Raw genomic sequence first — 459201 nt, 5'->3', positions numbered from 1 at the left:
TGCTGTAATACAAGAATGAAGATCGGAAAGTGTCGAAGCACATACGCGAGCTGCAAAGGTAGACGCATTAAACTCATGCTCTGCGTATAGAATGAGTGAACAGTGCATGACCTGCTTATGAATCTCAGTTGGCGCTTTATCTGTCAGCATTTTTAGAAAGTAACCGCCAATACAGGTTTCGGATTGATCGTCTGTATCTATACGCACACCATCATGGCTAAAGCGGTACCAATAACAAATGATGGCGGGAAATAGAGCGAGCATTCTTTCTGTCGCGTCTAGCTGCTCTTCAAAGCTCATCTCTTGCTCTAGATTACCCAGTACCGAGCAACCCGTTCGCATCACATCCATTGGATGCGCGGAGGCAGGAATAAGCTCTAAGGCTTGCTTAAGTTCACTCGGTAGACCTCGCAAACTAATCAGACGCGTTTTATATTCATCTAGCTCTTTTTGATTGGGTAAGTGACCACGTAACAGCAAGTGGGCAACTTCTTCAAATTGAGCATTGTTTGCCAAGTCAGTAATATCGTAACCACGATATGTTAGACCTGTCCCCGTTTTACCGACAGTACACAAAGCTGTGCTACCAGCGCTTTGGCCGCGAAGACCTGCGCCACCTAACTCTTCATTCTTTTTCGATGATAGAGGCATTTTGAACTCCTTTTCTGTTTGATATTGCTCTCTAAGTGGAGCGTTATTTACCAAACAATTTCACGTTATTGGATTAATTCCGAATCGGTTTCCTTGGGCTTCCGTTTGATCCTATTTTCCTTCTGAAAACAGCTGATCAAGCTTGTCTTCATAATCATGATATTTGAGGTGCGCATAGAGCTCTTTACGAGTTTGCATCGAATCCGTCAGTGCTTCTTGGTTACCCACTTCTAGCAGATGCTTGTACACCATCTCTGCTGCTTTGTTCATTGCACGGAACGCACTGAGTGGATACAACACCATATCAACTTTGGATTTTGCCAGCTCTTCACAGCCGTACAGTGGCGTCTGACCAAACTCGGTAATGTTCGCCAGTATCGGAACATGCTTACCAGTAGCACTCTCTAGAGCTTCAGAGAACTGAACATACTGCTCTAGTTTGTTCATTGCTTCTGGGAAAATCATGTCAGCACCTGCTTCAACGCAAGCAATTGCGCGTTCGATAGCACTATCGATCCCTTCAACAGCCAGAGCATCCGTACGAGCCATCACCACAAAGTTGTCATCGTTACGCGCATCCACTGCGGCCTTAACGCGATCGACCATCTCTTGTTGGCTAACAATGGCTTTATTTGGGCGATGACCACAACGTTTCTGCGCTACCTGATCTTCCATGTGTACCGCGCCCGCACCCGCTTTCTCCATTGCCTTGATGGTTCGCGCGATATTAAATGCACCGCCAAACCCCGTATCGATATCAACCAGCAGTGGTAAGTCACACGCATTGGTGATTCGCTCGACATCGACTAAAACATCATTAAGTGTGGTAATCCCCAAGTCGGGTAAGCCATAAGAGGCATTAGCGATACCGCCACCTGATAAGTAAATAGCTTGGTGTCCCAGATTTTTTGCCATCATGGCGCAGTATGGATTAATGGTCCCTACTATTTGCAGTGGATCGTTTTGCTCAACGGCAAGTCTAAATTTCGCTCCTTGAGATAAACTCATTGCTCTTTCCTCTAGTCCGTTTTTGGGCTTTAGTCCCTAGGGTCTGTTGACCTTTTGCGCTGATTTTTGCAGCGGTTTGTGGGTTCTTTCTGCAAGGCAGAGGCTTTGAATTGTAGTTGCTCTACCTGATAAGCCGATAACGCAGAAGAAAGGAGCCACAAACGCTGCCCGAAGGGTTCGGCTAAAAGCGTTTTACTCTTTGTTGAGAGGTGTTTCGCTTAGAATGACTAGGCAGCAAACCTCTCGCCGCGATTAAAGCGCTTTTATCTCGAACAAAATTTAACCTCAAAAGATCAACAGACCCTAATGATTTGTTGTTCGATTAATGTTCGGCTACCCGAGATATGGCGCCTCATCAGCATCTCAGCTAACTCTTCGTCTCTATTCTTGATAGCTTGTAAGATATATTTATGCTCATCGAGTGCTTCAACGGGTCGCGACTGAGCTCTAGGTGATTGATATCGATACATTCTCAACAGGTGATAAAGCTCATCACACAGCAATGAAATAAGCTTACTGTTGCGGCTGGCGAGAATAATGCGATAGTGAAAGTCGAAATCACCGTGCTGATGGAAATACGAAGCACCCTCGACTTCATCAATATGATTTGAATGTGTCGACAATACTGCTTCTAATCCTACAATCTCTTCTGCAGTGATATGCCTAGCTGCAAGTCGAGCAGCCATACCTTCTAGCGCCTCTCTAACTGCGTATAGCTCTATTAGCTTTTCAGGTGAGAAAGTAATCACTCTTGCACCGACATGAGGAATACGCTCGATTAGGCCTAACCCTTCAACTCGCATTATCGCTTCACGCAGAGGCCCCCGACTTACCTGATACTTCTTAGCTAGCTCTGGCTCAGATATCTTGCTGCCTGGGGCAATTTCTCCACTAACAATAGCCTCTACCAATGATTCGGTTAAGCTCTCTGATTTGGTGTTTTCTTTTTCAGAAACGCCTTCTTTTAGTCGAGTTTTAAGTTCAATATTCATCTTTAATACACTCGCTGCCTGACACCAAACTGTCTACAATTTCATCTTCTAAGATTAAAATAGACCATAACATTGTCGACAATCAAGCAAATTGTCGACAATTTAGACCAAGGTAGTAGTCCAGATTAGTAAATAAAAGATGTAACATTGGTTGAGTCACAGTTGCTATGTGATGCAGAGCAAGATTATTGCAATCTCGACAATGACTTAGTTGCTGTATGAGATTAGTATCTTAGATACAGAAAGGAATCTTGTTAATTAAGAGGCTTATGCACTCTCCAACTACTAAATCGATTCTGGCAGGATTGATTGCAGCCAATATCTCTGGATGCTCACTGTTCTTTGCGGATGAGCGAGAGCCCTACTATCCGTTGCTGAGAGACAGTACTTACTCAGATGAAGAGCTTGCGGTGATCGAAACCGATAATGTTCTAAAATCAGCGGTTAGACACAACGACTTTGTGCTCGTTGAGGATGAAACTCGGGTCAACCAATCTGTCGACAAAGTTTTTGCTGAAGCGATAAACAACCATGCTGTTTCTGTGGAAGACCTAAAAGGTTCACAATTCCATAAAGGGTTAGAACAGATAATCAAACAGTTCACTTGCGAACTATACGCCAGTCAGCAACCACAAGACTCAATCCAGCTATGCCCACAATCGAATCAGATTGTCGACAATGGACTAGATTACCTGCCTTTTGAGCAAGGTTTACGTACAGCTCAACGTCTAAGTACGATAAAACAAAACGAAAGTGATACGTTGCAGCTCGAGATGTTTCTTAAAAGCACCCACGAACGTCCGTTAGAATCTCTTTGGGGCGCAGTGCATGAACTCGGTCACTTTAAGGGCAGCCAGTTGCCACCTGAAAGCTTAGTGCTAACCGTTAATTTAAAAGCGTATAAAAAAGACAACAAAGCACACACTTGGAGATATATGCATCCTGAGCCGCTTATCTTCTTCGTTGTTCTTCCTTCTGTTGATCACCTCGTCAGTCGCCCTAACGAAATCGAAAGTATGGATTTCGCCTACCGGAGTGCCAAGCTACTGGTTGTAGATAGCAGGTAAAATCCAATCTCTCACTTTGCGATAAACATTGGCTAGTAGCTATTCTGGCTGGTTCCCAGTGTGTACAAAATCGCCCATCAAACACTAAGTTATTGTTTATGTTGAATATGTGATTGTATATCGATTACATATGTAACTGACAGTTTTAATAAATGAAACTAATTTGATATACGTTCATATTTTATAAACCCATTTGAATTTAACATTTTTTTAACCTTGCATTTCAGCAACTATGGCTTCGCTTATCTAATACAAGGAGTCACAAATGCAAGTAAGCGTCACAACAACAAAAACTATGCTCGCTACCATTATTAGCTCAACGCTACTATCTGGGTGTTACTGGGATGATCCAGAAAAGGCAGCGAAGTACGTCAGTAGTAAAATTGATCGCGAAGAGGTCGTGGAACACTTAGAAGAGCTTGAAGCGAGGGCATCGAAAACAACTGATGGAGCGTCCGTTACTCGAGCGGCTGGTACCAAAGGCTATGCACAGTCTCTCAACTATATTGTTGATACCATGCGTGCCCATAACTACGATGTGGCAATACAAGAGTTTGATTTTCGTGCATGGGAAGAGCTTGCGGGTACAACCCTCAATGTAAATGGAACCGATCTAATCGGTGTGCGCAATGCCAGTGAAGGCGTAGAGCCAGACTTTGCCGCTATGTCATACTCTGGTAACTCAAACGGCTTACTTTCCGCAGATGCCGTTTTCATTACTCCTGATTTTAGATTCGATGCGCCTGATTATGACAGTACTGACGGCTGTGAGTCTTCCGACTTCGCTGGCAAAAATGTGACGGACAAAATTGCTGTCATCCAACGTGGCGGATGTAGTTTCAATACCAAAGTTGTCAACGCTCAAAACGCTGGAGCTAAAGGTGTTATTGTCTTTAACCAAGGTAACGCTGAAGGCCGTACAGCGGTCGTAAATGGTACATTAGGTAGCGATAGTACGGCCACTATTCCGGCTCTCGGTGCTCGTTACGCACTTGGTAAGCAATGGTATGAGTTGAGCCAAACCGCTGCAGTGCCTATCGCATTGAATATTAACGTCCAAGATGAAGAGGTACTCACCCAAAACATCATTGCTGAGACCAAAGGCGGTAATGCTAATGAGGTTGTCATGCTTGGCGCACACTTGGACTCAGTTCCAGAAGGCCCTGGAATCAATGACAACGGTTCAGGTACGGCAGGTCTGCTCGAATATGCGGTAACCCTTGCGAATTTGAAAGCACCGGTTAAGAATAAAGTACGTTTTGCTTGGTGGGCAGCTGAAGAAGCAGGTCTAGTCGGCTCTGAGTACTACACCAACGAGCTCTTCGCACCACTGCGTAATCAAGCTCAACAGGAAATCCTAAAAGAACTAGGCTTGGAAGACCCTAGCCAGTTAACACCTGAACAGCTAGATCTCGTCGATGCTCGCTACTATGAGTTAAACAAAGTTAAGCTCTACCTAAACTTCGATATGATTGGCTCGCCTAACTACATCTTTGGCGTTATGGACGGAGACTTATCAGATACGAAAGACAGCCCAGATAACGCTTACACGGGTGATTTCCAACCGCCATATGGCACATCACATATCGAGTCTGTTTTTAACAAGTTCTTTACTGAAAAATCAGAGTCGACCGTTCCACAAGCTTTATCTAAACGTTCAGATTATGCTGGTTTTGCTGATTGGGGCATCGCTTTTGGCGGCTTGTTTACTGGTGCAGAAAAAGTGAAGTCCGCGCAGGAAGTCGAAAAGTTTGGTGGCGAAATTGATGTCGCTTATGATAAATGCTACCACCAAGCCTGTGATGACCTAAACAACGTAAGCCAAGAAGCACTGTACGTCAACACTCAATCGCTTGCTTACGTCACTACTTTCTATGCCTTTAGTGACCCTGTGTTCCCAGAACAACAACCGCAAGCACAACAAGTACTTCGCTCTTTAAGCACCGAACCGGCTCCGAGTAACAAGCTCCGCGTGGGCCAGAAACTAAAAGCTGCAGATAGCGTTTCTGATCATGACCATTTCCATGGTGATTTCGATCAAGATCGTGAGTAACTGTTCTAGTTGTCCATAAAACCAAAGCCGCGCGTGAACAATGCGCGGCTTTTTATAAGACTTTCGCCCATTTTCACGTTAAACGTTCAAAAAACACTCAAATCACCTCTTACCACTCTAATCTGGATTATAAATCTCAGTTAATTTGATTTATTTACTAATGAATACCTGCTACTTTTTAATGAACTATTAACAGACATCACAACCCATTGTTTCGAATAGATTTACCCGAAGCATGATCGTCAGTTTTAAAGGAAGTGTTATGGCTGAAAAATATTCGGCATCGGCGAGCCCTATTTCTGCAAAGGATTATAAAGGGCAGGAGCACAAAATCAGTGAGTTTTCTGTGTCTCAAACTCTCTCTGAATCTTTTTCAGTTTCCGCCACCCTTGTCTCTAGTAATTTCGATGCCCAAAGCCAGTTAGGCCAGCTTCTCACAATTAACCGATACTCAAACACTTCAGGTAGCTCGACATTAACTCGCTCCTTTAACGGTATAATTACGCGTATTGAGAGCTTAGGAATGGACAGCAATCTTCAATACGTTTTGTACCAGGTCACTTTGAAGCCATGGTTAGAACTTCTTAAACACACTCACGCTTTCCGGGTCTACCAAAACCAATCAACCAAGGATATTGTTAGCGATATTTTCGATAATGCGGGTTTCAAGGGCTGCTACAAAATAGCCAAAATGCCGACCACCAAACGCGAGTACTGTCTGCAGTATAACGAGTCTGATTTTGATTTTGTCACGAGGCTGCTTGCAGAAGAAGGGGTTCATTACTATTTCACCCATTCAGATAAAGAGCACACTCTCGTACTGCAAGATGCTCAATCGCCTTTCGACAAAGCTGACAACGCAAAATTCGATATGGTGGAAACGCCAACAGGCTCTTTACCACTACTCGAGTCTTGGTCACCTGCAGTCGCATTTCATGGTTCGAGCATGGAGCTCACTGCCTACGACTACAGCCAAACGAAATTGGTAACAAGTAAAGCGCAAAAAAGCAGTAATTCCATAGCAAACAATACCAAGCTGACTAATGTTCATTATCCGCCGCTGGGTGTCTCGGGAGATAAAACCGATCTGGCCAGTAATCTTGCCAAGCGCCGTGTAGAACATCTGGCTCAAGACTATCAAACTATTGTCGCAACTGCGAAACATGACTTGTTCGATATAGCGACTTGGTTTTCACTCTCTAGCCATCTTGATAAGTCGCAACTATCGGATTATTCAATAATTTCAATAAAGACACATTATTCTGAAGAGGTGGTTTGCGACACTGAAATCAAGGCGGTGCCTAAAACAACCTCTCACTACCCAACCCCAGTCGACAAGCAAAGAGTTCACGGATTGCAAAGCGCAACAGTCGCGGGGTCGACTGCTGGCGAAATAAACCAAGATGACCAAGGGCGAGTCAGGATCCAGTTTCATTGGGACACCGAAGCCAGTGGAGATAAAACCAGTTGCTATGTCCGTGTTGCGCAAATGATGGCAGGGAGCGGCTATGGTGCTCAGTTTGTCCCTCGAGTTGGTCAAGAAGTTCTTGTCGCTTTCATTGATGGTGATCCTGACCAACCTATCATTACGGGCAGTGTCTACAACAGTAAAAATGCGCCTCCTTACAAGGAAGCTAACTCAACGAAAAGTGGCATAAAAACCAAGCTCACTGGGCAATCCAATGAGCTCTATTTTGATGACAAAAAAGACAATGAGCTTATTTACCTGCACGCGGCAAAAGACATTACGCAAGAGATCGAGAATAACCATACAGAAACTGTCAAAGGTGAATTAACACAAAAAGTCACCAAACAAATGGCCATCTCCACTGAAGATAATTACAGCCTGACTGTCACCAAAGCGATGTCTGAGAAAGCGAAATCGATCACTATCGAAGCCGATGACAGCATCGACATCAAAGTGGGTTCGAGCAAAATTTCAATATCTTCTTCCTCGATATCCATTGAAGCAACCAATATTGATATAAAAGCCAGCAGCGGCTTAAACCTTCAAGGCACTAACGTCACGAGTAAAGCCACCTCAGCGAACAAAGTATCTGGTACAACAACGGCTTTAGAAGCGACAAGTTCAAATTCAATTAAGGGCTTGAGCGTAGCAATAAAAGCAGACACAACGCTTTCCGCTGAAGGTTCATTAAGTGCGGAATTTAAATCCGGACTTAAAGCAACGTTTAATGGCGGTGTTATGGGTGAAGTAAAAGGCGCTATCGTTAAGGTAAATTAATGACTTACAAAAAAATTCCTTATCAAACTTGTGGGCAAATCCTGCCTCGATTTACTGCTTCAGACGAAGCGAAAGAGTTACTTAACGAAGAGTTGTCCGTAGAACAGACCATTCAATTGCTTCAAGACAACGCACTTAACAATGACCTTGTGCAGTTTCTCGCCCATGCTCTACCCGTCCGTGAAGCGATTTGGTGGGCAAGTCTCTGTATACAGCTTCGTAATGACGTTTGGAACGCAACTCAAGCACAATGTATTCAAACGGCACAACAGTGGGTACAAGCTCCAGCAGAAGACCTTCGACGCAAAGCAGAACTACTGTCTAACAGACTCGAATTAAACTGCGGACCTTCATGGTTAGCACAAGCAATATTTTGGAATGGTTCTGGCAGCATAGTGGCCCCAGATCTTCCTGCAGTTCTTCCAGACCCTTTCCTCTATGCTAAAGCTGTAGCTGGCTCAATTAACCATGCTGCTGCTCTGCCCAATTGGGAAGGCTCAGAAGAGTACTATAGTCAATCTGTAAACTATGCGCTGGATATCGCTGCCGGCGGCAATGGAGGAAACGCATGACATTAGCAGCCCGTTTAACAGACATGCATGTGTGCCCGATGCAAACACCCGCAGTGCCCCCTATTCCTCATGTAGGTGGGCCAATTACGGGCCCCGGAGTACCCACTGTGCTCATAGGTAGCATGCCAGCCGCCACACTCGGTGACATGTGCGTATGTGTGGGGCCACCAGATTCCATTATTAAAGGCAGCGCTACTGTTCTTATTATGAACAAACCCGCCGCCCGAATGGGAGATACAACTGCACATGGTGGCACAATCGTTCTAGGTATGCCGACCGTCATGATCGGTGGTTAAAAAACCACCTCGCGAACAAGGGTTTAATAAAAAATGAGCGTGCTCCGTCCAATTTTCTAGATGTATGTCACCTTTTTGCGTAAATAATAAATTTGGACGAGCCTTTTTTAAAAATAAGCCTAGACTATCATTTGTGAGCAATGACTAATAAATTACTATTCTAACAATTGCTTACGTTAACCAAATTACAATAATTACGTAACGGAAAATGCATGGTAGATATTGCGCACTTGTTGGCTCCCATTTCAGAAGAATCCCCTACTGGTAACTACCTTAAACTTGATCGCTCGATCTATCGCGCGTTACGTAACAGCTATAATGCCGCGCAGTCCTCGTTCCGACAGCTTATCGAAACACCTGACGCTTCTAGCGATGAGGCCTTGCTAGACGCCAATGATTCTAATTGGACTCAACTGCGCAACAGCACGTTTGAAGCACTCACCCAATCAACAAAAGATCTTGAGTTACTTGGTTGGTATATCTCAAGCCAATTGTTCACCGCGCAGCCATATCAGAACCTAGCCGACTCAACTAAAGTACTAAAAGGCTTCATCGAAGAGTTCTGGGGCAATCTGCACCCCACTCTGCCGGACAACAAAATTAAGAGTGACGATGAGCAAGGTAGGCTAAAAGAGATCGCAGATTTCCGTATCAAGCCATTATTGCAATTGGTCGGTGAAAGCAACGACTCAACAGCACTGTTTATGCCATTACAGCTTATCGGTTTGATTGATGACATTACATTCGGCGACTACCTGCGAGCAGAACGCGCAGGTGAGCTTGAAGACCTTAAGAAGAAAGCCCAACAGCTGCACAATAGTGACGTTGAACAGACGGTGCTTTTGCTCTCTGAAGCTTATCAAAACTTTACTGCAGCGGAACTCGCTATTGCCAAAGAGTGCCAACAAGTCGGTGTGACCCCAATTAGCTTCCGTTTCGCCAAAGCAAATATCGCCGATTCGATTAACGCGATTCGCTTTCTAAACGGAGATAAATTCGCTTTCTGGCCACTAGATAGTGATTACCTCCCTCGTAGCGAAGAGGTCATAGCGCCAAAGCAAGAAGAAAGCGTACCCCAGAGCACTCCAGCACCTGAAGCTAATGTGCCGGCGGCAGCAACTGAACCAAGTAACGTTACACCACAAGCTGTAGCCCAATTGCAACCTGAAGCCGCGGTTACACAGATACAAGTGAGTGCCGGCCAGATAGCGAGCCGAGATCAGGCTTTTCATGAGCTTAGAAGGATTTCTGAGTTCTTTAAACAAACTGAACCGCATAGCCCAATTTCGTTCTTGTTAGAGAGAGCGATACGCTGGGGTTACATGAGCCTGCCTGAACTAATGCAAGAAATGACGGGTGGTAATAGCGGCGTAATGCAACAAATTAATCAATTAACGGGGATGGATAACTTAAATCAGCTTGATCTGAGTGATAAAACGATATCAACGTCCTCTATCGTTAATCCAACCGCAGTTGCTTCAAATGGCGCAACTGCACCAACTAATCAGACTTCTCCTGTAGAAATACCAACTCAGGAAAAGACCGATACTAATCAATCATCACAAACTGAAGCAAGCTCCACTGAGTCATCAGGTAATCTGAATGATTTCGAGTGGTAACCAAATGCTGATCAGCAAAGGAGAATAAAATGGCTTCTATTTTCATGAGAATCGACGGTACAAAACCTAAAGGCGCTGCAACAGTAGAAAAGATTGGTGGTAAAGATGGCTTCTTCGCTATCGACACTATCACTTGGAATGCTGTACGTGGTGTAGGCATTGATGTCGGTAACGCTAACAACGCAGACCAAGGTATGGTTGCACTAGGTGAAGTAAACGTGACACGTGGATGTGACGGTGCGACTCCTCACCTAACAACATTCCTATACGCACCAGGTGGTGAAGGTAAAACTGTTGAGATCGTAATGACTAAGCCTAACCGTGAAGGTTCTGGTGCTGATCCATACCTAATCCTAACGCTTAAAGCTGCTCGTATGTCTAGCTACAACATGGCTGCATCAGACGGCACGCTACCAAACGAATCATTCAGCCTAACGTACACTGAAATTTCTAAAGCGTACTACATCGAGGGTGAAGGCGGTAAGATCGAGAAAGGCCCTGAAGTTGGCTTCGATGCAACTACAGCTAAAGTGACTTCGACTGCGGCGTAATTGAATAAGGAGATCCATTGTGGCACTTAATTCCCAACACAAACGCGTAAGTAAGAACCGCGTAAGTATTACTTACGATGTGGAAACTAATGGCGCTGTAGAAACCAAAGAACTCCCATTTGTTGTTGGGGTAATTGGTGACTACTCGGGTCATAAGCAAGATAAAGAAGATGTTGAAGAGCGCACGTTTTATAACGTCGACAAAGACAACTTCGACAATGTCATGAAGCGTGTCGGCCCAGAGCTGAGCCTAAAAGTTGACAACGTACTGGCTGACGATGACAGCCAGTTCGAAGCCAACCTACAGTTTAACTCAATGAAAGACTTCGAACCGGAAGCTATTGTTGAGCAAGTTGAACCACTGAAAAAACTTGTAGAGACTCGTAACCAACTTAAGGTTCTGCTTTCAAAAGCTGACCGCTCTCGTGACCTAGAAAAGCTACTTAAAGAAGTTCTTCAAAGCGCTGATACCATTAATGCGCTGTCTGAAGAATTAGGTATCAATAAAGAAGGAGCTGAATAATGAGCACAGAAGCTGAAAATCAAGCCCAACCGGAAGCTGCAGAAGGTGCTCTTAGTTTTCTAGACAGAGCGATTGAAGCAACGACTCAGACTCCGGCTGATACTACCAAAGAACTTTTCTCTGTCCTTGCTGAGCAGGCGCTATCTGGCACTGTGACTTGGGACAAGAACTTAACTAAGACCATTGAAAACGCAATTTCTGAGATCGATAAGAAGCTTTCACAGCAGCTATCTCAGGTAATGCAGCAAAATGAATTCCAGAAGCTCGAAGGCTCTTGGCGTGGTCTGCAAAAACTTGTCAAAGAGAGTGAGCTAGGCCGCGATCTTAAAATCAAGATGGTCGACTTTAGTCAAGAAGAGCTACTAGAGCAATTCGAAGACGCACCTGCAATTGATCGTAGCCCGCTATTTAACGCAGTTTACCAAGGTGAGTTTGGTACTGCTGGTGGTGAACCATACGGCACCTTTATCGGTGACTATGAGTTCAGCGCTAAAGATGAAGATGTTGCCCTACTTCGCTACATGGGTGAAGTTGCTGCTGCATGTCACGCACCGTTTGTTGCTGCTGCAAATGCACAAATGTTTGAATTCAACGACTTCACTACATTTGACGAAGGCAAGCCTGTAGCGGCAGGTTTCGACTCTCCAGCTTATGCAGCTTGGAACTCGTTCCGTGAAAGTGATGATGCCCGCTACGTGACACTCACGCTTCCTCGCACTATGGCTCGTCTGCCATACGGCGCTAAAGGTCTAAGCACTAACTTATTTGATTACGAAGAGTTAGGTACGGATATGGATGGTAATCCAAATCCTGCAAACAACGATGAGCTAGTGTGGTCTAATGCAGCTTATGATTTAGGTCTTAAAATGACTCAAGCTTACACCGCGTCAGGCTGGTGTACCGCGATTCGTGGTCTAGACAATGGTGGTAAAGTAGAAAACCTACCTAACTTAACCTACAAAACGGAAGCGGGTGACCTAGTACAGCAATGTCCTACTGAGGTTAACTTGACGGATGAGCGTGAAAAAGAGCTTAGCGACCTAGGCTTCCTACCACTGGTTCATTACAAGAACTCAAATTACGGTGTGTTTATTGGTGGTCAAACGACTCAAAAACCAAAAACTTTCACTGATCCAGATGCAACAGCAAACGCTGCAATCTCTGCTCGTCTGCCTTACATCATGGCAAGTGGCCGTATCGCTCACTACTTGAAGGTAATGGGCCGTGACAAACTAGGCTCAAACCTAGAGGCTCCAGACATCCAACGTGAACTTCAACTTTGGATCGACCAATACACCAACGCTGGTGCAATTGGCAATGAGCAACGTGCGAAAACACCACTAGCTGAATCACGTATTGAGGTTGTAGAACAACCAGGCCGCCCAGGTTCTTACTCTGCGGTAGCGCATCTACGCCCATGGCTACAACTTGAAGAACTGACAACCTCGGTTCGAATGGTAGCTAAGATTCCAGGCTAAACCAGAAATCAGGCCGGACTTGTCCGGCCTATTCTTTCTCTATTCTCAGGACATGATGAATTTGAACATCGATTCAGAATGGCAACGGAATTTTGCCGGATTAGACACCACAGACAACGACTTTTTGAAAGAGTCGCTATCTCTGCTGTCTGAGATTGCTCCGGAAGCACTCACAAGTAAAGGTCGTTTAACTGTGTATCTCGCTCAGTTGATCACCGAGCTAGACAACGGCATTTCAAAACAGCTTGATGAGATACTGCACCACAAAGACTTTGAGACCCTTCACGGCAGTTGGCTCGGACTGGAAGGCTTAGCCAAGCTGCCCGTCAACAAGCAACGTACAAAACTAAAACTGCTTGATATGGATTGGTCCGAGATTTCAAACGACGTCAACCAAGCCTATACCATCAAAGGGTCTGAACTTTACAACAAAATTGGCAACAAAGAACTCAACACTCTAGGTGGTCACCCATTTGGTAGCATTGTTTTTACTCACAAAATCTCACTTGATATGGATTTTGATGCGGACTATGACGACTTATTCACCTTGGAGCTATTAGGTAAACTAGGTGAAGTTACCTTATGCCCTATGCTGTTTTCTCCCGATGAACAATTCTTTGTACAGCCAACTGCAGACTGGTTATCCGATACTAACCGGATTGAAAAAATCCTTGCAGGTAGCGACTACAAACCTTGGCAAGAACTACGACAAAAAGCTTCATCAAAGTTTGTTGGACTGGTCATGCCATCCATCCGTATGCGTAACAGTTATAAGAATGCCAAAGTTGGATTTATCTACAACGAGGCAGGCCAAGGTCTGTGGGGTAATGCTGCATTTGCTTTCGCTGCAACCATCATGAGAGAACATCATCGAGTAAATTGGTTTGGGTTTTTGAAATCTCGCTGGAACGATAAAGCTCAGGGTGCACTGGTTAACTTAGAGCATCACGACTGCCAGTTTTTATCTCGTCCTGAAACGGATGTCGTTTTGTTTGGTCAAATTTCGACCTTCTATGCGCAAAATGGATTTATTCCGTTGACGAAGAGTGCCTTGAGCGAAAAGTTTTACTTCAATGGCAACAATTCGATTTGGCAAAGTAGCTCTCAAACCGATAACGAAAAAGTGCTCACACAAATTCAAACCAGCCTGATGTCTTGTCGTATCGCTCATTACTTAAAAGTACAAGTGAGAGAAATGATAGGTAGCTTCAATACCGCATCAGAGTGTGAGCTTTTCTTAACGCATTGGATTGAAAAATTCTCAAGCAACGTCTCATTTGCCAACGAAGAAACATTGTCCAAATACCCGCTAAGCTTCGCCAAGATAAGCGTTACAGAATCTCCGCACCACAAAGGAAGCTTTTCTTGTACTTTACGTATTGTTCCCCAATACCAGTATGATCATTTCACTGGCGAAGTCGTCCTGACAACTGAACTGGATGAGGTGGCGTAATGAGTTTCTGGAAAACCTTTGTTCAGCCACACGAAAACTCTGGTCCGAATGACGACATTGAGGACATCAAGTATAACCTAACGAAACTTCTTGAATCGGAAGCATCTCTACTCGAGATAGATGATCGCTTTGTTGAACTGCAGCGTTCTAATTTTCGTTTTGGTATTGAGGACGTGCAGTTACTTAGCGCTAGTCTAGACCAAGCTCAACTCGCGCTTCGTTTAGAAAGCTACATCAAACACTTCGAGCCAAGATTAACCAACGTCATGGTTGAACTTGGTGAACGCAAAGAAAATGAAAACGCCATCGCGTTTAACATCGTTGCAAAGGCCAAAACCACTCAAGGAGAAACCGAGTTGGTATTTGACTCAAAAATTTCGCTGAATGATTTAAGAACATTAATGACGGAGGACAGTTATGAGTGATCCGTTATTAAGATATTTCGAACAGGAGCTGACTCTTGTTCGACGCGCTTTAGGACAATTTGGACACCAGCATCCTAGTCATGCTGAACGTTTAAACATACATCAAGGCCAAATCGAGGATCCAAGCCTTGCTCGGCTGCTTGATGGCGTGGCTTTACTCAATGCCACAGTCGAAAAAAAACTATCAGACCAATTGCCAGAAGTGGTTGAAGGTTTGCTTGGTGTTTTGTACCCAAGCTACATACAAACCGTTCCGAGCATTGCTTATCTCCAACTTGATGAAGAGGCAGATCTGGCCGAGTCAGTGATACTGCCTAAGGGTTCTCAGTTCTCAGCCGTAGCGCAAGGTCAAAGCTGCACCTTTACTACTATCGATGAACTAAAAACCACCTCATTTAAGTTGATGGATACCACTGCCTCTAGTGCCCCTTTCAAGTTCAATCGTCCAGTTGGTACAGAGCAAACAACGGCAGTAATACAGCTCAGCTTTTCGACGGGTGATCCAGATGTATTTTTCTCGTCGTTAGATTGTGAAGACCTAGACATTTTTGTCCAAGGTTTTGAAAACAATGCAGATTCACTGGTCGAACTATTGCTTGCTGAGACTCAAGCTATCTCTATCTCTGATGCAGACTGCGAAAAACATGCGGTACTAGAACCCGAGCGTTTAAAAAGTAGAATTAGCGATACGAACTTCCAGTTTTTACCCCAAAAAGGCAATCAGTTTGCAGGTTATCAACTGATCAGTGAATTCTTTTTCTTTAAAGAGAAACGTCAGTTCTTCCGTCTTAAAGAGTTCGGTCAAGCAATCAAGCAATTTGATACATCAGATATTGTTCTGAACCTGTTTATGCATAGCTTACCGACTGAGTTTATGCGCTTATTCGATAACCAAGTGTTTAAGCTAAATATTGTACCTGCGGTTAACTTGTTCGAACAAACCGGTGAGCCTACAACCTATGATCAGCGTAGTTTAAGTATTCCAGTCAATGCTGACGCACACAGCGATGGTGATATTGAGATCGTTGAAGTCACCGAGGTGTATGAAATCACCTCGATGGGAGAAAAAACGCTCACACCTCTGTTTAAAGACAGCTATCGCTCGGATCCAAAAGCTGATCATTGGCAATGCACTCGCGGTAGCGACAATGAATTCAGACTCGCAATCAGCCTAAATAATCAACAAGACCTGGAGTTCAATAAACTGTACGGTACTCGGCTTCTTTGTACTAACGGGAAACGAGCTTGTGCTGTTCAAGGGGATTTCGAGTGTCTAGAGAGCATCGATTTGCCGGGTGAGTTTAGCCCTATTTATCCACCCTCAGCGCCTATTTCACGAGAGCAAGACCCACATTTGCACTGGCAGTTTATCGCCCTGCTGAATGCTAACTTTGTCTCCCTGCTTCATGCAGAACATCCTGAAGAAGCGTTAAAGAGAATGCTGCGTTTATGTAGTCGCAGTCAAATTTCTGCAGACGAAATCCAGACGATTCGTAACGTCAATATCCGTTCACAAGTGTCTGCACTAAGAATTCTTGGCAAAAACGTTTTCTCACCAGGAACAGAAATAGAGATTACATTGGATACTACCAGTGGTTTTCTAGTTTTCAGCGACGTTCTTAATCGCTTTTTCCAGCAGTTTTGTAGTTTTGATCGTTACATCCAACTGTCGATAAAGGTTTATGGCCGCGATGGTTACGTTAAACGCTACCCAAAGATTCACGGTAGCCAGAGCGCTTTATAGAGTTGGGTGGAAATCATGAAAGTAGTCAATGACCTAACCAATAACACTGAAAAATACGATTTCGCTCAAGCGATGCGTTTACTGTCGCACTTTATCTCTGAATCAGATCAGCGGATTCGCTTGGTACTAAAAGCCGAAGCAATGCCAACCGGTGATGCAAGTGAAATCCAGTATTTTTCTTTAAAGAACAATAACGCTAAGCTGAGACTTGCTAAGCAAGCGTTATCGGGCGTTAAAGGTGTAATCCCTTACTACATTTATGAAGAACTTTTGGCAGCTCTGCATGACGACGACCATGCTTTAAAAGACTTTCTCGATGTATTCAATCAGAGGTATTTTGAACTTGTCGCTCAGCTGGAGACCTCTCCTTGGTTAGTGGTTCAAAATGAGCTGCATCCTGAAAAGTCGCGTCTACTTAACCACATAGCTGCACTTAACGACGAACACGGTAACTTTTTCCAATACTCATTCTTACTGGGACAAAATAGCCGTAACTTAAGCAGCTTGGAACAAATGCTGAATGACTATTTCCCGTATGAGGTTGAAGTCTCAGCGAAGCACCAAGAGCGCCGTCAACTTCCATTAGACTCACTCACCAAACTCGGCGTTAATCGCAATTACAACAGCCGTGTTGGACAAGGGTTTCTAATCGGAAAAACCTGTTTGACTCATTTTAATCATTTGGTTGTATCGATAAAACCAGCCAATGAACAAGACCTTTTAGATATTCAAAATGATCGAATGCTTGCAAGTAGTATGCGTGAACTCATTCAGCATTACCTTCGCGATAATACTCCAGTTTCGATTTATCTTAAGGTTAAACGCGAATACCTTTCGCGACCTACACTTTCCAGCAACATCAACCGTGCAGCAAAACTGGGAGAGGTTGATTGCCTCGCTCCAGAAAGAAAGCCGCACAAAATGATAAGTATCTTGCTCAAATAATGGAAAAACACTCCGTAGCTTCGTTGTTTTGATGCTTCGAAATACAAGGAAAACCGTATGACACAAGTAACACTAACAAATTTAGTCGCCAAGCTTTCACCTGAGCTGAAACAGGCTCTTGAAGTCTCTGCTGGCGCAGCCATGAACCAAGGCGTTCCTTCCATCGAGATTGAGCATTGGTTACTGCAATTAATTTCTCAGCAAGATGCTAACTTGAGTAACTTGATGCAATCTCAGAAATTGTCTCAAGACGCAATTGTTAATGAACTTTCGACCAAGATCGCTCGACTTCCAAAAGGAAGTGAAGGGCAACCTACTCTAAGTCATGGCTTAACCGAACTTATTAAAGACGCATGGATGATCGCGTCAGTAAACTTCGGCCACGGCGAAGTGATCAGCTTGCATTTGATACAGGCGTTGCTGCAACAAAACGTATTGGGACTAAACACGCTTCAACTAGAAAGTTTGCAATCCGTATCACTAGAGTCATTACAAGGGTTGATTAACAAAACCGCTGTTGCTCGTAGCAAAACTTCGGCAGCCGAAGGTGGTGCACCAGCAGGCCAACCGTCAGCAAACGATGCCCTAAGTAAGTATACGATTAACCTAACTCAGCAAGCGATTGACGGCAATATTGACCCAATATCTGGCCGAAATGCCGAAGTTCGCAAGGCCATCGATATTCTTTGTAGAAAGCGTCAAAACAACCCGATCATGGTCGGTGAACCGGGCGTAGGTAAGACAGCCGTTGTCGAAGGGCTAGCACTTCGAATTGCAGCGGATGAAGTCCCAGGAGCACTTCAGGGTGTGCAAATCCATTCACTGGATTTGGGATTACTTCAAGCCGGAGCAAGCGTTAAAGGTGAGTTTGAAAACCGACTTAAAGACGTCATCAACGAAGTGAAAAACAGTGAAGTACCCATCATCGTATTCATTGATGAGGCTCATACTCTCATCGGTGCAGGAGGTGCTGCTGGTCAGAATGACGCGGCAAACTTACTTAAACCAGCTTTAGCGCGCGGCGAATTCAAAACAATCGCTGCAACGACTTGGGCTGAGTACAAGAAGTACTTTGAAAAAGACCCTGCCCTTACTCGTCGTTTCCAAGTGGTTTCTATCGAAGAGCCTAATGCAGAAGATGCAAAACAGATGCTGCGCGGCGTAGCAGCTTCACTACAAAAACACCACGGTGCTTTCATCGCTGAAACCGCCATTGATGCAGCGGTCAACCTGTCTATTCGTTACCTGCCTAGTCGTCAGTTACCAGACAAAGCGATCAGCCTGCTCGATACGGCCAGTGCACGTATTGCCCTGACTCAAGGCGCTAAACCTGAAGTTATCGAATCTTTAGAGCAAACGATCCGTTATCAAAAGAACGAAAAAGCGGCTCTGGAAAAAGAGAATGCGCTTTTCGGTATTGCTGAAGATGAGATTAAAGAGATAACAGGCGAAATTGAAACCAATGAATCAAAACTTGAAGCCCTGAACATTCGTTGGAAACAAGAAGTTGAATTGGTTGATCAAATCAAGGCTTTGCAAGATGAGATTAGCAACGCAGAAGGTGAAGAGAAAGGCGATCTTACCAAGCAGACGGCTCTCAATGACACGCTAGACAAACTTCACGAATTGCAAGGTGAATTGCCTCTCGTAAATGCAATGGTCGATGACAATACGATTGCCCAAATCATTGCTAACTGGACAGGTATTCCAGTAGGCAACATGATGAGTGATGAGATTGCTCGATTGCTTTCGCTTGAGGAAGAGCTAGATAAGCGTGTTATCGGCCAAAATGTGGCAAAACAAGAGCTTGCTAAAGCTATTCGTATCTCTCGTGCAGGGCTCACAGACAGTCGCAAACCAATTGGCGTATTCCTCATGTGTGGTCCAAGTGGCGTTGGTAAGACAGAAACAGCCATGGCACTTGCGGAGCAACTGTACGGAGGAAGCAATGACCTAACCGTGATCAACATGACCGAATTTAAAGAAGAACATAAGATCTCTATGCTTTTGGGGTCTCCTGCTGGTTATGTTGGTTTTGGTGAAGGTGGCGTGTTGACTGAAGCAATTCGACGCAACCCTTATTCTGTTCTTCTCCTTGATGAAATGGAAAAAGCACACCCAGGTGTTCACGATTTGTTCTATCAAATCTTTGATAAAGGCCATATCAAAGACAGTGAAGGACGCACGGTCGATTTCAAAAACACCATTATCATTATGACTTCCAACGCAGCAGACCAAGCGATTTGTGATGCGTGTGAAGATCGTGAAGAACGTATGACCAATGAAGAGCTTCTAGAAAGCATTCGCCCTGACTTACAACATTACTTTAAGCCAGCATTCTTGGGCCGTACCACGATCGTGCCTTATTACCCACTTAACGATGAAGAGCTATCGAAGATTACCGAAATTTCTCTTAATCGAATTAAGAAAAAATTGGCTGAACAGTATCAAGCGAGCTTCACTTGGGATAAGGGTTTTGTCGACTTTGTTGTTAACAAAAATACGGACCCAACAACAGGTGGTCGCGCCGTTGAACAGATCATCAACCGTTCTCTGATGCCAAAGTTGGCGGAAGAATGTATCAGCCGCCTGAGCCAACAACAGCCTATTTCTCAAGTTTCGGTTGTTGCAGCATCAAACCCAGCGGGTTTTGAGCTAACCATTAAGTAACAAGTAGCCAAGGAAAGCAGTAAGTATGAGCAGTAACCATGTCACTTCACGTCGTACGTTTTTCTCGTTAAGAGTCAAACTCGTGTTAGCGATTTTCGCAGTCTTACTGTTTTCCAATGGCTTAAACAGCACATTAAACTATCTAAATTTTGAGAAACGACTAACCCAAACCAGTGATTCGACTTATCAAGTCGTCTTAAACGAAACCGATCACGATATTAAGCAGGCTATAAGTTTAGGCCTGCCACTTTCTTCTATTTCAAACATCCAATCTCTTTTAGAGAGACGCCTATCGCTTGTTGACGGAATTAGCCGAATGCAAGTCGTCAACAATAAAGGGGATGTCCTCTACTCTGCTGGTGAAGCCACTGAGAACGAACGACTTATCGCGTCTGACATCACCAATACTTTTGATGTTAAAGAAGGTGCTCTTCAGCTTTACTACTCCAGCGGCTATTTAGACAGCATTAAGCAGACGCTTCTTATGCAACAACTGTTTGACACCTTAATGTGGGTGTTAATTGCATGTTTTATTGGCTACTTTGCCTTATACACTGGCTTAGACTTTTTGTTAAAGAAGCTGAAAGGTATTTCTGAAACCCTTGAACAGCCAGGGCTTACGGATAAAGAGCTTATTGAAAATGCCAATCAACGCTTTTTCGCTAAAAAGGGAAAAAATGGTTGGCAACGCGTTCGAGATAAATATTTCCCACTACTCATTATTGCATTGGCTATCGTTTTGACTATTGCTTCAAATGTGGGGAGTTCTTATCAGGCACTCGATAAGTTTTCGACTACTTACGAAACACAGTTAGAACAAAAATCCATCGTCATTGGTGACACACTCAGCAGTATGATCCAAAGGCTGCTCAAACAAGGTGTGCCCCTAGATAGACTCTACGGCCTCGAAGACGAGTTTTCTGAGTATCTTAATCAGCATAAGGAACTGCTCTCTATTGAGCTTCAACAGGCTGAAACGTCTTTGTATCAATACCCGAATAACTTTACGGGTAACGACCATTCATCTTCAGTAAATCTGGAAATCGACCCAGATTCACAAACATCGATCAAGATGACCACCGACATGAACATTATCCCTCAGTTAATCGAAGATAGCTTAATGGATATGTTAACGGTGCTTATCGCTTCAGCCCTAGTGGTTATCGAAATTATACTTTTTGTCTGTAATTTCATGATCATAAAACCTTGGCACCAGATCAAGCAATTACTAACAGACTCAAAAATTGGCGCATCATTGTGGCTCGCGCGAATTTCTGCCAAAGATGAGCTTGGGCGTGTGACTCATAGCATCAACTCGATTATCCAAAGACAACATTCAAACAAAGAGCTTAAGGTTAAAAATCTTCAAGACTATCGCTTTATTCGACTGCCACTGTTTATGTTGGTTTTTGCAGAGGCGGCTTCATTGGCATTTTTCCCAAACTTTGTAGCCAGCTTATCTCGCTCGCAAGATTGGATACCTGAAAGCTTAGTCACCAGCTTACCTATCTCTCTGTTTATGTTCTGTTGGGCAATTTCCCTACCCTTCGCTGGCTATTGGTCAGATAAAGTAGGCCGTCGCAAGTCTTTAATAGTCGGAGGCTTAATCACGAGTACAGGCCTCGCTCTTACTGCTATCTGTCAAACACTCGAGCTTCTACTTATTGCGAGAGCTTATACGGCAGTTGGTTATGGTATCGTCTTCATTTCTGCCCAAGGGTATATCACTGATACTACGACGACAAAAAACCGAACTAAAGGTATGTCTACCTTCTTATCGTCGTTTTTCTCTGGTTCTCTGTGTGGCGCGGCAATCGGTGGTATCTTAGCGGACAAGCTTGGCTATAGCGTTACCTTTATGCTCGCATCTGTCTTAGCCTTGGTTAGCGTTTTATTTGTTATGAGCTTTTTCAGCCGCGGCAGCTCAAACGCTCAAAGTAAGCCAGTTCGGCTCAATGACTTTAAAGTCTTACTCAGCAACAAATACTTCTCACTGATTACTTTTTTCAGTGCGATACCGGCCAAGGTCGTTCTCACAGGCTTCCTTTATTACATCTGCCCAGTTTATTTGCAGTATTTAGGCGAAAGCAGTGCAGTATCGGGTCGTGTCATGATGAGTTACGGCATCGCGATTATTGTCATTTCACCATTGAGTGCTTTCCTCGTAGATCGTTGGGATAACAAGATTAAGTTCATCGTATTTGGTGGACTACTCTCAGCATTAGCCTTAGTCAACATCGTCTTCCTGCCAGGTACGATGGGGTTATTAATGATCGTTATTCTAATTGGTATTGCACACGGCATCAGTGTCTCACCACAAATTCCATTGGTCATGGACTTACTCGCCAACGAGGGGATCGATAAAGGAAAAACAATCGGTATTTTCCGACTAACCGAGCGCATCGGAAATATTGCAGGACCAATGCTAGCGGGCTTATGCCTCAGCCTATTTGGTTTCCAAGACACCATCATACTGTTTGGCATCACGCTGTTTATCAGCTCGACGGTGTTGGTGGGTTTCTACGCATTCTTCACTAAAAAAGATAGACAACTAGAGGTAGCAAAATGAGAGTTTTAATCTTAGTTTTGATCACCTTGGTCACGCAGTTCTCAGTACCAACGTTGGCATTCGCAGCAGAGAAAAAGCATGTTGTCATGATCTTATGGCGAGGTGTTACTGACGCTGAAAAAGGCTTTATGGAATATCTATCAAGTAAAATGCCTGTAAGTTACACCTTACTTGACGCTAAAAGAGACAGGGAAACGTTATCTAATTATATTAATAACATAGACTCATACGACGCAGACCTTGTGTACACGTTTGGTACCACAACGACGCTCTCGCTCTTAGGCACCGAAGACAAACCAACGTCATTTAGACAACACAGCAACACCCCTGTGGTCTTTAGTATCGTGACAGATCCCGTTGGCTCAAAGATCATCTCTGACGACGGCTCCATGCATCGTAACTTTACTGGTGTGAGCCATATTGTGCCCCATCAGGTTCAGTTTAATGCGATTCAAAAGTTACCCAATATTTCGACAATGGGCATCGTATTCAACCCGTTAGAAAACAACGCAGTGATAACCGCACGCAAGATACAAATGCTATCTGCGAAGTTCGGGATGGATGTTTATTTGTACCCTCTGCGCACTAAAGATGGTAAACCAGACTTAAGCTCACTATCAAAAGTGATCGATACTATGCTGGAAGATAAGGTCCAACTTGCTTATTTACCGCCCGACTCATACATCATCAGCCAAGGAAAAGGCATCGTAGATAGCCTTCACGCCCAAGGAATAGCTACTTTTTCAGCAACTGAATCCCCTATTCGCAATCATAACGCGCTATTTGGTATAGTTAGCCGTTATTATAACGTTGGTGAATTTGCTGGACACAAAGCAGAACAAATCTTGAGCAACAAACGTAAAGCCCAAGACTTGCCTATTGAGCCACTTAGCCAGTATTCATACATCGTCAATGTGGGTGCCGCGCGCACTTTGGATTATTATCCCCCTGTTTCAATTTTAAAGATTTCCGAGTTAATTGGAGGAAATGAATGGTCAGAATGATGCCATGTTTTACTTTCTGCCTAATGATTATGATGGGACTGCTTAGCAGTGCCCATGCTTTCGCACAAACTAGCATTGGACCAGCTCGATTACTGTTAACCACCCAAGAGTGGGCGCCTTACCAAGAGTACAAGCACGGACAAATGCAAGGCATAGCACTGGATAAAGTAAAATGCATCCTTGGAAAAATGGGCCAACCATACCAACTAACAATGACCAGTTGGTCTGACGCGCAGCTACGCGTACACAGTGGTGCTCAGCATGGCTTTTTTATTGCAACTCAGACTGACGAACGCGACGAGTACGCCACACTTTCAGCACCTATCGCAGAACAGAAGCTCATGTGGTATTTCGGCCCAGGTGTCGAGCCTAAAATTGATGAATTGTCAAAGCTCAACCTTAAGTTCTCAGCTAAATTTGGGTCGAATAAGTGGTTTTGGCTAAAACGTAACGGCTATAACGTAGTCAAACAGCCTAGAGATGCTAAAGTATTACTAAAGCTTTTAAAACAAAGGGAAATTGACATTGCTTTAGAAGATGATTTGGTCTTCAAAAGTGAGTTAGATGAGGCAGGTTTACCGAGCGATTTTTTCCAGTATCAAGTTCTCGAGACTAAACCGATGGGCGTCTATTTTTCGAATCGTTTCCTAACTAAGTATTCTGGTTTCTTATCTGCATTCAATGCAGCCGTATCTAAATGTGAGAGGTAACTAGTGGCCGTCAGTATCCATTTGATTTCTGTACCCACTGAAGAGGTTGTAGCCTCAAGAGTTGTGTATCTTCCAGAATCAGGAGGCACCCTTGGTCGTGCCCCTGCGTGTGATATCTGTTTACCCGACCAAAGCAAACGCATTTCCCGTACTCACGGCGAAGTCCGCCTGACTGATCGAGGCTATGTATTGATTAGTCGTGGTCAAAATAGCGCTTCAATAAACGACAAAGTCATGATAAAGGATAAAGAGTACCCACTCAATGACGGAGACATTATTAAAGTAGAAAACTACACTATGCTTGTTTCCACTCTTGTGTCATCAAATACTGAGTCGCCTCAACAAGATGATGACGACATTTTCTCTCAGCCATTTGAGTTAAACCTTAACGATGACGAGACCGAGTTCTTAGAGCAAACAGAAACGCCAAAACCAAAACAAAACAGTGCTTCGTTTTCACATAAAAATGTTCTAAGCGATGATCCTTTTGCCTCAGACCCGTTTGAAGATTTAGATAGCGACGAAATTGCTGCTCACGTCGAGGTTGATGAAGTAGCGCAAACGAAGACCTTCGAACAAGCCACTGATCTTGAGTATCTTCCTGTCGATACGCCAAGCAATAATACTCAGCTGGAAGCGTCTATCGAGAAACTACTTACGCTATCTGAGAAAAACCAACAGTATTTGCAAAACCCAATGCTACACCATGATGCATTGTTTGATGCATTAGAAAAAACCGTTGATCAGTTCTTAAATGAGTTCGCTCCTAAAGAACTCGAAAGCCAATTTAGTGAGTACTTATCGGGCGGACTGTTCAGCAACAAAGAGAAAAAGTACTGGAAGATTTATCGTAAGCACTTCCAACACCGACAGCAAAATGGAGACTTTCGTCGCCAGTTCAAAGCATTGTTTTTGGAAAACATGCAGAAACAGCGAGAGGAAGGTTGATGAGAAAGTGGTGTTTAGCGGCAGTACTTTTGTTAGCTGGGTGCTCTTCTGATCCAGTCCCTGTCGTTTCTCAATACAACTTAGCAATAAAATCAGACGCAACGATGAATCCTTCTGATTCAAACACTGCAAACCCTGTGGTCGTTAGGTTGTATCAGTTAACAGATGTACAGATGTTCAAGCAATTACCGTTTATTGATCTGTACTCAAACGATGTTCAGCTATTAAGCGCAAACCTAGTGTCAAAACAAGTATTGCCAGTAATACTTCCTGACACGAGTACCGAGCAAGTATTAGACATCAACAAAACGACGCAATACGTTGCCGTTCTTGTCGAGTTCGTTGATTACCAAAATAGTGAGACAAAGGCATTTTCCACTTTGCCAGTCCAAGCAGATCAATATCTGCAGCTCAACATACAAGGGGCAAAAGCCTCATTAGAAATAGTCACACCTGAATCCAGCTGGTGGCAAGTATTTTAGTCAGTATATAGGGAACTAACGTGGACGCGTTTAAAAAAGTAGTTTGGCAAGAAGGCATGTTTATTGCCCCACAACATTTTCAGCAACAGGATCGCTACGTACAGAACTATGTTCGTCAGAACGTTGAGACTCTTGCTGGATTTGCTCCCTTTTATGGTGTGACAGAACTCACCATCAATCACGAATTATTAAAAATTGGTAAGCTTTCTATCGCTAGTAGCGCAGGTGTTTTTCCTGACGGTACTCAATTTGAAATGAAGCATGAAGTTGCCAGAGATGTCATCCAAGGAAGCATTGAAACAGTAGTATACCTTGCCCTGCCTATCTCTTTGCAGGGCAATAATGACTACGGACAAGAGCAATCGGATCAGGGCCGTTACCTGTCTCGTTCTATTAATGTATTTGATACTTCGACTTCAGAAAATGCGAGCGTCGAGATCGATGTTGCTCATTTGAATATCTCTATCAAGTTGGAAGGTGAAGATACCTCTGGTTTTACCCTTATCCCTGTAGCCAAAATTTTGGAATGCACCGAAGCCGGTGAAGTGATCCTTGATCGCGCGTTTATTCCAGCTTGTTTACATTACGGCGCCTCTCAACTTCTACTTGAACGTTTAAAAGAAATACACGCACTTACTGCAAATCGCGCTGCAACCCTATTACAGCGAATTCAGGCTGGCCAAGGTCAAAAAAGCCCACAATCGATGATGCAAGATTACTTGTGGCTGCAAACCTTGAACAGTTGGCTCCCGTGGTTTGATCTCTCTATTAGCAATCCAAAGCTGCAAACACACCAAGTCTACGGTGAGCTGCGTAAATTCGAAGCTCAGATCATGGCTTTAACTCCAGCCATACCAGACCCATGTCAGCCATTGCAGTATCACAAGCTCTACGAGAGTTTTAACCCATTGTTCGCCTCTCTGCGCAATATGCTCACGCTTGTTCAACAAGACTCGGTTCTAGAGTTTGCTTGGGATAGCTCTTTGTTCGAACGTCGTCGATTACTCAGAACATTAATCAAAGACACTGCAAGCGTGTCGAATCGTCGATTTGTTCTCTCTGTTAAGTCGACCATTAGCAGTGCTGAACTCAATGAGCTGTTCCCTATCGCGGCTAAGTTGAGCAACAATGCTCGTATTGTTGAGATCGTTCGAAATGGCCTATCGGGTATCGCTCTATCGCCATTGCCGGTCGCCCCGAGTGAACTTAAACCAATGCAGGGCGTGTCCTACTTTGAAGTCGACACTGCCGACCGCATGTGGTTAGAAATGCTCGAAAACCGCGATGCGATTGCTCTACATGTCGATACTCGTATCGCAGACCTCGAAGTTATGCTTTACGCCCTGAGATAATGCTATGGACTATTTGGATGAAGAAACCCTAGTCTGGGATGCAAAGGAATCCGAGTTCGTCGCTAAGGAAGACGATGTCAGCGACAGTACATGGACCTCCGTTGATGCCAGCCGCGGGCGTAGCGAATTTCTGCACTACTTTGACAAAGCAGAAAATCAGCTACTTAACATAAGCAGCGAACTATTAGCGATCACATTAAAAGTCTCTACGCTTCCCGAACCAGAAGACGTCACGACTTTACGTCATCAGCTAGTTGACGGGATTAATGACATCAAAACAAAAGGCGCTGAGCTTTCCTACCCTGTCGCAGTCATCGATAAGCTCTGCTTCCTCTATGCCGTCGTCTTAGACGAACTGATTATTTACAGCGAATGGGGGGAATCGAGAGGCTGGGAGAACAAAACCCTGCTTAGCGAACTGTTTGGAATGAGAAATGGCGGTGAGCTGTTTTTTACCGTCGCAGATAAAGCGCTTAGACAGCCACATAAGATGATTGACCTACTGGAAATCATCTACATTTTCCTAAATATTGGATTTAAGGGACAGTACAGAGAAACTGGAAATGATCAGTTAAAATCATTTATTCATCAGTTAGAACAGTTGATCAGCCAGTATCGACAAACGAGCGCGATACATTGCCGTACTCGAATTAAACTGCCTAAAGTACGTAAACCGACACGTCGTAAACGCTACTTCATCACCACTGTGTTCTTCCTGTGCCTTGTCTTTACCAGTATTGGCCTTACCTATTTCTGGTACAACAAGACCCATTCGCAGCGAGCTCGCGATTTTAACAATTTACCGGACTTCAGTGCCCGCTATGTTATGTCAGGCCAAGTGAATGATATTGTCTTTATCAGTGATGACGCTGACTTAGAAACCATGCCCCAACGCGCAAGTAAAGTTGAACTAGTCGACGCTCCGGCGCCACCTAATTTAGGTACCAGCCATTCATCTTGGTTAGTTCAATTAGCAACATTTTCTTCGAAGAAAAACGCTGAAAACTTTGTCTCTACACTCGCACCTTCAAAATACGAGGCTGTTGTTGACGAATTTGATTCCTACTTCCGCGTTATCGTACGCAGTGAGTCCTCGGAACAAGCAAGAGACATCAAAAGCTGGTATGTAGAAAAAGACCAGCTCACACCGATCATCGTGAGAAACACACAGAACGACAATAAAAACGATAAAGAGGCACAACAACGATGAGTGACGCTAAACCCGCACAGAATTCAAGAAAGCGCAGCCTTGTCTGGTCTATAGTGCTTGCTTTGCTTGTCATGCTGATAGGTGGCGCCTTAACCTGGTGGCTAGGTTATCCGGAGAAACTTCTTCTCGGTGGGACCTTATCATTCTTCACGGGTCTCCTTATCGGTTTACTCACCTACTGGCTGATGCAGCGTAAGCGCGGTGAAAGTAAAACTTCCGATCAACAAAGATTGCTGATTCAGAAACGAAGCAAACTCTTGGCTCTGCATTTTAAACGCATGCTTGGCGTTCAAAAACGTAAGAAAAGGCTCAATAGTCGTTACGACCAACCTATCTACCTGCTGCTGAGCGATGACCCATGCAAAGATAAAAGCATCATTACACAAATGGGATACGAGGCGTACAAAGTTGATGATTTCGGTAATGACATCGAGTTTCCCATTCTCTTCTGGCTAAGCGAACACTCGATTCTCATCTCCATTAGTATGGGTGAAGACCAGCAGCCTCAATATTTGAAAACGCTCTCAGACAGCCTCAATAAATGGCGTCCGCGTCAGGCTATAAACGGCTTGCTGTTAACAACCGAAGTCGCAACGTTATTGGGCAACCAAGAAAAACTCACTCAGCGAGCTGATGACGTTAAATCGACCATTAAAACCTTCAATGATACATTCGGACTGAATCTGCCCGTGTATAACCTGATCACTAACATGGGTCAGGTGAACGATTTCTGTCAGTTCTTTTCTGCATTTGATGAAGCCAAACGCAACGATGTATTTGGCGCAACGTCTCCAGTCCTTAAAAATGGCGGTATCGATGCCGATTGGTATCACGAGGAGTATGACCATTTAATCAGCCAATTGATTGCTAACACCAGCAGCGCGCTTTCTTCACAGCTTAATCAAGAATATCGCAACTCTATCTGTGCTGCGCCTTACCAGTTTGGCTTGCTAAAACAAAGTTTGTGGCATTTCTTGCAAAGACTGTATCGCGGTGATCAGCTAAGCAATGGTCTCAACTTCCGTGGATTTTATTTCACTCACAGCGGCTCCGGTGAAAAGCAGTATGATCTGCTGGCTAATGTCATCAATGAGTCTTTAGGCAATGAGAAGTTCCAGCAACACCAACAAATTCCAGTGACTCAGACCCTGTTTGCTCAGCACATCATGAACCACGTGGTATTGAATGAAAATGAGCTTGTTGGCGTTAACCGACGCAAAGAGAATATGCTGATATTCTGGCAAGGTGCTTACACCGTGTTTTGTGCCGTGTTCCTAATCGCCACCTTAGCGATTATTAAGTTAGATTTTGACTACCAAAACGCGCGTGAAACACGAGCTGATAACATGCTAGAGCGCTATAAAGAGGCGATCGCTGCTTCACCTTACGATATTGAGAACATGGCGGACAATATCCCGAACTTGTATTCTCTCAACCGTATCTACGCACTCTACCTTCAACCAGACCCTTGGTACACCCTGCCCTTCATGCCAAGTTCAAGCATTAAGAAGGAAGTGGAAGCCGCTTATTTCGACGAGCTAGCTCGTGTTCTTATTCCTTCGATGGAAAACACCTTAGAAAAAGATCTGTTTGTCTACGTCAATCTAGAAGATCAAGCCAAGACCTTATCTTTATTGAACAACTATCGCCTGCTGTTCGATCCTAAGCGCACCAACATTGAAGAACTCAAAAGTTACTTTATGTCGTCTCTCACTGACCAAGGCGAAGCAGACAGTGTAAACCTTGCTCAGCTTAAAATTTTGCTTGATGATGTATTCGCTCAAGACTTAGTTCCAACTAAAGCCAATTTTGATCTTGAGAAGTTAGCTAAGAAAGTCATCAACCAAACTGGTGTTGAGACTCTGCTATACGAGCATATCCTAAACTCGCCAACCTACTCTAAACGCGTCGATGTGCGTCAAGAGTTGGGTTCAAACTTCTCTCAACTGCTTAGTTTCTCACCAAATTATGTCGGTTATTTAGTACCCTATTTGTACACTCCATCAGGCTTTAACGAGCTTGACCTTTCAGTAGGATCGCCTGTTCTTACTGAAGCATTGCAAGCATATGAAGGGGTTGCTGGTAGCTCTCCAAGTGCGCTAGAGCTCTACCGTATTAGTCGCGACCTTAAGCAGATGTATCAAAACGACTACATTAATTACTGGCGAGATTTCACCTCTCATATTCTCGCTAACAACGTTGATAGTGCCGACACACTGAAAAATACACTATCTGTGCTTACGACGGCATCAAATAACCCACTAGCTCAGCTTTATGGCACGATCAGCAAATACACGTCAGTAGAAATTGAAGTGCCCAAAGCTGCCGAAGGCGAAGCGCAGCCACCAGCTCAAGATGCCGATAAGAAAGAGTCTGCTCGCCAGATTTACATTGCCTTTATGCCTTACCACCAGCAAGTGGAAGCCAATGAACAGGGTACAAAAGCAATAGATACACTGCTAAGCCAATTTACAGAAATGGAGACATATCTAGAGAAGTTTTACTCTTCAGACAAGCCTCAAGAGCTTGCTTTCTCGACCCTGACCGCAGAGCTAAAGGTGAGTAACCCTGTTTCCTCTGTCGCAAAACAAACTGAAAAACAGCCTCAGCTGTCACTCGACATCATTGCTGGCGTGACTACGCAGGCAAATGAAATGGTGATGCTACTGGCACATGGTTATCTCAACACGGCTTGGCAAAGCGAGGTCTTCCAAACCTATCAAGATACGATTGCAGCGTACTATCCATTTAATAAAACCGCTTCAGTGGATGCAACAACCAGCGATGTCGCCTCTTTCTTTAAGAGTAATGGTGTATTGGATAAGTTCTACCAGAGCAAACTAAAAGGTTTCTCTACCGATGAACGCTCGCCTTTCTTGCCGGGGTTACTACCGAACTCAGGATTGGCACTTGACCCTAACGTTTGGCAGATGATTAGCAAAGCGACGGACATTCGTAATGCGCTTTTCTTACAAGATCCGCAAAACCTAACGCTTCAATTCCAACTTAAAGCGCTGGAGATGAGCTCGAACCTTACTCAGTTCTCTATCATTGCAGAGAAGTCTCTGTTTAGCTATCAACACGGCCCAAGGCTATGGAGCAAGCAGACGTGGTCAGCAAAAGACGTAGACAAAGACTCAATTGGATTCAAACTACAAGCGCAAGAAACGCAGGTAGCCGATGAGAAGTTCACTGGAAGCTGGGCTTGGTTCAAGTTGATTGAACCAAGAGTAGTATCGACAACATCTCAAGATACCACCGTGAAGTTTGTTTATGACGATAGTCAGGTTGAATTAAGCATTAAGACGCAAGGGCAAAATAACCCATTTGTTCCGAACTTCTTCTCTGCTTTCTCACTTCCTGCCAGCATTTAAAAATGAAGGATGCTAGCTCTGCGCTCCACCCTAGCATCCGAAGCACTATGCGAGCTTTAGGGGTTTCCTATTGCTCGCATATTGGTCATCACGTGTATCTCGTCGACAGCGACTCACATGGAAAGGTTGCTCTCAAATTTGCCCTTTCCACACTTGCTAAATATCAACTTCACAACGAAGCTAGTTTTCTCGCCAACTATGACTCTCACTATTGGCCTAGGTTTATCGATGCCGATAGCCATCATCAGGTCAGTTGGTTGATGTGCGAATTTGTAGAAGGCCATTCGCTAGCGCAGTGTAATTTCCTCAACGACGCCGCGTTGATATCAAAACTTGAAGACGGACTGAAAACCATTCATGAAACGGGTTTTATTCATGGCGACATCAAACCTGCAAACATCGTGATCAGTACAAACGGTGAACCCATCTTTGTCGACCTTGGTAGCGTTCTACCAATCGGTCAAGCTTATTCTAAACAACCCCATTCTTCTGTTACTCCGAGTTTCGGTAGTTTAAGCGCAATAAAACGTCATGGTCTTGTTACTAGTCAAGATGACTATGTCTCGTTGGCAGTAGCTCTTCAGACCGTGTTGGGTAAGCACCCATATCAAGGACTGCCCATTACAGAGTTCGTAACAGCAAATAAGCTCCCAGATTCGGGAGCTGTTGCTTCAAAGTATCAGGTCCTACTCGCTCAACAGATCCGCCTAGCTAAGCGACTTGTTGCTTTGAAAAATACTGACTGATGTCAACATCATCGATTTGGCTTTCTGGAAGAAACGCTTGCGCGTAATCCATGTAAACCCCGCTTTCGAGGAACAGCAAGAATAGCTCCATATCAACGTGTTCATCGAGAGCCATTTTATGCAAGATATCTACGGCTACACTGACAGGTTTTGCTTTCTTATAGGGCCGATCTGCCGCCGTGAGCGCCTCAAAAATATCAGCAATAACTAACACTCTCTCTGGAATTGAAATCTCTTCTGCTGATAACCTACGTGGATAGCCAGTGCCTTTAAGGGTTTCATGGTGAGTAGAAGCGTAACGAGGGACTCGACTCAGCTCTTTTGGAAATGGCAAAGCCTCAAGCATTTTTATTCCACTGATCATATGCTCGTTTATCTTAAAGCGGTCTTCTGTGGTCAATGTGCCGCGCGAAATAGATAAGTTGTAGATCTCGCCCAAGTTATACTGATGTTCTGGCACATCCACTTTTATACCAAACTTCTCATCAAATTCGAGTGGTCTGATGCGCTTTTGTATGTGCTCTGGTTTGTCAGAAAGTAACGGTTCGGTGGTGGGAAGCACAACGTCCGATTGAGGTTTATTCAAGTCTTCGAATGGGGAAAGACCTAAGTGATCATCAAAGTTCCTTTGCCAAGTTCTACCAGCAATTTGCTTGATTCGTTCAACTTCTTCTTGACCCATAAACTCCCCGCCGACATTGGATTTGGCGATAAACTCAAACTCCTCCTGTAAAGTTTGCTTATACAGTTTAAGCTCCGCTAGAGCCGCGCTCTTATCTTTAGTTGCAGCGAGTTGCGAATTCAAATACTCAATTTCGGCATCACGCCAAAGCACTTCAAAACGCATACGAATTTCATGGATACGATTATAGTTCGCTTCGAGTTTAGTGCCTTTATCAACGATATGCTCTGGAGTCGTAATCTTTCCACAATCATGCAGCCAAGCCGCGATTCTAAATTCCCGCCTTTCATCATCATTCTCGAATTTAAACTGTTTGAATTTACCTTCTTGGCACTCTTCTACTGCCTTGGCTAACATCATGCCAAGTTCAGGAACACGATTACAATGCCCTGCTGTATAAGGAGATTTATCATCAATCGCTTGAGCAATCAGTTTTATGAAAGACTCAACAAAATCTTCTTGTTGTTTCTCGTGTTGTTTGAGTGCCGCACCCATAGAGGCAATGGACTCAGAGAGTTCAGACACTTCTTTGATGCGTGTATTCACCAGAGATACTGCGTCATAATCTCTTGCTTTTATCTTCTTAGTTTCTACACGTAGGGCTTTAATTGGAATAACAATGGGGGCGCTAAACTTCCAAGCTAAAGGAAGCAAGATCATCATTATCAGAACAGTAAGCGCGATGGATGTTATCAGCTTAGGCCAAACTTGCTCAAAGACCACGTTTTCAGGTAACACGACGGCAAAGAACTCGTTGTGGTTTTGTTCAGATAACAGCGGAGTAACGTAGACAAAGTACTGTTGCCCTTGAATATCAACTTTCACCATCGAGTTATGCAGGCTGGGATTACGTGACAATGAGAACAGCTCCGGGTAAGGTACAAACGTTCCCCGCCATTGGTTGGAGTCCAACCACTTCTTCTTCAAAGCGTTTCGTTGTTGTGGCGTAATCGCTAGCAAGGCTCTATTTAAGACGTCGACTACCGAGCTATGTTCTTTTTTCATATAAAAATGAAAGGGTAGCATTTCGATACCTGACAGCTTTGTTACCTTAGCTTGTTCAATATTAGATAACTCATTCAGCTCAGATAAGGTGTGAAACGTATCAATGATGTAGTCGTAGCGTTTTGAGGCAAGTCCTTGTTTTGCTTCATCCAAACTCGTGACTTCAATAAGGTTTAAAGTTGGTGCTCGCTCTGATAGCCACGATTTCATTCCATACCCACCGACAACAGCGATAGGCTCTTGAGAGAACTCGGCCAGTGACGAGTAAACTGGTTTATCAGGATTTGAAGCCAGTGCCAATTCACCACTAAACATAGTGACGCTTTTCACTCCACTCACCGCTTCAGATGCTGGTACGGAGTGCAGCATATCAAGTTCTCCCTGATGATACATTTGCGACAACGTCACGGAATCAAAACCATTCACAAATTCTAGCTGCATACCCGTCATCTTCGACGCTATGGTCAGCAGATCTATCGCATATCCTTTAGGCTGCCCTGATTGAGCATAATCGTAAGGCCCCCAGTCATTTTGATTAGAGACCATAAGCGAACCCGCTACTTCTAAAGCTGCTTTCTCGGCATCGCTCAGTGCTAAATGAGTTGGTTGCGGAACACGCACTTCATGATACAACTCTACGTTAGCCGCAATGACCTCACCTTTGTCATTAAAAACAAAAGATTCAGCGCCACTATCAGAAGAGAGCCCTAGCTGTATAGGTGTCATCTTTTCTTTCATCGCAGAATGAACAATATCAACTCCAATAACTCTTGATTGAGTGCGAATAGAGTATGTCTGACCGGTAATTTTTAGATGTTGAAAGAGATAAGGTTCCGTCTTAAAAATCTTTGTTTCCTTAGTGCCTAAATACCAAGGTCTTTGAGTGGGGAAATAGTTACTGTCTTCTGCAACACTTTTGGTCAGTTCAAAACCTTCTGTAAAATAACTCGTCGTGCGAATACGGCTTTCTTCCGGCCCCGATATTTTAATGACTACCCAACGATCATTGATGTCTGCATCAATTTTTTTCCTTACAATGGGCGAAGATTCCAAGTTAATGATCTGATAGAAATCATCGTTATCACGACCAACGTAGAGGCTATAGAAGAGTGGGTTATCCGCGAGAATTAATGTGAAAATGTTGCGAATTTCAGTTTCTGCAAAGGTGTGATTGGTTGACTCTGCAACACTTTTTAGAATTTGAACGCTGCTTGTAGCGTTTTTGTCGACCAATTCTAGGTAAGACCCTACACCCGAAGAGGCTGTGGTGAGTTTAGCCAACACATTTTCTTCTGACAGCTGCTTGCCAAAATAGTATTGCAGCCCGATTGCACAAGATGCAGTAAAAAGAGTGGCAAACAGAAACATTGTCCCTACCGTAAACTGAATAGAGAACTTTCTAGACTGACGCGAGTTCTTTTTCATTCTTTAACGCCCTCCATTGGCATTGACTGAACGAATTAATTTGAAGACTGGGCTAATTGTTTTTTTATAGTTTTGCTTTATTCGAGTATTAGAATAAATCCTCTATATATCAATACAACATCCTATAAATTATGAGACAAATTGCATTATAATTGCACAATCGAGACTCTGCTAAGTATTTAATATATCGGCGATGTATTTGTTTCATGAACTTTATGAACAAAACCTCCACAATGACCAATATTCTTTTTATCAACGTATTGGAGACATGAATTTAACAGACCATTAACCTTAAACGCATCTAGCAACAAGTTCCCTCCTTGTTACTAGAGAATTGATAACGATAAGCGTGTTCTCAAAGAAGAATATGCCCATACATAAGGAACGTGAATCATGTTTAAGGTACTAAAACCAACCCTAGCCGCTTCTATCATCGCTGCGTCTTTTTCTTTTAACGCTTTTGCAGCTGATGTAGAGAAAATCCACTTCTTAATCCCCGGTGGTGCAGGTGGTGGCTGGGACATGACAGCTCGTGGCACAGGTGATGTGTTAGTTAAATCTGATATCGTCGATAACGTCTCTTTCCAGAACCTGTCTGGTGGCGGCGGCGGTAAAGCAATTGCCCACCTAATCGAAACGGCAGAGCGTCAAGAAGATACGCTTATGGTGAACTCAACACCAATCGTAGTACGCTCACTAACGGGCATTTTCCCACAATCTTTCCGTGACCTGACACCTGTTGCAGCGACTATCGCTGACTACGGTGCGATCGTGACTTCCGTTGACTCTAAATACAATACATGGGAAGACGTTGTTAAAGAATTTGAATCGAACCCACGTAAAGTAAAAATAGCTGGTGGCTCAGCACGAGGTAGTATGGATCACCTTGTTGTTGCGGCTGCATTCAAAGGCGAAGGCTTCGATGCTAAGAAAGTACGTTACATCGCTTATGATGCAGGCGGTAAAGCAATGGCAGCCCTTCTATCAGGTGAGACGCAACTGCTTTCCACAGGCCTAGGTGAAGTTCTAGAAATGTCTAAATCTGGACAAGTTAAGATTCTAGCAGTAACGGCACCAAAACGTCTTGAAGCAGCACCTGACATCCCAACGCTAACGGAATACGGTAACGAAACTGTGTTTGCTAACTGGCGTGGATTCTTTGCAGCACCTGGCGCTAGCCAAGAGAAGATTAACGAGTGGAACGCAGCTCTGACTAAGATGTACAACACAGACGAGTGGCAAGTAGTTCGTGACCGTAACGGTTGGATTGATAACTACAAAGCAGACAAAGAGTTCTACGCATTCCTAGAAGATCAAGAGAAGCAAATGGGCGACCTAATGCGCGAACTTGGTTTCCTAAAATAATCGTTAAATCGATTGTATGAGGGTGACTTGCACCACCCTCATCCCTTTTCGCCGTACATGGGCTAACTACACACAATCTCCTCTGTTTATTTATAAACAGTTAAGCCTCTTTGACTAGCAGCAAATGGCTTATTCGTTGGTGAAACATGCTCATTAACTCTCGTGTACGGCTTTTTTCTTTCCTTACCTGTAACGCAAATGGAGTTGGATATGTCGGACTTGCCAACGAACTCATTCACTAAAGGTAATTTTTTCTCAAAAGAAAACCTACTCTGTCGCGACCGTGTTGGCGCGATGATATTTTTGCTTGTCTGCCTTTGTTATGGCTACCAGACAACCCAAATCCCATTATTTCCTGGCGATGAATACGAACCCTTTACGGCTCGCACTCTACCAACGCTATTAACATTCGCAGGTATGGGCCTTTCGTTACTTTTATTGGTAACGGGACAGCCTGATGTAAAAAGCGGTGCCGTGGTCGATTTCAACTGGAAACTGCTTATCGGCTTTCTAGTTCTAATGGCGTTTTATGGTGTTGGACTCACCTATGTCGGCTTCGTCATTGCTACAGGATTCTTTTTGCTTGCAGGTTTCTATCTGTTGGGAGAACGACGTAAGAAAGTACTTTTAGGTGCATCCTTCCCGTTTGTCATCGCTTTCTACCTTCTGCTCACCCAAGGCCTAGATATCTACTTAGAGCCAGGTGTTATTTTCACCATGTGATCGTAATTTAAGGAAATAACATTATGTTAGATGGAATTTTACAAGGTCTTTCGACCGCAGTGATGCCAATGAACATCATGATGGTGATTGTTGGTTGTTTTGTCGGTACCTTTATTGGCATGTTACCGGGCCTTGGCCCAATTTCGGCAATCGCTCTGATGATCCCAATTACCTATGGTTTGGAGCCATCTTCAGGTCTTATCTTGATGGCTGGGGTCTATTACGGCGCGGTCTTTGGTGGTTCAACATCATCAATCCTAATCAACGCTCCGGGTTGTTCATCAACCGTTGTTACCGCCTTTGACGGCTACCCTATGGCGCAAAAAGGTCAGGCAGGTAAAGCCCTTGCACTTGCGGCATACTCATCATTCACGGGTGGAACGTTATCCGCGATCATGCTATTAGTTGCCGCTCCAGCACTGGCTAACGTCTCGCTGAGCTTCCAATCTTCAGACTACTTTGCCTTGATGTTACTCGGTCTTTCTGCAGTTGCTGGCTTTGCAGGTAAAGGACAAGTGCTTAAAGCATGGATGATGACGATTTTAGGCCTGATGCTATCAACCGTTGGTATCGACAAAGGGGTTGGTGTTGAACGCTTTACCTTTGGCCTAACAGATCTAATGGATGGCTTTAGCTTCCTACTGTTGGCAATGGCCACCTTCGCACTAGGCGAAACCTTGATGGGGATCTTAAAGCCTGAGCAAGACACGCGTTCAGACGAACAAGATAAAATGAGCAATATCGGCAGCATGAAAGTCACTAAAGAAGAAGTGAAAGAAGTGGCGCCAGTCTCGATTCGCTCATCTATTCTTGGTTTCTTTACCGGTGTACTTCCAGGTGCTGGTGCCACCATTGCAGCCTTCCTTAGCTACGGTATGGAACGTAATCTCGCGCCAAAAGAGAAGAAAGAAGAATTTGGTAAAGGGAGTATCCGTGGTCTAGTCGCACCAGAATCAGCTAACAATGCGGCGTCAAGTGGCTCGTTTGTTCCTCTTCTAACTCTGGGTATTCCAGGGTCTGGTACCACCGCTATTATGCTTGGTGCTTTGATTGCTTACGGCATTCAGCCAGGACCACGTCTATTTGTCGAGCATCCAGATGTGTTCTGGTCAGTTATCATCTCAATGTACTTTGGTAACATTGTGCTGGTGATCTTGAACTTACCGCTGATTCCGTACATCTCCAAGCTACTTGCTGTGCCGAGAACGGTTCTACTCCCTATGATTTTGTTCTTCTCAATCACAGGTGTATACCTTGTCTCGTTCAACACAATGGATGTCTTCATCATGCTGTTGATCGCAATGGGAGCAATCGCACTCAGGTTGGCCAACTTCCCGCTCGCCCCCCTACTACTTGGATTCATTCTTGGTGGTTTGATGGAAGAGAACCTACGCCGAGCATTAATGATCAGCGACGGTGAACTGAGCTTCCTATGGGAACGCCCAATTACTATGACATTCTCAATCTTAGCGGTGCTTGTTTTGTTCAGCCCACTGTTTGTCAAACTGTTCCAAAAGTTAAAGCCAACACCACAAAAAGTAGAGCAGTAATTATCACTCCTGTGTAATTTGGTTTGATTTGACCGAAGCCAGTCGCAACTCGACTGGCTTTTTTTGGTTGAAACATTGAGCTTTCTGCATTAATCCACACACCATTTCCGGCATCAAATAACCGCTTCCAACCAATCCTCCGATAAAATTCATTCAAAGTACGAATTCTTAACATAAGTTAATGAGTCAGCACCGCGAGTCTTCTATTTTGTTCTCCATGCAGATAAGGAGAAAAATAATGCTAGAGTGGAGAATCAAAAAATTTGATCAGTTAAACGTTCAGGAGCTTTACGCTTTTTTGCGTCTTCGGGTGGATATTTTTATCGTCGAGATGGAAGAGCCCTATAGCGACCTAGACGGAAAAGACACCCACCCTGAGACATATCATGTAATGGGATTTGACGGTGAAGAACTCGTAGCGTACAGCCGTATCATGCCGCAGCAACTTGGTTACCCAAAAGAAGTACTCCCTTTAATTGAAGGTGACGCTAACGATGTATGTATTGGCAGGGTAATTGTTAGCCTCAAATACAGAGGGAAAGGTGTTGGCAGCGAACTAATGCGGGTAAGCTTCGAGTCAACAAAAGAGCTTTATCCGCAAGACTCCATTTTTATCTCGGCTCAAGAGCATTTAAAAGATTACTACGGAGGCTTTGGATTCAACGTCATCACTAAACCGTATCTAGAAGACAACTGTAAGATGCTTGGACTCCGATACACACCTTAAGACTTAAAAGGCAGTTTGTGCCCAGTCGTAGACTGCCTTTCATTTTTACTTCCCTTAGATAATTAACTACTTAGAGCCAATAATACGCTTTTATTTCTATCGAATGACCACTTAAATGGCATGCATTTATTACAAGCCCTGATCGACGTCAAAACGCCATACTTTTTACAATTTAGTGATTGCCCGCACAGAAACTAGAGTATAAACTCTATTTTTTAACAAATAGAGTACATCACTATGTCGTTGCGTCCCATAGCGCTGTTGATCGGTTTTCTTGGCGTCTACTCTCCCCTTTCTAACGCCGCTGCGATCAGCTTCGATCAAGCTTGGCAAGTCTTGCAACAAGAAAACAACTCGTTGGCTGCGCAACGCTCGAATGTCGAGCGCTATGAACATCTTAAAAACGCAACGGATAACCTCAACTTACCTTCAGTCACTGTTGGCGCTAACTACACGCGATTAGATACTGATGTAAAGGTTTCTGGTAACCAGCTTTTTGAAAGTACCGGTCAACACCTTCCAAACCTTGGGCCTGTATTTAACCAACTGCTTGCTGGGCTGGGTGGTGTCACTTCTACCATTACTGAAAGAGATATTTTCAGTTCTTCAATCCGAGCCGTTTGGCCGATCTTTACTGGCGGGCGTATCAACGCGGCCCAATCCGCAGCCGAAGGTCGTAAAGAACAAGCGCAAAGTGAGTTGGCTATGGAAACCCAAGCTCGTTTTGAAGATCTCAGCAAATACTACTTTTCGGTTCTGCTGGCTCAAGAGGTGGTGGAAACTCGCCGACTCGTCGAGCAAGGTTTAACTAAGCATAGAGACAACGCTCTGAAATTAGAGCAACAAGGGCAGATCGCCCGCGTCGAGCGCTTGCAAGCAGAATCCGCGTTAGATAAAGCGGTCATTGAACGTAAGAAAGCAGAGAAGAGTTTAGAGATAGCTCAATCGGCGCTCACCCAGATCCTAAACCAAACAACCAATGTTGAGCCTGCCGACAGCCTATTTATCAACCAAAACTTACCAGAGCAGACTTTGTTCGTAGAACGTACTCTTGATACCTACCCCGGCTTAGCGCTACTTGATGCGAAAGAGAAACAAGCCGACAGTTTGATCAAAGCAGAAAAAGGTAAGTACTACCCTGAAGTGTATCTGTATGGGGATTACAGCCTACATGAAGACGACTCACTCGCGAGCCAAATGAAACCAGATTGGTTGGTCGGTGTAGGTGTGAATATTCCTTTGATCGAGAGCTCTGGTCGTAGTGATCAGGTTAAAGCCGCGCACAGCGCAGTTTCGCAAGTCCGCTACCTAAAAGCGCAAGCAAAACAAGATCTTTCCGTACTGGTTCAGAAAACATACCTTGAAGCGCAGCAGGCTCAAGAGGAAGTTCTTGGGCTGGAATCAAGCATTGAGTTAGCGAGCGAAAATCTCAATCTACGTCAAAAGGCCTTTTCTCAAGGACTATCCACCTCCACCGATGTAGTAGATGCGCAGCTTTACGTGGCTAGCGTTCAAACTCAGAAAGCAGCAGCAAGTTTTAACTATTTGATCTCACTCTCCAAGTTGCTTGCACTATCGAGTGAGATGGATGCATTCAGCCAATACCAACACAACGCTATCAATATTTCGAGCAAATAAGGATCTAAGATGAAAAATGCAAAACCACTTCTACTTACGGCTGTCGCATTGAGCGTTGCATCTTGGGTTGGCTATAGCTTTTACCAAGCCTATCAACCAAAACCAGTTCGCTTGCAAGGTCAGATTGAATCTCAGCAATACAGTATCTCATCCAAAGTACCGGGAAGAATTGATCAAGTAATGGTGCGCAAAGGCGATCATGTCGAAAAAGGCGAGCTCATCTTTACGCTCCACAGCCCAGAGATAGAAGCAAAGCTAGAACAGGCAAAAGCAGGTGAAAAAGCGGCGGGTGCACTTGCAATGGAAGCGGAAAAAGGTGCACGCGCTCAGCAAATCCAAGCGGCGAAAGACCAGTGGCAAAAAGCGAAAGCGGCATCGGCTCTGATGGAAAAAACCTATCTTCGCGTCAACAACCTCTATAAAGAAGGGGTAGTCGCCGAACAAAAACGTGACGAAGCGAAAACCCAATGGGATGCCGCTAAGTACACTGAAAGTGCAGCTTTCCAAATGTACCAAATGGCACGAGAAGGTGCACGTAGTGAGACCAAGCTGGCCGCCGCAGAAAAAGCACGAATGGCAGCGGGTGCAGTTGCAGAAGTTGAAGCCTATGCCGAAGACACGACTATCGAAAGCTGGTTCGACGGTGAAGTGTCCCAAGTACTGCTTCAAAGTGGTGAACTTGCTCCTCAGGGCTTTCCTGTTGTGACTGTGATTGATACCGATGATTCTTGGGCAGTCTTGAACGTACGTGAAGACCTACTCAGTCACTTTGAAAAAGGTCAAACTTTCTCCGCTTTCGTTCCAGCGCTTAACAAACAAATTGAGTTTAAAGTGTCTCACGTTGCCGTTATGGGTGATTTTGCAACCTGGCGTTCGACCGATGCAGCTCAGGGCTTTGACCTAAGAACATTCGAGGTAGAAGCAAGGCCAACTCAACCTGTACAGAATCTGCGTATGGGCATGAGCCTAGTTGTTGAACTAAAGGGATAATTAGGTCGCGATATGGTTGATCATAGCGTTTCCCAGTTTTCAATTATCCGACGCGACAAATGGCTATTGTCTAGTTTGACATGGCTACCTGTTATGCTGGCCGTGATGATTTGGGCAATTTTCTCGCAAGGTATCGCGCGAGATTTGCCCATCGGTGTCGTGAATCTAGACTCTGGCAAAATGTCTCAGCAGCTGATTCGGTACTACGACGCAACATCGGCAATGAAGGTCGATAGGCAGTTCACGAGCGCGCTAGAAGCCAAACAAGCCTTAGTTGAAGGTGAAATATACGCTTATGCCGTTATCCCACCTAACTTTGAACAAGATACGTATAAACAGTTAGCGCCTCAGGTGAGTGTTTTTTACAACAGCCAAATGATCTTAGTGGGTAAGTTGATCAACTCTGCCTTTCTTCAAGCTCAAGGAACGTTTAATGCGCAAGTCAGTGCTGTCGGCAATTTGAGTCAAGGTAATGCGACTTTAAGCTCTGCGCTCGGAAAAGCGGTACCGATTCGTACGCAAATCACTCCCCTATTCAATAAGAACTCCAATTACGCGCAGTTCTTAGTTTCAGCGGTGGTCCCCGCGCTTTGGCAGATTGTTGTGGTTGTGACCACCATTCTCGTCTTATCGGCGAATTTACGCGACAGAGGGCTCAATCATTGGCTTGGCAATAACCCTGCTCGAGCAATATTTCAAACGCTTGCCCCCTACTCTTGGGTGTTCGCTATACAAGGTTTCGCTTTCTTGTGTTGGTTTTACTTAGGGTTTAAGTGGCCGATGAATGGTAGTTTTTTGGTTTTGATCGTCGCGCAATGGATAACCATCATTGCCTGTATGATCATGGGCAGCCTGTTTTTCTTTTTGACTCTCGACGCCGCACGAGCGATGAGTTTCGCTGGCGCATTTACCGCTCCAAGCTTTGCTTTTATGGGGATTACCTTCCCTGTTACCGATATGAATAGCCTTGCCCAGGCGTGGCGCAGTTTATTACCTATCAGCCACTACATCGAAGTACAGGTCAGCCAAGTCAGTTACGGTCAAGCATGGATAGAATCTTTACACCATCTACTGCCTATGCTTGGTTACCTAGTCGCCGCTTTACTGGTCATTGGGCTGGCAAAAAAGCACTTAAACAATCAAGAGTCCAAGGTCGTAAGTGAGGCAACACTATGAGTTTCTTTGAATTGGTCAAATCGGAACTTAAAGCACTACTGACCAATCCTGTGGTGGTTCTTACCGTATTTGGCGGCGTGGTGTTTTATTCATTCCTCTATCCTTTACCCTATAGCCACCAAACCCCACAAGAACAGAAGATCAGTGTGGTTAACTTAGACAGAAGCCAAACAAGCTACCAATTGGAACGTATGGTTGATGCAACGCCACAGGTTAACGTTGTGCAGCGAGATTACACACTGGAAGACGCTCACCAAGCTTTTCTCGATGGTGACGTGAGCGGGATACTTGTCATTCCAGAGCATTTTTATAAAGACTTAATGCTTGGGAAAAGCCCAACACTCTCATACGCCGGAGATGCATCTTACTTTTTGGTTTACGGCACTATCGTAGAAGGTCTTGCTCAGGCAGGTGGGACCTTAGCAGCGCAAACTAAAGTGGCTAAACTACTCATTGACGGTCAACCACTATCAAAGGCAGCCTCTCAATATGCCGCGACTAAGCTGAATCTAAAACCAACATTTAACCCGCGCATGGGCTATGTGGATTACGTCGTGCCTGCGGTGTTTGTGCTCATTTTGCAACAAACTCTAGCAATGGCAGCAGGGTTAATGGTAGGGACGCAAAAACACGGAACGGGTTACTGGAGTCATACCTCTCCACTAAAACTCATCTCAGTTCGTATTCTGGTTTTAATCGCGGTTTATTACTTATTAAGCATGTACTACTTTGGCGCCAGTTTTTCTATGCATGGCGTTAACCAACTGGCACATGCAACAGAGCTTTTAACTCTGCTACTGCCCTTTTTGATAGCATCTTGTGCGATAGGTATTTGGTTAGGATCCATCACTCCAAGACGCGAATTAGTGACGTTAGTCGTGTTGGTCAGCTCAATGCCACTTGTGTTTAGCGCGGGTTTTATATGGCCAATTGAAGCGATTCCTACCCCAATGGTTTGGTTGTCGGAACTCTTTCCGAGTACCCCAGCTATTCAAAGCTTCTTGACCTTGAATCAAATGGGCGGCATATGGCAGAACATTTCAGATAACTATACTCAGCTTTGGTTGCAAAGTTTGGTTTGGTTCTCTATTGCTCTGTGGAGTTTAAAAAACAGCTTAAAATCAGATAGCTAGATGCCATTTATTTGCAGCTATAGATAGCTCCATTTTTATAAATTGTGCTAATGTGATTACTAAACTGACTAAATGAGTGATTGACTGATGCACGATTTAACCACGACTGCTGTCACCGTATTTATGGGTTTCTTCGCAATGATGAACCCAATCGCTAACACGGCTGTCTTTGTCGGAATGACTGGGCAACAAACCGCAGAGCAACGCAAACAAACGGCGTTCAAAGCTCTGGCAACAGCATTTGCCATTGTTGCTGCGTTTAGTTTTCTTGGTAAAGGGATCTTTGAGGTATTTGGCATAACCCTACCTGCTCTTCGCTTGGCAGGTGGTATTCTCGTCTTTCTCGTCGGCTATCATATGCTGCAAGGCAACTCATCCAAGATGCACAGTCATGACAGCGAAGAAGCCTCCCAAGACGGTGATATTGCCATCTCGCCACTAGCCCTGCCTATCTTAGCGGGCCCAGGCACCATAGCAACGGCAATGAACTACTCTGCCTCAGGCGATATCTTCAGCATTGTGGTGACAATCGCGGCATTTGCCTTGCTTTGTCTCATCACCTTTGTCTGCTTTTTGTTTGGCCCAAAACTGGTTGATAAACTTGGTGAAAGCGGAATCAATATCGTCACCCGTTTAATGGGGCTGATTCTAACGGTAATAGGGATGCAGATGCTGATTCAAGGCGTCCATGACGCTTATATCCTTTTCCAGAAGTAGCGCTGCATTTTTTCCTGATACGCAAGGTACAACTCTTTGCCTTGCGTCATCACTCTTGTGACATCACTTTTCTTCCCGTCGCTCCTGCTAAACTTGACCCGTCTATTGGTAGAGGGTTTAACTTTAGTGAATCGACCAAGGCTTGGAGTTTTTATGCTCACCGTCACTCAAATTGCTAAACAATTCGGTATTTCCCGCACCACTATTTTGTACTACGAGCGAGAAAACCTTCTACTGCCATCTCATCGATCCGAGAACGGTTACCGCTGGTATGGCGAAAAACAAGTTGAAAGACTCGACGCTATCATCTCTTATCGCTCATATGGCCTTTCTATTGCGAGCATCAAGTCTCTGCTAAACAAGCAAGGTCAATCTCAAACTCAACTGTTAAAAGATCATTTCAGTGACTTGGAGCGAGAAATTCAAGCACTACGCAACCAACAAAAAGCGATTGTCGTATTACTCCAAGAGCCTGAATTACTTAATGAAAACATGGTCAACAAACAGCGTTGGGTTGAAATCATGTCCGCGGCTGGCTTCAATGAAGATGACATGCAGAAGTGGCATCAAAAGTTTGAAGAGATGGAGCCAGAAGAGCATCAAAAATTCCTAGAGTCACTAGGAATTAGGCAAGAAGAAATAGTGAAGATTCGTCAACTGTAACGCAAGATAGCGTGAGAGATTCTCAGCTCCGCTACATTGCTCTATATAAGAGAGGCCTGCCTATCAAACAGGCCCCATACACACATTAGATCAACGACTACGATTGACTTTCCGAGAGCCCCATAACAGTGTTAGAAACATTTTCAGCCCCTTTATGAATCTCATCCATAACGGTTGAAACCTCAGTTATTTTCGAGTTTCCTTGTTCAGAAATCGTTGAAACCTCACTCATCATGCCTGTTACTTCATTGATTAGGCCTTGGTTTTCTTCGACAACTTTTACAATCTCATCAGTAGATTCTGAAGTGCGAGAGGCAAGCTGTCGAACTTCGTCAGCAACGACAGCAAAACCACGCCCATGCTCACCTGCCCTCGCAGCTTCTATCGCCGCATTCAGTGCTAGCAAATTCGTCTGGTCGGCAATACCTTGAATAGTAGAAACAATGTTTTGAATATTTTGGGAGCTGGCATTTAATTGCTGAACTTTCTCAACCGTTTCTTGCGCCTTTTTGGAGACATTCTGTGACACCTCAACTGAGTCCGCTAGTAATTGGGATCCCTCTTGCGCAATTTGCGCTGTCTCAACTGAAGTCGAATAAGCCACTTCAGAAGCCTCCGCTATTGCTTGGTTGCGTTCGATGCGCGCAGTTATATCACTTGCAAATTTTACAACCTTCACCACTTTCCCTGTTTCATCTCTAATAGGATTGTATGTGGCTTCAATCCAAACGCTCGCTCCATGAGAACTACGTCTCTGAAAAAGACCTGATTTGATCTGTCCATCTTCGAGATCTCGCCAAAAATGAGGGTTGTCCTTGTAAAACTCGTCAAAGCAGAACATTCGGTGGTGCTGCCCAACCACTTGGGAAGAGCTGTATCCGAGCGTGCTCAAGAAATTGGGATTGGCTGCAATAACGGTGCCCTTGGGATCAAACTCAATAATAGCTTGCGACTTATCCAATGCAGAAAACAGTGCATCATTTTTTTGGTTTTTATAGAACATCTCAGTGATGTCTGAAGCAATCTTCGCCACGCTAGACACCTTACCTTCGGAATCGCAGATAGGAAAATACGTCGCCTCGAGAACAATGGTTTCACCCTGCTTGTTCTTTCTCTCAAATGTCCCCTCTTTGGTCACGCCCTTGGCTAAGTCACGCCAAAAACTCTGATAGGCCGCAGAGCTAATATAACTGTCAGAACAAAAAATCCGATGATGCTTTCCTTTTACTTCTTCTAACGAGTACCCAACAACACTTAAAAACAGTCTACTCGCATCTTGAATGACCCCCTCAGGACTAAACTCTATCCAAGCAACATGTTTTTTGATTGCAGCATAGACATGATCAGAATGGTTAGATGTCTGGGTTGGTTCGTTATTTTTAAAAAACAACATAAATTAACCTTCCTTGGGCAATACACTTACTTATAGTGCTGTAATTATAGTCATCACTCAGATATAAATTATCGAATATCACTGTTTATTGGCGCTGCTTTGACCACTTTTCGAGGCTCAGTAATCTACAAGATGCGCAAGATACGAATTACTAAGAGAAAATCATCGGCACTCCCTTCCAGTTTGGACAAATTAGATTGTTCCCTTTCGCGCGATGATAATTTAGACTGCTTAGGCAATTGATACATTTGAACCAAGGATAGTCGATGAGCTCAAATAACATTCTTAGTCCGACACTGATTGAAAGTGGTCGCGACATACCATTACAAGAGCTACTGTTTGCCAAGCGAGTGCTAGATAACTATTTGTCTGTGGCGCAGGAATCAAGCCCAATTGAGCTACTGGCGGAAATGCGTGAAGCTGCGCGAGGTGTTGAATACTTCAAAACTGAAAGCAACCCATGTGAAGCTAGAAACGTGATCAGCAAAATGTTTGCTGAAATTGAAGCGTCGCAGTCTTTCGAAGATTTTAGAACTCTGGCATGTAAGCCGCGCCAAGCGTTGCACGAACTGATTGAAGACCGCGCTCAACTCATTAAACATGAACGCGGCTTGTTGCTTGCTGCTGGGTATGACTTCTCTAGTATTTGAGTTAACAAGCTATGACTCAGGGGCGCCGAACAGGTTTATTTACACTGTGCGCCCTTAGATACCCATTGTTTACCTTCGACAAACCACTAAAAACCGCGCTTTTTCCAAAACTCACCTTCATCACGCGCATACACGTCAAACGTTTTTTCCGCAATCACCTTATCATTCAACGTGATAGTCATGCGCCACTTGCCAATGTTTGATTCAAACCCGTCAACTGGATCAAGTAACTGAATGGTGTCACCAAGATAAAAGTCCCAGTCATTACTTCCGACATGCAAATCGCCAGTAAATGGTTCTAAAGTCTGTCCTTTTTTACCTTTCACTCCTGGGTGGGCAATACAAAACTCTATCACTTCTCCCTTGGCTTTCTTGATATTGACGATGAAACCAAATTCTATTTCTTCATCGGCGGGAACTTTGGTCGTGAACTCTTGAATCTTCGGCAAGTGCTTAGATTTTGAATCCCACTCTTTATAAATACCGTAAGAGGTCATCTCTACAACTGGGGAACGCTTTGCCATTCTTGCCACCGTTTTTTCATAGATTTTATCGTTTTCGGCGCTACGCCATGAATATTGCCATAATTGTTATGGCATTCGATCACCTCAAACTTAGCTTTAACGCGCTTAGCCAACTTCAGGTAAGGAGCTATTTCCCAGCGTTGAACAAATGTGTTTGAAACAACGACACTATCGCCGTTGAGCAAGGCTTGCTCAGTCATCTGCTGACACCACTGATGAGCCATTGCGATTTGCTCCGGCTGAAAGACATATTCGCCACAGTCGTTGATAAAATACATATCGGCTTCGTAGTGTTTGGCATCGATTGTCTTTGCCAATGTGCTTTTACCTGATCCAGGTAGACCTCGAATCAAGGTGAGTTTTAAGGTCATAGTGAATTTAACTAGTGAGTTCGCGCACGAATATTAATATAAATTGGACCAAATTGGCTATCGACATCTCATTCTGATTGGGTTAAGTTTAGAAGTATAGACGTCCATAAATACGCTTAGGGAGTAAGCTGTGCCAATTAAGATCCCCGATCAATTACCCGCATCTGACGTATTACGTACCGAGAATATCTTCATCATGCCTGAGTCTCGTGCGTCAACACAGGAAATTCGTCCGCTTAAGGTGCTGATCCTCAATCTTATGCCTAAGAAAATTGAGACGGAAACCCAGTTCCTACGTTTGCTATCAAACAGCCCACTACAGGTGGATATTGAGCTGCTACGCATTGATGATAGACCAAGCAAAAACACACCAACAGAACACTTAGATAACTTCTATCGCCAGTTTGAAATGGTCAAAGGACGTAACTTTGATGGACTGATCATCACTGGTGCGCCATTAGGCCTGGTTCAATTTGAAGATGTGATCTACTGGGAACACTTGCAAACCATCATGAGTTGGGCGAAAGAACATGTCACTTCAACGCTGTATGTTTGTTGGGCAGCCCAAGCAGGTTTGAAGTTACTCTACGATCTACCTAAACGTACTCGTAAGGATAAGCTATCTGGGGTATATCACCATAAGATCCACCAGCCTTATCACCCTGTGTTGCGTGGTTTTGATGACACCTTCTTAGCGCCACACTCCCGCTACGCTGATTTCTCTCCAGAGTTCCTTGCCGAACATACTGACTTAGATATTCTTGCAACATCAGACGTCGCAGGTGTTTATCTGGCAGCCACCAAAGATAAGCGAAACGTGTTTGTCACCGGTCACCCTGAGTACGATTCTCACACCCTGCACAATGAGTACATTCGTGACTTAGGTGAAGGTATGGAGCCAGTTATTCCAGTTAATTACTACCCGAATAACAACCCAGATAATAAACCAACCGCAAGCTGGAGAAGCCACGGACACTTGCTGTTTTCCAACTGGCTAAATTACTGCGTTTACCAACAAACACCTTACGACTTGGATCACTTCAGCGAAGCCAATTTTACTAAAGACGATTAGGGTCGTTGAGCTTTGTACTTACTCACTTGCTGAGTTTCAAATAACAGTTGTTGGATCTGCTCAGAGATTAGAGGGACATTTTGCCAAAGAATAAAATGGCCCTCTTTTTCTACTTCAATCAACTGCTTTGATGTGCCGGTTAGTCTTTGAATCGCAAATACCGAGTTGTCAGGATCTGCGATGGTATCCTCTTTGCCATGAATGATCGTCACCGGAAGCGTATCCAATACGCGCCAATCTTTACCATTCAATTCACTCAACTCTTCAGCCAGTGGCATCATCTCTCCATTAGACGTCTGCCAATCATTAGACAGTACCCAATTGATAAGCCACGTATCAGCAATTATGTTGTACCACTTAGGTTCTTCGAGCTTAGGGTCAAAAGCGGGCGCGACCAAAACCATCCCATCGACCCTATCCGGCTGCTGAAGTGCAAGTGCCAAAGCGATAGGCGCTCCGAGCGAATGTCCAACCAATATATTAGATTTATCACTGGCTAGCAGTTCACCAATGGCTTGAGCCTGTTGATCAAGGCTAGAGACTAATTCCGGTTTTGATGCTCCATAGCCTAAGCGATCTACAGAAATCAGCTCTGCTTGCTCCTGCAGTGATTCGTTGGCGAGGTAGTCTGCATACGAGGTATGGCTACCTGGAGAGCCATGAATAAACACCACCCTATGACTCGCAGTTGGGTTAGCTATTCTGACAAAAGCAAGGCCATCTTTTGTTTGCTCAACCTCTGCATTTAACTCAGTTGCAGACGAAGGTTTGACTGCTAAGCCAATGAAAAAACTTATAATAGTTGTTAGAACTGCCGCTTTGTTTCTCACTCTTCACCTCAGTTGATTACACGGTTATCTGCAAAACATGTCGCATACTTTCCTCGTCTCGCTAATCAGACCGGATGAGTTGAGATATACATTCAATCTCGTCTTAGAACTTATGTATTCCTATGAGATTAATCATTCTAATTTCAACCCTATTGCTAACTGGCTGTATGAACTCTACCCAGATTCAAAATTCTGATGCCCAGCAACGTTCAGAAGCCCGCATTGAACTCGGTATCGGCTACATGCAAAGAGGCGACATGCGTAAAGCGCGAGAAAATTTAGAACAAGCGCTGAAGCACTCACCTAACTATTATCGAGCACAGCTCTCTATCGCTCACTATTACGAACAAGTTGGAGAAACACAATCCGCCGAGTCCTTCTACAAAAAAGCCTTAAAGCGTCACCCAAGCAACGGAGATGTACTTAACAACTATGGTACATTTTTATGTAAACAAGGCGAGTTCACTCTTGCGGACAAGTACTTTAATCATGCGATCCAGCAACAGAATTACTATTTAACCTCAATCAGTTACGAAAACGCCGCCCTATGCGCAATGAAAGCACAACAAACCGAGCAAGCCATCAGTTACTTCAAGCGCGCCTTAGACTTTGAACCCGATAGAGTTCGCTCAGCTCTAACACTGGCTGAATTGGAAATTAGAGCAGGTTCATTGGAAGATGCAAGGTTGAGATTGGTTCGATTCCACCATAAGTTTGGGCTGCATAAACCGTCGCTAAAATTGTTGATCGAACTAGAGCAAAGAGCGGGAAACCCAAATGTGGCAGAGGAGTACAAGCGTAAACTAGATAGCTTTAGCTAACGCTTTGAGTGGTGTTTTTTTCGACGACTTCTCACTCGTGATGCACGTTGAATCTTAAGATATTCTTTATAGAGAATGTAAATAAAAGCAGCGATTCCCAACACAGACAAAAGCGCAAACAGGACTAGAAAACTTTCACAGATCCAAATCGGTTCACAGGGCATATAAATTTCAAACTCCATATGCCCTCCGTTAAGTAAGGTTAACTCTTAAGTTTCAGCCACTTTTGGCGTTCAACTTCCGTTTTGAATGTCCAAGCGATAAAGCGACTTACTTTTTGTCCTTGACTCATTTCAACCACTTTCACCTCTTTAGCACCCGCTTTTTCGAGGTTTTTTCGCATCCATCGCACATTCTCTTTTTTGGAGATAAGCGTAGAGAACCACAGTACCTGCTGCGCAAAATCACGGCTTTCAAATGCCATGTTTTTTACAAATGCCGCCTCACCACCTGGGCACCAGAGTTCTGCTTTTTGACCACCAAAGTTAAGTATAGGTGACGATTTAGCTTTCATTTGTCCGGTAGGTTGACCACGTTTACTTTTACTGGCCGATAAGTTTTTGATCTTTCTCTCTGTTCCCTGCTTTGCTTCTTCAAGCGACTTATGAAAAGGCGGATTACAGGTGGTTACATCATAAAACTCGTTTGGTTTGATGATGCCTTTGAAGAAATGACGGCTATCTTTTTGCAATCGAGCTTCAACGCGCTCACTCAGTACCTTATTCGACTGGGCAATCTGGTTAGAATTATCAACTGAAACAGAATCAACATCTGAACCTACATAGTGCCAGCCATACTGAGTCGCACCAACGATAGGGTAAATGCAGTTGGCCCCAAGCCCGATGTCTAATGCACGTACTTGGTTATGTTTAAGGCTTTTACTTTCTTTGGTTAATATCTCAGCAAGACGATGAATGTAGTCTGCGCGCCCAGGAATAGGTGGGCACAAATAACCTTGTGGAATGTCCCACTCGGTGACTCCGTAGTGGTGAGCAAGCAAAGCCCTATTGAGCAATTTAACGGCCAACGGATCGGAAAAATTAATGCTCGCCTCACCTTTAGGATTCTTCACTACGTGCTTTTTAAGCTCTGGTAGTGCCGCAGTGAGCTTTGCGAAGTCATATCGCCCGTGGTGCAAATTGCGCTTATGCAGACCTTTCTGCCCTTTAATCGTGACGACTTTCATCTCGCTGGTATTTGGCGTGTCTTTTTTATCGGCTTTCTTAGATTGAAATTGTTTCTTTGGGCGCGTCATAGTTTTATTTTTGTTTGGCAGTTTCTAGATAGATCATAAACAAGCGAGCATCTAACTCAAGTTGATGATAGTCAGGCTCCATATGGCAGCAGAGCTGATAGAAGGCTTTGTTGTGATCTTTCTCTTTTAGGTGGGCAAGTTCGTGAACCACTAACATGCGAAGCAGTGGCTCAGGTGCATTCTTAAACACACTGGCAATACGAATCTCATTCTTTGATTTAATTTTGCCGCCATGAACCTTAGCCACATAGGTATGTAGCCCGAGAGCATTGTTGATAAGGTGAATTTTGTTGTCGTAGATGACTTTGCTCAAATGCGCCGTCTTCTTCATGTAGCGGTTCTTCAGCGCCATTGTATATTCAAACAGCGCTTTCTCACTCTTTATGGTGTGGTTGTCTGGATAACGTTTTTCAAACCACGCCGCCAAGCGCCCCGAATCTACCATTTGAGTAACGGGAGTAACGATATGTTCTGGGTATCCTTGAATATAACGAAGTGCGGGATTCATAGTGACTGTCATGGCGTTGAGCGTAAATAAAGGGGCTCAAGTCTACTCTATTCGTACTTGCCATTCACGACCTTTTCATTAAACTCTGCGCCTAATAAACGAGTAGGAACAAACCATGAAACGACTTGTACTGTACGTAAAAGACAAATGCCCACACTGCAAAGATGCTCAGCGCTACCTTGATTCAAAGGGCTATCAGTACCGATTAACCAACGCCAAGATGCAGCGTGGCCGTAAAGAGTTAGACGCAATTGGTGCTCGTTCACTACCTGTACTTAAGATTGGCGACCGTTATATGATTGGCTGGAACGCAAGTAACTTTGAGAAAATGTACAAGTCAAAGGGTTAATAAAACAGCTTACTAACGAAGTGCGGATTATCGGTGAGCACTTCTAACTCGGATAGATCATCGAGCACAACTAGGTGCTCGATTCCACTCATGCACACCTTGATACACTCTTGCTTCTCTTCGTTACGAGCCGTATCTAATGCTTCACCTTCAACGTAAACACCAGATTTGAGGTGCAGCCTTACCGGATAACGGTACATGCACACAATTTCGATATAATCGTAGTCGTTACAGCTAATCATAATCTCCCTCAAATCATCAATCTTACAAATGCACTTAACGCTCTAGTAACATTAGATACATGATGAACCTTATGGTTCAACAGATTTACATAAACCTGACAAAACTATTGATTAAAGATTGGAGCGAACATGGGGCTTATAGCAGCCCGCCTCCTGATCATAAACAAACTCAACTTCATTCCTAATGCTCTCAAGCTTATCTTTCTGATAATGCGACACGTAGAGCAGTTGGCTAAGGTTTTCTTGCGCTATCAATTCTAAGGTGTTTTTAACTAACCTTCTGCCCAGATAATCTAGCCCTTGATATGGCTCATCCAAAATGAGCAAAGCCGGTTGTTTCACAATCGCTCTGGCAATCAAAAGCAGTCTCTGCTGACCGTATTCCAGTTGTCTAAACGAGGTGTTGGCATACTCACTCATGTGAAGTATCTCCAACCATTCTCGCGCCACTTGAATCTCTTTTTTACTTGGCTGCTGATATAGACCGATCGAATCGTAAAAACCTGACAAAATAACTTCAATGGCTTTGCAACTCACTCGATATTGAAGATGCAGTGCCGAAGAAACCATACCGATGTTCTTTTTAATTTCCCAAATCGACTCGCCTGATCCTCGCTGATTACCGAAGATTTGAATGTCGTTGGAATAACACTGTGGGTGATCACCGAATATTAGACCTAACAGAGTACTTTTACCGCACCCGTTCGGACCTTTGATCTGCCAATGTTGGCCGTTATCTATTCGCCAGTTTAAGTCTGTAAAGATGGTCTTCTCGGTATAAGCGACCTTACCATTACGAATTTCGAACACTGGATTGTCGAAGTGGTGCTCGTGTTGATACCTGTGAATCAAATCCAGCATCTGCTCACTTTGCTGTTGAGATTGAGCTTTAATCTGACTAATGACAGGGTGAGCTTCCCACTCACTTCTACCCATAACACTTTCGAGCTTACCGTGGTTAAACAGTGCGATTTGTTCAATCCAGTCTGGTATATCTTCCTCGCGATTGAAGGTCACTACCATTTGAGTTGATTTGACGAGTTGGGTTAAATAATTGGCGAGTGAAGCGCGATGGGCAATATCTAACCCAGTGAAGGGGTTATCAAGAACAATCAGTTCCGGTTCAGTAGCGAGTGCTCGGGCGAGCATGACGCGACGAGTTTCCCCAGTAGAAAGAACTCGAAATCCACTCTGCGCCAGGTGTGACAGATCCAAATCGACAATCAGTTGCTCAGTAAGTGAGTCAGATAGGCATTGCTCAAAAATCAGTGAATATACGCTTGTGCCTTTATCGACTTTGTCTAGAAAATCGGTGTCATCTTTGGCAATTTCTTCTTCAAGCAATCTCTGCTGCTCTACTAAAGAAACTTGAGCAATCTTGCCAGAGCCCATTTCCAACGACTCTGGAGAGACTTCATATTCTCCACAGAATAAGCACCCTAACGCCGAACCAATATCCCCTTCGGTACTAAATACCCCCCAAGATTGCCCTTCAGCAATTTTCCATTGAGCAATTGCCAATTGGTTCGTGCCAGATTCAATGTCGAGGTTATTGATGCTTATTTGCATAGAATGGTTTCCCTACCCTTCAGTCTAAGTTTATTGAGTAGACCCAAACTACTCCAACTCTTGCCCAAGCGCGATAGAGAAACAACAAAATGTGATATTTGCAGAGACTTAGTAATGCTAGGCGTATTGCTTCACAAACTCGATGAAGGTTTTATCGGCTATTGATAGGTAACCATCTTTTCGCCACGCTAACGCCAAATCAAGCCGAACCCTGTCATGAAAAGGGACAGCGACGACATCTTTCTCATGTTGTGTCACTAGCTCCAGTAATGCCGTGATGGCAAACTCATGTTTGACGATACTCAGAATCATAGGCAACAAGTTAGTTTCAAACGAAAATTTCATCTCTTTACGGCATTGGGTCGCTTGGTTTTCAATAAAATCTCGATGGAAGTAACCAGGCTTGAACATCACCAATTCATGGTCAAAAAACTCTTCAAAGCTGATTGATTTCCGCTGAGCAAACTCATGCTCTTTGGACACCACCGCCACCATTTCTGACTGTAACAAGTGATCGGTTTCCAGATCCTCAGGTACATTTTCATCGTTGATGACGCCAATATCCAGTTCACCATCAAGCAGCATTTGTCGAATTGAACGTGTACCTGCATCAACAAGAGTGAGCTTGAGATTTGGATAACGGCTCTTAAACGCCATCAAGACTTCCGGGAAGAAGTACGAGCCCATCATACTAGGAGCACCGAGCCTAACCTCTCCTTTTTCAAGGCCCTTTAACTCATTAATGGCTAACTGCGCATCATCGAGCTGCTGAAGAACCCGCTTTGCATGGTCATACAAAACAGCGCCTTCATCCGTCAATGAGACTTTTCTATCTTCTCGTCGAAACAGCTCAACACCCAAGCTCTGTTCTAGCTTCTTAATTGAAATACTCAGTGCTGGTTGAGCGATGTGCAATGCTTTTGCTGCGTGAGTAAAATTTTCGTGGTCAGCAACCGCAACAAAATGTTTGAGATGTTTCGAGTCCAATCAAATCACCATATAAAAAATATATCAGGTTAATATTTTTAATATATTTTATATATCATCAACGGACTGATATTTTGCTCACATAAATAGGGTCTGTTGACCTTTTGAGCTGATTTTTGCAGCAGTTTGTGGATTCTTTATGCAAGGCAGAGGCTTTGAATTGTAGTTGCTCTACCTGATAAGCCGATAACACAGCAGAAAGGAGCCACAAACGCTGCCCGAAGGGTTCGGCTAAAAGCGTTTTACTCTTTGTTGAGAGGTGTTTTGCTTAGAATGACTAGGCGACAAACCTCTCGCCTCGATTAAAACGCTTTTATCTCGAACAAAATTTAACCGCAAAAGGTCAACAGACCCTAAACTCTACTGCCAAAGCCACTTATGATTGAGCTAAAAACCAAACAATATCGGCAAGTTACCTTTAGCCTCGCTTTAGGCTCTTTTCTCGTTTTCTGTAATCTTTACTTGTTTCAACCCATGCTGCCCTACATGGCTCAGCACTTTGAAGTGACAGAAACGCAAGTTAATTGGGTGTTCGCAGCAAGTACACTTGCCTTATCCGTCTCTTTGGTTCCTTGGGCGGTGGCTTCGGAATCCATTGGGCGTCGAAACGTCATGCTGCTTGGCCTGATCGCTATGCCCTTTATTGGTTTAGCAATGCTCATCAGCGAATCGATTGTGATGCTTGTTTTACTTCGAGCTTTGATGGGCATTGCACTAGCCGCTTTTGCGTCTGTTGCTGTGGCCTACATGGTGGAAGAGTTGTCAGTCAAAGCGTTTAGTCAAGCCATCGGCGGCTATATTGCGGCTAACTCTTTAGGTGGCATCACGGGGCGTATTGTCGGTGGTACCCTAACCGATGCGTTCGGCTGGCAACAAGCGGTCATCAGCATGGCAGCATTCACTCTGATTGGCGCACTTGTGGTCGCATTTAGCTTGCCTAAACAAAACAATTTCACTCCACAGCGCGGGATGCTTCGCTATCACAATCGCGCTGTGGTTAAGCATCTACAGAACAAAACAATTTGGATTGCGATGTTGATAGGCGGAGTAAACTTCGCACTGTTTGTTAACCTCTATTCCGTGATGGGATTCCGTCTCGTCGCAGCGCCGCATAACTTACCGATCGGTTTAGCATCACTGATCTTCCTTTGTTACCTCTCTGGTACCTTAAGTTCTAAACTGACTTCAGTATGGAGTAAACGACACCAGAGCGTCTCTGGCATGGTAACGGGAACCGTCATCAGTCTATTAGGTATGCTTGTCGCCTATGTGGATTCTTTAGCCTTTATGATGATGGGATTACTGCTCATTAGCTTCGGCGCATTTTTCACCCACACCTTGGCATACGCCTGGGTCAGCCAGAAAGCCACACACGCAAAAGCTACCGCGACCGCGCTGTATCTTGTTCATTACTATGTTGGGGGCAGTATTGGCGGTTTCTTCTTGATCTACTGTTGGCAACACGGCGGATGGAGCTATGTTATTGCTGGGGGATCCTTACTCTACGCCACTATTTTTGCTCTGTGCCGCAAGCTATCAAAATGGGAAGAGCACAAGCCACAGCTTGAAGATTCTGCTATTCTTGCGCCAAATTCTAAATTGGAAGCAAAATGACCACCAATAGCTCAATCCAAACCGATGTCGAAGAAGTGAAAATCGCCGTTAATCAATGGCTCGATGATGTCGTAATTGGTCTTAACCTATGCCCTTTTGCCGCAAAACCACAACGTAATAAGCAGATCAAAATCTTTGTTAGTGAAGCGACCAAAGAAGAAGCGTTACTTGAAGATATCCTAGCCCAGCTGATGGAGCTAGACGCAACCGAACCAGAAGAACTAGAAACGACGCTTGTTGCCGTTCCTAATATGTTGAGCGACTTTTACGACTACAACTTGTTTATTGACTGGGTTGAAGCACTCATCCGACAGCAAGAGTGGGAAGGTATTTTTCAGTTGGCGACTTTCCACCCTGATTACTGTTTTGGCGGTGCTGAACCACAAGATGATGAGAACCTCACCAATCGCTCACCGTACCCGGTGTTTCACCTTATACGTGAAGAGAGTATGGAAAAAGTCCTCAAGCACTACCCTAACCCAGAGGCGATACCGGATACCAACATTGCCCGAGTGGAGTCACTCACAGAACAAGAGCGTAGGCAGTTGTTTCCTTATTTGTTTCGCTAAACAGCCTCATACTAAAAAGCGCCACTCGGGCGCTTTTTGTGTCCTATTTGAGTAGCTCACTGTGAGCGGCACTGGAATCACACCAACTCGAATGGACCGAGGTATTACGCCCCGCTTCTTTTGCGGCATAAAGGTTATCATCTGCAACATGGATAATCTCATCCAACGTGGCTTTATCACATTGCTCACCTCGTAAATTGGCAAAATCGAACTCACACGAACCAATCGACACAGTAATCGGCTTGTCATCCACTTCTATACTGTTGACACAGATTCGCATCTTCTCAACCAACTCACGCCTAACTTCAACTTCTCGCTCTGGAAGCCAAACTACAAACTCTTCGCCACCAAAGCGAGCAATGAAATCACTTTCTACTAACTGGGCTTTAATGGCTGTCGCCACTTTTTTCAGAACATTATCGCCAACTTGATGCCCGTGAGTATCGTTAACACGCTTAAAGTGGTCGATATCGATTACCGCTAGTGTTCCCTTACCACCCGCACGTTTCATTCGTTCGATGTCTAGGTGGACGGTTTTGAACATACTGCGACGGTTGGCAACCCCCGTTAGGGCATCGTGATAAGCTTGATACTCTAAACGCGCATTCAGCTGCTGCAAACGCTCTTCCTGTTTCCTACGAATCAGCTCTACTTCGATCCAAGACGCCATCAGCTTAAGCGCATCTACATCGATCTCTTTAAACTTTCGCGGATATGGCACGGCGGAAGAAAAATTCAGCGTTCCAAAAATCTCATCATCAATGAAAATTGGAACGCCAATATAGGATTCTAAACCAAATGCTTGATAGGCAGGGTGTGTCGCATACTTATCGTTTTCGCCCATATTTTCAATCATGACGGGGCCGTATGAACTGCAGGTAATTTGACAATAGGTATGGTCGTATTCAAACGTGTCGCCCACCGCTAGCTCTACGCCTTCGGGAGTTACACAGTGAAGCACGGTATATTTGTTGCCTTCGATGTGAGACAAAATGCCGATATCAAGATCGAAGCGCTCTAACCCCATCATAATCAGTTGGCTTACCTGAATATCAAACCCTTTCTGATAGTCATTAGTGATTTGATACAAACTGCGTATCACTTTCTCACTTTCACTCTCTGCGACCATAACTTTCCACCAATTAAGAATCTTATTATTTAAGATAGAGTTAGCGAAATCTTTAATGCAACTGTTTTCTCATTTTGCCGCCTAAATATTTGCCGTTCAGCCCATTAATTTCTATCGCTACATGGCGAGACCTAAACGGCTTTGGTAGTATTGCTCAATCTTACAGACATCCGGATTAATGGATATGCACCTTTCAAAACTGACCAACGATATTTTTGATCACCTTTACCGTGACATTTCTGAGTTTCGTAGTACTTTCGATTTACCTGTAGCTTCTCCTGAAAGTTTAGACGATAAAGCAGACACGCTGCACACTTCTCTAGCTATCGAAGAGCTAACAGAACTTGCAGAAGCGGATAATAAGACAGAACAAGCGGACGCGATTATCGACAGCGTTTATGTTTTGATGGGACGTTTGGTGCACCTAGGCCACGATAAGATTGAAGATAACCTCGCGATCAACTACCTCATCGACTTACTGCTTAATGTTGCTGTAAACCGAGGAATTAAGTTCTTACCATGTTGGGATGAAGTGCATTCAAGCAATATGAGTAAAGTATGCCGCAACGAAAAAGAATACGCGGAAACCGAAGCGCATTATGCAGAGCAAGGCATTAAGCTGATGGCGGTACAAAAAGGTGATTACATCATCGCAAAATGTGCTGAAGACTTTGTTTCAGAAGGCAAGACAATTCGCCAAGGCAAAGTGCTGAAATCGGTTTACTACCGTCCTGCGGATTTAGCACCACTGACCAAATAGATAAAAAGACGCCACCTTTGGGTAACCCCTTAGGTGGCGTAAGCTGCCATAGTCAAAACATGGCTTCATCAAACTTCAGATAAGTTCCCACCTACAGTCACTTACTTCCGCTTGAATCCGCCTAACAAGAACGAGAATGTATCGTTCTTAGTGTTGCCAATAGTGTGCCAATTTTGCAAAAACCTTAACTATTTGATTTTAAACACAATTAAAAATCCACCGTCACGCACTGTGTGTAGACACGATCGATTTAAGTGCAAGGCGCACCAAAGATAACCCTTTAGTGGTAACTAAAAGCAGTTGATCTTAAAAGCTTAATCAAACAAAAGGACGGGAGAACCTTCGACAACTACACGCTTGACCTCAGTTCTAAATACTCGCGACAACTCAGAGACAGATAACACCTCATCTACCGCGCCAACATTTTGCAGCACCCCTTTCTCTAGCAACAGTGCTTTATCCGCATACTTAAGTGTACGATTGAGATCGTGGTTAGACATAAGCACAGTAATGCCCATTTCTGCGACACGCTGTATCAGTTTATACAGAAGCGTTTCTTGACCAATATCGAGGGGGGCTGCGGGCTCGTCGAGAACCAGTAATCTTGCGTGGGGGTTTAATGTTGGCCAGATCTGCAAACAGATCGCGCACAGCCTGACTCTTTGCCATTCACCACCAGACAAATGATGTATCGATCTATTTAGCTTGTCATCAATCTCTAATAAAGTCGCAAGCTCTTCAATCACAGCTGTTAGCTCAGAAGAATCAGAAGATACTAGCGCTGGTAAAGACAAAGATAGGTAATGCACCACATCAAGGTTGAATGCAGGTCGGTCACTTTGCGCCAGAAATGCCCGAGTACTTGATAAAGCTTCAATAGAGGCACCTTTCACCTTCTGGTCGAAGATCTTCGCCTCGCCTTCAAAGTCTAATAACCCCGCGACGGCGGAAAGCAAAGTGCTTTTACCACTACCGTTAGGGCCAATCACATGTAGGATCTCTCCCGGCATCACCTCAAAGGAAAGTGGTAGCAATCGCGAACCAACAGAAAGGCTATTAACGTGAATCATGATTACTCACCAGCATCCAAATAAAGATAGGGGCACCTATTGATGTAGTCACGACACCTAATGGTAACTCGGCAGAGTTGAGCGCCGTACGAGCAATAAGGTCGGCAAACACCACTAAGGTTGCCCCTGCAAGGGCCGAAATTGGCAATAGATAGCGGTTTTCGCTACCGAATGCGAGCCTAAGTAGATGAGGGACAACCAGACCAACAAAGCCGATGACTCCGCCCAGTGCAACCGCACCGCCGACTAAGACTGATACGGCAAAAATCAGCTTCCAACGTGCTTCATCGACATCAACACCAAGTTGCTTAGCATGCTGCTCTCCCATCATCAGCTTATCTAGCAATGTTCCTTTACAACATAGCCAGATAAGTACCGGGATCAAAATCAGCGTTAGCACGTGGTGATACCAACTGGCAGCGCCGATACTGCCCATTAGCCAATACATGAGCTGACGTAGGCTGAGGTCATCACTGAAATAAAAAGCCCATGTGACCACTGCGCCAGAAAGGATACCTAATGCTACCCCCACCAGAAGAAGTCGTGTCGTGGTTAAACGCATTCTCTTTGCTACAAAGACTAGAAGCAGGGTAAACGCTAAAGCCCCCACTACGGCAGCAAGCATAAAGCCAACTGGAGTTGCCAAAGCGGGGATAAAGAATAGCACCAGCACCATAAGCACACTGGCGCCACCGGAGATACCTAACACTCCTGGTTCGGCAAGCACATTGCCCAATAATACTTGAAGTACTGCCCCAGAAACGGCCAATGCGGCGCCAACAGCAATTGCGGCAAACAACCTCGGTAGACGAAGCTGAAGAATTAATTGCTCCTGAAGAGAAGAGAGCTCTTGAAAGGGAGAAATGAACACCTCGCCAACAACCAAATACAAACTGCTGATGAGTAATAAGGAAACGATAAACAGTAGGCCAAAGCGCATCCACCTTTGACGCCTACGTTCCAAGAGCTGAGTAAATTCCATGTTGTCGCTAAATAGCCGGGTAAACCCTAAAAAATAATGGCTTAACGATACCGTTAAGCCATTAAAATAGAAAGCCTCTATTGATTTTAATCGTAGACTATCTGCCCTTCTTCATAGCGAGTTTTCACGGGACAGACCATCAATGCCGCACGTTGACCAATTGCAACATGTCGGTTTGGAAAGACAATCGCCTCACCTTCATTTTTCGCCATTAATGGTTTATCTCCATCATGACCAAACACTTCGCCATGCTTAAATGCGGTAAAGTTTTCAACGTTATCGTCAAAGAGGAAGTCAAAATCATCATGAATTCGCACGATAGTGCGGCTGACACGATACATGATCGGTTTACGTGGTAAATGCTCAGATTCGCTGCTTGAGACGAGGTCGCGTAACGCTAAGTCAAACGCGACGAGTTTATCTAACTCATTTTCGCCAATTTTAGCCACTCGACCGAGCTCCACAGTCAGAGCTTGAGCACCAAAGTTCTCAGCACTGAACCAACTAAAGGTGCTTGAAGGCGCGTTAGAGAACATCACTGCTTCTAAGTGCGCGCTAGAGACAAACTCCATCAAGGCTTCGCTACGAACTGGGTGGCGAACTTTAGGGCTAACGACAAATGAGTAATGCTTCGATAAGCGAATCGCACAGTGCAAGTCCAAGTGCCAACGTTTATCTTGCGGCGTATCTTGATAAAACTCGGTGACGACTCGCTTAAGATCCTTCGCGATCTCAAGCTCTTTTGAAGGCTCATACTCTTTATCATCAAACAGACGATTTAGATTCATCTCGATAAATCGAGTGTGAGCATTGGTCGCTTCTGGGTGAGCGTTAATAAACAGCAGCCGTTCAGTAACAGGCTGAAAACCAGTTTGAATGTCTGTAATGATTTTATCGACAATTTCCATCGGTGCAGTTTCATCGCCATGAATACCACACGAAATAATGATGTGCTTACTCTCTTCAGAAAGATTCGCTGGAATCACCTCCAGCACACCACGTTGATGTAATTTAAAGACAACTCCACCAGCAACTGTCATCTCACTTGCTGGCATCTCTTGTTCTAAGTCTAAGCTGTCAAAAAGAAAAGATTGGCGAAAGAGGGTTTTCGTCATGCGCTACTCCTTTATTGCACAGCGGGTATGTTAATGAATTGTTCAGACAAATTATGTAGGAGCGATCCCACTTATTGACACAAATCCTGTGCCTCATCGTAATTTATCAATTTCCTCACTAAGGGGAGGAAAAGAAGGCTCTCGCTGTACAAATTAGCCGAGCTTCCGCCCGGCTAATTGATATTATCATGATTTTAAGCTGTTTATTTTTGATCTAGCAACAATTCAAACTCATCAATCTTCGTTTTTACTCGATCAATGCTCTGTTGCCAGAACTCCGCTTGCGATAAATCCATGCCAAGATGTTTATCTACTACCTCTTCAGCCATCATAGAGCCCGTGTCGCGCAACAGGTTAACGTAGTCACTGTAGAAGCGCTCACCTTTGCTTTCGCGCTGGGCGTAAACACCGATACTAAATAGGTAGCCAAACAAGTATGGATAGTTGTAGAAGCTCACTTCAGAGATAGAAAAATGCAGCTTGCTTGCCCAGAAGTATGGATCTGGCTCTGACATAGAGTCACCATACCATTCGCTCCACGTGTCGCTCATAAGTTCACACAACTGCGGTGCGGTCAGTTCACCTTCATTGCGCTGCTCATAGAAACGTTTTTCGAACTCGAAGCGGACTGGAATATTCACCATTAGTGCATAGCAACTTGAAAGCTCTTCCCACAGCATTTCTAACTTTTCTTCGCGATTTGCCACTTGCTCTAACAAGTAGTCGCGAACAACGTTCTCAGCAAAAATAGACGCCGTCTCTGCTAACGTCATTGGGTAGCGAGTCTGGCAAAGAGGCATATCACGCATAACCCAGTTGTGGAATGCATGACCCAGTTCATGTGCTAGTGTTAGAAGATCTGAGCGACTGCCGCCCCAAGTCATAAACACTAGGGGTGTGCGTGTGGCAGCGAATTTCGTGCAATACGCACCTAAACGGCGGTTTTCTGTTGGCTCAGCATCAATCCAACCGTTTTCAACCATCAAATCGACAAATTCTGCCATCTCGGCATCCACTTGCGCGAAGGCAGCACGAATGATCTCAATCGCTTGGTCAAAACTGTAAATCGTAGGTTCGGCCTCGGTTAAGCTTGGCATCCCAGCAAGGTGGTTCCAAGGACGCATCTGTTGTAGCCCGTGAACTCGCGCCATCAACCGCCCTGCTTTTTGCCCAATACCGCGATTGCCTTTTGCAGTCGACATCATGGCGTCCAGCGTCGCTGCTTGAATTCGGCTACCATGCAAACTTGGATCTAAGAAATGAACATCTTGCTTCGTCGAACGTTTTTGGTATTCAGTGAGTCGCCAACCTGCAAGAGCATTTAAAATGGCCGCAAATGACTCTTGGTTGTCTTTCATCGCAGATTGGATACCACGCCAAGCTGGCTCTTGTTGTTCAAAGTCAGTTCCGTACAAGATGCTAGCGGCTTGCGAGAAACCGACTTTGCTTTCTTGTCCATCTGCGAGCGTGACCTGCAGCGACCCGGTGATGTTGTCGTACAATCTGCCCCACGCATCACGTCCGTCGACTTCCATGGCCGTAAGCAATTGCTCTTCAGCCACACTAAGCTTGGTAGCCGCGAGCTTACGAGTACAATCAATCTGAAATGCCTGACCAGCAACATCTGGGCTTTCATGACTTAGAACATCATCAATAAAGTTATCTGGTGCGTTGGTCAGCGTATCTTCGTAAGGGGCAAACGCTTGAGATAGCTCAGAGCTTAGTTTTGCCACTCTGCCCACTAACCCTTTTGCCAGAGCGTCTGTCGCATCAATAGAGGCATGACACTGAGCAAAAGTATTGATTGTTGACAGTAGCTTGCCTGCTGCTTCACTGGTTTGAATGGCATTTTGTGTCACAGATACCGACTCACGATTGTCTACGTGCGAGCCAAGAGCTTGAATACACTGTTTGATCAATTCGATATCTTGTTCAATTTTTGGGTCATTAAGGTTTTGATAAGCGATGGATAAATTCCAGCTAGGTGAGGTCATGTTATTTCCTTAGCTATCCGATTAACGGTTTCCCTATCGTGCAGACGCGAAAGTAGTCTTGGTCTGCTTTGGTAATTTGTATGTGAGTTAAAGATTGATGAGCAATGTTTAAAGTCGAGTAGAGAGCGGCATTGCTCCAATCTAACTGGAGTATCTTTGCAAGAATCATTCTAATCGTACCGCCGTGACATACGATTAATGTGTCTTTATCGACAGTTTTGGCAAATGCGTCCCAAGATGCTGAAATTCTGAGGTAAAAATCGCCAAGCGGTTCAGCCTCTGGCAGTGGGTTTTGTTTTGGGGCTTTCCAAAACGCATCCAATAAATCCCATGACGACTTCGCCTGTTCAAAAGGAACACCATCTAATTCGCCAAAGTAGGTCTCTTTCCAATCAGATTTAACAACAAGCTTCAATTCAGGCTTTTTAGCATGGATAAGCTTTGCTAGGTCACTGCAACGTTTGAGTGGAGAAGTTTGCACAGTCGAAAAATCGAACTTCTCTTCGAGTAAACAGCGGCAAATTTCTGCTTGCCTTTCAGGTGCAACCTCAATATCAGTATGGCCATAAAGTGCGGGCTCACCGACTGTTTTTCCATGACGAAGTAGATAGATATTGATCGTTTTAGTCACGTTGGCACTCATCAGCTTTTATCAAAGTCATTGGTCTCTTTCAAAGTCATCGGTAAACCTGCGGCAACAAATGTCACCTTATCTGCAATCTTGGCAATCGCTTGGTTCATCCAACCTGCATGATCGACAAATAAACGCGAGATTTCTCCCAGAGGAATCACCCCTAGCCCAACTTCGTTCGAGACAAGCAGTATATCCGCTTTCGACTGTTGAAGAGCGAGAACCAGCGCCTCTACCCGCTGCTTAATCTCAAGCTCAGTAAGCGTTTCACCCTCGTTATAGATGACGTTATTCAGCCATAAGGTCAAACAATCTATCAGTATCACATCTGAAGAATTAAACTGCGGGATGAGCTTAACTAAATCAACGGGACACTCATGCTCGACCCAACTCTCTCCGCGCGAAGCTTGATGATGTGCAATGCGATTTTTCATCTCATCATCAAATGCAATCGCAGTCGCCACATAGTGTTTCGTTTTATGCGCGCTCATCATGTCAGTCTGAGCTTCTGCAAAACTCGATTTGCCCGAACGGGCACCGCCTAAAACCAAATGAATCGTCATTAGCTGTTTACCTGTATCGCAATCAAGGTGAGATAAATAAGCAACTCGCCAATTTGCTGAGCCGCACCTAAGCAATCACCAGTAAACCCGCCGATGCGTACTGTTAACCAACGCTTAAACAGCACCCTGAATGTTAATACCACAGCCACTAGCCAGACCGTTGTGCTTAAACCAAGCATCAAACATGGCAGTAGACCTGTCGTCAGCAGCACCCATAACTCTACTCGTGACTGTTTTTGCGCTAAAGGTTTGCTCTTACTGGTGTCTGTGTCACTCACATAGGGCATATCGTAGATAAGCGACGCAGCGACAGCTCGGCTTAACGTATAGGCAACCACCACAAACAATAAGATCGACTCAAACTGGATCAGCTCAGACAGTAAAACAAACTTACCAAGCAGTACCATGACCAAGGCGCTAGCCCCGTAGGTGCCGATACGGCTATCTTTCATAATGGTAAGACGGCGCTCAATCGTCATACCTCCACCGATGCCGTCTGCCATATCGGTTAATCCATCTTCATGGAAAGCCCCTGTTAGCAACAGGCTAAACACCATCATTATGAAGATAGAGACGCTCGCAGGGAAAAGCAGTTGAGCAATCCACAGCACCGCAGCGCACAGGCTTCCCAATAATAAACCGACCAAAGCGAAGTATCGCCCTGCTTGGTTCATTCGCTCTTCGCTGTAAGGGATGTTTTTCGGCATTGGGATTCGAGAAAAGAACCCCAATGCAAGCACGAATAACTGATATTGATTTTTGAGTGAAGGCATCAGTCGACCACGACTCCTGCTTCTTCAAAGCTTGCCATATGGTTATAAAACTCAGTCGCAGCATAAACTAACGGCATCGCTAGCACTGCCCCTGTCCCTTCACCTAATCGAAGCGAAAGATCCAATAAAGGTTTGGCGTCGAGTTCAGACAATAAGTGTTGATGCCCCGCTTCATGCGATTGATGAGCGAATATCATGAAATCGCGGCAGTTTGGATTAATCAGTGATGCAGCATAAGCAGCGGCTGAAACAATGAAACCATCGACAATGACTGGTATTTGGCGTTCTGCTGCGGCGAGGAAACCGCCTACCATCTGAACAATTTCAAAACCACCGACTTCAGCCAGCACTTCGATAACGCCCAAACCTTTACAGCGCGAGACACCTTTTTCAACCAATTCGATTTTCTTCGCTAACTGTTCGTCAGTGATACCGGTCCCACGACCGACACACTCCTCGGCATTTTTACCACTCAGAGCACTTAGAAGGGCGGCGGCACTACTGGTATTGCCAATACCCATTTCACCAAACATCACTAGGTTTGAACCAGAATCGATGATATTGGTTATTAACTGTTTACCCAAATCAATGCCATGCTGCGCCGTTTCAAGGCTCATCGCGGCTTGACGAGAAAAGTTATTGGTACGCTCACCGAGTCGCTGAACAATAAACGCACTGGATTCATGCTCCACGGGTAACAGGATTCCAGTATCCACCACTGTCAGCTCTACTTGGTTGGTTCGGCAGAAACAGTTAATTGCTGCGCCACCAGCTAGAAAGTTAAGTACCATCTGTTGGGTAACTGCACTCAGTGCAATACTGACGCCTTCGTCGGCAATGCCATGGTCTCCGGCAAAGACAATCGCGGTCGGCTTAGTTACTTCAATAGCGGTGACGACTTCACTTCTACCCTGACTCTGAATCAATGCGATTTGATGGGCAAGGTCTTCTAATTGACCCAATGCACCGAGTGGTTTGGTTTTTTGGTTAATACGATGCCAGATAGCATCTGAATGAGTTTGGTTTAGCATAGTATTAATCTATTTAGGTCGAGCAACAGAGAAAACGTTATTAAGCGTGGCATATTGGCTACCACCTAAACGCGAGAGAGGGTTCACTTTAAGTGCATCAACCACTAAGCGGTCGCTGCGCTCGCCGATAACCTCTGGCGCAATATATACTTTTTCAATTTCGGCGAAGATAAGGCTTTGTGGTGTTTCACCGATCTCTTTCACTTCATACAATTTGCACGCAAACGCAATAGGACAGTCTTTAACCCTCGGTAAATCAAAGCCATCAAAATCCGTCAGCTCTATCCCTGTTGCTACAATTTCAGACTCACCATGTTCAAGCGTTGCAGCAGTTTGAGTCACATCATTGGCAGAATCATGATGAGCGATATGAATAACCATTTTTCCGGTTTCTAAGACATTCCGTGTTGTGTCTTTCACCTCTCCTGAAGGCTTTTTACCCACAGAAAACATCAACAAAGGCGGGTTACTTGAAACGGCCGTAAAGTAAGAAAATGGCGCAAGGTTGTAGTTGTCTTGTTCTGAATCGGTCAATACCCAAGCGATAGGTCTTGGAATGACGGTTTGTGTCATCAAATGATAAATTTGGGTGGGGGCCAGCGTGCTGAGCTCGATGTTCATCCCTTTTCCTTTCTGAGCGGTTCCTATTGGCTTGAGTGTAACTTGAAATCAAACAGTTAACACGCTTTATCCATGGTTCATTGACCTCGTCAATTTGCAAAACGATTCCGAATTTGACCACAAAACTGAAATTTTTCGCCAAATACGCCTATCTTTTAGGTTAGGGAGAGCGTTTAAAACGGCACAAACTGTGCATTAAATTTCGTCGTGACATTGTTTTCTCCCGATTGATAGTGCAAGGAGGTTTTATGATTGCCAATCAACATTCGAAAAAACAAAAACAGAACAAACCACAACAACGCAACCAAAAGAAAGTCCCTCTATCATTAACATAAACCGTAGAACAGACCTCGCCCAGTGCGAGGTCTAATTGTTCCAACTACTCTTCTCACTCAAAACTGCGGTACAAGTTTCTTTCTTGGTGCATCAACCTTGTCGCAGATCACAGACTTTCCTGCTTGATTATAAGATGCTCAACCATTCGTCAAAAATGTACTTTGAAGATAGGCTTGTTCACCTTGGATAACTCAAACAACATCACTGTAATTACAGCGGGCAGTACGGGGCTGATCGGTAATGAACTGATTAAGCAGATGTTGGAACGCGAACCAATTGAGCATATTTACGCCCTGACTCGTCGTAAACTTCCCTTCTTCCATTCCAAGCTTGAAGAAATTCAGCATCCAGAACTGCGCATCCAAGAATGGGATGAAGACAAACCACGTCCAGAGTTTGGTTTTATCTGCCTAGGCACAACACTCAAACAAGCAGGCTCCAAACAAGCATTAGAAAGCATTGACTACCAACTGGTGTGCGATGTTGCTCAAGAAATGAAGCTACTCGGTGTAAAGCAGTTAGCCGTCGTCTCGAGCTATGGAGCATCTGCCCGTTCATTTTCTCACTACTTACGATGCAAAGGACGCATGGAGCTAACCATTGAGCGCATGGGCTTTGATCGTGTCCTCTTCGTTCGTCCAGGTCCTTTAAAAGGGTTACGAGAACAACCACGTAAAGACGAAGTCGTCACCCAAACCATGCTGAAGATTTGTCAGCCACTAATGATTGGTCCGCTTGCCAAGCTCATTCCGATTGAAGCCTCTGACGTAGCATTGGCGATGCAGTATCTGCTTTTTTCCCACTCCAATAAAAAACGAGAAACAGCCGATAGCGTTGCGATGCGAAAAGTGCTTAAAAAGTATCAATAAACCGCTCAATTTCACTGTTATGTGAACATCTTCCGCACTTAATAACCGTTAGCTATATTTAATGCCCTTTTGTGACTTCAATTGGGTATTTCAAATCATTACCCTTCATACCGAATCAAATTCCATAAGATATTAATTCTATCAATATCATCATTAAAAACTAAAGGATATGTAAATATGTCAGTAGTGGTTATCGCTTCGCTAGCGGTATTTGTTGGCATTCTCTTTTTCCTCTATGGACAGCAGAAAAAAGAGAACACTTTATCGCGTCTCGTGTTACTTGGTCTCGTCTTTGGTAGTGCTTTCGGTTTAGCGTTACAGCTCATCTTCGGCGAAGGCAATCCTGTTATCGCTCAAACGCTAGAATGGGTAAATGTGGTCGGTCGTGGCTATGTTGGCCTGTTGAAAATGATCATCATGCCATTAGTATTAGTGTCAATGATCGCAGCGGTTGTTAAGCTAGAAAAAGGTGGTGCGCTGGGTAAGATCTCGGGGCTCACTATTTCAGTGTTACTGGCAACGACGGCTATATCCGCTTTGATCGGTATCGTTGTCACTCAAGCCTTTGGTCTAAGTGCTGAAGGTTTAACGGAAGGTGCCCGCGAAACAGCACGTATCGCAGCCCTAGAAACGCGTGCCGATCGCGTGAGTGACCTCACCATCCCACAAATGCTGGTTAGCTTTATTCCAACCAACCCGTTTGCCGACCTGACAGGTGCCCGTTCTACTTCGATCATCGCAGTGGTTATCTTTGGCGTGCTCACTGGTATTGCAGCGCGTAAAGTAATGGCTGAGAAGCAAGAGCTGGAATCACCAATTCGCACGTTTGTCGAAGCGGCTCAATCTATTGTTATGCGTTTAGTTAAGATGATCATGGCACTTACGCCTTATGGTATCGCTGCATTAATGGCAAAAGTAGTTGCGACCTCAAGTGCCTCCGATATTCTTAACCTGTTAGGCTTTATTGTCGCTTCTTATGTTGCGATTGCGCTGATGTTCGTTGTCCACGGTGTGTTAGTCTCTTTTGTCGGCGTGAGCCCTAAAGAATACTTCCAGAAGATTTGGCCAGTGCTGACTTTCGCCTTTACTTCACGTAGCTCAGCGGCAACGATTCCTTTAAACGTTGAAGCGCAAATCAACAAGCTACGCGTTCCACCAGCAATTGCTAATCTATCTGCTTCGTTTGGTGCCACTATCGGTCAGAACGGCTGTGCAGGTATCTACCCTGCGATGTTAGCAGTCATGGTCGCACCAAGTGTTGGCATCGACCCAATGGACATCAACTTCATTCTTTCTTTGATTGCCATTATTGTGGTTAGCTCATTTGGTATCGCAGGTGTAGGTGGCGGCGCGACGTTCGCAGCTCTTATCGTGCTACCTGCAACGGGCTTACCTGTAACGATTGCCGCGCTATTGATCTCTATCGAACCACTTATAGATATGGCACGTACCGCATTGAACGTATCGGGTGCCATGACAGCAGGTACCATTACCAGTCGCTTAATGAAGCAAACCGTAAAAGATGAAGAGCTAGAAACCCAGCAAGCGTAACGCTCTACTCTTATTAAAACGAAAAATGGTCGACAACAGTCGGCCATTTTTTTGAGTAAACTAAAGGGATTTACCATCCCGATTTCAAGTAAACACCGACTTCCCTCAACTGAGCCCTAAGGTCGAGCAACTGAACGTAAGTCACTATTATTTGAAACAAAGCGCCTATACCTGCCGCAAACATTATTCCAATCGAATACCCTGACCACCAAGCGTTATCTGAATGGTTTGTCATGCTAAAAAACGTCAATGCAAACCAAACAAAGCTAGTGGTATAAAGCACAAGTTCATTGCAGCTAACACGATAGGTATTCGTCGCAATGTCATACCTAATTTTCACTTTAGAGGTAACCGTACCCAACTTAATATATATCGTATTACCGCCGCTTTCATATTCTATGCTATTAACGTCTAGCACTCGCTCAATCCGTTTGAGCATGTTCAACCGCCTTATGTAACTAGTCTTAGTACACAAAAGATTAATGGAAAACATATTTCATATCTTTTGGTAGACAAGCTTTCACGATTCACTTCACGCAATCTAGTGTCGATCGCCAGAATCTATTTTCGCTCAAGCCACGACGAAAAAACTTCTCCCACATCGAGTTGAGTTTCTTATACGCTCAATAGAAGTAATTTACGTGATATTAGCGGTCTAAATATGTTGATTTTTATCAAGCTCAAAGCAGTTATTGCCCACTAACACGCTTAAATTGGCACAGATTCACACAAGCTAGATCTAAATCTCTACGTTCCTTGAACAGCGGAAGCCGTTTGCTATTTTTATGCGCAAATCCACCTAAAAATACAAACGGACAAAACCGTCATGAAGAAGTTACTCTTACCAGCCCTTATCACAACACTATTTACTGGTCCTGCTTTCGCGCTTACTGATGCAGAACTCCAAGCCGCTATGGCTAAGAAACTAGAAATACAGTTAGAAAACAAAGAAGCTGCTCAATACACCGCACAATTCATCCTGAACAACCTTCTAACGTGGAAAGGTGAAGAGTTACCTTTAAGCGAAGCGGATAGTATCTTAGCTTATGCATTTGGTAATCGATTACTTCCGAATGGCAATCAAGTCCCAGGTCCCATGAACGAAGCACTCGCAGACACTGTAGTCGAGATTTACAACAAAACAGGTAAACCAGTCTATGCACAATGGGAAATCGCTCAATCAATCGGTGACAGAATTCCAGCAAAAGATCTTCACTCGATCAACCCAGTGATTGCGAAAGACGGTACCTTAACTTACCTGAGTACCATAGGTGTGGCTCAAACTGCCGTAGATCTTGCAGGTGGCGACTTGGGTAAAACTGTTGTTGTTGGATTTTACGAACACAGCCTACGCACAATCAACACATCTAAAGATTTCGGGATTGATGCCTACGCGCCACAAGGAATCGAACTACCTCATGACTACGACTCGCAATCTGGTCAGGCGTGGACTCGAGATGTCAAAACTTTCATTATGCATGAAGTGAGAAACCGTGGTACCAACGAGCGCACTCGCCTGATTGAAGAAGCGATGAGTAAAGCTAATTAGTCTCATCTGAAGCTACGTGTAAAAGCCAAAACCTATAACGTGTAGTTGCACAGGATTATGAACGAGCCACTTTTTCCTTACAAAGTGGCTCTTTAATTAGTCAAGAATTCGAATACTGCGGGAATATGTGCAATCTCGTTTGCCTTGAGATTACGGCAATGGTCTAATACCGACGTAGATTTCAAACCCTTGGTAATAAAGACAATGCAGCAAGAGCATCAGCCTACGTTTTTCTTTTTTGATTACGAGACGTGGGGTACTAGCCCAGCGAAAGATCGACCGTGTCAGTTTGCGGGTGTTCGTACCGATATGGACTTCAATATTATTGGTGAACCTCTTGTTATTTATTGCCAGCCACCTGCGGATTATCTTCCAGCACCGGAAGCCGCGTTGATTACAGGTATTACTCCGCAAACTGCGGAAACCCAAGGTCTTTCAGAGCCCGAGTTTATCGCAAAGATCCACGAACAACTGGCAACACCCAACACCATTAGCTTGGGCTATAACAGTATCCGATTCGATGATGAGGTAACGCGCTACACCTGTTACCGAAACTTTATCGATCCTTATGCGTGGAGCTGGCAAAACGGTAACTCTCGCTGGGATTTGCTTGATGTCATGCGTGCTTGCTACGCGCTTCGTCCAGAAGGAGTAAACTGGCCTGAGAACGATGAAGGTTTTATCAGCTTTAAGCTTGAGCATTTATCTGTTGCCAATGGCATTGAACATGAAAACGCGCACGACGCTATGGCGGATGTTATCGCGACGATTGAAATGGCCAAAAAGGTGAAAGCGGCTCAACCAAAATTGTTTGATTACTTCCTAAGCATGCGTCACAAGCGCAAGTTGAATGAACTGATCGACATCGTGAACATGACCCCCTTGATGCATGTTTCAGGTATGTTGGGTAAAGAGTGCAATTACACTAGCTGGGTTGTTCCTGTTGCTTGGCACCCGACGAATCAAAACGCAGTTATTTGTGTTGATTTGGCGAAAGACCCGCAAGCCCTATTGGATTTGGATACCGAGCAGCTCAATGAGCGACTGTATACTAAGCGTTCTGACCTTGCACCTGACGAGCTCCCAGTCCCTGTTAAGCTTATCCACCTCAATAAGTGCCCTATTCTCGCTCCAGCAAAAACACTCACTGCTGAAAACGCAGAGAAGATTGGTATTGACCGAGAGAAATGTTTAGAGAACTTAGCACTTCTACGCCAACACCCTGAAATTCGTGAAAAGCTGATTGGTGTTTATGGCATTGAGCGGGAATATGAAAAGAGCAATGATGTCGATAGCATGCTCTACGATGGTTTCTTCTCTCCTGCAGATAAAGCGGCGATGAACATCATTCGTGAAACTGACCCAAACAATCTATCTGCGCTTGATATTTCATTTAGTGATGACCGCATTGCGCCATTGCTGTTCCGTTATCGCGCGCGAAACTTCCCATGGACGCTCGATGAATCAGAGCAACAACGATGGGCAACGCACTGTCGTGACTACTTCGAAAGTCGTATTGAAGACTACATGCTAAATTTGGAAAACTTAGTTCACGAACATGAAAGTGACCAAAAGAAAATCGCTATTTTAAAATCTATCTACCAATACGTACAAAAGCGAGTATCCTAGTAGTCAAAATTAAAAATAGTAACCAAGTCCTGCACCCTACAACCTGGCCTAACTCTCTAAATACTAATCAAAACTCTAAGTTAGGCATTTGAATAATTCGAGCCTTCAGCACTCTGGAGGTTCTGCAGTTGGACGACTCTACACTATGGCGAAAACTTTGCTTCAATACGTCGTATCTATGGGGCTGATATTTTTGTGCCTTGTCGCGGGCATTAATATTCAACACTTATTAGGTATCTCTATTCCTGGCAGCATCATCGGTATGCTGATTTTGTTTGGTTTGCTTGCGAGCGGACTCGTGCCTTCAGACTGGGTTAAACCCGGTGCCTCTCTCTTTATTCGCTACATGGTGCTGCTATTCGTCCCTATCAGTGTTGGCTTGATGGAGCATTTCGATATGCTAATCGCTAACGCCTTACCGATTTTAGCAAGTGCTGTAGGTGGTACTCTCATCGTACTGGTCATTTTGGGGTTAATGCTCGATCGCATGCTTAAAGGAGGACAAAAATAATGTGGTTACTTGTCACTATTGTTGTTTTCTTTGCCGCACGTTGGCTATGCCAAAAAGTTAAAAGCCCTTTTATGAATCCTTTATTGGTGAGCCTAGCCGTTCTCATTCCACTGCTGACTTACCTGAAAGTGCCATTTGAAACTTACTATGCCGACAATCAGTGGATTAATTATCTACTGCAACCAGCAGTAGTCGCGCTGGCTTATCCTCTATATGAGCAATTACCACAGATCCGAGCCAATTGGCGTATCATCATGCTGGCGTGCGGTGTGGGCAGTATCATGTCGATGTTTACCGCAAGCATGATTGCCGTTTACTTAAAGGCAGATATTTCTCTAATCGCAAGCTTGTTGGGTAAATCAGTGACCACACCGATTGCGATGGAGGTTTCGAGTCACCTTGGTGGTGAGCCCGCCATCGCTGCGATACTGGTTTTAATCGTTGGCCTGTTCGGTGCGATTATGGCTTATCCGATATACAACCTGCTTAACATCACTCACCCTATTGCCAAAGGGCTCACGATGGGGACGGTTTCCCACGCGCTGGGGACAGCAACCTGCGCTGAGAAAGATGGTCAAGATGCGGCCTTTAGCTCTCTAGCACTTGTGGTGTGCGGTGTTATAACCTCAATCCTAGCACCTTCTTTCTTTACCTTGGCAGTCTGGTTGTCAGCGTAAGTAATTGATGTCGAGCTGCAACTAGCGGCTCGACGCACATCACTAATTTCTCGCCTGTAATCGTTATCATGTGTGACATCACTCAAATAATGCAACAGACAATATCGTTACAATATATTTTGTGATCTTGATCGCCGAATAATTCTCATCTTTACATAAAATGTAATACCAATATCGGAGTTTACACACCAGTATCTGGCTCTAAACTCAAAGATATCAACGATGTTTATTAAAGGACTCACTATGAGAAGCCGCATTGAACAGGCGCTATCTGAAGTGCCACAAAACGTAGCAGATTTCTTATCTCCTATTCTTCTTGCTGACGATTTTGACGCGACGATTTCTTCAGAGCAATTTGAGCAACTCCTCGCTATTTCAGGTCTTGATGACGCAGAACTACGAGTATTGCTACTTCCATTTGCAGCCGCTTATTCCTATGCTCCGCTTTCTAAGTTTTATGTGGGTGCAATTGTTCGCGGCCTATCTGGCAAACTCTACTTCGGCGCGAATGTCGAGTTTGACGGCGTTCAACTAGGGCAAACCGTTCACGCAGAGCAATCAGCCATCAGCCATGCGTGGATGAAGGGTGAACAAGGCGTTGCTGACATCACGATCAACTACAGCCCTTGTGGTCACTGTCGTCAGTTTATGAATGAGCTTTCAACCGCTAACGAGCTAAAGATCCAACTGCCGAAACGTGAAGGTCAGCCACTTCATTACTACTTACCAGAATCGTTTGGCCCTTCAGATCTTGGCATCGAATCCGCATTGATGACCTCTGTTGACCATGGAAAACAGACACAAGAGCAAGATGAGCTATTACAACTGGCCGTCGCTGCCTTAAATCGTAGCCATGCCCCTTACACACATAACTTAAGTGGTGTCGCGATTAAGACCAAAGATGGCAAAGTATATCAAGGCGCATATGCAGAAAACGCTGCATTTAACCCAAGCCTACCGCCACTTCAGGTTGCGTTGATCCAGTTACTGTTAGACCGTAAGGAGCTCGACAGTATTGATTCTGCGGCCTTGGTAGAAGCAGAAGACGGTACTATAAGCCATCTAGCAAACACGCAAGCGACGCTAGAAGCACTAAACCCTGATATTCCAATCACTTACTTGGAACTTTAAACTGAGAAAGGCGCTAAATTAGCGCCTTTTTTGTATCAATTCGGGATTAAACATCGAAAAACGGTTTGGGGTCGACTTCTAACTGACTAGGGGCTATCGCCTTTTTAATCGTTAGTTTGGTTGTTTTCATATCGACAAAACTTACATCGACAAAACGGTGATACTTACGCGAATAGAAACATTTGATTTCTGGCTTTAGCGGCTCGTGGGAATTCGAAGTCCAAACAATACCTACACGTCCGTCACTCAACTCGACCAAAGCCCCAACAGGGAAAACGCCAATACAGTTGATGAATTTGTACACCAACTCTTTGTCTAAATGATTCGGTGTTAAGCTCAAGAGTATTTTAAACGCTTCTGCTGGGCTCATGCCTTGCTTGTAACAGCGATCGGCAGTCAACGCGTCATAGATATCAACGATGCAGCTCATACGACCGTGTAAAGGGATTTCATCACCTTTAAGCCCCGCTGGATAGCCGTTCCCATCGAGTTTTTCATGATGCATCAAACAAACGTCGCGGCTAACATCACTCAAACCTGTAACCGTAGTGATGATCTCTTTCGCGTAAACCTGATGAAGCTTCATATGCTCGAACTCTTCGGGTGTTAACCGAGCAGGTTTGTGCAGAACTTTATCGTCAACCTTAATTTTGCCAACATCGTGAATAATGCCACCAATCGCCATTTGTTTTAGCGTCTCTTTCGGCAGGCCAAGATGTTTACCAAATGTCACGAGTAAAGTCGCAACATTGACTGAGTGTTCAAGTAAGTACTCATCTTTATTGCGCAGTGCAGAAACACAATGCAATGCATCTGAATCAAGCAACACGGATTCGATCATGTCGTCTGCGAGATCATCCAGTTCGGAGACATGTATTGGCTTACCTTCAAAAGTTTGCGTCAGAATCCTGTTAGCCAGCCCTTTCGCTTCTTTGATAATTTTCTGCGCTTTCTTTTGCTGTGAAAAACGGCTCACCTTTTTCCGCTTCACTGGTGTTGATGCTTCTTGTGGCAATTCAGTTTCTTCCACAACCTTAACGGGTTTAAAAACACTCCCTTTTACTGACAACTCCTTGTCTACCCAAGCAAATTTGACTCCATTTTTAACAAGCTGTTTTACTGCTTTTTCAGACGGTACACGCCCCGCATTGGCGAGATTGACGCGTTTACTGTCCTCAATTGCAGTCACAAACATGCCAACGGTCAGCGTACCGATTGGTATTTTTATGGATTTTTCTGGGTCGAACTGCATTAAGTTAGTAGCCGTATTCTTGTTAGAGTTGATTATTGTTAGTGATTATAACTCTAATGCTGAGTATTTACGTAATAAGTGATTGCAATTGCTCAATAAACACCCAAAAAGCGGTAAGAAAGTTGAAAATTGTCGGAATCGAAGATTTCAACACTCTTGCCTAGAAGCACTCCACCACTAAAATTCGCTAAACACCACAAAGCAAACGTTTGCTTTTCTTTTTCCAATGAGTATCATGCTGGAAAAATCTTCTATTCCTCTTACATTTTAGGGTTAATTATGTTCGGTACTGCAACTGCAAATCATGCAACTCGCGTTCTGCTTCTTGGTTCGGGTGAACTCGGTAAAGAAGTCGCCATTGAATGCCAGCGTCTCGGCCTTGAAGTGATCGCTTGCGATCGTTACGAAAATGCACCAGCCATGCAAGTTGCCCATCGTAGCTATACATTAGATATGCTCGATGGTGACGCGCTGCAAGCTATTATCGAAAAAGAGCAGCCCAATTATGTCGTGCCTGAAATCGAAGCCATCGCAACCGATACGTTGGTAGAGTTAGAAGCCCAAGGCTTAAACGTGGTGCCGACAGCGAAAGCAACAAAGCTAACAATGAACCGTGAAGGGATCCGTCGCCTAGCGGCAGAAGAGCTAAGCTTAACCACTTCCCCTTATCGCTTTGCAGACAGCTATGAAGAGTTTGTTGCCGCAGTAGAAGCAGTTGGTGTGCCGTGTGTATGTAAACCGGTCATGAGTTCTTCAGGTAAAGGCCAAAGTGTGCTTAAGAGCGCTGAAGATATTGATAAAGCTTGGAACTATGCACAAGAAGGCGGACGTACTGGAGCAGGTCGCGTCATTGTAGAAGGGTTTATTGATTTCGATTACGAGATCACTTTGCTCACCGTTCGCGCTGTTGATGGTGTACATTTCTGTGCGCCAATTGGTCATCGTCAGGAAGATGGAGACTACCGTGAATCTTGGCAGCCACAAGTTATGACAGACAACGCGCTAGCCGCTGCCCAAGATGCTGCCGGTAAAGTGGTGAATGCACTTGGCGGTTACGGCATCTTTGGTGTTGAGCTGTTTGTCAAAGGCGACACGGTTATCTTCAACGAAGTTTCACCTCGTCCACACGATACTGGTCTCGTCACCCTAATGTCACAAGACAGTTCTGAGTTCGCTCTACATGTTCGTGCATTTACAGGTATGCCAATCGCTGGGATTACTCAGTACGGCCCAGCAGCCTCGGCCGTTATTTTAGGGCAAGGAACATCGACCGATATTCGCTTCGAAGGCCTAGCGGATGCGTTGGCTGCGCCACAAACTCAGCTTCGACTATTTGGCAAACCAGATATTGATGGCCGTCGCCGTTTAGGGGTCGCGATAACTCGACGTGATTCTGTAGAGCAAGCGATTGAAGACGCTAAACAAAGCGCAGATAAAGTAAAAATCATTTACTAAATCGTTTTATCGAAAGTAAAAGGCTTGGTCATTTGAAATGACCAAGCCTTTATTTATCTTAGATTTAAACCGCTTCAATCAAGTAAACTTCTTCAGCAAATCGTGCCGATTCATGTTTAGCAATCTTAGGATGCTTCTTAGCTTCTTCATCGCTCTCTAGCTTAGTGATCTTGTAGCCATCGTACAGCGCTCTCACCTCAGATTCAGGGACAGCAAATGGAGGCCCCGGCATTAACTCTTGATCATAATCGAGAGTAACCAGCAAAATGCGCCCACCGGGTTTAAGCAGAGACTTAATCTTTTCTACGTATTGCACTCGCATTTCTTTTGGTAAAGCAATGAGCGAGGCTCGATCATAAACGATATCAACCGGCTTGATTGGCGCAGTAAAGTAGTCACCGACATAGATAGATAGCTCATCAAACTGAAACAGCTCATGCTGACCATTAATCGGCATCACCATTGGCGTGTAAAAATGTTCAGCAAAGAAAGCACGCACGGCAATATTGCTCAGCTCTACCCCCTGCACATCAGAGTGTTTCGTTGCCAGCCATACCAAGTCTTCTGACTTTCCACACAAAGGGACAAATACGTTGTCCTCTGGGCTTGGGTTCGTTTCCTGCCAATATTTAATCAGTAGCGGATTGACGTCCTCTAGGTGAAAACCGATCTGGTTTGCCGCCCATTTACCGTGCCAAAATTCTGGGTCTCTCATTTTGTTTCTCTGTGACTGACTTCGTAGCGCATAGCCTATCGGAAAGTGAAGCTGAGTGGTATCCCTTCACCAATCCTATTCTGAAAACTTCATTCAGATTAGGTTCATTTTCATCAGATATACTTAGTTACACATTGAAAATGAACCTTTGAAAAGGGTTGCACTCTAATTAAACGCAAAGGAAATGCGAGACTGTTCAAAGTTTTATCAACGGTCGATGGGAAAGCGATTGGAATCGCACAAAGTGCCCCCATTAACTATGTAAAGATGAGTAGCGCTAGTGATTGAAACTTTTTTCGACACCTTTTTAGCTAAGCCCTACACATCTAAGGAGAGTGAATGAGCCTATTTTTGCGAACTACGGCCCTGATGCTTCTAATGCTCAGCCGTGCCCCTGCATTTGCTGCTATTCCAACCGCGCCGGGTAACGAGGAAAACCGTTCTACTAACCAGAACGAAGTGTGTTCCAAAGCATTCAAACATAACCTAAGCGGCCTTTACGGCATTAAGTCAATGTCGACCACTCCACTTCAGCCATACTCTGATTTCGACGTTCTTTATAGCAAAGCCCATCAAGCTCAAGCAGAACTAGAGACCATCTGTAAAAGTACTGCTCTACTGACTTCAACAGAATCTTACTTCGCTGGTGTTAAATCGTCTGACCGTGCTAAAGAAAAGATTGCTTATGAACTTGATGGTCAAACAGAGCGAATTACAGACCTAGCCCGTGCAACGATTGTCGCTGACGACATTGAAAGCCTGATGTCTGCCTATGAAGTACTTAACCGCGAAACAACCATTGTTAAAGTTAAAAACCGCTTTAAGAAACCAGCGGAATCCGGATACCGCGACTTAAACGTACTCGTTCAGCTGCCAAAAACAAACTTAGTCGCTGAAGTACAGCTTCACCTTAAAGCCATAGCTGATGTGAAAAGTGGCCCAGAGCATGACATCTACGAACGTATTCAAAAAATCGAGCGTGCCGCTGCGATTGAAGGCCGTGAATACAACGAGTTTGAAATGGCACAGATTCGCAATATGCGCCGTGAATCTAAAGAACTGTATCAAAACGCTTGGCAGCCATACATCACCACTCACCTAAGCGCTGCTTGACCTTATTGGGCTTGCCTGAACATTCAGGTAAGCCTTTCGATTTAGCAAAGCCTCACCTCTTAAACTATATTTTTATCAAATAGATAAAAATAAGTTGGAGGCAACAATGGGAGGGAAGCTCTGGTTCTTGATCAGCATGATCGTTTTGCTAACGATAAATCATGCCTCAGCCGACGATGGATACGGCCCTCTTCAAAGCTATACTCAGTCGCCTCTGCATACCAACGTCCACTCTCCTCAGCTCCGTTCTGGATTCTCTTTAGACAGCGATGAATATGAAGTTTATGGGTCAGGAACCATTTCCAGTATTTGGGCAGTGACTGCGACTTATGAACTCGATTATTACCAAAACCAGCTTGCTATTGGCAGTAAATGGCAACTCGACACAAATTGGCAGATAGACCTTCAATACCGTTGGAACTTCGCAGCCAATAATCATCTAGATAAACCCACTATTGCCTTTCATGATTTTGTCGGTATTGACCAAAATGGACGTGAAGACGTAGAACGGAACCGATTTGTTATCGATATGCCAGAGTACGGCGTACAAGAGGAAGGGTTTCGTAGCAAAACGTTGAGCAGCGCTGTGACAGGATACATACAATATCAAGCGTTTACTAATGACCATCATGGTATATCGCTTGGCGTTTCGCTCTATTACAACGACACCGACAATGGCCTCTTCAGCGCGTCAGATTTTGAGCAGAGCGTGCAGGTAAATTATGGCTATGTAAGAGAAAAACATGCGCTAGACGCTACCGTAGCCTTAACATTTAGAGACACTCCTACAGACTTTGTTCAAATGCCCTATCGCGACTCTACCTGGACAGTCGGCATCAGCTATCGCTATGAGTGGTTTGAAAACCACACCTTTATTGGTCAGCTAGCATCGCATCAAGGCTTACTGGATGATGGTGGAGAATTTTCAAAGCCCTCCACCGAATTTACCTATGGCTACCGCTACACTCTCAAAAATGCAGCGGTCGAAATTACCTTGGTGGAGAATATGTTCCACGCGGATAACAGTACCGACATCGCTTTTGGTGTTGCGTTCCGCTATCGCTTTGGCTCAGCCGCTTAAACCGAAAGAATGCGGTTCACCGCTGCAGCTATCTCCGAATCAGAGGCATTTCGATTCAACGAGAAAGAGATGTACTGGTCACCACGCATACTTAGCGAGCGATCAACCTCGGCTAAACAGTGCACTACCCCACCATCGAAAATAAACGAAAGTTCGATCTCCTTTTTGTTGATGAAACCATTATTGCGAAACTCAATTTCCTGATAGCAACCTGATTTCGAAGAGAAGTTACCACCGCGCAGGAAACCTTTTTCAACATCTGCTTTAACCATACCAAAACCCGCTTGCTCGATAGCGGATAGTATCTTGGCAACTACAGGCAATGGTTTGACTTCAACAAAATCACGGTCTTTAGGGTCAATCGCGAAATCAATGTCCAACGTTGTTTCTAGCCAAACATGACATTGATTCTTCAGAGCGTTCAATGCTGTAATTGGAGTTTCATCGTCCAAGCGCAACTCAAAAGGAACCTTCTTAGTCTCATTGGGTTGGATAACAAATGGTTGGACAGCTTGAAGTTTGGCTAATACAAAATCTTGGTAGCTGGTGCTTTCGTCACTCTCTACTTTCATCTCGGTACACAGTTTTAGATTGATCGCGTCGATCTGCTGTTCCACATCACCACCTTGAATATGTACGGTTCCCCTCAGTGTCTCCCCCTGAAAGACAGACATACTTTCTAGCACTGTGTCTACTTTTGCCGCGCCAATTCCTAATGAAGCTTTTAACTTTCCAAACATATTTTATCCTTATGATTCTGTTGCACACATGATTTTGCTTGTTGCACTCTATTTAGCAAGCCATTTGTAGCTAAGTCTGATTAAAAACGTGCGAACCTCGCCAAATTAGGGTTACATACTGCCTAGAACCTTGCATTTACCCACTAAATGTATAACCTTTTGTATAGTCAAATAAGAAGTTAGAACAAATATGAGCAATTCGCCTCTTTACTTACAAATCAAAACTTACATTACGGAACAAATCGAACAAGGGTTCTGGCCTGTCGGTCATCGAATTACCACTGAACTTGAACTGACCAAGCAGTTTAACGTGAGTAGGATGACGGTAAACAAAGCGATTCGAGATTTGGTTTCTGAAGGTAGGTTAGTGAGGCGACCGCGCTTAGGCACCTTTGTTTGCGCACCTGACGATAAAGCAGAATCCCCTCTTCTTGATATTAGAAACATCGCTAAAGAAGTAGAACAGCGGGGGAAATCCTACAGCAGTAAGGTTATCAAGCAAATCGCCCTTTCTGCTGATGACAATGTCGCGATGAAGCTAGGCGTCATGTTGGGAAGTTCGGTTTTCTACAGTGAAATCATTCACTTTGAAGATAAATCTCCTATCCAGCTTGAGATTCGCTGGGTGAATGCAAGCTACGCTCCCAACTACCTGCAGCAGGACTTTTCACAAATCACGCCCAACCAATATCTATCTGAAAACTGCCCGTTAAGTGCGATAGAGCATACCGTCGAGGCCATTGTCGCTGATGAATCAGTACGCTCTGCACTTCGCCTTGGAGTCAATGAACCGTGTCTGCTGCTTAATCGACGTACATGGAGTGACGATAAGCTTGTTAGTACCGCATTACTCTACCATCCTGGGGCTAGATACAAATTAAGCTCTAAAGTTCTTCTTTGATATAGCATTTCATACTTTTTACCGATCACATTTTCGCAACATGAGGCTTGATCAAAATCTATACTTGAAACTATATTTGTATATACATTTAAATCCGAGTATAGATTATGAGCCTTACAAGCGACTTGATATTAGTAAATGCAAAGATAGTCACAATGACCGAGGGGAGCGACGGTTACTCTGTGTCACCGCTTTGCAATATCTATATCAAAGACGGACGCATTCAGTCGATTACGCAAGAATCGTTAAGCAGCGAGCTCAGCACTTCTGTTAACTGTTATGACTGTAAAGGTAAGCTTGTCACTCCGGGCTTTATTGATTGCCATACCCATCTCATTTTCGCAGGCAGTCGCGCCAACGAATACGAAATGCGCCTCCAAGGTGTACCGTATCAAGAAATCGCAAAACAAGGCGGTGGCATTCTCTCTACAGTGCGTGCGACTCGTGAAGCAAGTGAACAACAACTCACGGAATTGGCATTACCGCGTTTGGACGGCCTAATTCAATCAGGTGTCACTTCAGTGGAAGTGAAATCTGGTTATGGATTGACCCTTAATGACGAACTAAAAATGCTTCGCGCAGCGAAGGCGTTGGAAGCACACAGAAAGATCCGCGTTTCTACAACGTTACTCGCGGCACATGCTCTTCCTCCCGAGTATTCAGGTCGCGCTGACGACTACATTGAACTGGTCTGCCAAGAAATAATCCCTGCTGCCGCGCAAGAGAATCTCGCGACGAGTGTCGATGTTTTCTGTGAGTCCATCGGTTTCAATTTGGCTCAAACTGAAAAAGTCTATCGAGCTGCGATTGATCATGGACTTGCAATTAAGGGACACACCGAACAACTGTCTAATTTAGGTGGCACGGCGTTGACTGCAAAATACGATGGTTTATCCGCTGATCACATTGAGTTTTTAGATGAAAATGGCGTTATTGCATTGGCTCAGTCGAACACTGTTGCCACGCTGCTTCCTGGTGCATTCTACTTTCTAAGAGAGACACAGTTACCACCCATCGAGTTACTACGTCAGCACAAAATACCAATGGCAATTGCTACTGATTTGAACCCTGGCACATCACCATTTGCAGACTTGACTATGATGATGAATATGGGTTGCACGTTATTTGGATTAACACCAGAAGAAACCTTACGTGGCGTAACCAATCATGCAGCTCAAGCCATCGGTTTTGGTGAGAGCAGAGGTCAGATAAAACAAGGGTTTGATGCTGATCTCGCAATCTGGGATGTGACTCACCCTGCCGAGTTTAGCTATTTCCAAGGTGCGCCTAGATTATCGGCTCGCCTTGTTGCTGGAGAGCTCGATCATGTCTAATCAATTAACCACCAACCAAGAATTTCATTGGCAAGGTCGTCACGATGCAGAAGATGGAGCGTTAGGAAAGCGTGTCCATCATGTCATCAAACAGATTCAAGTCGATGAGCTTCAGCCCTATAGAAATGCCGTTAGCCTGCTTGGTTTCTGCAGTGATGCGGGGGTTGCTCGTAACAAGGGGCGCATCGGTGCGAAAAGAGCGCCAGATTTGATTCGCCGCGCACTGGCAAACATGGCTTGGCATAGAGAAAGCGCATTGATTGATCTGGGCAACGTTGTCTGCGATGACGACCAACTAGAACAAAGCCAATCTCACTGTGCCAACGTAATTGCGACAGCGCTTAAATCCACACCGGTTATCACTTTAGGTGGAGGTCACGAAGTTGCATGGGCATCATTTCAGGGCTTGGCGCAATATTTTGAGTATCTCAATCCCGCAAAGCCACCAAAGATAGGCATCATTAACTTTGACGCTCACTTCGACTTGAGAGCATTTGAATGTGATCAAACGGAAATCAAACCTAGCTCAGGCACACCTTTTAACCAAATCCAGCACTATTGTGCCAAAAAAGAGTGGCCATTCCATTACGCCTGCCTAGGTGTCAGCCGAGCAAGCAATACCGAGGCTCTGTTCCAACGCGCCGACGAACTTGGCGTTTGGTATATCGAAGACAAAGACCTCGCACACTTAAATCATATTTATCACCTTACTCAGTTACAGCATTTCATCGACAACTGTGACTACATCTACCTCACCATTGATTTAGATGTTTTCCCTGCAGCTACTGCGCCGGGGGTGAGTGCGCCAGCCGCCAGAGGAGTCAGCATTGATATGCTCGCTCCATTCATCGACAGAATCTTACATTACAAGCAAAAACTGGTGATCGCAGATATCGCAGAGTACAACCCGACCTATGACGTAGACAGCCAAACTGCTCGGTTAGCCGCACGTCTTTGTTGGGATATTGCGAACGCTTTCTCCGAAAAATAACTACCCAGAACTCAGTGGCAATGATAGGCGCGAGATGACGCCCTAGCCCTTTGTTTGTCTGGATAACGTGAACCACAAGGAGCCTTACCATGACGTTTAGATACGGTGTTGATCGTTTAGATCTTGATACTGTAAACGGCATCGCGAATGGACACATCAAAGCAAAACTGTGCCCTGAAGCCTTAACAAAAATTAATGTCAGCCGTGCCAATGTAGATAAGATGGCCAACTCTGATAAAGCAATTTATGGCATTAACACCGGTTTTGGGCCGCTGTGCGATACGCAGATATCACCACAAGAAACGCATTTACTACAAAAAAATCTGCTTATCACCCATGCGGTTGGTGTCGGCGAACCGATCGAAAAAGCAATTTCTAAGTTAATGCTAATCACCAAAGTTCATGCCCTTAGCCAAGGTTTCTCTGGTATACGCTTGGAAGTGGTAGAGCGTATGCTTACTTTCCTCGAATTGGACCTCATTCCGGTTGTCCCTGAACAGGGCTCTGTGGGTGCATCTGGCGATTTAGCGCCTCTATCACACCTCTTTTTACCACTGATAGGCGAAGGTGAATTCTGGCAGGATGATCAGATAAAGTCTGCCAAGGCTGTACTTGAGGCCAATGGGTTAGAACCATTGGAGTTGCATGCAAAAGAAGGTTTAGCCTTAATTAATGGTACTCAGTTTATTCTATCCCATGCCATTACTGCATTAACAAAAATGCGTTACCTGTTAGATCTTGCAGACGTCGCTGGCGCTATGAGTATTGAAGGAATGCAAGGTAGTGAATCACCGTTCAGAGACGAGTTACACCAAACGCGAGCTTTTGTTGGCAACTTAGAAGTTGCTGCGCGTATGAGAAGACTGCTTAAAGATTCTCAAAACATGGCCTCTCATGGTAACTGTGGTCGCGTGCAAGACCCTTATTCGCTGCGTTGTATTCCGCAAGTTCACGGCGCTTCTCGTAATGCCTACTATCACTTAGAAGAACTCGTTGAAATCGAGATGAACTCAGTGACCGACAATCCGATCGTCATCAGTAGCGAAGAAGCTATTTCTGGTGGCAGCTTCCATGGACAGCCATTAGCTATGGTTCTCGATTATGCGGCGATTGCGGCTGCAGAACTTGGCAATATTGCTGATCGTCGTTGTTATCTTTTATTAGAAGGGCTTCATGGTTTACCGCGTCTATTGACTGTAGCAGGTGGTCTCAATTCAGGCATGATGATCCCTCAGTATGCGACAGCAGCGCTAGTAACAGAAAATAAATCACTCTGTTTCCCTCCATCGGCTGATAGCGTACCTACCTCAATGGGCCAAGAAGACCATGTCTCAATGGGCAGTATTTCAAGTAGAAAACTCAATCAAATCTTAGGCAACTTGGATAAGGTTCTTGCCATTGAGCTCATGTATGCTGCTCAAGCACTGGAGTTCAGAAGACCTAATCGTTGCTCTGATCTTATTGAGAAAAACTTCGAATTGATCCGCACTAAAGTCTCTAAGCTCGAAGAAGATAGGCTATTGAAACCTGATATTGACGCGATGGTAGAGTTAGTGAAATCCCAAGCTTTCACTGTGAGTTTTGACGCTTAATTTTGGAGTAAATGATGACTTTTGAACTTAGCTTTCAAGAACAAATTAAACAGGGGATCCCTGAGCAGCTGCCACCGGCAAAACCTTATCCGGTGAATGTTAACCGTGCGCCCAAGCGTAAAGATATTCTCAGCACAGAAGAGAAACAACTCGCCATTCGTAATGCCCTTAGATACTTTCCCAAGGCATGGCATCAAGAGCTTGCGCATGAGTTTGCACAAGAGTTAAATGCCTTTGGCCGCATTTATATGTATCGCTTTAAGCCGAATTACTTAATGAAAGCGCGAGCAATAAGCGACTATCCAGCAAAATGCCAGCAAGCTGCTGCCATTATGTTGATGATCGATAACAACCTTGATCCTGCAGTTGCCCAACACCCAGAAGAGCTTATCACTTATGGTGGCAATGGGGCTGTTTTTCAAAACTGGGCGCAATACCTGTTAGCAATGAAATACCTCAGTGAGATGGAGAACGATCAAACCTTGCACCTGTACTCAGGCCATCCGATGGGGTTATTCCCTTCTTCACCAGAAGCCCCTCGTGTTGTTGTCACCAATGGTATGATGATCCCGAACTATTCTAAGCCGGACGATTGGGAAAAATTCAATGCGTTGGGCGTAACTCAATATGGTCAAATGACAGCTGGTTCATTTATGTATATTGGCCCTCAAGGGATTGTTCATGGCACAACGATTACCGTTATGAACGCTTTCCGCAAGGTGTTAAAAGCAGGTGAACAAGCTAAGGGCAAAATATTCCTTACCGCTGGTTTAGGTGGCATGAGTGGAGCACAACCCAAAGCAGGTAACATTGCTAAGTGTATTACTGTTTGTGCCGAAGTTAACCCTAATGCTGCGACTAAACGACATCAACAAGGCTGGGTTGATGAACTCATCGATAATATGCCTGAGCTGATTAAGCGCGTCAGAGTAGCTCAAGCCAACGAAGAGGTCGTCTCTATTGCCTATATCGGTAATGTGGTTGAGGTTTGGGAATCGTTCCTAGAAGAAGAGATCTTTGTTCACTTAGGCTCAGACCAAACGTCACTGCATAACCCTTGGTCTGGCGGCTACTATCCAGTTGATATTAGCTACGAAGAGTCTAATCGTTTGATTAGAGAAGAACCGGACGTATTCAAACAAAAAGTACAAGCGACATTAAGACGCCATGGTGCTGCGGTCAACAAGCATACTGAGAAAGGAACTTACTTCTTTGACTATGGTAATGCCTTCTTGTTAGAAGCCTCGCGTGCAGGCGCTGATGTTATGGCAGCAAATGGTATTGATTTTAAGTACCCTTCTTACGTGCAGGATATTTTGGGGCCAATGTGCTTTGACTATGGCTTTGGTCCATTCCGTTGGGTTTGTACCTCCGGTAAACCAGAAGATCTCGACAAAACAGATGAAATAGCAGCACAAGTTTTAAGTAATATTATGCAAAGCTCTCCTGCTGAGATCCAACAACAGATGCAGGACAATATTACTTGGATCAATGACGCTAAAGCCAATAGGTTAGTCGTAGGCTCACAAGCAAGGATCCTGTATGCCGATGCTCAAGGTAGAATGGAAATTGCGAAAGCCTTTAATGATGCCATTAATCGAGGCGAAATTGGCCCTGTAGTCCTAGGACGAGATCACCATGATGTCAGTGGTACGGACTCTCCATTTAGAGAGACATCAAATATCTATGACGGTAGTCGCTTTACTGCTGACATGGCCATTCACAATGTGATTGGCGATAGCTTCCGTGGTGCCACTTGGGTTTCAATCCATAACGGTGGTGGCGTAGGTTGGGGTGAAGTTATCAATGGTGGCTTTGGTATGCTGCTTGATGGCAGCAGTGACGCGGAGCGCAAACTTCAATCCATGCTTCTATTTGATGTTAACAACGGCATCGCTAGACGTAGCTGGGCTCGCAATGAAGAGGCCAACTTTGCCATTAAGCGCGAAATGGATAGAACACCTAAGCTAAAAGTAACTCTCGCTAATTTGGTTGACAATCAAATTATTGATGACTTAGCTATTTAACCTTCAAAATCACATGCTACGTCCAAACTATGGGCGTAGCATGTGAATCAAAACAAGAAGAACCAAACGCTCACGAGTTACTTAAGAAAAGCGATTGAATTCGCAAGAACTTTTGACGCTTGTTGAGCACTCAAATTCGAGTTCATAAACTTCCTCACGACCAAATAAATCGCACTTTGAACTTCACTCGATACCATATGGCCACTTCGAAAACGATAAAAATTCTAAATCCAGCGCCTAACTCGCTGTTTGTAATCTAAATACTCGGCACCAAACAGAGACTCTAAAGCGCGTTCTTCGGGTCGGATTTGAAAACGATTCATATACCAGACAAAACCGAAACTAAACACAATGGCGAGTAGGTTCTGTTGCCAATAGGCGAAACCAAATAGCAACAGAAATAAGCCTAGATACATTGGATTGCGACTGTAACCGAAGATTCCTGAGTCGACTACTGATGAAGCGTCTTCGACTTTGATAGGGTTGACCGTCGTTTTAGCGCGCTTAAACTCATACACCCCACCTAAGCCCGCAATACCTGCCGCTAAAAAGCACAGCCCGAAAACAATCGAATTCAATGGCAAACCGATCTTAAATGCGAGAAGTTCATGACTAATATGATTGATCACCACAAAGAACAACAAAAAGAGAGCAACGGGCGGAATCTTCCTTTCTAGCTTGTCCATTGATATTCCTTAACAAACAGAGGTCTACTGTATACAAAATAGCTCAGCCGTATCGGCTGAGCTATTTAATTTTAGATAATCTGCAACAGTGCTTGCAGTGGATGCTTAACCTTCACATCTTCGAAACGCTTGACTTGGCTCCGGCAAGAGTAGCCGGTAATCAAGCAGCGCTCCTTAGGTAAGTCTTGCAGTCGAGGCTTCCAACTCAATCCGTAAATATCCTTCGACATTTGCAGCTTATCGACTTCATGACCGAAGGTCCCGGCCATACCGCAACAACCAACAGGCACTGTATCAAGCCGAGCCCCAAAGTGAGCGAATATTGCCCCCCACTCCTTTTCAGCATTTGGCATCTTGGTTTTTTCGGTACAGTGAGCAAATAGATACCAAGGCTCTTGACCATTTGATGGCTGCTTATCCATGTCGCTCAACTTAGGCTCAAGCCATTCATGAACAGTGAGGACTTGGAAATCGCCACGCTTATCACCTAACACCTCTTGGTATTCATCGCGATAGCAGAGCACTAACGCAGGGTCTACGCCTACTAACGGGATCCCAATATCAGCAACCTGCTGTAAAAAGGCAGCGGTACTTTTCGCATTTGCGGCGAATTGTTTTAAGAAGCCTTTCACATGCTGCGCTTTACCATTGGGTTTAAATGGTAGCAATACCGGGGTCTTGCCCAACTTAGTCACCAAAGAAGCAAAATCTTCGACAACTTGTGCATCGTAGTAGCTAGTAAATGGGTCTTGAACGATGACAACATGATTCGCTTTGTCATCTTTCGATAGCGCCGCGAGATCTTGTAGATCAAATGACTTAAGCGACGTTAGTCTCTTGGTTAAAGTCGGCACTGAGAGTAAAGGTGAGTCAACATAACCTACTGATTTAGCGGTTAAGTCTTGCACCCACTTTTGCTTTAACGCACCGTTAACCAGTTTCGGCGCTTTCGCCAATACAGGAAGCATAGACTCAATGTTCGCAACCAAATAATCCTTAGCGGGGCGCTGATAACGAGAGTAATAGATATTAAGGAATCGAGAACGGAAGCTTGGAACATCCACTTTAATTGGACATTGGCTCGCACACGCTTTACACGCTAGACAGCCGTTCATTGCCTCATAAACTTCATGAGAAAAGTCATACTCATGTCGCTTATTGAGGTTATTTCGCACGCGATCAATCATGGTTTTGATTGATGAACTTTCTTCCAGTGCCTGCTTCTCAAGATCAAGGATATCAATTCCTTGCTCAGTTAATTGACGAAGCCACTCTCGAACTAGACCTGCTCGCCCTTTTGGCGAATGTCGTCGGTCGGCTGTCACCTTCATTGAAGGACACATTGGAGAGGAAGTGTCGTAGTTGAAGCACAAGCCATTACCATTACATTCCATGGCTTGTTTAAAACTATCGCGAACTTGAACATCAATCTGACGATCGTAATATCCGCGCTTAGTATCAGTTACTTTTACTAACTCTTCTGTACTTTCAAGCGGTGTACAGATCTTACCCGGATTCATCTTATTGTGAGGGTCGAAAGCCGCTTTTACTCTGCGTAACTCTGTAAATAACTCTTCGCCGAAAAACTCTGGCCCATACTCTGAGCGATAACCCTTACCGTGCTCCCCCCACATTAAGCCACCATATTTCGCCACCAGCTTAACCACTTCGTCGGAAATTTCATGCATCAAGCTTTCTTGTTTCGGATCGCATAGATCAAGCGCTGGGCGAACGTGGAGAACACCTGCATCAACATGGCCAAACATGCCGTAGTTCAACGATTTTGCATCTAGCAGTTCGCGGAACTCCGCAATAAAGTCAGCAAGGTTTTCTGGTGGAACACAGGTGTCTTCCGCAAAGGCGACGGGTTTCGCTCGTCCTTTTGCCGCACCTAGCAAGCCAACGGCCTTTTTACGCATATTGTAAATACGACCTATGCTAGCAACATCGCTACAGACTTGATAACCGATGATGCCGGCTTCATTGTTCTCTAGCATACTTTCTAGGCGCGCAGTTAACGCTTTTACCTGCTGCTCGACTTCCTGTACATCTTGACCAGCAAACTCAACCATATTGATCCCTTGCATATCTTTGCCGGGAACGTCGGTCAAAAGGTCACTCACTGTGTGCCAAACAATATCTTGCTTGGCTAAGTTAAGTACCCGTGAGTCAACGGTTTCTACTGAGAGCGCATTCGCTTCAACCATAAAGGGGGCGTTGCGCAGTGCAGAGTCAAAACTGTTGTACTTAACATTAACTAAAGTTCGAGCTTTGGGGATTGGCGTGAGATTGAGTTTTGCTTCAGTGATAAACGCGAGTGAACCTTCCGCGCCACACAGCACACGGGTTAAATCAAACTTGTCTGCGTCGGTATCGAGCGCGTTTTTTAGATCGTATCCCGTTAAAAATCGATTAAGAGGAGGAAACTTCGCTTCAATTTGAGATCGTTTCTCGCGACATACCTTTTCGGTAACGTGAAATGCTTCAAATGCATACTCGCCTTCCTGCGGCATGCCTTTCGATAAATCTGACTCTAAGCATGAGCCATCAGCAAACACAGCTTGCAGCGAAAGTACATGGTCCGATGTTTTACCGTACTTAAGTGAACCCTGGCCAGAGGCATCGGTGTTGATCATACCGCCCAAAGTCGCGCGGTTACTGGTCGACAAATCTGGAGAGAAGAAGTAACCAAACGGTCTTATTGCATCGTTAAGTTGATCCTTAACAATACCCGTTTGTACGCGAACCCAACCTTCTTTCTCATTGATCTCCAAAACCTTATTCATATGACGAGACAGGTCAACTACGACGCCCTTCGTCAGGGACTGTCCGTTGGTACCTGTGCCGCCTCCACGAGGAGAAAACTTGATTCGTTCATACTGCGATTGAGTACTAAGCTTACCTATAAGTGATACATCTTCGGTGGTTCTGGGATGCACGACCGCTTGAGGTAACTCTTGGTAGACGCTGTTATCAGTGGAGACAGCTAAGCGGCTAGAAAACTGGCTTTCGATGTCACCGCTAAATCCGGCGGCTTTAAGTTCTTCGAGAAAGGTGAGTACAATCGGATCAACATCCGACTGTGAATGTAATCTTGGTAACATTTGCTTCCTGCCCCCTACTACGCTGATCCAATCAGCAGTGGGTTCACTTCAGTTTAAAAACTATTATTTGAATCAGGTCACTTTACAACATTTAAAAGGGTGATCAAAACAGAAATGCAGTGTCAGAATGGAACTTATCGCATTTTTTTCCCACACTTAGAATTATTGGACAATCTTTAAGTGTCTCTTATGAGCGAGTCATCAATGAAAAAAAATAAAGTCATCACAACAGAAGATATTCTTTTGAAATTGTGCCAGTCCGTTTCTGGCGTTTTAACCTCTGCGACAAGCTCGCAAATTTCATACTCAGCGATGGTACAGAAGATTACGAAAACAAGCCTTAAGCCTGATTTCGGCTGCTTTGTACTGTTTGATGGTGGATTTTCAGGCCTAGTCGTTATCAACTTCACTTCTAAAGCTGCGCTTGAGGTGTACACAAACTACATGCGCAACATGGGTATGCCTGAAGAAGAGCTTGCGACTCTGCATACTTCTGATGAAGTGGCGGATGTATTGGGTGAGCTTATGAACCAATTGGTCGGTCACTTTACTAACCAAGTGCGCAAAGACCTTCATACTCACATCACGCAAAACCAACCGAAAATGCTTTCTTTGAACAAACAGGTGAACCTATCGGTCGATACCAATCTCGATCGTCCTCAGGCGCGCCGTGTGACCTTCTCTACCGAGCAAGGCAACATTTTCTACCTAGAGCTAGCAATGGACAAAACGGAGTTCATTCAGCTAGAAGAGTTTGAAGCGACGGAAGATGAGTGCCCTGATGATATCTTGGAGCAAACTCAACAAAAGATGAAAGCGAAAAACGACAAAAAGGAAGAGAAGCAAGACAGTAATGCCAATGACCTGCTGGATGAACTAGGTATCTAGCGTAACCTCACTCTTGCTAATGGAATGCCGTCGACGGTTCGATGGCATTCTCTATTCTCTATTCTCTATTCTCTATTCTCTATTCTCATTATCCTGACTGAGCGCCTTATAACGACAACTCATTTCCGTTTTTAACCAGAAAACGGTAAAATGTCCGACTTTGCTAAATTAGTGAGATTTGAAGCGGTCGATGGATAAACAAAAAGCCCTTAAGAAAATTGCGAAATGTTTAGAACTTGGTAACTCTGCTAACGTTAACGAAGCGGCGAATGCAATCAAGATGGCTCATCGCTTGATGCTTAAGTACGGCCTCGATAAAGACGATATTGAGTTTATCAAGATGGGCAAAACCCAATCGACTCACCTCCTGCCAGCCAACGTTGGTTCAAATCTGCTTAGAATTATTCGCGGCATTAACACGAAATTTGGCGTCGAAGCCGTTTTACTCAATCACAAAGGTTTGAAACGTGTAGAGTTCATTGGTGAAGCTGACCGTGCCATCTTCGCAGCTTTTGCGTTTGATATTGTCTATCGTGAAATGAATGAACAAACTGGTCGTTTCCGCAATGGTTTTTCAGGCTCCGGCACACCAACAACAGAGGTCACTCGACGAGTCAACTCTTTCCTTTCTGGCTGGGTTGAAGGGGCTTTAGAAAAGTTACCGATCATCAGCCCTGATGAAGATTCGGCGAAAAAAATTGATGACTACATCGATAAAGAGTTCAAAAACATCGACCGAGAGACATTCAAACAACAACTCAGAGAAGCGATGAAGAACTTAACCGAAGATTATGAAGTCGGTTTAAAGAAAGGCCGTACCGTCTCAGTTAACCGTCCTATAGATGGGGCACAAGCACCAAAAATGCTCAGATAGAGCAAGCTTTGTTCACCCACCGTTAATATTCAGTAAATTAATCTTTTCCGCGTTGACATAGCGAATGCCATCGGTTTAATTCATGGCATTCGAGACCCAGACTAACCTTGTCTGGCAATAATAATGATACACGGAGATGTTATCGTGAAGAAGATTACGGCTGCTTTAGCCATCGCAATAGCCCTTTCTGGCTGCCAAGCCACACAGCGCCAAAACGCAACCACCGGCGAAACCGAAACCAACTCAGCAACCCAAGGTGCACTAATCGGCGCCATCGCAGGTGCTGCTGTTGGCTTAGCAACCGGTGATGATGCAACAGAGCGTCGACAGCACGCGCTGATCGGTGCTGCGGGTGGTGCCGCTGTCGGTGGCGGTATCGGTTACTACTTTGACCAACAAGAAGCCGCACTACGCAAAGAACTTATGGATTCTGGTGTGCAAGTAGAGCGCGTTGGAGAAAATCAGTTATTGCTTCGTCTAGAAAACGGCATTGGCTTCCAAACAAGCTCTTATCAACTTGACCCTAGCATTCATAAAACCTTGCGTGGCGTAGCAAGAATCTTGGTTGAGTACCCAGATACTAGCCTTGTTATTGATGGCCATACTGACAGTACAGGTAGCGATACAACCAACCAAATCTTGTCAGAGCGTCGCGCTGAATCAGTACGTTCTTACCTAGTTTCACAGGGTGTTGCAGCAGGTCGAGCAGTTGCTCGCGGCAATGGTGAACGATACCCGCTTTGTACTAACAGTACTTCAGAAGGTCGAGCTTGCAATCGACGCGTAGAAATTCAGATCTTACCGCTAAAATAATATTGGCGAGATCGTTGCAAAAATGGCTTCCAAGGAGGCCATTTTTTTATTCGTAATATCGATTCGAGACAATAATTGTCTATTTTTTCTGGCTAATTGATATACTTAGCAAATACAACCACTTTTATCCTAGTGACTAGAGGCTGATTTGCGAATCCTATCCCTTCTACTACTTGTTTACTCTTCAGTGAGTTTTGCTCAAACAGTAGAAGAGCTCACACAAAGCGCTCAGAATAACAATGTCCACGCTCAGTTGGAGCTCGCAGATAGATACCAGAAAGGGCAAGGGGTGACTCAGTCTGACTCAGAAGCTTTCTACTGGTATCAACAAGCAGCGAACAATGGGAGTGATTCCGCAGCAGCAAACCTAGGACGTGCTTACTATAAAGGCCTTGGCACAAAGGTAGATATCGAGAATGCGATATTTTGGCTTAGCAAAGCTGCAATATCCGGTGACAAACAAGCTCCATTATTACTTGGCCAGTTGTACGAGCAAGTAAAAGAGCAGCCTGACAACCTGGATCTAGCGGAGCTTTGGTATGAACAAGCAGCGAAAGAGAACCCAGATGCAGAGAAAGATTATGCTCGGGTACTTGAACAGCAGTTTAATAATCGTCGAGCTAAGCAAGTAGCGGCTATTGATCAGTTAGAAGTGGCCTTTGACCATCAAGATATAGAACTAAGCCCTAAAGCAAAGTCCCTCGCCCACCAAGGACAAGCACAGAGCACCACTATCTATGCATTAATTGGCCTGCTCGCAGTGAGTATTGCGCTCATCATATGGCTGTTACGCACGAACCGCTCACTTCGATCGCTTACCGAAAGCAGTGATTCCGATGCCCAAAGGCAGCAAGTCAAAGTTGACCGGGAAATTCGACGTAAAGATGAAACCTTAAAGCAGCAAAAACGCCAGATGGAGGCGATGTATCGCCATATTAAAAAACTTCAAGCTCAGCCAAAACCGAGCACTAAATCTCAATCTGTCGCGCAAGATAAACCAATCACCCTCGCTTGCACACTGTTTGGCTTTAACCCTGCCAAGATCCCTGATGAAAAACAGATCAAACTTCGCTACAAGCAGTTGTCTAAAGTTTATCATCCAGACCTAAAAGGAAGTGAGGAAGAGATGAAGCGCCTAAATCAGGCACTTAAAGTCATACTCAAACACGTTAACAAATAGTTACAAAACCCAAGTAATTAGATTTCCAATTTTAGATAAGGCTTAAATTACAAGGCTACGCAATCGATCCCCCTCCCATTACACGTAACAAATAGTTAACCATATACCGTTATTCATGTCATAATCTGCACCGAAAATAACACCTAGTAAATAGGGTAGGGAGAAATCTATGTTTACTATCGAAGGTGTATGCGATTGGTGCAAAAAGCCAAGCATGCTAACCAAACATGAATACGTTGACGGTAAAAGCCATCATTCATGTAAAGAGTGCAATGACTTAGCGACATTGGATGTACGTCAGTTCAACATTGCCGAATTACAACAGCGTGGGCGTCAAATCAGCTCACTACGTTAATTCGTACTCTTTCTCCAAGGACGACACTAAGGCCACCTTAAAAGGTGGCTTTTTGCTTTATTGGTATACGCATCAGTTTTATTAACACTTCGTTTACAAGTCAAGGTGATTAAGGTAGGTTCAAATTAGGTATTGAGAACGGTAGCCTCTTAATGAACCCTGATATCGCAATAGAAATAGATCGTAGAAAGCATCTGGAAATGATGGATGCCTTCCCTATGATCGCGATTCTACAAGGTGCTTTAGCCACTTTGGTTCTAAGTTTGACCGTATTCAATTACGGGCTATCAAGTCAAAGCATTATCTGGGCGGGTCTGTTCTTATGTGTCATTAGCGCGCGATATATCGTTGACCGCTCTTTAAGGCCACATATCGATAAACACAGCATGACCAAGACACATTGGTTTGCTCTGCTTACGACTCGATCTTTAATCGGCTTCGTCTGGTCATTAGGATCTATCTGGTATATTCAGATCGCTCCAGAACACAACTTACTGACTACCACAATCTGGTGCACCGCCCTCGCCTTCGCTGGTACTATCTTTCACATAAACTCTATTTCAGCGCTGCAAATATACTTTTGGTCACTAATTCTGCCACTTGTTGTTTACTTTTCAATTGGCTTAGAGCGTTTATTTGAAGCGTTTACCTTAGTGCTATGCGGCGTCATTTACGTTAGCTTATACACCCGAATTCTGCACAATAAAGCGTTAAAAAGAATCGCAGAAGAGATTGAAAAAGAACAATTAATCCGGCAACTTTCTGAAGCAAACCACTCGATAAAGGCACTCGCTGAGCAGGATGCGTTAACCGAGCTGAAAAACCGCACCTACTTCAATCAAAAGATAGAAGCCGTATGGCTGCGTAGCAAAGAAAAACACCAAGATCTTTGCGTCATCTTATTTGATATCGACCACTTTAAACCTTTCAACGATAACTATGGACACGTATCTGGAGATAAAGCCTTACGTAAAGTCGCCAAGCGACTTAAGACAATAGATCTAGAAGCGGAATATAGCTTCTTTGCCAGAGTCGGCGGTGAGGAGTTCGTGGCAGTATTACCCAATACCAACTTAGATAAAGCGATAACTATCGCGGAACGGATTAGGTTTGGTATTGAAAGCGCAGCCATACCACATCAATACTCCTCTTGTGCAGATATTATTACTATCAGTGCTGGAGTCGCGATTTGCACCGCCGGAGAAACCTCTTCGATTATTGATATGATGGAACAAGCAGATAAGGCCCTCTATCTCGCGAAAGAGGGCGGTAGGAATCAAGTAGCAATATCTCTAGAACCTAAACAGCCGCATCTGGTTGAGCTTCAGGTGCAGCCCTCTTAAACGCCTCCAATTCGCTTAGTGACGTTGTCACTCTGACAATATTTGAATAAGGGGTTAAATCAACGTCAAAACGCTTGGCGTTGTATACCTGCGGGACAAGACAAGCATCAACCAAAGAGACCTCATCGCCAACACTATATTCACCGCTACACAATTTCAGTCGTTTTTCCAGCGCGGTAAAGCCCTGCTCTATCCAATGACGATACCACCGAGTTTTGTCTCCCTCTTCGACAGAAAGCTCACCCGATAAATATTGCAGTACTCTCAGGTTATTGAGAGGGTGAATATCGACGGCGATATCTTGCGCCAGTGACTTCACGATGTAACGGCGCTCTTTGTCTAGCGGGGTAAGCACAACCTCTGGATAAGTTTCATCAAGATAGTCGATGATCGCTAAAGATTGGTTAAGAGTGACGCCTCCATCGACTAGCACTGGCACTAACTGGCTCGGATTGAGATTCTGATAATCGGCGGAGTGTTGTTCTCCGCCGTTTTTTACCAAATGAATAGAGCGCTGCTGATAACTCAACTCTTTTAGGTTAAGTGCGATTCTCACACGGTATGCTGCTGAAGAACGCCAATAACCATAGAGAATGCGATCACTCATATTTCACCACTTGTTGGTCAATCGCGCCAAAGATCGAGTGACCATCCGCGTCTTTCATTTCCATCTTGATTCGGTCACCAAACTTCATGAAACTCGTTGACGGTGAGCCATCACGGATCGTTTCTATCATTCGTACTTCAGCAATGCAGGAGTATCCAACCCCACCTTCACAAATCGCAGTACCAAAGTCAGTACCTTGTTTATTTGATACTGTGCCTGAACCGATGATCGCTCCTGCTGATAGAGGGCGACTTTTGGCTGCATGTGCAATCAGTTCCGGAAACTCGAACGTCATATCAACACCCGCATTTGGACACCCAAAGGGTTCATTGTTGTAAAAGCTTAGAAGTGGCAGATTCACTTTACCACCATCCCAGTCGTCCCCGAGTTCATCAGGCGTCACCGCTACCGGTGAGAAAACTGAAGATGGTTTTGATTGAAAGAAACCAAACCCTTTCGCGAGCTCGTTAGGGATCAACCCGCGCAGTGAAACATCATTGACTAGCATAATCAGCCTGATAGATTGCGCCGCTTCTTCAGCCGTAGCTCCCATTGCAACATCACCTGTTACGACAGCCACTTCACCTTCGAAGTCAATTCCCCACTCTTCGGTCACTACCGGGATATCATCATAAGGTCCGATAAACGCGTCGGAGCCTCCCTGATACATCAAGGGATCAGTCCAAAAACTTGGCGGCATTTCCGCGCCACGCGCTTTACGCACCAATTCGACATGGTTGACATACGCTGAGCCATCCGCCCATTGGTATGCTCGCGGTAAAGGAGATTCACTCAAAGCTGGATCAAATGGCATTTCGCTGGTTAGCTCACCGTTATTCAACGCCAAATAAACCTCATTGAGCTGAGATTCAACATGACTCCAATTGTCTAACGCTTCTTGCATCGTTTGTGCAACTTCAGGTACAGCGACACATTTTGTCAGTGCTTTGTTTACCACAACCAGTAAGCCATCTCGGCTATCATTCTTTAGGGTTGCTAACTTCATATCCAGTCCCTTTCTATTTTTCTTTCCAACTGTAGACGTACTCTTTGTTTTCCACCTGCTCAGCCTCGTTACTGAAGTGCAGCGCGTGTCTGGTATCAATCATGACCGCAACTTCATCAGTAAACTTCTTCTTGTACTCTTGACCTGCTTTAAAGGCTTTAGGATGAGGGCCATGAGTAAAGCCTGCTGGATGGAAGGTCACCATACCCGCTTCAATATTGTCGCGACTGAAAAAATCTCCGGCGTGATAAAACAGCACTTCGTCATAATCATCGTTATTGTGATAAAACGGCACTTTCAGTGCACCTGGATCACTTTCAATGGGCCTAGGAACAAAGGTACATATAACAAACCCTTGACCAACAAAGGTGGTATGCGCCGATGGTGGTAAATGATACCTGTGTGACATTAATGGTCGGATATCACGCCAGTTCACTCGCACGACTGACAGGTCACCATGCCAACCAATCGCATCAAGTGGATTGAATGGATACGTGACAACACTGACTTGGTCGTGACGCTTGATATGAACCTGTGTGGCGTCCTCGGAATACTGGGCTTTAAACTGGTCATCAATTTTTGGTACATCCAACACCGCAGGATCAAACACAGCGTGATTTCCTACCATCCCCTTCTCTGGTAGCGTGTAAGCCGCATCAGTATTTTCAATCATCAAAACAAACATGGGTTCACGAGGTTCTAATCGCCAACTCGTCGAACGCGGAATCATTACATAATCGCCTTCAACCACTTCTAAGTGTCCGTAGTCACAGTAAAGATCCGCAGTTCCCTGATGAATAAACAACAGCTCATCCCCATCAGCATTTCTAACCAAATGCGTCATGGCATTCTCTAACTTCCATACGCGTACTTTACAGTTGGCGTTGTGAAGAAGATGCGGCACAGACCAAGGTGAAAGCTGGTGTGATTCCTCTACGTGGTTGAAGTTGAACGCGCGTGGTTTTAAATCGCCTTCCCACTCACTCCAACCGGTAGGAGCATGTTGATGGTGAAAGTGGGCAGCAGGCCCAAAGAACCCGCTACGGCCAGCTTCACGTTCGTAAATTGCCTCTTCGGGAAAATCAGCGTGCGCTTGCTTGGAGCACACTCCCTCCCGATGAGGGAATGTTATCCATTTATGCATCGTCTAGTACCCCACGACGGATTTGATCTTCTTCAATCGACTCAAATAGCGCTTTAAAGTTACCCTCGCCGAACCCTTCGTTACCTTTACGTTGAATGATTTCGAAGAACACGGGACCAATTACTGTCTGAGTAAAGATCTGCAGTAGGATGCCATCTTTCATTGGTGCGCCATCGATCAATATTCGTAGATCGCGTAATTTCGACACGTCTTCTTTGTGTCCATCCACGCGGCTATCAACTTTTTCGTAGTAAGTATCGGGGGTTGGCATAAAGTCCATACCACGATCACGCAGAGTTTGGACTGTCTGGTAAATATCATCTGTGGTTAAGGCGATATGCTGAATGCCTTCGCCGTTGTACTCACGAATAAACTCTTCAATTTGCGATTTGTCATCAGAGGATTCGTTGATAGGAATTCGGATCTTGCCACAAGGCGCAGTCATCGCTCGGCTCACCAAGCCCGTTAATTTGCCTTCAATGTCGAAGTAGCGAATTTCACGGAAGTTACCAATGCGCTCATAGAAGCCCGACCATACGTCCATATTACCTTGCTTAACATTATGCGTTAGGTGGTCTATCTCGTAGAGGCCGACATCCATTTTAGCAAGACGCTCCTTCGCGTCTTCATAAAAGCGGAAGTCCACTTCATAAATGCTGCCATCTTGGTAACGATCAACGAAATACAGCAAGCTCTCACCAATACCGTATATCGCAGGGATGCTAAGTTCCATTGGACCAATTTCAGTGATGTATTCTTTACCACCATTGTCTAGCGCCTGCTTCATTGCAACCGCCGAGTCTTTAACGCGAAAAGCCATGCCACACACAGAAGGGCCATGAACTTCAGCAAAAGCATGGGCCTGACTATGGGGTTGAGCATTAACGATAAAATTCACATCACCTTGTCGATAAAGCCACGCTTCTTTTGAACGGTGTTTAGCCACTTCTGCAAACCCAAGCGAATTAAACAGGTCTTTAAGCGCTTGAATACCTTTCGCGTCTGCCGCTGTATATTCAACAAACTCAAATCCATCTGTACCTAGTGGGTTGTACGCTTCGTTCATTTCTATATCCCTCGTTATTGATCTAACTACCGTGTAACTATCAATAACTTGGCTCAGCTAAGCGCAAATTTGAACCTTACACGCCCAATCCGAAGTTAACGAAATGTAATCACAAACTGTAAACACGTTTAATTCAGATAACTTTAATTCATAAAAATCAAAAGTTTAAATCAAATCACAAAGTAACAATTAGTTTACATTCAACCAATAATCATAACTTCCTGCTTATTAACAAGTATAGTTCAGTCTTGAATTTGACTCTGAAGACCAAACAGGTCTAGCTGCCTTGTTACATTGAGCAAATCAATTCAATCATTCACATAAAATCACTAGGCAAATCGTTAACCATAAATTGACATTAGGAGTTGCTGATAGATTGATATAGCGCAGACAAATCTCCCCTTCGAGCCGTTATGGTTATCCCCTCTGTTCCTTAACGAGGTATAACAATGACTCAAATTAACCGTGAACGTCTGGTCGAACACTTTATCCAACTAGTAAAAATTGACAGCGAATCTCGCAACGAAAAGCAAATTGCGCAGGCGCTTGCCGAACAGTTAGGTGAACTAGGATTTACTGTCCATAAACTGCCAGTTCCTGAAGAGGTATCAAATGGTTTTAACGTCTATGCTCGACTAGAAGGTACGATTGACGATAGCGTTGTACTTAGCTGCCATATGGATACCGTGACTCCAGGCATTGGTATTGAGCCAGTGATTGAAGACGGCATCATTCGTTCGAAAGGCAACACTATTTTAGGTGGTGATGACAAATCGGGTATTGCCGCGATTATGGAAGCAGTTCGCAGCATTAAAGCACAAAACCTAGCTCACAAGACCATTGAACTCGCCTTCACTGTTCATGAAGAAGGTGGCCTATTCGGCTCTGAAAACTTCGACATGTCTTACATTCAAGCCGACAAAGCAATCGTATTAGATACTGGTGGTCCTATTGGCACTATCGTCAATGCCGCACCGGGTCAGCAAAAGATCGTTGCGAACTTTATCGGGCGCCCAGCTCATGCAGGCTTGGCACCAGAAGAAGGTATTAGCGCGATTCAAGTCGCCTCTGAAGCCATCACCAACATGAAGCTACTCCGTATTGATGAGGAGACAACAGCTAACATTGGTATCGTTCAAGGTGGTAACGCGACCAATATCGTTATGCCTGAGCTAAAAGTGGTTGCGGAAGCACGCTCACTAAACGATGACAAACTGACGGCACAAGTTGCTCATATGGTTGAAACCTTCCAAGTGGCCGCAGATAAGCATGGTGCACAAGTTGAGATTGAATCGACTCGTGCATACAACGCGTTTGTGATTGCAGATGATCATCCACATATTGAATCGGTAAAAGCCTCTTTCGAAGCCATTGGGGCAAACCCATACACTAAAGGGACTGGTGGTGGTAGTGATGCCAACAACTTTAATGCAAAAGGGTTAATCACGGTTAATATCTCTACCGGTATGGCAAAAGTTCATACTACAGAAGAGTTCATTGCTATTGATGATATGGTGAAAGTGACGGAGTTTGTTGAGCACTATCTAACGCACTAAGTAACGCTGATAACCACAAAAGCCGCTAATTGCGGCTTTTGTTTTATTGAATGTTACGCACTACTCTTTGGTCAATTTCACCACCCTCTTCTCCCGCATTTCCTGAGTCATCATTGAAGCAAACTCGTCATGAGAAAGCGGCTGCGAGAAAAGATATCCTTGGTATTGATCGCAGCCCTCTTGAACAAGTACATCCAACTGCTCCTGAAATTCGACCCCTTCCGCTACAAGTTTTATGCCCAAACTGTGTCCCATTTGAATGATGGTACGGACAAGGACGCGATCAGAGTGATTGATAGAACACTCGTCGATAAAACATTTATCAATCTTGATAATATCAATGGGGAGTTGTTTTAAATACTTAAGGCTCGAGTACTCCACACCAAAGTCATCTATCGCAATTGAAACACCGATGGCTCTCAGTTGGCGACAGATATCGGTGATGTTCTCAGGATCACTCATCAATGTAGATTCAGTAATTTCTAACTGCAGTAGGTGCGACGGCAACTGTGTCTCTTTCAGCGCTTTGCACACCACTTCAAATAGATCTGCATGCGCAAACTGGACGGTTGAAACATTGACTGCAATACAAACCGGTAGATGCTGGTCATAATACTGCTTCGCTTGGCGACATGCTTCATGGATGATCCAATGACCTATAGGCACAATCTGTGTCGTCTTTTCAGCAATTGGAATAAACTCAGCCGGCGATATTGGGCCAAGTTGTGGATGGTTCCAACGCAGCAAAGCTTCCGCACCGACTATCTTAACCGATTCAACGTCTACCTTAGGTTGAAACATAAGAATAAACTGGTGGCTAGATAAGGCAGAACGTATCTCTGTCTCGATTTGATGCTGCCTAATTGTTTCCCCAAGCAACTCATCGTCAAACCAACAAACCGCCCCACCACCGACCGAGCGAGCTTTATATAGAGCGAAGTCAGCGTTTTTCTCCCACACTTCTGGGCTACCTACCGCATCCGCAGCATAGGCAACCCCAATACAATAGGAGAGTCGATGAGAAGTATTGTCCACATCAAACATCGCTCTTTGATGACGACTTAACTCATCAACGAGTTGTTCGAGCTTAGGTTGGAGTTCTTTATCCTCCACCACAACGATAAATTCATCACCGCCAAATCGATATACCTTACCTACATCTCCCACTATACCCGCAATATGCTTAGAGAATGCAATTAGCAGTTCATCGCCATATCGATACCCCAATCGGTCGTTAACGTTTTTAAAACCCTCTAGACCAATGTGTACCATCCCGAAATGTTTCGCATTATGCTCAGTTATCCTATCGATATCCTCTTTATAGGCATTGGCATTGGGTAGTTTCGTCAAGTAGTCGGTCTGACTCTCTGTTTTGAAAGTCGCCGCTTGTTGTTGCGTTTTTACAAACAAGTAAGTCATTAACGTGGCAAACACAGTGACTGCGGTCATCTCAATTGAGGTATCAATAAACGTATGAAAGTCTGAAATGGTTAACTGATATAAGTAGCCGTTAATCAGTGCAGCACATACCGCAATTGGCCACAACGTACCCGGAAACAGCACGATGTAGCACAACGGTAAGAACAATAGACACGCTTTTACAAGCTCTAGAGGGAAAGGCTGAATCAATCCTCCAATCAAGAACAAACTAGTGGCTGAAAAAGCAAATACGTGTTTGAGAGATCGGTTGGTGCAATACAATGCTAACAATAACAATACAGGAAATAGGTAGAATGCATATTCCCAAGGGTGCGGTTGCAGCAAAAATGAATGGGACATAACCCCTACTGCAACGATGTAGGCGATATAAGCGATAACTTGTACGGCTTCGTTTACCTTAAATAGCTGCTGCATTTGATGCCTTGCTTACTTGTTTCTTCTAATAAACAGTAGCGCATATTTAGCATCTTCGGCGGAATCAAATAGATTTACAGCCACTAAAATAACAAAAACGCCTCAAAAATGAGGCGTTGTTTCAATGAAGCAGAGATATTCTACAGGCCAAGCTCTTCAGAAAGTGCCTTCATTTGCTTTAGGTCCATTTGATGAACCCGAATCATTTGTTCAACTTGGCTCAAGCGAGATTGGGCTTCGTCCTGTTTATCACACGAATCAGATTTTGCATCCCAAGACGTCCCTTCTAAGTATACATCACATGCTTTCTTAAGTTCAGCGATCTTAGGTTGGAGCTCTTCCCTCTCTTTCTCTAGAGACTCAAGTTCCATTTTTACTCTTAGCTCTTGTTGAAACAATTCACGTGATCGCTCAAACATGGTCGCCTGCATATCTGCTTGTCGATTAAGCTTGCTGTTCTGTGAGTTAGCCGTCTGCAGCTGCTCTTTTTGCGTGGTGATCTGTTCCTCAAGCGACAAGTTAACTTTTTCGAGCTCATTAACTTGTTGCTCAAGTTTAATTACAACTTCTTGGTGTTCAGTTTTTTGTTCCTCTATCGCTTTTTGTAGCTTTAGTGCTACTTCATCGTCGACCTTAGCCACTTTTTCTTCTACTTGAACGACCATTTTCTGCTTGTCTTCCGCCAGAGTTTGATACTGTTGCTCAAGTGTTTGGTATGTGGACTCCCATTTTTTTGCAGTCAGTGTCGATCCAACCAAACCACCTAACGCCAAACCTAAAACACCTGCGATGATAATATAGAGATGCGTTCGCTTGTCTCGCTCTTCAATAACGACAACGTCATCATTCTCTTGGTTATCGGTATGTTCGTTCACTTATTTGCTCCTGAGGGTTAACGCATCAGTTCTGTAATCATGAGCGTGGTTGTGTAAAGTAAAAAGCCAGCAATCAAAGTAACAACCACGTATTTCTGTAGCTTTTCGCTTGTCCGATAGCGAATCAAAACAAACGCCAAAGCCACTAAAAAAGCAATTGCAAGTAACCTTGTCATAACCTCTCCTTAGGCAGACTTTCTATTCATTACTTTATACCATTTTTACGCCGAAATAGTCAGAAACGCGTAGTTTTACTGGCTAAGAATTTTAATTTAATTGATTCAAATGGTTACTTTGTTATCAAAGTGCAAATCTAAGAGCAAATTACGAGCACTTTAACGCGAACCACAGCATTTTGTTTGGTGCTCTGTTCGAACTAAGGTATAAAGAGCTAACGAAAAATAGTGGGAAATACCGATGAAACCATACAAGTTGGACAATAAGAAACGCCGCATCCAAAAGAAACTGTTTTTGGGTGAATTTGCAATGCTTGGATTTGAGCTAAGCTGCGAAACCACAATCACCGATTTCGATAAGTATGACGTATTTGTCGATGAGTTCATCGATTACATTGATGGCTTAGGCCTTTGCTTTGGTGGTGGTGGCCTAGAGCTGTTTGAAGGCTTCTTATGCTGCAATGCTCGCTATGCCGATGCGACTGAAGAGCAAAAAGCCCAAGTTGTTGCATGGTTAGAAGCTCGTGAAGAGGTTAAATCAGTACAAACTAGCGATTTGGTAGACGCAAACTACTTCTAGCTTTTGCCCCCTGTCTATGAAAAATAGCGCCATTTACGGCGCTATTTTTGTATGCTCTATCTCACTTCCATCCCAAGATTATACTGTGCCAAACAGCGCGTTACGTAACTTACTTTTAACAAAGCAGCAATAACAATCGTGCTTATATGTGCGGCAATTTGCTCGCCTAAAGTGAATTTGTAAGCATACGGATAAGAAATGAGTACGCTGACGACTAACGCAACAAAGGTTAATAGCAGTGCAACATTCGAAAAGTTCAAAAGTTTATTAAAAGTGGTATTGGTTGGTTGAGCAAACATATCGACCTCACTTTGATCATTTTATTGTTTTATACACTCTACATTGCACATACCTTGCCAAAATATTAAATCGTTTTAAATCTGATACTTAAAAGATAAAACAAACAGAATAGTGTCAATTAGACACCCATTAAAAAGAGTCATTATTACAACACCAATACTAATAAACACCAAGAAATCATCACTATAAAAACCTTTCATTTGATGTAAATCAGCTATTGAAATACAAAAAAATAATGATAGAGTTCACACATCGATAGCAACCAGTGTTATCGACTAACTTTTACTCAGTTTATCGAGTAATTGTTCCGATGAAGACTGCAGGAGAGTGGTTATTTACCAAATGTTAACATTTGGTAAGGATAACCTACCGAAGAAGTAAATCTTTCAGGTGCCATTTAGGTGGCGGGGACTGTAGTTGGAGGAGCCTCTGGAGAGAACCGTTAAATCGGTCGCCGAAGGAGCAAGCCTATTTGTAGGTGAAACTCTCAGGCACAAAGGACAGAGGAGTGGAAAGAACAATTCAGCTATTTCGCATTTCTGTCTGTAGCTAATCGGGATCAATGATCTCTGCACTTTCACTCTTCTCCTTAAATAAGCATTATCACTTAAGGGGAAATCATGGATAACCTTCAATCTTTACTTAAAACAATCGACAGCTTTGTCTGGGGCCCACCACTATTGATCTTATTGGTTGGTACCGGTGTCTACTTCACTTTTCGTTTGGGTTTACTACAGTTTAGACACTTACCGACTGCGCTGAAAATGGTGTTCAGTAAAGATGACTCTAAAACACAAGGCGACGTCTCTAGTTTCGCTGCGTTGTGCACCGCCCTATCGGCAACGATTGGTACAGGTAACATCGTAGGTGTCGCGACAGCAATTAAGCTTGGTGGACCAGGTGCTCTATTCTGGATGTGGCTTGCAGCTCTATTCGGTATGGCGACCAAATACGCAGAGTGTCTGCTTGCTGTAAAATACCGCAAAGTCGACGACAAAGGCCAGATGACCGGTGGCCCTATGTACTATCTGCAATATGGCGTAGGCTCCAAGGCTCTCGCAGTGATGTTTGCTGTATTTGCATTGGGTGTAGCCTGCTTCGGCATCGGTACCTTCCCGCAAGTCAACGCAATAATAGATGCCAGCGAAATCTCGTTTGGTGTTTCTCGTGAAATCTCAGCCAGCGTACTGACACTGCTTGTTGCCTTTGTAACACTGGGCGGTATTAAATCTATCGCGAAAGTCGCCGGTAAAGTCGTACCAACCATGGCGCTGTTCTACGTATTAGCCTGTTTAAGCGTGATTATTATGAACGCAGACAAGCTACTAGATGCGGTAGAGCTTGTACTGGTTTCTGCCTTTACATCTACGGCAGCAACTGGCGGGTTCTTAGGCGCAAGCATTATGCTAGCTATCCAGTCAGGTATTGCTCGCGGTGTGTTCTCGAATGAATCTGGCCTTGGTAGTGCACCAATGGCGGCGGCGGCGGCAAAAACCGATTCATGTGTAAAGCAAGGCCTGATCTCAATGACAGGCACCTTCTTCGACACTATCATTATTTGTACTATGACGGGTCTTGCGCTGATTCTTACGGGTGCTTGGCAAAGTGACTTTGCAGGTGCAGCCATAACCACTCATGCCTTTGCGGTGGGTCTTAATGCCGACACGTTTGGCCCGATGCTTGTCTCAATTGGTTTGATCTTCTTTGCCTTCACCACCATTTTAGGTTGGAACTACTATGGTGAACGCTGCGTAGTTTACCTATTTGGCACCAAAGCGGTGTTGCCATATAAACTTGTGTTCGTCTGTTTAGTTGCCTCTGGCGCCTTCTTACACTTAGACATGATCTGGATTATTGCCGATATCGTTAATGGTCTAATGGCAATTCCAAACCTAATTGGTCTTATTGCTTTGCGCCATGTTGTGGTTGAAGAAACAAAACTCTACTTTGCTCAGGTCTCAACGGTTCGCAGTAATCGTGTGACTGTTTAAGCTCATTAGACTCTGATTAAGCCCAACCAATGCGAAGCGGAAGCGCTTCGCATTTTTGTTTTATCTAACTGAAACAAATACTTCACCCAATCGACCTCCTACAGTTCTAAACTTGTCTCAAACCCTGTTTGAGCTTGATAATGATTGGACATATCCCCCGCGACATTCAGCATATTGAACAACTCGCCGAGCAGTTTCCTCAGCACGTTCATTTAAACCTCCTCGATAAAATCCCGCATCAAGGGAAATCACTGCCAATATACGCTCTGGAGGTAGGCGTCAATATTCGACAAGCCCCATGCCTTTTCTTTATTGGCGCAGTTCATGGTGTCGAACGGATTGGTAGCCAGATCATTCTGGCGTTTGTTAAGAGTTTACTTCGGAGACTAGAGTGGGATAGGCAGTTAAAAGAGTCGCTGGAACGAGTTCGAATTGTCTCAATACCAGTCGTTAATCCGTGGGGTGTCGCTCTTAAGAAACGAGCCAACCACAATGGTGTCGATTTGATGAGAAACGCCCCAATCAAAAGCTCAAACCCTATTCATCAACTCTATGCTGGGCAAGATTTTAGTTCTGCACTGCCGTGGTATCGCGGTAACCCCGAACAGATGGAACGAGAGCTGCAAGCTTTGTCACAGTACATTCTCTGTAGTACAGAGCACTCCCGCTCTTCGATTTTGCTCGATCTTCATAGTGGCTTTGGCACGCGTGATAGGCTTTGGTTTCCTTATGCCCACAGTAAACAACCGCCAAGTAATTTATCCCAATACTACTTGCTGTATAGGCAGTTTAGAAAGAGCTACCCTCACTACGAGCTTTATCAGTTTGAACCGCAATGGCACCAGTACACGACTCATGGTGATTTTTGGGACTGGATGCTATTACAGCATCAAACGAAATCAGAGAACGACTTTTTACCGCTCACTCTCGAGCTTGGCTCTTGGCTATGGGTGAAAAAGAACCCAATACAAATGCTCAGATTCAGCCAAATGTTTCACCCGACTAAACCCCATAGGATCAAACGGGTACAGCGGCGACACAGTACTCTGCTAAGCTATTTAATTCAGGTGCTCGACAACGATCTACTCGCCAATATGTCGATAAGCGATGAAGAAAAGTATAGAGAAAAGGCCAACAAACTATGGTACCGATAGTCTTAGTCAGAGGGTTATTAAGAGAAAGCGGTCATTGGCAGGATTTAGTCAATGCCATTCAGCAAGCTTCTCCAGAGATCGCGGTCATCACGCCCAATGTCCCCGGCAACGGTGCGCTTTACAATAAGACTAGCCCAAGCAGTATCGAGCAAATGCTTGCACCTGTGCTGACACAACTCCCTAAGAGCTGCCAACGTTATCACTTAGTCGCGATTTCAATGGGCTCTATGCTCGCCAGTCATTGGGCACATGTACTACCGGGCCAGGTAGCAAGCTTAACCCTGATTAATCCGAGCTTTTCTCGTTACAGCCCTTTTTGGCAACGAATAAACCTTCAGGCCCTACTCAGCATTGGTGCATCAAGTTTAAAAGGGAGTGAAGCATTCCAACAGTCTATCATCGAATGGACAAGCCCAATCAGCCTTCATCATCCTGAAGTGATCGAACATCACCTTAATCTTGCGCGAAATCACCCTGTCACTGCTATCAATGCGATTCGACAACTGTATGCTGCAGCAAAATTTAAAGGGCAAAGCGCTCCACCAGCAATTCCAACTCAAATCATTGTTAGCGAACGAGACAAACTAGTAGATAGTCGATGTGGCGAAGCTATCGCGAAGACTTGGAAGGTAGAAATAAAACGTTTTGATTGTGATGCGCACGACTTGCCGTTAGCCAAACCGCACGCACTGTGTGATCATCTTTTACACTGGTTTGCCAATATCGAACTAAGCACAGACTATACCTGAGGCTTTTCAACCAGAAGCTTGATACCAAGGAAGACTAAAACCGCCCCTGTCGAACCTTCCATCCAGCGGGTAAATCGTGGACTTTGAAGTAAGTTTTTCGCTTTCGTAAGCACGCCCGCTAAACCACACTGCCAAACCATGGCGATAACAAAATGGATCGCAGCCATTAAGCAAGATTGCAAAAATGCTGAACCTTCAGGGTTGATAAACTGAGGCAAAAACGCGAGGTAGAAAACCGCTGTTTTAGGGTTTAGCACGTTAGATAGAAACCCTTCACGTAGTGACCGCTTTGCATCAAGAGGCGTTGAACCCACCACGACGTTTGCATTTAAACCTGAACTCGTTCCATTTAAGAGGCCTTTCAAAGTCATCACACCTAGCCAGATTAAGTAGGCTGCGCCAACCATCTTCACCGCGTTAAACAGTTCAGCAGATTGCGCCAAAATCGCAGAAATACCCACCGCCGAAAACGTGGCATGGACGAACAAACCAAGACATATCCCTAAGCTTGTTAAAAAACCATCACTAAAGCCGCCACGCGAGGAGTTACGAATTACCAAGGCAGTGTCTAAACCGGGAGTCAGTGTAAGAATAGTAATAGCGATTAAAAAGGATTCGATATTGATAATCATGGGTCGTCCTGACTGATTAGGGGCTGTTTACAATTTCACCCCATGTTATAGGAAGGTATAACCGAGGTTCAACTCTTGATTAAATTCACTTGGTCTCATAATCATTGATTGATAAGCTTTCGCCTTTACAAATCAATAGTCACGGAAGGCGACCCATGAGCGCATTCGAAAAACTCAAACAACATTCTAAAAAGATCTCACACTTCAATCACCTTGCTGCTATCTGTGGTTGGGACCAAGCAGCTGTTATGCCATCAGGCGGAAATCAAGCTCGCTCGGAAGCGATGGCGGAACTGTCGGTGCACATTCACGGCTTACATACTCAGCCACAACTAGAAGACTGGTTTGCAGAAGCCGAATCTGAACAGTTAAACACTCAAGATCAAGCCACATTGCGCGAGTTAAAGCGTCAATGGCAACAGGCGAACGTGTTACCAGAGTCATTAGTGCAGGCCAAATCTTTAGCCGGCTCTAGATGTGAGCACGCGTGGCGTACCCAGCGCGGAGACAATGACTGGCAAGGTTTTGAAAAAAACTGGGCAGAGGTGGTAAAGCTCTCACAAGAAGAAGCGCAAATTCGCGCTGAAGTAAATGGTCTTTCTCCTTACGATGCCATGCTTGATATTTATGAGCCAGGAACTAACTCCGAATCTCTTGACCGTCTGTTTAGCGATGTAAAAACCTGGTTGCCTGAGCTGATCAACCAAGTGATTGAGAAGCAAGCCTCTGAACATTATGTTCAAGCACAAGGCACTTTCGATACCAGTAAACAGAAAGCACTCGGTCTTGAAGTAATGAAGCTACTTCAATTTGACTTCAACCATGGACGCTTAGATGAAAGTGTTCACCCATTTTGTGGCGGTGTACCAACGGACGTTCGTATTACCACTCGCTACGATGAAAGCGAGTTTGTTCAGTCCTTGATGGGCATTGTTCACGAAACGGGGCATGCACGCTACGAGCAAGGACTGCCAAAAACACTGTCTGGCTTGCCATCTGGTGAAGCGCGTTCAATGGGTATCCACGAATCTCAGTCTCTATTTTTTGAGATGCAAGTAGGCCGAAGTGACGCATTTATCGAACACCTTGCTCGTCTAGCTGGTCAGCATTTCGATGGTCACAGCACAGAGTTGTTCTCGCAATCGAACTTCCAAAAACTCTACACACGAGTTAAAAAAGACTTTATCCGCGTCGACGCTGACGAGCTCACCTACCCTGCTCACGTCATTTTGCGCTATGAAATCGAGCGTGACCTAATCAATGGCAAGATAAAACATACAGACGTTCCAGAGCTATGGAATCAAAAAATGCAACAGTACTTAGGGCTTTCAACAGAAGGCAACTATAAGAATGGTTGTATGCAAGACATCCACTGGACAGACGGTGCATTCGGTTACTTCCCGTCATACACATTAGGTGCCATGTACGCGGCTCAGTTTATGTCGGCCATGAAACAAACGGTTGATGTAGACGGCGCAATTCGAAGCGGCGACCTATCACCTATTTTCGCTTGGCTAGAAGATAAGATCTGGAGTAAAGGAAGCTTATTAACCACGGATGAACTGGTGAAGCAAGCGACTGGTGAAACACTCAATGCGAAGTTCTTCCAAGATCATTTGAAGAGCCGCTATTTATAAGCTTAATGCGGGAACAGTCACTCAGGCTGTTCCCGCGTTCCAACTTTGTTCAATTAAAGCCTTTGATTATCTGGTGCCGATATAGAGCGCTAATTAAATCTTGTTTAGTATGCAAAACGAGCATCACATAAGCTTTATTGTCAATGATTTCATATAGACAACGATAAGAACTATCTAATCTTTCCCGAAACTTGACTCCAACATCCAACAATGTCGGATTATATCTGTAACGTTCAGGGTCATCAGAGATAGCATCATAATTTCGGATTACTAAGCCTTCAGTAAATGCCACCACTTGCTCTTCTGAATGGTTTTCAACTGCAAGCGATTCAATTTCTAACAAACAGTTAACGGCCATTTCCGTGAAGATGACTTCCAAAAGTTAGCTCCTAGCAGCACGAAGACGTTCCAATACTTCTTCTTTTGAGTGAACTCGACCAGCCACTACATCATCTTTGGCCATCATAGCCAACTTTAACAGCGCATTTGCCTGTCGTTCAGCATGGATGACTTGTTCTTCTTGTTCCCTTTCTTCTGCAGTTTGAATATACAGCTCCGCCGTACCATTTTTTGTTACTACACAGCCGCCTTTGAAGGCATCAGGATTACCAAGGCTATCTTTTGCAGCGCGTTGTGACATCGTATGAGTCTTGTTCATAGTGACCTCGCTAAAAAAGTTACACAAAAATTTTATGCCAATATTATTTTGAGGTCAAATATGGTCTCAATTTATCCCCAATACTGCATATACCACTACTCACTATAAAGGTGTTTGACGTTGACGGTATGCACCGCAACGGCCTGACTGACGTGCTCTTTCAGGCAATCAAACCATTCTAGAATTACCCATCCATTTTTCAGAACGACTTCAAAAGTCCTGAATGATAATCTGAAATATCCAAGGTAACACCATACTCTTGAACCCATTGATCGAGTTTCGCTTGAGCTGCGTTTAAACTGTTCATAGTGATGGTATTGTCATCGAGTTGCCAAAGCTGACGAGAGCCGTCGTAGCTAAATTGAAGTGCCAGCATCGCATCAACATTTCCATCTTGTGCCGCGGTTTGCAGTGCTCGATTCTTACGGTGGATTAGGTTTAAGGCCTGTTTAAGATCCCACACATACGCCACTTCACGCATTTTAGGGTGCGTTTTTAACTTTACTAACGTCACCACTACTCCAATTGCACTGACGATGACACCAAGTAAGTTCCAGTGAAAATGAGAACCTTGCTCTGCTGGGAATAGGTAAATCAACGTTTGAGAAATTGCCAAACTAAATGCAGACAAAGCCGCAATACAGGCGACAATCACGATATTCAAACGAGAACGGTATAGCTGCTTGTCGATATTTTGTAACTGCATCAATAATCCATTTTTTGAGCCGACTAAAGCCATATCAATAGCCTTAAATGAGTAGATGATTATACACATCACACTCGATGATTAATAAGGACGCTCTCTGATTATTGGTAAGGAGACGTATCTGTATATCGAACCACACAGACTTTCCTTTCTAAACGGCACCAACTTATAACCCACAACACTGTTGTCGGGGATCTATATTAACGTTGTTGAATCGACGATTTGTAGGGTTCAAAGCTAATACCATATTTTTCATATAGCTCAGCTATAGTGCCATTCTTCACTAGTCTTTCCATTTCCATGTCAAATATTGTAGCTAAAGCGCTTGAGTTCTCTGAATCAGAAAAAACCACGAAGAGTTTCTCTCCTTTTTTAGTCACGACGGTCATAAACTGTGACGCGCTTGTCGATGGCGCGAGCATGGATAAAGCCGAGCCATAATCTACCAACGCATCTACTCTTCCTTTTTCCAGTAGCTTTAATCCCTGCGCCACATTGTCTACTTCCACCTTTATCAAGCGCACACCTTTTAAAAATCCTTGGTCAAAGTCGTAACCTCTGACCCACGCGACCTTCTTTTCATCTAGCGAGCCATATCGACGATTTTCCCAATCGAGTGCGCCTGACCGAAATCGCACTACCACATCCTCTTCAATGCTAATGTGCCACCTTGGATAAAGAAAACCCAGATTCTCTTGCGGATAATAATAATCCCCAACGTAAGCATCGGCAGCTTTCTTCTCGACTAACTGCTTTGCTCGCTTCCAAGGCTTAGTACTAAGCTCGACTTGAATACCTGCGGAACTAAACACCGCGGTCACAATCTCCCAATATAAACCCGTGCCATCGCTATTAGTGTAACCTTGCCACTCTTCACTCACTACTTTGATAGTCTGAATTCTATCCGAGCTAGAAACTCCACTGCACATGAAAATAGATGTAAGCACTAATATGGAAGTTAACTTCGACATCGTCCTCTCCTTACTACTAGTAAAGAGCATAGTTGAGGACAACAGGTGATGCGATACCCGTCAACTGATACTATAGCTTTACGATTCTAATGAAATTCCAAGCTCTGTACGTTTTCGTTTACTTAAATTTAAAGCTGCCAAGCGATACGATTCTGATAAGTAGTATTTCAAGTCGTCGTCTAGCTCGCCGGACGTTTGGGTTTGTTGAATCCATTTCATGCCTCGCGAGGCAAAATAAGGTGCAGGTCTATACCCTTCGCAATCACTCAGAAACTGGAAATTTAAGTCTGATGTTTTAAAAGTGAATGCGGCTTCACCATCATCACTCCAGCCACCGATGGCAAAGACTTTTCCACCGACTTTCCAAACGTGAGAATTACCCCATTGAATAACGTGGCTTGTCGCGGCGAACTCTCCGCAGAACTGATTAAACTCTTCGTAAGTCACTTTATTCTCCAATTGCCCATGCATACGAATGACACGAAAATAGCTCGGCTAGTGACAACACTATAACCTACATACCATTTCCATCAGTCCATTGTTTTCTGAAGACTTGGAAAAGCCATGTGCGTGGTAGAGTTGTACTGCAGGGTTTTCAATAAACACCTTCAAGATGATTTTTGAGCAGGCTCGATCCCTTGCATGCTGTTTTATCAAGCTTATAGATTTAGAGCCATAGCCTCGGCCTTGAAACTGCGGCTCTAACTGGAAATCTCTTAGATACGTTGTTTCACCTTCGTCATAACTAAAGCGAACCAAACCAACTCGCTTTTCATCTACACAAATTTCAAAGTTATCTAGCTCTTGCCAACTTTCGAGAAAGCGCTGATGATCCCACACTATTCCCCTGCTCTGATAATAGGCTGACATATTTTCTAGAGTCAAAGACTCGGCGTAATGAGAGTCCGAAGCCGGACTGAATACTAACTGCATCCAAGAAAACTCCTCTGATCAATCACTAAGCTCTACACTTGATAGTCGAATACGATGATGTCTTCCAACAGAGGGCGGAACACATCTTTCAGCGCATCATGTTCTGGGTGAGGTAAATAGTTTTGTCGCCCAGCCTCATCCACAAACGTCATCAAGACTGAATGCGTGAATCCTTGATTTTTGCCTTCAGGGCTATCGTTCAGTCCCCACTCCACCTCTAACACACCTTCAATTTTGTTAGGCATTTGCTCAAAAAGGGCTCTGAGCTTTTCTATTTCAGTTGACTGAGCATCTTGCTTAAACTTGATCAGTAATATATGCCGAATCATGCGCGTCTCTACTTTTGTCTTTAGTAACGATAACTTAACATCGTTTGGCTGGCTTCGACCAGTAGAAAGCGCATGAAGAAAGGAGCTAAGTCTATGACTCGACGGCGATGTAAATCTCTACCTCTTGAGCACCTTTGTAAAACTCAAAGTCCGTCGTATAAGAGCGCTTATGCTGGCAGTCTTCAGCAGCAAAGTAGTGCCACACTTCCTGCCATAGACTAATTACCGCATCGGGAAACTCCCCTTGGGCGGAAAACACTAGGTATTGACCAGTTTCTATATTCGTTTGCACAAGGGCTTCTTGGGCTTCACCACTTAAAAAGTCGGAACAGGCAATCACATCATACTTGCCGTTATAATCTGACTCATAGTTGGTATACACACCATATATCCGATTTTCTGAGCTCAGCTTCGGAAATATTTCTTTGTAAAAGAACTCCCACAACTGACCAATTTTAGCCGTTTCAGGTTGGCATTCGTCTGCATTCGTCGTTGTTACTGAAAGGCCTGTTAACTTAATTTTTTTGAAAGTCTGTAGTTCCATTCGTCATCTCATTGTTAGCTAAAGTGTTCTAAAACTTGTTGTTTGGACATCGCTTTCGATTGGTTTGAAAAGCAATAATATTTAGGTTTTTGGTCAATAAAGTACTGAACATCCATTTCCATTTTCTTGTGGCTAGGTAGTAGCCCCACTGGAATGTTGTAGCTGTTATCCGCTATAAAGCGGCTAAATAGATGTGTACCACACTCAGTACAGAAAGCCCGAGTAGCCCAAGGAGAAGAACGATACTCTTTAACAAACGCTCTCCCTTCAAAAATGACACTGGTCCCGCAGAAAGTCATGAGTTGAGGCCCACCTCCCCATACCTGACAGGAACTGCAGTGGCACACTGTGAATTTCTGGGGGATCGACTCAATATGCACTGTTACTTTTCCACACAGGCAGTTCGTCTTGTTATGTGCAGACATCGCTTTACATCCAATCCTTGTTTAAAAATCGATGTGCAAACAGTAGCAAATCCTACTGACAACTTTTGTCAGTAGGATGGCATAGAACATATTAGAGGGGAGAATTGGCTTGTTGGTTGGGTAACGCTTAAGGAGTAAGCGGTTCGCGATAGACCACTTTAAAACGCTCAAGAACCAATAGCATCTCTTCACTCGGCGCTATGTTTAGCTCTTCACACTCCAAAGAGAAAAACTTCCAATGAGCCTCACGCCACCAGCGAAGAGATTTGTCGCCCTCGCCTTCAGATGCAGCAAACTCCGCAGTCACTTGGTTGTATCGGCAGGTAGAAACAGACGTAATTTCAATGATGCACACAGGCTCACCTTGCCAATTGGTTACCACTTGCAGGTGACCGACTTGTGGCATTAGCTCGCCTTCATGGCTGTACCAATACTCCATGCTACATGAAGCGGTTTTCTCGCCACGTAAGATCAAATCTGCACATAGGTTGGCATTGTGTTCATCAGCGCAGAAATAATCGGCACTAAATGAGGTGTATTGCTGAGCGACGCTAGGGGGTAACGTCGCAAGAAATTGATCGAGATATTTTTGGCTTGATACTTCCATGACAGCCTCTATGGTTCGGTAGCTAATGTAAAGACGTGTTGCTAAGCTTTCTTAACAAACTTGGCCGTAACCATCATTTCTCCCGCCCCATCAACTTTACAATCAAGTTCATGGTCTTTGCCTTCAACGATTCGTCTAATCACAGCTTTTGTGCCGATTTTAAGCACCAAAGAGCTACCTTTAACTTTTAGGTCTTTCGCTAGAGTCACTTTATCACCCTCTTCAAGGGCGGTACCGTTGGCATCTTTTGCGGTAAACACGCTTTCATCAGGCTCGTTTGGGTTCCACTCATGAGCACACTCTGGGCATACTAGGTTGATTTGATCTTGGTAAACATACTCAGATTGGCAGTTCGGGCAAGGAGGAAAAGACATAGTCATTGTTCTTAGTTAGTGAAATTAGAACATATGATAGTGTCTCTCCCACTCTGTTGCGAGTGATACGGCGAACTTTAGTGAAACAATCACCTACCTAACTCGCCTCTGTGGGCTCCGACTTGAGTTGGGAAATAAAAGAGTTCAACTCTGAGAGAGAACGAATGATGTGCACTGACTTATTCTCTTCAAAACTCTTTACGCGCTGTTCAAAGTCCGCATTCCAAAATTTAGGGCTTAGCCGCAAGAATTTATAGCTCTGCATGCTGCCCTTAACGATGGAGCTCCCTTCCGGCCAACCTTCTGGTTTTACCGCTAGCCCCTTAAGCATACGTTTAGTTACCAACCAGTAACTGACGTAATAAGGCAAGTCGATATAGATTAACGTATCGGCAGACTCAAGACGTTGGCTGAAAGAGTACAAAGGGCCCAAGCCATCAATGATCCAGCTGTCTGCACTGAGAATATCTCGATGCTTTTTATCAAACACTTCCCTTGTCTCGGCCGTTCCATCTTTTCTGAAGGCAATAGAGTCGAGCTGGTGCAATGGTAAGTTTTTAATCAGAGCTAGTTGCTTACTCAGTGATGACTTACCACTTCCCGGCTTTCCAAAAACAGCGATTTTCTTCATATTTCCTCCGTCGACCAAATTGGTAAAATCCCAGAGGCAGAAAAACAAAACCCACCTCTTTCGGGTGGGTTAAACGAAAATAAGCGCGCAAAAACACCACCATTCCTATGGAATGATGATAATTCGAGAATCTTGGCGCGTTAGAGTCATTTTCATATCAATATATTTGTATATAAATCAACCAGTGTCAATGGCAATAAATTTCAGGCCTATAGCTTTTGCTCACTGTTTTCTTTAGCGTACGTCATCAAGTACTGCTTTTCACAAAACCCATAGCTGCGATAGAAACCCATCGCGCTGTCATTGTTCGACCAAACATGCAAATCAACCGAAGACGCATCATGAGATTGCGCCCAATGAACAAAGCTATCGACTAACTCCCTAGCAATGCCCTTTCCTCTTGAAGCAGGGCACACTATCAACTCTTCTAGATAAGCATATAGTCTAGCCTGACTCCAACGACGCTCCGGAGATTTTGTGATAGAACCTAACAGCGCGCCAACTGCAACACCATCAATCTCTTTTACAACGAGATATTGATTGCTGTCTGCGAGTATCTGATTAAGCTCCTCAAGCGTTAATACATTTTCAGTTTCACGCACAATATCAGGCGCTAACTGCGCATTATGCTGGTTTTCGAGAATAAACAACCTAACCAAGTCTGAATGGTCAGATACTACCGCTTTACGAATCATAGTTTTCTCTTACATTCTTGTTTTTGCATACTCTCTCGTTAGGCGAACGTTGTCCATGTTGCTTCCCCTACTAGTCGCTAAGTTGTTTTATTTGGAGAGAGATTTACTTAAGCAGATTGCTCTTGAGACGCCAATATACTTTCCATAAGGGGTACATTCTTGATAACCGTTTCGCTGATAAAACCGAACTGCATTCAGGTTGACTCGACGAGTCGATAATATCGCTTCTTGGTAGCCTAAGCTGATGGCAAACTCTTCCAATAGATTGAGAATAAAAGTGCCAGCTTTAGGCTGCTTAGAATACATCCGCTTTAGTTCACATACGCCATCGCTAAAGTACCTAAATACACCGCAAGCAACTGGTTGCTCGTCTAAATAAACCACCATGCATCCGTCTAACTGAGAATTGAATTCATCAGGTGAAAAAGAACTTTCTCCTGAATCATCCGTAATTTGGCGCAATGATGAGTTCAACTCCTGTACCAAAGAGGCGAAATTTTGATCGCTTGTGGTCACTTCCTTGTAAGTAAAATTCATCCCTCAATCCTCGGATAATCTACTAGGTTAAACTTTTATGAGTGTTTCACTGCCACTACCGAAAACGTATGCCAATGTTTTTGTCTTCCCAATGCTGTTTCAGCTTTTTCATCGCGTTCAACAAATCGGATAATTTCAAAATTTGAAAACAAGGCTCTAACTTCTGACTCTGTGAGAGGTGTCGTCGGGCTACGGTAGTTATTTGCCCAAGAGTCCTTTGTCCCCATAAAGTCACCAGCAAACACGCCACCTTCCACTAGCGAAGACTCAATCTTTTCCCACGTAGCTGAGAAGCAACTTGGATCAGCAAAGAACAAACTATTGTTGGCAATCACAAGACCACATTGAGGGTAATCATAATCTTCAAATGAAGACTGTGAGATATCAGCCAGAGCATTTTGCCCAAACCTGTCTCGACAAATCGCTATCGCATCGGGGTTAACATCAAAGCCATGCACTTGGTAGCCTTGCCCGAGCAAATAATCAATATCACTCCCCGTACCACACCCGCAATCAATCGCAACGTTAGTAGACGACTTGTTGAGCTTAACAACAAACTCCGTTCGCTTAAGATGAGGTTTAGCTAATGCTTTTTCGTAGTATTGACGCCAAATATCGCTGTTTTCATCCATATGTTTTATTCCTTGTCGAACCTAGTCAACTTAGGTCTTTTCTCCATTCTCTATGGCTTCACGCAAAGAGGCAATAAATTCACGAACCCTTCGGTTGTTGTCTGCATGAAGTTCATTGCCGCAAGATTCACCTCGATAAAAGATCTCCGGATCTGAATAGATGGGTAAGAGTAACTTTTCGTAACTCATGATTGTTCCGGCGTTTGCACACTTATAAGCCCTTGCATAAGGTTTGACGAGGTGTTTATTTGCTGGCTTGAGGCTACGTTCAAGTTGTCCTTGTAACAATGAAAAGAACAGGGTTTCACTATGATTTGCGTGCATCAAATGCCCGAACTCATGTTCAAGGACATAAGGAGGCGCATCATCTGCTAACAATATGAAACCAGGGTTAAACTCCCAGCGCGTCATGCCATCGATGTTTTCTTCAAATATAGGATGACGGTAATCAAGAACAAAAACGAAGTAGCTTAGCGGATCATGCTCAATTGAATCTAACCGCTCTTTGCCAATCGCATTGCGACCTTGCAAATAGACTTCTTCTAAATACTCCGTATCTGAAAAACCAAAATCAACATATTGGTATGATGCCAGTAGACGCTCAAGTGGCAAACAAGAGTTCTTTAGTGTTTGGTTTGCAAACTCTATCTGCTTGACGGCACTACGCTTTCCGAAAAATTCTTTTAGTGGACTATCAACAAAATAATGCACTTTGGTCGATAAAATCGTCTCGTCATGACTACACCTTGCTAAATCCAAATTATCCAAGTCGAGAGGGGTTTGATCTGGTCTATTTAGATAGAAAAGAGCCGCAGTGACAATAAGAGATGAGATAACTAAGGCTTTTTTCATAGATCTACTTTAAATCCATAAAACTCTTGTTCATTGCTTTATCCGATAACCTTCTTAAGACATTCAACTTGTTTCTCTAATAATTGACCGTCGCCTGAAGAATAAGATTTAGCCACATTGATCCATTGGGTACCCGTCTCGTCGATATGCTTAAATTCCACTTGCAGTGCATAACGCGAACAGCGGCTTAGGGAAAATAGAAAACCAACAACACTCAAACTCACTGCGATACCAATTAACCATGAAGGAGCAGGACTGAACTGATTGACTACTAGCCAAGCTGATCCTGAAAATAACGCAAGCCAAAAGATCATTTGACCTAAATTATCCAATAACGACATGCGCTTAAATTTAGCATTGGTAATCTTTGCAAGTGGGTAGCTATCTTTTTTGAAATGAAAATTCTTGGTATCAATTTTGAAATCAGATTCTTTAAACATTTTAGATCTTGTCCTTATTATTGTTCTTCGACTTATGTAAGTACTTCTTTGCGAATTCTCTTAGTACCTTCGCGTTATTTTTTAGATCTTCGGAGCCACACGTTTCGTCATTGAAAGTAATGTCAGGGTTAGAATAAACAGGGATGATATCTCGCTCATACGACATGATTGTGCCGCGTCCAGAGCAAACAGCTCCAAATGCAAACTTTTCACTTTTGGGATACGAACTGATTAGGTACTCGTTAATATCAAAGTTAACCATCTGTTCTTTTAGCGTTTTTATATCGTGTGAAGCGCCGCTCAGATGACCAATTTCATGCTCCATAACATGATCATGACAATTCAACGCTATATTAAAAAACAGCGAAGAGCTCGATGAATAGCCGCACCATTTGGATTGGTAGCTGTCATTAAAGTTGGCAAACACAATACCTTTAAAAATAGGAACGCCGTCATTATTGTACTCTGGAAAGTCACGTTCTATAGATAACTTTAGAAACCGCTCAGACACATCAACGTCCTTAAACCAACTACTATCAATCGCTGGGACATATTCAATATGAGTCACTTTACGAGATATTGGTATACACGAATTCGATAGGGTCATATTAGAGAAAGCCATCCAAGCATTAATTTTGGCTTGCACAAACTCTTTAGAATATTCAGCTAGCACATCATCATTAATGTACAAATGCACTTCAGTTTCTAGCTGAGCACTGTGAGCACACTGCGGAAGTTGCAGACTGCTATCAGCCATGACACTCCCGTGCACGAAAGCGGAAGCTAACAGTAAGGTTGGTATTTTCATTTCATTGAACTACAGCTATTGGCGGCCTTTTAAGCCCAACAGCATCAAGAGATATAGCGAATGCTCGCCTTAACCATATGAAACAAAATACATTATCAGAACTTATAAAACAAGAACAACCAATTACCATAAGTTGGTAATTGATGGTTGAGCCAATTTGCACGAGGGGAAAACAAATAGGGTGAAGAGGCAGCCGCACTGCCTCTTAGTTGAAAATGTTATGCCGATTACCCAGCTCTTGCTCCATTTGGCATCGGGGCTTCAGGACAAGCCAAACACGGTTGAAGCTTATCTTCATAGCCAATATCAAACAGCATACCTTGGGAGACTTCACCCGCCATTTTTCTCTCAGGTAAGTTGACCACAAACAAAGCCTGCTTCCCTTCGATTTCTTTCGGGTTTTCACGTTCTTGCTTAATACCTGCCAATATAGATCTTGTATGGTCACCGAAATCGACGGTAAGTTTCATCAGTTTATCGGACTTTGCAACCTCACTGACTTCAACAATCGTCCCCACTCGGATATCAACTTTAGCAAAGTCTTCAAATGCGATAGTTTCTTTAATAGGTGCATGATTCATAAACGTTTCCTTAGACTACTTATCAACGCGTTAAAACTAATTACTTTATCTATTTGCCATAGGGTGGTCTGGGTGCAGCTGAAGCAAATCCCAAAGATTGCCGTACAAGTCTTCAAATACGGCAACGGTGCCATAGTCTTGCTCCTTGGGTTCTCGAACAAAGTGAATTCCAATCGATTTCATTCGCTCATAATCACGCCAGAAGTCATCGGTACTTAAAAACAGGAACACGCGCCCACCAGATTGATTACCAATAAAATCATGCTGCTCAGGTTTCGATGCTTTAGCGAGCAGTAGGGTCGCACCATGTGAATTCGGCGGAGCAACAACGACCCAACGCTTGTCTTGCTCTGGCTGGTAGGTGTCTTCAATCAGTTCAAACTGAAGTTTGTTAACGTAGAAGTCTATGGCATCGTCGTAGTCTTTGACGACTAAGGCGATGTGAACAATGTTTTGCTTCATTTTCAACCTAATGAATTGTCTTATTCTGGGTCGTTGTATTAACCATTTAAATGATTTAGTTAAGAATTCTCGTGCATTTTCTCTGACTATTTCACCGTGAGACATAACGAGAGTTTTTGGGTTCTTTTGCCACTCCATAAAAAACCAAGAATTCAAAAATTTTTGATTAAAAATCACTAACCATTAACTTGGAAAGCCATCAACTTTAATGGCTTGCAATCCTTCCCTATGCCAGTCAGCTTGTTCGTTACAAAAAATCTGCGCATCTAACTTTTTCTCAGGCTCTTGATCTAAACTTCCCGCTGGCACAATAAGGAACTTTCTGCTTTGGGTTAAGAACGGCAATGCAGAACCACAATGCGTACAAAATGTTTTAGAGAAAGAGCGAGTGGGATGATCATAACGTTTAACACTATCTTAACCGCTTAACCACTTGATATTATCGGGAGAAGTAAACAGATTCGAAGCATGAGCGGAACCTGTTAACTTTCAACATTGAAGGCAGTGGCAAAAGAAGAACATTTTAAATTCATCTTTAAGTTGAAACGTAACATTACCGCAGCAGCAACTTCCCTTTATTTCCCTACTCATAGAACACCTCCATATTTATCTTTGTACCTTTGCGCACTGATTATGCTACATTTTTCACCTTTAGAATTGCAAACCAAGTGCTTTCAACTCGCTTTCAGCCTGCTCAGCCGACAAAAACTGGATCGCGTGCATCCCAACGCTTTTAGCACCTTCGACGTTGTGCGGCATGTCGTCTAGAAAAACACAACGATCTGCGATGAGCTGATTGCTATTGAGTAAAGAGTGGTAGATCTCAGGTTGGGGTTTTAGCAAACCTAAGTCAGCGGATACGGTTGCGGCATCAAATAGCGGCCAAAAGTCGTATTCTGCTTTTAGAAAGTCGACAATTTCAACGACGTTGTCCGTCAAGGCATAGACACCATAGCCAGCGGCTTTAATCTTCTTAATTAGATCAACAGCCCCATAAAGCTCAATTAAAGATTGCTTAACGTAATAGAACAAACGATCACAATCTTGAGGTGTAAAATCTAACTCTAGTTGGTATCGATGTTTGGCTTCAATTTCAGTGAGAAAACCTCGATTGAGATCAAGCCAAATATCACTCATAAAGACTTTCTTGGCCAGCGCTTCGGGTTGTTCTACATTGCCAAATGTCAGCCTCACAATCTCCAGTGGCGCCCAACGTACAATCACATTACCGACATCGAAAACAACATTCTTAATTACTGTGTTCTGCATGAGCCCAACCAACCTTTATGTTTATATTGAAGCAAATATCATGAGCTGAGGTTAACTCAGTTTTTCTCGTAACAAATGGCGAAAACTCACAAAACCTGTCATACAAATACTCAGATGATACTTATCGCATCTTTGCGATCAAAAACGGAGCGATACTCGCTCCGTCGTTTATTCCAAACCTCTAGCATCTTTTATCAAGACCACACCTTTCTTGGCCAACGCATTGGCAACGTTATTCGCATTGTCAGGAAACACAGCTCTGGTTGAGGCAAGATTGAGTATTACCTTAAAACCCGCCTCTACAAGCTGCTCAATCGACTTTTTCACACAAAAATCCAAAGCGAGTCCGCCAACTATAACGGTTTCGATCTGCTTGGCACGTAAGAACTCGATTCCGCCAGTAGAAAGCGTATCAGCCTGATCGTGATAAAACGCCCCGTACGGATGGGCATCAGGGTCAATACCCTTATTGATTTGGAAATCATAGTCTCGAATTTCAGGTAAACCAGGCAACAGTTCCACACCAGACGTCCCCACTACGCAGTGTGGATTCCACTTAATATCTACCTCCGGAAGGCCAACGGGCTCAAGCATCTTTTCTGGCGTTTCGGCCTCCCACGCAGCACCGGGTGGATGCATGTCGCGAGAAACCAAACGCACTGAAGCTTTACTGTGATTGCACTTGAGTTCTTCAACAATCTCTAAAGCACCCTGTACAGGCAGCTCTTTAGGGCATAACTCGCTAAAGCCTTTCTGCGGATCAACATCAATCGAGGCCGTTGTGGTTTTATCAATCTTAATCGTCTGAAATTGCATTATTCTCTCCTTGCGTCATCATCGCAGGCAGGTTTGGAAATAGGTTACACACTTTTCACCAAGGCTATACACTTGAGCGGGTTTGCCACCTTTACCACGGTTTGTTGAAGCCATTTTATTCGCACTGATAATGACTCCGGTATCAATCAGACGGCGTTTAACCGTCATGCGATTCACCTCTACACCAAATTTTGCGTATGCGGCAATGATGTCTGAAACAAGAAACTCTCGGTCTAAAGCAAACAGCGCGACTGAGGTGTACTCAACCGCCGCTCGCAGCTTTTTCCACGCGAGCTTAATCAAATCGGCATGGTCAAAAGCCAATTCAATATCATCGTCCTGAATACTATTCAGTGGAAACCATCTCAGTTGCTCTTGGCACAAGCCACAGTTTTCGATTTGCTCTACATTCGCTTGGTTGAGCAACGCATAATGAGCAATGGTGACACTCCAACCTTCTGGGTCGCGCTTAGGATTCCCGTCAACCATCGGTTGACTGATGTAATTGGGGTAAGTATGTATTTTTTGGCGACAAATACGCTTACGAGCAGCATCAAAATCTTGGTCTGCTTGCTGCCCTCCCTGATTAGATAAATCCTGCTCAAAGACAAATCCACCAGGTATTGACCATAAGCCATGTTCCGGTCTGTCTGGGTTGTTTCTTTTGATCAGTAAGGTCTCTAACCCTTCATCACCTAACCTAAGGCATATCATGTCAATGGTGACAATCATCGTACGACCCCTAACTCCTTAATTGTTAGATACATTACCACCACAACGTATAATATCAACAGGAAAGTAACAATACGTGACTTACCTTGCCATACTCACTTCACCCCTTACTTCTATAAGCATATATCTATTCAACAAAAGTAGAATAGACAAATTCCAATCAAACCAACTATAGTTAATAACATAATTTGACAAACCCTAAGTGCTTATTTAAAGTTCAGTACAACAATAAAGCCCTAAGAAACATAGGATGGCTGAATGACCGCCAAGCTTTTTAACGACAACATCATCCAAAGCGCACTTGATCTCGATGTCTATAAGATCAACATGATGCATGCAGCGCGAAAGTTTTATCCAGATACCCAGGTTCGCTATGAACTTATTGTTCGCTCAAACGAAGATTTATCTGGTTTAAAAAGCGACGTTAAAAACGAGATTGGCAAACTCGCACAAGTTACATTCAGCCAAGAAGAAATCGCTTACCTTGAGGCGAAAGCCCCTTACCTTGACTCAGACTTTCTCGCTTACTTGAGTGAGTTCGAGTTCAGACCTCTGCAACAAGTCAGCGTAACCACACTTGATGGTCAACTTCGTGTTTCGATTTCAGGGCTTTGGCATGAAACCATTCTCTACGAAACACTCGTTATGAGTATTATCTCTGAAGTGCGTAATAGAACTCTATGGAATGCCATTCCTTATTCGCAGTTTGCCAGTGTGCTGGAAGAAAAAATCACTTATCTCAAGTCTGAATTAAAACGCAGAAATATTACTCATTTCCAGTTCTCGGAGATGGGAAGCCGACGCCGTTTTAGCGCCCAAGTGCAGCGTGACTTAGTCAGCTACCTTCACCAGCATGCACCTGAACTGATGAGCGGTACAAGTAACTACCACTTAGCCAAACAATTTGATTTAACGCCAATCGGAACGGTGGCACACGAATGGTTTATGGCTCACCAGCAACTGGTGGAGCCAGCTCAGTCGCAAAAGGTCGCCTTAGACAAGTGGCATCAAGCATTTAATGGCAAGCTCGGCATTGCACTGACAGACACCATAGGTATTGATGCATTTTTGCAAGACTTCACCTATGAACGTGCAAGTGTCTATGCTGGCGTACGACACGACTCTGGAAGCCCATTTGACTGGGGTGACAAAATGATCGCTCATTATGAGTCACTGGGTATCGATCCAAAGTCAAAAGTGCTGATCTTTACCGACGGGCTGGACTTTGAACGTGCGTTGGAAATTAGCGAATACTTTGCAGATCGAGCTAGTATTAGTTTCGGTATCGGTACGTTTCTGGCGAACGACATGGGCGATTGGTCAGATGAAACCAGCCGTTACCAACCGCTGTCGATGGTCATTAAAATGACAGAGTGCAATGGCGCCGCCGTCGCGAAAATCAGCGATGAACCGGAAAAAGCCATGTGTGAAGACCCGATCTTCCTTGCCGATTTAAGACAAAGCTTTGGCCTTGAACCCAAGTACGATAAAGCAAGCTAAAAGCCCAGCATAAGAAAACGGAGCATTGCGCTCCGTTTTTTGCTTTATAAGAGCTTAAAGGCTCATGATTTTCTTAAACTCTTCTTCGGAGTACTTCTTCTCTGTACTCTTAGTTAAGTCTGTCATCATCTTATATCTAAGCTCAGTTGCCATACTTAACGTGCGTTTAAGCTGCCCGTAGGAGTAATCTGCGGCCATATTTAAGGCTGCCTGTTTGTCGGCTTTGTACATGCCTGTTAGCGTTTTATCTAAATGCTTCACTTGCTTGTAGAGTTGGGTTTCTTCTTCATCCCAAGTCGCTTTTAATATCGGCAAGTATTTATCTGGGTTAGCAGAAGCCAATGCCGTTAAGCTGCGGAACTGCCAATAAGCAGAATCATCACTATAGGTGTCATCACCAACTTGGAAGGCCTTAGGGTATTGTTGCAATGTGGAGTACAGCGGCACTAACACTGACTCTGGCAACACGCCAAAGCTTTGCCAAATCACGCCTTGAAGTTCATCTGGCATGTTAGGACGTAATTGAATAACGTGCGATTCTAGCTGACGCTCTACACGAATTGGTCGTTTCGCTTTGCCTTCTAGAGCAGTTCCGTCATAAGTCGCACTCAAGACTTCCGCGACATCTTTCACCGATATTTTCTCGTCAGGCTTCATAAACAACGGATACTGTGCAAGTCGACTTTGTTGGTACTTAGATGGAGTCAACATTTTCTGCCCTAGCCATTCGCGGTCAATATTGTACTCATCCCCTATTACTCCGAAGGCCTTGGCAAAGTTGAACGATTTTTTGTCTGCTTTGTCGAGAAGCTTATGTTGCTCCACGAACTCAAACATGCCTTTCGAATGCAGAACATCTTTGCTCGCGAGATTCACGCCATGTACGCGCAAGCCATTGGCAATCATCGCATAGCTATCATCTGGCACTTTTACCGCAATCCAATGGTGACCAGAACCAATTTCAAACAACCAAGCTTCGTTGATGTCCGCAATGTAGAGGCTGTTGCCCTCTCCTGCACCATACGTTTCGATGTATTGACCTAGAAGCTTTACAGCTTGTTTAGCATTTTCAGCTTGCGGAAGAATTAAGGTAGGAATAATCGCTTCGATCACACCATTGTCGACTAGAGGATCAACCTTAGCGACTTTGTCGTTTATTTCTGCACTGGTCGTCGCGGAGATGGCAACGTTATGCTCATTGATGCCGCGCTCTTCATAGAACTTGCCATCACTGTCGACAGTTTTCGCATCCCAATCTGGTATCGCGGAGTAGGCATAAAAGTGCTTCGGCATAGGAACAACCAAACCATTGCCAAGTGTCCAGTCTCCTTCTGGATTGTCTTGTGCTGGCCGATACTCTAGGTATTTGTTCCAGTTATTGATACCAAAGTCTTCGTTACGCGCAATCATTATACTGCCATCGCTAGATGCCCCTTTGCCGACGATAAGACCAGTACAAGCTATCGCATTACCACTTAACGCGACAGCTACAGCAGTTGCTAAAAAGGATACAGACCATGTTTTCATCTTAATTCTCCGCATATGAAACGAGATAGAACCTAAGTTCACGTCAGTTGTATTTGCAGGGTTGTTATTGTCACTCAATGAGAATGTTTTCGACTGAGTGTACTGACCATTCGATGAGAATTTTCTTCTTCTCGTCACATTAATGACAATTTTAATTAAGAATAATTATTTGAAAAATATGCAGTTTTTGCATAATTTCATTAAACGTTTCTAGAGGTCAACTTTGACAGTACTCCAACTGAACTTTGTGCACAATTGTTTAAGTTCAGCCACTTCAGATTCGGTTTGCGACACTAACCAATCCAAAATCTCATTGGCAATAGGAGTATGGTTTTTCTGATAACAATAGTATTGCCAATCACTATGCTGTAAAGCAATGGCTTCAGGACATTTAAGGAACTTTCGTTTGAGTTCAGGTAATACCAATAGCAAATCCGTTACGGTTACCCCCTGCCCTGACAGACAGGCACTCAGTGCCAGATCTAAACTAAAGAATACCGTGTCACGACCGAGCTTTTTCCCTTTAAGATCCGCGTTAGCAATCCATAGTTTCCAGTCCTGATGATCAAGCGTAGCATGCAAATGAGGAAGCTTAAGCACATCTTCAATCTGAATACTCTTATCTGACAACAGTTCGGCATAAACTGGCGCCATGTACTCGGCACGCAAGAAAGTCACACCTTGTTTACCCAGGTATCTCTCTTTTTGCCGAGTGTTGATGATCAATAGATCGCAATCTTCTGATTCGAGTACGGGATCTTCTTCGATGGATGGGATGATAACTATCTCATGCTCGGGGTATTTCTCATTGAGCATAGCGACATTGGGCATCAAAACGCGCGTGGCATAACTTAATGCACTTTTGATCACGATGCGCTTTTTAGCCGGAGCCTTCCATTGAGTGATTAATGACTCCAGGTTATGGAAATTTTGCCTCAGTACTTCATACAAGTCTTTCCCTTGAGCGGTCAATTCGATACTGCGATGTTTGCGAATTAGCAGCGATGCATTCAACTCGTCTTCAAGTTGTTTTATCTGTCTACTAACAGCACTTTGCGTAACGTTTAGCTCATCTGCAGCTTTGGTAAAACTCATTAAGCGTGCCACTGCCTCAAACACTTTTAATCCATTGTGCGAATAAGGAAGACTGGAATAAGGGCTCATATAACTCTCACATGATCTGAACTCATGTCAGAGTGGCATAAATGTCATTTGAACGCCAGTCTGATAACCCTTACCTTTATGTGATAATGATCACGAGGCTCCCAATGAAAAAAATTCTCTCTCTCGCTATACCACTTATCATCTCGCAAATGATCTCTATGGCATTGGTACTTACTGATGTTTGGATGATGTCGCGATTAAGTGTGTCTGCTATTGCTGCGGGAGGTTTAGGCGCTTCAATCTACTCTTTCGTGTTTATCGTGGCGAGCAGTACAGTGGGCTGCGTCGCTAACTTAATTGCCATCGCCTACGGCCAGAGAATTGCTCGTCCGGAATTTGGCAACCAACAGATCAGACTGGCCGTTAAAGGAGCGGTACTATTGTCGGTGATTCTAAGCCTAGTACTTAGCATCAGCTTCATGTTTGTTCCTCAGTTACTTGCGATCGCGAATCAACCGAGTGAACTCGCAGCGCCTGCAATGCAATATGTCGATACATTGAAATGGGCGATGCTGCCTTCCCTACTCCTTCTCGTACTGCGCGGCTTAACCAGTGCTTTCGGCAATGTACGTTCGATTATGGTGATGTCATTACTGACCGTCGCGTTAAACGTCCCAATCAGCTACGTACTTGCATTCACTATGGACTTAGGGCTCGCGGGCTTAGGCGCAGGGACAGCACTTGCTGCATTCATTGTCATGATTGGCTACGCCGCATGGGTATTTAAACGCCCAGAGTATGCCTCTTTTGCTCCTTGGCTTAACAAGGATGAGTACTCGCTATCCTTGCTGACTCCGTTACTGGCAATGGGATTACCGATCGCTTTAGCTGCATTACTAGAACACGGCCTAATTTACGGCGGCACACTCATGGCAGGCACCATCAGTATCGCAGCGTTAGCCTTACATCAGATCCTTCTGCAATGTTTGAGCTTTACGTGGAACATTAACTTTGGTTTTTCTCAAGCCGCCGCCATTCTTGTTGGCCAAGACTTTGGCGCAGAGAACTACGATGGCATTAAGCGTACCGCCCTACGTAGCTTTGGCATTACAACAGTGCTCAGTATCATTCTTGCGGGGGGCTTTATGCTTTGGCCAGAGCTTATCGCAGGTATGTTTAACCTTGATGGTGAACTCACGCACTTGTTAGCGATGGTACTTTGGGTTGTTGCGTTGTCATTCATCGTTGACGCATGGCAGCTGTTAGCTATCAACCTACTACGCGGAATAAAGATTGTTATGGGCCCAACCATCATGACAGCGATTGGCTACTGGGTGTTTGGTCTGCCAGCGGCGTGGCTGTTAATGCCGCACTTCGAGCTAGCGGGCATCTGGGGTGGTATTGGGATTGGTTTAGGTGTTACCGGTGTATTGCTATTGGTCCAACTGCTCATGGCAATCAAGAAACAGCACAATACCAATTCCCTTGCGGTGGCAATGGGCTAAGCGTAGACTCTCGCTACCATCATGCACTGTTAGGCGATACATCAAGTCATGACCGATCTGGACATCGAATTTGAACACATCTATTTGGAAGTGAAAGCAGAACGTTGGCCGCAAATAGAGCGCTTTCTGTTTAGCTATTACTGTTATCGAGAAGGCTTCGTCACGAGCAAAAACAAGCCCGATTGGGAAACCGCTCGTGCGAAGGCTCCGCGATCAACTAGTGTTCAAGATATTCAAGACTCTGCACTAGAGCCTGTTGTCCCACTGGCGGTGGTCATTGGCGAAATCAAGCGTTACTGGCGAGATGGAGAGCTAACACCAAACTCCCTAAGGCGAATTCTTGATAGCTTACTTCACTATGCGACCATCTCGAAGCAAGAACTCCAAGAGCTTAAAAAAGCTGGCCTGCAAAACGCAATGCCAGCTTGTTGGTATCAGAGTGACGAAAGAGAAACCTTAGCTCGTTTTGGCAAGGTAAAGATCTGCGTAGAAGACCTTACTTAGCGTCGATAGTGGATATTAGCCGGAAACACTAACTGTTCGGGTTGTCGATTGGGTTCATTTAACAGCGCCTTTCCTGATTCAAATAAAGCTTGTGCAATCAAGTCACAATCTTGTTCTACCGAATCTATTTTAATTGGCAGACAATCTAAAATATCGTAGTTATCAAAGGTTGCGATACGAACATCAGACATCAGTAAGTTCTTTTCCGTCAAATAACGCAATACGCCTTCTAGCAACGAATATGAGGCGGTAAATACAGATTTTGGTACTCGGCCATTTTTCTCGACCACTTTGGCCATCATGTCGTAACCAGAACCAGGCTGATAGTCTTGGTGAAAAACAAACTCATCCCGATACTTGATTCCGGCCTGCTGTAATCCCGCTTGGTAACCAGAGAAACGCTCCCTACTCGGTGAGAGATCCAGTTGCCCACCGATATAAAAACACTCATCAAGACCTTTCACTAAGTTCGCAACGACCTCTTGAGTCGCGCTAGCAGCGTCCGTTTTTATATTGGTAAAGACGCTGTCTTCAAATACTCGGTCAAAAAGAACAACAGGCGTCGTCTGTTTCAGTGGCTGTAAGTCGTTCTCACTAGTTTGAGACGTCGCAATCAATAACACATCGACCTGCCTGTCGACCAAGCTTTGAATCGCCTGCTTTTCCATTTCTGGATCATCGTCTGATGATGCGATTAACAGTTGGTAACCTTCACTACGACAAAGCACCTCCAGTCGTTTTGCGATGGTAGCAAAACCCATGTTGGCCAGATCAGGAATGACAAGCCCTGCAGTATAGGTCTGCTTAGACTTCAACGCCCGCGCATAAATGCTTGGCGAATAGTTGTTTGCCATAGCGATAGCTTCTACTTTCTTTACTGTTTCTTTATTTATGCGGTGTTTTTTAGCATGACCATTGAGCACAAAACTTACGGTCGATTTTGAAACGCCTGCCAATTCAGCAATATCGGCTAGCTTAAGCTTTTTCGTTGTCATTCTTTACCTGTTAATGCTCGTCGTCTAAGAGTGGCGTGCCCCAACCTATTCTACTGGCATCAAGCAATATAGCTAACTGTTTGCACGTCTTATCGCTTTGTCGACCCTAGTGGAATCTAAAAGATCGGATTGGATCACAATTCACTCTCTTAGCATTCATTATAACTCGATTTAGCTACTAGCTAAACCGTTTTAGCTTTATAATTAGAGCATCGTTATTGAGAGATTAGAGGTGACAACTATGAACAGAGTTTGGGTGACAGGCGACGCCGTCGTTGACCTAATTCCGGATACCGAATCAACCTACTTAAAATGTCCAGGTGGCGCGCCAGCCAATGTAGCGGTTGCGATCGCTAGACTTGGTGGAAAAAGCGCATTCTTTGGTCGTGTTGGTCAAGATCCCCTTGGCAGATTTATGCAGAACACACTTGCTGATGAACAAGTAGATACTGAGTTTATGCTGCTAGATGATACGCATCGCACTTCGACAGTGATTGTTGATCTAGATGACAGCGGTGAGCGCAGCTTTACCTTTATGGTTAAACCCAGTGCTGATCAGTTTTTAGCTGAAAGTGACATTCCTCAGTTTAAGGCAGGCGAATGGCTACACGTGTGCTCGATTGCATTGGCGAACGAACCGAGCCGCAGCAGCACTCTTAAAGCGATGCGCGAAATCAAAGCTGTTGGTGGCTTTGTCAGCTTTGACCCAAACCTACGTGAAGAAGTGTGGGCACAGCCAGACGAACTCAAACCCGTGGTCAAACAAGCGATTGCGCTCGCTGACGTAGTAAAATTTTCTGATGATGAACTGATGTTTCTGACCAACACCACTGCGCTTGAAGATGGATTAAAAGCCATTGAAAGCGATAGCAACTCATTGGTTCTTGTCACTCAAGGTGCAAAAGGTGCGCTTGTCGTCTTCGAAGGTGAGCGACGTTTGCTCTCAGGTCAAACCGTTAAGCCAGTCGACACGACTGGTGCGGGCGATGCGTTCGTAGGTGGTTTGTTAGCCAAACTTTCGCAACACAGTGACTGGGCGAACAGTTCAAATATCGAGGCTGCAGTTCAATGGGCGAACGGTTGTGGTGCTTTAGCTACGACTCAAAAGGGTGCAATGACCGCGTTACCAACTCAACAAGCATTGTTAGAGTATATCTAGATGTGATACCAACCAGAATAAATTTCTGGTCATTCTTGCTGGTTAAAATCGCTGATAGCAGCGTTATAGCTTTTGTAGGTAGGTCAACTAGCTAGCTGCAATCTATGCCTTGCTCTAAGCGATTTTTCCTGCGCAATTATCTGATCAGCTATTTATCCCGATTGGTATAATATGAGAACGAGCAGATAAACGAAGGCCCCGAGAACTGTACTCGGGGCCTTTTTTTCGTCAGAGACCAGCAATTTTAGTTTGAACTGAAAGGCGCATTGCTCGCATTTAAGCGTCTGTATCTTGCATCAAGTGACGTGCCTTTAATTGATATCCCAGTTGCGTTTTCCGCTGTAAACACTCGTGATGTCATTACCGCTTGCCCACCGTTAACAAACACTTCAATTGAAGAGTTGTCAGCCAAAATACGTAGATCAATTCTGTCCGATATCAGTGGCAGTTCACGGATCGTATCCGGTGCTCGGTTTAGTGTTTTCGAGCGATCCATGACTAGACGTTGGTTATCTGAATCTGCTTTAAGTACCAAAGCTTGATCATCATTTTCAAATAGACGCAACTCACTCCCCCACTCTAGAGAAACACTTAAATCAAATGACTTCGTTTCTAAATCATAGCGCTCTGCCGTAAGTTCAATAGACTGCTCAGCTTGCGCGAGCTGCTCTATCTCTTTGATTGGCCACTGATTCAGTTTCCCATCTTTTACTGTCAATTCACGCATCGCGGTTAGTTGGTGTACCCAACCATTATCTGAAGAAGGCTGATCAACTTCATCGGGTAGTCCCATCCAACCACACATAACCCGCCTGCCATCGGCAGTTAACAAGGTTTGAGGGGCGTAAAAATCAAAGCCGTAGTCAAGATGTGTAAAGTCAGATAACTCGATACCGTTTTCGTGACTCAATTTCGCACGAGCAATGCCGTTGTGATGTGGGATGGTATTATGCTTAGAAAACGATTCAATGCCCTGAGGCCCAATCACGGCATAGGTATGCTCTGCAATCGTAAATAGATCTGGACACTCCCACATGTAGCCAAAGTCACCCAACTCTTCTCCATACAGCCCTTTGAACTTCCATTCTTTTAGGTTATCTGAAGTGTAAATCGCTAAGCGCCCCTGCAGATCGCTAGTTTGTGCTCCAAGTAACATCACCCACTCTTCACCGTAACGCACAATTTTAGGATCTCTAATATGCGGGGTGACACCTTCAGGAAGGCAATCGATCACTGGACCATGCTTGATAAAGTGATAACCGTCATCCGATATCGCTAAACACTGGGTTGTATGACGATCGCGTTGCTCACCAATTCGAGTATTACCCGTATAGAACAGCATCAATTGGTTGTCATGGCTAAGTGCATGACCAGAGAACACTCCATGAGAGTCAAACCAATCTGAAGGTGTCAACGCAGTAGATTGCCACTGCCAGTTGACCAAATCAGCGCTTGAGAGATGCGCCCAGTACTTGTCTTTATGCACGCAAGCGTGCGGATACCATTGGTAAAAAAGGTGATACTCACCATTGTGGAAGACAAAACCATTTGGGTCGTTAAGCAGACCTTGAGGCGGAGAGACATGCCAATTCGGTCGATGCGGGCATGCAGTCAGTGCTAACCTTGGTGCGAGTGCTGCACGTTGGTTTTCTGCGATGTATCGGCCTACTTTTAGCAGGGCTTCACTATCAAATGACTGAGTACGCTTAAACACCACCTGAGATTCCCCCAGTATGTCCCTAACATCTACGATAAGATGGCTGTCAGCCACTAACGAAACATCAGCAACCGCTAAAATCAGCTCATCATTAGGAACTAAAACCCGAGTAACATTGTTTTTGCCACCACAAAGGGTGAGATAGTGTTCAACAGACATCAAAAATTACCTAAAAATTGGGAACGTTTGCAAAACTACATTATCAGATTAGAAAGTACAAGAGATGTCGTGCTGTTTGGCCGCTATTGTCGTGATCAAGAGCACAAAAAAAGCCTGATAGCTCAGGCTTTTTCTTAAAGAGAACCTGTTCTGGCTAGCAGGTTTCTCGCTCAATATTTTGGAACGTTAACACGAGTTTACTCATCACTTGTGGCTTTCCGTCAATTAGCTCCAGCAACATTTTTGCACCATTTTCCCCAGCCTTATCAAAAGCATAGTTAAAGGTAGATAAACTTGGCGAGTTGATGTATCCCAGCTCGTCATTGCCGACTCCAAGAACTTTGATTTGTTTACCCACTTCAATTCCTGCCTCTTGGAGCGCTTTTATTGCTCCAACAGCAATACGGTCAGTCGCACAAAAGACACCATCTACGCTTGGATGCTCTTGAAGTATTTGCTTCATATGGGCGTAGCCAGAATCGATGCTGAATTCTCCGTGATTGTGGAACAGAAGCGTTTTACTACCTGCCATGTTCAATGCCTGTATCAAGCCATCAGAGCGCAACTTGTCTACCGCTAAATCAGAATCCGCTACACCAATAAAGCCTATATGCTCGCACCCCGCCGCAATTAACCGATTACCCGCTTCAAAGCCTACCCTAAGGTCGTCATGAACAACGCTTGGAATATTGAACAGAGAGCCATCTTGTCCCACCAGCACAACTGGCGCTTTGGACTGAGATATCGCTTTAACCAACTCAGCATCGATATGAGTAGCATAAAGTACTATCCCTTCAACACGCTTTTGGTTAAACAACTGAATATACTCAATTTCTTTTTCATCGGACAGTTGAGTACTCGCCAGTAACACTTGTTTCCCAGCCCATTCAAATATGCGGCTTAAACCATCAATTCCCTGCGCAGTCGCATGAGAAGAAACCCGAGGTACGATAACGCCAACCAGATTGGTTTTTTGTGATTTGAGGTCTTTCGCGACCTGATTGACCACATAGCCAACCTCTTCTACCGCTTTCATCACTTTAACCTTAGTAGCCTCTTTTACGCCGTATTCGTTATTAATCACTCGGGATACGGTCGATTTAGAGACTCCAGCCAATTGTGCGACGTCATGTAAGCTTGCCATGAAGTGCTCTCTTAATAAATTATTGGGATTGTTTGCAAAACTACCAGATTTGGAAACAAAATCCACTTTGCCCAAACGGTTTAGCAAAATATTTTAGCAGATCCATCTCACATAAAAACCTAATATGTTTTGACTGAATCTTATAGATCGCCAAAAATCAATCTTGCAAACGTTCCCAAAAAGTATTCAACACCTTTTTGAACTATTAACTAAATAAGCAAAAGATAACAACCGGGGTTTGGAATGAATTATCCAATTATTGCAAAAGAGCTGCTGGAGCTTCTTGGAGGTAGAGATAACCTGCAAGCGCTCGCCCACTGTGCAACACGCCTACGTTTAGCATTAAAAGATGACTCCGTCATTGATGAAGAAGCTATCGCTAACCTTGACGGGGTAAAAGGCCAATTTAAAGTTGCTGGTCAATATCAGATCATTTTTGGTTCTGGAATTGTTAACCAAGTCCATGCAGAAATGGCAAAACTTACTGGCATGAGTGAGATGTCAACCAACGACGTCGCAAGCGCCGGAGCAGAAAAACAAAACATCGTACAACGCGCGGTAAAAGGCTTGTCTGATATCTTCGTTCCAATCATTCCAGCTATTGTTGCTGGTGGTCTGTTGATGGGTATCTTTAACTTGCTCACAGCGAAAGGACTGTTTATCGACGGACAATCCTTGATTGATGCAAATCCTGGACTCGCTGATCTTGCAAGTATGATTAACACCTTTGCTAACGCGCCTTTTGTCTACTTGCCAGTACTTCTTGCTTTCTCTGCCAGCAAAAAATTCGGTGGCAACCCATTCTTGGGAGCTGCGTTAGGTATGTTGATGGTTCACCCAGATCTGCTTAACGGCTGGGGATTCGGTGGAGCCAGCGTTGCGGGGACTATCCCGACTTGGAACATCTTCGGTTTTGAAATCCAAAAAGTGGGTTACCAAGGTTCAGTTCTTCCCGTTCTTGTCTCTGCATACATTCTAGCCAAAGTAGAAAACGGCCTGCGTAAAGTTATCCCTTCAGTATTGGATAACCTGCTGACTCCGATGCTCGCCATTTTCATTACCGGTTTCTTAACGTTTACCCTTGTTGGTCCTATCACTCGTGATATCGGTTTCCTACTTGGTGACGGCCTAAACTGGTTATACGATTCTGCAGGATTCATCGGTGGCGCGCTATTCGGCTTCATTTACGCACCATTTGTGATTACCGGCATGCACCACAGCTTTATTGCCATTGAAACACAGTTACTCGCTGACATCGCAGTGACCGGCGGTACGTTTATTTTCCCAATTGCCGCTATGTCAAACATCGCACAAGGGGCTTCTGCGCTTGCGGTTGGTTTTACAACTAAAGATACCAAACTAAAAGGAATCGCTATGCCCTCTGGTGTAACGGCCTTACTTGGTATTACTGAACCAGCAATGTTCGGGGTAAATCTTAAGCTTCGTTACCCATTCATCGCTGCCGTTATCGGTGCGGCCGCATCAAGTGCCTTTATCACTCTATTCAATGTTAAAGCGCAAGCTTTAGGGGCAGCTGGACTACCTGGTGTTATTTCGATTGTGCCAGATAAGCTAGGTTATTACGTGGCTGGTATGGCAATTTCATTCGCCGTTGCATTTGGCCTAACCTTGGTACTCGGCGCACGCGAGCGCATTAAAAACGCAAACGCTGCCACAGCTTAAAATCGGTTCTTAATGGACTAGAACCCCCGTAGTCAAAACACGTTTTGACTCCTGCCCCACTTTCGAGTGGGGCTTTTCTGTTTGGCGTTTTTAAATCAGGTGTCTTTCTAGGATCTAACGGCGGAGTGTATCTTTATTGCCAAAGGCAAAAACAAATAGGAAACCAAAGGGACAATAATGGCGACCGAGACAAAGGTCACCACTTCCTTATTGTCTGAAACGTTTTCCACCACAAACGGTGGTATGGCGTAAACCAGCGGCAATAAAATGATAAAGGTATACAACGCCACCCAATGCCGCGAGGGTGGCGCTGAATTTTCAGCGCCTTTCATTACTATCCTCGTGCAAAGTAGCTATTCATTACATATCCATACTTAGTCGTATGCTCTGCCAATACCTGACCCAGAGCTTCACCATGCTCACTTCTCCAGTCGTTCATTAGCTCTGCCAAGACCGATGCCCAAGTCGTCACTTTGACCCCCGCTTGAGTTAGCCGTTGCACTGTCACCTCTTGCACGGTTTTATTCCACGTCCCCGACGCATCAATAACAGCGTATACGTCGTAACCTTCCTCTACCGCCGATAAAGCAGGAAACAACAAGCAAACATCGGTGACTATTCCTGCCATAATGATTTTCTTACGCCCAGTTTTTTCTATCGCTTGCTTAAATGCCAAGCTATCCCACGCATTAATCTGGCCTTCACGTTCAATGACATTCTCACCCAAAATGTTGGTAATCTCAGGCATGACTGGCCCATTAGGGCCTTCCGGTAAGCTTGCTGTCACGACACTTGGTAACCCGATCGCTTGCGCGGTTCTGGTTAAACCAACAATGTTGTTCTTTAGCACGGTAGGATGTTCATCCCCTAGCCCTACCATCAAACCTGTCTGGTGATCGATCATTGCTAGTACTGCATTTTCTGCCGTTAGAAACTCTGAATATTTTGTTTTCATTGTGTATCCCTCACTCATTGTTTGTGGTTAGAACTGTTCTGTAAAAATAAGGATCAATTGACTCTCTTCTCGTGCAGTAAAAGTCAGTTCCTCGGCGCGGACTAGCGTCCCTGCTTCAACTTCAACCCCATTTATCTCTGCGCGGCCTGTACTCAAATAAGCCAAAACCTCTCCATGATGCTGTGTTTGATAACCTTCCTCAGCTTGTACCATTTCGATAATGGTGTGGCTGTCAAACGTCTCCGACTGAGTGTTGCGACCGCCATATATTCTGGTTCGTTGATTCGCTTTTGGGGTATAGGATTTGTAACCTGCTGGTTCTCCTGCTACCTCAGGTAAGACCCAAAGTTGGATAAGCTGGTTTGGAACACCATCTGGATTGGCTTCATTGTGTGCAAAACCTTCCCCACCAGCACGCTGCACCTGAGCCTCGCCAGCAACAAGGCCTTTGCCATGCTCAAGTGAGCCTTTATGGCTAACACGCCCTTTCGCCATAACGCTTATCACATCAATTTCTCGATGTGGGTGCATACCTGTTTCGCCATACGGGACGAAGTTGGCATCTGCTAGGTAAACAAAATTGCCAATGCCGTTAGACGTTTTAGGGTGCTTGCGAGCGCCAAATACCCGGTAATCTGTGACTACCTGCTTTTCTTTCAGTCCAGCAAAGCCACCTTGAGGAAGTTGGTCAAGAGTTAGAATTTCCATCGCTTAATCCTTAATATTTTCTAAGTGATGGAAGTAGAATAGTTTGGTATGAGATATTGATATATAAGCGTCCTGATACAATACTGTTCAATATTTGATAACAGTGACCAGGAAATGCTGAATTGTGATTTAAACGACTTGATGGTTTTTGCCACGGTCGTGGAAAGAGGTAGCTTTACAGCAGCTGCCGAAGCCTACAATACGCCCAAATCGAACATTAGTCGTAAGATTACTCGGCTTGAAAAGCATCTAGGAGTCAGACTATTAGAGCGCTCAACTCGTTCTCTTAACATGACTGAAGTGGGCCAACGCTACTATGAGTACTGCCGGAGAATTAAAGAGGAGCTTGATGCCGCAGATAGCGCCGTAGAGTCGATGTTGCAAAGGCCTCAAGGACGATTGCGAATTTGTACATCCTTAGGGGTGGGTCAATCACTACTCTCCGAACACTTGGCTGCCTTCTGCATGCAAAACCCAGATGTGGAGTTGGATCTAACACTAACAAACCGCCGCGTGGATCTGATTGAAGAAGGATTTGATCTCGCTTTTCGAGTCGGTGAGTTGGCCGATTCCACACTCGTTGCAAAGCGTCTTTGCTCCATTGAGTTAAGGCTTTATGCCGCCCCCAATCTTGAGTTCGAAAATCTATCTCATCCTGATGAACTCACTGCACAACCATTGATGTTGATGAGCGCTAAAGAACGAAGTGCTGATTGGCATCTTATTTCTAGTGATGCAGAACATCATTTGTCATTTAAGCCGAGTGTTCGTTGTGATGATTTCTCGATGTTGAAACGTATGGCGGTTCAAGGACTCGGTATCACAGAACTGCCCGATTATATGGCTAAAGAGTTTGAAGAAAATGGTAAGCTAATTAACGTCTTACCCGATTGGAAGTTCAAGCCTGTGACCCTTTATGCGCTATACCCTAGTCACAGAGGCGCAACACCTAAAGTTCGGGCATTACTCGATTATTTAAACAACGTATTAAAATAAATTGGCTAGCTAAAAAAATAATGAAAACCGTCTATCAAATTAGTGATTGTCATCTGAGTGATGAATCAAGCTATGAGAACCTAAAACAAGCTCTGGTTCATGCAGAGCAAGATACCAGCTGTGACACACTACTTCTCACCGGCGATATTTGCTGTAACCCAAAATCTGGAGACTACGCTAAGCTCGTCGCCTTTGTTACTCAGTATGTCACCAGTAAAACGATTTTTGCCATCGCAGGGAATCATGATGACTCCCACCTGATGAGGGAAGAACTTAAAGGCTCAGTCATTCAAGTTGCCGATAGAGCTAAGATTCATGGTCGAGATGTCTTGTTCCTCGACTCAAGCTATAAACCGATAGATGCTCAACATCCGCTTGGTTCGGGCCGGATAGATAACCGTGGCCTGGCTAAGTTCAGAAAGCAAATACGAAAGACAAGTAACCCAATAGTGGTTATCCACCACCCCGTGATCCCAGTTGGCGCAGACTGGATGCAAGCCATTCGCTTAGAAAATGACACGCAACTCATGGCACTTTTACGCAAGCATCAGGTAAAAGACGTTATTTGCGGCCATGGCCACGATGGCATCGTTGAAACAAGGCAAAGTGTAACCCAATATATGGCGCCTGCCACGGCGTATGGATTCGATCACTCTATTAATGAATACAATCGCAGCGACAGAGTTGGCTTGAGTAAGATAACTTTTTACATTGAGTCTATTGATTATCAGCCTATCTATCTTTCAATTTCGCACAGGAAGCTACGCTAGGCATAAAAAAACCTGCTGACAAAGCAGGTTTTTTACTATCTGGTCAGCAATGATTCCTCGCGTAGCAACGCACGAAAACTTCTCAGAGACGTGAGCTACGATAGCGTCAACCGTACCAGCGATGTCTGCATCTTCAAGCGTACGCTCTACAGATTGTAGTGTTAGTGCGATTGCTAGGCTCTTCTTACCTTATTATCTAACCTCTTGATACTTTCAGGCTAACTCTACGACTAATGTCTAACTAACTGAGACTATTTGTTTTTTTGCGTTTGGTTTAAGGTACTAACAACTTAAATGATTACGTTTATTTGTAGGGTAATTTGCTCGTTATATTTAACTGTGAACCTCAAGCTTTTTACAACAAGACCAATGATATTCTTGCTTGTTTCCGACCCTATTCTTAGTCAGTCATCTTCACTTTTTAATAATAACTCAAGTTACACCCAATATAGATTTATCGCATTTTTTGTAGAAAAACGAATCTCACTCACTACTCCGCTACCTCTTAATACCGGGAGTAAATTACGTTTGTTGGAACAACACACCTCAGAGTGTGAACGAAAGGAATCAAAATGAGCAGTACTTTAGAGTCCGCACATATAAGAACAGATAAGCCTCAAGCCAATGAGGATGAACTCAGTTATCAACAACAACACAAACCAAGCTCTGAATTTGAGTCCCGAGAGCAGTATCTAGAGCACGAGTTGCAAATCATGTCGCCTAAACGCTGGCGTCCAAACTTGCCGTTTAAAGATTATCGATTTGAGATTGAGGACACCATCCCAGCAATGGCGGCGACCATTGGTAAAGTGGTAATGGTGGGCGCTATTGCAGCAACCTTTGCCGGAGCTCTGGGGCTAAACGAAGGGTTTATTCTAGAAAATGTTCGTTATGAATTACTTATCGCTTCAGTGTTCATTATTCTTTTCTCTGGTTTTTTATTGCCAACCGCTAACCTCGCAGGTACACATGGCCCACTTATCCCTTTGATTCCGATTGTTGTTGCCGCTGGTGGACACCCGATGGCCTTTGGTTTGCTGATTGGCGCGTTCGGCTTATTGCTGGCCATCAGTAAAGGTGGCAGCATGTTGGCAAATCTCACCAGTAAAGGCGTGTGTGGCGGCTTATTGCTCTACCTAGGCTTTGTCGGGACCGTTTCTCAAGTCAAAAAGCTATTCGCTTGGGCTGAAGGAATTGGTATGAGTCACATTGCTTTCGTCGTGATCTTTTGTACCATTATTTTGTACGCGCTATTGGAACATTTCCGTAAGCGTTGGCTAGCAGTACCTCTTAGTTGCTTGCTGGGTGGCACGTTAGCTTTTGCGATGGGCGCACCGTTTTCTTTCCAAACCGAGCCTGGTTTACCTCATATGAACCCTATGTATTGGTGGGGAGAAGATACAGGTTGGATGCTAGGCCTACCGACAATTGAACATTTCATGGTGGTATTGCCGTTTGCTATTTTAGCAGTGGCTATGTGGTCACCGGACTTCTTAGGACATCAAGTCTTTCAAAAAATCAGCTACCCGGAACGTACCGAAAAAGTACACATGAACATTGACGACACCATGACCACGGCTTCTATTCGTCAGACGTTTGGTTCTTTACTCGGTGGTACTAACTTTACCTCTTCATGGGGTACTTATATCGTACCAGCCGCAATTGCCAAACGCCCCATTCCTGCGGGTGCTTTGCTGACGGCTCTGTTTTGCATCATCGCCGCAATTTGGGGCTACCCGATGGATTTAGCTATCTGGCAACCTGTGCTTTGTGTTGCGCTAATCGTTGGTGTATTCGTCCCATTGCTAGAAGCTGGCATGGAAATGACGCGCGAAGGGAAAACCACCCAATCTGCCGCAATCGTTGTATTTTCATCAGCGCTAGTAAACCCTGCATTTGGTTGGTCGCTCACTATGCTGTTAGACAACTTAGGCTTAGTGGGTTGTAAAGAACGAAGCGGTGAACTGAGTAAAATGAGCCGTTGGGTGTTGCCGGGCATTATGTTTGTGGTGCTAACAAGTGTGATGGCGTTAGTTGGGCTTCTGCCAGGGATTCCAGCGATTATCCCAAGCTTTAGCTAACCGTTAAACGTGAGTTAAAGCCAACGGGTATTTAACCTCTCGGCTATATCTGTAAAAACTAAGGCCTCGCAATTGCGAGGCCTTTGCTTTTCTCAGGTGCTGACCAGCCAACTCATTTTTACCCCATTCTTGTTTAGAGTTGCTAATTAAAACACTTCTGGGCTTTCCATTTGAACAACCATAACTAATGCCGACATAGCGCAATCACACTCATACTGCAAGGTTACTTACTGAACGTGAGTTGTTTTAATCTTATTCAACCTAGCTTGATGGAGCATTGCTAAACCAAAGATATGCCTCAATTACTACACCAGTTATCTGGTCCTAGATCTCAAAAATCAATGCAACTAGTATAGCATTGATAATCCGCTATTTATTTATGGTTATTTACCTCCATGTAGCACTTAGGGTGAGATATCTCATTCCCCTATAAACCAAAAGCGGAGGCAATATGTCAGTTAGCTATGCAGAAGATTTTCATCAAATTCAAGATTCTTTGACCAATAACTCTTCTCTTAAACGCAAAGCACTTGATTTGGTTCAGTATGAACCAATCGCAGGTAAAGTTACGACAGGTGGTAGTAGATTAGAGGATTTTCGAGAAATCCTAATTGATTTTTTTGACTTAAAAATAGACTTAAATGTCGCAATTGCTAACGTAGATAGTAGGTTACCTCGCCAACAAAGTATGTTTTCTGGTGACAACCGTGTGTTTGCTAGTGGTTGGGCTGAACGTTTAGTTAGGACGCAAGTTAGCAGGTTTTATAATCAAGCAGTTTTGGAGACTATCATTGAAAGCGGTAGCGACGATTGCTTTGTAAACCATTCTACGAGTGAACAAGGTTTGTCGAAATGTTCTCAGCAACTAGCAGGTACAACTCATAGTGCTAAGGTCATGCTAGAACGCTTGAAGTCATCTTATGGTGATGGTGAGTGGACCAAAGACCCAAAGCTTCCTGATCACCCTCATTGCACGCATACATTTTGCCCTGTGTAATAAAATAGTTCGGCGTTTATGGCTTTCGTGTTGAGCAAACTTGGCTGGTTAGCCCAAAGCGCCACTTCACAACGTATTTAAAAGGATGCTCAGTTCCCTCTTATGATGGATGTACTCAATTGCCTAGTATGAGGTAGGTTGGAATAATAAAAAATGAATATCACAATAGAAAACTGCAACAGTATCGACTCAACAACTATTGCTCTGACAGAAAAAAAATTAAACATCAAATTTGCCCCTAATGGCTCAGGTAAGAGTACGATAGCAAAGGCCATAACACTGCATTCACAAAATGATTCTCTTGACTCCCTCATACCATTTAAGCTGAAAGCAGATAACCCTGATGCCAAAACTCCAACCGTAACTGCTGATGCCGAAGTCAGTTCAGTTATGTGCTTCAACGAAGATTATGTTCGCCAGTTTACTTTTCAATCAGATGAGTTAGTAAGCAATAGTTTTGACATATTCATAAGAACGGATGCTTACAATGTTGTTGAAGAACAAATCGAAGGCATTGTAAACGAAATCAAAGGGCTATTTGATGAAAATGAAAACCTTGAAACTTTCATCAATGATCTGAGCGAGCTAGGTACCGCTTTCACCTCGACTAGAACTGGTCTAGCAAGAAACTCGACAGGTATGAAGGGGCTTTCTCAGGGAAATAAGTTGCAACATATCCCTGAAGGTTTAGAGGTATATCAACCTTTCATCAGTAGCTCTTCCAATGTAGCTTGGATTGATTGGCAAACAAAAGGCTCTAAAGAGTTTTCTGAGTTGTCAGACTGTTGTCCTTACTGCTCTTCAGATACTACTGATAAGAAAGAACAAATTACCAAAGTTGGTGAGGAATATGACAAGAATGTCATTAAAAACTTGGTAAAGATCATCGATGTGATCAACAAACTTGGTGATTACTTTACTGAAGAAGCAAAGCAAAAGCTAACTGATATAACTCTCCTTCCAAATGGTCTTGAACCAGAACATATAGATTACCTTAAACAAATCAAAACGCAGATTGACCGTTTGTCCGATCGTTTGGTTAAGTTGAAAGCACTTAAAGGGTTTGACTTTAAAAAAGATGAGTTGGTACGAGATCAGTTAAATGCATACAAGATAGATCTTGCTTTTCTTACTGAACTAAACTCAGATGCGACCAAGCAAGAAATAGACACTATTAACAATTCGATAGATGAAGTTGTTGTTAAGGCTGGCCAGTTACAAGGAAAGCTAAACCAACAGCGTGGTGCAATGCAAAAATTGGTAGAAAAGTACCAAACAGAGATTAACAATTTTCTATCTTACGCTGGTTATAAATATAAAGTACAAATTTCAGGTGAAGATGATAAGTCTCAATTGAAGTTACGCCATATTGATCATGATGATTTTGTCTCTGGCGGAGATCAACACCTTAGCTTTGGTGAGCGAAATGCATTCGCTATTGTCTTGTTTATGTACGAGTGTTTATCCAAAAAGCCCGACTTGATCATACTAGACGACCCAATTTCGTCATTTGATAAAAATAAGAAGTATGCAATTTTGGAAATGCTATTTCGCAGAAAGGCTGAGAACTGCCTAAAGAGCAAGACTGTGTTGATGCTTACTCATGATGTTGAACCTATTATAGATACAGTGAAAGCTGTGCAGAAACAGTTTGATAGCCAGGTATTCGCCTCGTATCTGAGATTCGATTCTGGGGTAATAAATGAGTTTTCTATTGATAGGAATGATATCAAGACGTTTTCTCAAATTTGTACGGATTACTTAGCTACCGAAGCTGACTCAATTCTAAAGTTAATCTACCTACGCCGATATTTCGAGATTGTAGATGACATGGGAGATGCCTATCAGGTTCTTTCCAACTTACTCCATTTACGAACATTGGAAGAAGCAATTGATACTCGTGAAGATGGTCACCCAATTATGGATACTAGTAAGCTAGATAAGGGAGTTGCTCAGATTACATCGAGTATTACTAATTTCAGTTACGAGGAAACTCTTACAAGATTGAAAGATAAAGTTTCATTGAGGGGTATTTATGATGGCTGTTCAAGTGGTTATGAGAAGTTGCAAATATTCCGTTTGTTTGAAGATGTTGAGGTGGAAAACTCTGTTCTCCAGAAATTTATTAACGAAACTTATCATATTGAAAATGAGTACATATGCCAGCTTGATCCAACCAAGTTTGATTTGATACCAGAGTATGTTGTTAAATCATGCGACCAATGTCTAGTTGAAGCAGGGATTTAAAGGGGATGGCTAGGAGAACATTTCGTTTTTAGTTACTGAGTGACTTTGGTCACTTGATTGGAGGGTTACAATACCTGTAGTTATTCATGAGTTGCTAAATTAGAACAGACTATAAAATAGTTTTGTCCAATTGCGAATTAGCACCCTACTCCTTTTGCCCCAAACAAAAAGGCCTCGCTATTGCGAGGCCTTTGGTTTTCTATCTAATCAGAAGTGATTAGTCACGCAGTGAAGCACCAAACTTCTCAGATACGTGAGCAACGATAGCGTCAACCGCACCAGCGATGTCTGCATCTTCAAGCGTACGCTCTACAGATTGTAGTGTTAGCGCGATTGCTAGGCTCTTCTTACCTTCTTCAACGCCTTTACCAACGTAAACGTCGAATAGCTTCGCGTCTTTCAGGAACTCACCTCCTTGCTCTAGACATGCTGCAACGATGTCGCCAGAAGCCACTGCTTCGTCAACAACGACCGCGATGTCACGACGGTTTGATGGGAACTTAGAAAGCTGAACTGCTTCAGGGATCACTTTAGTGTTGATTGCAGACCATTCCACTTCGAATACGATAGTACGGCCGTTTAGACCAAACTTACGCTCAAGCTCAGGGTGAACTGTACCAATCACACCAACTTGCTTGCCATCAACGATGATAGCTGCAGATTGACCTGGGTGAAGCGCTGGGTTCGCTGCTTTATCTTCAGCAGAAAGTGCTGCGAAAGAGTAAGCTACTTCGTTTGCTGTTAGCTCAAGAACCGCTTCTAGGTCGCCTTTCAGGTCAAAGAAATCAACAGTGTTGGTTTCGATGTCCCAGTGCTCTTCGCTGCGAGTACCTGCGATAACACCAGCAAGCATAGGCTCTTGGCGCATACCGTTTTCAGCAGACTCACATGGGATGAAACGTAGGCCGTATTCGAATAGACGAACACGTGGCTGTTGACGTTTCTGGTTGTGAACCACAGTGTTTAGTAGACCTTGGATTAGGCCTAGACGCATTGCTGACATGTCCGCAGAGATTGGGAATGGCAGGATTAGCGGCTCAACACCTGGAACAACAAGCTTTTGCTGCTCTGGCTCAACGAAGCTGTAAGTGATTGCTTCTTGGTAACCACGGTCAACAAGTAGGTTACGAACGCGTTTTAGCGGAATGTTCGCTTCAACGTGGTCGTGCATCTTAAGTGCTGCCGCTGGGTTTTGGTTAGGGATGTTATCGTAACCGTAGATACGACCTACTTCTTCAATTAGGTCTTGCTCGATTGCGATATCAAAACGCCATGTCGGTGCTGTCGCTGTCCAACCTGCGTCTGTAGTCTCTACAGTTAGGCCAAGACGCTCTAGGATCTCAACAACATCGCTATCAGCAATGTGGTGGCCTAGTAGGCTGTCTAGCTTAGTACGACGTAGTGATACTGTGTTTGCTTTTGGTAGGTCAGCTTCTGACTCTACAGCAACAACAGGGGCTACTTCACCGCCACAGATCTCAACTAGAAGTTCTGTTGCACGCTCCATTGCGCTTGTTTGTAGTGCGAAATCGACACCACGCTCAAAACGCATAGAAGAATCAGTGTGTAGACCGTAGCTACGCGCGCGACCACGGATGTGGTCTGGTGCGAAGAATGCACACTCAAGTAGTACGTCTTTAGTCGCAGTGGTTACACCAGACTCTTCACCACCGAAGATACCTGCGATCGCAAGTGCTTTGTTGTGGTCTGCGACAACTAGAGTATCAGCGTTTAGCTCAGCTTCGTTGCCGTCTAGAAGAGTTAGCTTCTCGTCCTGCTCTGCCATACGAACCACGATGCCACCTTCAATCTTAGCAAGATCAAATGCGTGCATTGGCTGGCCTTGCTCTAGAAGAACAAAGTTAGTGATGTCTACAACTGGGTCGATAGAGCGAATACCACAACGGCGCAGTTTCTCTTGCATCCAAAGTGGTGTTTCAGCTTGAACGTTTACGTTCTTAACCACACGGCCAAGGTAACGTGGACATGCTGCAGTCGCTTTCACTTCGATAGAAACTGTGTCGTCGATAGCTGGTGCTACTGCGTTTACTGCAGGCTCAGTTACGTCAGCACGGTTTAGAACGCCAACTTCACGTGCCATACCACGGATGCTGAAACAGTCAGCGCGGTTAGCCGTTAGGTCTACGTCTACTGTTACGTCGTCAAGACCTAGGAATTCGCGGAAATCAGTACCGATTGCTGCGTCTTCTGCTAGTTCCATGATGCCATCAGATTCAACGTCGATACCTAGTTCAGAGAATGAACACAGCATGCCGTGTGATGGTTGACCACGTAGTTTTGCTTTTTTGATTTTGAAATCGCCTGGTAGAACAGCACCAACAGTCGCTACAGCAACTTTGATACCTAGACGACAGTTAGATGCGCCACAAACGATGTCTAGAAGTTCTTCAGCGCCAACATCTACTTTAGTTACACGTAGTTTGTCAGCGTCTGGGTGTTGACCACACTCAACCACTTTACCTACTTTAACGCCAGTGAAAGAACCAGCAACAGGTAGTACGTCGTCTACTTCTAGACCCGCCATTGTGATTTGGTGTGTAAGTTCGTCAGTCGATACCGCAGGGTTTACCCACTCACGAAGCCAAGATTCGCTAAATTTCATAGTGATGTATCCCCTGGATTACTTGAACTGTTTTAGGAAACGAAGGTCGTTCTCGAAGAACGCACGAAGATCGCTTACGCCGTAACGAAGCATAGTCAGACGCTCAACGCCCATACCAAATGCAAAGCCAGAGTATTTCTCAGGGTCGATGCCAACGCTGCGAAGTACGTTAGGGTGAACCATGCCACAACCCAGAACTTCAAGCCATTTGCCGTTCTTACCTTTCACGTCTACTTCTGCTGAAGGCTCAGTGAATGGGAAGTAAGAAGGACGGAAACGAACTTCAACTTCTTCTTCAAAGAAGTTACATAGGAAGTCGTGCAGAATGCCTTTAAGCTGTGCGAAGTTCACGTTCTCGTCTACTAGCATGCCTTCCACTTGGTGGAACATTGGCGTGTGCGTTTGGTCGTAGTCGTTACGGTAAACACGGCCCGGTGCAATGAAGCGGAATGGTGGTTTACCATTTTCCATCGTACGGATCTGAACGCCAGACGTGTGAGTACGTAGCATTAGATCTGGGTTAAAGAAGAACGTGTCGTGGTCAGTACGCGCTGGGTGATCTTCTGCGATGTTTAGTGCATCAAAGTTGTGGAATGCATCTTCAATCTCAGGACCAGACTCAGTGTTAAAGCCTAGCTCACCAAAGAACTGTTCAATACGCTCAACAGTACGAGTCACAGGGTGTAGACCACCGTTCTCGATACGACGACCTGGTAGAGTCACGTCGATTGTTTCTGCTGCAAGCTTCGCTTCTAGCTCTGCACGTTGTAGTGCATCTTTACGAGCTGCGATCGCTTGTTGAACAACGCCTTTCGCTTTGTTGATCTCTTGACCAGCTTCACGGCGCTCTTCTGGTGGTAGTTTACCTAGGCTTTGAAGTTGAGCCGTTAGCTCACCTTTTTTGCCTAGATACTGAACACGCACTTCATCAAGTGCGACTAACGAATCTGCAGCTTCAATTGCTGCATTCGCGTTAGCAATGATCTCTTCTAGATGTTGCATCGTTTCCTCATCTACCTTTTGGTAGTTTCCATAAGGTTTCCCGGAAGGGAATTTCGGTATTTTCAAGTAGCTGTACATAGTAACGAAAGCAACGTTCAAAGCCAAACTGAAATATCCTTAGAATCACCTGTTGGACACTTATCAAGCATCTAAATTGGCTAACCACTTTGATACTTGCCGCAAAGACATCACTTTTTGTTATTATTAACATAATCTAAAATAATTTTTACTTATTCATCAATGGCTATAAATTGGCTTTCAACAGAGTTAAGAAAGAAATTGAGGTAAACATGAATCTAACAATCACTCCTATTCTTCCTGAGCACGACCAAGCAATATGCCAAATCATTCAGAAGGTTGGCGCAGAATTTGGCGCTGTTGGTGAGGGTTATGGTCCTTCAGATGCAGAAGTGAGCAACATGAGCCAGCACTATACCCTTGAGAATAAGTCACTCTATCTTGTCGCTAAACTAGACGGAAAAATAGTCGGCGGATGCGGGCTCGCCCCATTTTCAAGTAGTGACAAAGTCTGCGAGCTAAAGAAGCTGTTCCTTCTGCCGGATAGCAGAGGGCTCGGTTTGGGTAGAAAGCTAGTGTCTGCTTGTCTTGATTTTGCTCGTGAACAAGGGTTCGAATCTTGCTATCTCGACACCTTATCCAATATGAATGCTGCGGTTCGAATGTATGAAACGTTTGGGTTTGAGCACTTATCCCAGCCACTGGAAGGCACTGAGCACAATAGTTGCGATGTCTGGATGATAAAAGAGCTGTAATTGATGAATAACTACAAACTCCTGCCCGCTTTAAATGCACTGCTCCAAACGCAGAGCCTTACGGAAGCGGCTAAAAAGCTGAATGTGACTCAACCAGCAATGAGTCGAACACTCGGTCAAATACGAGATGCTTTTGGCGATCCCATTTTAGTTCGAGACGGAAAGGAGTTTGTGCTAACCAATAGAGCGCAAGAGCTAAAACAGACCTTGCCTAACCTACTGAAACAGATGGATGCGCTTTATCAACATTCTGATTTTAAGCTCGAAGACATTGAGCGGCGCTTTCACATTGGGTTTGACTCGTTTGTCTCAGGCGCTGCGCTCCCTGAGATCGCAAAGCTCGTCACGACAGATTGCCCAAATGCTTCCATTCATGGTTCGATAATAGATAACGGACAGCTAGAGGCGCTTGCCACTAGCTATCTTGATGTCGTTGCCACAATGGCGGTTGATGTTCCCAATCATATTCATGGCAAACGTATCGCCAGTGACCATTATGTTGTAATCGGGTCAAAGCAGAGCTTGGGACGAAGTAAAACGCTGTCTTTACATGAGTATTTTGCAGCGAAACATATTCAAGTGAGTGGATTAGGTGACAAGACCCGCGAGGTGGATGGCGTGTTTAAGAAACGTGAACATCAAAGAGTCATCTCTGCGGTGATGCCTGATTTGCAGAGTGCAGCTCAGCTATTGGAAGTTAGTAGCAATATAATGACTGTTCCAAGTCATATTGCGGCTTCGTTGTGTCAACAATATGCGCTGCAAACAATACCATTGCCTTTCCAGCTTCCAGAGCATCATTACTACCTGCTGTGGCACGAAAAGCATCATAAAGACCCCGAGCATCGATGGTTTCGTCACGAATGCTATAAGCTGATTAAGCAACACTTCAAAATTTGAAGCACTCTAGTGTCGGTACGTAAAAGAAAAGGGAGCTTTACTAGCTCCCTCAATTTCTAATTTTAGTCCACCTTAAAGGCTTGGTGCTGGAACATCTGCTCAACAATCTCATGAGAGCTCGCCGACGCTGATAAATCGAGGCCTGAGATATCGAACTGTTCTAAAGCGATAGATACTGATTTTCCATCGTCTGCCGTTAGGTCAATATTTAATGTCTCTTTGTCTGCATCGAAGCTCGCCGTTAGATGATTTAGCAGATTTTCCATGTCCTTATCTTCATCACCTAATGGTGCCAAAACATCGGTAAAATCAAGCTTATCTTCGTTCAAATGGAAGTCTTTAATAATGTCTTGATCGGCTGTGATATTTAGTGATTCTGAAGAAAAAGCAAACACATCTTTTCCTGCCCCACCCGTTAAGATATCACTTCCTAAACCGCCGATAAGTACATCGTTATCTAGACCACCGATAAGGATATCATCACCTGCACCACCATTTAATGTGTCAGCTCCATCATACCCGACCAGAGCATCGTTACCATCCGTTCCATTCAAGGTATTCGCTTGGCTATCACCTTGAACTATGTTGCGCGACGAATCCGGCTGCGATGTATCTTGAACATCGATAGTAATTTGGCTCTCAGCGACATCACCGTCTGCATCTACGACTCTAGCGATAAACTTATCTTGTTGATGACCATCTACATTGTTCGCTTTGTAGTCATAGCGCCCATTTTCAAAGTTAATCGTAAGGTGACCATGAGTCGTGTCAATTTTCACTAAAGAACTCTCAGACACTGTTTCTATGTGGCCCGCTACACTCTTGGTCACTTCTCCAGTTAGCTTATCGAAATGGTAGGTATCTCCTTCGACGACCATCGTGTCTACCCACTGTTCCTCGCCCCCTTGATGAGTAATCAAGTCACTCTGTAGTTGGCCAGACACGGTTTTGATCAGCAGTTCTTCTATCTGCGCGTCATCAACCACTACAATCGCTGAGCCTTTGTCTGTCGCTATCGGCTCCAGGTACTTCAAATCAGCCCCGGCACCGATCCCTACTGACCAAATATTGTCAATTGTCTGCCCACTCGTCTCGATGCTCTTTTCCATAGCATTTTCGAGGATCATTTTTTCTTCAGCAGTTGTTGGTTCTACCAAACCATCTCGAACTTGCTGGTATCGCTCAGGGCTAGAAAAATCATCTTCGCTACTCCATTTCATTAGACTTTCACGAGCTTTGGTTTCGTAGCCGCCTGACTGATTTGTCCAGCCATCGAAATCTGTCGTGACACCATCAGAAATAAAGTAAAGCTGTGTATTGGTGCTATTGAGCAATGACTGACTCGTTGGGTCTGTAAGTACTTCATGCACTTGATCAATCGCTTGGCTATAAGGCGTCCAAGCCGATGGCTGAACATCAAAGAAGAACTGACGAATGTCTCCTACTGAACTTAGCCACCCAGAAATCTGCCCATCCGGAAAACCACTGTGCGCCGCAATTTTAAATTGTACATCGCCGACATCCTGGTACTTTTCAAACATTGCTGTGATGGAGTCTCTTGCCAGTTCCCAGCGTGTCACCCAGTGTCCGTCAGCATCCAGTACCTGACTACTCATCGACTGTGAAGCATCAAGCGCTATTACTACGGTGTTACTTTGCAGCGCGACATCATTGATTACGTGGTGGGCAGAATTTGAACTAGGCACCGAGTCGGTAACATCTAGGTGTAAAATGGCACTCTCAGATTGACCACCTGCGTTCACCTCAACTTTTGCCGAAATGTCGATCTTATCTGCACCTTGTTCAGCATGATCTAGAGCAGAATGCTGAACAACGGAATAGTGGCCCGTGTTAACGTCGACGCTTGCTTCTAGCACTTTAACGCGATCTGAGCCAGCGCCTGTATATCCGGTTAGAGTAGTTTGGTCTGCGCTCACCTCAAACGACACTGGTTTACCGCCACTGGTGAAGCCACTCAAACTCTGGTCTACTTCAAAGTGATATTCGGCATCAGTCGCAGATCCAAGGTCTGCTACCAAATCTCCTTCTGCATGAGCTCCCGTATCTGTACCTAATTCAGATTCATTTAACTCAGCGTGAGCGTCATTTAAGGACATTGGCTCACCCATAACGCTGACAGTAACCTCAGCGGTATCTTTTAAGCCGTCTTCATCTTCGATGGTGTACTCAAAGGTGTATTCCTTCACTTCACCAGTTTTGATGATACGTTCGTTTGCCGGTAAAGATTCAAGATATTTCGCAGCGTCAAAGACCAACTTCCCGTCTTTAAGAGTTAAGAAGTCTTCTTTTGGATAATCGACAATCGTCAAGTCATCACCATCAGGGTCATGATCATTTGCCAAAACATCTAGCTCTAACGTACCTGAGCCACTGGTTTGGTAACTATCGTCAAAAGTAGTCAGGTCTGCGCTAACTTGAGTAACGAAATACTCAGAACCTTTTGGATCAACAACACCGTCTTTGTAGCTGATCGTCGACATCTCAATACTGTCAAAATAGCGACCATCTGCGTCAATGCTGACGACTTGACTGCCTCCGCGAGTACCTTCAAAGACACCAGTCGCGACTAGTTCACCTTTGTAGTATGCCTTCCAGACTCCACGTTCAATACCAGGCTCCCAGCTACCATTTTTGGTGTCAGTCCAAAGGTTCTTCACCTCCACTTCGGCGTGATTAGACACTTGTCCATTGGCAAATGAAAAACGCATTGCTTCACTTTGGCCAGTGACATCATCGTAACCGATCTGTCCATCTTGGACTCGGTCTGAACCTTTATCGAGTGAAGAACTCACACCGTACTTATGATCGCCATCACCGGTATAATCAGATTTAGACGCATCAGCGACTTTATTTCCTGTAGTAGTATCAATCACATAGTAATCGACACTGATATCGGCACTGTCATCCCAATTGTTCTGATCCAGTGTCTTGGTCGTCGTTTCGATGCCCTTATCATCTTCAGCGATTGGCGCTTCGTTAAGGTCGTTGATAAGCACTTTAACTTGAGCCGTATCTTTTCCATTAAATTGGTCGCGAGCTTCTACCTCAAGTTGGTAACTGTCGATTGTTTCATGATCGAACGTAACACCATTCTTAACACTGATTTCACCAGTTGCCGTATTTATCTCAAACAGGTCAGTGTGATTCGTTAGGTGATAAGTCACCTGACTGTTTTCGTCGATATCGAACGCTTCAACCTTGCCAATAACACCTGTTGGGGTATTTTCATCAACACTAAACTGATAGCTATCTGCGTCGATATTACCTTGCGAGTCACGTCCATGACTGTTATTGCTACCACTGATGAACTCTGGCGCATCATTAGTGCCCGTGATGGTGATTTCAATTTGATGCGGTGTGCCGTCTTGCGAGTACACGGTGAAGGTTTCAATGCGAGTCTGGCCTTCCCCTAAGTATTCCACTTTGCTGTTGTCGACGTTGTACGTCCACTCACCGCCTTCAGTGATGGTCAGGCTGCCCAGTGGCGCCCCTTCACTTGAGTGGTTGTTTGGCGTCACCTCAGTTTTAAAGGTGTCGTTGGCGTTGTTGCCGTCTACATCGACAGACGTCAGTGTGCCCTTATCTTCAAGGATCACATTGCCGTCACCTTCTGTCACTGCGCCTTTATCATCGCCGCTGATTTGCGCGGCGTCATTGGTGCCTGTGATGGTGATTTCAACTTGGTGTGGAGTGCCATCTTGCGAGTACACGGTGAAGGTTTCAATGCGAGTCTGACCTTCACCTAGGTATTCCACTTTGCTGTTGTCGACGTTGTACGTCCACTCACCGCCTTCAGTGATGGTCAGGCTGCCCAGTGGCGCCCCTTCACTTGGGTGGTTGTTGGGCGTCACTTCCGTTTTAAAGGTGTCGTTGGCGTTGTTGCCGTCTACATCAACAGACGTCAGTGTACCTTTATCTTCGAGGATCACATTGCCATCACCTTCCGTCACTGCACCTTTATCATCGCCACTGATTTGCGCGGCGTCATTGGTGCCCGTGATGGTGATTTCAACTTGATGAGGAGTGCCGTCTTGCGAGTACACAGTGAAGGTTTCAATGCGAGTCTGACCTTCACCTAAGTATTCCACTTTGCTGTTGTCGACGTTGTACGTCCACTCACCGCCTTCAGTGATGGTCAGGCTGCCCAGTGGCGCCCCTTCACTTGGGTGGTTGTTGGGCGTCACTTCCGTTTTAAAGGTGTCGTTGGCGTTGTTGCCATCCACATCGACAGACGTCAGTGTGCCTTTATCTTCAAGGATCACATTGCCGTCACCTTCCGTGACTGCGCCTTTATCATCACCGCTGATTTGCGCCGCATCGTTGGTGCCCGTGATGGTGATTTCGACTCGATGAGGTGTACCGTCTTGCGAGTACACAGTGAAGGTTTCAATGCGAGTCTGACCTTCACCTAGGTATTCCACTTTGCTGTTGTCAACGTTATACGTCCACTCACCGCCTTCGGTGATGGTCAGGCTGCCGAATGGCGCTCCTTCACTTGAGTGGTTGTTGGGCGTCACCTCAGTTTTAAAGGTGTCGTTGGCGTTGTTGCCATCCACATCGACAGACGTCAGTGTGCCTTTATCTTCAAGGATCACATTGCCGTTACCTTCCGTTACTGCGCCTTTATCATCGCCGCTGATTTGTGCGGCGTCATTGGTGCCTGTAATGGTGATTTCAACTTGATGAGGAGTGCCATCTTGCGAGTACACAGTGAAGGTTTCAACGCGTGTCTGACCTTCACCTAAGTATTCCACTTTGCTGTTGTCGACGTTGTACGTCCACTCACCGCCTTCAGTGATGGTCAGGTTGCCCAGTGGTGCCCCTTCACTTGGGTGGTTGTTGGGTGTCACCTCAGTTTTAAAGGTGTCGTTCGCGTTGTTGCCGTCCACATCGACAGACGTCAGTGTGCCCTTATCTTCAAGGATCACATTGCCGTCACCTTCCGTTACTGCGCCTTTATCATCGCCGCTGATTTGCGCGGCGTCATTGGTGCCCGTGATGGTGATTTCAACTTGATGCGGTGTGCCGTCTTGTGAGTACACAGTGAAGGTTTCAACGCGTGTCTGCCCCTCACCTAAGTATTCCACTTTGCTGTTGTCGACGTTGTACGTCCACTCACCGCCTTGAGTGATGGTCAGGCTGCCCAGTGGCACCCCTTCACTTGGGTGGTTGTTGGGTGTCACCTCAGTTTTAAAGGTGTCGTTCGCGTTGTTGCCGTCCACATCGACAGACGTCAGTGTGCCTTTATCTTCAAGGATAACATTGCCGTCACCTTCCGTTACTGCGCCTTTATCATCGCCGCTGATTTGCGCGGCGTCATTGGTGCCTGTGATGGTGATTTCAACTTGGTGTGGAGTGCCATCTTGCGAGTACACAGTGAAGGTTTCAACACGTGTCTGACCTTCATCTAGGTATTCCACTATGCTGTTGTCGACGTTGTACGTCCACTCACCGCCTTCAGTGATGGTCAGACTGCCCAGTGGCGCCCCTTCACTTGGGTGGTTGTTTGGCGTCACCTCAACTTTAAAGGTGTCGTTGGCGTTGTTGCCGTCCACATCGACGGACGTCAGTGTGCCCTTATCTTCAAGGATCACATTGCCGTCGCCTTCCGTTACTGCGCCTTTATCATCGCCGCTGATTTGCGCGGCGTCATTGGTGCCCGTGATGGTGATTTCAACTTGATGAGGAGTGCCGTCTTGCGAGTACACAGTGAAGGTTTCAATGCGAGTCTGACCTTCACCTAAGTATTCCACTTTGCTGTTGTCGACGTTGTACGTCCACTCACCGCCTTCAGTGATGGTCAGGCTGCCCAGTGGTGCCCCTTCACTTGAGTGGTTGTTGGGTGTCACCTCGGTTTTAAAGGTGTCGTTGGCGTTGTTGCCGTCCACATCGACAGACGTCAGTGTGCCTTTATCTTCAAGGATCACATTGCCGTCACCTTCCGTCACTGCGCCTTTATCATCACCGCTGATTTGCGCCGCATCATTGGTGCCCGTAATGGTGATTTCAACTTGATGAGTTGTTCCATCAACTGATGTGACGGTTAAAATACGGGTAACTGGCTCGCTGTCTGTATTTAAAGCCTGAACATCTGGATGATCATTGTTGAGTTGATAACTCCAATTGCCATTCACATCAACCGAAAAGCTGCCCCAATTGCCATCTTGTACATTTGTCTGTGGCTGAAAAAAAGCTTCACCTGTGTTGGAATCACTGATGGACAACTGACCACTAGTTTCAAGAACAGTATCCTCTTGGACTGACCCAGAGTCATCCCCAGCAATTATCGCTCGAATCTGCGCAATATCGGTTTGCGAATTGCGGAAAAGATTGAACAACGTGGTACTTTGCTCTGAACTAAAGCCAGCGGTTTCAAAATAAGTGCTAGCAAGAACTTCAGCCCCTATTCTTTCAATAGTTCCTGACTCAGTAAGACTTGAACCGCCCGCACCACCTGCAGCCGTTGCAAACTCATCTCCCAACTCGCTAGGATCCACACCATTCTCAAGTGCTTCGAGTAGTTGAGCTACTTGCTTTGCTGCATCCGGTTCCGGCTGAGGATGCCCAAATTCATTTAAAACATAAATTTGTTCTGGTTGGATTTCATTTTCGAGAGTGGAAATAATCACTTCACCCGACAGTAGTTCATCCATTGAATCTACAATTTTGATACGACCATCTAGGCCAATAACGACATAGGTTTCTGTGGTTAATTTAAATTGTCCAACCAAGAGCGGTACCTCATTCAGCAACTACCAGAATTTCGAAAGATATAACCCACCACTCAGTAATGAGATTTATTTCCAAAATTCAATACATTCAGGTAACAAATGTATCATTAATAACCACCATTAAAACATGCAGACTTGCACCTCCAAAACTGCATGTTTTATTTTGTTTCAAGGTTATCAACAACTTATGCCAGAGCAGCAAAAACCACTAACGGTATGGTGGTTTTGTGAACAATGAGTATCGCCAAAAAAGGGAGCTTATTTGCTCCCTAGTTTAAATTATCCAGAAACATCTTTGATTACATTCATGTCAGAAATAGTATTCTAAAGACATCTGGATAAAGTCATCTTTACGCGCAAAATAGAGCAAGTCATCTGGCGTTTGATTCTCAAACAACCAGGCATCTATTGTCCAAGACAAGTGATTGGTTAAACGGCTAGAGGCTTCTAGCTTAGCGCTATAAACATCGCTGTTATCGAGATCTTGGGTAATGCCCAACAAAATCTCCGTACTATCTTCGTCATTGAGCGCAAGACGCGTTCCTGCAAAGATGTCGTTCTGACCTATGGTTTGAGCATTATTGCCGCGGCTATCGTAGAGATATTCAGCAATCAAACCAAGATCCCAAACCGTATCAAACACGCCAACAATAGTGTATTCAAAGCCAGACACGAGCCCTGTATGGTGTTCGAAACTGTCTCGGTAGATAGTTTCAAGTTTCCACAGCCAATCGCCTACAATACCTTGTACATCGAGGCCAACCTGTTTCGCCTGTGCATAGTATGGCTTCACTTCACCACCAGCCAAACGAAAGTAGGGATCACGATTAGTACCTTGGAAATAGCTCAATCCGACATCCCAATCACCGTACATCTGCGAATATCTCAACGCAAAGTCGACATGTTTTTCTTCCCGTGAGGATTCATAGATGGCGTCTTTAGATACCGGCAACGTAGGACGTAAGCGGCCATCCTTACCCGAAAAAGTGCGCTCTCTAAAGTAAGGCAATACCATGGCGTCTATGGCTCCCCACTCTTTGATCGAGGTAAAGTGAATCATAGGTTGGCCGAGCTTATCTTCGCCATCAACCGCTTCAATAGCGTCAGTTTGATTAACAACATCGACTAAATGGGCAGATTCGGTCACTCCCCAAAACACCTTGCCAATACCTACTCTGATTTCATAGTCATCCCAATAGTTTAGATAGAGAGCTTCACGGATATCGCCATGGGTTCTTTCATCATCTAAACTGTCAAAACGGTAAAAAGGCGTAAAGGTAAAATCGGCGTTCTCTCCCAATTGCCAGTAGAATTCAGGCTGTAGAACCAGAGAGCTCTGACCTTTTCCCTGCCCCTGCTCACCGTCTGAGAAAAACTGCCTATGTTCTACGTTAGCTTGTCCTGCGATTTCAAATCCGTGACATTGTAACGAAATCAATGTCAATATGGCGCTGGCAGAAAGTCTGCCAGCTTTACTTAATAGATCCTTCATATCGCCTCTTACTTCACGCGCTTAAGAACATTCTTTTCGAAATCCTTTTCTCTCAATCCAGTTTGGAAATCGAGATCACTCGTGGTCAGCGTGGTGCTCTTACCCGTTTGGTGGTTCACCATTGCCATGGTATGGGCACGCCAGTACTGGCTTAGGTACTGTTTGTATTCGTCAAACTGCAAGGTTTTTAGCAGTGCTCCTTTGCGATCATAGAACTCAACTTTCAGCGGGCGATAGTGCTCCTTATCTAGCCAGACAAGTTGCTTGGTATAACCAGAGTTCTTATCTGTTGGGATCTGCTCAAGCAGATAAGTTGGTGTGCCATTAACCTCTTTATCGCCCAAATAGTTGAAGGTGTACTTCTCCAACTCAAACGAGCTTAAGTCCTCGTAGGCAAACTCGCTGCCCATAAAAGGCCCTGACTTATTGCGTGAAGAGATACGTTTAACACGCTTTAACGCAGGCAAATACAGCCATTGGTCATCAGCTTCGATACTGTGTGAATGGTTAAGAAAGGCTGTACCCTTCACATCTCGCGGTTGGTCGAAGATGGTGAGACCTTTATCGCCATCCCCGTCGATTTCGAACGACTTTAAGCGCATTTCACGAGTACTGCTTTCACCCTGGGCGTTCTTTAGAATCATCTTCATTGTCGCAACCGAATCACCCCAACCTTCATCGCGAGCTTTACGTTCAGTAGCAATTTCTAACCCTCGCTCTGGTGAAGCCACGACTTGGTTAGAAAACACAACCATGGCTGAAAGGGCGACGGCTTTGATCATTAATTTTGTTTGAGTATTCATAGTGAAATCCTTTTAGCTTTGAGTTTGTGGAATTGGGGTGGGACGAGTTTGTTGGGGCTTATTTTCTGTTCCTTCAACGTAGCTAGCGGTATCAAAACGCATCAGCAACGCAGGTAAGAAGATAAAGTCGACCACAAGAGCAATAAAGATCACCATGGCGCTAAGCTGCCCCATATCAGAGTTAAGTCTGAAGCTCGACATTGCTAGAACTGAGAAACCTGCGACTAACACAACAGTGGTTATCCATAAGGCTCGGCCGACCGTGTGGAAGGCATATCGCACCGCTTGTTCGGCAGATTGCCCCTGTTTACGTGCACGTTGATATTTAGATAAGAAGTGAACCGAATCATCGACGACGATACCTAGAGTCAGCGTCACGACAACCGATAATCCAAGGTTAATTTCACCTGAAAGAAGCGCCCATAACCCAAAACCGATAATGGCTGGTGCCATGTTTGGCACAATACTTATCAATCCCAAGCGAGTTGAACGTAGAGCAAACACCATCAACGCGGAGATCAGGATCAAGGTGATGGGGAGTGTCGACAACATACTAGCCATATTCGTTTCACCAATATGGGCGAACATAAGCGACGGACTAGACGCAACAACTTGATACTGAGGACCATTGGTCGCAAACCAGTTGTAGATGCGTTCTTCCAACTCCACTAGCTCAACACTGCCTAAGTTATCAACCGTCACAACCAGCTTGATAGACGACTTGTCGACGTTGACCTGGTTGTTGAGGTCTAGGCCGTAAGGCAAGGACATCTCATAAAGTAGCAGGTACTGCGCGGCTAACTCTCTATCCAGTGGCAGCTTAAAATAGCTGTCGTCATCAGCATGCATGTTCTTGTTAAGGCGCTTATAAACGTCTGACAAGGTAGCAACATGGTCGGTCTCTGGTTGCAAACGCAGCCAATGGGTAAAATCACCCATTGTTTTTAGGAATGTAGGATCAGCAATACCTTGTGATTCACCGGTTTTGACCGCAATACTGATGCTTGTCATTCCGCTAATGCGCTCTTCCATAAAGTCAGCCGCTTGGCGGAAATCACTGCGTGAATCGAAGTATTTAACGGACTCATCGTTCACTTTGTTCAGCGGTAGTAAACTTGCAGAAACGGCAATGACTAACGCCGAAATTGGCAGCAATGCCTTACGGTAACGAACGACCTTGTCACCGAGTATATCCATAAAGTCTTGCGACGCTGCTGCCTTCTCATCGACAGCTTTGACTTTAATAGGTAACAGTTTCAGCATTGCCGGTAGCATAGACACAGATAGGAAACAGGCAATCATAACTCCAAGCGCAGCCAAGTTGCCGAAATCTCGCAGTACCGGTGAGTCAGACATGTTCATCATCAAGAAGCCAATTGCCGTAGTGACCGAGGTAATTACGATTGGCATAAAGTTGATGGCAACGCTTTGGTCTATCGCGTAAGACTTACTGTAGCCTTTCTTAAGATTTTGCCTCATGGTTGCGATTACATGCACGCAGTCAGCAACCGCTAGCGTCATCACTAAGGTAGGTATATTTACAGTCGCGGTACTTAGGAACATTCCAGCCCAGCCAGAGATCCCCATAGTCGCAGCAACAGAACCTATGATGATGACTAACGTCGCCACCACACTTAGGAACGAACGCAGCATCAGAGTTAGAAATACGAGAATGACCAGTAGCATAGTGGGCACTAGCGTTGAACTGTCTTCTTGGGCTGAGGTCATAAACGCGTGGTTCATAGCGATGATACCGGCTTTATGAAACTCAACCTGTGGGTATTGAGATTGATATTTGGCTAGCAACTGATCAATGTGAGTAACGATTTCAACCACTTCCGCCGTTTCGTCAATTTCAGGCATTTGAACAGTTACGTTAACTACTGTGACATCGCCTTTTTGTGAAATCAGGGAGTCTTTAATCACCGGCTCTGAGAGTGCAATACGCTTGACCTTTTCAATCCGCTCTGGCGTTAAAGGGTAATCTTCCAGCAGCAGATCTTCGACGATCAGATCATCTTCGTAAGCTTCGGTGTGCTGATAGTTTGCGATAGAGTCGACACGGCTAGAATAAGGGACTTGCCATGCATCTTGAGTAAGCTGTTGAACCAAGGTCAGAATGTCAGGTTCAAACACATTGCCGCCAGCAGGTGCAATTACGATGGCAAGATTATCTGATTTTGCAAATGTCGTTTGAATCTCATCAAACGCTCTTAATTGAGCGTTTTGTCCATCGAAGAAGATATTGTAATCACCTCTAAAATAGAGATTTTTTCCTCCAATTGTTGAAACAGTGACTATCGCCAGCGTTATAAGTAACACCCACCAGCTAAAGCGAGTCGGCATGGTCAGCCAAGTAGAAGGCTGTTTTGAATTATTTAGTTGGGCAGTCATCACACTCTCCATTTGTGACGTTTCGTCAAAAGCGGTTAATTAAAAACCAGCAAATGCTGGTACTTAAGTAACAACCTCTGAACCTGTTAATTAGATTCTGAGTATTAGTGCTTTATGTGACGATTCGTCAAAAATGGTGATTTTAAAAGCCCTTACGGGCTTTGATGATGAAATACTTTTAGCCTATCGACCTACAGACTCTAGATAATCTATCTCTTGGGCGAACAACTCTTGCTCTACTCTGCGCCAAGTTTTTCGATAATCCCACTCTGTCGATAAAGGCTTCCAAGCCAAGCCATCCAATAACATGTTGGCGTTATTGAGTACGGTATAGGGATCTTGCAAACGATTGATACAATGGCTATTTGAAGCATTCTGTGTCAATGCATTTGAACCAAAAGCAATTGACCAGTTGGCAAATACGATAGCATCAGAGCCAATACCAGGAGAGAACTTCAAGTCTCCCTGCTCTACTCCATTAAGTACAAGTTGATCAGCATGTTCAATAACTTGTTCTTCGAGAGTATTTAGCTCTTTTACCCTTTCTGGGGAGGCTTTCTCAAGGACCCAAGGGCTCTTTGCCATAATCGCACACGTTGACAGTACTGGCTCCATACGAGCGTAAATACGATAACCAACGTGCAGCGCAATCACCTTTTCACGGGTGTTGCCTTCAAATTCACCAGCGCGCGCAAACAAAACAGCCTCACTTTTCAGTGAATGTATGCACAGCGCCATAATCACGTCTTCTTTACTGCAAAAATGATTGTAAATCGTGCCTTTAGAATACGCACTCGCTGAAGTTAACTTGTCCATCGTCAAGTTACTCCACCCTTGCTCTTGGACAAGCGATTTCGCTAATAGAGTGAGTTCTACCTCTCTATCTGCAATCGCCTGCTGCTTTTTAGTCAAACCAAATGAGCAGCTGGAACCTTCTTTTTTATCACTCTTACTACAGCCAAAACCAAACATGATTATCTAATCCGTCTCAGTCGTTTACTCCCTAACCTTACTATTGTAACACGAATACCAATTACGTTATAAATACCATTAATGACGATTCGTCATTTTTGACACATCGTCATAATAGCGCATTTATTGATCATATCAAGAAAAAGTTAGGTAAAACATTTATGACAGTAATGAATTAACCCAAGTGCTACTATTGCTTGGTAAGCTAATTTCAAATGGATCTTGTATGAAAAATTTTTTAACGTTACTTGGCTTAGGAATATTCTCGACATCTAGTGTTTTCGCCAACAATTGGTACGCGGAACCCCTCGTGGCAGGCCTCAATGTGCCTTGGGGACTTAGCTATCTCGGCGACAGTAAAGTGCTCGTAAGTGAAAAAAACGGCACCGTTGGTGTGCTAAACCTTGAAAACAACACCTACCAAGACATTGGTAAAGTTCCGGACGTACATGTAACTGGTCAGGGAGGGCTCCTTGACATAGCTGTCTCCCCTTTTGACCCTACTCAAATCTATATCACCTATTCAAAATCCGTTGGTAAAGCGATAGAAACGACACTAGCCAAAGCTGCTTATCAAAATGGTCGCCTATCAAAGTGGCAAGATATGTTAGTGACTCGCTCAGGCTCCGATGGCGGGCGTCATTTTGGCAGCCGAATCGCCTTTGACTCGCAGTATTTGTACTTTAGCGTTGGAGACCGAGGTGAACGCGACAACGGACAAGATCTCACTACCCACGCAGGAAGTATTCTTCGGGTGCAAACGAATGGTCAAGCCGTTCAAGACAACCCGTTTGTCGCGGACGAAGGAAAATTAGATGAGATTTGGAGCTACGGTCATAGAAACCCTCAAGGACTTTTCTTTGATGGTGAAAGTAAGAGTCTTTGGTCCATTGAGCACGGCCCTAGAGGTGGTGATGAAGTTAACCTAATCACCAAGAAAGCCAATTACGGTTGGCCTGTGACGTCTCACGGCAAAGAATACTGGGGACCCATTGCGGTCGGAGAATCAACAGAAAAAGAGGGGATCACCTCTCCAAAAAAAGTGTACATTCCCTCTATCGCACCGAGTTCTTTAATACTGTATCGTGGCGATAAGCACCCAGGTCTATCTGGAAAACTCCTTGCGGGTGCACTCAAACTCACTCATATCAACGTTTTGACTTTAAAAGATAGCCAAGTGGTTGATGAGCAAAGAATCCTAGAAGACCTAGGCGAACGTATTCGCGACCTCGAAGCATTGCCAAATGGAGAAATTCTATTTAGCACTGATAGTGGGAAAATTTATCGTTTAGTAAAGGAAGAATAGCATAGTGAGCACATTCAGGTGCTCACTGCTTTGCACTCAAAGCTACTCGACCAAATGACTTTATTGCGACCACTCTGCTTACACTCATACAAGGCTTTGTCTGCTAGATTAAACATCGCTTCCTGTAGCTCTTGATGGGTGTTGAATCTATCATACAAATCTTGCTGCTGGGCAACGGCACCACCTACAGACGCAGTAACAATACCAAAAGGTTGGTTACCTTCATGAATTAAATCCAATCCTGCGATCTCGTGCCTCAAACGCTCTGTGAAGTTCGCGAGTTGACTCAAGTCAGGTCGAGCGCAAAAAATAACAAACTCCTCACCACCATAACGGAATGCTAGATCGCTATCACGGGCCAATTGCTTGATCTTACTTCCGACTCTAGACAATGCGTTGTCACCTTCTGTATGGCCGTATATATCGTTAAATGCTTTAAAGTTATCGACATCGCAAACTATCAAACCCACATAATGCCCTTTGGCTAAATGGCGCTTAAGGAAAGGCACGGCGGTACGAGAATATTTATGACGTGAACCGAGCCCTGTAAGTGGGTCGGTATCCGATTTGGTGCGCAAGATGTTAAGTTGATTATCGAGTTTTATCAGTAACCCTTGATAGGCTCTAGCGAGCTGGCCAATTTCGTCACTTCGATTCAGTTCAGCGAAATCAGTAAGGTCACTGTTTGACTCTCCTGATCGCATATGTTCAGCGAGAGATTTAAGGGGTGAGACAATCCAATGAGAGACCCAACCGATCAGAATCAATGAAATGGCGAGTGCAACGATAGCTTCAGCGATAATCTCTTCAAGTAACGAACGCTGTAGCTGAGTCAATTCGCTCGCGTCAAATACTGCCCAAATCTCACCACCGTTTTTATTGGTCAAAGGTAAGACCACATTAAGCGTGCATAACTCCTCATCAAGGTAGTAGGAATCTGTAGTGACTTCCGGCTTACTCCAAGGTATGAATACATTGTTGGAGACGTAGAGGCTTTCGAGTAACGCTGCATGTTCGCGTTTAACTCTGTTCTCAATGAACACTAACTTTCTGTACTTGGTTAAGTTTTTAGTGCCATTAGCTTCAATCTGAGCTGTCAATGCATTGAGCTTTTTCTCATGCTCCGCTATTTCTTCCTGCTTTACATCTGCGCGCCATAAATAATCAAAACGTTTAAAGTACCGTACTTGAACCTCTTGATTGGAGTAATCAGACTGTCCTGCAATCTCCACAAACTCCAGATCATCAATCGATGCCAGCATCTGTTTAGTGCTTGGCATAGTGAGGTTGGCGTAGTTGATTCCGGCTACGGAGCTTGATATCAAAGGAATATGTGGCGCTAAGGTGAGCTTGGCGATCGACGCAGAATAATCGATGTGACGGTGCCACTCGCTTTGGTAACGTGCATAGCTAAAGCCAGCAACCAAAATAACGACCAACAACAGATGCGAGATAACCAACATCTGATTAATAGAAAATCTCGCGACAAGCTTAGGGATCATCTTAGTCAAGGTTAGTGCTCGCTATTTGCACTAATCAACGACCCATTAGAAAAAAACAGGTAGCAGATATCTTTCGCAGACGAAGCATATGAATAATGCGAAGTAGAACTACACGACTCTCCTAAACAGAAAGTACTGTCAACTAACCAGTTTGGTCTACCCATTCGAACTCATCCTACAACTCTTGGAGCAACTTCATATAATCGAACGTTTATTTTATTCGATTTATAAATAAATTCACAATGAATGTTCAAAAATCAATCAGGACTTGAGAGTTGTAGCAGAGATAAGATGGGTAACGTATATATAGCAAAAAACCCTAGCATTTCTGCTAGGGTTTTAAACTTGGAGCGACACACGAGGTTCGAACTCGTGACCTCAACCTTGGCAAGGTTGCGCTCTACCAACTGAGCTAGTGTCGCATAATGCGTTAGATTAGATGGTGCCCCGGGCCGGACTTGAACCGGCACAGCGCGAACGCCGAGGGATTTTAAATCCCTTGTGTCTACCAATTCCACCACCAGGGCACACAAATCTAAATTTGTGATGGAGACACCATCCGTGATATCGACCCTTGAGGAATCGTTATCAAAATAATTTGGAGCGACACACGAGGTTCGAACTCGTGACCTCAACCTTGGCAAGGTTGCGCTCTACCAACTGAGCTAGTGTCGCAAATGGAGGCGCGTCCCGGAGTCGAACCGAGGTCCACGGATTTGCAATCCGCTGCATAGCCACTCTGCCAACGCGCCTCTGTAATACCAAGATGAAGAGTTATTCACTCGATTCCTCTTGGGTACGGGATGCATTCTACGCATTCGAACTAATGAGTCAACACTAATTTTGAATTTTCGAATCGTTTGTCTATTAAACGTGCAAAACGACTCAAATTAACGAGTTTGTTAGCAAATAAATGAGTAAATCCACTGAGTTAATTGCGTTTACGAAAATGCAAGATACAAAAAAGCGGGCTCTTGCCCGCTTTAAAAATCAGTGGTGTTCTTCACTCAGCAAATCATCTTTTGCTGCCATGAGATACTGTGCCATCGACCAGTAAGTCAGGAAGGTCGCAATGTACAATGCCGCATAACCAACCCAAATCATCCAATCATCGTACCGCCAAATAAGAACCCATAAAGCAAACATCTGACTGAGCGTTTTAACCTTGCCCACCCAAGAAACCGCCACACTCGCTCGTTTACCAATTTCCGCCATCCACTCGCGTAATGCTGAAATGATGATTTCACGAGCGATCATTGTCACTGCCGGAATCGTGATCCAAATGCTGTGGTAATGTTCTGTAATTAAAATTAGCGCTGTCGCAACCAGTACTTTATCCGCTACCGGATCGATAAATGCACCAAAACGAGAGGTTTGGCCCAGTTTTCGAGCCAGCATGCCATCTAGCCAATCTGTAAACCCAGCAACCCAAAACACCATTGCAGCGGCAAAAGGAGACCAGCTATAAGGGAGGTAAAACACAACGACAAATACTGGTATCAAGAAAAGTCGCAACAAAGACAATATGTTCGGGATATTTAAACGCATATTTATTTAAGGCTCTTTTTGTTTGCGTATGGCTCTATTTGGTGCTTCAAACAGCGCCTTATGGTGCGGGATTTTTATTATTGTTTCAATGCTTGATAAATGTTTTCTGCCAAAGAAACACTAATACCCGGCACTTTGGCGATTTCTTCAACACTGGCTCGTTTTAGTTCTTGTAGACCGCCCATGTATTTAAGTAAGGCTTGGCGACGCTTTGGCCCGACCCCTTCAATACCTTCTAAGGCACTGGTTCTACGCGTTTTTCCGCGCTTAGCTCGGTGACCAGCAATCGCATGATTGTGGCTTTCATCCCGAATATGCTGCATAAGATGCAGCGCTGGGGCGTCGCTAGGTAGGTTAAACTCATCCCCTTCCACCGTAATCAATGTTTCCAGTCCTGGTTTGCGAGTCACGCCTTTTGCGATGCCGATCAAATGTGGTCGCTTTGGCCAGTCTCCCCAATATTGAGAAATAATCTCATGGGCGCGGTTGAGTTGCCCTTTACCACCATCGATAAATACGATATCTGGAATCTTTTCTACTTCGAGTTGTTTCGAGTAACGGCGCTCTAGTGCCTGCCCCATCGCCGCATAGTCATCACCACCAGTAATTCCAGAGATATTGTAACGACGATACTCTTGCTTAACTGGCCCTTCATGATTAAACACAACGCAGGAAGCAATCGTGCTCTCACCCATAGTATGAGAAATATCAAAACACTCCATGCGCGTTATACTTTCCATTCCAAGTAGCTCTCGCAGTTCTTTGAAACGCTGAGAAATCGTCATTTTGTGGTTGATCTTGGTCGTAATGGCCGTTAACGCGTTAGTGTTAGAGAGCTTTAGGTATCTACCACGTGTGCCTGTCGGGTTGACATGAAAATGTACCTTACGACCCGCAATCCCTGAGAGCGCTTCGGCCAGCGAGTCAGAATCATCCATTAAGCCCGTGTTGAGTATGAGTCGGGTTGGAATGGTTCTCGCCTCATTATGGCTTAAGTAGTATTGGCTCAAGAAGCTGTAAAACACTTCTTGCTGAGTCGTACTATTGGGAATTTTAGGAAAATGGCTGCGGCTACCCAACACCTTACCTTGGCGAATCATCAAGATATGAATACAGGCAATGCCATTTTCTTGAGCAAAACCGAGCACATCCATATCGTCCATAGAGTCTTCGGAAACAAATTGCTGCTCTTGCACGCGGCGTATTGCTTGGATTTGATCGCGGAACTTGGCTGCCTCTTCAAAACGTAAAGATTGGCTCGCCTGCTCCATTTTTTCAACCAAAGAACTCAGAACTTGTTGGTCTTTGCCTTGAAGAAACAAACGTACTAAATCAACTAGCTCGCTATAGTCATCATCGGAAATAACACTACTGACGCAAGGCGCAGCGCAACGACCAATTTGATACATCAGACAAGGGCGAGTTCGGTTGCTGTACACCGTGTCTTCACATTGGCGAACCGGAAATATTTTTTGGATAAGATGAAGCGTTTCTCGAACTGCGCCTGAGTCAGGGTAAGGGCCAAAATATTCGCCTTTGCGCTTTTTAGCACCGCGATGCATCGAAAGTCTTGGGTGCTTATGTCCGCTGATAAATATGTACGGATAAGACTTATCATCACGTAACAATACGTTGTATTTAGGCAGGTACTGTTTGATGTAGTTGTGCTCAAGGATCAGAGCTTCCGTCTCGGTGTGAGTCACCGTGACATCAATTTTGGCAATATTACTGACGAGAGCACGCGTTTTCTCACTATCTACTTTGATTCTGAAATAGCTTGAAAGGCGCTTTTTGAGGTCTTTGGCTTTACCAACATAGATAACCACAGCCTCGGCATTATACATACGATAAACGCCGGGCTGATTGGTTACTGTTTTAAGGAAAGAGGCCGAATCAAATTGGGTCATACCATTACCATGTATTGGATCTGAAAAACATTGATGGTAATGGCGCCCTATAATGTCTCGGTGTCGATCATTCCGTGTCGAATCGCTAGGTGAGTCAATTCAACGTCACCGCTAATGTCGAGTTTATTAAACAAACGATAGCGGTAGCTGTTTACCGTTTTAGGGCTCAGGTTTAACTGCTCTGAAATGTCAGTCACCTTCTCCCCTTTGGTAATCATCATCATGATTTGCAGCTCGCGCTCAGACAGATCGGCAAATGGGTTTTCCGAAGCCGGAGAAAATTGGCTAAGTGCCATCTGTTGAGCAATTTCTGGTGAGATGTAGCGTTGACCACTATTCACCATACGAATCGCGTTGACCATTTCATCTGGCCCCGCACCTTTGGTCAGGTAACCTGCGGCACCTGCCTGCATCACTTTAGTTGGAAACGGATTTTCCGTATGAACAGTTAAAACGATGATTTTGACATCAGGATTAAAACGCAGGATCTTCTTGGTTGCCTCTAGGCCACCAATACCCGGCATATTCATATCCATTAAAATGACGTCAGCATGGTTACTACGACACCATTTTACTGCTTCTTCACCGCTTTCAGCTTCCCCTGCTACGTTCATTCCACGGACGTCTTCAATAATACGTCGTATCCCTGTGCGAACCAGCTCGTGATCATCTACAAGGAAAACATTTATCAAACTTGTATCTCCACACTATTTAACTTGGCTCTGCTTCCACACATGTGGAATACAGTACAGCTGCCTAGTTTAACTCATAATACTAATTTCGCTTACTCTGAATATGTGCTGAAACGCAAAGTTTAGCAAGTACTTATTTTCATAACTGCTAGTTAAATTGTTATTAATCTAATAATCAATCGCTTAGCTTCTTTTTGTGGTTATTTTTCTACCACCTCAACCTCTCCCAAAGTGGTATTTAAGACCCTTGCTATTTAACTTTATGGGCTTGTGATACCCTACGTATGCGGAAGTTTACCGCGTCATCTCTTTGATAAATTCTACATGGCTATTCAAAACGGATTCGTACTTACTCGGCAAGCCCGTGATATTAAAGGCACTACTCAGATAGATCTTTGGTTATCCACACCACAAGGCCCTACCCAACTGTTGATTGAAGGTGAGAAGCCAGTCTTCTTTGTCTTTCAAGACCAGTTGGAAAGTGCCAAAGCGCAGAGCCAAAACTTGCAAGTCGAATGGAAAACCTTACCACTGAAAGACTTTGCCTTACGACCCGTAGCCGCATGTTACTGTCACTCTATCAAGCAAGCTCAAGTACTCAGCGAGCATCTCAAGCAACATGATATTGTTGTGTTAGAAGACGACATTCGCCTTGCTGACCGCTACCTAATGGAGCGCTTTATAAAAGGCAGCCTGGAGTTTACCGGAGCAGTGCAGAGCAATGCATCACACTTACGATTTAAGCAGGTGAAGTGTCGTCAAGGCGATTACACCCCTGAACTCAAAGTGGTGTCATTAGATATTGAGTGTTCCGAAAAAGGCGTGCTCTACTCCATTGGGCTAGATAGTCCAATGGACAGCCGAGTGATTATGATTGGACGCCCAGAACCGGTCGATACTGACATACAGTGGGTAAGTAATGAGAAAGAGTTGCTGCTAGCGCTGGTTGACTGGTTTAGCCAGTTCGATCCTGATGTTATCGTTGGTTGGAACGTCATCGACTTTGATTTCAGGCTACTGCACAAACGTGCCGAGAGGAATCAGGTCAAGCTAATGCTAGGTCGAGGTAAGCAATCGAGTTTTTTTCGCACATCAAACACTACTCAACAAGCCTTTATATCGATTCCCGGCCGAGTAGTGATGGATGGAATTGATACCCTTAAGACTGCGACCTACCACTTCCGCAGTTGGTCTTTAGAAGCCGTATCAAAAGAGTTACTGGGTGAAGGTAAGCAAATTCACAACGTGCATGATCGCATGGACGAAATTAATCAGATGTATCGCCATGACAAACCCTCACTTGCCAAATACAACCTGCAAGATTGTGTGTTGGTTAACAAGATTTTTGCCCATACCCACCTCCTAGAGTTCGCTATCGAGCGCTCAAAACTGACTGGGGTAGAGCTGGACCGTGTTGGAGGCTCTGTCGCCGCATTTACCAATCTCTACTTACCTCAGATTCATCGTGCTGGCTATGTTGCACCTAACCTACATCCTGAGAACTGGCTAGCAAGTCCCGGCGGTTATGTGATGGACTCGATTCCAAATCTTTATGATTCAGTTTTAGTCCTCGATTTTAAGAGCCTTTACCCTTCCATTATCCGTAGTTTTCTTATCGACCCGATGGGGTTAATAGAGGGATTACAGCAAGAAGTTGGTCTTGAAGAAGAGCAAGCGGTTCCAGGTTTCAGAGGCGGACAGTTTCACCGCACTCATCATTTCTTACCAGAAATGATCGAAAACCTATGGGCTGCGCGAGACGTCGCCAAAAAGAACAATGAAAAAGCCTTTTCTCAAGCGATAAAAATCATCATGAACTCTTTCTATGGCGTACTTGGTTCGTCAGGGTGTCGCTTCTTCGATACTCGATTAGCCTCCAGTATCACTATGCGAGGTCACGAGATCATGAAGCAAACTAAGGTACTGATCGAAGAGAAAGGCTATCAAGTTATCTACGGTGATACTGACTCAACGTTTGTCTCACTTAACGGACGGTTCTCTCAATCACAAGCCGATGAAATTGGCCACCAGCTCGTCGACTACATCAATGAATGGTGGACGAAACACCTGCGTGAAGAATACAACCTCAACTCAATGTTGGAGTTAGAGTATGAAACACACTACAAAAAATTCTTAATGCCAACGATTCGTGGACAGGAAACAGGGTCGAAAAAACGTTATGCCGGGCTTATTGGCGAGGGAGATAATGAGCGACTGATTTTTAAAGGGTTAGAGAGCGCTCGAACAGACTGGACACCATTAGCCCAAGAATTCCAACAAACGCTTTATTCAATGGTATTTCATGGCGAGAATCCAAGCGATTATATTCGTGGGTTTGTCGAGCAGACAAAAGCCGGAGATTTCGATGACAAACTTGTTTATCAAAAGCGCTTAAGAAGAAAGCTGCATGAATATCAGAAAAACATTCCACCTCAGGTACGCGCAGCCAGAATGGCAGATGAAATCAACGGCCAACTTGGCCGCCCATTGCAGTATCAGAATAAAGGTAGGATTGAATACATCATCACTATCGCGGGTCCTGAGCCTGAAGAGTACCAAAAAAGCGCTATCGACTATCAACACTACATTGATAAACAGCTAAAGCCTGTTGCAGAAGCGATCTTGCCATTTATTGGACTAGACTTTACGACTCTCAGTGAGCCGCAGCTAGGACTGTTTTAACCTATTTTGAACTCGGTTTTTTTGTACTGTTTGGCAATCCAATCACCAAACCCATCAAGGATACCGACCACAGAACGCTTGGGAATAGCTCTTCCAGATAGCAGAATACCTAGCCGCTCTATCTCTACCTGCTTGTCAGGGTGGTAACGAAGAAATGCTTGGCCGCACTCTACAGGATCATCAAACCATTGCTTATCTTTGTGCATGATCAGTGAGTAGCTTGCTCGCAGTAGCTTTTTCGCGATAATTTTTTGTGCTTTTACTTGATCTTCTGGCTTGTCACAGCGAGCAATTCGATTGCGATAAACCGCTACCCAATCTTCGACATCCATGTTCCAATGCTTTGCGATTTCCCAACTTGGTTCATAATCACCAAAACACTCTGACAAGTCTTCGCCAAAAATACACACCGAGCAGTGGCGAAGCTGAAAGCCCCACGAGAAAATACTATCCAGACTTGCGACTTCAGAAGCCAAAGCGGTTTTAAACGAGATTTCCGTGATATGCGGGTAAGATTTTTGAAAACGCCATTTGATCGAGTTAAATAGCGTTGTTCGCAGATCACTAAACGAAGATTGAGTGACCACAATCACATCTAAATTTGACGAACCGGGTATTGCAGTCTTACGTGCCACACTGCCATATAGATAAACACTATGCAGATTCTGTCCTAGCCCATTTCTAAGAAAGCTAACCAGATCATCAATCGCAGGTTGATAGTTCGGCTGAAAGGGTTGTTTAGGATTGATCGTTGAAAGATGCATTTGATTGATAACACGAAATAATCGAACTGAATGCGTTAATGTTCGCTCACTGTGCAGGATGAATCAAGATATTCCTTCAGCCAGTGAGTCGGTATATAATCGCGTTAATACCTAACACACGAAGGAAATTGTTCATGCCAAAGGCAAGTGAGCTTAAAAAAGGTTTTGCTATCGAATCTAACGGTAAAACGCTATTAATCAAAGACATCGAAGTAACCACTCCTGGTGGTCGTGGCGGCGCTAAAATATACAAACTGCGTTGTACAGACCTAAACACAGGTGCTCGCGTTGATGAACGCTACAAATCTGATGACGTTGTTGAAACGGTAGACATGTTCAAACGTGCCTCGGCTTTCTCATACGTTGACGGTGATGAGTACATCTTCATGGACAATGAAGATTACACTCAATACACATTCAAGAAAGACGAGATTGAAGACGAACTACTGTTCGTGACCGAAGAAATTCAAGGTTTGCATGTCATCCTAGTCAACGGCAATGCTGTTGGCCTAGAGCTTCCTGCTGCTGTTGAGCTCGTTATTGAAGAAACAGACCCTTCAATCAAAGGCGCTTCTGCTTCTGCTCGTACAAAACCTGCACGTTTTGCTACGGGTCTTACAGTTCAAGTACCTGAATACATTGCAACTGGCGACCGCATCGTGATCAACACGGCGGAACGCAAATACATGAGCCGCGCGTAATTATGGCTGATCTGATCTCATACGATGACGCTATTGATACGGCCTACGACATCTTTTTAGAAATGGCGCCTGATAACCTAGAGCCTGCTGACGTCATTTTGTTCACAGCACAATTCGACGATCGCGGCGCGGCTGAGTTAGTTGAAACTGGCGATGACTGGGTAGAGCACGTAGGCTTTGACGTAGACAAAGAAGTTTATGCGGAAGTTCGCGTTGGCTTAGTCAACGAAGAAGACGATGTATTGGACGATGTGTTCGCTCGCCTGTTAATCAGCCGCGATCCTGAACATAAGTTCTGCCACGCTTTGTGGAAACGAGACTAGTAACTGTTTCCAGACCCCAAATACAAAAATACCCTAGCCTTAGCTGGGGTATTTTTCTATGGGGATACTAGAATTGCTTCTAGTCCCTATACAGGATGTGCCTCTTAGCGAGCTAAGAACTAGTCAACCTTAATGTTTTCAACGCGGGCTTTTAATTTTTGCCCTGGGCGGAAGGTCACTACGCGACGTGCACTGATTGGAATGTCTTCACCTGTCTTCGGGTTTCGACCTGGACGTTCATTCTTATCACGAAGATCAAAATTACCAAATCCAGACAGTTTTACCTGTTCGCCACTTTCCAGTGCCTTACGAATCTCTTCGAAAAACGCCTCAACCGTTTCCTTGGCATCCCGTTTACTGTATCCGAGCTTTTCAAACAGGTTCTCAGCCAAATCGGCCTTTGTGAGCGCCATAAAACTTTCCTCAAAGCTGTGTTAAACATTGCCGCCTCAAGGCAGCACCTAAACATTTCACCAAGCCAATCAACAACATATCGGCTTTACCTTGGAAAGTGTATGCCAAGCTCATGATTTTCGCCAACTTTTTTCTTCAATGAGTACAATTTAACCGTCAAAACAACAAGATAGCCCTCTAAAAAGGCAGGATTTCTACTAATTATTGGCATTTATTGAGAAGCGAAGCTAGAAGATTAGACTGCTACTAACAAGATTGTCAGATAATTATCTCAAATAGGTGTAAGTATAGAGGTAAGGCATTGATAAAGGTACTAAAACATTCTTAGTAAGAAAATAGAATGCCCTTTTAACAGAGACTTCATCTCTCTGTTAACAGTATTGAAGTTTCCTAGGTTGGGAGAGCGAGCATACTCATTCCGTGCTCTACATCACTAATATTAATATTAATACTGGTTCGATTAGCATAAACATACTAATTCGATTGCACAGCTAAGCATCCGTATGAATACTAATTGTTCAAAATAACAATATTACAACATCAACGTCTATGGCTATTTTTAATCAATCTTCCCTATTGGAACTAGGGGGGGATCAGCACGCATGTGCGCTATTCGAACAGATAGAAACTCTTTTTGGAGTTGACAGTAACCACTTTTTTAAACACATACTTAATGAGCGACTAGCGCAAATCTGCGAGCAAGATCGCTCACTCGACTATAAAAACATTGCGACTAAACTGCAGTCCCCCAACTACTTTACTAATGTCAACTACCCTTTAAAAAATGAACCACCGCAGTGGCATGATTTAGAGCGGAAAGCTCTAACCTTGTTTAATGATTGGGCTCAAGCTTGGTGCGCTTTCAACGTATGGAAGATTACAAAGAAATACCGTAATCAAGCCAGTAGTCTACAGTTACAATCACTTCCTAAGTTCTCCCAAACTGAAGAAGATTTTGCTGATAACGTTATAGAGGATATAGAGAACCACACTGAACTCTATTATACACTTCACAGTCATTACGCAATGGAATTGCCAGACGCAATAATGCTCATCAACCTAGCTACTTTTGTTTGGGAACAGCAATGGTTCGAGATGCTCTATGAGATTGACGTTTCATCCCAAGGAACCCACTTCATACTTGCGCAACTTGCTCCAAATTTGTCCTTTCCTATCATTGTTTCTAGTGCGAAAATAAACCATCATCGCAATATTGAAAACTGGCTCTACTTTTCACCATTTTTCCAAACCTCTTGCTGGAAGTTGCTAAACCAAGTTGAGATGCAAGAGCGGTTAGTGAATCTAGATCTCTTGTGTTCAGATATTGAGATCAGTGATACTTCATCTGCAAATTTTGAGAACGCACTTTGGCAAAATATAAGTGCTCAAGAGAAGTGTTGCGAAGTTGTTAGGCTAACAGTCAGTGGAAGTCAGAATCAGAAGATTTTCTTCCTTTACTTGTCACAAAAAAGGCTTATGGCTCAATTGGAAAGACACCGATTTGAAGTCGCGTTCGTGGTCATAGAACAACCACTAATGATCCAATACTACCAAAGCCTAACTAACGGTGCCTATCTCAAAATGAGTTATTGTCATGTATCTGATTCAGGCTTCGCAACCTATAAAGGCCTTTGGTTTATTAAGCCACTAAGCCAGGCGCTATCTGAGTGCAGTTACCGAAAATATAAAGTTAGCACCATTACACAATTGAAGCAGCATAGACACCAAGGACAAGAGCTACAATATGCTTAGTTACATTACACAGCAGCTACTTTACCCAAAAGCAGTCGCCCTGATTCTAACTGCTTTGCTTGTTTTTGTGTGGGCTGGGTACTTCTGTTCTACTCTTGCCAAAAAGCACGGTGTTGGTAGCTTAAAACAATATATCTATTATGTAACCTACACGCTTGGACTATTCATATGGATATTGAGCAACGCCTATTTCCATAGCGGGTGGCTAGTCGAATGGGGTCCTTCCGCTGGTACCATGATGGCAGTCATTGCTAACCTATCTGCGCTTCTGGCATTTAGCTCTGCTTACTATTTCTCCGCCAAGTTGAAAAAACACTATACAGGTATTCGCCCAAGCTATTGGCAACTTTTACTAGCAGGCTTAACCATGGCTTTCTGTGCTATTGTTAACGTCGTACCCGATCTAACTATCAAAAGTGTGATAATTGAAGGGCCAAGTCAATTCATGCTTGAGTTTGGAGAATATACGAGGCCTTTCTTTATTGGCTTAACGCTAATATTTGCTCTTACTTTTATAAACCTCCTTTCCATCAAGCGCAGCAGTAGTCGTATACGGCGCACAAGAATCAACTATATGATACTTGGAATGACCATATTTATGGCCTCCACTGCTGTCATCCAGTTAGGTTTTACCTACTTCTTCAATAACTTCTCCCTGACATGGCTGCCGCCAGCACTTTCGATTAGCGAAATGTTATTCATGGGATATGCAATTCTGGCTTCTCGCTTTTATAGTTTCCGCTATCTATGCTTGGTTGGGTGTTCATTACTCCTAACCGCCGCAACATACACATTTATTGTTGCCTTATTTAAACCATTGAGTTATGCAAGTACTGCGACCGGTATTATCGCGATAATGGCAATTGGTCTTACTTGGCCTTATACATCGCGTTTGGTTAGAACTTGTCTAACTTACGCCCTGTATGGAACGCCTGTTTCGCCGACCGAGAAAATTGCCCAGTTGGAAGATGAGTTTCAAAAGTCTCCAAGCAAAGCCATTGAATCCTTAGCTACCTACCTTGGAGTCCCAAGCGACAAACTGAAACTCCTTGACGACTATCAAGGTGCCAATATGTATCGTTCTTACTTTGAGAACCACACAACGCCTTTGGTGATTGATGAGATCGAAGATGCGATTGAGAAAAACCGCGATAAAGAGCTCTCAACGATTCATAGCAGCATGAACCAAATGGAATCCGCGTTGGTTTTACCCATTTACGAGGGTAAAAATAAGCTCTCTCATGTGTTGGTTTCTAGCCATAAGCAGGGAGATGTGGATTTTTCTTTTGAAGAGCTCAAAGCCTTGGAACGCGTGTTGCAAAAAGTTCAAGTGCATATCAATTACGAGCAAAAAGTACGTCAATCTCAAGCGCTTGCCAATTCGATTGCTCACGAGATGAGAAATCCGCTTGCGCAAGTGCAATTTGAATTTGAGTCTCTCAATCAAAAGCTTTTATCACCGATAGATTCAACTGCACTTCTACAGCATGTAGATAAAGGAAAACAGGCAATCAAACGAGGTAGACAGCTCATCGATATCATTCTTCGTGAAGTAAATAGTTCATCACTTGATCAAGAACCTTCTGAAGCTACTTTTATTCACGGAGCAATTAACAGCGCCATAAACCAATATGGTTTTGACAATGACAACGAGCTCAACCGTATTGTTTTAAACTTAGATGAAGATTTTATAGCAAAGATTAACGATACATTGTTCAACTTCGTACTGTTCAACCTGTTGCGCAATTCCATTTATTACTTTGATTCTTACCCAAGTAGTCAGATTGAAATTCGAACCGAACGTGGCCAATACGAAAACTACGTATTGTTCCGAGATACTGGTCCAGGTATTCCTGCTGAGCTTTTGACTCGTATTTTTGATGACTTCTTTAGCCACAACAAAAGCGGTGGGAGTGGCTTAGGTCTAGGTTACTGTCAACGTGTTATGGCTTCATTTGGAGGTTCTATCAGCTGTCATTCAGAGGTTGGAAGGTTTACTGAGTTTAAACTCACGTTCCCCGCCACCAATGCGGCAGTTACTCATATCAACAAACCTAAACCGATGCCTAAAAAAGAGGTTGAAACTTCCAGTTCCCCTATTGCTGTGTCAAATGGCGAACTTACCTTTGCGGTCAATCCTTCGCACATGATCTTGGTTGTCGATGATAAAGAGATTCAACGCACATTAGTTAAACTCTACCTAGAGCAGCTAGGTTACGGAGTCGTATTGGCCAACAACGGAAAGGTGGCGATTGAGATTATTCAAAGCAACCCAATAGACCTCGTATTTATGGATATTCAGATGCCCGTCATGAATGGTTTTGAAGCGGCGAGTATCATTAAGCGCTCCTTCCCGACAATCCCAATTATTGCTCTTTCAGGAGAATCCGGAGAACGTGAACTCACTATGATCAGTGAACTGATGGATGGGCGACTGTCAAAACCAACAACTAAGGAAGCGCTTGATCAAATGTTGAAATCGGCCTTACTCATGAGTATCCATTAAATCGCATCTCACTAAGTTAGGGCGGTATCACTCACCGCCCTAGCCTTATAACCATATGAAATAAAATACTTTTTTCTCCCCACCAAATATATCAATAAGTACGGCCAATATTTTGCCTTCCATCATAGAACAGACAATTCATTCCGAAAAAGTGGGATATCCCTCAGGTGATCATAAGAAATAAATTGCACAAAATTCTACTTAAGGTAAACAGGATCTCCAAACTCTGATCCAACTTTGGCCGTGAGTTGCTGCGAGTCCTCCATAAAACGATAAACCTTAGACTTCCCAGTAGTACTCTCACTAGGCCCCATCATACAAACAAAAAATATCGGATCAGTTTTAACAACGTCAAATACCGGTAAAGCAGAACAACATGTTCAGTTATCTATTGCATCAAATGATGTATCCCAAAGCGGTCGTATTACTCTCGACCTCTTTACTTGTCCTTGTTTGGGCGGGCTATTTTTGTACAGCTCTGGCGAAACGTTATGGGACGCTCAGTTTAAAGCAATACGCTTATTATATTTGTTATACGATAGGCGTTTTCTTTTGGACTCTAAGTAACAGCTATTTCCATACAGATCTACTGGTAAGATTTGGGGATAGTGTTGCCATTAACATGGCGATTTTAGCGAACCTAGCGACACTGCTCGCTTTTGTCTCGGCCTATTGTTTTATCTCTAAATTGCATAAGCACTATACCAATAAAAGCGTCGCTTTATGGCAAGATATCCTAGTCGCTAACATTACCTTATTTGGTTTTATCAGCAACCTAATGCCCGGGGGAACCATTCAGGGCATCGAGATCATGGGGCCAAGTGATTTCCAATTGAAATTTGGCCCTTATACCAAATATTTCTTTCTCGGCTTCACCACCTTAGTGTTATTAACTTTCTTCAATCTTCTCTCACTAAAAAAGAGTAGTAATCGAATACGAAAAACACGGACCAACTACATGATCATGGGTATCGCCATATTCATGAGTTCTACCGCTGTTATTCAGGTTGGTATGACTTTCTTTTTTGACAATTTCTCACTAACTTGGCTTCCCCCAACATTGTCTCTAAGTGAAATGCTGTTAATGGGATATGCCCTGCTTACATCTCGCTTTTTCAGTCCAAGATACTTATGTTTTATATTCGTCAGCGTGGCTTCTACCGCCTTTATATATGTAGCTGCTGTCTCAGCTTTCGTTCCTGCTACACTGATTGGACTAGCCGATGTTTTACTCCTAACCCTGATCATTGGAATGACTTGGAACAAACTTTATAGGCTTGTCCAACGCGTTTTCAGTATGATGATATATGGAGATCCAATTCACCCAGTCGAAAAAATATCTAGGCTAGAAGATGAGTTTCAATCCTCCCCAACGCGCGCTATGGAGAGCTTGGCAAACTATTTGGGGGTACCACAAGATAAACTTCGCTTGTTAGACGACTATCGAGATGTAAACTTGTATCGAAGCTACTTTGAAAGCCATGGTACCTCATTGGTAATTGAAGAAGTGGAAGAAGAATTACTCAACTCCAATGACAATGCGCTTAGCCTCATTCATAGCAATATGAGTCAATCCCAATCTGCTTTAGTCATCCCTCTCTACGCAAGTACAAATAAGCTATCGCACGTTTTGGTTTCAAGCTCCAAATCTGAAGGGCTTCACTTTTCGTATGAAGAACTCTCTGCACTTGAGCGGGTATTAAATAAAGTTCAAGTACATATAAATTACGAACGTGAGGTACGCCAATCACAAGCTTTAGCAAGTTCAATTGCACACGAAATGCGTAACCCTTTCGCACAACTTCAACTAGAATTTGAGCTTATTGATCAAGCGATCAAACATACCTACACAACGGAGCTGCTGAAGTCTCATGTAGACAAAGGAACCAAGGCCATCACTCGGAGTCATCAATTAATTGATATCATAGTGCGAGAACTAGACGAAGCTTCACTTGATCAGGAACCCGTTGTTCCCTCTCTCATCTCAGCTGTAATTTGGTCTTCAATTGACCAGTACGGATTTGATGATGAAGCTATGCGCGACAGGATCCATTTAGATTTCGAGCATGATTTCGTTGTAGAGATTAATGATACTTTGTTTAGCTTTGTTCTGTTTAATCTAGTGCGCAATGCTACTTACTATTTCGATTCCTACCCTAAAAGCAGGATTTCAATTCAACTGAAAAAAGGCCACGGTGAGAATTGTGTTCTCTTTCGAGATACAGGTCCGGGAATACCGGAGAACCTAATTGGACAAATATTTGATGACTTTTTCAGTCACAATAAGAGCGGAGGCAGTGGCTTGGGCTTAGGCTATTGTCAACGCGTTATGGCTTCTTTCGGTGGTTCAATCAGTTGCCAGTCAAAAGTAGGTAGCTACACGGAGTTCAAGCTGGCTTTTCCGCCCACCAACCGTTCACTCGATACTTTACTTGTGCGAAACCCGAAGCAAGAAAACCAACTAATGAGCCCTTTGGACGTCGCACTGAACTGATTTGATTAGCCAAACCAACAGAGCCATTGCCAGTCAATAGATTGGCAACCCTTTTCCTAAATTGACTCGCAGTTTGCTAGTTGATAACAGCAAGAGCAGCTCAAATCTACTCTCAAATCAAAAATTATTAAGTATTTTTAACAACCTAGAAAGGCACATCTACAACGCCAATTTCACTGGCATCGAATATGCTTGATTTCCGCATGGTAACAAAAAAGCGGCATCGTCCCGCTTTGCTCGATGTAAGGGGAACGTTATGGAAGTTCAACGTCACACATATTATCGACTTATTCATCAAGGCATTAAGAGTCTGCTCGTAGATCGTATTGGTCACTTCACTGAGATGGAATATCACGAATACTTGAATGGTATGACTGGCAAATCAAGTTGCTTCTCTATGAGTGATGAAGAGTTGCAGTTCGCTGTTGATAGTTTGCGCAGTGAAGGTTATTTAGAAGACTATAAGCGACAACTCCAGCGTTAGATCGTCACTCTAATGACTAAGTGTTTTACGCCTTAGCGACGAAGAACTTTGTGATTGGCGTTGTTTTAGTTAGACTGAAGCCAACTAGACTGATTCAGAATATTTCAATGAAACAACTGCTCGATTTTATTCCATTAATTATTTTCTTCGCTTTATATAAATTGCAGGATATCTACGTTGCGACAGGTGCTCTGATTGTCGCAACGGCCATTCAAATTATCGTGACTTACTTGATCTATAAGAAAGTCGAAAAAATGCAAGTCATCACCTTTTTGATGGTAGCTATTTTTGGCGGCATGACCATTTTTCTTCACGATGACAACTTTATTAAATGGAAAGTCACCATTGTTTACCTGATTTTTGCTATTGGATTGGCAGTGAGCCATGCGATTGGCAAGTCAGCGATCAAAGCAATGCTCGGAAAAGAGATTACGCTACCAGATCCTGTGTGGGCAAAAGTCACTTGGGCATGGGTTACTTTCTTTTCAATCTGCGCGGGACTCAACGTCTATGTTGCTTTTGAGCTGCCGCTAGACGTATGGGTAAATTTCAAGGTATTTGGCTTATTGGCGGCCACATTTGGTTTCACTCTACTTACTGGCATCTACATCTATAAGCACATGCCAAAAGAGGAACAGAACGCAAACTCTGGCGGATAAGTTGATAGATTTGTTACAATCCTATTTTTGCAGCGACCACATTGGTCGCTGTTTCGTTTGTATTGGATGTCACAATGAGCACAGAAAACACTGCACCCAAAGGGCAACTACTTCTTAGAACCCTCGCTATGCCAGCAGATACTAACGCCAATGGCGATATTTTTGGTGGTTGGATCATGTCACAACTTGACCTTGCAGGCGGAATCCTCGCCAAAGAAATCTCATCGGGTAGAATCGTTACTGTCTCGGTCTCAAGTATTACGTTTAAGAAACCCGTACGTGTCGGTGATGTTGTTTGCTGTTACGGTGAATGTACCAAAATCGGCCGCACTTCAATGAGCATCGATCTAGAGGTATGGGTTAAACCCGTTAAAGAGCACGGCTTAGAAGATCGCTTCATGGTCTGCGACGCGACATTCAATTACGTCGCCATTGATGCTGAAGGGAAACCACGCCCAGTTGAGCAGTCTTAATTGGCGTTAAATTATATCGCGGTAACTCTTTTAAATTGCGCCATTTAGGGTAGAGTAAACGTCTGAATTTACTCTATTCATATAAGGATATCAGATCATGTGGTATGTCATCTTCTCACAAGATGTAGAGAACTCTTTGGAAAAGCGCCTTAGCGTCCGACCAGCTCACCTAGAGCGTTTACAAGCGCTGCAAGATGAAGGCCGTTTACTCACAGCAGGACCTATGCCTGCCATTGACTCTGATAACCCTGGTGAAGCTGGCTTTACTGGTTCAACTGTCATTGCAGAGTTTGATTCGCTACAGCAAGCTCAAGATTGGGCAGACGCTGATCCGTATATTGAAGCGGGTGTTTACGAAAAGGTGATCGTTAAACCATTTAAAAAAGTATTTTAACGATGCTTAGTTCACTCAAGTCTTTTTCTATCATCGGGCTAGTTATCATCGTTGCTGGCTGTTCATCTACTTCGTCGGAGAAACAGAAGCAGCTCGAATTGCTAGCACAAAATAGAGCAAACCTACTTTCTGCAGAACTTCCGCTTGAATCAGGGCCACTATCCATTATGCGTGCTAACGCGAAAGCAAGCACGATTGAGATTATGATGGTTTACAATGATGACGCGAAAGGGGCTAAACCGACAGCACAGGTCTTGAGACAAAGCATTCAAACCTATTGCACCACACCTGATACAAAAAATAATCTTGAAGTGGGTATTAGCTACCGAATTAAAATGCGAAATAGCCGCGGTCAGTTAATGGCTGACGAGCTAATTACTGATCTACGTTGTATGAGTTTAAACAAATAGACCTATCACAACTTCGGTATTTACCAAAGCCTCGACTGTCGAGGCTTTTTTATTGCACGTTATAAAGCCAGCTATGATGCCAATACAATAGGCTGTCCAATGGCTTGGGTTTACAAATCAAATATCCCTGAACATTCATGTCTTTGTAGGATTTACTTAAATACTCTAGATCTTCATACACCTCCAACCCTTCAGCTATCAGAGAAGCATCTATCTTGCCGGCAATATTAACCAAGGTATCGACCACTACTTGATTGAATTGATCTTGATGAATATCGTTAATCAAGGTTCGATCGATTTTAACCTCGGTGAAGGGTAGTGTTCGCAATTGGTTTAAATTTGTAAACCCAGTACCAAAGTCATCAAGAGATAAACCAAATCCCCTCATTCGTAAGCGATTAATCGTCTCTAACTGTTCAGTATCTTCCAATGCAAACTCTTCGGTAATCTCTAACGTAATATTTTGCTTGTCGACTTGCTGAGCATCAATCGCTTCAATGAAATCACTCGTGTAACCGTCAGTGGTTAACTGTGAAGGTGAAAGATTAAGGCTAATTTTCACCCCTTCACCAAACTCTTTCACCAACTTGGGAAAATCAGCGAGAACTTTAGCCAATAGCTGTTGTGTTAGCTCATTTAACATTCCATGCTCTATTGCAGTAGGAATGAACTGCCCTGGTGCTATCGCATTGGTTTGCCCTGGCTTTACTATGCGAGCCAAAACCTCAATACCTTCGACATTCTTACTGTCTAAACTTACCTTCGGCTGGTAGTAAGGTTCTATTAGATCTCGTTTGATGTAGTCACTCAACATCTCGGCAGGCAATGGTTCATTATGCCTTGTTTCACGCAATGAAAGCTGACGCAGCTTGTTGAGCATTCGTTGAAGCTCGTTGAGATGAACAGGCTTAGCTATGTTACCGACCAAATTAACCTTGTGCTTACGAGCAATATGGGCAGCCAGCTCTATTACTCGGTTTTCCATTTCAGAGATGATGCATACCCCACCCCGATAATCCATCTCTCCCAACGCTTTGATAAGCGTCATGCCATCTATTTCTGGCATGTTTAAATCTGTAAACACGGCACTGTACTTATCGGGAGCACGTCTGATATTTGCGAGCGCTGAAGCCGGGTTAGAACAAGTGATCACATTCTCATACCCTAGCTCTGACATCATACCTTTCATCACCAACAAGATGGCTGGTGAGTCATCTACTATGACAATTAGTGAGTTTTTCATTATTAGATTGCCTCTGACGTTAGATCTTAAATATAGACAGAGACCTTTTTATTGCACAAGGTTGCATACGATATAATTCTAAGCTATGTAACTAAAACCCATTCGAAAAGAGCGCATCGCGCTTTGTAATCAACAACTAACACTCTTCTGACAGATAACAACTATAGTTAACATGAGTTTTTAGGGTCTGGTGGCCCCAATGTATGCTCATACAAATAACCTTCTATTTGGAGTTAATATGAAAAAATTACTTACAGCAGTGGCTATCTCAAGTGCGCTTTTGTCGCCTGTGACATTCGCGTCTTCTCCGGTAATGTTCTCATCGGTTAACGACTTTAATGCACCGGATAACTCACAAGTATCCGGTGTTCGATTAGCCGCCCTTCACGGCAAGGTAGATTCGTTGAAAGGGGTCGACTTTTCCATTGTTGGTATGTCAGAAACCAATACCACGACAGGCGTTAACTTCGGCTTGTTTTTGGGAGCTTCCAAAGTTAACCAAGAGATGACCGGCGCTTCTCTTGGCCTATTTAACTGGAATGAGGGTTTAACCACAGGTGTCAACCTAGGAGCCGTTAACGTAACCAATGATGTAAGAGGAGCGAACGTTTCTTTTGTGAACTACTCCGAAGGAGACACTATGGTTGATGTTGGCGCAGTCAATATGTCGAGCGAGTCGACCGTCCAAGTCGGTATATTCAACAAGACAGCCAAGATTGAAGGTGTCCAAATCGGCCTCATTAATTGTGCAGAGAATGGCTTTTTGCCTTGCTTCCCAATTTTCAATTTTGGCAACTGATTTTGAGCCAATAGCTCATTAGCAAAAGCTCCAGTTTTGGAGCTTTTTCATTTTAATATTTGATGAATTTTTTATTTCAGTGCGGTCATTACTCTAACACCATCACTCACCTTGCTAATCAACACCATAGCGGAATAATGCTGATAATACCTTTTCTAAAATTGGCTCACCCCTGAAAATATAGGTTAAATAATAACCAATACATATTGACGGTTGTCACATCGGCTTCTAACTTTTCATATTAGTGTCATAACCATGGAGGATCACCCTATGAAACGTGCTAGCAACTCATACCGTCTTCAATTGATTAAAGAGGTAGCGACTCGGCAAGAGCGGCTAAAAGGTGGTGATCCTATGGCAAGCTATATCCAGCACTTACTTGATGAGAAACCTCAAAATGAAAAGAGTACCGAAGTAAACCACCGATTCTCTGGTAATCATTTTGATGAGCATGCCGGTGGTTGGGTGAATGATCGTTGGGGATTGAAGTAATCTAGCTAGATTTCAGATTTAAACAGAGAGGTTCGTTGGACAATCGGTCTAGAATCTCTCTTTGTTCGATTTCAGACATTTGATACCAAAGATAGCGTTCTTCTCGCGTTCGGCCACAGCCTATACAAACACCATTGATGTTTGATTCGCACAACCCCACGCATGGGTTCGCACTATAATTTCGTATATCCATACTACACCTCAAAATACAGTACACGATAATTAAGATGTAGCCCAATAGGCAGCTAATGTAAAGATTTGATTTTAAAAAAGATTTTGTTGCGGTGTATTAATCGGGATTTCTTCAGGTGGAGATGCTTGCCCTTTTCGTATCTTGCGTAGGTAGCGTTGACGACAAAGTTTAATCACATGTAACTGCTGAGCGGGGGTCATATTCAACCAGTTAAAACGTTCTTCTCGTTTACGCATACAGCCCTTACAGTAGCCTTTTTCATCTACTGTACAAATGCCAACGCAAGGGCTCGGGACGGTAAAAAACTCTAGTTGCTCCAAATGCTCTCTCTACATTATCCGATGCTCAATTTTTACTCTACGCGAATTGTAATTGTATGTTTATCAATAAGTTCCAATGTGTGATTCGCACCAAACTATGACCTTATATTGACAAATCCTCCTAGCAATTAACTATACTGCACTCATCGAAGTCACTACGCTGACTTAACTACTTATTTATCGGAGTTGATCTATTATGAAGCTTAGTCCAAAAACGCTACTTGCAGCAATTACACTACCTTTTGTAGTAACAGCATGCGCAAGCAATGGAGACGATGTGAAACAAATTACAGCTCAAGATCTACAACACCATAACTGGGAACTGGTTAGCATTGATGGTGAAGCGATTGTTGCAGATAGCCGCCAAAACCCACCACGCCTAGAAATTGGTGAGAAAATGACAGCTAACGGCAATGCTGGCTGTAACAACTTCTTTGGTCAGGCTGAGCTAAAAGACAATCAATTCCGCATCGAAAAAATGGGCATGACGATGAAGATGTGTGTTGGCGATGCAATGGATGTAGAGCAGGCATTTGGTCAAACTCTGTCTGATTGGAGTGACATGACGCTAACCCAAGATACTATGGTTCTGAAAAACGATGTCCACACGCTGACATTTAAGCTGAACGATTGGAAAAACTAATTCTTTTCGTCCGAATATCGATTAAAAAAGCAGCTCATTGGGCTGCTTTTTAGTTTCTATCAGATACTTTTCAAACATCTCGTCAACATTTGCGTCAAATAGTTAATAAAACAGCCTTTTTTCAGTCATAATGAATGAATAATTGCATTACTCCGGTCTTTACCATTGGCCGATACAATTATTCAACTAACAGGGAACATTATGACAAGGCTGATCACTCTTCTTTCTTCACTTGTTTTTTCACTTTCTGCTGTTGCAGCAGATACTTGGCAAGAGGTTGTCGAAAAAGCGAAAGGGCAAACCGTCTACTTTCATGCTTGGGGCGGTAGCCAAGAAATTAACCGCTATATTCAATGGGCTGGCAATGAGCTTCAGTCCCAATACGGTGTCACGTTAAAACATGTCAAAGTCACCGATATTGCTGAGACAACATCACGTTTGATTGCCGAAAAGGCCGCGGGAAAAAACAGCGGTGGTAGTGTCGACATGGTTTGGATTAATGGTGAAAACTTCAAATCGATGAAAGACAATCAGCTGCTATTTGGTCCGTTTGTAGAGGGTTTACCTAGTTGGCAATATGTCGATAAGTCGCTTCCGGTCGACGTCGATTTCTCCGAACCAACAGAGGGCTTAGAAGCGCCGTGGGGGGTTGGTCAGCTGGTCTTTATTCATGATGAAAAAGCTTTGAATAATCCACCGCAATCATTTGCCGAGCTACAAAGCTATGCCAAAGCTTACCCAAACCGTATTACTTACCCTCGCCCACCAGAGTTCCACGGTACAAGCTTTGTTAAAGCGCTACTGATCGAACTGACAAACAATGATGCTTCTCTGCAACAACCTGTTTCTGAGCAGAACTTTGCTATTGTGACTGAGCCTCTTTGGTCGTACCTAGATGAGTTTCATAAAGTCGCATGGCGTGGCGGCAAGCAGTTCCCAGCGGGCACGGCAGAGACGGTTCAGTTGCTTGATGATGGCCAAATCGATCTTGCCATTACATTCAATCCAAATGCTGTATTTTCCGCACAAGCAAGTGGCAACCTAGCAGACTCAACAAAGGCTTATGCAATGGAGGCTGGTGCTCTTTCTAACATTCACTTCTTAGCTATTCCTTGGAATGCCAATGCAAGCGCTGGAGCTCAAGTCGCGATTAATTTCCTACTCAGCCCTGAAGCGCAGTCACGTAAAGGTGATTTAAACGTATGGGGTGATCCTTCTGTACTAAGTAGCCAATTCTTGACTGGTTCAGCAAAGAATACTCAGCAATTTAAATCGATTGCTGAACCTCATCCTAGCTGGCAAGCCGCTTTAGAAAAAGAGTGGCTAAAACGTTACGGGAATTAGGGGCTGTTGACCTAGAGTTTGCACATGTTAAGAGCGCTTTATTTAGTCATTATCGTCGTTTGTATAGTGCCTACCCTACCAGGTTTGCTTGGTGTGTTGGTCTCTGCGCTTGGGTATATCCCCCCGATTGGCTTAGATCAGTTTTCCATTGACGGCTTCTCTGCTGTTTTTGGGTGGGCTGGTGTTTGGCAGTCAATCGGGTTAACCGTTTATAGTGCCATTGTGAGTAGCTACCTTGCCTGTTTGATCACCTTTGCCATTTTGCAATCTTCATGGAAGAGTCCATTTTGGCGCAAAATTGAATTGAGCTTATCTCCACTACTCGCCATGCCTCACGTTGCCTTCGCCATTGGTTTCGCTTTCTTATTTGCACCAACGGGAATGGGCGCGCGCGTCTTACATGAATTGTTTGGTTACGACCCTAACGGGCAAACGGTCGACGACTTGGCACTATTAGTCAAAGACCCTTATGCGCTTGGCTTAATTGTTATGTTGGCGCTCAAAGAAGTCCCTTTCTTACTTCTAATGAGTATCCCCATTCTTCAGCAGTTAAATGTCGAGCAGACTGAAAAAGTCAGTCATGCCATGGGCTATAGCTCCGCTCAAACTTGGTGGAAATGTCTTTTCCCTCAATGGTTTGCCAAGCTCCGCTTTCCGATGCTTGCAGTAATTGCTTACAGCTTATCTGTGGTTGATGTCGCCCTAATTGTAGGCCCTACCAATCCGCCAACATTTGCCGTCTTGGTTTGGCAATGGTTCAATGACCCAGATTTATCACTGCTTCCTCGAGCATCAGCGGGTGCTGTCGTTTTATTCGCCATCGCAACCCTATTGATTGGTTTTGCTCGCTTGATCGAATGGACGGTAACCAAAGGCTTTAAGGCTTGGCAATATTCAGGCAGAAAAGGCGTCAAATTACCGGGAAAAAGCCTTTTCTCTGCAGTAGCAGCTTTGACCTTAGCGATAATTCCGCTATTGATTATTTGGAGTTTCGCCCAGCGCTGGCGTTTTCCAGACCTCCTGCCGTCCAAATTTAGTCTGCGATTTTGGCAGTATGAATGGCAAGGTATTCTAGGCACGTTAGAGCAGAGTCTAGTCATTGCGCTGGTCTGTGCGACAGTGAGTTTGGTGTTGGCGCTGATCGCTCATGAATATCGTCTTCGTTATCGTTGGCAGGTACCGGGGTACGTCATTGCTATCCCTATGCTGATACCGCAGCTGTCAGTTCTGTTTGGTATGCAGATCGTCACTCTGTATTTAAACAGCGAAGCGTATTTGTTTTGGGTCTGTTGGGCTCATGTATTTTTCGCTTTCCCATTCGTTTATCTATCACTCGATGGACCATGGCGCAGCTTTGACGACGGGCTTACACGCGTTGCCTTGAGCTTAGGAAAATCTCCGTTACAGGCTTGGTTGAAAGTTAAACTGCCATTGCTACTGCCTGCCATCGCGTTTGCTTGGGCTGTTGGCATTAGCGTGAGTCTCGCTCAATATCTCCCTACTCTGGTGTTGGGCGCAGGGCGTATCAGCACAATAACGACAGAAGCTGTCGCGCTATCCAGTGGCTTCGACCGTCGCGTCACAGCCATTTATGCTATTTGGCAAGCTATCTTGCCACTACTGTTTTTCTCTTTTGCGATTCTACTTAGCCGACTGCATGTAAAGTATCGCCGTTTGACTATTAAAGGTTTACTACCGAATGAGTCTTTGTCTCGAAAACCTCGCCATCCATAAAACTAATGGCGACGCCCTTTTCTCTGATTTCAATCTAACCGTCGGGCCTGGAGAAATTGTTACATTAATGGGCCCAAGTGGCTGCGGTAAGTCCACCTTGCTTGATGCGATTGCTGGTCACTTGTCATCAGAATTTGATTACTCGGGTTCTATAACATTGAGCGATCAGCGCCTTGATAGCTTGCCAGCACACAAACGTCAGGTAGGAATTCTATTTCAAGATGACTTGCTGTTTCCCCATTTAACCGTGTGGGAAAACTTAGCGTTTGCACTACCTGATTCGATTAAAGGGGCTCAGAGAAAAGAACAAGCGCTGCAAGCACTCAAGAACATTTCATTATCTAAACTTGCTGAGTCGTTTCCTGATCAGATCTCCGGCGGTCAACGTGCTCGTATTGCTTTGACTCGTATGCTGTTGGCACAACCTAAAGTTGCTTTGTTAGACGAGCCCTACAGCAAATTAGATAAAGAACTGCGTGAGCAATTTCGCACTTGGGTTGTTGACCAATTAAAGGAGGCTAATATACCTGCGCTGATGGTCACTCACGATGACGAAGATGTTCCTGCTGATAGTCGCTGCATAACTTGGCCATGGGAGACAAATCATGCTTGATCGCTTTAGCATTAAGGTTATTCGTTGGCCTTTGGCTCAATCTGCCAAGCTATTGGATAGCCTCGGGGTTACCGCAAACCAGACAACACTGTTTGGCTTTGCTTTAGGTTGTTTGGCCTTTCCTGCTTTGATAGTAGAACAGTACACCTTGGCTTTGATCTTTATCGCCCTTAATCGGATATGTGATGGGCTTGATGGAGCATTGGCACGTATTCAAGGGATTTCGGATGCGGGTGGCTTTCTCGATATTAGCTTAGATTTCCTATTTTACTCGCTGATCCCATTTGGCTTTGTGCTTGCTAACCCAGAACAAAACGCAATTGCCGGAGCGTTTCTGATTTTTTCTTTTATTGGCACGGGGACAAGCTTTTTAGCTTTTGCAGTGATGGCCGGAAAACGCGGTATCGACAACCCCGTCTATAAAAACAAGTCACTCTATTATATGAGTGGGCTCACCGAAGGAACCGAGACAATCGGCTGCTTTATACTGTTTTGCCTATTGCCGCAGCATTTCGCTGTAATCGCTTTCCTCTTTGGTGCTGCATGCTGGTTTACGACTTTCACCCGTATTTATTCTGGCTTTCAAACATTAAATGAGGCGCCTTAGCGCCTCATTTATTACCTATAACGTAACTTCAACACGGCGATTTTGTTCGCGCCCTCGTGAAGTGGCATTGCTCGCCTTAGGCTCTGTTTCACCTTTTGAATCAATCTGAGTGTTATCTAGCCCTTGCTCTGTCAAATACGCCTGTACGCTGCCTGCACGCTTTAAACCCAACTGAAAGTTATAATCCTGTGGTCCTGTGCTATCGGTATGCCCAGTCAATACAAACTCATTACTTGGTGAATCTGCCATTTCAATGATGCGGTCAAGGATTTGCTTCGACACTGGCGTTAGATTCGTGCGGTCAAAGTCAAAATAAACACTCGCTAACAGATCACCAGACTGACCAGAAACAATCTGACCATTGCTGACTAAATACTCGGCACACTCTCGCTCAAGATCAAACTGGCTAGCAAATCGATCGACAAAGTGGCGAGTGTCTAGCTCTTTTGCTTCAGTTTGTACCTGATACATATTTCCTGCATTCGGAATGACAGAAATCGGCGTACCAGACTCAACCTGAATATACGTCGCTCCCGATTGAGTTCCGCATACTTGCTCAAAGGCAATGTTAATGTCATTGGCGACGGCTGTTGAGCTAGCAATGAGAGCCGAAACAATAAAGAGCTTGTTGAATTTAAAGATCATTTTAAGTGTCCGATTTCTTCTGAAATTAGGTTAAGGATGATGTCTAAGAGTTCATCAGGGTTAGCGGCGTCATAGACATTGTCTTCGCCAACACATTGAGTTAATGGGTTTCTCCCTACTTTATAGTCAAATCCGATCAAAGCGATTTGGAATGTCACAGGTCTATTGTCCGATGTTTTACGGCTATTTAGCTCTGCGCGAATATCATCGCACAGACCCTGATTAATAAGGGCTTTGGTTGGCACAGGTTCACGGCTACTCATAGGGCCATTTCCACCGTTAGTATCATCACCATCAGATAAAATAACCATAAGCTGGCGCGGGTTAGGATCGGATAACTGTCCAAAGTACTGTGCCGATTTGATGATCCCTTGGTAAGAAGCCGTAGCTCCTCCTGGGCTAAATTGGTTCATCTCAGATCTCAGTAGGTCGAAGTTATCGGTAAATGAAACGTTCTTATATCGAGTAGTAGAGCTATCATATAAGTTATGGGCGCATACCATACTTTTGTCATTCGCTCGGCTTTGCTGCCATCTATCAACCGTTTTCTGTGCATCAAGTTTGTATTTACCGTTCTTTTTTTTGTAGTAGAGCTCATCAACAAACTTCATAGGCTTAGGTTTCCCCCAGCCACAAGAAAAGTTGTCTTTTGGTCGCGCTGTAAACTCTGAATAAGGGACTAAGGAAACCTTGTTTTTGATCTCTTGTATGCCCTGATAACTTTCTAACTCTTTCAGTACAGAATTGATGATGTCACGAACATGTTTGTATTTCGGTTTACCTTGCCACCTTTCATTCATTGAGCCGGAGTAATCCATAACAAACGACACATCGATACTATCACCTTGATACTTGCGGGCCGTCGCTGCATGCGCGACATCATAGTTGTCACCAAAACCGACAAATTCTTGTGTTGGTAGCCAAGCATCTTGGTTGATGGACACTTCTAGCGAATACTGTGAATATCGGTTGGCACCATCACAATCGAGATTGTCGGATACGTGACACTCACTTCTTTCAACCTTAGTAATCGAGATATCCGAGTCAGTCACATATGTACTAATGTAATCTTCAGCTAATTTTTTGTTTTCGCTAAGATTTGAGCTATTCCTCGCGGCTAAGGCCAAGGCGGCGACTTCGGAGGCATCCCCTAACCTAGCTTTGGTTTGCAGTGCACGCGAACCGTCAATAGCGAGCGTGAAAAATCCCCACATTCCGGGAATGAACAGAGCAAATAGCAGAGCAGCGTGCCCACTCTGTTTTCTTCTAGAGCTGTGCATGATTAACGCCCCATCATCAAAGAAGATGATTGTATAGTGGTAAACTCTTCATCAAACAAAGGCCCTGCCCAGTTGTCGGTTTCGTAACATAGCGTCACGCGATACAAGGTTGCGCGGCGGCCCCATGAAGTCACCATGGAAAGGTCTTCCTGCTGTGAGATTGTTTGTCCCAATGAGCACCCAGTTCCTTTGGAGATTTGGGTCGTAGATGGCTTACCGTTAAGATCAAAAGTCAGCAGTTCAAACTCGCCACCCACATTACTGGCCTGATAACTACCCATGGTTCTCTGCATTGAGCCAGTGGCTATCTTATAAATATCGGTCACCATCTTGTTATCGATATCGTAATTGTCTTTACCATAGAACTGAGTACGCTCTTTGATCACATTGACCAGGGAATAGGACAATCTATCTAGCTTTCCTTGCACCGAGAGTTTAACCACAATGTCAGCAGTAAAGATCAACATGGTAGAGAATACGACCCCAAGCAAAGCAAACTCGATAGAGAACACACCACGTTGGTTAGATTTTAAATTGATCACGCTCGAACTCCTGAATTACAACGATTTCTCTTGTCAGGCTGCTGCTCCCTAGCATAAAGAAGGCGAGCATTGGCGTGTAGTCATATTCGACTCTATATATCGCAAGCGCACTGTCTGTTGGATTTCCGCACTCCGCTTCACTTTGACTTTCGTTCTGCGAGCAGGTGTCATCAATCGCTCCATTGTGACGACCTAACTCATCAATCGAAGCAAAGTAGTGTACGGTTAGTTTGTATTTGTTAGGGTCAATAATATTGCCAAGAACACCAGCTTGCTGACGAATAATTCGTTTGAACTCAGTCATAAACTGGGTTTGCTGTGAGCCTCGACTAGCAGCCATATTGGTGGTTTTAGCACTGCGTGAAGCTTCAGCAATTGCAAGGTCATTAGCTGAGGAAACGTAAGCTAGGTAGCCCATTTCAGCCCAGAGCATAATCATCAAGAAAAACGCCATAAAACCAAGGCCAAACTCTATAGACGCTACACCGCGTTGTTTGCGTAGAATTAACATGGTTTAAGACTCAAAGTTCGCATTGCTGAAATCACCAACGCGGATTGAGTTTATGATTTGCTGTGTCTGTTTGTGATCATATTTGTCTTCAAGCATTTGCTGAGCTTGGTTGAGATCGCCTAACTTCACCAAAGCAATAACGAGGTTAGCTTCGGTTTTGGCATCTTTTGGATTAGCCTGATAAACAGAAAGCAATAAGTCGTAACTACGTTTGTAGTGGCCCTGAATCAGATACAGGGTCGCTAGGTTGTTTTTCACTGCGTCATCGGCATAAAACAGTTTTCTTGCCTCGATGAAATACTGCTCCGCTAGCTCAAATTTCCCTTCCACCGCAGCTAAGACGCCAGCAAGATTATACGCTTCACCACTCTTAGGGTTTAACGACAATGCTGTGGATACATTCTCAACTGACGGATCGATCTCGCCTAACTGAAAGTGAGCTTTGGCTAATATCAGATAAGCATCAAAACCTTTCGATTTTTCATTAAGTTGACTGATAGCAAAAATCGCTGACTCTGGATCCTCTATCGCTAAATAGGTACGCGCGAGCTTAATACGAGTGTCGGCACTTTCCTGCTCGCGCAACTCTTGCTTGTAAAACTCAATAAGCTTTTCCTGGTTGTTTGCTTCAACATACATCTGCTCCTTATTCGCGTTAATCACTGAACTAGGATCAGAAGTCTGTGTGGTTGCACAACCACTCAGTAGCAAAGCTGATAACAGCATCAATTTATACATGGTCCATGAACCTCATTACAGCAGGTGCCAAGATGATCACCACAATCGGCATCATGATGAATACAATCAATGGCATAGACATTTTTGCAGCCAGTTTGCCAATGCGCTCTTCAGCCGCGAGCATGTTGACGTCACGAATGTCTGACGCAAGCGTGGTCAGCACTTGATAAATGGATGAGCCATATTGCAGGCTCTGTTTTAAGGTCATTACAAAACTACGGATCTCAGGAGTCGGCAGTTTTTCATACAGTTCGTCTAATGCCCTCTCTAGACTGACAATTTTTGCCCGGTCATCCACTTTAGCTAGTAGCAGAGCAAGTTCTTTATCAAACGCCCTTAGCTCTATAGAGAGATACTTAATCGTTGCTTCTAGCGTCATGCCGGTTTGAACACAAATGGCCATTAGATCAAGCAAATAAGGTAACTGTCCGGAAATACGTTGCTGGCGCGCCTTTTTTCTTGCCGCGAGTAACGAGTCAGGAGTAATGATACATGCAATAAACCAAACGGCCATACCCGCTATCATTTTTGAAGAAGGCAATGAGTACATATTTGCTACAAGGTAGATAAGAAAAACACCGAGTATTGATACCCCATACTTAGAGTGCATGTAGTACTTAGCTAAATTCTGATTGTGTAGACCTGCCTCCTCTAACTTCTCCTTAATGTCATCTTCCTGTGAAGAGAATGAAGAAGTCAGTTTTTCTAATGCCTGCTCTAGGTGGCTATCAGTATCGTGCTTCTTTTCTTGGCTTTTATCGTCCAGTAACGCGTAGGTTTTTAGCATCTTACGACGCTTGGCCGTACTCCAGATCTGGTAACCAACAATCGCGATACCTAGTGTAATGAGCACAAGGGTGATAAAAATGATCAAATGCGCTGACATTATTTTTGCGCCCCTCTCATCAACATCCAAACAATCAACAGACCGATAAACTCACTGCCAATCAAGTAGTAGAGGATGGGTTTTCCTGCCGGATCAAACAGTAGAAACTCAAAATTGTCAGGGCTGACAAACTGCAGTAAGAACAAGACTGAAAAAGGGATCACCGCGACGATTTTCGCCGACATCCTCGCTTCCGCAGTCAAAGCATACTTCTTCTTCTCTATCGCTCTCGCATCAAACATCAGTCGATTTAGGCGCGCAATCACATCTTTCAACTGACCACCACGCTGCATGTTTGCGCGCAAGGTTATAACGAAAAAATAGAAAGAAGGATAAGGAAAGCGGTCACAAGATTTACGAAACACATTGTCTGGTGTTTCTCCAAGCTGAAGCCTCTCCCCCATACGCTTAAATTCATTACCGACTTCACCCTGTAGAGTGCGTCCGACATAAATGATCGCGTGCATAATACTCTCACCCGAACTTACCGCACTAGACAGCATATTTAACGCATCAGGGAAGGCACTTTCGAAAGCCTGGCGCTGACGCTTTTGCAACCACAAATAGCCAAATACCCAGCCAAGCACTAACACACTTGAAACGACCACCAACAAGTTTGTCTGCAAGTACTTATTGTTGAGCACTATTCCGCCAACCACTAAGACGAGGCTAAAGATAGTCAATTTCACCTCAGCCATTTTGCCTAACTGACGCTTTACGTTTTTGCTTCTTGCTTTCAATACATCGATGAAGGTTTTGTCAGATAGCGCTTTAAGGTCAACCGCTTGTTGAGCTTCATCAATGGAACTAACCATCAACGATGTGTTTGCTTCTTCCAAATAGTAGTTTTTTTGCTCGCTTTTTCTTGGCCAAAACGCCACCAGCAAGGTCAATCCGCCAAGAATCAAGGCCAACCAATAGATCATGCAGGTTCACCAACATTAAAGGCTTCGGTTAGCTGTTGCTCTAGACCAAAGTATTTGGCTTTCTCAACCAGAACCGAACGCTGCATAAGGCCCGCAGTGACAAATCGCCCGCGAATTTTGCCATCTTCATTGCCCATTGAAGCGGGCTGAAAACGGAACATTTCTTCCAACACCACGTTTGAGCCTTCAATACCAACAACTTCGGTAATACTCATCACTTTCCGGCTTCCATCGTGCAAGCGACTGATTTGCACCACGAGATCGACTGCACTAACAATCGTCCGGCGAATCGCCTCTAGTGGCAAACTGCTTGTCGCCATCATCACCATTGACTCTACTCTTGCCAGTGCATCTCGGGGTGTATTGGCGTGCAGAGTAGACATAGAACCATCGTGGCCGGTATTCATAGCCTGAAGCATTTCAAACGCTTCTGCGCCACGACATTCGCCAACAATAATTCGGTCAGGACGCATACGCAGTGAGTTGATCACTAAGTCGCGCTGATTAATCGCACCTGAACCTTCGATACCTGCGGTGCGCGTTTCCAAACGCACAACGTGAGGCTGCAACAGTTTCAGTTCTGCCGCGTCTTCAATGGTCACAATGCGCTCTTTCTCTGACACGTATTGTGACAAGGCGTTAAGCATGGTTGTCTTACCTGAACCCGTACCACCAGATATCAAAATATTGAGTCGGCAGCGAGCAGCAATCATTAAGATGCGTGCCATCTCAGGGCTCATCGCGCCAAATTCAACCAGTTCAGATAGCTCAATGGATTGCTTTTTAAATTTTCGGATTGAGATTGACGTACCATCAATCGCAATAGGTGGAATAACGATATTAACGCGGCTTCCATCAGGCAATCGGGCATCACAGGTTGGCGAAGATTCGTCAACGCGTCTGCCGACTCGGCTAGCGATACGTTTAGCGATTTGCTGTAGTTGGTCTTCATCAATAAAGGAGACATTGGCTCTCTCTACCAAGCCGTAGCGCTCGACAAACACCTTGTCACAGCCATTGATCATAATGTCACTGATCGACTCATCTTCCATTAAAGATTGCAAAGGACCCAGTCCGTGCAACTCGTCGACAAGTCCTTTGACATACTCACGACGAATAACACTTGCCACTGAGAACCCAAGCTTGTCGATCAGCATATCGACGGCGTTGGATAGCTGAACCGTTAGCGCATCTTTAGACAGACTTTGAACAACTTCAGCATCTAGCGCTTCGAAGATCTGTTTGCGGATCTGAACATAAGCTGACTTATTGATGTCCATTATTTGCCTCGCTTCAGCATGCGACGTAGCCAACTGTTTTTGTCGCCTTCATCGGATTGACCAAGCAGCATCGCGGTGAGCTTATGCAGGTTTTGGCTAACTGGATAGTCATGCTGGTAGATGTGTTTTTGTTCTAAGACTAACTTACTCATTCTTGGCTCATTCGGCAGAACCACATCAGGTTCACGACCTAAAAACTCTTTAATGTCAACTGGGCTAATCGTTGCGGCTTTTTCTGCTATGGTGTAGTTCAGAACAAACAAGCAACGAGCGTTAGAATCCGCCATTTCCAAGCTACGCATCGTACGCTTAGCTTCACGAACACTTGAGACCGTTGGCTCAATGAGTAAAACAATCACATCGCAAGACGATGATATATAGTCGAGATCTTGCTTAGAGTTACTCGCTCGGGACAAATCTTCGATAATAAAATTGTAGTTTCCGGCGAGCTCTGCCGTTAGCGTGCGAACGTACTCTTTCAGCTCTAGTTCATTAAGGTCATCCGATTCAAGCGACATGACCGCCAGCATGTTGTCGACCTTTTTCACCATGCTTGCGGCATAGGTTGTATCGACGCTTGATGCAATCGAGGCTCTCGAAACGGGTTTCTTCTCAAATCGCTTAAGACCCAAGAAGATATCCAAATTACCACCACGAAAATCGTGGTCGACCACCAAACTACTCGATTTTTTTAGGTTAGATAGCTCAAAAGCAATTTCAGCGGTCAACATGGTGGCACCGACACCACCTTTTGTACCCCAAATACCAACTTTTTTTGCTGTGCGATCCTTACCTAAGCCAGAGTTTCGTTGGCGATTGTTGTTTACATTACGAACAAAATCGATCAGCTCTTGCTTTGTGATTGGCCAGAACACATAGTAAAAGCCCATCTCTTTTAAGTTACGAATGGTAGAAATTGCGTCTTCACTACCAATAACAATCACCGAAGCACTGTTGGGCAGCAAATGACTGATGCGCTCCATATCCTTAGTAACGTTTTCGCTAAGGTTCAACTCAACAATGACGATCTCTACCAGAGACTCACGCACATGCTGTTTAATATTTTGATCGCCATTTGGCACCATAGTAGGAACATTGATGTTCTCGAAACGAAAGGCTTCATCAACCAGATCGACACACTCTTGGGTTTGATGAAACAAAACCGAGGTAATGGTCTCTTTCTTAACCGTATCCTCTAGAGGCTTACTTTGCAGCTTATCGACTAAATCAAACATAAATCTGTCCCCCTACTTAGCAACAGGCTGCGAAGACAGCATTTTTTCTGGATTTACCATGGATTGCCAACGTGCATTTTCAGCAAAGCAACCTTCAGAGTACGCGCCAAACTGGCCGATTTTACTTGGCGAGCACAGCTCCGTGACCACCTTGGTGTAATGAAATCGAACAGCGATATCCTTATTGTTACTCAAGCTCTCTTGGGTAAATGAGATATGCTTTGCATCAACACCACGCTCGATTAGCTCCTTACGAAGCGAAGTTGCCAGCTGCTTACCTCGATTTGTCGACCATTGGAGATCTAACCCTTTGCTCACGACTAAGTCCCAGTTCTTATTGATCAGTGTGCGCACATCTTGCTTAGCATTTTCTAGACCCACCTGCTCAAATAAAGCAGACCAGGTATAAACCATTGGCACGGTGTGAATAGCTTGACCTTGTCGGGTTGAAACCGTTTCTGCGCAGCCAGCCAAAACAAATAGCGTGCACAAACTCACCGCTTGCCAAAGAGATTTACGAGTTACCTTCCTCATAGCTTGAAGCCTCCGGTCGCGTAGATTTCATTTGCCCATTTATTTTGTTCTTTATTCGACGAGGTTGGTTCAACATTAAAAAATCGCTCAAGACTCGTGGTTCTCTGCATTGTTGGTAGCTGAACTGCACTTGGTTCAACGGGCTGAACAAGGTTGACCGTCGCTACAATCACGAGTTCGGTACGTGTTCTTTCAGTGCCTGAAGAACGGAACAGTGCACCTAACACTGGAATTTCGCCAATAAATGGAATTTGGCTCAACGACTCTTTGTCTTCGGTACTCAGTAATCCACCCAAAACGAAACTTTTACCATCAGCAAGCTGAACAGTGGTTCTGGCACGGCGAGTTTTTAATGCTGGCAAATTGTAGGAAGCATTACTGTACTGGGTATCTAGCGAGCTCACTTCTGGCATTAACGACAATTTAATCTTGTCGTCTTCAAGCACCTTAGCCATAAGGTCAAGACGGATACCGAACTCTTTGTATTCAACGTTAGTCGTTCCATCAACGACTGTGACGACTGGTAATTCACCACCAACTAGGAAATTCGCCGTTTCGCCAGACATAACGGAAAGATTCGGCTGGGCGAGAATTTGCCCGACCGTGTCATTACCCATAGCGGTAATAACAGAAATAATATCCGAAGCACTAAATGAGGTTAGCGGATTAACAAAAACACCCGCACTCTGACCTTGGCTACCATACTGAACACCAAACTCTTCAAGGAATGAATGAGACACTTCCGCAATCGACAGCTTTACGTTAACTTGTTTTTGGGTAACGACTTCGATCTGATTGACAACGCCAGTGAAATGAAAGCGCTTCATAAACTCCATTTCATTGTCTTCATCACCATAATTCCATTCTATCGTGAATTCTTCTTTCTCTTTCTCTAACAGCTCACCGACCATCAGATTAATGGCATCTTTGGTTTTTTCGTTTACAACGGTGCCAGTTAAGACAACGTTGTCACCGATATGAGTCAACTTTACATTGGCATTGGGATACAACAGTTGAACTTGGCTTTCTAACTCTGTTAGCGAGGTATTCACTGTCACCTGACGTTTAGTGAGTGTCTTTCCGCTAGTGCCAAATACAGCGAATCCCGTCTCACCTAAGGCTTTGCCGAATAAAGCAACTTTGCGTTTATCAATCACTTGATAGTCAGCCACTTTTGGGTTGGAAATAAAGACTGAGTCTATATCTTCGCCAACTGAGATTATTTCCATCTCACCTTCAGAGAGATAGGTACTTCTTTGCGCGCTTGAAATAGAAGGCACTAAAAAAAATAAGGCACAAAGAGAGATAAGTAACTTTTTCATTGAAGCCTCAGTTAATGGTTACATCGCTCGAGCGATATTCGACCACAGATTTGAAGTTGGATAGCACATCACCCGCATCAGCATGGAGATCTGATTTCTGGTATTCACCGATAGATTTATGAACTTCAAGTTCAGAGATTCTTTTTGCCACAGTAATGGTCGCAACTTGCTTACGAGTCAGCTCAAGGATTAAGTTAATTTCACTCGTTGCAGGGGTAGTGCGAGTCGCATCGATTACGCTTTTGTTTACTTGCAATACTTTGACACCAGTGAGTACTGGGGTAACAAACATATTTCGCTTACGTGTGGTTTGGGTCTCTGCCGTTTCGAGCGAGAACTCAGTGGGTAAAGAAAGCGCTAATACATCAATCATTGTGCCGTGGGTAATCACGCCACCAACAATGGATTGCGGCTGCACTTTAATTGCGTAAGGAACGCGATTATCACCAATCACGAGATCAACATAACCTTCTTGGTCTGGTGCAACAATCCGCTCTTTAAAGGCCAAATCACCAGCACTAAGGTTTTGGGCATAAATAGCACCAGTTGCAAAATCAAATGACATATCTTTCGCCACACCTAAAGCATTGGCTTCACGCTCAGGTAAACGAACTAGCTTTATGTCATTTCGCTCTACCTTATCGCCAAGGTAGACATCTTTATTCAAGCGCCAAACTGATACATATACTTCTTTTTTGGTTTCAGGTTGCACATTAGATTTTGGAGAACTGCTTAACGTTCCCGCCAGTCCGAACAGACCAAAAAGAACTGCAAAGCTTGCTACAACAAGAATTACTTTCTTTTTCAATTGAACTCCCTACATAGAAGCAACGATGCCGACTAACCCGCCAGCAGAAATAGCGATTCCATAGGGAATGCTACTGAATGTGTTGCGACTAAGCATTTTTTTTATCAAATAAGCCAAGCTGACCAAGCCTCCAACCAAACAGATAGTGATAAGAGCTATGGGCAACACTTGCGGCTCTATCGCGATCGAGTAAGCACCAAAAAGCTTTGAGTCCCCACCACCTAAGATGTTGAACTGGCTAAGTAATAGCCCAACTAACAAAATAATAACTGGCGATATAATTTGAACTTCAGAATATAAATAGGCGTAGCCTAAGCTGACAATTGCTATAAGGAAGCAAACCCTATTACTGATTTTTCTCTCTTTAATATCAATGTAGATAGCAAAAAGAGAAAGAGTAGCTAATAGGATTAGCCACTCTAATTTATAAGACAATTTAATGACTTAAGCTTTAGGAGTACCTGCTACTAAAGCATCCTTAACAGAATCAAAAATGTTGCTAAGGCGCGTTGAAATACTATCTTCTCCTAAGAAAGCAGCACCGACGACTACGGCAACACCAGCCGCAATTAGGCCGTATTCAATTGCAGTAACACCGCGCTCGTCATTTTTGTAGTTTTCAAGGGCTAATTTAGCGTGTACGTATAGTTTAGTTAACATGCTCTTTCCTTTCTGAATTGTGGTTTTAAATTCAATATTTAATTAATTTTAATCCGATAAAAATGAATTCGGATAATTAAGGGAGCGCATATTAGTAATTTAAAAATAGGCAATCAATCAAAAAATAAATCTTAATTAAATCGAATAAATAATATAACCAGAGGGAAAATGCATAAATTTATAAATTCAATCAAAAATAGATCAAAAATTTACCAATTATATGTAAGGCATTTCTTATAATTATATTTTTAATTATTAATTTATATAACAATAGATCTTATATAGATCTATTAAATACCACCGAGAGTCCAAAGTCTTACTTTTGAGACAAAATGAAAACTGTTACATCCAGTTAGTTCTCTACTATAATCAAGATTTATCAGTTTATTGTGCGAATTTTCTCACAATAGTTAGTTGCATTAACTCAAAGGTGTGAGAGGTTCTTGTTATTGAGATACAAAAAAAGCGCCTAAGTAGGCGCTTTAACAACTCTAGTTCGTTTGGTCTTACTTAAACCTGAGTACTTTCAACGAAGCCTCAGGATCGATATCTTCAAATTCCGGTGGGTTATCCAAACGTTCGACAAAGCTTAATTGCGGCGCTTCTTCCTGCATGCTGTCGATTAAAAACTGGCTTGTGACTTGAGGAGAGTTAACACATGCAATCACTTCACCGCCTTCCGCTAATAGCTCTGGCAATTTTCTAAGGATACGTTTGTAATCTTTAGTTAAAGCAAAGCTGCCTTTTTGAAATGAAGGGGGATCAATCACGATCAGATCATAGCGACCCATTTTTCTGATTTTTCCCCATGAGCGGAAAATATCATAGCCTAAGAACTTAACTTGATTAACGTTGTGACCATTTAATTTATGATTCTCGCGCCCTTTCGATAATGAAGAGCGAGACATATCCACATTCACTACTTGGTCTGCCCCGCCCTCAACTGCAGCAACAGAAAAACCACAGGTATAAGCAAAAAGGTTAAGGACATTTTTATGTTTGGCGTGCGCTTTTACCCAGTCACGACCAAGACGCATATCCAGAAACAGACCAAAGTTCTGGTTACGGCCAATATCAAGCTGATATTTTAAGCCCGACTCTTCGACAACAGGTCGATTGTCCAAGTCGCCTAACAATACTTCTGACGGCGCGCCTTCAGCATAACGATACTGAACAACGATGACTTTCCCTTGCTTCTGTTGCCACAACTCACTTTCAGATAAGGTCGTCAGTCCTTGCTTTAACTCTTCAATAAAATCGTCACTAACCTGTTTAAACAGACTGACAATGAGCTGACCTTGAATCCAATCACAAGTCAGCTGTTCTAAGCCTTCGAATCTACGTCCACGACCATGAAACAGGCGACGAACCTCATTCGGTGCGATTTCGAGTTGAAGTTTCAGTTGTTCAAAAAAGACAGGTAGTTGCTCTGACTGCATAGTTGCAGGCACTACTTGTTGATCTTCGGCCATGATAGCTCCCAAGGTTTTAGCCAAGCCTCAATGCCTTGACTGGTAATTTCATCATTCCACTTCTTGCCAAGCACGTTGTTGTTGCGTGGGTCACATACAAACTCGTAAGCTTGGTGATTCAGTTCGAAGCGAAGCGCAAACGCGTGCAAATAACCGCGGTCAGAGTGACTACCGCCGTTATATATAGGATCGCCAACAATACCCGAACCGACCGACTTCAATGCGACGCGAATTTGATGCGTCTTACCTGTGTGTGGCTTACATAGAAACAGTCGCTCTCCCGGCAAAGAGGCTGTAGAAAAAAACTGGGTTACAGCGGGGTTGTTTTGAGTGTTAATCAATTTCCAAGAAGCACGCCGAGAACGCTCCATATCACCAATCACTAAGCCCTGCTTCTTCTTTGGTTTCTTGCTACCAATGGCGAGGTAGAACTTCTCCACGTTACGCTGAGCAAACTGATTCGATAGTTCTCTGGCAGCGGATGAGTTTCTTCCGAGCAATAAGATGCCTGACGTCATTTTGTCTAACCGGTGAATAAGAAAAAGCTGCAGATCCTCAGTTTGCTTAGCCACCTCTTGCAGTAGCATGGTATCGCCATCATCTTTATGCACGGAAACATTAGGGTGTTTGTTAATGACGATAAAGTCAGGATGGGTATATAAAATATCAAACATTTGACTGGCTCCACTTCGGAGGCATGAGTATACCCATTCTCCTTGTGAAAGCCAGTCTCGCTTGACTTAGCTCAGTTTGAATTTACTGACTAAGCTCTCTAGCTCTGCCACTTTAGAGTTCAGACCATTAACATTATCAGAACTGCTATTGGCTAACTGCAGTGAACGCTCTGAAATGTCGCTAATAGAGGTAATATCAGCGGCAATCTCTTTGGTTACAGCTGTTTGCTCTTCTGCTGCTGTGGCAATTGAGTTGACCATAGATTGGACATTAGCTGCCCCGGTTACGATTTCTTCTAAGGCAGTAACCGCACCAGAACTACGTTCAACACCAATCTCTACTAGTTTGCAGTTCTCTTGCGTATAGGTCACAGCTTCTTGCGTTCCGGTTTGGATCTGTTGGATTATCCCAGCCACTTCCTTGGTAGCCGTCGTAGTCCGTTCCGCTAAAGCTCGAACCTCATCAGCAACAACAGCAAATCCACGACCAAACTCCCCTGCCCTGGCGGCTTCAATCGCTGCATTCAGGGCAAGCAAGTTTGTTTGCTCAGCAATGCCTTCAATAACGCGAATGACTGAGCCAATCTGTTCACCATGTGCGCCAAGCTCATTCATTTGTGTCGACATCTCCGTCATCTGCAAACTCACCTGTTGAATGGAATCCACCATTTCAGTAATAACATTACGGCCAGATTCTGCACTTTGCTCAGATTTCTGTGCTTCTTCAAATGTCGCTGAACCCTGTTGTGCCACTTCTGAGATAGTTAAGCTGAGTTCTTCTGCCGCTGTCGCAATCAAGTTAGCTTTATCCGCCTGCGACGATGCTCCGGCAACAATATCTTGGCTGACATTCGAGAGATCAGCCGTTACATGCTGAACCTGATTGGAAACAGATGAGATAGAGCCAATCAGTGTAGTCAAAGATGACTGCATTTTATTAATTGAACCCGCTAGATTCGCCAGCTCATCTCCTGAATTGTCGACGATATCATCCGCCGTTAAGTCCCCTTCCGCCACTTTTTGTGCCACAGAATCAAGGTTGGATAAACGCGTTGTAATGGAGTTTGATAACCAATAAGCAATGACACACGTTAGAACGAGCGCAATAACAAACAGCACCACAATCGTATTTTCAATCGTATCAAAAGAATCGGTTAGATAGAGAAGAGAAGCGTCAGTCTCAGTTATTTCTGCCGATGAAGCCTCATCAAGCAATCCTTCGATAGGCGTTAGATATTCTTCATAGAGATTACGTAGCTGGCTAATCTCTTGCTCAAGTGCACTTTTATCACCAAGAAGTGGTACTATGTCTCGTTCAAAGCCTTGGGTAAACCCAGCCATTAAGCGTTCGATTTGCTCAACACGTCGATGATCGGCCCCTCCAGGGGTCTCCAGTTTTTTAACAGCAGCGATCGCATCTGCAAATTCTTGTTTGTTTCTTTGATAATCTCCCAACGCACCTGACACACCGGTTATAGCGCCCGTTGCGTCTCGATAAACATCACCTGCTTCATCAATTAAGATGAGATATCCCACTACTTCGGGGACATCATCATTACGAATTTCAGTGGCGACTGCATGTGACTTGGTCACTTCTGACCAAATAGCCCCTGCCATTATTGTCATGATGGCAAGGACACAACCAAAACCAGCATAGAGTTTTTTCCGTACAGACCACTTCACAAAGCACCTTCCTTAAACAACGTACATTTGAATTCCATTCTTGTTACCGAACATTATCGGCTTAATGATGATTCTCTTTAATAAAAGTAGTTGATAGAAACGAAAAAACCTCCCAGTTTGGGAGGTTTTATTTGACGTAACTAATCAGTCAGGTTTAGAGCTTCTTAGAGAAGACTCCTGCTAGAGCGATGATACCAATACCTAGCAGCATGATTTCACCTTTACCACTATCGAAGCCAGACTTAATGCCCATAAATGCAACGATTGCGATAGCCACTGGGATGATGTACTTAACTAGGTTGTACCATAGACCAAACAGTGGGAAAGATACTTCACCATCGTTAGTGATTTCTTTCTCTAGCTCTGAGCGCGATAGACGCCAACCAGCAAAGATACACACTAACATGCCGCCAACCGCTAGGAAGATCTTGTCAGTTAACAGGTCAAAGATATCGAAAGCACCAGTGCCAAATAGCGTTGGTCCTACACCACCTAGAGAAAGCGATGCGAACACACATAATGTCGCCATTACCGCACTTGCGCTGATTACAGCTGTAGAACGCTTCATACCTTTCTCATCGATTAGGTAAGAAACCACTACTTCAAGTAGAGATACAGAAGAAGTCAGCGCCGCTACTGTTAGACCAATGAAGAACATGAGTGCAAACAGAAGACCAATTACGCCGCCCATTTCAGCAAATAGCTGGGGTACAACGACGAATACTAGACCTGGGCCTGCTGCCGGTTCCATACCGAATGCAAACATTGCAGGGAACATTGCGACACCCGCTAGGATTGCAACACCTGTGTCCATTGCAGTAACCATACCAGTTGTTTGAACTAGGTTCTCTTTCTTCTTCAAGTAAGAACCGTAAGTCAACATACAACCCATACCTAGACTTAGCGAGAAGAACGCTTGACCTAGAGCTGCAAGTACTACGCTGCTGTCTACTTTAGAGAAATCTGGCATGAACAGGAACTCAAGACCTGCCATCGCACCAGGTAACATTAGACCTTTCACTGATACCACGATCAGGATTAGGAATAGTAGAGGCATTAGGATCTTACCCGCTTTCTCGATACCGCCAGAAACACCTTTCATAACGATAGCGATGTTAAGCATCAGGTAGATACCCATCCACATCAGAGGTTGAACAGGATCCGAAATAAAGCCACCGAAGCTATCACCGATTGCTTCAGGCGCACTTAGCAGACCGCCACCCACTTTAAAGATATATGCCAGTGCCCAACCACCAACGACTGGGTAGAAACCCATAATCAGTAGACCACTTAGCACACCCATAACACCTGTGAACGTCCAACGACGGTCAGTCGTTTTGAACGCACCTACAGCTGATAGACCTGTCTTACGACCAATAGCGAATTCCGTTAACATTACGCTAAAGCCGATAAAAATCACGAAAAGAAGGTAAATAGCAACGAACGCGCCGCCGCCGCTCTCACCTGCCGTGTAAGGAAATTTCCATATATTGCCCAAACCAACAGCAGAACCTGCTGCGGCCATTACGAAGCCTAATTTAGACCCCCATGTATCACGGGCCTGAACACTTGAACTAGTAGCCACGGTTACTCCATTAAATCGTTTTTAAGTTGTGTTTGCTTCTGTTAGGCGTCTTAAAAAGTGGTGTATAATTATTTTTACACTTAATAAAATTATCAGTGACGCTAACGTTATGGCAAGTAAAGCAGTTTAAGATTAAAATTGGAAGCCCAATTAGTGTATTTTTCCACCACAAATGTAATTAATATGTTTAAATGCTGCTTTTTTAGTCTTTAACATCTACTATACACCAGATTTTACATTCTCATAACAGAATCATTCTTTTTCTTTCTACTTCCTGTTCGTTACATTCTTTGAAAATTTGTCGCTTGTCGTCCTTCGTCCAGAGTTCTAATATTGGATAGCATTGGATTACCTAGGTTACTGAATGGAAAAGTTTTATCACTTTCTTACACTTGCTGGGATTGTCTTTTACTGGATTCTGGTTGCCGGTGTGACAATTCGAGTGGTGCTAAAGCGTCGTGCAGTGAGTGTTTCGCTGGCTTGGCTGATGATCATTTATATCATCCCTATTCTCGGCGTTGCCTGCTATTTCCTATTTGGGGAACTCAACCTTGGTCGAAAAAGAGCAGAACGTGCGAAGGAGATGCTCTCTCCTTTTGCTGACTGGTTCTCGAACCTTAACGACTGTCATGCTCACTCCCCAGAGAGCTTTGGTCGTCATATTTATCGAATTGATGAGCTTTGTAACAACCGCCTAGGCCTACCCGCTCTGTCAGGTAACTCTCTTTCTTTACAAAGCTCGCCCGACGATATTCTGCGCTCAATCATCGAAGATATAGAAAATGCGCAAACCAGTATTCGCATGGTTTTCTACATTTGGCATCCAGGTGGATTGGCCGATTCGGTGGCTTCCGCTCTGATTCGTGCCGCAAAACGTGGCGTAAATGTTAAATTGCTACTGGATTCCGCAGGCAGCCCACGCTTCTTTCGCAGCGAATGGTTGAAAATGATGCGCAGTGCGGGGGTAGAGGTCGTTCAGGCACTAGAAGTCAGCCCATGGCGTATCTTCCTGCGACGCTTAGATCTGCGTCAACATAGAAAAATTATCGTTATAGACGAAAAAGTCGCATACACAGGTTCAATGAACCTCGTCGATCCTGCCTATTTTAAGCAAGATTCCGGTATAGGACAGTGGATCGACATTATGATTCGCGTTACTGGCCCTACTGTTAATGTCCTTTCCGCTATTCATTGTTGGGACTGGGAAGTTGAAACGGGTTCACGTGCATTCCCTGCTATTCCAGAGTGCCGTATTAACCCTGACGAGCCGCAACATCCCGTGCAGGTGGTTCCTTCAGGGCCTGGTATGCCGGAACATTTGATTTCTCAAGTATTAACGCTTGCGATTAATCAGGCTAACCACTCGGTTCGAATCACTACCCCTTATTTTGTCCCAAGCTCTGACTTACTTGAAACCCTTAAGATGACGGCGCAACGTGGCATTCATGTAGAACTTATCATTCCACACAAAAATGACTCGTTGATGGTTCAATGGGCGTCACGAGCATTTTATAGCGAGCTACTAAGCGCTGGTGTCAAGATCTACGAATTTTATGGTGGATTGCTCCATACCAAGTCCGTTGTGATCGACGAGGAGTTTTGTCTCGTTGGGACAGTAAATATGGATATGCGCAGCCTATGGCTTAATTTCGAACTCACCTTAGCCATCGATGATCTTGCTTTCACCAAAGAGATGTTCTGGCTCCAACAAAGTTATATGGAAAAATCACATATCGTCGATATCGAAGAGTGGGAAAAGCGAACGCTATTCTCTCGCTTTTTAGAGCGTGTATTTTATCTGTTTAATCCTCTGCTTTAATCCCTTGCTATTCATGCTTCGCCGTGGTTTAAATAAGGTAAAGTATTCGATAAGGACTTCCGATGTCAGAAAGTAAGCAGACCAAGTTCGTTACCGCTGGTCGCGATGAAAAGTGGACCAACGGTGTGGTTAACCCTTCCGTTCAAAGAGCCTCAACAGTCGTCTTTAACACTGTGGCAGAAAAACACCATGCAACGGTGAACAGAGCAAACAAAACGCTATTTTATGGGCGCCGCGGCACCACGACTCATTTTGCGTTCCAAGATGCAATGACAGAGATCGAGGGTGGTGCAGGATGCGCCCTTTACCCATGTGGTACTGCCGCTATCTCTAACGCTATTTTATCGTTTATTGAAACGGGCGATCACGTTCTGATGGTCGATACCTGTTACGAACCAACACGAGATTTCTGCGATAAAATCCTCAAGAAGATGGGCGTAGAAACCACATACTACGAACCAACGATTGGTGAAGGGATCAAAGAGCTCATTAAACCAAACACAAAAGTTCTATTCCTTGAGTCTCCGGGCTCGATCACCATGGAAGTACAAGACGTACCTACTCTGTCGAGCATTGCACACCAACACGATATCATCGTTATGCTCGATAATACTTGGGCGGCTGGGGTGAATTTCTCTCCATTTGAGCATGGTGTTGATATTTCAATTCAAGCGGCAACTAAATACATTGTCGGACATTCAGATGTGATGCTTGGCACTGCGGTAGCCAGCGAGCAATACTGGGATCAATTACGCGAGCAAAGCTACCTAATGGGTCAATGTGTGTCTCCTGATGATGCCTACTTAGGCTTACGCGGAATTCGCACTTTGGATATACGCTTGCGTCAACACGCGGAAAACAGCTTGAAAGTGGCGCAGTGGCTTCAAAGCAGACCTGAAGTCGATCATGTTCGCCACCCCGCCCTTGAAACTTGTCCTGGTCACGAGTTTTTCACGCGCGATTTTACCGGTGGAAATGGCCTATTTTCATTTGTGTTGAAAACCAGTTACCCACGAGCAACGACAGCCCTATTAGATGGAATGAAGCATTTTAGTATGGGGTATTCTTGGGGCGGTTTTGAAAGTCTGATTCTTGCCAATGAACCGAAGAGCTTCAATAGTCTGCGCACAGTCGCTAACCCTAATTTTGAGGGAACCCTGATTCGCGTTCATATTGGACTTGAAGACGTCGATGATCTTATCGCTGATCTGGAAGCAGGGCTAGAGCGATACAACGCCCTGATTCTCGAAAAAGAAGCTACCGCATAGTACTTTCCCAAATTTCACTATTTAGCCTCGCTTGCGAGGCTTTTTAATGCTTTGATTTTATTAACAATTTAATCAAAACAATTTTCTAAGATCTTTCGTTAATTAAAGCTGTTGGTTTTTAATTCAACATCACGTTTTAATCTTTCTTTAACTATTCATATTTCGTATAGCTCAGTTTTTCTTCTACGGTTAAATATCTCATCAGAGGTCATACCAGAAGGAGCTAACATTGAAACTGATCTACTCACTTGTCCTGACTTGCGCACTCGCAATTGGACAACCGACACTCACCAATCTTGCCCACGCAGGTGGCTATACTCAAACTCAATATCCCATTGTACTTGTCCACGGACTCTTCGGCTTTGATACTCTCGCAGGTGTAGACTATTTCTATGGAATACCGCACTCACTAACCCGAGACGGCGCGACTGTTTATGTTGCTCAGGTATCTGCCTCTAACAGTACCGAGGTCAGAGGAGAGCAGCTTCTCAAACAAGTAGAAACACTGCTCGCTGCTACCGGGGCGACCAAAGTCAACCTAATAGGCCATAGTCACGGTGGACCAACGGCTCGTTACGTTGCTTCAGTTAGGCCCGACCTCGTGGCCTCAGTCACTAGTATTGGTGGCGTAAACAAGGGCTCAAAAGTCGCCGATCTAGTAAGAGGAAATGTCCCTGAAGGCTCAGGCTTGGAAGGATTGGCCGTAAAACTGGCAGGGGGCTTAACCACCCTTATCAATCTCCTGTCAGGAGGCACAGATCTTGAACAAGACCCTTTGGCCTCTTTGGAAGCGTTGACGACTGAAGGCTCTCTGGCTTTCAATCAGCATCATCCATATGGCATTCCTAGCACTGCATGTGGAAACGGGGATCTTCTCGCCAGTAATGGCGTCTATTACTACTCATGGACAGGGTCTTCCACTTTTACCAACCTTTTGGATCCAACTGATGGGGCGATGGTGATACTCGGCTGGGCATTTGACGAACCCAATGACGGACTTGTTGGCGCATGCAGTACTCACTTAGGTAAAGTAATTCGTGATGATTACAAAATGAATCACCTGGATGAAATTAACGGTCTCTTGGGTATTCACCACCTATTTGAAACCGATCCCGTCACACTCTATCGCCAACACGCAAACCGCCTGAAACAACAAGGACTGTAAGGGTAAATCAATGAAAAAGACCGTTCTAATCACCATTTCTGTCATCACTTCAATTGGATTTGGAACGGTCTTATATTTGTCCGATAGGCAACAGGAAACTGCAGACCCAATCCTTTCTCAAGCTGATGTAGACGTTGACACAACTACCCCCAAGCACTTTTTTGATTTTTCACTAAGCAGTTTAGGTGAACAAAGTCTTGATGAGATAAAAAAGAAGGTGAATGACCGTGCTTCAACAGAAAGCGAATTGAGTAACGAGGAAGTATTGTTTGCCACTTATTTGGAGTACAAAGAAGCGTTAGCAGAGCTTGAACCCTTGCAAGCAACCCAACTTACTGCTCTAGACCTCGAACAACTTCACGCGCAGATCTTAGCGTTACAGTCTCGCTATTTCTCTGAGCAAGAAATAAAGCTGCTATTTGAAGAAGAGAATCTGTTGCGACAATTGGCGATTAACAAAGCGAAAATCACTGAAAATGATCTAGATGCCCAGCAAAAAAAGAGCTTACTAGAAGACCAACTCAATGACATGCCTAACTACATTCAGGCAGCAGAAAAAAACAATCGGCTGGTTGTAGAATTGGACTCTGTATCAAAGCTTGATGACCAAGATAAATACATCGCTAGAAGTGAGTTAGTTGGTGAAGATGGGGCTAAACGATTGGCAGAGCTCGACCTGCAACGCGCTGTATTTCAAACAACGCTAGATTCCTATTTAGTAAGTAGGGATGAGCTACTCACGTCTAACTCTCTTTCCGAGCAAGATAAACAGCTACAGATCGCACAGCTAAGAGAAAAGAGCTTCGATTCAACACAGTTGCGACGTGTCGAAGCCCTTGAGAGGATTCATGACCAAAGTCGTTAGCCAAACATGTTGGCAGCACAAAGTGTGCTGCCCAATGCTATTTAGCCCCTTTCTTTGGGCAGTCAACTAGGTGATCATCAACCATACCGACCGCTTGCATAAAGGCGTAGCAGATCGTTTCGCCCACAAACTTAAAGCCTTTCTTTTTGAGAAACTTGCTCATTGCTTTTGATTGCTCTGTCGAAGCAGGCACATCACTCATTTGCGTCCAATTATTTACTATCGGTTTACCATCAACAAACTGCCACAAAGCGTTCGATAAGCTGCCATATTCTTCAATCAGTGCCAAAGCCGCACGTGCATTTCCAAATACAGAGGTGATCTTGCCTCGATGTTTGACGACATCATAGTTTTCGATAATTCGCTCGACGTGACTTTCATCATACTGCGACAGGCGTAATAGGTCGTAACCTTCAAACGCGGCTCGGTAACCCTCGCGTTTCTTTAGAATCGTAATCCAACTCAGCCCTGCCTGAGCCCCTTCTAAGGTTATGAACTCAAACAGTACTTTGTCATCATAAACGGGGACGCCCCACTCCGCATCGTGATATTCACGCTCAAGTTCATGATTCATCGCCCAAGCACAAGTTGTATCCTTGCTCATTGATTGTCTCCTTATAAAAACAAACGCCCCCGACAAAGTCAGGGGCGTTTACTTCTAGTTTAGTTAGTTTGGCACTTTTACTTTGTGGAATAGACGATACAACACTGGTACGACAATAAGTGTCAGTACTGTCGCAAAACCTAAACCAAACATGATGGTTACCGCCATCGGCTTGAAGAAGATGTCAGGAAGCAGAGGAATCATACCCAAGATGGTCGTAATCGCCGCCATACAAACAGGGCGAACGCGACTTAATGCTGCGTCAACCACTGCCACATATGGGTCTTTGCCCGAGTGCATTTCAATCTCGATCTGATCCAACAAGACAATACCATTCTTAAGCAACATACCGGACAAGCTCAAGAAACCGAGCAAGGCCATAAAGCCAAATGGGGTATTCAGAGCCAGTAGACCTGTCGTCACACCAATGATTGCCAGTGGTACCGTTAACCAGACGATCAACGGCTCTTTCACTGAGTTAAACAAGAATACGGTGACTAAGAACATAAACAAGTAGCCCATCGGCATAGTAGTAAAGAGTGACTCTTGGGCATCACCCGAAGACTCATACTCCCCGCCCCACTCTAATGAATAGCCCGGTGGTAACTCAATCGCTTCGATTTGAGGCATCAGACGAGTTTGAAGTGTCGCGGCAGTCTCTTCACCTAGCAAATCAGGATCAGCAAAGACCGTTAGCATACGCTTACGGTTCTTACGTACTATGATTGGGTCTTCCCAACGAATATCGTAGCCCATAGTGACTTGTTGCAGTGGGATGTACTCGCTAAGTGCAGGACTCCATATCTTCATACCTTCGATATTTCGAATGTCGACACGTTCGTCTTCTGGTAAGCGAGCCACGATTGGCATTAAGGTCGTACCATCTCGGTATACACCGATAGACTTACCGGAGAAAGACATCGCAAGAAACTCATCCACATCAGACTTACTGATACCGTAACGACGAGCTTGGCTTTCGTTAAATTGCGGCTCAAGCACTTTAGTGCGTTCACGCCAGTCATGACGAATGTTAGTTGCGCCTGGATCGGCATGCATGATGTCTTCAACTTGCTTAGCGATACCACGCAGTACTGTTGGATCTGAGCCTATAATACGAGCTTCAATTTTCGCACCGCCGCCTGGACCAAGTTCAATCTGCTTCAGCTTGTAGTTGATTTCAGGGAACTTGTCCTCTAAATGCAGCCTGAAGTTCGTCATCAAATTCGCAAGTTGCTCGTAATCAGTTACCCTAGTCGTAATTTCACCATAAGCCGCATAGCTCTTCTCTGGCGCATAGGTCAGCATAAAGCGTTGCAGACCTTTACCAGCTGTAGTGGTAATGTGCTCGACACCTTCTTGATCAGATAACCAAGACTCTAAAGCTTTGAGCTTGGTGTTCGTTGCACGAATATCGGTTCCTTCAGGCAACCAGATGTCTGCTTGGAAGATAGGTGTCGTCGAGGACGGGAAGAACGATTGCTTAACTTGGGTAAAGCCAACAATACTCGCTGCTAAACCCAGAATAAGCACAACAACGGTTAACCAAGCACGCTTCATACAAAACTCAAGGAAGCCTTTGTACACTACAAAGATCATCCCATTGTATGGATCGCTTTCCGCTCCATCTTGCTTAAACTTCTGACCTTTAAAGAAGATATCAGCAAAAAATGGAGTAAGAGAAATGGCGGTAAACCAACTCAACATCAGCGAGATGAGAAGCACACTAAACAAGGTGCCACAATACTCACCTGTCGCGTCCTCAGACAAACCGATTGGCGCAAACGCTGTCACCGCAATCACTGTCGCACCTAGCAACGGCCATTTGGTTTGAGTCACGATATCTGTCGCGGCTTGCATCCGCGTCCGCCCTTTCTGCGTGCCAATCAATATCCCTTCGACCACCACAATGGCATTATCCACCAGCATACCTAAAGCGATAACCAGAGCACCTAGGGAGATGCGTTGTAAATCGATAGCAAAGTACTTCATAAATATGAAAGTACCCAGAACGGTGAGTAGCAAAATAAGACCAATCAACAGGCCTGATCTTAGTCCCATAAAGAACAGCAATACGATGATAACGATCGCGACCGCTTGACCTAGGCTGACAACAAACCCGCTCACAGACTTATCAACTTCTTTAGGTTGGCTATAGATCTCAGAGATCTCAACACCCACTGGCTGCTGGTACTTAAGCTCTGCTAAACGTCGATCAAAACGTTGACCAACTTCAACAACGTTTACCCCTTGAGCAAAGGAAACCCCTAAGTTAAGTGCCAGTTCACCATTGAAAGTGACGATATTGCTCGGCACTTCAACATAACCACGGGTAATTTCAGCGACATCTTTCAGGTAAATCAGTCCCTGCGCGCCACTCTCGGTAATGATTAAATCACCGAGCTGATCCACATTCTTAAACTCACCTGTAGGATGAATTCGAATGTATTCGTCGCCGATCCGAATTGCGCCTGCATCAGAAACGACATTCTGAGTGGATAACAAGTTAAATACTGTGTTCGGAGCTATACCAAGAGTGCTCAAACGCTTCATCGAGATCTCTATAAAGACCTGCTCTTGCTGCTCACCTGAGACCGAGATCTTACTGACTCCGTCAATCAGCTCTAGCTCTCGACGTAGATAATCCACATAATCGAGTAGCTCTTTGTAGCTGTAGCCATCACCTGTTACCGCTAGCAAAATACCGTAAACGTCACCAAAATCATCAATCACCGACGGGTCATTCACCCCAGGTGGTAGCTGACCTTTTAGATCGTTTACTTTTCGACGTAATTCATCCCAAATCTGGGGTAAATCATCAGGGCCGTAGTTGTTTTTCATCGAAACCGTTATTTGCGACAAACCACGACTTGAGATGGAATTTACCTCATCAACATAGGTAAGCTGTTGAATCGCTTTCTCTATCGGATAAGTTACTTCTTCTTCTACTTGCTGGGGTGTTGCACCCGGGTAAGAAGTCACGACCATCGCATCTTTGATAGTAAACGCAGGGTCTTCCAATCGCCCTAAACCAAAGAAAGCCGCAGCGCCACCAATCAAGAAGATTAATGAGATCATCCAACTGATCACACGGTTGCGGATAAAGTAAGCCGCGATTCCCGTTACATCATCATCGCTTTGCGGCGAGTTGTTATTGTGTTCACTCATTACCCGCCTCCTGCTTAACTACTTGCACCTGCATTCCTTCCCTTAATCTAGAAATACCTGCTATCACAACCGATTGGTCACTGCTCAGACCATCAAGGACTTGAACGGCATCTTTACTCGCCTTTCCAGTCACCACTTTCTGCTTGGATACAGAGTTGTCTGCATTGAGTACCCACACATATTTGCTTTGTCTATCCAGTGAGTCTCCATCACCATTAAAAATGGCTTCAATAGGCACCTGCACCCCACCTTTAAGCTCTAAACCAACGTCTTTACCCTTAGACGTGACTTCTACCGCCATACCGTCAAGAATGTACTCTTCTTCAGGCATAGGTAGCGTTAAAGTCACGGTAAATGTGCCAGTAGCCGGATCAGGTTCAGTAGTAAACTCTTTAATACTGGCGTTATATTCATTACCACTCGGCACTCGCACGACAGCTTCAATATTTTCTAACGATTCTTGAGTAGGTTGGTTTGCATGGAGCTGATCGGGAAGTTGTATAAGAACCTCAACGCTCTCTACACTATGGATATTAACGATTTGCTGACCAACCTGAATATTCTCAAACTGGTCAACGTTAACCCGCGAGATAATCCCATCAACAGGGGCTTTCAACTTAGTAAAAGATAGGCGAAGTTTGGCCAATTGAAGCTCCGCATAAGCGATCTGACGATTCGCTGCTATCTCGTCAAACTGGGACTTCGCTAGTAAACCTTTATCAACAAGCGGTTTTGAACGCTTGTACTGACTATCAACTACGCTATAACGTGCGGCCGCGTTATCTACCTCAAGTTTGTAGTCTGTAGGATCCAGTTCGGCGATCAGTTCACCTTCTTCAAGATGATCACCTTCTTTAACGTAAATTTTGCTGATTTCCCCAGCAACACGGAAACTCAAATGAGAGCGCTCTGCCGCATTTGCAACTGCAGGAAAATAAAGACGATCTTCGTTAATGACTTGGTTTGCGAGTTCAAGAACTTTTACCTTGGGTGTACCAAAATCAACATACTGTGGTTCACCACCACACCCAGCTAACAGTGCAGCCGAAGAGAGCGCACATAGATTTAACCACTGCTTCATCTTATAGACCTCGCTCTTTGATCCACTCTCGAACCTTAATCCCAGATTCAATACCGTTTACACCCGATATAACGATCTGATCGCCTTCGTTCAATCCACTTTGCACTTGCTGTTTGTCATTTAATTCAACTAGAGCTTTAGCAACGATACCTTGTGAATCGACTCGCCAAACATACGTTTGACCGTTTTCTTTCATCAGTGCAGATTGAGGGATACGCGTTGCACCGGTAGATTCAACGGCAACATGAATGGAACCAGCCATACCGGGCAAGATACCAACATCTTCTGGCCTTTCCATTACCATGGTAACTTTGTAAGAACCTGTTTTTGGATCTGCCTCAGTATCCACTTCTTGGAACATGAGTTCATACTGACTTTCAGGGAAGGCGTCAAAGGTCATGTTTGCAGTCAGATTAAGGCCACTCGCGAAGCGATTTAGAAGATGATCGGGTAGTTGAAAAATAACCTTCATTAGCTGCGTAGTCTGAATGTTCATTACGCCTTCTTTAGCCGCTATATACTCGTGAGCCTCAGCAGGAACAATTGAAATAGTCCCTTTATAAGGTGCAACTAAGCGCGTGTAGCGTAAGTTGGCTTGCGCTTGTTCCAAAGTGGCTCTAGCAGAATTTCGTTTGGCTTTCGCTTCATCAAAATCTTGCTCAGACACTACTTTGTCTTTACGTAGCTTTTTATAGCGCTGGTATTGAACATCAGCGAGTCGATATTGAGCTTCTGCTTGCTTCGCTAAAAGTGTGTACTCATCTGGATTAAGTGATGCCAACACATCACCCTTATCTACAGATTGCCCTGCAACAACATCAATAGACTGGAGTTGGCCGGGAACTCGGAACGCGAGTACCGCTTTGTCACCTGCTTCTGAAGTGGCTGGAAAGGTACGTTCAAACTGGGCATTGCCGATAGAAACAGTAAATAGCTTTGCTGGCCTTGAATCAGGCTCGGGAACAGGAGGAAGTTCCTTGCCACACCCACTCAGTAAAGCGGCTGTCGCAAGAAACAAAATAGATTTGCGCATAATCAATCATCCGTTTGCAGCGATTAGTTACAAAGATAGATGAATGATACCGCCTCTTCCATAGACATGACAAAAATTATTATGAAAATTAATAATTTGCCCAGTATATGAGCGAAACGTCGCACTTTTGAGCCTTCACTGTGTCGGATGCACCTGAAGGCTCAATTTGGCTAATTCAACTGAGTCACTATAGCGTTTTAAACTCTTTATCGACTTTAAACGCGTCAGAAGTGACGTAAGCTTCAATGTCGCGAATTTGGTTTTCTAAATTGTGAAAATCTTTCTCAATCGTGTTGAGTAACATTTCAGGCGTTTGACCTTGCTGCCAAGGTTTATTTTTCAGCTTGTGTTCTTGCTCGGCTTTGATCGCTTCAACGTAGTTAGGTGGCTGTTTTTCGATCATCAGCGTCATCGCGATATAGGCGAGAATGACTAAGAAACTACCACCAAGCAGAGCTGCTGAAATCACTAAAATACGAACTAACCATACTTCCAACGCAAAGTAGTTAGCCAAACCTGCACATACGCCAGTGATTTTGCCATTGACGGTATCACGATATAACTCACGTTTATTCATAACGACGCCTCCAGCTTGGAGATTCAGCATCCAAAATACGCTCTAACGTATCAACTCGGCTCTGCATAGTGGCAGCTCTCTCTGATAGTGTCTCCAGTCGTTGCAAGTCTTCCTGAGATAAGCCTGTGCTAGCGGTTTTCTTACTACGGTAGTGCAAGAACAGCCATAGAGGAGCAACGAAAATCAGAAATACGATCAGTGGACCAGCAATGAAAAATGACGACATAAATAACTCCTTAATGAAAGGTAGATGAACGGCAATCTAAAATAACGTTATCTACCTAATAAATTTAACAAAATATAACTGGAATTACTTTTTATCTTCCATTTGCTTTTTTAGCTTTTCTAACTCTTTTTCAATTTCATCTTGAGCTTGCAGCTCTGCGAATTCTTGGTCTAAAGATTTAGCGTTGCCCGTTTTCGCATATAAATCTGCTTCTGCTTCCATCTCATCGACTTTGCGCGAGTATTGCTCAAACTTAGCCATGGCTTCACTAGTACGCGCAGTATGCAGATGCTTTTGAACATCACGGCGATTAGAAGCGGTTTGACTACGAATAGCTAAAGCCTGTTGCTTAGCACGAGTCTCAGTAATTTTTGTTTCTAATTTACTGATTTCACCAGTCAACTTGTCGATGGTCTCTTCAACTAACGTTTGCTCTGTATGCAGACCTTTCAGCATGTCTTGCAGTTTTTGCTTTTCAATTAGCGCAGCTCTTGCTAGATCTTCACGCTGTTTAGTTAGCGCTAAGGTTGCTTTTTGCTGCCACTCATCAATGGCAGCTTCCATTGACTCAACTTTGCGTGCCAACTCTTTTTTATCAGCAATCGCTTTTGCTGAGTTGGTTCTCACTTCTACTAATGTATCTTCCATTTCCTGAATAATTAAACGGATCATTTTTTCAGGATCTTCTGCTTTATCTAATAGAGCACTGATGTTTGAATTAACAATGTCGGCGAATCGAGAGAAAATACCCATAGCTAGGCTCCTTATTTTGTTGCAATCAGGTCATGCTAAGCATCACCATCGAATCTGTGTTTGTTTATACCTAAGTAACTAGTTCCTAATACTCCAAGTTACGTGCCAAGTTTTCACCCTATATAAATCAGTTAGTTACTAAATAACTCATTGCAATCATTATCAACCTGTGTTGAATTTAACCTACAGTTGGTAAATTTCACCACGGAGCATTCATGCAACAAAACCTTATTGGCGAATCCCCTGCCTTTCTTTCTGTATTAGACAAGGTATCTAAGTTAGCCGCTATTGAGCGACCAGTATTGATCATTGGCGAGCGAGGAACTGGTAAAGAATTGATTGCTCAGCGACTTCACTACTTATCAAAACGTTGGGATCAGCCGTTAATTTCACTCAACTGCTCTACCCTCAGCGAAGGCTTGATTGATTCAGAGCTTTTTGGTCATGAGCAAGGCTCATTCACCGGCTCTAAAGGGCGTCATAAGGGTCGATTTGAACGCGCTGAAAATGGCACCCTATTTTTGGATGAGTTGGCCACGGCACCATTACTTGTGCAAGAAAAACTTCTCCGAGTGATTGAATACGGTCAATATGAGCGTGTTGGTGGTCATCAGCTCTTGAATGCCAATGTGCGTCTAGTCTGTGCCACCAATGCAGATCTACCTCACATGGCGAGTGAAGGTGTTTTCCGCGCAGATTTACTCGACAGACTGGCATTTGATGTTATCCATTTACCGCCTCTTCGCGAACGACAAGAAGATATCCTATTACTGGCCGAATACTACGCAATTAAGATGTGCCGTGAGTTGGGCTTCGAGTACTTTGTCGGCTTCTCGACTCAAGCAGAACAAAGCTTGCTCAGTTATCATTGGCCGGGAAATGTGCGCGAGTTGAAAAACGTGATTGAACGAGCAGTTTACCAACACGGCATGCAAGACGGGGCCATTGATCAGCTGATTTTTGATCCTTTCCAATCTTCTTGGCAGAGCATATGCCCAGAGGAAGAAACAGCCGCAACCCCTGAAGTGCCCGAGTTTCAATTCCCGATCGACTATAAACAGTGGCAAGAACAACAGGACCAACTCATACTTACAGAAGCATTAAAGCAGAGCCAGTTTAATCAGAGGAAGGCTGCTGAGTTACTTGGGTTAAGTTATCACCAATTGCGAGGCATGGTCCGTAAGTATGACCTGACTAACCTCAGTTAACCCACCAATTTTGTGGTTTTGCTTTGGTTACAGCGGGTAATTAGTGGTAAATTATTAGGATCTTAAGGCATAATGGTGAGTTCCATTGTGCTTTGTCCCAGACACTTGTTCTTTCTATGAAAGCATTCATTCAGTTTACATTAGGTTTGTTCAGCCTCAGCCTATTAGCCGGTTGTGGTGAAGAGATTGACCATGACAAAATTCGTCAGAAGGGTTTTGTCTATTGTGGTCAAGGTGGTCCTTCGACGTTTAACCCTCAATTGGTCGATAGTGGCATTACAACCGAAACACTCAGCCCTCAGCTGTTTAATACTCTGCTTACTCTCGATAGCCAAACCTATCAGCCGGTGCCAAGCCTTGCGACTAAGTGGTCAGTTAATAAAGAAGGTACTGAGTACATCTTTACGTTGCGTAAGGGTGTCGAGTTCCAAACCACAGCTTGGTTTACTCCTTCCAGAGCAATGAACGCAGAAGATGTGGTCTTTAGCTTTAGACGCATTATTGATACTACCAATCCATTTCACTATGTCGGAAGCGGACTTTACCCTTGGTTCAGTGGGATTGATTTCCAAAACCTCGTTGTTGACGTGTCAGCACTATCCAAGCACAAAGTGAAATTTACTCTTAACCGACCTGACAATAGTTTCCTGTCCAATATTGCAACCAGTCATGCGGTCATCCATTCTAAAGAATATGCCGGACAACTTGAGCTCAGCGACGAGAAAAGTATGCTCGATAGTCATCCTGTTGGTACTGGTCCATTCTACCTTGCTGAATATCAAGTCAACGACCTCATCCGTCTTAAGCGCAACATTCGCTATTGGCAAGATCAACCAAAGATGGAACAGGTCGTATTCGACATATCTCAACGCGGCACAGGCACTTTGGCTAAACTACTCCGCAGTGAATGTGATGTGCTCAACGCCCCACTCTCGAGTCAGTTGCCAATTATTGAGCAAACAGCAGATGTCGAGTTAACTGCGAAGCCTGCAATGAATATCTCTTTCGTTGCCGTGAACACTTCCCACCCTGCACTTAACGATGCTCGCGTGCGTAAAGCACTTAACTATGCCATTAACCGTCAGAATATTTTGGATTCGGTCTACTACGGCACAGGTAGTCAGGCGTATTCCGTTTTGCCCCCTTCTTCGTGGGCTTATCAAAAAGATGCGGTACAAATTCGTTATGATCGCAACTACGCTATCGCGCTGTTACGTGAAGCGGGGTATAGCAAAGGGTTAGAGCTGACAATGTCAGTTCCATTGGAGCCACGTGCTTTCAACCCGAGCCCAAGAAAAACGGCAGAGTTGATTCAAGCAAACCTAGCTGATGTTGGAATTAAACTCAATTTAATGACAGACGATCGATTCGATCGCAGCAACCTAAATAGCAATGAAAACATTGACCTCCACTTAACGGGCTGGATCGCCAATACCGGGGACCCGGACAACTTTTTAAGGCCGCTTCTCTCTTGTGAATCCAAACGCGCCGGACTTAATGTTTCAAGTTGGTGTAATCCTGACTTCGATTTTCTGCTCGACCTTGCACTTGAGGTCGATAAGCCTCGCTATAGGCAAAACCTCTATAAACAAGCGCAGAACATACTTAATGAAGAATTCCCTGTGATCCCACTAAATCATGGCATGCAGTTGCAAGCGCATCACACCTCACTTAGAGGCTTTAAGGTTAGCCCATTCAATGCGCAGCCGTTTGATACTGTCGAGAGGTTCAAGTAATGCTGTTGTATTCCGTTCGACGCTTTAACCTGTTTATCATCACCTTATTGATACTCACTATGGTGGGTTTCAGTATTCTAAGGTTAGAGCCTAGCTCTCCATGGGCTATCCATGATTTTTGGAGTGGCTGGATGCTGTATCTTGGCGAACTCATGCAGCTTAACCTTGGCGTTACCAAGTTAGGGACTCCTATAATTGACGAGCTGAGCATTGTCTTTCCCGCGACGCTAGAGCTATGTTTTATCGCCTTTGTGATATCGCTGCTCATTGGAATACCAGTTGGGACGTTAGCGGGTATGAAGCAAGGAAAGTGGGTCGATACTGTGATTTCGTTTACTTCCATGTCTGGATATTCTGCACCGCTATTTTGGGTCGCACTTTTGATGATCATGGTGTTTTCACTGCACTTTCAGGTATTCCCTGTCGCAGGTCGCTACGATTTGCTCTATCAAATTGACCACGTTACTGGTTTTGCGATTATCGATGCCTTCTTTGCTAGCGGAGAATATCGAGCCCATGCGTTGCAAAGTGTTTTGGAACACCTAATTCTGCCTTGCCTTGTTCTCGCGCTTGCGCCAACGACGCAAGTCATAGGCTTGATGCGAGCTTCCGTTGCTGAAGTTATGGGACAAAACTATATTCGCGCCGCACGTATCAAAGGTTTATCAACACACGAAATCGTGACCCAGCACGTGTTACGCAACGCTATCCCGCCGATTATTCCAAAAATCGGTGTGCAGCTTTCTAGCATGCTAACACTTGCCATTATTACTGAATCTATCTTTAACTGGCCGGGCATTGGCCGATGGTTACTTGATGCCCTCTCAAATCAAGATTACGTTGCGATTCAAGCTGGGGTCATCGTCGTTGCGACGTTTGTCCTAACCGCTAACATCTTATCTGATTTGATTGGTGCCATGGTCAATCCATTGGTAAGGAAGGAGTGGTATGCTAACCGATAATGTCTACCAAGAAGAGCGTATCCCTACCCAGTTTGAACGATTCTGGCGTAGTTTCCGTGCAAACAATTTGGCTATGTTTGGCTTATGGTGCTTACTACTGCTATGCCTAATTACGCTTGTTTCACCTTGGATTACACCTCATGACCCACAAGCGCAAAGTGGTGAGTTACTTGTGCCTCCATCTTGGAACCCAACCGGTACGGTTGAGTACTTCCTTGGAACCGATGATCTCGGCAGAGATATTCTTTCACGCTTAATTGAAGGCTCGCGTCTTACCTTTGGTGCTGCTTTTCTGATTACGGTTATCGCTACAGTGATTGGATGTATCATCGGCGTACTAGCAGGGATGACCAAAGGCTTGCTATCAAGTGTCTTAAACCACTTACTTGATACCGTCATGTCAATTCCATCGTTGCTATTGGCGATTATTTTTGTCGCTTTCCTAGGCTTTGGCGAGTTCAATATTTTGCTGGCTATCTGTTTAGCCTTAATTCCAAGATTTGTCCGCTCAGTTTATATCGCAGTACATACCGAAGTGGAAAAAGACTACATCATGGCTGCACGCCTTGATGGGGCAAACCAATTCTATCTACTTTGGAACTCCATATTGCCCAACATTCTTGTCGTCATTGCCACCGAAATTACGTTGGCATGGTCAATCGCTATTTTGGATATCACCGCGCTTGGTTTTCTTGGTTTAGGAGCACAAGCGCCAAGCACTGAGTGGGGAGCTATTCTTGGAGACTCTGTTGAGCTGATCTACCTTGCTCCCTGGACAGTAACTCTTCCCGGACTCGCGATCATGTTTACTGTTATTGTCATTAACCTTGTTGGTGAAGGTATTCGCCAAGCGCTTAACGCGGGGATCGAATAATGCCGTTATTAGATATTCGACATCTCACTATCGAGATAGAAACGCCTCAGGGGATGATGAAAGCCGTTGACCGAATGAGCCTGACGATGAATGAAGGCGAAATTCGCGGCTTAGTGGGTGAGTCGGGCTCAGGGAAAAGTCTGGTTGCTAAAGCCATCGTTGGTGTATGCAAAGACAACTGGAAAGTGACCGCAGACCGAATGAGACTAGGAAATGTCGACTTACTTCAGCTGACACCTAAAGAGCGTCGACGTGTCATAGCCCGCGATATTGCGATGATCTTCCAAGAGCCATCAACCTGTTTGGACCCTTCAGAAGAAGTAGGAAAACAGCTTATTGAAGCGATTCCCTCACGCTCTTTTGAAGGTAAATGGTGGGAGCGCTTTAAGTGGCGTAAGAAACAGGCGGTCGCGTTACTGCATAAAGTTGGGATTAAAGACCACCAACAAATCATGGATAGCTTCCCATACGAGCTAACTGACGGTGAGTGTCAAAAGATCATGATAGCGATGGCGATCGCTGCCAAACCTAAGCTATTAATTGCAGATGAGCCAACCAACGACTTGGATCCGATTACTCAGTCGCAGATCTTACGTTTGTTGAGTCGGATGAATCAGCTACACAATACATCGATCATGTTAATTGGTCATGACCTGACAACCATTACCCAGTGGGCAACCCGCATTACGGTCATGTATTGTGGTCAGTCAGTTGAGTCTGCTGATACCAATAAGATCCTAGAAAAACCAAAGCATCCATATACAGCCGCACTGTTGAAAGCGATGCCCGATTTTAGCGACTGGATTCCGCATAAGGAGAAACTTCAATCTCTGCCAGGATCGATTCCTCCACTACAGCATTTGCCCATTGGTTGCCGCCTCGGTCCACGCTGCCCATATGCGCAACGTCAATGCGTTGAGATACCTATGACTCGCCGAATCAAGAATCACAAGTTTGCATGCCACTTCCCACTAAATATGGAGAAGAAGAAAGCATGAGTGCCCTATTAGAAGTCAACGCGTTATCAAAAACCTTTGTCACACGTTCAAGCCTTTTCCGTAAAAAGGTTCAACAGGCAGTAAAACCCGTCAGCTTCAGCCTAGAAGCAGGCCAAACCATTGGTTTTATCGGTCAGAACGGCTCTGGAAAATCGACACTAGCGCGAATGTTAGCAGGTGTAGTGGAACCCTCCTCAGGAGAAATACGTGTTAATGGCGAATTGCTTGAACACGAAGATTATTCGACTCGCTGCAAGCTTATAAGAATGATTTTTCAAGACCCAAACACCTCTTTGAATCCACGTATTCAAATTGGCCGAATTTTAGAAGGTCCGCTAAAACGAAACACTAGCATGCCACCCGAGGCTCGGATTAAACGCGTCAAGGAAACACTGTTAAGAGTGGGTTTGTTACCCGAACATGCCTACTTTTACCCTCAGATGCTTGCTACAGGTCAAAAGCAGCGTGTTTGTTTAGCACGTGCACTTATCCTGCAACCGTCGGTTATCGTCGCAGATGAAGCGCTCAATGGACTGGATATGGCGATGCGTTCGCAGATCATTAACCTGTTCTTGGAGCTGCAAGAAGAAATGGGGGTTTCCTTTGTTTATGTATCTCAACATATTGGTATTGTTAAACATATTACCGACAAAATAATGGTGATGCATGAAGGAGAAGTTGTGGAAAGTGGAGAAACCCATGAAGTACTCACTTGCCCGACTCATTCGGTTACCCAAAGACTAGTCGAAAGCCATTTCAATAAAGCGACTTGTTTTAAATAGGAACTCAAATGCTAAGGACAGCGTGGATCGTGCTAACCGTATTGGCCTGCAGCTTTCAGGCTCCAGCTTACGTTAATCAACAGACATGGTTAGACACCCAATTTATCGAGAAAGCCTTCATTAACGTCGCTATGCGTAATGAATATTCTGCCGGAAACAAACCGCTAGTAAAATGGAATGAAGCCGTAAAAATTTGGGTTCAGCACAAAGTACCGGACAGTGAACTTCACGATGAACTCACTGACGCACATCTTCGTCACTTAGAACAGATAACTGGGCATCGAATTCAAAGAGTGAATTCACGTGAACAGGCGAATATCATCTGGGTGTTTACTAAAGAATCCAAGTGGCGTGAAGATATTGAGCGAGAACTGGGTAAGCCTGCGCTTGCAAACGTATATGGAGCGATCTGTAAAGCAGGCTACCAAGTCGGTCGCAACGGCGCTCTCTCACATGCTGCAATCATCATTCCTGTCGACCAAGCGAGAGAGCATGGTAAGTTGCTTGCCTGCATCGTCGAGGAGATCACTCAAGTCTTAGGCTTACCGAACGACTCAGAGAGCGCTTTCCCATCGATTTTTAATGATGAGACCCCTGAAGATCTGCTCTCCCCTCTTGATGTCGTCCTCTTGAAGCTGCTCTACGAACCAGAGCTTAAATCCGGTATGAACGAACAACAAGTGAAACCGATAGTAAGACGATTATTAGCGAGATATAAAAAAGACGGCACGTTAAATCGTGCCGTCTCTACCGCAAAACAAGGAGAGCTATTTCAGCTGATAGGCTATTAATCCCTGTCAGCCTTAGCCGCGTTTTTTCAACTCGACTTCAAATTCGTCTGGGTACAGCACCACACCTTCTTCGTTATCGTTAGGGAACACAACAACTGATAGCTCGTCATCTTCAAGGCCATAAGTCCAACGACTAAACCATTTTGCCGTCGAGATTGGCTCAGCCTTACAGTGTTCCCAATCTCCGGTTGCCCACTGCTCTGCAAACTCTTGGTGGGGCCAAACCGGCACACAATCTTCCTCTTCGGTGTTGAGCATTACGCAGCCATGCTCATCAGTCAGGATCCAAACCTTACGGTTTTTGGCGATTTCTTTAATGCAGTAGTTAAAGCGCTCATCAGGGCGCATTTTATTCACTGTTTCTAGCTGCTCATTTGATAACGACATATTCACTTCCTCGCAAAGAAAACGCCCATGGCGTGACCATGGGCGTTAGGGTATACATTAGAGAGATAGAATTAAGCTAGTTCAGCTTGAAGCCAAGGCCAACCTTGCTTCTTACGACTTAGCGTATTTTCCATCATTAGCATGCCGTCTTTCTCATGCTTAACAAGTTTCTCAGCCCACTCACCTTTGTAAAGTAGACGAGTTTGAGCTGTAGTGATGTCTGTTAGCATGACTGCTGCAAACGCCAAACCTTGTTCAGCACAGCGGCTTTCTAGATCAGCTTCTAGAGCTTCGATCATGCCGTCAACTTGCTCAAGTGTTGCAAGTTCAACTTGACCAACAACAACATCACGACCATTGAATGGGTAACCTTTCAGGTCTTTTTCAACAAGCTCAGCCGCTGATAGGCCTTCGATATTTGTTTTAGCGATTAGTAGATCTTTAATGAATGCATCTACATCGCAAACGTCAGCGATTTTCGCTAGCTCTTCTACTGCATCTTTATCTTTTTGAGTACAGGTTGGAGAAGCAAAACCGACAGTGTCAGATAGGATTGCTGACATCATTAGCTTAGCGATCTTAGGCGTGATTTCGTGGCCTTCGATTTTAAACATGTTAAACAGTACTGTGTTAGTACAGCCAACAGGCCAGATCCAAGCTTCCATAGGGTTTACAGTCATCACGTCACCTAGGCGGTGGTGATCAACGATACCTAGAATTTCTGCGTCAGCCACATCATCTGGAGCTTGAGCTAGATCCGAGTAGTCTACTAACCAGATTTTCTCGCCCGCTACTGAAGTGCGTAGCTCAGGAACTTCTGCGCCAGCCACTTCTAGAATGTGTTGAGTTTCACGGTTAATTTCACCTTGGCGAATAGGCATTGCTTCAACACCACGAGCTGTTAGTAGCTCAGTTGCTACTAGTGCACTACAGATACTATCGCTATCAGGGTTCTTGTGACCTACAACTAGAATCATCTTTTTTCCTATCTGACTAAATTTCTTCCCAACGAGGGGCAATTACTCACAAACCCGATATTTTACCGAATTCTGATGATTTGTCATCGGTTGGATAGAGATTATTTCGTCATAAGCCATGACTAATAGCCCCTATTCAACCTAACCCTCTTTTAAGTTTAGCACTATAAGTTTGATGTTTCTTATAAGTAAGACTGTCACTCAAGTTGAAACACATTTGATTATCTCAAAAAACTTGTTGCAAATAATTCTCATTAACATATAGTTGAGAATAATTCGCATTCTAAAGACACTGACTCATGAATTCTATTCGACTATTTCAAGCTATGCCCAACTGGCTTTCATTAGCTCAGTTTCGTCCGGCGTATAAGCGACTTCTACTTCCTGTAGCTTTACTTGCTCTTATTGTCAGTGACACTACTAGAGATGTCACTATCAATACCCTTGCTGACGCCTTCTGGGCAGTATCTAGCTACGTTGCCTTTACTCTCGCGATTTATCACTACGTATCAATTTTCTTCAATAAAGAAAATCGTATCGTCAACCTTTACCAAAGCTCTCGCAACCATCAGGTGTTCTTCGCCGCACTGCTAGGTGCTTTACCCGGTTGTGGTGGAGCAATAATAGTCACCACGCAGTTCGTCAGTGGTCGAGTTGGTTTTGGTGCAATCGTAGCCGTATTAACCTCGACGATGGGTGATGCCGCGTTCCTACTACTTGCGAGTAAACCTGATATCGGTTTTGCCGTTGTTGGACTTGGGATAATGGTTGGCTGTATTTCAGGCTGGGTTGTTAATGGAATACATCGTGATGATTTCCTTCGCCCTGAAGCAAAGTCAGTCGCAAATCGTTTTAGTTGCGCGAGTGAAAACTCAAACAGCCTTGAACAAAAGGCAATCAATCTACAAGGTGCATTTTGGAAATGGCTACTTGTACCTGCAACCATCATTGCTGCACTTGGATCTTTTCAGGTCGATGTGAATCAATTGCTCCACCTACCTGAAATGGCCATTGAATGGACGGGGGCAATTCTGATCATTATTAGTATGTTGCTGTGGTCTTTAACCAAAGAAATCAAAGATTACGAGTCAACGGTCGCGGAAGATACAAAGCAAGTTTCGTCGCATCCGATACAGAAAGCTGCGCAAGATACCAACTTCGTTACAGCATGGGTGATACTGGCTTTTATGGCATTTGAGCTGATTACTTTCTTTGGTCATATTGACCTCGCTGCGACCTTCTCTGGGTGGGGAGTTTGGATGCCACTGATGGGCTTGACTGTCGGTTTACTGCCAGGCTGTGGGCCGCAAATTCTCGTGACGAGTTTGTACATTTCCGGAGCCGCACCATTATCTGCGCAATTAGCGAATGCGATATCAAACGATGGCGATGCTCTATTCCCTGCAATTGCCTTGGCACCAAAAGCTGCTTTGGTCGCAACCATCTATTCAGCATTACCTGCTTTAGTTGTCGGTTACGGTTATTACTTCTTATTCGAAATTTAATATAAACAACGTTGGTTAAAAAAGCGCCCTCATTTGAGGGCGCTAGTTATTTGGAGGTCTGAGATTATTTGTGACGCTCTTTCAACTTGTTGACTACATCGTTCATCGACAGACCTTGATCTTGGAGAAGAACAAGTAAGTGGTAAATCAAATCCGCTGACTCGCACACTAGCTCCGCTTTATCACCCGACGTCGCCGCAAGCGCGACTTCAACGCCTTCTTCACCCACTTTCTGCGAAATACGCTTGGTGCCACGGGAATAAAGGTTGGCAGTATAAGAGGAATCAGGGTCGGCGCTCTTGCGGGCAGCCAATAGCTGCTCAAGTTGATGAAGCCACACCATTTGCGACTCCTCTTGCGGGTCGACATCCCAACAAGTGGTGTTGCCCAAGTGGCACGTAGGACCAATGGGATTCACTTTCACCAAGAGCGTATCGTTATCGCAATCTAGCTGCATGTTCACCAATTGCAATACGTTGCCAGAGGTTTCACCTTTGGTCCACAAACGCTGCTTAGTACGAGAGAAAAAGGTGACTTGACCGGTTTCACCCGTTTTCGCCAGTGCGTCTTGGTTCATGTAACCCATCATCAGCACTTGGCTCGATTGGAAATCTTGTACAATGGCAGGTACTAGACCATCCACCTTGTCCCAGTTGATGCGCTCAGCTAAAGAGCTTACTTCGGCGGTGTTTACACTCATAGTCGAACCTCAATACCTTGTTGTTTTAAATACTGCTTTAATTCACCAATATTGATGACTTGTTTGTGGAATACCGATGCGGCAAGTGCACCATCCACATTGGCCTTTTGGTAAGCTTCCGCAAAGTGCTCCATCGCACCAGCACCGCCAGATGCAATCAATGGTACGTTACACACTTCTCGCACCATATTGAGCTGTTCGATATCGTAACCGTTACGCACGCCGTCTTGGTTCATCATGTTCAACACGATTTCACCTGCACCACGTTTTTGTACTTCTTGCACCCAATCGCGCGTTTCCCATTGGGTCGCTTTGGTGCGCTCTTCATCACCCGTAAACTGGTAAACCTGATACTTGCCCGTCTCTTTGTCATAGTACGAATCGATACCGACGACGATACATTGCACACCAAATTTATCAGCAAGGTCAGTGATTAACTGTGGGTTTGCCAATGCCGGTGAGTTAATAGATACCTTATCTGCACCAAACTCAAGAATACGCGCCGCATCTTCCGCTGATTTAATGCCACCAGCGACACAGAAAGGAATATCGATCACTTCTGCAACGCGAGCCACCCAACTTTTATCTACCACTCGGCCATCGCTAGAAGCGGTAATATCGTAGAACACTAGCTCATCTGCGCCTTCTTCAGCATAACGCTGCGCAAGAGGAACGATATCGCCAATGATTTCGTGGTTACGGAACTGAACGCCCTTAACTACTTGTCCATCACGAACATCAAGACATGGAATTATTCGCTTTGCCAACATGCAAATGCCTCCTCTGCTGTGAACTTGCCATCAAGTAGTGCACGACCAACAATCACGCCAGCGACCCCAGAACCTTTCAGCGCTTCGATATCCGCTAATGAGCCAATGCCACCTGATGATTGGAATTTCACTTGTGGGTATTGTTTACATAGGTCTACATACAGCTCTACGTTAGAGCCTTCTAGCGTACCATCACGAGAAATATCGGTACAAAGCACATGCTGTAAGCCAACGGTTAGGTAATCATTAATCAGAGCTTCGATAGTCACGCCTGAGTCTTCTTGCCAACCAGAAATCGCGACCTTACGCGTGCCGTATTGATCGATGTTGATATCTAGCGCGAGAACAATTTTTTCTGCGCCGTATTTTTCCATCCAACCTTTCACCAGTTCAGGTTGCTTTACCGCTGTAGAGCCCACTACAACACGCTGAGCTCCCGCTTCTAGTAGGTTAACAACGTCTTGCTCTGTACGTACACCACCACCGATTTGGATATTCGCTGGAGTGCTCGCGAGTAGCTTGGCAATCAAATCAAGTTGGCGCGCTGTCGTGTCTTTCGCACCTGTTAAGTCCACTAAATGCAACCAGTTAGCACCAGCTTGGTGGTACAAGTTGAATTGCTCTGCTGGGTCGACTTTGTACTCGGTTACTTGACCGTAATCGCCTTGATAAAGGCGAACCACCTGTCCTTCAATTAAATCGAGAGCTGGAATAATCACACTAAATCCCTTTTATAATTCTAAGAAGTTTTGAATAAGCTTTGCGCCCGCTTTTGAAGAACGCTCAGGGTGGAATTGCACACCGTAGTAGTTACCGCTTTGCACAGCAGCCGTGAATGGATTTTCGTATTCACACTCTGCAATCGTGTACTCGCCAACAGGCATGGCAAAGCTATGTACGAAATAGAAGTACTCGCCTTCTTCAATCCCTTTGAATAGTGGGTTGCCTGTTTTAGCTGAGACAGTGTTCCACCCCATGTGAGGCAGTGGTAAGTCACCGGTTTGAAGCAGCTTCACTTCACCATCACAAAGTCCAAGGCACTCAACTAGCTCATCCGCTTTCTGCCCTTTTTCTTGAGACGCTTTGCCCAACAGCTGCATACCTAAACAGATCCCTAGCAGCGGCTTTTCTACCTGTTTTACCAAGCTGATTAGATCACGCTCTTCGAGGTTCTTCATCGCTTCACTTGCTGTCCCTACACCTGGTAGAAATAGCTTATCTGCTGCAAGCACTACTTGAGGGTCTTTAGAAATCGTTACGTCATAACCTAAACGTTCAATGGCAAACTTCACCGAAGAAACGTTGGCACAACCAGTATCAATAATGACTACTTTCTGTTCTGTCACTGCTTTTCTCCTTGCTAACGTTAGCCTTAAAGTACGCCTTTACTACTTGGTAGCTCAGTGCCTTCTACTTTGATTGCTTGGCGTAAAGTACGACCAAACGCTTTAAATAGACTCTCAATAATGTGGTGATCATTATCGCCAGCTGAAGATAGGTGCAACGTACACGCTAGCGTATCAGTCAATGAGCGGAAGAAATGAACCACCATCTCTGTGGATAGGTCACCTACCTGCTCGCGACCAAACTCAGCGTCAAACTTAAGATAAGGACGACCAGACAGATCAAGTGCACACTGAGCTAAACACTCATCCATTGGCAGGCTAAAGCCAAAGCGACCGATGCCACGCTTGTCACCGAGAGCTTCTTTCAGCGCTTGACCCAATGCAAGAGCGGTATCTTCTACCGTGTGGTGGTCATCAATGTGTAAGTCGCCTTCTACTTCGCACACCATCTGGAATCCGCCGTGGGTCGCGATTTGATCTAGCATGTGGTCGAAGAAACCAAGACCAGTAGAAATTTGGTTGCTTCCCTGCTCATCCAGGTTAACTGCAACTTTAATGTCCGTTTCTTTAGTGGTTCGAATCACTTCGGCAACACGGGCTTCGACGGTCAGATCTTTAAGGATCTGTTTCCAGTTCATGGTTTCTGGGTTGTATTGAATGCCACGAATTGCCATGTTTTCTGCAAGTTGAAGGTCCGTTTGACGGTCGCCAATCACAACCGAGTTTTGGAAATCGACTTTGCCACCTTGAAGGTATTCTTTAACCAAACCCAATTTAGGCTTACGGCAAGAACAGTTGTCTTCATCAAAGTGAGGACAAATCAGCACATCATCAAACTTCACACCCTGAGATTCAAAGATCTCCATCATCATATTATGTGGCGCATCAAAGTCTGCTTGCGGGTAGCTGTCGGTGCCCAAACCGTCTTGGTTAGTCACCATCACTAGGCGGTAACCCGCATCTTGAAGCGAGAGTAGACTTGGAATAACAAACGGCTCTAGCTTTAGTTTGTCTAATCGGTCTACTTGAAAGTCCACCGGCGGCTCAACAATTAAGGTGCCATCTCGGTCGATAAATAGAATTTTTTGTTGCTTGCTCACTCGAACTTCCTTATTTCAAATTTAGTGGCTCTCGCAAAGGCCAGAGCCAATGATATTTAGCTGTAATAGTTTCTAATAAATCCGAGTGTCTTTTCGCACTCGTCTCGACTACCAATACTAATACGTACACAGTTTTCGATAGGAGAATTGCGTAAAATAATGCCACTCTCCCATGCCGCTTTAAATAGTTCGTCACCTTGCGGGAATTTAACCAATAGGTAATTACCCCAGCCTTCAAATATCTCTAAACCTTCAATCATTGATAAACCAACTTGCAGATAAGCGCGGTTTGCATTGAGGTCAAGAACTTGAAACTTCGCTCTAGCGAGTCCCGCTTCAGATAACGCCTGAGTCGCGATTTCTGCTACTGGCACTGGCACTGGGTACGGTGCGATAACCTTAAGAAGTACATTAATCAGCTCTTCGTTTGCAAGGGTGAAACCGCAGCGCAAGCCCGCAAGCGCGAAAGCTTTAGACAGAGTACGTAAAATCGCTAGGTTCGGATATTGCGCTAATAAATCGACCGTCGACGCTTCAGGGCAGAAATCGATATACGCTTCGTCCATCACGACAATGGCGCGATCTTTTGTCATCTCAAGCAGAGAGACAATATCTTCACGCTTAACTAGATTGCCCGTTGGGTTATTTGGCGAACAGACAAATACCAGTTTGGCATTATCTAGGTTGGCTTCGATGCCTTCTAGGTCGAGTTGCCACTCTGACGTTAGCGGCACAGTCTTACGCTCTACGCCAATGGTTTCTGCGCTGATTGCATACATTCCGTAAGTCGGTGGGCAATAAAGAATCGCATCTTCACCCGGCTCACAGAAAGCACGGATCAATAATTCGATACCTTCGTCAGCTCCGCGAGAGGTCAGTGTTTGCTCTGGTTTTACACCCGCATAAGCCGCATACGCTTCAATTAGCTCTTTTGGCTGACATTCGCTGTAGCGATTCAAACGCGCAAAATCTGTTTTGTATTCGTTGTTGAATGGCGATTCATTCGCGTTCAGCCAAACGTCTCCCGTACCACCAATTCGGCGAGCCGATAAATAAGGAGTCAGTTGTTGGACTTGTTTACGCGCTAGCTTTTCCATCTCATTGCCCTCTTACTTAGCTGCCAGTTTTTCGACACGAATCGTCACAGCACGCTTGTGCGCATCCAGACCTTCTGCTTCCGCCATAGTGACAACAGTTGGCGCTAATTCTTTCAAGCCGTCTGCCGTAAGCTCTTGTACTGTCATCCGTTTAGAGAAATCAGCCAGTCCAAGACTTGAGTAAGTACGTGTGTAACCGTAAGTTGGAAGAACATGGTTTGTCCCTGACGCATAATCACCTGCTGACTCAGGAGACCAATCACCTAGGAAAATCGAACCTGCATTGTCTAATAGGGGCAGAAGCTCACGCGGATTCTTAGTCTGTACAATCAGGTGTTCCGGACCATAGTAGTTCGAAATCGACACTGCTTGAGTCAACGACTCAGAGATAATGATTAAACTTGAAGCCAAGGCCTTCTCAGCGATATCCGCACGAGACAGCTCTCTAAGCTGACGCTGAACTGCATCGGTAACCTGATCGGCTACAATCGGTGATGGTGTAACAAGCACAACTTGTGAATCTGGTCCGTGCTCTGCTTGGCTAAGCAAGTCGGCAGCAATAAAATCTGGATCAGCCGTTTCGTCAGCCAGTACTAACACTTCAGAAGGCCCTGCTGGCATATCAATTGCCGCGCCACGGAAGTCATTACTGACCTGACGCTTTGCTTCTGTCACGTAAGCATTACCCGGCCCAAAAATCTTATCTACTTTTGAAACGCTTTCCGTACCATACGCCATTGCCGCAACCGCTTGACCGCCACCTACGTTGTAGACTTCATCAATGCCACACAACTTAGCGACATAAAGGATCTCATCTGCGATCGGCGGAGGAGAACAAAGAACCACTTTGCGACAACCTGCAATTTTCGCTGGCACCCCAAGCATTAAAACCGTCGATGGCAATGGTGCACTGCCCCCCGGAATGTACAATCCGACTTTTTGAATTGGACGAGTGACTTGCTCACACAATACACCAGGTTGTGTCTCAACCTTAATCGGCTGAGGTTTTTGCGCCTTGTGGAACTTAGATATATTCGCATAGGCCTGTTCAAGTGCCTGTTTCATGTTGGAAGACAAGCGTTCACATGCCGCCTCTACCTCTTGCTCAGAGACACGAATCGACTCAGGCTTAACGCGATCAAACTTTTCTGTCAGCTCTAGTAGCGCAGCATCCCCTTCTTCGCGAACCTTGGCGATCACTTGCGAAACCGCTGCGGTGATATTCGCACCTTCAGTAATTGCCGGACGCTCTAAAATAGAGTCTTGCTGAGATTCACTTAATGATTGCCAAACGACTGTTCTCATTGTGATTACTCCATCATTTTCTCAATTGGCAATACTAGGATTGAGCTCGCGCCCAACTCTTTTAGCTGTTCCATTGTTTCCCAGAACAAGTTTTCAGTACTCACCAAGTGAACCGCGACTTTTTGCTGATCTGCAGAAAGAGGTAGAACCGTAGGATCTTCAGCACCCGGTAGTAAAGATTTGATTTGGTCCAACTTATCCGTTGGTGCATGCAGCATGATGTATTTCGATTCTTTTGCTTGCTGTACGCCTTGCATGCGAGTCAGGAGCTTTTCGATTAACGCCACTTTGTCGGCGTCAAACTCACCAGTACGTTGAATCAGTGTCGCTTTTGATTTGAAGATGATTTCAGCTTCTTTAAGACCATTCGCTTCTAGAGTTGCACCAGTAGAAACAAGATCGGCAATTGCATCTGCAAGACCCGCTCGCGGAGCCACTTCTACGGAACCAGTGAGCATACAGGTAGAGAAAGGGACACCTTGTTCGTCCATGTACGCTTTGAGTAGCTGAGGGTAAGTCGTTGCAATGCGTTTGCCTGCTAGGTCCTGAGGACCGTTGTATTCTTCATCTTTATCAATTGCGATAGATAGGCGACAACCACCAAAATCTAGACGACGCAACTGAACAAACTCACTTGGCTCGCCCAACGCCTTACGATCTAAACGTACTTCTTCCAGTTCGTTTTCACCGATAAAGCCAAGGTCAACCACACCATCCATGATAAGACCTGGAATATCATCATCGCGTACTAGTAATAGGTCAATTGGCATATTTAGTGAGTGAACAACAAGGCGCTCACCCATGATGTTGAATTTAACGCCGCACTTTTTAAGCAGAGTCTGACACTCTTTACTCAGGCGACCTTTCTTTTGGATTGCGATTCTTAGGCGTTGTGTTTGCATTGCTGTATCCCTGTGCAAGATTTTGAAATTTATAAACTTTTTAAGATTCAAATACTGAAAAACCCTCGGAAGAGTTGTTCTCCCGAGGGTTCTAAATCTTGTAGTTTGCGATTTTAGCCTCCGGGAGTTTCCTGTCTCCCGGGTATGCGTGCATCTCCCGAAAGACTAGACTGGGTGATGATGGTGATGAATGTTCATGACTAATTTACGCATACTTAATAAGCTCTTCTGTTCGCTTTGTTGATATCCACACTAACCAAGGCGAAAACATTTTTCAACCATTTATTTAAACTTTTTTCAATTTGTATATGACAAATAAAAAGGGAGCCTGAGCTCCCTTATCTATTAGCAATAACTTCAATCTGTTACGCGTTTTGACAACTCGCCATCTTTGACTTAGACAGAACAGATAGCAAGACACAAATAGCGATAAATGCTACCGACGCTGCTGCGAATGACATGCCGATAGAAGCGGTCATACCCAGAGTAATGAAACCAATACACGACACTAGTGCAACTGACAGTGCATATGGTAACTGAGTCGCTACGTGATCGATGTGATTACAACGAGCACCTGTCGAAGAAAGAATGGTTGTATCTGAGATTGGTGAACAGTGGTCACCAAATACTGAACCCGCTAATACAGCACTTAACATTGGTAGCATTAGCGCTAGATCCGTTGCACCTGCCATATCACCCGCGATAGGCAACATAATACCGAATGTGCCCCATGATGTACCTGTAGAAAACGCCATAAGACCAGACAATAGGAACAAAATAACTGGCAACCAGTGTGGGTTGATATTGCCTTGAGCTAAGGTCGACAAGTACTTACCTGTGTTCATGTCACCGATAACTGAACCAATCGTCCAAGCAAACACTAGGATCAGGATCGCGCCAAACATTGATTTCGCACCGATCCAAAGCGTACGCGAGATCTCACTTACCGCAATACCTTGTTTAACAACGGTAAACAGCGCAACAGCCAGGCCAACTAGGCCACCGTAAATAAGAGATGTACCTACATCAGTGTTTTCAAATGCACCAAGTAAGTTAAAGTCGATACCGTCAGCTGCAAGAGCTTGTCCGCCGGTGTAAAGCATTGAAGCAACAGTCGCAACAATAAGTAGTACGATCGGCAAGATCAGGTCAGAAACTTTACCTTTATCGCTCTCTTCGATATCCAACTCTTCGTTTAGCTCATGAGCTTCTTCCGAGTCTTCAGCTTGCTCTTTAGCGAAACCGTGACCACGTGACGCCGCAATTTCATGCTCTCGCATCTTACCGATGTCTAGTCCGAACCAAGCAACAGCAAACACCATAAGTAGTGCAAAGATAGCGTAGAAGTTCATCGGAATTAGACGAACATATGCGCCAAGCGCTGAATACTCAGTGATACCATGCGAAACTAAGATGCCACCAATAATTGTCATGATGTAGGCACCCCAGCTAGAAGCAGGCATGATCACACACATTGGAGCCGCTGTTGAGTCAAGGATATAAGCTAGCTTAGCTCGTGATACGTAGAAACGGTCAGTGACAGGGCGAGAGATCGCACCAACAGCCAAGCTATTAAAGTAATCATCAACGAAGATGAAAACACCTAAAAATGCAGCAAGAAGCTTAGAGCCACGCTTACTCTTAACTCGAGTTTGAGCCCACTCCGCAAACGCGCGTGTACCGCCTGAAAGCGTTAATAGCGCTGTCATCATTCCTAGCAGGAGTAGGAAGCCAACAATACTCATATTCCAAGTATTGATGCCACCATCTTCAATAAAGACGCTTGAAACGGTAGAACCAACATATCCAAGCGCACTACCAAATGAGTAGTCATTAAGTAAGATAGCGCCCAAAACAATACCCACACCGAGTGAAACAAGTACACGGCGGGTAATAATAGCAAGACTCAATGCCACAAGTGGCGGCAAAAGAGATAAAGGAGATGATGCAAAATCAATTAAATTCATGATCTTCAAAAACCAGTAATAAATGGTTAGAGATCTACTGCAGACTAATTGAAGGAAATCATTTCCAATCAATTAAGTTGAAATTAGCGATAGGTCAGCGAATGCGAAACCCAGCCCTACAGTAGCGCTCCATAGTTTTACAAATTATAGACTATGGCAGTGTTACCCCTTTCGGGTGTAACCCCAGCAAACCTCTTTGATGAGAAAGTTCACTTCGGCGAAATAACCTTTTATGCTTGCTCATTGGCATCACCCCAGCAAACACTACTTATTTATTCCGCGCCTCTACCGCGATCGTTGAAACTTTAAACTACCGAAAAATCATTTTAACAATAATTTAACCAACAAATCGCATTAGGTTGCGCCCATTGTACTCATATCACCACCTCTTTCAACATAATATTCCTTTTCTACTGTTAAAAATATCGTTAGCTAGCTTCGACTAAGCTTTCATGATTGATGAATAGTCATCCCATTGGATAGCATATTGGTTCATCCATTGAACTCGAACGTTCTGATTTCTCAGAAATCCACCCGATTAATGACGTGTTTGTCTAACTACCTTTACATGACAGATACATTTTTTTGATACACCAGACTTGTTTTTCCGCACTAATACATAATGAAGGACATATACCTTGGGGCTACGCCTATATTCGCGATAACATTTAATATGAAACCGCACTCTCAGATAGTTCTCTGTTAATATAAAAGTTATATCGTGATTAAAAATCTATTTATTGCAAGCAGCTAAATTAATAATGAAATGGCTATCAAACAACATTGTGATAGTTATTTTACGTAAATTTATGTCAGTGAGATTGTAATATTAAATTAAGAGGTTTATGATTCATACATCGACAACTTATATTGCGAAGAGATGAATAAATGTCGGAACTAACAAAAACACTATTAAACATTCGTAGTCTACGTGCTTTTTCTCGAGAGCTAACACTTGAGCAATTAGAAGAAGCGTTAGATAAACTAACTACTGTTGTAGCTGAGCGTAAAGAAGCAGAAGAAGCTGAACGTGAAGCAGCTGCAGAGCAAGAAGCTAAATTAGCCGCTATTGCTGAACAGATTACTAAAGACGGCATCGACGTCGAAGCGCTTATTTCTGCATTGGCAGGTGAGTCTAAAGGAAGTAAGCCAAAAGCGAAGCGTGCTCCTCGCCCAGCAAAATATAAATATGTTGATGCTTCTGGTGAAGAAAAAACTTGGACAGGACAAGGTCGTACACCTTCAGTAATCCAAGAGCAATTAGATGCAGGCAAGTCACTAGACGACTTCCTAATCTAATCGTTTTGAGTGATTTATTTAAAAAGCGCCTTTATGGCGCTTTTTTATTATCCTCTCTAAAAATTAAAAAAGCCTCACTAAATTGAGGCTTTGATAGTTTGCAGTAGAATTAACGTTCCCAGTACGCTTCTTCTAAGCTATCTTCTCGTTCAGGAAGTCCACGAGATAGGCGCGGTGAATGCTGTACTAGCACTTCGTAACTAGCGCGATTAGAGTATTTACATACTTGCGAGAACGATGAATAAGTTAAGTATGAATGTGCGTGCTTACTTGAGTTAGGCACATTCTCTTTGTGGTATTTATTCGCCGCCATATCGTGTAACAATGCAGATAATGCAGCATCACCGGCACCATTAGTATTTTTAATTTTCTCTGGGCCACCCATATACGGTGAAATATGCGAGTAAACTTTGATCGGATTGTCGCAAAGCGCTTTTGAAGCAGGTCGGCTAAATTCGTAACGGTTAAATTCTGCAATACTACCCGGTAATAATGGTAAAGACGTTTCACGTTTTGCAGATTCTTCGGTGTAACCCGCCATAAATAGACCAACTGGCCCTGCAGTACATAATACTAAATCAACCCACTCTAACGTTTTGTCAGAAGCTGCAAGTGGATCAGACTCTCCTGTAAGCGCTTCTGCTTCGTCTTCATTCATTGCCACCACAGAAACATGATCGTTTAAAAAATCTTGCCAAAATGTTGGATCATCTTGAATAACGAATTTGGTGCCTAGGGTTAGCACAACAGGTACGTCATGTTTTTTTGCATACTCGATAGCTTTCATCGTCGCTTCAGGCATTGGGTCGCCTTTCTTACAACGGACCAAATAAGCGGTTAATACCAAAGCAGAAGCATTTTTAAATATCTTTTCAGGAATGCTATCTGGATGGAGCTGATTCATTTGCCCTTCACTAATAGCGAAAGTGCGCTCACCGTCTTCAGTAATTAATGCGAAACAGCGACCAATTGCCCCGTCGACACCTTGCAAATGGTTTAGATCCATACGGCTCGATGTATTACATAAATAGCGATAGCCGTAGCTACCAATTTTAATGTCTTGGCTCATTACACCTAAAAGTGTAGAGCGATCATCTGCTAGTACTGAATAGTTGTGAAGCGTATTGCCAATCGTACCACCAGCATATTCATTGGTGATCAAATCTCGATCTTTTAGTTCGTTATATAGCGCTTCAGCAGTCTCATCATCAATAACGAGCGAGTGTCCCTTACTCAGTTGGTATTTTTCGATAAGCTCACTGCTTACTTTGGCCTCAATATCAACAAGAGTTTGATCAATGCCGATAATATGCGTGCGCGACATCTTTTTACTTTCTTGAGATTGACTCACTAATGGATCACGAGCGTGAACAGGAAAGTAATGCTTCGATTTACGTTGACCAGGAAATTTCATAACAATGCTTCTGCAGTAAAGAATCTGAATAAGGGATGAAAGGATGCCGGATTCTACCTTGCAGGTTTTAGGACGGCAACAAAAGGTATTATAGCAAACGTTTGCATCAGCAATTAAAATCAGAGCGGCTCTGAATGTAATAAATAAGTGGGGTGGTCGATTGATGAAGCACCCAGTTTTAATGAGTGCTTTTATCGCTTTGGTTAGGCGTTCTTTTATTGTAGGAGCGGTCGCCTATTCACCTTCCATAAAGCTAAGATCCGGCAAGCGGTCAAGGTTCTCAGCGTAGCGCTTTAAGTTGAACTCACCTTCGTTTTTCATTACATCAAAGATTTCAATCGCTACTGCACACGCCATCATAGCGATAGCATCTTCACGAGGCGTGCCCGTCATCATCAAACGCATCAAGGTTTCTTTCACCTTCACTGGGTTTCCATCTTCTAGCTGGTTTTCGATGACTTCGATTAGCTGTGCTTCTTCGATGATTTGGTTTTCTTCGCTCATTAGGTTAACTCTAACTCTCTTGAATTTTCGCCACTATGCCATATATACAAGTTTAATAGTTAAGTTTCGCCGATTTTCATTAAGCAAACGCATAATAAATATCCGAATTCGAAGTGTGAGTTCGATCTCGGATCTGTCCCCTCGCTATGCTTTCTGATAAAATCTGCGTCCAGTTAAATTAAGTGGTGTTTAGTAATGTCTGACAACAGTCAAAAGAAAGTCATCGTTGGCATGTCCGGTGGCGTTGATTCATCTGTATCTGCGTATCTTCTTAAGCAGCAAGGCTATCAAGTTGAAGGCCTGTTTATGAAGAACTGGGAAGAAGATGACAACGAAGAATACTGTACGGCAGCTGAAGATCTTGCCGATGCGCAAGCGGTCTGTGACAAGCTAGGCATTCACCTGCACACCATTAACTTTGCTGCCGAATATTGGGACAACGTATTCGAGTATTTCCTTGCTGAGTACAAAGCCGGTCGTACACCCAATCCAGATATTCTGTGCAACAAAGAGATCAAGTTTAAAGCATTTTTAGAGTTTGCGGATGAAGTGCTCGACGCAGACTATATCGCTATGGGTCACTATGTCCGTCGTACATTCCCGACGCAAGAAGAAATTGAAAACGGCGACAAGCCACGCATGCTTCGTGGTTTAGACAGCAACAAGGACCAAAGCTATTTCCTATACACGCTAAGCAGCGAGCAGGTCGCCCGCAGCCTATTCCCTGTTGGTGATTTAGAGAAACCAGAAGTTCGCCGCATTGCGGAAGAACAAGATCTGATCACGGCGAAGAAGAAAGACTCAACCGGTATCTGTTTCATCGGCGAACGTAAATTCACAGATTTTCTAGGCCGCTATCTACCAGCGCAACCAGGCGACATTGAAACACCTGAAGGTAAAGTGATTGGTAAGCACAACGGATTGATGTACCACACCTTAGGTCAACGTAAAGGCCTGCATATCGGTGGTCAAAAAGGCGGTGGCGGTAATGAAGACCCGTGGTTCGTTGGTGACAAAGATCTTAAGCGCAATGTGTTGATTGCTGTTCAAGGTAAAGATCACCCAATGCTCAAATCTCAAGGTTTGATTGCCTCTCAACTGCACTGGGTTGCTCGTGAAGCGATTAAAGAACCGTTACAATGCACTGTAAAAACTCGCTACCGTCAAACGGATATCCCATGTACTATCATCCCTATCGATGATGAAAACATTAAAGTGATCTTTGACGAACCTCAAATCGCTGTAACACCAGGGCAATCTGCTGTTTTCTATAAAGATGATGTTTGCTTAGGTGGCGGAATCATCGAAGAACGCATTTAATTTTAGGAGTAGAACTACGTGGCTAACACACTATATGACCGTACCATCGCCTTTGCAGGAATTTGCCAAGCTGTCGCTTTGGTCCAACAAGTCGCAAAAAACGGTCACTGTGACTCTGACGCGTTTGAAACATCCCTAAAAGCGATCTTAAACACCAGCCCAAATAATACCGTTGGTGTTTTCGGTCGTGAATCCGACCTCAAGCTTGGTCTAGAGTGTTTGGTTAAGGGGATCGACAGTACTCCTAATGGTAGCGAAATCACACGTTACATCATTAGCCTCATGGCGCTTGAGCGTAAGCTTCAGACTCGAAACGATGCCATGTCTCAGTTAGGCGATCGCATTCAAATGTTGGAACGCCAACTCGAGCATTTTGAGCTACTTGATGAGCAGATGATCAGCAACCTTGCCAGCGTCTATCTCGATGTAATCAGCCCAGTTGGTCCACGTATTCAAGTCACTGGTACACCATCAGTGCTGCAACAGACATCGAACCAACACAAAGTTCGCGCTCTTCTTCTATCAGGTATTCGCAGTGCCGTTTTATGGCGTCAGGTTGGCGGCAAACGTCGTCACCTAATCTTTGGACGCAAGAAAATGGTTGAGCAGGCACAAATACTATTAGCTCGAATCTAACGTTAATTAGTAGCTCGCGCATGACGCGAGCTTCTTCTTTTATACCAAAGCACTTTCTATCCAAAATAAAAGCAAAGCAAACGTTTGCGCAATGTTCGTGACAAACGCTTTGGTAATTGGTATAAAGCACACAAAATTTAGAAACTCAATTTTCAGGAGAACATCATGGAACTGTCAGCATTGACTGCTGTTTCACCAGTAGACGGTCGTTACGGAAGCAAAACAATCGCACTTCGCAGCATCTTTAGTGAATTTGGACTACTAAAGTACCGCTCTATCGTTGAAATTCGTTGGTTACAAAAGCTTGCAGCTACAGATGCAATCACAGAAGTACCAGCATTCAGCGCTGAAGCAAACAAGTTCCTAGATGAGTTAGCAGCAAACTTCTCTGAAGAAGACGCAGCACGCATCAAAGAAATCGAGCGTACAACTAACCACGACGTTAAAGCGGTTGAGTACTTCCTAAAAGAAAAAGTGGCAGGAGTTCCTGAGCTTCACGCTGTAAACGAGTTCATTCACTTTGCTTGTACTTCAGAAGACATTAACAACACCTCTCACGCGCTAATGCTGAAAGAAGCTCGTGACGAAGTGATTCTTCCTGAAATCAAAAACATCATTGATGCTATCAAAGCACTTGCTGTTGAGTATCGTGACATCCCTCTTCTATCTCGTACACACGGCCAGCCTGCTTCTCCTTCTACTATGGGCAAAGAGATGGCGAACGTGGCGTACCGTATGGAGCGTCAATACAAGCAGATCGCTAACGTTGAAATCTTAGGTAAGATTAACGGTGCTGTAGGTAACTACAACGCTCACCTTTCTGCTTACCCAGAAGTAGATTGGCACCAGTTCTCTGAAGAGTTCATCACTGAGTCTCTAGGCGTAACTTGGAACCCATACACAACTCAAATTGAACCGCACGATTACATCGCTGAACTGTTCGATGCGGTTGCACGTTTCAACACTATCCTAATCGACTTCGACCGTGACGTTTGGGGCTACATCGCTCTAGGTCACTTCAAGCAAAAGACGATTGCTGGAGAGATCGGTTCTTCAACAATGCCTCACAAAGTTAACCCAATCGACTTTGAAAACTCAGAAGGTAACCTAGGTCTAGCAAACGCGGTATTCGGCCACCTAGCGCAGAAACTCCCTATCTCTCGCTGGCAGCGTGATTTAACTGACTCAACAGTGCTACGCAACCTAGGTGTTGGTGCGGGCTACGCAATCATCGCGTACACTTCAACGCTAAAAGGCATCAGCAAACTAGAAGTTAACCGCGAAGCACTGCTTGCAGAACTAGACCAAAACTGGGAAGTTCTTGCAGAGCCAGTACAAACTGTTATGCGTCGTTACGGCATCGAGAAGCCATACGAGAAGCTAAAAGAACTAACTCGTGGTAAGCGTGTAGATGGCGAAGCAATGCGTAACTTCATCGACGGCCTTGAGCTACCAGAGCACGAGAAAGCACGTCTGAAAGAGATGACGCCAGCTAACTACATCGGTCAAGCGATTGAGCTAACTGATAAGCTGTAAGAGCTGGAAAGCTGGAAAGCTGGAAAGCTGGAAAGCTGGAAAGCTGGAAAGCTGGAAAGCTGGAAAGCTGGAAAGCTGGAAAGCTGGAAAGCTGGAAAAATATGAGGGTTGACGTGAAGGCGTCAACCTTTTTTGTTTGGGAGAGCTAGAAAACTGGAAAACTGGAAAACTGGAAAACTGGAAAACTGGAAAACTGGAAAACTGGAAAACTGGAAAACTGGAAAACTGGAAAACTGGAAAACTGGAAAACTGGAAAACTAAGGTTGAGCGAGCACGCTAGAGAGTCAACTTTATTTTTCCCGAAGGGCGTAGCCCGCTCCCGTTTTCCAAAAGCGTAGCGTTCCATAGGACGAAGTCCGTTCCTTTACCTCACTGCTTCTGGAAAAACAGCGTAATCTTCCCGACTTCAATGCCAAACTTCTTAATCTTAGTCAGATTAAAGACATGATTTTCATCTTGGCGGTATAACCAATCATCGAAGCTTACGACTACGGTAGAGTCTTCCATTTGTAGTTCAAAATCATATTGCCACTGAAGTGCATTGCCCACTTCTCTCCCTGTAGCGACCCCAATGATGTCGTCAGCACTTCCTTGATATCGCCCATCGCCTAAGCGTTCAATGGTCCAAATTCGTTGGGATTTTTCACCATCATCAAACACAAAGTCTTCAACGAGAGTGAGAGTATTTTCGTTTACACTACCGACAATCACAACCTCAAAACGGCGAGTCTGTTTATTGGTGTAATCTTGCAGCATACCCCAAGCCATTGACTTGCCTTCAAAGTACTCAAACAAGTTGAATTCAGGCTTGCTGTCTCTGTAGTCATCTAGATCACTCGTACACCCTAAAATCAGTAGAGTGGTTAGCAATAGTAAGATTGTCTGCCCTAGGCGTTTAAACATCAGTTTCTCCCAATTAAACGTTCTCTGAGCCCCGGATACTCAGTATTTGGTGATAACCATATTGCGAGAAATGCATCGTTAAACGCCTCTTCCTCAATAGAGCCAATAAGCCGATCGTTTACCATAGGTTTAGAATAGAAAAAGCTACCTCTGTACCCGTCTGTCACATAGGTCAGGCTGTTGCCTTCTTCTATGTCGGGGAAGATGTTTTCTAGCCTAGCCGCCCACTCTAGCATTTCACTCTGCTTGTAACCGAGTTTTTGCCACTGTTCGACCGTTGCGTCGAGCAATTGTTTTTGAGAGATATCTCTTTGGTAAGTAATCGAAAGTGCAAGTGGATGAGGTGTAATATCCTGTTCAACAACATAACCACCATTTGGCGTCAGTAATTGAGATTCATAAATATCAAAGAAAAACATGGTTAACTGAGCTTGGCCAACACTGGACCAACTTTTCCAGCTTTCAACGTTATGTCTTGAAGACTCAGACGCAAAAACACTACCGGTCAGCATTAGGAACACTGTTATTACTACTATGCGCTTCATATCCGTATACCTTCACAATCAATGCAATGATTAGAGTCCACTCAACGAGCAGTATGCTCACCATGGTGAAGGTAGAAGCCCCAAATGAAACGGCTCCAAGACTTTCCCCCGCGATGTAGCTAAGCGTTCCTCCAATCCCTCCTACCATTGATACGACGGTTAAAGGATACTGGCTCAATATCGGATACAAAAAATAAGCATACCAAGCAAAGATTAGCCACAGTGCAAACAGCCAAACGGGGAAATACTCGTGTTGAAACTTAAACCAGCCAATCGTTAAGTTGGTAAAATCAACTGCAACGCCTAAAAAAACAACAATGACATACTTAAACCAATTAAGTGTCACTTTCGCAGCTGAGTAAACGAGAGTCAGTACGACAAGGGATAATGTCAGGTATTGCAGGTCGTAATTGCCGATAACCGCACAGAACCAGATAACTTGAAACCAAGTTGAGACAATTAGTAACCGTTTCATCACGTGCTCCTTTAATTTGGCTTCTAAGGGCGCTGAAAGGTCATGTGAACAGTGCTGATTGATTTTGCACGAAAGCCACCTTCACAGTAGCAAAAATAGTAATTCCACATTCTTACAAATCGCTCATCAAATCCCAAGTCAGAGACCTGTTCACGAGCTTGGTTGAATTTCAGATACCAGTCTCTAAGAGTTTTGGCGTAATCCTCACCAATGTCGTAAAGATCTCTCAGAACAAGGTCACTATGTTTTGTTGTGGACTGTGTTAATGCAGTGATCGACGGTAAAAAGCCACCTGGGAAGATATATTTCTGAATAAAATCAACATTATTGCTGTAATAATCGTAGCGTTGGTCTGCGATGGTGATAGCTTGGATTGCCATCAGTCCACCCGGCTTCAACAATGACTGACACTTTTGAATGTAAGAGGTAAGAAACTGCTTGCCAACGGCCTCTATCATTTCAATCGATACGAGCTTATCAAAAGCCCCATCCAACAAACGGTAGTCTTGTTTGAGCAGGGTAATCTTATCTTGCAAGCCCTTCTCTTCTATCTTCTGCTTCGTGTATTGAAACTGCTGTTCAGAAATAGTCGTGGTTGTAACATGGCAACCATAGTTTTCTGCCATATAGATTGCCATTGCTCCCCACCCAGTTCCTATCTCAATCACGGAATCTTTAGACGAGAGCTTCAGTTGCTGACATAAGCGATCCATTTTATTGATCTGGGCTTGCTCTAGCGTGTCATTAGGCGATTCATAAATACCTGATGAATAAAGCATGCGACTATCAAGGAATGTTTCGTAAAGTTCATTACTCAGATCATAATGAGCTTCAATGTTTTTTGCCGAGTTCTCTACCGTGTTGCGATTTAACCAGTGGCCAACTTGATACATGAGCTTCGACAAAAAGCTTGAACGGCTTTCTATAGTGTCTAAAGTTGACAGGTTCATTGCCATCAACTCCATTAAAGCGGTGAGATCAGGGCTTTCCCACCATCCGTCCATGTACGCTTCACCAGCAGCAATGCTACCACCTTTCAGTAAGCGAGCATAAAAAGCAGGATTTTTGACCTCAATAATGGCGCTAGGTTGACCCTTCTGCGGACGACCAAAGCTCTCTCTGACTTGCGTATCACCTTGAGAACCAAAAGATTCGATGATGGTCAAGGAGCCATACTGAATCTTGTACAAACATGAAAATGCGATGTTTCGGGCTGTTTTCTGCACCGAAGTTAACTGCGCAGGCAAAGGTAGCGTTTGTGAGTTAATCATTTCTTAGGCTCCTTGTTATTTTTCTATTTTCGCGCTCTGAGACTGTTGAATTTCATCACCCTGCCTATATTTGGGGTGAGAATAAAACGGCGCTCCTTTGATCCATAGCTTTAATGCATGCCAATAAATGCCGACAGTCACTTTTACTGCCATTATTGGTGTAACGATCAAATGTTTGAGTAGAACGCGCGAACACAGTGTTTCCCCAACCATTTTCATTGTGGCATCAAACTCTTTATGGCTACGATGACACTCCAAGTGAATCGAGAGACGCTGATCAATAGGCTTAATTTTCCAAACGTACTCTTGCTCAATCGGATTAAAAGGCGAGACATGAAACGCTTTTGCATGCCTCCAAGTTTCTTGATCATTCGCATCTAATAAATAGTAGTAGCGTTCGTTCCAAGGTGTGTTACTAACCTCTGCCAGTAAGTAGCACCACTTTCCACTCTCATCGTAAATGTAGTAGAAATTGACCGGACTAAAATAGATGCCAAAATACCTTAGGTGGACCACAGCTTTAACGCTTCCTTTTGTCGTCTCACCGCCAAGTTCTAAGACTTTGTTAAATACCGCCTGTTTTAAGTCCCCTGAACCCAAGTAGTCATCACGTTTAAACCTGGCCCAATGCCACCAGCGAGTTCCGAACCCCCACACCTTACTTTGCAAAAGTTCAAGCTCATCTAAGTCTAGACATGGCATAAATAAGCGGTAGTTCAAAGCGTGTTGAACGGGAGTAAAGCGCCTGTGCCTCACATCACCGACATAAAGGCAGCTACCCTTTCCTTCGAACATCTTAAGCCACTCCCTGAGAACCGAGGTTGGAATCAAGAAGATTGATTCCTCTCACTATGTCTAGAGCGCTTCGTACACCATCTTCATGGAAACCGTTGTACCAATACGCACCACAGAACCATGTTCGAGATAGACCGTTGATTTCGTCGCGTCGAGCCTGTGCCTCTATGGATTGCTGGTTAAAAACCGGATGGTGATAAACAAAGCGCTTCAATATCTTTTCCTGCGAAATTTGTTCACTGCTGTTTAAAGAAACACAGAATGTTTTCGGTGCATCAATGTGCTGCAATATGTTCATATTGTAGGTCAATGTAGGCGCTCTGCCTTCTTCGCCTTCAGTGCCTTCAAGCCAATAGTTCCAAGATGCCCATGCCGCCTTTCGTTTTGGCAATAAGCTTTCATCTGTATGCAAAATGACTTCATTGGCTTGATAAGCAAGATTGGATAAAACAGATTGCTCAGTTGCACTTGAATCGTTTAAAAGCTGTAGAGCCTGATCGCTATGACACGCAAACACAACTTGGTCAAACCTTTCTGCCTGACCATTAAAATGCAGCGTCACACCAGCTTGGTCTCTGACTACAGAATCAACAGGAGTGTTAAGGCGAATCTTATCAGCAAACCCTCGGGTAAGAGGCTTAATGTAGGCTCTTGAGCCGCCTTTAATGACATACCATTGCGGGCGATTGGTGACATCGAGAAGACCGTGATTAAGGAAAAATCTCGCAAAGAAGGGCAATGGAAACGCTCGCATATCTGCCAAAGTCGAAGACCAGATAGCCGCACCCATTGGCAAAATATAGTTGTCGCAGAAGTAGTCACTAAAATCACGCGAAGTGAGGAAGTCTCCAAGCGTTAAATCGACCATATTGGGTTGATTGGCTATCTCTTTGACTTCTTTGTTGAAGCGGAGAATTTCAAAAATAAACGAGTAAAATTTAGGATTTAACCAATTGCGTTTTTGAGCAAACAGTGTCGACACAGTATGGCCATTATATTCAAGCCCATTACTATCGTTTCTTACGCTAAAACTCATTTGGCTTGGCCTGCCCTCCACTCCAATCTCTTCCATCAAAGCAATGAAATTGGGGTAGGTTCTGTCGTTATAGACAATAAAACCTGTATCTACAGAGTAAGAACTACCTTCAACGTCGATATCAACAGTTGCAGTATGCCCGCCAATGTAATCATTCGCTTCAAACAAGGTGATGTCGTGATCTTTATGTAAATAGTAACCACAAGTTAACCCTGATATTCCTGTTCCTATAATGGCTATTTTCATTGTCCAGTTCCTATCCTTGAGCGAGTAGCTTGGCAGTCAGTGCATTTTGCCAGCGATATGGGAGAGCGCCGATCAAGCGTAAAATTGAGGTGAACTTCCTAGGGAAATAGATGTGCTCTTTTCCTTTCGCAAGTCCGTCTCTTATCTCCTTAGAAGCCCTCTGAGGGGAAATTAACATTGGCATTTCAAAGGTGTTTTTGTCGGTCAACGGTGTTTTGACGAATCCAGGGTAAATAATCGATACATCAATGCCTTGCGGCTTGAGATCCACCTGAAGAGTTCGTGCTAAATAACTTACTGCCGCTTTCGATGCACCATAAGCTTCCGCTCTAGGCAAAGCCACCTCGCTCGCAATCGACCCTACTATGGCGAGTCGTTGTCCACGCGAGAAATACTTCTGACAAGCCTCAATAGCGTTGGTAAGCCCGATAACGTTAATGTCGAAAACACGTTTCATCAGAAGCGCATCAAGCTTTCCATCATCTACGTACTCGCAGTCACCTGCATTTAAAATCCAAAGGTCGGGAGTGCTGTGTAGGGTGCTAAGAGCAACACTCGTCGCCTCTAAGTCTGTGAGGTCAAAAGCAATTGGGTGCAAGTTGGAAAACGTCTCTTTTAGCTCACTTAATCGCTCTTCATTCCTACCACAGGCATAGACTTCGAAACCGTTATCGGCATAATCTTTTGCAAGTTGGAGCCCTATTCCCGAAGTGGCCCCCGTTATTAGAACCGTCTTCATTTGCCCAACCTTTGCTTAATTGTTTTGATGACCGAGCCGAGTAGAGGTAGGTTTTCGTAGAGCATCTCTCCAAGGTCAAAATAGTCACGATGGTAAATAACTCGACCTTGAGAAAATTTCAGATGGCTAACACCATTAACGTACACCACAGAACCTTTTGATAGCTTTGGATGTTCCAGCGCCATCTGCCAAGTTAGAAAGCCACTGTTTCCTGTTTGCTGGTGCTCAAGAATGTTGAAATCACAACGCGTCACATTGGAGTAAAGAGATTCAAAGTAGGTTTCTAACTCTCGCCAACCTTCTAACCTGTGCGCAGCATCTTCAAAAACAACCTCGTCATGATATACATCGGATAAAAGATGAAGATTTGATTTGTTCAGCTGTTGATAAACCTCGCCTACCGCCTGTACATCCATTCGAAACACCTCATTCAATCTTGTACATTTATTTTTTTTGTACAACAATTTAACCATAGATGATTTCTAAAAGTTGTACAAATTTTAATTTGTATAAATTTTTGTATAACTTGTACGTGGAGTTTTTTAAAAGAGATCAAAAAAAGGCTTGGTTTTAAACCAAGCCTTTTCAATGGATTAGATGCGAAAACTACGAATTTCGTAGAGCTGAGATGCGTTTGTCTAACGGTGGGTGACTCATCAATAACTCTGTCATAGAACGTTTGCCATTAATACCAAACGCCATCATAGACCCTTCAAGTTGAGATTCGTGGCTTACTTTTAGTCGCTCTAGAGCGGCGATCATTTTATGTTTACCAACTAACTGAGCCGCACCTGCATCAGCATGAAACTCACGATGACGGCTGTACCACATGGTAATGAAGCTCGCTAAGAAGCCGAACAACAACTCCAACACCATACTTACGCCAAAGTAGACCATCATATTGCTGCCACCCTCTTCTTCATTATCGTTTGACGCCACTATGTTAGCGATAAAACGCGACAAGAAGATAACAAAGGTGTTCACTACGCCTTGCATCAAGGTCATGGTCACCATATCACCATTCGCAATATGACTCACTTCATGCGCAAGAACCGCTTCTGCCTCATCACGAGTCATATTGTGTAGAAGGCCTGTCGAGACAGCAACTAAAGAATCATTGCGTTTTGCACCAGTCGCAAATGCGTTGATATCTGCTGAGTCGTAAATCGCTACCGTCGGCATACCAATGCCCACTTGTTCAGACTGACGACGAACCGTTTCTAATAGCCAGTGTTCAGTCTCATTACGTGGGCTTTCAATCACCATCCCGCCCACAGAGCGTAACGCCATACCCTTCGACATCATCAATGAAATAAATGAACCACCAAAGCCAAAAACAGCTGCCATAACTAGTAGCCCTGACAAACTACCTGGCTGCATCCCAGTCATTGCATACACAATGTTGAGGACGACACTCAACACCAAAACAACAGCTAAGTTGGTTGCAAGAAATAACATTACTCGCTTCATTACTTTTCTCCAAAAACCGGAAGCATTTTATTATTGTCCCTAAGAATCACTCTTGGGACTGTTCTTTACCTAATAGATATAGTCTATCCCCTTTAATTACAAGGTTAAGAAGTAAATTGAAACATTTGATTTCTAGAAAGTAAGTTTAGATTTAACACTCAGTAAACAATAGGCACAACAAATGAGTAGAACACCTTAAATAAGGCTACGACTTTTGCGTTAGACTTTGGTCGTATTGTGACTGTTTTCAAACGTGCTAGATTTAGTTGAGATTAAAAAATCCATGTAATAAGGGAACAAAATCATGGTTGAAACTAACAACTATCAAATGGCTATTGATCTGTTGTGTTGTCATCTCGGTATTTCTGAGGATGAGGCAAAGCAGCAGCTTGGGATCTCGGTTGAAGATCAAACTCAAAAACGCATTATAGAGACACAAAGCGCGTTAATGGGCTTAAACCAAGACAAGTAACAAAGACTAATATTTAAAAGGCTGCCAAATCAATTTGGCAGCCTTTTACTTTTTATCGATTTAGAAGTGGCGAAACATCAATATACTTAGCCAAATCCTTGCGCTTAACTTTAGGAACATACGGAATCTCACCAAGTTTTGGCGCAGCGATTTTGTTCTCAAGCATCTCTATAATTTCAGCGTAGTGCTCTGTGCCTGGGTTAACTCGGTTTGCCACCCAGCCAATCACTTCAACACCATCGGCCTTAATCGCATCTAGCGTAAGCATTGCATGGCTAAGACAACCTAGCTTGATACCAACCACCAACACCACTGGCAGTTTTTCTTGCTGTACCCAGCTAGATAAACAATCCTGCTTTGAAACCGGAACGCGCCAGCCACCAGCACCTTCAACCAGCACGATATCTGAGTTTTGTTTGTGCTCAGCTAGCTTATCGCTCAGCACTGAATACTCGATTTCTACATTCTCGCGAATAGCGGCAATATGGGGAGAAGCCGGCAGCTCCAATGCATAAGGATTTACGTCATCGTAAGCTACACTCACTGTTGCAGCGTCTTGCAGATACAAAGCATCCGAGTTACGGAAACCTTGCTCAGTTTTGTCACTGCCTGCCGCTACTGGCTTATAGCCAATCGTTTTTAAATCCTTTTCAGCAAGCGCATTCAAGATTGCTTTCGAAGCAACCGTTTTTCCAACATCGGTATCCGTACCCGCAATAAAAAATGCATCAATCATAGATTAATAACCCCTAAACAGACCTGATATGTTGCAGGTAGAAGACCCTGATGATTTCGATAGGTTTGGTACTCGCCCTCTACTTTAAGCAACGCACCACGACTTGTTAGCCCATTGGAGCGCCCATCAATATGAGTTGCACCGATGCCTTTTAAGTCGCGCATTAGCGCAAAAGACGTTTCATACCAAACCTTGATAGGCGCTAAGTCTAGTTGATGCGCATGGCATTCAGATTGCGCTAACGCAATTTTTACCTGATTGAATGGAATAAAGTCATTGACGTGTTGATATGAGTCAATTTTTGCCCAAGCTTGTTTGAGTTCAAATAACGAGCCATCGAGTAACGTGGATAAATACGCATTACCTTTCGGTTTAACCACTCGCTTAATTTCCCTTAGAGGAATACTAAGGTCGTCACACCACTGCAATGCAAGGCTAGAAAAGACGAAATCGAACTCATTACTCTGAAATGGTAAACACTCAGCATCTCCTTGCTGGTAGTGCACATTTACCGAGCCGCAACGTAGCTTAGCTTCCGCGAGCATTTTGTCAGATAGATCGAAGCAGACGACCACTGCACCACGCTTTAAAAGTTCAAGCGAAAAATACCCAGTCCCACAGCCGATATCGAGTACGGTTTTTCCAGCAAGGTTTTGAGGCATCTTGTCTAGCAGGCGATGTCCAACCTCACGTTGAAACGCGGCATGGTGATCGTAGGTATTTGCAGCTCGGCCAAACGCTTCAGCTATCGCTGCTTTGTTGACTATGTCTTTTGAATCTATCACTACTGCTTGATTCATTAACTTACACTCCTTTCACTGCTTGCTTGAGTGCATCAGCCAATTTGATGACATCTTGCTTATCATGTTTAGTGCTGAGAGTAATTCTCAATCGTGCGCTGCCTGTCGGTACTGTTGGTGGACGAATTGCCGTCACCCAGAAACCCTGATCGCGAAGCTGCTTTGATACACTTGTAGCTTTGTCAGCAGAGCCCAATATGAAAGGCTTTATTGGGGTAATCGTCTCTCTGTAACCTTCACATCCATGAAGTTGCTCATCAAAGCATCGAGATAGCTCAGCGAGTTTTTCTCTTCGCCACTCTTGTGTCTCAATCATTTCTGCTGCTTTATTTAGTGCTATTGCTTGAGAAGGAGGAATCGCCGTTGAGTAAACGTGATGTTTAGCAAACTGGGTTAAATAGTCTCCAACCGAGTTGCTACACATAATCGCCGCTCCCGATAGACCAAACGCTTTACCAAAAGTAACCACCAATATCTCAGGTTGGATCCCAGCATAGTCACAACTGCCCTTCCCTTTGTTGCCCAATACTCCTACACCGTGAGCATCATCAACCGCTAGCCAAGCGTTTTGTTCAATGGCCGATTTAATCGCCTTAAGCGGAGAAAGGTCACCATCCATGCTAAACACACCTTCAGTCACGACCAAGGCACTCTGAGTAAGTAAGGTTTTTAGGTGTGTAACGTCATTGTGCTTGAAGCGCTTCATCGTTGCGGGAGAAAGCATGCCTGCCTCAATTAACGAAGCATGGTTTAACTTATCTTGCAGCAGGAGATCGTCTTTCTTAAGCAATGTAAACAGTAGCGCTTGATTGGCAGAAAAACCTGACCCAAACAATATCGCTCGCTCAAAGCCAAGCCACTGACACAAGGTCTCTTCAAGCTTTTTGTGCGCTGAACTAAAACCTGTGACAAGTGGGGACGCACCGCTCCCATTGCCATACGTGTCGAGCCCTTCTTGCCATGCCTTAGTTAGCTCCTTATCTGAAGCTAAGCCAAGATAATCATTACTGGAGAAGTTTAGATACTCTTGATCATCGTGGGTTAAGCAGCCGGTGTTATTTGGCTCTACAGCCTTAAGCAAGCGAGTTAAGCCCTTAGCTTTTCGCTCACTAAGGGCAGAATCAATACGTTGCTCAAACACTTGCATCGTAGAATAAATCGTCTTTAGTTGGTCTCGCCGCAACACGCTCTACAACGCGATCAAGAAGATCATTTTCTTCAATTTCATCGGGCTTCTGAGATACTTCTTGGCTGTTGATGCCAAGCTTATTGAATAGCTGCATATCTTTATCTTCTGATGGATTTGGCGTTGTCAGCAATTTACAGCCATAGAAAACCGAGTTAGCGCCAGCCATAAAGCATAAAGCTTGCATCTGCTCATTCATGTTTTCACGACCAGCCGAAAGACGAACAGCAGAGCCAGGCATCATGATACGTGCAATCGCGATTAGGCGAATAAAGTCGAATGGCTCAACATCATCAACCTCTTCTAGTGGTGTACCTTTCACTTTGACAAGCATGTTAATTGGCACACTTTCAGGGTGAGTAGGCAGATTCGCAAGCTCTACCAATAGACCTGCTCTATCATTAGCACTCTCACCCATACCAATAATGCCGCCAGAACAAATCTTCATTCCTGCATCACGCACATGCGAAAGCGTATCAAGACGATCTTGGTAAGTACGCGTGGTGATGATGCTGCCATAAAACTCAGGTGAGGTATCTAGGTTATGGTTGTAATAGTCTAAACCTGCATCCGCAAGTGATTTTGCTTGGTCAGAGGTTAGCATACCCAGTGTCATACAGGTCTCTAGACCCATCCCTTTGACACCTTTGATCATTTCAGTCAGGTGCGGCATGTCACGCTCTTTTGGGTTCTTCCACGCTGCGCCCATACAAAAACGCGTCGAACCTGCGCTTTTCGCTTTTTGAGCGGCATCGAGCACGCGTTCCACTTCCATTAAGCGTTCTTTTTCAATATCTGTGGTGTAACGGGCACTTTGCGGGCAGTATTTACAATCCTCTGGACAAGCCCCTGTTTTAATAGAAAGCAACGTACTGACTTGTACATGGTTATGTTGTTGATATTGACGATGAACCAATTGCGCTTCGAACAACAGATCCATAAATGGTTTTTCCATAAGGTCGCGAACTTGCTCAATAGTCCAGTTATGACGTACTTCCACGTGCTTTCCTTTGATTATTGTTGGTTTGAATACTTGGCTAGTCTACTGACACCATGTAGACTGTCAACACAACAAAAAATCAAAAGTTTACACTTGGTTATTTTTTAATCAATCAAATTTCAGGAACTGGACATGGATCTCGCTTTCGACCGCCGTCATATATGGCATCCTTATACTTCAACGTTAACACCTCTGACCTGCTACCCTGTGACATCAGCAAAAGGGGTTCACTTACAACTTGAAGATGGAAAACAGCTCGTAGACGGTATGTCTTCTTGGTGGTCGGCAATACATGGCTATAATCATCCTCACCTCAATGCAGCAGCTCATACTCAGATTGATAAAGTGTCCCATGTTATGTTTGGCGGGATCACGCATGATCCTGCAATCAATTTGTGTAAAAAATTACTCTCATTTGCTCCAAGTAATTTACAGCATGTGTTTCTCGCAGATTCAGGGTCAGTCGCGGTTGAAGTCAGCTTAAAAATGGCACTGCAATATTGGCATGCGAAGGGTGAATCTCGACCTAAATTCTTAACCCTGCGTGACGGTTATCATGGCGATACATTTGCCGCAATGTCAGTCACCGATCCAGATAATTCCATGCACTCTCTGTACAAGGGCTTCCTACCTGAGCACATTTTCGCTGCTTCGCCAAAAACAGGCTTTTGGCAAGATTGGGATCAAAGCGATCTTGATGACTTTAGGTCTAAGATTTCTCAGCACCACAAAGAGATTGCTGCCGTGATCTTAGAACCGATTGTTCAGGGTGCCGGGGGAATGCGAATTTATCACCCAGAGTTCCTTAAAGGTGTACGAGAGCTGTGCGATCAATTTGGCGTGTTGTTGATTCTCGATGAAATCGCAACGGGATTCGGACGCACAGGCAAAATGTTTGCTTGCGAGCATGCAGATATTCAGCCTGACATTTTATGTGTTGGCAAAGCATTAACTAGCGGTTATATGACACTGTCAGCAGCGCTAGCCTCTAGTGAAGTCGCCAATACTGTTTGCGGAGGTGAAGCGGGCTGCTTTATGCATGGCCCAACTTTTATGGGTAACCCACTAGCCTGCGCCGTCGCCACTGCGAGTATGGAACTGCTAGAGAAAAATGAATGGCAAAACCAAACCGCTCAGATTGAACAGCTGTTTGCAGAATTGCTGCCTAAACTAAAAAAATATCAATTGGTTAAAGATGTTCGCTGGTTAGGTGCCATTGGCGTCGTTGAAACAACAGTTCCAGTCAATATGGAGAAGATTCAAGCGCTATTTGTTGAGCAAGGTGTGTGGATACGTCCATTTGGCAAGCTTATCTATATGATGCCACCTTATATAAGTGATCCAGAACATATCGAGAAGTTGGTCTCTGCCATAGAAGCTGCACTCAATAGCCCAGAGTGTTTTAGTTAGTCGTCTGTATCACTCTCGCAAAAACAAAACAGGCTTCCAATTGGAAGCCTGTTTTAGATTCAATTCTTTGTGACCATTACTCTTGGTCAATCATCCAACGGCGGAACACTTTGCGCTCTTCTTTAGATGATTTTAGATACCAAGCTTTTAGCTGTTCCACATTGCTAGTTGCCACTGGTTTAGCCGGAGAGATTTTCTCTACTGTACTTGAAGTAGAAGTTACAGCAGCCGTCGTCGTTGCAGCTACGGCAATTGCTTGGACTTCAACAGGCTTGTCGATAAGCTGACCGTTGTTGAAGTAAATACCCCTTTGACTATTGTGCTTTTCTATAAGAGAGCTCATACCTAGGTAAGGAAACAAGCCCGATTTACCCTTTAAGGCTTCTTGATCATAACTCAAAGCTTTCCCATCCTGCTCTACTTTCCATTTAGGATTAGAGTCTTTAAATGCTAGTTCTGCCTCTCTTACGCTTCGTGCTACTGGGTGTCCAATTCGAACTTCATCACCTGAAACCTCAAGATTTAAGACAAAGGGTTTTGAGGTAAATACCTCTGCTTTACTGCCTCGTCCCAGCTCTTTATCCATACGAACAACAACTTGGTTAAAGCCTTCTTCTATTGTATTGCTTCCTAACTTAGACTCAGCTTCTTGTTGATTGATATATAGTACGGACACACCTTTTTCAGGTATCAACTCCGCAGCAGATAAAGACAGAGGGGACAGAAGTGCAAGTAGGATTGAAATTCGTTTCACTAGTAAATTCCTTAAACTGGGCAGACATAAAAGCTACATGTGCCAATTATCAATATTTACAAATAAAAAAGCCACCCTTTCGAGTGGCTAATATTTAGAGAAATCTAGCGAGTAAGGATTAGAAGCTTGCTTCTACGCCGATAGCAGCTAGGTTATCATTAACGATCGTAGTTTTATCGCTGTCTACTTTAGCAATCTCTACGTAAGCTTTAGTGTTTGGAGCAAGAGCGTATGCAACATTACCGAATAGAACAGTTTCGTCTTTTTGGTCTGCACCGTACTCAGAATCAGAGTAACCAGTACTGAAAGTCCACTTGTCTAGAGTGTAATCAGCTGCAACAGCGTAAGTACGGTTGTCGTGGTTAGTGCCTGCATCATCAATGTCTACATTGTAGTAAGCAGCTTCTAGGTTAATATTCTCGAAACCACCGTAGCGAACTTCTAGAGCTAGCAATGTTTCTTCTTTCTTAACTGCAACTTGCTCAGCGTCAGCGTAGAATACAGTGAAGTCGAAATCAGCTACACGGTAACCCGCTTTAGCATCAACATATGAGTTATCTTCACCTTTAGTGCCAGTATCAGTTGAGCCATTAAGCTTGTTCTGACGGTAAGCAAGAGTACCGTAGAAAGAACCGTTGTCGTAGTCATAACGTAGAGCTTCATCGCCACAAGCTAGGTCAGTGTTGTCGAAGAATGCGTTTACACCAAACTGGTCAGAGTTGTCGATACCAGCGTCATCAATCGCTGTACATAGGCGACCAACTTTGATTGAACCGAAATCTTGAGTGTAAAGCGCTACATATGTGTCGCCGTTTTCAGTAGCTGTTGCATTGTTTGAAGCAGAACCGTCAAATTCCCAGTAAGCACCAAACGAAACCTGATCGTTCATAGCGTAGCGAACATCAAAACCGAAGTCAGCATCTTCGATTTGTTGAGTCATCGAAGAGCTTGTCTTTGAGTTTTGGTAAGTAACTTCGATATCACCTTTTAGGTTAACAGTTACGCCGTCCTGGTTGTAAATTTCGATACCTGCTTGAGCCGAAGCCGCTGCTAGAACTGAAAGAGCTACTAGAGTCTTTTTCATAATAATCCACTGCCTTTTCTATAGAATGGGAATTCCTTGTCCGGTTCCCTTTATGTTTTTTGATGATGATTCCAATCTCTTACTGGTCAGATATCATCGCCACTTAATTTCGGGGTCTAGATTGCAAAAGATTATGCGACGTGTCAAATGATCTAAAAAACTTTGATAAAAAAACATAAAAATCATATATATCAATACTTTGCAGATTTTCAAGGTTAAATTTCGAGCAATATCATGGTTTAATGATGACTTTGTTAGTTTCTTCTAATAAAACCATTTTTAGATTTTTATCCTATATGCGCCGTAAAAACCAGAGCTAAACAGGACTATTAACTACAAAAGCGAAACCATTGGCGTGATATATTTTTTACATTTAGAATTAATTGTAAGTACCTGAAGGTTCAGTTTTTTTTTGTGAACAAGATCCACATTTGATTAATAAGGATTCTATTTCGTGAACTAAGTAGTACTTAGAGAACTGTGCTATGATGCGACACCCGCTATATAGGTCACAGTATGCTAACCAGTAAAATTCAACAATCTATTCGTACCAGTTATCAAAATCTGCAATCACAGCTCGAAAACTTTGTACCTCGTCGAGCTCAGAACTATCTTGTTGCGGAGATAACAAAAACATTGTGTGGCGAATATCACAAATCGACACGGATGATTGTCGCTGAAGCGGGCACTGGAATTGGCAAATCTCTCTCTTATTTAATGGCGACGATTCCCGTTGCCGTGCTCAATAATCGTAAAGTGGTTATTTCAACCGCGACTGTCGCACTTCAAGAGCAATTGGTTGGAAAAGATCTGCCTCTTTATAGAAGGCTCACAGACCGAGAGTTTTCATTTATTTTGGCAAAAGGTCGCCAACGCTATTGTTGTGCTGAGAAACTGGCTTCAGCGAGTGGCGTTGATGGCGGCCAGCTCGCTATGTTTGAATCGAAACCGAAGAAGAAAGACATTGAGCTGCTTGAAACCATGTATAAGTCGCTGGCTCAAGGTAAGTGGGATGGTGATCGCGACAGTTGGCCCAAGCCAATCAAAGATGAGATCTGGCAATTGATAGTCAGTGATAAGCACAGCTGCAACCTTAGTATGCCTGCGCATAGAGATTGTCCGTTTCAAAAAGCGCGTTCTGAGCTTGATAAAGCCGATGTCATCATTGCTAACCATAGCTTGGTCATGGCGGATGCGGATCTTGGCGGCGGTGTCATTTTGCCAGAACCAGAAAACACCATTTACGTTTTTGATGAGGCCCACCACCTACCGCACGTTGCTCGTGACCACTCTTCTGCCGCGGCGAGTCTTAAAGGTGCAGCAAGCTGGCTTGAAAGACTCAATCAATCGGTAACCAAGTTTGCCAATATGGCTGATGAGAAAAGAGTCGCTCGTTTTAGAAATGAATTACAAGATTCTGTTCAACAGCTCATTCCTTCATTGAACCAACTAGCAACGCGCTTTGACCCGGCTCATTTTGAGGAGAACATCTATCGTTTCGAAAATGGAGAATTGCCGAGTTGGCTTGAAGAGGAAGCTAGAGAGCTGAAAAAACTCTCCCATAAAGGCGCGCAAGCCGTAGCCAAGGTTGCGGACCTTATCTCAGAACGAGTAAAAGATGGTGAGCTTGCCAACAGACTCGCAGAGCCTGCTTTAGCAGAACTTGGCTTCTACATTCAGCGCATGGATAACCTCGCGCAAGTTTGGAATCTGATGGCGGAGCCATTAAGAGAGAAAGGCGCCCCACTTGCCCGTTGGCTAGAAGTCAGCCCAGAGCGTGAAGGGGATTTTGTAGTCAATGTTTCTCCGCTCGAAGTTGGTTGGCAACTTGACCAACAAATATGGAGCCGCTGTGTAGGAGCTGTGCTCACTTCCGCGACCATGCGAGCACTGAATTCCTTTAGCTTTTTCTGCCGTCAGGCAGGCGTGAGTGAAAAGGCAGAAGATGGTGTAAGGTTCCTCGCGCTGGCTTCTCCGTTTGACTATCAACAGCAAGCAGAGCTGCATATTCCAAAAATGTCCTGTGAACCTTCTGCGCCTCAATTTACCGAGCAGCTGATCGAAAAATTACCTAATCTGATTGAAAGCAATAAGGCGAATCTCGTTCTTTTCTCTTCTTATTGGCAGATGAATCAAGTGGCTGAAGCCCTCTCAACAGATTTTGTAAAAAGAGATTGGGCCCTGCAGGTACAAGGGCAGGAATCGCGCTCAGAAATACTAAAAAAACATAAAACACTGGTGCAATGCCAAAAAACAAGCGTTCTTTTCGGTACAGGGAGCTTCTCTGAAGGGCTAGATTTGCCAGGAGAGCTATTAGAAAACTTAATTATCACCAAGATACCTTTCGCTGTTCCCACTTCCCCTGTTGAGCAAGCTCACGCGGAATACATAGAAAGTCGCGGCGGGAATCCGTTTATGCAAATCACTGTTCCAGAGGCAAGCAAAAAGTTGATTCAGTCGGTCGGTCGTTTGCTGCGTAAAGAGCGTGATTCTGGTAAAGTCATCATCCTTGATCGAAGAGTAGTGACGAAACGTTACGGCAGCGCGTTATTAGACTCACTCCCTCCGTTTAAACGTATTATTGAATAACAGAGGTCTAGAGGCCTACTCCCACTCTATATATAGAATTAAAGAAGAATAACTATATGGAATTTTTTGAGCCAACCATGTTGTTGGTGTTGGCACTGGTCGCTTTCTTAGCAGGATTTATCGATGCGGTTGCAGGTGGCGGCGGTATGCTTACCGTCCCAGCTCTGCTCTCTTTGGGATTACCTCCGCATATTGCGTTGGGTACCAATAAGCTTGCTGCTACATTTGCATCATCTACTGCCGCGTTTACCTACTATCGTAAAAAGTTGTTTAAACCCCAATGTTGGGTGCGCGCGTTTGTTGCTACTTTAATTGGTGCCATATTAGGTACTCTGTTTGTTGATCTCATCAGTACCCAATGGTTAGAGAAAATATTGCCACTGGTCATTCTTGCTGCAGCGATTTATACGATTTGGCACAAAACGCCAAGTAATGTGAATAATGAATCCCCGCAACCTTGCCCTGTATTAAATAAAAAGCAGTATGCGCAAGGTTTGACGCTTGGGTTCTATGATGGTGTAGCAGGCCCTGGTACAGGCGCATTTTGGACTGTTAGTTCAATGGCACTGTATCGACTCAATATTTTGCTCGCTTCCGGCTTAGCCAAGGCGATGAATTTTACCAGTAACTTCACTTCTTTAATGACCTTCGCGATACTTGGACATATAGATTGGGTACTTGGCTTGACCATGGGTGTGTGTTTAATGGCGGGCGCATTTGTTGGCGCGCACTCTGCGATACGCTTTGGCGCAAAATTCATTCGCCCTGTTTTTGTTACTGTCGTAAGTATCCTTGCGGTCAAACTCGCATACGAAGCTTGGTTTGTTAACCTTTAGGCACATTTATGAGTAAAGTTAAGCAGTTACAATCAACGCTTGAACAACTCGCCATCAACGCTGCGGCTTTAGACCGACAGCGTGGTGAGCACCACCTTGCCCTTTTTGACGAGCGACTGTTTCGGTGTAAAGCCAAGTTGCTCGTTCCATGCGTCAAAGAAACTCAGTCGACACTAGATAGTATCATTCGCGAAGAAGATGCAGGAAAACTGACGGCTATGCGTGCCGAGTATCTGACCGAACGTTTGCTCGCCCAGATCAGTGCTATTCAGCGAGAACTTGCCACCACAACTATTCGTAAAAACGAACCTAAGCACAGCAGCTATTTTAGAAAGCCGATCAACGAGCTCTACCAACATTTGGCGCAGCACCAAGAATGGGAGCGACGTCTAATGGAAATGGTACGCGATAAAGAACTTGCCCTTCAATATGCTCCGCCTTTTCAGCAACAGTCTGTCCAACAAGCGCTAATGGCCACTGAGCAGAGACTTCAACGCTGCCAAGAAGCCAAACTCAAAATAGAAAAGCAAATTACCTACAGAGAGAGAAATCAGTAATGTCTTCGTCGAACTCAGGATTAGACAACGCACCGGATGAAATCAAACTTGCGGTTGATCTTATCTACCTTTTAGAAAGCAATGAGGTTGATCCTAAAGTCGCACTCGAAGCCATCAAGATTGTCCAAGCGGATTTAGAAAGTAAGTTGGAGAACTCATGTACCAACTAAGCTTTGATCTTAAGCATTTTCTCGCTGAGTTCTGGCACAAGAAGCCAACGGTCATTAAGGGTGGATTTACCAACTTCGTTGATCCTATTTCTCCTGATGAGTTAGCCGGCCTCGCGATGGAAGAAGAAGTGGATTCACGCTTCATCACCAACAAAAACAACAATTGGACAGCGCAACATGGACCGTTTGCTGAATCTCATTTCGAATCTTTAGGTGAGTCGCATTGGCAGTTAGTAGTGCAAGCATGTAACCATTGGCACTTAGGTTCCGCTGAATTGATTGAACCTTTTAAACTGTTACCTAACTGGTTGTTTGATGATTTAATGGTCTGCTTCTCAGCACCTAAAGGGGGCGTAGGTCCCCATATCGACCAATACGATGTGTTCATTATTCAAGGTAGCGGCAAACGTCATTGGCGAGTGGGCGATAAAGACGTTGGCCAATACAAAGAGTCGATTCAAGCAGGCGCTTTAAGACAAATCGAAGGGTTTGATGCGATTATTGATGAGATTTTAGAACCCGGCGACATTCTTTATATTCCACCTGGATTCCCTCATGAGGGCGACACGCTTGAACCAAGCATGAGCTACTCCATCGGCTATCGTTCACCGAAAGAACAAGAGCTACTCAGTAACTTTGCTGATTATGTCTTGGCACATGATATGGGCGATGTGCATCTACACAACCCAAATATGAAGCCTCAAGCAAGTTATGGCGAAATCTTATCTTCAGACACAGATTTGCTCGCTGAGATGCTAAAAAACGCTTTAAGCTCTGACGCTGATATTAAGAAGTTCTTAGGCGCGATGCTCAGCCAATCTCGCCACCAGCTTGACATTATTGAGCCAGAAGAGTTACTGACCCCATCGGAGGTTTTCGAGCACCTTGATGCTTCGGGCACACTGCGTAAAGTATCGGGAGTTCGCGCTTTATATCATCAGCAAGCTGCTGATACAGCCTATATTAACGGTGAAGCTTTCCAAGTCAGTGAAAAGTGGCTGCTTGATGCGTTATGTAATCATGAATGCATTGATATTCATTCTTTTACCAATGTGACCGATGAGCAGGCAGTGAGCCTTCTTACTGAGCTTGTCAACAAAGGCTATTGGTATCTCGATTAACTCGCTAATTGACGCTAAGCACTGATACAAAAAGGGTTTCGTACAACGAAACCCTTTTTTATTTTTAACGGTGAGAATCCATTATCTAAACTTTAAACTGATTCACCAACTGCTGCTGCTTATCAGACAGATCGGCAATTTGAGTACTCACCATCTCTGACTCTTCAGCTTGCGTGAGGATCTGTGCGCTCAAATCTCGGATATTGCTAACACTTTGGTTAACCTCTGCTGAAACCGATTGTTGTTCTTCAGCGGCCTTAACGATTTGAGTGTTCATATCATTGATAGACGCGATGGCTTCAAAGATCTGACCCAGCTCTTTGGCCGCACTTTGAACTTGAGCAGCGGAATCATTGGCAAGGTCGTTACCATCTTGAATCGCTTGAACCACATCTCGCGTGCCGTTTTGCACGTTTTCGATCACCTGCCTAATTTCACCAACGGATTCTTGAGTTCGGCTCGCAAGATTACGAACTTCGTCGGCAACGACCGCAAAGCCACGACCTTGATCACCTGCCCTTGCCGCCTCAATAGCGGCATTAAGTGCTAACAAATTCGTTTGCTCTGACACACCTTCGATCACCGATAAAATCTCGGTGATATTGGCGTTGTTTGCCGCGAGTTCTTCTACAACAGGAACCGCTGCTGTCATACGTTCCACCAAACGCAGCATTTCTTGTTGAGACTTGTCTATCACATCTTGACCAGATGCAGCCGCTTCATTTGCTTTTTCAGCTTCTCTTACTGCAATTTCTGCATTTTGAACCACTAAGCCCGCCGTTTGTGTCATCTCTTCAGATGCCGTTGCTACTAAATCAACTTCTTTAAACTGCGAGTCGCTACTGGTGCGAGTTTGCTGCGCGGCAACTCGCGACTGTTGGGTTGTTGTTCCTACTTGAATCGTCGTATCGACAACTTCACTGATAATTGATTGCAGTTTATCTAAGAAGCGGTTGAAACCGATCGCGAGCTGTCCTATTTCATCTTGCGACTTTACATCTAAGCGTTGGGTTAAATCCCCTTCACCTGAAGCGATATCATCTAAGCGTGCAACCACTTCTCGAATTGGCTTCACTAAACGCGAGGCAGAGAAGGCAATCGTAGCAAGACCAAGCACCACAAGCACAATACCTGCGATAAGCTCTGTCGTCACACTCGACTCGACTTGCTGGCTGATTATCTCATCTAGAGCCTCTGCATCTGCAAGCACACTAGAGCGAGGCAGATCAAATAGCACACCCCAAGTCTGATTCGCGACCATAATTGGTGCAAAAACATTAAGCCACTGGCCGTCTTCACTCCACTGTGTCTGAACAGATTGCCCAAACAATAGGTCAGTTAACTTATCCGGAGAAACAATATCACTCACAAATGGCTGGCCGACCGCACTAGATGGATTATCACTGGCGATCAATGAACCATCCAAACTGATCAGATTGACGTTACCACTACCGGAAAACAGCTGTTGATCAGAGTTAACGACAATCCCTGACAGACCATCTAATCGCAGGTCGATGCCAAAGAAACCAATTGTTGTATCATCAATCAAGAGTGGAATTGAAATTGAACTGGTTAAGAATGCCCCACCATCTTGAGTGACTACTCTTGGCGTGGTGATACAGGTATCACCCGATGCTAATGGGCAGTAGAAACGCTCACTGTTGGTTGAGTCTTCTAATACGGCTTCAGATAAAACACTCGAAACAATGTTCTCACCGTTTTGCGCTGTCATCCAATATGGTGCAAATCGACCAATTTCATTGGAACCAACATACTCAGCGTCAACATAGTTACTGTCTTCGTTATCAAGCATATTGGGCCTAAACACCAAGTAGGCACCTTGTACACTCTCAAAATCTATAACCGCTCTGCGTACCATCTCATCCAATGCGGTTCGCAGCTCCTCACTATCACCAAAGTTTTCTTCACTTAGGTTCTTTTGAAACATCACGCTAGATGCGAGCATCTCTGCTCGGTACAAAGCTTCATTTAGAAACTCTGAAACTTGCGTTGCATTAAGCAAGGCGCGAGTCTCTACAATCTGTTCTGACTTGTCGATAACAGACCTTGAACTCTGCTGTTTGATCTGGTGTTGATTAGAAATCGCGTTATAAACGGAAAAGCCAATCAAAGAAAGGGAAGTAACAAGCAGGCAAAAACCTGCTAGGAGTGTGATTTTCCACTGCACTGATAACGTTCGCATAATACATCCTTATAGCAAACTCGGTGTTTCAAATAGACAAATTAATTAATAAGTATCCTTGGAATTACACCATAAACGAAGTAGATATCAATCGAAAGTTTAAAAAAATGTTAAATACTGCCAAGTCCGTTCATCGCCTTCGCCGCGACTGAAAATTGATGCTAGTATTGCCTTACAAAAATTCGAACAGCCACAAGCAAGGAACGGAAATGAAAGTTATCTCTTTCAATATCAACGGTCTTCGTGCCCGCCTTCATCAACTACAAGCCGTGATCGATAAGCATCAACCTGACGTTATCGGCCTACAAGAAATCAAAGTTCACGACGAAGCCTTCCCCCTAGAAGATGTGGAAGCGATGGGTTACAAGGTTTACTACCATGGGCAAAAAGCACATTACGGCGTGGCTATACTGTGTAAGAAAGAGCCTATCTCAGTTCAAAAAGGTTTCCCGACCGATAACGAAGATCATCAAAAGCGTATGATCATGGTGACGTTAGAAGATGACAATGGTGAAAAAGTCACGGTACTCAATGGCTACTTCCCACAAGGCGATAACATCAACCACGAAACCAAGTTTCCGTATAAGCGTCAGTTTTATAAAGACTTGATGACTTACCTCAACGATCATCACAACAATGATGAACAGCTTATCGTTATGGGTGACATTAACATCAGCCCAATTGACGCAGACATCGGCATTGGCGAACCAAACCGTAAGCGTTGGCTGAAAAGCGGTAAGTGTTCGTTCCAACCGGAAGAGCGCGAATGGTTGAAGACATTATTAGACTGGGGCTTTGTCGACACTTTCCGTCAAATCCACCCAGATGTGAACGATCGTTTCTCGTGGTTCGATTACCGCTCAAAAGGGTTCCCAGACAACCGTGGCCTACGTATCGATGTGGTTCTCGCTACACCGAAGCTTGCGGAGAAATGTTTCGAGTCAGATATTGACTACGAATTGCGTGGTATCGAAAAACCTTCTGATCACGCACCGATTTGGTCGACGTTTAAGTAGCGAGAAGCGAGAAGCGAGAAGCGAGAAGCGAGAAGCGAGAAGCGAGAAGCGAGAAGCGAGAAGCGAGAAGCGAGAAGCGAGAAAAAATTAAAGGGTTGGCACAATGTGTCAACCCTGTGTTTTTTATGTCATCCCCGAGAGGGAGGCAAGACTGAGTTGGGGACCTCTTCAAGCAAGTAGATAACTGATTGAGATTCCCTACTCGCTCCTTCGTCACTCTATGGAATGACCGAGTAATGCACGGGGTTCATCTCGAAGGACGAAGTCCGCTCTCGGAACGAAGCGTTCTGAACACGCCTCAATCAACCGCTTTAATCCCATACTTGACTTGCAGTTGACTAACCTGTTCCGCGTGGGTGATTAAGTATTGATTAAAATCACTGATTAGACTTGGGTTGTTGATGTTCGAAAGGTGATAACTGCCACCGACAGACTCGAGCAACCAGGTATTCACATCCAAACTAATACTTTGATCCATTTGTGACAGCAGAAATTGTCCAACGCTGCGATCCATTACCACCCCTTGAACCCTGCCTTTAAACACCATCTCTAACAGTAACTCGGGATTATCTGCTTCAAGCACTTTTAGCTGACCACTTTCAATTACCTCAGAGAGTTTCCAGGGAGTCATGCCCCTTACGATACCCAGCTTGTTAAAGTTAGCCAGCCGTAGGTCTTTATCTTTCTGCTGCACGTACATGACTTCCTCGAGTTCAATCACAGGTGTTGAATAATTGATTTGGTAGCCGACTCTCGACTCAATATTCCATAAGTCGCTATCAGGAAACTTGGCATCAATTTCACCGCTATAAAACTTCTTATATAAGCGATTAATCGGCAATGCCAAATAGTCCACTTTATAGCCATAGGCCTGCCCAAAATTATTGAGAAGTTCTGGCACGTAGCCGGAATAGGAATCCATCGATTTATCGTAGGCGTAGAGGGGATAATAGTTGATGTTCTCGATGCCGATTGTGATCGATTTTGCGTAGCAGCTTAAAGACAAGAAAATAGATAATAACAATCCAACTGCCCGTGAGCCTTTCATCATCGTCTATGCTCTCCAGCGACTAATACCTGCAGTAATTATAGACTCAAAACGCTTTCCACCAGTTTAAATCGAAATACATTCCCCTCAGCAACAAAAAGCCGATGTATTCACATCGGCTTTTAGTTAATTCTAGTTATCGAGATTTCTAAGAGCGAAACGTTCCAGCTCTCCAAAAGGCGGAACGTTGTTCATTCTCTATCAAATCGCGATGAAATCTGCTTTGTAATCTGGGTTTACGTCAGCTTCGTAATCTACGCCTTCAACACCAAAGCCGAATAGCTTCAAGAACTCTTCTTTGTACTCAACGTAGTCAGTCAGCTCTTTTAGGTTTTCAGATGTGATTTGAGGCCATAGGTCACGACAGTGTTGCTGAATGTCGTCACGTAGTTCCCAGTCATCTAAACGTAGACGGTTTTTGTCGTCCACTTGTGGTGCACTGCCGTCTTCTTTGTATAGACGCTCACTGAACATACGGAAGATCTGTTCCATACAGCCTTCATGTACACCTTCAGCACGCATCTTCTTAAATACCATAGCGATGTATAGTGGCATTACAGGAATAGCAGAACTTGCTTGAGTTACAACAGACTTAAGTACTGCAACATTCGCCGTACCACCTGTTGCCGAAAGCTTATCGTTAAGAGCTGTTGCAGCGCGGTCTAGGTCCATCTTCGCTTTACCTAGCGCACCATCCCAGTAGATTGGCCAAGTCAGTTCAGTACCAATGTAGCTGTATGCAACCGTCTTACAACCGTCAGCTAATACGCCAGCTTCAGATAGAGCGTTGATCCAAAGTTCCCAATCTTCACCGCCCATTACAGTAACAGTGTCTTTGATCTCTTCTTCAGTTGCCGGCTCTACGCTTGCTTCAATGATCACGTCTTTGTTGGTATCAACCGCTGTAGAAGTGTAAGTCTCACCGATTGGCTTAAGTGATGAACGGATTAGTTCACCAGTTTCTGGCATCTTACGTACTGGAGAAGCCAGTGAGTAAACTACCATATCAATCTGACCAAGGTCTTCTTTGATCAATTCGATTGTCTTTTCTTTCGCTTCGTTAGAGAACGCATCGCCATTTAGGCTCTTTGCGTACAAACCTTCTTCACGAGCAAGCTTTTCAAACGCTACAGAGTTGTAGAAACCCGCTGTGCCAGGTTTTTTCTCTGTGCCTTCTTTCTCAAAGAAAACACCGATAGTTGAAGCACCGCCACCAAATGCCGCAGCGATACGAGAAGATAGACCGTAGCCACTTGAAGCACCAACAACAAGTACACGCTTAGGTGCATCTTTGATTGGGCCTTGCGCTTTTGTGTAAGCAATTTGTTCTTTTACGTTAGCTTCACAACCCACTGGATGCGTTGTAGTACAGATAAATCCACGAATTCTAGGTTTGATGATCATATTCAACTTCCTTTAAAAAACCCCGCTAGGATAAAAGGTTCATCTAAAGATCGCATCTAATTTCTGTAAAAATGTCGCGAAAATGTAAGTGGTTGGAGCACTTTCAGCGGCTATCGAGATCTTTAGCAAAAAAGAAAGGCACCATAAGGTGCCTTTCGTATCTTTATTGTTACTTCGCTAAGCTGCAGTATTTAGCTTAGCTTTGCCCTTTTTTGGCTTACCATTGGTGTGAATCGCGCTAAAGTCATGGCTAAAGTGGTCCACTTGAATCGCTTTATAGCGAAGCTTGTCTGCCGCGACAATCTGATCCACTTCTTCCTGAGTTAACACATCCGCTTCTAGTGCCTGCGCCAAACGGTCTGCCAGTAACCCTTTGCGGGCAACCTTACCTTCCTTCGCCGCACGCATTAGCTTACGCTCTAGCCCCTTAATGTCATACATAGCTAAGAATGCCGTTTCCATTAGGCCAACACTGTCATTCTCATCTTTGCCAACGTAGCAAAGGTTAGTCAATCGGTCACGTTGCGCACCCGGAGTCATCAAGGCTTCTGCTAGTTTCACCGTTAAATCATCACTTGGCTTCGCAAAATGGTTACCCAACGGGAAGATAAGTACTTTTAATAAACGCCCTACTGCTTTTTGAGGATAGTTAGTGAAGGCTTCTTGTAATGCATTAGCCGCATTGTATAAACAGTGCTGAACAGCATAGTGAACAAAGTCTAGATCTTGTTGTTGACGACCTTCATCCTCATATTTCTTAAGCGCTGCTGAAGCCATGTATAGATAAGCAAGCACATCACCTAAACGAGCAGAAATCATTTCTTTACGTTTCAGATCTCCACCTAGCGTCGCCATGGCAATATCTGCACTCACTGCAAGCGCACGGCTTAGGCGAGTCATCTCTTTGTAGTACTTCTGAGTCGCACCGCTCATGTCGGCTTTGATGAAACGAGAACCTGTCAACGCCGCACCAAACGCACCGAAGGTATTACCCATTGCATGTTTGATATGCTTAAACAGCAAATCATCAAACTCTTTCGCACCTTGCTTGTGATCAGGATTTGCTGCCGCTTCCATCTCTTTAAGTACGTATGGATGACAACGTGTTGCACCTTGCCCAAAGATCATCAAGTTACGAGTAAGAATGTTGGCACCTTCTACCGTAATCGCCACCGGAATACCCAAGTATGGCGATGCCAAGTAGTTCATTGGGCCATCTTGAATTGCACGACCAGAGTGAATATCCATTGAGTCATTAAGAATAGTACGAGCCATCTCTGTCATATGGTATTTAGCGATCGCGGTGACAATGCCCGGTTTCTCTTTAAGATCTAGAGAGGTTGTCGTCAGGGTTCGACTTGCTTCTAGTAGGTAAGTTAAACCACCAATTCGGCCTAGCGATTCTGCTACCCCTTCAAACTTACCAATCGACATGCCAAATTGCTTACGAACATACGCATAAGCACCTGTCGTACGTGAAGTTAGGTGACCAACCGCAGTGCCCAATGCCGGAAGTGAAATACCACGACCTGCTGATAGACACTCAACGAGCATACGCCAGCCTTTACCTGCGTAATCTTGACCACCGATCAGCCAGTCCATTGGAATGAACACATCTTTACCAAAGGTTGGGCCGTTCATAAATGCTAACCCTAGTGGGTCATGGCGCTCACCGTTTTCCACACCTTTATGATCAGCTGGGATAAGAGCACAGGTGATACCCAATTCTTTCTTGTCACCCATCAAACCATCTGGATCGTACATCTTGAACGCTAAGCCAAGAACAGTCGCAACAGGTGCTAGTGTAATGTAGCGCTTGTTCCAGTTGATACGAACACCTAAGACTTCTTTGCCTTCATGCTCGCCGTAACAAACAATACCTTCATCTGGAATACCACCAGCATCAGAGCCCGCTTCTGGGCCAGTAAGCGCGAAACATGGGATATCAGTACCATCCGCTAGGCGAGGCAACCAATAATCTTTTTGTTCCTGAGTACCGTAGTGTGACAGAAGCTCACCTGGACCTAACGAGTTCGGTACCATCACACAAACCGCTGCACTGATACTACGGGTTGCAATTCGCGTTACAATTGTTGAGTTCGCCAATGATGAAAACTCACGACCACCGTACTCTTTTGAAATGATCAAAGAGAAGAAGCGCTCTTTACGCAGGTACTGCCAAACTTCAGGTGGCAAATCGCGATCTTCTTTTACGATCTTATGGTCATCTAGCATAGCTAGCAGAGTTTCTAGCTCGTTATCCATAAACGACTGCTCTTCAGCCGTTAGGGTTGGCTTCGGATAATGGTGAAGCTTAGTGAAGTCAGGGCGACCAGAGAAAAGCTCTCCATCCCACCAAACACTACCCGCTTCCATTGCTTCCTTTTCAGTGCTCGATAGTGGTGGCAGCACTTTCTTAAACATTTTAAAAGCTGGGTCACTTACCCATTTTCTTCTTAGAGAGCCCATAATCAGATCCTTTTGTTCACTATTTAGTGGTCCAATATTTTTGTTATTTGTAGGTACTAGTTAAAACTTCGATTCCGCAGCGACGCCTGCTGCTAGGAATGGAATCAGTTGGTCAACAACAGATTTGGCATCCATTGCTTTTCCATAATCATTTTCAGCAATCTCAAGTAGCGCTTGACTTGAAGCCATTGTGAAAACACAAGTCCCGAGCGTAAAATGTAAACGCCAGAACAACTCTTCTTGAGTGAGCTTCGGATTCGCTTTCATTACCGATTGAGTAAATAGAGATAATGCTTCCGAATAACGAGTAGTGATAAACCAACGCAGATGGCCCTGCACATCGGTATAACCGCGACCGATTAATAGCATAAAGCGACTGGTTCCATTTGGCCGTACATCATTTAGATTACGTAACGGACCGCGTAGAGACTCAAACACGTCAGCCATCTCAAAACTTTCATTTAGGTTGAGGTTAATCAATGCATCTTGAACGGCAGGCATAAATGCTTCGAGGTATCGATCCAACACTGCTCTCACCAAGGTTTTCTTATCACCAAAGTGATAGTTAACCGACGCTAAATTCACACCCGCTTTACTGGTAATCGTGCGTAGAGAGGTATCTTTAAAGCCATGTTCTGCAAACAGCGCTTCTGCTACATCAAGAATTTTCTCTTTGGTGGAGTTTCTACTTGCCATTTTAATCACTCGTATTAAACAACTGTTTGAAAATATACATCCGAAACAACAAAGCAACAAGCTGTTAACATCACATTTTTATAGATTGGTCTGACCACCATGTCTGGATTGGGTTCTAAGCGCTTGAAAGAAAGAAAAGAAAATTTTTTTTAAAAAAGTTGGAACTGTTTTGAAAACGCCCGGTCTGAATAAGTGTAGTTAGCAGAGCATTCGAGGGTTTGGACAACCCACTAAGTTTACAGGCCGTCAAACTTGTTTTCTTACTGAAGCTACTAATTTACGCTGCTTTTTCTTATTAACTCCTATGTTTATTTGTATCCGCCCAGAGCCTGATTGCTCTGGGCTTTTTTTATTCTGCGCGTTTAATACCAACCTGAGCAAAAACCCAACGAGAACTTAGCAAGTAGTTACTCACCATCCCTACCAGTATCCCAGCAACCAAGGCAATCAAAGGCCCTCTCCCTACTTCTCCTAAAACATACGACAACAGCTTAAACACCAAGAAGTTTGGCAAGGCAGATAAGCTCGCTCCACACATAAACTTGATCCATTGCTGAGCCACATTTTGTTCTGTGTTTTGAAAAGTGAAGATGCGATTACCAAACCATGTCACCGTCGCAGCGCACACAAACGCGATTACACGGGCAATCATAATTGGCGTGCCTGACAGATAAAACAGAGCTGAAAAAACCAATGCATCGGCGACAAAGCCGATGCACCCAATCACTGCAAAGCGAAAAAGCTTGCTGTTCATGACTGTTGACCACAACGATACAATGAGCGACGACTCTTTGCGGTAAACTCGATAATGCAGCTTAACTGCTTTTCTTTAACCAGTTTATCTACTGCATTGCGTTCACCAATCAGCTGCACCTGAGACAAGGCATTCAGTTCCGATTCATCACTGAGTAACTTCGCCTGACCAGAACTGTAAAACTGTCCGGAGAAAGGACGTGAGCCAACATAGTAGGTAGCAACGTCAGGCTGAGCCATTCTAAGAATGACTTTGTCGCTACGTTTATCTCCGACATCTAAATGAATAAATCCGACCGCTATCACCAGTAACGCGGGTACGATACTCGCGGTGACCTTAAACCACTTTTTATCTTGTTTTAGATCCGAAACCAGAACCGCCATCAGCAAACCAATCGCAGGCACACCCGGCAGCACATAAGCGGGCAGAATATTTCCTGAGAAGGTAAATAGAACCAAAGGCGCTATCATCCAAAACAGTAAGAAGCTAACAATGCCATTTTTAGGTTTGATCCTTGATTTCAAACTGCGACATTTTTTCCACAGCAAAACTGGCAGAACAATAGACCAAGGCGCAGCGGAATATAGCCAAAACAACCAGATAGTGCCGCGAACTTCATTGTGTGCTGTCCCGTAAAGATCGCCCTCCCAACCACTGACTAGAAAGCGCTTAAAGTGCTCACCTACGATGAAATAATCGATAAAGCCCGGAGTTGCACGTTCTGCCAACACATACCAAGGTAAGGCAATGATTAGCATCAGCAGTGTCCCTGTTGCGATCGGGAAACGCTGCCAAAGCACTTTTAGCGCCTGAGTGAAACCATGCTGCAAAACAAGCCAAGGCACGACAGCAAGCCCCATTAACACAATCACAAGCGGCCCTTTAGCCAATAAGCCGATCGCTAAGCCGACAAAACCAATGTAGCCCCATCCCCTATTGGGCTTATCTTCCTCATAACTAAGCCAGCAGAGGTAAAAGCCAAGCATGGCGATGGTAATGCCTAGGGTTAGCGCCATATCCGTCATTACCGCGCCTGCAGCAATTGAAAAGATCCCACAGGTTGCTAGGACCAGTGCTGTGATTAAGCCGTTGTAACCTACCCGCTTGGCAAACAGTCCCATAAACAGCAAAATCAATATACCAGCCATCCAATGGGGAACTCGAACGGCAAACTCGTTGATACCGAACGTTTCGATACCCACTGCACTCATCCATGTAAACAAGGGCGGCTTACCCCAGAAAGGCACGCCATAGTCAAATTGAGGCGTGATCCAGTTGCCCGTCTCAATCATTAACCGCGCCATTTCACCATATCTGGCTTCGGTGGTATCCATAAGTGGGTAAGCGCCTAAAGTCAGCAATCTAATCAAGAGTGCCGCGCCTAAAATCGCCCATAAGTGAACTCGGTTAAAACTCACGCTCGTTTCTCCCTTTTTTGTACTTGCTGCCTTGCTTGTTTTTCACTGACCGACTGCACTAGGTAGAGTGGTCTCTGTTTGGTTTCAATGAAGATTCGCCCAATGTACTCGCCCAATACGCCGATACTGAGAAGCTGAATGCCTCCTAGTGCCAACTGCACAACCATCATTGACGGATAACCGGTGACAGGATCACCAAACAGCAGTGTTTTAATCACGATCATCACGCCATAGATGAATGCGCCCCCTGCAATCAAGCTTCCAAGCACTGTGGCAATCCTGAGAGGACGAATTGAGAAAGAGGTAATACCATCGACGGCTAAACCGATAAGCTTGAGATAATTCCATTTGGTTTCACCGCTAAATCGTGCATCGCGTTGAAACTGAATCGTTGCTTGTTTGAATCCCGGCCAAGCGAAGATCCCTTTCATGTAACGATTTCGCTCAGGGAGACGATTAATATGGTCGACGACTTCTCTTGAAAGAAGACGAAAATCTCCGACATTTTCAGGGATCTCAGACTTGACCATGGAATTGAGAAGGCGATAAAACACAGCAGCAGACTGACGTTTAAACCACGTTTCACCGAGCCTTTCTGCTCTTTGCATATTGACCACATCGTAACCCTCGCGCCATTTATCTAGCATTTGAGGAATTAGCTCAGGCGGATCTTGAAGATCGGAGTCAATGAGAATTACCGCTAAACCATGGCAGTGTTCGAGTCCTGCACTCATGGCTGCTTCTTTACCAAAATTACGGCTTAGCGACACACTCTGAATCGATGAAGAACGACTGGTGAAGCTTTCCACAATCGCTAAGCTATTGTCTGTGCTACCATCATCGATGTAGATGATCTCACTGGTGTCAGCCAAACTGTCTAAAACTGAGCTTAAACGTTGATGTAGTTCAGGCAGCACCTCTTGCTCGTTGAAGTAAGGGACAACAACGCTAAGAGTGACTGATGACTGAGTATGATGTGGCACTGAGGTGACAATACCCATATGGCCCCCTATTTGGGTTAGATTCTCAAACGCAGCTCAAGTGAACTGCTGTATTGCGATCGAATCTATCAACCAGCGTGTGAAAAGCTTGTTGTTCACGTTTTTTTCACGGCGTCATTGAGATCATAAAGCCCCATAAAATGAGAATGTGCGATGAACAGAGTATTACTGGTTGAAGATAACCGAGAGGTTGCGGGTATCTTGTTTGATTACTTCGAGTGTGAAGGAATGGAACTCGATTACGCAGACAACGGCGAACTGGGTCTACAACTGGCACTGGAAGGCACTTTTGACTTAATACTGCTCGACCTCATGCTTCCGAGAATGGACGGTCTGACCGTGTGCAACAAGCTAAGAGAAGCTGGCGTTAACACACCCGTACTAATGCTGACTGCGCTTGATAATCGTGACGATATGCTTAACGGCTTTCAACATGGCGCCGATGATTATCTGACTAAACCGTTTGATTTAGAGATCCTTGAAGCGCGCATCCACGCTTTGATTAAACGTTACAAGGGCCAAGTCGCCAGCTCCGTTTTACAATTTGGCAGTTTGAAGATCGACCAGAAAACTCGTCAAGCTTATCGCCAAGACAAACTATTGGCCTTAAACCCGACCACTTACACAATTTTAGAGGTGCTCTGTCAGCGCGCCCCCGAGGTGGTCACTCGACAAGAGATCTCTGAAAAGCTGTGGCAAGAAAGCGAACCCAACAACGATGTACTGCGCAGCCATATTTATCAGCTACGTAACCAACTCGATAAGCCTTTTCATGCGCCGATGTTAACCACTATCCCTAAAATTGGCTTTCGCTTAGAGGACATCTGATGCCACACGGTTTTCTCTCCAATACCCAAACGCTCACAGGAAGGCTTGCGGTATTTTTTACTGGTATGTCTTGCGTTATCGGGATTGTTACCTTTCTCATCTTCTACCTTGCGTTGCAATGGTCGGAGGATCGAGTAGGTGAACGCCGCATTCTTATTGACCGCGATAGTGCCGTTGAGCGCTTTCTAGCCGGAGAGCAAGGAGAAATCCGCCTCGACTCACTCACTGTTGCCTACAACGACGCGGATTTAGTCCCCCAAGAATATCGCAGTTATGTTGAAAACCACGAAACCTTTCTCGGAGAAGTAGGCTCTTTGCTTTCTCCTCACGGACATATGGTTTACAAAGGTTACTATTCAGATAATAGCGAGCAAAAAACCATCGTACTGCTCTCTTTGATCGACAAAGTTGAGTTTGGCAACGAGGAAATTCTTTATTCAGGTATCATCGTCATCAGCTTTGTGTCTCTGCTGATGTTTACGTTTGGTGCGCTGTTGTTTCGTCTTTCTAGGCGCTTGATTGAACCCGTCAATGATATCACTAAACAGCTTAATGAGATGTCAGGTGACACTACCAAAGTCTTTGAAATACATCATGAAGCAGCCGAAGAGTTCCAGCTACTGACGACCCACCTCAATCAATATCGTAATGAACTTAACCTTGCCTTAAAGCGCGAACAAGCTTTTGCTCGTTATGCTAGTCATGAACTAAGAACGCCACTCACAGTGGTCAAAGGAGCAAACAAGCTCCTTACGCGCTCTAAACCGGATGAGTTTCAGCATCGACAGATCTCTCGTATCGAAGACGCGACTTTAGAGATGATTACTATGGTTGACGCTTTGCTCTCAATCGTACGCTACGAACGCAATGTCGACGATGCGCCGATGAGGAACATTGAGCATGAAGAGATTAACAAAGTCGTCACGGCCAACAAGGTACATGCGTCAGAGAAAGATCTAGAGATCAATGTCAGCTTCCTTGCGCAGCCTAAGCTAAGAGCAACCCCCGCGGTTCTGAACATGGTGCTGGGTAACCTAGTCCGTAATGCGATTGCAGCCTCTGATCATGGAAGAATCGATATCGAGGTGTCATCCGAGCATATTAAGGTGATTGACGATGGTCCGGGGCTCACGGACTCTCCAGACTCAGAAGGACATGGACTTGGGCTTCTGATCGTCGACGACCTCTGTCGACGCTACCAATGGCACTTTGAACTGACCAATCATCAAAATCGCGGTTGTTGCGCCACTATAAAATTTTGATCTAGATTGATACTCATGGTCGCCAATCCGTTAAGATAGGCGGCCAAGTTTTCACGATCAATTTTTATGAAGCTCGCCAATACGCCCATCACTCAGCACCAGTTTGCAGAGATACCGTTTTTCCTCAAGCGCGATGATCAACTGCACAGCCATTTCAGTGGTAATAAAGCACGCAAATTTATGGCGGTGCTTGAGCAAGATTATCCGAACATTAAAACGCTGATAAGCTACGGCAGCACTCAGTCTAACTCGCTTTACTCGTTGTCAGCGCTTGCTGCGATTAAAGGATGGCAACTAGAGTTTTATGTCGACCGTATCCCTCAATGGTTAGATGACAACCCACTTGGCAACTATCGAGGCGCATTAGAGTTAGGGGCTAAAATCATCCCCACTGCTGAATACCACCTTCATCCGCTAGAGTATATCGAGCAGATTCGTCAGCCAGACAATTCTTGCCTGTTTTTACCTGAAGGGGGGCGTTCAAAGCTTGCTAAACAAGGGGTTGAGCAACTCGCAAGTGAAATCCTCTCTTGGACAAGATATGAGTCCAATCACCAATTCGTTGTTGCACTACCTGCTGGTACTGGGGCAACAGCCCTCTATCTACATAAGTTTCTAAAGCCCCACTCTATCCCCGTATTAACTTGTCCATGCGTGGGTGGAAAAGAGTACTTAATCAAACAATTTGAAGAGCTGGGCGAGAACGATTTTCCACAGATACTAGAGTTAGAAACAAAACATCATTTCGGTAAACTTTATCAACAAGATTATCGTATTTGGCAGCAATTACTTGATGAGACCGATATCGAGTTCGACCTTCTCTACGATCCTATGATGTGGCAGTGTCTACAATCATGGTATAAAGAGAATCAAGATAAGAGCATCATTTATGTTCATCAGGGAGGTTTGCTTGGTAATGAAAGCATGCTGCCGCGATACGAACGTAAATTTGGTCAACGCTTCGGAGAACAAAAATGAAGTCCTACATGGTAGTACTAGTTGCTGCACTGGCTTTACCTGTGTCTGCCAATGTCATCTCAACTCCTGCTAAGCCGATCATCGGAATCAACGCCGGAGAAGTGGGCAAGCGCGTTTGTTACTACCAAGATAAAGCGTACTCTGATGGCGCTATCGTCCAAATCGATGAGTATTACATGATCTGCGCTGCTGCTAACGATTACGAACTCAATGGGGCATTAAAGTGGCACAGCATTGATCAATACCAAGCAGAACAATCCACCAGCAACGAGCAAAGTGGAAAACCAGTAAAAAGATACTCGGTAAACTAACCCCCTTTCCTGATAACAATAAATAGGCATAGATTGATCACTCCAATAGCGGTTCGCCTCACCAAGGGTGATGACCTTAAGCAAAGCATTCAGCACTTGGTCACGGAACATAATATCAGTGCAGGTACCATCGCCTCTTGTGTAGGGTGTTTTACTCACCTAAAGATCCGCTTGGCTGGCGCAACGCAAACTCTCGAATTAAACGAACCCGTAGAGATCGTCTCGGTAATGGGTACACTTACGCCCAATCATCAACATATCCACATCTCGGTTGCAAAACAAAGCGGAGAAGTTGTGGGTGGTCATTTGATGGAAGGTTGCCTGATCGATACCACGGCTGAACTCATCCTTCATAATTACCACAACCTGAGTTTTTCACGGCAACATGACGACGATACTGGCTTTACTGAGCTTGTGGTTAGCCAGAGAAGTTGAGAATAGAAAAAAGCTCCATCGGATGATGGAGCTTGGAGCATAAATAGTTCGGGGGAACTATTTGACTAAATTTCGTTTCGATTTGATTAACGCTGCCGCATTGTGCATGGCATCTTTGGTACTGACATCGATAATCGCAATATTGCTAAACCTTTCTGGCTCTTTTATTGCCACGTCATGAGCGAAGATAACCAGTTTTGCTCGCGCGATATCTAGTTCGGTGATGCGGTTGTTAATGCCATCTGCGCCTTGGGTTTCTACTTTAATTTTGATGCCCATAGAATAGGCTGCTTTCTCTAATGATTTAGCCGCTAGAAACGTATGGGCAACACCGGAAGGACATGAAGTCACCGCAAGTACATCGGCTTCCCCCTCTGTTTGCACTGAAGAGTATGCGCGGCGAAACGAGTCATACTCTTCATCTTCTCGGACCGTTTTTTTCAATAGAATAACAATACACGCCGTCGTGAGTGCGCCCGCAACGGTTCCGACGATATAGCCCAACTTGCCATCGACAACTGGAAGTACGATCCAACCTCCCCAAGGGGCATGGTTGATGACATGGAACATAAAGCCCGTCACATTACCGACAATACCACCAGCAACAATGGCTGGTAGAACACGCGCAGGGTCGGCGGTCGCAAACGGAATCGCCCCTTCACTGATCCCAATCATGCCCATAATGCCAGCGGCCTTTCCGGCCTCACGTTCATCACGCTTGAATTTATTGGGTGATATAAGCGTCGCTAAGGCTAAGCCAAGAGGAGGCGTACAAATTGCGATGCCAACGCCACCCATCAGCCAAGGCTGGGTGTTAACCTGAGTCTGAGCAAAGAGCGTCGCCACCTTATTGACTGGCCCCCCCATGTCAAATGCAGTCATTGCACCAAGAACGGTTCCAAGCACCACTTTTCCTGAGCCTGCCATATCGGTCAAAAGCAGGTTCAATGCGTTCATGGTTGCGGAGATCGGAGCGCCTATTAGCCACATTACTAACCCACAAGTGGCAAATGTCCCAGCGAGCGGGTAAATGAAAATGCTTCCTAACGAACTCATGCTATCTGGCAACTTAATCTGCTTGAGTAACAACACAAAGTAGCCGGCAAAAAAACCGACGACAATAGCACCGAGAAAACCGGTATTGTATTGATCAACCGCTACCCAAGAGCCAATCATTCCCGGTGCCAGTCCTGGTTTATCGGCAATTGAATACGCGATGTATCCACCAAGTACCGCGGTAAAAAGGGTTAAACCCGCGATTCCCATGTGCGCCATATCAGCCAGAATGCCCTGCTCTGGTAGTGCGGCATGGCCTGTCATCATCACCGACAGTGAAAGTAGAACACCTCCTGCGACAATGAACGGGATCATATGAGAAGTGCCAAACAATAAATGCTCTTTCACACGAGCTAAGTGCCTTTTGACAGGACTCATCGGCTCTAACCGTGCATCTTGCGTGAGATATTCCTGCTCCAAAAATGGCTCGGGGGTACTTTCAGTAATCAGCTGCAACGCCGCCTCTACGCTTTCTGCCTGTTTTAGCTGATGGATAAACTCTTCTTCAATCAGCTTACTGGAAAGCTGCGCTAAAACCTCAATATGATGGTGGTCGTCACCATCAGGGGAAGCAAGCATAAAGAAAACATCCGAAAGCTCTCCATCCTCGGCGCCATAGTCAATCCCACTGCGACTTATCCCTACCGCAACGGCGGGCTTAGCCACCGCAGAGCTTTTGGCGTGTGGAATCGCAATACCATCTTCAAAGCCTGTATTACCAATTTCTTCGCGAGCCCATAAATCGGCAACAAATTGCGATTTGTCAGCAAGGTTTCCGGCAGCACCGAGCAGCTCCACCAACTCCTTGAGCACTTCTTCTTTGGTGGTTGCTTTTAGATCGAGACATATCGTCTCCGACTGAACCAGGTTTGTAATGTCCATTATTTCTTACCTTGCCGTACTCGCGCTCGACTATAGATTAGTCACCTAGCCTTGCCCAATATATAGGACTAAAACGGCTTTAACTGGATTATTGTAACACTCGAATAAAAGTGTGAAGCCCATCTTTCAATTTATCGCTTTGAACTAAGGCAATCTGCCGTTGCTATGCTAATATCCGCGAAAATAGCCACAGAGAATTACTATGAAAATCATTGCTGTCACTGCCTGTCCAACAGGTATTGCACACACCTATATGGCAGCAGATGCACTCAAGAAAGCTGCGCCAAAACATAACGTGCAAATTAAAGTTGAGACCCAAGGTGCAATGGGGATCGAAAACCAACTCACTCCCCATGATATTACTTGTGCCGACAAGGTATTAATTGTCTCGGATATAGAGATTGAGCAATCGAGCAGATTTGATGGGTTACCTTGTGTAAGAATCCCTATTGAAGACGTACTGATTAACGTTGATAAAGTATTTATCCTCCACTGCCGAGCATAATGCTGCTAATGACAGAGTATCAAATTACCTTTCTTGTTAATGACTCCGGTGCCAGTGCTCACGCCACTAAACCGCTGTGTAGTCTTGCGAAAAAGTTCAAAAGCAACATACGAATTATCAACATCACGCGCAATCGTAGTGCTGACCTCACTAAATCTGTTGCCTTACTGCAAGCGGGATTGGTCGAAGGGGATTTGTGTCAGATTACCGCTTTTGGTATCGATGCCGAGCTCGCATGCTTTGTACTCAAAGATGTTATCTCTGAGCACTATGCCTTAGTCGGCTCCAACATTAATTATGAGTTTTCCAATCAGTTAGCACAGAGATTACCGCAGCTAAAAACGCCAAGTGCAGTCAATTGGTACTATGCTAAGGCTCATACCGAACTGTCCAAGTTTGAATGTTTAAAAGGCTTGGCTCAGCTTATCTACCCTCAATCAGCCGATGATCTGATCCTTGCCTTCATCAAAAGAGAAGAACGCTCATCAACCTGCGTAACGTCAGGCATTGCCTTACCTCATGTGATGTTCGATGGTATCAATGAGATCAACATCGCCGTAATAAGCAGTGATACACCAATTGATTGGGCTTCTAAAGTGGGACAGGTTCACCTGGCTATAGCACTGGTGATGCCTTCATCCCCTACTCGCGATCAAATAATTACCGCAACCAATCTGACCAGAAACCTGCTCTGCGGCCAATTTGCAGAACGTCTTTTAATGACAAAAAGCAGTATCGATCTTCAAGCCCTGCTGATGTATTCCATGTCACGCTTAATTACATAACCGCTAGATTGATCCGCGGTAGTCAGATGGCGTTCTTCCAGTGCGATTTTTGAATACTCGGCAAAAGTAATTCACATCCTTAAAGCCACACCTAACCGACACTTCATTAAGTTTAAAGTTGTATTTCTTGAGCATGAATTTCGCTCGATCAATTCGGACCCAAGTAATGTAGTCTGCTAACGTCATGTGCCCTTGCTGGCGAAACAATCGCGATAAGTGATTGGCAGAGATGCTAAATCGAGCGGCAATGCTGTCTCGGGTGATCTGGCGGTGGAAATTCTCCTGAATGTAGATACAGATCCCCTGATAAAGATCCTGAACTCGGTTGTGAGACTTTTCTAATGGCGTATCTAACATGGTTTTGCAGTATTGCAATAACGCTTGCAGCAGTAGCTCATCCATTGGCTTTTTGGCATTTTCTCGCGCAAGCGAACTCAGCGCCTCAAGAATGTTATCGAGTGCGAAGCCTGAACGCGTCTGAATACTGTGCTTTTGGATATCGTAAAAGCTGGATTCCCCTTTACGCTTGCTAACCAGACTTAAGCCCAATTGGCGTCGGCCAAATAGGATACTCAATACAGAACAATTGGTATCCCAATCTGGCTTATTCCAGCAGTTCGGCGGAATAAAGATCGCGTCTCCTGCCTTAGCGATAACTTGAGTGACTTTACGCTCATGATCTTCCATTTCATTAATGTATTCGCCATCAAGTACTAACTCCAATCGAGGAAAATTAACCTGATAACTGCATTCCGGTGGCGTGTGAAAGTCTCCAGCAAACCAAATGTGATGAAAAGCTTCTCTCTCACCAAGTACCGAAGAAATTAAGTCATGAAATACCATTTGGATACTCTCAATAAGTCGCGCGTGTGCTACGCGCATAGGTATACCGCTAGTAGAGACTTTGCGCTATTGAGCAAAATCACAATTTAAGATTAATGGTACAAAAATCCAGCCATGGCAATAAATTTATAGTTATTCGCCTTCCATATTATGGAATTAACAAGCCAACAAAAATATGCAAACCATTGTTTTAAATTAATTAATCACTTTCAAATCAGTGTTATACCTGACTCACCCGGCGATCTAAATCACACCTCGAAAATACAGTTACAATCTTCTAGTAAATGCATTTTTTCTTCACTACAGACTCTTTCTCACAGCTTCCAAAATACCCCTGATACAACAATAAAATTATTAGGGGTTCACAATGATCACCAAACTCATCAATGAGAATTTGATTGCGCTCGATCTTAAAGCGCAATCCAAAGAAGAGGTTTTTCACGAGCTAATCGAGGTACTTTATTCACAGGGTAGAATCACCGACAAGCAACAATTTCTCGCCGACATCAAGGCTCGCGAAGAGCTAGGCAATACAGGTTTTGAAGAAGGCGTCGCCCTCCCTCATGCCAAAAGTGCTGCGGTTATCGAACCCGCTGTCGTTATTGGCGTTCACCGTACAGGTATCGATTACGGCGCAGAAGATGGATTGTCATCGAAACTCTTTTTTATGATCGCCTCTCCAGATGGCGGTGACAATCATCACATCGAAGTGCTGGCAGAACTCTCTTCTAAATTGATTGAAGAGGGCTTTATTGAGCGTTTTTTAAACGCGACATCAAACCAACAAGCGTTAGAACTTCTGCTGCAAAAACAGACTCAAAACGAAGTAGTTAGCGATACCTCCAATGGCTTTGTGATCGGAGTGACAGGATGTCCGGCGGGCGTTGCACACACCTACTTAGCTGCAGAAGCTCTGGAGAAAGAAGCGGCCAAGTTAGGCTATGAAATCAAAGTCGAAACGAATGGCTCTATCGGCGTAAAGAACAGCCCGACAGCAGAAGAGATTGCCCGAGCAGACGCCATTATTGTTGCCTGCGATAAACAGGTTGATATGGCGCGCTTTGCAGGGAAACGCGTTGTAAAAACCAATGTAAAGGCACCGATCAAAGATGCACAGGGCTTGATCACACAGGCGTTAGATGCGCCGACTTATCACGCTGACACTCAAACCAATGAATCTTCTGTCGCTGATAAAGCTTCTCAGGCTCGCTCTGACTTGTACCGCTTTTTAATGAATGGTGTATCTCACATGATCCCATTTGTTGTCACTGGCGGCCTATTGATCGCGCTAGCGCTAGCAATAGGCGGTGAGCCAACTGAATCCGGCATGGCGATTCCTGCCGGCAGCATGTGGAACCAAATCCTAGAAGTGGGTGTGGTCGCCTTCACGTTAATGATCCCGATTCTTGCGGGCTATATCGCTTACGCCATTGCAGACCGCCCAGCTCTTGCTCCAGGTCTTATCGGTGGCTGGATTGCCAATAATGGCACTTTCTATGGCGCAGAAGCTGGAACAGGATTCATCGGTGCGATTGTTGCTGGCTTACTTGTCGGCTACTTCGTTAAATGGGTTACCTCGATCAACTACCACAAGTTTATCCAACCACTTGTGCCTATCATGATCGCTCCCATCACTGGCTCGCTATTTATTGCTGGCTTATTCATTTTTGTTATTGGCGCGCCGATTGCCGGACTGATGGATAGCTTAACTGCCCTTCTGACCTCAATGAGCACAGGTAACGTGGTATTGCTTGGCATTGTATTAGGTGGCATGGCTGGATTTGACATGGGCGGCCCATTCAACAAAGTCGCGTTCCTATTTTCTGTCGGCATGATTGCCAGTGGTCAAACTCAGTTTATGGGTGCGATGGCTTGTGCAATCCCTGTCGCACCTCTTGGTATGGCATTGGCAACTGCTCTGGGCCGTAAATTCGAGCTGTTCGAATCTTCAGAAATTGAAGCAGGTAAAGCAGCTGGCGCGATGGGCTTAGTTGGTATCTCTGAAGGCGCGATTCCATTTGCAGCTCAAGATCCCATGTCGGTCATCCCAGCCAACGTTCTTGGCTCTATGGTCGCCGCTGTTATGGCGTTCTCGTTTGGCATCACTAACAGCGTCGCACATGGCGGTCCGGTCGTCGCGCTTCTTGGTGCAATGAACTACCCGCTTCTTGCACTCGTGAGCATGGCGGCTGGTACTGCTGTCACCGCACTGACGTGTATCACGCTTAAAAAACTACGCAAAGAAAAGCTGGTTACCGCAGCAGCTTAACCCTTCTCCCTTAACGCTAAGTGGCTTGAGTTCCCTCAAGCCACTCTTTTCCTATGGTGAATGCAATGCCAGAACTCACAACGTCTGTTGCCAATGAACTCTACACTTCAACCACAGCGGTTTCTGCTTTTGACCAGACTGAAAATCTTAACTTAGAGCCGCGCCAAGCCTTCTTTCCAATGAAGAACGTGATTCAAAACTACGCTTGGGGCAGTAAAACGTCACTGAATCAGCTGTTTGGAATCAGCAACCCAGAATCTGCTCCGCAAGCAGAAATGTGGATGGGCGCTCACCCAAATGGCTGCTCGTTGGTTACGAGCCAAGGTAGTTCAGTCAAGCTTTCTGAACTTATCGCCAATAACCCACAGCACTACCTCGGGGAACATACCGCCAACACATTTGGCGAGCTGCCGTATCTATTTAAGATCCTCGCGGCAGAACAAGCTCTATCAATACAAGTCCACCCGAGCAAAGCCCAAGCAGAATCTGGATATGCTAAAGAGCAACAGCTAGGGGTACCATTGACTGCGAGTCATCGTAATTATAAAGATCCCAACCACAAACCAGAATTGGTGTACGCCCTTACCCAATACCAAGCCATGAATGGCTTTAGGCCAATCGAAGAGATCATTGAGAACTTCACACAGTTAGCCATTCCAGAGCTTAATTGGTTACTTGAAGCGTTAACCAAAGAGCCAAATTCGCACGGATTGGCGAGCTTCTTCTCTGGGATACTTTCCTTACAAGGTGAACAAAAAGAGATGGCACTCATCATGTTGATGGTCAAAGCCAAGCTCTCTATAGAACCTATGTATGCGCTTATTACCGAATTGGAAAAACAGTACCCGAACGATGTTGGACTATTTGCACCCTTGATGCTTAACGTCATTACCTTACAACCAGGAGAGGCAATGTATCTTGACGCGCAGACTCCTCACGCGTATTTGCATGGTACTGGGCTAGAGATCATGGCGAATTCTGACAATGTACTTCGAGCAGGACTCACACCTAAGCATATCGATGTCGAAGAGCTTGTCTCTTGTACTCAGTTTGTTTCGAAGCCAAGAAGTAGCCTTAAGCTAGCGCCCTCAATTGACGCAGGAATTGAAAGCTTTACGGTGCCAGTTGATGACTTTAAGTTTGCGATCCTTCATGACTCCGACAACCGTCATCTAACAACGACCAGTGCTGAGATTCTACTACCACTCGACGAACCAATGACCTTAACGCGCAGCAATGGAGAAACATGCCAAATAGCTATTGGGGACTCGGTGTTTGTTGCGGCGAATACAGGCAATTACACGCTCTCCTGCCAAGGACGGGTAGCACGAGCATACAGCTAAATTAATCCAATCACTTTATTGAGCCTCACCATCGTGAGGCTTTTTTTATCTAGAGAAATAGGCGTTTATCGAAATAATAATGATGCCAATCACAATTAAATTTAGCCGATACAAAAGTATAGCTATAGCCTTATTTTTGCTATTTCGACGATAGCAGCAATGGATTAATTTTAACTCATCGAAAAGCATTCGTGAGTTTAGAAATGATTACACAATTAACTAATGTCAATTTAATAAAAAAACAATTATCCGCGACAAATAAACAACAAGTATTCGAAGAGCTTGCTCAATTACTGGCAGACAACCAGCGCATTAATAATCTCAATAACTTCCTAGCAGATATCTGGGCTCGTGAAGCACTTAGCGTCACATCGATGGATGGCATCGCCTACCCTCATGCGAAAAGCAGCGCTGTATTGGAGCCTGCCATTGCTGTTGGCATCAAACCGACTGGCATTGATTACGATGACGAAGACGATATTAACCCGACCCTATTTTTTATGATTGCCTCACCAGATAATGGTGCTGACCATCATATCTACGTTCTTCAAGAGCTATTTGGCAAGTTCAGCGAAGAATTTATTGAAAATATTATAAAAGCAAAAGATGAACATCAGATCTTAGATATTTTAATTAATTCATAAGGTAAATTAGATATGAGTACAATAACCGCTCAAGCTGCTAATAGTAGCGATCTTAAAAAAAACCTCAGTACCCTAAAGCAACACCTTCTATTTGGTACCTCGCATATGTTGCCATTTATTGTCGCGGGCGGTGTTTTGCTCGCACTGGCAGTAATGGCATCAGGTAAAGGGGCAGTCCCAGCAGATGGCTTACTCGCTGATATTTCAAACATCGGCATTAAAGGCCTCGTCCTGTTCCCAATTATTCTCGGTGGTTTCATTGGTTATTCTATTGCAGATAAACCAGCGCTTGCGCCTGCGATGATCTCTTCTGGCATCATGGCAGATATGGGCGGCGGTTTCTTAGGCTGTATTGTGGCAGGTTTTATCGCAGGTGGCGTCGTTTTCCAACTTAAGAAAATCCCTCTTTCTGCCAATATGACTGCGCTAGGTGCCTACTTTATCTACCCTCTTATCGGCACATTAATCTCTGCGGGCATTGTTCTTTGGGGAATTGGTGAGCCAATCAAGATCTTTATGGCTTCAATGAACGAGTTCTTGGCATCAATGGCGGGCGCTTCTAAAGTTGTACTTGGTACCATTCTTGGCGGTATGACGGCTTTTGATATGGGCGGCCCAATCAACAAAGTAGCGACGCTATTTGCACAAACACAAGTCGATACTCAACCATGGCTAATGGGCGGTGTTGGTATTGCTATCTGTACGCCTCCGCTAGGCATGGCGCTAGCCACTTTCTTATTCAAGAAGAAATTCACTAAACAAGAACAAGAAGCGGGCAAAGCGGCCGCGATCATGGGCTCTATCGGTATCTCTGAAGGGGCTATCCCATTCGCAGCCAACGACCCAATGCGCGTACTTCCTTCTATCGTGGCTGGCGGCATCGTGGGCTGTGTATTTGGATTCTTAACTGATGTGCTACTACACGCACCTTGGGGCGGCCTAATCACAGCGCCAGTTTCAAGCAACATCCCAATGTATGTAGTGGGCATTGCTCTTGGTTCATTAACAACGGCTCTAATAGTCGGCTTCTGGAAACCAGTAGCAGAAGAGTCAGAAGACGAAATCGAACAAGACGCACCAGTGCAAACTCAAGCGGCTCCAGTAGCAGGCGAAGGCGAGTACGATATTGTTGCTGTCACTTGCTGCCCATCAGGTGTTGCACATACCTTTATGGCAGCCAAGGCACTAGAAAAAGCAGGCGCTGCAGCTGGAATTAAGATTAAGGTAGAAACTCAAGGTCAAAACGGCATTCAGAACCGCATTACAGACCTAGACGTTGCTAACGCTAAACTGGTTATCTTAGCTCACGATATCCAAGTAAAAGATGCCCATCGTTTTGCCAACGCGAACGTGGTGGAATGTTCAACCAAAGAAGCAATGAAGAAAGCGAGCGAACTCATTCAAAGCTAGATGTTTTGTAAAAATCAGAAACGAAAAAGCCCCAGCATTTCTGCTGGGGCTTTAGAATGTGGCGGTGAGTGAGAGATTCGAACTCTCGATACGTTGCCGTATACACACTTTCCAGGCGTGCTCCTTCAGCCACTCGGACAACTCACCGAATCAAATTGTGGTTGGTTTCGTTAACCAACGAGGCGCTAATTTAATGATTCTATTAGGTTAGGTCAAGTCTAATCCCTAAAAAAACCGCACCATAGAGACTGTTTGGTTACTAACTGGCTAATTCGATCATGAATCAGTCAGTTTAGGCTTCTTGATAGTAGCCAGGAACGCGGAACCACTTACGGCACATATCTAGGAAGTAACCGTACAAAACACCCATTCCACATGAAACAACTGCATTAGAGGTTACTGCAGTAATGATCTGATCAGTCGATGCACCCACAACCAATAGAATTGCTGCGTAAACCGGAGACTGGAACAGGACATAAGCTAAAAGATCAGAGATGTTTTTCATAACGCCAGTGTCAGATAAGCGAGCGCCTTGGCGTAATACGTAGTCACGGAACAAACCGTATGGCCAGGCAATGGCGATGTTAACTGGGATTGAAAGCGTTCGTGAAGCTAGCGATTGCTCGAAAGTCATACCGGATACAAAAATTTCAATGAACATTCCGGAAATAAAACAAAACACAACCATTGCAAACGTATCAGCAGCAGCGTTACGAATACAGAAAGGCCCACGAGACTTCATTCTTACCTCAACACAAATAACTAGATATAAAACCAAAAGACAAAACGAAAAACCAGCAAAACAACAAAAAGCCAGTCAATATCGCTATTAAAGCATTATTTTTTCAGTTTTAGACTTCAAATTTATTGAGAAAAGGTAAATAAACAACCAAATTTCGTAGTAAAACTAGATTATGTCGCTAAGATTTAAGCCAAAGGACAGTTTTTAAGCAAATTAACGTAATTTAGTTACAGTAATCTTTGACTTGTACGGCAAGTAAATCCAACTCTTCTTGTTGAGGGAACTCCCCGGCCATCAATCTAGATTCAATATTAAATAAGTTATCGTCCAGAATCGGTGTCTGAATGCCATCGAGATTTTGCTTTATCTGCGCAAACTTGTTTTTGGCATGGGGTAAGTCTTCGTTTTCTATTGCCATAAAGAACATCATCAATGGCTCTTCCAGCTCTATTTTGAGCTCATTTGAGTTCGCAGAGCTGTTTAGAAGGTGAGGCTGAAATTGATACAGCTTGTCGGAATAATTGACTAATGCATCATCGAGTTCCGTTTCATCAATCGGCTTCGAGATAATGTAATCAACGCCCGCCCCCAACATTCGCTCTCTGGTATCTCTGAACACATCAGCGGTACAACCAAAGATCAGCATATTGGCTCTCTCATCAGCCAAGCTACGAATTGCTGTAGTGGCTTCAACACCATCCATCACGGGCATGTGGTTATCCATCAAAACAAGATCAAACCCACCTTGAGCAATAGCCTCAACACCAAGCTCTCCATTTTCGACACACTCACAAGAGAAGCCTTTATTGGTCATAAACGTATTCAGAATAATCGCATTAGTGCGGTTATCTTCAACGATCAAGACTCTTAAACCGTTATAGTTGAGCTTTCTTAGCTCGCGATATTCAGCAAAAGCAGGCTGGCTAATTTCAGCGCGAATGGCGGCTTCAAAGCTCGAACCAATTCCGAGCTCACTTTTTACCGTTACGGTGCCTCCCATTAGTTCACATAGCTGCTTTACAATCGCAAGGCCCAATCCGGTTCCACCAAAACGGCGCGTTGTAGAAGACTCAGCCTGTTCAAATGGCTTAAATATCTTGCTTTGGGCTTCACGGGCAATCCCTATACCGGTATCTCGCACGCGAATAAGCAGGTAGTTTTCTTCGCCTCGTTGCTCTTCTTTGAAATACACTTCCACGTAGCCACGAGAGGTAAACTTGACGGCATTGTTAAGAAGGTTAAACAGAATCTGTCTTAATCGCGCTTTATCACATAGGTACCAACGCTCATGGGGTACTTCAGAGTAGACCTTGAACTGCAACCCTTTCTCGGAACAGAGCGTAAAGTAAACACTGTTGATACTGCCGATAATCGACTCTAACGGGAAAGGTGATGATTCCAGCTCTAAATGCCCTTGCTCTACTTTCGAGAAGTCGAGAATCTCATTGAGCAGCGTCATCATATGCTCGCCAGATTCATACAATGTTTTAAGATGCTTCCTCTGCTCTTCACTTAAATCGGTTTTTAAAAGTATTTGCGCGGTCCCCAGTACCCCATTCATTGGTGTACGGATCTCGTGAGATAAAGTGGCAAGGAATGCACTTTTTGCTTTCGTCGAAGCCTGAGCTTTAACCTTTTCTTCTTCAAGATAAACCGTTTTTTCATTTAAAGAGTCGATGAGGTATTTGATTTCATCTTGGCTATTGTAATCAATCTCTATTGCCCCTCCCTCTTTGGATTCATCGAGGCTACGTGCAATGACAACAATCGGAGAAATCAGAAAACGGTTAATCAAAAAATAGCCTAGCATTACACAAGCAAGCATGATCGGTACGATGACGGCTTCGACTTTAGAGACCAGATCATACACCTGTTCGGCTACCAACCGTTTGGCGTTCACAACGTCAACACTCCAGTTAAAATCACCAAAGCTGTTTTGACTGATATAGATATTTTTAGCGAGCTGGAAGTTGTGCTCTGTGATGACATCTCCGTAACCGTCACGCAGTATCACGCCTAAGTCGTACTCTTCCGCATGCAGGCGAACAAACGCAACCAAGGTTTCTAATGAGATATCAATGGTTGCTACGCCAGCAAACTCACCGTCAATGTAGTAAGGTGATGAGGCGGTGATCATCTGCACATGGGTAAAGGGGTCTATGTATACCGGAGACCAAGACACAGTTCCGCTTGGTTTTTTCACAACAGAGGTATACCAAGACTCTTTGTCGTATCCCCCTGACTCGGGGTTATCCCATGAGAGCACCCTGTCGATCTTGCCATCACTTGCTCGGTTAAAGAACAGACTTTTATAAGGGACTTGTTGATCAATCGAGTAAGGCGTCGGCCAAAGACCGCCACTCACAGCAACCCCTTCAACAAGTGAAAAAAGCTTATGCAGCAAAACCGCTTGGTGTTCTTGAGTTTCGTGGTTACTACCGATACTGACCACGGCTTGCAAGATCCCGACGGAGCTATTTATCGGCTCTTCTATCTGAACAGAGATAAGCTCAGTTCGAAGATCAAGGTTTCTTTCTAGCTGCGCTCTGGTCGGCGGTTCAACGATCAAGTAGCTGACAGTACCGATAAGGGCGACAGCCATAGCTAGATAAATAGCTAAAGCAAAAATGCTCTTCCTTTTTAGCGATGAACGAATATCCATAAATCTTTGAATTTTGACCGTTTATAAAAAATTATAGCGAATATATCTGAGCAGCAACCTTTTTCTCACTTCTCTTGGCTGTTACCATTGCGATATCACAACTCCTGATTTACATAGGATGTCTATTTTGACCCTACAAGAACTTCTGTCCTTGCCTGAGCTTGAAGGTAAGTTGATTAACGAAGCCAAGACTCATGGTTTCGTTACCGCTATGGCTGCAGCGCCTCACACGTTGACTCCTCACGAATGGCTTCCATTCCTTTGGGGTGGTGAAGAAGTTGCCCCTTTTGCAGATGGCGAACAGTTAGAGATATACATTGAGCATATCATTGCCATTTGGAATGAGTCGCGTCCTGCCCTACTGGAAAATCGTTGGCAATGGCCCGAAGGTTGCGCTCTAGATAAAGAAGAAATCGTGACAGAAGCAACGCGCGACTTCTGTGAAGGAGTTCTCCAAGGTTGGCAGCTTGCACGTGACGATTGGGAAACCATCATGCCAGAAGATAGCGAAGATAACGCCCTATTAGGCGGTGTGTTGCTATCTGTGAGCATGCTTTATGATCCTGAAACCTCAATCGCAACGCTTGCTGAACAAGGTATTGAGGGTCTTGAACAGTTTGAAGAGATCTTTAATGCAATGCCAACCATGCTATGTGGCTTGACGATGCGTGGTTCAATGCTGGCAGATCAAGAATAACAAAATAAAAAATCGCAGCTCAGGCTGCGATTTTTTGTTGTCAGGTTCACTCAATTTTTTGCCAATTAAAATCTTCAATACGCTCATCCGCAATATAGAATATCTTAGCGCTAGGTAAAATCTCCCTATCGAGTTCTGGGTTGAGTTCAATCCCTTGCCCTACATCCAATGCGATCAGCGTTGCTTGATAGTCTCGCTTCATAAACTGAAAAGCATCTTCCACTTTTATTGTTTTCTGCTCACTCGGATAAGTCGTCGAATACTGAGTCATGCCCCGTGTAGAAGCCAATAACTCCTGATGCAAAGCGCTTGAACCCGGGTCTACCGCGGCTTTAGCGAGCATTTCAGCCCCTACTGCCGGAATACACTCGGCATTTGGGCAATGCTGGCTTAGAAGGTTACTGAGAGCCTCATCTTTAAAGTAAGCGAGCAGATGGGCACTTGGGTTGATGTTGGCACTGTATAGCGCAGCTGACAACGTAATGTCGTCTTCTAGGTTATCGACGACAATACAACTGGCCCTTTCAATTGCGGCTTTTTCCATCTCTTGTGAGTCGGTATAGCTGTTTACTTTTACGAATCCAATTTCGCCAGGAAGCGGGTTTTCAATATCTGAACGACTGCATAGTACAATTGGACGTTTGCCCTCTTCTTCATGCTGTAACATGCGAATCAAATGCATGGTACGTTGCCCATTCCAACCTAATAGTACGATATGATTTTCCACACCAACTCTCCGCTTTCCTAAAATACCTGCGCGCCAATACTCGACCATCCCTGCTGCAAGTCGACCAATCAAAGCCGCAAAAAGTGACAAGCCCCCCGGGATGACAAACAAGATAACTACCCATTTTCCCATTGAAGTTTCAGGCGAATGATCGCCGTAGCCGACGGTTGAAGCCGTCACCATCAAGAAATAGAGAAAAGTTGAGAGGTCATCGGTAAGCGCGTGCTCACTACTCGCTCTCAGTAAAATCCAAGAGGCGGCAATATAGATAACCAACAGCAAAGCTAAGTTACGATTACTAAGATTAAATATATTTGAGTTCAGCCACTTTCTAAATGTTAGCCAAATAGACATAGTGCTCCTTCACTTGTTCGCTTAAGGGTATTTAAGCCTAAGAGCTTATACAAAAAAACCAGCCATTGAGGCTGGTCTTGATAACTGTGACAAATATCCGCTTAAGCGTTGCCTTTTACCTGCATGTTTAGTTGCTCGGCAAAATCTAGCATGCGGTTCAACGGGATAAGAGATTTAACACGTAGCTCTTCATCAACAAAGATTTCGTGCTCTTCACCACCATCACGTAGCGCAGCTTCAATCGCTTTTAGGCCGTTCATTGCCATCCAAGGGCAGTGTGCACAGCTACGACAAGTTGCACCTGCACCCGCAGTTGGCGCTTCAATCAGCTCTTTCTCTGGAACTAGCTGCTGCATTTTAAAGAAGATGCCTTTATCAGTCGCAACAATCATTTTCTGCTGTGGCAGCTCTTTTGCCGCCTTAATTAGCTGACTTGTAGAGCCGACAGCATCTGCTAATTCAACAACGCTAGCAGGTGACTCTGGGTGAACAAGGATGGCTGCATCTGGGTATAAACCTTTCATCTTACGCAGCGCATCAGCTGAAAACTCATCGTGAACCACACATTCACCTTGCCAAAGCAACATGTCTGCGCCAGTTTGGTTAGCAATGTACGAACCTAGGTGGCGATCAGGGCCCCAAATAATTGGCGTATCTTCAGAATCTAGGTGTTCAACGATTTCTAATGCGATGCTCGATGTTACAACCCAGTCAGCGCGTGCTTTTACTGCAGCAGAGGTGTTTGCGTACACAACAACTTTGTGATTAGGGTGAGCATCACAAAACTCAGAAAACTTGTCAGCAGGACAACCAAGATCTAGAGAACACTCCGCCTCTAGCGTTGGCATAAGAATACGCTTTTCAGGTGTCAGGATCTTAGCTGACTCACCCATAAAGCGCACACCACCGATAATCAGTGTGCTTGCAGGGTGGCGGTTACCAAACTTTGCCATTTCAAGTGAATCACCGACAAAACCGCCAGTCTCTTCTGCCAAAGCTTGGATCTCAGGATCTGTGTAATAGTGAGCAATCAATACCGCGTCTTTTTCTTTAAGCAACACCTTGATGTTGGCAATGTGTGCTTGTTTTTCTTCTTCTGTTAGCGGGATTGGTTTTGGTGGGAATGGGTAAACTGTCTCAATTGTATCTAATATGTGGCTCATTGCTTTTGCGCTACGCTACTTCCAGTAATCCGAGTATTGTAACCTTAACGCTATTGTAGATTCCAGCGTCGACACAAAGGAAAACAAAAAAGGAGCGCTTTGCACTCCTCTTCAATACAAATTATGAACGGTTAAAGACGCTCTTTTGCCAACTTAGCTGAAGCACTATTTGGATACTCATCAACCACTTGCTGATAGTACTTTGTCGCTTGAGCTTGGTTATTATTGCGAGCTGCGATATCACCAAGTTTCACCAAAGCATCTGCACGCTTGTTGGATTCTTTATAAGTGATCACGGCGGCAAAACTCTTCACTGCTTCTTTATCTTGCTTCTTGGCAAAATAAAGTTGGCCTAGCCAATAATGCGAGTTTGGCGTGAAGCTTGAGTCCGGGAAGTCTTTCTGAAACTGCTGGAATGCAGCAATTGCACCCGTGTAGTCACGCTTCTTAAGGATTAAGTCTACCGAGTTCTGATACGCAGTCTGCTCATCTACATTGGAACTAAAAGTCCCACCTGCAGGTTTCGCTGAGTCTTCCGGTGTCGTTTGAGCAACAGGCGTTGATGCTTGGCTGCGAACCTTATCTAACTCAATGAACAGCTCTCTTTGACGCTGCAACATCTGCTGCATGTCATAAGTGCTTTTTTCTAATTGACCGCGAAGCTCACTGATTTCAAGAGCCATGTCATCGAGCTGTTGCTGCATTTGCAACTGGACGCGATTGCGGTTTTCCAATAAGCGCTCTAAGCGCTGAACATCAGTTTCGTTACCACGAACTGACGATGAAGAAGTGGCAGTATTGCTACCGCTTAGATCGGATACTGGAGCTGGTGCAGCGAGTACACTACTCGCTGCACTTGCCAGTAACGTAAGCGTAACAACGCGCTTAAGGTTACTGAACATGAGGCAATTCCTCAATTAGTACACTAGAACTGCGCGGCGGTTCTTAGCGTAAACATCTTCTGATTGACCTAGAAGAAGTGGCTTCTCTTCACCGTAGCTTACAACTTCGATTTGATCCGCTTGAACACCTAGAGCTTGTAGGTATTTCGCTACAGCTTCTGCACGGCGCTCGCCTAGTGCGATGTTGTACTCTGGAGTACCACGCTCATCTGCGTGACCTTCGATTTTAACTTCTAGAGATGGATCTTTGCTTAGGTAAGCTGCGTGAGCCGCTAGCATCTCTTCGTAGTCACCCGCGATAGTAGAGTTGTCGAAAGCAAAGTAGATTGTTGAAGTTTCGCGTAGTGCTTGCTCTTTAAGCTCTTGCTCAGAAAGCTGGCCATTTGCTTCTAGTGGAGAAACAGCTGTGTTATCTGTCGTTTGAACTTGGTTAGTTTCAGTAGAACCAGTAGAGTTCGCTGCGTCATCACTTGAGCTACATGCTGTAACCGCTAGAACTGGTAGCGCAATTAGAAGCCCTTTAAGAACTTTATTAAGTTGCATTGTTATAGTTTCCTTTGTTATTGATACTTACTTGCTACAAAAACGGTGACCATGCAGGTGCACGAACTCGACCATTTGTTGCCGGTAACCTTGCTTTAAAGCGTCCATCAATGGAGACCATTGAAAGAACATTGGTCTTGTTATAGATCGAGCTATAAATGACCATACCACCATTTGGCGCAATACTTGGTGATTCATCCAACAATGTTTTGGTTAGAATCTGCATCGCTCCGGTTTCCATATCTAGCTTGGCTAGATTGAACCCTGTATTGCTGCGATTCACCATCACTAAGAAGCGACCATCTGGTGTAATTTGCCCACCAAGGTTCTGGCTGCCTTGCCATGTTAAACGCTTGGTCGAATTACTTGCCAAATCTACTTGATAAATTTGAGGTTTTCCACCCCGATCCGAGGTAAAGATCAGAGATTTACCATCTGGATGCCAAAATGGTTCGGTATTATTCGATCTACCGCGGGTAATTTGAGTCAGTTTTCTGGTGTTCAGATCCAACGTATAAACTTGCAGGCTACCGGTTTTTGATAAAACCAAAGCCAGCTTACTGCCGTCCGGAGAGAATCTTGGCGCACCATTGTGACGAGGATATGACGTCAACTTCTCACGTTCGCCCGTGTAGATATTCATAATGAAGATCTCAGCTTGGCCGTTTTGGAAGCTCACATAAGCAAGTTTTTTACCATCGGGAGACCAAGCTGGAGACATCAATGGCTGCTTAGAACGCAGTACTAGGCGCTCATTGTAACCATCATAATCAGATACGCGTAGCTGGTATGGGAAATTGTCTTTGTCATTGACAACAACGTAAGCAATACGAGTTAAAAACGCACCTTTTTCACCAGTTAATGCTTCATAGACTAGATCTGAGATTCTGTGCGCATATTCTCTAAGGCGCTTACCCGGTACTGTCGCTCGTTTGTTAAAAATTACATGATCTTTAGACAGAACTAGCTGACCATCACCACTTAAAGACTTACTCTGGCCTTGAGTCAACTGACCTCTCACTACGTCTACCAGCTGATAGTTAATAACGTAGTTACCCTCTGCATTTTGGGAAATTGAACCAGTCACTAGGGCATCAACACCCAACCCAGTCCAAGCATTGAAATCAACTTCCGCTTCGCTGTATGGCGTTTGTGGCATTTTACTTGTTGCAACTGGGTTAAATTTACCACTGCGCTGCAAATCTGAAGCAATCACTTTTGATACATCTTCAGGAAGTTGTGTATTGCCTTCCCATTTAAATGGCACGATCGCGATTGGTCTTGCCGAATCGATACCATCTGTAATCACTAGTTCCAACGCCGCATTCGCCGTTTGGAACACGCTCATTACAGTGAGCACACATCCTATTACTAGTCGCTTTAACACAAGCTTTTCCTTATAACTCAGGTACTACGGTTAAATTGATATTCTTAATTTTGTTCACAACGTCTGGATCTTTAGGCAGAGGAAAGCTGTTCACTTGCGCCACAGCACGCTTGGTTGCCGCGCATAAACGGCTATCACCATCCAGAACGGAAAGATTGCCAACAATTGCGTCTGCTCCCGTAGGGATCAAACGCAGGTTAACTCGACAAGACTTTCCCCGAAAACTGTCCTCCAGCAATAAATTTTGCTGAATGAGCTGAGTGTAAATTGCGCCATAACGGTCAGCCTCGCTAGAGACGTGGCTAGAACGCGCCGAGGTGTTCGCCTCAGCTTCCGTCTCTAATCCCGCAAAGATATCGTTTAGTGCCGCTTCTTGTTCTTTGCGTTCACGCTCAATCCGCTCTAAGCGTTCTTTCTCTTTGCGCGCCTTCTCAGCCGCCTCTTTGGCTGCTTTCTCTTTCGCTATACGTTCTTTCTCAGCTTTCTCTGCCGCTTCACGTTGACGTCGCGCTTTCTCTTCCGCTTCTTTTGCCGCTTTTTCACGGGCAATACGCTCTTGCTCCGCTTTGGCAATCGCCGCTTCTTTCGCTAAGCGTTCTTGTTCAGCCTTCTTAATCGCTTGCTCTTTGGCTTTTCGCTCCGCTTCAAGTTTGGCTACGCGTTCTTTTTCTTTTTTCACACGAGCTTCTTCAGCTTTGCGCTCCTTCTCTTTAGCAATGCGTTGTTTTTCCGCTTCACGTGCCGCTTTAGCCTCTTTGGCTTGCTGCTCTTTGAGCTTACGAATGCGTTCTTCTTCGGCTTTGCGGTTTTTTTCAAGCTGTTCACTTTCACGGCGGAGCTTATCTAAACGATCTTGCTCTTTCTTCGCCGCTTCTTCACGCTTGCTACGAATCTGTTGCGCTTGCTGCCTGACAAGATCTGGATCGATGACGACCGCTTGAACCATACGCCCAGCCGGCTCCGGCTTAGACATTGTAAAGTCAGTGCCCCAAATCAAAGCCGCAATAAGAAGTCCATGCAAAGCAGCCGATATGATGATCGGCTTTTTGTAATCGTTCTTTTTAGGTTTGTTCTCTTTCATCGCAGCGACGATTATTCCTTAATATCTGTCAGCAAACCGACTTTCGGAATGCCTGCACGACTCAATTCGTCTAATACCAAAACGACTTCTGCATAAGGGGTAGCGGCATCACCACCGACTGCAACAGGTGAGTCAGGCTTTAAAGACAGTTCTGCTTTAACACGAACAATCACGTCTTGTAGTGAGATACCGCGTGATACCTCTTCGTCATTGACGCTAAGACCAAGGTTTCCGTCTTTGTCGATTTCAACAATGATAAAGCTTGCATCACTGTCGCCCGCCAGTTCAGAAGCTGGCTTGGCTGTGGCAGTTTTTGGCAGTTCAACGTCGACCCCTTGTGTGACAAAAGGTGAGGTCACCATGAAAATGATCAGAAGAACCAGCATAACGTCGATATAAGGTACAACGTTAATTTCAGCAGTCATCTTGCGCTTTTTAGGTTGGTAGCCAGCCATAGCAACTATTCCTTACTTGCAGTATCGCGGCCAGCCATTGCTTGACGGTGCAAAATACTGTGGAACTCTTCTGAGAAGGTTGCGTAGTTGTGCTCTAGCTTACCCACTTTACTGCTGAATCGGTTGTATGCCATTACCGCAGGAATTGCAGCAAATAGACCCATCGCCGTTGCAACGAGTGCTTCGGCGATACCAGGAGCAACCATCGCGAGCGTCGCTTGTTTTACTTCACCTAGCGCAATGAAAGCATGCATGATGCCCCAAACGGTACCAAATAGACCAATGTAAGGACTGATTGAGCCGACAGTTGCTAGGAATGGAAGATTGGTTTCAAGCTCATCCACTTCTCGCGCCACAGCGACACGCATCGAGCGGCCAGTCCCTTCCATAATGAAATCTGGAGAGTCAGCGTTAGACTTACGTAGACGAGCAAACTCAGTGAAACCGGAGTAGAAGATCTCTTCTGTACCCGCTAAGTCGTCCTTACGCTTTTTGGCATTTTGATAAAGAATCGACAGATCAGTACCTGACCAAAACTTATCTTCGAAGGTTTCTGCATCTTTTGATGCCTGAGAAAGCACCTTACTGCGCTTAATGATCATTGCCCAAGAAACAATCGACATGCCTAAAAGGATCAGCATAACCATTTTTACTAGCAGGCTCGCCTGCAAGAAAAGGTCTAGCATCGAAATATCAGCGGTCACTATCCGTTAACTCCATAACTATTGATTGAGGCATTGCTTTTGGCCTCATTTTTATATTGTCGATACATGCTACCTTAACCATTGCCTTACACAATGACTTACCCTCAGGATTAACGATCTCCTGACAGAAAGTGAGTGAAGCTTTTTTAAGGTCAGCAATTTTTGTCCTTACAGTGAGATGATCGTCAAGGCGAGCACCCTGCAAAAAATCGATATCCATGTGTCGGACTACGAAACCGATGTTTTGTTCCAAAAGGACTTGTTGAGACACACCGATAGTGCGAAGTAGTTCAGTTCTTGCCCGTTCAAAGAACTTGAGGTAGTTGGAATGGTACACCACGCCACCAGCATCAGTGTCTTCATAATAAACCGTTACCGCCCACTCAAATGTCTTTGCCTGCTCTTGCACTATAGCGCCCAAACTTGTTTTTCTAGACGGTTACTATAACGCAACTCATTACTATCTATGCAAGACTTAATAAGTGAATTCAAAGCTTGAAACAAAAAAAAGCGCAACCCATTCAATGAGTCGCACTTTTTTTAGACAAAATGAGCGGAGTTTAGCCCTTAGATCAGACGAACTACCGTGAGGTATATAAGAATCGTCAATGAGCAGTACGGACTGAACAGCACCTGCCAATACCAATTACGAGGTTTAAAACCCAGACCAGACACCATGCTAGAGCAAATTGCCCAAATCAGCAGTGGTGAAATAATGGCATTGAAACCGCCGATTGAAGCGGAATACAGTTCTGGGTCCCACATAACCATAGCTACGTGATAAAAACCAAGAACCAGTGATAAGGCTCGGAACAGAGCCTTATCAACAGGTGCATGTAGCTTAGCTACCTGCGCAGCGAGATTACTCACTGTCTTTGTCCATCATTTCAGAGTGCTCTAACCAAAGAGCGTTGATGATGCCGAATGCACAAGCGAGTAATACACCCAGAATCCATGCGAAATACCACATATTCGTTGCTCCTTAGTAAGCTGAAACGTCGTTGTCTTCGATGTGTTTCTTATCAAGACGACCAAACATTTTGTAGTATGTCCAAGTCGTGTAGCCAAGAATCACAGGCACCATTACCGCAGCAACTAGTGTCATCAGACCAAGTGTCAGTTCACTTGCCGTTGAGTCCCACATCGTTAAGCTATGGCTAGGTACTAGGCTTGAAGGCATTACGAATGGGAACATCGCAAAACCTGCCGTTAGAATCACACCTGCGTTAGCAAGGCTTGAGAACAAGAAAGCAAATCCACCGCGCTCAATGCGAGAAGCAAATACAGCCAGTAGCGGCATTAACACACCAATAACTGGTGCTGCCCACATTGCTGGGTAAGTTTCAAAGTTCTGCATCCAAGCACCTGCCTGAATCGCCACTTCTTTGTTCAGTGGATTAGATGCAGCCATTGTATCGATAGCGCTTGTGATGACGTAACCATCAATAGACTGAACCCAGAAACCACCAAGTACAAACAGGACTGTAGCGATCAGACCCGCGATTTGAGCCACATTACGTGCACGTACGTGCAGCGCTTCTGTTGTCTTCATTTGAAGCCAAGTTGCACCTTGTAGAACAAATAGCATCAGGCTAAGCACGCCACAAAGCAACGCAAATGGGTTGAGTAGTGCAAAGAACGAACCCTTGTATTGCGACATCAGCAGATCATTCAACTCAAATGGTACACCTTGAAGCAGGTTACCAAATGCGACACCGAAGATGATTGGCGGAACTGTGCCACTAAAGCAAAGTGCGTAGTCCCAAGCCTTACGCCATTTTGGCTCTTCAATTTTAGAACGGTAGTCTAGTGCAAGTGGACGTAGCCAAAGCGCAGCTAAGGTCACATACATTGCTAAATAGAATCCAGAAAACGACGTTGCGTAAACTAGAGGCCATGCTGCAAACAGTGCACCACCCGCTGTGATCAACCAAACTTGGTTACCATCCCAGTGAGGAGCAATCGTGTTGAGCATAATACGACGTTCAGTGTCGCTTTTACCAATAACAGGTGACAGCGCAGCAACGCCCATATCAAAGCCATCAGTGACGGCGAAACCAACTAGCAGAACACCAATCAGAACCCACCAGATAAGTCGTAAGATTTCGTAATCAAACATAATATTCCCTCACTTAAACTTCGACTGAGCGACCAACTTTGTCTTCAACAGAGTCAGCGTTTTGTTCGAAGTGGTAGCGACCAGTTTTCAGGCTGCTAGGACCTTTACGTGCAAATTTAAGCATTAGGTAAACTTCAGCAATCAAGAACACTGTGTACAGTGCTAGGATAGCGAATAGAGAAGTCCATAGTTCACCAATTGTCAGCGCTGAAGCTGCAACATGCGTAGGAAGGATTTCACCTACCGCCCATGGCTGACGACCATACTCGGCAACAAACCAACCTGCTTCAATTGCAATCCAAGGAAGAGGAATACTGAATAGCGCCGCCTTGAGAATCCAAGGTTTTTGCTCGATTTTCTGGCGACATGTTTGTACGAATGCAGCACCGAATACGAATAGCATAATAAAGCCACACGCAACCATGATACGGAACGACCAGAATAGAGGCCAAACCGTTGGGATAGAATCATCCGCTGCCGCTTGAATTTGCTCTTCTGTCGCATCGACAACATTTTCAGTGTAACGCTTCAGAAGTAGGCCATAACCGAGGTCACCTTTCACTTCATCAAACGCTGCCATGTTTTCTTCTGATTTATCACCCGCACGTAGCTTCTCTAGAAGCTCATACGCGTACATACCGGTACGAACACGTTCTACGTGGTCATCGCGCAGATCACGGAGACCTGTTACCTGCTCATCTAGAGAGCGCGTCGCGATAATACCCATAACGTAAGGGATCTTAATCGCGTAATCGGTGTGCATTGTCTCTTGGTTAGGTAAACCAAACAGCGTAAACGCTGCAGGGGCTGGCTCTGTGTGCCATTCCGCTTCAATCGCAGCAAGTTTCACCTTCTGCACTTCACCTAGCTCGTAACCGGATTCATCACCAAGAATGATAACCGATAAGATAGCAGCCATACCGAACGAAGCCGCGATAGCAAATGAACGACGAGCGAATGCGATGTCACGACCTTTTAATAGGTAGTAAGAGCTGATGCCTAGAATGAACATTGCGCCAGTCGTGTAGCCAGATGCTACGGTATGAACGAATTTAACCTGAGCAACTGGGTTTAGAACAACCTCAGCAAAGCTCACCATTTCCATACGCATGGTTTCAAAGTTAAATTCAGCGCCAACTGGGTTTTGCATCCAGCCGTTTGCTACCAAGATCCAAAGTGCAGAGAAGTTAGAACCTAGCGCAACTAACCAAGTAACAACAAGGTGTTGACGTTTTGAGAGACGATCCCAGCCAAAGAAGAAAAGACCAACAAAGGTGGATTCTAAGAAGAAGGCAACTAGGGCTTCAATCGCCAAAGGTGCACCGAAAATATCACCTACGTAATGCGAATAGTAAGACCAGTTAGTACCAAACTGGAACTCCATGGTAAGGCCGGTCGCCACACCAAGTGCAAAGTTAATACCGAATAGCTTACCCCAGAACTTTGTCATGTCCTTATAGATTTGCTTGTTCGTCATTACGTACATTGATTCCATGATAGCCAGTAAGAAGGCCATACCTAGAGTCAACGGTACGAATAGGAAGTGATACATCGCTGTCAGTGCAAACTGCAACCGCGATAGATCAACAACATCGATCATGATTACTCCTATGTGTCGGCTGAAGACACTCTCTACATTAATGCATTGTTATTAATCGTTGGGCAAACTTAAACAGTGTTATAAAAGATAGCCAACCTGTTGCAAAAATGTACCGTAATGGTTAGTTAATTGTTAAGCATCAGCTAATATAGCTGGCGCTAATATTACTGCTAAAAACAGGTTGTTTCAAAAGGTTTATAGCCAGAGTTCGCTTTGATTTGTATCAAGTTTTGTACGGCATTTTTGACCAAAAAACCATCACATTGATCTGCATCAACAGTTTGAAGGGTGTTTTGTTACGAAGGGGTTATTGGTGACAGGCCATTAAGTATTTATGCAAAACAAGCAGTTAACAAGTCACTCAATTGCGCTACCTATTAAGTAGTAAGTAAATTACATTAGTGTGATATAGATCACCAAAAGAAAAAGCCAGCTTCTGTGAGCTGGCTACTGAAAACTTATTTTTCAATTCCGAAATGAAGATACGCGCGATCCGTGGCAATTCTTCCGCGCGGTGTTCGTTGCAGGTAGCCTTGCTGGATCAGGTAAGGTTCAAGAACATCTTCAATAGTATCTTTTTCCTCACCGATTGCAGCCGCCATGTTGTCCAAGCCGACAGGGCCGCCACCAAACTTCTCCATAATCGCCAGAAGTAGCTTTCTATCCATATAATCGAAGCCTTGCGCATCGACATCCAGCATATTAAGTGCTTTGTCTGCGACCTCCGCGCAGATGTGACCGTTACCTTTCACTTCTGCATAGTCACGAACTCGTCGTAATAGGCGGTTGGCGATTCGCGGTGTCCCACGGGCACGTCTTGCCACTTCCAGCGCTCCCTCAGACTCCATCGATAGACCTAAGCAGTCAGCACTACGCTGAACAATGTTTTGCAGATCTGGGATTTTGTAGTATTCCAAACGCTGAGTAATACCGAAGCGATCGCGCAGTGGTGAAGTTAACGAGCCTGCGCGCGTCGTAGCACCAATCAGAGTAAATGGCGGTAAATCGATTTTTATGGAGCGAGCCGCCGGACCTTCACCAATCATGATATCAAGCTGGTAATCTTCCATCGCCGGATAAAGTACCTCTTCAACCATAGGGCTGAGTCGGTGGATCTCGTCAATGAAAAGAACATCATTCTCTTCGAGGTTGGTTAACAGCGCCGCCAGATCGCCCGCTTTTTCAAGTACTGGGCCAGAGGTCGTACGAATATTCACGTCCATCTCGTTGGCAACAATATTAGCTAATGTTGTTTTACCCAAACCAGGAGGACCAAATATCAATAAGTGATCGAGTGCTTCATTACGTAGCTGCGCTGCTTTAATGAAGATCTCCATCTGATCACGAACATGATCTTGGCCTTTGTAGTCTTCAAGTTTCTTCGGACGTATCGCACGATCGATAACATCCTCTTCTTTATACACCGTGTTATCTGGTGCGATTAATCGATCCGCTTCAATCATTGTTCAAGCCTTTTCTATACCATCGACTTCAGCGCTTCACGAATAAGCTGCTCACTGCTCATCTCGTCCGTCTTCACCTGTGAAACCACTTTAGATGCCTGAGTCGGCTTATAGCCTAATGCAAGTAGCGCACTGATCGCTTCTTCCTCTGCATTTGACTGAGCGGGTTGCGGCGCTGAGTCTACAGGAGCAGCATCAGTAAACGGAGTAAATAGGTCACCCGCGCTCCAACGTTTTAGCCTGTCCTTCATTTCGACCACAAGGCGCTCTGCTGTTTTCTTACCCACACCTGGCAGTTTAACTAGTGTCGAAACATCTTCACGCTCAACACTGGCGACAAATTGACTCGCTGTCATACCCGAAAGAATCGCTAGACCGAGCTTAGGACCGACGCCATTGGCCTTAATCACTTCACGGAACAACGCTCGCTCTTTAACGGTATTGAAACCATACAGTAACTGGGCATCTTCTCGGACAACAAAATGAGTATAGATGATCGCTTCTTCACCGATACTCGGTAGCTCATAGAAGCAGCTCATCGGCATTTGCACTTCGTAGCCAATGCCATTAACTTCAATCAGTAGTTCAGGAGGTTGTTTCTCGATAAGAATGCCGCGCAGACGTCCAATCACGGTAGTTACTCTTTGGAAATGAATTTGCGACAGGATAATAAAGAACTGGATAGACATCCAGTCCTTTATGATTTAGAGCTAGATTTTTGAGACAACTTGATCAAGTTGCGAAGTTAAGGTTCTTACCGCATCCACCTGCGAGGTCAATTGCGCACCATTTTGCGCTACGTTCTCGGAAATTGTTTTCGTTTCAACCACACCATTCGCCACTTCACTGCTCGCTTGGTCGAGCTCTTTCAGGGCCATCATTTGATTGGACATGATATTGGCCAGTCCGTTGACGTCTTGTGAGATGGCAGATACTTCGGCAATCATAGACTTCATTTTCACCGCACTTGAATTGACGACATCCTGTCCGTGTTTGACTTCCTGCTCGCTGCGATCGAGCAAGTTTCTAATCTCTATCGCCGACTGGCTACTTTTGGCAGAGAGGTCACGCACTTGCTCGGCCACTACAGCGAAGCCACGACCTTGCTCCCCTGCCCTCGCCGCTTCGATCGCAGCATTGAGCGCCAGTAGGTTAGTTTGTTCAGCGACAGAGGTGATCAAATCGGCCACTTTCATGATCTCTTCATGGCTACCAATAATTTGGCTGATGGCTGAGGTAGAGTCTTCAAGCAACTGCGAACTGGTCTCCGCTTGCTGGTGAACCGCGTCACTGCGCTCTCTAAGTTCATCAACAAAACGGGTTGAACCTTCAATTCCTTCGGCAAGCTGATGAACTTGCTGACTCATCTGCTCTGCCGCACTGGCCTGAGATTCACAATTGATGTTCAGGTTCGAGACCTGATCATCTAGCGTCAACGACTGAGATTCCAGTGTTTGCGACACATCTTTCAGCTGTATTGAGTTTTGATTGGCTTGCTCTAGAACATGAGAAAGATTCTGTTCGCCAAGTGTTGCCTTCTCAGCAATCGCTTCACTATCACTTTTTGCTCGCTCTGCGATTTCAATCGCTTTATCTCTTTGCTTGGCGGTGAACGCCTGAGCAATACAGATAACCACTAACGGCAATACCGTCCCGGACCAGATTTCAACGCGTTGCGCAGATTCAGATAACTCTAATACCGGAAACGAGTTACCAGAGACATGCATAAAGGTCATGATGGCGGAACACAAGATAACCGTCACACTCCAACTGATGGCTACCATTCGCGTACCAGATAAGAAGAACGCCACCACAAGTAAGGGAACCCAGTAAGTTTGGGTTGACTCTACAACACCGCCGCTTTGGTAAATGATATTAAGGGCATGCACCGACATACCAATAAAACCGAGGTTGAGCGCAACAATAGGGTTCTTCAACAGTTTTAAGCAAGCCGCTGCCGCCAGTTCAAAGCCAATCAACAGTACTGATGTCATGATTAAGCTTTCATGTCCGTGCTTAGACCATTTAAGCAGGCTATACACGCCGACGAGAAAGGCGATGAAAGTAAATAGAGAGAGGGTATCCGCCTGACGTTGTTGATTTTTCGTCCATTGAGGTTGAGCGGGCATACAGAGTTGCCGCCATACGTTGACAGGGTTCATGTTCAATCTTCCTTGATTGATATCTTGTTAGACCTCTGACCACTATATTAATGCAACATTTTTATAACAAACCCAGTAATCAGATCTGTTTTATATGTCTCAGTTTTGCACCAATAGGAAGTAAATAGTGTGGAATGGTTAACGGTAACGTCCACGTCTCGCGCTGGTCGCTTTGCCAGCTAAAGCAACCAAGGTTTTGTTGGTGTTGGCGTGACAGATCGCGACACCAAGGGCATCGGCCGCGTCAGCTTGAGGCTTAGATGGGAGTTTAAGCATATGTTGAACCATATGCTGCACTTGCTCTTTATCCGCCGCACCTGTACCAACCACGGCTTGCTTAATCAGACGCGCTGCATACTCGTAAACCGGCAAATCAGCATTCACCGCGGCTACAATTGCGCTGCCGCGAGCTTGACCAAGTTTGAGCGCAGAGTCTGCATTTCGTGCCATAAAGACCTGCTCTATAGCAAATACGTCAGGTTGAAACTGAGTAATGATCTCTGATATACCCGCGTAGATTTGCTTAAGGCGACCGGGTAGCTCTTTTTCGGAGGTACGAATACAGCCGCTACCAAGATATTGTAGATGGCGACCCGTTTGACGAATCACACCATAGCCTGTGATACGAGAACCCGGGTCAATACCAAGTATGATTGACATTGTTTTCTTTATTATCGCGTTAATCTAGCTCGACATCTTAATCTAGCTAAGACGCTATAGCGAGGTAATTATCGCTCGGCTAGACAATCCCGATTCTAATCCTACTTCTAATACTTGGGTCGGTTCATGAACCAGTTTTTCCCCTGTCCAGTAATCGTACCAATAGACAGGGAAATTGGCAGTTAACGTGACTTCTCTGGCGGTACTTTGATAATTGAACAAACAGTGGAGGTCATTTCTCTCAGTCAGTTGAAGAAAAGCATGATGAAGATTCAACGCCGTGAATCTTGCGGCCTCCTGATTATGCCTATGTCGAATGGTCAGTTTAGCCAGCGTTTTTTTAGCGAATGGCGTGAGTTCCGGTAGCGGATCACCAGAAAGTAACAAGCCACCACTCGCCAACAGCGCATCTCGATGGAACTCGTAATACTTCCTCTCGGTTGCCTGATTGGCTAAAGAGACAAACGTCGCGCAGTCTGGATCGATTTGCCAAAGTTTTCGATGCTGCCAACTGCGGTAAAACGTCTCTTTTGCTATTTGTTCAAACCTTGTCGCGCAGCGTTCTACGTCATCAGACACTCGCATAGCATCCACCAGCCCCAACGATGGCCACATTGGCGCATTGCATCCAAGTAGTAATGCATCCCCCGCCCCTTCAATAATGGCTTGCATGCCTAAACGATAGGCTTCGACACCTGTGACGCCGGACTGACTACGAACCCCTTTCAACGTTCCCCAGTAGTTAGCGTCAAGCTTAAACATTTCGACGCCCCACTCTTCACGCATGGTACGGACGACACGCGTTAGGTGTTCTTGGACTTGTAGATTAGTGGTATCAAGAATGTACCATGGTGTACAGCGCCAACCTGCATAAGTGACATCTTCGGCTTTGAGCAATCTTCCATCTTCATGACGAACAAACCAATCGGGATGATTGCGGAAAATCTCAGACTCAGGTTGGGCAATAAAAGGCGCAAGCCAAATAGCAGGCTTTTTACCATTTGAGCAGATTTCTCTGAGGACAGATTTGATACCAGAAGGGAATTTGTCCGATGGCGTTAACCAGTCTCCCATAAATGCTTGGTATCCATCATCAAGCAGGACGTAGTCAAACGGCTTCAGATGCTCGCGCATTTGTTCAACATTGGCGTGTATATTTTGCTCAGTCACTTCAGCGTAGTAGGCATACCATGAGCACCATCCTAGAGGCGAATCTTGTGTCACGCCTTTGCGGATCGGATGCTGCTCCTTTATCAAACGACTGTATTGTAGATATAGCTCAGATAAAGACTCTCCTCTTAAAACCACAACGGATTCTAAACGATTCGTTGACCAATCTTGAGGTGAGGTTTGTTCCCCATCTATGTAAGCATTGATCTTAACTCGGCCATCCTCATCGCTCACAGTGAAATACCCGGCAAAACGATGACAAGAGGTAAAGCCAAACAGTGCATAGCCTAACGAGTCTTCTACCGCTAGGTAATTGTAATAACGTTTAGGAGCTTTAGAAGCGTAGAGTCGATAGCTAGAGCTATTGTCTGGGCAGCGACCAATATCAACTGGATCTTCGTAAGTACCAGTGGTTTGAGCCAGCATTTGAAAACCATCACCTAGCAAGGTGGCGCGACGTTCAAAATCAAAATCTGTCTGAAAAAGTAGAAACTGATCATCGACGGGATCATTGGATAAACCCCGATAAGTAAAGGTTACCTGATTATCGATAGCTTCAGCACTAAGATCGCTGTTGGGAATAGTAAGGATTCGCTCTTGGGCTAGGTGCAGGTGTTGCGACATATCACGCTCTGCTTTGTCGTTATTTTTCTCAATTAGAGCATTGGTATAATTCGATGTCTATTTGGTCATCAACGCATAACGTAACGGCGATCACGTTTCTATCATCCTTGGAGGCGAGACAACCCAATTTTTCTCATTAAGTGAAAAACGAAAAAACCCTCCAACTCCGGAGGGCGAAAAGGCAGTGGATTATGCGTTAAGCGTCCTGCTTATAAAAGCCCACCGAAGTGGGCTACAAACGTAGAGGTGAAGAGAATCTTAGAATGCGTAAGCCAGTTTTAGGAATGACTCAATGTCACCTTTCTCAAGGCCTACACCAGTTACTGAATTGTAACCTTCATCAGACACGTGGTATGCAATATCAACCAGCGCAGTAAAGTTAGAAGTGAACGCGTAAGAGCCACCGAAGTTAACCGCTTCGCGCGTATCTTCAACAGACACGTAGCCAGCCGCTAGGTATAGAGCGTCAAGCGTGTAGCCAACTGACGTGTTGTACAGCTTAACTTTCTTACCGTCAGCAAACTCTTCTTCAGCAAACGTAGCGCCAATACCTACTGCACCTAGGTTTACCGAACCGTTGATTAGGTACAGCTTATCAGTTGAACCCTCTTTTTCATCGTTATCTTCATAACCAAGGTTAACCATAAACGTTTCGTTTTCGTAACCTAGGTAACCATTGTAACCACCTTGACGATCGTTACCTTCATAGTTACGGTCACCGTAGTAAGAGATACCGTATTTAACGCCTTCTTTGTCGCCTTCAAATTTTACAACTTGACGTGCGTCAGACGCATCAGATGGAGACCATAGGAACTCGATAGTTTTGTCCGCTGCACCGTCGACTGCATCTAGCGCTGTGTCGTTTGCGTAACCAATAGACGCTACACCAGCACCCGTTTTGTAGCCAACCCAAGTATCAGTGATAGTGAACGTTGAATCAGACGTACCGTAGTCGTCTTCAATGTCAAACTCACCACCAAACTTACCAACAATGTTGCCGTTTTCGTAGTCAGCGAAAATATCAAAACCCGTTACGCCACCATTGTAGAGTTCTTCCTCTTTCTGCTGTTCAATGTTGTTTACCGCACCGTTTTCTTTACGGTCTTCTTGGTAGTAGCCACCAATAGCGAACTCACCTGACACAGTGAACTGGTCACCTGAAAGTGCTTCTGCCGCAACTGCTGAACCGGCTACAAGAGATAGTGCTACTGCTAGTGCTGTCTTTTTCATTTCTTTGTTCCTATAGATTTTTATTTATGAGCGTCAAATGCCATCTGCACGCTCTGCAAACAAAAACTATTGGCGCTAGTAATGATTCACAAATGAATCAATAAAAAAGCCGCTCTGCGATTGTGATTAAGGGTAAATAAAAAAGCTAAATCCACCTAAGTTGCAGCAGTAGAGGCCAATTAAAATAAGGCGTTACTGAGTATTCAGGCAATAAGTCGACAAGCGTAGTTGTGCGAAAAGAGGTCATGTATAAAGTTCAAAACCTAAACGAAAAATTTGCGCTATAGGTGCATACAGGCACACATTTTTAGCTTTCTATGCCTAAACTTAAGGGTGAGATGTTACTTGGACATATCAGGTGAAAAGAGACAAATCGAGCAAACTCATCCTTCTTATCTGTTGGCTTTGGTGTAGCCTCTCCTTCGCAGCGCCATTGAAAGTCGCACAAGACTTATGGCCTCCTTATGTAATGAACTCTGCCCTCGGCAGTGGTATTGCTCATGACTTAGTGACTGAAGGATTGATTTCTGCTGGCTTTGAAGTGGATTACTCGGTTAAACCTTGGACACGAGTTCTTAAAGAAACTATCAATGGTAAAAATGATGTAATCATCGCGATCTGGAAAACTGATCAGAGATCTAGGGATTACATTTTTACTGATATGTACATGCACAACAGAATGGCGGTCGTTTCACGCCAAGAAGCTAATTTCGAGTTTTCCTCTCTCCATAGCTTGGCGGGAATTCGCGTTGCGATGATCGATAACTATGCTTACGGAGCAAAGCTTGTAGATTACCAAGAACTAATTCCAGTTAGCTCTATTCATTTACCCAATAGTATTCGCCTTATCCTGACGGATAGAGCAGATGTCTTAGTCACCGACGAAGCCGTTGGTCGCTGGACGATTAAAGAAATGAGAGTAGATGCTTCGAAACTGAGTTTCAGTCCAGTCTATCTCGATACGACCCCACTCTATGCAGCCGTGAGAAAAAGCCACCCTCAAGCACAACAGATCGTCGCGGCGCTCAATGCTTACTTCAAAAATCATGGTAAACAGAAGCTTGAAGCACTTAAAATTAAGTATGGCCTCTCAGAAAATTGAAGCTCATTTCAATAGGCAAAAAAATACCAGCCGCTTGGCTGGTATTTTTAGTTCTAGTGTCGATTATGCCACTTCGATAGGGCCACCGAACGACGTCACTGGCGGAACTTTACCAGTGAACTTCTCGAAGTTCACGATACACGTGTTTGCCGATGTCGCCTGTGCTAGCTCTGAAGAACCGATGTCTTGAGTTAGCGTGTTTGGATCGCCGTAAGTACAGATTGCGCCCTCTTTCTCGTTTAGAGGACCATACCATGCACCTTCCTCGATACGGATAACACCGCGAGGGTAGCTGTCAGTCACCACTGCACCTGCTAGAAGCTGACCACGGTCATTGAAGACGCGCACTAGGTCACCATCTTTGATGCCCTTCGCTTTCGCATCCACAGGGTTGATGTATACAGGTTCACGACCTTGTACTGCGTACGTTGCGCGGAACTCTTCAGATTCACACATCTGAGAGTGCAGACGCTTATCCGGGTGACAAGATTGTAGCCAGTACGGGTGTTTGTCTGAACCTGGACCACCATGCGAACGCTCTGATTTCTCGAACCACATTGGGTGCTCTTGACAGTGTTCGTAACCGTAACGGCCGATCTTACGAGAAGTGATCTCGATGAAGCCCGACGGCGTGCCTAGAGCGTTGATTTCTGGGTCTTTACGGAAGTCAGCATGACGTACCCAAGGTTTGCCTTGACCGAAGTCTAGTACGCTTTTCTCCCAGAACTCAGCAAATTCAGGCATCTCAAACTTGCCTTCGTTGGCTTTCTTACAATCGTTATACAGGCTTTCGATCCATTCCATCTCGCTCATACCACGAGTGTACTCGTCACGACGACCAAAGCGTTGAGTTAACTCACTCATGATCTGGAAGTCTGGCTTAGATTGGAACAATGGATCCACAAGGCGATGCATCGCGATCAAACCTTTGCTTGAGTACGAACCGTATACGTCGATGTCGTTACGTTCCCACTGAGTACAAGCAGGCAGTACGATGTCTGAGAAACGACACGTTGCAGTCCAAGCAAACTCAACAGTCACAACCGTTTGAAGTTTCTTGAATGCTTTCTTCATGCGGTTACGATCTTGGTGGTGGTGCCAAGGGTTGTTACCTGAGATAACCATCATCTTAAAGTCAGGCAGTTTAACTTTACCACCGTTGTAACGGATCTCTTTACCCGGTTCCAATAGACAGTCGATCCAGCGCGCTACAGGAATAGTGCGGCTATAACCGTTAAAGTCATTGTTGTCCCATTTAGGCTTCATGCCCGTATCTAGGTTACGAGGGAAACCACCAGGACCTGCAAAGCCCGTTGAAGGAACACCGATACTTGAGTAGTGGTGACCGTAAGAAATACCACCGCCAGGTAGACCAATTTGACCAACCATTGCAGCGACCACAGCACCTGCCCAGTATGGCTGTTCACCATGCTCTTGGCGTTGGATACACCAGCCCATTAGGATCTGAGTACGGCCGCTTACAAGCATACGTGCAAACTCACGAATCTTGTCCGCTTTCACGCCACAGATTTCCGCAGCCCATTCAGGTGTTTTCACCACTTTATCTTTGGTTTCGCCCTGAACGTACTGAATGAACTCATCAAAACCTAGACAGTAAGTGTCGATAAACTTCTTGTCGTAAAGGTCTTCGTTGTAAAGAACGTGTGCAACAGCCAGCATGAAGGCAACGTCTGTCATTGGGTTAATGTACAGATGGTCATTCTCTAGGTAACGCTGAGTCTTGTTCTTCACTGGGTCAACAGAAAGGACGTTGATCTCGCCTTTTGCTACTTTCTCTTTTAGTTGAGCTAAGTAGTCAAATGACTCGTGAGTTTCACAGTTCCAACCTACTTGCAGGTTCTTCACTGGGTCATTTGCCCAAAGAATGATGTTGTCTGCATTTTCTAGAATTTCAGACCAAGAAGTACCTTGTGCGTATACTTCTGTTGAACCAAGTACATATGGCAGAATCGTTTGACCAGCACCTGTCGAGTAGTCACCTACTTTAGTGATGAAGTTACCGTGCATACCAACCGCGCGCTGCATGTGCGCAGTACAGTTGTTGAAAGCACCAGTTTGGTTCCAACCCGTTTGACCTGCATGCAGTGCCCAAGGACCGTAGTCTTTTTGCACACGCTCTAGTTCACGGTAGAACAGATCTAATGCTTCATCCCAAGTAACACGGATGAAACGGTTGTCACCACGTGTCTCTGCGCTGTATTTATGTTTCTTCAGCCAATCTAGACGCACCATAGGGTAACGTACACGTGATGGGCTGTAGATAATACCTTTGATGCCGTTCAGCATCTCTGTTGGGTTTTTATCTGTTTCTAGCGGTTTGATTTCTTGAACTTTACCCGCGTAGATGTGGGCGCGGAATGCGCCCCAGTGTGAACCAGTTACCTTCCAAGTCCCTGTCGTTTCCGCAGCGCTTGCAGAAGCAGATGCTAATAAGCTTGGACCGATGACTGATGCTGCGCTCGTTGTCGCTACACCTTTTAGAAAACTTCTTCGTGTAATAGCCATTTCAAATACTCCGTCTGACGCTTATTAGTGGTGGCCTTCAGCATAATCTGAAGAGTGCTTCTGTAGGTACTTCAAGATCAGTGCTTCACTATCTGTATCTAGGTTAACGAACGCAAGCATACCGTCGAACATACCTGGCCAAGTGTTCGCATCGAAGTGCGCTTCATCTGGTTGGGTGTGACATACAGAACAGTTTGTCTTATACGCTTCTTTCGATTTTTCCCAAACTGGAGTGATGTCGTTCAACATTGACTCTTTCTTCAGCCATACTGTTGCTGCCACTTTCTCCCATGGAAGACCTGTCAGCTCATCCACTTTCTTCTCGCCAGTCGTCACAATGCTATCGTCTGTTGATGCTTCTTTAAGAAGAGACGCAACAGCAATGTTTTTACCAAAGTCTTCTTGGATTACACGACCAAAGCCTTTTGCTTTGCGCCAGCCGTCAATTTCGATTGAAACAAATTCGCCTTTCTCTTCCAGTACTTTTACTGAAGAAGCTGGATTTAGAAGACCGGCTTCTTTTTGACCTTCAGCGTCAAAGTAAATAGGTAGGTGACGCACGCTCACTAGTGTTTGGCCTGCCGCATAGCTAGTGTTAGAAGCTAGGGATTCTAGATCGCCAACGATACCACCAATACTATCCATACCAGCAGGCAGTTTGTGGGCAATACCTTTGTGACAGTCAACACAGCTCTGATCTTTTTCTGCCGCTTGCTTCATCTGGATACGAGCCGTTGGAGACATTTGCTCGAAGTCCATCGATTCATAGTTGTGACAGTTTTTACACTCTAGGGATTTGTTTGCTGAGAAACGATCCCATTCATGTTTAGCAAGCTCGATACGACGCTCTTCAAACACACCTGGTTCATCATAGTTACCAAATACTTGTGCGAATACTTCTTTAGAAGCCTGCATCTTACGTGCAATTTTGTCTGTCCAGTTATGAGGAACGTGACAGTCAGGACAAGTCGCGCGCACACCAGAGTGGTTTTTCCAGTGAACGGTTTCTTGTAGCTCAACGTATACATTGTCACGCATGGTGTGACAGCTGATACAGAACTCTTCAGTATTTGTTGCTTCTAGTGCAGTGTTGAAACCACCCCAGAAGATAACACCCGCGATAAAGCCGCCCATCGTCAGCACACCTAGGCTGATATGAACCGCTGGGCGCGTCATGGTGCGCCACAGTTTAACAATCAATGATTTCATGGTTTGCTCTCTTAAAATTTTTATAAAAATGTGGAATTGAGCTCAATGGCTTACATGCCATGGGCGCCAGGTGGTCCCATTACGAATACTTGAAGCATCCATACTAGGAATCCGTAGCCACCTACGAATGCCACACTTAAAACTGGGAAGAGAACAACCGCGATGAAGAGGAATGACTTCCACTCCAGAGAGCGTTTTTCACCACTCTCGATTTTGTTAACATCACTCATACATTTGCCTATTTTGTATCTAGTGTTTTTGGTTAGCTCTTGTCATCGAGCCAATTATTTTTCTATCTCTAAGAAGAAATGTTAGACCATACTAATCGTAGGGTTCAATCAAATCCGCCCTTTCGAGCCTTGTTATTCAACACTTTTTTGAGCTCATCCAGAGATGTGTTTGATCGTGTTTTTATATATAAATTTGCCACTAAATATGATTAATTATTAACAGAAACAAGCCGGTAAAAATCAACCACCTTACGCAACATTTCAATGACAAAAGGAAACATCTACCACTTTAGAGGCACACATATTACGTGGTAATTCTAGTTCAAATGTAACCAATTTGTTACAACTTGAAGCAATTTAGTCAGTCATGCTCGGCCTTCGAGATGGGGTGACTGAACAACAAATTCGCGTACAATATGCGGTGTTCGTGAGGGGGGATATATGGATAGTGTGGTAGATATTTCTTGGTCAGTATTGGCACTGTTTTTTAGTCTACTCGTTATACCGCTGCTAATAAGCCAACACTACAAACTCAAGATCGGCAACGAAATCATTGCAAGTGTCGCTCGAATGACACTGCAATTGCTGATGGTCGGTTTCTATCTGCAATTCCTTTTTCAATTGAATAGCTTAGCCATCAATGCACTTTGGCTGTTGTTAATGACATTGATCGGTGCCAGCGCTATTGTCGGTAAAGCTAGATTGCCCAAGAAAGCCCTGTTGCTGCCAGTCACAATCGCCTTAATCGCAGGGCTATTCCCTATGCTTACGATTATCTCAGTGCTTGTGATTCAGCCACAGCCTCTATACAGCGCTCAATATATAATCCCGCTGGCCGGGATGCTGCTGGGCAACTCTATGAGTGGCAATATCGTCGCACTGCAGAACGTATTTACCGCTTTAGATGAGAGAAAAAGTGAATACGAGGCCGCTATCTCACTCGGAGCCTCTCCTAAATATGCCACGCTACCTTTTGTGCAGGATGCAATGCGACGTTCACTCGCCCCGACTCTAGCCACAATGAGCACAACGGGATTAGTTACCTTACCAGGCATGATGACGGGACAAATTTTAGGCGGAGCAAGCCCACTAGTCGCTATCAAATATCAGATTCTGATTATGGTGGCTATTCTGGTGATGATGTCTCTCTCTGTCATGCTCTCTTTACAACTGACAATCACGAAATGCATTAATAGCGAAGGAAGAGTGCTGGTTAAGATCAAAGCAAACGAATGATCTTTAAGCGTCGATCCGCCACCCACAAGATCTTATCCACAGATTCTGTGGATAACCGTGGTGATACCTAGGAAACAACTGGTCTAGCCAGAGTTCAAGTAAAATCTCGATAAAAATTTTCTTTGCATTCATACGCATATAATTTAATTCGAATAGCGTAATAAAACTGTCATTCAAAGCGTCTAGGTTCAAACTAGCTAACCTAAGGAGGGCGTTATGCTAAACCTAACCAAGACTCATTGTGCGGATGTTGCAGAGATAGAACTGAGCAACGCCCAAGATTGGCTGATCGACGAACCAGAGCAGATAGTCGCGATAGAAGAGATTTTTAGTGCTGAAGTGGATAGCTGGCATTAAAAAGGCCCACGTCTAGTGAGCCTTCAAATAAATAAAGAATGACCTAGTCGCGTAGGTAGATGAGCCAGTACCACATGCCAACGAAGACACCACCACCGATGATATTGCCAAGTGTCACTGGGATTAGGTTATTGGTAATAAAGTCGATCATATTTAGGTCGGCGTAATCGGCAATGTTTGCACCTGTCATCTGCCAGAATTCCGCTGGGGCAAAATTCTTGATCCCAATAGCCATAGGCACTTGGAACATGTTAGCGATACAGTGTTCAAAGCCTGCGGAAACAAACATGGCAACTGGCAGGATCATCACCGCGATTTTGTCAGTTAGCGTACGGCCACTGAAAGTCATCCACACCGCGATACATACTAGAACATTACACATGACGCCAAGCGCAACCGCAGAAAGGAAGGTGTGATGTAGTTTGTGCTGAGAGATCGCCATTGCATTCAAACCCACTTGGCCATGATCGAACATGTATTGCTTAGTCAGAAGCATACAGATGACCAACAATAAGGCTCCAACTAAGTTACCGGCGTACACGACTGCCCAGTGCTTAAACAGCATCTTCCAAGAGATTTTGCCACTTGCGCGCGCGACTAAAGTTAGCACCGAGCTAGTAAACAATTCTCCGCCTGTCACGACCACTAGAATCAGCCCTAAACTAAAAGCTAACCCACCAAGTAGGCGAGTAATTCCCCAAGGTAAATCGCCGGCACCCGTGGTTACAATCGTATAGAAGACGAAAGCGATACCAATGTGGATGCCTGCTGAGATAGCTAAAAGAAAGGATTTAACCGGATCTTTGGTTGCTTTGCCTACGCCGATTTCAGCAGCACGCTCAGCCATTTGCGGTGGAAGTAGAGAATCAAACTGGTGGTTTAAGTTCATCATGGGTGAAACATTTTGCAACAAGTGGATTAATGGAGGCGGATAATTACTCGATTTTTATCCAAATTCAAGCGTTAATTAACCTTACATAGCAAAATGTTATTAGTTCAAAGAAAACTCCCACCAAACTCTAAAAATCAACGACTAAAAATCTCTAAATTAGTTTTCAGAAATGAACAAACAATTTATTTATATCAATAAGTTAATAAGCCATTCAACGTCCATTTTTTGATCTCATACGACTTTAGTCTTATTTTTCATATTAATCGCTATTATTATTCATTATCGGCATTACGACATACTCCACGTGCTACTAACCAACAAAAACAGACAAGAATCTTTGATTCTGATCTATTCACAATGCGATTGGACAACTCCTAATCAATCCTAGCGATTCCTGTAGCGAAAGTAAGGCTTAGCTAACACTTCTCAACTCGTAACATTGCCGATTTGTAACTTCATGATTAAGTTGAAATCAGTACTTTCGAAAAGGATTCAAATATGAAATTTACGCCTGAACATATGTCTGAACTAAACCTATTACTACAGTTTGACATCAGCAGCGCTGCGACGGGTATTAAGGTTCATCATGAAGCGACTGAAGAGATGCAGGCGGCAGTTCAACGCCTTTACGAAAAAGGGTTATGTACTTTACCTGACGGTGGGTATCTGACTGATGAAGGTATCGAAATGGCGGAACACGCTGATAAAGCACTAAGAGTCCTTTCTAGTTAGCGCGATAAGGCACAATAGGAGAATTGATGCCTTTGATTGTCGAGAGGTAACGGTTGTATCTCTCGACAATAGAGGAAAGATCAATTTTCTTTAACCCCTCATTAAATACATCGCGCCAGTTGTGTCCCTCTGGCGTGTTTTTGAATGCCAAATACAGCTCTTTGCTCTCAAGCAAGCGGCTGTTCATTTTAACCCGATTACCTAGCATATCCGCTCTAGGATCAATGCCAATGAGATAATCGAGTACATTTGAATCGATGACTGCAGCATCGAGGCGACCTTTAGCCACTTTATAAATATTGCGAATATCGTTAGCTGACGCTTCCACCTGAATCATTCCTTCTTCAACTAGCAAGTCAAACTCAGCCGTATTCACATATCCTTGGACGACACCAATCCGATATAAGGTTAGATCTTCCAAAGAGCTCCACTCAATCGGAAACTTGATGTTCTCAACCAGCCCCAACGGCCCGCTGCCAATAGAGTCTGAGAAAACAAACTCGTCTGTTTTAAAGTAATATTCTGGAAAGTAACCAACATACTTATCGCTTTTGCTGGCAAGCGCAACAGCACGTACCCAAGGTTTAAATTCGATAATAAGCTCGTAGCCCATTGCTGCAAACGCTTCGCGCGCGACGGAAACAGATAAACCATACCCTTCGAGTTCTTCTCCTGAATATGGGGGCCACTCGAGCGAAGTCATATACACTCGCTGAGTCGCCCCACTAGGAAATACGCTGATAATGAGTACTACCGCTAACAACCACTTCATGCTCACCTCTAACTTGCAGGCAGACACCACCTACATAGTTAATAATAGGCACAGTGGTTTATTTATCTAGGCGCGTTCAAAGCACCATTTGTATGGTTGAAGACGATCGTAGAGCCAGTTGAAACCGGTCGCGTAAAAGAAAAAGAACACGAGAAATCCCGCTTCTAGCATAAGTGCTTGGAAGTAAGTGATATTTAAGAACCAAGCTATCGTCGGTAAGGTAATAAAAATTAACCCGCCCTCAAAACCGACCGTATGCCAAATACGGGTTGATAGTGATCGCTCTGCTCTAGGTGTTTGGCATAGACGGTCAAAGCCAATGTTATAAAAATAGTTCCACACTACCGTAAACAAACTCAACCCGACGCCAACCACTACCAACTCACTCGCCCCTTTGCCTGAAAACACAGACGCCATTGGAATAATGAGTGCTAAAGCAATCAGCTCAAAAAACAGTGCGTGGAAGATACGTTCTTTAGTTTGCATAATATTTTCTCTCTTTAATCACAAACAGTGGGCGTATATTCATCTATAATAAAGATACTTAAAAGTTAGATACCATCAGTAAAAGCGATATGTTTAGTATTGAGCAGTTAGAGGCTTTTGTTGCCACCGTTGAAACAGGCTCCTTCTCAGCAGCCGCACGAAAGTCGGGAAAAGTTCAATCCGCCATCAGCCAGCATATTATGAATCTAGAGCTCGATTGTGGTGTTGAACTGTTTAACCGAGATGGACGCTACCCCGCGTTAACCGAAGAAGGTATAAAGCTGCTTCCTCATGCCAACGCCACACTAAAGCAGCATAAGCGATTAGTAGAGTGCTCAGCCTCACTGTTTAAAGACGAGGAATCGAGCATCAGCATTGCCATCGATGAAGGGATACCACTAGACAATTTTTCTCAGTCACTTGAGACTGTGTCATCCTCTTTTCCTAACCTTAAAGTGGAAATACTAGTTGCCTCAAGTATTGACATTATTGACCTTGTTGCAGAAAAACGAGTGACAACTGGTATTGTTTTTTCTGAGATAGAGCTTCCACCGAATATTGATTTTGAGTCCGTTGGACATATCGAATTTGATCTCTACGTTGGTCAGACACATCCCCTTGCAAATCAACTCTCTGAGAACATCGACCAATTGTTGCTTCATAGGCAATTGTTGTTACGCTCTAGAAATGCCAAAGTAAGTGGATTCCAGCAAGCTCATAGTCCAGAGCTGTGGTACGCAGATAGCTATTACGTCTTATTGGAATTAATCAGCAAAGGCTTCGGGTGGGGATTCTTACCTACACATATCGCTTCTGCGTATGAGGACAATGGCAAAATTACCAAAATCCCCATTCGTTATGAACAGCTATGCTGGCAAGCGAATGTCGATGTAATACAACACCAAGGGTACGGCTTTAAGCCGATACATCAACTGTTACGCAGTGAACTGCGTAAGCTACTATCAAGGACGCAATAATGAAAACACTCTCAATTGTCGGAGGCGGTTGGCTTGGAAAGCCTTTAGCCCAGTATTTAACGTCTATTGGTCATAAAGTGTATGTGAGTAAAACTACCTCTGAGGGTGTTGCAACGCTACAACAAGACGGGCTTGATAGTTTTAAATGCGATCTCAATAGTGGTGGAGAAGAACTTGGCCGCCATCTGACACATTTCCCAAGCGAGATTGTCATTGGGTGCTTCCCTCCTGGGTTTCGTAAAGGCGGTGGACAGCAATACGTCAATCAATGGAAAGCGCTAATTGAAGCTGCGAAACAAAATGGTGTCTCTCGCGTGATCATGGTCAGTTCAACCACCGTCTACCCTAGCCTCGCCACTGACATGACCGAAGAAGACGCCTCGCTTGCTATCGCTGAAGGAAATACTGATTTTAGCGACAACGCCACGATTATGCTTCAAGCCGAGGACGCTTTGATTAGTTCAGGGATGAAGTTTGCCATTGTGCGATGTAGCGGATTGGTTGGCCCAGACCGTCACCCTTCAAGATTTGCTAGCAGACTAAAACAAATCAGTGAGCTTGCCCCTGCCAACATGATTCACTTGCAAGATGCGATTGGTGCGGTAAGTTTTATGGCTTTGAATAATACATCTGAAGTCGTTAACGCGACGACGCCTAACACGGTGAGTAAAGCAGAGTTTTATCAAGCGGCTTTAAATAGTGTCGAGTCAACTGAACCTCTACCACCCGTTACCCAGCATCCTGACAAGAAAATTATCGCCAATAAGTTGGTAAGTCTAGGTTACCGATTCCACTACCAACACACATTAGAGTTGGTTTAACCACCAAAGGGCAAGTTATGAGCCAGCTAAAACTATATCAACACATCGAGCGACTTTGGTCTTACATGCAGCTTAATCACTCGCTAAAAAAATCTGACTGTATCTTTGTTTTGGGTAGCAACGACATAAGAGTCGCCGAACTTGCCGCTCAATTGTTTCTGGAAGGATGGGCCAAAAAGCTTGTTTTCTCTGGAGGTGTCGGTCGCCTTACCGAAGGTGTGTTTGAATCATCGGAAGCACAAACCTTTGCTAACGTGGCGCGCGATATGGGTGTGCCTGCGGACAGTATCCTTATCGAGGACAAGGCGACTAACACCGGCGAGAATGTACGATTTACCTATCAGCTAATGAAGCAATCAGGTGAAGATTTTAAGTCGTTCATTTTGGTCCAGAAGCCCTATATGGAAAGGCGTACATACGCAACGTTTGCCAAACAATGGCCGGTCTCATATCAACATGTTTGCGTTACATCGCCAAAGACTTCATTTTGTGACTATTTCAATGATGATATCGATTTAGACATGACGGTCACAGCAATGCTTGGGGATTTTGAACGTATCAAAACCTATCCTGACCTTGGATTCCAAACCGAGCAGACTGTTCCTTTAGAGATGGATGAATCATATACCATACTAAAAAGCGTATTTTGTTAGGCTCTCTCCAGATATCTAAAGTTACACAAATAAAAAACCGGAGCAGTTGCTCCGGCTTAAGTTTACCTATCTAAGATGGTTAATGAATGGCGGCTTCTTTCTCGCTTAAGTATTTAAACTTGAGCTCATCGCCTTTAAGATCAACTTTCACCGTACCACCGTCAACCAAAGAACCAAACAGTAGTTCGTTAGCTAAAGGCTTTTTAACCTGATCTTGAATTACTCTACCCATTGGGCGAGCACCCATCGCCTTGTCATAGCCTTTCAGCGCTAACCAGTGACGAGCATCATCTGATACTTCAAGCGACACACCACGTACATCAAGCTGAGCTTGCAGCTCTACGATAAACTTATCGACAACTTGGTGGATTACATGTTCATCTAAGCTGTTGAACCAGATGATGTTATCAAGACGGTTGCGGAACTCAGGGGTAAATACCTTCTTGATTTCAGACATAGCATCGTGACTGTGATCTTGTTGGATCAAGCCGATCGATTTCTTCTCTGTCATCTGAACGCCCGCGTTAGTTGTCATCACGACGATAACGTTACGGAAGTCCGCTTTACGGCCGTTGTTGTCAGTCAGTGTACCGTTGTCCATCACCTGCAATAACAGATTAAAGATATCTGGGTGAGCTTTCTCAATCTCATCAAGTAACACGACAGAGTGAGGATGTTTGATAACCGCATCAGTAAGCAGACCGCCTTGGTCATAACCAACATAACCAGGAGGCGCACCAATCAAGCGGCTGACAGAGTGACGCTCACCATACTCAGACATATCGAAGCGAAGTAGCTCGATGCCTAATAGCTTAGAAAGCTGCACGGTGACTTCTGTTTTACCCACCCCTGTAGGGCCTGCAAATAAGAATGAACCTACTGGCTTATTATCAGCACCAAGACCTGCACGAGTCAGCTTAATCGCTTCACTGAGCACATCAATCGCATCGTCTTGCCCAAACACCAACATCTTCATCTTCTCATCAAGATTTTGCAGAATTTCTTTATCTGAAGATGAAACCGATTTCTCAGGGATACGAGCCATTTTAGCGACCATCGCTTCGATATCGGCTACACCAACTGTTTTCTTACGACGACTCGCTGGTGCTAGACGACTACGTGCGCCCGCTTCATCAATCACATCGATCGCTTTATCAGGCAAATGACGTTCATTGATGTATTTGGCAGAAAGTTCAACCGCAGCGCGAAGTGCTTTATTGGTGTAGCGAACTTCATGGTGAGCTTCATACTTAGGCTTCAGCCCGATCAGAATTTTAGTGGTGTCATCTAGAGATGGCTCAACAATATCAATCTTCTGGAAGCGTCGAGACAGCGCGCGTTCTTTCTCAAAGATGTTGCTGTACTCTTGATAAGTTGTCGAACCGATACAGCGTAACTTACCGCTACTTAGTAGAGGTTTAATTAAGTTGGCCGCATCAACTTGACCACCAGAAGCCGCACCCGCACCGATAATGGTGTGGATCTCGTCAATAAATAGAATCGCATCTTCTTCTTTTTCAAGCTGCTTCAAAATGGCCTTAAAGCGTTTCTCGAAATCACCACGATATTTAGTGCCCGCAAGAAGTGAACCGATATCTAACGAGTAGATAACGCTATCTGCGATAATATCTGGAACTTGACCTTCAACAATTCTCCAAGCAAGACCTTCCGCGATCGCCGTTTTACCGACACCGGCTTCACCAACAAGAAGCGGGTTATTTTTACGGCGGCGACATAATACTTGGATAGTGCGCTCTAACTCTTTGTCACGACCAATCAGTGGGTCGATCTGGCCTTGTTTAGCGAGCTGATTCAAGTTGGTTGCGAAGCTTTCTAGACGTTCTTCTGAACCAGTTTCTTCAACGCTCTCACTACCAAAGGAATCTGAAGAAGAAGGCTCGTCGCCTGAGCTAGAGGCTTTGGTAATACCGTGAGAGATAAAGTTAACAATATCTAAGCGACTGATATCATTTTTCTTAAGAAGGTAAGCCGCATGAGATTCTTGTTCACTAAAAATAGCCACCAGCACATTTGCACCTGTGACTTCACTGCGTCCTGATGACTGAACATGGAACACAGCTCTTTGCAAAACGCGTTGAAAACTCAAAGTGGGTTGCGTTTCGCGAGTTTCGTCGTTTTCTGGGATAAGAGGTGTAGTTTGATCAATGAATACATCGAGTTCACCGCGAAGGGCCTCGATATCTGCCTGACACGCTTGCAGGGCCTCTCGCGCAGCATCGTTTTCTAGCAATGCTAACAGGAGGTGCTCGACGGTCATAAACTCATGTCTTTTGTCTCTAGCGCGAGCAAATGCGCCGTTCAGACTCGACTCCAATTCTTTATTCAGCATAAGTACCTCCTTTAAGAACAACTTAGGTTGCTCGAACAAGCGTTATGCTTGTTCCATTGTACAAAGCAAAGGATGCTCATTCTCTTTCGAATACATAGTAACTTGCGCTACCTTCGTCTCAGCAACTTCTGCAGTATACGTGCCACAAATTGCCTTGCCTTCATAATGCACCTTGAGCATCACTTGTGTCGCCTTGTCGATATCCATAGAAAAAAAGCGCTCTAGGATTTCAATCACAAAGTCCATCGGAGTGTAATCATCGTTATTTAACACGACGTTATACATAGATGGTGGCTTAACTTTTGTTTTTTCTAACTCCAGCAGATCGGATCCGGGAGTGACCCATTCAAAATGTTTGCTCATGACTCATCGTTGTTAATGTTTTTGTCTCTGTTAATTTTACCACTTCATGGAGCGAAAGTTTTGAATTTAGTTCTTACTATTTAGAACAAAATACTTCTAAAAAATTTTGTCCTTACTTAGAGACTAATGCAGCAATTGAGTCGCTGCAAATAAAAGATTTCACTTATCGGAAGAGCTGTATCTAATTGATTAAAAAGAAACCAAAAACCATTCACAGCGTCTATACTTGAGCTCAAATGAGTAGTTTGCTAGTTGCAAAAATGTAAATCTCAAAAGTGATTTGTTTGCAAATATGTAGACTATAATACCTTTTTCCTATTGACTGTGACCAATCATTGGCTACATTGGTCAAATAGTGACTAAAAATTTGGCAGCGGCTGAATGATAATTCACTTTCTGTTTACAAGGATTCAATGTAAGCACTTTAACAACATCAGTAACAATATGCATGAGGGATGTATAGCATGGCTACAGGTACAGTAAAATGGTTTAACAACGCCAAAGGATTTGGTTTTATTTGTCCAGAGGGAGAAGATGGTGATGTGTTTGCGCACTACTCAACCATTAAAATGGACGGTTATCGTACTCTGAAAGCTGGCCAACAAGTGAGTTTTGAAGTGGAAGAAGGACCTAAAGGCTATCACGCTAGCTCTGTGGTTCCGGTTGAGGCTCAACCAGCAAAATAACCGCTGCCCAACTTAAACAAAGTTTAAATCGTTTAAAAACAAAAAACCCGCCATTTGGCGGGTTTAGTTATTTATGTAGCTTGGATTAGCCGTTGATAACACCATTGAGTGTCGCACTCGGACGCATCAGAGGCGCAGCCTTATCAAACTCAGGTGCGTAGTAACCGCCTAGTTCACCCGCAACACCTTGTGCGCCATTTAGCTCTGCAACAATCTTCTCTTCGTTTGAAGAGAGTGCTTGTGCAATCGGAGCAAACTCAGCAGCGAGATCAGCATCCGTTGTTTGAGCTGCAAGCGCTTGTGCCCAGTATGTTGCTAGGTAGTAGTGGCTACCACGGTTATCTAGCTCACCGACACGGCGTGATGGCGACTTGTTATTGTCTAAGAAGTCACCCGTCGCTTTATCTAGTGCGTCAGCCAAAACTTGCGCTTTCGCGTTACCAGTTACTGTGCTTAGATGCTCTAGAGAAGCCGCTAGCGCTAGGAACTCGCCTAAAGAGTCCCAACGTAGGTGGTTTTCTTTTTCAACCTGCTGAACGTGCTTAGGTGCAGAGCCACCAGCGCCTGTTTCAAATAGGCCGCCACCATTCATTAGTGGAACAATCGATAGCATCTTAGCCGAAGTACCAAGCTCAAGAATTGGGAACAAGTCAGTTAGGTAGTCACGTAGTACGTTACCTGTTACTGAAATTGTATCCTGACCTTGTTTGATTCGAACAAGTGAGAACTGACACGCTTCTAGTGGTGCTAGGATCTTAATCTCTAGACCTGAAGTATCGTGGTTCGGTAAGTAGGCATTCACTTTCTTGATCAGCTGAGCATCGTGTGCGCGGTTTTCATCTAACCAGAATACTGCTGGTACACCTGTCGCACGAGCGCGAGTTACCGCTAGTTTCACCCAATCTTGAATCGGAGCGTCTTTAACCTGACACATACGGAAGATATCACCTTCCTCAACAGATTGCTCAAGTAGCACCGCACCAGAAGCGTCAACCACTCGAACTGTGCCTGCCGTATCTAGAATGAATGTCTTGTCGTGTGAGCCGTACTCTTCTGCTTTCTGTGCCATTAGGCCCACATTCGGTACACTACCCATAGTGGTAGGATCGAACGCACCGTTTTCTTTACAGAAGTCGATAACTGCTTGATAGATACCCGCGTAGCTACGATCAGGGATCATCGCTTTGGTATCTTTCTGCTTACCATCTGGGCCCCACATTTGACCAGATGAACGCAGCATTGCAGGCATAGAAGCGTCAACAATGATGTCACTTGGTACGTGTAGGTTGGTGATACCACGGTCTGAATCAACCATTGCTAGCGGTGGCTGAGTTTCGTATACCGCCTGTAGTGCAGCTTCGATCTCTTCTTTTTGAGCAGCAGGAAGCGCTTGAATCTTAGCGTAAACGTCACCAATACCGTTGTTGACATCGACACCTAGCTTCTCGAATACATCACCGTATTTAGCGAAAACGTCTTTGTAGTAAACCTTAACCGCGTGACCAAAGATCACCGGGTCAGACACTTTCATCATGGTCGCTTTCATATGCAGAGACAGCAGAACGTCTTGCTCTTTTGCTTCGGCGATTTGTGCTTCGAAGAACTCAACCAGTGCTTTCTTGTTCATTACTGAACAATCGATGATCTCTTTATCTTGCAGTGGGAAAGCGCCTTTAAGCTCTTTTACTGCGCCGTCGGCTGCAACAAACTCAATTTTAACCTCTGTTGTACCTTCTACTGTATGCGATTTTTCGCTACCGAAGAAATCGTTACCAGACATGCTAGAAACATGTGACTTAGAGTCCGCAGACCATGCACCCATTGAGTGTGGGTTCTTCTTCGCATAGTTCTTTACAGATAGTGGAGCACGACGGTCAGAGTTACCTTCACGTAGAACTGGGTTTACGGCACTACCTTTGATCTTGTCGTACGTCGCTTTAATCGCTTCTTCTTCGTACGTGCTTGGCTCTTCAGGGTAGTTAGGTAGGTTGTAACCTTTGTCTTGTAGCTCTTTGATGGCTGCTTTCAACTGAGGAATTGACGCTGAAATGTTTGGCAGCTTAATGATATTTGCTTCTGGTGTTTTTGCCAGTTCGCCTAGCTCAGCTAGTGCATCACCAATGCGTTGCTCGTCTGTTAGGTGCTCTGGGAAGTTTGCAATAATACGCCCAGCTAGAGAGATATCACGAGTGTCGACATTGATTCCTGAAGAAGCAGTAAATGATTGAATAATCGGTAGTAGTGAGTAAGTTGCTAGCGCAGGTGCTTCATCAGTAATGGTGTAAATAATTGTAGGTTTTTCTGTAGGCATGAAATTTCCCTATTGTTCTAACCGGACCTGTTGAGTGTAGGTCCTATGTGTGTGTCCGCTAACAAGTTATGAATAATCCCCTCACTTGTTGCGATTTGTCCGTCTCTTTTTGTTTTCGTCACTTAGTCAGCGACATCCTTGAGAGCGATCAGGGTCTGTTAACCTTTTGAGGTTAAATTTTGTTCGAGATAAAAGCGTTTTAGTCGCGGCGAGAGGTTTGCCGCCTAGTCACTCTAAGCAAAATACCTCTTAACAAAGAATAAAACGCTTTTAGCCGAACCCTTCGGGCAGCGTTTGTGGCTCCTTTCTACTGCGTTATCGGCTTATCAGGTAGAACAACTACATTTCAAAACCTCTGCCTTGTATAAAGCACCCACAAACTGCTGCAAAAGTCATCTCAAAAGGTCAACAGACCCTCAATATAATTAAACAAAATTGAAAGAATAGTCTATTATCTTGTTCGCCAATCCTGTTTTCGGGCGCGCAAATGGTAGCTTAATCCGCATCCCGTTAAAAGTTTTACCCACACTTCGTTTACATTTTTGCAAGGTAGTTAACATGTCGCCACGTTCACAACGTGACTCTAAACCCTCTTCATCACGTCGCGGGAATTCCGGTTTTAAACGTCCCTCTTCAGCGAAAGGAGTGAATAAACATTCCTCGAAAAATCGTAGAAAACCGACGAGCACTAAACCCAAGATCGCACCTGAAGATCGTAAGGTCATCGTGTTCAATAAGCCTTATGACACTCTAAGCCAGTTCACTGATGGTGATGGCAGAAAAACCTTAGCCGACTTTATTACCGTCAAAGATGTTTACGCCGCAGGTAGACTTGATAGAGATAGCGAAGGCCTATTAGTTCTAACCAATGATGGCATCTTGCAAGCCAAACTGACGCAACCTAAATCTAAATCACCAAAGACATACTGGGTGCAAGTTGACGGCGCGCCATCAGAGTCGGACTTAGACAAGCTCCGTAAAGGTGTTGAACTAAAGGATGGCATGACACTTCCGGCCAAAGTTGAAGTGATGGAAGAACCTCAAGTGTGGGAGCGTAACCCGCCTGTTCGCTTCAGAGCCAACATTCCAACCACATGGCTATCAATCACCATTATTGAAGGCCGCAACCGCCAAGTACGCCGTATGACCGCTAATATTGGCTTCCCTACTCTACGATTGATTCGTTATTCGATGGGTGATGTGACGCTAGGTGACTTACAGCCAGGTGAGTGGAGACAAATTCAAGTGTAGCTGCTGTATTGACATGGTTTAGTTCAGCGGCTCCCCTTGATAGTAAGTGCATTTCTTACCTGCTTTTTTAGCAAGGTAGAGATCTTTATCGGCCAGTGACAGCGTTTTATCTAAACCTTGAGACTGAGAGAACTGTTCGATCCCAGCGCTAAAAGTGACATTTAATTCAATACCTTGAAAATAGATTTCACGTTCCATCACACAGTCTTGTAAGTGAATGATTAACCGTGATAATCCTTTCTCCCGGACACTTTTCGCATGTAAAATGACGACGAACTCCTCTCCGCCCATACGGTAGACTTGTTGATTGCCAACAAAACTAGCAAGACGCTCTACAACCTGTTTAAGCACTTCGTCCCCGGCAGCGTGTCCGTAACTGTCATTGATGACTTTAAAGTCATCAATATCGAGAGTTAGAAGAAAGCTTCCTTCTAACTGCTTTGCTCGTTGAGCAAATGTCGTAACGAGTGATAAACGATTTTGAGCCCCCGTCAAAGCATCTTGATGTGCCAGAGAGTTGAGCCGTTCGACTCCTTTAACCCGACTATCTTCATAAACGTGTGAAATAGTCCAAACAAAAATATAGGCTAGTACAAAATTAAGCAGTACCGCAGATCGCACCAGAACCGAATCTTCCAATGCAAAATGCAAAGCCACTAACTCCAAAGATAAGCAAGTTAAGCTCCAGTAGAACCCCATCCTCAGCCCAAGAGCAAGATAAAATACGGTAGGCAGCACAACGGCCCAGAGATACAGTGAGCTTTCAACCCGACTGACGAGCGTTCCAAAACAGATCAAAAAAGTTAAAACAACGCAGTGGAAAACAAGGAACCAGTTAGGTTGCTCACGTCGCCAAACGTAAAACAGCATCGTAAAAGAAGCAGCGAAATAAACCAATTCTATAATACCCAACACTTTCGCTTTTGAGCCAAAGTAGAAGACATTGGTTAGTCCAAACAGCAAAGCAGCTAAGCCTAATACAACACACATACCTATCAATACTTTGCGTCTAAGTTGATGTGTGGCATTGTGCTGAATTAGTGGATTACTCATGATTTTATTGATACCTCATTGGTGTTATGTCCCTTTTAACACAGCGGCAACAAATATTCATGATGTCAATAATAAAAAAGCCGCTTATTTCAAAGCGGCTTAAGTAATAGTTGATTTAGCTCGAAAGTTACTGTGCGTCTTTCTCTTTTGCAGCAGTTACCGCGATTGCTAATTCTTCAAGCGCAGCTGGGTTAGCAACACTTGGTGCGTCTGTTAGTAGACACGCAGCCGCAGTTGTTTTAGGGAACGCGATCACATCACGGATGTTCTCTGTACCACATAGCAGCATCACTAGACGGTCAAGACCGAATGCTAGACCTGCGTGAGGAGGCGTACCGAACTTCAGTGCGTCCAATAGGAAACCAAACTTAAGCTGCTGCTCTTCTGCATCGATACCTAGAATGTCGAACACAGCTGCTTGCATCTCTGCATTGTGGATACGAACCGAACCACCACCAACTTCATAGCCGTTTAGAACCATGTCGTATGCATTTGAGTTTGCTGCTGCTGGGTTTGCTTTTAGCTCTTCTGCATTCACGCCTAGAGGTGATGTGAATGGGTGGTGCATTGCATGAAGGTTGCCTTCGTCATCTTCTTCGAACATTGGGAAGTCAACAACCCATAGCGGTGCCCATGCGTTTTCGTCTGTTAGCTCTAGATCTTTACCTAGCTTCAGACGTAGCGCACCCATTGCTTCTGCAACTGTGTTCGCTTTGTCTGCGCCGAATAGGATGATGTCACCTGACTCAGCTTGAGTGCGGTCTAGAATGCCGTTGATTACGTCTTCATTTAGGAATTTAGCCACTGGAGATTGGATACCTTCCATACCGGCAGCGCGGTCATTAACCTTCATCCAAGCAAGACCTTTCGCGCCGTAGATACCTACGAACTCACCGTAGCTGTCAATTTGCTTACGAGTTAGCTTAGCACCACCTGGTACGCGGATTACTGCAACACGACCTTTTTCATCGTTTGCAGGGCCTGAGAATACTTTGAATTCTACGTCTTTTACTAGGTCAGCAACATCAACTAGCTCTAGTGGGTTACGTAGGTCTGGCTTATCGCTACCGAAACGACGGATCGCTTCAGAGAATGGCATTACTGAGAAATCACCCAGGTCTACATTCAGTAGTTCTTGCCACATATCGCGAACCATCTTCTCAGTGGTTGCACGAACTTCGTCAGCCGTCATGAATGACGTTTCGATATCGATCTGAGTGAATTCTGGCTGACGGTCAGCACGTAAGTCTTCATCACGGAAACACTTAACGATTTGGTAATAACGGTCAAAGCCAGACATCATTAGCAGCTGTTTAAATAGCTGCGGAGACTGTGGAAGTGCGTAGAAGCTACCTTTGTGAACACGGCTTGGTACCAAGTAGTCACGTGCACCTTCTGGCGTCGCTTTAGTCAGTACTGGCGTTTCAATATCTAGGAAACCATTGTCATCTAGGAAACGACGAACAAAGCTAGAAGCTTTAGCACGCAGCTTGATGCGATCGCTCATTTCAGGGCGACGAAGGTCTAGGTAACGATACTTTAGACGCTGCTCTTCAGAGTTCTTCTGGTTGAAGTCTAGTGGTAGAACGTCTGCGCGGTTGATGATCTCAAGACCTTTGGCGATGATTTCAACTTCACCCGTTGCCATATCTTTGTTTACTTGGCTATCTGGGCGAACACGTACTTCACCAGTTAGCTTGATACAGAATTCATTACGCAGCGTGTTAGCCACTTCGTACGCATCAGCCATATCTGGATCGACAACAACCTGAACAACGCCTTCACGATCTCGCATATCGATAAAAATAAGACCGCCTAAATCACGACGACGGTTAACCCAGCCGCAAAGTTCTACAGTTTGTCCTGCAAGGGACTTGTTCAGGTGACCACAGTAATGGGTACGCATAATGAATTTCCCAATCTCTTAAAATTTGTTGATTACTATCTATCGGTGTTAAGTTTACCGATAGAGCAAAGTTCCATTTATACGCTGAAAGTGGGTCGAGATCGACTACCTAGCGTACAATTTATTGCGATTTATCATCTATTGATGCTTTTTAAACCAACAAAGGCGTAAAACAGCAGCAATATGAAAAAATTGGCGCTGATTATAGCCCTAATCTGGGTGGTTCGGCAAAACTCTCATTCAACCGATTCAAACTAGAGAATGTAGCAGCGAATATGGACAGTTTACCCATCAGGCTCGGGCTCACTATGTGGTCACATAACAATTGGCAGCAGAGCTTTTATGGCAGTGGCACCAAGCCCAATGAAAGATTGGAAAAATACGCCAGTGTCTTTCACACGGTTGAAGGAAACACTACCTTTTACGCCACGCCAAACAGTGTCACGGTCAACAACTGGCGCGCGGCAACGCATGATGATTTTCGGTTTACCTTCAAACTGCCGCAAAGCATCACTCACCAGCAAATGCTGCGTGGGTGTCAGGCGGAGCTAAAAAGCTTTATGGCGATTATGGAGCCACTGCATGAGCGTATCGGTCAGTGGACAATCCAACTACCAGCGGCCTTTGGCCCCGAACACCTAGAAAACCTCAAACAATTTTGCGCTCTGTTTCCACCTCACTACCCTATCGGTATTGAAGTTCGCCATCCTGCCTTTTTTGCCAAAGGCGATGCCGAAAAAGCGCTCAATGCTTGGCTCATTGAGCAAGGCTACGATCGCATCATCATGGACAGTCGCCCTGTCTTTGCTGCTAAGCCAGATAATGAAGCCATTATCGACGCTCAGCAAAAGAAACCAAAAGTGCCCGTTCATGCCATCGCGACAGCAGACAATCCTATGATTCGCTTTATCGGCCATCCTCAAGAAGAGAAAAATTACGACTTCTTTACCCCTTGGCTAAGCAAGATTCCACAGTGGATCGAACAAGGTAAGCAGCCTTATGTGATGATTCATACAGCGGATAATATCGTCGCTCCCGAACTTGCCGCTAATCTCTATAAACAGTTGCAAATTAAAGTAAAACTACCCGACTTAAATGACTTTCCTGCCGCAGATGGCAACACCCAGATACAGATGTTTTAGCACATATATACCCAATACATGACAGAGGCGCGAAATTCACATAAAATACGCGCCTTTTTAATGGCTGTAGACTTGAGAGCACGGCATCTCACGTTGAGAGAACTGAGTTATGAACCCTAAGAGCAATCCAGATACTATTTTTTCGGCTCCAATCGATAAAATTGGGGATTTCACCTTCGATGAACGTGTTGCGGAAGTTTTTCCAGACATGATTCAGCGCTCAGTCCCTGGCTACAGCAATATTATTTCTGCTATCGGCATGCTGGCAGAACGCTTTGTAAAGCCGCATTCCAATATCTATGACTTAGGCTGTTCTCTTGGGGCTGCGACACTTTCCATGCGTCGTCACATCAATCAAGAAGGCTGTCAGATTATCGCCGTCGATAACTCTTCAGCGATGGTAGAGCGATGCAAGCTGCACGTTAACGCTTATCGTAGCGATACGCCTGTTGATGTTGTCGAAGCAGACATTCGCGATATCGAAATCGACAATGCTTCTGTGGTCGTACTTAACTTTACGCTCCAGTTCTTATCACCAGAAGATCGCTACACCTTGCTCGAAAAGATCTACGCAGGTCTTCGCCCTGGTGGGATCTTGATTCTTTCAGAGAAGTTTGTTTTTGAAGATGAAGCATCAAATGAACTGCTGATCGATTTACATCACGACTTTAAACGAGCCAATGGCTATAGCGAACTAGAAATCAGCCAAAAGCGCAGCGCAATTGAAAATGTGATGCGTCCAGACTCTAAAAAAGAGCACAAAGAGCGCTTCGCGAAGATCGGCTTTAGCAGTTACGATGTCTGGTTCCAATGCTTTAACTTTGGTTCGATGTTCGCGATAAAATAGCGAGAAGCGAGAAGCGAGAAGCGAGAAGCGAGAAGCGAGAAGCGAGAAGCGAGAAGCGAGAAGCGAGAAGCGAGAGAAGTGTTGGTTAACGCTCTTTTAGTGTCAAATTATCAATTTATTATCAGTGAATAACTATGTTTAACTTTGCCAATTTTTATCAGTTAATTGCCTCAGACACACGTCTTCAACCTTGGCTGAATGTCTTACCTCAACAGCTAACCGATTGGCAAAATGCAGAACATGGTGATTTTGGTCGCTGGTTAAAAGCGCTCAATAAAATCCCAGAAGGTCACCCAGACCAAATCGATATTAAAAATGCGGTTGTGCTTGCTAACGATACCCCTTTTCATAGCGGCGAACTAAAAAAGCTCGAAAATCTCCTGCGCACGTTCCATCCTTGGCGCAAAGGCCCGTACACGGTTCATGGTATTCATATTGATACTGAGTGGCGCAGTGACTGGAAGTGGGATCGAGTGCTACCCCATATTTCTCCACTAAAAAACCGCAGCGTTCTGGATGTTGGATGCGGTAATGGCTACCACATGTGGCGCATGCTAGGTGAAGGCGCTCGACTAACTGTGGGCATTGATCCTTCGCACCTGTTTTTGATCCAATTCGAAGCCATTCGTAAATTAATGGGCGGTGACCAGCGCGCACACTTGTTGCCACTTGGCATTGAGCAACTACCTAAGCTCGAAGCATTCGATACCGTGTTTAGCATGGGCGTACTTTACCACCGCTGTTCACCACTTGATCATCTTATCCAGCTTAAAAACCAGTTGGTTTCTGGGGGCGAACTGGTACTTGAAACATTGGTTATTGAAGGGGATGAAACTTCAGTGCTTGTTCCAGTGGACCGTTATGCTCAAATGCGCAACGTCTACTTCTTCCCGTCAGCGAAAGCACTCAAAGTCTGGCTAGAAAATGTTGGCTTTGAAAATGTGCGGATTGTGGATGAAAACGTAACAACCACAGGCGAACAACGAACGACTGAGTGGATGACACACAATTCACTACCGGACTACTTAGATCCAAACGACCCAACAAAAACAGTCGAAGGTCACCCTGCTCCTCGCCGAGCGGTATTAGTAGCAACTAAGCCATAAAATAGTCGCGAATTGACAGAGAGTTAACTCAACTCACACGGGAAATCATTTCGCAGACACGCAATCCCCAATACAATACCAAGGATGCCTCGCATCCTTGTTTTTTACGCGTATTCCTCTTTAAATTGTTTTATTGAGAATCTGACACAATTCGCTGCTTGTTTGTGACAAATTTATTACGCTAAACTTCTTATTTATCTATTGTTTTAATTACTTTCAGGTTTATCAATGTTGACAAGATTTACCCCAATCGTGGCACTTATGTTACTGTCTGGTTGTACACTTACAAATAGTGAGCAATACCACCAAGAAACGTTAGCCGCAATTCAAGCTTCAGAAACAAATCTAACCAACCAATATACAAACCTAAACTTACAGTTAAGCAATCAGTCTGACTATATAGAAAACCTAGAAAACCAAGTTAATGAGCTTGAGAAGCAACTCGTAGCATTCAAAACTGAAGCTTTAGAAGAAGTGCGCAAAAAGCCAGACCCAGTAGTCATCCCTGCTGCTGCACCTGTTGAGGCGACACCAAGCCATGAAATCGTGTTAGGTGAAGTTGAGAAAGTCACCATTGACTCAATCAAACAGTCTTTTGATGCCCGAGTCGATACAGGCGCGGCAACGTCATCACTCAACGCTGTCGATATCGAGCAATTTGAGCGCAATGGCAAAAACTGGGTTCGTTTCCACCTCTCTGATGGAGAGAAAGAACTTAACGATACAAACTGGATCGAAGCACCAATAATCCGCTTTGTAAAAATCCGTCAATCAACCAACGAAGAAGTCGAACGTCGCGCGGTTGTTGAATTGTGGGTCAAACTCGGAAAAATCCATGAAAAAGCGCAATTTACCTTGGCAGATCGCTCGCAAATGAGTCATCCTGTACTCTTAGGTCGCGAGTTTATCCGTGATATCGCAGTGGTTGATGTAAGTAAAAAGTACATACACACGGAAGTTCCTCAGAAATAATAAGGTAGCGTAGGCTTATGACGTCTAAAATCCCCTTTTATATATCGGTTGCATTGATTATTGCGGCTGGTATCGCTTTAAGCATATTTCGTCACCAAAACTACGGTGTTCCTTGGACACCAGGTGAAACCCGACAAGTCTGGGACATTGAAGCGCGAGTCGAATTCAATGGTCAAGGTAAACCGGTAAAAGCGTCATTAGCAGCGCCACATACTCAAACTGGGTTTACTCTTATTAACGAATCTTCGTCATCTCCTGGCTATGGTGTCTCTTACCTTCAAACGGACACTGGACGCCGAGCAGAGTGGTCGATCCGAAGTGCGACTGGACCACAAACTATTTATTACAAAACTCAGTTCCTCGTTGACCCTCAAGCTAATGTAGAACCGATAGCTCCTAGCGAAGAGATCAACCCTCCAACTTTTGATGGTCCAGTTGAAGCTGCCGCAATCGCTCTCATTGAGCGTGCGAATGAACGTTCTGCTGACGATATCACTTTTACTCGTGAACTGATCAAATCGCTTAACGACTCAGATAGTCAAAACGCCTCTTTGATTCTCAATCGAATGTCGAAAGTTGATGCTGTAGACAAAATTCTTGCGTACGCGAAGATCCCAAGCAAAGTCGTTGGTGTCATCGAGCTAGAAGATGGTCGCCGCCGTCAAACCATTCAGCAGATGAACCACGTATGGAACGGCAAAAACTGGATCCTATTCAATCCAAACAATGCTAACCAAGTCATCGAAGAGAACATCTTAGTGTGGGATGAGTCTAACGTATCGCTTCTTGACTTGATCGGTGGTCAAAACAGTCAAGTACACTTCTCTATGATTGCCCAAGAGGTGACGCCATCTCAGGCTACTCAAGATAAGGTTGAAGCAGATGGACTGCTTAACTTCTCTATTCATAGTCTGCCTCTTGAAGAACAAGCAATGTTTAAAACCATTATGCTTATTCCAATCGGTGCACTTATCGTTGTTTTCTTACGAGTAATTATTGGCTTGAAAACATCTGGTACCTTCATGCCGGTACTGATCGCTGTCGCGTTTGTCCAAACACAGCTTGTCACCGGTATCGTCGGCTTCTTACTGATTGTCGGTACAGGCTTGGTTATTCGTAGTTATCTCTCCAAGCTTAACTTGTTGCTCGTGGCGAGGATCTCTGCGGTCATTATCACCGTGATTATGATCATCTCGGTCTTTACCGTCGTTGCGTTCAAGATCGGCTTAACTGAAGGTTTATCGATTACCTTCTTCCCTATGATTATTCTTTCTTGGACCATCGAACGTATGTCGATTCTTTGGGAAGAAGAAGGGGCTAAAGAGGTTGTACTCCAAGGTGGTGGTTCGCTGCTAACCGCCGTACTGGTTTACTTAGCAATGACTAACTCATTTATACAGCACCTAACATTTAACTTTATTGGCCTACAATTGATTGTCTTAGGTGGCATTCTACTATTAGGTACTTACACAGGTTATCGTTTAACAGAGCTTCGTCGCTTTAAACCACTTGCGGAGGACTAAACATGCTTTCACGTTTTACCTCGCAATTTACAACCCCTGGTAAGCTTCACCATAAGGGTATTATGGGGATGAACCAGCGCAACCACAGCTACATTGGGCGGTACAACGACCGCTCAAAGTATCCATTGGTTGATGACAAGCTCAAAACCAAGATCATAGCCCAACAGCATGGCGCAACCACACCAGAATTGATTGGCGTGATTAGTAGCCAAGTTGAAGTAAAAACCATCCATAAGATGGTTAAAGACTGGCCAGGTTTTGTTATCAAGCCTGCTCAAGGGAGTGGTGGTAAAGGTATTCTAGTTATCACATCGCACAAAGATGGGGTTTATACCAAACCTTCTGGTGCGACGATTAATCAAGAAGATGTTGAGCGCCATATCAGTAATGCACTCGCTGGACTTTTTTCACTTGGTGGTAAAAACGACGTTGCCGTGGTTGAAAACTTAATCAAGTTTGATGACTGCTTTGACGGCTTTAGTTATGAAGGCGTCCCTGACGTACGTATCATTGTCTTCAAAGGCTACCCTGTGATGGCGATGATGCGTTGTTCTACAGCTGCTTCAGACGGCAAAGCGAACTTGCACCAAGGCGCGGTGGGCGTTGGTATTGATATCGCCACAGGTCGTGCGGTTAGAGCTGTGCAATTTGACCAACCGATCACGCATCACCCAGATACCGGTAAAGAGCTTGCCACATTGCAAGTTCCACATTGGGAGCGCTTATTAACGTTAGCTTCTAGTGCTTGGGAAATGACCGGTCTTGGTTATATGGGTACCGATATGGTGCTCGATAAAGAAGAAGGGCCGATGGTACTTGAACTCAATGCCCGACCAGGATTAGCCATTCAAATTGCTAACGGGGCTGGCTTGTTGCCAAGGCTTCATCACATTGAAAACTTAGGTTTGGGTATTGAATATCCAAAACCTGCTGAACGTGTCGCTTATGCGGCGAGGCAATTTGGTATATTTGCCAAAGAAGTGACAAGCTAAAACCTTAATAACAAAAAACCCGCAATCTGCGGGTTTTTTTAATCGCTTAAGTTAAACAATTAAGCCAAACCCTCACAAGCGTGTTCCTTACACAAACCGTATTTCAACTTGATCTTGTCAGCCACTTTTTCGGCAATCATTATTGTCGGCGCATTGGTGTTTCCGCCAATGAGAGTAGGCATAATCGAGGCGTCTACAACTCTTAAGCTCTCTAAGCCATAAACAGAAAGATCATTGTCGACAACCGCTAATGGGTCTTGTTCCGTCCCCATTTTACAAGTTCCAACCGGGTGGTACTGAGTGTCAGCACGGTTACGAATATCTTGCTCTATCGCGTTGTCATCACTTGCGTCTATCGGATAGAACTTCTCTCCTCGCACGTCGTCAAACGCCTCGCTCTCTAACATTTGATGCTGTTTTTTCCACGCCTTAATCATCACTGACATATCGTCTGGATGACTAAAGAATGCAGGGTCAATACTTGGCGAGTCGTACGGGTCTGCGCTTCTCAACTTCACCGTTCCTTTGCTCTTAGGTCTAAGCAAGGTAACATGACTGCTGAACCCATGACTTAAATGAATCTTCCTTGCATGGTCGTCAACCACAGCGACAACAAAGACAAATTCAAGATCCGGAACTTTTACGTCATCATCAGAACAAAAGAATCCAATCCCCTCAGCGTAATTACTGGTTAGCTTGCCGCTACGCTGGCGTCGCCATTCAGGCAGCGCTTTACTTAATTGAGTCGCCATTTGTAGTGAAACACCAAATGTTGACGTTTTCGCACTGCATTTGTAAGAGTGAATAAGGTCAATATGATCTTGTAGATTCTCACCAACTCCAGCCAGTTGATGAATCTGATGAATACTATGCTTTTCTAGCTCTTGCTTTGGCCCAACTCCCGAAAGCAATAGAATTTGCGGCGAACCGAATGCGCCAGCCGAAAGGATCACTTCTTTGCGGCACTTAATCTGAAATCGTTTTCCCGCTAAGCCATACTCCACACCGATCGCACGCTTATCTCGAAACAAGATTTTATGTGTTGTGGCTTTAGTCATTATTGTTAAGTTAGGGCGAGATAAATTAGGCGTGAGGTAAGCCTTTGCTGCGCTGCACCGTTCACCATTAACCTGCGTCACCTGTGTTGCCATCGCGCCAAACTGCTCCGCTCCATTAATATCTTTGTTACGCGGTACGCCAATAGACTCACAAGCTTGAAGATACTTCTCTAGCATCTCACTTGGACAGCGTAGATCAGCGACATTCAGCGGGCCACCTTGACCATGAAACTTGTCATTGTGGACTTCGTTGTGTTCCGCTTTTTTGAAGTAAGGTAAACACTCATCATAGCTCCAGCCTTGGTTGCCTAAGCTGGCCCACAAATCATAGTCATAGCGATGACCACGTGCATACATCATAGCGTTGATCGAGCTTGAGCCGCCCAAAGTCTTGCCCCGTGGCTGATAACCTTTACGTCCATTAAGTCCCATTTGAGGCTGCGTCTCAAAACCCCAATTATTGTACTTGGTTGGTAGCATCGCTACCGCGCCGACTGGGGTATGGATAAATGGGCTGGAGTCCTTACCCCCAGCTTCCAATAAGCATACGCTAACGTTGGGATCTTCCGACAGTCGGGCGGCTAGCACGCAACCTGCCGACCCACCTCCAACAATGATGAAATCATAACTGTCCATCAACCGTTTCCTCAATATTCAGAGGGTGAAGCTCACGTTTGAGTATCTTACCCGTTGCAGTCATCGGTAAGCTTGCACGGACAAAAACTCGGCGCGGATACTTGTAATCGGCCAGCTGCTCTTTGGCCCACGTTACTATCTGCTCTCCTTTAAGGTCAGAGGTATCCTTTAACACCACGTGTGCATGTATCTCTTCTCCTAGTCGATCATGGTGCTCACCAACGACAGCAACCATTTCAACATCAGGATGACACATCAAGACTTCTTCAATCTCGCGCGGATAGACGTTGTAGCCGCCGCGAATGATCATATCTTTGACTCGATCGACTATGAACAGATTACCGTGTTCATCGAGTCGGCCAATATCACCAGAGAAGAACCAACCATCCTTCAGAGCTTCTTCTGTCGCTTTTTCTCTTTGATAGTACCCTTTCATAACACTAGGGCTTTTAATACAAATCTCTCCAAGCTCACCGGTATTCAGTGACTCACCTAGACTGTCAACAATTTTGATCAGGTGTCCACACAGTGGCTGTCCTACACTTCCCGGTAGACGCTCACTATCGATATGATTGAAGGTTGCCACTGGCGCTGTTTCTGATAAGCCATAACCCTCCAGTATTGGTACGTCAAAACGAGACTCAAACTGGCGCAGAACCTCTACAGGTAGCGACGCGCCGCCCGATGCACTCAGTCTCAAACTGTTTTTCACCCGTTCGCACTGCTCGGGAAGCTGCTCTGCAACTTTAAGGAGTGCAATATACATGGTAGGGACACCAGCAAAAATGCTAACGCCATGCTCTACAATTTCATCCACCACTAATTTGGGTTCAAATCGTGGTACTAAAACCATATCAGCACCACACAAGACCGCCGCATTCATCATCACGGTTTGTCCAAAACTGTGGAAAAGGGGTAAGGTGATCATTGTGGTGTCACTGTGCTCTAGTCGCAACAGATACTGTGATGACATCGCGTTGGTCATCATATTGGTATGTGACAGCTCAGCACCTTTGGGTTGGCCTGTCGTACCCGAGGTATATAAAATAACGGCCGTGTCGTCACCATTACACGAGACGGACTCAAAATCGCTCAGTTCACTTTGAAGCCATTGATTGAAGGAGTATTCACTCGTTTGGTCGTCTCCTGGCATAGCAACAAAATGCTGGCAAGTCTCGACCTGCTCAAACCCAGCTCGACCATAATCACCAATAGGTAAATCTGGAGTGCCATCAAAGCAAAGGTACGCTTTGGCATCGGAGTCTTTGAGGTGATAAGCCACCTCTCTAGACTTAAATAACACATTCAGAGGTACCACAACACAACCTGCTTTTAAGATCCCATAATAGGCAATTGGAAAGTAAAGTATGTTCGGACAAGAAAGCGCAACTTTGTCGCCTTTTTCGAGCCCCAACTGCTTCAGTTGCAGCGCAACTTTATTCGACAACTGATTGAGCACTTGGTAGCTCATGGCTTGAGTACCCATCTGTAGCGCACGTTTATTTGGAAACAGCGCAGCACTGCGCTCTAGGTTAACAGCAAGGTTATGCATCCATGTTCTCCTCTAGGCGGTCAGCCTACTGATCTGATGTTATTTAGTTTGGTTCTTTAATGTAGGGTCTGGCTTACCGACAAAAAGTCGTACCGCCAGTTTTTGAATTGGATTGCCATACGCAGGCGCAAACAACCCAATAGGGAACCACTTACGCATTTGGAAAACACTGCGTGCATGGCTAAGTTCACGAAATCCTTCTTCACCGTGATAGTTGCCAATGCCCGAGTTACCCACACCACCAAATGGCACAGAGTGATTAAGTACATGCCAGCCCCAGTCATTGATCGTCACACCGCCACTATGGGTACGAGTAAGCAGCATTTCTCGCTGTTGCTTATCATGACTGAATAGATAGCAAGCCAAAGGTCTTGGACGCTCGGTGATGTAAGTAATGACTTGATCTAGGTCTTGATAACCCAACACAGGAAGAAGCGGGCCGAAGATCTCTTCTTGGCAGATACGCATCTCCGCGGTTAAATGAGTCGCAATGTAGAGCGGTGTTTTACGCCCCTCTCCTTCATCTAAACATTGAGTAATGATGGCTCCCTTTTCACGAGCATCATCAAGCAATTCATGAAACCTTTGATGTTGCGCATCGTCCACCAATGCTGTGTAGTCTTGGTTGTTATTTAGCTGCTGATACATCTCTTTGTGTGCATGAGAGACCGCCGCGACAAAGTCATCGACTTTTCCTTCCGGCACAAATGCGTAATCCGGTGCAATACAGATTTGCCCGGCATTAAATCCTTTACCATGAGCCACACGTTTCGCTGCGTATTCAATATCATAATCATCAAAGACAATAACTGGAGACTTACCTCCAAGCTCCAAAGTGACCGGTGTAAGATTAGCCGCTGCATTGGTCATGATTGCTTTACCACTGTTTGGAGAGCCGGTAAAAATTAGGTGGTCAAACGGGAGGTGGGAAATTTCCATTGCTTGAGTATGGTTCCCCTCTACGACACGGACTAAGTCGGTAGAATAGATCTCACTCAATAATTGAGACAAAACCTGAGTCGTGGCAGGGCAATTTGGCGGCATCTTAATCATACAGCGATTGCCTGCGGCTAACGCAGTGGCAAGCGGGCCGATCGAGAGGTATACGGGAAAATTCCACGGACAGATAATACCGACCACCCCTTTAGATTGGTAACGAACTTCCAACTTGTTGCCCTTAAATAGCCACTCCGTCGGACGACGACTTGGCTTCATCCAACGCGCCAAATGACTAATAATATGATTGATTTCTAAAATCGGGGCGAGAACATCGGCCATCAACGATTCGGTGTGACTTCGTCCACCAAAATCTTGGCTCATAGCATCAGCTAAAACATCTTGGTAGCGCGAAAGCTGCTTCTTGAGCGCTTTTAAACGCTGCTTTCTTAACGCTATGCTTGGTTGGGGTTCTTTTTGGTAAGCTAATTTAAGTTCAGAAAACCAAAAAGCCAGTTCATTATCCCCTAGTTGTTGGTTTTTACCCTGCTGTTCAACCAGCTGGTTTGCCATCATGTTCATTTTTAGGTACCTCAATTATCCCATTGCCTAATTACAACATCTCATTAACATTAAACACAGGTGACAAAAAGACATAAATCGGTGAAATTCGGACATAGCTAACAGACTTTGATGTCATACTTACGCTATACATGCATGCAGCTTGTTGTACTGACACTAATAACTAGACCAAAAGGACCGCCATGGAATATAGCGCCGTATATGAGCCAGACATGCAAGCTTGTGGCATTCTTGATGTACAACTGCTCACTCGCTATTTAGAAAACCGCTTCCCCGTTGAAGAAATGCTGGAAGGCAGTGGTATTTCACTGGCACAACTCTACTCTCCAGATACTCACATTACCCTTGCGCAGAAGCTGATCATTTTCAGTAATGCGCTAAGCAAATCTAATGAGCCTGACCTTGGATTGAAAGTAGGACAGCAAGCGCGTTTCAGTGACTTTGGTGTTTTAGGCTATGCAGCATTTAGCAGCAACACTCTGCTTGATGCGATGCTGCTTGGTTTTAAGTATTTGCGCTTAGCCGGACCAGTGTTAAGAAAAAAAATGTGGATCGAGCAAGATCGTGGTTACTTTCGAGCTGAGCAGTTGATTGACCTTGAAACAATTTTGCCGTTTTGTTGCGAGTATTGGTTTGCTGCAATCCAAAGTTTATGTGAAGAAGTTATGCAGCAGCCATTCCCATCGTATGTTCTTAGGTTTCCGTATCCCAAACCCTCGCACAGTGACCTATATAGTGACACATTCGGGTGCAGAGTGGAGTTTGACTGCCCCGAATTGGAATGGGAATTTGATGCAACACGGCTACGCGATCCTCTCCCCTCCGCCAATGCCATGACGCTGCAAATGTGCTTAAAGTCATGTGATGAGATGTTAGCGAAAGTCAGCAGTGCACCAAGTTTAAAAGAGAAAATTACCCAGATGTTTGTCGAAAGACCGGGCAGCTACCCTTCTATAGAGGTGTTATCTTCAGAACTGGGAATGTCATCACGAACTCTTCGTCGTCACCTTAAAGCTGAAGATACAAGCTACCAACATATTCTTGATCATGTTCGTTTCCAATTGGCGAAACACTACCTAGCATCAACAGGATTAAACATCGAAGAGATTTCTGAGCGCGTCGGATTCTCAGACAGCGCTAACTTTCGCCACGCGTTTCGTAAGTGGAGTGGTTACTCGCCAAAAGCGTTTCGAAACCAAATAACAGAAGTTAAATAACAAAATGCCCGCTAACATAGCGGGCATTTTTCTAACGGCTTACGTTTACAGTTCTTCGACCAGTTGTTGAACTTCGCTATTGGCCTTTTTCTCCTGACCAAAGCCTCTCAAGCCCACCACGTGCACGTGCTCGTGATCTTTAAACACTTTACGTACTAACTTGTAGGTGGTGCCTTTTTCAGGGCTGATGTTCTCTGGTGCGGCAATCAGAAGCTGCATGTCTAGACGGTCACACAGTTCGAACAAGGTCGATATCGACTTGGCATCCAGACGAGCAGCCTCATCAAGGAACAACAGACGACAAGGAACAATGTCTTTACTACGCAGACGACGTGATTCTTCTTCCCAGCTTTGTACCACCATAAGAAGAATCGATTGACCTGTACCGATTGCTTCACCCGTTGAGAGTGCACCGGATTCTGCTTGTAGCCAACCATCTGAACCACGGTTAACTTCAACACTTAACTCTAGATAGTTACGGTAATCAAGAAGCTCTTCACCCAGTACCTGTGGAGAGCGCTGCCCCATATCAATATGTGGGTTAACACGCTGGAACAGCTTGGCCATAGCTTCCGAGAAGGTGTAGCGAGGCGATTCAAACAAGTCTTTATGCTGCTCTTGTTGCGCCGACAAGCCATTGAGAAGCACTTCGTGACTCTCACGAATCTTCACGTTGAGGCGTACACCTTTCACCTGACCAAACGAGATGTTTGACAGACCTTGGTTAAGCATACGAATACGGTTTTGCTCTCGCTGAATCGTCTTCTTAATAATGCTCGCCACAGACTCTGAGCTGATCGCTAATCGGTTTTCACGTTGCGTCAGCTCTTCGGTTAATCGAGCCAGCTCAACTTCCATCTCTTCAATCGCTTCAACCGGGTCATCGGTACGGATAATATCCTGACGGATACGCTCACGTAGATGTTGGTAAACGGCAATATAGAACAAAACTTTGCGCTCTGGTCGTGCATTATCTTCAGAGAGGCGAAGCGCATCACGTAGGTCTTCGTTATCGGCCACAGCCAGACGAAGCGCACCGAGTGATTTATCTGACATCGAACGTAATTCGTTATCAGACATGTAAGCCAATTCGCGTTTATGCAGGCGACGTTCTACATCGTTCTCACGCGCCAAACGCAGCACCGAACACCAACCCGCTTTCGCAGCCACAACAAACGTGCGCAGTTCAACGTACTCTTTCTGAACCTTCTTCAAGCGTTTAGCGAGCGACTTCATTTCTAGCTCAGTAGACGTGATGGTTCGCTCATATTCACTCTTACGCGAGCGAGATGTATGTAAGCGCTCCTGAAGTTCATCGCGGCGACGCATTGCGCGTTCTGCAGCCCCTTCATCAGCAGTCACACCGTATTCTTGAAGCTCTTGTTTGAACTCCTGAACCGTTTCTAGTTTGGCTTGATGTGAGCTTTTCAGTGATGCCAATACTTGGTTGTATTGGTTCATTTGACCTTGTGCTTGCTTAAGCTCATCACGAGAGCGAGTACGCGCGCGTTCTGCTTCAACCAGTTTCGCTTTTAGTTGTTCACTCAGCTCACTGCTTTGGTTAAGCAAATCAACCGAGTCAGAGTAAGCAAAATAGTGGCGACGCTCAACAAGATCAGACAGGGCAAAGATCTGTTTCTTCAACTGCTGAAGTTTTTGGTCAGCTGCTTGATATTCAGCTTCTAGCGCATCGAATTGCTCTGGGTCAGCATCAAGTGCTGAGACGATCTTCTCTAGCTCAGTAATGGCTTTGCCATGATTGGTAACGAAAGACTTCGCTTCGGTCAACTTGGCAAGATTCTGTTCTAGCTCTTCAAATTGAGCCGATAGTGCGTCATCTTCGATCAGCGCCATGTTCGGCGCAATCTTATCGAGCGACGCTAAGGCTTGCTTGCTGCCGAGCAGTTGGCTGCGTTGCTGTTGCTCTTTAGCATCAAGATCAGCTAAAACGCGTACCAGCTGATTACGCTTGTCACGAATGGCAGCTAGAGCTCGTTCAGGGTCAGCTTCAAACGCCACCTGAATATGTTTCGCGACAAAGCTGTTGAACGCTTGGTACATACGCTGAAGTTTTTGCGAGTCGAATGCCGCTTTAGCATGCTCTTCAACCACTTCTTCACGTTCGTTACGCAGTAGATCTAAACGCTGTTCACGCGCAGCGCGACCAAACAAAGGAATTTCTGGTAAACGAGAGTAACGCATTTGGCGGTCGTTCATACGCACACATACTGCACCTTCAAGCTCTTCTGCATCGAACGAGCTGTCATCAAACGCATCTACATCACCTTCAATGATGTAAAGGTCTTCAGGACAGTCATCCAATTCCACCAGCTTCTCTTCGATGTCTGATAGATCAGACACGACAATCGCATGACGTGCAGGGCCGTACATAGCACTGAAATACGGCGCATCATCAATGGTGATATCGTCGTAAATTTCAGACAGTAATACGCCACCAAGCGTATCGGCTAGCCCTTTCAAACGTGGGTCATTAGAGCCACCCGGAGAAGCTAAGCGCTCAATTTCACCTTCAAGCTGCGTGCGGCGTTCTGCCAACTTATCTTTAGCTAGAGATTGCTTCTTCTCTTCTTCTAGCACAACCTGCATATGACTCATAACAGACTGGCTATCGTAGAGGTCAGCACCACTTTGCTCGCGCAGAGACTCAAGTGCATCGTGGGCAGCAATCCAAGTTGGCGCAATGGCCTCTAGCTTTTTGATTTCAGCAGAAGCGTCTTGCTCCAAGCGGCGCTGTTCGCTGCGCTGCTCACGAACCTCTTCTTGAGACATCTCTAGCGATTCAATTTGCATCGCATGACGTTCACGCTCTTGCTCAAAGGTCAGTTCGTCAATCAAGTCAACATGGTGCTGCTTTTGATATTCGCCCACCAGTTCTTGGGTCTGACGTTGTTTATGTAAGCGACGTTCAACATCACGATGCTGCGCGCGCCACTGCTGTTCGTTTTGTACCAGTTGCTGTGCTTCTCGACCTTGAGCGATGGCCACTTTCGCTGACTGAGACGCTTGGTTACGTTCCACATTGCCAACAATGCTCTTAACCAGCTTCAATGCTGTTTCAAACTGCTCTGCCGCAGCAGATGACATATCAAGCTTGTGCTTAGTGGACAGCAATTCATTGGTGCTTTGCGCTTCGTTATCTTTAAGCTGCGCAACCAAAGCCTGCGCTGACTCCGCGGTGAGATCTTCGTTTTGCAAAAGCAGCTTAGCTTTTTCAAGTGCCTGTACCGCCTGTTGGTATTGCAGCGCGCGAGTCTGCTGCACATCCAATGCCTGTTGGTAATCAGCAAGCTGAGTTTTCAAGCTATCGACTTCTTCCTCAGAAACCGTCGCCTGTTCCTCAACCATAAGCACACGTTCTTGCGCTTCTTCTACTACCATCATCTGTTCTTCAAGACGCTCTTGCAGCTCTTCAAGATCTTCTTGGTAGCGTTCAATTTTCTCTTGCTGACGCAGTGCGTTTTGCACTAGCTGCAAGTAGTCTGAAGCCGCCTGATAGTCTTGCTCTAGCGACGACTCAGATTCAACCAGTAGCTCTAGCTCTTCTTGTACACGGTTAAGCAGGTTGTTTTGTTCTAGCAAAGTCTCACGCGAGCTAAACAGCTCAGAGCGCAGTGACAAGGTCTGCTCAAGCTTGTTGCGACGATCATTAGCATGGCGCATGTAATCCGCCGCCACATAGTTAGTCGACTCTGTGATTAGATGCTTAAACAAGTCGCGGTCAGCCTGAGTGGTTTTGATCGCCTCAAGTGTCATGCGGTTTTCACGCAACGCTGATTCCATATCTTGGAACGCTTTTTTAACACCGCCGTTTTGTGGCAAGAGGTAGTCGCGAAGTGAACGAGTAATCGCGCTTGAGATACCACCGTATAGCGATGCCTCGATCAGACGATAGAACTTAGAGCGGTCGCTAGAATTGCGTAATTTCTTCGGAATAACGCCAAACTCAAACATTTGAGAGTGGTAATCGACAATCGAAGAGAAGGCTTTGAACTGCACACCTTCAATTTGACCAATAGACTCTTTTACCTCGTTGATCTGGCGAACACGAGCTTGAGTGTCTGAAACACTTTCGATCAACACATCCGTCGGTTTGATATGGCTTGGTAAGCCTTGAATCACAAACGGCTTGATGTCGACTTTCTTGTCACGACCAGCGACCTGTTGCAGCTTAACTGCAAACAGCAAACGTTGATTACGTGAATTCACGACATCGAGAGCGGCATAACAAGCACCGGCTTGTAACTTACCGTACAGACCTTTATCACGAGAAGATTGGCTGCTGCCCGCTTCGGTCGTGTTGCGGAAGTGAAGCAAGGTTTGATCGGGAATCAGAGCAGTAATAAACGCTGCCATGGTTGTCGACTTACCCGCACCGTTACCACCAGAAAGGGTGGTGACTAGCCCATCGATATCAAAAGTACGCGCAAAAAAGCCGTTCCAGTTGACCATGGTTAGCGATTGATATTTACCTCTTTCAATCATGCTTCACCCTCTTCCATCATTTCTTGTTCAGCGTTATCGTCGCTGTCAGTTTGTTCTAGTAAGCTACCTTGGCTCGGCTCTTTAGTATGCACAACCGCTTCACCGTCACGAATTAGGCGCAGCTGCGCTTCACGCATATCGTCACCAACTCGCACGTCAGCACCAAAGCGGAAAACCGACTCACTGATACTAAATTTGCCAGTTTCACCGATGTTGATGATCATACCTAGGCGACGCAGACGGCGTAGCGACGTACGCACTTTCTCAAAAAGCTTCTCTTTGTCTAAGTCGGAACCTGTTGCACGATTGGTTACTAGCTTCATGAGCTTCGCTTCATCGGCAAGTGCCAATAGCTCTTCATACAGCTCTTGGTTGGTAAAGATACCTTCATGCGCTAAACGCTCAGGGCTAAGGTAAAGGAAACACAATACCTTACCCACCAGCATATCAAGCTCTGAAAGCACACTACGACCAATCAGTGACGTCGAACGCGGTCGCAAGTAGAAAAAGCCTTCTGGTGCTTTCACGAGTTCAGTGTTGTAGCGTTGATAGAAAGAAGACAACTCAACTTCGAAGTCTGACAACAATGCGTGGTTATCAAGATCTTCGCTTGAGATATGACGCCCTGCTCGCAGCATACTATCGAGTGCAGGGAACAGAGGATTTGAAATTGCTTTTGCCAGATTATCTGACATGTATTCATTAATATCGGTCGATGACATTTGCTTGTACCTTTGCACCAAATTCGTTGATCGCTTGCCAGTCTGGTTGAATGGCTTGGTAATCAGACTCTGAGTAGCCTAAACGTACCGCTTGATCGATAACAATTCGTGCTAAATCAAAATGATGAGTTTGCGGATGCTGTGCTAGGTAATCACGTAGCACTAAGCCCAGATCGATTGGCGCACCTTGCTCTTTATGAACTTTAAGCATGCCTGCAATACGATCTGACAATTCATCATTGACCTGTTGGAACTCTTCGTATTCCACTTCTAGTGGTACTTGGCCGGTAACTTCATCATCTCTCAGTACCAAAGCTTCATCACGAAGGTCAGTTAAGCGCTCAGCATCTGCGTAAGTCAGGTACCAAGGCATATCGAAATACTCTTTGACGGACTGACGTAAACGAGAACTGAATGCTCGGTTCTTATCCATATCAATCGCGGTTCGAATAAATTTGTGGACGTGACGGTCATAACCGATCCAAAGATCGATCGCTTGCTGACCCCAGCTGGTAATGCGATCAAGCTTCATTTGCAGACCAAATAAGGTTTCTGCGATGAACTCCAGCTCATCATCACCATAAACCAGTTCTTGAATATCAAGAATCTGCGTCTGTAGCTCGTCGCCCGCGGCTTGAAGCGTATCTTGCAGCTCTTTGAGGGTATTGGATGTCTCAGAAAGCAGTGCTTCACAGTTGTTGATGGCGTCGCGCCAGTCTTTGTTTAACAGTTCAGCAATCTGAATCTTAACCGACTGCTGCTGCTCATCCATCACACGCTGGTTCAGATCGATCTGATCGAAGATCTCTCCCACTGAGTACTTAAGCACACCATAGACGTTCTTACGCCAGTGACCTGGCGTTCCGCCCTGACGCGCGGACTCAATCGCCTTCGACATTTCGTCAGCAACCATTGAAAGCTGGATAGAGAGCTTAAGTTTGGAGAATTCACGATGTCGGACGTAGTAGTCGGTAATCCCTATCGCAAGAGGTGACAGACGATAGATACTGGCTCCATCGGTCAATTCACTAGTAAAACGGCTAATGAGTCGTTGTTTGACCATTTCGTTAATCGCGTTGTTAGCGCGAAACGCCGACGCATCACCCGTTCCTTCAAATAATCGGGTAACAATGGTAAACGCGTCATGCAGTTCACCTTCACCCAATTCTTCATCGAACCTTTCATTACTGAGCACAGCAATAGCGATTAAAAATGCCAGTCGCTCTGTTGTCAGGTTCAATGAGAAATCATGCTGCTTAACCCAACCGACAAGTTCATCGATCGGCTGTTCAGCATTTAGAGTCATCTCACTCATTGTTATTCCTGCTTATCTTTCTTTTGTGCCCATACATGTATGTATCGGCCTAACGAGAGGTATGGCTCTTCTCTGCACAGTTGTCTTTCTAGTGCCAACACATCTTCATACTGATAATCGCCCATGTACTCCATATTACCTATGTAGTCACTAAAGCAGCGAATGCCAGATTTGCCACAAATTGAAAAACCAGCGTCTTCAATCCACTGGTAGACCTCTTCAGGTTTTAAGCCTTTTTGTGGCTGCAATTTAAATCTATTGCGATGCGGCATCCCATCTAATACATGCGGAATGTTGCCACACACGACATTCTTATAGACCAAACCATGGTGGTTATAAAACATGATAGATGCCATCCCACCTGGCTTAACCTGCTCTAATACTTTCTCTAGAGCAGGTTTTGGATCAGCTAACCACTCCATGACCGCATGAAACAAGACCACATCCACTTGGGATTCTAGGTGCTGATCAAGCGATTGGACTGGCGAATGAATGAAGCGATACTGCTCAAGCAAGCCATTATTTGCAATATCCTGCTCTGCTAACAGCAGCATTTCAGAAGATAGATCACATAACGCGACATGATGTCCGAGCTTAGCTAGCTTTTGCGACATTTGTGCCAATCCACCACCTGCATCTAGCACATTGAGTTGCTGATTTGCCCCATCAACAGTATTAAGTATCTGTTGAAGATCTTCCCAAACAATGACTTGGCGAATCTCTCCTTTGTCAGAACCGTAAATATTTTTTGCAAATTTGTGGGCAATATCGTCGAAATTGCGGTCTTCAGTCACAGCAGCTTAGGTTATCATGTCTAATCGTGCTGCTATTCTGTCATAAGAAAAGCAGGAATAAAGAGGCTTTCTCTTAAATTATAATCAATTGATGTTTTTTCGGACTATTTAGTATGTTTGAGCTGAAAAAAGTTGTGTCTTCTCTACTTATGCCGCTTCCCGCGATGCTAATCATCGGTCTATTCGGCTTAATGTTGATCATGTTTACTCGTAAACAGAAGACCGGCTGCTTTGTTGTTCTATTCTCTTTCATCGGCATCTTTCTTATCGCTTTTCAACCCGTCTCTTCTCGTTTGTTGATGCCGCTTGAACGCCAATACTCTGCTTTTTTTCCGGTCGACCAATCGATCGATTACGTTATGGTGCTCGGCAGTGGTCATGTTGTGGACGATAAGATCCCACCCACTTCTGAATTAAGCCGAACCGGATTAATGCGTCTTGCCGAAGGTATTCGCATCATGCGTATTTATCCTGGCTCTAAATTGATTTTGTCTGGCTATGCGGGCGGCTCTGAAGTGAGTAATGCACGTATGATGGCGAAAGTGGCTCTCGCCCTTGGCGTCTCTAAATCTGACATTATCCTGTTAGAAACCGCCAAAGACACTTGGGAAGAAGCGAGACAAGCGGCAGCATTCGTTAATACCAAAAAACTGGTTGTGGTGACTTCAGCAAGTCATATGGAGCGTGCCCTAAATGAGTTTCATTCGGCAGGGCTAAAACCCTACCCAGCGCCAACCAATTATTTAGCGCACAGCAACATCTCTCAAGCATGGGAAAAATACACACCGAAAGGGAAATACCTAGAGCAAACTGAACGTTACTGGCATGAAACTCTTGGTAGAATCTGGCAAAAGCTTAGAAATTGGGCGTCAGATTATGAAGAGCAAGCGCTGCAAGCTTCTGAAAGCAAAGTTTGATACCAAGTTGAATAAGATTGGTATAAATCCTAGATAGAAAAATACCGAGGCAAGCCTCGGTATTTTTATGTCTGTTAGCTTGGTGTTTGGGTTTGTTGACCTTAGTCACCGGCAAACATATAGCCTTCGCCATGAACGGTGACAAAAATTTGTGGATTCTTTGGATCGAATTCCATTTTTGCTCGCATGCGACGAATCAACACGTCAATTGTGCGATCGTTTGGTGCATCAACACGGTGGCTGATCATGTTCAAGATACGCTCGCGACTAAGAACTTGATTCGGATAAGAGGATAAAGCCACTAACAGTTCGTATTCTGCTTTAGTCAGCTTAACTGGCTCCCCGTTACGACTCAGAGCACGGCGTTGAACGTCAAACGTCCACTCGCCAAAGCGAACGACATTATCATCTTGCTTCGCTGCGCTGTCAGAGCCTGACGAATTACGTGCAGCAGAAATTCGCCACAGCAAGTTCTTAACTCGAACCAGTAGCTCTCGTAATTCAAAAGGTTTAGTGACATAGTCATCAGCGCCCATTTCGAGGCCAACGATTTTGTCGATGCTGTCCGTGCGTCCTGTTACCAGGATAATTCCAATGTCTGATTGACTGCGAAGTTCGCGAGTTAGCATTAATCCATCTTCACCCGGCAGATTAATATCCAACATCACCAAATCAATCGCGTTGCTTTGTAGCATGTCTCGCATCTGCTCGCCGCTTTCTGCTTCACTGACTTGGTAACCTTCATTCTGAAAGTAGCCAACAAGCTTGCTGCGAGTCACTACGTCGTCTTCTACTACTAGTACATGATAACTCATCTGCACCACTTAATTTACATTGGGAATAGTTCTATCATTTATTCTATTCATAAATAGTAACATTTCTAGTATTTATCACTTTAAAAACGAGAAAGATGATTTTTTATTGATTCAAAACAAAACCTCCGCCTTTGTTAATATATGCTCATAATTCGTCTTTTATTGTCACGTAAGCCATTACCGCTATTCATTTTTATTAGTTACACTAATAGGTAGTTATTTTGGGAGTGATACCTAATGCAAGAAATCAAAGCATTCAATGAGAAACGTGCGGAAATTTATTGGTGGCTTTCAAGCCTTTACGCCAAGGAATTAACGGAAGAGAATCTGGAGCAGTACCATTCAGCTCAAATCCGCTCTTTCCTTACTGGCCTTGGCGAGAATGCCGCTCTTAAACCGTCGATTGATCGTGTCATTGATGCACTTAATCGCTTAATCGATCGCGAAGATGCGCAACTAGAGCTTGCCGCTGACTTTTGTGATCTATTTTTAAAGTCTGACCGCGACTCGGCACTGCCTTATGCTTCAATGTACATTGGAGACACAGGCCTGCTTAACGACAAGCCTGCCAAAGAGATGGAAGCATTAATGCTAGAGCATGGTGTAGCCGTTGATGAAAGCCTAAATGAGCCGGCTGATCACATTGCCATTGAGCTGGATTTTCTCGGTAACCTTATCATTCGCTCTAATGAACTTGAGCAAGAGCGTCATATTGAAGAAGCGCTTATCGAACAAGAGAGCTTCATTCGTCAGCACCTTCTAAGTTGGACACCTAAGTTTTCGGCTAAGTGTCAAACGCTCGATGAATTCGGTTTTTACTCTGCGATCGCTTCTCTCACTGTGGCGTTCTTGGAGTTGGACTGCACATATTTAATCGGCGAATAGAGTCTGACAATGTGAACTGGCACAGGTCAGTTTGACGAAATATGTTTGCCCTAAGTCGGATTGCGGTCTAAAATCGTGACCGCAAACGATAAAAATGAACTATTCAAATACAAACCGCTAAATAAGAGCGGTTTTTGTGTTTCTGATACTTTCTGCCAACTTATTCTAAACTGAATATATTCTCGTGGCAGTCATCGACAGGACAAAATTTATGGCCACTATTAAAGACGTTGCTCGCCTTGCTGGTGTTTCAACAACCACTGTGTCTCACGTGATTAACAAGACACGCTTTGTTGCCGAAGCGACACAAGAAAAAGTGATGGAAGCGGTAACCGAGCTTAACTATGCACCGAGTGCCGTTGCTCGTAGTCTTAAGTGCAACACTACTCGTACAATCGGTATGTTAGTGACGCAATCGACTAACCTATTTTTCTCAGAAGTTATCGACGGCGTAGAAAGCTACTGCTACCGCCAAGGTTACACCTTGATTCTGTGTAATACCGGCGGCATCTATGAGAAGCAACGCGACTACATTCGCATGCTGGCTGAAAAGCGTGTAGATGGCATCCTAGTGATGTGTTCAGATCTGACTGAAGAGCTGAGCGAAATGCTCGACCGCCACAAAGACATTCCAAAAGTAGTAATGGACTGGGGTCCAGAGAGTTCTCAAGCCGATAAGATCATCGATAACTCTGAAGAAGGCGGCTATCTAGCGACAAAATATCTGATCGAGCGCGGTCATACTGACATTGCTTGTTTAAGTGGTCACTTCGAGAAAGCGGCGTGTGTTGAGCGTATTAGTGGCTTTAAGCGCGCAATGGCTGAAGCTGATTTATCAGTAAACGAAGATTGGATTCTTGAAGGCAACTTCGAATGTGATACGGCGGTACTGGCTGCGGATAAAATTGTGGCGATGGATAAAAAGCCAACAGCCGTGTTCTGTTTTAATGACACGATGGCGCTTGGCTTAATGAGCCGTCTACAACAGAAAGGCATTCAAATACCTCAAGACATCTCAGTAATCGGCTACGATAATATTGAACTAGCAGAGTACTTCTCTCCACCTCTAACAACAGTGCACCAACCAAAACGTCGCGTTGGTAAGAATGCCTTCGAAATTCTTCTTGAGCGCATTAAAGATAAAGAGCACGAAAAACGTGTGTTCGAGATGCACCCAGAAATTGTCGAGCGCAATACCGTTCGTAATCTAAATAAATAACCTTAAGTCAGACGCTTAGCTGGTAGTCGTACTATTGGCTAGGCGTATATCTCCCCTCTATTTATTGAACCAACATCACATTTATCCGATACAAACGTGATGTTCTGCGCAGATTTTATTTATTCTTAATGTGTTCGATTAATGCCACGAACAGGGCAAACCATTTCGAAAGGATGGGACGCAAAGCCTCCGGCCTTAAACAATTTATTGTCTGGTAGCGGGGTTGCCGATGGCGAATATGCAAACTGTCATACCGCTTTTACTTGCACTCGTATGACACCTTACTGACAATGTCTCTGCATAATTTTGCTAATCTCTCGGACCTGCATTGGTGGCGTATACTTATACACCGAGAAAACACAGCATGGATAAACCAATACTAAAAGACTCAATGCGTTTATTTGAGCAGTTAGGACATATTAAGTCTCGCTCAATGTTTGGTGGCTTTGGCATTTTTGCTGATGACACTATGTTCGCACTTGTCGTCAACGATAAACTACACGTACGCGCGGACGCGGCTCTCGCTAAACAGTTCAGGTCTCAAGGGCTAGAACCCTATGTTTACAAAAAACGCGGATTCCCCGTCGTGACGAAGTATTTTGCGCTTTGTGATGATTGGGCAGCTGACGCAAATAAAACCTTAAAGATTGCGAACGTCGCCTTAAAAGCAGCAAATCAAGAGAAGCAATGCCAATCGCAAGCGAAACCCAATCGTTTGAAAGATCTGCCTAACTTGCGGCTAGCGACTGAGCGCATGCTCAAGAAAGCTGGTATAGATTCGGTAGAGAATCTGGAACAAGTGGGAGCCGTACATGCGTTTAAAGCCATTCAGACTACACACTCTTCCGATGTAAACATCGAACTTCTCTGGGCTTTAGAAGGTGCCATTAAAGGGACACACTGGTCGGTTATCCCCCAAAGTCGCCGTCAGGAGCTGTTAACTCAAGTCAGCTAACCTAAAAATAAATTTGTTTAAGAAGTCAGCCTTTGTGCTGACTTTTTTATTGGTTTTTATCTGCCATCTTGAAATTTGTGGCTTGCTTTCCCTGTCTTGTCTAGTAACACTAATAATTGATATCCATGAAATATGATGGAGCTGCACAACATGAATAAAAAGATCATCCTAGGAATTGTTTTCGTCGCACTAATTGTTTTACTTGGCGTAAATTTTGGTCAGTATCTCACGCTAGAAAACGCGAAGGCGCAGCAAGCAGAGCTCGCCGCATTTATCGCAGATAACTTTACTATCGCCGCTGCTAGCTATTTTATCGCCTATGTTGCTATCACCGCTTTCTCAATTCCTGGCGCTGCGGTCGTTACCCTTTTAGGCGCCGCTCTATTTGGTTTCTGGACAAGCTTACTGTTGGTCTCTTTCGCCAGCACCATTGGGGCAACACTCGCATTTTTAAGCAGCCGATACTTATTACGTGATTGGGTACAGAGTAAGTTTGGTGACAAGCTCAATGCCATCAATCAAGGCGTTGAAAAAGATGGCGCATTTTATCTGTTCTCATTGCGATTGATTCCAGTATTCCCATTTTTCCTAATCAACTTGTTAATGGGTTTGACTCCCATCGCGACAACTCGATTCTATTTGGTTAGCCAACTAGGTATGTTGCCAGGAACCGCTGTGTACCTAAATGCCGGCACTCAACTCGCTCAAATAGACAGCTTGTCGGGTATCGTCTCTCCTACCGTTTTGGCTTCTTTCGCACTTCTCGGGTTGTTCCCTGTCATTGCAAAATGGATTATGACTAAAATTAAGGCGTCCCCATCAACATCAAACGGAAATGCATAATGAGGATCTATTCCGCATCTACGCCAACTGAAGCTCACATTGTTTGTGAGCTTCTTAAGTCTCAACAGATTGAATGTGAAGTCCGTGGCGAAGGCGTATTTGGGCTCCAAGGGGAAATTCCCTTTGGGGAGAGCAGTGAACCCTATGTGTGGTTACTTAACCCTCATCAAGCTAAGCAAGCGAAGGGGGTTATCAAGCAATTTAACAGTGCGGAAATCGGCAGTAACTGGCTGTGCAACCAATGTGGAGAAGTGAACGAGCCTCAATTTGGCGCATGTTGGCAATGCGGAGAAGCAGCACCTTAACCGATTTTAGGCGCTTCAATTTGCTGCTGAATAAATGAAATTGAATGGTGATTGAACTCTTCTGGTCGCTCGACGTTACATACATGGCCGCAATCGGCGATCTCAAGTAACTTACTTTTACGATGTGCTGCGACCATCTCTTTGACAGGCTGAATAAACATATAGTCTTTCTCACCCATCAAATAGAGCGTCGGGATCGGCAATTCCTTATCTTTAAAATACTTCATCAGTGGGTTAACTTCCGAAGTGAGAATAAACCAGCGCTTAAACTCTTTTTGGCAAAGCTTCTTTGCTTCGCGGATAAACAAGTGCCTTGATTCTCTTTGTGTACGCTGCGGCATCACAATATAAGCGAATAGACTGTACAGCCACATGTAAGGGATGACGTGTTTGCACATGCCACCTAGCCTAACCAATATCTGCGAACGGACGTTAAATCGCGTTACAGCGCCACCTAGCACCATCGACTTGACTCTATCTGTCGCGAGTTCCGCTAGGTTTCGAACAATAATCGTGCCGAGAGACATACCAACAAAATGAGCTGAACGTATCTTTAAGTGATCGAGCACCTTAAGAATGTCCATTGTCACCGCTTGAAACGTATAGCGGTTTGCCATCAACTCTTTGATCAATTGATTAGACTTACCATGACCACGAAGATCAATAAGTAATAGATTAAAGTGCTGTTTATACGCTTTGATTTGCTTAAACCAAATTGAGGAACTTCCCCCTGCGCCATGCACAAAGACTACCCATTCATCACTTGTAGGATGGGTAAAGGTTTTGTGAAATAGCAAGGTGTCACTCATATCGAAAAGGGTTTACTCAGCAATAAAATTGGTTACGGAGAGTACCATAAACATAGGGGGATTTACGTCAATTTACCTCAATTCTTAATTATTCTTTTATTAAAAGTGTAAGTAACCATCAAAAAAGGCGCCCTAAAGACGCCTAGTTTCATATTACTGTTTGCTCAACGCACTGTGATACAAGGATAGGTATTCATCTGCCGATTTATTCCAACAGAAATTCTGCTCCATCGCATACAATTGAACGCGTTTGACTTCATTAGGTTGCTGCGCGTGCAGCAGTAAAGAACGCTGCAACACGTTAAGCAAAGCACTTGGCTTTGGTTCATCAAATACAAAACCCGTTGCATTTTCAGGCTCAGCATCATAATCATTGACACTGTCGCGCAAACCACCAACACCGCGAACAATAGGTAGCGTTCCGTAAGCCATGCTGTAGATTTGATTCAAACCACAAGGCTCAAACTCGGACGGCATAATAAAGAAGTCCGATCCGGCTTCAACCAAATGCGCTAACTCATTGTCATACGCCTCAACAAAAACAAACTTGTCGCTATGCAGCGCTGCAATCTCTTTTAGCTGAGACGCTAGAACAGGGTCACCGGTGCCGACAATCACCACCTGAACCTGATACTTAAGAAAATCACTTAAGATCGGTAATAGATAGTGAACACCTTTTTGGTGTGTTAGACGACAAACCATGCCATAGACTGCAACCTCTTGAGTTTCTAGCCCTACCCTTTGCTGTAACTCTCGCTTACAAGCTTTTTTACCTCTAACCATACTTTGACGAGTCGCCTTGTAGTTCACTGGTAGGTAAGTATCACTTTGAGGATTCCAAGCGCTGTAGTCGCATCCATTAAGTATGCCGACTAAATCGTCTGAGCGCTGTTGAAACTCAGCCGCCATGCCATGGCTGCCAAGTTCTGTTTTTAGCTCTTGAGCGTAAGTTGGACTGACAGCATTGATCTTATCCGCATTCATTACCCCCGCTCTTAGCATCGTAATGTGCGTCGCACTGACTGCCGCATCCGGTGCATAACGCGTGTGCATCTCTGGCAGAGACTGCAGTTCATCGTAACTAAATACCCCTTTAAACACGGCGTTATGTACCGACAATACACTCTTGGTATGAGTGAAAAAATCATGCGAATGATAACGGTGTTTGAGTAGATATGGGACAAACCCAGTATGCCAGTCATTGGCGTGAATAATATCTGCTTTGAATCCAAGTTTCGGTAACATATCTAGGCTAGCCGCACTGAAAAACGCGAAGCGTTCGCCGTTATCGGCATACGCTTGATTATTTTCCGCGTACATCTCTGGCCTATCAAAATACTTCGGACAATCGATGGCATACACAGGCACACCAACGATTTCTAGCTGTTTTACACGATATTCAGTGTGAGGCCAATGCTCTAACTGAGTTTCCAGAACCACTTGGGCTTCATTGATCCCAGCCAATTTTTGGTAGGCGGGTAAAGTAATACGAACATCTTGCTGCAGTGCGAGTAGTGCTTCAGGCAGTGCCTTGGCAACATCAGCCAAGCCACCGCTCTTGATTAACCCTTCAACTTCCGATGCTACAAATAGAATAGATAAATTCTTAGTAGCCAACTCTTGCTCCTTTAGGAATAACAACGATGCCATCTTCCGACACATGGAAGTGCTTTTTATCTTCCGATAGGTTTACACCAATTTGGGTGCCCGGTGCAATATCTGCATCCTTATCAATAATGACACGGCGTAAGACACACCCTTCACCGACTTTAACGTCTCCAAGCAAAATACACTCACTGATGTCACACGCAGACGCAATGTTACTACGGAATCCAAGCACCGACTTCTCAATGCGTGAGCCACGTACATAACTACCATTACAGACCAAGCTATCAATGATCTGCACACGACCATTTACCGAATCGGTAAAGGTTGCCGGAGGTAACGGTGGGTAGAAGGTATGAAGTGGCCACTTACGATTGTACAGTGAAAATGGCGCGTCTTTTTCAAGCAGATCCATATGCGCCTGCCAATAAGCGTCTATCGTACCGACATCACGCCAGTAGACTTCTTCTTTCTCACCAGTAATTCGGTTTGTGCTGAAATCATAAACGAACACGTCACCACGTGGGAACATCTTTGGAATAATGTCTTTACCAAAGTCATGAGAAGAGTCTGGGTTATCAGCATCTTCGATTAATTCTGAAAACAGTGGCTGAGCTTCAAATACATAGTTGCCCATAGAAACAAGCGCATGCTCAGGGTCACCTGGAATCGATTTAGGATTCGCCGGCTTTTCTTCAAAGCCGATCATACGTCCTTCAGCATCAACTTCAATGACACCAAATTGAGAAGCCTCATCTAATGGCATACGTAACGCCGATACTGTCAGAGAGGCCTCTTTTTCTTTATGGAAATCCAGCATCTGCTTGATGTCCATTTTATAGATATGATCCGAGCCAAAAATACACACTTGATCAGGCTCTGCTAACTCCATGAAACGTAGGTTTTGGTAGATTGCATCTGCCGTACCTTCATACCAGCGCTTACCTGTTCGCATCTGTGCAGGGATTGGATCAATGAATCGATCGGTAATGCCACTGATGTTCCAGCCTTTTTTCAGGTGGTGGAAGAGTGATTGGGATTTAAATTGAGTAAGAACGTAAACGCGCATCAAATCAGCATTTACAAAGTTGTTAAGAGCGAAGTCTATAAGACGGTAACTACCGCCAAAAGGAACCGAGGGTTTACTGCGAGATTCTGTAAGAGGACGAAGGCGTGACCCTTCTCCACCAGCAAGGATCATTCCCAAAACACCAGCCATTTAAATTTCTCCATTTTATTTATTGTGTGTGACAAGCCCATTTTTTTAAGGGGTGGACTCATCAATATTTTTTATAGATATGCCAGTCCTATTTGGCATAACATGCAGCAAGAATAACTCTGCCAACGCCTTTTGTGGCGATAGCTAAACGCTACTGTACCTTGTGCAAAAGGTTTATTATAACTTATCGTATTTCAGCAAGATTACAATTTAAAATATGCTGTACTATCGAGCTCACACTTATTACTTTTTAGCCTCCTGCGATAGCTCACAGAATCCTATGTCCAAGACACATCTCTATAACATACCGTATACAATAATGTGACCTTGCTCGCAAAGAGGTACGATGACTTACCATAACAGGCGTATTGAATTGTGAATATTTGACTAAGCGGCGTTTGATTCTTCGTGTATATAGATCGCATCTTTGGTTTCAGATTTCGCTATGTATAAAGAGCTATCAGCCAAAGCTAATGCTTGCTGCATAGTGACATTTGGTTTAATCAACGTCCCACCCACTGACAGTTGATTAATTAAATATGAATGGTTTAAATCTCTAGCTTGAGCTTGTTCGACATACTGTTTTATACGGCAAGCTATCTGTAACAAAATTTTGTTACTATCCGTGCGAACAAGAAGTAAAAACTCACCATCGTCCCATCTCGCCGCTACATCATATTCTCGAATCGCTTTGGTCAAACTCGACGCGACGGCTTTAAGTGCATCCTGATGCTTTTCATTGTCAAACACGCCACCATTAGAAGGGGACAGCCCAGCATCAATCCATATAAGCCCAAATTGGTGTTGCTCACGAGAAGAGCGAGCAAGCTCGGCACGCAGTTCGCGCTCTAATCCTCTTCGATTGTGTAGACCGGTAATGAAGTCGAATATGGCAAGTTTATCTATCTGCTCAGTGCGTGAAGTCACTAACTCCTCCAATCCCGTTCTTGCCGAAGTGAGTTCATGTTCAATCAAATCGACTACCTCATCGAGGTTTTGATTCGTTGACTTAAATCTAGAGAGTTTTCCGAGTCGTTTACTTACTTTTTCAACAGGCAAAATCCAATGATTAACGATACAAAGATAACTCATTAAGGCGCAAAGCAAAGCAACCGCCGTTAACGGTAAATAGAGGCTCGTCGCCACCCAACTAGGAACCATGGCATCAATACTGACAAAGGTCAGCTCGTACCATCCCAAAGCTTCAATGTAGTGAATCGCAACCACCGCTTTTCCTGACTCTTGCTCTACCATCAAAACTTCAGCTTCTTCACCTGATTTTTGACGTTGCATTAACGTTTCTATAGCTGAGTATTCTTCAGCGTTAGAAATGTAGTCGCCTAGTGTGGGTTTCGCATTTTCACTGTCCCTTAGAGGGTAATGAAACTTGTGCGAATCAACTAAGAATTGGATTCTTCGCCCTTCGTCGACGAACAATGTCTTTAAAGCATGTGAATGATGTTCATCGAAGCGTTCAAATAACAAATCGGTGTCAATGCCTGTCCCCACAATACCGAGAAAGCGGTCATCTTCGACAATGCTTTGATTGATCCAAACCCGAGTGAGGTTTAAATGAGCATCACGAGCAATGTTAACGCTTAAGTCGACATCACTATCGCGCTGCTCAAAATACCAGTTGTCTTGAACTGCAGTCGGGTCGAGATAATAGCGAAGAAAGGATTGTTTGCGTACGCTCTGTACATCGTTGTAGTGATAACCGAAGTTTTCATCGAGAACGATGAAGAAGTTTTTTGATTTTAGTTGCCAGCGAAATCGGTCCAGGGTTTCCTCAGCGACAGAGCGGTATACCTCATCATTGCTGTTCCTTCCCCATGAAGTGACATTAGGGTGCTCCGCCAGCTGCCTGACAAGATTCACTTCTTTAATAATCGGCGCGAGCAATGTTTCGGCATCATGGTGAGCGGAGATTTGTGCATACTTCCACAGCAGTTCCTTAACGATACCGTCAACGACTTGCTTGGAGATGCTGTGCGCAGCAAATAGAAAGGTAGCACTGACACAGGCTAAAAAAGTCAGCAGCTTGAGTCTCTGTTTCATGATGTCCTTCCGTGGGTCATCTAAATCAATAGAAGCTACTTACTATATTGTCAAAAATGCAATTGAGAATCTTTACATTCACAATATGTATATGTGAATAATTTTATATGCCTCTCATCAAAATGAAAACGGATGATCATACGGCTCATAAAAAAAGCAGCCTATTTAAGGCTGCTTTTTGTCAGGAGACATATTTATTTTTTCTTGGCTGGCTTTTTACGCTTATCGGTAATTTCCCATTTGCCATCAACATAGAGCGCAGTGTAACCCGAAGGCTTGCCATCCACCTCTGAACGAACGTAGTTCTCTTTCGATTTACGGCTAAAGCGCACTACCATAGGAAGACCATCAGGATCTTGCTGAGGGGCATCCGTTAGGTAATGGAACTTAGGTGAAATGCGGTCTTTAAAGCGCACGAGTTCCTCAACCAAAGGTGCACGAGTTTCGCGCGATTTCGGGAAAGTGCTTGCAGCTAAGAACAAGCCTGATGCACCATCACGAAGAACGAAGTAAGCATCAGAGTTTTCACATGGTAGTTCTGGCAGATGCACAGGATCTTCTTTTGGCGGTGCAACTTCACCGTTTTTGAGGATCTTACGAGTGTTCTTACAATCTTCACTCGTACAGTCCATGTATTTGCCGAAACGACCGTTCTTAAGCACCATGTCACTGCCACACTTGTCACATTCGACAACTGGGCCATCGTAACCTTTAACTTTGTACTCACCGTGTTCAACAATGTAACCTTCACAGTTCGGGTTATTACCACAAACATGCAGTTTACGTTTGTCATCAATTAAGTACGCATCCATCGCCGTTTCGCAGATTGGGCAACGCTTTTTCGCACGTAGAGCAGCAGTCTCAACATCTTCTTCAAGAACGTTGATTACGCCATCCTCATCGCCGAGGTTGATGGTCGTTTTACAACGCTCCTTAGGCGGCAACGCATAGCCTGAACAGCCTAGGAAGACACCTGTTGAGGCAGTACGGATACCCATTTCACGTGAACAGGTCGGACACTCGATATCGGTATAGACGATATGGTTCGGCTTCATGCCGCCCTGTTCTTCGTCTTGTTCCGCTTTCTCTAAATCACCAGTAAAGTCTTTAAAGAAGTCGTCTAGCACACCTTTCCAGTTAGCATCGCCTTCTGCAATTTGGTCTAGCTTTTCTTCCATACGCGAAGTGAACTCGTAGTTCATCAGCTCGTCGAAACTGCCATCTAGGCGGTCTGTTACGATTTCACCCATTTTCTCAGCATAGAAACGACGCTGTTCTACTTTCACATAACCACGATCTTGGATGGTTGAGATGATTGAAGCATAAGTCGAAGGACGGCCAATACCACGCTTTTCCAGCTCTTTAACTAAAGCAGCTTCGGTGAAACGCGCCGGCGGCTTAGTGAAGTGCTGTTTAGGATCAAGACTCACTAAGTCAATCGTATCACCCACTTGCACTGCTGGAAGAATCTGATCTTCGTTTTTACCTAAAGGACGCTGAACACGAGTCCAACCGTCGAACTTAAGGATGCGCCCTTTCGCTTTAAGCGTATACTCAGCCGCTTTTACACTCACTGTGGTTGAGTCATATTTTGCTGGTGTCATCTGACACGCCACAAACTGATTCCAGATCAGTGAGTAAAGTTTGTGAGCATCGGCTTCCATACCGTTTAGATCATCAGCCTTCACTGCCACATCAGATGGACGGATTGCTTCGTGCGCCTCTTGCGCACCTTCTTTGCTGCCGTACACATTCGGTTTCCCCGGAAGGTACGCCTCACCAAATTCACTACCGATAAAGCCACGTACAGCCTCTACCGCTTCCGAACTCAGGTTGGTCGAGTCAGTACGCATATAAGTGATGTAACCCGCTTCATACAGGCGTTGAGCGAGCATCATGGTCTTCTTCACGCCGTAGCCTAGACGCGTACTTGCCGCCTGTTGCAATGTCGACGTGATAAATGGTGCAGATGGCTTACTTGAAGTCGGGCGGTCTTCGCGCTTACAAACTTCGTAACGTGCTTTTTCAAGCACTGCCATCGCTGATTTTGTTTCAGCTTCATTGACTGGCTTAAACGCGACGCCTTCTTTCTGCGCCACCTGCAAACGGAAGTCAGTTTTATCTTGAGTCTTAGTATCTGCGTGGATATCCCAGAACTCTTCTGGAATAAACGCTTTGATTTCACGCTCACGCTCTACTAACAACTTCACCGCGACAGACTGTACACGACCAGCAGATAGGCCTCGTGCCACTTTTTTCCAAAGCAGCGGTGACACCATAAAACCAACCACACGGTCCATAAAACGGCGGGCTTGCTGTGCATTAACACCATCCATGCTCAATTCGCCCGGTTTCTCGAACGCCTGCTGGATGGCATTTTTTGTAATCTCGTTGAATACAACGCGTTTGTATCGCTCTTCATCGCCACCGATGATCTCACGAAGGTGCCAAGCGATAGCCTCTCCCTCGCGATCCAAATCGGTTGCTAGATAAACGCTGTCTGCGTCTTTCGCAAGCTTTTGCAGCTCTGCCACTACTTTCTCTTTGCCTGGCAGAACCTGATAGTTCGCTTCCCAACCATGGTATGGGTCGATACCCATTTTTTTGATTAGTGACTTGCGATCTTTCTCTTTTTTGATTCGTGCTTTTTCTTCAGCACTTAAGCCCTTGGTTGATACCGCAGCAGCTTTCTGACCAGTGCTTTGGCCAGCAGTCGGTAGATCACGTACGTGACCTACACTGGACTTTACAATGAAGTCCTTACCTAAATACTTATTGATGGTCTTCGCTTTGGCTGGCGACTCCACAATAACCAGTGACTTACCCATAATTGACTCAAGTGTCCTTTATCGAGTGCGAAAATATCGCACGACATACTTAATACTTTGCTTCTTTTTTTACTATTGAGCGAGATTACAAGAAGATCAATATCTTTTTTAAATTTCTATCTTGACTGCTCGACAATTCAGCGATGTTTCTACTTCTGATAATCAATTTTGCCATGCTGAACACTTCGTGCTTTTTGCCGAGTGAGAAAACGCCACATACTAAACGGCACAATATCTCTGACGCCAATGAAAGATGATGTTTTTTGCCACCAGTCACAAAACCCACTAACCTAATCGAGCATTAGCTTTTATGCCATTGATCTACCGCAATTGAAATTACGTGCGAACTGCCTACAATTCCACTCATCGCTTCTTTTATATAGAAGACAAATTTAACAAAGGTACTTCCATGAGTGACAAAAAGGCCATCTCTCAGTTTGAATTGTTAATGATCGCCAATCAAATTATCCAAGACCACGAAGATTATCTCGAAGGCATGCGCGCAGAGAGCGTAGAAGAGAAAGATGACGTGTTGGTGTTTAAAGGAAACTACTTCCTCGATGATAACGGCTTACCAACAGCAAAAACGACAGCCGTGTTTAATATGTTTAAGTATCTAGCGCACCATTTATCGAAAGAGTTTACGATTGAAGGATAACTGGATAACTGGATAACTGGATAACTGGATAACTGGATAACTGGATAACTGGATAACTGGATAACTGGATAACTGGATAACTGGATAACTGGATAACTGGATAACTGGAAATTAGCAAGGGTTGGCATATGGTGCCAACCCTTTTTAATTTGGGATGTTTCACTACGGAAAACAGATGCGGGAACGGACTTCGTCCTACCGAAAACTAGAGAACTAGAGAACTAGAGAACTAGAATAGTGAGCAAAAACGTATCACCTACTCTAGTTTTCCAGCAGCGCAGCGATCCTTAGGGCGAAGCCCGTTCCAGTTATCCAAAAGCGCAGCGCCCTCTACGAACTCAACCCTTCCAACTTATCGAAGTAGTCAGGGAAAGTCTTTGAGGTACACTTAGGATCGTTGATGGTCACCGGCGTGTCGCTTAGCGCAACAAGCGAAAAACACATTGCCATGCGGTGATCGTCATAAGTGTCAATCGCAGCGTGGGTAAGTTTGGCTGGCGGGGTGACAATAATGTAATCCTCACCCTCTTCAACTTCTGCACCGACTTTACGTAGCTCGGTCGCCATTGCTGCTAGTCGATCTGTCTCTTTTACACGCCAGTTATATACGTTGCGAATCGCGGTAGTACCTTCTGCAAACAATGCGGTAGTGGCAATCGTCATCGCTGCATCTGGGATGTGGTTAAAGTCCATATCAACCGCTTTGAGCTCACCGACGCGAGAGATTACGTAGTCGTCACCCCATTCGATTTGTGCGCCCATTTTCTCTAGTGCATCAGCAAATTGAATATCACCTTGGATACTCTTTTTACCAATGCCAGTCACTTTAATTTCGCCACCTTTTATCGCTGCTGCCGCTAAGAAGTAAGACGCTGAAGAAGCATCGCCTTCAACTAGGAAATCTCCTGGCGCAACATACGATTGGCCTTTACGAACCACGAACTCTTGGTAGTCATTGTTTTCTACTTCTACACCAAACTGAGCCATGATATGCAGCGTGATATCAATGTATGGTTTCGAAACCAGTTCACCGATAATCTTAATCGTCACATCATCTTGCGCGAGTGGCGCTGACATTAGAAACGCCGTTAAAAACTGACTTGAGATAGAACCGTCGATTTCAACAGTACCGCCTTTGAGGCCTGTACCTAAAATCTTGAGTGGTGGGTAATCTTCGTTTTCAAGGTATTCAACCTCAGCACCTGCTTGACGCAGCGCATTGACTAGGTGACCAATTGGGCGCTCTTTCATGCGTGGTTCACCCGTCAGAACATATTCACCACCACCTAAACATAAAGCGGCAGCAAGTGGGCGCATCGCAGTACCTGCGTTACCCAAAAAGAGCTCTAACGCCTGTGGCGCATCAAATGGCTTTCCTAGGCCTTCAACTTCACATACTGTTTTATCTTCAGACAATGAATAAGACACACCAAGTTGAGTCAGTGCATTCAGCATATGACGGATGTCGTCACTGTCGAGTAGGTTAGTGAGTCGAGTTTTCCCACTTGCTAGTGCTGCAAGAAGTAAAGCTCGGTTAGAAACACTTTTTGATCCAGGTAAGTTGACCTCACCATTGACTTTGTTGATAGGTTGTAACGTAAGGCTTTCCATTAAAATTGATATTCCTTGCTCACCCCGCCTTCCTAAGCGGGACGATGAAAAATTCTTCGTACTTGCAGCCTATCTAAATTCCCTGTGTAAAACCAGACCCAAATCACGAATAGCACTGAATAATTATCTCACCTAACCGCTGGTAACAAACCCTATCAATATTCCTTATCGACACGAACTCCATCATCGAAATAGAGAATACGAACTTTGTCCCCTCGCTCAAATAACATGGTGTTATCGACATCTTGGATAACGTCAATCAGCTTACCCTTATCCGTTTCAATCAGTATTTCTACCAACTTATACTCCACTGAGTATTCTTGATTGGCTTGGCTTCGCGCGATACCTGCCCCTGCAACCGCTCCAACTGCTGTCGCCACTTCTTTACCGCTGCCTCCACCAAACTGGTTGCCAACTAAACCACCCACAACGGCACCTAACAACGTTTCCCATCCAGAGCCTTTCGATTTAACAATATCTTGCTGGGTGATGTATCTCACTGTCTCTACCTGACCAAACACCACTTCGTTGACTGGGCGAGCCGTATTTCTTTGGTAGGCTGCATTGGCAATCAAGGGAAAAACCAATATGATCCAAAGTAACTTCTTCATTTTCTTTCCTCATTTCATTCATGGCGATTTATCTCACTGAACTTGATCCCGACAAACTTTGGTTTCCCTCCACCTTTGATGCGTTATCTGACCCCAATGGTTTACTCGCCTTTGGTGGTGACCTCAGTGCAGAAAGGCTAATACTCGCCTATCAAAATGGCATCTTCCCGTGGTATGGACCCGGTGAGCCAATTCTTTGGTGGAGTCCATCGCCACGTGCTGTCTTTGATCCTAAGACATTTCAACCGGCCAAAAGTCTCAAAAAATTTCAAAGAAAGCTGGCTTACCGCGTGACAATTAATCATGCGACTGAACACGTCATCGACTACTGCGCCTCGACCCGAAGCAAAGAAGAGACATGGCTTAATCAAGAAATGCGCAGTGCCTACAAAACGTTGGCTCAACAAGGAAGTTGCCACTCAGTTGAGGTTTGGCGAGGAGATGAATTGGTCGGTGGTTTATATGGAATCTCAATTGGGCAAGTTTTTTGCGGTGAGTCGATGTTTAGTTTGGAAACTAACGCATCTAAGATCGCACTATGGTATTTTTGCCGCCATTTTGAACAGCATAACGGTCAGTTAATTGACTGTCAGGTGTTGAATCCTCACTTGGCGTCGCTTGGTGCAATTGAACTCGATCGTGAAGAATTCACCCAAAGACTGCTATCCTATAATAATGAACCTCTACTGAAGAACTGTTTCTCAAAACAGCAAATAACCTGTGAATCATGGGGAGAACAATGAGTTCGGATCTGCAACAAATACGCATAGGATTAACCGATTGCCACCCTTGTAGCTATCTGGCAGATAGACAAGAGCGCGTCGCTGTCGCGCTCGATCCGACTATGCATTGTGGTTCGAGCTATGAGGTGTTACTTGCCAATGGATTCAGGCGCAGTGGTGATACCATCTATAAACCGCACTGTGACCTTTGCAGCGCGTGCCAAGCTATTCGAGTGTCTATCCCTGATTTTGTTACATCTCGCAACCAGAAACGACTGTTGAACAAAGCAAAAGCTTTCTCTTGGCAGCTTAAAGAGCAGATGGATGAAAACTGGTTTGAGCTCTATTCTCGTTACATTGAAACAAGACACCGCAACGGGACTATGTACCCACCAAAACAAAAAGAGTTCGCCAGTTTTTCTCAATGTGCCTGGCTCAATACGCAATTTTTGCATATCTACGACCAAGACAAAATTATTGCCATTGCAGTCACCGACATTCTTTCCAACAGCGTGAGTGCTTTCTACACCTATTTTGACCCTGACTATGCGCTTTCTCTGGGTACACTGGCGGTATTATTTCAAATCCAATACTGCCAAGAGCAAGGTAAACAATGGCTTTACCTAGGCTATCAAATCGATGAATGCCCTGCGATGAACTATAAAGTCCGATTTCAACGTCATCAAAGGCTAGTAAATCAGCGTTGGCAAGGGTAGAATACGCCCCAACTTTACTTAATTCATTTTTATCGGCATTATGCGCCGGTTGAAATCGTCCATTTTTAAAAGAGGATTAAATGGCTAAAGAAGACGTAATTGAGATGCAAGGCACTGTCCTTGATACTCTACCAAACACAATGTTCCGTGTTGAGCTAGAAAACGGTCACGTAGTTACTGCTCACATCTCTGGTAAAATGCGTAAGAACTACATCCGTATTCTTACTGGTGACAAAGTAACTGTAGAGATGACTCCATACGATCTATCAAAAGGTCGCATCGTCTTCCGTGCTCGTTAATCTCTGACTGCCTAGCGCATTCCGAATTATTCGAATACAGACAAAAAAGCGAAGCTCATGGCTTCGCTTTTTTGTTTCCATTATTAGCTTCGCCTAAATCGGTGTGACTACACAAGCCGCGCACCCAGATCCGTCAATTGTTGAGACGTATCCAATACAAGCGCATGCGTGTTTCGTAACACCAATTAAGGCTATTTAGCTAGCAAATCCGCCAACTACTTGCCTAATGCCTCTTTGTAATGCTCGCGACAAACGGATACATAGCGGTCATTGCCACCAATCGCGACTTGGTCACCCTCTTTAATCGCCACACCGTGTTCGTCTGTGCGAATCACCATGTTGGCTTTACGTCCGCAGTGACAAATGGTTTTTAGCTCGATCAATTTATCGGCCCAAGACAGTAGGTACTTGCTCCCTTCAAACAACTCACCGAGAAAGTCTGTGCGCAAGCCGTAACAAAGAACAGGAATATGCAGTTTATCTACGACTTCGGTCAATTGGTACACTTGCTCTTTACTCAGGAACTGGCACTCATCAACCAAAATACAGTGGCGTTTTTCAACTTCATTTAACGCTGAGATCTCTTGATACAGATTAGTCTCGGCATTGAATAGCTGAGCATCTGACTGCAAACCAATACGCGAGCTAACTTTACCAATTCCGTAACGGTCATCTAAGGCGGCGGTGAAAATCACTGGGGTCATGCCGCGTTCTTGATAGTTAAAAGAAGACTGAAGAAGAGTGGTTGATTTACCCGCATTCATTGCTGAGTAATAGAAGTACATCTGTGCCACTGTTTGTTACCCGTATAAAAATAATAAAATTTAAAGAAAAGGGCTGAATTAACAGCCCTTCAATATTTGTATTCGTCTCGCTTACTTACGACGCCACGTTGTGCCTTCAGGGCCATCTTCAAGAACAATACCCATTTCTGTCAGCTTATCGCGTGCCATATCCGCATTTGCCCAATCTTTGGCTGCACGAGAGTCGTTACGTAGCTTAATCAGTGCTTCGATTTCTGCCACTTCGTCGTCGCTGCCAGAATCACCTTTTAGGAAAGCTTCTGGATCTTGGTGAAGAATACCGATCACATCTGCTAGTTCGCGCATTAGAGAACCTAGTGCACTTGCTGTGGCAACATCTTCTGTCTTCACGCGGTTAATTTCACGCGCCATGTCAAACAGCACAGAGTAGGCTTCCGGTGTGTTGAAATCATCGTTCATCGCTTCAGTGAAACGCTTAACGTACTCTTCACCACCAGCAGCTGGTGTTGATAGGTCAAGACCACGCAAAGAGGTGTACAGACGTTCTAGGGATGCGCGCGCTTGGTTAAGGTTCTCTTCACTGTAATTCAACTGGCTACGGTAGTGACCTGACATCAGGAAGTAACGTACAGTTTCAGGATCATAATGACCAAGCACATCGCGAATGGTGAAGAAGTTACCGAGTGATTTCGACATTTTCTCGCGATCAACCATAACCATGCCACTGTGCATCCAGGTGTTCACGTAATCCGTTCCGTGCGCACAGCATGATTGAGCAATTTCATTTTCATGGTGCGGGAACTGTAGGTCTGAACCACCACCGTGAATATCGAAGTGGTTACCAAGAATCGAAGAGTTCATCGCAGAACATTCGATGTGCCAACCCGGACGGCCTGGGCCCCATGGTGATTCCCAAGTTGGTTCTCCTGGCTTAGACATCTTCCAAAGTACAAAGTCTAATGAGCTGCGCTTAGCACTTTCAATCTCGACACGCGCGCCTGCTTGTAGCTGCTCTAGGTCTTGACGTGATAGTTTGCCGTAATCGTCATATTTCGCGATTTCAAACATAACGTCGCCATTCTCGGCAACATAGGCAAAGCCACGCACGATAAGCTTTTGAACAAGTTCGATGATCTCAGCGATGTATTCCGTTGCACGAGGCTCGATGTCAGGACGTTTCATGTTCAAAGCATCAAAATCAGCGTGCATTTCACCGATTAAGCGCTCAGTCAACGAGTCACACGTTTCGCCATTTTCATTCGCGCGCTTGATGATCTTGTCGTCGATGTCCGTGATGTTACGAACAAACGTTAAGTCATAGCCTAAGTAGCGTAAGTAACGTGAAACAACGTCAAAAGAAACAAACGTACGACCGTGACCAATATGACAGAGATCATAGATGGTTACCCCACAGACATACATGCCAACTTTGCCAGCATTGATTGGTTTGAATTCCTCTTTCTGTCTTGTGAGTGTGTTATATATCTTTAACATGATCTCTTTCTAATATTTGGGTGAAACAAAATAGTGGCTCAGTATACCAAGTCACGCTCTATTAGGTAATCCCCGATTCGAGCAAAAAGCCATCATTAACACCTATACTCAGGTCTCAACCCTTACTTTTCACGTATTAATGTCTGAAAAGTTAAGTTAGAATCTTGGGCTCAAAGCAAAAACACAGCTAAAGGAAAAAATCATGATCACCCTTCACACAAATTTTGGTGACATCAAAATTCAACTAAACGAAGAGAAAGCACCTGAAACAAGTGCAAACTTCCTACAGTACTGCCGTGATGGTTTTTACGACAACACGTTATTCCACCGTGTTATCGACGGTTTCATGATTCAAGGTGGTGGCATGGAGTCTGGCCTAAAAGAGAAGCCAACTCGTGCACCAATCAAAAACGAAGCAAACAATGGGCTAAGCAACAAAGTAGGCACCCTTGCTATGGCTCGTACTATGGAGCCGCACTCTGCAAGCTCTCAATTCTTCATCAACGTTAACAACAACACTTTCCTAGATTTCCGCAGCGAAAGTCTAGACGGTTGGGGTTACTGTGTATTCGGTGAAGTGATCGAAGGTATGGACATCGTTAATAAGATCAAGGGCGTTAGCACTGGTTCTTACGGCATGCACCAAGACGTACCACTAGAAGATGTACTTATCACTGGTACAACAATCGAAGAATAATCGATAAAAGAGAGCGCGTTATGCGCTCTCTTGCTATTTTACTATGACCACACTTTTTATATCTGATTTACACCTTTCCCCTACTACTCCCGACATCACTCAATGTTTTGTTCGCTTTATGCGTGAAGAAGCGATCCATGCCGATGCCCTTTACGTCCTTGGCGATTTGTTTGAGTTTTGGATTGGTGATGATGACCGCTCGGAATTTGCTTCATCTATCCGAGCTGAATTTAAAACCCTTACAGACAAAGGCATTCCTTGTTTTTTCACCCAAGGCAATCGCGATTTTCTTGTCGGCAAACGTTTCAGCCGTCAAACAGGGGTGAAATTACTCGGTGATGAAACCGTCATAGACCTCTATGGGCGTAAAGCTATTGTCCTACATGGGGACACGCTCTGCACCCAAGACGTGAAGTATCTCGAATATCGTGCCAAAGTTCACCAACCTTGGTTGCAGTGGGTATTCAATCGTATCCCAATGTTCGTTAAAAAGAAGATTGTTAATAAGGTCCAATCTGATATCAAAACGGATAAACAGACTAAATCACTCGATATTATGGACGTGACTCAATCTGAAGTCGAAAATGTCATGTTGCATCACGATGTTGATCTCATGATACATGGGCATACGCATCGACCAAACGTGCATTCGTTCCAGATTCTAGAAACGGACTATACTAGAATTGTGCTAGGTGACTGGTACACACAAGGCTCTGTCTTGGTGTACGATAAAAATGGGTTTGAATTGCAACAACGACCTTTTGTAGGTTAAGTCACTTATTTTTCACGTTATTTAGTTCATTCTTAACGAAGACTAATTTTCCTCAACTTGAACATGGAACGTGGTATAGATCTTGACTTACTCTTATATAGCTAGGCAACCGATACTCAATAAAGAAAGACAGACCGTTGGCTATGAACTTCTTTTTAGAGACGGACCGCAAAACACTTTTCCTGAAATCGATCCTGAACATGCGACAAGCCGCTTGCTGTCTGATCACTTTCTCTCAACACATTATGAGACTCTCGGGGATAAATTGGGGTTTGTGAACTTCCCCTATCAAAGTCTGTTAAATAAGGTGCCGACCCTATTCCCTGCAGATAACCTAGTCGTCGAGATCTTGGAAGATTGCCCTCCGACTAAAGAGCTGCTCGACGTAATAAAAGAGATGGCTGCCGCTGGATATAAAATCGCGTTAGATGATTTTATTCCAAGTAAAGAGTGGCGAGCCTTCTTACCCTATATCTCAATCATCAAGTTTGATATCCGCCAAGTTCCTATAGAAAAAGCGCGCAACTTCATTCTTCGCCTAGCTGGCACCAACATTAAGTTTCTTGCCGAAAAAGTCGAAACGTACGAAGAGTTTGAGCAGTCCAAACAGGCTGGCTTTGAATATTTCCAGGGCTACTTCTTTAGCAAACCTGAAATGATAACGCGTAAGTCACTTGAACCGTCGTTTATGACAGTTATTCAGTTACTGACCGAAATTTCCAAGCAGGATATGGATTACGCTTCGATTGAGTCATTGATCAGCAAAGACGTTACCCTGTCTTATAAACTGCTAACATTCGTTAACTCGTCCTCGATAGTGCAAACCAAGATCCAATCGTTCAAGCAAGCTTTGGTCTACCTAGGGGAAGACAAACTACGCAAGTTTATCTCTCTCGTTTCTCTTGCTTCGAGCCAAGATAGCAAACCCGACTACTTGTATGGCTTGTCTATCCAAAGGGCGAGATACTGTGAGCTACTTGCCTCACGATTAGACGCTAAGTTTGAGTCTGGCCAAGCATTTTTGACCGGCATGTTCTCTCTTCTCGATAGCTTATTGGACAGACCGCTAGAACAAATAGTGGAGGAAATCTCAGTCGATGAGTCAATAAAACTCGCAATCACAAAGAATGAAGGCATACTAGGCGAAATTTTGATGCTGACTAAAGCATACGAACAAGCCCAATGGGAAGAAGTTCGCCGCCATTGCGACTCAATAGGTGTGGATGAAATCATTTTGAGTGAATGCTATGACTCATCAGTGAAATGGACGGCAGACCTTCTTTCTGTAAAAACGAATTAATTGGAGTTTTTATGAATTCGTGTCCTTGCGGAAACCCAAAGAGTTACAGTGAATGCTGCGAGCCAATCCATAACGATCATTCCAAGGCTAAAACACCTGAGCAACTTATGCGTTCTCGTTACTCGGCTCACGTAAAGGGCTTGGTTGATTACGTGATCGATACCTACCACCCTAGTTGCCATGCAGAGCAAGAACGTGAAGCAATTGCCGACTCTATAGACAGCGATTGGTGTGGTTTGGAAGTCATGAACACAGAACCAGGTAAGCATGACAATGAAGGTTTTGTCACTTTTAAAGCTTACTTTAAACAGGATGAGCAAGAGTATTGTCTTGAGGAACGCTCACGCTTTCTCAAGGAGCAAGAGCTTTGGTACTACATTGACGGCGCATTCCCACAGCAGCAAGAGCCAGAGCAAGCAGGTGACCCAAGACTTTCACAACGTGTCGCTAGCCTGAAAGTTGGCCGCAATGATCCTTGTATTTGCGGTAGCGGCAAGAAATTTAAAAAGTGCTGTGGTTAAGGTAAACAAAAGGCAGGATTGAATCCTGCCTTTTTACTTATTGAACTAATCGTTTGGATTTATTCGAACAATGTCTTCTTGCCCTTGCTGAAACTGCTTTTTAAGTTCAGCTTTCGACTTAAAGCTAATTTCTCCACCTTGAGCAACTGTCATATGTTGCGCTTCTGCATTATGCTTAGATTGATACAACATCACAGCTTGCATACAAGAGTCTCGCTGCTCTTGAGAAAGTGGGGTACCCTCAGGCCACTTGCCTGTTTCTACAGCAAAAAGTAGACGCTCATAAGCCTCAGGGGTGATGGCGTTAATTAACTGCTCTGCGTCCATGGTCTATCCTTAAAGTCAGTCGCGATAAACGCACCTTAACTGGCTCGCAGTCTCAGTCAAGATTACAACAAAAAATAAGTGTAACGGATCACAAGCAACGACAGTATGAAATCATTCAAGCTACTAACTCTTTTAGGATTCAGTGTTACCCTAGCCGGGTGCTTTGAAGGCAACAAAAACACTGAACAATTGTGTGAAAGCAACCCTGCTCTGCAATGTGAGCGCTTAAATATGGGTGACGGTCAATGTCGAGTTCCTAGGACTGATTTGGTATGGCATCGATTTGAAGTGTTAAAAAATCCATCAGACAGCAATCGCATTAAAGAGTATGAATATGTCGCTGAATACAAAAAGTGTTTAGAGCTGGCTTCTCAAATACAGCCACTAGACCAAAAAGGCGTCAAGCAGCAGCGTTTTAAAGCTCTGGTTCATTCCGGAGAAGATTTAGAGAGCATTGTCGCGATACTCAAGAAGTCAGACTCACCACAAGCTCTTTACTTTTTGTGGAGCCAAGTTGGCAGTGATGAGGCTCGCCGAAGCTTTCTTCAGCTTGAAGGGACAAAAGCATTAGAAACCGCAGAAATGCAATACGCCCTCGCGACCTTTTACACCAGCCGAGACCAAGCGAAAACGCGTCAACTTCTGATCCATACCCTAGAGCTGACCAACCGAAGCAACATAAACAATGAAGTGTTTAAGTCCCTAGCCAGCACCACTTACCGATTAGGAATGAAGAAAGAGGCTTACGTCTGGACTATGGTCGCACAAAAGTTTGAGGTTCCCATTGCTTCTGAAAGTGAACTTCAACTGCTGTATGGATTTAATAAAAGTGTTTACGACCAACTCGATGAGATTGCTGACCAGTTTGAAGATGCCATCATGAGTGGCACCTTCAACGCAGCTATGATCCCAAAATTCAAGCAATCCTAAATAAATGAAAGGATGAAACAGAGAGCGGTGATTAAATCACCGCTTTTTATGAATTGTTGAAAATTAACGACACTGAGTTAACACAGAATCTCTCACCTGTTGTCTTCGGTCCATCAGGGAAAACGTGACCTAAATGACTATCACAGGCTGCACATCTTATCTCTGTACGCACCATTCCGTGACTTAGATCTTCTAAATAGCGAATAGCCTCACTCGATGCAGGGGCATCAAAACTCGGCCAACCACACCCAGAGTCGTATTTATTGTCAGAGCTGAAAAGAGGCGCTTGGCAACAGGTACATGAGTAAATACCTGTCTCTTTATTATGCAATAACTTACCGCTAAAAGGCGCTTCTGTCCCTTGCTCTCGACACACTCTATATTCTTCATCCGATAGCACTTCACGCCAGTGCTCATCAGGCTTCATCATTTTTTCTTTGTTTTGTTCCACAGCAACAAATCTCCATATTCTCATTTTTAATTATGACTTTTTTTTCGAAAAACTTGCACTCAATTACTTTTGTAGCACATACTTTGAAACCATAACAGGATGGTTAAACTTTCAGCATCGCTGTCGACATCTGAACTATTTTACGTCAACTGGTTAGGGAAAAAATCAGTTTTCCGTTCAAAACATCGCCAATTAAGACTAATTGTGAAAAAAAGCGACGCTTTTTTTTGACTTTAAACAAGTTAAGTCCGATTATCTGTTGCAGATTTTGACTGGATTCTGTAATTTTACTACCAGTTATCTTTAATCAGAAATTAAGTTGTGGAGCAACTATAATGACTATCAAAGTAGGTATTAACGGTTTTGGCCGTATCGGCCGTTTCGTTTTCCGTGCAGCGCAAGAGCGTAACGACATCGAAGTTGTAGGTATTAACGACCTTATCGACGTAGAGTACATGGCATACATGCTTAAGTACGACTCAACTCACGGCCGTTTCAACGGTACTGTTGAAGTTGAAGGTGGTAACCTAATCGTTAACGGTAAGACTGTACGTGTTACTGCTGAGCGTAACCCAGAAGATCTAAAATGGGATGCTATCGACGTTGACGTTGTAGCTGAAGCTACTGGTCTTTTCCTAACAGACGAGACTGCTCGTAAGCACATCACTGCTGGCGCGAAGAAAGTTGTTCTAACTGGTCCTTCAAAAGACGCTACTCCAATGTTCGTAATGGGCGTTAACCAAGACACTTACGCTGGTCAAGACATCGTTTCTAACGCTTCTTGTACTACTAACTGTCTAGCGCCTATCGCTAAAGTTCTTAACGACGAGTTCGGTATCGAATCTGGTCTTATGACTACAGTTCACGCTACTACAGCAACTCAAAAAACTGTAGACGGTCCTTCTGCTAAAGACTGGCGCGGTGGTCGTGGTGCTTCTCAGAACATCATCCCATCTTCAACTGGTGCTGCTAAAGCTGTAGGCGTTGTTCTTCCAGAACTAAACGGCAAACTAACTGGTATGGCTTTCCGCGTACCAACTGCTAACGTTTCTGTAGTTGACCTAACTGTTAACCTTAAGAACGGTGCATCTTACGAAGCTATCTGTGCAGCTATGAAAGCAGCATCTGAAGGCGCTCTTAAAGGTGTTCTAGGTTACACTGAAGACCAAGTTGTTTCTCAAGACTTCATCGGTGAAGTTCAAACTTCAGTATTCGATGCTAAAGCTGGTATCGCTCTAACTGATAACTTCGTTAAAGTTGTATCTTGGTACGACAACGAAATCGGTTACTCAAACAAAGTTCTAGACCTAATCGCACACATCTCTAAGTAATTACTACTTAAAGATTAGCGTTTAGCGCAGAATCTTGTAAAAGGCGACTTTCGAGTCGCCTTTTTTGTATCTGAATTTTGAGTCTCTAATTGAACTAGGAAACAGAACATGGATTTAACCACTCTCCCTGCCCTTACTGTTCTCTCTGATAACGTCACAATCGTAGAAATCGATCAAGTGAAAGTCGTTCGCGTAATACATGATAAAGCGACCGCTGGTATTGCCCTTCATGGTGCGCATGTCCTTTCATTTAAGCCCCAAGGTCAAGAAGACCTCATCTGGATGAGCAAGCAAGCCGTCTTTGATGGTAAAGCGGCCCTGCGTGGCGGTATTCCAGTTTGCTGGCCGTGGTTTGGCCGTATCGCTGCACCTGCTCATGGCTTTGCGCGCAATAGTGAATGGACATTACTAGAACATCGTGAGAATGAAAATGGTGTAATCATTGAGCTTGGTTTACTACCATCCGAATCAACACTGTCAGTCTGGCCTCACCAGTTCCAAGCTCATCTACTGGTTGAGATTGGCGATGAGCTTAAAGTCACCCTAGATGTCGCTAATACCGATGACCAGCCTTGGACATTCTCTGGCGCTCTACACACTTACTTAACCGTCGGTGACATCAAGCAAGCGAAAACAACGGGCATGGGTGCAGAGTACATTGATAGCCTGAAAGGTGGCGATATCTGTCAAGGTGGCGATGTACTGCAACTGACTGACACCATTGACCGCGTTTACACTCAACCGTCAGAACAGATTGTCGTTGAAGACCCTGTGCTGAATCGTTCGGTCGTGGTTGAAAACCAAGGCCAAAATTCCGCTGTGCTGTGGAACCCGTGGGCGGAAGGTGCTCAAGGAATGGCAGATATGCAGGACGACGGTTACAAGACTTTCCTGTGTGTCGAGTCAACCCTACATGCACCTTCAATCGAACAAGGCAAAACACTGCAACCCAATGAAACTCATCAACTGATCACCAAGATTTCCACCAAGTAGATGATTTGTCGCGGGTGGCGATACCCGCGGCGTTACCATTCTGTCGAAATTTCTTCTTTCTCTACCCGGTCTTTTCGTTCTAGGCATGCAGCCTTTACATTTTCGACTCCGTTATCTTTAAAATCATTAATACGAATCAATTATAGATATTTCATAAATCGCTATTATTATTCCTGATTTTTTGCTGCTGAAAGATTCATTTTTCAATGATAACAAGAGTCTATTAAAGACAGGATAACTAGAAATGTTCGAAAAACTCAAAAATCAAAGCGTCGGTTTTCAGTTGAAACTGGTCATACTGCTTTGTTTGCTAATTTCATTCGCGGGTACAGCGACTCTCGTTTACCGCAACGCTTCCAAAGTACTGCTCGATACTACTCTGAAAGGACACCAGTCAGAAGTAGAAGCCATGGCAATGACTATCGCAGGTCAATTTGATGCCTATTTGCATACAGCTAAAGTACTCGAGTCTACCTTTAGAAATGGCTATCTCGCCGGTGTTTATGTCGAGGATTACAGCGTCGATTTTAACGGTAAGTCGATCCCCAATATTACCCAATACGGCGAGAGCTTAATTGGTGATACTAAGCTTGTAGATAGTTTTACTCGTGACACCGGCGCGGTAGCCACTATCTTTGCTCCCTTGAACGGTGATTTCATTCGCGTTGCGACTTCTTTAAAAAATCCTTCTGGGCAACGCGTTGTTGGTACTACTCTAGGTAAGAACCATCCTGGCTATAACCAATTAACGAACGGCCAGCCATACTACGCGCAAGTCAAACTGTTTGGTGAAAGCTATATCACCTACTACGCTCCGATCAAAAATGCCTCTGGACAAGTGAACGGCCTTTCTTTCATTGGGCTGCCTGTCGAGCAAGCGACACAAGATCTCTATAAGTCTTTGGAGTCCATCAAATGGGGAGACACTGGATACACCATTGTGGTCGACAATCGAGAAGATAATCTTGGTAAATACTTGCTACACCCTGTCCATGACGAGAGTGCCCCGTCAATTATTGAAGTGTCTGACTACAACGGCAATAAACCGTTCCACCGAATCTTCGAGCAAAAAAGTGGCTTGATTCGTTACCCTTATGAATATCAGGGCACTGTTGGGGAAAAATATCTTGTCTATACAGAGGTGCCTGGCTGGAACTGGAAATTGCTAGGCGGCACCTTCATCAAAGAGGTGACCAAGGGAAGTGACACACTGCTTAAGCTCATTATTACCATTGCCACTATTGTTGCGATCGCAACGTTCGTCATCCTTACCGTTTTTCTTAATCGTAATCTAAAGCCACTGACTGTATTAAATGGCTACATGACGAGACTGGCAAAAGGAGAAGTTAGCCTCGACATCCCTTCTACTGGTAAAGAGTCTAAGAATGAGATTATTAACCTCAGTAACGGGGTTGCAAATATGGCAACCCAGCTAAACACCTTAGTAGGAGAAATCCGTTCGACCAGCGATTCTGTGCAGGCTGCCTCACAAAGCGTGTCTAGCGACGCCGAGCGCAATTTAAGCCAATCTGATGTTCAACAGCAACAGGTAGAACAAGTTGCCACGGCAATCGAAGAGATGGCCTCTTCTGCACAAGCGGTTGCTCAGCAGGTGGAAGCAATTGCCGAAAATGTTCGCTTGACCAATCAAGACAGTCAATCAGGGCTCGATGTTGTTGAAACTGTCTGTATCGATGTCGCCCAACTCAACGACCAGTTAGACAACTCAGCGAAAGCGATTGAGCAGGTCAACCTTGACAGCGAAGCGATTCAAACCGTGACAAAAATGATCGATGAGATCGCCGAGCAAACCAACCTACTGGCGCTTAATGCTGCCATCGAAGCAGCACGTGCGGGCGAACAAGGCCGCGGATTTGCCGTTGTTGCTGATGAAGTGCGTACTCTAGCCCATAGAACTCAAACATCAGTGAAAGACGTGGTGTCTATCATTGATAAACTTAAAGGCTCAACCAGTAATGCGGTTGATATGATGAACAAGAGCCAAGTCAATGCCAATCAAGTGTTAGACAAGGCTCAAGAAGCAGGCATAGCGCTTGAAACGATTGCGTCTCAGGTTCAGTCAATTGCAGGTCAGGCGGATACCATTGCCGCGACTTCTGAAGAGCAGGCGAATGTCTCTCAAGAGATTGCCTCTAACGCAAATTCAATCAGTGAATTGAACCGAGAAAGTCGTGAGACAAGCGCTAAGACGACGCAAAGCGCCGATCATTTAATTAAGCAAGCCGCATCATTGAAACAACAAGTGGACTTCTTTCACTAAGTTTCTAGCTTTTACAATCATAAGCAGCGCCGAGGCGCTGCTTTTTTGTCGAGTCAGTACTTAGCTTGCTAGTTTGGCTTTACGCTTCCTGATAAACTCCGCTTTGTTAGTTTTCACCAGAGCCCGTTATGTCTTACACCTGCCCTTTATGCCACGAAAATCTTACGCTGTCAGAGCGCACATATCGTTGTCAGAATAATCACTCCTTTGACCTAGCGAAGGAAGGTTATATCAATCTGATGCCTGTTCAGCACAAACGTTCCAAAGATCCTGGCGATAATAAAGAAATGATGCAGGCGCGTCGTCGCTTTCTAGAAAAAGATCATTATCGCCCACTCAAAGAACGTGTGGCGCAGCTATGTGCTGAGATCCTTTCTGGAACACAGCACCGACTTCTTGATATTGGCTGCGGTGAAGGCTACTACACGACCGAAGTCGCATCCCATCTAACCAATCAATATGCGCAATCCAAAGCCTATGGATTGGATATCTCCAAAGTTGCGATTCGCTATGCCGCTAAGCGCTATTTGAACTGCCATTTTTCGGTCGCTTCAAGTCATCGCCTACCGTTTGAAAATGGCAGCCTAGATGGCGTATTACGTATCTATGCGCCATGCAAAGCAGAAGAGCTGTCTCGTGTGGTTGCTGATTCAGGTTTTGTTGTCACTGTGACCCCCGCAGGACGCCACCTCTACCAGTTAAGAGCAGAAATCTACCCTGATGTTAGGCTTCATAGTGAAGAAGCTGAAAACATTGCCGGTTTTGAGTTAGAACAACAAGAAAAACTGTCATACATAATGCAGCTCAGCGATGGAGATGGTTACGATCTGCTCCAGATGACACCATTTGCGTGGAAAGCCTCTGACACTCTTCGTGACAAGCTAAAGTCAGCTACACTTTTTGAGTGTGAGGCTGATTTTATGATCCGCGTTTATCGAAAGAAATCGACTCAATAGATAATAATTCTCATTTTTATTGAACTCTATTCTGGCCTCCATTACTATTGCCGCACAATCTAATGGAGGCCATTTATGTTTAGGCTCATTGCCACTTCTTTAAGCTGCTTTGCTCTTGCCGCTTGTTCAAGTACCACTCTTTCTCCTAAGCAACAAGCAATTAGCAGCTACTACGACTACCAGCTCTACACCCCTGAAAAGCAAGTCGTTTCTATTGATTCGCTTCCAGAAGCACTGAAAACTGCCGATGTCATTCTTGTCGGTGAATGGCACACGCATGCCGGCGTACATCGATTCCAAGTCGATCTACTTAAGCAATTAGTTAGTCAAGGCAAAGACGTCGCGCTTTCCATGGAGCAATTCTCACGCGATAAACAAAGCGCTGTTGATTCTTATCTAGCAAACGAGATTGGTGAACAAGTACTGATCAAACAAGGCGCTGCTTGGCCAAACTATGAAAGTGATTACCGCCCTTTAGTTGAATTTGCCAAGGCAAACCAATTGGATGTTATTGCGGCTAACGCCCCTAAACCCATCGTGCGCTGCATCGGGCGACAAGGTGTTGGCTATCTAGAAAAGCTAACTCCGCTTGAACGACAACTGTTGGCTACCACCATTGATACATCCAACAGCCCTTATAAAGAGAAGTTCATGGCCTCTATGCATCATGGCAAACCAGAGCAGACTGAACGACAGTTTGCCGCACAAATCACTTGGGACGAAACTATGGCGGAGAGCATCGTTAACTACTTGGCAAACCATCCAAATAAACAAATCATCCACATCGCAGGAAAATTCCATACAGAGCAAGGCTTTGGCACAAAAGCGTCGATTCTTAAGCGCAATCCAAATCTTAATGTCGTCGTCATCACACCAACTGATTGGCCTTTAGGAACCGAGATGGAAGGCCAAGACTATCCACTTGAGGTCTTAGCGCCACCTGTTCGTTATGTAAAAATGGAAAATAGAATGGCGGCTTATAAACACCTGTCTAAACGAAATGACACACTAGAGTGTAAATAGGCACCATTATTGCTCTTCTTACTATCACGTCCCATCAAACGAGAAAGGACAGCTTGAAAGTTATAAATTAGGCACGATTTATGCTTTGTTATATTTGATTCAAATTTTAAATAATTTGCACAAGTTTTTAACTAAGCGGTCGATATATTGTCTGAGGATGATGTAAGGAGAGCATTATGACACCAGTAGGAATGGAGGCGGCAAAGCTGTCACCAACCCAGCAGGTAAAGCCTCAAGCAACGGCACCCGAATCGAATGCGGGTCAAGCCCCACTTAAGGTTGAACAAAATAAAGTCACGCTTTCAGATGAAGGAAAAGCGCTGTTGGCAGCGCTTCAAGAAATAGAAAAAGAGAGTAAAGCCCCCAAGGAAGGAGATAAAACCGTTGGTGATAAAGTCGAATCTTTCGCGCACGGCGCACTAGGTATTGATCATCCGGATAAGATTGAAGAAGAGCAAGATGGTTCATATTCAGCGGGGCAATATCTTTCCGCTGCGGCAACTGTCGGAGGCATTCTCTTAGCCATCCTCTAGCTGCTTGAAACTTACCTCGACAATAGACGCCTTTTCTCCTCACGACAAAGGATGTCATTTGTCGTAGATAGCATACGCATTCCATAATTTTGGCTTTCAATGTTATGGAATTTACGCTGTGCGAAACACCTTTTCACTTATCGATAAGCCTACCTTTTTCGGCGCTATCGCACTGCTTGTTGCCATTGTTTTCCCTTTAATTCTGTTCCCCCAGCAAGGAGCAGACTGGATAGCAATTGCTAAAAGCTTTATGACCGATAAACTCGGTTTCCTCTACCTTGCACTTGGCCTTGGGGCATTCTTCTTTATGATTTATGTCGTATTCAGCGATATGGGTCAAATCAAGCTCGGTGACCCTGATGAAAAGCCCGAGTTTGCCACTTCGTCTTGGGCGGCAATGCTGTTTTGCGGTGGTATCGGCGCGAGTATTCTTTACTGGGGATGTATCGAGTGGGCCTACTACTATCAATCCCCACCTTTTCAATTAGAACCAGGTAGTGAAGAAGCCGTTCGATGGGCAGCCACTTATGGGATTTTCCACTGGGGCCCTATAGCTTGGGCTATCTACCTCATTCCTGCACTCCCGATCGCTTACTTCTTCTATGTGCGCAAACAGCCTGTACTTAAGGTGTCTAGTGCATTGATGCCTGTACTCGGAGAAGAACGCACCAAAGGAGTAGCAGGTAAAATCGTCGACGTTTTGTTTATCTTCGGCCTACTAGGCGGAGCAGCAACAACATTGGGCTTAGCCGCCCCACTTATTGGCGAAGGGTTAAACTTTCTGTTTGGCATCCCTCAATCCACTTTAAGTCAGGTAGCGGTGTTGTTAGTTTGTACCGCTATTTTTGCCTACTCCTCCTATGCGGGGATGGAAAAAGGCATCAAGGTACTCAGCAATATCAACTTCTGGGGTGCAATGGGGCTGTTAGCTTTTGTCCTTATCGCTGGCCCTACCATTTTCATGCTTGAGACTGGTTTGGATTCAATCGGTCGCATGCTGTCTAACTTCTTCGTGATGGCAACTTGGGCGGAACCTTTTGGCGGATACGGTAGCTTTGAGAATACGCACTTCCCACAAGACTGGACCATCTTCTACTGGGCGTGGTGGCTCGTCTTTGCGCCAAGCATGGGTCTGTTTGTCGCGCGTATCTCTCGCGGTAGAACAATCAAGCAAATGGTGTCAGGTTCGATCTTCTTCGGTTCTCTGGGTTGTTTCCTTTTCTTTATGATTCTCGGTAACTATGGCCTCTCACTGCAACTCTCTGGTGAAATGGACATTGTAGGCATTCTCAATACAGAAGGGGCCACCAAGGCGATCTTCTCCATGCTCAGCGCTCTGCCTATGGGCACATTAGTGATTGCCGTATTTACCATCTTGTGTGTGATCTTTACCGCCACGACTTTTGACTCCATCTCTTACATCTTGGCTTCTGTGGTCCAAAACAATGTGACCGAAGAGCCAATGCGCTGGAACCGTATGTTCTGGGCATTCACCTTATCATTCCTGCCAACCGTATTAATGTTCCTAGGCGGACTTAGCACGTTACAAACTGCTGCTATCGTGGGTGGTTTACCTTTATTGGTGATTTCAGTGATGTTGATGATTTCAGCTGTTCGCGCCACCAGCCTAGATCTGCGCCATCAAGAGGACTACGTTGAACCGACGATTAACATTGAAGACTTACCCGAAATGGATCCTTGGTCGTCTGAAGGTATTGCACTGGCAAGATTCGAACGCAGTCGTGACGCCGCGCAAGAAGCCGCAGAATTAGAGCGTGAAGCATTCGCCCAAGTGCACAAAGTTAAGAAACGTATTCGCGCCTTTGCTCTTGAACATGATGGTGACGAAGAGTTCGGCGATCATCATATTCCGCAAGAGCTGCAAATTGAACTGCAAGCAGCGCTCGATGCCGTCGCTAAAGCTCAAGACCGTAAACAAGAAGCGTCAGAGCAAGCTCAAGCAGCACGTAGTGAATTCAACCAAGCAGTTTCCGCTGTACCAACTAGTTAGCCCTTGCCTACTCTTCCTTCCTCTAAGACAAAGCTCACCATGCGGTGAGCTTTTTTATTTATTGCTAACAGAAACGACTTAATCTTCTAACTGTTGCTGCTTAACCATATGCAGATGAACATCTTGTTGCGGGAATGGAATTGAGATGCCTTCGCGATCAAATCTAAGTTTTACCTCTTTAGTCACATCCCAGTACACATCCCAGTAGTCGTCTGTTTTGACCCAAGGGCGAACAATAAAGTCCACAGAAGAAGTGTTTAGTGTATGGACACGAATATTAGGCTCAGGAGTGCGCAGTACCGCTGGGTGCGTGGTGACTATTTCATTAAGAATGCTTTCCGCCTTTAGCAAATCGTCGCTATAGCCAATGCCAAACACCATATCAACACGTCTTACGCGTTCATGGGTCACATTCTTAATCACATCTCCCCATATCTTACCGTTAGGAATAATAATGATCTGGTTATCGAAGGTCTTGATCGTGGTGTTCACTAAGCTCATATGGCTAACTTTACCGTCTACGCCACCAGCGAAGACAAAGTCACCAACATCAAAAGGCTTGTATATCAATAACATCATACCGGCGGCAAAGTTAGATAAGGTATCTTGCAGCGCAAAACCAATAATCACACCTGCGATACCAAAACCCGTCAAAACAGGGGCAAGGTTCAAGCCTATCTGCGACAAGCCAACTAAAATACCGATGACCCATACAATATTGCCCGACATGCCAATAAAAAAGTCTTGCATCAATTGGGACAATTTAAGGTTCTTTGACACCACTGTTTTGCTGGTAATTTTTCGCACCAGCTTAGCTATCAAGCTGGTCGAGAAGATAATCAGGACAAATATAAATAGGTGAAAAACATGCTGAGGGGCGTTATTTGCTACCCAATCCCAAAGTTTGTCAGACCAATGCGAAATGACAGAGAGGATGACTCTGCCCTCAAGCAGGTCTTGAGTGATACTTCCCGTCACCTCAAAGATTAGGCGCTTGTACTCTGCTGTATCTAGCCCTACTTGATCCGCGATAGAAATCAAAGAATTGAGGCTATCAACCGTAATGTTCATACGCTGCTGAACAATCAGTTGGCCTAGCTGTAAAGTAGCAAGTTCCGATTCTGGGCTTACGGCTAACTGACGTCCAATAACGCTGATTTGTTGGTTAAAGTATTCTACCGATGCGGACGTCAAGCGCAGTCGCTTGTTTAATGAATCTTTAAACTGAGCTTGAGCAATCGACTCGTCCTGACCAAGCTTGTTTAACCACTCAATGTTTTCCCAAGCAGATTCCATAACATTATCGAAGTAATGTTGTAGTTCTTGGAAGTCATTCAATAAGGCTAGCTTCTCTTCACTTTGTGCTGAGTCAATTTCAGCATTCAAAAGCTTAATCTTTTCTTCGAGATAGGACATGGCACCATTAACATAGGTCTGCTGCATCTTAATGTGCGCAACAAGCTTGTCTGTTGGAATGGTTCCTTTTCTTACCGCCGCTTGAAGTGCCGCTCTTAAGCTTTCATTTTTTTGGAAAAGCTTAAGCTGAAGGGCATCTTTTTCCCCACCCGTTGCGGTTTCGATCGAATCGACTAACTCGGTAAACTCACTCGTGATATTTGCAATTTCTCTTTCCTGCTTAGAAAGCTGATCGCCCTCTTGCGAAGCGTATGCGCCAGTGCCAAAAAGAAAGCCAAGAGAGATAACTAGCCCCACCGCAAATGCTCGTAGGGTTTTACAAGACATTAAGTCCATGATGACCTCAAAAGAATGAATACAAGTCTTTGTTTATTATATTGATGCTCTTAATTGTACACCACAAAATGCATATTGAGTGTTAACTAGGCGCAAATACAAAAACAGCCGCCAATGGCGACTGTTTGAATCTAAGCTCGATTTGGGTGATTGAGGATGTGATCTTCCCAATCCACTACATCAATTTCGTATACCACTTTGTTGCGAACACTCTCACCAGCGGCATGCATGGCTGACTTTGAGCCTGTAATGAGTGGGTGCCACTCTGGCAAAGGCTGCTTTTCCGCAAGCAAGCGGTAAGCACAGGTGTGCGGTAACCAAGTGAAGTCATCGATATCATCACGAGTTAACTTGGTGCACTCCTCACCTGAGGTAAAACGATTTGGGTAATCCTTACACGAGCATGTTTTGCTGTTTAGCCAACTACATGCAACGTTGGTGTAATAGATCTCGTCGCTGTCCTCATCCATCAGTTTGTGAAGACAACATTTACCACAACCGTCACAAAGCGATTCCCATTCGTCTTCGGTCATCTCTTCGAGAGCTTTTTGCTGCCAAAATTGCGTCATGTGGTAACCCCAAGTGTTCAAATATCAGTGTGGAAAAAGGAAAGCCGAATTTATATAGATCCTTTATCCAAAGTGCAAGTGATTCTACAAGGGGTTCCCCGATTAAAATAAGCTCAAAACAGTCCTTACTCTTCAAGCATCTGATTTAACTGAGCAACTTTCCAGCTCAAATTGTTAAGGCGTCTTTTTAGCTCTTCAAATTCTTCATGTGCTTGTTGGTACTGCTTCTTCTCAATCAAGTTTTCTACGTAACCAACACGACCATAAATAGGCGACAAACTAACTGCAAATTCCTCTAACGATTTGGTTTCATTGGCGACCTGAGTCCAACGGCGCTTTTTAGCAAGCAGCGCAATATTCGCCATCTTAGTTCGAATTTCACCAAACCGAGCAACAAACTCATCGGCCTGTTCAAGCGCCAATTGTTGGTCTTGATGTAACGTCTGACCAATTTGAATGACTTGGTCATCCCCCTGATAAAGCTTCTGCAATACGTTTAACTGTTCAATAGCCTTTAAATAAGGTTGTTCAATCGACACATGCGTTTTTGCCTCAATCGATGATTGATACATAGGCACCAGTTCAGATTGAATAGAAGCTAGCTTGGAAGGCTTGGTATGCTCTACATAATTGTTGAGGTTGCCAGCTGTCAGCACAGGCACTTCAATTGATTGCTTGAATTGATACTGATTGAGCACGCTCGGATTATAGTAAAGCCATAAACTTGTCAGACTGACGACAGCGGTCGAAATACACACCGCAGCCAAACTCCAATGATAGCGCTTTCGTGTCACTTTGTTATCATTCTCGCGTTGCTTTTCTTGACGCTTTATCGCGGTATGATAACGGGTTTCAATTTGATCAATGTGTTCAAACAAAACAAACCCAACCCCTTCAAAGTCTACTTCAACCTCTGGTTGTTGAAGTGTAATCCAGTGATGAATTCTTTCACATACCCTTTCACTTCGATAGAGGTCGCGTAGCTGCTCCTGAGAAGGTTTCATTTTCTTTAGTTCAGGAATGGCCTTGCTATTAAGCCAGTCCAAAACCTCTTTGCGCATTTTCGCCGACTTAGAGTCAGGTTTGGCTAACAAACTCAAACTTTGCATTATAAGCTCTAAGCCATTGGCATAACCTGACAAGCCCTCAATTTTAAGTTTAGCAATAGTGAGATAGCTACTCATGAGTAAATCAACGCCCGGCCCCTTAGCAAGTAGCTCACAAGCATCGTACACCTCTTGCCAGTTGGTGCCTCCAGACAAGGGGTTGAAACGGCTATTAATTTCGTCTCTAACTTTTTGGTAGCTTTCTAGGTGTCTGATTGAGTCAGAATCAGACGTAATATGGTAGACAACTTGGTCAAGCAAAACTGTATTGGACATAGATACTTCGTCCCGATGAAAGGAGCGAGTCACCTCGCTCCTTTGATTGTTTTAATAAAGAGTCTTAGAGAGTTTGAACGATTTAAATAGGCGTTCAGTGAATGGATTCGCATCTGATTCGGCATTGATACGATAGATCATGTCACCACCATCCACGGCGAATCGATAATCAACGGAAGTCTTGCTTGCCGACATTACGTTGCCTTCTTCTAATAAGCGGAAGAATGCCCAAGGCCCTTTTATATTAATGCTTCTAGGCGACAAGTTCGATTTAGTCGGAACTAAGGTCACCTTAGACACCGCAGAATCACGCAACGTATTTGGCCAAATCAACTCCACACCTTCACGAGGACCATGACTGTAAGTCAGGTACTGGCCGTCAACGTTCAGGACACTTCGACGCTTATTACCACTTAACTGAAGCGGTTCAACCGAGAAATTGACGTCCAAAATCCCTTTGCGATTAAAGAATGCTTGACGAATTCTTTGTGCTTGTTCGATCTGCGCTAAGACTTCTGGGCGAATGATCGATTGAGCAGTATCGTATTCATCAACCGCGATGTTTTCTTCGATAAACACTTTCAACTGATTATTGTAGAAGTTATCTAGCGTCCCTTTTGGTGCAAAGAAGGATTCAAAATCTTCCAGTGCGACATCTTTCTTCGATTTCGTATTAAACGGATAACGACTCGCCAACTTAGTGTAGTACGGCTTATAAACATCCTCATACCAACGAACTTCTAGGTGCTTAATCGCTTCTTGCTTAACCACATACCAGCTCTCATCCGCGAGTTTGGCGACCATACTATCAAGCGGTCTTGGCAAACCAGAGGAGATTCGTTTCAGTGTATAGATTGGATCGGCACTGACCAACTTAACTCGAGCCTTGGTCGCGTCAAGTGCTGCCATTCCCACATCCGGTGATTCTTGAATCGCTTTTAGATATGTTTTGAGTTCATCGACAGATGCGAGCACTTCATTAATATAAGCAGGTTGGTCTCCCACGGGTTTCAACATTAAATTCAACTCAGCAAATGGAGATTGAATGCTTGAAGCCACCTTATATTTAGCGCTCTTTAATAGTTCTTCTCCTGCATCGCTATCAGGGTCTAGACCCGCGATGACCTGAGTATTGTTCTCAAGCGTTCTGAGTAAGCGCTGCATCGGCTCAACGTTTCCGGTTAGGTTCTCTAACACCATTACCGCATCGTTAATGTCACCGAAATACTTCATATCGATATCATTCAATGCCGCTCGCCAAGTATTCACATAGTCAGCGACATACAAATTACGGATCTTTTCACGCAGTACTTGTTTATCTGCTTCGCTAAACTGCGCCGTTTTCGACTGACCTAATACCCAACTATCAATCAGAGCTAGCTCAGAGACTGACTCTGAACGCGGCATAAAGTAACTTTCAAAACCTTCTTTGGTCAGCATCTGTGGAATATATAAACTGCTGTTCGCGACTCGCTCTTCAAAAACGATATCAAAGATTGGGCCAACGAGATTACGAATGCTGATCGCTGGACCAAGTACCGTTTGCGCATTCAACTTAAGGTTTCGATAAACACGTTGATCGTTAGGCATAGTACTTAGCTCAGCTTGTACATTGGCAATCGTACGATCGTAAGGTTTCATCACCCGTTCTGCGAACTCATCACCTTGCTCTCTTGCACCCGCAAGATCAGTGTGGCGCATAGCATAATCTAAGTGATCTAATAACTCACCCTGCACCTGTTTTTGACCTGCAAACGCGCTTTGCCAGTATTTGCCAAAATAATCCAATACATAGTCTTTGTAGCGGCCACTCTTATCAACCATCATTCGGTAGACACGCAGAACGGCGAGTTTCTCTTCTTCATTGTCCGCCTGCTCAAGGGCAACAACAACATCAGCCATCAACAGAGGCAAGAATCGATTCTCTAGTAAATTTAGATACGTATCTTCAACCATTGGGCCAATCGTATGCCCCTGATAAAGACCAAAATCGGAGATGTAACGAGGCTTTTCGCGGAAGAAACCAAATTCCAACGTCGCCTGTCGAATCTTGTTTAACGGCTCAAGAATGTCTTTCTGGGAAGCCAAAGAAAGGTTCGACGGGTACTGAGCTTTATACTCATTCACTTTGGCCAATACAGCATCTGATTGGTTGACGTTGGCCAAGTAATAACGGTGCCAAGTGCCGACTAACAGCACAGTTGCCACCATACAAGCCGTGAATGAGAGCCCCATTAAACGGCGTTTATGTTTGGCAACACGGAAGTTGTCCGAAGCCAACCCAGCTTCCGGATAGATGATGTTACTGAACAGTTGTTGAGTAAAATACACTGTCGAATTTTTAGCATTTTGCGCTTTATTTACCGCGTGCGATAAGCCGTATCGGCGTGATGCAGAATCACCAAATGCATTGCTTGGAACCCCTTGCTGATAAACCGACGTAAAATAAGCACCACGGACCAATGCAGAGGTAGAGAATTGATCACTCGATAAAGCGTCTTGGAAAAACTCTTTAAGGATATCTTGTAAGCCAGACATCTGACGCGTAAAGCTATAGATGGCATCACGTTCTTCTTGTTCTAGCGGCTCAGCGACGGCATGTGGGAAAAGCTCGTTGATCTTTGATACAAACTGTCCGTAGTCTTTCGAAAACTCTTCTAACCAATGATCTAAGTTATCAACCGATTCCAATGAGAAAGTGAAACCCAACACCTCATCACGCTGTGACTTTGAGTAATGCTTAAAGAAAGGTTCAAATCCATACAGTAAATCAAGCTTGGTCAAAGTAATATAGACTGGCAATCGAGTTGCCAATGTTTCCATCAGCTCGCGAATACGCGCGCGCAGAAGGTTCGCGTAAGCTTTACGCTCAGATGCAGTTGACGTTGCTAGATGTGAAACATCAAGCGCGAGAACAATACCGTTTAACGGTCTTCTGCTGCGCGTTTTTTCTAACCAGTTAACGAAATTAAGCCACAAACGACGCTCTAGTTCGCCATCATTGTCTTCGTTGCGATTTCCCTGAGTAAGCAGTTCACCATCAGGATCGATCAATACTGACTCGTCACCAATCCACCAATCAAAAGAGTAAGGGTTCTCGCTCTTCTGCCCAGAAGCACGCATAACAGACGAAAGTGCAAAGTTCTGGCCAGAGCGGTTGATCAAACTCGTTTTGCCCGCATTCTCAAGACCAAGCACCAAATACCAAGGCAATGAATAGAGGTAATTGCGTGTATTGAGACTTTGCTTCATCTCTTGCATCACGTCATTGAGCTCAACTTCCTGACGCTCCTCATATACCGTGATCGGGTCTAGCTTTAACTGCTCTTCACGCTTCTGCTGGCTTTTGAAACCTTGCAGCTTGCGCCACTGCCAAATCCCCCATCCAGACAAAGAAAGTAAGATAAATAGTGCACTCGCCATACCACGAGCCATCAGCGTTTCAAGCGGTTTGGTGCCTCTGATTTCTAGCCAAGGGCCGGCCCACCAAATGGCAACGTTGAGTAGTATAAATAGAGTGAACAGCAAAATAGGAAGGGCAGCTGCTATACCCGGCTTAAATTTCTTAACAATCCCAATGATACTTTTCCACATGGATAGTCCCTTAGCTTAATCTGACGCTGTATTTCGTTCTAGTTGTTCTATTAAAGACGGCTCCCAGTCGGTGACGCTCGTCTGCATAATTTCTTGTTTCAATGTTTGATACTGTTCTTTGGCCATGGCATCCAGGTGATTGTGTTGCAGAAGGTCTGCGCTTAACAAACGCCAGTAAAAACGATCACGAGGCTCAGTCGCCGCGACAAGCCCGTCGTTAAGCATCGACATCGCAACCGCAATACCACCTTCTTTAGCAAGGCTAAAGGCTTCCTCTCGCTGCTCTTGCCAACTCCCCGAAACACTGCCGCCTGAAGAAGTCATCTCACTACTACCCAGCCATTCACGCACTGAGTCAGTCAAAAATGGCGCACCATCTTTAAACTTGAGCTCAGAGACACTTGGAAAGCGTTGGATAAATGATTGAGTTTCTTCACGAATAGCCTGACACCAGCTCTCTTGACCGAGCGCTTTGGCAATATCGTGACTCATTAACTGACCATCAAACCAATACGGGGCAATCGTCAAACTTTGTTCAACCTTTCTCCATAACGCGAGATCGGGTTGCTTCAACTGATCTTGATACTCTTTCACTCGCTCCGTTTGCATGCCGCGAAGCAAGGTCTTTCCGTGGTGATCATGGTCAGGTAATGTTGTGATAGCGCCCCATAGCGCATGCCGGCGAACTCGAACTGCCAAAGCACTTCCCGACTCTTGTTCAGAAAGATACTCTGCCACTTTCAACAAAGTTTGTTTCGCTGCTTTATCACTTGAGTTATCAACGGCTAGAGCAGGTGCAGTGGTTGCAGGCGTTTGAGATGAAGTGGAATGAGACGAGGCAGATTGCGCCGTACTTTGTTGCAGCTTCTCTCGCTCTTGCGCTCTTTTGAGCTGATTGACTATCGTCAGCACAACAGATTCCGCGACGTCAGAAGAGAGTTCATTGGCTTCTATCGTTTTCTGCCAACATTCCACGGCTTGCTGGAGCTCTTCTCTGTCTTGGCTGTCTAGACTGGCAAAGTCAAATTTATCAACGGCCATTGAGAATCGCTGACACATTTGGCTAAAGAATTTTCTGCGCGGCAGGTTTCCTCTTTTGCCTGGCGCTGGAAAGCAATCATTCCAGTAGTGCTCAATAAAGTCGCTCATCACTCCAAATGAGGTAATAAAACGACTAGGGGTCAGTTGGTTATGCAAACACTGTAGTAGATACACCAGCAGTTTGATGTCTTTACTCTTCTCATTTAGAAGGGTAATTGCGCTGTGCTCTACTTCTTGCCATTGAACGCTTGCATGAGAAAGAGAACCGACCTTCATCATTTGGTCTTCAACAAAATCAAACAAAGGCTCATCTAATAGCCTCTCTCCCACGGGAGATTCACTACTAATCGGTCTAACTATGCTTGTTCGGTATTGGGTCAATTCCATTACTACCACCCACACCTTGAACGCAGCGGTTTTAAAGCTTGGCTTAAACCTGTGGTATCAAATTGTAATCCGTCAACTACCGGTGAGTTTGAGCGCAGAGTCAGCCTTGATTCCCTAGACATCACCTTCATCATCGATATCGCCGGAACCCCACGTGCTGAAGAGAACAGAACACCAATATCGTCACTTCTCCAGCTTTGATTCGGTCCACCAGCCACAGAAACTCGAATCCGAGCGTCTTCCATCGCTTGTGGGAGCGCTAGTTCGATACGACTGATCTTATTAATACAGCTCATCATCAGAACTGGGGAAGGCACTCCATCAGTATGCTTAGCGGTCACTGTTACCCAAGCATCCCCTTCTTTCTCGGTGCCCTTCTCAACAACATTTAAAGGTTCACTCCCCTTCGAGCTATCAAAAGCGGTATGCCAAGCTGGCGGTCTGTCATCAGACTTGACCGCAAGATTCGACACTGTAGGCGTTTGGAATGCCTCGTCAAAACAGCTCAAGCGTTCTAACCGCTCTGATATAGAGGTGCATTGCTGCGCTTTTTCTAGCAGCATAGTAGTCGTTGTATCCGCAGCACTAACTCCTGTTGCAAACACACTGGCGGTAAACACCAAAGCAAGCGAGTTCAGCATCTTCATACAGCTTTGATCTCCAGCTTTTGGCATTTATAAGCAAGCGTTCGCTTGGGAATACCCAAGCTTTTTGCAGCCTTGCCTCTATCACCAGAGAACTGATTTAAACGCTCGCGAATGATACTTTCCTCGTAGTCATTCATGGCTTGTTTCAAATCGTTGATAGCTGAGAAATCACCTTGTTGTGCTGGGTATGGGTTATCAGTAATAAATGTCGGTTGAGAAAGTGCTTGAGTCATGACTGGCTGCTCCGCACTTTGTAACTCAAAGTTGAGGCAGGCAATACGATTGGCAAAGCTTCCTTCACTGACTTCTAACTCATCGCGACATTGAGCACAGCCAAATTCAATTAAGTGCTTTAGCTCACGCACATTGCCAGGGAAAGTGTATTGTTTTAAGCAATCTAACGCTCGATAGTGCAGACCACGAATCTGCGTACCATGTTGTAAGTTGAACTCTTTGACAAAGTGCTGGCTTAAAAGATCAATATCCTCAAGACGCTCAGATAGTTTGGGTAACGTCAACGGATACTGGAACAAGCGGTAGTATAGATCTTGCCTAAACTGTTTATTTCTCACCTGAGCAAGCAGGTTAACGTGGGTTGCAGAAACAAGGCGAAAGTCTGAACTGAGCTCCTCTTTACCACCGATAGGTCTGAACTGTTTTGTCTCGAGAACACGGAGTAACTTCGCCTGAAGAGACAGCGGCATATCACCGATTTCATCCAAGAACAGCGTTCCACCATCTGCCTGTGCAATTAAGCCTTTTCTATCCGACTCAGCCCCAGAGAACGCCCCTTTGCAATACCCAAAGAGTTCACTTTCGAGCAAGTTTTCTGGAATCGCCGCACAGTTGATCGCCACCAAAGGCTCTGAATTGCGGCTCGATAGCTGGTGAATAGCTTGAGCGACTAACTCTTTACCTGTCCCCGTATCACCTTGCACCATAACGGATAACTGAGATTCAGCTGCACTGACTATCTGCTGACGTAACCTCTGCATCACTGGGCTCTGACCAATCAGGGACTGAGAAAGTTGATCGGCTTGATCTCTTTGCTTGGTATCTCGCTGCATGTCATTTAATGACTCGGTAAGCACTTGAATATCTCGTTGCTCACGCTCCATTTCTTCAAGCAAATTCCACTGCTTAGTAAATACATCAATAAATTTGATGCCATCTGCGTTGTTAAACGCTTTAGAAATGGCTCCCTCATCACCCAACATAAACAACACGAGCTGAACCTGATTGGAACGCAGTGGTAAAGGTTGAATGCAGACACTTTCAAACATACCAACATTTGACACTAATTCAGCAAATGCTCGATCGGATTGCCAAAATAAAAGTTCATCGGCAGTGAGCGACATACTCTTCGCGCTTTGGAGTACATGCGCAAATGGATTGTTTAAGTCATTCACTGCCCAAGACGCGTCGATTTGACCTTCATGAGGTACCAATCGACGACCATCTGATGTCGGCATTAGAATCAAGCATTGTGATAGACTGAGTTCATCACTAAGAATCATTGCAAACTTCGCCGTAAGCTCATGTTTGGTTTTGATTCCGATTAGGTCAGTCACTCGTTCTAGCCAATTAGACATAGCTACTCTACCTCTCCGATAAACTCACCGTCTTGAGCTGCTAAATAAATCCGTGTGACTGGTTGCTGCTCAGAAAGCTTATTCAATAGAGCCAGTGATATTGGCGGAAGCAGTTGGCCTTCGATAATTGCCTCGAGCATACGAGCGCCATTTTCTGAACGCGTTGCTCTCGACAGGATTTCATCGATCAACGAGTCTTCAATAACCACTTCAGCGTCGTAACGTTCTCTGAACAGTTTCTCTAGACGAGTCAGTTTGCCACGCACAATTTGTTCCAGAACTTCTGGGTTAAGTGGCATGTAAGGAATCACTTCCATACGAGCAAGCAATGCAGGTTTGAAGAAGGCTGCTAGCTCTGGATAAAGCGCATCATCGAGTTCATCTAACTTCTCTTCATGATCAACAATCGTCTGGAAGCCTAAGTTTGAGGTAAGGAAAAATACAATGTTTTGACAATCAATTAAGCGACCTTCGCCGTCGGCAAGCTCGCCCTTATCAAACGCTTGATAGAAAAGATTGAGTACTTCTGGATGCGCTTTCTCAACTTCATCAAGCAGGACAACAGAATATGGCATCTTGCGGATTGCTTCGGTCAGTACACCGCCTTCACCATATCCAACATAACCCGGAGGAGAGCCAATCAAGCGTGATACAGTATGCTTCTCTTGGTACTCAGACATATTAATCGTCGTCAGGAATTGTTTACCTCCGTAAAGGTTTTCAGCAAGCTGAACAACGGTTTCGGTTTTACCAACCCCACTAGGCCCGACAAGTAAGAATGCCCCCTTCGGACGACCTGGTCGACGCAAATCAGCTCGAGCAGTCAGAAGATGTTTATGAACGCGTTTAATCGCAACATCTTGCCCTTTGATGGCTTCACCAAGAATCGAAGTTAGGTGAGTGATCTTGTGTAGCTCGTCACTGTTCATCTGGTCGACAGGCACACCCGTCCAGTCAGCGATCACCTCAGCCACCTGCTGGGCGTCAACTTGAGGGTGGATCAAACGTTCATCATGTGGAATCGCTTCTAACTCTTCATACTTAGTACGAATTTGAGCTAGAGTTTCACTGCGTTGCTCATCAGTAAGCGGCTCTTCATCGTTGACTTCATTGAGTGAAGCTCTAAGCTCAATAATCTCTTCAACTAATTGCTTTTGCTGCTGCCACTGCTCGGTTAAACGTTCACGTTCTTGCTCATCAGCGACTTCTTCTGTTTTGAGTTCATCAAGTCTTTGTTGATTCACATCTTTGCCCAATAGCTGAGCACGCTCGAGCATATCAATTTCAAGTTGGCGTTGATGGCACGCAGTTTCAATAAATGCCAAACGTTTTGGCGGTGCCGTTAGGTTAATAGCAATCCGTGCGCAAGCCGTATCAAGAACATCAATCGCTTTATCCGGTAACTGTCTACCTGAGATATAACGTACAGAAAGTTCAGCTGCTGCTTTTAGCGCGTCATCGGTAATAAGAACATCATGAGTTTTCTCGTATACCGAGTTCAGCCCACGCAGAATGTCCACCGCTTGCTCTACACTTGGTTCGTCAAGCTTAACTAGTTGGAATCGACGCGTTAACGCTGGGTCTTTTTCGAAATACTTTTTGTACTCTTTCCATGTGGTAGCAGCAATGGTCGACAGCTCACCACGAGCCAAAGCAGGCTTAAGCAAGTTAGCCGCATCACCACCACCTTCTTGGTTTCCGGCACCGATCAAGGTATGCGCTTCATCGATAAATAAGATGATTGGCTTTGGAGAGTGCTTAATGGCATCAATCACCCCTTTTAAGCGCTTTTCAAATTCACCTTTCACTGACGCGCCTGCTTGCAGTAGACCCAAGTCTAGCGAATAGAGCTCAACACCTTGAAGCTGCATAGGCACTGTGCCTGCTACGACACGAAGTGCTAGTCCTTCGATCATGGCACTTTTACCAACACCTGCATCACCGACCACAATAGGGTTGTTTTTACGACGACGGCAGAGGATGTCAATCATCAAATTGATTTCACTTTCACGGCAGAGAACAGGGTCTAACTCGTCCTGACGCGCTTGTTCGGTCACATTTGTACAGTACTTTGCTAAAACAGAGGTATCTGCATTGGCGTTTGTCGGTAAAGCACCCTTGGTTTGTTCAACCACTTGGGTTTCTGAAGATTCTGACAGAATCACATCGAAGTGCTTTTTCAAACTTTCTCGGTTAATCACATCCAATAGACGAACCAGCTTCTGCTCCATGTAGCGATCCGCGCGAGTTAAAGCGGCAAGCAGAATCGCACCAGAGCGAAGTTCCGTTTGATTCAGTTCTGTCGTCGACAGCAACCAAGCTTCTTGAAGAAGTTCAACAAGTAATGGAGAAAACGCAGGGTAGCTATCTAAAGACTGATCACGCACAAAGCTACTGGATATGGCTTGCTTAACATCGTCCATCGCCAGTTCAGACTGCTTAAAAATGACTCGAATATCTGAGAGAGGGTTGTCTAAAAGAACCTCAAGGTAATGTTCAAACGTAATTTCACTGTGCTGGCGCTCCATACACACGGTCGCAGCTTGTTCTAGTGCAAGCTTACTTTGTTCATTTAGTTTTGAGATTAGTGTCGGTAGTTCAATACGTATCACGGCAATCACCTAGCCTTTAATTATTCTATTTATAAGATTTGATTTAGTTGTTCGATAACGTCACTGGTCTTGACGTGCAGTAGGTAGCTATAACCAAGGAAAGTGCCGACCCAAAGCAATACAAAACCAGCAAAAATCGACCATAATGGGATTTGCTTGCTTAGCTTGTATTTCGAACGCACAACGTGTTCAGTTGCACTGGTTAAATGAGCGATATCGACTTCTTGATCTTGATTAATCAGTTTATGTAAGTGAGCAATGACTTTTTCTCGCTCTAACTTGCCTGACTCAATAACACGATATTTGCCTTCAAAACCCAAAACTAGACACTGGTAGATAAACTCAAGCAGTGGTTTGTATTGCTGCGGTTCCGCCTCTAATCGTTTCAGAATGGTAAAAACCTTTTCTCCACCCCAAGTTTCATTATGGAAGCGTGACAGCATCGAGTGCTCAGCCCAGACCGTGGAAGAGCCCCACTCGGTTCCCATTACCGCTTCATCTAGAAACGTACATAAGATGTAGCGGTAAGCCATCAATACCGCATGTTCGAAGCCCTGCTCAGTGAGCTCAATTTCGATGGTTTTAATCTCTTCAATCGTTTGCTCGTAAATCGCTTCAATGTTTTCGCACTCAGACAACTGTCTAACACGCAGTGACAAGCCTAGCAGTGGCGTCGCTGCATCAATTAAAGGGTTAGACAAACTCCCTCTAAGTTGAAACCAATAATCCTGATCATGGTTTATTTTTTCTACATCATCGAAAAGTAAGCTGCTGTACTTACTCTCTTTTTTATTGATATCCATGGATTAACTCCTAATGGCCCAGAACTGAAGGTCGAGTTCTTCAAAGGCAGCAGCAACATGGAAAGCAAATCCACTAGAGTGCGTTAGCATCTCCCACTCACTGCTCGATTTATCAAGTTGGTAATAGGTATAGCCAGCGTGGTATGGCAATTGACGAGGAGCAACCGGCAACACCACCAAAGGGATACCCGGTAATTGCAATGAAATAAGCTCACGAATTTTCTCAACTGAAGAAACTTTAGTTTGTTGAGTAAACTGACGGCGCAGCTCATCCATTGGCATACGAGCCTTAACAGCAATGATGAAATCTGCCGTCTCCATTAATTGAGGGTCTTGAATCGGTGCAACCATCAAGCCGTACTTACGTTTATCTAACTGAATAGATACGGCTCTTGGCTCAAGAACCACACTGAGAGACTGACGTAGATTACGGATCAACGGCCAAAAAGACTCTGTTGGCATGTCGTGGTTGTAACTTATCGCTTTAGGTGGCAAACGACTTTCGTCAGTAAAGGTGGCTAACTCACCCGCAATAGTAGACAAGCACTCAAATAAACGCTCAGGGTGTAGGCTTCTAAGCTCTGCCAAATGCTGAATTTGCGGCTGTAAACGGTTTAGCGCTTGTAGCAACATAAAGTCCGACACATCAGCAACACCGCCTTGAGATGGAGAGCTAATACGTTGAGCGATGTTTTTGGCTCGCTCACGCATCAAACCAGATATCTCATTAACGAAACGGTGCAACGCCAAATTGCCAACGACATTGAGATGACATGGAATAAAATCAGGATCCATGACCACACTACCATCTGGTCGTTTCTCTAGAATGCGCCCCACTGCCATCGATGCATAAGCACTTCTGTCTTCTTTTTCCAACATGAGTTGGATTCGCATTGGTGACACATCTATGGTCGTCATATCGCCTTGCACGGTATGGACATCGCGCACTTCAAGACGGCGACTTTCGTAACGGCCTGTACCTTGCGTATCTGGCCAGTTGATTTCCATCAACGACTCACTGCGCAGAGGAATCGCTAAATAAACTAGCTGGTTAGCCAAAGACGCGTCATCAATTTCTAGCGCATCAGGTAGCGTATCTTCTTGAGGAATACGAAAAGCCGTTCCATCAGGCATGATGCCAACGGCACGCTCAATAGCGATACGACCAAACGATAAATATTCTGGGTTGAGAGAAAACTCAGAAACACCATACAAGTAGCGACTGACAGAACTTAAACGCTCATCTATGTAATATTCCGTATAGCGTTGCTGTTGTTGGAAATGCTGTGGTTTGATGAACAAACCTTCGTTCCAAATAACACGATTTCGTGAAAACATCTTGTTTATTCCACCTTTTCCAACTTGACGTCATAGTCGCTAAGAAGCATCAACAGGTGATACTCCCTACCTTTGTTCAACACTTTGACAGCTTTTTTCCATTCACTCAGTTCGATATCAGAGAAGTTAGCCATAATCCCGATATAGTTGGTCTCTTCATCAACTTCTATTTCGTTAACGAACTTGAACTGACCTGGAGTCAAAACGTAGTCGTAACTTTTGACAAAGTTACTTTTCAGCGCTTTCTTATAATCTTCTTTCATCTGGTCATAGCTCGATGACATAAACATCGAATCATCCACCAGCTCGAACACCTGAATCTCTACCGGAGAAGCCTGCCCCCAGATACTTGGGTTCACCCCCTCTTGAGCAACAATGCTGAAAGTCACTTTTGTCGGTAATTGAGTCGGGTCGTAGGGTTCAGGTTCACTACTGCAAGCCGTAAGAAAAATCGAGAGAAAGCACATCCATAGCAAATTTCTCACGTTTAAAACTCCAACTGTTTCTCGCGGATTTTTTTATCGTAAGCTTGCTCAAAAATCTCCCAGAACAACTTTTCAAAACCTTGTTGACGATGTGATGTCAGTTCTTGGTAGTAATTGCAGTACATATTCCACGCCCACTCGTCACCGTTTTGCGAGATGTCTTGGTGTGAACGCTTATAGTTTTGGAATCGACGCAGAAGTACTTGTGGTGAAAATGCGCCTAGAATTTGAGTCAACGCCTCGCCTGTCGCATGCTGCATCGCTTCATTGTGAGCTTGTACATTTTTCAAGCTCTCTTCAATAGCGGCGGGCGCTGAAAGGTGTACAGCACTTTTCTCAGAGTCGTAGAGCGTTTTGATTGTCTCTTCATAGGACAGACCAAGGCGAAGAGGATTATCTTCAATAGGCTGAAGGTTGCGATTTAAGGTACCAAATCGCCCTTCACTTACCTGTTGATGGAGATCTAAAATCCCTTGAATACAGGCTTGTAATGATTCACCCATTTCCTGTGACAACATATGCATACGCTCAATGTCGTCAGTATGGTTAACATTTGCTCCTAAACCATTAAGCATTGGCCCCGTTAACAGATGCCCGCCTGTCGTCGCAGGGCTTTTAACTGCCGTTTGCTCTGGTTGAATACTCTTCGCTACTTCTTCCTCTAGCAAATCTAGTGTTTGCTCATCCATTTGAAAGCCCTCTGAATCGTTGTTTGTCGTTGTTTGTTGAGACTCAAGCTCTACTGCTTGGTCTGAATTGAATACTTGTCGGTCTGATTTAGCGCTATGCTGCTTAGGCTGCTTCTTGCTACCAAAGCCGAAACTGAGAATTCGTTTTAGTGACATTGACGATGAAATCTCGTTATCGCTGTCAGCTTGCACGGTAAAATTGGGGTCTCTTAAAGTGAGATCTTCTTCAGGCACTAATCCTTGAGGTTCTAGCTCGTCATGCGATTTGGAAACCTCATCGCCAATCAGCGACTCTTCATCATTGGTTGCCATCAGTTCATCCAGTGCCGCCAAGGGTTCTGCGTTTTCATCTGTCTCATTCTTATCATCTTGCTCGATATCGAGTTCTTCATCTGAAAGCAGGTCATAGTGTGTGGTTTCGAATAAGCTCGTTAATGACCCCGTAGCGCTGTCATCCTCTAGATCCCCTAAAGCGACACGTATTTCGTAAGGTCCGATTTGTATTTGATCTTTATGAACCAATTTCGCGAGTAACCCTTTACCGACCGGCATTTCTGTACCATTGATGTAGGTTTCACCGCATAAATCTCTTAGGCAGAAGGCACCATCAAACATAACGATTTCGCAATGTTCTGGGTAAATACGCCCACTGGAATCTTTAAGTATCCATGCAGAAGCTGAAGACGAGCCAATCACGCCGCCGTTAGCATCCCAGTGCATTAGCGCTGTCAACCCAGACTCCAACTTTTGCGCATTGATAACCAAAAGATTTAAATTAAGTGTTTCAGTCGTTTCCATCTTTACTGCCTTACCTGAATTAGTACGCTTTTTTCTTGTTCACTGGATCCAAGGAATGAAGTCCATCCAAGAGCAATATCCGCAGAACTGCCTAACACGAAATCTGGCGCTTCGTTATCGTCCATTGTTAGCTCTAGGTCATAAGCCATTTGCTCACGTAAGATTAATTCAACCAATTTGCACAACGGCCCGTACTCTTGTCCTGAAGGTAAAAAATCAGAGAACTTCTTTCTCGATAACTGTTTAATGCAAATAGTGAACTTACCATTGCAGTCGACCACTGATTCCCCAACCATTGATGTCACACCTAACTGGGAGTTTGCACCTCCGACGCGAGATTGCTGTGAAGGGTCAATTTTTACGGTACGCCTTGTCCATTGGCGGATCTCTACTTCTTCGAGATCAAAGCAGTGCGCAATGATCCCCGATACCACTTGTGGAGAGCGACTACGCCCAGCCAGCGTTCCCGAGTAAGCCAGCATCTTGCACCAGTTAATCGGGGTATCTCCGCGCAATTCTGGAGATCCCAAACCGACTAGCGAAAGCAACTGCGCTGAGAAATCATCCTGTGCATCCGGCTGAAAACGTACAAAGTAGCGGTACTTACGCCAGATTCGATAAACTAAGTTGATCAAGCGATTGTTGAAGAAGTCAAAAAACGGCTTCTTGAATCCACCAGGTTCTTCATTTAATAGCTGCTCAACCACATAACCTGGTAGTGGTGACTGCGCCCCAGACAGACCAAAAAAGTTAGTCATCATGACCATTCTCTCGTCGTTGAGCGTGTCTAGACGACTTACATCTGAGGGCGAAAAGCCTAAGCTTGGGTTAGCACTAAACACCAATCTGCACTGGCGCTCCCAATCGTCACCCTCCGGGTTCATCTCATTGAGTTTTTGCAGTAACTCAACCAGTTGATAAAAATTGTAATCATGGACGTCACTTGGCATAACAACCTCCTCTGGCTGTTCTGCTTGGTCCACTAAATCAGTGGCTGCATCCCCGCCTGAGTACCCCATGTATACCTCTCTTGATTAGTGACATTGACCACATTCAGTTCATGAAATGAGTTAATGCTCGCGTACAACGCAAAGAAATGGCTTAAAACAGTACCAAACAGGAATAAGTCGCCTTCAGAGCCAAACCCTGCCTGATCGATATATAAAGTCGATTGAAGACCACGTACGGGCAGTCCCCTAAGAATTTTATCTACGGGTTTCGATTCGATTTTTTGAATCGCTTCGAGACGCTGTCTAGAGACTCTTTCAGCCTGTCTGTCGACCAGAGCCTTAAAATCGTAGGCTCTAAGTACGCTGCTAAGGGCATCTTTTGATAACAATGACAAATAGTTGAGCGATAAGTTAGAAATCAATGTCCATAGCAAACTGCCATCCAAAACTGGCCTAAGCGATTGAGACGGCACAGAGATGTTAGCGAATGTCGCAAACGGTGGTGACGTATCGGTTGGCTCACAAATGTCTCCAATTCCTAACTCCAGAGGCAGCAGTCGATTGGTACAATTCAATTTAATCGATACAGCTTCATCAACATCAACAGAAGTTGTTTCATCACTTCGAACAAATGAGATGAAAGATTCAAAGCCATCTCCTCTTATGCTCTGCTTTACTCGTGCTCGGTAGTAAAGCGCGGTTCTGTTTCTAACTCTTTCCACTTCATGTTGGAAGCTTTCAAAAGAGGAATACACACGCTTTGCACCTCGAATTCGTTTACCTTTCGATGTGGTGTCTTGCCACCCTGACACACTTTCTATATTGAACACTTCATAGTGAGATGGATAACGGCTCGAGGGTACAACTCGATATTCTGACTGACGACCAGAGAGCGAGATTGGATCGGCATCATGCTCAAACAAGTTGATAATGGGCGTACAGTAGAGCTGGAAGTTTTCTTTGGTCACCCGCACGTCGACAGGCAAAGTCTTCGAGAAATGAAGCTTTATCGTAAACCGCCCTGATACACTTTTCGGAATCGCCCTATCAAGCCCTGACAGATCAAAGAAATGAAAAGCCTCGGAAAATGACAAGTACTCTTGCAAGATGCGATAGCCTTCATAAACATTGGTTGGATAAGGCAGCAAAGCGTCTTCGCTCTCAAACCCCACCGTCTTAAAGTTGCCTTCTGCTAATGGAAATTCAGTGCCATTGACATCGATGCTCACTTTATCAAGGTAGTGATTTAGCCATAGATAAAGCATCTGAGAACTATATTTATCTCCCCCCAAGTAGAAGCGAAGTTTATCAAGCATAGAGCTGCCGATATTGATATCACCATGCAAATCTAAAGTAAGATCAATGGTTGTCGCTTCACGAGTATGTTGCGCTTTAACATCATTACAGCCCAATGGGTAAAGCTCTACCTCACGACAGGTTTGGAAATGACACTTAGTACCAAAAACAGGCTTACTATCCACTTGTGTCCCTTTACGAATAACCTGTTTTTCACTAACACTTTTATCCGGAGAAAATGCCAGAATACTCATACTTGGAATCGGCCTTAGATAATTGGGCCAAAGCATGTTGATCATTGAATGAGTGAGTTCAGGGAATTCATCTTCCACTTTTTCTCGGAGCCTAGCGGTCAAGAAAGCAAAACCTTCGAGTAGACGCTCTACATCCGGATCCATGGTTCTGCCGTGGAGAAAGCGAGATAGCTGTGGGTGAATTTCAGTGAATTCACGCCCCTGCTCCTTTAAAAAGGCGAGTTCCTCTCTGAAGTACTTATCTTGAGTCATAATCCCTAAATCACTCGGTATTTTCTGTTTTGATCTAGTAACAAACTAATCTGAACACGATCATGTATCGCTTCACTATTGATCTGAGCTGTAATCTTGAACTGCAAAGACAAGGGGCTAAAGCTATCGGTATGGGCTGCAACTTCGATGTTTTTCAACCTTGGCTCAAAGTTGGATAAACAATCTTGGATGGCAAGTTTGACCTTAAGAGACAAATCAAGCGTATCTAGAGTCGCATCATTGAAATCGATTAGCCCTAACTCTGGCGAGCTTTGAGAGCCACCAACACGAGTGTTGAGTATCTTGGAAACATTGAGCTTAATCGACTCTAGTACATCACTCGGGTCCGGTCCTTGAGTTAAAGAGACGTTATTGGAATTGGCTTCTAAGCGTTCAAAGAAGCCAACGCCAAACGTACTTTCTTCTGGTGCAAAGTACGTCATATCAATTAAGCCTGATCTAAACGACCAACCAGAGACAGCTCAAAGTTCGCACCCATGTACTTGAAGTGAGGACGCACAGAAAGTGAAACCTGATACCAACCTGGGTTCCCTTCTACATCAGCAACTTCAATCTTCGCAGCGCGAAGTGGGCGACGACTACGTACGTCTGCCGGCGGGTTCTCCTGATCAGCTACGTACTGCTTAATCCAAGTATTTAGCTCTCGCTCTAAGTCTTGACGCTCTTTCCACGAACCAATTTGCTCACGCTGCAATACTTTGATGTAGTGCGCTAAGCGGTTGATGATCATCATGTAAGGCAGTTGAGTACCCAGTTTGTAGTTGGTTTCTGCCTCTTTACCTTCTTTAGTATTCGGGAAGATTTTTGGCTTCTGGATAGAGTTAGCAGAGAAAAACGCCGCGTTATCACTGCCTTTACGCATCGTAAGTGCAATGAAACCTTCTTCAGCAAGTTCAAATTCTTTACGGTCGGTGATCAGCACTTCGGTCGGAATCTTGGCCTGCAGGGCACCCATAGATTCAAATACGTGTACAGGTAAATCTTCAACTGCACCACCGCTTTGTGGGCCAATGATATTTGGACACCAACGGTATTTGGCAAAGCTGTCAGTCAAACGGGTAGCAAACGCAAACGCAGTATTGCCCCATAGGTAGTGCTCATGAGATTGAGCAACACTCTCAGAGTAGTTGAAAGATTTGATTGGGTTTTCTGTTGGATCGTACGGTACACGCAGAAGGAAACGTGGGGCTGTTAAACCAAGGTAACGTGCATCTTCTGATTCGCGCAAAGAGCGCCACTTAGTGTATTTAGGGCTTTCAAAGATAGATTTAACATCTTTAATATTTGGTAGCTCTTCAAATGAATCGATGCCAAAAAACTCAGGGCCAACACTTGAAAGAAACGGAGCATGAGCCATCGCGCCTAACGCACCCATATATTGAAGAAGCTTCATGTCTGGTGTAGAAGGAGTAAATGCGAAGTTACCTACAATTGCTCCAGTAGGCTCACCACCAAACTGACCGTAGCCTGAAGAATAAACGTGCTTGTATAAACCAGACTGAGTGGTTTCTGGAGCAAACTCGAAATCTTCTAACAATTCTTCTTTGGTTACGTGGAGAAGATCAATTTTGTTGTTTTCACCAAAATCAGTGCGATCAACAAGTAATTTAAGGCCTCGCCAAGAAGATTCCATTTGCTGGAACTTGCTGTCGTGCAGGATTTCATCCATCTGTGCACTGATTTTTTTATCTAGTTCAACGAGCATTTGGTCAACAAGAGATTTGTTCACCGCTTCTTCAGCTTGCTCAGAACCAATTAGATTTTCGATAAAGGCTGCTACACCCTTTTTGGCGATATCATAGCCATCTTCACTTGGCGCGATTTTCGTCTGCGCCATGATTTCATCCAGTAAGCCGCCTTCAGCCAGCTGGGGTCTTTCAAGTACCGTTTCTGTAGACATCAGGTATTTCCTAATCCATTAAATGACGAATGTTATTAGTCAGCATTTTGTTCTATTTAGCGTCTTCACTGACAAGGTTTAGCTCTTCTAATAGCTTGTCGCGCGAATCTTGTGAGTGAAGTAACTCTTGTAAGCGATCACGGAATGCTGGAATGTTGCCAAGTGGACCTTTTAGCGCAACTAAGGCCTCTCTAAGTTCAATAAGTTTGTTGAGCTCTGGAACTTGGTTAGCAATCGAGTCTGGTGAAAAGTCAGCTAGAGAGTTAAAACGTAGTTCAATAGGTAACTCTGCGTTTTCATCTTCAGTTAGTTTGCTTGTTACTGAAGTTGAAAGACTCAGTTCACTTTCACGCATCACAGATTCAAAGTTGTTTTTGTCAACTGAAACGGTACTACGCTCTTCGACAGGGGTTTCTTCGGTATGGCCTTTAAAGTCTCCAACCACTAGAGTTTTTAGTGGTAGTTCAACTTCAGCCTGAGCGTCACCAGTGGCAGGAATATATTTAATATTAATCCGCTCTTTAGGAGCAACGCTTCCTTCCTTAGACATAATCAAAGTTCTCCGATAATTAAATTTAAACAGGATGGTGTTTATATTGACAATAAAGTAACCAACCTATTACTCACAGGGAGAAAAGGTTAATTGACTTTATTGTCAGATATACTTTTTTAGATGTTTTAATAATTCTTAAACGATCAATTATTAGAGAAAAGGAATTTATATTTTAAAAACATTATTCTCTTGAACCAATATCACATTTAAATGATTAATATAATTAACAACACTAATTTAATACGGCCTATTAATATGACCTAAACAAAATAATGCACAGCATGAATCTGACCACAAAACAGTGTTCGGATTTCATACTTTATTCATGCTCAATAGGTGTTCCAAAGATAATCATGGTTATAGAAGTATGTGACTTCAGATAACTCATCCTTCAACGCTTGAGCTTGAGGAAGTTGAACCTCTGCTATTTTATCCACTATCTCTTTGTAATTGGTTTCAGCCTGATGGTACACGCTACTTAATCTGTCTTGCCCTGCGTTCTCCAGATAGAGCTCGAAGTAGGCTTTTGCTTTAGTCAGGTCTGTCTTTACAAAACTGTATCTTGGGCTGTTACCACTGTAGATATTGCCGAGGGTAACCAAAGATGTAATGTCACCTTGAACAACACCGACTTCTCTCCACTCTAGGGCTTCTTGAAACTTGCCCCGAGACTCCAAAATGGCAACATATCTTTTGATTGCAGGAATATACCCTTCCACTGCAGCATGCATATATCTCTTACGTGATAAGGCAACTCTTTCACTATCAAAAAAGTAATCACCCTCTCCATTTTCTAATCTTTCGGCGCTTGTCATAAAAGCACTGGGGATTTCAAACTCCATCGCCTTTTCCAAGTAATACTCAGAGAGCTCTCTGTCCGACTCATGAAAATAGTCAGATAAGTGCAAATAGGCTAAACCCGGAGATAAAGCTCCCAAATCAATCAGACTGTTATAGTACGCGCTCTTATATTTATTACGCTTGGCATGACTCAACCAATCCCCGTTACGATATAGGTATTTGAGTGCTGGCCTATTACCGCTTTCTGCGGCTTTTACCAAATATTCTCTCGCGTAACCCGTTGCACGAACGCCATCATGGTAGCCCATTGTTTCCATCGCGTACGCATAGGCTCCGTCGGGATAGTCATTGTCTGCAGAGTATTTAAGGTATTCTCTTGCTTCTGTGTTTTTGAACTGCGCTCGAAGCAATTTTCCATGCTTATAGGCATCTGCTGCAGACATCTTCTCTACATCATAATTATCACTCGCGAGGGCAGCGTTATTTAGCATAGCTACCGCGATGACGATGGCTAGGAATCTAACCGATATTGACACTGCTACCACCTTGCAACACCCCTCCACAACTCACAGGGTCACCAGCTCTTGCCGCTGGCTTTCCATCAATCTTTACCGTACCAGAACCTGCGGCAATGGAACGGTCATGTTTTGGGTTCTTGGGTTTATCGTGAGGCTCCAAAGGATCCCCTTGTCGGGCTGCAGGTATACCATCAATTTTCACTGTCGCCGACCCAGCGGTGACAGGCGTCGGTGGAAATCCATCATGCTCAGTTCCTATGTGCCCTACAATAATTCCATTTCCCATAAAAACCTCACAAGTTATAAGAATTTGAAAGACAACCTAGTAAGCAATTAACACACCAAAAATAAAGGCTAATGATATCCTGCTATATAAATCGCAAATATATATCTGAGCAAGTAGTTGCGAATTCTAGGCAAAGAGTCGCCTATGAATCAAGCAATTTTTTGCTCACCAATTAAGCATTAAAACTATCATTAGTATTTTGATAAAATAATAAATAAATAACATCACACAAATACCGTTTGGAATCCTAAATGTTATTTATAGATCTGATATTAATTTAATTTATTTTATTGTTATTTAATTAACGAAAAATCGATACACCCATTCCGATAAACAAGCAGATTTGGCAACAATCAATCAATAACGATTAACTAAACTCTAAATTAGCAATCATTAAATAAGCTAGGCATTAAAGCGTACGACACTAGGATTCTTGGGAGAAAAATTCACAACAGAGGGGAAAAATGAGCATAATATTTTTTCACATCGTGTAGTTCAGTGATAACTATCTAGGTTCAATTTTGAAAAATTTAGTGATATAGATCACACGGCCTGCTAACATGCGAAAAAATTTCATGAGAGAGTGATGAATGGAATGTCGTTTAGGCTGCGGCGCATGCTGTATAGCCCCCAGTATTTCTTCACCTATCCCTGGCATGCCTAAAGGAAAGCCCGCAGGACAACGCTGTATTCAGCTAAATGAAGATAATCTTTGCAAACTATTTGGAAAGCCAGAGCGACCAAAGGTCTGCCATGAGTTTAAACCATGCCCAGTGGTGTGTGGTTCTTCGAATCAACAAGCATTAGATAACATTACAGAGCTTGAAACCCTAACCTGATAAGTAAAAATTATCATCGTTATAAGACCTATTAATTAGTTCTCTAATTTAGCTCCAAAGATAATGTTTGCCTCATTTCTTTGGAGGTTAAAATGAAAAAACAGCTTAGCTTACTCGTGATTGCTAGCCTTTCTAGTTCGGTTTACGCCACTGAGTTCTTCATCGGTGCAGGTGGTGGCTACCAAGGAGTAAAGGGAGAAGTCAGCGATAGCGAATTCGGCACGTTCAGCGATAACGCTAAGGGTGGCGCGTTCCACATAAGAGCCGGCTTATATTTAGAGGATAACCACCGATTTACTGCCACGATCAACCGCATGTTTGACTCTTCGCTCTATCGTAACCGTCTAAATGAAGAACCTGAGCACGTGAGCTCAGGTGTCGATCTTGCTCAAACAGAATACCTGATTTCTTATGATTACCTTCATGCACTAACTTCAGATTTATCTTTGTTTGGGGGTGCTACGGTTGGTTTGGTTAACAACCGAGTTGAAATGTCGATTTATAATCGTGATACAGGGGATGGCGCTTCTCACAAAGCCAGTCATACTGACTTCACTTACGGTTTACAAGTTGGTGCGCAATACCAAATTCTTGATAATTTATCTGCTGATTTACAATACCGTCATATGTTTGAATCATACGACAACACCATTAACTGGGACAGTGGCGAATCAACCAAGGTTTCAATCCCATACAACAATCAAATAAGTCTCTCATTCGACTACCGTTTCTAACGGGTTATTTCTCACGCGCAATCTAGGGATGGATTGCTATCAAATATCGATTCCAATAAAAAACCGCAGTTTCCCGCGGTCTTATCATTTCATTAAGAAAGCTTCTGCCTACCAAGTAAAGAATGTGATAGCGTTGTGCCATCAACGAGCTCTAGCTCACCTCCGACAGGAACACCATGAGCAATACGGCTCGCTTGAACTTGATGCTCTCGGCAAAGCTCAGCAATATAATGGGCCGTTGCTTCACCCTCAACCGTCGGGTTAGTAGCAAGAATCACTTCACTGATATCTCCGCGACGAAGGCGGAAGTCCAGCGTATCTAAACCAATATCACTAGGACCAATCCCATCTAGTGGTGAAAGGTGTCCCATCAGCACGAAGTAACGACCGGAGAATTGGCCGGTTGCCTCAACCGCTGCGATATCCGCAGGGCTTTCAACCACACAAATCTGACCATTTTCCTGTCTTTTAGGATTAGTACAGATATGGCAAGTTTCTTCTTCAGTAAAAGTACGGCACTCGCTACAGTGACCAATTTCGGTCATCGCATGGCTTAACGCATCTGCGAGCTGCAAGCCGCCTTTTCTATCACGCTGTAACAAATGAAAGGCCATACGCTGCGCCGACTTGGGGCCAACCCCAGGTAGACAACGTAAGGCCTCCATCAATTGCTCCAGCATATGACTGGTGCGCATTAATTCTTACTCTATTAGAAAGGCATCTTCATGCCTGGTGGAAGTTGCATACCACCAGTTACACCAGCCATTTTCTCTTTTTGAGTTTCTTCAACACGACGTGCTGCGTCGTTGAAAGCTGCTGCAATAAGATCTTCAAGCATTTCTTTGTCGTCTTCCATTAGACTTTCATCAATGTCAACACGACGAACACTGTGACTACCAGTAATGGTTACTTTCACTAGGCCAGCACCAGACTCACCTGTTACTTCCATATTAGCGATTTCTTCTTGAAGCTTTTGCATGCGATCTTGCATTTGCTGGGCTTGCTTCATTAGATTGCCCATACCGCCTTTACCAAACATGTTTATCTCTCTGGTTAGTTAGCTTGTTTCGTTATTAGATGGGGCCCAATTAGTAAAACTCAACCCCGACAATTATATTGGTCTAACGCTCTCTTTATCGAGCTGAGCAGCAAAGCGCTTCTCGATAAACTGAACATTCTGATCTTGCTCTAAGCTGGTGAAAGCTTGCTGTAAACGCCCTTGATAGAGCTTATCTCGCAGCTCCAGTGGCGTTTCACCACTCTCTCCTACTTCGACACTTAGGTGACACTCTTCTCCGAGAACGCGATTGAGCTCCCCCAGCAGTTCACTTTGCGCTTTGTCTGTATTCAGATGCGCCTGTGTCGCTCTTAGCGTCAATGAAATAGACGCGCCACTTTTCTCATAATATGAGTTTAGTGCAAGCTGCTCCGTTAGCTTCGCTGTTGTTAGCTGGCTAATCAGTTTCGCCCATTCATTTTTTTCTAAGCTCTCATCTACGAGCTTTTGCACCATTTCTGGTGTTTTCTCATGTTCTAACGCCTTTTTGAGTAACGTTGGCGTTAGCTCTATCGATTCTTTCTGAGTCTGAGGTAAGGTCGGTTTCCATTGATATGGTTCATCCTTAGCTGGCTCAGGTGCTGCATTGAAGTTGGATTGTGACAATGGCGACACCTGCGCTGATCCACCGTGTTTTTTTGCTACACGGTCTAAAACAGACTCTGGTTTTGCAGATGTCGCATTAGCCTTTTTTGGCGTATTACCTTGCCCAGGGTTTAACCCTTTTCTTTGCGAACGTAACTGATGACGTAGACCACTCAAAGGTGAAGAAGTTCGTTCACTCGGCTGCGATGATGGCTGACTTTGCGGCTGAGCTGCTGGCTGCCCCATATCTGGCTGAGGGGGAACAAACTGCTCACTTGGTGGCATGTATTGCTCAATCGGTGGCCCATCATATTGCGGCGGCTCGTAGCCATAATCCGCAACAGGAGGTACTACGCTTGCAGTTGGATCAGGTTGAGAAGCCTGAGGTCGAGATTGAGGAATTGATGCCTTAGGCTGAGCACGCAGGGCTGGGTTGACCACAGGAACCGTGTTCACAGGTTTAGGTTCAACAGGAGCAGACGCTTCAACTTGAGTGCTAATGGCATTCGCTTGCGGCTGGGAGACAGGTCTAAACGCCATCATACGCAAGATAACCATCTCTAACCCCACTCTTTCAGAAGGAGATAGAGGGAGGTCTTCTCGTCCCTTTAACGCAATTTGGTAATAAAGCTGAACATCTTGTGGGCTTAATGCACGCGCAAGCAGCTCAACTTTTTCCGCATCAGGCTGGTTTTGGTCTAATGTCGCAGGCAATGCCTGATACATGGCAAGTCTATGCAGTTGCGTCGCTAACTGTTGGAGCAAACCATCCCACTCAACGCCATTTTGAGCGAGAGTTGCGATACACTCCATCGCCGTTTGTGGCTGCTTAGAACTGATAGCTTCAAGTAGGTGTAAAGCTTGATCGGTATCTAAGGTTCCGAGCATATGTGCGACGCTGTCCGTCAGAACTTGACCATTCCCTAGGGCAATCGCTTGGTCAGACAGGCTTAGCGCATCACGCATACTGCCATCAGCCGCATGTGCGATCATACCTAATGCTCTCGCTTCAGCATTAACGCTCTCGTGCTGAAGGATGTGATCAAGCTGCTCATGAATATTATCGACGCTGATTGGTTTCAGATGGAACTGAAGACAGCGAGATAAAATAGTCACGGGAAGTTTTTGTGGGTCTGTGGTTGCCAGTAAGAATTTCACATACTCAGGTGGCTCTTCCAAAGTTTTCAACAAGGCGTTGAAACTATGACGTGAGAGCATGTGAACTTCATCGATAAGATAGACCTTGAATCGACCACGTGCAGGTTTGTACTGCACGTTATCAAGAAGTTCACGAGTGTCTTCAACCTTAGTTCGAGAAGCTGCATCGATCTCTAGTAAGTCAACAAAACGACCCTCATCGATCTCTTTACAGGTATCACAGACTCCACAAGGTGATGCGGTAATGCCGGTTTCACAATTCAAACCTTTGGCGAACAGACGCCCGATAGTGGTTTTACCCACACCGCGAGTGCCGCTAAACAAGTACGCATGATGAAGACGATTTTGCGCCAACGCATTTTCAAGCGCGGTGAGAACATGGGCTTGACCAACCACTTCGTTAAATTTGGTTGGTCGCCACTTTCGCGCTAAGGCAAGATAACTCATGAAACGATACCTATAAATAACCTACCCGATTAGTGACCTTCAAATTCACAGATGCTGTAAACGTTAAGGCCTAGGCCTTCAAGACGTTTATCACCACCAATCTCAGGCAGGTTGATAACGAAAGCAGCGTGCTCAACTTCACCGCCAAGCTGGCGAATCAGCTTTGTAGTCGCTTCAATCGTACCGCCTGTAGCAAGTAAGTCATCAACTACAAGAACTTTGTCACCTTCACTGATCGCGTCAACGTGGATTTCAAGCGTGTCTGTGCCGTACTCTAGCTCATAAGACTGAGCAACAGTCGCACGTGGTAGCTTGCCTGGTTTACGTACTGGTACAAAACCAAGACCAAGCTCTAAAGCCAATGGCGCGCCAAATAGAAAACCGCGAGCTTCAGTACCAACGATTTTGGTAAAGCCCATATCTTTGTACTTATCAACTAACAGCTGAATCGTTGCCTGATAAGCCGCTGCGTCTTCCATTAGGCTTGTTACATCACGAAATAGAATGCCTGGCTTAGGGTAATCTGGGATGCTTTTAATGCTTGATTTGATCTGTGAGATTGTTTCAGTAGTCATAATTCATTCTTAGATTGGCTAGTTGGCGCATTTTTTAAACACTGACCATTTGCTAGCGTAATTCTGAGCACAACCTGACCTCTGGAAATGACTAACGTAACTGCCGCGGTTTATTGTGCCTAAAAAACAAACGCCCACTTCAAAAGCGGGCACACTTCTTCACAATCTTAGTGATTTTCTTCTCTATCGGCAAGGTACTCAGTCACAGGCAGACGAATAAACCAACTGAGTAAAATGATGAGCATCAATACAAGGGCAATCTTTAACCAGAAGTGCGGTACGACCCAAATTGAAAAAGCAAAACTGATGATTATGCATATCACACCACGCTTTTTGACCTTAGCGGTCACAGCGCCATTTTGATGCCAATTCGTCAGAATAGGACCAAATGTTTTGTGCTGATGCAGCCAACGATGAAACTTGGGGCTACTGCGCATAAAACAAGCGCTAGCAAGAAGAATAAACGGAGTGGTCGGTAGGAGTGGTAAAAAAATACCTATAAAGCCCAGAATTAGGCTGAGCACACCAACAAAATTAAGAAAGAGTCTGCGAATTAAGATGGTATGCTCCGAACGCTATTTAGAAGCCCGCATATCCATTAAGCACGCGAATCCAAGTCAAGGTTGCTGGTAGCGTTGGGATAAGCAGTACTGCTATGAATCCAAGAAAGTAGTAAATATTATAAGGTTCTTTAAAATCTTTGTCTGCCATGAGCTTGCTTCTCTAATTATAGGTGTTGACTTTACTCCCATGAGATTAATCAAATGTTAATAACTTGGGTTGTTTTTGTTTTATGGCGGACTATACCCTAATCGTTAGTCGACAAACACCGACTAACAAAAGGGTTATTTGAAATGTGTCTGTTGAACCTTATACCTATCGGGATAAGTCATACCCAGATAATGATTCTAGCTGTGGCGACTAGGCATTGCTGCCACGATAAATATCTAAGCTAAAACTGCTTGAACCCAAACGACTTAACGTTAACTGACAAGCTGACTGAATGGGCAAGTCAGAGGTAATAAAGTTTTTAACGCAATTTTCTCCTAGCATAACCCCTGCCGGAATATGCTGAGAAAAATACCCATTAGCCCATTGAGCATCTAATCCAGCAGGGAGAAGTGATAACGTTCCCTCGGATAAATCAGCGATACCAAATATGGCCTTAACTGGTGTACTGCAATCAGAGCACTTAATCCCCTTTTCAAGCAGGCTTGCTATGTCTTTAAGATCGGCATTAAAGCACTTGAGGTTACGTAGATAATCATGGAAAAGTGCGCGAACCAATAAGGTAGTTGCCGCTCCATGCTGCCCTTCACTGTCAGAATCAACGAGATAAAAAGCAAACTGACCGTTGATAAGCCATGCATAATCGAATACGAGTGGCATCACATCCGTTGACTGGAGCAAGCGATAGCTGCATTTCCAATCGCCTTGAGAAGTGTCCTTGTCTGGTAACAAAGCATGTAGCAAATCTTTGGCTGCGCTTGGATTCTCGTCAAGGTACTCTAAATGCCAATGCAACTCTTGCTCTTCTGGCATATCACCGCTATCGACTCTGAACCATTGACTGGAAAAATCACGTTGATCGCTTAAATGGTTATCCGAGTCATCAAGGGTGTTTTCGATGGCGCACGCTAGGTGCTCATGATTGCTAATCGGTTTAGGTAAAAAATCTTTAATCCCAAACCTCAGTGCTTTCGCCACATCTGAAATTTCATCAGTGGCAGAAACAACGATTAGCGGTAATGAGGGGTACTCGAGGCTCACCTCTTCAACGAACTCGATACCATCCAAAATGGGCATCGACAGATCACACAGAATCAAATCCGGTTCATTTGAACGCAGTTTTTGCAACCCATCGAGTCCATTCTCCGCCTCTACAACCTTGTAGCCTTGGGATTCTAGAAAGCCGAGTGTGATGCGGCGGAAGATCGGATCGTCATCCACCAGCATGATCACCTTTTGCCCAGCGGCGACAGGCACAGCCGCACTGGTTCCAACTTCAACTGTTTTATGCATAAATCTTTGCCTCACACAAACTAATGTTACTGCTCTTTATTGTTATTGTTGTATTTAGTTCTACACACTCCTTAAAAAGTAGTCTCGAACTGCGATTTATACAAATCTTCCACTTTGAAGCCTTGTTGCATACTATATGTATGGAATAACAAATATCGATAAACTTGTTGATGTGACTCAAACTTTGACGTTTGATATACATATAAATTAACCAAATTCGTAAAAATGTGTGTCTGATACAATGAAATTAGATGATCTAAACCTATTTAGACTGGTAGTCGAAAACGGGAGTTATACCGCAACTTCTCGTAAAACGATGATTCCTGTAGCGACAATAACGCGACGTATTCAGGCTCTAGAAGATTCTTTGAACCTACGCCTTCTCAATCGCCATGCTCGTAAACTTTCCCTTACAGAAGCAGGTGAACGTTTTTACAATGAATGTTCTCCTCTGCTTAGCCGCTTAGCCTCAGCTGCAGAGGAGTTAACCGATGAGTGCCGAGGGGCTGCGGGTAAAATTCGTATTACCGCGCCTTCAAACCTGACTAAGCGCATGATGATGCCTATGTACAATGCCTTTATGGCTAAGTACCCTGACATCAATATTGAGCTAACGACCAGCAACCACGCCGATCAGTTGGACCCAACTGAGTGGGATGTCATTTTTCGCGTTGGTCCGCAGCGTGACTCTAGTCTAATCGCGCGTAAAATCAGCTCAGTGGCTGATATTCTGGTCGCTAGCCCTGAATATCTGAAGTTAAATCCAGAACCTAAGCACGCAGAAGACCTGCATCACCACTCTCTGCTTAAAGGATCGCCACTGCTTAAATGGCAGCTGTCAAACAATAGCGGCGAAACCGTTATCAATAATGATAAAGGCCGTTTTCAAGCCAATACCTTAGACGTAGTAAGAAGCTCTTGTTCTTCTGGTTTAGGTATCACTCTTATGCCTGATGTCATGCTGAGGGAGTACATTGAGGATGGTAGCTTAGTTCGCGTTCTCGAAGACTGGAGTGCTAACCCACGCGATATCTATATGCTCTATAACCATAAAGATCATCTACCAGAAAAAGTCCGTTTGTTTATTGATTTTGTTATTGCTTACAATCTTCACTAAACAATCGCCAAAAGTAAAAAAGCTTGGTAATCACCAAGCTTTTTTTAATTCTTACAGATACTCGACGAACTTACTCAAATCCCGCTCTGGTACTTTCATTGGTGTGCAACCTGGCGTACCAAGATAAAGGAAACCAACAATTTCATCGTCACCTTCGAGATTAAACGCTTGGCGCACTTCTTGGTGGAACATCCACTTGCCCGAACGCCAGAATCCCTGAAAACCTTGAGCAACCGCTGCCATCTGCATCGCTTGAACCGCGCAACCTGCTGAAAGGTATTGCTCTAGCGCCGGCACTTTCTCATGTTCGGTCACTTTAGCAATAACAGTAATCACCATTGGGGCACGAAACGGCGCATTTTTCACCTTGTCCACAACGGCTTGTTCACTGTCCTCAGCTTGTGCAGCTTTGACTAGAATGTCAGACAATTTGTTGAGCCCCTCACCTTGCGCAATAACAAAGCGCCAAGGAGTCAAACCTGCATGATCTGGCGCTCTTAGTCCTGCGCGAATAATGTTTTCCAGCGCTTTTCCTTCTGGAGCAGGCTCAGACAACTTTGCGATTGAGCGACGGTTCAACAATAAATCTAGAGCATCCATGAGACTTCCTTTTTAGTTTCTTGTTTTTCTTGATAATAACGCCCATAAACGAAAAAGGCGAACCCATTGGTTCGCCTTAGTAGAGCTTTGGTTTTAGTCGTAGAACTTAGCACCAATGCCTGCTCGCGTGAGTAAACCATCACATGGAGCGAATCGATCGCCATATTTCTGCGCATGCTCGTTCATGATTTCCACCAGTTTTTCGATTCCAATTTGATCCATATAACGGAATGGACCTCCTAGGAATGGAGGGAAACCGATACCGAAAATAGCACCAATATCACCGTCTCTTGGGCTGCGAATGATGCCTTCGTCTAAACAGCGAACCGCTTCATTGAGCATTGGTAGAACACAACGCATAGCGATGTCTTTCTCAGCAAGCTTAGATTCTGGGCTCAAGCTCAGTAACTTATATACTGACTTGTCGACTTCTTTCTTTTTGCCTTTGTAGGTATAGAAACCTTTACCGCTCTTACGTCCTTTACGGTCATCATTGAGCAGTTTGTCAAACACATCTGGCCCTTGGAAACGTTCACCGAGCTCAGCGACTAAAATAGGCATAATTTTGGCACCAATATCAACGCCTACTTCATCAAGCAAGGTTATTGGCCCAACAGGGAAACCAAAGTTAAGCAGTGCAGTATCAAGCTGTTCGATTGGCTCTCCAGTCAACAGAACTTGCGCCGCTTCATTCATGTAGGGCGCTAAGATTCGGTTTACGTAGAAACCAGCACAATCTTTAACCACAATCGGTGTTTTGCCTTGCTTACGCGCAAATTCCACTACCGTTGAAATCGTTTCATCCGAAGTGCCTTGATGAGGAATCACCTCTACTAATGGCATTTTCTCTACCGGACTGAAATAGTGTAGACCGACGACGTTTTCCGGGCGCTCCGCTTTCTCGGCAATCTGATGAATTGGCAAAGACGAAGTATTGGTCGCGAAAATGGTGCTATCTTTGGCGTTACTCTCGATATCTGCCACCATTTGTTGCTTGAGGTTGAGATCTTCGAATACCGCTTCAATAACAATATCGGTGTGGTTAAAGCGAGTAAAATCTGTCCCACCAGAAAGCTGTAACATTTTACTTTGCAGTTGCGCTTTAGAGAGGATTCGACGTTTTCTTTGCTTCTCAAACAGTTTGTAATTGTATTTGAGCGCGTTAAGTACACCGTCATTAGACACATCTTTGATTCGAACAGGCACTTTTGCTTTAGCCACACTGACATGACTAATCCCTGCGCCCATAAGACCACCGCCTAGAACCGCGGCTCTAGCAATAGGTTTAGGTTGAGCATCACTGCCGTGCTCTTTTTTCATCTCTGTGGTTGCAAAGAAGATCGAACGTAGCGCTTTTGACTCAGAGGTCATAACTAGCTCGCCAAAACGCTCAGCTTCTTTCTTCTGGCCTTTTTCAAAGCCCTTTTCGAGACCAAAACGAATCACTTCTAAAATGGCGTCAGCTGCCGGGTAGTTACCTCGAGTCTTCTCTTTCGTCTTTTTAGCAGCTTGCTCAAAAATCACTTTGCGGCCTAAGCCAGTATTTGAGATAAGTTTCTCTTTAGTCGAAACCTTACGTTTGCCTTTCTTCTTATTAGAATTCTTTTCAACAAAGCTTTTAGCAACATCAAGCAACACCGTATGAGGAACGACCGCATCTGCCACGCCCAGTTTTTTCGCTTTCTTTGCTCGAAGCTGTTTGCCAGTAAGAATCATATCTAGTGATGGCAACAAACCAATCAGACGAGGCAGTCGCTGAGTGCCGCCCGAGCCTGGCAAAAGGCCAAGCTGTACTTCTGGTAAGCCTAAACGGGTTTTATCTGAATCACTACACACACGGTAATCACAAGCTAGTGCGAGCTCTAGTCCACCACCCAGACATGGGCCGTGAATAGCGGCAACGACAGGATAAGGCAAGTCCGAAAGCTGCTGGAACATTTGCTGACCTTTTTCTGCCAATGCCTGCGCTTCCTTAGCACTGCTACAAGCATCGAGCATACGCACATCAGCCCCTGCAATGAAGTTATCTGGTTTTAGCGAATGAACCACTAACCCCTTAATTGCCGCACCTTTCTCCGCAAGTTGGCTGAAGATCGCTTCCATTTCGTCAGCGAACGCTGCTTGAAGGGTATTCATTTTCTCGCCTGGGACGTCGATAGAAAGCCATGCGATATCTTGATCATCAATGGATAAGTTAAATGCAGTTTTGTCGCTCATTACTCTACCTCCAGTACCATAGCTGCGCCTAAACCGCCTGCGGCACAGGCTGTATTCAATGCTAAACCACCACCTCTTCGTTGCAGTTCACGCAACGTTTGAGTGATCATGCGCGCGCCTGTCGCAGCAAATGGGTGACCATACGCAATCGAGCCACCTAACACATTGAATTTATCCATATCAATTTCGCCAATCGCTTTTGTTCGACCCAGCTTCTCTTGAGCAAACTTATCGCTTGCGAACATTTTAACGTTTGAAAGCGCCTGCGCGGCAAAGGCTTCATGCATATCGATCAGCGTAAGATCTGAAAGCTCAATCCCCGCGCGATCGAGCGCCATCGGTGTCGCGTAAGAAGGTCCCATTAGCATGTCCTTCTCCACACCAATTGCAGAGAAAGCGTAAGAGCGAATGTAACCCATGATATCTAAGCCAAGTTCCTTCGCTTTGCCTTCGCGCATCAACATAATTGCCGCAGCACCATCGGTAAGAGGCGTACTGTTGGCCGCGGTTACGCTGCCGTACTGGCGGTCAAATGCAGGACGAAGTTTTGCGTAACCCTCAATCGTTGAGTCTTCACGAATATTGTTATCTTTCGCGATCCACTTCTTGTAGGGTTCAGGGAATGCCGTCATGACTTCCCCTTCTATTTTGCCATCATTCCAAGCTTGAGCAGCAAGCGTATGAGAGCGGTGAGCAAGTTCATCTTGCGCCTGACGAGTAATGCCATGTGATTTCGCCATTTGCTCCGCCGTTTGACCCATTGACAAGCCAGTAGAATACTCAGCGACTGCAGGCGGTACTGGCATTAAATCTTTCAATGACAGAGTTTTAAGAATATTGAGCTTTTGGCTGAGTGTCTTGGTTTTACTCAGTGCTAGCAGGTTTGCCGCTAGTTTTTTAGAAACACCAATTGGCAGAACAGACGACGAATCTGCACCACCAGCAATACCGACATCAATGGTTCCCGCCATAATGCTTTCGGCAACGTTTACGGCCGATTGGAAGCTCGTCGCACAAGCACGTGTCACGCTGTAAGCATCGGTATTAATGTCCATCCCTGTTCCAAGCACGATCTCACGTGCGATGTTTGGTGCTTCAGGCATTTGCACAACCTGACCAAACACAACTTGCTCAATCAGTTTTGGATCGATTTCAGTGCGAGCAAGCATATCGCTCACGACCATTTTTCCGAGGTCTACCGCCGGGACTTGGCTAAATTCTGTACTTTGACGCGCAAACGGTGTTCGCAAACCTGCGACAATCGCTACACGTTCTCCTGAGCGAGTTTTCACTTCCTGCTTGCCCATTGTTGCTCCTTAATAAATAGAGGTCTGACCAGAATCATTGTAACGAGAATGTTAATTCAATCAAACGGTCGTTTGAATAAACGTGACTTACGACAGATTACGCTGCTTATCAGCCAATGGCGATAAATAACACTGGACTAAGAGATAACTTGATAAAATAGGTGTAACTTATAGGTAGAATGGTTGTCGTAGAGATTGCAGGCAAAAAAAAACCACACAAAGCTGTGTGGTTGGAATATATAAAGCAATTAACTTACGCCAATTGAAATAATCAGTTTCCTGATTAGGAGAAAGTAAAGTCAGCCTTCAAAAGGAAGTGTCATCTTGCTCAACTTGTCAGTGTAAACACCGACTAGATGACAGGTGTTACTATAACCTTTCGAGTGTGCCAGATTTTGAAATAGATCAATTTTAAGTGGAAAACTAGCTAACAGATGCTGTTATATTTCACTTCACCTATTCACAACATCAATTACTGCGCTTTTATTGCGGCTTCTAATCAAGCAATAACTTTAGCTTGCTAAGTAATGAATATGTACCACTGCCCTGCTAGTCGCAGTGACAACAACAATAAAATCACAGAGCAACGAGGGAGGCTCCTGTGTCAATCATCAACTTTTTTGGAAAGAAAAAGTCCAATGATCCGGTCAACTCGGATATGGACAGACAAAGAAAATACGAAGCGCTCGTCAGGGCCTATCACAGAGACTTATACAGGTACGCCTATTGGTTGTGTAAAGATCCAACCATTGCAGAAGATCTGGTACAAGAAACTTGCCTGCGTGCATGGAAGTCTCTCGATAGCTTACAAGACGAAAAAGCGGCTAAATCTTGGCTTATCACGATATTAAGACGAGAAAACGCGCGCCGTTTCGAGCGCAAACAATTTGACCTGGTAGATATCGACGACCATGGCAACGATGCTAAGGTTTCAGACGATCCTCACCATCAAACTCAATGGGTTCAAGCTCAGATAATGAAGCTTGAGGAGGATTATCGAGAACCACTGTTCCTCCAAGTTGTGGGGGGATTCAGCGGCGAAGAAATCGGCGAGATACTCGGTCTTAATAAGAATACGGTAATGACTCGGCTGTTTAGAGCGAGGAACCAGTTAAAAGAGATGTTAGATTCAGAGAATACACATAGGGGGCAGCAAAATGGATGAATTAGAATTTCGCCGACGCATCATGTCCGATCCTAAACACAGAGATAGTGAGATATGTGCGGCAATAAAAGAAAGTGAGCAAAACGCACAGTTCGCTGATGAAGTCCTCGATCTCGACAAACAGATTGCAAAAGCTATGGCAGTCGACGTACCTGAAGATCTGGCTGATAAGATTTTGTTTAATCAAACGTCTGTCGCCAGAGATAACGTTGTGCGACCAAACTTTGCTCGCAAGGCGATGGCAATGGCAGCGTCGGTAGCATTTGTGGCAGGTTTATTGGTTGGCCAGCTAAATTGGAGCAATCTGGTTGTCTCTCCAGCGCAAGCGAGCTTAGCAACAACGGCGCTTCAGCATGTCGTTGATGAAAAGCCATTTATCCAAAATCTTGATGAGCAGGTCAAATCATCACAAATCAACGCCAAGATGATGCCTTTTGACCACCAACTATCTGAAACCTTTCCGTACCATGTGTATTACTTAAACCACTGCGGCTTCGGTAAATCCAATGCGCTACATATGGTATTCAGAGGGGAAAAAGGCAAAGTCACACTGTTCTTAACCGGGATTCCATCTAACCAAGCAGTCGACTTCAATGAAGACGGTATGGCTGGAGTTGTGGAGCCAATGGGAGACACCAGTATGATCATTGTCGGTGATGAAGGTGAAGATGTGGCTAAGATCGCTGAAAGCATATCTAAAATCATCAAACCAATGATTTAACAAAATAGCAACATTTTGTGACCCACGTCATGGCTTGGACATCCTGTTCAAGCCATTTTTTTAGCACAAAATTAGAGTCAAGACTCTAAAAAGACGTTTTTTGCAGCACTTTCTTGCCAGATAACCATCATTTCCATAATTTTATCGTCCTGATCGGCAATGGTCGGATTTCTATATCATATACTTGAGTCTAGTATCAGCCACCACTGAGCTTTTGCTCAAATTTTATCGTCCACTTAGAGACGAACAAAAAGGAAAAAGCAAAAATGAACAAGACGCGTCTGTTTAAAAAGTCACTATTAGCAGTGACAATCGCAACAACTTCTCTAGCTTCGCAGCAAGCTCTCGCTGCAGGTTTCCAACTTAACTCTCAATCTGCAACGGGCCTAGGTCGTGCATTTGCAGGTGATGCTGTTATCGCGGATAACGCTTCTGTTATGTCGCGTAACGCAGCTGCAATGGCTCTATTTGACCGTACTGAAATGTCGCTCGGTTTCAATATCATTGATTCTGAAGTTGAAGTGAAAGATGTTAGCCATTCAATCACAGGTGACCAAAACCTTGATACAACGAATGATGCTACCTCATTCGTGCCTAACCTTTACGTTTTGCATCCAGTCAACGACAAGTTCGCGGTAGGCCTTGGCCTTTACTCTAATTATGCGACAACTAATGAGTTTGATGATAACTGGGGGCAAGGAACAGGGTTCGCACCAGCACCTGGCGCTGATGGCTTTGGTGGTATCACTAACCTAAGCTCTATGAACCTATTACTAGCAGCGTCTTACAGAATTAACGAGCAATGGAGCGTTGGTGGCGGCCTTGATGTTATTTACGGTCAAGGTGAACTGAAACGTAAAACTAATTTCCAAGGCTCCCCAGCACCGGAAACACAACTTCTTGACGTAGATGTTGATGGTTATGGAGTTGGTTTCAATATCGGTACTGTATTTGAACTCAACGAAAACAACCGTTTCGGCCTAAGCTACCACTACAGTCCAGAAATCGAAGCTAGCGGTACGGCCAAAAAATTCAACTCCACAAACTCACAGTTTGAAGATATTGGCAAGGTTAAGATTGCCCTACCATCAAGAGCTGAATTCTCCGGTTACCACCGCATCGAAGATACTAAGTTCGCTGTTCACTACAGCATCCAGTACATTAGTTGGAGTGACTTTGAAGAGCTAGGCTCAACTAGCGGTACTCAGATTAAAGAATACAAGTGGAAGGATACTTACCACTACTCTATCGGTGGTACTTACTACATTAACCAAAACTGGGAAGCACGCATTGGTTACATGTACGACCAAGGTGTGCAAGATGAACTAACTTCAGTGTCTGTACCAGATTCTGATCGCCAATGGTTCTCTGCAGGTGCAACCTACCATCTAAACAAAGATCAAGCGATCGATGTTGGCTTCACTTACCTAACAAGTAAAGAGAAGCAAGTTAATGACCAGCTTGGTTCAGTGACTCTAGATGCTAAAACACAAGCAACTGCTTTCCTATTTGGTATGCAATACACGCACAAATTCTAAGCTCAGCTTACAATACCTACAAAAAGGCCAGCGCTGCTGGCCTTTTTCTTTTAAGTTAACTCGCTTTTGACTCTGACCTTTCTCAGTTCGATTTGCTTGACCATTCCCAAAATTCAAGCTTACACACGTACTCCATAAGCGATATTGGTGCTACAAATGTTCGCTGAAATATCAAAACATTACATTAACATCCAGTATTTACATCTATTAAATAAAATAATAGTTATATAAAACTCCAAATAGTATCGGTACAGTGTTTTTAATTTTTAAAGTAATAGCTCTAACCCTATGATCGCTCGACACAAATACAATCAGTTCAGCGAACATTACAATGAAAACGAATAAGACTCTTCTATCACTTGCTGTAACATGCGGCCTAGTGGCAACCTCTTCAGCCGTAAACGCAGCGGGCTTCCAGTTGGCAGAATACTCAGCAACAGGTCTAGGCCGTGCTTACGCTGGTGAAGCGGCAATGGCAGACAACGCAAGCGCACAGTGGCGTAACCCAGCTATGCTAACTCACCTTGAAGGTACTCAGATCTCTACTGGTGCGATTTATGTTGATCCAAACATAGACATCAACGGTGAAGTAACAACGAATTCTGCTACGGGTGATCGCCGCGGTGCAACCTCCTCTAAAGATATTGCTCATAGTGCGGTTATCCCTAACCTGTACCTCTCGCACAAATATAACGACAAGTTAGCTATTGGCTTTGCCCTTGGTACAAATTACGGTATGGAAACTGAGCTTGAATCAAGCTTCACAGCTCTTCATTTCGGTGACAAAGCCAGTGTTAAGACGGTCGAAGCAGTTGCCAGCCTTGGCTACCAAGTCGTTGACAGCTTCAGTGTTGGCGCAGGCGTTCGTTACGTGACAGGCGAAGGACACTTTGGTGCAAGCCTTAAAAGCGTGGTAGATGGCTCAGTGACAACCCTCAAATATATGGAAGGGGACGATACATCCTGGGGTTACCAACTAGGTGCCGCATGGGATATCAATGAACACAACCGAATAGGCGTAGCTTACAAATCAGAAGTTACGATGGACTTTGAAGGAACGGCATCTGGGCTATCTTACACACCATCTAAGCCAGGAACACTTTCTATCCCGCTCCCAGCAACATTAGAAGTTGCAAGCTTCCACCAATTAACGGATACAGTATCTATTCATGCAAGCGTCAACTGGACAGATTGGAGCAAATTCAAGGAGCTTCAAGCGCAATTCGCGACTGGTCCAGATACGATAAAAACCGAAAACTGGAAGGACAACTACCGCTTTGCTGTAGGTGCAACTTATCAATACGATGCTAAGCTAGCATTACGCACTGGTGTGGCTTATGACACTTCAGCTGTTGATGATAAAAACCGTACCACAACAATTCCTGAAACTGACCGTACATGGTTGAGCCTAGGAGCTAGCTACCAGTTCACTGACCAATTCTCACTTGACGGTGGCTTTACTTATATTCTGGCCAAAGATGCGCCAATTAAAGAACCACGTGATGCCTCTGATCAAACTGCTGCATTGACTGGTGGTAACTTCGAGGGTGAGATTTCAGGCGATGTATGGCTAATCGGCCTACAAGCGAACTACACTTTCTAGTCATAAAATACAAAGCAAAAAGGCTTGGTTTCACCCAAGCCTTTCTTCTAACTCGCTATCAACCGCTAAAACTCTTCCAAGTACTCATTTAAGTACTCTTCTTCTTCATGGTTGTAGTCATCTTTTTCTATCTCAGCATTATAGTCCTGACGCTGTATGTAAGCATCGCGCGCGACCGCATAAGGATCTGGTGAGTTATCAAGTAGAGCTTCTTGATTGACTAAAGCCGCTCGCGTTTCCATCCCCTCCAATGCCCATTTCCCTAGGCCAGCCCAGAAATTGAGAAATGATAACGGAACATAGGTTTTATCAACGAGATCTGCGGTCTCACGAACAGTCCAAGGGCCGTAACCTGGCACCATCACATAAGGACCATTACCAACGCCATAATGACCTACGGCATCACTGAATGTTTTGTCGTTGTGGTCCGTAATGCCCGCTTCAGAGGCAACATCAATAAGACCTGCAAGGCCAATAGTGGAGTTGATCCAAAAGCGGTTAAAGTGGTCGAGCGCTTTGCCACCATTCCCCATAATAAGATTGTTAACCATACTTGATGGCTCGTCGAGGTTACCTAAAAAATTACTGATACCGGTTCGAATCGGTGAAGGCACATAATTTACATACGCTAAAGAGACAGGTCGAACAAAATAAGGATCGAGGTAATCGTAGTTAAATGTCCACATAGAGCGGTTAAAACTCTCCATAGGGTCATAAACTTCGGATTCGCTGAATGCAGACTCATCTTCGGGCGCTGACGCACACCCGCCTAACCCAAGGGTTAGTAACAACATCCATATCTGCGGCTTTATTTTTCTCATTATTATCAATCCATAAAAAAGGCCGGTAATGTTACCGGCCTTCGTTAATTCATAATCAATAACTATTAATATTGACTATCAATCATAACTTCAACTGGTTCGCCTATTCTAACGGCTTCGCTCTCACCAAACCAGTCCCCTTGTTTGGTTGCAACGTTACCATCACTGTCTATACGTACGCGCACCATTAAAGATTCAAGAGAAGAGAGCTTTCTACCTTCAAGCATACTATTGCCATCATCTAAGACAACGGTACGTGGAAAAGTTCCTAGCGGGTATCTCGCTGCTGCTACTGGCATTGGTGAACCATCAGCTGTATGAACAGAAACAATTAACGATGAGTTAGGATCTGCGTTAACGGCGTCGCCTAAAGAGATAGTGACTGAGACTGATTTTCCAGTTCCTACCTGTTGACCCATCTGCTTCTGCGCATTTTCGATGCTTCTTGACAGCATTTCATAACGGCTATCTTTCGGGCCAATCATCTGCTGCATGATACTCCAGTAACGAACCGCTGCAGGATAATCTTTTCGCTCATAAGCATCAAATGCCAAAAGTGAGAATACTCGCAGATCAACATAATCTTGCTGTACTAGCTGACCTAGTAAACGACGAGCCTTATCTTGATCGGTATCGTCTTGCGATAGCATCAGCGCTTGGGCGTAGCCCAACATGACATCAGGGTTGTCTGACTCAAGGTTGTAGGCCTTCTTCATCGCACCCACTGCGGTACCGACATCACGGTTAGCCAATGCAATACGGCCTAATAGCAACCAACCCGTTGAGTCATCAGGCTGATAGTGAAGACGTGTACGCAGCGCTAAAGTCAAATCCTGCATTTCATCTTCACTAAGAGCCGCCCCTTCCGGTGACATCAGCTTCTTAGATAGTGCAGGTAAGTTAGCACTAACTTCCTGCCACTGCTGCACATCTTCAGACGCACCAAATTTGAAGTACAAGCCGTAAGACAGACCAATGACAAGTAGCGTAGAAGGTACAAGCACAGCCATTGCAGAGATGCTGCTCTCTTGCTTTTTCTGCTCTTGGTTTGGAATATCATCAAGCAGCGACTGTTTAAGATCGTCGATTAACTCTTGTTGGTCTTCAACTAAACCTTCATCTGTCTCTTCTTCGAGCTCTTCTAAGCGATCCTTGTAAAACGCTTTATTGAGTTCGTCACGAAGCTGCTCGTCGTTGTTTGATTTCTTCTTGATAAAAGGTAGTGCAATCAGCAAAACACTCACTGCGACTAGAATGACAGAAGCTATCCAAAATAGTGTCATTACTGCTTTTCTCCATCATTCTTTTCATCAAGCAACGCTTTTAAACGTGCTTCTTTTTCTGAATCCCACTGCTGTTCGTCGTCTTCTATAACGTCTACTTTGCGTTTACGACTACGAACTAAGATAAATCCAAACCCAAAAAGCACGACAGCAATCGGACCAATCCATAAGATGGATGTCGCAATCGTAAATGGCGGATTGTAGGTAACAAAGTTGCCGTAACGAGCAATCATATAATCAATGATCTCTTGCTTTGATTTACCCTCTTTGGTCATTTCATAGACTTTCTGACGCAAATCGACCGCTAGTTCAGCGTTGGAATCAGCAATGGTGTTATTCTGACATTTCGGGCAGCGTAACGTATCTCCAAGTTCTTTGAACTGAAGCTCTTGCTCCAAAGAGTCGAACTCGTGAATTTCAATCGCGGCATGCGCTGACATTGCAAAACTTAAGCTTGCAACTAGCGCAATCATCCATTTCTTCATGATTTCGCCTCCGCTAGCATCGCTTCGTACATCGGCTTAAGCTTCTCATTCCAGTTACGGTCGTTAACATCACCAACGTGACGGTAGCGAATAATGCCATTGGCATCGATAAGGAAGGTCTCTGGCGCGCCATAAACACCCAGGTCTAGCCCGAGCATGCCATTTCCATCGAATAAACTGATCAGGTAAGGATTACCAAGGTCCGTCAGCCAACCGACTGCTTTATCACGTTGATCTTTGTAGTTCAGGCCAATAATTTTGACGCCTTGGCCTGCTAGCTCATTAAGATATTGATGCTCGGCATAACAAGTCGGACACCAGGTCGCCCAAACGTTAAGCAAGAGCGGTTCACCTTTAAAGATCGCTTGGTCGTAAAGCTTACCCGGTTCTGCTAAGTCTTCTAAACGAAACTCAGGCACCTCTTTACCAACTAATACGGACTCAAGTTTCGTTGGATCGTCACCATGTTGGTTTTTAATCAGCTGGGTCGCAAAGACTGCAACCAAGCCTAAAAATGCCACTAAGGGGATAAATAAAAACTTCTTATTCATTATGCCTCCTGCTTCCTAGCACTTTTTCTAAAACGGTAGCGCTTGTCACTGATTGCGATTGCACCGCCGAGTGCCATCAACAATGACCCAGCCCAAATCCAGCGAACAAACGGTTTGTGGTAAATACGCACCGCCCATGATTTGTTGTCATCAAGGCGCTCACCCATTGCAATGTACAAGTCACGAGTGACACCACGGTCAATGGCCGCTTCCGTCATCATAGAACGCGCTGTGGTGTAGAAACGTTTCTCTGCATGCAGGGTGTTGATGTATTTGCCATCTCGCGTGATCTTAAAGTCCGCGATGTAACCATCATAGTTTGGACCATCTTTGTCACGAAGACCTTCAAAATGGAAATCGTAGCCTTGAATCTGGATATGTTCACCTGGCGCTAAACGAACATCACGCTCGATACTGTAGTTTTGCACCATCGCAATGCCAATAACACTCACCGCTAAACCTAGGTGGCCTAACATCATTGCCCAGTGGCTGCGTTGTAGCTTTTTAACACCTTCCATAAATGGATGACGGTGGGTCGCGCGCTCGTACAATTCAAAAGCGTGTAAGCAGATAATCCACAGAGACATTACCCAACCTAGGTAAGCCATAAATAGGAAGTGTTCAGAGAAGATAGTCACAAACACACCCGCCAATACCAGTGAGATAACCCCTGAAATTAGCATTGGCTTCTTAAGCGCTGATAGGTTGTCACGCTTCCAACGTATAAGTGGACCTATACCTAATAGGAATGCAAATGGGATCATTAACCACGCAAATAGCATGTCAAAGAATGGCGCACCAATGGATACTGAGCCTAAACCAATCTGCTTGTGTACAAGAGGTAGAAGTGTACCAACTAACACCACCACAAGGGCAGCAATCAGCAGAACATTGTTAGCTAGCAACGCGTTTTCACGTGACACTAGGTCAAAATTACCACGCACTCTTACCGACGCACCCTTCAGTGCAAATAGAAGTAATGAGCCGCCAATAACAAAGACTAGGAAGCCAAGGATAAACATGCCTCGCGATGGATCCGAAGCAAACGCGTGTACAGAGACCAGAATGCCTGAACGTACTAGGAAAGTACCTAACAAGCTTAGCGAAAACGCAGAGATAGCTAACAATACCGTCCACGCTTTAAACGTGCCGCGTTTTTCGGTTACCGCTAAAGAGTGCATCAAGGCAGTACCCGCCAGCCAAGGCATAAAGGATGCATTTTCAACTGGATCCCAGAACCACCAGCCGCCCCAGCCAAGCTCGTAATACGCCCACCAAGAACCAAGCGCGATACCTAAGGTGAGGAATAACCAAGCTGCGGTTGTCCAAGGACGAGACCAGCGTGCCCATGCTGTATCTAAGCGACCTGTCATCAGAGAGGCAATCGCAAATGAGAAAGCAACCGAGAAACCTACATAGCCCATGTAAAGCATTGGCGGGTGAATGATTAAGCCCGGATCCTGAAGCAGTGGGTTTAAATCACGACCATCAACTGGGAAGAATGGTAAGGTACGCAAGAATGGGTTCGACGTTAGGATGATAAACAGTAGGAAACCGACTGTGATCATACCCATAACCGCTAGAACACGTGCGACAGATTCTTGTGGCATACCACGACTGAATGTCGCAACCGCTACCGTCCATGCTGCTTGGATCAATACCCAAAGTAGCAATGAGCCTTCATGCGCGCCCCAAACTGCGGTTAAGCGGTAATACCACGGCAACTGGCTGTTAGAGTTGCTTGCAACATAGTTGAGCGTGAAGTCGTTGGTATAAAAAGCCCAAAGCAGAATTGCAAATGAAACCGCTAGTAGTAAGAACATGCCCCAAGACAAAGGTCTGGCGCTGTTCATCAGTAAAGTATTGTTTTTGGATGCACCAACCAACGGCAGAATACTTAGCAATACTGCTAATGCCAGTGAGATGATCAGTGCAAAGTGACCAATTTCAGCAATCATTGACCGCTTCCTTGTTTTTGTTGTTCTGTGTATTGCAATGGTTCATGGGTTTTCTTCATTGCTTCTGCGATTTCTGGAGGCATGTACTCTTCATCGTGCTTAGCCAATACTTCAAAGGCTTCAACTGTCGTCGCGTCTTTTAACACGCCTTGAGCGACAATACCCTGCCCTTCACGGAACAAATCTGGAAGAATACCGTCGTAAACAATCGTTACTGTTGGGCCGACATCATGCAAGTCGAACGATACACGTAGGGACTCTGAGTCGCGCTTAACTGAGCCAACCACAACCATACCACCGATACGAAGGCGCTGACCGACTTCAGGTTTAGTCCCATCAGGTTTACCGTTCACAAGCTCTGTCGGGGTGTAGAAAAGATCCATATTTTGATTCAGTGCATATAGCATCAAACCGATTGTGGCACTGATACCGATAAAGATCGCAAGAACAATGCCGAGCCTCTTTTTACGTCTTGGGTTCATAATGTGTTCTCCAAATTTTTCGCCGCATCAATTCGCGCTTGTCTGTCTATTTTCGCTTGTACTTCACCGAGTAGAGATTGACCTCTTCTCACACTCAATACCAATAAGACAATCATCACACCGAACGTGACACCAAATGCTGTCCAGACATAACCGGCATAGCCGCCCATGGCAAAGAAATCACTCAAAGATTCAAAATGCATGTTTAACTCCCTCTCTGAGACTTATCTGCTGCTAACTTGATCACCCAAGGGCGATGACTCTCTTTGCTAATAATTTCGTTACGGAAACGAATCATGGTGACGGAGCCAAAGAAGAAAGCAAATCCAAAAATGTTCAGTAGCAAAGGCCACAACATATTGCTTGAGATAGATGGTTTCTCAAATTTTGTAATAGTTGCGCCTTGGTGAAGAGTGTTCCACCACTCTACAGAGAAGTGAATGATAGGTAAGTTCACCACACCGACGATTGCCAAAATACCCGCCGCTTTTGCTGCTGTTTTTTGGTCGTCAAACGCATGGTAAAGAGCAATAACACCCAAGTAGAGGAAAAGAAGAATAAGTTCAGAAGTTAAACGCGCATCCCATACCCACCATGTACCCCACATTGGTTTACCCCAGATCGCGCCAGTTAGTAGCGCAATAAAGGTGTAGACCGCACCAATAGGTGCCATGGCAGACGCTGCCATATCTGACAAACGAACTTGCCAAACGATACCAATGAAAGCTGCGATAGCCATAGACATATAAACGCCCATAGACCAAATAGCAGAAGGCACATGGATATAGATAATTCGAAAGCTATCACCTTGCTGATAATCAGAAGGTGCGAAAGCTAATCCCCATACTGTGCCGACGGTTAAACACACCAGCGCCAGTACAGAGAACCAGGGCAAAAGCTTACCGCAAAGCTGGTAGGCTGATTCGGGCTTGGCATAAGGATGGAGCCATTTCCACATCGTCGTTCTCACTCTTACTTCAAGTTCATTTAACTTTTTCGTTAAACAATTATTAGTTTTGTAATTTATATAAAGGGGAATTTTCGTGCTTGATCAAAAACAACTAATTGACACTTACTCGTAGTGCAGCACTAATTGCAAACGGCGTGAGAGTCATTGCTCCCATAAACATCGCACCTAGAATTGCTAACTGCCCGTTGTACGCCATTCCCAGTGACGCAGCATCAATGGCCGACGTCGCAAAAATCAAAATTGGAATGTAAAGCGGCAAAACGAGCAGGCTGAGCAACACGCCCCCTTTTTGTAACCCTACTGTCAGTGCAACACCAATAGCCCCAATAAAGCTGAGCGTTGGTGTGCCGACAAGTAGCGTCAGTACCACCGCTAACCAAGTATTGAAGTCTAGAGACAGCAAAATGGAGAGTAGTGGGCTAATCAGAATTAATGGCAAACCAGTTAAAAGCCAATGTGCAATCACCTTTGAAATAACCACAACAGGCAAAGGGACAGGCATCAGCATCATTTGCTCCAGTGCGCCATCTTGAAAGTCATCACGGAACAGACGCTCAAGAGACAGTAAAGCAGAAAGTAACGCAGCGACCCACACAATCCCTGCTGCGATCCTCGCTAGCAGATTAGGCTCTGGACCAATACTTAATGGAAACAGCGTAATAACAATAATAAAAAACCACAGAGGGTTAAAAATATCGGCTTGGCGACGAAAGGCAATCAACAGCTCGCGTCTTATAATACTATTTATGGTGCCGAGCATGATTAGTTACCTAGTTTAATTTTTCTGAGTTTAGGGTTATCTGCAAACATATCTTGGTGTGTAGTAAGCATGACAATACCACCGTTCTCTGCATGCTGGAGAAACAGCGACTCGAGCACTTTCACACCTTGTTTATCAATTGCAGTCAAAGGCTCGTCAAGAATCCACAATTTGTGAGTACTTAGCCACAAACGCGCTAAAGCGACTCGACGTTGTTGCCCTGCTGATAACTGAGCCACTGGCACGTCTTCACGACCAGCAAGTCCTACCTTAGTTAGTGCGTTATAAATGGTTTGCTTATCGACAGGCTCACGCGAATGGATGCTTAAATAGAAGCGCAGATTTTCGTAAGCCGTAAGCTCACGTTTCACACCCGTTTGGTGACCTAGGAAAAGTAGGTCTTGGTGAAAAGCATCTCGGTTAGATTCAATGTTCTCGCCGTTCCAATAGATCTCTCCATTATCGCGATCACCTAATCCGGTGATAATACGCAGTAACGTTGTCTTACCTGTTCCGTTGCGTCCTTCGACTTGAACTAATTCACCAGAATCTATGGTAAAAGAGAGGGATTCAAAGAGAATTCTTTCATCTCTTATTGCTGTCAGTTGAGATACTTCTAACATTTGCAGTCACTAGATAAACTTCGAGCTAGTATCTTACCACAGCCTATTCCTCTCAAAATAGAATTAGACCTATACGAATCACGAAACTAAGTAAGAATCTGTTAATATTCAAACATAAATCTTAGTAACTACCACTAAATGGTTACATTCGGATATAAAAAAAGTGCCCTAAGGCACTTTTTATGCAAACCATCATTTGGCGCTTCTTTTTTTTGCTGCAAACTTTTGCCGCTGTGGGCGAGTTTCAAGAGGGGGGACTTTCTCTTTTCCAGAGATTTTGTTTTGCAAAGACATCATCAGCTCAGCTTCAGCTTTCGGTAGCTCACATTCCTCAATAAGCTCGTTAACATCGGCTCCTAGCTGAACCATTTTACTTGCTCTTGAGTATAAGCGGCCATCGCTATCCGCTTGTTCTAGTTCTGTAATCCGCTCATTTAAGTGCTGAATAATATCTTGCTGTTCACTGACTCTTTGACCAAGCCCAACCACAACTGAGCGTACTTCGAGTAGCTGCTTGTTAGCTTTTTGTAGCTCTTTGTCGAGATGACGATTTTGCTGGCGTAAATGCTCTGCTGAACGCACTTGACCGCGTTTAAGTCTAAACAGCGCTAAGCAGATAAACAGAAAAACTAACGCTATTGCTCCAGCCATAACTGGAGCACTGGTCATCCAACTACTGTCCATTATAGGTGAGCCATCTCATCCCATTCTTCATCAGTCAGTAGCTTGTTAAGATCAACCAAAATAAGTAGCTTACCATCACGGTTGCTAACACCTTGGATAAACTTAGCACTCTCATCTGTACCAACACTTGGTGTGGTATCGATTTCTGAAGAACGTAGGTAAACCACTTCAGCAACACTGTCGACTAGGATACCAATCACTTGGTGCTCAGATTCAATCACGATGATACGAGTATTATCCGTGATTTCACCTTCCATCAAACCAAAGCGCGAGCGTGTATCAATAACCGTCACAACATTACCACGCAGGTTGATAATACCGAGTACGTAGTCTGGTGCTCCTGGTACTGGCGCAATCTCAGTGTAACGAAGTACTTCTCGCACCTGCATTACATTGATGCCATAGGTTTCTTCTTCTAACTGGAACGTCACCCACTGAAGCACTTCGTCGTTAGACTGCTCTTTTCTTACTTCTACTTCATTTGTTTGAGACATACCTTATCCTCTCCAAGCCTAAATCGGCACAAATGTTCTATTTATCTAATGCTTTAACATCAAGTCCTGCATTAAGCATAGCTATCAATGCTTCAACGTGGATCAAAGCACACATTTTTTCTTTTACCATACCAGCAAGCCAAGGGCGTTTCCCTGCCGTTTCTCGCCAGCGTACCATTTCTGGATTTAAAGCTTCAGTACCCATAAGCTGTGTTGACGCTAAGCCCCACATACTCGCACCTAGCATTACTATATATTGGTACTGCTCTTTGTAACTGTCGTCTTGTAGCTTCTCAGCCATCACCCATTTTGCAGTGTCTACGACATCCAATTGCGCCTCACGGCTGGTCTGTAACCCTAAATACCAATCAGGACGGCCAATTAAATGGTTTAGCTCGGCTATTCTATGAATACCCCCAAGCTCATCAAGCGGGACCGCAAAAGTCACGCTATTGACATCAAAATAGAGCACTTGAAAATCAACATCTCGTTGCGTTGAATGCCAAACACCAAGCTCGCTGCCACCTGCCTGTGTTTCAAGGCTCTGCTCAGTTTCAATGCTGGTGTCAACTACGACGTCTGGCTCAGAAATCACTGGTTCAGCGACAACTTCATCAAGATCGGGCACATCAACCTTAAATTCTGGTTCTTCAGCCACAATTTCAGGTTCTTCAACTACCCACTCTTGAATCTCTTCTTCTTCAACGGCAATTTCTGTCTGAACTTGAGCAATATCAGCCGTGTTTTGCTCCATCACCTCTTCAAGTTCGAGCTCAGCAACCGGGTTAGTGTTTTCTAACTGCTCTAAAAGACGCTCAACATCTTCTAGATTTGGCACCTCGACTTCTTCAGTTGGAAGCTGGTAATAGCTTTTTTCTTCCACTGATTGAACCATCGGCTCTAAAGCAACTTCGTCAAGTTCTGGTTCTGACACAACAGACAATTCTGGAGTGTGAGTCTGTTCTGTTTCATCCGCCTCGATAGACTCTTCCAACAATGCTGAAAAGTAGTCATCTAACGCTTGTTCACTTGAGAGCGAAGAGTGGCTAGTCATCAATCGCTAACCTCTCTAGGTAAATTAACAGTTGCTTGTATGCAAATACACCGCGACTACCCGAAGCAAAGTGAGAAACGGGTAGATGCTTCAGACTTGCGTCCCTAAACTTGGTATCTATCGGGACTGCTGACGACCATACTTGACTTGGATAGTCTTTCTTAAGCTGTTGCAAAGTCTGTAACGACGCGCGCGTACGCTTGTCGTACATCGTCGGAACAATCGTTACATTAAATGCCTTATTGCGTGACTTTTGCATTATTGCCAAGGTGCGAATCATTCGCTCAAGGCCCTTCATGGCTAGGAATTCAGTCTGAACAGGGATCAGTATTCTGTCACTTGCCGCTAGCGCGTTGACCATCATGACACCAAGAATGGGAGGGCAATCGATCAAGACGTAATCGTAACGCTCTTTGATCGCCAAAAGCGCACGTTTAAGGATTAATCCCATGCCACTTCGATTTCCCATAACACGATCTAACGTCGCTAATGACATATGCGCCGGAATCAAATCGATACCTTCGATATCAGATTGCATTACAAGCGGCATGACCGTTTGTGCGGTGTACTCCTTAAGTTGGAATAAGTCGAACAGACTTGCAGGCACACCGTCGGAGTCATACCCAAGATAAGTCGTTAACGATGCATGAGGGTCGGTATCCACCAGTAAAACACGCTTACCTTGCTTACTTAGCAATCCTGCTAAAGTAATTGTTGTCGTGGTTTTTCCAACCCCACCTTTTTGGTTCGCGATGCTCCAAACAATCATGGGTTACCTCTATGCTAGACCGACTTCGACTAACATACGTTCAGCAATTCTTTCTAGCGGTAGATCCTCTGTTGAGATACCCGCTTTAGCAACCGCTTGAGGCATGCCATAAACAACGCAGCTTTCTTCGTCCTGAGCCCAAATGGTAGATCCCGCTCCCTTCAGCATACGAGCACCTTCACGACCATCAGCCCCCATACCTGTCAGCACCATAGACAGTACCTGATCAGAATAGATTTTAGCCGCACTACCAAAAGTAACATCGACACATGGTTTGTAGTTCATGCGTTCGCCGCCATCAATAATGCGCAGTTTCGCAGAGCCTGGACGGCCGTCAATCATCATCTGCTTACCACCCGGAGCTAAATAAGCCACACCAGGTTTCAATGGGTCACCATCTTCAGCCTCTTTCACTTGAATCTTACAAAGTGAGTTCAAACGACTGGCAAATGCTGCCGTAAACGTTGCTGGCATGTGCTGAATCAGCACAATCGGATGAGGATAGTTAGCAGGTAGCTTAGTGAGTATTTTCTGCAGTGCAACTGGCCCACCCGTCGACGTTCCAATAGCGGTTAACTGGTACTTTTTGCCACTCGATTTAAAACGCGTCGCTACAGAAGGCTTAGCTACAGGGGCCGCTGTCGCGGGACGAAGTGACGAACGAGCTGTAGTAGGTTGAGCCGCTGGCTTACTAGGCGCTGCTGGCTTTGGCATACTACGGCGCATCATTGCACGCTTTGATGCAATTTGGATCACACGCTGCTGAAGCAAGGTTACTGCCTCATCACGATTGCGCGCGATGTCCTCAAATTTCTTTGGCAAAAAGTCCAAAGCGCCTGCATCGAGAGCATCCAGTGTTGCCTTCGCCCCGTCATGGGTTAGCGAAGAAAACATCAAGATCGGTACAGGACTTTTCGCCATAATCTCACGAACGGCAGTAATACCGTCCATGACTGGCATTTCGATATCCATGGTGATGACATCAGGCTTGATTCGTAATGCTTTATCTACAGCTTCCTTACCATTGGTCGCAACATCAATAACTTCTAAACGTGCTTCAGAGTTAATGATTTCGCTCACTCGGCGACGGAAAAAACTCGAATCATCTACAACTAATACTTTGATCGCCATATTTGTCCTTCTATATTTCGCGATTTAGATTCGAGAAGCAGCGGCATACTGCTTAAGCAAATCTGGCACATCTAGGATCAAGGCGATATGACCATCACTCGTAATAGTCGCACCCGCCATACCTGGTGTACCTTGTAGCAAGTTATCTAGCGGCTTAATCACCACCTCTTCTTGACCAATCAGTGTATTCACTACAAAGCCAACACGTTGGCTACCAATCTGCACAATCACAACATGACCATGACCTTTACGCAGCTCAACTTGACCGGCTTGAGGCGCTAGCCAGTTTTGTAGATAGAACAATGGGATCGACTTTTCACGTACGATGATGGTTAGCTGACCATCAACAACATTGGTACGGCTTAGGTCTAAGTGGAAAATCTCGTTCACACTTGCCAATGGAAGTGCAAATGGGTGTCCCGCAACGCCAACCATTAGCGTTGGCAATATCGCGAGTGTCAACGGTACCTTGATGGTGATCTTGGTCCCTTTACCCATTTCAGAGTCAATATCGATTGAACCGTTTAAGGTGTTGATCGCTGTTTTAACAACGTCCATACCTACACCACGTCCTGAGATATCTGAAATTTGCTCTTTACTAGAGAAGCCTGGCATGAAGATAAGATTGAAACACTCTTTATCTGTCAGTCGAGAAGCAGCATCTTCATCCATGATGCCGCGTTTGACCGCAATACCACGCAGCTTATCTGGGTCCATACCGCCACCATCATCAACGATAGCAAGTTCAATATGGTCACCTTCTTGCGATGCAGAAAGAATTACTTTACCTGTTTTGGATTTACCCGCAGCAACACGAGCGTCAGGCATTTCAATACCGTGGTCAACCGAGTTACGAACCAAGTGAATCAATGGATCGGCTAACGCTTCAACCAAGTTTTTATCAAGGTCAGTATCTTCACCACGCATTTCAAGATTAATGTCTTTTTTCAAGCTGCGAGCGAGATCTCGTACAACGCGAGGGAAGCGACCAAATACCTTTTTGATCGGCTGCATACGCGTTTTCATAACCGCGCCTTGAAGATCCGCAGTGACGACATCTAGGTTAGCAACCGCTTTCGACATTTCTTCATCGTTGCTGTTTAACCCCAAGCTAAGCAGTCTATTTCGAACCAGTACAAGCTCACCAACCATATTCATGATTGTATCGAGCGTTGAAGTATCAACACGTACCGTCGCTTCCGCTTGTGGCTTCTTAGCTTGCGCGGCTGGAACCGCTGCTTCTTTCTTCGCTGGCGGCTTAGGTTCTTCTTTAGGCGCAGCCTTAGCCACTGGGGCTGGTTTTGGTGCAGGAGCAGCCTTAGGTTCAGGAGCAGGAGGTGGAGGCGTAGGGTTTGCTGTCGCAGGCTTAGTTGCTGCATCTAGCTCTTCAATAGAAGGACCTTTGCCCGACCCATGAAGATCATCGAGCAGTTTTTCGAACTCTTCATCAGTCATTAAATCACTGTCACCAGCGCCCGCTGCTGGGGCAGGAGCCGAAGGTGCTGACGCCGCGGGAGCCGCAGGTGATGCTGGTGATGCTGGTGCAACATCGCCTTTGCCAGGACCTTGCCCTGTGCCATGGAGTTCATCTAACAGCTTTTCAAATTCATCATCAGTGATATCACCGCTCATATCTCCACCAGCAGCAGGTGGCGGTGGTGTCGCGGCCGCTGGAGCGGCTTCGCTTGATGCAGCGCCAGGCGCACTACCTGAACCATGTAGCTCATCAAGTAATTTTTCAAACTCGTCTTGAGTAATTTCATCAATTGAGCCTGAAGAAACTTCCGCTTGAGGCGCTTCAACAGGTGCTGGCTCTTCGATAACAGGTTCTTCAGCCACAGGAGCGTCTACCGCTGCTGGAGCATCTGCCACGACTTCATCTTCAGACTCAGGTTTGCACAGTCGATGCAACTCATCCAAAAGAGACTGTTCAGCCAGAGGAAGGGGTTCACGATCTTGAACGGCTTGGAACTGCTCATTAACCGTGTCTAGCGCTTGAAGCATGGTATCCATCAGGCCTGCGGTGACGGAACGTTGTCCATTACGCAAGATATCGAACACGTTTTCTGCACCATGACAGGTATCAACAAGTTCTGTTAACGCAAGGAAACCCGCACCACCTTTCACCGTGTGGAAACCACGGAAAATGGCATTGAGGAGATCTTTGTCTTCAGGATTATTTTCCAGCTCGACCAACTGCTCTGAGAGAAGTTCCAAAATCTCCCCTGCTTCGACTAAAAAGTCCTGTAGGATGTCTTCGTCTAAATCGTAGCTCATATGTTACCTCTAAAACCCAAGACTTGAGAGTAAGTCGTCGACTTCGTCTTGTGATGAAACGGCATCATCCCTTTCTTGAGGGTTAAGGATTGGACCTTCAGGGTCCGTCGATGCTTTGTTCTTGTTATTCGTGCTTTCTTCCAGCTGACTCGAACCAAACGCTGTTAGTATTTCGACTAACCTACCTTCGACTTCGTCGACTAAGGTAATCACGCGACGGATGATTTGACCGGTCAGATCTTGAAAGTCTTGAGCCATTAGAATCTCGGTCAATTGCCCGCGAAGCTCAGAGCTGTCTCCTTCAACCTCACCGAGTAGATCATCGATGCGATGACAGAGCGCTTTAAACTCTGCGAGTTCAATTCGACCATGCATAAGTTCATTCCACTGAGGGCGAACTTGCAGCAGCCCTTCATGGAGGTTATCCGCAATAGGCATACAGCGATCGACTGCATCCATGGTTTTATTTGCTGCAACCTCAGTTTTGTCAATGACGTATTGGAGGCGATCCCTTGCATCTGGGATTTCGTCATTGGCAATTTCACTCATACGGTCATCCATGCTGAAATGTTTAATTGACTCATGTAAGTCACGAGTCAACTCTCCAATTTCTTGAAACATTGGATTCGTGTCGCTTTGGTAGATGTCTTTAACAAGAAGATCCGCTTCCTGTTGCTGACCAGCTTCCAACATCTCTACGAGTTGCTTTGCCTGTTCTAATGAAATCATTCTGAATTGGCCTTTAGCGCCTTAAGTCAATACCTTGACTTATAAACGTTCAAAAATTTTATCTAGTTTTTCTTTTAGTGTTGCTGCAGTGAATGGTTTTACGATGTAACCATTTACACCCGCTTGCGCAGCTTCGATGATCTGCTCGCGTTTTGCTTCTGCAGTAATCATCAATACTGGAAGATGCTTAAGCTCATCGTCTGCTCGAATATGCTTTAGAAGGTCAATACCTTGCATGCCTGGCATATTCCAGTCTGTCACGACGAAGTCGAACTCCCCTTTTTTGAGCATAGGTAACGCCGTTAAGCCATCATCCGCTTCTTGTGTATTGTTGAACCCAAGGTCGCGAAGTAAGTTCTTAACAATACGGCGCATTGTTGAAAAGTCGTCAACAATAAGGATTTTCATGTTTTTATTCAAAATTGCCTCCACTGAGTTCGAGATCAGTGATGTTTACTCATTATTTGTCCAAGCACTTAACTTTGTGCGTAGACGCTGCATTGACTGGCTTAGTATTTGGCTAACGCGTGACTCGCTAACACCAATCACCTCACCGATTTCTTTTAAGTTTAACTCTTCATCATAATAAAGCGAAAGTACTAGAGCTTCACGTTCTGGAAGCGATTTAATTGAATCTACTAGCGCTTTTCGGAAAAACTCATCTGCTACACCTTGGAATGGAAGGTTCTCTTTGTCAGTATCTTCGGGTGAAATCGCATCTTCTGAAACGCCCAGATCTTCGATTCCGACCAAACGGGAGCAGTTAATATCTGTTAAAATTGTATGGTATTGATCAAGGCTAATCCCTAAATGCTGTGCAACTTCTGCATCCGTTGGGTCTCTATTAAGTAACCCCTCTAGAGTCGATATAGCCTGACTAACCTCACGATTATGTTTATGAACAGAACGAGGTACCCAATCCCCTCGACGTATATCGTCAAGCATAGCACCTCGGATACGAATGCCAGCATACGTTTCAAAACTCGCGCCTTTGCTACCATCGTAGTTCTTTTGCGCTTCGAGCAATCCGATCATGCCCGCTTGAATAAGATCTTCTACTTGGACACTAGGTGGCAGACGCCCTAGCAAATGGTGAGCAATACGCTTCACCAACACCGAGTATTTCTCTAAAAATGCTCGTTGGCCATCTTGATTCGCATACTGTTCATAGGTCAAAGCCTTATTCACCAAATGGTTCCTCTAGCATCTCAGGTCTATTTAGTAAGCGTTCTACAAAAAACTCAAGATGTCCACTCGGTGTTTTCGGAATTGGCCATGTCAGCGCTTTATTCGCTAAGGAGCCAATTGCGAGAGCCGCCGGAGATCTTGGGAACGCGTCTACAACAATCTTTTGTTTCTTAACAGATTGTCTAACTTTATCATCCAACGGAATACATGCTACGAGCTCTAGGCTCACATTCAAGAATCGCTCTGTGACCAAGGTCAACTTTGCGAACAATTCTCTGCCTTCACGATAGCTTCTGACCATATTTGCAACGATTTTAAAACGTTGCACCTGATGTTCTTTGCTTAACAACTTAATTAAAGCATATGCATCAGTGATTGACGTAGGTTCGTCACAAACTACTACTACAACATCTTGCGCAGCTCGAGAAAAACTCACCACCATGTCTGAAATACCCGCCGCCGTATCAATCAGCAGAACGTCCATTTCATCTTCTAAACTGCCAAACGCCCGGATCAAGCCAATATGCTGAGCGTGCGAAAGCTCGGTCATCGATTGGGTTCCGGATGTCGCAGGAATGATCCTAATGCCATGCGGACCTTCTACAATCGCATCTTTAAGCTCACATTCACCCGCAAGCACATGGCCTAGGTTACGCTTTGGTCGAATACCGAGCATTACATCGACATTGGCAAGTCCCAAATCGGCATCTAGCACCATGACTTTTTTGCCCTGGCGTGCCATTGAGATAGCCATACCCAACGTTACGTTTGATTTACCAACACCGCCTTTACCACCAGTTACAGAAATAACCTTGGTTAATGATGGCTGTGTTAAGCGGCGTAGTCCGCTTGCTTGGTCTTGTATCATATCTTTAGTCATAATCGTCCGCCGCCTAGAACCTCTCCGCTTCACTATTCCAGTAGTGAGGTTCGTCATCTGTCGACTTCTCTAATAATTCGTTTGCTTTAGCGACCATGTACTTCGGTTGCGCTATCACAATATCTTCCGGAACTCGTTGTCCATTCGCTATGTAAGCAACGGGCAGAGAATTCTGTACAACTACACTGACAAACTCACCGAGACTTAGCGATTCATCCAGTTTAGTCATAATGCACCCTGATAACGGTATGCGCTTAAAGTGGTCAATGGTCTCTTGCAGTACTTTTCGTTGCGCCGTTGCAGGCAAAACCAAGTAGCTGTGAATCATTTCTCCACTTTCATGCATAAGCGTATCTAATTGTTCAGACAACCTTACATCACGCTGTCCCATACCTGCGGTATCAACCAGAATTAGGCGACGATTTCTTAATTGATATATTACATCGGCTAACTCATTGGAATCTTTAGCGACTTTTACAGGACATCCCATAATTCTTCCGTAAATCGCCAATTGCTCGTGGGCACCAATACGATATGTATCTGT

General features: G+C 44.6%; 429 protein-coding genes, 5 tRNA genes, 2 pseudogenes, 3 riboswitches and 1 other annotated feature (1 of these 440 only partly in view). Of the genes and pseudogenes, 179 read left to right on the top strand and 257 right to left on the bottom strand.

Annotated elements, in window-relative coordinates:
* From AC6R16_RS13215 to AC6R16_RS13205, 3 genes are all read right to left on the bottom strand, one after another.
* Window positions 1-651 (bottom strand): citrate/2-methylcitrate synthase (locus AC6R16_RS13215; RefSeq protein ID WP_500674652.1); only part of this gene is annotated, 651 nt, incomplete at its 3' end.
* 111 nt (window positions 652-762) lie between these two features.
* Complete coding sequence (gene prpB / locus AC6R16_RS13210) at window positions 763-1659, bottom strand: methylisocitrate lyase (protein WP_054962462.1); 897 nt, start codon at window positions 1657-1659, stop codon at window positions 763-765.
* Between the two features lie 293 nt (window positions 1660-1952).
* Window positions 1953-2651, bottom strand: coding sequence for a GntR family transcriptional regulator (locus tag AC6R16_RS13205; RefSeq protein ID WP_004742859.1), 699 nt, complete (start codon window positions 2649-2651; stop codon window positions 1953-1955).
* 269 nt (window positions 2652-2920) lie between these two features.
* On the opposite strand from AC6R16_RS13205, the gene AC6R16_RS13200 reads away from it, so the two are divergent.
* The 23 genes from AC6R16_RS13200 (at window position 2921) to AC6R16_RS13090 (ending at window position 32687) form a co-directional block, all read left to right on the top strand.
* Complete coding sequence (locus tag AC6R16_RS13200) at window positions 2921-3718, top strand: hypothetical protein (RefSeq protein WP_500674651.1); 798 nt, start codon at window positions 2921-2923, stop codon at window positions 3716-3718.
* Between the two features lie 265 nt (window positions 3719-3983).
* Window positions 3984-5771, top strand: a complete 1788-nt coding sequence (locus tag AC6R16_RS13195; protein ID WP_500674650.1) for a M28 family metallopeptidase — start codon at window positions 3984-3986, stop codon at window positions 5769-5771.
* A 262-nt stretch (window positions 5772-6033) separates the two neighbouring features.
* Window positions 6034-8016: a type VI secretion system Vgr family protein gene (locus AC6R16_RS13190; RefSeq protein ID WP_500674649.1), complete on the top strand. Its 1983-nt coding sequence runs from the start codon at window positions 6034-6036 to the stop codon at window positions 8014-8016.
* Window positions 8016-8588: a DUF6931 family protein gene (locus tag AC6R16_RS13185; RefSeq protein WP_500674648.1), complete on the top strand. Its 573-nt coding sequence runs from the start codon at window positions 8016-8018 to the stop codon at window positions 8586-8588. Before AC6R16_RS13190 ends, AC6R16_RS13185 begins: the two co-directional genes overlap by 1 nt.
* Window positions 8585-8884, top strand: a complete 300-nt coding sequence (locus AC6R16_RS13180) for a PAAR domain-containing protein (RefSeq protein WP_004742854.1) — start codon at window positions 8585-8587, stop codon at window positions 8882-8884. Before AC6R16_RS13185 ends, AC6R16_RS13180 begins: the two co-directional genes overlap by 4 nt.
* Before the next feature lie 212 nt (window positions 8885-9096).
* Window positions 9097-10503 carry a type VI secretion system protein TssA gene (locus AC6R16_RS13175; protein WP_500674647.1) on the top strand — a complete coding sequence of 469 codons (1407 nt, stop codon included), beginning with the start codon at window positions 9097-9099 and terminating at the stop codon, window positions 10501-10503.
* A gap of 29 nt (window positions 10504-10532) precedes the next feature.
* Window positions 10533-11054, top strand: coding sequence for an Hcp family type VI secretion system effector (locus AC6R16_RS13170; protein ID WP_069666239.1), 522 nt, complete (start codon window positions 10533-10535; stop codon window positions 11052-11054).
* A 19-nt stretch (window positions 11055-11073) separates the two neighbouring features.
* Window positions 11074-11577 carry a type VI secretion system contractile sheath small subunit gene (gene tssB, locus AC6R16_RS13165; protein WP_004748702.1) on the top strand — a complete coding sequence of 168 codons (504 nt, stop codon included), beginning with the start codon at window positions 11074-11076 and terminating at the stop codon, window positions 11575-11577.
* Window positions 11577-13055: a type VI secretion system contractile sheath large subunit gene (gene tssC, locus AC6R16_RS13160; RefSeq protein ID WP_500639091.1), complete on the top strand. Its 1479-nt coding sequence runs from the start codon at window positions 11577-11579 to the stop codon at window positions 13053-13055. The genes tssB (AC6R16_RS13165) and tssC (AC6R16_RS13160) overlap by 1 nt, the downstream gene beginning before the upstream one ends.
* 55 nt (window positions 13056-13110) lie before the next feature.
* Window positions 13111-14508 carry a type VI secretion system contractile sheath domain-containing protein gene (locus AC6R16_RS13155; protein ID WP_500639092.1) on the top strand — a complete coding sequence of 466 codons (1398 nt, stop codon included), beginning with the start codon at window positions 13111-13113 and terminating at the stop codon, window positions 14506-14508.
* The gene (gene tssE, locus AC6R16_RS13150; protein WP_494505033.1) at window positions 14508-14933 is read left to right on the top strand and encodes a type VI secretion system baseplate subunit TssE; all 426 of its coding nucleotides are present in this window, start codon (window positions 14508-14510) and stop codon (window positions 14931-14933) included. Before AC6R16_RS13155 ends, tssE (AC6R16_RS13150) begins: the two co-directional genes overlap by 1 nt.
* Window positions 14926-16677 (top strand): type VI secretion system baseplate subunit TssF, encoded by a 1752-nt coding sequence (gene tssF, locus AC6R16_RS13145; RefSeq protein WP_500674646.1) that lies wholly within the window; start codon window positions 14926-14928, stop codon window positions 16675-16677. Before tssE (AC6R16_RS13150) ends, tssF (AC6R16_RS13145) begins: the two co-directional genes overlap by 8 nt.
* Before the next feature lie 15 nt (window positions 16678-16692).
* Complete coding sequence (locus AC6R16_RS13140; protein ID WP_494505035.1) at window positions 16693-17622, top strand: type VI secretion system baseplate subunit TssG; 930 nt, start codon at window positions 16693-16695, stop codon at window positions 17620-17622.
* Window positions 17623-17679: 57 nt separating this feature from the next.
* On the top strand, window positions 17680-20292 hold the full coding sequence (gene tssH, locus AC6R16_RS13135) for a type VI secretion system ATPase TssH (protein ID WP_500674645.1): 2613 nt from the start codon (window positions 17680-17682) through the stop codon (window positions 20290-20292).
* Between the two features lie 25 nt (window positions 20293-20317).
* A complete protein-coding gene (locus AC6R16_RS13130) occupies window positions 20318-22861 on the top strand; it encodes an MFS transporter (RefSeq protein WP_500674644.1) in 2544 nt (847 codons plus the stop codon).
* Complete coding sequence (locus tag AC6R16_RS13125) at window positions 22858-23865, top strand: ABC transporter substrate binding protein (protein ID WP_500639095.1); 1008 nt, start codon at window positions 22858-22860, stop codon at window positions 23863-23865. Before AC6R16_RS13130 ends, AC6R16_RS13125 begins: the two co-directional genes overlap by 4 nt.
* Window positions 23853-24575, top strand: coding sequence for a transporter substrate-binding domain-containing protein (locus AC6R16_RS13120; protein WP_500639096.1), 723 nt, complete (start codon window positions 23853-23855; stop codon window positions 24573-24575). Before AC6R16_RS13125 ends, AC6R16_RS13120 begins: the two co-directional genes overlap by 13 nt.
* Window positions 24576-24578: 3 nt before the next feature.
* Window positions 24579-25523: a type VI secretion system-associated FHA domain protein gene (locus AC6R16_RS13115; RefSeq protein WP_500674643.1), complete on the top strand. Its 945-nt coding sequence runs from the start codon at window positions 24579-24581 to the stop codon at window positions 25521-25523.
* On the top strand, window positions 25523-26005 hold the full coding sequence (gene tssJ, locus AC6R16_RS13110) for a type VI secretion system lipoprotein TssJ (RefSeq protein WP_500674642.1): 483 nt from the start codon (window positions 25523-25525) through the stop codon (window positions 26003-26005). Before AC6R16_RS13115 ends, tssJ (AC6R16_RS13110) begins: the two co-directional genes overlap by 1 nt.
* A gap of 20 nt (window positions 26006-26025) precedes the next feature.
* The gene (gene tssK, locus AC6R16_RS13105; protein ID WP_500639099.1) at window positions 26026-27357 is read left to right on the top strand and encodes a type VI secretion system baseplate subunit TssK; all 1332 of its coding nucleotides are present in this window, start codon (window positions 26026-26028) and stop codon (window positions 27355-27357) included.
* Window positions 27358-27361: 4 nt separating this feature from the next.
* Window positions 27362-28567, top strand: a complete 1206-nt coding sequence (gene icmH / locus AC6R16_RS13100) for a type IVB secretion system protein IcmH/DotU (protein ID WP_500674641.1) — start codon at window positions 27362-27364, stop codon at window positions 28565-28567.
* On the top strand, window positions 28564-31941 hold the full coding sequence (gene tssM, locus AC6R16_RS13095) for a type VI secretion system membrane subunit TssM (RefSeq protein WP_500674640.1): 3378 nt from the start codon (window positions 28564-28566) through the stop codon (window positions 31939-31941). Before icmH (AC6R16_RS13100) ends, tssM (AC6R16_RS13095) begins: the two co-directional genes overlap by 4 nt.
* A gap of 2 nt (window positions 31942-31943) precedes the next feature.
* A complete protein-coding gene (locus AC6R16_RS13090; RefSeq protein WP_500674639.1) occupies window positions 31944-32687 on the top strand; it encodes a protein kinase domain-containing protein in 744 nt (247 codons plus the stop codon).
* On the opposite strand, the gene AC6R16_RS13085 is transcribed toward AC6R16_RS13090, so the two are convergent.
* Window positions 32653-35799: an HD domain-containing phosphohydrolase gene (locus AC6R16_RS13085; protein WP_500674638.1), complete on the bottom strand. Its 3147-nt coding sequence runs from the start codon at window positions 35797-35799 to the stop codon at window positions 32653-32655. The genes AC6R16_RS13090 and AC6R16_RS13085 overlap by 35 nt on opposite strands.
* Before the next feature lie 393 nt (window positions 35800-36192).
* On the opposite strand from AC6R16_RS13085, the gene AC6R16_RS13080 reads away from it, so the two are divergent.
* The 10 genes from AC6R16_RS13080 (at window position 36193) to AC6R16_RS13035 (ending at window position 46481) form a co-directional block, all read left to right on the top strand.
* Window positions 36193-37164 carry a tripartite tricarboxylate transporter substrate binding protein gene (locus AC6R16_RS13080; RefSeq protein ID WP_367938894.1) on the top strand — a complete coding sequence of 324 codons (972 nt, stop codon included), beginning with the start codon at window positions 36193-36195 and terminating at the stop codon, window positions 37162-37164.
* 210 nt (window positions 37165-37374) lie between these two features.
* A complete protein-coding gene (locus AC6R16_RS13075) occupies window positions 37375-37887 on the top strand; it encodes a tripartite tricarboxylate transporter TctB family protein (RefSeq protein WP_500674637.1) in 513 nt (170 codons plus the stop codon).
* A 23-nt stretch (window positions 37888-37910) separates the two neighbouring features.
* The gene (locus AC6R16_RS13070) at window positions 37911-39437 is read left to right on the top strand and encodes a tripartite tricarboxylate transporter permease (protein WP_004748386.1); all 1527 of its coding nucleotides are present in this window, start codon (window positions 37911-37913) and stop codon (window positions 39435-39437) included.
* A 238-nt stretch (window positions 39438-39675) separates the two neighbouring features.
* Window positions 39676-40164: a GNAT family N-acetyltransferase gene (locus AC6R16_RS13065; protein ID WP_500674636.1), complete on the top strand. Its 489-nt coding sequence runs from the start codon at window positions 39676-39678 to the stop codon at window positions 40162-40164.
* A 237-nt stretch (window positions 40165-40401) separates the two neighbouring features.
* Window positions 40402-41802: a TolC family protein gene (locus AC6R16_RS13060; RefSeq protein WP_500674635.1), complete on the top strand. Its 1401-nt coding sequence runs from the start codon at window positions 40402-40404 to the stop codon at window positions 41800-41802.
* A 9-nt stretch (window positions 41803-41811) separates the two neighbouring features.
* The gene (locus tag AC6R16_RS13055; protein WP_500674634.1) at window positions 41812-42792 is read left to right on the top strand and encodes an HlyD family secretion protein; all 981 of its coding nucleotides are present in this window, start codon (window positions 41812-41814) and stop codon (window positions 42790-42792) included.
* Window positions 42793-42804: 12 nt separating this feature from the next.
* The gene (locus AC6R16_RS13050; protein ID WP_500674633.1) at window positions 42805-43968 is read left to right on the top strand and encodes an ABC transporter permease; all 1164 of its coding nucleotides are present in this window, start codon (window positions 42805-42807) and stop codon (window positions 43966-43968) included.
* A complete protein-coding gene (locus AC6R16_RS13045) occupies window positions 43965-45101 on the top strand; it encodes an ABC transporter permease (protein WP_500674632.1) in 1137 nt (378 codons plus the stop codon). Before AC6R16_RS13050 ends, AC6R16_RS13045 begins: the two co-directional genes overlap by 4 nt.
* Before the next feature lie 87 nt (window positions 45102-45188).
* Window positions 45189-45818 (top strand): MarC family protein, encoded by a 630-nt coding sequence (locus AC6R16_RS13040; RefSeq protein ID WP_069666218.1) that lies wholly within the window; start codon window positions 45189-45191, stop codon window positions 45816-45818.
* A 153-nt stretch (window positions 45819-45971) separates the two neighbouring features.
* Window positions 45972-46481 (top strand): MerR family transcriptional regulator, encoded by a 510-nt coding sequence (locus tag AC6R16_RS13035; protein WP_500674631.1) that lies wholly within the window; start codon window positions 45972-45974, stop codon window positions 46479-46481.
* Window positions 46482-46578: 97 nt separating this feature from the next.
* Here AC6R16_RS13035 and AC6R16_RS13030 read toward each other — a convergent pair whose 3' ends face one another.
* Window positions 46579-47874 (bottom strand): methyl-accepting chemotaxis protein, encoded by a 1296-nt coding sequence (locus AC6R16_RS13030; RefSeq protein WP_500674630.1) that lies wholly within the window; start codon window positions 47872-47874, stop codon window positions 46579-46581.
* Between the two features lie 266 nt (window positions 47875-48140).
* Between AC6R16_RS13030 and AC6R16_RS13025 the strand changes: the two genes are divergently transcribed.
* Window positions 48141-48524 (top strand): hypothetical protein, encoded by a 384-nt coding sequence (locus tag AC6R16_RS13025; RefSeq protein ID WP_239855553.1) that lies wholly within the window; start codon window positions 48141-48143, stop codon window positions 48522-48524.
* 86 nt (window positions 48525-48610) lie between these two features.
* Here AC6R16_RS13025 and AC6R16_RS13020 read toward each other — a convergent pair whose 3' ends face one another.
* Window positions 48611-49048: a DUF3859 domain-containing protein gene (locus AC6R16_RS13020; protein ID WP_425666781.1), complete on the bottom strand. Its 438-nt coding sequence runs from the start codon at window positions 49046-49048 to the stop codon at window positions 48611-48613.
* Window positions 49024-49419: an ATP-binding protein gene (locus AC6R16_RS13015; RefSeq protein WP_500674629.1), complete on the bottom strand. Its 396-nt coding sequence runs from the start codon at window positions 49417-49419 to the stop codon at window positions 49024-49026. The genes AC6R16_RS13020 and AC6R16_RS13015 overlap by 25 nt, the downstream gene beginning before the upstream one ends.
* Window positions 49420-49549: 130 nt before the next feature.
* Here AC6R16_RS13015 and metA point away from each other — a divergent pair, with 130 nt between their 5' ends.
* A complete protein-coding gene (gene metA / locus AC6R16_RS13010; RefSeq protein WP_004748359.1) occupies window positions 49550-50491 on the top strand; it encodes a homoserine O-acetyltransferase MetA in 942 nt (313 codons plus the stop codon).
* On the opposite strand, the gene AC6R16_RS13005 is transcribed toward metA, so the two are convergent.
* Entirely contained in the window at window positions 50488-51321 is an 834-nt protein-coding gene (locus AC6R16_RS13005) for an alpha/beta fold hydrolase (protein ID WP_500674628.1), read from the bottom strand. The genes metA and AC6R16_RS13005 overlap by 4 nt on opposite strands.
* Window positions 51322-51443: 122 nt before the next feature.
* Here AC6R16_RS13005 and pilW point away from each other — a divergent pair, with 122 nt between their 5' ends.
* Window positions 51444-52142, top strand: a complete 699-nt coding sequence (gene pilW / locus AC6R16_RS13000) for a type IV pilus biogenesis/stability protein PilW (protein ID WP_500674627.1) — start codon at window positions 51444-51446, stop codon at window positions 52140-52142.
* Here pilW and AC6R16_RS12995 read toward each other — a convergent pair.
* From AC6R16_RS12995 to AC6R16_RS12985, 3 genes are read right to left on the bottom strand one after another with little or no spacing between them, the layout of a single operon-like run.
* A complete protein-coding gene (locus AC6R16_RS12995) occupies window positions 52139-52324 on the bottom strand; it encodes a hypothetical protein (protein ID WP_500639117.1) in 186 nt (61 codons plus the stop codon). The genes pilW and AC6R16_RS12995 overlap by 4 nt on opposite strands.
* Before the next feature lie 20 nt (window positions 52325-52344).
* Window positions 52345-53397: a 23S rRNA (adenine(1618)-N(6))-methyltransferase RlmF gene (gene rlmF, locus AC6R16_RS12990; RefSeq protein WP_500674626.1), complete on the bottom strand. Its 1053-nt coding sequence runs from the start codon at window positions 53395-53397 to the stop codon at window positions 52345-52347.
* 4 nt (window positions 53398-53401) lie between these two features.
* Window positions 53402-53905, bottom strand: a complete 504-nt coding sequence (locus AC6R16_RS12985; RefSeq protein ID WP_500674625.1) for a M48 metallopeptidase family protein — start codon at window positions 53903-53905, stop codon at window positions 53402-53404.
* A 115-nt stretch (window positions 53906-54020) separates the two neighbouring features.
* Between AC6R16_RS12985 and AC6R16_RS12980 the strand changes: the two genes are divergently transcribed.
* Window positions 54021-54254 carry a glutaredoxin family protein gene (locus AC6R16_RS12980; RefSeq protein ID WP_004748350.1) on the top strand — a complete coding sequence of 78 codons (234 nt, stop codon included), beginning with the start codon at window positions 54021-54023 and terminating at the stop codon, window positions 54252-54254.
* On the opposite strand, the gene AC6R16_RS12975 is transcribed toward AC6R16_RS12980, so the two are convergent.
* From AC6R16_RS12975 to AC6R16_RS12965, 3 genes are all read right to left on the bottom strand, one after another.
* Window positions 54251-54496, bottom strand: coding sequence for a Rho-binding antiterminator (locus AC6R16_RS12975; protein ID WP_171324053.1), 246 nt, complete (start codon window positions 54494-54496; stop codon window positions 54251-54253). The genes AC6R16_RS12980 and AC6R16_RS12975 overlap by 4 nt on opposite strands.
* 111 nt (window positions 54497-54607) lie before the next feature.
* A complete protein-coding gene (gene modF, locus AC6R16_RS12970) occupies window positions 54608-56065 on the bottom strand; it encodes a molybdate ABC transporter ATP-binding protein ModF (RefSeq protein WP_500674624.1) in 1458 nt (485 codons plus the stop codon).
* Between the two features lie 117 nt (window positions 56066-56182).
* The gene (locus AC6R16_RS12965) at window positions 56183-57052 is read right to left on the bottom strand and encodes a LysR family transcriptional regulator (RefSeq protein ID WP_500674623.1); all 870 of its coding nucleotides are present in this window, start codon (window positions 57050-57052) and stop codon (window positions 56183-56185) included.
* Window positions 57053-57430: 378 nt separating this feature from the next.
* On the opposite strand from AC6R16_RS12965, the gene AC6R16_RS12960 reads away from it, so the two are divergent.
* Window positions 57431-58666 (top strand): MFS transporter, encoded by a 1236-nt coding sequence (locus AC6R16_RS12960; RefSeq protein WP_425666772.1) that lies wholly within the window; start codon window positions 57431-57433, stop codon window positions 58664-58666.
* Window positions 58663-59235 (top strand): DUF1415 domain-containing protein, encoded by a 573-nt coding sequence (locus AC6R16_RS12955; RefSeq protein WP_500674622.1) that lies wholly within the window; start codon window positions 58663-58665, stop codon window positions 59233-59235. Before AC6R16_RS12960 ends, AC6R16_RS12955 begins: the two co-directional genes overlap by 4 nt.
* Before the next feature lie 43 nt (window positions 59236-59278).
* Here AC6R16_RS12955 and AC6R16_RS12950 read toward each other — a convergent pair whose 3' ends face one another.
* Window positions 59279-60364, bottom strand: coding sequence for a sensor domain-containing diguanylate cyclase (locus AC6R16_RS12950; RefSeq protein ID WP_500674621.1), 1086 nt, complete (start codon window positions 60362-60364; stop codon window positions 59279-59281).
* A gap of 184 nt (window positions 60365-60548) precedes the next feature.
* Between AC6R16_RS12950 and AC6R16_RS12945 the strand changes: the two genes are divergently transcribed.
* Window positions 60549-61124 (top strand): nucleoside triphosphate pyrophosphohydrolase family protein, encoded by a 576-nt coding sequence (locus tag AC6R16_RS12945; RefSeq protein WP_500674620.1) that lies wholly within the window; start codon window positions 60549-60551, stop codon window positions 61122-61124.
* A gap of 314 nt (window positions 61125-61438) precedes the next feature.
* On the opposite strand, the gene btuD is transcribed toward AC6R16_RS12945, so the two are convergent.
* From btuD to AC6R16_RS12900, 9 genes are all read right to left on the bottom strand, one after another.
* A complete protein-coding gene (gene btuD, locus AC6R16_RS12940; RefSeq protein ID WP_500674619.1) occupies window positions 61439-62194 on the bottom strand; it encodes a vitamin B12 ABC transporter ATP-binding protein BtuD in 756 nt (251 codons plus the stop codon).
* Window positions 62181-63176, bottom strand: coding sequence for a vitamin B12 ABC transporter permease BtuC (gene btuC, locus AC6R16_RS12935; RefSeq protein ID WP_500639126.1), 996 nt, complete (start codon window positions 63174-63176; stop codon window positions 62181-62183). Before btuC ends, btuD begins: the two co-directional genes overlap by 14 nt.
* A gap of 86 nt (window positions 63177-63262) precedes the next feature.
* Window positions 63263-64291 carry a succinylglutamate desuccinylase gene (locus AC6R16_RS12930; RefSeq protein ID WP_239855935.1) on the bottom strand — a complete coding sequence of 343 codons (1029 nt, stop codon included), beginning with the start codon at window positions 64289-64291 and terminating at the stop codon, window positions 63263-63265.
* A gap of 203 nt (window positions 64292-64494) precedes the next feature.
* Entirely contained in the window at window positions 64495-66285 is a 1791-nt protein-coding gene (locus AC6R16_RS12925; RefSeq protein ID WP_500674618.1) for a M3 family oligoendopeptidase, read from the bottom strand.
* A gap of 13 nt (window positions 66286-66298) precedes the next feature.
* Window positions 66299-66928, bottom strand: coding sequence for a histidine phosphatase family protein (locus AC6R16_RS12920; RefSeq protein WP_500674617.1), 630 nt, complete (start codon window positions 66926-66928; stop codon window positions 66299-66301).
* The gene (gene cobU, locus AC6R16_RS12915; protein WP_500674616.1) at window positions 66928-67479 is read right to left on the bottom strand and encodes a bifunctional adenosylcobinamide kinase/adenosylcobinamide-phosphate guanylyltransferase; all 552 of its coding nucleotides are present in this window, start codon (window positions 67477-67479) and stop codon (window positions 66928-66930) included. Before cobU ends, AC6R16_RS12920 begins: the two co-directional genes overlap by 1 nt.
* The gene (locus tag AC6R16_RS12910; protein ID WP_500674615.1) at window positions 67479-68252 is read right to left on the bottom strand and encodes an adenosylcobinamide-GDP ribazoletransferase; all 774 of its coding nucleotides are present in this window, start codon (window positions 68250-68252) and stop codon (window positions 67479-67481) included. Before AC6R16_RS12910 ends, cobU begins: the two co-directional genes overlap by 1 nt.
* Window positions 68252-69283, bottom strand: coding sequence for a nicotinate-nucleotide--dimethylbenzimidazole phosphoribosyltransferase (gene cobT / locus AC6R16_RS12905; RefSeq protein ID WP_500674614.1), 1032 nt, complete (start codon window positions 69281-69283; stop codon window positions 68252-68254). The genes AC6R16_RS12910 and cobT overlap by 1 nt, the downstream gene beginning before the upstream one ends.
* 9 nt (window positions 69284-69292) lie before the next feature.
* The gene (locus AC6R16_RS12900) at window positions 69293-69904 is read right to left on the bottom strand and encodes a flavin reductase family protein (protein ID WP_500674613.1); all 612 of its coding nucleotides are present in this window, start codon (window positions 69902-69904) and stop codon (window positions 69293-69295) included.
* Window positions 69905-70422: 518 nt separating this feature from the next.
* On the opposite strand from AC6R16_RS12900, the gene AC6R16_RS12895 reads away from it, so the two are divergent.
* Both AC6R16_RS12895 and AC6R16_RS12890 read left to right on the top strand, forming a co-directional pair.
* Window positions 70423-71109 (top strand): Rossmann-fold NAD(P)-binding domain-containing protein, encoded by a 687-nt coding sequence (locus AC6R16_RS12895; protein WP_500674612.1) that lies wholly within the window; start codon window positions 70423-70425, stop codon window positions 71107-71109.
* Between the two features lie 177 nt (window positions 71110-71286).
* The gene (locus tag AC6R16_RS12890) at window positions 71287-72660 is read left to right on the top strand and encodes an L-cystine transporter (protein ID WP_500674611.1); all 1374 of its coding nucleotides are present in this window, start codon (window positions 71287-71289) and stop codon (window positions 72658-72660) included.
* A 70-nt stretch (window positions 72661-72730) separates the two neighbouring features.
* Here AC6R16_RS12890 and AC6R16_RS12885 read toward each other — a convergent pair whose 3' ends face one another.
* Window positions 72731-73099, bottom strand: coding sequence for a hypothetical protein (locus tag AC6R16_RS12885; RefSeq protein ID WP_500674610.1), 369 nt, complete (start codon window positions 73097-73099; stop codon window positions 72731-72733).
* 387 nt (window positions 73100-73486) lie between these two features.
* Between AC6R16_RS12885 and AC6R16_RS12880 the strand changes: the two genes are divergently transcribed.
* The 5 genes from AC6R16_RS12880 to cdd all read left to right on the top strand — a co-directional run bounded on the left by AC6R16_RS12880 (window position 73487) and on the right by cdd (window position 78157).
* Entirely contained in the window at window positions 73487-74209 is a 723-nt protein-coding gene (locus AC6R16_RS12880) for a hypothetical protein (protein ID WP_500674609.1), read from the top strand.
* Between the two features lie 204 nt (window positions 74210-74413).
* Window positions 74414-75838 (top strand): exodeoxyribonuclease I, encoded by a 1425-nt coding sequence (sbcB, locus tag AC6R16_RS12875; protein WP_500674608.1) that lies wholly within the window; start codon window positions 74414-74416, stop codon window positions 75836-75838.
* Window positions 75839-75983: 145 nt separating this feature from the next.
* Entirely contained in the window at window positions 75984-76349 is a 366-nt protein-coding gene (locus AC6R16_RS12870) for a CidA/LrgA family protein (protein WP_500674607.1), read from the top strand.
* Window positions 76349-77026, top strand: a complete 678-nt coding sequence (locus tag AC6R16_RS12865; protein WP_239855689.1) for a CidB/LrgB family autolysis modulator — start codon at window positions 76349-76351, stop codon at window positions 77024-77026. Before AC6R16_RS12870 ends, AC6R16_RS12865 begins: the two co-directional genes overlap by 1 nt.
* A gap of 243 nt (window positions 77027-77269) precedes the next feature.
* Entirely contained in the window at window positions 77270-78157 is an 888-nt protein-coding gene (gene cdd / locus AC6R16_RS12860; protein ID WP_500674606.1) for a cytidine deaminase, read from the top strand.
* A 46-nt stretch (window positions 78158-78203) separates the two neighbouring features.
* On the opposite strand, the gene AC6R16_RS12855 is transcribed toward cdd, so the two are convergent.
* Complete coding sequence (locus tag AC6R16_RS12855) at window positions 78204-79409, bottom strand: cyclic di-GMP phosphodiesterase (protein ID WP_500674605.1); 1206 nt, start codon at window positions 79407-79409, stop codon at window positions 78204-78206.
* Between the two features lie 279 nt (window positions 79410-79688).
* On the opposite strand from AC6R16_RS12855, the gene purT reads away from it, so the two are divergent.
* The gene (purT, locus tag AC6R16_RS12850; protein ID WP_500674604.1) at window positions 79689-80864 is read left to right on the top strand and encodes a formate-dependent phosphoribosylglycinamide formyltransferase; all 1176 of its coding nucleotides are present in this window, start codon (window positions 79689-79691) and stop codon (window positions 80862-80864) included.
* Between the two features lie 64 nt (window positions 80865-80928).
* On the opposite strand, the gene AC6R16_RS12845 is transcribed toward purT, so the two are convergent.
* Entirely contained in the window at window positions 80929-81579 is a 651-nt protein-coding gene (locus tag AC6R16_RS12845; RefSeq protein WP_500674603.1) for a thiopurine S-methyltransferase, read from the bottom strand.
* 339 nt (window positions 81580-81918) lie between these two features.
* Between AC6R16_RS12845 and AC6R16_RS12840 the strand changes: the two genes are divergently transcribed.
* Together AC6R16_RS12840 and AC6R16_RS12835 are read left to right on the top strand one after the other, a co-directional pair.
* Window positions 81919-82692: a nucleotidyltransferase family protein gene (locus tag AC6R16_RS12840; protein WP_500674602.1), complete on the top strand. Its 774-nt coding sequence runs from the start codon at window positions 81919-81921 to the stop codon at window positions 82690-82692.
* A gap of 106 nt (window positions 82693-82798) precedes the next feature.
* Entirely contained in the window at window positions 82799-83773 is a 975-nt protein-coding gene (locus tag AC6R16_RS12835) for a DUF3187 family protein (protein ID WP_500674601.1), read from the top strand.
* Here AC6R16_RS12835 and AC6R16_RS12830 read toward each other — a convergent pair.
* Window positions 83770-84513 (bottom strand): sporulation protein, encoded by a 744-nt coding sequence (locus AC6R16_RS12830; protein ID WP_500674600.1) that lies wholly within the window; start codon window positions 84511-84513, stop codon window positions 83770-83772. The two genes, AC6R16_RS12835 and AC6R16_RS12830, sit on opposite strands and share 4 nt — an antisense overlap.
* Before the next feature lie 190 nt (window positions 84514-84703).
* Between AC6R16_RS12830 and hutC the strand changes: the two genes are divergently transcribed.
* From hutC to hutU, 5 genes are all read left to right on the top strand, one after another.
* Window positions 84704-85414, top strand: a complete 711-nt coding sequence (hutC, locus tag AC6R16_RS12825) for a histidine utilization transcriptional repressor HutC (RefSeq protein WP_004742804.1) — start codon at window positions 84704-84706, stop codon at window positions 85412-85414.
* A 155-nt stretch (window positions 85415-85569) separates the two neighbouring features.
* Window positions 85570-86748 (top strand): imidazolonepropionase, encoded by a 1179-nt coding sequence (gene hutI, locus AC6R16_RS12820; protein WP_500674599.1) that lies wholly within the window; start codon window positions 85570-85572, stop codon window positions 86746-86748.
* Entirely contained in the window at window positions 86741-87739 is a 999-nt protein-coding gene (gene hutG, locus AC6R16_RS12815; protein WP_425666747.1) for a formimidoylglutamase, read from the top strand. Before hutI ends, hutG begins: the two co-directional genes overlap by 8 nt.
* 89 nt (window positions 87740-87828) lie before the next feature.
* Complete coding sequence (gene hutH, locus AC6R16_RS12810; RefSeq protein ID WP_500674598.1) at window positions 87829-89331, top strand: histidine ammonia-lyase; 1503 nt, start codon at window positions 87829-87831, stop codon at window positions 89329-89331.
* A gap of 11 nt (window positions 89332-89342) precedes the next feature.
* On the top strand, window positions 89343-91358 hold the full coding sequence (hutU, locus tag AC6R16_RS12805) for a urocanate hydratase (protein ID WP_500674597.1): 2016 nt from the start codon (window positions 89343-89345) through the stop codon (window positions 91356-91358).
* A gap of 224 nt (window positions 91359-91582) precedes the next feature.
* Here hutU and AC6R16_RS12800 read toward each other — a convergent pair whose 3' ends face one another.
* Window positions 91583-92044 (bottom strand): methyltransferase family protein, encoded by a 462-nt coding sequence (locus tag AC6R16_RS12800; protein ID WP_500674596.1) that lies wholly within the window; start codon window positions 92042-92044, stop codon window positions 91583-91585.
* A 71-nt stretch (window positions 92045-92115) separates the two neighbouring features.
* Window positions 92116-95148, bottom strand: a complete 3033-nt coding sequence (gene ydiJ, locus AC6R16_RS12795; protein WP_500674595.1) for a D-2-hydroxyglutarate dehydrogenase YdiJ — start codon at window positions 95146-95148, stop codon at window positions 92116-92118.
* A 204-nt stretch (window positions 95149-95352) separates the two neighbouring features.
* Between ydiJ and AC6R16_RS12790 the strand changes: the two genes are divergently transcribed.
* The 6 genes from AC6R16_RS12790 to AC6R16_RS12765 all read left to right on the top strand — a co-directional run bounded on the left by AC6R16_RS12790 (window position 95353) and on the right by AC6R16_RS12765 (window position 100601).
* On the top strand, window positions 95353-96036 hold the full coding sequence (locus AC6R16_RS12790; protein WP_004742872.1) for a DUF3334 family protein: 684 nt from the start codon (window positions 95353-95355) through the stop codon (window positions 96034-96036).
* A gap of 190 nt (window positions 96037-96226) precedes the next feature.
* Entirely contained in the window at window positions 96227-96910 is a 684-nt protein-coding gene (locus tag AC6R16_RS12785) for a DUF2786 domain-containing protein (protein ID WP_486786208.1), read from the top strand.
* Between the two features lie 144 nt (window positions 96911-97054).
* Window positions 97055-97723 (top strand): YiaD family glycine zipper/OmpA-like lipoprotein, encoded by a 669-nt coding sequence (locus AC6R16_RS12780; RefSeq protein ID WP_069666170.1) that lies wholly within the window; start codon window positions 97055-97057, stop codon window positions 97721-97723.
* A 148-nt stretch (window positions 97724-97871) separates the two neighbouring features.
* Complete coding sequence (locus tag AC6R16_RS12775) at window positions 97872-98903, top strand: hypothetical protein (protein WP_500674594.1); 1032 nt, start codon at window positions 97872-97874, stop codon at window positions 98901-98903.
* Between the two features lie 169 nt (window positions 98904-99072).
* Window positions 99073-99258: a hypothetical protein gene (locus AC6R16_RS12770; protein ID WP_500639147.1), complete on the top strand. Its 186-nt coding sequence runs from the start codon at window positions 99073-99075 to the stop codon at window positions 99256-99258.
* 152 nt (window positions 99259-99410) lie between these two features.
* Window positions 99411-100601 (top strand): GGDEF domain-containing protein, encoded by a 1191-nt coding sequence (locus AC6R16_RS12765; RefSeq protein ID WP_500674593.1) that lies wholly within the window; start codon window positions 99411-99413, stop codon window positions 100599-100601.
* Here the strand turns inward: AC6R16_RS12765 and maiA are convergent.
* The 4 genes from maiA to hppD are packed head-to-tail and all read right to left on the bottom strand — an operon-like array spanning window position 100558 to window position 104424.
* Entirely contained in the window at window positions 100558-101208 is a 651-nt protein-coding gene (gene maiA / locus AC6R16_RS12760; RefSeq protein WP_500674592.1) for a maleylacetoacetate isomerase, read from the bottom strand. The two genes, AC6R16_RS12765 and maiA, sit on opposite strands and share 44 nt — an antisense overlap.
* Window positions 101201-102214: a fumarylacetoacetate hydrolase family protein gene (locus AC6R16_RS12755; RefSeq protein ID WP_500674591.1), complete on the bottom strand. Its 1014-nt coding sequence runs from the start codon at window positions 102212-102214 to the stop codon at window positions 101201-101203. Before AC6R16_RS12755 ends, maiA begins: the two co-directional genes overlap by 8 nt.
* Before the next feature lie 13 nt (window positions 102215-102227).
* Window positions 102228-103358, bottom strand: a complete 1131-nt coding sequence (locus tag AC6R16_RS12750) for a homogentisate 1,2-dioxygenase (protein ID WP_500674590.1) — start codon at window positions 103356-103358, stop codon at window positions 102228-102230.
* Window positions 103351-104424, bottom strand: coding sequence for a 4-hydroxyphenylpyruvate dioxygenase (hppD, locus tag AC6R16_RS12745; protein ID WP_500674589.1), 1074 nt, complete (start codon window positions 104422-104424; stop codon window positions 103351-103353). The genes AC6R16_RS12750 and hppD overlap by 8 nt, the downstream gene beginning before the upstream one ends.
* Before the next feature lie 449 nt (window positions 104425-104873).
* On the opposite strand from hppD, the gene AC6R16_RS12740 reads away from it, so the two are divergent.
* On the top strand, window positions 104874-105980 hold the full coding sequence (locus AC6R16_RS12740) for a M20/M25/M40 family metallo-hydrolase (RefSeq protein ID WP_500674588.1): 1107 nt from the start codon (window positions 104874-104876) through the stop codon (window positions 105978-105980).
* 60 nt (window positions 105981-106040) lie between these two features.
* On the opposite strand, the gene AC6R16_RS12735 is transcribed toward AC6R16_RS12740, so the two are convergent.
* The 3 genes from AC6R16_RS12735 to AC6R16_RS12725 form a co-directional block, all read right to left on the bottom strand.
* On the bottom strand, window positions 106041-107834 hold the full coding sequence (locus AC6R16_RS12735) for a putative bifunctional diguanylate cyclase/phosphodiesterase (protein ID WP_500674587.1): 1794 nt from the start codon (window positions 107832-107834) through the stop codon (window positions 106041-106043).
* Between the two features lie 140 nt (window positions 107835-107974).
* Window positions 107975-108709, bottom strand: a complete 735-nt coding sequence (locus AC6R16_RS12730) for a chromosome partitioning protein ParA (protein WP_500674586.1) — start codon at window positions 108707-108709, stop codon at window positions 107975-107977.
* Window positions 108710-108726: 17 nt separating this feature from the next.
* Window positions 108727-108885, bottom strand: a complete 159-nt coding sequence (locus AC6R16_RS12725; RefSeq protein ID WP_500639154.1) for a hypothetical protein — start codon at window positions 108883-108885, stop codon at window positions 108727-108729.
* 241 nt (window positions 108886-109126) lie between these two features.
* On the opposite strand from AC6R16_RS12725, the gene AC6R16_RS12720 reads away from it, so the two are divergent.
* Window positions 109127-109465 (top strand): 50S ribosome-binding protein YggL, encoded by a 339-nt coding sequence (locus AC6R16_RS12720; protein ID WP_004743470.1) that lies wholly within the window; start codon window positions 109127-109129, stop codon window positions 109463-109465.
* Window positions 109466-109521: 56 nt separating this feature from the next.
* On the opposite strand, the gene AC6R16_RS12715 is transcribed toward AC6R16_RS12720, so the two are convergent.
* Complete coding sequence (locus AC6R16_RS12715) at window positions 109522-109764, bottom strand: hypothetical protein (RefSeq protein WP_500639155.1); 243 nt, start codon at window positions 109762-109764, stop codon at window positions 109522-109524.
* A 420-nt stretch (window positions 109765-110184) separates the two neighbouring features.
* Window positions 110185-110279: riboswitch (glycine riboswitch) on the top strand.
* A gap of 106 nt (window positions 110280-110385) precedes the next feature.
* Between AC6R16_RS12715 and AC6R16_RS12710 the strand changes: the two genes are divergently transcribed.
* From AC6R16_RS12710 to AC6R16_RS12700, 3 genes are all read left to right on the top strand, one after another.
* Window positions 110386-111756: an alanine/glycine:cation symporter family protein gene (locus tag AC6R16_RS12710; protein WP_500674585.1), complete on the top strand. Its 1371-nt coding sequence runs from the start codon at window positions 110386-110388 to the stop codon at window positions 111754-111756.
* A gap of 140 nt (window positions 111757-111896) precedes the next feature.
* Entirely contained in the window at window positions 111897-112910 is a 1014-nt protein-coding gene (locus AC6R16_RS12705) for a DUF2817 domain-containing protein (RefSeq protein WP_500674584.1), read from the top strand.
* A complete protein-coding gene (locus tag AC6R16_RS12700; protein WP_500674583.1) occupies window positions 112898-113659 on the top strand; it encodes an alpha/beta fold hydrolase in 762 nt (253 codons plus the stop codon). Before AC6R16_RS12705 ends, AC6R16_RS12700 begins: the two co-directional genes overlap by 13 nt.
* On the opposite strand, the gene AC6R16_RS12695 is transcribed toward AC6R16_RS12700, so the two are convergent.
* Entirely contained in the window at window positions 113650-114291 is a 642-nt protein-coding gene (locus AC6R16_RS12695; RefSeq protein WP_500674582.1) for a LysE family translocator, read from the bottom strand. The two genes, AC6R16_RS12700 and AC6R16_RS12695, sit on opposite strands and share 10 nt — an antisense overlap.
* A 155-nt stretch (window positions 114292-114446) precedes the next feature.
* Here AC6R16_RS12695 and AC6R16_RS12690 point away from each other — a divergent pair, with 155 nt between their 5' ends.
* Window positions 114447-115928, top strand: a complete 1482-nt coding sequence (locus AC6R16_RS12690; protein ID WP_500674581.1) for a carboxypeptidase M32 — start codon at window positions 114447-114449, stop codon at window positions 115926-115928.
* Window positions 115929-115977: 49 nt separating this feature from the next.
* Here AC6R16_RS12690 and AC6R16_RS12685 read toward each other — a convergent pair whose 3' ends face one another.
* From AC6R16_RS12685 to AC6R16_RS12570, 24 genes and pseudogenes are all read right to left on the bottom strand, one after another.
* Window positions 115978-116307: a type II toxin-antitoxin system RelE/ParE family toxin gene (locus tag AC6R16_RS12685; protein ID WP_500674580.1), complete on the bottom strand. Its 330-nt coding sequence runs from the start codon at window positions 116305-116307 to the stop codon at window positions 115978-115980.
* A gap of 3 nt (window positions 116308-116310) precedes the next feature.
* Complete coding sequence (locus tag AC6R16_RS12680) at window positions 116311-116586, bottom strand: hypothetical protein (RefSeq protein WP_500674579.1); 276 nt, start codon at window positions 116584-116586, stop codon at window positions 116311-116313.
* Between the two features lie 199 nt (window positions 116587-116785).
* Complete coding sequence (locus tag AC6R16_RS12675) at window positions 116786-117292, bottom strand: DUF3087 domain-containing protein (protein WP_500674662.1); 507 nt, start codon at window positions 117290-117292, stop codon at window positions 116786-116788.
* 200 nt (window positions 117293-117492) lie between these two features.
* The gene (locus AC6R16_RS12670; protein ID WP_500674578.1) at window positions 117493-118263 is read right to left on the bottom strand and encodes a substrate-binding periplasmic protein; all 771 of its coding nucleotides are present in this window, start codon (window positions 118261-118263) and stop codon (window positions 117493-117495) included.
* 78 nt (window positions 118264-118341) lie between these two features.
* The gene (locus tag AC6R16_RS12665; RefSeq protein ID WP_425666727.1) at window positions 118342-118710 is read right to left on the bottom strand and encodes an MmcQ/YjbR family DNA-binding protein; all 369 of its coding nucleotides are present in this window, start codon (window positions 118708-118710) and stop codon (window positions 118342-118344) included.
* 60 nt (window positions 118711-118770) lie between these two features.
* Window positions 118771-119196 (bottom strand): GNAT family N-acetyltransferase, encoded by a 426-nt coding sequence (locus AC6R16_RS12660; RefSeq protein ID WP_500674577.1) that lies wholly within the window; start codon window positions 119194-119196, stop codon window positions 118771-118773.
* 32 nt (window positions 119197-119228) lie between these two features.
* Window positions 119229-119525: a Dabb family protein gene (locus AC6R16_RS12655; protein WP_500674576.1), complete on the bottom strand. Its 297-nt coding sequence runs from the start codon at window positions 119523-119525 to the stop codon at window positions 119229-119231.
* 91 nt (window positions 119526-119616) lie between these two features.
* Entirely contained in the window at window positions 119617-120069 is a 453-nt protein-coding gene (locus AC6R16_RS12650; RefSeq protein ID WP_500674575.1) for a GyrI-like domain-containing protein, read from the bottom strand.
* 14 nt (window positions 120070-120083) lie between these two features.
* The gene (locus AC6R16_RS12645) at window positions 120084-120494 is read right to left on the bottom strand and encodes a GFA family protein (protein ID WP_500674574.1); all 411 of its coding nucleotides are present in this window, start codon (window positions 120492-120494) and stop codon (window positions 120084-120086) included.
* Between the two features lie 127 nt (window positions 120495-120621).
* Complete coding sequence (locus tag AC6R16_RS12640; protein WP_500674573.1) at window positions 120622-121101, bottom strand: ASCH domain-containing protein; 480 nt, start codon at window positions 121099-121101, stop codon at window positions 120622-120624.
* 41 nt (window positions 121102-121142) lie between these two features.
* Window positions 121143-121475 carry a zinc ribbon domain-containing protein YjdM gene (locus AC6R16_RS12635; RefSeq protein WP_069666136.1) on the bottom strand — a complete coding sequence of 111 codons (333 nt, stop codon included), beginning with the start codon at window positions 121473-121475 and terminating at the stop codon, window positions 121143-121145.
* A gap of 97 nt (window positions 121476-121572) precedes the next feature.
* Window positions 121573-122106, bottom strand: coding sequence for a P-loop NTPase family protein (locus tag AC6R16_RS12630; protein WP_500674572.1), 534 nt, complete (start codon window positions 122104-122106; stop codon window positions 121573-121575).
* A 209-nt stretch (window positions 122107-122315) separates the two neighbouring features.
* Window positions 122316-122801 carry a GNAT family N-acetyltransferase gene (locus AC6R16_RS12625; protein ID WP_500674571.1) on the bottom strand — a complete coding sequence of 162 codons (486 nt, stop codon included), beginning with the start codon at window positions 122799-122801 and terminating at the stop codon, window positions 122316-122318.
* A gap of 87 nt (window positions 122802-122888) precedes the next feature.
* Entirely contained in the window at window positions 122889-123338 is a 450-nt protein-coding gene (locus tag AC6R16_RS12620; RefSeq protein WP_500674570.1) for a GNAT family N-acetyltransferase, read from the bottom strand.
* Window positions 123339-123373: 35 nt separating this feature from the next.
* A complete protein-coding gene (locus AC6R16_RS12615) occupies window positions 123374-123970 on the bottom strand; it encodes a methyltransferase domain-containing protein (protein WP_500674569.1) in 597 nt (198 codons plus the stop codon).
* A 30-nt stretch (window positions 123971-124000) separates the two neighbouring features.
* A complete protein-coding gene (locus AC6R16_RS12610) occupies window positions 124001-124822 on the bottom strand; it encodes a hypothetical protein (protein ID WP_500674568.1) in 822 nt (273 codons plus the stop codon).
* A 38-nt stretch (window positions 124823-124860) separates the two neighbouring features.
* Window positions 124861-125262 carry a hypothetical protein gene (locus AC6R16_RS12605; protein WP_239826007.1) on the bottom strand — a complete coding sequence of 134 codons (402 nt, stop codon included), beginning with the start codon at window positions 125260-125262 and terminating at the stop codon, window positions 124861-124863.
* 1 nt (window position 125263) lies between these two features.
* Entirely contained in the window at window positions 125264-126019 is a 756-nt protein-coding gene (locus tag AC6R16_RS12600; RefSeq protein ID WP_500674567.1) for a hypothetical protein, read from the bottom strand.
* A gap of 278 nt (window positions 126020-126297) precedes the next feature.
* Window positions 126298-126651 (bottom strand): tRNA-binding protein, encoded by a 354-nt coding sequence (locus tag AC6R16_RS12595; protein ID WP_500674566.1) that lies wholly within the window; start codon window positions 126649-126651, stop codon window positions 126298-126300.
* Between the two features lie 45 nt (window positions 126652-126696).
* On the bottom strand, window positions 126697-127113 hold the full coding sequence (locus tag AC6R16_RS12590) for a VOC family protein (RefSeq protein ID WP_500674565.1): 417 nt from the start codon (window positions 127111-127113) through the stop codon (window positions 126697-126699).
* Window positions 127114-127296: 183 nt separating this feature from the next.
* Window positions 127297-127503: pseudogene (locus AC6R16_RS12585) on the bottom strand (GFA family protein); the annotation flags it as partial.
* Window positions 127504-127764: 261 nt separating this feature from the next.
* On the bottom strand, window positions 127765-128382 hold the full coding sequence (locus AC6R16_RS12580; protein WP_500674564.1) for an HAD family hydrolase: 618 nt from the start codon (window positions 128380-128382) through the stop codon (window positions 127765-127767).
* Window positions 128383-128550: 168 nt separating this feature from the next.
* Window positions 128551-129198 (bottom strand): isochorismatase family protein, encoded by a 648-nt coding sequence (locus AC6R16_RS12575; protein WP_500674563.1) that lies wholly within the window; start codon window positions 129196-129198, stop codon window positions 128551-128553.
* Window positions 129199-129216: 18 nt separating this feature from the next.
* Window positions 129217-129930 carry an NUDIX hydrolase gene (locus tag AC6R16_RS12570; RefSeq protein WP_500674562.1) on the bottom strand — a complete coding sequence of 238 codons (714 nt, stop codon included), beginning with the start codon at window positions 129928-129930 and terminating at the stop codon, window positions 129217-129219.
* A 258-nt stretch (window positions 129931-130188) separates the two neighbouring features.
* Here AC6R16_RS12570 and pncB point away from each other — a divergent pair, with 258 nt between their 5' ends.
* Window positions 130189-131430, top strand: coding sequence for a nicotinate phosphoribosyltransferase (gene pncB, locus AC6R16_RS12565; RefSeq protein WP_500674561.1), 1242 nt, complete (start codon window positions 130189-130191; stop codon window positions 131428-131430).
* A gap of 54 nt (window positions 131431-131484) precedes the next feature.
* On the opposite strand, the gene AC6R16_RS12560 is transcribed toward pncB, so the two are convergent.
* The gene (locus AC6R16_RS12560; protein WP_500674560.1) at window positions 131485-132957 is read right to left on the bottom strand and encodes a C69 family dipeptidase; all 1473 of its coding nucleotides are present in this window, start codon (window positions 132955-132957) and stop codon (window positions 131485-131487) included.
* Between the two features lie 210 nt (window positions 132958-133167).
* On the bottom strand, window positions 133168-134121 hold the full coding sequence (locus AC6R16_RS12555) for a LysR family transcriptional regulator (RefSeq protein ID WP_500674559.1): 954 nt from the start codon (window positions 134119-134121) through the stop codon (window positions 133168-133170).
* A 104-nt stretch (window positions 134122-134225) separates the two neighbouring features.
* Between AC6R16_RS12555 and AC6R16_RS12550 the strand changes: the two genes are divergently transcribed.
* Both AC6R16_RS12550 and AC6R16_RS12545 read left to right on the top strand, forming a co-directional pair.
* Complete coding sequence (locus tag AC6R16_RS12550) at window positions 134226-135566, top strand: MATE family efflux transporter (protein ID WP_500674558.1); 1341 nt, start codon at window positions 134226-134228, stop codon at window positions 135564-135566.
* A 48-nt stretch (window positions 135567-135614) separates the two neighbouring features.
* On the top strand, window positions 135615-136070 hold the full coding sequence (locus AC6R16_RS12545) for a hypothetical protein (RefSeq protein WP_500674557.1): 456 nt from the start codon (window positions 135615-135617) through the stop codon (window positions 136068-136070).
* On the opposite strand, the gene AC6R16_RS12540 is transcribed toward AC6R16_RS12545, so the two are convergent.
* On the bottom strand, window positions 136067-137065 hold the full coding sequence (locus AC6R16_RS12540) for a LacI family DNA-binding transcriptional regulator (RefSeq protein WP_500674556.1): 999 nt from the start codon (window positions 137063-137065) through the stop codon (window positions 136067-136069). The genes AC6R16_RS12545 and AC6R16_RS12540 overlap by 4 nt on opposite strands.
* A 241-nt stretch (window positions 137066-137306) precedes the next feature.
* On the opposite strand from AC6R16_RS12540, the gene cscK reads away from it, so the two are divergent.
* Complete coding sequence (gene cscK / locus AC6R16_RS12535) at window positions 137307-138224, top strand: fructokinase (RefSeq protein ID WP_500674555.1); 918 nt, start codon at window positions 137307-137309, stop codon at window positions 138222-138224.
* A gap of 244 nt (window positions 138225-138468) precedes the next feature.
* Here cscK and AC6R16_RS12530 read toward each other — a convergent pair whose 3' ends face one another.
* Window positions 138469-140100 carry a glycoside hydrolase family 32 protein gene (locus AC6R16_RS12530; protein ID WP_500674554.1) on the bottom strand — a complete coding sequence of 544 codons (1632 nt, stop codon included), beginning with the start codon at window positions 140098-140100 and terminating at the stop codon, window positions 138469-138471.
* Between the two features lie 154 nt (window positions 140101-140254).
* Complete coding sequence (locus AC6R16_RS12525) at window positions 140255-141244, bottom strand: LacI family DNA-binding transcriptional regulator (RefSeq protein WP_500674553.1); 990 nt, start codon at window positions 141242-141244, stop codon at window positions 140255-140257.
* Between the two features lie 243 nt (window positions 141245-141487).
* Between AC6R16_RS12525 and AC6R16_RS12520 the strand changes: the two genes are divergently transcribed.
* Window positions 141488-142927, top strand: a complete 1440-nt coding sequence (locus tag AC6R16_RS12520) for a sucrose-specific PTS transporter subunit IIBC (RefSeq protein WP_500674552.1) — start codon at window positions 141488-141490, stop codon at window positions 142925-142927.
* Window positions 142928-143034: 107 nt separating this feature from the next.
* Here the strand turns inward: AC6R16_RS12520 and AC6R16_RS12515 are convergent, their stop codons facing one another.
* Genes AC6R16_RS12515 through AC6R16_RS12505 form a run of 3 tightly spaced genes read right to left on the bottom strand, consistent with a single transcriptional unit; the run spans window position 143035 to window position 144590 of the window.
* The gene (locus AC6R16_RS12515; protein ID WP_500639038.1) at window positions 143035-143259 is read right to left on the bottom strand and encodes a putative antibiotic biosynthesis monooxygenase; all 225 of its coding nucleotides are present in this window, start codon (window positions 143257-143259) and stop codon (window positions 143035-143037) included.
* A gap of 2 nt (window positions 143260-143261) precedes the next feature.
* A complete protein-coding gene (locus AC6R16_RS12510) occupies window positions 143262-143882 on the bottom strand; it encodes an isochorismatase family protein (RefSeq protein WP_486794197.1) in 621 nt (206 codons plus the stop codon).
* A 27-nt stretch (window positions 143883-143909) separates the two neighbouring features.
* Window positions 143910-144590: a pirin family protein gene (locus tag AC6R16_RS12505; protein WP_500674551.1), complete on the bottom strand. Its 681-nt coding sequence runs from the start codon at window positions 144588-144590 to the stop codon at window positions 143910-143912.
* Between the two features lie 114 nt (window positions 144591-144704).
* Here AC6R16_RS12505 and AC6R16_RS12500 point away from each other — a divergent pair, with 114 nt between their 5' ends.
* Both AC6R16_RS12500 and AC6R16_RS12495 read left to right on the top strand, forming a co-directional pair.
* The gene (locus tag AC6R16_RS12500) at window positions 144705-145586 is read left to right on the top strand and encodes a LysR family transcriptional regulator (RefSeq protein ID WP_500674550.1); all 882 of its coding nucleotides are present in this window, start codon (window positions 144705-144707) and stop codon (window positions 145584-145586) included.
* Between the two features lie 20 nt (window positions 145587-145606).
* The gene (locus tag AC6R16_RS12495) at window positions 145607-146356 is read left to right on the top strand and encodes a metallophosphoesterase family protein (protein WP_500674549.1); all 750 of its coding nucleotides are present in this window, start codon (window positions 145607-145609) and stop codon (window positions 146354-146356) included.
* Between the two features lie 75 nt (window positions 146357-146431).
* Here AC6R16_RS12495 and AC6R16_RS12490 read toward each other — a convergent pair.
* A pseudogene (locus AC6R16_RS12490) lies at window positions 146432-146545 on the bottom strand (phenylalanine--tRNA ligase subunit beta-related protein); the annotation flags it as partial.
* A 383-nt stretch (window positions 146546-146928) separates the two neighbouring features.
* Here AC6R16_RS12490 and AC6R16_RS12485 point away from each other — a divergent pair.
* The 3 genes from AC6R16_RS12485 to AC6R16_RS12475 all read left to right on the top strand — a co-directional run bounded on the left by AC6R16_RS12485 (window position 146929) and on the right by AC6R16_RS12475 (window position 151681).
* A complete protein-coding gene (locus AC6R16_RS12485; RefSeq protein WP_500674548.1) occupies window positions 146929-148437 on the top strand; it encodes a DUF3360 domain-containing protein in 1509 nt (502 codons plus the stop codon).
* A 451-nt stretch (window positions 148438-148888) separates the two neighbouring features.
* Window positions 148889-149434, top strand: a complete 546-nt coding sequence (locus AC6R16_RS12480; RefSeq protein WP_500674547.1) for a hypothetical protein — start codon at window positions 148889-148891, stop codon at window positions 149432-149434.
* A 153-nt stretch (window positions 149435-149587) separates the two neighbouring features.
* Window positions 149588-151681 (top strand): AAA family ATPase, encoded by a 2094-nt coding sequence (locus AC6R16_RS12475; RefSeq protein WP_500674546.1) that lies wholly within the window; start codon window positions 149588-149590, stop codon window positions 151679-151681.
* Window positions 151682-151898: 217 nt separating this feature from the next.
* Here the strand turns inward: AC6R16_RS12475 and pheT are convergent, their stop codons facing one another.
* Both pheT and pheS read right to left on the bottom strand, forming a co-directional pair.
* Window positions 151899-154304, bottom strand: coding sequence for a phenylalanine--tRNA ligase subunit beta (pheT, locus tag AC6R16_RS12470; protein ID WP_500674545.1), 2406 nt, complete (start codon window positions 154302-154304; stop codon window positions 151899-151901).
* 18 nt (window positions 154305-154322) lie between these two features.
* Complete coding sequence (gene pheS / locus AC6R16_RS12465) at window positions 154323-155306, bottom strand: phenylalanine--tRNA ligase subunit alpha (protein WP_500674661.1); 984 nt, start codon at window positions 155304-155306, stop codon at window positions 154323-154325.
* Between the two features lie 290 nt (window positions 155307-155596).
* On the opposite strand from pheS, the gene AC6R16_RS12460 reads away from it, so the two are divergent.
* Entirely contained in the window at window positions 155597-156079 is a 483-nt protein-coding gene (locus AC6R16_RS12460; protein ID WP_500674544.1) for a GNAT family N-acetyltransferase, read from the top strand.
* A 3-nt stretch (window positions 156080-156082) separates the two neighbouring features.
* On the top strand, window positions 156083-156979 hold the full coding sequence (locus AC6R16_RS12455) for a LysR family transcriptional regulator (RefSeq protein WP_500674543.1): 897 nt from the start codon (window positions 156083-156085) through the stop codon (window positions 156977-156979).
* Window positions 156980-157041: 62 nt separating this feature from the next.
* Here AC6R16_RS12455 and AC6R16_RS12450 read toward each other — a convergent pair whose 3' ends face one another.
* From AC6R16_RS12450 to AC6R16_RS12430, 5 genes are all read right to left on the bottom strand, one after another.
* Window positions 157042-163731 (bottom strand): VCBS domain-containing protein, encoded by a 6690-nt coding sequence (locus tag AC6R16_RS12450; protein ID WP_500674542.1) that lies wholly within the window; start codon window positions 163729-163731, stop codon window positions 157042-157044.
* Between the two features lie 310 nt (window positions 163732-164041).
* Window positions 164042-165223 carry a hypothetical protein gene (locus tag AC6R16_RS12445; protein WP_500674541.1) on the bottom strand — a complete coding sequence of 394 codons (1182 nt, stop codon included), beginning with the start codon at window positions 165221-165223 and terminating at the stop codon, window positions 164042-164044.
* A gap of 8 nt (window positions 165224-165231) precedes the next feature.
* Window positions 165232-166026, bottom strand: coding sequence for an outer membrane lipoprotein-sorting protein (locus AC6R16_RS12440; protein WP_500674540.1), 795 nt, complete (start codon window positions 166024-166026; stop codon window positions 165232-165234).
* Between the two features lie 12 nt (window positions 166027-166038).
* Window positions 166039-168420 carry an efflux RND transporter permease subunit gene (locus tag AC6R16_RS12435; protein WP_500674539.1) on the bottom strand — a complete coding sequence of 794 codons (2382 nt, stop codon included), beginning with the start codon at window positions 168418-168420 and terminating at the stop codon, window positions 166039-166041.
* 183 nt (window positions 168421-168603) lie between these two features.
* The gene (locus tag AC6R16_RS12430) at window positions 168604-169392 is read right to left on the bottom strand and encodes a TetR/AcrR family transcriptional regulator (protein ID WP_049846982.1); all 789 of its coding nucleotides are present in this window, start codon (window positions 169390-169392) and stop codon (window positions 168604-168606) included.
* Between the two features lie 226 nt (window positions 169393-169618).
* On the opposite strand from AC6R16_RS12430, the gene AC6R16_RS12425 reads away from it, so the two are divergent.
* Window positions 169619-170698 (top strand): PQQ-dependent sugar dehydrogenase, encoded by a 1080-nt coding sequence (locus AC6R16_RS12425; protein WP_500674538.1) that lies wholly within the window; start codon window positions 169619-169621, stop codon window positions 170696-170698.
* Window positions 170699-170712: 14 nt separating this feature from the next.
* On the opposite strand, the gene AC6R16_RS12420 is transcribed toward AC6R16_RS12425, so the two are convergent.
* The 8 genes from AC6R16_RS12420 to uvrY form a co-directional block, all read right to left on the bottom strand.
* A complete protein-coding gene (locus tag AC6R16_RS12420; protein ID WP_500674660.1) occupies window positions 170713-172200 on the bottom strand; it encodes a diguanylate cyclase in 1488 nt (495 codons plus the stop codon).
* 346 nt (window positions 172201-172546) lie between these two features.
* Window positions 172547-172622 (bottom strand) — tRNA-Gly (locus tag AC6R16_RS12415).
* Window positions 172623-172640: 18 nt separating this feature from the next.
* Window positions 172641-172727: transfer RNA gene (locus tag AC6R16_RS12410), tRNA-Leu, on the bottom strand.
* A 72-nt stretch (window positions 172728-172799) separates the two neighbouring features.
* A tRNA-Gly gene (locus AC6R16_RS12405) sits at window positions 172800-172875 on the bottom strand.
* 3 nt (window positions 172876-172878) lie between these two features.
* Window positions 172879-172952 (bottom strand) — tRNA-Cys (locus AC6R16_RS12400).
* A 238-nt stretch (window positions 172953-173190) separates the two neighbouring features.
* Complete coding sequence (gene pgsA, locus AC6R16_RS12395) at window positions 173191-173748, bottom strand: CDP-diacylglycerol--glycerol-3-phosphate 3-phosphatidyltransferase (RefSeq protein ID WP_500639052.1); 558 nt, start codon at window positions 173746-173748, stop codon at window positions 173191-173193.
* Between the two features lie 77 nt (window positions 173749-173825).
* Window positions 173826-175655 carry an excinuclease ABC subunit UvrC gene (gene uvrC, locus AC6R16_RS12390; protein ID WP_500674537.1) on the bottom strand — a complete coding sequence of 610 codons (1830 nt, stop codon included), beginning with the start codon at window positions 175653-175655 and terminating at the stop codon, window positions 173826-173828.
* Between the two features lie 47 nt (window positions 175656-175702).
* Window positions 175703-176347 carry a UvrY/SirA/GacA family response regulator transcription factor gene (gene uvrY, locus AC6R16_RS12385; RefSeq protein WP_004746682.1) on the bottom strand — a complete coding sequence of 215 codons (645 nt, stop codon included), beginning with the start codon at window positions 176345-176347 and terminating at the stop codon, window positions 175703-175705.
* Between the two features lie 324 nt (window positions 176348-176671).
* On the opposite strand from uvrY, the gene AC6R16_RS12380 reads away from it, so the two are divergent.
* Entirely contained in the window at window positions 176672-179029 is a 2358-nt protein-coding gene (locus tag AC6R16_RS12380) for a DNA polymerase II (protein WP_500674536.1), read from the top strand.
* Here the strand turns inward: AC6R16_RS12380 and AC6R16_RS12375 are convergent.
* Window positions 179026-179793: a nucleotidyltransferase domain-containing protein gene (locus AC6R16_RS12375; RefSeq protein WP_500674535.1), complete on the bottom strand. Its 768-nt coding sequence runs from the start codon at window positions 179791-179793 to the stop codon at window positions 179026-179028. The genes AC6R16_RS12380 and AC6R16_RS12375 overlap by 4 nt on opposite strands.
* Window positions 179794-179927: 134 nt before the next feature.
* Here AC6R16_RS12375 and yeiP point away from each other — a divergent pair, with 134 nt between their 5' ends.
* Together yeiP and AC6R16_RS12365 are read left to right on the top strand one after the other, a co-directional pair.
* A complete protein-coding gene (gene yeiP, locus AC6R16_RS12370; RefSeq protein ID WP_272786867.1) occupies window positions 179928-180494 on the top strand; it encodes an elongation factor P-like protein YeiP in 567 nt (188 codons plus the stop codon).
* 2 nt (window positions 180495-180496) lie between these two features.
* Complete coding sequence (locus tag AC6R16_RS12365) at window positions 180497-180817, top strand: HI1450 family dsDNA-mimic protein (RefSeq protein WP_500674534.1); 321 nt, start codon at window positions 180497-180499, stop codon at window positions 180815-180817.
* 119 nt (window positions 180818-180936) lie between these two features.
* On the opposite strand, the gene ihfA is transcribed toward AC6R16_RS12365, so the two are convergent.
* Complete coding sequence (gene ihfA, locus AC6R16_RS12360) at window positions 180937-181230, bottom strand: integration host factor subunit alpha (RefSeq protein ID WP_004746689.1); 294 nt, start codon at window positions 181228-181230, stop codon at window positions 180937-180939.
* 550 nt (window positions 181231-181780) lie between these two features.
* On the opposite strand from ihfA, the gene AC6R16_RS12355 reads away from it, so the two are divergent.
* The 8 genes from AC6R16_RS12355 (at window position 181781) to AC6R16_RS12320 (ending at window position 190403) form a co-directional block, all read left to right on the top strand.
* Entirely contained in the window at window positions 181781-182983 is a 1203-nt protein-coding gene (locus AC6R16_RS12355) for an acyl-homoserine-lactone synthase (protein WP_500674533.1), read from the top strand.
* Window positions 182976-185489, top strand: a complete 2514-nt coding sequence (locus AC6R16_RS12350; RefSeq protein WP_500674532.1) for a hybrid sensor histidine kinase/response regulator — start codon at window positions 182976-182978, stop codon at window positions 185487-185489. Before AC6R16_RS12355 ends, AC6R16_RS12350 begins: the two co-directional genes overlap by 8 nt.
* Before the next feature lie 376 nt (window positions 185490-185865).
* Complete coding sequence (locus AC6R16_RS12345) at window positions 185866-187983, top strand: sensor histidine kinase (protein WP_500674531.1); 2118 nt, start codon at window positions 185866-185868, stop codon at window positions 187981-187983.
* A 256-nt stretch (window positions 187984-188239) separates the two neighbouring features.
* Window positions 188240-188467 (top strand): hypothetical protein, encoded by a 228-nt coding sequence (locus AC6R16_RS12340; RefSeq protein WP_004746695.1) that lies wholly within the window; start codon window positions 188240-188242, stop codon window positions 188465-188467.
* A gap of 107 nt (window positions 188468-188574) precedes the next feature.
* On the top strand, window positions 188575-189126 hold the full coding sequence (locus AC6R16_RS12335) for a septation protein A (protein WP_500639059.1): 552 nt from the start codon (window positions 188575-188577) through the stop codon (window positions 189124-189126).
* Between the two features lie 74 nt (window positions 189127-189200).
* Window positions 189201-189599 (top strand): acyl-CoA thioester hydrolase YciA, encoded by a 399-nt coding sequence (yciA, locus tag AC6R16_RS12330; protein WP_500639060.1) that lies wholly within the window; start codon window positions 189201-189203, stop codon window positions 189597-189599.
* Between the two features lie 97 nt (window positions 189600-189696).
* The gene (locus tag AC6R16_RS12325) at window positions 189697-189993 is read left to right on the top strand and encodes a YciI family protein (protein ID WP_500639061.1); all 297 of its coding nucleotides are present in this window, start codon (window positions 189697-189699) and stop codon (window positions 189991-189993) included.
* A gap of 2 nt (window positions 189994-189995) precedes the next feature.
* Window positions 189996-190403 carry a GspS/AspS pilotin family protein gene (locus tag AC6R16_RS12320; protein ID WP_500674530.1) on the top strand — a complete coding sequence of 136 codons (408 nt, stop codon included), beginning with the start codon at window positions 189996-189998 and terminating at the stop codon, window positions 190401-190403.
* A 49-nt stretch (window positions 190404-190452) separates the two neighbouring features.
* Here AC6R16_RS12320 and AC6R16_RS12315 read toward each other — a convergent pair whose 3' ends face one another.
* On the bottom strand, window positions 190453-191646 hold the full coding sequence (locus AC6R16_RS12315; RefSeq protein ID WP_500674529.1) for an EAL domain-containing response regulator: 1194 nt from the start codon (window positions 191644-191646) through the stop codon (window positions 190453-190455).
* A gap of 238 nt (window positions 191647-191884) precedes the next feature.
* On the opposite strand from AC6R16_RS12315, the gene AC6R16_RS12310 reads away from it, so the two are divergent.
* On the top strand, window positions 191885-192445 hold the full coding sequence (locus AC6R16_RS12310; protein WP_500639064.1) for a VC2662 family protein: 561 nt from the start codon (window positions 191885-191887) through the stop codon (window positions 192443-192445).
* A 270-nt stretch (window positions 192446-192715) separates the two neighbouring features.
* Window positions 192716-192937 carry a hypothetical protein gene (locus AC6R16_RS12305; protein WP_500639065.1) on the top strand — a complete coding sequence of 74 codons (222 nt, stop codon included), beginning with the start codon at window positions 192716-192718 and terminating at the stop codon, window positions 192935-192937.
* A gap of 1 nt (window position 192938) precedes the next feature.
* Here the strand turns inward: AC6R16_RS12305 and AC6R16_RS12300 are convergent, their stop codons facing one another.
* A complete protein-coding gene (locus AC6R16_RS12300; RefSeq protein ID WP_500639066.1) occupies window positions 192939-193130 on the bottom strand; it encodes a DUF1289 domain-containing protein in 192 nt (63 codons plus the stop codon).
* Between the two features lie 71 nt (window positions 193131-193201).
* Window positions 193202-193450 (bottom strand): DUF1289 domain-containing protein, encoded by a 249-nt coding sequence (locus tag AC6R16_RS12295; protein WP_500639067.1) that lies wholly within the window; start codon window positions 193448-193450, stop codon window positions 193202-193204.
* 196 nt (window positions 193451-193646) lie between these two features.
* Here AC6R16_RS12295 and AC6R16_RS12290 point away from each other — a divergent pair, with 196 nt between their 5' ends.
* From AC6R16_RS12290 to AC6R16_RS12270, 5 genes are all read left to right on the top strand, one after another.
* Window positions 193647-194093: an META domain-containing protein gene (locus AC6R16_RS12290; protein WP_500674528.1), complete on the top strand. Its 447-nt coding sequence runs from the start codon at window positions 193647-193649 to the stop codon at window positions 194091-194093.
* Window positions 194094-194294: 201 nt separating this feature from the next.
* Window positions 194295-195437: an ABC transporter substrate-binding protein gene (locus AC6R16_RS12285; RefSeq protein WP_500674527.1), complete on the top strand. Its 1143-nt coding sequence runs from the start codon at window positions 194295-194297 to the stop codon at window positions 195435-195437.
* A 24-nt stretch (window positions 195438-195461) separates the two neighbouring features.
* Window positions 195462-197171 carry an ABC transporter permease gene (locus AC6R16_RS12280; protein ID WP_500674526.1) on the top strand — a complete coding sequence of 570 codons (1710 nt, stop codon included), beginning with the start codon at window positions 195462-195464 and terminating at the stop codon, window positions 197169-197171.
* Window positions 197137-197784 (top strand): ATP-binding cassette domain-containing protein, encoded by a 648-nt coding sequence (locus tag AC6R16_RS12275; RefSeq protein ID WP_500674525.1) that lies wholly within the window; start codon window positions 197137-197139, stop codon window positions 197782-197784. Before AC6R16_RS12280 ends, AC6R16_RS12275 begins: the two co-directional genes overlap by 35 nt.
* Window positions 197777-198391 (top strand): CDP-alcohol phosphatidyltransferase family protein, encoded by a 615-nt coding sequence (locus AC6R16_RS12270; RefSeq protein ID WP_500674524.1) that lies wholly within the window; start codon window positions 197777-197779, stop codon window positions 198389-198391. Before AC6R16_RS12275 ends, AC6R16_RS12270 begins: the two co-directional genes overlap by 8 nt.
* A 15-nt stretch (window positions 198392-198406) precedes the next feature.
* Here AC6R16_RS12270 and AC6R16_RS12265 read toward each other — a convergent pair whose 3' ends face one another.
* From AC6R16_RS12265 to AC6R16_RS12180, 18 genes are all read right to left on the bottom strand, one after another.
* Entirely contained in the window at window positions 198407-199036 is a 630-nt protein-coding gene (locus AC6R16_RS12265) for an OmpA family protein (protein WP_500674523.1), read from the bottom strand.
* A complete protein-coding gene (locus AC6R16_RS12260; protein WP_500674522.1) occupies window positions 199033-200316 on the bottom strand; it encodes a pilus assembly protein TadG-related protein in 1284 nt (427 codons plus the stop codon). Before AC6R16_RS12260 ends, AC6R16_RS12265 begins: the two co-directional genes overlap by 4 nt.
* A 2-nt stretch (window positions 200317-200318) precedes the next feature.
* Window positions 200319-200858, bottom strand: coding sequence for a tight adherence pilus pseudopilin TadF (gene tadF / locus AC6R16_RS12255; protein WP_500674521.1), 540 nt, complete (start codon window positions 200856-200858; stop codon window positions 200319-200321).
* Window positions 200839-201369 (bottom strand): TadE/TadG family type IV pilus assembly protein, encoded by a 531-nt coding sequence (locus tag AC6R16_RS12250; protein WP_500674520.1) that lies wholly within the window; start codon window positions 201367-201369, stop codon window positions 200839-200841. The genes tadF and AC6R16_RS12250 overlap by 20 nt, the downstream gene beginning before the upstream one ends.
* Window positions 201370-201372: 3 nt before the next feature.
* Entirely contained in the window at window positions 201373-202107 is a 735-nt protein-coding gene (locus AC6R16_RS12245; protein ID WP_500674519.1) for a tetratricopeptide repeat protein, read from the bottom strand.
* Window positions 202100-202993 carry a type II secretion system F family protein gene (locus tag AC6R16_RS12240; RefSeq protein WP_500674518.1) on the bottom strand — a complete coding sequence of 298 codons (894 nt, stop codon included), beginning with the start codon at window positions 202991-202993 and terminating at the stop codon, window positions 202100-202102. Before AC6R16_RS12240 ends, AC6R16_RS12245 begins: the two co-directional genes overlap by 8 nt.
* Window positions 202993-203919: a type II secretion system F family protein gene (locus tag AC6R16_RS12235; protein ID WP_500674517.1), complete on the bottom strand. Its 927-nt coding sequence runs from the start codon at window positions 203917-203919 to the stop codon at window positions 202993-202995. Before AC6R16_RS12235 ends, AC6R16_RS12240 begins: the two co-directional genes overlap by 1 nt.
* On the bottom strand, window positions 203916-205199 hold the full coding sequence (locus AC6R16_RS12230) for a TadA family conjugal transfer-associated ATPase (protein WP_500674516.1): 1284 nt from the start codon (window positions 205197-205199) through the stop codon (window positions 203916-203918). Before AC6R16_RS12230 ends, AC6R16_RS12235 begins: the two co-directional genes overlap by 4 nt.
* Entirely contained in the window at window positions 205199-206434 is a 1236-nt protein-coding gene (locus AC6R16_RS12225) for a CpaE/TadZ family protein (RefSeq protein ID WP_500674515.1), read from the bottom strand. The genes AC6R16_RS12230 and AC6R16_RS12225 overlap by 1 nt, the downstream gene beginning before the upstream one ends.
* Window positions 206435-206446: 12 nt before the next feature.
* Window positions 206447-206968, bottom strand: a complete 522-nt coding sequence (locus tag AC6R16_RS12220) for a hypothetical protein (RefSeq protein ID WP_500674514.1) — start codon at window positions 206966-206968, stop codon at window positions 206447-206449.
* Complete coding sequence (locus AC6R16_RS12215; protein WP_500674513.1) at window positions 206965-208290, bottom strand: type II and III secretion system protein family protein; 1326 nt, start codon at window positions 208288-208290, stop codon at window positions 206965-206967. Before AC6R16_RS12215 ends, AC6R16_RS12220 begins: the two co-directional genes overlap by 4 nt.
* 7 nt (window positions 208291-208297) lie before the next feature.
* Window positions 208298-209098, bottom strand: coding sequence for a Flp pilus assembly protein CpaB (gene cpaB / locus AC6R16_RS12210; RefSeq protein WP_500674512.1), 801 nt, complete (start codon window positions 209096-209098; stop codon window positions 208298-208300).
* Between the two features lie 9 nt (window positions 209099-209107).
* On the bottom strand, window positions 209108-209533 hold the full coding sequence (locus AC6R16_RS12205; protein ID WP_500674511.1) for an A24 family peptidase: 426 nt from the start codon (window positions 209531-209533) through the stop codon (window positions 209108-209110).
* Between the two features lie 9 nt (window positions 209534-209542).
* Window positions 209543-209758, bottom strand: coding sequence for a Flp family type IVb pilin (locus AC6R16_RS12200; protein WP_004748017.1), 216 nt, complete (start codon window positions 209756-209758; stop codon window positions 209543-209545).
* 506 nt (window positions 209759-210264) lie between these two features.
* Window positions 210265-211197: a class I SAM-dependent methyltransferase gene (locus AC6R16_RS12195; RefSeq protein ID WP_500674659.1), complete on the bottom strand. Its 933-nt coding sequence runs from the start codon at window positions 211195-211197 to the stop codon at window positions 210265-210267.
* Window positions 211198-211208: 11 nt separating this feature from the next.
* Window positions 211209-211904, bottom strand: coding sequence for a TIGR01621 family pseudouridine synthase (locus AC6R16_RS12190; protein WP_500640703.1), 696 nt, complete (start codon window positions 211902-211904; stop codon window positions 211209-211211).
* 66 nt (window positions 211905-211970) lie between these two features.
* A complete protein-coding gene (locus tag AC6R16_RS12185; protein WP_500674510.1) occupies window positions 211971-213587 on the bottom strand; it encodes a methyl-accepting chemotaxis protein in 1617 nt (538 codons plus the stop codon).
* A gap of 154 nt (window positions 213588-213741) precedes the next feature.
* On the bottom strand, window positions 213742-215172 hold the full coding sequence (locus tag AC6R16_RS12180; protein ID WP_500640705.1) for a sodium-dependent transporter: 1431 nt from the start codon (window positions 215170-215172) through the stop codon (window positions 213742-213744).
* Window positions 215173-215536: 364 nt separating this feature from the next.
* On the opposite strand from AC6R16_RS12180, the gene cls reads away from it, so the two are divergent.
* The 4 genes from cls (at window position 215537) to AC6R16_RS12160 (ending at window position 220289) form a co-directional block, all read left to right on the top strand.
* Window positions 215537-216991, top strand: a complete 1455-nt coding sequence (cls, locus tag AC6R16_RS12175; protein ID WP_500674509.1) for a cardiolipin synthase — start codon at window positions 215537-215539, stop codon at window positions 216989-216991.
* 62 nt (window positions 216992-217053) lie between these two features.
* On the top strand, window positions 217054-218259 hold the full coding sequence (locus AC6R16_RS12170) for a cystathionine beta-lyase (RefSeq protein WP_500674508.1): 1206 nt from the start codon (window positions 217054-217056) through the stop codon (window positions 218257-218259).
* A gap of 229 nt (window positions 218260-218488) precedes the next feature.
* Window positions 218489-219424 (top strand): esterase/lipase family protein, encoded by a 936-nt coding sequence (locus tag AC6R16_RS12165; RefSeq protein ID WP_500674507.1) that lies wholly within the window; start codon window positions 218489-218491, stop codon window positions 219422-219424.
* A gap of 10 nt (window positions 219425-219434) precedes the next feature.
* Window positions 219435-220289 carry a lipase secretion chaperone gene (locus AC6R16_RS12160; RefSeq protein ID WP_500674506.1) on the top strand — a complete coding sequence of 285 codons (855 nt, stop codon included), beginning with the start codon at window positions 219435-219437 and terminating at the stop codon, window positions 220287-220289.
* Between the two features lie 37 nt (window positions 220290-220326).
* On the opposite strand, the gene AC6R16_RS12155 is transcribed toward AC6R16_RS12160, so the two are convergent.
* From AC6R16_RS12155 to pspA, 7 genes are all read right to left on the bottom strand, one after another.
* Entirely contained in the window at window positions 220327-220893 is a 567-nt protein-coding gene (locus AC6R16_RS12155) for a DNA-3-methyladenine glycosylase I (RefSeq protein WP_500674505.1), read from the bottom strand.
* Window positions 220894-220956: 63 nt separating this feature from the next.
* Window positions 220957-224058 carry an efflux RND transporter permease subunit gene (locus AC6R16_RS12150; RefSeq protein WP_500674504.1) on the bottom strand — a complete coding sequence of 1034 codons (3102 nt, stop codon included), beginning with the start codon at window positions 224056-224058 and terminating at the stop codon, window positions 220957-220959.
* Window positions 224051-225139, bottom strand: a complete 1089-nt coding sequence (locus AC6R16_RS12145) for an efflux RND transporter periplasmic adaptor subunit (RefSeq protein ID WP_500640711.1) — start codon at window positions 225137-225139, stop codon at window positions 224051-224053. The genes AC6R16_RS12150 and AC6R16_RS12145 overlap by 8 nt, the downstream gene beginning before the upstream one ends.
* A gap of 1 nt (window position 225140) precedes the next feature.
* Window positions 225141-226172 (bottom strand): efflux RND transporter periplasmic adaptor subunit, encoded by a 1032-nt coding sequence (locus tag AC6R16_RS12140; RefSeq protein WP_500674503.1) that lies wholly within the window; start codon window positions 226170-226172, stop codon window positions 225141-225143.
* Between the two features lie 187 nt (window positions 226173-226359).
* Complete coding sequence (gene pspC / locus AC6R16_RS12135) at window positions 226360-226779, bottom strand: envelope stress response membrane protein PspC (protein ID WP_500640713.1); 420 nt, start codon at window positions 226777-226779, stop codon at window positions 226360-226362.
* A complete protein-coding gene (gene pspB / locus AC6R16_RS12130; RefSeq protein WP_500674502.1) occupies window positions 226742-226975 on the bottom strand; it encodes an envelope stress response membrane protein PspB in 234 nt (77 codons plus the stop codon). The genes pspC and pspB overlap by 38 nt, the downstream gene beginning before the upstream one ends.
* A gap of 84 nt (window positions 226976-227059) precedes the next feature.
* Window positions 227060-227728: a phage shock protein PspA gene (pspA, locus tag AC6R16_RS12125; protein ID WP_500640715.1), complete on the bottom strand. Its 669-nt coding sequence runs from the start codon at window positions 227726-227728 to the stop codon at window positions 227060-227062.
* 215 nt (window positions 227729-227943) lie between these two features.
* Between pspA and pspF the strand changes: the two genes are divergently transcribed.
* The 7 genes from pspF (at window position 227944) to AC6R16_RS12090 (ending at window position 235079) form a co-directional block, all read left to right on the top strand.
* Complete coding sequence (gene pspF, locus AC6R16_RS12120; protein ID WP_500674501.1) at window positions 227944-228936, top strand: phage shock protein operon transcriptional activator; 993 nt, start codon at window positions 227944-227946, stop codon at window positions 228934-228936.
* A gap of 116 nt (window positions 228937-229052) precedes the next feature.
* Window positions 229053-230672: an ABC transporter substrate-binding protein SapA gene (gene sapA / locus AC6R16_RS12115; RefSeq protein ID WP_500674500.1), complete on the top strand. Its 1620-nt coding sequence runs from the start codon at window positions 229053-229055 to the stop codon at window positions 230670-230672.
* Window positions 230672-231634: an ABC transporter permease gene (locus AC6R16_RS12110; protein WP_500674499.1), complete on the top strand. Its 963-nt coding sequence runs from the start codon at window positions 230672-230674 to the stop codon at window positions 231632-231634. The genes sapA and AC6R16_RS12110 overlap by 1 nt, the downstream gene beginning before the upstream one ends.
* Entirely contained in the window at window positions 231621-232508 is an 888-nt protein-coding gene (sapC, locus tag AC6R16_RS12105; protein WP_004748052.1) for a putrescine export ABC transporter permease SapC, read from the top strand. Before AC6R16_RS12110 ends, sapC begins: the two co-directional genes overlap by 14 nt.
* A complete protein-coding gene (locus AC6R16_RS12100; RefSeq protein WP_500640719.1) occupies window positions 232508-233506 on the top strand; it encodes a peptide ABC transporter ATP-binding protein in 999 nt (332 codons plus the stop codon). The genes sapC and AC6R16_RS12100 overlap by 1 nt, the downstream gene beginning before the upstream one ends.
* Window positions 233503-234288 carry a peptide ABC transporter ATP-binding protein gene (locus AC6R16_RS12095; protein WP_500640720.1) on the top strand — a complete coding sequence of 262 codons (786 nt, stop codon included), beginning with the start codon at window positions 233503-233505 and terminating at the stop codon, window positions 234286-234288. The genes AC6R16_RS12100 and AC6R16_RS12095 overlap by 4 nt, the downstream gene beginning before the upstream one ends.
* An 8-nt stretch (window positions 234289-234296) precedes the next feature.
* Window positions 234297-235079 carry a DUF2927 domain-containing protein gene (locus tag AC6R16_RS12090; protein ID WP_500674498.1) on the top strand — a complete coding sequence of 261 codons (783 nt, stop codon included), beginning with the start codon at window positions 234297-234299 and terminating at the stop codon, window positions 235077-235079.
* 12 nt (window positions 235080-235091) lie between these two features.
* Here the strand turns inward: AC6R16_RS12090 and AC6R16_RS12085 are convergent, their stop codons facing one another.
* Complete coding sequence (locus AC6R16_RS12085; RefSeq protein WP_054963104.1) at window positions 235092-235466, bottom strand: DUF2750 domain-containing protein; 375 nt, start codon at window positions 235464-235466, stop codon at window positions 235092-235094.
* Between the two features lie 71 nt (window positions 235467-235537).
* Entirely contained in the window at window positions 235538-236443 is a 906-nt protein-coding gene (locus tag AC6R16_RS12080) for a manganese-dependent inorganic pyrophosphatase (protein ID WP_004749839.1), read from the bottom strand.
* A 299-nt stretch (window positions 236444-236742) separates the two neighbouring features.
* Here AC6R16_RS12080 and AC6R16_RS12075 point away from each other — a divergent pair, with 299 nt between their 5' ends.
* A complete protein-coding gene (locus AC6R16_RS12075; RefSeq protein ID WP_500674497.1) occupies window positions 236743-237948 on the top strand; it encodes a putative manganese transporter in 1206 nt (401 codons plus the stop codon).
* A gap of 64 nt (window positions 237949-238012) precedes the next feature.
* Here AC6R16_RS12075 and hisIE read toward each other — a convergent pair whose 3' ends face one another.
* The 9 genes from hisIE to tet(35) all read right to left on the bottom strand — a co-directional run bounded on the left by hisIE (window position 238013) and on the right by tet(35) (window position 247135).
* Window positions 238013-238648 (bottom strand): bifunctional phosphoribosyl-AMP cyclohydrolase/phosphoribosyl-ATP diphosphatase HisIE, encoded by a 636-nt coding sequence (gene hisIE, locus AC6R16_RS12070; RefSeq protein WP_004743970.1) that lies wholly within the window; start codon window positions 238646-238648, stop codon window positions 238013-238015.
* Window positions 238645-239418, bottom strand: a complete 774-nt coding sequence (hisF, locus tag AC6R16_RS12065) for an imidazole glycerol phosphate synthase subunit HisF (protein WP_004749837.1) — start codon at window positions 239416-239418, stop codon at window positions 238645-238647. Before hisF ends, hisIE begins: the two co-directional genes overlap by 4 nt.
* Window positions 239400-240137 carry a 1-(5-phosphoribosyl)-5-[(5-phosphoribosylamino)methylideneamino]imidazole-4-carboxamide isomerase gene (gene hisA, locus AC6R16_RS12060; RefSeq protein WP_500674496.1) on the bottom strand — a complete coding sequence of 246 codons (738 nt, stop codon included), beginning with the start codon at window positions 240135-240137 and terminating at the stop codon, window positions 239400-239402. Before hisA ends, hisF begins: the two co-directional genes overlap by 19 nt.
* Before the next feature lie 12 nt (window positions 240138-240149).
* Entirely contained in the window at window positions 240150-240764 is a 615-nt protein-coding gene (gene hisH, locus AC6R16_RS12055) for an imidazole glycerol phosphate synthase subunit HisH (protein ID WP_500674495.1), read from the bottom strand.
* Between the two features lie 26 nt (window positions 240765-240790).
* On the bottom strand, window positions 240791-241864 hold the full coding sequence (gene hisB, locus AC6R16_RS12050; protein ID WP_500674494.1) for a bifunctional histidinol-phosphatase/imidazoleglycerol-phosphate dehydratase HisB: 1074 nt from the start codon (window positions 241862-241864) through the stop codon (window positions 240791-240793).
* A 56-nt stretch (window positions 241865-241920) separates the two neighbouring features.
* A complete protein-coding gene (hisC, locus tag AC6R16_RS12045) occupies window positions 241921-242961 on the bottom strand; it encodes a histidinol-phosphate transaminase (protein WP_500674493.1) in 1041 nt (346 codons plus the stop codon).
* A gap of 12 nt (window positions 242962-242973) precedes the next feature.
* Window positions 242974-244266 carry a histidinol dehydrogenase gene (gene hisD / locus AC6R16_RS12040; protein WP_500674492.1) on the bottom strand — a complete coding sequence of 431 codons (1293 nt, stop codon included), beginning with the start codon at window positions 244264-244266 and terminating at the stop codon, window positions 242974-242976.
* Between the two features lie 5 nt (window positions 244267-244271).
* On the bottom strand, window positions 244272-245168 hold the full coding sequence (hisG, locus tag AC6R16_RS12035; RefSeq protein WP_367939984.1) for an ATP phosphoribosyltransferase: 897 nt from the start codon (window positions 245166-245168) through the stop codon (window positions 244272-244274).
* Between the two features lie 53 nt (window positions 245169-245221).
* Window positions 245222-245358, bottom strand: a sequence feature (His leader region).
* A gap of 175 nt (window positions 245359-245533) precedes the next feature.
* A complete protein-coding gene (gene tet(35) / locus AC6R16_RS12030) occupies window positions 245534-247135 on the bottom strand; it encodes a tetracycline efflux Na+/H+ antiporter family transporter Tet(35) (protein WP_500640729.1) in 1602 nt (533 codons plus the stop codon).
* A gap of 114 nt (window positions 247136-247249) precedes the next feature.
* A riboswitch (Lysine riboswitch) is annotated at window positions 247250-247431 on the bottom strand.
* Between the two features lie 592 nt (window positions 247432-248023).
* Between tet(35) and AC6R16_RS12025 the strand changes: the two genes are divergently transcribed.
* Window positions 248024-248434: an H-NS family histone-like protein gene (locus tag AC6R16_RS12025; protein ID WP_004746864.1), complete on the top strand. Its 411-nt coding sequence runs from the start codon at window positions 248024-248026 to the stop codon at window positions 248432-248434.
* Window positions 248435-248543: 109 nt separating this feature from the next.
* Here the strand turns inward: AC6R16_RS12025 and AC6R16_RS12020 are convergent, their stop codons facing one another.
* Complete coding sequence (locus AC6R16_RS12020; RefSeq protein ID WP_500640730.1) at window positions 248544-249848, bottom strand: inosine/guanosine kinase; 1305 nt, start codon at window positions 249846-249848, stop codon at window positions 248544-248546.
* A gap of 234 nt (window positions 249849-250082) precedes the next feature.
* On the bottom strand, window positions 250083-250352 hold the full coding sequence (locus AC6R16_RS12015; RefSeq protein ID WP_004746866.1) for a hypothetical protein: 270 nt from the start codon (window positions 250350-250352) through the stop codon (window positions 250083-250085).
* A 195-nt stretch (window positions 250353-250547) separates the two neighbouring features.
* On the opposite strand from AC6R16_RS12015, the gene mnmA reads away from it, so the two are divergent.
* The 3 genes from mnmA (at window position 250548) to purB (ending at window position 253844) form a co-directional block, all read left to right on the top strand.
* A complete protein-coding gene (mnmA, locus tag AC6R16_RS12010) occupies window positions 250548-251672 on the top strand; it encodes a tRNA 2-thiouridine(34) synthase MnmA (protein WP_500674491.1) in 1125 nt (374 codons plus the stop codon).
* Window positions 251673-251690: 18 nt separating this feature from the next.
* Window positions 251691-252308 carry a high frequency lysogenization protein HflD gene (gene hflD, locus AC6R16_RS12005; protein WP_425666643.1) on the top strand — a complete coding sequence of 206 codons (618 nt, stop codon included), beginning with the start codon at window positions 251691-251693 and terminating at the stop codon, window positions 252306-252308.
* A gap of 165 nt (window positions 252309-252473) precedes the next feature.
* Entirely contained in the window at window positions 252474-253844 is a 1371-nt protein-coding gene (purB, locus tag AC6R16_RS12000; protein WP_500674490.1) for an adenylosuccinate lyase, read from the top strand.
* A gap of 369 nt (window positions 253845-254213) precedes the next feature.
* On the opposite strand, the gene AC6R16_RS11995 is transcribed toward purB, so the two are convergent.
* From AC6R16_RS11995 to htpX, 9 genes are all read right to left on the bottom strand, one after another.
* Window positions 254214-254747, bottom strand: coding sequence for a DUF3833 domain-containing protein (locus AC6R16_RS11995; RefSeq protein WP_500674489.1), 534 nt, complete (start codon window positions 254745-254747; stop codon window positions 254214-254216).
* The gene (locus tag AC6R16_RS11990; RefSeq protein WP_500640734.1) at window positions 254747-255292 is read right to left on the bottom strand and encodes a chalcone isomerase family protein; all 546 of its coding nucleotides are present in this window, start codon (window positions 255290-255292) and stop codon (window positions 254747-254749) included. Before AC6R16_RS11990 ends, AC6R16_RS11995 begins: the two co-directional genes overlap by 1 nt.
* A complete protein-coding gene (locus AC6R16_RS11985; protein ID WP_500674488.1) occupies window positions 255246-255767 on the bottom strand; it encodes a DUF2878 domain-containing protein in 522 nt (173 codons plus the stop codon). The genes AC6R16_RS11990 and AC6R16_RS11985 overlap by 47 nt, the downstream gene beginning before the upstream one ends.
* A 23-nt stretch (window positions 255768-255790) precedes the next feature.
* Window positions 255791-257038: a class I SAM-dependent methyltransferase gene (locus AC6R16_RS11980; RefSeq protein ID WP_500674487.1), complete on the bottom strand. Its 1248-nt coding sequence runs from the start codon at window positions 257036-257038 to the stop codon at window positions 255791-255793.
* A 15-nt stretch (window positions 257039-257053) separates the two neighbouring features.
* Window positions 257054-257833 (bottom strand): DUF1365 domain-containing protein, encoded by a 780-nt coding sequence (locus AC6R16_RS11975; protein WP_500674486.1) that lies wholly within the window; start codon window positions 257831-257833, stop codon window positions 257054-257056.
* 1 nt (window position 257834) lies between these two features.
* Window positions 257835-259115, bottom strand: a complete 1281-nt coding sequence (locus AC6R16_RS11970) for an NAD(P)/FAD-dependent oxidoreductase (protein WP_500674485.1) — start codon at window positions 259113-259115, stop codon at window positions 257835-257837.
* 10 nt (window positions 259116-259125) lie between these two features.
* Window positions 259126-259854: an SDR family NAD(P)-dependent oxidoreductase gene (locus AC6R16_RS11965; protein ID WP_500674484.1), complete on the bottom strand. Its 729-nt coding sequence runs from the start codon at window positions 259852-259854 to the stop codon at window positions 259126-259128.
* Window positions 259851-260270 carry a nuclear transport factor 2 family protein gene (locus tag AC6R16_RS11960; RefSeq protein WP_500674483.1) on the bottom strand — a complete coding sequence of 140 codons (420 nt, stop codon included), beginning with the start codon at window positions 260268-260270 and terminating at the stop codon, window positions 259851-259853. Before AC6R16_RS11960 ends, AC6R16_RS11965 begins: the two co-directional genes overlap by 4 nt.
* A 190-nt stretch (window positions 260271-260460) precedes the next feature.
* Complete coding sequence (htpX, locus tag AC6R16_RS11955; protein ID WP_004746881.1) at window positions 260461-261324, bottom strand: protease HtpX; 864 nt, start codon at window positions 261322-261324, stop codon at window positions 260461-260463.
* 304 nt (window positions 261325-261628) lie between these two features.
* Between htpX and AC6R16_RS11950 the strand changes: the two genes are divergently transcribed.
* Window positions 261629-261796, top strand: a complete 168-nt coding sequence (locus tag AC6R16_RS11950; RefSeq protein ID WP_004746882.1) for a hypothetical protein — start codon at window positions 261629-261631, stop codon at window positions 261794-261796.
* 52 nt (window positions 261797-261848) lie between these two features.
* Here AC6R16_RS11950 and bioD read toward each other — a convergent pair whose 3' ends face one another.
* From bioD to bioB, 4 genes are read right to left on the bottom strand one after another with little or no spacing between them, the layout of a single operon-like run.
* Window positions 261849-262532, bottom strand: a complete 684-nt coding sequence (bioD, locus tag AC6R16_RS11945) for a dethiobiotin synthase (protein WP_425666634.1) — start codon at window positions 262530-262532, stop codon at window positions 261849-261851.
* Window positions 262529-263332 carry a malonyl-ACP O-methyltransferase BioC gene (gene bioC / locus AC6R16_RS11940; protein ID WP_500674482.1) on the bottom strand — a complete coding sequence of 268 codons (804 nt, stop codon included), beginning with the start codon at window positions 263330-263332 and terminating at the stop codon, window positions 262529-262531. Before bioC ends, bioD begins: the two co-directional genes overlap by 4 nt.
* A 4-nt stretch (window positions 263333-263336) precedes the next feature.
* Window positions 263337-264479: an 8-amino-7-oxononanoate synthase gene (gene bioF, locus AC6R16_RS11935; RefSeq protein WP_500674481.1), complete on the bottom strand. Its 1143-nt coding sequence runs from the start codon at window positions 264477-264479 to the stop codon at window positions 263337-263339.
* On the bottom strand, window positions 264466-265518 hold the full coding sequence (gene bioB / locus AC6R16_RS11930) for a biotin synthase BioB (protein ID WP_500674480.1): 1053 nt from the start codon (window positions 265516-265518) through the stop codon (window positions 264466-264468). The genes bioF and bioB overlap by 14 nt, the downstream gene beginning before the upstream one ends.
* Before the next feature lie 132 nt (window positions 265519-265650).
* Between bioB and bioA the strand changes: the two genes are divergently transcribed.
* Window positions 265651-266928 (top strand): adenosylmethionine--8-amino-7-oxononanoate transaminase, encoded by a 1278-nt coding sequence (bioA, locus tag AC6R16_RS11925; RefSeq protein ID WP_500674479.1) that lies wholly within the window; start codon window positions 265651-265653, stop codon window positions 266926-266928.
* 76 nt (window positions 266929-267004) lie between these two features.
* Here the strand turns inward: bioA and AC6R16_RS11920 are convergent, their stop codons facing one another.
* Both AC6R16_RS11920 and AC6R16_RS11915 read right to left on the bottom strand, forming a co-directional pair.
* Window positions 267005-267682 (bottom strand): DUF2057 family protein, encoded by a 678-nt coding sequence (locus AC6R16_RS11920; protein ID WP_500674478.1) that lies wholly within the window; start codon window positions 267680-267682, stop codon window positions 267005-267007.
* Between the two features lie 118 nt (window positions 267683-267800).
* Complete coding sequence (locus AC6R16_RS11915; RefSeq protein ID WP_500674477.1) at window positions 267801-268766, bottom strand: porin; 966 nt, start codon at window positions 268764-268766, stop codon at window positions 267801-267803.
* Between the two features lie 516 nt (window positions 268767-269282).
* On the opposite strand from AC6R16_RS11915, the gene dinG reads away from it, so the two are divergent.
* The 5 genes from dinG to AC6R16_RS11890 are packed head-to-tail and all read left to right on the top strand — an operon-like array spanning window position 269283 to window position 274039.
* Window positions 269283-271355, top strand: coding sequence for an ATP-dependent DNA helicase DinG (gene dinG / locus AC6R16_RS11910; RefSeq protein WP_500674476.1), 2073 nt, complete (start codon window positions 269283-269285; stop codon window positions 271353-271355).
* Window positions 271356-271411: 56 nt separating this feature from the next.
* Entirely contained in the window at window positions 271412-272191 is a 780-nt protein-coding gene (locus AC6R16_RS11905) for a sulfite exporter TauE/SafE family protein (protein WP_500674475.1), read from the top strand.
* 8 nt (window positions 272192-272199) lie between these two features.
* A complete protein-coding gene (locus AC6R16_RS11900) occupies window positions 272200-272748 on the top strand; it encodes a primosomal replication protein (RefSeq protein ID WP_500674474.1) in 549 nt (182 codons plus the stop codon).
* Window positions 272748-272918, top strand: a complete 171-nt coding sequence (rsmS, locus tag AC6R16_RS11895; RefSeq protein ID WP_004746908.1) for a pleiotropic regulatory protein RsmS — start codon at window positions 272748-272750, stop codon at window positions 272916-272918. Before AC6R16_RS11900 ends, rsmS begins: the two co-directional genes overlap by 1 nt.
* The gene (locus tag AC6R16_RS11890) at window positions 272906-274039 is read left to right on the top strand and encodes a ribosomal protein uL16 3-hydroxylase (RefSeq protein ID WP_500674473.1); all 1134 of its coding nucleotides are present in this window, start codon (window positions 272906-272908) and stop codon (window positions 274037-274039) included. The genes rsmS and AC6R16_RS11890 overlap by 13 nt, the downstream gene beginning before the upstream one ends.
* Before the next feature lie 85 nt (window positions 274040-274124).
* Here AC6R16_RS11890 and AC6R16_RS11885 read toward each other — a convergent pair whose 3' ends face one another.
* Complete coding sequence (locus tag AC6R16_RS11885) at window positions 274125-276242, bottom strand: methyl-accepting chemotaxis protein (RefSeq protein ID WP_500674472.1); 2118 nt, start codon at window positions 276240-276242, stop codon at window positions 274125-274127.
* Between the two features lie 209 nt (window positions 276243-276451).
* Here AC6R16_RS11885 and xthA point away from each other — a divergent pair, with 209 nt between their 5' ends.
* Window positions 276452-277258, top strand: a complete 807-nt coding sequence (gene xthA / locus AC6R16_RS11880; RefSeq protein ID WP_500674471.1) for an exodeoxyribonuclease III — start codon at window positions 276452-276454, stop codon at window positions 277256-277258.
* A 298-nt stretch (window positions 277259-277556) separates the two neighbouring features.
* Here the strand turns inward: xthA and AC6R16_RS11875 are convergent, their stop codons facing one another.
* The 7 genes from AC6R16_RS11875 to AC6R16_RS11845 form a co-directional block, all read right to left on the bottom strand.
* The gene (locus AC6R16_RS11875) at window positions 277557-278309 is read right to left on the bottom strand and encodes a substrate-binding periplasmic protein (RefSeq protein WP_239826118.1); all 753 of its coding nucleotides are present in this window, start codon (window positions 278307-278309) and stop codon (window positions 277557-277559) included.
* Window positions 278310-278507: 198 nt separating this feature from the next.
* On the bottom strand, window positions 278508-279710 hold the full coding sequence (gene fabV, locus AC6R16_RS11870) for an enoyl-ACP reductase FabV (protein ID WP_239826119.1): 1203 nt from the start codon (window positions 279708-279710) through the stop codon (window positions 278508-278510).
* 177 nt (window positions 279711-279887) lie between these two features.
* Entirely contained in the window at window positions 279888-282179 is a 2292-nt protein-coding gene (locus AC6R16_RS11865; RefSeq protein ID WP_500640770.1) for an acyl-CoA dehydrogenase, read from the bottom strand.
* 60 nt (window positions 282180-282239) lie between these two features.
* Window positions 282240-282875 (bottom strand): TetR family transcriptional repressor PsrA, encoded by a 636-nt coding sequence (gene psrA, locus AC6R16_RS11860; protein WP_239826121.1) that lies wholly within the window; start codon window positions 282873-282875, stop codon window positions 282240-282242.
* A 349-nt stretch (window positions 282876-283224) separates the two neighbouring features.
* Window positions 283225-283629 (bottom strand): GtrA family protein, encoded by a 405-nt coding sequence (locus AC6R16_RS11855; protein WP_500640771.1) that lies wholly within the window; start codon window positions 283627-283629, stop codon window positions 283225-283227.
* Entirely contained in the window at window positions 283626-285047 is a 1422-nt protein-coding gene (locus tag AC6R16_RS11850; RefSeq protein WP_500674470.1) for an ArnT family glycosyltransferase, read from the bottom strand. The genes AC6R16_RS11855 and AC6R16_RS11850 overlap by 4 nt, the downstream gene beginning before the upstream one ends.
* On the bottom strand, window positions 285044-286048 hold the full coding sequence (locus AC6R16_RS11845; RefSeq protein WP_500640773.1) for a glycosyltransferase family 2 protein: 1005 nt from the start codon (window positions 286046-286048) through the stop codon (window positions 285044-285046). Before AC6R16_RS11845 ends, AC6R16_RS11850 begins: the two co-directional genes overlap by 4 nt.
* 153 nt (window positions 286049-286201) lie before the next feature.
* Here AC6R16_RS11845 and AC6R16_RS11840 point away from each other — a divergent pair, with 153 nt between their 5' ends.
* The 5 genes from AC6R16_RS11840 (at window position 286202) to AC6R16_RS11820 (ending at window position 289862) form a co-directional block, all read left to right on the top strand.
* On the top strand, window positions 286202-286876 hold the full coding sequence (locus AC6R16_RS11840; RefSeq protein WP_500640774.1) for a response regulator transcription factor: 675 nt from the start codon (window positions 286202-286204) through the stop codon (window positions 286874-286876).
* Window positions 286876-288138, top strand: a complete 1263-nt coding sequence (locus tag AC6R16_RS11835; RefSeq protein WP_500674469.1) for a sensor histidine kinase — start codon at window positions 286876-286878, stop codon at window positions 288136-288138. Before AC6R16_RS11840 ends, AC6R16_RS11835 begins: the two co-directional genes overlap by 1 nt.
* Before the next feature lie 66 nt (window positions 288139-288204).
* Window positions 288205-289116, top strand: a complete 912-nt coding sequence (locus AC6R16_RS11830) for a 1-aminocyclopropane-1-carboxylate deaminase/D-cysteine desulfhydrase (protein WP_500640776.1) — start codon at window positions 288205-288207, stop codon at window positions 289114-289116.
* Window positions 289113-289427, top strand: coding sequence for a DUF1496 domain-containing protein (locus AC6R16_RS11825; RefSeq protein ID WP_500640777.1), 315 nt, complete (start codon window positions 289113-289115; stop codon window positions 289425-289427). Before AC6R16_RS11830 ends, AC6R16_RS11825 begins: the two co-directional genes overlap by 4 nt.
* A 33-nt stretch (window positions 289428-289460) precedes the next feature.
* Window positions 289461-289862, top strand: a complete 402-nt coding sequence (locus AC6R16_RS11820; protein ID WP_500674468.1) for a PPC domain-containing DNA-binding protein — start codon at window positions 289461-289463, stop codon at window positions 289860-289862.
* A gap of 57 nt (window positions 289863-289919) precedes the next feature.
* Here AC6R16_RS11820 and AC6R16_RS11815 read toward each other — a convergent pair whose 3' ends face one another.
* On the bottom strand, window positions 289920-291800 hold the full coding sequence (locus AC6R16_RS11815) for a fructose-specific PTS transporter subunit EIIC (RefSeq protein WP_500674467.1): 1881 nt from the start codon (window positions 291798-291800) through the stop codon (window positions 289920-289922).
* A gap of 202 nt (window positions 291801-292002) precedes the next feature.
* Here AC6R16_RS11815 and AC6R16_RS11810 point away from each other — a divergent pair, with 202 nt between their 5' ends.
* Together AC6R16_RS11810 and AC6R16_RS11805 are read left to right on the top strand one after the other, a co-directional pair.
* A complete protein-coding gene (locus AC6R16_RS11810; RefSeq protein ID WP_171382138.1) occupies window positions 292003-292305 on the top strand; it encodes a PTS fructose transporter subunit IIB in 303 nt (100 codons plus the stop codon).
* A gap of 8 nt (window positions 292306-292313) precedes the next feature.
* Window positions 292314-293090, top strand: a complete 777-nt coding sequence (locus tag AC6R16_RS11805) for a PTS sugar transporter subunit IIA (protein ID WP_038197848.1) — start codon at window positions 292314-292316, stop codon at window positions 293088-293090.
* A gap of 3 nt (window positions 293091-293093) precedes the next feature.
* Here the strand turns inward: AC6R16_RS11805 and AC6R16_RS11800 are convergent, their stop codons facing one another.
* On the bottom strand, window positions 293094-293933 hold the full coding sequence (locus tag AC6R16_RS11800) for a helix-turn-helix domain-containing protein (RefSeq protein WP_171802373.1): 840 nt from the start codon (window positions 293931-293933) through the stop codon (window positions 293094-293096).
* A gap of 367 nt (window positions 293934-294300) precedes the next feature.
* On the opposite strand from AC6R16_RS11800, the gene AC6R16_RS11795 reads away from it, so the two are divergent.
* The 4 genes from AC6R16_RS11795 (at window position 294301) to AC6R16_RS11780 (ending at window position 299599) form a co-directional block, all read left to right on the top strand.
* Complete coding sequence (locus tag AC6R16_RS11795) at window positions 294301-296202, top strand: PTS fructose transporter subunit IIABC (protein ID WP_500674466.1); 1902 nt, start codon at window positions 294301-294303, stop codon at window positions 296200-296202.
* A gap of 179 nt (window positions 296203-296381) precedes the next feature.
* Complete coding sequence (gene manA / locus AC6R16_RS11790; RefSeq protein ID WP_500674658.1) at window positions 296382-297545, top strand: mannose-6-phosphate isomerase, class I; 1164 nt, start codon at window positions 296382-296384, stop codon at window positions 297543-297545.
* 203 nt (window positions 297546-297748) lie between these two features.
* Window positions 297749-298189: a PTS sugar transporter subunit IIA gene (locus AC6R16_RS11785; RefSeq protein WP_500674465.1), complete on the top strand. Its 441-nt coding sequence runs from the start codon at window positions 297749-297751 to the stop codon at window positions 298187-298189.
* A 12-nt stretch (window positions 298190-298201) separates the two neighbouring features.
* Entirely contained in the window at window positions 298202-299599 is a 1398-nt protein-coding gene (locus AC6R16_RS11780) for a PTS fructose transporter subunit IIBC (RefSeq protein WP_500674464.1), read from the top strand.
* A 59-nt stretch (window positions 299600-299658) separates the two neighbouring features.
* On the opposite strand, the gene AC6R16_RS11775 is transcribed toward AC6R16_RS11780, so the two are convergent.
* From AC6R16_RS11775 to AC6R16_RS11765, 3 genes are all read right to left on the bottom strand, one after another.
* Window positions 299659-299746 (bottom strand) — tRNA-Ser (locus AC6R16_RS11775).
* Window positions 299747-299891: 145 nt separating this feature from the next.
* Window positions 299892-300341: an L-alanine exporter AlaE gene (locus AC6R16_RS11770; RefSeq protein WP_069665959.1), complete on the bottom strand. Its 450-nt coding sequence runs from the start codon at window positions 300339-300341 to the stop codon at window positions 299892-299894.
* A gap of 223 nt (window positions 300342-300564) precedes the next feature.
* Complete coding sequence (locus AC6R16_RS11765) at window positions 300565-303003, bottom strand: ATP-binding protein (RefSeq protein ID WP_500674463.1); 2439 nt, start codon at window positions 303001-303003, stop codon at window positions 300565-300567.
* 127 nt (window positions 303004-303130) lie between these two features.
* Here AC6R16_RS11765 and AC6R16_RS11760 point away from each other — a divergent pair, with 127 nt between their 5' ends.
* The gene (locus AC6R16_RS11760) at window positions 303131-303700 is read left to right on the top strand and encodes a UPF0149 family protein (RefSeq protein ID WP_500674462.1); all 570 of its coding nucleotides are present in this window, start codon (window positions 303131-303133) and stop codon (window positions 303698-303700) included.
* A gap of 46 nt (window positions 303701-303746) precedes the next feature.
* On the opposite strand, the gene AC6R16_RS11755 is transcribed toward AC6R16_RS11760, so the two are convergent.
* The 19 genes from AC6R16_RS11755 to AC6R16_RS11665 form a co-directional block, all read right to left on the bottom strand.
* Window positions 303747-304781: a potassium channel family protein gene (locus AC6R16_RS11755; protein ID WP_500674461.1), complete on the bottom strand. Its 1035-nt coding sequence runs from the start codon at window positions 304779-304781 to the stop codon at window positions 303747-303749.
* A 101-nt stretch (window positions 304782-304882) separates the two neighbouring features.
* Window positions 304883-305944, bottom strand: a complete 1062-nt coding sequence (gene nadA / locus AC6R16_RS11750; protein WP_500674460.1) for a quinolinate synthase NadA — start codon at window positions 305942-305944, stop codon at window positions 304883-304885.
* Between the two features lie 131 nt (window positions 305945-306075).
* Complete coding sequence (gene ybgF / locus AC6R16_RS11745) at window positions 306076-306846, bottom strand: tol-pal system protein YbgF (RefSeq protein WP_004743340.1); 771 nt, start codon at window positions 306844-306846, stop codon at window positions 306076-306078.
* A 15-nt stretch (window positions 306847-306861) separates the two neighbouring features.
* Complete coding sequence (gene pal / locus AC6R16_RS11740) at window positions 306862-307389, bottom strand: peptidoglycan-associated lipoprotein Pal (RefSeq protein ID WP_004743339.1); 528 nt, start codon at window positions 307387-307389, stop codon at window positions 306862-306864.
* 34 nt (window positions 307390-307423) lie between these two features.
* Entirely contained in the window at window positions 307424-308737 is a 1314-nt protein-coding gene (gene tolB, locus AC6R16_RS11735) for a Tol-Pal system beta propeller repeat protein TolB (RefSeq protein WP_500674657.1), read from the bottom strand.
* Window positions 308738-308786: 49 nt separating this feature from the next.
* Complete coding sequence (gene tolA / locus AC6R16_RS11730) at window positions 308787-309857, bottom strand: cell envelope integrity protein TolA (RefSeq protein ID WP_500674459.1); 1071 nt, start codon at window positions 309855-309857, stop codon at window positions 308787-308789.
* Between the two features lie 11 nt (window positions 309858-309868).
* Window positions 309869-310312 (bottom strand): protein TolR, encoded by a 444-nt coding sequence (gene tolR, locus AC6R16_RS11725; RefSeq protein ID WP_004743336.1) that lies wholly within the window; start codon window positions 310310-310312, stop codon window positions 309869-309871.
* 5 nt (window positions 310313-310317) lie between these two features.
* Window positions 310318-311016, bottom strand: coding sequence for a protein TolQ (gene tolQ / locus AC6R16_RS11720; protein ID WP_004743335.1), 699 nt, complete (start codon window positions 311014-311016; stop codon window positions 310318-310320).
* The gene (gene ybgC, locus AC6R16_RS11715) at window positions 311006-311425 is read right to left on the bottom strand and encodes a tol-pal system-associated acyl-CoA thioesterase (protein WP_500674458.1); all 420 of its coding nucleotides are present in this window, start codon (window positions 311423-311425) and stop codon (window positions 311006-311008) included. The genes tolQ and ybgC overlap by 11 nt, the downstream gene beginning before the upstream one ends.
* A 158-nt stretch (window positions 311426-311583) precedes the next feature.
* Window positions 311584-311886: a cyd operon protein YbgE gene (gene ybgE, locus AC6R16_RS11710; RefSeq protein ID WP_500674457.1), complete on the bottom strand. Its 303-nt coding sequence runs from the start codon at window positions 311884-311886 to the stop codon at window positions 311584-311586.
* Window positions 311879-311986, bottom strand: coding sequence for a cytochrome bd-I oxidase subunit CydX (gene cydX, locus AC6R16_RS11705; protein ID WP_000270284.1), 108 nt, complete (start codon window positions 311984-311986; stop codon window positions 311879-311881). Before cydX ends, ybgE begins: the two co-directional genes overlap by 8 nt.
* 12 nt (window positions 311987-311998) lie before the next feature.
* Window positions 311999-313135: a cytochrome d ubiquinol oxidase subunit II gene (gene cydB / locus AC6R16_RS11700; protein ID WP_500674456.1), complete on the bottom strand. Its 1137-nt coding sequence runs from the start codon at window positions 313133-313135 to the stop codon at window positions 311999-312001.
* Window positions 313136-313148: 13 nt separating this feature from the next.
* A complete protein-coding gene (cydA, locus tag AC6R16_RS11695; protein ID WP_500640792.1) occupies window positions 313149-314735 on the bottom strand; it encodes a cytochrome ubiquinol oxidase subunit I in 1587 nt (528 codons plus the stop codon).
* Between the two features lie 458 nt (window positions 314736-315193).
* Window positions 315194-316198: a Holliday junction branch migration DNA helicase RuvB gene (gene ruvB, locus AC6R16_RS11690; protein WP_171322695.1), complete on the bottom strand. Its 1005-nt coding sequence runs from the start codon at window positions 316196-316198 to the stop codon at window positions 315194-315196.
* A gap of 14 nt (window positions 316199-316212) precedes the next feature.
* The gene (ruvA, locus tag AC6R16_RS11685; protein WP_500674455.1) at window positions 316213-316830 is read right to left on the bottom strand and encodes a Holliday junction branch migration protein RuvA; all 618 of its coding nucleotides are present in this window, start codon (window positions 316828-316830) and stop codon (window positions 316213-316215) included.
* A 78-nt stretch (window positions 316831-316908) separates the two neighbouring features.
* Window positions 316909-318360, bottom strand: a complete 1452-nt coding sequence (locus AC6R16_RS11680; RefSeq protein WP_500640793.1) for a methyl-accepting chemotaxis protein — start codon at window positions 318358-318360, stop codon at window positions 316909-316911.
* 138 nt (window positions 318361-318498) lie between these two features.
* A complete protein-coding gene (gene ruvC / locus AC6R16_RS11675) occupies window positions 318499-319020 on the bottom strand; it encodes a crossover junction endodeoxyribonuclease RuvC (RefSeq protein ID WP_500674454.1) in 522 nt (173 codons plus the stop codon).
* A 54-nt stretch (window positions 319021-319074) separates the two neighbouring features.
* Window positions 319075-320814: a glycoside hydrolase family 36 protein gene (locus tag AC6R16_RS11670; protein WP_500674453.1), complete on the bottom strand. Its 1740-nt coding sequence runs from the start codon at window positions 320812-320814 to the stop codon at window positions 319075-319077.
* A 258-nt stretch (window positions 320815-321072) separates the two neighbouring features.
* On the bottom strand, window positions 321073-322044 hold the full coding sequence (locus AC6R16_RS11665; RefSeq protein WP_500674452.1) for a porin: 972 nt from the start codon (window positions 322042-322044) through the stop codon (window positions 321073-321075).
* A gap of 358 nt (window positions 322045-322402) precedes the next feature.
* On the opposite strand from AC6R16_RS11665, the gene AC6R16_RS11660 reads away from it, so the two are divergent.
* Window positions 322403-323146, top strand: a complete 744-nt coding sequence (locus AC6R16_RS11660; protein WP_500674451.1) for a substrate-binding periplasmic protein — start codon at window positions 322403-322405, stop codon at window positions 323144-323146.
* Window positions 323147-323209: 63 nt separating this feature from the next.
* On the opposite strand, the gene torA is transcribed toward AC6R16_RS11660, so the two are convergent.
* Genes torA through torE form a run of 3 tightly spaced genes read right to left on the bottom strand, consistent with a single transcriptional unit; the run spans window position 323210 to window position 327111 of the window.
* A complete protein-coding gene (gene torA / locus AC6R16_RS11655; RefSeq protein WP_500674450.1) occupies window positions 323210-325672 on the bottom strand; it encodes a trimethylamine-N-oxide reductase TorA in 2463 nt (820 codons plus the stop codon).
* 24 nt (window positions 325673-325696) lie between these two features.
* Entirely contained in the window at window positions 325697-326881 is a 1185-nt protein-coding gene (gene torC, locus AC6R16_RS11650) for a pentaheme c-type cytochrome TorC (RefSeq protein ID WP_272786751.1), read from the bottom strand.
* Window positions 326882-326931: 50 nt separating this feature from the next.
* Window positions 326932-327111: a trimethylamine N-oxide reductase system protein TorE gene (gene torE, locus AC6R16_RS11645; RefSeq protein ID WP_004744302.1), complete on the bottom strand. Its 180-nt coding sequence runs from the start codon at window positions 327109-327111 to the stop codon at window positions 326932-326934.
* Between the two features lie 441 nt (window positions 327112-327552).
* Between torE and AC6R16_RS11640 the strand changes: the two genes are divergently transcribed.
* On the top strand, window positions 327553-328347 hold the full coding sequence (locus AC6R16_RS11640) for an ABC transporter permease (RefSeq protein ID WP_500674449.1): 795 nt from the start codon (window positions 327553-327555) through the stop codon (window positions 328345-328347).
* Between the two features lie 216 nt (window positions 328348-328563).
* Complete coding sequence (locus AC6R16_RS11635; protein WP_239855279.1) at window positions 328564-328704, top strand: hypothetical protein; 141 nt, start codon at window positions 328564-328566, stop codon at window positions 328702-328704.
* 43 nt (window positions 328705-328747) lie between these two features.
* Here AC6R16_RS11635 and focA read toward each other — a convergent pair whose 3' ends face one another.
* A complete protein-coding gene (gene focA, locus AC6R16_RS11630; protein ID WP_239855281.1) occupies window positions 328748-329593 on the bottom strand; it encodes a formate transporter FocA in 846 nt (281 codons plus the stop codon).
* A 501-nt stretch (window positions 329594-330094) separates the two neighbouring features.
* Here focA and AC6R16_RS11625 point away from each other — a divergent pair.
* Window positions 330095-330328: a TIGR02647 family protein gene (locus tag AC6R16_RS11625; RefSeq protein ID WP_004744307.1), complete on the top strand. Its 234-nt coding sequence runs from the start codon at window positions 330095-330097 to the stop codon at window positions 330326-330328.
* Here the strand turns inward: AC6R16_RS11625 and AC6R16_RS11620 are convergent.
* Both AC6R16_RS11620 and AC6R16_RS11615 read right to left on the bottom strand, forming a co-directional pair.
* Window positions 330321-331100 (bottom strand): substrate-binding periplasmic protein, encoded by a 780-nt coding sequence (locus AC6R16_RS11620; RefSeq protein WP_500640798.1) that lies wholly within the window; start codon window positions 331098-331100, stop codon window positions 330321-330323. The genes AC6R16_RS11625 and AC6R16_RS11620 overlap by 8 nt on opposite strands.
* Window positions 331101-331166: 66 nt before the next feature.
* Entirely contained in the window at window positions 331167-331586 is a 420-nt protein-coding gene (locus AC6R16_RS11615) for a PACE efflux transporter (RefSeq protein ID WP_500674448.1), read from the bottom strand.
* An 89-nt stretch (window positions 331587-331675) separates the two neighbouring features.
* Between AC6R16_RS11615 and AC6R16_RS11610 the strand changes: the two genes are divergently transcribed.
* From AC6R16_RS11610 to AC6R16_RS11600, 3 genes are read left to right on the top strand one after another with little or no spacing between them, the layout of a single operon-like run.
* Complete coding sequence (locus AC6R16_RS11610; protein ID WP_500674447.1) at window positions 331676-332563, top strand: LysR family transcriptional regulator; 888 nt, start codon at window positions 331676-331678, stop codon at window positions 332561-332563.
* A complete protein-coding gene (locus AC6R16_RS11605) occupies window positions 332563-333384 on the top strand; it encodes an NAD(P)H-binding protein (protein ID WP_500674446.1) in 822 nt (273 codons plus the stop codon). The genes AC6R16_RS11610 and AC6R16_RS11605 overlap by 1 nt, the downstream gene beginning before the upstream one ends.
* Window positions 333385-333401: 17 nt before the next feature.
* Complete coding sequence (locus AC6R16_RS11600) at window positions 333402-334037, top strand: YdcF family protein (protein ID WP_500674445.1); 636 nt, start codon at window positions 333402-333404, stop codon at window positions 334035-334037.
* A 79-nt stretch (window positions 334038-334116) separates the two neighbouring features.
* Here AC6R16_RS11600 and clpA read toward each other — a convergent pair whose 3' ends face one another.
* Both clpA and clpS read right to left on the bottom strand, forming a co-directional pair.
* Entirely contained in the window at window positions 334117-336387 is a 2271-nt protein-coding gene (gene clpA / locus AC6R16_RS11595) for an ATP-dependent Clp protease ATP-binding subunit ClpA (RefSeq protein ID WP_004744314.1), read from the bottom strand.
* 42 nt (window positions 336388-336429) lie between these two features.
* Window positions 336430-336750, bottom strand: coding sequence for an ATP-dependent Clp protease adapter ClpS (clpS, locus tag AC6R16_RS11590; protein ID WP_004744315.1), 321 nt, complete (start codon window positions 336748-336750; stop codon window positions 336430-336432).
* 464 nt (window positions 336751-337214) lie between these two features.
* Between clpS and cspD the strand changes: the two genes are divergently transcribed.
* Window positions 337215-337436: a cold shock domain-containing protein CspD gene (cspD, locus tag AC6R16_RS11585; protein ID WP_004744316.1), complete on the top strand. Its 222-nt coding sequence runs from the start codon at window positions 337215-337217 to the stop codon at window positions 337434-337436.
* A gap of 85 nt (window positions 337437-337521) precedes the next feature.
* On the opposite strand, the gene AC6R16_RS11580 is transcribed toward cspD, so the two are convergent.
* Window positions 337522-339747 (bottom strand): NADP-dependent isocitrate dehydrogenase, encoded by a 2226-nt coding sequence (locus AC6R16_RS11580; protein WP_500674444.1) that lies wholly within the window; start codon window positions 339745-339747, stop codon window positions 337522-337524.
* 558 nt (window positions 339748-340305) lie between these two features.
* Between AC6R16_RS11580 and AC6R16_RS11575 the strand changes: the two genes are divergently transcribed.
* The gene (locus tag AC6R16_RS11575) at window positions 340306-340998 is read left to right on the top strand and encodes a pseudouridine synthase (protein ID WP_500674443.1); all 693 of its coding nucleotides are present in this window, start codon (window positions 340306-340308) and stop codon (window positions 340996-340998) included.
* A gap of 18 nt (window positions 340999-341016) precedes the next feature.
* Here AC6R16_RS11575 and AC6R16_RS11570 read toward each other — a convergent pair whose 3' ends face one another.
* Both AC6R16_RS11570 and aspS read right to left on the bottom strand, forming a co-directional pair.
* Window positions 341017-342051: a GGDEF domain-containing protein gene (locus AC6R16_RS11570; RefSeq protein WP_500674442.1), complete on the bottom strand. Its 1035-nt coding sequence runs from the start codon at window positions 342049-342051 to the stop codon at window positions 341017-341019.
* A 127-nt stretch (window positions 342052-342178) separates the two neighbouring features.
* A complete protein-coding gene (gene aspS / locus AC6R16_RS11565; RefSeq protein WP_500674441.1) occupies window positions 342179-343957 on the bottom strand; it encodes an aspartate--tRNA ligase in 1779 nt (592 codons plus the stop codon).
* Between the two features lie 275 nt (window positions 343958-344232).
* Here aspS and AC6R16_RS11560 point away from each other — a divergent pair, with 275 nt between their 5' ends.
* From AC6R16_RS11560 to AC6R16_RS11535, 6 genes are all read left to right on the top strand, one after another.
* Complete coding sequence (locus tag AC6R16_RS11560; RefSeq protein WP_500674440.1) at window positions 344233-345099, top strand: DUF72 domain-containing protein; 867 nt, start codon at window positions 344233-344235, stop codon at window positions 345097-345099.
* 109 nt (window positions 345100-345208) lie between these two features.
* Window positions 345209-345946, top strand: a complete 738-nt coding sequence (gene cmoA, locus AC6R16_RS11555; protein ID WP_500674439.1) for a carboxy-S-adenosyl-L-methionine synthase CmoA — start codon at window positions 345209-345211, stop codon at window positions 345944-345946.
* 134 nt (window positions 345947-346080) lie between these two features.
* Entirely contained in the window at window positions 346081-347052 is a 972-nt protein-coding gene (gene cmoB, locus AC6R16_RS11550; RefSeq protein ID WP_500640808.1) for a tRNA 5-methoxyuridine(34)/uridine 5-oxyacetic acid(34) synthase CmoB, read from the top strand.
* Window positions 347053-347280: 228 nt separating this feature from the next.
* A complete protein-coding gene (locus AC6R16_RS11545) occupies window positions 347281-348024 on the top strand; it encodes an ATP-dependent zinc protease family protein (RefSeq protein WP_500674438.1) in 744 nt (247 codons plus the stop codon).
* Between the two features lie 17 nt (window positions 348025-348041).
* Window positions 348042-349547, top strand: coding sequence for an inactive transglutaminase family protein (locus AC6R16_RS11540; RefSeq protein WP_500640809.1), 1506 nt, complete (start codon window positions 348042-348044; stop codon window positions 349545-349547).
* 2 nt (window positions 349548-349549) lie between these two features.
* Complete coding sequence (locus tag AC6R16_RS11535) at window positions 349550-350539, top strand: alpha-L-glutamate ligase-like protein (RefSeq protein WP_500640810.1); 990 nt, start codon at window positions 349550-349552, stop codon at window positions 350537-350539.
* Between the two features lie 59 nt (window positions 350540-350598).
* Here the strand turns inward: AC6R16_RS11535 and AC6R16_RS11530 are convergent, their stop codons facing one another.
* From AC6R16_RS11530 to AC6R16_RS11520, 3 genes are read right to left on the bottom strand one after another with little or no spacing between them, the layout of a single operon-like run.
* Entirely contained in the window at window positions 350599-352233 is a 1635-nt protein-coding gene (locus tag AC6R16_RS11530) for a GMC family oxidoreductase (RefSeq protein WP_500674437.1), read from the bottom strand.
* On the bottom strand, window positions 352220-353785 hold the full coding sequence (locus tag AC6R16_RS11525; protein WP_500674436.1) for a long-chain-fatty-acid--CoA ligase: 1566 nt from the start codon (window positions 353783-353785) through the stop codon (window positions 352220-352222). Before AC6R16_RS11525 ends, AC6R16_RS11530 begins: the two co-directional genes overlap by 14 nt.
* 39 nt (window positions 353786-353824) lie before the next feature.
* Window positions 353825-355303 carry a coniferyl aldehyde dehydrogenase gene (locus AC6R16_RS11520; protein WP_500674435.1) on the bottom strand — a complete coding sequence of 493 codons (1479 nt, stop codon included), beginning with the start codon at window positions 355301-355303 and terminating at the stop codon, window positions 353825-353827.
* A gap of 182 nt (window positions 355304-355485) precedes the next feature.
* Here AC6R16_RS11520 and AC6R16_RS11515 point away from each other — a divergent pair, with 182 nt between their 5' ends.
* On the top strand, window positions 355486-356520 hold the full coding sequence (locus AC6R16_RS11515) for an AraC family transcriptional regulator (protein ID WP_500674434.1): 1035 nt from the start codon (window positions 355486-355488) through the stop codon (window positions 356518-356520).
* A gap of 45 nt (window positions 356521-356565) precedes the next feature.
* Here the strand turns inward: AC6R16_RS11515 and mukB are convergent, their stop codons facing one another.
* The 4 genes from mukB to cmoM are packed head-to-tail and all read right to left on the bottom strand — an operon-like array spanning window position 356566 to window position 363854.
* Window positions 356566-361023, bottom strand: a complete 4458-nt coding sequence (mukB, locus tag AC6R16_RS11510; RefSeq protein WP_500674433.1) for a chromosome partition protein MukB — start codon at window positions 361021-361023, stop codon at window positions 356566-356568.
* The gene (gene mukE / locus AC6R16_RS11505) at window positions 361020-361745 is read right to left on the bottom strand and encodes a chromosome partition protein MukE (RefSeq protein ID WP_500640816.1); all 726 of its coding nucleotides are present in this window, start codon (window positions 361743-361745) and stop codon (window positions 361020-361022) included. The genes mukB and mukE overlap by 4 nt, the downstream gene beginning before the upstream one ends.
* Window positions 361726-363060: a chromosome partition protein MukF gene (gene mukF, locus AC6R16_RS11500; protein ID WP_500640817.1), complete on the bottom strand. Its 1335-nt coding sequence runs from the start codon at window positions 363058-363060 to the stop codon at window positions 361726-361728. Before mukF ends, mukE begins: the two co-directional genes overlap by 20 nt.
* Before the next feature lie 2 nt (window positions 363061-363062).
* The gene (gene cmoM / locus AC6R16_RS11495; RefSeq protein WP_500674432.1) at window positions 363063-363854 is read right to left on the bottom strand and encodes a tRNA uridine 5-oxyacetic acid(34) methyltransferase CmoM; all 792 of its coding nucleotides are present in this window, start codon (window positions 363852-363854) and stop codon (window positions 363063-363065) included.
* 113 nt (window positions 363855-363967) lie between these two features.
* Here cmoM and elyC point away from each other — a divergent pair, with 113 nt between their 5' ends.
* On the top strand, window positions 363968-364771 hold the full coding sequence (gene elyC, locus AC6R16_RS11490; RefSeq protein ID WP_069665912.1) for an envelope biogenesis factor ElyC: 804 nt from the start codon (window positions 363968-363970) through the stop codon (window positions 364769-364771).
* A gap of 101 nt (window positions 364772-364872) precedes the next feature.
* Here the strand turns inward: elyC and torR are convergent, their stop codons facing one another.
* Window positions 364873-365586, bottom strand: coding sequence for a two-component system response regulator TorR (gene torR, locus AC6R16_RS11485; RefSeq protein WP_004744334.1), 714 nt, complete (start codon window positions 365584-365586; stop codon window positions 364873-364875).
* Between the two features lie 237 nt (window positions 365587-365823).
* Here torR and torD point away from each other — a divergent pair, with 237 nt between their 5' ends.
* The 5 genes from torD to AC6R16_RS11460 all read left to right on the top strand — a co-directional run bounded on the left by torD (window position 365824) and on the right by AC6R16_RS11460 (window position 369793).
* Window positions 365824-366471: a molecular chaperone TorD gene (gene torD / locus AC6R16_RS11480; RefSeq protein ID WP_500640818.1), complete on the top strand. Its 648-nt coding sequence runs from the start codon at window positions 365824-365826 to the stop codon at window positions 366469-366471.
* Window positions 366472-366682: 211 nt separating this feature from the next.
* Entirely contained in the window at window positions 366683-367690 is a 1008-nt protein-coding gene (gene purR / locus AC6R16_RS11475) for an HTH-type transcriptional repressor PurR (RefSeq protein WP_500674431.1), read from the top strand.
* Between the two features lie 144 nt (window positions 367691-367834).
* Window positions 367835-367921, top strand: a riboswitch (cyclic di-GMP riboswitch).
* Window positions 367922-368054: 133 nt separating this feature from the next.
* Window positions 368055-368645: a TfoX/Sxy family DNA transformation protein gene (locus AC6R16_RS11470; RefSeq protein ID WP_500640820.1), complete on the top strand. Its 591-nt coding sequence runs from the start codon at window positions 368055-368057 to the stop codon at window positions 368643-368645.
* A gap of 150 nt (window positions 368646-368795) precedes the next feature.
* Window positions 368796-369488: a TVP38/TMEM64 family protein gene (locus tag AC6R16_RS11465; RefSeq protein ID WP_500674430.1), complete on the top strand. Its 693-nt coding sequence runs from the start codon at window positions 368796-368798 to the stop codon at window positions 369486-369488.
* Entirely contained in the window at window positions 369488-369793 is a 306-nt protein-coding gene (locus AC6R16_RS11460) for a putative signal transducing protein (RefSeq protein ID WP_500674429.1), read from the top strand. The genes AC6R16_RS11465 and AC6R16_RS11460 overlap by 1 nt, the downstream gene beginning before the upstream one ends.
* On the opposite strand, the gene AC6R16_RS11455 is transcribed toward AC6R16_RS11460, so the two are convergent.
* The 5 genes from AC6R16_RS11455 to topA form a co-directional block, all read right to left on the bottom strand.
* Window positions 369790-370602 (bottom strand): alpha/beta fold hydrolase, encoded by an 813-nt coding sequence (locus AC6R16_RS11455; protein WP_500674428.1) that lies wholly within the window; start codon window positions 370600-370602, stop codon window positions 369790-369792. The genes AC6R16_RS11460 and AC6R16_RS11455 overlap by 4 nt on opposite strands.
* A 153-nt stretch (window positions 370603-370755) precedes the next feature.
* Complete coding sequence (glgA, locus tag AC6R16_RS11450) at window positions 370756-372219, bottom strand: glycogen synthase GlgA (protein WP_500674427.1); 1464 nt, start codon at window positions 372217-372219, stop codon at window positions 370756-370758.
* Window positions 372209-373426: a glucose-1-phosphate adenylyltransferase gene (gene glgC, locus AC6R16_RS11445; RefSeq protein ID WP_500640825.1), complete on the bottom strand. Its 1218-nt coding sequence runs from the start codon at window positions 373424-373426 to the stop codon at window positions 372209-372211. The genes glgA and glgC overlap by 11 nt, the downstream gene beginning before the upstream one ends.
* Before the next feature lie 387 nt (window positions 373427-373813).
* Window positions 373814-375484 (bottom strand): GGDEF domain-containing protein, encoded by a 1671-nt coding sequence (locus tag AC6R16_RS11440; RefSeq protein WP_500674426.1) that lies wholly within the window; start codon window positions 375482-375484, stop codon window positions 373814-373816.
* Between the two features lie 194 nt (window positions 375485-375678).
* A complete protein-coding gene (topA, locus tag AC6R16_RS11435) occupies window positions 375679-378312 on the bottom strand; it encodes a type I DNA topoisomerase (RefSeq protein ID WP_500674425.1) in 2634 nt (877 codons plus the stop codon).
* A 409-nt stretch (window positions 378313-378721) separates the two neighbouring features.
* Between topA and AC6R16_RS11430 the strand changes: the two genes are divergently transcribed.
* Complete coding sequence (locus tag AC6R16_RS11430; RefSeq protein WP_004744345.1) at window positions 378722-378970, top strand: YciN family protein; 249 nt, start codon at window positions 378722-378724, stop codon at window positions 378968-378970.
* A gap of 330 nt (window positions 378971-379300) precedes the next feature.
* Here AC6R16_RS11430 and aroA read toward each other — a convergent pair whose 3' ends face one another.
* Both aroA and AC6R16_RS11420 read right to left on the bottom strand, forming a co-directional pair.
* Window positions 379301-380581, bottom strand: coding sequence for a 3-phosphoshikimate 1-carboxyvinyltransferase (gene aroA, locus AC6R16_RS11425; RefSeq protein WP_004744346.1), 1281 nt, complete (start codon window positions 380579-380581; stop codon window positions 379301-379303).
* A gap of 155 nt (window positions 380582-380736) precedes the next feature.
* Window positions 380737-381192, bottom strand: a complete 456-nt coding sequence (locus tag AC6R16_RS11420) for an outer membrane lipoprotein (RefSeq protein WP_500674424.1) — start codon at window positions 381190-381192, stop codon at window positions 380737-380739.
* 20 nt (window positions 381193-381212) lie between these two features.
* Between AC6R16_RS11420 and aat the strand changes: the two genes are divergently transcribed.
* The 3 genes from aat to infA all read left to right on the top strand — a co-directional run bounded on the left by aat (window position 381213) and on the right by infA (window position 382929).
* Window positions 381213-381935 (top strand): leucyl/phenylalanyl-tRNA--protein transferase, encoded by a 723-nt coding sequence (gene aat / locus AC6R16_RS11415; protein ID WP_500674423.1) that lies wholly within the window; start codon window positions 381213-381215, stop codon window positions 381933-381935.
* Window positions 381932-382630, top strand: a complete 699-nt coding sequence (locus AC6R16_RS11410; protein WP_500674422.1) for an arginyltransferase — start codon at window positions 381932-381934, stop codon at window positions 382628-382630. The genes aat and AC6R16_RS11410 overlap by 4 nt, the downstream gene beginning before the upstream one ends.
* A gap of 80 nt (window positions 382631-382710) precedes the next feature.
* Entirely contained in the window at window positions 382711-382929 is a 219-nt protein-coding gene (gene infA, locus AC6R16_RS11405; protein ID WP_001040192.1) for a translation initiation factor IF-1, read from the top strand.
* 215 nt (window positions 382930-383144) lie between these two features.
* Here the strand turns inward: infA and AC6R16_RS11400 are convergent, their stop codons facing one another.
* Both AC6R16_RS11400 and cysS read right to left on the bottom strand, forming a co-directional pair.
* Window positions 383145-383723, bottom strand: coding sequence for a thymidine kinase (locus AC6R16_RS11400; protein ID WP_500674421.1), 579 nt, complete (start codon window positions 383721-383723; stop codon window positions 383145-383147).
* Window positions 383724-383804: 81 nt separating this feature from the next.
* The gene (gene cysS / locus AC6R16_RS11395; protein ID WP_500674420.1) at window positions 383805-385187 is read right to left on the bottom strand and encodes a cysteine--tRNA ligase; all 1383 of its coding nucleotides are present in this window, start codon (window positions 385185-385187) and stop codon (window positions 383805-383807) included.
* A 202-nt stretch (window positions 385188-385389) separates the two neighbouring features.
* Between cysS and AC6R16_RS11390 the strand changes: the two genes are divergently transcribed.
* From AC6R16_RS11390 to AC6R16_RS11375, 4 genes are all read left to right on the top strand, one after another.
* On the top strand, window positions 385390-385884 hold the full coding sequence (locus AC6R16_RS11390; protein ID WP_500640832.1) for a peptidylprolyl isomerase: 495 nt from the start codon (window positions 385390-385392) through the stop codon (window positions 385882-385884).
* Between the two features lie 43 nt (window positions 385885-385927).
* Complete coding sequence (gene lpxH / locus AC6R16_RS11385; RefSeq protein ID WP_500674419.1) at window positions 385928-386656, top strand: UDP-2,3-diacylglucosamine diphosphatase; 729 nt, start codon at window positions 385928-385930, stop codon at window positions 386654-386656.
* A gap of 82 nt (window positions 386657-386738) precedes the next feature.
* Entirely contained in the window at window positions 386739-387956 is a 1218-nt protein-coding gene (locus tag AC6R16_RS11380; protein ID WP_500674418.1) for an EAL and HDOD domain-containing protein, read from the top strand.
* 11 nt (window positions 387957-387967) lie between these two features.
* Complete coding sequence (locus AC6R16_RS11375) at window positions 387968-388477, top strand: YchJ family protein (RefSeq protein WP_500674417.1); 510 nt, start codon at window positions 387968-387970, stop codon at window positions 388475-388477.
* Between the two features lie 45 nt (window positions 388478-388522).
* Here the strand turns inward: AC6R16_RS11375 and AC6R16_RS11370 are convergent, their stop codons facing one another.
* The gene (locus AC6R16_RS11370) at window positions 388523-388804 is read right to left on the bottom strand and encodes a YeaC family protein (protein ID WP_500674416.1); all 282 of its coding nucleotides are present in this window, start codon (window positions 388802-388804) and stop codon (window positions 388523-388525) included.
* Window positions 388805-388909: 105 nt separating this feature from the next.
* On the opposite strand from AC6R16_RS11370, the gene AC6R16_RS11365 reads away from it, so the two are divergent.
* A complete protein-coding gene (locus AC6R16_RS11365; protein WP_500674415.1) occupies window positions 388910-389734 on the top strand; it encodes a DUF2989 domain-containing protein in 825 nt (274 codons plus the stop codon).
* Window positions 389735-389780: 46 nt separating this feature from the next.
* Here AC6R16_RS11365 and msrB read toward each other — a convergent pair whose 3' ends face one another.
* Window positions 389781-390209 carry a peptide-methionine (R)-S-oxide reductase MsrB gene (msrB, locus tag AC6R16_RS11360; RefSeq protein WP_500640837.1) on the bottom strand — a complete coding sequence of 143 codons (429 nt, stop codon included), beginning with the start codon at window positions 390207-390209 and terminating at the stop codon, window positions 389781-389783.
* 311 nt (window positions 390210-390520) lie between these two features.
* Here msrB and gap point away from each other — a divergent pair, with 311 nt between their 5' ends.
* The 7 genes from gap (at window position 390521) to AC6R16_RS11325 (ending at window position 399313) form a co-directional block, all read left to right on the top strand.
* Window positions 390521-391516, top strand: coding sequence for a type I glyceraldehyde-3-phosphate dehydrogenase (gap, locus tag AC6R16_RS11355; RefSeq protein ID WP_004748683.1), 996 nt, complete (start codon window positions 390521-390523; stop codon window positions 391514-391516).
* Between the two features lie 108 nt (window positions 391517-391624).
* The gene (locus tag AC6R16_RS11350; RefSeq protein ID WP_500674414.1) at window positions 391625-392509 is read left to right on the top strand and encodes a D-hexose-6-phosphate mutarotase; all 885 of its coding nucleotides are present in this window, start codon (window positions 391625-391627) and stop codon (window positions 392507-392509) included.
* 244 nt (window positions 392510-392753) lie between these two features.
* Entirely contained in the window at window positions 392754-394790 is a 2037-nt protein-coding gene (locus AC6R16_RS11345) for a methyl-accepting chemotaxis protein (RefSeq protein ID WP_500674413.1), read from the top strand.
* Window positions 394791-394918: 128 nt separating this feature from the next.
* A complete protein-coding gene (gene rlmA / locus AC6R16_RS11340; protein ID WP_500674412.1) occupies window positions 394919-395746 on the top strand; it encodes a 23S rRNA (guanine(745)-N(1))-methyltransferase in 828 nt (275 codons plus the stop codon).
* A gap of 75 nt (window positions 395747-395821) precedes the next feature.
* Window positions 395822-396769 carry a ChaN family lipoprotein gene (locus AC6R16_RS11335; protein ID WP_500674411.1) on the top strand — a complete coding sequence of 316 codons (948 nt, stop codon included), beginning with the start codon at window positions 395822-395824 and terminating at the stop codon, window positions 396767-396769.
* Window positions 396770-396945: 176 nt separating this feature from the next.
* Window positions 396946-397302 (top strand): hypothetical protein, encoded by a 357-nt coding sequence (locus AC6R16_RS11330; protein WP_500640842.1) that lies wholly within the window; start codon window positions 396946-396948, stop codon window positions 397300-397302.
* Between the two features lie 118 nt (window positions 397303-397420).
* Entirely contained in the window at window positions 397421-399313 is a 1893-nt protein-coding gene (locus tag AC6R16_RS11325; protein ID WP_500674410.1) for a BCCT family transporter, read from the top strand.
* Window positions 399314-399391: 78 nt separating this feature from the next.
* Here AC6R16_RS11325 and AC6R16_RS11320 read toward each other — a convergent pair whose 3' ends face one another.
* From AC6R16_RS11320 to AC6R16_RS11230, 19 genes are all read right to left on the bottom strand, one after another.
* Window positions 399392-401065 (bottom strand): mechanosensitive ion channel family protein, encoded by a 1674-nt coding sequence (locus AC6R16_RS11320; protein WP_500674409.1) that lies wholly within the window; start codon window positions 401063-401065, stop codon window positions 399392-399394.
* A 131-nt stretch (window positions 401066-401196) separates the two neighbouring features.
* Window positions 401197-401634, bottom strand: coding sequence for a YcgN family cysteine cluster protein (locus AC6R16_RS11315; RefSeq protein WP_004748671.1), 438 nt, complete (start codon window positions 401632-401634; stop codon window positions 401197-401199).
* Window positions 401635-401759: 125 nt separating this feature from the next.
* The gene (locus AC6R16_RS11310; RefSeq protein WP_500674408.1) at window positions 401760-403016 is read right to left on the bottom strand and encodes a type VI secretion system ImpA family N-terminal domain-containing protein; all 1257 of its coding nucleotides are present in this window, start codon (window positions 403014-403016) and stop codon (window positions 401760-401762) included.
* A 51-nt stretch (window positions 403017-403067) separates the two neighbouring features.
* Window positions 403068-406610: a type VI secretion system membrane subunit TssM gene (gene tssM / locus AC6R16_RS11305; protein ID WP_500674407.1), complete on the bottom strand. Its 3543-nt coding sequence runs from the start codon at window positions 406608-406610 to the stop codon at window positions 403068-403070.
* Window positions 406611-406625: 15 nt separating this feature from the next.
* Window positions 406626-408038, bottom strand: coding sequence for a type VI secretion system protein TssA (gene tssA, locus AC6R16_RS11300; protein WP_500674406.1), 1413 nt, complete (start codon window positions 408036-408038; stop codon window positions 406626-406628).
* 2 nt (window positions 408039-408040) lie between these two features.
* Complete coding sequence (vasI, locus tag AC6R16_RS11295; RefSeq protein WP_500674405.1) at window positions 408041-408685, bottom strand: type VI secretion system-associated protein VasI; 645 nt, start codon at window positions 408683-408685, stop codon at window positions 408041-408043.
* Window positions 408682-410277, bottom strand: a complete 1596-nt coding sequence (locus AC6R16_RS11290) for a sigma-54 interaction domain-containing protein (RefSeq protein ID WP_500674404.1) — start codon at window positions 410275-410277, stop codon at window positions 408682-408684. Before AC6R16_RS11290 ends, vasI begins: the two co-directional genes overlap by 4 nt.
* A gap of 2 nt (window positions 410278-410279) precedes the next feature.
* The gene (tssH, locus tag AC6R16_RS11285) at window positions 410280-412889 is read right to left on the bottom strand and encodes a type VI secretion system ATPase TssH (protein ID WP_500674403.1); all 2610 of its coding nucleotides are present in this window, start codon (window positions 412887-412889) and stop codon (window positions 410280-410282) included.
* Window positions 412890-412918: 29 nt separating this feature from the next.
* Window positions 412919-413692 (bottom strand): type IVB secretion system protein IcmH/DotU, encoded by a 774-nt coding sequence (icmH, locus tag AC6R16_RS11280; RefSeq protein WP_171382080.1) that lies wholly within the window; start codon window positions 413690-413692, stop codon window positions 412919-412921.
* Between the two features lie 3 nt (window positions 413693-413695).
* Entirely contained in the window at window positions 413696-415030 is a 1335-nt protein-coding gene (gene tssK / locus AC6R16_RS11275; protein ID WP_171322572.1) for a type VI secretion system baseplate subunit TssK, read from the bottom strand.
* Window positions 415031-415035: 5 nt separating this feature from the next.
* Window positions 415036-415515: a type VI secretion system lipoprotein TssJ gene (gene tssJ, locus AC6R16_RS11270; protein ID WP_500640854.1), complete on the bottom strand. Its 480-nt coding sequence runs from the start codon at window positions 415513-415515 to the stop codon at window positions 415036-415038.
* 2 nt (window positions 415516-415517) lie between these two features.
* Complete coding sequence (tagH, locus tag AC6R16_RS11265; RefSeq protein WP_500674402.1) at window positions 415518-417002, bottom strand: type VI secretion system-associated FHA domain protein TagH; 1485 nt, start codon at window positions 417000-417002, stop codon at window positions 415518-415520.
* Window positions 417003-417004: 2 nt separating this feature from the next.
* Entirely contained in the window at window positions 417005-418021 is a 1017-nt protein-coding gene (tssG, locus tag AC6R16_RS11260) for a type VI secretion system baseplate subunit TssG (protein ID WP_500674401.1), read from the bottom strand.
* Window positions 417985-419754, bottom strand: a complete 1770-nt coding sequence (gene tssF / locus AC6R16_RS11255) for a type VI secretion system baseplate subunit TssF (RefSeq protein ID WP_500674400.1) — start codon at window positions 419752-419754, stop codon at window positions 417985-417987. The genes tssG and tssF (AC6R16_RS11255) overlap by 37 nt, the downstream gene beginning before the upstream one ends.
* A gap of 5 nt (window positions 419755-419759) precedes the next feature.
* Window positions 419760-420197, bottom strand: a complete 438-nt coding sequence (gene tssE / locus AC6R16_RS11250; RefSeq protein WP_500640858.1) for a type VI secretion system baseplate subunit TssE — start codon at window positions 420195-420197, stop codon at window positions 419760-419762.
* Window positions 420198-420202: 5 nt separating this feature from the next.
* The gene (gene tssC / locus AC6R16_RS11245) at window positions 420203-421678 is read right to left on the bottom strand and encodes a type VI secretion system contractile sheath large subunit (RefSeq protein ID WP_500640908.1); all 1476 of its coding nucleotides are present in this window, start codon (window positions 421676-421678) and stop codon (window positions 420203-420205) included.
* A 49-nt stretch (window positions 421679-421727) separates the two neighbouring features.
* Window positions 421728-422225: a type VI secretion system contractile sheath small subunit gene (tssB, locus tag AC6R16_RS11240; RefSeq protein WP_500640859.1), complete on the bottom strand. Its 498-nt coding sequence runs from the start codon at window positions 422223-422225 to the stop codon at window positions 421728-421730.
* A gap of 332 nt (window positions 422226-422557) precedes the next feature.
* Window positions 422558-423565 (bottom strand): SEL1-like repeat protein, encoded by a 1008-nt coding sequence (locus AC6R16_RS11235; RefSeq protein ID WP_500640860.1) that lies wholly within the window; start codon window positions 423563-423565, stop codon window positions 422558-422560.
* Window positions 423549-423833: a type VI secretion system PAAR protein gene (locus AC6R16_RS11230; protein ID WP_500674399.1), complete on the bottom strand. Its 285-nt coding sequence runs from the start codon at window positions 423831-423833 to the stop codon at window positions 423549-423551. Before AC6R16_RS11230 ends, AC6R16_RS11235 begins: the two co-directional genes overlap by 17 nt.
* A 590-nt stretch (window positions 423834-424423) precedes the next feature.
* On the opposite strand from AC6R16_RS11230, the gene AC6R16_RS11225 reads away from it, so the two are divergent.
* Together AC6R16_RS11225 and AC6R16_RS11220 are read left to right on the top strand one after the other, a co-directional pair.
* Entirely contained in the window at window positions 424424-424672 is a 249-nt protein-coding gene (locus AC6R16_RS11225; RefSeq protein ID WP_500640862.1) for a YkgJ family cysteine cluster protein, read from the top strand.
* Between the two features lie 92 nt (window positions 424673-424764).
* A complete protein-coding gene (locus tag AC6R16_RS11220; RefSeq protein ID WP_500674398.1) occupies window positions 424765-425406 on the top strand; it encodes an outer membrane beta-barrel protein in 642 nt (213 codons plus the stop codon).
* A gap of 92 nt (window positions 425407-425498) precedes the next feature.
* On the opposite strand, the gene recR is transcribed toward AC6R16_RS11220, so the two are convergent.
* The 7 genes from recR to AC6R16_RS11185 form a co-directional block, all read right to left on the bottom strand.
* The gene (gene recR / locus AC6R16_RS11215) at window positions 425499-426101 is read right to left on the bottom strand and encodes a recombination mediator RecR (RefSeq protein WP_004748325.1); all 603 of its coding nucleotides are present in this window, start codon (window positions 426099-426101) and stop codon (window positions 425499-425501) included.
* A gap of 14 nt (window positions 426102-426115) precedes the next feature.
* Window positions 426116-426445, bottom strand: a complete 330-nt coding sequence (locus tag AC6R16_RS11210) for a YbaB/EbfC family nucleoid-associated protein (RefSeq protein WP_004748326.1) — start codon at window positions 426443-426445, stop codon at window positions 426116-426118.
* Window positions 426446-426517: 72 nt separating this feature from the next.
* The gene (gene dnaX / locus AC6R16_RS11205; protein ID WP_500674397.1) at window positions 426518-428653 is read right to left on the bottom strand and encodes a DNA polymerase III subunit gamma/tau; all 2136 of its coding nucleotides are present in this window, start codon (window positions 428651-428653) and stop codon (window positions 426518-426520) included.
* 29 nt (window positions 428654-428682) lie between these two features.
* Window positions 428683-429228: an adenine phosphoribosyltransferase gene (gene apt, locus AC6R16_RS11200; protein ID WP_004748330.1), complete on the bottom strand. Its 546-nt coding sequence runs from the start codon at window positions 429226-429228 to the stop codon at window positions 428683-428685.
* A 167-nt stretch (window positions 429229-429395) separates the two neighbouring features.
* Window positions 429396-429788 carry a YbaN family protein gene (locus tag AC6R16_RS11195; protein ID WP_500674656.1) on the bottom strand — a complete coding sequence of 131 codons (393 nt, stop codon included), beginning with the start codon at window positions 429786-429788 and terminating at the stop codon, window positions 429396-429398.
* Window positions 429789-429807: 19 nt separating this feature from the next.
* Window positions 429808-429939: a hypothetical protein gene (locus AC6R16_RS11190; protein ID WP_004748332.1), complete on the bottom strand. Its 132-nt coding sequence runs from the start codon at window positions 429937-429939 to the stop codon at window positions 429808-429810.
* A gap of 210 nt (window positions 429940-430149) precedes the next feature.
* Window positions 430150-431250 carry a response regulator gene (locus AC6R16_RS11185; RefSeq protein WP_500640866.1) on the bottom strand — a complete coding sequence of 367 codons (1101 nt, stop codon included), beginning with the start codon at window positions 431248-431250 and terminating at the stop codon, window positions 430150-430152.
* Window positions 431251-431491: 241 nt separating this feature from the next.
* Here AC6R16_RS11185 and AC6R16_RS11180 point away from each other — a divergent pair, with 241 nt between their 5' ends.
* Window positions 431492-432367: a LysR family transcriptional regulator gene (locus AC6R16_RS11180; RefSeq protein ID WP_004748335.1), complete on the top strand. Its 876-nt coding sequence runs from the start codon at window positions 431492-431494 to the stop codon at window positions 432365-432367.
* Window positions 432368-432418: 51 nt separating this feature from the next.
* Here AC6R16_RS11180 and AC6R16_RS11175 read toward each other — a convergent pair whose 3' ends face one another.
* The 3 genes from AC6R16_RS11175 to fadI all read right to left on the bottom strand — a co-directional run bounded on the left by AC6R16_RS11175 (window position 432419) and on the right by fadI (window position 436491).
* Entirely contained in the window at window positions 432419-432967 is a 549-nt protein-coding gene (locus AC6R16_RS11175) for an NAD(P)H nitroreductase (RefSeq protein WP_500674396.1), read from the bottom strand.
* 93 nt (window positions 432968-433060) lie between these two features.
* Window positions 433061-435184 (bottom strand): fatty acid oxidation complex subunit alpha FadJ, encoded by a 2124-nt coding sequence (fadJ, locus tag AC6R16_RS11170; RefSeq protein WP_500674395.1) that lies wholly within the window; start codon window positions 435182-435184, stop codon window positions 433061-433063.
* On the bottom strand, window positions 435184-436491 hold the full coding sequence (gene fadI, locus AC6R16_RS11165) for an acetyl-CoA C-acyltransferase FadI (RefSeq protein ID WP_500640868.1): 1308 nt from the start codon (window positions 436489-436491) through the stop codon (window positions 435184-435186). The genes fadJ and fadI overlap by 1 nt, the downstream gene beginning before the upstream one ends.
* Before the next feature lie 658 nt (window positions 436492-437149).
* On the opposite strand from fadI, the gene AC6R16_RS11160 reads away from it, so the two are divergent.
* The 4 genes from AC6R16_RS11160 to AC6R16_RS11145 all read left to right on the top strand — a co-directional run bounded on the left by AC6R16_RS11160 (window position 437150) and on the right by AC6R16_RS11145 (window position 441518).
* Window positions 437150-437656: a sigma-70 family RNA polymerase sigma factor gene (locus tag AC6R16_RS11160; protein ID WP_253649379.1), complete on the top strand. Its 507-nt coding sequence runs from the start codon at window positions 437150-437152 to the stop codon at window positions 437654-437656.
* Entirely contained in the window at window positions 437649-438377 is a 729-nt protein-coding gene (locus tag AC6R16_RS11155; RefSeq protein ID WP_500640869.1) for a DUF3379 domain-containing protein, read from the top strand. Before AC6R16_RS11160 ends, AC6R16_RS11155 begins: the two co-directional genes overlap by 8 nt.
* A gap of 266 nt (window positions 438378-438643) precedes the next feature.
* Window positions 438644-439915, top strand: a complete 1272-nt coding sequence (locus AC6R16_RS11150; RefSeq protein WP_500674394.1) for a BamG-related protein — start codon at window positions 438644-438646, stop codon at window positions 439913-439915.
* Window positions 439916-440246: 331 nt separating this feature from the next.
* Window positions 440247-441518: an outer membrane protein transport protein gene (locus AC6R16_RS11145; RefSeq protein WP_500674393.1), complete on the top strand. Its 1272-nt coding sequence runs from the start codon at window positions 440247-440249 to the stop codon at window positions 441516-441518.
* A 65-nt stretch (window positions 441519-441583) separates the two neighbouring features.
* On the opposite strand, the gene AC6R16_RS11140 is transcribed toward AC6R16_RS11145, so the two are convergent.
* The 21 genes from AC6R16_RS11140 to flhF form a co-directional block, all read right to left on the bottom strand.
* Window positions 441584-442339, bottom strand: a complete 756-nt coding sequence (locus tag AC6R16_RS11140; RefSeq protein WP_500674392.1) for an MlaA family lipoprotein — start codon at window positions 442337-442339, stop codon at window positions 441584-441586.
* Between the two features lie 65 nt (window positions 442340-442404).
* The gene (gene ccmI / locus AC6R16_RS11135) at window positions 442405-443622 is read right to left on the bottom strand and encodes a c-type cytochrome biogenesis protein CcmI (protein ID WP_500674391.1); all 1218 of its coding nucleotides are present in this window, start codon (window positions 443620-443622) and stop codon (window positions 442405-442407) included.
* A complete protein-coding gene (locus AC6R16_RS11130; protein WP_500640874.1) occupies window positions 443622-444107 on the bottom strand; it encodes a cytochrome c-type biogenesis protein in 486 nt (161 codons plus the stop codon). Before AC6R16_RS11130 ends, ccmI begins: the two co-directional genes overlap by 1 nt.
* Window positions 444104-444658 (bottom strand): DsbE family thiol:disulfide interchange protein, encoded by a 555-nt coding sequence (locus tag AC6R16_RS11125; RefSeq protein WP_239851930.1) that lies wholly within the window; start codon window positions 444656-444658, stop codon window positions 444104-444106. The genes AC6R16_RS11130 and AC6R16_RS11125 overlap by 4 nt, the downstream gene beginning before the upstream one ends.
* On the bottom strand, window positions 444658-446616 hold the full coding sequence (locus AC6R16_RS11120) for a heme lyase CcmF/NrfE family subunit (protein WP_500674390.1): 1959 nt from the start codon (window positions 446614-446616) through the stop codon (window positions 444658-444660). Before AC6R16_RS11120 ends, AC6R16_RS11125 begins: the two co-directional genes overlap by 1 nt.
* Complete coding sequence (gene ccmE, locus AC6R16_RS11115) at window positions 446613-447098, bottom strand: cytochrome c maturation protein CcmE (RefSeq protein WP_171322526.1); 486 nt, start codon at window positions 447096-447098, stop codon at window positions 446613-446615. The genes AC6R16_RS11120 and ccmE overlap by 4 nt, the downstream gene beginning before the upstream one ends.
* A complete protein-coding gene (gene ccmD / locus AC6R16_RS11110; RefSeq protein ID WP_004748648.1) occupies window positions 447095-447301 on the bottom strand; it encodes a heme exporter protein CcmD in 207 nt (68 codons plus the stop codon). The genes ccmE and ccmD overlap by 4 nt, the downstream gene beginning before the upstream one ends.
* A 2-nt stretch (window positions 447302-447303) precedes the next feature.
* Window positions 447304-448056 (bottom strand): heme ABC transporter permease, encoded by a 753-nt coding sequence (locus AC6R16_RS11105; RefSeq protein WP_500674389.1) that lies wholly within the window; start codon window positions 448054-448056, stop codon window positions 447304-447306.
* Between the two features lie 103 nt (window positions 448057-448159).
* Window positions 448160-448828, bottom strand: coding sequence for a heme exporter protein CcmB (gene ccmB / locus AC6R16_RS11100; RefSeq protein ID WP_004748646.1), 669 nt, complete (start codon window positions 448826-448828; stop codon window positions 448160-448162).
* Window positions 448829-448830: 2 nt separating this feature from the next.
* On the bottom strand, window positions 448831-449451 hold the full coding sequence (ccmA, locus tag AC6R16_RS11095; protein ID WP_500640878.1) for a cytochrome c biogenesis heme-transporting ATPase CcmA: 621 nt from the start codon (window positions 449449-449451) through the stop codon (window positions 448831-448833).
* A gap of 192 nt (window positions 449452-449643) precedes the next feature.
* Window positions 449644-450135: a DUF2802 domain-containing protein gene (locus tag AC6R16_RS11090; RefSeq protein ID WP_500640879.1), complete on the bottom strand. Its 492-nt coding sequence runs from the start codon at window positions 450133-450135 to the stop codon at window positions 449644-449646.
* Window positions 450135-450629: a chemotaxis protein CheW gene (locus tag AC6R16_RS11085; RefSeq protein ID WP_004413313.1), complete on the bottom strand. Its 495-nt coding sequence runs from the start codon at window positions 450627-450629 to the stop codon at window positions 450135-450137. Before AC6R16_RS11085 ends, AC6R16_RS11090 begins: the two co-directional genes overlap by 1 nt.
* A 37-nt stretch (window positions 450630-450666) precedes the next feature.
* The gene (locus tag AC6R16_RS11080; RefSeq protein ID WP_500674388.1) at window positions 450667-451683 is read right to left on the bottom strand and encodes a chemotaxis protein CheW; all 1017 of its coding nucleotides are present in this window, start codon (window positions 451681-451683) and stop codon (window positions 450667-450669) included.
* The gene (locus AC6R16_RS11075) at window positions 451676-452452 is read right to left on the bottom strand and encodes a ParA family protein (protein WP_500674387.1); all 777 of its coding nucleotides are present in this window, start codon (window positions 452450-452452) and stop codon (window positions 451676-451678) included. The genes AC6R16_RS11080 and AC6R16_RS11075 overlap by 8 nt, the downstream gene beginning before the upstream one ends.
* A 9-nt stretch (window positions 452453-452461) precedes the next feature.
* Window positions 452462-453583, bottom strand: coding sequence for a protein-glutamate methylesterase/protein-glutamine glutaminase (locus AC6R16_RS11070; protein ID WP_500640882.1), 1122 nt, complete (start codon window positions 453581-453583; stop codon window positions 452462-452464).
* A 24-nt stretch (window positions 453584-453607) separates the two neighbouring features.
* Window positions 453608-455860, bottom strand: coding sequence for a chemotaxis protein CheA (locus AC6R16_RS11065; RefSeq protein WP_500674386.1), 2253 nt, complete (start codon window positions 455858-455860; stop codon window positions 453608-453610).
* 9 nt (window positions 455861-455869) lie between these two features.
* A complete protein-coding gene (locus tag AC6R16_RS11060; RefSeq protein ID WP_500640884.1) occupies window positions 455870-456589 on the bottom strand; it encodes a protein phosphatase CheZ in 720 nt (239 codons plus the stop codon).
* A gap of 39 nt (window positions 456590-456628) precedes the next feature.
* Window positions 456629-456997 carry a chemotaxis response regulator CheY gene (gene cheY, locus AC6R16_RS11055; RefSeq protein ID WP_006879571.1) on the bottom strand — a complete coding sequence of 123 codons (369 nt, stop codon included), beginning with the start codon at window positions 456995-456997 and terminating at the stop codon, window positions 456629-456631.
* Between the two features lie 45 nt (window positions 456998-457042).
* Window positions 457043-457777, bottom strand: a complete 735-nt coding sequence (locus AC6R16_RS11050; RefSeq protein WP_500640885.1) for an RNA polymerase sigma factor FliA — start codon at window positions 457775-457777, stop codon at window positions 457043-457045.
* A complete protein-coding gene (locus tag AC6R16_RS11045) occupies window positions 457770-458657 on the bottom strand; it encodes a MinD/ParA family protein (RefSeq protein ID WP_038197399.1) in 888 nt (295 codons plus the stop codon). The genes AC6R16_RS11050 and AC6R16_RS11045 overlap by 8 nt, the downstream gene beginning before the upstream one ends.
* Window positions 458658-458670: 13 nt before the next feature.
* Window positions 458671-459201, bottom strand: the 3' portion of a protein-coding gene (gene flhF / locus AC6R16_RS11040; protein WP_500674385.1) for a flagellar biosynthesis GTPase FlhF. 948 nt of this gene lie beyond the right edge of the window; the window shows 531 of its 1479 coding nt (coding positions 949-1479); its start codon lies off the right edge, out of view — the gene reads right to left on this strand; its stop codon occupies window positions 458671-458673.

The sequence above is a fragment of the Vibrio sp. R10-SG3-ISO10 genome (assembly GCF_059834185.1).
The sequence above is the reverse complement of the archived record's forward strand: the minus strand, read 5'-3'. Positions and strand labels throughout refer to the sequence as shown.

What these genes read in the sequence shown, in the direction of transcription:
- AC6R16_RS12865 (WP_239855689.1), top strand. Translation starts at nt 76,349, where the DNA reads ATGTGGTTACTTGTCACTATTGTTGTTTTCTTTGCCGCACGTTGGCTA.
- AC6R16_RS12440 (WP_500674540.1), bottom strand. Translation starts at nt 166,026, where the DNA reads ATGAATACTCAAACAAAATTAATGATCAAAGCCGTCGCCCTTTCAGCC.
- torA (WP_500674450.1), bottom strand. Translation starts at nt 325,672, where the DNA reads ATGGCTATTACACGAAGAAGTTTTCTAAAAGGTGTAGCGACAACGAGC.
- vasI (WP_500674405.1), bottom strand. Translation starts at nt 408,685, where the DNA reads ATGAAGATGCTGAACTCGCTTGCTTTGGTGTTTACCGCCAGTGTGTTT.
- pheT (WP_500674545.1), bottom strand. Translation starts at nt 154,304, where the DNA reads ATGAAATTTAGCGAATCTTGGCTTCGTGAGTGGGTAAACCCTGCGGTA.
- AC6R16_RS11815 (WP_500674467.1), bottom strand. Translation starts at nt 291,800, where the DNA reads ATGGACATTACAAACCTGGTTCAGTCGGAGACGATATGTCTCGATCTA.
- aroA (WP_004744346.1), bottom strand. Translation starts at nt 380,581, where the DNA reads ATGGAAAGCCTTACGTTACAACCTATCAACAAAGTCAATGGTGAGGTC.
- AC6R16_RS11145 (WP_500674393.1), top strand. Translation starts at nt 440,247, where the DNA reads ATGAAAACGAATAAGACTCTTCTATCACTTGCTGTAACATGCGGCCTA.
- maiA (WP_500674592.1), bottom strand. Translation starts at nt 101,208, where the DNA reads ATGAGTGATCGCATTCTCTATGGTTATTGGCGTTCTTCAGCAGCATAC.
- purB (WP_500674490.1), top strand. Translation starts at nt 252,474, where the DNA reads ATGGAACTGTCAGCATTGACTGCTGTTTCACCAGTAGACGGTCGTTAC.
- AC6R16_RS13090 (WP_500674639.1), top strand. Translation starts at nt 31,944, where the DNA reads ATGAAGGATGCTAGCTCTGCGCTCCACCCTAGCATCCGAAGCACTATG.
- AC6R16_RS13125 (WP_500639095.1), top strand. Translation starts at nt 22,858, where the DNA reads ATGAGAGTTTTAATCTTAGTTTTGATCACCTTGGTCACGCAGTTCTCA.
- AC6R16_RS11805 (WP_038197848.1), top strand. Translation starts at nt 292,314, where the DNA reads ATGACAGAGTATCAAATTACCTTTCTTGTTAATGACTCCGGTGCCAGT.
- AC6R16_RS12980 (WP_004748350.1), top strand. Translation starts at nt 54,021, where the DNA reads ATGAAACGACTTGTACTGTACGTAAAAGACAAATGCCCACACTGCAAA.
- AC6R16_RS11060 (WP_500640884.1), bottom strand. Translation starts at nt 456,589, where the DNA reads ATGATTTCATTAGAACAGGCAAAGCAACTCGTAGAGATGTTGGAAGCT.
- AC6R16_RS12885 (WP_500674610.1), bottom strand. Translation starts at nt 73,099, where the DNA reads ATGCTCAAACGGATTGAGCGAGTGCTAGACGTTAATAGCATAGAATAT.
- AC6R16_RS12015 (WP_004746866.1), bottom strand. Translation starts at nt 250,352, where the DNA reads ATGAGCGAAGAAAACCAAATCATCGAAGAAGCACAGCTAATCGAAGTC.
- AC6R16_RS11995 (WP_500674489.1), bottom strand. Translation starts at nt 254,747, where the DNA reads ATGTTTAAACGCCTAGGGCAGACAATCTTACTATTGCTAACCACTCTA.
- AC6R16_RS11915 (WP_500674477.1), bottom strand. Translation starts at nt 268,766, where the DNA reads ATGAAAAAGACTCTAGTAGCTCTTTCAGTTCTAGCAGCGGCTTCGGCT.
- AC6R16_RS12620 (WP_500674570.1), bottom strand. Translation starts at nt 123,338, where the DNA reads ATGAATTTTACTTACAAGGAAGTGACCACAAGCGATCAAAATTTCGCC.
- AC6R16_RS11375 (WP_500674417.1), top strand. Translation starts at nt 387,968, where the DNA reads ATGAATTCGTGTCCTTGCGGAAACCCAAAGAGTTACAGTGAATGCTGC.
- AC6R16_RS12770 (WP_500639147.1), top strand. Translation starts at nt 99,073, where the DNA reads ATGTTTACTATCGAAGGTGTATGCGATTGGTGCAAAAAGCCAAGCATG.
- hutG (WP_425666747.1), top strand. Translation starts at nt 86,741, where the DNA reads ATGTCTAATCAATTAACCACCAACCAAGAATTTCATTGGCAAGGTCGT.
- hutH (WP_500674598.1), top strand. Translation starts at nt 87,829, where the DNA reads ATGACGTTTAGATACGGTGTTGATCGTTTAGATCTTGATACTGTAAAC.
- AC6R16_RS11290 (WP_500674404.1), bottom strand. Translation starts at nt 410,277, where the DNA reads ATGTCTAATTGGCTAGAACGAGTGACTGACCTAATCGGAATCAAAACC.
- AC6R16_RS12455 (WP_500674543.1), top strand. Translation starts at nt 156,083, where the DNA reads ATGAATAACTACAAACTCCTGCCCGCTTTAAATGCACTGCTCCAAACG.
- aat (WP_500674423.1), top strand. Translation starts at nt 381,213, where the DNA reads ATGGCGATTTATCTCACTGAACTTGATCCCGACAAACTTTGGTTTCCC.
- AC6R16_RS12590 (WP_500674565.1), bottom strand. Translation starts at nt 127,113, where the DNA reads ATGAAGCAAAACATTGTTCACATCGCCTTAGTCGTCAAAGACTACGAC.
- hisIE (WP_004743970.1), bottom strand. Translation starts at nt 238,648, where the DNA reads ATGAGTGTAAACACCGCCGAAGTAAGCTCTTTAGCTGAGCGCATCAAC.
- hutI (WP_500674599.1), top strand. Translation starts at nt 85,570, where the DNA reads ATGACCGAGGGGAGCGACGGTTACTCTGTGTCACCGCTTTGCAATATC.
- AC6R16_RS11540 (WP_500640809.1), top strand. Translation starts at nt 348,042, where the DNA reads ATGACGTCTAAAATCCCCTTTTATATATCGGTTGCATTGATTATTGCG.
- tolA (WP_500674459.1), bottom strand. Translation starts at nt 309,857, where the DNA reads ATGAAAGAGAACAAACCTAAAAAGAACGATTACAAAAAGCCGATCATC.
- AC6R16_RS12485 (WP_500674548.1), top strand. Translation starts at nt 146,929, where the DNA reads ATGAGCAGTACTTTAGAGTCCGCACATATAAGAACAGATAAGCCTCAA.
- AC6R16_RS11680 (WP_500640793.1), bottom strand. Translation starts at nt 318,360, where the DNA reads ATGAACCCTGTCAACGTATGGCGGCAACTCTGTATGCCCGCTCAACCT.
- AC6R16_RS13045 (WP_500674632.1), top strand. Translation starts at nt 43,965, where the DNA reads ATGAGTTTCTTTGAATTGGTCAAATCGGAACTTAAAGCACTACTGACC.
- AC6R16_RS11470 (WP_500640820.1), top strand. Translation starts at nt 368,055, where the DNA reads ATGGATAAACCAATACTAAAAGACTCAATGCGTTTATTTGAGCAGTTA.
- ruvB (WP_171322695.1), bottom strand. Translation starts at nt 316,198, where the DNA reads ATGATTGAAGCGGATCGATTAATCGCACCAGATAACACGGTGTATAAA.
- AC6R16_RS13065 (WP_500674636.1), top strand. Translation starts at nt 39,676, where the DNA reads ATGCTAGAGTGGAGAATCAAAAAATTTGATCAGTTAAACGTTCAGGAG.
- AC6R16_RS11665 (WP_500674452.1), bottom strand. Translation starts at nt 322,044, where the DNA reads ATGAAAAAGACAGCACTAGCAGTAGCACTATCTCTTGTAGCCGGTTCA.
- AC6R16_RS12755 (WP_500674591.1), bottom strand. Translation starts at nt 102,214, where the DNA reads ATGAAGTTAGCAACCCTAAAGAATGATAGCCGAGATGGCTTACTGGTT.
- AC6R16_RS12190 (WP_500640703.1), bottom strand. Translation starts at nt 211,904, where the DNA reads ATGTTTGATATTTTATATACCCATCCTGACTTTATCGTCATTAACAAA.
- AC6R16_RS12310 (WP_500639064.1), top strand. Translation starts at nt 191,885, where the DNA reads ATGAAAAAATTACTTACAGCAGTGGCTATCTCAAGTGCGCTTTTGTCG.
- AC6R16_RS11080 (WP_500674388.1), bottom strand. Translation starts at nt 451,683, where the DNA reads ATGACTAGCCACTCTTCGCTCTCAAGTGAACAAGCGTTAGATGACTAC.
- AC6R16_RS12680 (WP_500674579.1), bottom strand. Translation starts at nt 116,586, where the DNA reads ATGAACAAGACTCATACGATGTCACAACGCGCTGCAAAAGATAGCCTT.
- AC6R16_RS13155 (WP_500639092.1), top strand. Translation starts at nt 13,111, where the DNA reads ATGAATTTGAACATCGATTCAGAATGGCAACGGAATTTTGCCGGATTA.
- AC6R16_RS13060 (WP_500674635.1), top strand. Translation starts at nt 40,402, where the DNA reads ATGTCGTTGCGTCCCATAGCGCTGTTGATCGGTTTTCTTGGCGTCTAC.
- AC6R16_RS11960 (WP_500674483.1), bottom strand. Translation starts at nt 260,270, where the DNA reads ATGGATGTACAGGCGGTAGGCGAGGTTTATCAACAGCTGAACAAATCA.
- AC6R16_RS13195 (WP_500674650.1), top strand. Translation starts at nt 3,984, where the DNA reads ATGCAAGTAAGCGTCACAACAACAAAAACTATGCTCGCTACCATTATT.
- AC6R16_RS12870 (WP_500674607.1), top strand. Translation starts at nt 75,984, where the DNA reads ATGGCGAAAACTTTGCTTCAATACGTCGTATCTATGGGGCTGATATTT.
- AC6R16_RS11535 (WP_500640810.1), top strand. Translation starts at nt 349,550, where the DNA reads ATGCTTTCACGTTTTACCTCGCAATTTACAACCCCTGGTAAGCTTCAC.
- AC6R16_RS12560 (WP_500674560.1), bottom strand. Translation starts at nt 132,957, where the DNA reads ATGAAAACATGGTCTGTATCCTTTTTAGCAACTGCTGTAGCTGTCGCG.
- purT (WP_500674604.1), top strand. Translation starts at nt 79,689, where the DNA reads ATGTTCGGTACTGCAACTGCAAATCATGCAACTCGCGTTCTGCTTCTT.
- AC6R16_RS11410 (WP_500674422.1), top strand. Translation starts at nt 381,932, where the DNA reads ATGAGTTCGGATCTGCAACAAATACGCATAGGATTAACCGATTGCCAC.
- tssA (WP_500674406.1), bottom strand. Translation starts at nt 408,038, where the DNA reads ATGGAATTGACCCAATACCGAACAAGCATAGTTAGACCGATTAGTAGT.
- AC6R16_RS11230 (WP_500674399.1), bottom strand. Translation starts at nt 423,833, where the DNA reads ATGGGAAATGGAATTATTGTAGGGCACATAGGAACTGAGCATGATGGA.
- AC6R16_RS11610 (WP_500674447.1), top strand. Translation starts at nt 331,676, where the DNA reads ATGTTTAGTATTGAGCAGTTAGAGGCTTTTGTTGCCACCGTTGAAACA.
- AC6R16_RS12945 (WP_500674620.1), top strand. Translation starts at nt 60,549, where the DNA reads ATGCACCTTTCAAAACTGACCAACGATATTTTTGATCACCTTTACCGT.
- AC6R16_RS11105 (WP_500674389.1), bottom strand. Translation starts at nt 448,056, where the DNA reads ATGTGGAAATGGCTCCATCCTTATGCCAAGCCCGAATCAGCCTACCAG.
- AC6R16_RS11455 (WP_500674428.1), bottom strand. Translation starts at nt 370,602, where the DNA reads ATGAGTGACACCTTGCTATTTCACAAAACCTTTACCCATCCTACAAGT.
- AC6R16_RS13175 (WP_500674647.1), top strand. Translation starts at nt 9,097, where the DNA reads ATGGTAGATATTGCGCACTTGTTGGCTCCCATTTCAGAAGAATCCCCT.
- AC6R16_RS12025 (WP_004746864.1), top strand. Translation starts at nt 248,024, where the DNA reads ATGTCGGAACTAACAAAAACACTATTAAACATTCGTAGTCTACGTGCT.
- pgsA (WP_500639052.1), bottom strand. Translation starts at nt 173,748, where the DNA reads ATGCGTTTAAATATCCCGAACATATTGTCTTTGTTGCGACTTTTCTTG.
- pncB (WP_500674561.1), top strand. Translation starts at nt 130,189, where the DNA reads ATGACCGCCAAGCTTTTTAACGACAACATCATCCAAAGCGCACTTGAT.
- AC6R16_RS12985 (WP_500674625.1), bottom strand. Translation starts at nt 53,905, where the DNA reads ATGAATCCCGCACTTCGTTATATTCAAGGATACCCAGAACATATCGTT.
- AC6R16_RS11830 (WP_500640776.1), top strand. Translation starts at nt 288,205, where the DNA reads ATGAAGCTCGCCAATACGCCCATCACTCAGCACCAGTTTGCAGAGATA.
- apt (WP_004748330.1), bottom strand. Translation starts at nt 429,228, where the DNA reads ATGACTACTGAAACAATCTCACAGATCAAATCAAGCATTAAAAGCATC.
- AC6R16_RS11520 (WP_500674435.1), bottom strand. Translation starts at nt 355,303, where the DNA reads ATGAACATGATGGCAAACCAGCTGGTTGAACAGCAGGGTAAAAACCAA.
- AC6R16_RS11465 (WP_500674430.1), top strand. Translation starts at nt 368,796, where the DNA reads ATGAATAAAAAGATCATCCTAGGAATTGTTTTCGTCGCACTAATTGTT.
- focA (WP_239855281.1), bottom strand. Translation starts at nt 329,593, where the DNA reads ATGAACTTAAACCACCAGTTTGATTCTCTACTTCCACCGCAAATGGCT.
- AC6R16_RS12235 (WP_500674517.1), bottom strand. Translation starts at nt 203,919, where the DNA reads ATGATCTATTGGTTGGCCTTGATTCTTGGCGGATTGACCTTGCTGGTG.
- AC6R16_RS11620 (WP_500640798.1), bottom strand. Translation starts at nt 331,100, where the DNA reads ATGAAGTGGTTGTTAGCGGTAGTACTCATTATCAGCGTATTTCCTAGT.
- AC6R16_RS12890 (WP_500674611.1), top strand. Translation starts at nt 71,287, where the DNA reads ATGTCAGTAGTGGTTATCGCTTCGCTAGCGGTATTTGTTGGCATTCTC.
- AC6R16_RS11545 (WP_500674438.1), top strand. Translation starts at nt 347,281, where the DNA reads ATGTTGACAAGATTTACCCCAATCGTGGCACTTATGTTACTGTCTGGT.
- AC6R16_RS12615 (WP_500674569.1), bottom strand. Translation starts at nt 123,970, where the DNA reads ATGGATGAAAACAGCGATATTTGGCGTCAATACTACGAAAAAGCATTA.
- AC6R16_RS11600 (WP_500674445.1), top strand. Translation starts at nt 333,402, where the DNA reads ATGAGCCAGCTAAAACTATATCAACACATCGAGCGACTTTGGTCTTAC.
- AC6R16_RS12785 (WP_486786208.1), top strand. Translation starts at nt 96,227, where the DNA reads ATGGATAAACAAAAAGCCCTTAAGAAAATTGCGAAATGTTTAGAACTT.
- tssJ (WP_500674642.1), top strand. Translation starts at nt 25,523, where the DNA reads ATGAGAAAGTGGTGTTTAGCGGCAGTACTTTTGTTAGCTGGGTGCTCT.
- tssH (WP_500674645.1), top strand. Translation starts at nt 17,680, where the DNA reads ATGACACAAGTAACACTAACAAATTTAGTCGCCAAGCTTTCACCTGAG.
- purR (WP_500674431.1), top strand. Translation starts at nt 366,683, where the DNA reads ATGGCCACTATTAAAGACGTTGCTCGCCTTGCTGGTGTTTCAACAACC.
- AC6R16_RS12880 (WP_500674609.1), top strand. Translation starts at nt 73,487, where the DNA reads ATGAAGAAGTTACTCTTACCAGCCCTTATCACAACACTATTTACTGGT.
- AC6R16_RS12340 (WP_004746695.1), top strand. Translation starts at nt 188,240, where the DNA reads ATGGAAGTTCAACGTCACACATATTATCGACTTATTCATCAAGGCATT.
- mnmA (WP_500674491.1), top strand. Translation starts at nt 250,548, where the DNA reads ATGTCTGACAACAGTCAAAAGAAAGTCATCGTTGGCATGTCCGGTGGC.
- AC6R16_RS12520 (WP_500674552.1), top strand. Translation starts at nt 141,488, where the DNA reads ATGAATTATCCAATTATTGCAAAAGAGCTGCTGGAGCTTCTTGGAGGT.
- ydiJ (WP_500674595.1), bottom strand. Translation starts at nt 95,148, where the DNA reads ATGTTACCAAGATTACATTCACAGTCGGATGTTGATCCGATTGTACTC.
- AC6R16_RS11810 (WP_171382138.1), top strand. Translation starts at nt 292,003, where the DNA reads ATGAAAATCATTGCTGTCACTGCCTGTCCAACAGGTATTGCACACACC.
- tssC (WP_500639091.1), top strand. Translation starts at nt 11,577, where the DNA reads ATGAGCACAGAAGCTGAAAATCAAGCCCAACCGGAAGCTGCAGAAGGT.
- AC6R16_RS11765 (WP_500674463.1), bottom strand. Translation starts at nt 303,003, where the DNA reads ATGGATATTCGTTCATCGCTAAAAAGGAAGAGCATTTTTGCTTTAGCT.
- AC6R16_RS11795 (WP_500674466.1), top strand. Translation starts at nt 294,301, where the DNA reads ATGATCACCAAACTCATCAATGAGAATTTGATTGCGCTCGATCTTAAA.
- AC6R16_RS11085 (WP_004413313.1), bottom strand. Translation starts at nt 450,629, where the DNA reads ATGTCTCAAACAAATGAAGTAGAAGTAAGAAAAGAGCAGTCTAACGAC.
- AC6R16_RS11430 (WP_004744345.1), top strand. Translation starts at nt 378,722, where the DNA reads ATGAGTGACAAAAAGGCCATCTCTCAGTTTGAATTGTTAATGATCGCC.
- ccmD (WP_004748648.1), bottom strand. Translation starts at nt 447,301, where the DNA reads ATGCATTTTGAATCTTTGAGTGATTTCTTTGCCATGGGCGGCTATGCC.
- dinG (WP_500674476.1), top strand. Translation starts at nt 269,283, where the DNA reads ATGCTAACCAGTAAAATTCAACAATCTATTCGTACCAGTTATCAAAAT.
- hisG (WP_367939984.1), bottom strand. Translation starts at nt 245,168, where the DNA reads ATGCAAACACAACGCCTAAGAATCGCAATCCAAAAGAAAGGTCGCCTG.
- btuC (WP_500639126.1), bottom strand. Translation starts at nt 63,176, where the DNA reads ATGGAATTTACTCAGCTCTTGGAACGTAGGCGTCAAAGGTGGATGCGC.
- gap (WP_004748683.1), top strand. Translation starts at nt 390,521, where the DNA reads ATGACTATCAAAGTAGGTATTAACGGTTTTGGCCGTATCGGCCGTTTC.
- AC6R16_RS13140 (WP_494505035.1), top strand. Translation starts at nt 16,693, where the DNA reads ATGAAAGTAGTCAATGACCTAACCAATAACACTGAAAAATACGATTTC.
- icmH (WP_171382080.1), bottom strand. Translation starts at nt 413,692, where the DNA reads ATGGATATCAATAAAAAAGAGAGTAAGTACAGCAGCTTACTTTTCGAT.
- cobT (WP_500674614.1), bottom strand. Translation starts at nt 69,283, where the DNA reads ATGCTAAACCAAACTCATTCAGATGCTATCTGGCATCGTATTAACCAA.
- AC6R16_RS11975 (WP_500674486.1), bottom strand. Translation starts at nt 257,833, where the DNA reads ATGTTCGAAGGAAAGGGTAGCTGCCTTTATGTCGGTGATGTGAGGCAC.
- hutU (WP_500674597.1), top strand. Translation starts at nt 89,343, where the DNA reads ATGATGACTTTTGAACTTAGCTTTCAAGAACAAATTAAACAGGGGATC.
- pheS (WP_500674661.1), bottom strand. Translation starts at nt 155,306, where the DNA reads ATGCAACATCTAGAAGAGATCATTGCTAACGCGAATGCAGCAATTGAA.
- AC6R16_RS13205 (WP_004742859.1), bottom strand. Translation starts at nt 2,651, where the DNA reads ATGAATATTGAACTTAAAACTCGACTAAAAGAAGGCGTTTCTGAAAAA.
- AC6R16_RS12830 (WP_500674600.1), bottom strand. Translation starts at nt 84,513, where the DNA reads ATGTTTGGAAAGTTAAAAGCTTCATTAGGAATTGGCGCGGCAAAAGTA.
- AC6R16_RS11950 (WP_004746882.1), top strand. Translation starts at nt 261,629, where the DNA reads ATGGTTGAAACTAACAACTATCAAATGGCTATTGATCTGTTGTGTTGT.
- modF (WP_500674624.1), bottom strand. Translation starts at nt 56,065, where the DNA reads ATGCAAATAAGCATCAATAACCTCGACATTGAATCTGGCACGAACCAA.
- pal (WP_004743339.1), bottom strand. Translation starts at nt 307,389, where the DNA reads ATGCAACTTAATAAAGTTCTTAAAGGGCTTCTAATTGCGCTACCAGTT.
- AC6R16_RS11560 (WP_500674440.1), top strand. Translation starts at nt 344,233, where the DNA reads ATGGACAGTTTACCCATCAGGCTCGGGCTCACTATGTGGTCACATAAC.
- AC6R16_RS12435 (WP_500674539.1), bottom strand. Translation starts at nt 168,420, where the DNA reads ATGACTGCCCAACTAAATAATTCAAAACAGCCTTCTACTTGGCTGACC.
- AC6R16_RS12430 (WP_049846982.1), bottom strand. Translation starts at nt 169,392, where the DNA reads ATGTTTGGTTTTGGCTGTAGTAAGAGTGATAAAAAAGAAGGTTCCAGC.
- sapC (WP_004748052.1), top strand. Translation starts at nt 231,621, where the DNA reads ATGCTAACCGATAATGTCTACCAAGAAGAGCGTATCCCTACCCAGTTT.
- ybgF (WP_004743340.1), bottom strand. Translation starts at nt 306,846, where the DNA reads ATGTTCAGTAACCTTAAGCGCGTTGTTACGCTTACGTTACTGGCAAGT.
- AC6R16_RS11570 (WP_500674442.1), bottom strand. Translation starts at nt 342,051, where the DNA reads ATGAGTAATCCACTAATTCAGCACAATGCCACACATCAACTTAGACGC.
- fabV (WP_239826119.1), bottom strand. Translation starts at nt 279,710, where the DNA reads ATGATCATCAAACCTAGAATTCGTGGATTTATCTGTACTACAACGCAT.
- AC6R16_RS12740 (WP_500674588.1), top strand. Translation starts at nt 104,874, where the DNA reads ATGACTCAAATTAACCGTGAACGTCTGGTCGAACACTTTATCCAACTA.
- AC6R16_RS12700 (WP_500674583.1), top strand. Translation starts at nt 112,898, where the DNA reads ATGGTACCGATAGTCTTAGTCAGAGGGTTATTAAGAGAAAGCGGTCAT.
- AC6R16_RS12550 (WP_500674558.1), top strand. Translation starts at nt 134,226, where the DNA reads ATGAAAAAAATTCTCTCTCTCGCTATACCACTTATCATCTCGCAAATG.
- AC6R16_RS13180 (WP_004742854.1), top strand. Translation starts at nt 8,585, where the DNA reads ATGACATTAGCAGCCCGTTTAACAGACATGCATGTGTGCCCGATGCAA.
- AC6R16_RS11875 (WP_239826118.1), bottom strand. Translation starts at nt 278,309, where the DNA reads ATGATGAAAGGCTCACGGGCAGTTGGATTGTTATTATCTATTTTCTTG.
- hisD (WP_500674492.1), bottom strand. Translation starts at nt 244,266, where the DNA reads ATGAGAACAGTCGTTTGGCAATCATTAAGTGAATCTCAGCAAGACTCT.
- AC6R16_RS11220 (WP_500674398.1), top strand. Translation starts at nt 424,765, where the DNA reads ATGAAAAAACAGCTTAGCTTACTCGTGATTGCTAGCCTTTCTAGTTCG.
- AC6R16_RS11150 (WP_500674394.1), top strand. Translation starts at nt 438,644, where the DNA reads ATGAACAAGACGCGTCTGTTTAAAAAGTCACTATTAGCAGTGACAATC.
- AC6R16_RS11580 (WP_500674444.1), bottom strand. Translation starts at nt 339,747, where the DNA reads ATGCCTACAGAAAAACCTACAATTATTTACACCATTACTGATGAAGCA.
- AC6R16_RS12655 (WP_500674576.1), bottom strand. Translation starts at nt 119,525, where the DNA reads ATGATTCGGCATATATTACTGATCAAGTTTAAGCAAGATGCTCAGTCA.
- AC6R16_RS11835 (WP_500674469.1), top strand. Translation starts at nt 286,876, where the DNA reads ATGCCACACGGTTTTCTCTCCAATACCCAAACGCTCACAGGAAGGCTT.
- clpA (WP_004744314.1), bottom strand. Translation starts at nt 336,387, where the DNA reads ATGCTGAATAAAGAATTGGAGTCGAGTCTGAACGGCGCATTTGCTCGC.
- btuD (WP_500674619.1), bottom strand. Translation starts at nt 62,194, where the DNA reads ATGATTCACGTTAATAGCCTTTCTGTTGGTTCGCGATTGCTACCACTT.
- AC6R16_RS12625 (WP_500674571.1), bottom strand. Translation starts at nt 122,801, where the DNA reads ATGATTCGTAAAGCGGTAGTATCTGACCATTCAGACTTGGTTAGGTTG.
- AC6R16_RS12725 (WP_500639154.1), bottom strand. Translation starts at nt 108,885, where the DNA reads ATGACAAGGTTACTTGCAATTGCTTTTTTAGTGGCTTTGGCGTTTGTT.
- AC6R16_RS12200 (WP_004748017.1), bottom strand. Translation starts at nt 209,758, where the DNA reads ATGTTAACTAAACTATACGTACACGCTAAATTAGCCCTTGAAAACTAC.
- AC6R16_RS13185 (WP_500674648.1), top strand. Translation starts at nt 8,016, where the DNA reads ATGACTTACAAAAAAATTCCTTATCAAACTTGTGGGCAAATCCTGCCT.
- AC6R16_RS12350 (WP_500674532.1), top strand. Translation starts at nt 182,976, where the DNA reads ATGCTTAGTTACATTACACAGCAGCTACTTTACCCAAAAGCAGTCGCC.
- pilW (WP_500674627.1), top strand. Translation starts at nt 51,444, where the DNA reads ATGAGATTAATCATTCTAATTTCAACCCTATTGCTAACTGGCTGTATG.
- AC6R16_RS11120 (WP_500674390.1), bottom strand. Translation starts at nt 446,616, where the DNA reads ATGATTGCTGAAATTGGTCACTTTGCACTGATCATCTCACTGGCATTA.
- hppD (WP_500674589.1), bottom strand. Translation starts at nt 104,424, where the DNA reads ATGAACGAAGCGTACAACCCACTAGGTACAGATGGATTTGAGTTTGTT.
- infA (WP_001040192.1), top strand. Translation starts at nt 382,711, where the DNA reads ATGGCTAAAGAAGACGTAATTGAGATGCAAGGCACTGTCCTTGATACT.
- AC6R16_RS12445 (WP_500674541.1), bottom strand. Translation starts at nt 165,223, where the DNA reads ATGAAGGATCTATTAAGTAAAGCTGGCAGACTTTCTGCCAGCGCCATA.
- AC6R16_RS12505 (WP_500674551.1), bottom strand. Translation starts at nt 144,590, where the DNA reads ATGGAAATTCTAACTCTTGACCAACTTCCTCAAGGTGGCTTTGCTGGA.
- AC6R16_RS12675 (WP_500674662.1), bottom strand. Translation starts at nt 117,292, where the DNA reads ATGCAGTTACAAAATATCGACAAGCAGCTATACCGTTCTCGTTTGAAT.
- AC6R16_RS12495 (WP_500674549.1), top strand. Translation starts at nt 145,607, where the DNA reads ATGAAAACCGTCTATCAAATTAGTGATTGTCATCTGAGTGATGAATCA.
- AC6R16_RS12265 (WP_500674523.1), bottom strand. Translation starts at nt 199,036, where the DNA reads ATGATCTTTAAATTCAACAAGCTCTTTATTGTTTCGGCTCTCATTGCT.
- AC6R16_RS11075 (WP_500674387.1), bottom strand. Translation starts at nt 452,452, where the DNA reads ATGATTGTTTGGAGCATCGCGAACCAAAAAGGTGGGGTTGGAAAAACC.
- AC6R16_RS12460 (WP_500674544.1), top strand. Translation starts at nt 155,597, where the DNA reads ATGAATCTAACAATCACTCCTATTCTTCCTGAGCACGACCAAGCAATA.
- AC6R16_RS12640 (WP_500674573.1), bottom strand. Translation starts at nt 121,101, where the DNA reads ATGGAAGTATCAAGCCAAAAATATCTCGATCAATTTCTTGCGACGTTA.
- AC6R16_RS12230 (WP_500674516.1), bottom strand. Translation starts at nt 205,199, where the DNA reads ATGGACATCAATAAGTCAGCTTATGTTCAGATCCGCAAACAGATCTTC.
- AC6R16_RS12715 (WP_500639155.1), bottom strand. Translation starts at nt 109,764, where the DNA reads ATGTTTGCTCAACCAACCAATACCACTTTTAATAAACTTTTGAACTTT.
- AC6R16_RS12425 (WP_500674538.1), top strand. Translation starts at nt 169,619, where the DNA reads ATGAAAAATTTTTTAACGTTACTTGGCTTAGGAATATTCTCGACATCT.
- AC6R16_RS12605 (WP_239826007.1), bottom strand. Translation starts at nt 125,262, where the DNA reads ATGTTTAAAGAATCTGATTTCAAAATTGATACCAAGAATTTTCATTTC.
- AC6R16_RS13120 (WP_500639096.1), top strand. Translation starts at nt 23,853, where the DNA reads ATGGTCAGAATGATGCCATGTTTTACTTTCTGCCTAATGATTATGATG.
- AC6R16_RS12095 (WP_500640720.1), top strand. Translation starts at nt 233,503, where the DNA reads ATGAGTGCCCTATTAGAAGTCAACGCGTTATCAAAAACCTTTGTCACA.
- AC6R16_RS11155 (WP_500640869.1), top strand. Translation starts at nt 437,649, where the DNA reads ATGGATGAATTAGAATTTCGCCGACGCATCATGTCCGATCCTAAACAC.
- AC6R16_RS12765 (WP_500674593.1), top strand. Translation starts at nt 99,411, where the DNA reads ATGAACCCTGATATCGCAATAGAAATAGATCGTAGAAAGCATCTGGAA.
- cscK (WP_500674555.1), top strand. Translation starts at nt 137,307, where the DNA reads ATGAACAGAGTTTGGGTGACAGGCGACGCCGTCGTTGACCTAATTCCG.
- prpB (WP_054962462.1), bottom strand. Translation starts at nt 1,659, where the DNA reads ATGAGTTTATCTCAAGGAGCGAAATTTAGACTTGCCGTTGAGCAAAAC.
- AC6R16_RS12260 (WP_500674522.1), bottom strand. Translation starts at nt 200,316, where the DNA reads ATGCACAGCTCTAGAAGAAAACAGAGTGGGCACGCTGCTCTGCTATTT.
- AC6R16_RS12280 (WP_500674526.1), top strand. Translation starts at nt 195,462, where the DNA reads ATGTTAAGAGCGCTTTATTTAGTCATTATCGTCGTTTGTATAGTGCCT.
- torR (WP_004744334.1), bottom strand. Translation starts at nt 365,586, where the DNA reads ATGAGTTATCATGTACTAGTAGTAGAAGACGACGTAGTGACTCGCAGC.
- AC6R16_RS12540 (WP_500674556.1), bottom strand. Translation starts at nt 137,065, where the DNA reads ATGACAACGAAAAAGCTTAAGCTAGCCGATATTGCTGAATTGGCAGGC.
- AC6R16_RS12995 (WP_500639117.1), bottom strand. Translation starts at nt 52,324, where the DNA reads ATGGAGTTTGAAATTTATATGCCCTGTGAACCGATTTGGATCTGTGAA.
- manA (WP_500674658.1), top strand. Translation starts at nt 296,382, where the DNA reads ATGAAGAACGTGATTCAAAACTACGCTTGGGGCAGTAAAACGTCACTG.
- AC6R16_RS11840 (WP_500640774.1), top strand. Translation starts at nt 286,202, where the DNA reads ATGAACAGAGTATTACTGGTTGAAGATAACCGAGAGGTTGCGGGTATC.
- AC6R16_RS12580 (WP_500674564.1), bottom strand. Translation starts at nt 128,382, where the DNA reads ATGCAGAACACAGTAATTAAGAATGTTGTTTTCGATGTCGGTAATGTG.
- AC6R16_RS12020 (WP_500640730.1), bottom strand. Translation starts at nt 249,848, where the DNA reads ATGAAATTTCCTGGTCAACGTAAATCGAAGCATTACTTTCCTGTTCAC.
- clpS (WP_004744315.1), bottom strand. Translation starts at nt 336,750, where the DNA reads ATGAGCAAACATTTTGAATGGGTCACTCCCGGATCCGATCTGCTGGAG.
- AC6R16_RS12690 (WP_500674581.1), top strand. Translation starts at nt 114,447, where the DNA reads ATGAGCGCATTCGAAAAACTCAAACAACATTCTAAAAAGATCTCACAC.
- AC6R16_RS11770 (WP_069665959.1), bottom strand. Translation starts at nt 300,341, where the DNA reads ATGAAGTCTCGTGGGCCTTTCTGTATTCGTAACGCTGCTGCTGATACG.
- AC6R16_RS12845 (WP_500674603.1), bottom strand. Translation starts at nt 81,579, where the DNA reads ATGAGAGACCCAGAATTTTGGCACGGTAAATGGGCGGCAAACCAGATC.
- AC6R16_RS11350 (WP_500674414.1), top strand. Translation starts at nt 391,625, where the DNA reads ATGGATTTAACCACTCTCCCTGCCCTTACTGTTCTCTCTGATAACGTC.
- AC6R16_RS13040 (WP_069666218.1), top strand. Translation starts at nt 45,189, where the DNA reads ATGCACGATTTAACCACGACTGCTGTCACCGTATTTATGGGTTTCTTC.
- tssE (WP_494505033.1), top strand. Translation starts at nt 14,508, where the DNA reads ATGAGTTTCTGGAAAACCTTTGTTCAGCCACACGAAAACTCTGGTCCG.
- AC6R16_RS11890 (WP_500674473.1), top strand. Translation starts at nt 272,906, where the DNA reads ATGTACCAACTAAGCTTTGATCTTAAGCATTTTCTCGCTGAGTTCTGG.
- AC6R16_RS11045 (WP_038197399.1), bottom strand. Translation starts at nt 458,657, where the DNA reads ATGACTAAAGATATGATACAAGACCAAGCAAGCGGACTACGCCGCTTA.
- AC6R16_RS11310 (WP_500674408.1), bottom strand. Translation starts at nt 403,016, where the DNA reads ATGTCCAATACAGTTTTGCTTGACCAAGTTGTCTACCATATTACGTCT.
- recR (WP_004748325.1), bottom strand. Translation starts at nt 426,101, where the DNA reads ATGCGCACCAGTCATATGCTGGAGCAATTGATGGAGGCCTTACGTTGT.
- AC6R16_RS12290 (WP_500674528.1), top strand. Translation starts at nt 193,647, where the DNA reads ATGAAGCTTAGTCCAAAAACGCTACTTGCAGCAATTACACTACCTTTT.
- aspS (WP_500674441.1), bottom strand. Translation starts at nt 343,957, where the DNA reads ATGCGTACCCATTACTGTGGTCACCTGAACAAGTCCCTTGCAGGACAA.
- tssF (WP_500674646.1), top strand. Translation starts at nt 14,926, where the DNA reads ATGAGTGATCCGTTATTAAGATATTTCGAACAGGAGCTGACTCTTGTT.
- AC6R16_RS12145 (WP_500640711.1), bottom strand. Translation starts at nt 225,139, where the DNA reads ATGAAGCAGTGGTTAAATCTATGTGCGCTCTCTTCGGCTGCACTGTTA.
- AC6R16_RS12220 (WP_500674514.1), bottom strand. Translation starts at nt 206,968, where the DNA reads ATGAGGAAGGTAACTCGTAAATCTCTTTGGCAAGCGGTGAGTTTGTGC.
- AC6R16_RS11530 (WP_500674437.1), bottom strand. Translation starts at nt 352,233, where the DNA reads ATGGACAGTTATGATTTCATCATTGTTGGAGGTGGGTCGGCAGGTTGC.
- AC6R16_RS11070 (WP_500640882.1), bottom strand. Translation starts at nt 453,583, where the DNA reads ATGGCGATCAAAGTATTAGTTGTAGATGATTCGAGTTTTTTCCGTCGC.
- AC6R16_RS12100 (WP_500640719.1), top strand. Translation starts at nt 232,508, where the DNA reads ATGCCGTTATTAGATATTCGACATCTCACTATCGAGATAGAAACGCCT.
- xthA (WP_500674471.1), top strand. Translation starts at nt 276,452, where the DNA reads ATGAAAGTTATCTCTTTCAATATCAACGGTCTTCGTGCCCGCCTTCAT.
- tssM (WP_500674407.1), bottom strand. Translation starts at nt 406,610, where the DNA reads ATGTGGAAAAGTATCATTGGGATTGTTAAGAAATTTAAGCCGGGTATA.
- pspC (WP_500640713.1), bottom strand. Translation starts at nt 226,779, where the DNA reads ATGCTGAATCTCCAAGCTGGAGGCGTCGTTATGAATAAACGTGAGTTA.
- AC6R16_RS11090 (WP_500640879.1), bottom strand. Translation starts at nt 450,135, where the DNA reads ATGGACAGTAGTTGGATGACCAGTGCTCCAGTTATGGCTGGAGCAATA.
- tssG (WP_500674401.1), bottom strand. Translation starts at nt 418,021, where the DNA reads ATGGGGTACTCAGGCGGGGATGCAGCCACTGATTTAGTGGACCAAGCA.
- topA (WP_500674425.1), bottom strand. Translation starts at nt 378,312, where the DNA reads ATGGGTAAGTCACTGGTTATTGTGGAGTCGCCAGCCAAAGCGAAGACC.
- AC6R16_RS11420 (WP_500674424.1), bottom strand. Translation starts at nt 381,192, where the DNA reads ATGAAGAAGTTACTTTGGATCATATTGGTTTTTCCCTTGATTGCCAAT.
- AC6R16_RS13055 (WP_500674634.1), top strand. Translation starts at nt 41,812, where the DNA reads ATGAAAAATGCAAAACCACTTCTACTTACGGCTGTCGCATTGAGCGTT.
- AC6R16_RS13070 (WP_004748386.1), top strand. Translation starts at nt 37,911, where the DNA reads ATGTTAGATGGAATTTTACAAGGTCTTTCGACCGCAGTGATGCCAATG.
- AC6R16_RS11515 (WP_500674434.1), top strand. Translation starts at nt 355,486, where the DNA reads ATGGAATATAGCGCCGTATATGAGCCAGACATGCAAGCTTGTGGCATT.
- AC6R16_RS13035 (WP_500674631.1), top strand. Translation starts at nt 45,972, where the DNA reads ATGCTCACCGTCACTCAAATTGCTAAACAATTCGGTATTTCCCGCACC.
- AC6R16_RS12595 (WP_500674566.1), bottom strand. Translation starts at nt 126,651, where the DNA reads ATGAATCATGCACCTATTAAAGAAACTATCGCATTTGAAGACTTTGCT.
- bioF (WP_500674481.1), bottom strand. Translation starts at nt 264,479, where the DNA reads ATGCAAGTGTTTGAGCAACGTATTGATTCTGCCCTTAGTGAGCGAAAA.
- AC6R16_RS12650 (WP_500674575.1), bottom strand. Translation starts at nt 120,069, where the DNA reads ATGGAACTACAGACTTTCAAAAAAATTAAGTTAACAGGCCTTTCAGTA.
- yeiP (WP_272786867.1), top strand. Translation starts at nt 179,928, where the DNA reads ATGCCAAAGGCAAGTGAGCTTAAAAAAGGTTTTGCTATCGAATCTAAC.
- AC6R16_RS11900 (WP_500674474.1), top strand. Translation starts at nt 272,200, where the DNA reads ATGAGTAAAGTTAAGCAGTTACAATCAACGCTTGAACAACTCGCCATC.
- ccmE (WP_171322526.1), bottom strand. Translation starts at nt 447,098, where the DNA reads ATGAACCCAAGACGTAAAAAGAGGCTCGGCATTGTTCTTGCGATCTTT.
- AC6R16_RS13190 (WP_500674649.1), top strand. Translation starts at nt 6,034, where the DNA reads ATGGCTGAAAAATATTCGGCATCGGCGAGCCCTATTTCTGCAAAGGAT.
- elyC (WP_069665912.1), top strand. Translation starts at nt 363,968, where the DNA reads ATGTTTGAGCTGAAAAAAGTTGTGTCTTCTCTACTTATGCCGCTTCCC.
- tssF (WP_500674400.1), bottom strand. Translation starts at nt 419,754, where the DNA reads ATGACTCAAGATAAGTACTTCAGAGAGGAACTCGCCTTTTTAAAGGAG.
- tolR (WP_004743336.1), bottom strand. Translation starts at nt 310,312, where the DNA reads ATGGCTGGCTACCAACCTAAAAAGCGCAAGATGACTGCTGAAATTAAC.
- AC6R16_RS12195 (WP_500674659.1), bottom strand. Translation starts at nt 211,197, where the DNA reads ATGCAGTCAGAGCAACTACCTGTCTTTTTTGAACAACTGAAACTTCAA.
- cydX (WP_000270284.1), bottom strand. Translation starts at nt 311,986, where the DNA reads ATGTGGTATTTCGCATGGATTCTGGGTGTATTACTCGCTTGTGCATTC.
- AC6R16_RS11460 (WP_500674429.1), top strand. Translation starts at nt 369,488, where the DNA reads ATGAGGATCTATTCCGCATCTACGCCAACTGAAGCTCACATTGTTTGT.
- AC6R16_RS12635 (WP_069666136.1), bottom strand. Translation starts at nt 121,475, where the DNA reads ATGTCTTTTCCTCCTTGCCCGAACTGCCAATCTGAGTATGTTTACCAA.
- AC6R16_RS11635 (WP_239855279.1), top strand. Translation starts at nt 328,564, where the DNA reads ATGCTAAACCTAACCAAGACTCATTGTGCGGATGTTGCAGAGATAGAA.
- AC6R16_RS12800 (WP_500674596.1), bottom strand. Translation starts at nt 92,044, where the DNA reads ATGGACAAGCTAGAAAGGAAGATTCCGCCCGTTGCTCTCTTTTTGTTG.
- AC6R16_RS13015 (WP_500674629.1), bottom strand. Translation starts at nt 49,419, where the DNA reads ATGACCTTAAAACTCACCTTGATTCGAGGTCTACCTGGATCAGGTAAA.
- AC6R16_RS12355 (WP_500674533.1), top strand. Translation starts at nt 181,781, where the DNA reads ATGGCTATTTTTAATCAATCTTCCCTATTGGAACTAGGGGGGGATCAG.
- ccmI (WP_500674391.1), bottom strand. Translation starts at nt 443,622, where the DNA reads ATGACACTATTTTGGATAGCTTCTGTCATTCTAGTCGCAGTGAGTGTT.
- pspF (WP_500674501.1), top strand. Translation starts at nt 227,944, where the DNA reads ATGCAACAAAACCTTATTGGCGAATCCCCTGCCTTTCTTTCTGTATTA.
- AC6R16_RS11825 (WP_500640777.1), top strand. Translation starts at nt 289,113, where the DNA reads ATGAAGTCCTACATGGTAGTACTAGTTGCTGCACTGGCTTTACCTGTG.
- cobU (WP_500674616.1), bottom strand. Translation starts at nt 67,479, where the DNA reads ATGACGATTCATTTGGTTTTAGGCGGTGCCCGTTCGGGCAAATCGAGT.
- AC6R16_RS12110 (WP_500674499.1), top strand. Translation starts at nt 230,672, where the DNA reads ATGCTGTTGTATTCCGTTCGACGCTTTAACCTGTTTATCATCACCTTA.
- AC6R16_RS11615 (WP_500674448.1), bottom strand. Translation starts at nt 331,586, where the DNA reads ATGCAAACTAAAGAACGTATCTTCCACGCACTGTTTTTTGAGCTGATT.
- AC6R16_RS12735 (WP_500674587.1), bottom strand. Translation starts at nt 107,834, where the DNA reads ATGCAGCAGCTATTTAAGGTAAACGAAGCCGTACAAGTTATCGCTTAT.
- ccmB (WP_004748646.1), bottom strand. Translation starts at nt 448,828, where the DNA reads ATGCTCGGCACCATAAATAGTATTATAAGACGCGAGCTGTTGATTGCC.
- AC6R16_RS12140 (WP_500674503.1), bottom strand. Translation starts at nt 226,172, where the DNA reads ATGCGCAAATCTATTTTGTTTCTTGCGACAGCCGCTTTACTGAGTGGG.
- AC6R16_RS12285 (WP_500674527.1), top strand. Translation starts at nt 194,295, where the DNA reads ATGACAAGGCTGATCACTCTTCTTTCTTCACTTGTTTTTTCACTTTCT.
- AC6R16_RS12215 (WP_500674513.1), bottom strand. Translation starts at nt 208,290, where the DNA reads ATGAAAAAGTTACTTATCTCTCTTTGTGCCTTATTTTTTTTAGTGCCT.
- AC6R16_RS12570 (WP_500674562.1), bottom strand. Translation starts at nt 129,930, where the DNA reads ATGATTGTCACCATTGACATGATATGCCTTAGGTTAGGTGATGAAGGG.
- AC6R16_RS11780 (WP_500674464.1), top strand. Translation starts at nt 298,202, where the DNA reads ATGAGTACAATAACCGCTCAAGCTGCTAATAGTAGCGATCTTAAAAAA.
- ccmA (WP_500640878.1), bottom strand. Translation starts at nt 449,451, where the DNA reads ATGTTAGAAGTATCTCAACTGACAGCAATAAGAGATGAAAGAATTCTC.
- AC6R16_RS12245 (WP_500674519.1), bottom strand. Translation starts at nt 202,107, where the DNA reads ATGTATAAATTGATGCTGTTATCAGCTTTGCTACTGAGTGGTTGTGCA.
- AC6R16_RS12375 (WP_500674535.1), bottom strand. Translation starts at nt 179,793, where the DNA reads ATGCATCTTTCAACGATCAATCCTAAACAACCCTTTCAGCCGAACTAT.
- AC6R16_RS11130 (WP_500640874.1), bottom strand. Translation starts at nt 444,107, where the DNA reads ATGAAGAAATGGATGATTGCGCTAGTTGCAAGCTTAAGTTTTGCAATG.
- AC6R16_RS12475 (WP_500674546.1), top strand. Translation starts at nt 149,588, where the DNA reads ATGAATATCACAATAGAAAACTGCAACAGTATCGACTCAACAACTATT.
- AC6R16_RS12240 (WP_500674518.1), bottom strand. Translation starts at nt 202,993, where the DNA reads ATGTCAGCGCATTTGATCATTTTTATCACCCTTGTGCTCATTACACTA.
- AC6R16_RS11800 (WP_171802373.1), bottom strand. Translation starts at nt 293,933, where the DNA reads ATGGTATTTCATGACTTAATTTCTTCGGTACTTGGTGAGAGAGAAGCT.
- AC6R16_RS13080 (WP_367938894.1), top strand. Translation starts at nt 36,193, where the DNA reads ATGTTTAAGGTACTAAAACCAACCCTAGCCGCTTCTATCATCGCTGCG.
- AC6R16_RS12600 (WP_500674567.1), bottom strand. Translation starts at nt 126,019, where the DNA reads ATGGCTGATAGCAGTCTGCAACTTCCGCAGTGTGCTCACAGTGCTCAG.
- bioC (WP_500674482.1), bottom strand. Translation starts at nt 263,332, where the DNA reads ATGAATCAAGCAGTAGTGATAGATTCAAAAGACATAGTCAACAAAGCA.
- AC6R16_RS11755 (WP_500674461.1), bottom strand. Translation starts at nt 304,781, where the DNA reads ATGTCTATTTGGCTAACATTTAGAAAGTGGCTGAACTCAAATATATTT.
- AC6R16_RS11965 (WP_500674484.1), bottom strand. Translation starts at nt 259,854, where the DNA reads ATGAAGACGGTTCTAATAACGGGGGCCACTTCGGGAATAGGGCTCCAA.
- AC6R16_RS11390 (WP_500640832.1), top strand. Translation starts at nt 385,390, where the DNA reads ATGATCACCCTTCACACAAATTTTGGTGACATCAAAATTCAACTAAAC.
- AC6R16_RS12315 (WP_500674529.1), bottom strand. Translation starts at nt 191,646, where the DNA reads ATGAAAAACTCACTAATTGTCATAGTAGATGACTCACCAGCCATCTTG.
- AC6R16_RS12840 (WP_500674602.1), top strand. Translation starts at nt 81,919, where the DNA reads ATGAGCCTATTTTTGCGAACTACGGCCCTGATGCTTCTAATGCTCAGC.
- mukF (WP_500640817.1), bottom strand. Translation starts at nt 363,060, where the DNA reads ATGAGTGAGATGACTCTAAATGCTGAACAGCCGATCGATGAACTTGTC.
- pspB (WP_500674502.1), bottom strand. Translation starts at nt 226,975, where the DNA reads ATGTCGTCATTTTTCATTGCTGGTCCACTGATCGTATTTCTGATTTTC.
- mukB (WP_500674433.1), bottom strand. Translation starts at nt 361,023, where the DNA reads ATGATTGAAAGAGGTAAATATCAATCGCTAACCATGGTCAACTGGAAC.
- AC6R16_RS12750 (WP_500674590.1), bottom strand. Translation starts at nt 103,358, where the DNA reads ATGCATAAATGGATAACATTCCCTCATCGGGAGGGAGTGTGCTCCAAG.
- AC6R16_RS12345 (WP_500674531.1), top strand. Translation starts at nt 185,866, where the DNA reads ATGTTCAGTTATCTATTGCATCAAATGATGTATCCCAAAGCGGTCGTA.
- AC6R16_RS12975 (WP_171324053.1), bottom strand. Translation starts at nt 54,496, where the DNA reads ATGATTAGCTGTAACGACTACGATTATATCGAAATTGTGTGCATGTAC.
- AC6R16_RS12660 (WP_500674577.1), bottom strand. Translation starts at nt 119,196, where the DNA reads ATGCAGTTAGTATTCAGTCCGGCTTCGGACTCTCATTACGCCGAGTCT.
- AC6R16_RS11345 (WP_500674413.1), top strand. Translation starts at nt 392,754, where the DNA reads ATGTTCGAAAAACTCAAAAATCAAAGCGTCGGTTTTCAGTTGAAACTG.
- AC6R16_RS11440 (WP_500674426.1), bottom strand. Translation starts at nt 375,484, where the DNA reads ATGAAACAGAGACTCAAGCTGCTGACTTTTTTAGCCTGTGTCAGTGCT.
- hutC (WP_004742804.1), top strand. Translation starts at nt 84,704, where the DNA reads ATGAGCAATTCGCCTCTTTACTTACAAATCAAAACTTACATTACGGAA.
- AC6R16_RS12575 (WP_500674563.1), bottom strand. Translation starts at nt 129,198, where the DNA reads ATGCAATTTCAGACGATTAAGATTGATAAAACCACAACGGCCTCGATT.
- AC6R16_RS11065 (WP_500674386.1), bottom strand. Translation starts at nt 455,860, where the DNA reads ATGAGCTACGATTTAGACGAAGACATCCTACAGGACTTTTTAGTCGAA.
- AC6R16_RS12080 (WP_004749839.1), bottom strand. Translation starts at nt 236,443, where the DNA reads ATGATTCTAGTTGTAGGTCACAAGAACCCTGATAGCGATAGTATCTGT.
- AC6R16_RS12270 (WP_500674524.1), top strand. Translation starts at nt 197,777, where the DNA reads ATGCTTGATCGCTTTAGCATTAAGGTTATTCGTTGGCCTTTGGCTCAA.
- AC6R16_RS12545 (WP_500674557.1), top strand. Translation starts at nt 135,615, where the DNA reads ATGACCGATCTGGACATCGAATTTGAACACATCTATTTGGAAGTGAAA.
- cysS (WP_500674420.1), bottom strand. Translation starts at nt 385,187, where the DNA reads ATGTTAAAGATATATAACACACTCACAAGACAGAAAGAGGAATTCAAA.
- AC6R16_RS11605 (WP_500674446.1), top strand. Translation starts at nt 332,563, where the DNA reads ATGAAAACACTCTCAATTGTCGGAGGCGGTTGGCTTGGAAAGCCTTTA.
- torC (WP_272786751.1), bottom strand. Translation starts at nt 326,881, where the DNA reads ATGAAATCATTGATTGTTAAACTGTGGCGCACCATGACGCGCCCAGCG.
- AC6R16_RS12960 (WP_425666772.1), top strand. Translation starts at nt 57,431, where the DNA reads ATGATTGAGCTAAAAACCAAACAATATCGGCAAGTTACCTTTAGCCTC.
- AC6R16_RS12630 (WP_500674572.1), bottom strand. Translation starts at nt 122,106, where the DNA reads ATGAAGAAAATCGCTGTTTTTGGAAAGCCGGGAAGTGGTAAGTCATCA.
- AC6R16_RS11970 (WP_500674485.1), bottom strand. Translation starts at nt 259,115, where the DNA reads ATGAAAATAGCCATTATAGGAACAGGAATATCAGGGTTAACTTGTGGT.
- cdd (WP_500674606.1), top strand. Translation starts at nt 77,270, where the DNA reads ATGAGAAGCCGCATTGAACAGGCGCTATCTGAAGTGCCACAAAACGTA.
- AC6R16_RS11225 (WP_500640862.1), top strand. Translation starts at nt 424,424, where the DNA reads ATGGAATGTCGTTTAGGCTGCGGCGCATGCTGTATAGCCCCCAGTATT.
- tssB (WP_500640859.1), bottom strand. Translation starts at nt 422,225, where the DNA reads ATGTCTAAGGAAGGAAGCGTTGCTCCTAAAGAGCGGATTAATATTAAA.
- uvrC (WP_500674537.1), bottom strand. Translation starts at nt 175,655, where the DNA reads ATGACCCAATTTGATTCGGCCTCTTTCCTTAAAACAGTAACCAATCAG.
- AC6R16_RS11190 (WP_004748332.1), bottom strand. Translation starts at nt 429,939, where the DNA reads ATGGCAGACAAAGATTTTAAAGAACCTTATAATATTTACTACTTTCTT.
- fadI (WP_500640868.1), bottom strand. Translation starts at nt 436,491, where the DNA reads ATGGGCAAGCAGGAAGTGAAAACTCGCTCAGGAGAACGTGTAGCGATT.
- AC6R16_RS12365 (WP_500674534.1), top strand. Translation starts at nt 180,497, where the DNA reads ATGGCTGATCTGATCTCATACGATGACGCTATTGATACGGCCTACGAC.
- msrB (WP_500640837.1), bottom strand. Translation starts at nt 390,209, where the DNA reads ATGAGAATATGGAGATTTGTTGCTGTGGAACAAAACAAAGAAAAAATG.
- bioA (WP_500674479.1), top strand. Translation starts at nt 265,651, where the DNA reads ATGGATCTCGCTTTCGACCGCCGTCATATATGGCATCCTTATACTTCA.
- rlmF (WP_500674626.1), bottom strand. Translation starts at nt 53,397, where the DNA reads ATGACGCGCCCAAAGAAACAATTTCAATCTAAGAAAGCCGATAAAAAA.
- cmoA (WP_500674439.1), top strand. Translation starts at nt 345,209, where the DNA reads ATGAACCCTAAGAGCAATCCAGATACTATTTTTTCGGCTCCAATCGAT.
- AC6R16_RS11855 (WP_500640771.1), bottom strand. Translation starts at nt 283,629, where the DNA reads ATGAACAGCAAGCTTTTTCGCTTTGCAGTGATTGGGTGCATCGGCTTT.
- AC6R16_RS11845 (WP_500640773.1), bottom strand. Translation starts at nt 286,048, where the DNA reads ATGGGTATTGTCACCTCAGTGCCACATCATACTCAGTCATCAGTCACT.
- AC6R16_RS12555 (WP_500674559.1), bottom strand. Translation starts at nt 134,121, where the DNA reads ATGAGCCCTTATTCCAGTCTTCCTTATTCGCACAATGGATTAAAAGTG.
- cydA (WP_500640792.1), bottom strand. Translation starts at nt 314,735, where the DNA reads ATGATCGATGTTGTTGATCTATCGCGGTTGCAGTTTGCACTGACAGCG.
- cydB (WP_500674456.1), bottom strand. Translation starts at nt 313,135, where the DNA reads ATGTTTGATTACGAAATCTTACGACTTATCTGGTGGGTTCTGATTGGT.
- cmoB (WP_500640808.1), top strand. Translation starts at nt 346,081, where the DNA reads ATGTTTAACTTTGCCAATTTTTATCAGTTAATTGCCTCAGACACACGT.
- AC6R16_RS11985 (WP_500674488.1), bottom strand. Translation starts at nt 255,767, where the DNA reads ATGAAACGGTTACTAATTGTCTCAACTTGGTTTCAAGTTATCTGGTTC.
- AC6R16_RS12085 (WP_054963104.1), bottom strand. Translation starts at nt 235,466, where the DNA reads ATGTCGTTATCAAATGAGCAGCTAGAAACAGTGAATAAAATGCGCCCT.
- torD (WP_500640818.1), top strand. Translation starts at nt 365,824, where the DNA reads ATGCAAGAAATCAAAGCATTCAATGAGAAACGTGCGGAAATTTATTGG.
- AC6R16_RS13085 (WP_500674638.1), bottom strand. Translation starts at nt 35,799, where the DNA reads ATGAAAAAGAACTCGCGTCAGTCTAGAAAGTTCTCTATTCAGTTTACG.
- tssM (WP_500674640.1), top strand. Translation starts at nt 28,564, where the DNA reads ATGAGTGACGCTAAACCCGCACAGAATTCAAGAAAGCGCAGCCTTGTC.
- AC6R16_RS11185 (WP_500640866.1), bottom strand. Translation starts at nt 431,250, where the DNA reads ATGCATAAAACAGTTGAAGTTGGAACCAGTGCGGCTGTGCCTGTCGCC.
- AC6R16_RS12695 (WP_500674582.1), bottom strand. Translation starts at nt 114,291, where the DNA reads ATGATTATCAATATCGAATCCTTTTTAATCGCTATTACTATTCTTACA.
- AC6R16_RS12320 (WP_500674530.1), top strand. Translation starts at nt 189,996, where the DNA reads ATGCTTAGTTCACTCAAGTCTTTTTCTATCATCGGGCTAGTTATCATC.
- AC6R16_RS12090 (WP_500674498.1), top strand. Translation starts at nt 234,297, where the DNA reads ATGCTAAGGACAGCGTGGATCGTGCTAACCGTATTGGCCTGCAGCTTT.
- AC6R16_RS11905 (WP_500674475.1), top strand. Translation starts at nt 271,412, where the DNA reads ATGGAATTTTTTGAGCCAACCATGTTGTTGGTGTTGGCACTGGTCGCT.
- AC6R16_RS12610 (WP_500674568.1), bottom strand. Translation starts at nt 124,822, where the DNA reads ATGAAAAAAGCCTTAGTTATCTCATCTCTTATTGTCACTGCGGCTCTT.
- AC6R16_RS12515 (WP_500639038.1), bottom strand. Translation starts at nt 143,259, where the DNA reads ATGAAAGGCGCTGAAAATTCAGCGCCACCCTCGCGGCATTGGGTGGCG.
- AC6R16_RS12155 (WP_500674505.1), bottom strand. Translation starts at nt 220,893, where the DNA reads ATGAGCAAGGATACAACTTGTGCTTGGGCGATGAATCATGAACTTGAG.
- AC6R16_RS12420 (WP_500674660.1), bottom strand. Translation starts at nt 172,200, where the DNA reads ATGATCCCTAAGCTTGTCGCGAGATTTTCTATTAATCAGATGTTGGTT.
- AC6R16_RS13075 (WP_500674637.1), top strand. Translation starts at nt 37,375, where the DNA reads ATGTCGGACTTGCCAACGAACTCATTCACTAAAGGTAATTTTTTCTCA.
- AC6R16_RS11125 (WP_239851930.1), bottom strand. Translation starts at nt 444,658, where the DNA reads ATGAATAAGAAGTTTTTATTTATCCCCTTAGTGGCATTTTTAGGCTTG.
- hisF (WP_004749837.1), bottom strand. Translation starts at nt 239,418, where the DNA reads ATGTTGGCAAAGCGAATAATTCCATGTCTTGATGTTCGTGATGGACAA.
- AC6R16_RS11625 (WP_004744307.1), top strand. Translation starts at nt 330,095, where the DNA reads ATGAAATTTACGCCTGAACATATGTCTGAACTAAACCTATTACTACAG.
- AC6R16_RS12300 (WP_500639066.1), bottom strand. Translation starts at nt 193,130, where the DNA reads ATGGATATACGAAATTATAGTGCGAACCCATGCGTGGGGTTGTGCGAA.
- AC6R16_RS11980 (WP_500674487.1), bottom strand. Translation starts at nt 257,038, where the DNA reads ATGATTAACTCACAAACGCTACCTTTGCCTGCGCAGTTAACTTCGGTG.
- AC6R16_RS13170 (WP_069666239.1), top strand. Translation starts at nt 10,533, where the DNA reads ATGGCTTCTATTTTCATGAGAATCGACGGTACAAAACCTAAAGGCGCT.
- AC6R16_RS11315 (WP_004748671.1), bottom strand. Translation starts at nt 401,634, where the DNA reads ATGACGCAATTTTGGCAGCAAAAAGCTCTCGAAGAGATGACCGAAGAC.
- AC6R16_RS12900 (WP_500674613.1), bottom strand. Translation starts at nt 69,904, where the DNA reads ATGAACATCGAGCTCAGCACGCTGGCCCCCACCCAAATTTATCATTTG.
- AC6R16_RS12645 (WP_500674574.1), bottom strand. Translation starts at nt 120,494, where the DNA reads ATGTCTGCACATAACAAGACGAACTGCCTGTGTGGAAAAGTAACAGTG.
- AC6R16_RS11785 (WP_500674465.1), top strand. Translation starts at nt 297,749, where the DNA reads ATGATTACACAATTAACTAATGTCAATTTAATAAAAAAACAATTATCC.
- yciA (WP_500639060.1), top strand. Translation starts at nt 189,201, where the DNA reads ATGAGCACAGAAAACACTGCACCCAAAGGGCAACTACTTCTTAGAACC.
- AC6R16_RS11575 (WP_500674443.1), top strand. Translation starts at nt 340,306, where the DNA reads ATGTCGCCACGTTCACAACGTGACTCTAAACCCTCTTCATCACGTCGC.
- lpxH (WP_500674419.1), top strand. Translation starts at nt 385,928, where the DNA reads ATGACCACACTTTTTATATCTGATTTACACCTTTCCCCTACTACTCCC.
- AC6R16_RS13025 (WP_239855553.1), top strand. Translation starts at nt 48,141, where the DNA reads ATGAGCTCAAATAACATTCTTAGTCCGACACTGATTGAAAGTGGTCGC.
- AC6R16_RS11330 (WP_500640842.1), top strand. Translation starts at nt 396,946, where the DNA reads ATGACACCAGTAGGAATGGAGGCGGCAAAGCTGTCACCAACCCAGCAG.
- glgC (WP_500640825.1), bottom strand. Translation starts at nt 373,426, where the DNA reads ATGGCTGGTGTTTTGGGAATGATCCTTGCTGGTGGAGAAGGGTCACGC.
- AC6R16_RS12160 (WP_500674506.1), top strand. Translation starts at nt 219,435, where the DNA reads ATGAAAAAGACCGTTCTAATCACCATTTCTGTCATCACTTCAATTGGA.
- icmH (WP_500674641.1), top strand. Translation starts at nt 27,362, where the DNA reads ATGGACTATTTGGATGAAGAAACCCTAGTCTGGGATGCAAAGGAATCC.
- AC6R16_RS12500 (WP_500674550.1), top strand. Translation starts at nt 144,705, where the DNA reads ATGCTGAATTGTGATTTAAACGACTTGATGGTTTTTGCCACGGTCGTG.
- AC6R16_RS12910 (WP_500674615.1), bottom strand. Translation starts at nt 68,252, where the DNA reads ATGCCTTCACTCAAAAATCAATATCAGTTATTCGTGCTTGCATTGGGG.
- AC6R16_RS12920 (WP_500674617.1), bottom strand. Translation starts at nt 66,928, where the DNA reads ATGAGTGCCAACGTGACTAAAACGATCAATATCTATCTACTTCGTCAT.
- AC6R16_RS12275 (WP_500674525.1), top strand. Translation starts at nt 197,137, where the DNA reads ATGAGTCTTTGTCTCGAAAACCTCGCCATCCATAAAACTAATGGCGAC.
- AC6R16_RS13020 (WP_425666781.1), bottom strand. Translation starts at nt 49,048, where the DNA reads ATGGCAAAGCGTTCCCCAGTTGTAGAGATGACCTCTTACGGTATTTAT.
- cls (WP_500674509.1), top strand. Translation starts at nt 215,537, where the DNA reads ATGGAAAAGTTTTATCACTTTCTTACACTTGCTGGGATTGTCTTTTAC.
- AC6R16_RS12250 (WP_500674520.1), bottom strand. Translation starts at nt 201,369, where the DNA reads ATGTTAATTCTACGCAAACAACGCGGTGTAGCGTCTATAGAGTTTGGC.
- AC6R16_RS11320 (WP_500674409.1), bottom strand. Translation starts at nt 401,065, where the DNA reads ATGGACTTAATGTCTTGTAAAACCCTACGAGCATTTGCGGTGGGGCTA.
- AC6R16_RS12955 (WP_500674622.1), top strand. Translation starts at nt 58,663, where the DNA reads ATGACCACCAATAGCTCAATCCAAACCGATGTCGAAGAAGTGAAAATC.
- AC6R16_RS11365 (WP_500674415.1), top strand. Translation starts at nt 388,910, where the DNA reads ATGAAATCATTCAAGCTACTAACTCTTTTAGGATTCAGTGTTACCCTA.
- AC6R16_RS12150 (WP_500674504.1), bottom strand. Translation starts at nt 224,058, where the DNA reads ATGAGTGAACACAATAACAACTCGCCGCAAAGCGATGATGATGTAACG.
- cspD (WP_004744316.1), top strand. Translation starts at nt 337,215, where the DNA reads ATGGCTACAGGTACAGTAAAATGGTTTAACAACGCCAAAGGATTTGGT.
- AC6R16_RS12835 (WP_500674601.1), top strand. Translation starts at nt 82,799, where the DNA reads ATGGGAGGGAAGCTCTGGTTCTTGATCAGCATGATCGTTTTGCTAACG.
- tssK (WP_171322572.1), bottom strand. Translation starts at nt 415,030, where the DNA reads ATGTTTTCACGAAATCGTGTTATTTGGAACGAAGGTTTGTTCATCAAA.
- AC6R16_RS12325 (WP_500639061.1), top strand. Translation starts at nt 189,697, where the DNA reads ATGTGGTATGTCATCTTCTCACAAGATGTAGAGAACTCTTTGGAAAAG.
- AC6R16_RS12705 (WP_500674584.1), top strand. Translation starts at nt 111,897, where the DNA reads ATGATTGGACATATCCCCCGCGACATTCAGCATATTGAACAACTCGCC.
- hisC (WP_500674493.1), bottom strand. Translation starts at nt 242,961, where the DNA reads ATGGAAAAGCTAGCGCGTAAACAAGTCCAACAACTGACTCCTTATTTA.
- AC6R16_RS12790 (WP_004742872.1), top strand. Translation starts at nt 95,353, where the DNA reads ATGAAAAAAAATAAAGTCATCACAACAGAAGATATTCTTTTGAAATTG.
- psrA (WP_239826121.1), bottom strand. Translation starts at nt 282,875, where the DNA reads ATGGCAAGTAGAAACTCCACCAAAGAGAAAATTCTTGATGTAGCAGAA.
- AC6R16_RS12380 (WP_500674536.1), top strand. Translation starts at nt 176,672, where the DNA reads ATGGCTATTCAAAACGGATTCGTACTTACTCGGCAAGCCCGTGATATT.
- AC6R16_RS12710 (WP_500674585.1), top strand. Translation starts at nt 110,386, where the DNA reads ATGGATAACCTTCAATCTTTACTTAAAACAATCGACAGCTTTGTCTGG.
- AC6R16_RS13130 (WP_500674644.1), top strand. Translation starts at nt 20,318, where the DNA reads ATGAGCAGTAACCATGTCACTTCACGTCGTACGTTTTTCTCGTTAAGA.
- AC6R16_RS11885 (WP_500674472.1), bottom strand. Translation starts at nt 276,242, where the DNA reads ATGCGAACGTTATCAGTGCAGTGGAAAATCACACTCCTAGCAGGTTTT.
- fadJ (WP_500674395.1), bottom strand. Translation starts at nt 435,184, where the DNA reads ATGAGCGACAAAACTGCATTTAACTTATCCATTGATGATCAAGATATC.
- htpX (WP_004746881.1), bottom strand. Translation starts at nt 261,324, where the DNA reads ATGAAGCGAGTAATGTTATTTCTTGCAACCAACTTAGCTGTTGTTTTG.
- nadA (WP_500674460.1), bottom strand. Translation starts at nt 305,944, where the DNA reads ATGAGCCACATATTAGATACAATTGAGACAGTTTACCCATTCCCACCA.
- ihfA (WP_004746689.1), bottom strand. Translation starts at nt 181,230, where the DNA reads ATGGCGCTCACAAAGGCCGATTTGGCTGAGAACCTGTTTGAAAAGCTC.
- AC6R16_RS11180 (WP_004748335.1), top strand. Translation starts at nt 431,492, where the DNA reads ATGAAATTAGATGATCTAAACCTATTTAGACTGGTAGTCGAAAACGGG.
- AC6R16_RS12950 (WP_500674621.1), bottom strand. Translation starts at nt 60,364, where the DNA reads ATGGTCGCAGAGAGTGAAAGTGAGAAAGTGATACGCAGTTTGTATCAA.
- ruvC (WP_500674454.1), bottom strand. Translation starts at nt 319,020, where the DNA reads ATGTCAATCATACTTGGTATTGACCCGGGTTCTCGTATCACAGGCTAT.
- AC6R16_RS11640 (WP_500674449.1), top strand. Translation starts at nt 327,553, where the DNA reads ATGGATAGTGTGGTAGATATTTCTTGGTCAGTATTGGCACTGTTTTTT.
- dnaX (WP_500674397.1), bottom strand. Translation starts at nt 428,653, where the DNA reads ATGAGTTATCTTGCCTTAGCGCGAAAGTGGCGACCAACCAAATTTAAC.
- AC6R16_RS12335 (WP_500639059.1), top strand. Translation starts at nt 188,575, where the DNA reads ATGAAACAACTGCTCGATTTTATTCCATTAATTATTTTCTTCGCTTTA.
- AC6R16_RS12925 (WP_500674618.1), bottom strand. Translation starts at nt 66,285, where the DNA reads ATGACCTCACCTAGCTGGAATTTATCCATCGCTTATCAAAACCTTAAT.
- AC6R16_RS11370 (WP_500674416.1), bottom strand. Translation starts at nt 388,804, where the DNA reads ATGGACGCAGAGCAGTTAATTAACGCCATCACCCCTGAGGCTTATGAG.
- AC6R16_RS11525 (WP_500674436.1), bottom strand. Translation starts at nt 353,785, where the DNA reads ATGCATAACCTTGCTGTTAACCTAGAGCGCAGTGCTGCGCTGTTTCCA.
- AC6R16_RS12170 (WP_500674508.1), top strand. Translation starts at nt 217,054, where the DNA reads ATGTCAGAAAGTAAGCAGACCAAGTTCGTTACCGCTGGTCGCGATGAA.
- AC6R16_RS12510 (WP_486794197.1), bottom strand. Translation starts at nt 143,882, where the DNA reads ATGAAAACAAAATATTCAGAGTTTCTAACGGCAGAAAATGCAGTACTA.
- AC6R16_RS13030 (WP_500674630.1), bottom strand. Translation starts at nt 47,874, where the DNA reads ATGTTGTTTTTTAAAAATAACGAACCAACCCAGACATCTAACCATTCT.
- AC6R16_RS12855 (WP_500674605.1), bottom strand. Translation starts at nt 79,409, where the DNA reads ATGCAGTTCGACCCAGAAAAATCCATAAAAATACCAATCGGTACGCTG.
- AC6R16_RS11140 (WP_500674392.1), bottom strand. Translation starts at nt 442,339, where the DNA reads ATGAGAAAAATAAAGCCGCAGATATGGATGTTGTTACTAACCCTTGGG.
- AC6R16_RS12720 (WP_004743470.1), top strand. Translation starts at nt 109,127, where the DNA reads ATGAAACCATACAAGTTGGACAATAAGAAACGCCGCATCCAAAAGAAA.
- rsmS (WP_004746908.1), top strand. Translation starts at nt 272,748, where the DNA reads ATGTCTTCGTCGAACTCAGGATTAGACAACGCACCGGATGAAATCAAA.
- tssE (WP_500640858.1), bottom strand. Translation starts at nt 420,197, where the DNA reads ATGACGTACTTTGCACCAGAAGAAAGTACGTTTGGCGTTGGCTTCTTT.
- AC6R16_RS11670 (WP_500674453.1), bottom strand. Translation starts at nt 320,814, where the DNA reads ATGTCGCAACACCTGCACCTAGCCCAAGAGCGAATCCTTACTATTCCC.
- tolB (WP_500674657.1), bottom strand. Translation starts at nt 308,737, where the DNA reads ATGAGCGTGTTCCAAACGGCGAATGCGGCGTTGGAACTAGTGATTACA.
- AC6R16_RS12530 (WP_500674554.1), bottom strand. Translation starts at nt 140,100, where the DNA reads ATGTCTGTTGAACACTATCTCACCCTTTGTGGTGGCAAAAACAATGTT.
- AC6R16_RS12930 (WP_239855935.1), bottom strand. Translation starts at nt 64,291, where the DNA reads ATGACGAAAACCCTCTTTCGCCAATCTTTTCTTTTTGACAGCTTAGAC.
- AC6R16_RS12525 (WP_500674553.1), bottom strand. Translation starts at nt 141,244, where the DNA reads ATGGCAAGCTTACATGACGTCGCACAATTGGCTGGAGTCTCTAAATCG.
- sapA (WP_500674500.1), top strand. Translation starts at nt 229,053, where the DNA reads ATGAAAGCATTCATTCAGTTTACATTAGGTTTGTTCAGCCTCAGCCTA.
- AC6R16_RS11865 (WP_500640770.1), bottom strand. Translation starts at nt 282,179, where the DNA reads ATGGGCTCTCTAAGAAGAAAATGGGTAAGTGACCCAGCTTTTAAAATG.
- AC6R16_RS12305 (WP_500639065.1), top strand. Translation starts at nt 192,716, where the DNA reads ATGAAACGTGCTAGCAACTCATACCGTCTTCAATTGATTAAAGAGGTA.
- AC6R16_RS11335 (WP_500674411.1), top strand. Translation starts at nt 395,822, where the DNA reads ATGTTTAGGCTCATTGCCACTTCTTTAAGCTGCTTTGCTCTTGCCGCT.
- AC6R16_RS12670 (WP_500674578.1), bottom strand. Translation starts at nt 118,263, where the DNA reads ATGTCGAAGTTAACTTCCATATTAGTGCTTACATCTATTTTCATGTGC.
- torE (WP_004744302.1), bottom strand. Translation starts at nt 327,111, where the DNA reads ATGAGTGATGTTAACAAAATCGAGAGTGGTGAAAAACGCTCTCTGGAG.
- AC6R16_RS11210 (WP_004748326.1), bottom strand. Translation starts at nt 426,445, where the DNA reads ATGTTTGGTAAAGGCGGTATGGGCAATCTAATGAAGCAAGCCCAGCAA.
- cheY (WP_006879571.1), bottom strand. Translation starts at nt 456,997, where the DNA reads ATGAAAATCCTTATTGTTGACGACTTTTCAACAATGCGCCGTATTGTT.
- mukE (WP_500640816.1), bottom strand. Translation starts at nt 361,745, where the DNA reads ATGTCATCGACCGATATTAATGAATACATGTCAGATAATCTGGCAAAA.
- bioD (WP_425666634.1), bottom strand. Translation starts at nt 262,532, where the DNA reads ATGATTGATGCATTTTTTATTGCGGGTACGGATACCGATGTTGGAAAA.
- AC6R16_RS12075 (WP_500674497.1), top strand. Translation starts at nt 236,743, where the DNA reads ATGAATTCTATTCGACTATTTCAAGCTATGCCCAACTGGCTTTCATTA.
- AC6R16_RS13200 (WP_500674651.1), top strand. Translation starts at nt 2,921, where the DNA reads ATGCACTCTCCAACTACTAAATCGATTCTGGCAGGATTGATTGCAGCC.
- AC6R16_RS11160 (WP_253649379.1), top strand. Translation starts at nt 437,150, where the DNA reads ATGGACAGACAAAGAAAATACGAAGCGCTCGTCAGGGCCTATCACAGA.
- pspA (WP_500640715.1), bottom strand. Translation starts at nt 227,728, where the DNA reads ATGGGTATTTTCTCTCGATTCGCCGACATTGTTAATTCAAACATCAGT.
- AC6R16_RS13050 (WP_500674633.1), top strand. Translation starts at nt 42,805, where the DNA reads ATGGTTGATCATAGCGTTTCCCAGTTTTCAATTATCCGACGCGACAAA.
- rlmA (WP_500674412.1), top strand. Translation starts at nt 394,919, where the DNA reads ATGTCTTACACCTGCCCTTTATGCCACGAAAATCTTACGCTGTCAGAG.
- AC6R16_RS11990 (WP_500640734.1), bottom strand. Translation starts at nt 255,292, where the DNA reads ATGAAGCGCATAGTAGTAATAACAGTGTTCCTAATGCTGACCGGTAGT.
- sbcB (WP_500674608.1), top strand. Translation starts at nt 74,414, where the DNA reads ATGCAGCAAGAGCATCAGCCTACGTTTTTCTTTTTTGATTACGAGACG.
- AC6R16_RS11175 (WP_500674396.1), bottom strand. Translation starts at nt 432,967, where the DNA reads ATGGATGCTCTAGATTTATTGTTGAACCGTCGCTCAATCGCAAAGTTG.
- AC6R16_RS12480 (WP_500674547.1), top strand. Translation starts at nt 148,889, where the DNA reads ATGTCAGTTAGCTATGCAGAAGATTTTCATCAAATTCAAGATTCTTTG.
- tagH (WP_500674402.1), bottom strand. Translation starts at nt 417,002, where the DNA reads ATGGAAACGACTGAAACACTTAATTTAAATCTTTTGGTTATCAATGCG.
- AC6R16_RS12225 (WP_500674515.1), bottom strand. Translation starts at nt 206,434, where the DNA reads ATGTTTGATTTAGTCGATAAGCTGCAAAGTAAGCCTCTAGAGGATACG.